This window comes from Mycobacterium sp. IDUB_39 (assembly GCF_055419205.1).
In genome coordinates this window covers 1-453,829 of sequence record NZ_JBVAXF010000005.1, presented here as the reverse complement: position 1 = coordinate 453,829, position 453,829 = coordinate 1, and the positions used below count along the sequence as shown (strand labels likewise).

General features: G+C 66.5%; 441 protein-coding genes, 5 tRNA genes, 1 other RNA gene and 4 pseudogenes (1 of these 451 cut by a window edge). 213 read left to right on the top strand and 238 right to left on the bottom strand.

Features of this window, described 5'->3' with window-relative positions; genetic code table 11:
• Together ACZY0X_RS20895 and ACZY0X_RS20890 are read right to left on the bottom strand one after the other, a co-directional pair.
• Positions 1-728, bottom strand: the 5' portion of a protein-coding gene (locus ACZY0X_RS20895) for a cation:proton antiporter (protein ID WP_463773085.1). The gene continues 421 nt to the left of window position 1, outside the view; only the first 728 of its 1,149 coding nucleotides appear in the window; the start codon lies at positions 726-728; its stop codon lies off the left edge, out of view.
• Between the two features lie 36 nt (positions 729-764).
• A complete protein-coding gene (locus ACZY0X_RS20890; RefSeq protein WP_463773083.1) occupies positions 765-2,102 on the bottom strand; it encodes a carotenoid oxygenase family protein in 1,338 nt (445 codons plus the stop codon).
• A gap of 153 nt (positions 2,103-2,255) precedes the next feature.
• Here ACZY0X_RS20890 and ACZY0X_RS20885 point away from each other — a divergent pair, with 153 nt between their 5' ends.
• The 3 genes from ACZY0X_RS20885 to ACZY0X_RS20875 all read left to right on the top strand — a co-directional run bounded on the left by ACZY0X_RS20885 (position 2,256) and on the right by ACZY0X_RS20875 (position 4,594).
• On the top strand, positions 2,256-2,783 hold the full coding sequence (locus ACZY0X_RS20885) for a PadR family transcriptional regulator (protein ID WP_463773082.1): 528 nt from the start codon (positions 2,256-2,258) through the stop codon (positions 2,781-2,783).
• 94 nt (positions 2,784-2,877) lie between these two features.
• A complete protein-coding gene (locus tag ACZY0X_RS20880) occupies positions 2,878-3,669 on the top strand; it encodes a PadR family transcriptional regulator (RefSeq protein ID WP_463773080.1) in 792 nt (263 codons plus the stop codon).
• Between the two features lie 70 nt (positions 3,670-3,739).
• Positions 3,740-4,594, top strand: a complete 855-nt coding sequence (locus ACZY0X_RS20875) for an oxidoreductase (RefSeq protein ID WP_463773079.1) — start codon at positions 3,740-3,742, stop codon at positions 4,592-4,594.
• Between the two features lie 53 nt (positions 4,595-4,647).
• Here ACZY0X_RS20875 and glpK read toward each other — a convergent pair whose 3' ends face one another.
• Positions 4,648-6,165, bottom strand: a complete 1,518-nt coding sequence (gene glpK / locus ACZY0X_RS20870) for a glycerol kinase GlpK (RefSeq protein ID WP_463773078.1) — start codon at positions 6,163-6,165, stop codon at positions 4,648-4,650.
• A gap of 40 nt (positions 6,166-6,205) precedes the next feature.
• On the opposite strand from glpK, the gene ACZY0X_RS20865 reads away from it, so the two are divergent.
• The 5 genes from ACZY0X_RS20865 (at position 6,206) to ACZY0X_RS20845 (ending at position 12,536) form a co-directional block, all read left to right on the top strand.
• Positions 6,206-6,988 (top strand): class I SAM-dependent methyltransferase, encoded by a 783-nt coding sequence (locus ACZY0X_RS20865; protein WP_463773077.1) that lies wholly within the window; start codon positions 6,206-6,208, stop codon positions 6,986-6,988.
• Positions 6,989-6,997: 9 nt separating this feature from the next.
• On the top strand, positions 6,998-8,476 hold the full coding sequence (locus tag ACZY0X_RS20860; RefSeq protein WP_463773076.1) for a glutamate-cysteine ligase family protein: 1,479 nt from the start codon (positions 6,998-7,000) through the stop codon (positions 8,474-8,476).
• 9 nt (positions 8,477-8,485) lie between these two features.
• On the top strand, positions 8,486-9,178 hold the full coding sequence (locus ACZY0X_RS20855; RefSeq protein ID WP_463773074.1) for a class I SAM-dependent methyltransferase: 693 nt from the start codon (positions 8,486-8,488) through the stop codon (positions 9,176-9,178).
• 353 nt (positions 9,179-9,531) lie between these two features.
• On the top strand, positions 9,532-11,106 hold the full coding sequence (locus ACZY0X_RS20850; protein WP_463773072.1) for a permease: 1,575 nt from the start codon (positions 9,532-9,534) through the stop codon (positions 11,104-11,106).
• Between the two features lie 50 nt (positions 11,107-11,156).
• On the top strand, positions 11,157-12,536 hold the full coding sequence (locus ACZY0X_RS20845) for an amidase (protein ID WP_463773070.1): 1,380 nt from the start codon (positions 11,157-11,159) through the stop codon (positions 12,534-12,536).
• Here the strand turns inward: ACZY0X_RS20845 and ACZY0X_RS20840 are convergent.
• The gene (locus ACZY0X_RS20840; protein WP_463773068.1) at positions 12,533-13,255 is read right to left on the bottom strand and encodes a YoaK family protein; all 723 of its coding nucleotides are present in this window, start codon (positions 13,253-13,255) and stop codon (positions 12,533-12,535) included. The genes ACZY0X_RS20845 and ACZY0X_RS20840 overlap by 4 nt on opposite strands.
• An 8-nt stretch (positions 13,256-13,263) precedes the next feature.
• Entirely contained in the window at positions 13,264-14,868 is a 1,605-nt protein-coding gene (locus tag ACZY0X_RS20835) for a hypothetical protein (protein ID WP_463773067.1), read from the bottom strand.
• 356 nt (positions 14,869-15,224) lie between these two features.
• Here ACZY0X_RS20835 and ACZY0X_RS20830 point away from each other — a divergent pair, with 356 nt between their 5' ends.
• Positions 15,225-16,601: an MFS transporter gene (locus ACZY0X_RS20830; protein WP_463773065.1), complete on the top strand. Its 1,377-nt coding sequence runs from the start codon at positions 15,225-15,227 to the stop codon at positions 16,599-16,601.
• Between the two features lie 2 nt (positions 16,602-16,603).
• Here ACZY0X_RS20830 and ACZY0X_RS20825 read toward each other — a convergent pair whose 3' ends face one another.
• Positions 16,604-18,277 (bottom strand): PucR family transcriptional regulator, encoded by a 1,674-nt coding sequence (locus tag ACZY0X_RS20825; RefSeq protein WP_463773064.1) that lies wholly within the window; start codon positions 18,275-18,277, stop codon positions 16,604-16,606.
• Positions 18,278-18,477: 200 nt separating this feature from the next.
• On the opposite strand from ACZY0X_RS20825, the gene ACZY0X_RS20820 reads away from it, so the two are divergent.
• From ACZY0X_RS20820 to ACZY0X_RS20785, 8 genes are all read left to right on the top strand, one after another.
• Positions 18,478-18,927: a GlcG/HbpS family heme-binding protein gene (locus tag ACZY0X_RS20820; RefSeq protein ID WP_463773063.1), complete on the top strand. Its 450-nt coding sequence runs from the start codon at positions 18,478-18,480 to the stop codon at positions 18,925-18,927.
• A gap of 171 nt (positions 18,928-19,098) precedes the next feature.
• On the top strand, positions 19,099-19,818 hold the full coding sequence (locus ACZY0X_RS20815) for a TenA family transcriptional regulator (RefSeq protein WP_463773061.1): 720 nt from the start codon (positions 19,099-19,101) through the stop codon (positions 19,816-19,818).
• 88 nt (positions 19,819-19,906) lie between these two features.
• Positions 19,907-20,260 (top strand): Rieske (2Fe-2S) protein, encoded by a 354-nt coding sequence (locus ACZY0X_RS20810; RefSeq protein WP_463773059.1) that lies wholly within the window; start codon positions 19,907-19,909, stop codon positions 20,258-20,260.
• Positions 20,257-21,489, top strand: coding sequence for an NAD(P)/FAD-dependent oxidoreductase (locus ACZY0X_RS20805; protein ID WP_463773058.1), 1,233 nt, complete (start codon positions 20,257-20,259; stop codon positions 21,487-21,489). Before ACZY0X_RS20810 ends, ACZY0X_RS20805 begins: the two co-directional genes overlap by 4 nt.
• Positions 21,489-22,928, top strand: coding sequence for an aldehyde dehydrogenase family protein (locus tag ACZY0X_RS20800; protein ID WP_463773056.1), 1,440 nt, complete (start codon positions 21,489-21,491; stop codon positions 22,926-22,928). The genes ACZY0X_RS20805 and ACZY0X_RS20800 overlap by 1 nt, the downstream gene beginning before the upstream one ends.
• 26 nt (positions 22,929-22,954) lie before the next feature.
• A complete protein-coding gene (locus tag ACZY0X_RS20795; RefSeq protein WP_463773055.1) occupies positions 22,955-23,314 on the top strand; it encodes a Rieske (2Fe-2S) protein in 360 nt (119 codons plus the stop codon).
• Positions 23,311-24,909, top strand: a complete 1,599-nt coding sequence (locus ACZY0X_RS20790) for a gamma-glutamyltransferase family protein (protein WP_463773053.1) — start codon at positions 23,311-23,313, stop codon at positions 24,907-24,909. Before ACZY0X_RS20795 ends, ACZY0X_RS20790 begins: the two co-directional genes overlap by 4 nt.
• Positions 24,899-25,333 carry a RidA family protein gene (locus ACZY0X_RS20785; RefSeq protein ID WP_463773052.1) on the top strand — a complete coding sequence of 145 codons (435 nt, stop codon included), beginning with the start codon at positions 24,899-24,901 and terminating at the stop codon, positions 25,331-25,333. The genes ACZY0X_RS20790 and ACZY0X_RS20785 overlap by 11 nt, the downstream gene beginning before the upstream one ends.
• Positions 25,334-25,347: 14 nt before the next feature.
• Here the strand turns inward: ACZY0X_RS20785 and egtE are convergent, their stop codons facing one another.
• The 11 genes from egtE to ACZY0X_RS20730 all read right to left on the bottom strand — a co-directional run bounded on the left by egtE (position 25,348) and on the right by ACZY0X_RS20730 (position 36,436).
• Entirely contained in the window at positions 25,348-26,451 is a 1,104-nt protein-coding gene (gene egtE / locus ACZY0X_RS20780; RefSeq protein WP_463773051.1) for an ergothioneine biosynthesis PLP-dependent enzyme EgtE, read from the bottom strand.
• Positions 26,451-27,416 (bottom strand): L-histidine N(alpha)-methyltransferase, encoded by a 966-nt coding sequence (gene egtD / locus ACZY0X_RS20775; protein ID WP_463773050.1) that lies wholly within the window; start codon positions 27,414-27,416, stop codon positions 26,451-26,453. Before egtD ends, egtE begins: the two co-directional genes overlap by 1 nt.
• A complete protein-coding gene (gene egtC, locus ACZY0X_RS20770; RefSeq protein WP_463773049.1) occupies positions 27,413-28,105 on the bottom strand; it encodes an ergothioneine biosynthesis protein EgtC in 693 nt (230 codons plus the stop codon). Before egtC ends, egtD begins: the two co-directional genes overlap by 4 nt.
• Positions 28,105-29,430: an ergothioneine biosynthesis protein EgtB gene (egtB, locus tag ACZY0X_RS20765; RefSeq protein WP_463773047.1), complete on the bottom strand. Its 1,326-nt coding sequence runs from the start codon at positions 29,428-29,430 to the stop codon at positions 28,105-28,107. The genes egtC and egtB overlap by 1 nt, the downstream gene beginning before the upstream one ends.
• Positions 29,427-30,707 (bottom strand): ergothioneine biosynthesis glutamate--cysteine ligase EgtA, encoded by a 1,281-nt coding sequence (gene egtA, locus ACZY0X_RS20760; protein WP_463773046.1) that lies wholly within the window; start codon positions 30,705-30,707, stop codon positions 29,427-29,429. The genes egtB and egtA overlap by 4 nt, the downstream gene beginning before the upstream one ends.
• 1 nt (position 30,708) lies before the next feature.
• Entirely contained in the window at positions 30,709-32,214 is a 1,506-nt protein-coding gene (gene tnpB / locus ACZY0X_RS20755) for an IS607 family element RNA-guided endonuclease TnpB (RefSeq protein WP_463773045.1), read from the bottom strand.
• A gap of 304 nt (positions 32,215-32,518) precedes the next feature.
• Positions 32,519-33,163 (bottom strand): sensor domain-containing protein, encoded by a 645-nt coding sequence (locus tag ACZY0X_RS20750; protein ID WP_463773044.1) that lies wholly within the window; start codon positions 33,161-33,163, stop codon positions 32,519-32,521.
• Positions 33,164-33,165: 2 nt separating this feature from the next.
• Positions 33,166-33,594, bottom strand: coding sequence for an organic hydroperoxide resistance protein (locus ACZY0X_RS20745; protein ID WP_241402689.1), 429 nt, complete (start codon positions 33,592-33,594; stop codon positions 33,166-33,168).
• A 40-nt stretch (positions 33,595-33,634) separates the two neighbouring features.
• Positions 33,635-34,171 carry a hypothetical protein gene (locus ACZY0X_RS20740; protein WP_463773042.1) on the bottom strand — a complete coding sequence of 179 codons (537 nt, stop codon included), beginning with the start codon at positions 34,169-34,171 and terminating at the stop codon, positions 33,635-33,637.
• A 208-nt stretch (positions 34,172-34,379) separates the two neighbouring features.
• A complete protein-coding gene (locus tag ACZY0X_RS20735) occupies positions 34,380-35,831 on the bottom strand; it encodes a catalase (RefSeq protein WP_463773041.1) in 1,452 nt (483 codons plus the stop codon).
• 125 nt (positions 35,832-35,956) lie between these two features.
• Positions 35,957-36,436, bottom strand: coding sequence for a hypothetical protein (locus ACZY0X_RS20730; RefSeq protein WP_463773040.1), 480 nt, complete (start codon positions 36,434-36,436; stop codon positions 35,957-35,959).
• Positions 36,437-36,603: 167 nt separating this feature from the next.
• On the opposite strand from ACZY0X_RS20730, the gene ACZY0X_RS20725 reads away from it, so the two are divergent.
• Positions 36,604-36,774, top strand: coding sequence for a CsbD family protein (locus ACZY0X_RS20725; RefSeq protein ID WP_463773039.1), 171 nt, complete (start codon positions 36,604-36,606; stop codon positions 36,772-36,774).
• Positions 36,775-36,825: 51 nt separating this feature from the next.
• Here the strand turns inward: ACZY0X_RS20725 and ACZY0X_RS20720 are convergent, their stop codons facing one another.
• From ACZY0X_RS20720 to ACZY0X_RS20710, 3 genes are all read right to left on the bottom strand, one after another.
• The gene (locus tag ACZY0X_RS20720; protein ID WP_463773384.1) at positions 36,826-37,929 is read right to left on the bottom strand and encodes a DUF4185 domain-containing protein; all 1,104 of its coding nucleotides are present in this window, start codon (positions 37,927-37,929) and stop codon (positions 36,826-36,828) included.
• A gap of 70 nt (positions 37,930-37,999) precedes the next feature.
• Entirely contained in the window at positions 38,000-39,034 is a 1,035-nt protein-coding gene (locus ACZY0X_RS20715) for an aspartate-semialdehyde dehydrogenase (protein ID WP_463773038.1), read from the bottom strand.
• A 32-nt stretch (positions 39,035-39,066) separates the two neighbouring features.
• Entirely contained in the window at positions 39,067-40,332 is a 1,266-nt protein-coding gene (locus ACZY0X_RS20710) for an aspartate kinase (RefSeq protein ID WP_463773036.1), read from the bottom strand.
• A 118-nt stretch (positions 40,333-40,450) separates the two neighbouring features.
• On the opposite strand from ACZY0X_RS20710, the gene ACZY0X_RS20705 reads away from it, so the two are divergent.
• Entirely contained in the window at positions 40,451-41,113 is a 663-nt protein-coding gene (locus tag ACZY0X_RS20705) for a nitroreductase family protein (RefSeq protein WP_463773035.1), read from the top strand.
• On the opposite strand, the gene ACZY0X_RS20700 is transcribed toward ACZY0X_RS20705, so the two are convergent.
• A complete protein-coding gene (locus ACZY0X_RS20700) occupies positions 41,082-41,549 on the bottom strand; it encodes a hypothetical protein (protein WP_463773033.1) in 468 nt (155 codons plus the stop codon). The two genes, ACZY0X_RS20705 and ACZY0X_RS20700, sit on opposite strands and share 32 nt — an antisense overlap.
• A 186-nt stretch (positions 41,550-41,735) precedes the next feature.
• Between ACZY0X_RS20700 and ACZY0X_RS20695 the strand changes: the two genes are divergently transcribed.
• From ACZY0X_RS20695 to ACZY0X_RS20655, 9 genes are all read left to right on the top strand, one after another.
• A complete protein-coding gene (locus ACZY0X_RS20695; RefSeq protein WP_463773382.1) occupies positions 41,736-42,989 on the top strand; it encodes an ammonium transporter in 1,254 nt (417 codons plus the stop codon).
• A gap of 111 nt (positions 42,990-43,100) precedes the next feature.
• The gene (gene glnT / locus ACZY0X_RS20690) at positions 43,101-44,414 is read left to right on the top strand and encodes a type III glutamate--ammonia ligase (protein ID WP_463773032.1); all 1,314 of its coding nucleotides are present in this window, start codon (positions 43,101-43,103) and stop codon (positions 44,412-44,414) included.
• Between the two features lie 32 nt (positions 44,415-44,446).
• Positions 44,447-45,343: a class II glutamine amidotransferase domain-containing protein gene (locus tag ACZY0X_RS20685; protein ID WP_463773031.1), complete on the top strand. Its 897-nt coding sequence runs from the start codon at positions 44,447-44,449 to the stop codon at positions 45,341-45,343.
• On the top strand, positions 45,331-46,017 hold the full coding sequence (locus ACZY0X_RS20680) for a protein glxC (RefSeq protein ID WP_463773030.1): 687 nt from the start codon (positions 45,331-45,333) through the stop codon (positions 46,015-46,017). The genes ACZY0X_RS20685 and ACZY0X_RS20680 overlap by 13 nt, the downstream gene beginning before the upstream one ends.
• A complete protein-coding gene (locus ACZY0X_RS20675) occupies positions 46,017-47,348 on the top strand; it encodes an FMN-binding glutamate synthase family protein (protein ID WP_463773028.1) in 1,332 nt (443 codons plus the stop codon). The genes ACZY0X_RS20680 and ACZY0X_RS20675 overlap by 1 nt, the downstream gene beginning before the upstream one ends.
• 22 nt (positions 47,349-47,370) lie before the next feature.
• Positions 47,371-48,576, top strand: a complete 1,206-nt coding sequence (locus ACZY0X_RS20670; protein ID WP_463773027.1) for an NAD(P)/FAD-dependent oxidoreductase — start codon at positions 47,371-47,373, stop codon at positions 48,574-48,576.
• Positions 48,577-48,599: 23 nt separating this feature from the next.
• Positions 48,600-49,283: a helix-turn-helix domain-containing protein gene (locus ACZY0X_RS20665; RefSeq protein ID WP_463773025.1), complete on the top strand. Its 684-nt coding sequence runs from the start codon at positions 48,600-48,602 to the stop codon at positions 49,281-49,283.
• A 263-nt stretch (positions 49,284-49,546) separates the two neighbouring features.
• Positions 49,547-51,382 (top strand): 2-isopropylmalate synthase, encoded by a 1,836-nt coding sequence (leuA, locus tag ACZY0X_RS20660; protein ID WP_463773023.1) that lies wholly within the window; start codon positions 49,547-49,549, stop codon positions 51,380-51,382.
• A 49-nt stretch (positions 51,383-51,431) separates the two neighbouring features.
• On the top strand, positions 51,432-51,821 hold the full coding sequence (locus tag ACZY0X_RS20655; RefSeq protein WP_463773021.1) for an SHOCT domain-containing protein: 390 nt from the start codon (positions 51,432-51,434) through the stop codon (positions 51,819-51,821).
• A 43-nt stretch (positions 51,822-51,864) separates the two neighbouring features.
• Here ACZY0X_RS20655 and ACZY0X_RS20650 read toward each other — a convergent pair whose 3' ends face one another.
• Complete coding sequence (locus ACZY0X_RS20650) at positions 51,865-52,497, bottom strand: class I SAM-dependent methyltransferase (RefSeq protein ID WP_463773020.1); 633 nt, start codon at positions 52,495-52,497, stop codon at positions 51,865-51,867.
• Positions 52,498-52,569: 72 nt separating this feature from the next.
• Here ACZY0X_RS20650 and ACZY0X_RS20645 point away from each other — a divergent pair, with 72 nt between their 5' ends.
• Entirely contained in the window at positions 52,570-53,415 is an 846-nt protein-coding gene (locus ACZY0X_RS20645) for a helix-turn-helix transcriptional regulator (protein WP_463773018.1), read from the top strand.
• Positions 53,416-53,495: 80 nt separating this feature from the next.
• Here ACZY0X_RS20645 and ACZY0X_RS20640 read toward each other — a convergent pair whose 3' ends face one another.
• On the bottom strand, positions 53,496-54,542 hold the full coding sequence (locus ACZY0X_RS20640) for a DEDDh family exonuclease (protein ID WP_463773016.1): 1,047 nt from the start codon (positions 54,540-54,542) through the stop codon (positions 53,496-53,498).
• A gap of 59 nt (positions 54,543-54,601) precedes the next feature.
• Here ACZY0X_RS20640 and ACZY0X_RS20635 point away from each other — a divergent pair, with 59 nt between their 5' ends.
• From ACZY0X_RS20635 to ACZY0X_RS20625, 3 genes are all read left to right on the top strand, one after another.
• Positions 54,602-55,840, top strand: a complete 1,239-nt coding sequence (locus ACZY0X_RS20635; protein WP_463773014.1) for a MurT ligase domain-containing protein — start codon at positions 54,602-54,604, stop codon at positions 55,838-55,840.
• Positions 55,833-56,549: a type 1 glutamine amidotransferase gene (locus ACZY0X_RS20630; protein ID WP_463773013.1), complete on the top strand. Its 717-nt coding sequence runs from the start codon at positions 55,833-55,835 to the stop codon at positions 56,547-56,549. Before ACZY0X_RS20635 ends, ACZY0X_RS20630 begins: the two co-directional genes overlap by 8 nt.
• Positions 56,550-56,659: 110 nt before the next feature.
• A complete protein-coding gene (locus tag ACZY0X_RS20625; RefSeq protein WP_463773011.1) occupies positions 56,660-57,496 on the top strand; it encodes a hypothetical protein in 837 nt (278 codons plus the stop codon).
• A 127-nt stretch (positions 57,497-57,623) separates the two neighbouring features.
• Here ACZY0X_RS20625 and ACZY0X_RS20620 read toward each other — a convergent pair whose 3' ends face one another.
• The 3 genes from ACZY0X_RS20620 to ACZY0X_RS20610 are packed head-to-tail and all read right to left on the bottom strand — an operon-like array spanning position 57,624 to position 58,981.
• Complete coding sequence (locus tag ACZY0X_RS20620; RefSeq protein WP_463773009.1) at positions 57,624-58,022, bottom strand: hypothetical protein; 399 nt, start codon at positions 58,020-58,022, stop codon at positions 57,624-57,626.
• 10 nt (positions 58,023-58,032) lie between these two features.
• A complete protein-coding gene (gene recR, locus ACZY0X_RS20615; RefSeq protein WP_241402667.1) occupies positions 58,033-58,644 on the bottom strand; it encodes a recombination mediator RecR in 612 nt (203 codons plus the stop codon).
• Between the two features lie 4 nt (positions 58,645-58,648).
• On the bottom strand, positions 58,649-58,981 hold the full coding sequence (locus ACZY0X_RS20610) for a YbaB/EbfC family nucleoid-associated protein (protein ID WP_463773007.1): 333 nt from the start codon (positions 58,979-58,981) through the stop codon (positions 58,649-58,651).
• 110 nt (positions 58,982-59,091) lie between these two features.
• Here ACZY0X_RS20610 and ACZY0X_RS20605 point away from each other — a divergent pair, with 110 nt between their 5' ends.
• A complete protein-coding gene (locus ACZY0X_RS20605) occupies positions 59,092-59,877 on the top strand; it encodes an Rv3717 family N-acetylmuramoyl-L-alanine amidase (RefSeq protein ID WP_463773006.1) in 786 nt (261 codons plus the stop codon).
• Between the two features lie 7 nt (positions 59,878-59,884).
• Here ACZY0X_RS20605 and ACZY0X_RS20600 read toward each other — a convergent pair whose 3' ends face one another.
• Complete coding sequence (locus ACZY0X_RS20600) at positions 59,885-60,325, bottom strand: SRPBCC family protein (protein ID WP_463773004.1); 441 nt, start codon at positions 60,323-60,325, stop codon at positions 59,885-59,887.
• A 90-nt stretch (positions 60,326-60,415) separates the two neighbouring features.
• Between ACZY0X_RS20600 and ACZY0X_RS20595 the strand changes: the two genes are divergently transcribed.
• Together ACZY0X_RS20595 and ACZY0X_RS20590 are read left to right on the top strand one after the other, a co-directional pair.
• Positions 60,416-61,819, top strand: a complete 1,404-nt coding sequence (locus ACZY0X_RS20595; RefSeq protein WP_463773003.1) for an FAD-binding oxidoreductase — start codon at positions 60,416-60,418, stop codon at positions 61,817-61,819.
• Positions 61,816-63,132, top strand: a complete 1,317-nt coding sequence (locus ACZY0X_RS20590; protein WP_463773002.1) for a class I SAM-dependent methyltransferase — start codon at positions 61,816-61,818, stop codon at positions 63,130-63,132. The genes ACZY0X_RS20595 and ACZY0X_RS20590 overlap by 4 nt, the downstream gene beginning before the upstream one ends.
• On the opposite strand, the gene ACZY0X_RS20585 is transcribed toward ACZY0X_RS20590, so the two are convergent.
• The 3 genes from ACZY0X_RS20585 to ffs form a co-directional block, all read right to left on the bottom strand.
• Positions 63,129-65,102 carry a DNA polymerase III subunits gamma/tau gene (locus ACZY0X_RS20585; protein WP_463773000.1) on the bottom strand — a complete coding sequence of 658 codons (1,974 nt, stop codon included), beginning with the start codon at positions 65,100-65,102 and terminating at the stop codon, positions 63,129-63,131. The two genes, ACZY0X_RS20590 and ACZY0X_RS20585, sit on opposite strands and share 4 nt — an antisense overlap.
• A gap of 37 nt (positions 65,103-65,139) precedes the next feature.
• A complete protein-coding gene (locus ACZY0X_RS20580; RefSeq protein WP_463772999.1) occupies positions 65,140-66,417 on the bottom strand; it encodes an aspartate aminotransferase type Ic in 1,278 nt (425 codons plus the stop codon).
• Between the two features lie 53 nt (positions 66,418-66,470).
• An RNA gene (ffs, locus tag ACZY0X_RS20575) (signal recognition particle sRNA small type) lies at positions 66,471-66,565 on the bottom strand.
• Between the two features lie 104 nt (positions 66,566-66,669).
• Between ffs and ACZY0X_RS20570 the strand changes: the two genes are divergently transcribed.
• The 4 genes from ACZY0X_RS20570 (at position 66,670) to ACZY0X_RS20555 (ending at position 69,459) form a co-directional block, all read left to right on the top strand.
• A tRNA-Ser gene (locus ACZY0X_RS20570) sits at positions 66,670-66,755 on the top strand.
• Positions 66,756-66,832: 77 nt separating this feature from the next.
• Positions 66,833-67,606 (top strand): hypothetical protein, encoded by a 774-nt coding sequence (locus ACZY0X_RS20565; protein ID WP_463772997.1) that lies wholly within the window; start codon positions 66,833-66,835, stop codon positions 67,604-67,606.
• A gap of 82 nt (positions 67,607-67,688) precedes the next feature.
• Positions 67,689-68,708 carry a S1C family serine protease gene (locus ACZY0X_RS20560; protein ID WP_463772996.1) on the top strand — a complete coding sequence of 340 codons (1,020 nt, stop codon included), beginning with the start codon at positions 67,689-67,691 and terminating at the stop codon, positions 68,706-68,708.
• 511 nt (positions 68,709-69,219) lie between these two features.
• Positions 69,220-69,459 (top strand): hypothetical protein, encoded by a 240-nt coding sequence (locus ACZY0X_RS20555; RefSeq protein ID WP_463772994.1) that lies wholly within the window; start codon positions 69,220-69,222, stop codon positions 69,457-69,459.
• A gap of 3 nt (positions 69,460-69,462) precedes the next feature.
• Here the strand turns inward: ACZY0X_RS20555 and ligD (ACZY0X_RS20550) are convergent, their stop codons facing one another.
• The 3 genes from ligD (ACZY0X_RS20550) to ACZY0X_RS20540 all read right to left on the bottom strand — a co-directional run bounded on the left by ligD (ACZY0X_RS20550) (position 69,463) and on the right by ACZY0X_RS20540 (position 72,721).
• The gene (gene ligD / locus ACZY0X_RS20550) at positions 69,463-70,515 is read right to left on the bottom strand and encodes a non-homologous end-joining DNA ligase (protein ID WP_463772993.1); all 1,053 of its coding nucleotides are present in this window, start codon (positions 70,513-70,515) and stop codon (positions 69,463-69,465) included.
• 1 nt (position 70,516) lies between these two features.
• Positions 70,517-71,572 carry an ATP-dependent DNA ligase gene (locus tag ACZY0X_RS20545; RefSeq protein WP_463772992.1) on the bottom strand — a complete coding sequence of 352 codons (1,056 nt, stop codon included), beginning with the start codon at positions 71,570-71,572 and terminating at the stop codon, positions 70,517-70,519.
• Between the two features lie 66 nt (positions 71,573-71,638).
• Entirely contained in the window at positions 71,639-72,721 is a 1,083-nt protein-coding gene (locus ACZY0X_RS20540) for a substrate-binding domain-containing protein (protein WP_463772990.1), read from the bottom strand.
• A gap of 132 nt (positions 72,722-72,853) precedes the next feature.
• Here ACZY0X_RS20540 and ACZY0X_RS20535 point away from each other — a divergent pair, with 132 nt between their 5' ends.
• From ACZY0X_RS20535 to ACZY0X_RS20525, 3 genes are all read left to right on the top strand, one after another.
• Entirely contained in the window at positions 72,854-73,267 is a 414-nt protein-coding gene (locus tag ACZY0X_RS20535) for a MarR family winged helix-turn-helix transcriptional regulator (protein ID WP_463772989.1), read from the top strand.
• Between the two features lie 173 nt (positions 73,268-73,440).
• Entirely contained in the window at positions 73,441-74,643 is a 1,203-nt protein-coding gene (locus ACZY0X_RS20530; RefSeq protein WP_463772987.1) for an acetamidase/formamidase family protein, read from the top strand.
• A 79-nt stretch (positions 74,644-74,722) separates the two neighbouring features.
• Entirely contained in the window at positions 74,723-75,331 is a 609-nt protein-coding gene (locus ACZY0X_RS20525; RefSeq protein ID WP_463772986.1) for an AmiS/UreI family transporter, read from the top strand.
• Here the strand turns inward: ACZY0X_RS20525 and ACZY0X_RS20520 are convergent.
• Positions 75,328-76,167 (bottom strand): alpha/beta fold hydrolase, encoded by an 840-nt coding sequence (locus ACZY0X_RS20520; protein ID WP_463772985.1) that lies wholly within the window; start codon positions 76,165-76,167, stop codon positions 75,328-75,330. The two genes, ACZY0X_RS20525 and ACZY0X_RS20520, sit on opposite strands and share 4 nt — an antisense overlap.
• Before the next feature lie 56 nt (positions 76,168-76,223).
• Between ACZY0X_RS20520 and ACZY0X_RS20515 the strand changes: the two genes are divergently transcribed.
• Positions 76,224-77,285, top strand: coding sequence for an ATP-dependent DNA ligase (locus tag ACZY0X_RS20515; protein ID WP_463772983.1), 1,062 nt, complete (start codon positions 76,224-76,226; stop codon positions 77,283-77,285).
• Here the strand turns inward: ACZY0X_RS20515 and ACZY0X_RS20510 are convergent.
• Genes ACZY0X_RS20510 through ACZY0X_RS20490 form a run of 5 tightly spaced genes read right to left on the bottom strand, consistent with a single transcriptional unit; the run spans position 77,282 to position 83,892 of the window.
• Positions 77,282-77,938 carry a (2Fe-2S) ferredoxin domain-containing protein gene (locus ACZY0X_RS20510; RefSeq protein WP_463772982.1) on the bottom strand — a complete coding sequence of 219 codons (657 nt, stop codon included), beginning with the start codon at positions 77,936-77,938 and terminating at the stop codon, positions 77,282-77,284. The two genes, ACZY0X_RS20515 and ACZY0X_RS20510, sit on opposite strands and share 4 nt — an antisense overlap.
• Positions 77,939-77,973: 35 nt before the next feature.
• On the bottom strand, positions 77,974-79,710 hold the full coding sequence (locus tag ACZY0X_RS20505) for a diol dehydratase reactivase ATPase-like domain-containing protein (protein ID WP_463773381.1): 1,737 nt from the start codon (positions 79,708-79,710) through the stop codon (positions 77,974-77,976).
• Between the two features lie 2 nt (positions 79,711-79,712).
• A complete protein-coding gene (locus ACZY0X_RS20500) occupies positions 79,713-80,084 on the bottom strand; it encodes a diol dehydratase small subunit (protein WP_463772980.1) in 372 nt (123 codons plus the stop codon).
• A complete protein-coding gene (locus ACZY0X_RS20495) occupies positions 80,081-82,345 on the bottom strand; it encodes a propanediol/glycerol family dehydratase large subunit (RefSeq protein WP_463772979.1) in 2,265 nt (754 codons plus the stop codon). Before ACZY0X_RS20495 ends, ACZY0X_RS20500 begins: the two co-directional genes overlap by 4 nt.
• 14 nt (positions 82,346-82,359) lie before the next feature.
• Positions 82,360-83,892 (bottom strand): APC family permease, encoded by a 1,533-nt coding sequence (locus ACZY0X_RS20490; RefSeq protein ID WP_463772978.1) that lies wholly within the window; start codon positions 83,890-83,892, stop codon positions 82,360-82,362.
• 217 nt (positions 83,893-84,109) lie between these two features.
• Between ACZY0X_RS20490 and ACZY0X_RS20485 the strand changes: the two genes are divergently transcribed.
• The 15 genes from ACZY0X_RS20485 to ACZY0X_RS20415 all read left to right on the top strand — a co-directional run bounded on the left by ACZY0X_RS20485 (position 84,110) and on the right by ACZY0X_RS20415 (position 97,299).
• On the top strand, positions 84,110-85,390 hold the full coding sequence (locus ACZY0X_RS20485; RefSeq protein ID WP_463772977.1) for a class-III pyridoxal-phosphate-dependent aminotransferase: 1,281 nt from the start codon (positions 84,110-84,112) through the stop codon (positions 85,388-85,390).
• Positions 85,387-86,934 carry an aldehyde dehydrogenase family protein gene (locus tag ACZY0X_RS20480; RefSeq protein WP_463772975.1) on the top strand — a complete coding sequence of 516 codons (1,548 nt, stop codon included), beginning with the start codon at positions 85,387-85,389 and terminating at the stop codon, positions 86,932-86,934. The genes ACZY0X_RS20485 and ACZY0X_RS20480 overlap by 4 nt, the downstream gene beginning before the upstream one ends.
• Before the next feature lie 3 nt (positions 86,935-86,937).
• On the top strand, positions 86,938-87,543 hold the full coding sequence (locus tag ACZY0X_RS20475) for a BMC domain-containing protein (protein ID WP_354522900.1): 606 nt from the start codon (positions 86,938-86,940) through the stop codon (positions 87,541-87,543).
• On the top strand, positions 87,540-88,037 hold the full coding sequence (locus ACZY0X_RS20470) for a hypothetical protein (RefSeq protein WP_463772974.1): 498 nt from the start codon (positions 87,540-87,542) through the stop codon (positions 88,035-88,037). The genes ACZY0X_RS20475 and ACZY0X_RS20470 overlap by 4 nt, the downstream gene beginning before the upstream one ends.
• A gap of 22 nt (positions 88,038-88,059) precedes the next feature.
• A complete protein-coding gene (locus ACZY0X_RS20465; protein ID WP_463772972.1) occupies positions 88,060-88,305 on the top strand; it encodes a EutN/CcmL family microcompartment protein in 246 nt (81 codons plus the stop codon).
• A 37-nt stretch (positions 88,306-88,342) separates the two neighbouring features.
• Positions 88,343-88,624 carry a BMC domain-containing protein gene (locus tag ACZY0X_RS20460; RefSeq protein ID WP_241402633.1) on the top strand — a complete coding sequence of 94 codons (282 nt, stop codon included), beginning with the start codon at positions 88,343-88,345 and terminating at the stop codon, positions 88,622-88,624.
• Between the two features lie 8 nt (positions 88,625-88,632).
• Positions 88,633-89,298 carry a microcompartment protein gene (locus ACZY0X_RS20455; protein ID WP_354522898.1) on the top strand — a complete coding sequence of 222 codons (666 nt, stop codon included), beginning with the start codon at positions 88,633-88,635 and terminating at the stop codon, positions 89,296-89,298.
• The gene (locus ACZY0X_RS20450) at positions 89,298-90,308 is read left to right on the top strand and encodes a phosphotransferase enzyme family protein (RefSeq protein ID WP_463772970.1); all 1,011 of its coding nucleotides are present in this window, start codon (positions 89,298-89,300) and stop codon (positions 90,306-90,308) included. The genes ACZY0X_RS20455 and ACZY0X_RS20450 overlap by 1 nt, the downstream gene beginning before the upstream one ends.
• A gap of 42 nt (positions 90,309-90,350) precedes the next feature.
• Complete coding sequence (fabG, locus tag ACZY0X_RS20445; protein ID WP_241402630.1) at positions 90,351-91,130, top strand: 3-oxoacyl-ACP reductase FabG; 780 nt, start codon at positions 90,351-90,353, stop codon at positions 91,128-91,130.
• Between the two features lie 72 nt (positions 91,131-91,202).
• Positions 91,203-91,985: a GntR family transcriptional regulator gene (locus ACZY0X_RS20440; RefSeq protein ID WP_463772968.1), complete on the top strand. Its 783-nt coding sequence runs from the start codon at positions 91,203-91,205 to the stop codon at positions 91,983-91,985.
• Positions 91,986-92,059: 74 nt separating this feature from the next.
• On the top strand, positions 92,060-92,713 hold the full coding sequence (locus ACZY0X_RS20435; protein WP_463772967.1) for an MBL fold metallo-hydrolase: 654 nt from the start codon (positions 92,060-92,062) through the stop codon (positions 92,711-92,713).
• Positions 92,714-92,730: 17 nt separating this feature from the next.
• On the top strand, positions 92,731-93,603 hold the full coding sequence (gluQRS, locus tag ACZY0X_RS20430) for a tRNA glutamyl-Q(34) synthetase GluQRS (protein WP_463772966.1): 873 nt from the start codon (positions 92,731-92,733) through the stop codon (positions 93,601-93,603).
• A gap of 44 nt (positions 93,604-93,647) precedes the next feature.
• A complete protein-coding gene (locus ACZY0X_RS20425) occupies positions 93,648-95,117 on the top strand; it encodes an ABC transporter permease subunit (RefSeq protein ID WP_463772965.1) in 1,470 nt (489 codons plus the stop codon).
• Positions 95,114-95,887: an amino acid ABC transporter ATP-binding protein gene (locus tag ACZY0X_RS20420; protein WP_463772964.1), complete on the top strand. Its 774-nt coding sequence runs from the start codon at positions 95,114-95,116 to the stop codon at positions 95,885-95,887. Before ACZY0X_RS20425 ends, ACZY0X_RS20420 begins: the two co-directional genes overlap by 4 nt.
• Before the next feature lie 44 nt (positions 95,888-95,931).
• Complete coding sequence (locus tag ACZY0X_RS20415; RefSeq protein WP_463772962.1) at positions 95,932-97,299, top strand: flavin monoamine oxidase family protein; 1,368 nt, start codon at positions 95,932-95,934, stop codon at positions 97,297-97,299.
• Here the strand turns inward: ACZY0X_RS20415 and ACZY0X_RS20410 are convergent.
• The 3 genes from ACZY0X_RS20410 to tgt form a co-directional block, all read right to left on the bottom strand.
• Complete coding sequence (locus ACZY0X_RS20410) at positions 97,289-98,617, bottom strand: acetyl-CoA hydrolase/transferase family protein (RefSeq protein ID WP_463772960.1); 1,329 nt, start codon at positions 98,615-98,617, stop codon at positions 97,289-97,291. The genes ACZY0X_RS20415 and ACZY0X_RS20410 overlap by 11 nt on opposite strands.
• 73 nt (positions 98,618-98,690) lie before the next feature.
• Positions 98,691-99,914 (bottom strand): cytochrome P450, encoded by a 1,224-nt coding sequence (locus tag ACZY0X_RS20405; RefSeq protein ID WP_463772959.1) that lies wholly within the window; start codon positions 99,912-99,914, stop codon positions 98,691-98,693.
• A 41-nt stretch (positions 99,915-99,955) separates the two neighbouring features.
• Positions 99,956-101,200: a tRNA guanosine(34) transglycosylase Tgt gene (gene tgt, locus ACZY0X_RS20400; RefSeq protein ID WP_463772958.1), complete on the bottom strand. Its 1,245-nt coding sequence runs from the start codon at positions 101,198-101,200 to the stop codon at positions 99,956-99,958.
• Positions 101,201-101,219: 19 nt separating this feature from the next.
• On the opposite strand from tgt, the gene ACZY0X_RS20395 reads away from it, so the two are divergent.
• The 11 genes from ACZY0X_RS20395 (at position 101,220) to ACZY0X_RS20345 (ending at position 109,029) form a co-directional block, all read left to right on the top strand.
• Positions 101,220-101,663 carry a lipoprotein LpqH gene (locus ACZY0X_RS20395; protein WP_463772956.1) on the top strand — a complete coding sequence of 148 codons (444 nt, stop codon included), beginning with the start codon at positions 101,220-101,222 and terminating at the stop codon, positions 101,661-101,663.
• Between the two features lie 139 nt (positions 101,664-101,802).
• Positions 101,803-102,303: a lipoprotein LpqH gene (locus ACZY0X_RS20390; protein ID WP_463772955.1), complete on the top strand. Its 501-nt coding sequence runs from the start codon at positions 101,803-101,805 to the stop codon at positions 102,301-102,303.
• A 192-nt stretch (positions 102,304-102,495) separates the two neighbouring features.
• Positions 102,496-104,076, top strand: a complete 1,581-nt coding sequence (locus ACZY0X_RS20385) for a PE-PPE domain-containing protein (RefSeq protein ID WP_463772953.1) — start codon at positions 102,496-102,498, stop codon at positions 104,074-104,076.
• Positions 104,077-104,106: 30 nt separating this feature from the next.
• Positions 104,107-104,562 (top strand): GNAT family N-acetyltransferase, encoded by a 456-nt coding sequence (locus tag ACZY0X_RS20380; protein WP_463772952.1) that lies wholly within the window; start codon positions 104,107-104,109, stop codon positions 104,560-104,562.
• Positions 104,563-104,648: 86 nt separating this feature from the next.
• Positions 104,649-105,407, top strand: coding sequence for a hypothetical protein (locus tag ACZY0X_RS20375; protein WP_463772951.1), 759 nt, complete (start codon positions 104,649-104,651; stop codon positions 105,405-105,407).
• The gene (locus tag ACZY0X_RS20370) at positions 105,404-106,180 is read left to right on the top strand and encodes a hypothetical protein (RefSeq protein ID WP_463772949.1); all 777 of its coding nucleotides are present in this window, start codon (positions 105,404-105,406) and stop codon (positions 106,178-106,180) included. The genes ACZY0X_RS20375 and ACZY0X_RS20370 overlap by 4 nt, the downstream gene beginning before the upstream one ends.
• An 83-nt stretch (positions 106,181-106,263) precedes the next feature.
• Positions 106,264-106,803 carry a cytochrome c oxidase subunit 3 gene (locus ACZY0X_RS20365; protein ID WP_463773379.1) on the top strand — a complete coding sequence of 180 codons (540 nt, stop codon included), beginning with the start codon at positions 106,264-106,266 and terminating at the stop codon, positions 106,801-106,803.
• A gap of 5 nt (positions 106,804-106,808) precedes the next feature.
• Positions 106,809-107,111, top strand: coding sequence for a cytochrome C oxidase subunit IV family protein (locus ACZY0X_RS20360; protein WP_463772948.1), 303 nt, complete (start codon positions 106,809-106,811; stop codon positions 107,109-107,111).
• Positions 107,112-107,125: 14 nt separating this feature from the next.
• Positions 107,126-107,716, top strand: coding sequence for a TetR/AcrR family transcriptional regulator (locus ACZY0X_RS20355; protein ID WP_463772947.1), 591 nt, complete (start codon positions 107,126-107,128; stop codon positions 107,714-107,716).
• A gap of 35 nt (positions 107,717-107,751) precedes the next feature.
• Positions 107,752-108,132 carry a carboxymuconolactone decarboxylase family protein gene (locus ACZY0X_RS20350; protein WP_463772945.1) on the top strand — a complete coding sequence of 127 codons (381 nt, stop codon included), beginning with the start codon at positions 107,752-107,754 and terminating at the stop codon, positions 108,130-108,132.
• A gap of 3 nt (positions 108,133-108,135) precedes the next feature.
• Positions 108,136-109,029: an NAD(P)-dependent oxidoreductase gene (locus ACZY0X_RS20345; protein ID WP_463772944.1), complete on the top strand. Its 894-nt coding sequence runs from the start codon at positions 108,136-108,138 to the stop codon at positions 109,027-109,029.
• 12 nt (positions 109,030-109,041) lie between these two features.
• Here ACZY0X_RS20345 and ACZY0X_RS20340 read toward each other — a convergent pair whose 3' ends face one another.
• From ACZY0X_RS20340 to ACZY0X_RS20330, 3 genes are all read right to left on the bottom strand, one after another.
• Positions 109,042-109,926 carry a mycobacterial-type methylenetetrahydrofolate reductase gene (locus ACZY0X_RS20340; RefSeq protein WP_463772942.1) on the bottom strand — a complete coding sequence of 295 codons (885 nt, stop codon included), beginning with the start codon at positions 109,924-109,926 and terminating at the stop codon, positions 109,042-109,044.
• A gap of 80 nt (positions 109,927-110,006) precedes the next feature.
• On the bottom strand, positions 110,007-111,245 hold the full coding sequence (locus ACZY0X_RS20335; protein WP_463772940.1) for a cytochrome P450: 1,239 nt from the start codon (positions 111,243-111,245) through the stop codon (positions 110,007-110,009).
• A gap of 9 nt (positions 111,246-111,254) precedes the next feature.
• Positions 111,255-112,340 carry an NAD(P)H-dependent amine dehydrogenase family protein gene (locus ACZY0X_RS20330; RefSeq protein ID WP_463772938.1) on the bottom strand — a complete coding sequence of 362 codons (1,086 nt, stop codon included), beginning with the start codon at positions 112,338-112,340 and terminating at the stop codon, positions 111,255-111,257.
• Positions 112,341-112,471: 131 nt separating this feature from the next.
• On the opposite strand from ACZY0X_RS20330, the gene ACZY0X_RS20325 reads away from it, so the two are divergent.
• The 5 genes from ACZY0X_RS20325 to ACZY0X_RS20305 all read left to right on the top strand — a co-directional run bounded on the left by ACZY0X_RS20325 (position 112,472) and on the right by ACZY0X_RS20305 (position 117,590).
• Entirely contained in the window at positions 112,472-114,337 is a 1,866-nt protein-coding gene (locus ACZY0X_RS20325) for an alpha/beta hydrolase (RefSeq protein ID WP_463772937.1), read from the top strand.
• 84 nt (positions 114,338-114,421) lie between these two features.
• Complete coding sequence (locus ACZY0X_RS20320) at positions 114,422-115,201, top strand: SDR family oxidoreductase (protein ID WP_463772936.1); 780 nt, start codon at positions 114,422-114,424, stop codon at positions 115,199-115,201.
• Positions 115,202-115,414: 213 nt separating this feature from the next.
• Complete coding sequence (locus ACZY0X_RS20315; RefSeq protein ID WP_463772935.1) at positions 115,415-115,732, top strand: hypothetical protein; 318 nt, start codon at positions 115,415-115,417, stop codon at positions 115,730-115,732.
• A gap of 41 nt (positions 115,733-115,773) precedes the next feature.
• A complete protein-coding gene (locus tag ACZY0X_RS20310; protein WP_463772934.1) occupies positions 115,774-116,430 on the top strand; it encodes a response regulator transcription factor in 657 nt (218 codons plus the stop codon).
• Entirely contained in the window at positions 116,424-117,590 is a 1,167-nt protein-coding gene (locus ACZY0X_RS20305; RefSeq protein ID WP_463772932.1) for a sensor histidine kinase, read from the top strand. Before ACZY0X_RS20310 ends, ACZY0X_RS20305 begins: the two co-directional genes overlap by 7 nt.
• Before the next feature lie 121 nt (positions 117,591-117,711).
• On the opposite strand, the gene ACZY0X_RS20300 is transcribed toward ACZY0X_RS20305, so the two are convergent.
• The 3 genes from ACZY0X_RS20300 to ACZY0X_RS20290 form a co-directional block, all read right to left on the bottom strand.
• A tRNA-Ser gene (locus tag ACZY0X_RS20300) sits at positions 117,712-117,802 on the bottom strand.
• 80 nt (positions 117,803-117,882) lie between these two features.
• On the bottom strand, positions 117,883-118,335 hold the full coding sequence (locus tag ACZY0X_RS20295) for a nucleoside deaminase (RefSeq protein WP_463772931.1): 453 nt from the start codon (positions 118,333-118,335) through the stop codon (positions 117,883-117,885).
• Entirely contained in the window at positions 118,332-118,850 is a 519-nt protein-coding gene (locus tag ACZY0X_RS20290) for a tRNA adenosine deaminase-associated protein (RefSeq protein WP_463772929.1), read from the bottom strand. Before ACZY0X_RS20290 ends, ACZY0X_RS20295 begins: the two co-directional genes overlap by 4 nt.
• A 114-nt stretch (positions 118,851-118,964) precedes the next feature.
• Here ACZY0X_RS20290 and ACZY0X_RS20285 point away from each other — a divergent pair, with 114 nt between their 5' ends.
• Positions 118,965-119,909, top strand: a complete 945-nt coding sequence (locus ACZY0X_RS20285) for a prephenate dehydrogenase (protein WP_463773378.1) — start codon at positions 118,965-118,967, stop codon at positions 119,907-119,909.
• Here the strand turns inward: ACZY0X_RS20285 and ACZY0X_RS20280 are convergent.
• From ACZY0X_RS20280 to ACZY0X_RS20260, 5 genes are read right to left on the bottom strand one after another with little or no spacing between them, the layout of a single operon-like run.
• Entirely contained in the window at positions 119,872-120,471 is a 600-nt protein-coding gene (locus tag ACZY0X_RS20280; protein WP_463772928.1) for a putative glycolipid-binding domain-containing protein, read from the bottom strand. The genes ACZY0X_RS20285 and ACZY0X_RS20280 overlap by 38 nt on opposite strands.
• Entirely contained in the window at positions 120,468-121,253 is a 786-nt protein-coding gene (locus ACZY0X_RS20275; RefSeq protein WP_463772926.1) for an ABC transporter permease, read from the bottom strand. The genes ACZY0X_RS20280 and ACZY0X_RS20275 overlap by 4 nt, the downstream gene beginning before the upstream one ends.
• A complete protein-coding gene (locus ACZY0X_RS20270) occupies positions 121,250-121,909 on the bottom strand; it encodes an ABC transporter permease (RefSeq protein ID WP_463772925.1) in 660 nt (219 codons plus the stop codon). Before ACZY0X_RS20270 ends, ACZY0X_RS20275 begins: the two co-directional genes overlap by 4 nt.
• Positions 121,906-123,024 carry an ABC transporter ATP-binding protein gene (locus ACZY0X_RS20265; protein WP_463772923.1) on the bottom strand — a complete coding sequence of 373 codons (1,119 nt, stop codon included), beginning with the start codon at positions 123,022-123,024 and terminating at the stop codon, positions 121,906-121,908. Before ACZY0X_RS20265 ends, ACZY0X_RS20270 begins: the two co-directional genes overlap by 4 nt.
• A gap of 29 nt (positions 123,025-123,053) precedes the next feature.
• Complete coding sequence (locus ACZY0X_RS20260; protein ID WP_463772921.1) at positions 123,054-124,007, bottom strand: ABC transporter substrate-binding protein; 954 nt, start codon at positions 124,005-124,007, stop codon at positions 123,054-123,056.
• Positions 124,008-124,163: 156 nt separating this feature from the next.
• On the opposite strand from ACZY0X_RS20260, the gene ACZY0X_RS20255 reads away from it, so the two are divergent.
• Positions 124,164-124,544 carry a LapA family protein gene (locus tag ACZY0X_RS20255; RefSeq protein ID WP_463772920.1) on the top strand — a complete coding sequence of 127 codons (381 nt, stop codon included), beginning with the start codon at positions 124,164-124,166 and terminating at the stop codon, positions 124,542-124,544.
• A 4-nt stretch (positions 124,545-124,548) separates the two neighbouring features.
• On the opposite strand, the gene ACZY0X_RS20250 is transcribed toward ACZY0X_RS20255, so the two are convergent.
• The 3 genes from ACZY0X_RS20250 to ACZY0X_RS20240 form a co-directional block, all read right to left on the bottom strand.
• The gene (locus ACZY0X_RS20250) at positions 124,549-125,352 is read right to left on the bottom strand and encodes a transglutaminase-like domain-containing protein (RefSeq protein ID WP_463773376.1); all 804 of its coding nucleotides are present in this window, start codon (positions 125,350-125,352) and stop codon (positions 124,549-124,551) included.
• 102 nt (positions 125,353-125,454) lie between these two features.
• Positions 125,455-126,501: a phosphotransferase family protein gene (locus tag ACZY0X_RS20245; protein ID WP_463772919.1), complete on the bottom strand. Its 1,047-nt coding sequence runs from the start codon at positions 126,499-126,501 to the stop codon at positions 125,455-125,457.
• Positions 126,502-126,545: 44 nt separating this feature from the next.
• Positions 126,546-127,145, bottom strand: coding sequence for a histidine phosphatase family protein (locus ACZY0X_RS20240; RefSeq protein WP_463772917.1), 600 nt, complete (start codon positions 127,143-127,145; stop codon positions 126,546-126,548).
• Between the two features lie 19 nt (positions 127,146-127,164).
• Here ACZY0X_RS20240 and ACZY0X_RS20235 point away from each other — a divergent pair, with 19 nt between their 5' ends.
• Both ACZY0X_RS20235 and ACZY0X_RS20230 read left to right on the top strand, forming a co-directional pair.
• Positions 127,165-127,356 carry a hypothetical protein gene (locus ACZY0X_RS20235; RefSeq protein ID WP_463772915.1) on the top strand — a complete coding sequence of 64 codons (192 nt, stop codon included), beginning with the start codon at positions 127,165-127,167 and terminating at the stop codon, positions 127,354-127,356.
• A gap of 1 nt (position 127,357) precedes the next feature.
• Positions 127,358-128,119, top strand: coding sequence for an SDR family NAD(P)-dependent oxidoreductase (locus ACZY0X_RS20230; RefSeq protein WP_463772913.1), 762 nt, complete (start codon positions 127,358-127,360; stop codon positions 128,117-128,119).
• Positions 128,120-128,122: 3 nt separating this feature from the next.
• On the opposite strand, the gene ACZY0X_RS20225 is transcribed toward ACZY0X_RS20230, so the two are convergent.
• Entirely contained in the window at positions 128,123-130,000 is a 1,878-nt protein-coding gene (locus ACZY0X_RS20225) for an alkyl/aryl-sulfatase (protein WP_463772912.1), read from the bottom strand.
• 108 nt (positions 130,001-130,108) lie between these two features.
• Here ACZY0X_RS20225 and ACZY0X_RS20220 point away from each other — a divergent pair, with 108 nt between their 5' ends.
• Positions 130,109-131,389 carry a DUF222 domain-containing protein gene (locus tag ACZY0X_RS20220; RefSeq protein ID WP_463772910.1) on the top strand — a complete coding sequence of 427 codons (1,281 nt, stop codon included), beginning with the start codon at positions 130,109-130,111 and terminating at the stop codon, positions 131,387-131,389.
• Here ACZY0X_RS20220 and ACZY0X_RS20215 read toward each other — a convergent pair.
• On the bottom strand, positions 131,386-131,724 hold the full coding sequence (locus ACZY0X_RS20215) for an MmcQ/YjbR family DNA-binding protein (protein ID WP_463773375.1): 339 nt from the start codon (positions 131,722-131,724) through the stop codon (positions 131,386-131,388). The genes ACZY0X_RS20220 and ACZY0X_RS20215 overlap by 4 nt on opposite strands.
• A gap of 127 nt (positions 131,725-131,851) precedes the next feature.
• The gene (locus tag ACZY0X_RS20210; RefSeq protein WP_463772909.1) at positions 131,852-132,343 is read right to left on the bottom strand and encodes a metallophosphoesterase family protein; all 492 of its coding nucleotides are present in this window, start codon (positions 132,341-132,343) and stop codon (positions 131,852-131,854) included.
• 142 nt (positions 132,344-132,485) lie between these two features.
• Between ACZY0X_RS20210 and ACZY0X_RS20205 the strand changes: the two genes are divergently transcribed.
• Positions 132,486-134,849 carry a putative bifunctional diguanylate cyclase/phosphodiesterase gene (locus ACZY0X_RS20205; RefSeq protein WP_463772908.1) on the top strand — a complete coding sequence of 788 codons (2,364 nt, stop codon included), beginning with the start codon at positions 132,486-132,488 and terminating at the stop codon, positions 134,847-134,849.
• Here ACZY0X_RS20205 and ACZY0X_RS20200 read toward each other — a convergent pair.
• The 5 genes from ACZY0X_RS20200 to ACZY0X_RS20180 all read right to left on the bottom strand — a co-directional run bounded on the left by ACZY0X_RS20200 (position 134,818) and on the right by ACZY0X_RS20180 (position 141,794).
• Entirely contained in the window at positions 134,818-135,201 is a 384-nt protein-coding gene (locus ACZY0X_RS20200; protein ID WP_463772906.1) for a nuclear transport factor 2 family protein, read from the bottom strand. The genes ACZY0X_RS20205 and ACZY0X_RS20200 overlap by 32 nt on opposite strands.
• Positions 135,198-137,114 carry an Ig-like domain-containing protein gene (locus ACZY0X_RS20195; protein WP_463772905.1) on the bottom strand — a complete coding sequence of 639 codons (1,917 nt, stop codon included), beginning with the start codon at positions 137,112-137,114 and terminating at the stop codon, positions 135,198-135,200. The genes ACZY0X_RS20200 and ACZY0X_RS20195 overlap by 4 nt, the downstream gene beginning before the upstream one ends.
• 170 nt (positions 137,115-137,284) lie before the next feature.
• Positions 137,285-138,871, bottom strand: a complete 1,587-nt coding sequence (locus ACZY0X_RS20190; protein WP_463772904.1) for an amidase — start codon at positions 138,869-138,871, stop codon at positions 137,285-137,287.
• A gap of 194 nt (positions 138,872-139,065) precedes the next feature.
• Complete coding sequence (locus ACZY0X_RS20185; protein ID WP_463772902.1) at positions 139,066-140,253, bottom strand: saccharopine dehydrogenase family protein; 1,188 nt, start codon at positions 140,251-140,253, stop codon at positions 139,066-139,068.
• 62 nt (positions 140,254-140,315) lie between these two features.
• Positions 140,316-141,794 carry an APC family permease gene (locus tag ACZY0X_RS20180; RefSeq protein ID WP_463772901.1) on the bottom strand — a complete coding sequence of 493 codons (1,479 nt, stop codon included), beginning with the start codon at positions 141,792-141,794 and terminating at the stop codon, positions 140,316-140,318.
• 186 nt (positions 141,795-141,980) lie between these two features.
• Here ACZY0X_RS20180 and ACZY0X_RS20175 point away from each other — a divergent pair, with 186 nt between their 5' ends.
• Complete coding sequence (locus tag ACZY0X_RS20175; protein WP_463772899.1) at positions 141,981-142,538, top strand: Lrp/AsnC family transcriptional regulator; 558 nt, start codon at positions 141,981-141,983, stop codon at positions 142,536-142,538.
• Between the two features lie 254 nt (positions 142,539-142,792).
• Here the strand turns inward: ACZY0X_RS20175 and ACZY0X_RS20170 are convergent, their stop codons facing one another.
• On the bottom strand, positions 142,793-143,218 hold the full coding sequence (locus ACZY0X_RS20170; RefSeq protein WP_463772897.1) for a cupin domain-containing protein: 426 nt from the start codon (positions 143,216-143,218) through the stop codon (positions 142,793-142,795).
• A gap of 151 nt (positions 143,219-143,369) precedes the next feature.
• On the opposite strand from ACZY0X_RS20170, the gene ACZY0X_RS20165 reads away from it, so the two are divergent.
• Both ACZY0X_RS20165 and ACZY0X_RS20160 read left to right on the top strand, forming a co-directional pair.
• A complete protein-coding gene (locus ACZY0X_RS20165; protein WP_463772896.1) occupies positions 143,370-144,254 on the top strand; it encodes a fumarylacetoacetate hydrolase family protein in 885 nt (294 codons plus the stop codon).
• Complete coding sequence (locus ACZY0X_RS20160; protein WP_463772894.1) at positions 144,251-146,086, top strand: acetyl/propionyl/methylcrotonyl-CoA carboxylase subunit alpha; 1,836 nt, start codon at positions 144,251-144,253, stop codon at positions 146,084-146,086. The genes ACZY0X_RS20165 and ACZY0X_RS20160 overlap by 4 nt, the downstream gene beginning before the upstream one ends.
• A 357-nt stretch (positions 146,087-146,443) precedes the next feature.
• Here ACZY0X_RS20160 and ACZY0X_RS20155 read toward each other — a convergent pair whose 3' ends face one another.
• Positions 146,444-146,950 (bottom strand): MaoC/PaaZ C-terminal domain-containing protein, encoded by a 507-nt coding sequence (locus ACZY0X_RS20155; RefSeq protein ID WP_463772893.1) that lies wholly within the window; start codon positions 146,948-146,950, stop codon positions 146,444-146,446.
• Between the two features lie 119 nt (positions 146,951-147,069).
• Here ACZY0X_RS20155 and ACZY0X_RS20150 point away from each other — a divergent pair, with 119 nt between their 5' ends.
• Positions 147,070-148,632 carry an acyl-CoA carboxylase subunit beta gene (locus tag ACZY0X_RS20150; RefSeq protein ID WP_463773374.1) on the top strand — a complete coding sequence of 521 codons (1,563 nt, stop codon included), beginning with the start codon at positions 147,070-147,072 and terminating at the stop codon, positions 148,630-148,632.
• Between the two features lie 283 nt (positions 148,633-148,915).
• Here the strand turns inward: ACZY0X_RS20150 and ACZY0X_RS20145 are convergent, their stop codons facing one another.
• Together ACZY0X_RS20145 and ACZY0X_RS20140 are read right to left on the bottom strand one after the other, a co-directional pair.
• Positions 148,916-149,518, bottom strand: coding sequence for a TetR/AcrR family transcriptional regulator (locus ACZY0X_RS20145; protein WP_463772891.1), 603 nt, complete (start codon positions 149,516-149,518; stop codon positions 148,916-148,918).
• Positions 149,519-149,641: 123 nt separating this feature from the next.
• Positions 149,642-151,165 carry a class I adenylate-forming enzyme family protein gene (locus ACZY0X_RS20140; RefSeq protein ID WP_463772889.1) on the bottom strand — a complete coding sequence of 508 codons (1,524 nt, stop codon included), beginning with the start codon at positions 151,163-151,165 and terminating at the stop codon, positions 149,642-149,644.
• A gap of 136 nt (positions 151,166-151,301) precedes the next feature.
• Between ACZY0X_RS20140 and ACZY0X_RS20135 the strand changes: the two genes are divergently transcribed.
• The 3 genes and pseudogenes from ACZY0X_RS20135 (at position 151,302) to ACZY0X_RS20125 (ending at position 154,271) form a co-directional block, all read left to right on the top strand.
• Complete coding sequence (locus ACZY0X_RS20135) at positions 151,302-152,204, top strand: HpcH/HpaI aldolase/citrate lyase family protein (protein ID WP_463773373.1); 903 nt, start codon at positions 151,302-151,304, stop codon at positions 152,202-152,204.
• The gene (locus ACZY0X_RS20130) at positions 152,201-152,656 is read left to right on the top strand and encodes a MaoC family dehydratase (protein WP_463772888.1); all 456 of its coding nucleotides are present in this window, start codon (positions 152,201-152,203) and stop codon (positions 152,654-152,656) included. The genes ACZY0X_RS20135 and ACZY0X_RS20130 overlap by 4 nt, the downstream gene beginning before the upstream one ends.
• 65 nt (positions 152,657-152,721) lie before the next feature.
• Positions 152,722-154,271: pseudogene (locus tag ACZY0X_RS20125) on the top strand (IS1182 family transposase).
• A 604-nt stretch (positions 154,272-154,875) separates the two neighbouring features.
• Here ACZY0X_RS20125 and ACZY0X_RS20120 read toward each other — a convergent pair.
• Positions 154,876-154,948: transfer RNA gene (locus tag ACZY0X_RS20120), tRNA-Arg, on the bottom strand.
• A gap of 40 nt (positions 154,949-154,988) precedes the next feature.
• Positions 154,989-155,077 (bottom strand) — tRNA-Ser (locus ACZY0X_RS20115).
• A gap of 89 nt (positions 155,078-155,166) precedes the next feature.
• On the opposite strand from ACZY0X_RS20115, the gene ACZY0X_RS20110 reads away from it, so the two are divergent.
• From ACZY0X_RS20110 to ACZY0X_RS20075, 8 genes are all read left to right on the top strand, one after another.
• On the top strand, positions 155,167-156,237 hold the full coding sequence (locus tag ACZY0X_RS20110) for a histidinol-phosphate transaminase (RefSeq protein WP_463772886.1): 1,071 nt from the start codon (positions 155,167-155,169) through the stop codon (positions 156,235-156,237).
• A complete protein-coding gene (locus tag ACZY0X_RS20105; RefSeq protein WP_463772884.1) occupies positions 156,213-156,695 on the top strand; it encodes a DUF4334 domain-containing protein in 483 nt (160 codons plus the stop codon). The genes ACZY0X_RS20110 and ACZY0X_RS20105 overlap by 25 nt, the downstream gene beginning before the upstream one ends.
• A gap of 17 nt (positions 156,696-156,712) precedes the next feature.
• Positions 156,713-157,111 carry a hypothetical protein gene (locus tag ACZY0X_RS20100; protein WP_463772883.1) on the top strand — a complete coding sequence of 133 codons (399 nt, stop codon included), beginning with the start codon at positions 156,713-156,715 and terminating at the stop codon, positions 157,109-157,111.
• Positions 157,112-157,129: 18 nt separating this feature from the next.
• Positions 157,130-157,954: a crotonase/enoyl-CoA hydratase family protein gene (locus tag ACZY0X_RS20095; RefSeq protein WP_463772882.1), complete on the top strand. Its 825-nt coding sequence runs from the start codon at positions 157,130-157,132 to the stop codon at positions 157,952-157,954.
• A 63-nt stretch (positions 157,955-158,017) separates the two neighbouring features.
• A complete protein-coding gene (locus tag ACZY0X_RS20090; protein WP_463772880.1) occupies positions 158,018-159,145 on the top strand; it encodes an LLM class flavin-dependent oxidoreductase in 1,128 nt (375 codons plus the stop codon).
• Positions 159,142-160,311, top strand: coding sequence for a sulfotransferase (locus ACZY0X_RS20085; RefSeq protein WP_463772879.1), 1,170 nt, complete (start codon positions 159,142-159,144; stop codon positions 160,309-160,311). The genes ACZY0X_RS20090 and ACZY0X_RS20085 overlap by 4 nt, the downstream gene beginning before the upstream one ends.
• Positions 160,304-161,065, top strand: coding sequence for a sugar phosphate isomerase/epimerase family protein (locus ACZY0X_RS20080; protein ID WP_463772877.1), 762 nt, complete (start codon positions 160,304-160,306; stop codon positions 161,063-161,065). The genes ACZY0X_RS20085 and ACZY0X_RS20080 overlap by 8 nt, the downstream gene beginning before the upstream one ends.
• 13 nt (positions 161,066-161,078) lie before the next feature.
• On the top strand, positions 161,079-162,287 hold the full coding sequence (locus ACZY0X_RS20075) for a DUF1214 domain-containing protein (RefSeq protein WP_463772876.1): 1,209 nt from the start codon (positions 161,079-161,081) through the stop codon (positions 162,285-162,287).
• On the opposite strand, the gene ACZY0X_RS20070 is transcribed toward ACZY0X_RS20075, so the two are convergent.
• The 3 genes from ACZY0X_RS20070 to ACZY0X_RS20060 all read right to left on the bottom strand — a co-directional run bounded on the left by ACZY0X_RS20070 (position 162,275) and on the right by ACZY0X_RS20060 (position 163,559).
• Positions 162,275-162,862, bottom strand: coding sequence for a TetR/AcrR family transcriptional regulator (locus ACZY0X_RS20070; protein ID WP_463772874.1), 588 nt, complete (start codon positions 162,860-162,862; stop codon positions 162,275-162,277). The two genes, ACZY0X_RS20075 and ACZY0X_RS20070, sit on opposite strands and share 13 nt — an antisense overlap.
• Positions 162,863-162,915: 53 nt before the next feature.
• Positions 162,916-163,005 (bottom strand) — tRNA-Ser (locus tag ACZY0X_RS20065).
• Between the two features lie 41 nt (positions 163,006-163,046).
• The gene (locus ACZY0X_RS20060) at positions 163,047-163,559 is read right to left on the bottom strand and encodes a MarR family winged helix-turn-helix transcriptional regulator (RefSeq protein ID WP_463772872.1); all 513 of its coding nucleotides are present in this window, start codon (positions 163,557-163,559) and stop codon (positions 163,047-163,049) included.
• Between the two features lie 45 nt (positions 163,560-163,604).
• Here ACZY0X_RS20060 and ACZY0X_RS20055 point away from each other — a divergent pair, with 45 nt between their 5' ends.
• Positions 163,605-164,588 carry an NAD(P)H-quinone oxidoreductase gene (locus tag ACZY0X_RS20055; protein WP_463772871.1) on the top strand — a complete coding sequence of 328 codons (984 nt, stop codon included), beginning with the start codon at positions 163,605-163,607 and terminating at the stop codon, positions 164,586-164,588.
• Between the two features lie 5 nt (positions 164,589-164,593).
• Here the strand turns inward: ACZY0X_RS20055 and ACZY0X_RS20050 are convergent, their stop codons facing one another.
• Positions 164,594-165,790 carry a cysteine desulfurase-like protein gene (locus ACZY0X_RS20050; RefSeq protein WP_463772870.1) on the bottom strand — a complete coding sequence of 399 codons (1,197 nt, stop codon included), beginning with the start codon at positions 165,788-165,790 and terminating at the stop codon, positions 164,594-164,596.
• A 109-nt stretch (positions 165,791-165,899) separates the two neighbouring features.
• Between ACZY0X_RS20050 and ACZY0X_RS20045 the strand changes: the two genes are divergently transcribed.
• The 6 genes from ACZY0X_RS20045 to ACZY0X_RS20020 all read left to right on the top strand — a co-directional run bounded on the left by ACZY0X_RS20045 (position 165,900) and on the right by ACZY0X_RS20020 (position 171,414).
• Entirely contained in the window at positions 165,900-167,846 is a 1,947-nt protein-coding gene (locus ACZY0X_RS20045; protein WP_463772868.1) for a DUF6541 family protein, read from the top strand.
• A complete protein-coding gene (locus ACZY0X_RS20040) occupies positions 167,831-168,352 on the top strand; it encodes a bacterial proteasome activator family protein (RefSeq protein ID WP_463772866.1) in 522 nt (173 codons plus the stop codon). The genes ACZY0X_RS20045 and ACZY0X_RS20040 overlap by 16 nt, the downstream gene beginning before the upstream one ends.
• Before the next feature lie 13 nt (positions 168,353-168,365).
• A complete protein-coding gene (gene wzt / locus ACZY0X_RS20035) occupies positions 168,366-169,172 on the top strand; it encodes a galactan export ABC transporter ATP-binding subunit Wzt/RfbE (protein WP_463772865.1) in 807 nt (268 codons plus the stop codon).
• Positions 169,165-170,127: a galactofuranosyltransferase GlfT1 gene (glfT1, locus tag ACZY0X_RS20030; protein ID WP_463772864.1), complete on the top strand. Its 963-nt coding sequence runs from the start codon at positions 169,165-169,167 to the stop codon at positions 170,125-170,127. Before wzt ends, glfT1 begins: the two co-directional genes overlap by 8 nt.
• Positions 170,124-170,954: a galactan export ABC transporter permease subunit Wzm/RfbD gene (gene wzm, locus ACZY0X_RS20025; protein ID WP_463772862.1), complete on the top strand. Its 831-nt coding sequence runs from the start codon at positions 170,124-170,126 to the stop codon at positions 170,952-170,954. Before glfT1 ends, wzm begins: the two co-directional genes overlap by 4 nt.
• A gap of 121 nt (positions 170,955-171,075) precedes the next feature.
• Entirely contained in the window at positions 171,076-171,414 is a 339-nt protein-coding gene (locus ACZY0X_RS20020) for a TFIIB-type zinc ribbon-containing protein (RefSeq protein ID WP_463772861.1), read from the top strand.
• 14 nt (positions 171,415-171,428) lie between these two features.
• Here the strand turns inward: ACZY0X_RS20020 and ACZY0X_RS20015 are convergent, their stop codons facing one another.
• Both ACZY0X_RS20015 and ACZY0X_RS20010 read right to left on the bottom strand, forming a co-directional pair.
• The gene (locus tag ACZY0X_RS20015; RefSeq protein ID WP_463772859.1) at positions 171,429-172,184 is read right to left on the bottom strand and encodes a phosphotransferase family protein; all 756 of its coding nucleotides are present in this window, start codon (positions 172,182-172,184) and stop codon (positions 171,429-171,431) included.
• Between the two features lie 39 nt (positions 172,185-172,223).
• Complete coding sequence (locus ACZY0X_RS20010; RefSeq protein ID WP_463772858.1) at positions 172,224-172,694, bottom strand: carboxymuconolactone decarboxylase family protein; 471 nt, start codon at positions 172,692-172,694, stop codon at positions 172,224-172,226.
• A 49-nt stretch (positions 172,695-172,743) separates the two neighbouring features.
• On the opposite strand from ACZY0X_RS20010, the gene pdxR reads away from it, so the two are divergent.
• The 11 genes from pdxR (at position 172,744) to ACZY0X_RS19955 (ending at position 191,111) form a co-directional block, all read left to right on the top strand.
• On the top strand, positions 172,744-174,207 hold the full coding sequence (gene pdxR / locus ACZY0X_RS20005; RefSeq protein WP_463772856.1) for a MocR-like pyridoxine biosynthesis transcription factor PdxR: 1,464 nt from the start codon (positions 172,744-172,746) through the stop codon (positions 174,205-174,207).
• Between the two features lie 110 nt (positions 174,208-174,317).
• Positions 174,318-175,022, top strand: a complete 705-nt coding sequence (locus ACZY0X_RS20000; protein ID WP_463772854.1) for a GAF and ANTAR domain-containing protein — start codon at positions 174,318-174,320, stop codon at positions 175,020-175,022.
• A gap of 47 nt (positions 175,023-175,069) precedes the next feature.
• Positions 175,070-175,792, top strand: a complete 723-nt coding sequence (locus ACZY0X_RS19995) for a GAF and ANTAR domain-containing protein (protein WP_463772852.1) — start codon at positions 175,070-175,072, stop codon at positions 175,790-175,792.
• 24 nt (positions 175,793-175,816) lie between these two features.
• Positions 175,817-176,212 (top strand): GtrA family protein, encoded by a 396-nt coding sequence (locus tag ACZY0X_RS19990; RefSeq protein WP_463773371.1) that lies wholly within the window; start codon positions 175,817-175,819, stop codon positions 176,210-176,212.
• Between the two features lie 27 nt (positions 176,213-176,239).
• Positions 176,240-177,652, top strand: a complete 1,413-nt coding sequence (locus ACZY0X_RS19985) for an FAD-binding oxidoreductase (protein WP_463772850.1) — start codon at positions 176,240-176,242, stop codon at positions 177,650-177,652.
• A gap of 17 nt (positions 177,653-177,669) precedes the next feature.
• Positions 177,670-178,449 (top strand): decaprenylphospho-beta-D-erythro-pentofuranosid-2-ulose 2-reductase, encoded by a 780-nt coding sequence (locus ACZY0X_RS19980; protein WP_463772849.1) that lies wholly within the window; start codon positions 177,670-177,672, stop codon positions 178,447-178,449.
• 33 nt (positions 178,450-178,482) lie between these two features.
• On the top strand, positions 178,483-180,351 hold the full coding sequence (locus ACZY0X_RS19975) for a galactan 5-O-arabinofuranosyltransferase (RefSeq protein WP_463772848.1): 1,869 nt from the start codon (positions 178,483-178,485) through the stop codon (positions 180,349-180,351).
• Positions 180,348-183,605 carry an arabinosyltransferase domain-containing protein gene (locus tag ACZY0X_RS19970; protein WP_463772847.1) on the top strand — a complete coding sequence of 1,086 codons (3,258 nt, stop codon included), beginning with the start codon at positions 180,348-180,350 and terminating at the stop codon, positions 183,603-183,605. The genes ACZY0X_RS19975 and ACZY0X_RS19970 overlap by 4 nt, the downstream gene beginning before the upstream one ends.
• Before the next feature lie 80 nt (positions 183,606-183,685).
• On the top strand, positions 183,686-186,928 hold the full coding sequence (locus ACZY0X_RS19965; RefSeq protein WP_463772845.1) for an arabinosyltransferase domain-containing protein: 3,243 nt from the start codon (positions 183,686-183,688) through the stop codon (positions 186,926-186,928).
• A 44-nt stretch (positions 186,929-186,972) separates the two neighbouring features.
• Entirely contained in the window at positions 186,973-190,152 is a 3,180-nt protein-coding gene (locus ACZY0X_RS19960) for an arabinosyltransferase domain-containing protein (RefSeq protein WP_463772844.1), read from the top strand.
• A gap of 80 nt (positions 190,153-190,232) precedes the next feature.
• Positions 190,233-191,111 carry an MBL fold metallo-hydrolase gene (locus ACZY0X_RS19955; RefSeq protein WP_463772842.1) on the top strand — a complete coding sequence of 293 codons (879 nt, stop codon included), beginning with the start codon at positions 190,233-190,235 and terminating at the stop codon, positions 191,109-191,111.
• 89 nt (positions 191,112-191,200) lie between these two features.
• Here the strand turns inward: ACZY0X_RS19955 and ACZY0X_RS19950 are convergent, their stop codons facing one another.
• From ACZY0X_RS19950 to glf, 14 genes are all read right to left on the bottom strand, one after another.
• Positions 191,201-192,202: a DUF4331 family protein gene (locus ACZY0X_RS19950; protein ID WP_463772841.1), complete on the bottom strand. Its 1,002-nt coding sequence runs from the start codon at positions 192,200-192,202 to the stop codon at positions 191,201-191,203.
• A 58-nt stretch (positions 192,203-192,260) separates the two neighbouring features.
• Complete coding sequence (locus ACZY0X_RS19945) at positions 192,261-193,835, bottom strand: acyl-CoA carboxylase subunit beta (RefSeq protein WP_463772839.1); 1,575 nt, start codon at positions 193,833-193,835, stop codon at positions 192,261-192,263.
• Positions 193,832-199,174 (bottom strand): polyketide synthase Pks13, encoded by a 5,343-nt coding sequence (gene pks13, locus ACZY0X_RS19940; RefSeq protein WP_463773370.1) that lies wholly within the window; start codon positions 199,172-199,174, stop codon positions 193,832-193,834. The genes ACZY0X_RS19945 and pks13 overlap by 4 nt, the downstream gene beginning before the upstream one ends.
• Positions 199,175-199,323: 149 nt before the next feature.
• Positions 199,324-201,213 (bottom strand): long-chain-fatty-acid--AMP ligase FadD32, encoded by a 1,890-nt coding sequence (fadD32, locus tag ACZY0X_RS19935; protein WP_463772838.1) that lies wholly within the window; start codon positions 201,211-201,213, stop codon positions 199,324-199,326.
• 304 nt (positions 201,214-201,517) lie between these two features.
• A complete protein-coding gene (gene culp6, locus ACZY0X_RS19930) occupies positions 201,518-202,528 on the bottom strand; it encodes a carboxylesterase Culp6 (RefSeq protein ID WP_463772836.1) in 1,011 nt (336 codons plus the stop codon).
• A gap of 19 nt (positions 202,529-202,547) precedes the next feature.
• Complete coding sequence (locus tag ACZY0X_RS19925) at positions 202,548-203,021, bottom strand: DUF732 domain-containing protein (protein ID WP_463772835.1); 474 nt, start codon at positions 203,019-203,021, stop codon at positions 202,548-202,550.
• Between the two features lie 49 nt (positions 203,022-203,070).
• On the bottom strand, positions 203,071-203,961 hold the full coding sequence (locus tag ACZY0X_RS19920; RefSeq protein ID WP_241402533.1) for an esterase family protein: 891 nt from the start codon (positions 203,959-203,961) through the stop codon (positions 203,071-203,073).
• A gap of 175 nt (positions 203,962-204,136) precedes the next feature.
• Positions 204,137-205,129 carry an esterase family protein gene (locus ACZY0X_RS19915; protein ID WP_463772833.1) on the bottom strand — a complete coding sequence of 331 codons (993 nt, stop codon included), beginning with the start codon at positions 205,127-205,129 and terminating at the stop codon, positions 204,137-204,139.
• A 116-nt stretch (positions 205,130-205,245) separates the two neighbouring features.
• Positions 205,246-206,388 (bottom strand): esterase family protein, encoded by a 1,143-nt coding sequence (locus ACZY0X_RS19910; protein ID WP_463772831.1) that lies wholly within the window; start codon positions 206,386-206,388, stop codon positions 205,246-205,248.
• Between the two features lie 178 nt (positions 206,389-206,566).
• On the bottom strand, positions 206,567-208,546 hold the full coding sequence (zomB, locus tag ACZY0X_RS19905; protein WP_463773369.1) for a flagellar motor control protein ZomB: 1,980 nt from the start codon (positions 208,544-208,546) through the stop codon (positions 206,567-206,569).
• Positions 208,547-208,553: 7 nt separating this feature from the next.
• On the bottom strand, positions 208,554-209,471 hold the full coding sequence (locus tag ACZY0X_RS19900) for a decaprenyl-phosphate phosphoribosyltransferase (protein WP_463772830.1): 918 nt from the start codon (positions 209,469-209,471) through the stop codon (positions 208,554-208,556).
• Positions 209,468-210,019 (bottom strand): phosphatase PAP2 family protein, encoded by a 552-nt coding sequence (locus ACZY0X_RS19895; RefSeq protein WP_463772828.1) that lies wholly within the window; start codon positions 210,017-210,019, stop codon positions 209,468-209,470. The genes ACZY0X_RS19900 and ACZY0X_RS19895 overlap by 4 nt, the downstream gene beginning before the upstream one ends.
• On the bottom strand, positions 210,016-211,956 hold the full coding sequence (locus ACZY0X_RS19890) for a glycosyltransferase (RefSeq protein WP_463772827.1): 1,941 nt from the start codon (positions 211,954-211,956) through the stop codon (positions 210,016-210,018). The genes ACZY0X_RS19895 and ACZY0X_RS19890 overlap by 4 nt, the downstream gene beginning before the upstream one ends.
• Positions 211,953-213,188, bottom strand: a complete 1,236-nt coding sequence (gene glf, locus ACZY0X_RS19885) for a UDP-galactopyranose mutase (protein WP_463772825.1) — start codon at positions 213,186-213,188, stop codon at positions 211,953-211,955. The genes ACZY0X_RS19890 and glf overlap by 4 nt, the downstream gene beginning before the upstream one ends.
• A gap of 237 nt (positions 213,189-213,425) precedes the next feature.
• On the opposite strand from glf, the gene ACZY0X_RS19880 reads away from it, so the two are divergent.
• Together ACZY0X_RS19880 and ACZY0X_RS19875 are read left to right on the top strand one after the other, a co-directional pair.
• Positions 213,426-214,340 carry a hypothetical protein gene (locus ACZY0X_RS19880; RefSeq protein ID WP_463772824.1) on the top strand — a complete coding sequence of 305 codons (915 nt, stop codon included), beginning with the start codon at positions 213,426-213,428 and terminating at the stop codon, positions 214,338-214,340.
• Positions 214,341-214,474: 134 nt separating this feature from the next.
• Positions 214,475-216,091, top strand: coding sequence for an N-acetylmuramoyl-L-alanine amidase (locus tag ACZY0X_RS19875; RefSeq protein WP_463772823.1), 1,617 nt, complete (start codon positions 214,475-214,477; stop codon positions 216,089-216,091).
• Here the strand turns inward: ACZY0X_RS19875 and ACZY0X_RS19870 are convergent.
• Genes ACZY0X_RS19870 through ACZY0X_RS19860 form a run of 3 tightly spaced genes read right to left on the bottom strand, consistent with a single transcriptional unit; the run spans position 216,088 to position 218,430 of the window.
• The gene (locus tag ACZY0X_RS19870) at positions 216,088-216,900 is read right to left on the bottom strand and encodes an HAD family hydrolase (RefSeq protein WP_463772821.1); all 813 of its coding nucleotides are present in this window, start codon (positions 216,898-216,900) and stop codon (positions 216,088-216,090) included. The two genes, ACZY0X_RS19875 and ACZY0X_RS19870, sit on opposite strands and share 4 nt — an antisense overlap.
• Complete coding sequence (locus ACZY0X_RS19865) at positions 216,900-217,646, bottom strand: lysophospholipid acyltransferase family protein (protein ID WP_463772820.1); 747 nt, start codon at positions 217,644-217,646, stop codon at positions 216,900-216,902. The genes ACZY0X_RS19870 and ACZY0X_RS19865 overlap by 1 nt, the downstream gene beginning before the upstream one ends.
• A gap of 1 nt (position 217,647) precedes the next feature.
• On the bottom strand, positions 217,648-218,430 hold the full coding sequence (locus ACZY0X_RS19860) for a lysophospholipid acyltransferase family protein (protein WP_463772819.1): 783 nt from the start codon (positions 218,428-218,430) through the stop codon (positions 217,648-217,650).
• A gap of 52 nt (positions 218,431-218,482) precedes the next feature.
• Between ACZY0X_RS19860 and ACZY0X_RS19855 the strand changes: the two genes are divergently transcribed.
• The 3 genes from ACZY0X_RS19855 (at position 218,483) to ACZY0X_RS19845 (ending at position 221,129) form a co-directional block, all read left to right on the top strand.
• Positions 218,483-219,172, top strand: coding sequence for a phosphotransferase (locus ACZY0X_RS19855; protein ID WP_463772818.1), 690 nt, complete (start codon positions 218,483-218,485; stop codon positions 219,170-219,172).
• Between the two features lie 68 nt (positions 219,173-219,240).
• Complete coding sequence (locus ACZY0X_RS19850; RefSeq protein WP_463772816.1) at positions 219,241-220,791, top strand: Rieske 2Fe-2S domain-containing protein; 1,551 nt, start codon at positions 219,241-219,243, stop codon at positions 220,789-220,791.
• A complete protein-coding gene (locus ACZY0X_RS19845; RefSeq protein WP_463772815.1) occupies positions 220,788-221,129 on the top strand; it encodes a hypothetical protein in 342 nt (113 codons plus the stop codon). The genes ACZY0X_RS19850 and ACZY0X_RS19845 overlap by 4 nt, the downstream gene beginning before the upstream one ends.
• Here ACZY0X_RS19845 and ACZY0X_RS19840 read toward each other — a convergent pair.
• On the bottom strand, positions 221,126-221,941 hold the full coding sequence (locus ACZY0X_RS19840; RefSeq protein WP_463773367.1) for a DUF5718 family protein: 816 nt from the start codon (positions 221,939-221,941) through the stop codon (positions 221,126-221,128). The two genes, ACZY0X_RS19845 and ACZY0X_RS19840, sit on opposite strands and share 4 nt — an antisense overlap.
• A gap of 40 nt (positions 221,942-221,981) precedes the next feature.
• Positions 221,982-223,235: a serine--tRNA ligase gene (gene serS, locus ACZY0X_RS19835; protein WP_463772814.1), complete on the bottom strand. Its 1,254-nt coding sequence runs from the start codon at positions 223,233-223,235 to the stop codon at positions 221,982-221,984.
• 154 nt (positions 223,236-223,389) lie between these two features.
• Between serS and ACZY0X_RS19830 the strand changes: the two genes are divergently transcribed.
• The 3 genes from ACZY0X_RS19830 to ACZY0X_RS19820 are packed head-to-tail and all read left to right on the top strand — an operon-like array spanning position 223,390 to position 225,423.
• Positions 223,390-224,811 carry a septum formation family protein gene (locus tag ACZY0X_RS19830; protein WP_463772812.1) on the top strand — a complete coding sequence of 474 codons (1,422 nt, stop codon included), beginning with the start codon at positions 223,390-223,392 and terminating at the stop codon, positions 224,809-224,811.
• 5 nt (positions 224,812-224,816) lie between these two features.
• Positions 224,817-225,167: a metallopeptidase family protein gene (locus ACZY0X_RS19825; RefSeq protein ID WP_463772811.1), complete on the top strand. Its 351-nt coding sequence runs from the start codon at positions 224,817-224,819 to the stop codon at positions 225,165-225,167.
• Between the two features lie 58 nt (positions 225,168-225,225).
• Positions 225,226-225,423 carry a hypothetical protein gene (locus ACZY0X_RS19820; protein WP_463772809.1) on the top strand — a complete coding sequence of 66 codons (198 nt, stop codon included), beginning with the start codon at positions 225,226-225,228 and terminating at the stop codon, positions 225,421-225,423.
• 3 nt (positions 225,424-225,426) lie between these two features.
• Here the strand turns inward: ACZY0X_RS19820 and ACZY0X_RS19815 are convergent, their stop codons facing one another.
• Together ACZY0X_RS19815 and pheA are read right to left on the bottom strand one after the other, a co-directional pair.
• A complete protein-coding gene (locus tag ACZY0X_RS19815) occupies positions 225,427-226,113 on the bottom strand; it encodes a histidine phosphatase family protein (RefSeq protein WP_463772808.1) in 687 nt (228 codons plus the stop codon).
• Positions 226,110-227,051: a prephenate dehydratase gene (gene pheA / locus ACZY0X_RS19810; protein ID WP_463772807.1), complete on the bottom strand. Its 942-nt coding sequence runs from the start codon at positions 227,049-227,051 to the stop codon at positions 226,110-226,112. Before pheA ends, ACZY0X_RS19815 begins: the two co-directional genes overlap by 4 nt.
• 136 nt (positions 227,052-227,187) lie before the next feature.
• On the opposite strand from pheA, the gene ACZY0X_RS19805 reads away from it, so the two are divergent.
• Positions 227,188-227,991 (top strand): DUF2470 domain-containing protein, encoded by an 804-nt coding sequence (locus tag ACZY0X_RS19805; protein ID WP_463772805.1) that lies wholly within the window; start codon positions 227,188-227,190, stop codon positions 227,989-227,991.
• 54 nt (positions 227,992-228,045) lie between these two features.
• Positions 228,046-228,813 carry a CPBP family intramembrane glutamic endopeptidase gene (locus tag ACZY0X_RS19800; protein ID WP_463772804.1) on the top strand — a complete coding sequence of 256 codons (768 nt, stop codon included), beginning with the start codon at positions 228,046-228,048 and terminating at the stop codon, positions 228,811-228,813.
• 23 nt (positions 228,814-228,836) lie between these two features.
• Here ACZY0X_RS19800 and ACZY0X_RS19795 read toward each other — a convergent pair whose 3' ends face one another.
• Positions 228,837-229,142, bottom strand: coding sequence for a hypothetical protein (locus ACZY0X_RS19795; protein ID WP_463773402.1), 306 nt, complete (start codon positions 229,140-229,142; stop codon positions 228,837-228,839).
• Between ACZY0X_RS19795 and ACZY0X_RS19790 the strand changes: the two genes are divergently transcribed.
• Positions 229,064-230,137 carry an LCP family protein gene (locus ACZY0X_RS19790; protein ID WP_463773366.1) on the top strand — a complete coding sequence of 358 codons (1,074 nt, stop codon included), beginning with the start codon at positions 229,064-229,066 and terminating at the stop codon, positions 230,135-230,137. The two genes, ACZY0X_RS19795 and ACZY0X_RS19790, sit on opposite strands and share 79 nt — an antisense overlap.
• A gap of 118 nt (positions 230,138-230,255) precedes the next feature.
• Positions 230,256-230,801, top strand: a complete 546-nt coding sequence (locus ACZY0X_RS19785) for a ferritin (protein ID WP_463772802.1) — start codon at positions 230,256-230,258, stop codon at positions 230,799-230,801.
• A gap of 33 nt (positions 230,802-230,834) precedes the next feature.
• Here the strand turns inward: ACZY0X_RS19785 and ACZY0X_RS19780 are convergent, their stop codons facing one another.
• Genes ACZY0X_RS19780 through ACZY0X_RS19770 form a run of 3 tightly spaced genes read right to left on the bottom strand, consistent with a single transcriptional unit; the run spans position 230,835 to position 233,133 of the window.
• Complete coding sequence (locus ACZY0X_RS19780; protein WP_463772801.1) at positions 230,835-231,671, bottom strand: glycerophosphodiester phosphodiesterase; 837 nt, start codon at positions 231,669-231,671, stop codon at positions 230,835-230,837.
• Between the two features lie 4 nt (positions 231,672-231,675).
• Complete coding sequence (locus tag ACZY0X_RS19775) at positions 231,676-232,773, bottom strand: DUF4328 domain-containing protein (protein ID WP_463772800.1); 1,098 nt, start codon at positions 232,771-232,773, stop codon at positions 231,676-231,678.
• 18 nt (positions 232,774-232,791) lie between these two features.
• The gene (locus tag ACZY0X_RS19770) at positions 232,792-233,133 is read right to left on the bottom strand and encodes a rhodanese-like domain-containing protein (protein ID WP_463772799.1); all 342 of its coding nucleotides are present in this window, start codon (positions 233,131-233,133) and stop codon (positions 232,792-232,794) included.
• Positions 233,134-233,643: 510 nt separating this feature from the next.
• Here ACZY0X_RS19770 and ACZY0X_RS19765 point away from each other — a divergent pair.
• The 4 genes from ACZY0X_RS19765 to ACZY0X_RS19750 all read left to right on the top strand — a co-directional run bounded on the left by ACZY0X_RS19765 (position 233,644) and on the right by ACZY0X_RS19750 (position 236,200).
• The gene (locus ACZY0X_RS19765; protein WP_241402506.1) at positions 233,644-233,802 is read left to right on the top strand and encodes a hypothetical protein; all 159 of its coding nucleotides are present in this window, start codon (positions 233,644-233,646) and stop codon (positions 233,800-233,802) included.
• Positions 233,803-233,984: 182 nt separating this feature from the next.
• Positions 233,985-234,608: a superoxide dismutase gene (locus ACZY0X_RS19760; RefSeq protein ID WP_463772797.1), complete on the top strand. Its 624-nt coding sequence runs from the start codon at positions 233,985-233,987 to the stop codon at positions 234,606-234,608.
• A gap of 188 nt (positions 234,609-234,796) precedes the next feature.
• The gene (locus ACZY0X_RS19755) at positions 234,797-235,330 is read left to right on the top strand and encodes a peptidase (protein ID WP_463772796.1); all 534 of its coding nucleotides are present in this window, start codon (positions 234,797-234,799) and stop codon (positions 235,328-235,330) included.
• Between the two features lie 471 nt (positions 235,331-235,801).
• Positions 235,802-236,200: a helix-turn-helix domain-containing protein gene (locus tag ACZY0X_RS19750; protein WP_241402503.1), complete on the top strand. Its 399-nt coding sequence runs from the start codon at positions 235,802-235,804 to the stop codon at positions 236,198-236,200.
• A 50-nt stretch (positions 236,201-236,250) separates the two neighbouring features.
• Here ACZY0X_RS19750 and ACZY0X_RS19745 read toward each other — a convergent pair whose 3' ends face one another.
• The 3 genes from ACZY0X_RS19745 to ACZY0X_RS19735 form a co-directional block, all read right to left on the bottom strand.
• Positions 236,251-237,384, bottom strand: a complete 1,134-nt coding sequence (locus ACZY0X_RS19745) for a hypothetical protein (RefSeq protein ID WP_463772794.1) — start codon at positions 237,382-237,384, stop codon at positions 236,251-236,253.
• Positions 237,381-237,872 (bottom strand): ImmA/IrrE family metallo-endopeptidase, encoded by a 492-nt coding sequence (locus tag ACZY0X_RS19740; RefSeq protein ID WP_241402501.1) that lies wholly within the window; start codon positions 237,870-237,872, stop codon positions 237,381-237,383. The genes ACZY0X_RS19745 and ACZY0X_RS19740 overlap by 4 nt, the downstream gene beginning before the upstream one ends.
• A gap of 63 nt (positions 237,873-237,935) precedes the next feature.
• On the bottom strand, positions 237,936-239,276 hold the full coding sequence (locus ACZY0X_RS19735) for a hypothetical protein (RefSeq protein ID WP_463772792.1): 1,341 nt from the start codon (positions 239,274-239,276) through the stop codon (positions 237,936-237,938).
• Between the two features lie 207 nt (positions 239,277-239,483).
• On the opposite strand from ACZY0X_RS19735, the gene ACZY0X_RS19730 reads away from it, so the two are divergent.
• The 8 genes from ACZY0X_RS19730 (at position 239,484) to rraA (ending at position 244,741) form a co-directional block, all read left to right on the top strand.
• Positions 239,484-240,140 (top strand): DUF6474 family protein, encoded by a 657-nt coding sequence (locus ACZY0X_RS19730; protein ID WP_241402499.1) that lies wholly within the window; start codon positions 239,484-239,486, stop codon positions 240,138-240,140.
• A gap of 7 nt (positions 240,141-240,147) precedes the next feature.
• Positions 240,148-240,672 (top strand): hypothetical protein, encoded by a 525-nt coding sequence (locus tag ACZY0X_RS19725; RefSeq protein ID WP_463772790.1) that lies wholly within the window; start codon positions 240,148-240,150, stop codon positions 240,670-240,672.
• Between the two features lie 40 nt (positions 240,673-240,712).
• On the top strand, positions 240,713-241,429 hold the full coding sequence (locus tag ACZY0X_RS19720) for a YcnI family copper-binding membrane protein (protein WP_463772789.1): 717 nt from the start codon (positions 240,713-240,715) through the stop codon (positions 241,427-241,429).
• Positions 241,426-241,941: a copper resistance CopC family protein gene (locus ACZY0X_RS19715; protein WP_463772787.1), complete on the top strand. Its 516-nt coding sequence runs from the start codon at positions 241,426-241,428 to the stop codon at positions 241,939-241,941. Before ACZY0X_RS19720 ends, ACZY0X_RS19715 begins: the two co-directional genes overlap by 4 nt.
• Positions 241,917-242,858, top strand: coding sequence for a CopD family protein (locus tag ACZY0X_RS19710; protein ID WP_463772785.1), 942 nt, complete (start codon positions 241,917-241,919; stop codon positions 242,856-242,858). The genes ACZY0X_RS19715 and ACZY0X_RS19710 overlap by 25 nt, the downstream gene beginning before the upstream one ends.
• Before the next feature lie 84 nt (positions 242,859-242,942).
• Entirely contained in the window at positions 242,943-243,458 is a 516-nt protein-coding gene (locus ACZY0X_RS19705; protein ID WP_463772783.1) for a hypothetical protein, read from the top strand.
• A gap of 48 nt (positions 243,459-243,506) precedes the next feature.
• Complete coding sequence (locus ACZY0X_RS19700) at positions 243,507-244,262, top strand: MerR family transcriptional regulator (protein ID WP_463772781.1); 756 nt, start codon at positions 243,507-243,509, stop codon at positions 244,260-244,262.
• The gene (gene rraA, locus ACZY0X_RS19695) at positions 244,259-244,741 is read left to right on the top strand and encodes a ribonuclease E activity regulator RraA (RefSeq protein WP_354522822.1); all 483 of its coding nucleotides are present in this window, start codon (positions 244,259-244,261) and stop codon (positions 244,739-244,741) included. Before ACZY0X_RS19700 ends, rraA begins: the two co-directional genes overlap by 4 nt.
• Here the strand turns inward: rraA and ACZY0X_RS19690 are convergent.
• Positions 244,738-246,207 (bottom strand): flavin-containing monooxygenase, encoded by a 1,470-nt coding sequence (locus tag ACZY0X_RS19690; protein WP_463772780.1) that lies wholly within the window; start codon positions 246,205-246,207, stop codon positions 244,738-244,740. The two genes, rraA and ACZY0X_RS19690, sit on opposite strands and share 4 nt — an antisense overlap.
• Before the next feature lie 76 nt (positions 246,208-246,283).
• On the opposite strand from ACZY0X_RS19690, the gene ACZY0X_RS19685 reads away from it, so the two are divergent.
• Together ACZY0X_RS19685 and dinB are read left to right on the top strand one after the other, a co-directional pair.
• Positions 246,284-246,931: a TetR/AcrR family transcriptional regulator gene (locus tag ACZY0X_RS19685; RefSeq protein WP_463772778.1), complete on the top strand. Its 648-nt coding sequence runs from the start codon at positions 246,284-246,286 to the stop codon at positions 246,929-246,931.
• A gap of 39 nt (positions 246,932-246,970) precedes the next feature.
• Entirely contained in the window at positions 246,971-248,236 is a 1,266-nt protein-coding gene (gene dinB / locus ACZY0X_RS19680; protein WP_463772777.1) for a DNA polymerase IV, read from the top strand.
• Positions 248,237-248,260: 24 nt separating this feature from the next.
• On the opposite strand, the gene ACZY0X_RS19675 is transcribed toward dinB, so the two are convergent.
• From ACZY0X_RS19675 to fadD5, 15 genes are all read right to left on the bottom strand, one after another.
• Positions 248,261-249,091, bottom strand: a complete 831-nt coding sequence (locus ACZY0X_RS19675) for an SDR family NAD(P)-dependent oxidoreductase (protein ID WP_463772776.1) — start codon at positions 249,089-249,091, stop codon at positions 248,261-248,263.
• Between the two features lie 10 nt (positions 249,092-249,101).
• The gene (locus tag ACZY0X_RS19670; RefSeq protein WP_463772774.1) at positions 249,102-249,794 is read right to left on the bottom strand and encodes a YoaK family protein; all 693 of its coding nucleotides are present in this window, start codon (positions 249,792-249,794) and stop codon (positions 249,102-249,104) included.
• Positions 249,795-249,808: 14 nt separating this feature from the next.
• Positions 249,809-250,609 (bottom strand): mammalian cell entry protein, encoded by an 801-nt coding sequence (locus ACZY0X_RS19665; RefSeq protein ID WP_463772772.1) that lies wholly within the window; start codon positions 250,607-250,609, stop codon positions 249,809-249,811.
• Complete coding sequence (locus ACZY0X_RS19660; protein ID WP_463772771.1) at positions 250,576-251,133, bottom strand: mammalian cell entry protein; 558 nt, start codon at positions 251,131-251,133, stop codon at positions 250,576-250,578. Before ACZY0X_RS19660 ends, ACZY0X_RS19665 begins: the two co-directional genes overlap by 34 nt.
• Positions 251,130-252,110: an RDD family protein gene (locus tag ACZY0X_RS19655; protein ID WP_463772769.1), complete on the bottom strand. Its 981-nt coding sequence runs from the start codon at positions 252,108-252,110 to the stop codon at positions 251,130-251,132. The genes ACZY0X_RS19660 and ACZY0X_RS19655 overlap by 4 nt, the downstream gene beginning before the upstream one ends.
• Positions 252,107-252,775, bottom strand: coding sequence for a hypothetical protein (locus ACZY0X_RS19650; RefSeq protein ID WP_463772767.1), 669 nt, complete (start codon positions 252,773-252,775; stop codon positions 252,107-252,109). The genes ACZY0X_RS19655 and ACZY0X_RS19650 overlap by 4 nt, the downstream gene beginning before the upstream one ends.
• Positions 252,745-254,298, bottom strand: coding sequence for an MCE family protein (locus tag ACZY0X_RS19645; protein ID WP_354522831.1), 1,554 nt, complete (start codon positions 254,296-254,298; stop codon positions 252,745-252,747). The genes ACZY0X_RS19650 and ACZY0X_RS19645 overlap by 31 nt, the downstream gene beginning before the upstream one ends.
• A gap of 3 nt (positions 254,299-254,301) precedes the next feature.
• Positions 254,302-255,462: a virulence factor Mce family protein gene (locus ACZY0X_RS19640; protein ID WP_354523092.1), complete on the bottom strand. Its 1,161-nt coding sequence runs from the start codon at positions 255,460-255,462 to the stop codon at positions 254,302-254,304.
• A gap of 5 nt (positions 255,463-255,467) precedes the next feature.
• Positions 255,468-257,105, bottom strand: a complete 1,638-nt coding sequence (locus tag ACZY0X_RS19635) for a virulence factor Mce family protein (protein WP_463772765.1) — start codon at positions 257,103-257,105, stop codon at positions 255,468-255,470.
• An 11-nt stretch (positions 257,106-257,116) separates the two neighbouring features.
• On the bottom strand, positions 257,117-258,715 hold the full coding sequence (locus tag ACZY0X_RS19630; protein ID WP_463772763.1) for a virulence factor Mce family protein: 1,599 nt from the start codon (positions 258,713-258,715) through the stop codon (positions 257,117-257,119).
• A complete protein-coding gene (locus ACZY0X_RS19625) occupies positions 258,712-259,743 on the bottom strand; it encodes a virulence factor Mce family protein (protein WP_354522834.1) in 1,032 nt (343 codons plus the stop codon). Before ACZY0X_RS19625 ends, ACZY0X_RS19630 begins: the two co-directional genes overlap by 4 nt.
• Positions 259,740-260,969 (bottom strand): MCE family protein, encoded by a 1,230-nt coding sequence (locus ACZY0X_RS19620; RefSeq protein ID WP_354522835.1) that lies wholly within the window; start codon positions 260,967-260,969, stop codon positions 259,740-259,742. Before ACZY0X_RS19620 ends, ACZY0X_RS19625 begins: the two co-directional genes overlap by 4 nt.
• A gap of 4 nt (positions 260,970-260,973) precedes the next feature.
• Positions 260,974-261,843 carry an MlaE family ABC transporter permease gene (locus ACZY0X_RS19615; protein WP_354522836.1) on the bottom strand — a complete coding sequence of 290 codons (870 nt, stop codon included), beginning with the start codon at positions 261,841-261,843 and terminating at the stop codon, positions 260,974-260,976.
• A gap of 1 nt (position 261,844) precedes the next feature.
• A complete protein-coding gene (locus tag ACZY0X_RS19610; protein ID WP_241402477.1) occupies positions 261,845-262,645 on the bottom strand; it encodes an MlaE family ABC transporter permease in 801 nt (266 codons plus the stop codon).
• Between the two features lie 212 nt (positions 262,646-262,857).
• Positions 262,858-264,513 (bottom strand): fatty-acid--CoA ligase FadD5, encoded by a 1,656-nt coding sequence (gene fadD5, locus ACZY0X_RS19605; protein ID WP_463772760.1) that lies wholly within the window; start codon positions 264,511-264,513, stop codon positions 262,858-262,860.
• Positions 264,514-264,671: 158 nt separating this feature from the next.
• Between fadD5 and ACZY0X_RS19600 the strand changes: the two genes are divergently transcribed.
• A complete protein-coding gene (locus ACZY0X_RS19600; protein ID WP_463772758.1) occupies positions 264,672-265,361 on the top strand; it encodes a GntR family transcriptional regulator in 690 nt (229 codons plus the stop codon).
• A 1-nt stretch (position 265,362) separates the two neighbouring features.
• Here ACZY0X_RS19600 and ACZY0X_RS19595 read toward each other — a convergent pair whose 3' ends face one another.
• Positions 265,363-265,815: an SRPBCC family protein gene (locus ACZY0X_RS19595; RefSeq protein WP_463772757.1), complete on the bottom strand. Its 453-nt coding sequence runs from the start codon at positions 265,813-265,815 to the stop codon at positions 265,363-265,365.
• A gap of 41 nt (positions 265,816-265,856) precedes the next feature.
• Here ACZY0X_RS19595 and ACZY0X_RS19590 point away from each other — a divergent pair, with 41 nt between their 5' ends.
• Entirely contained in the window at positions 265,857-266,801 is a 945-nt protein-coding gene (locus tag ACZY0X_RS19590) for a D-2-hydroxyacid dehydrogenase family protein (RefSeq protein WP_463772755.1), read from the top strand.
• Positions 266,802-266,804: 3 nt separating this feature from the next.
• On the opposite strand, the gene ACZY0X_RS19585 is transcribed toward ACZY0X_RS19590, so the two are convergent.
• Positions 266,805-267,245, bottom strand: coding sequence for an acyl-CoA thioesterase (locus tag ACZY0X_RS19585; protein ID WP_463772754.1), 441 nt, complete (start codon positions 267,243-267,245; stop codon positions 266,805-266,807).
• A gap of 35 nt (positions 267,246-267,280) precedes the next feature.
• On the opposite strand from ACZY0X_RS19585, the gene ACZY0X_RS19580 reads away from it, so the two are divergent.
• Positions 267,281-268,378 carry an alcohol dehydrogenase catalytic domain-containing protein gene (locus ACZY0X_RS19580; protein WP_463772753.1) on the top strand — a complete coding sequence of 366 codons (1,098 nt, stop codon included), beginning with the start codon at positions 267,281-267,283 and terminating at the stop codon, positions 268,376-268,378.
• Here the strand turns inward: ACZY0X_RS19580 and ACZY0X_RS19575 are convergent, their stop codons facing one another.
• Positions 268,379-270,175 (bottom strand): acyl-CoA dehydrogenase, encoded by a 1,797-nt coding sequence (locus ACZY0X_RS19575; protein WP_463772752.1) that lies wholly within the window; start codon positions 270,173-270,175, stop codon positions 268,379-268,381.
• Positions 270,176-270,185: 10 nt separating this feature from the next.
• Entirely contained in the window at positions 270,186-270,857 is a 672-nt protein-coding gene (locus ACZY0X_RS19570; RefSeq protein WP_463772750.1) for a TetR/AcrR family transcriptional regulator, read from the bottom strand.
• A gap of 147 nt (positions 270,858-271,004) precedes the next feature.
• Here ACZY0X_RS19570 and ACZY0X_RS19565 point away from each other — a divergent pair, with 147 nt between their 5' ends.
• Positions 271,005-271,115: a hypothetical protein gene (locus ACZY0X_RS19565; RefSeq protein WP_463772749.1), complete on the top strand. Its 111-nt coding sequence runs from the start codon at positions 271,005-271,007 to the stop codon at positions 271,113-271,115.
• A gap of 102 nt (positions 271,116-271,217) precedes the next feature.
• Here the strand turns inward: ACZY0X_RS19565 and ACZY0X_RS19560 are convergent, their stop codons facing one another.
• The 3 genes from ACZY0X_RS19560 to ACZY0X_RS19550 are packed head-to-tail and all read right to left on the bottom strand — an operon-like array spanning position 271,218 to position 273,881.
• Positions 271,218-272,000, bottom strand: coding sequence for an ABC transporter ATP-binding protein (locus ACZY0X_RS19560; RefSeq protein ID WP_463772747.1), 783 nt, complete (start codon positions 271,998-272,000; stop codon positions 271,218-271,220).
• The gene (locus ACZY0X_RS19555; RefSeq protein ID WP_463772745.1) at positions 271,984-273,021 is read right to left on the bottom strand and encodes a taurine ABC transporter substrate-binding protein; all 1,038 of its coding nucleotides are present in this window, start codon (positions 273,019-273,021) and stop codon (positions 271,984-271,986) included. The genes ACZY0X_RS19560 and ACZY0X_RS19555 overlap by 17 nt, the downstream gene beginning before the upstream one ends.
• Positions 273,018-273,881, bottom strand: coding sequence for an ABC transporter permease (locus ACZY0X_RS19550; RefSeq protein WP_463772743.1), 864 nt, complete (start codon positions 273,879-273,881; stop codon positions 273,018-273,020). The genes ACZY0X_RS19555 and ACZY0X_RS19550 overlap by 4 nt, the downstream gene beginning before the upstream one ends.
• 212 nt (positions 273,882-274,093) lie before the next feature.
• Between ACZY0X_RS19550 and ACZY0X_RS19545 the strand changes: the two genes are divergently transcribed.
• Positions 274,094-275,110, top strand: a complete 1,017-nt coding sequence (locus ACZY0X_RS19545) for an iron-containing redox enzyme family protein (protein ID WP_463772742.1) — start codon at positions 274,094-274,096, stop codon at positions 275,108-275,110.
• On the opposite strand, the gene ACZY0X_RS19540 is transcribed toward ACZY0X_RS19545, so the two are convergent.
• Both ACZY0X_RS19540 and ACZY0X_RS19535 read right to left on the bottom strand, forming a co-directional pair.
• The gene (locus ACZY0X_RS19540; RefSeq protein WP_463772740.1) at positions 275,090-275,320 is read right to left on the bottom strand and encodes a CDGSH iron-sulfur domain-containing protein; all 231 of its coding nucleotides are present in this window, start codon (positions 275,318-275,320) and stop codon (positions 275,090-275,092) included. The two genes, ACZY0X_RS19545 and ACZY0X_RS19540, sit on opposite strands and share 21 nt — an antisense overlap.
• Complete coding sequence (locus tag ACZY0X_RS19535; RefSeq protein ID WP_463772739.1) at positions 275,317-276,009, bottom strand: HemK2/MTQ2 family protein methyltransferase; 693 nt, start codon at positions 276,007-276,009, stop codon at positions 275,317-275,319. Before ACZY0X_RS19535 ends, ACZY0X_RS19540 begins: the two co-directional genes overlap by 4 nt.
• A 406-nt stretch (positions 276,010-276,415) precedes the next feature.
• On the opposite strand from ACZY0X_RS19535, the gene ACZY0X_RS19530 reads away from it, so the two are divergent.
• Positions 276,416-277,255: a SigB/SigF/SigG family RNA polymerase sigma factor gene (locus ACZY0X_RS19530; RefSeq protein WP_463772737.1), complete on the top strand. Its 840-nt coding sequence runs from the start codon at positions 276,416-276,418 to the stop codon at positions 277,253-277,255.
• A gap of 24 nt (positions 277,256-277,279) precedes the next feature.
• Here the strand turns inward: ACZY0X_RS19530 and ACZY0X_RS19525 are convergent, their stop codons facing one another.
• Positions 277,280-277,651, bottom strand: coding sequence for a hypothetical protein (locus tag ACZY0X_RS19525; protein ID WP_463772736.1), 372 nt, complete (start codon positions 277,649-277,651; stop codon positions 277,280-277,282).
• A 116-nt stretch (positions 277,652-277,767) separates the two neighbouring features.
• Here ACZY0X_RS19525 and ACZY0X_RS19520 point away from each other — a divergent pair, with 116 nt between their 5' ends.
• A complete protein-coding gene (locus ACZY0X_RS19520) occupies positions 277,768-278,754 on the top strand; it encodes a magnesium transporter CorA family protein (protein WP_463772735.1) in 987 nt (328 codons plus the stop codon).
• A gap of 72 nt (positions 278,755-278,826) precedes the next feature.
• Here ACZY0X_RS19520 and ACZY0X_RS19515 read toward each other — a convergent pair whose 3' ends face one another.
• The 7 genes from ACZY0X_RS19515 to ACZY0X_RS19485 form a co-directional block, all read right to left on the bottom strand.
• Positions 278,827-279,207, bottom strand: coding sequence for a BlaI/MecI/CopY family transcriptional regulator (locus ACZY0X_RS19515; protein ID WP_463772733.1), 381 nt, complete (start codon positions 279,205-279,207; stop codon positions 278,827-278,829).
• Positions 279,200-280,306, bottom strand: coding sequence for a L,D-transpeptidase (locus ACZY0X_RS19510; protein WP_463772732.1), 1,107 nt, complete (start codon positions 280,304-280,306; stop codon positions 279,200-279,202). The genes ACZY0X_RS19515 and ACZY0X_RS19510 overlap by 8 nt, the downstream gene beginning before the upstream one ends.
• 229 nt (positions 280,307-280,535) lie before the next feature.
• The gene (locus ACZY0X_RS19505) at positions 280,536-281,210 is read right to left on the bottom strand and encodes a DUF305 domain-containing protein (protein WP_463772731.1); all 675 of its coding nucleotides are present in this window, start codon (positions 281,208-281,210) and stop codon (positions 280,536-280,538) included.
• 3 nt (positions 281,211-281,213) lie between these two features.
• Entirely contained in the window at positions 281,214-281,870 is a 657-nt protein-coding gene (locus ACZY0X_RS19500; protein ID WP_463773364.1) for a DUF3105 domain-containing protein, read from the bottom strand.
• 146 nt (positions 281,871-282,016) lie between these two features.
• The gene (locus ACZY0X_RS19495) at positions 282,017-282,538 is read right to left on the bottom strand and encodes a hypothetical protein (RefSeq protein WP_463772730.1); all 522 of its coding nucleotides are present in this window, start codon (positions 282,536-282,538) and stop codon (positions 282,017-282,019) included.
• Between the two features lie 70 nt (positions 282,539-282,608).
• Positions 282,609-283,259, bottom strand: a complete 651-nt coding sequence (locus tag ACZY0X_RS19490) for a DUF3159 domain-containing protein (RefSeq protein ID WP_463772729.1) — start codon at positions 283,257-283,259, stop codon at positions 282,609-282,611.
• Between the two features lie 94 nt (positions 283,260-283,353).
• Positions 283,354-284,082 carry a cutinase family protein gene (locus ACZY0X_RS19485; RefSeq protein WP_463772727.1) on the bottom strand — a complete coding sequence of 243 codons (729 nt, stop codon included), beginning with the start codon at positions 284,080-284,082 and terminating at the stop codon, positions 283,354-283,356.
• Positions 284,083-284,331: 249 nt separating this feature from the next.
• Here ACZY0X_RS19485 and ACZY0X_RS19480 point away from each other — a divergent pair, with 249 nt between their 5' ends.
• Positions 284,332-284,748 carry a hypothetical protein gene (locus ACZY0X_RS19480; protein ID WP_463773363.1) on the top strand — a complete coding sequence of 139 codons (417 nt, stop codon included), beginning with the start codon at positions 284,332-284,334 and terminating at the stop codon, positions 284,746-284,748.
• An 11-nt stretch (positions 284,749-284,759) separates the two neighbouring features.
• Here the strand turns inward: ACZY0X_RS19480 and ACZY0X_RS19475 are convergent, their stop codons facing one another.
• Positions 284,760-285,944: a metallophosphoesterase gene (locus ACZY0X_RS19475; RefSeq protein ID WP_463772726.1), complete on the bottom strand. Its 1,185-nt coding sequence runs from the start codon at positions 285,942-285,944 to the stop codon at positions 284,760-284,762.
• An 82-nt stretch (positions 285,945-286,026) separates the two neighbouring features.
• On the bottom strand, positions 286,027-287,523 hold the full coding sequence (locus ACZY0X_RS19470; protein ID WP_463772724.1) for a potassium/proton antiporter: 1,497 nt from the start codon (positions 287,521-287,523) through the stop codon (positions 286,027-286,029).
• Positions 287,524-287,653: 130 nt separating this feature from the next.
• Between ACZY0X_RS19470 and ACZY0X_RS19465 the strand changes: the two genes are divergently transcribed.
• Both ACZY0X_RS19465 and ACZY0X_RS19460 read left to right on the top strand, forming a co-directional pair.
• Positions 287,654-288,346 carry a potassium channel family protein gene (locus ACZY0X_RS19465; protein WP_463773362.1) on the top strand — a complete coding sequence of 231 codons (693 nt, stop codon included), beginning with the start codon at positions 287,654-287,656 and terminating at the stop codon, positions 288,344-288,346.
• Positions 288,347-288,438: 92 nt separating this feature from the next.
• On the top strand, positions 288,439-289,770 hold the full coding sequence (locus ACZY0X_RS19460) for an MFS transporter (RefSeq protein ID WP_463773360.1): 1,332 nt from the start codon (positions 288,439-288,441) through the stop codon (positions 289,768-289,770).
• A gap of 26 nt (positions 289,771-289,796) precedes the next feature.
• Here the strand turns inward: ACZY0X_RS19460 and ACZY0X_RS19455 are convergent, their stop codons facing one another.
• Both ACZY0X_RS19455 and ACZY0X_RS19450 read right to left on the bottom strand, forming a co-directional pair.
• Positions 289,797-290,213 (bottom strand): DUF5313 domain-containing protein, encoded by a 417-nt coding sequence (locus ACZY0X_RS19455; protein WP_463772722.1) that lies wholly within the window; start codon positions 290,211-290,213, stop codon positions 289,797-289,799.
• A gap of 25 nt (positions 290,214-290,238) precedes the next feature.
• Complete coding sequence (locus ACZY0X_RS19450; RefSeq protein ID WP_463772720.1) at positions 290,239-290,730, bottom strand: MarR family winged helix-turn-helix transcriptional regulator; 492 nt, start codon at positions 290,728-290,730, stop codon at positions 290,239-290,241.
• A gap of 79 nt (positions 290,731-290,809) precedes the next feature.
• Here ACZY0X_RS19450 and ligD (ACZY0X_RS19445) point away from each other — a divergent pair, with 79 nt between their 5' ends.
• From ligD (ACZY0X_RS19445) to ACZY0X_RS19425, 5 genes are all read left to right on the top strand, one after another.
• Positions 290,810-291,772 carry a non-homologous end-joining DNA ligase gene (gene ligD, locus ACZY0X_RS19445; RefSeq protein ID WP_463772719.1) on the top strand — a complete coding sequence of 321 codons (963 nt, stop codon included), beginning with the start codon at positions 290,810-290,812 and terminating at the stop codon, positions 291,770-291,772.
• A gap of 59 nt (positions 291,773-291,831) precedes the next feature.
• Entirely contained in the window at positions 291,832-292,380 is a 549-nt protein-coding gene (locus ACZY0X_RS19440) for a hypothetical protein (RefSeq protein WP_463772717.1), read from the top strand.
• A gap of 141 nt (positions 292,381-292,521) precedes the next feature.
• A complete protein-coding gene (locus tag ACZY0X_RS19435) occupies positions 292,522-293,955 on the top strand; it encodes a PepSY-associated TM helix domain-containing protein (RefSeq protein WP_463772716.1) in 1,434 nt (477 codons plus the stop codon).
• The gene (locus ACZY0X_RS19430) at positions 293,948-294,502 is read left to right on the top strand and encodes a copper chaperone PCu(A)C (protein ID WP_463772714.1); all 555 of its coding nucleotides are present in this window, start codon (positions 293,948-293,950) and stop codon (positions 294,500-294,502) included. Before ACZY0X_RS19435 ends, ACZY0X_RS19430 begins: the two co-directional genes overlap by 8 nt.
• Positions 294,495-295,718 carry a Dyp-type peroxidase gene (locus tag ACZY0X_RS19425; RefSeq protein ID WP_463772713.1) on the top strand — a complete coding sequence of 408 codons (1,224 nt, stop codon included), beginning with the start codon at positions 294,495-294,497 and terminating at the stop codon, positions 295,716-295,718. The genes ACZY0X_RS19430 and ACZY0X_RS19425 overlap by 8 nt, the downstream gene beginning before the upstream one ends.
• 19 nt (positions 295,719-295,737) lie before the next feature.
• Here the strand turns inward: ACZY0X_RS19425 and ACZY0X_RS19420 are convergent, their stop codons facing one another.
• From ACZY0X_RS19420 to ACZY0X_RS19405, 4 genes are all read right to left on the bottom strand, one after another.
• Complete coding sequence (locus ACZY0X_RS19420; protein ID WP_463772712.1) at positions 295,738-296,490, bottom strand: alpha/beta hydrolase family protein; 753 nt, start codon at positions 296,488-296,490, stop codon at positions 295,738-295,740.
• A 33-nt stretch (positions 296,491-296,523) separates the two neighbouring features.
• Entirely contained in the window at positions 296,524-296,943 is a 420-nt protein-coding gene (locus ACZY0X_RS19415) for a pyridoxamine 5'-phosphate oxidase family protein (protein WP_463772710.1), read from the bottom strand.
• Between the two features lie 73 nt (positions 296,944-297,016).
• Positions 297,017-297,649 (bottom strand): maleylpyruvate isomerase family mycothiol-dependent enzyme, encoded by a 633-nt coding sequence (locus tag ACZY0X_RS19410; protein ID WP_463772708.1) that lies wholly within the window; start codon positions 297,647-297,649, stop codon positions 297,017-297,019.
• A 19-nt stretch (positions 297,650-297,668) separates the two neighbouring features.
• Positions 297,669-298,397: a DUF899 family protein gene (locus tag ACZY0X_RS19405; RefSeq protein ID WP_463772707.1), complete on the bottom strand. Its 729-nt coding sequence runs from the start codon at positions 298,395-298,397 to the stop codon at positions 297,669-297,671.
• A gap of 149 nt (positions 298,398-298,546) precedes the next feature.
• On the opposite strand from ACZY0X_RS19405, the gene ACZY0X_RS19400 reads away from it, so the two are divergent.
• Together ACZY0X_RS19400 and ACZY0X_RS19395 are read left to right on the top strand one after the other, a co-directional pair.
• A complete protein-coding gene (locus tag ACZY0X_RS19400) occupies positions 298,547-299,701 on the top strand; it encodes a hypothetical protein (protein ID WP_463772705.1) in 1,155 nt (384 codons plus the stop codon).
• 85 nt (positions 299,702-299,786) lie between these two features.
• On the top strand, positions 299,787-300,083 hold the full coding sequence (locus ACZY0X_RS19395) for a hypothetical protein (protein ID WP_463772704.1): 297 nt from the start codon (positions 299,787-299,789) through the stop codon (positions 300,081-300,083).
• Here the strand turns inward: ACZY0X_RS19395 and ACZY0X_RS19390 are convergent.
• Positions 300,068-301,273, bottom strand: coding sequence for a metallophosphoesterase (locus ACZY0X_RS19390; protein ID WP_463772702.1), 1,206 nt, complete (start codon positions 301,271-301,273; stop codon positions 300,068-300,070). The two genes, ACZY0X_RS19395 and ACZY0X_RS19390, sit on opposite strands and share 16 nt — an antisense overlap.
• Positions 301,274-301,355: 82 nt before the next feature.
• On the opposite strand from ACZY0X_RS19390, the gene ACZY0X_RS19385 reads away from it, so the two are divergent.
• The 3 genes from ACZY0X_RS19385 to ACZY0X_RS19375 all read left to right on the top strand — a co-directional run bounded on the left by ACZY0X_RS19385 (position 301,356) and on the right by ACZY0X_RS19375 (position 303,589).
• Positions 301,356-302,291 carry a DUF4349 domain-containing protein gene (locus tag ACZY0X_RS19385; RefSeq protein WP_463772701.1) on the top strand — a complete coding sequence of 312 codons (936 nt, stop codon included), beginning with the start codon at positions 301,356-301,358 and terminating at the stop codon, positions 302,289-302,291.
• A gap of 153 nt (positions 302,292-302,444) precedes the next feature.
• Positions 302,445-303,146 carry a cutinase family protein gene (locus ACZY0X_RS19380; protein ID WP_463772700.1) on the top strand — a complete coding sequence of 234 codons (702 nt, stop codon included), beginning with the start codon at positions 302,445-302,447 and terminating at the stop codon, positions 303,144-303,146.
• 92 nt (positions 303,147-303,238) lie between these two features.
• The gene (locus ACZY0X_RS19375; RefSeq protein ID WP_463772699.1) at positions 303,239-303,589 is read left to right on the top strand and encodes a hypothetical protein; all 351 of its coding nucleotides are present in this window, start codon (positions 303,239-303,241) and stop codon (positions 303,587-303,589) included.
• An 88-nt stretch (positions 303,590-303,677) separates the two neighbouring features.
• Here the strand turns inward: ACZY0X_RS19375 and fmdA are convergent, their stop codons facing one another.
• From fmdA to ACZY0X_RS19325, 10 genes are all read right to left on the bottom strand, one after another.
• Entirely contained in the window at positions 303,678-304,931 is a 1,254-nt protein-coding gene (gene fmdA / locus ACZY0X_RS19370; RefSeq protein ID WP_463772697.1) for a formamidase, read from the bottom strand.
• An 11-nt stretch (positions 304,932-304,942) separates the two neighbouring features.
• The gene (locus ACZY0X_RS19365; RefSeq protein WP_463772696.1) at positions 304,943-305,170 is read right to left on the bottom strand and encodes a zinc ribbon domain-containing protein; all 228 of its coding nucleotides are present in this window, start codon (positions 305,168-305,170) and stop codon (positions 304,943-304,945) included.
• 203 nt (positions 305,171-305,373) lie between these two features.
• A complete protein-coding gene (locus tag ACZY0X_RS19360; RefSeq protein WP_463772694.1) occupies positions 305,374-306,627 on the bottom strand; it encodes a PucR family transcriptional regulator in 1,254 nt (417 codons plus the stop codon).
• 96 nt (positions 306,628-306,723) lie between these two features.
• Positions 306,724-307,665: a PDR/VanB family oxidoreductase gene (locus tag ACZY0X_RS19355; RefSeq protein WP_463772693.1), complete on the bottom strand. Its 942-nt coding sequence runs from the start codon at positions 307,663-307,665 to the stop codon at positions 306,724-306,726.
• Positions 307,662-308,741, bottom strand: coding sequence for a Rieske 2Fe-2S domain-containing protein (locus tag ACZY0X_RS19350; RefSeq protein WP_463772691.1), 1,080 nt, complete (start codon positions 308,739-308,741; stop codon positions 307,662-307,664). The genes ACZY0X_RS19355 and ACZY0X_RS19350 overlap by 4 nt, the downstream gene beginning before the upstream one ends.
• An 18-nt stretch (positions 308,742-308,759) precedes the next feature.
• Complete coding sequence (locus ACZY0X_RS19345) at positions 308,760-309,641, bottom strand: polysaccharide deacetylase family protein (protein WP_463772690.1); 882 nt, start codon at positions 309,639-309,641, stop codon at positions 308,760-308,762.
• Entirely contained in the window at positions 309,638-310,600 is a 963-nt protein-coding gene (speB, locus tag ACZY0X_RS19340; protein ID WP_463772689.1) for an agmatinase, read from the bottom strand. The genes ACZY0X_RS19345 and speB (ACZY0X_RS19340) overlap by 4 nt, the downstream gene beginning before the upstream one ends.
• Positions 310,601-310,612: 12 nt before the next feature.
• Entirely contained in the window at positions 310,613-311,332 is a 720-nt protein-coding gene (locus ACZY0X_RS19335) for an SDR family NAD(P)-dependent oxidoreductase (RefSeq protein ID WP_463772687.1), read from the bottom strand.
• Positions 311,333-311,334: 2 nt separating this feature from the next.
• The gene (locus tag ACZY0X_RS19330) at positions 311,335-312,036 is read right to left on the bottom strand and encodes an SDR family NAD(P)-dependent oxidoreductase (protein ID WP_241402115.1); all 702 of its coding nucleotides are present in this window, start codon (positions 312,034-312,036) and stop codon (positions 311,335-311,337) included.
• Entirely contained in the window at positions 312,033-313,493 is a 1,461-nt protein-coding gene (locus tag ACZY0X_RS19325; protein ID WP_463772685.1) for an amino acid permease, read from the bottom strand. Before ACZY0X_RS19325 ends, ACZY0X_RS19330 begins: the two co-directional genes overlap by 4 nt.
• Before the next feature lie 158 nt (positions 313,494-313,651).
• Between ACZY0X_RS19325 and ACZY0X_RS19320 the strand changes: the two genes are divergently transcribed.
• On the top strand, positions 313,652-314,800 hold the full coding sequence (locus tag ACZY0X_RS19320) for a polyprenyl synthetase family protein (RefSeq protein WP_463772683.1): 1,149 nt from the start codon (positions 313,652-313,654) through the stop codon (positions 314,798-314,800).
• Positions 314,801-314,947: 147 nt separating this feature from the next.
• Here the strand turns inward: ACZY0X_RS19320 and ACZY0X_RS19315 are convergent, their stop codons facing one another.
• From ACZY0X_RS19315 to ACZY0X_RS19225, 19 genes are all read right to left on the bottom strand, one after another.
• Complete coding sequence (locus tag ACZY0X_RS19315; protein WP_463773358.1) at positions 314,948-315,784, bottom strand: alpha/beta hydrolase-fold protein; 837 nt, start codon at positions 315,782-315,784, stop codon at positions 314,948-314,950.
• 109 nt (positions 315,785-315,893) lie between these two features.
• Positions 315,894-316,004 (bottom strand): hypothetical protein, encoded by a 111-nt coding sequence (locus ACZY0X_RS19310; protein ID WP_463772682.1) that lies wholly within the window; start codon positions 316,002-316,004, stop codon positions 315,894-315,896.
• 95 nt (positions 316,005-316,099) lie between these two features.
• Positions 316,100-316,615, bottom strand: coding sequence for a CAP domain-containing protein (locus ACZY0X_RS19305; RefSeq protein ID WP_463772681.1), 516 nt, complete (start codon positions 316,613-316,615; stop codon positions 316,100-316,102).
• A 40-nt stretch (positions 316,616-316,655) separates the two neighbouring features.
• Positions 316,656-317,096, bottom strand: a complete 441-nt coding sequence (locus ACZY0X_RS19300) for a lipoprotein LpqH (RefSeq protein WP_463772679.1) — start codon at positions 317,094-317,096, stop codon at positions 316,656-316,658.
• Positions 317,097-317,119: 23 nt separating this feature from the next.
• Entirely contained in the window at positions 317,120-317,773 is a 654-nt protein-coding gene (locus tag ACZY0X_RS19295; protein WP_463772678.1) for a hypothetical protein, read from the bottom strand.
• The gene (locus ACZY0X_RS19290) at positions 317,770-318,378 is read right to left on the bottom strand and encodes a mammalian cell entry protein (protein ID WP_463772677.1); all 609 of its coding nucleotides are present in this window, start codon (positions 318,376-318,378) and stop codon (positions 317,770-317,772) included. The genes ACZY0X_RS19295 and ACZY0X_RS19290 overlap by 4 nt, the downstream gene beginning before the upstream one ends.
• Positions 318,342-319,799: an MCE family protein gene (locus ACZY0X_RS19285; RefSeq protein WP_463772676.1), complete on the bottom strand. Its 1,458-nt coding sequence runs from the start codon at positions 319,797-319,799 to the stop codon at positions 318,342-318,344. Before ACZY0X_RS19285 ends, ACZY0X_RS19290 begins: the two co-directional genes overlap by 37 nt.
• A gap of 1 nt (position 319,800) precedes the next feature.
• Positions 319,801-320,937 (bottom strand): MCE family protein, encoded by a 1,137-nt coding sequence (locus ACZY0X_RS19280; protein ID WP_463772675.1) that lies wholly within the window; start codon positions 320,935-320,937, stop codon positions 319,801-319,803.
• Positions 320,934-322,241: an MCE family protein gene (locus tag ACZY0X_RS19275; protein ID WP_463773357.1), complete on the bottom strand. Its 1,308-nt coding sequence runs from the start codon at positions 322,239-322,241 to the stop codon at positions 320,934-320,936. The genes ACZY0X_RS19280 and ACZY0X_RS19275 overlap by 4 nt, the downstream gene beginning before the upstream one ends.
• Before the next feature lie 23 nt (positions 322,242-322,264).
• On the bottom strand, positions 322,265-323,554 hold the full coding sequence (locus ACZY0X_RS19270; protein WP_463772673.1) for an MCE family protein: 1,290 nt from the start codon (positions 323,552-323,554) through the stop codon (positions 322,265-322,267).
• Positions 323,551-324,579, bottom strand: coding sequence for an MCE family protein (locus ACZY0X_RS19265; protein WP_463772671.1), 1,029 nt, complete (start codon positions 324,577-324,579; stop codon positions 323,551-323,553). Before ACZY0X_RS19265 ends, ACZY0X_RS19270 begins: the two co-directional genes overlap by 4 nt.
• Positions 324,580-324,600: 21 nt before the next feature.
• Complete coding sequence (locus ACZY0X_RS19260) at positions 324,601-326,043, bottom strand: MCE family protein (protein WP_463772670.1); 1,443 nt, start codon at positions 326,041-326,043, stop codon at positions 324,601-324,603.
• 2 nt (positions 326,044-326,045) lie between these two features.
• Positions 326,046-326,900, bottom strand: coding sequence for an ABC transporter permease (locus tag ACZY0X_RS19255; RefSeq protein ID WP_463773356.1), 855 nt, complete (start codon positions 326,898-326,900; stop codon positions 326,046-326,048).
• Entirely contained in the window at positions 326,894-327,697 is an 804-nt protein-coding gene (locus ACZY0X_RS19250) for an MlaE family ABC transporter permease (protein ID WP_463772669.1), read from the bottom strand. The genes ACZY0X_RS19255 and ACZY0X_RS19250 overlap by 7 nt, the downstream gene beginning before the upstream one ends.
• Before the next feature lie 519 nt (positions 327,698-328,216).
• A complete protein-coding gene (locus ACZY0X_RS19245; RefSeq protein WP_463773355.1) occupies positions 328,217-328,549 on the bottom strand; it encodes a DUF732 domain-containing protein in 333 nt (110 codons plus the stop codon).
• Positions 328,550-328,684: 135 nt separating this feature from the next.
• Entirely contained in the window at positions 328,685-329,449 is a 765-nt protein-coding gene (locus ACZY0X_RS19240; RefSeq protein ID WP_463772668.1) for an SDR family NAD(P)-dependent oxidoreductase, read from the bottom strand.
• The gene (locus ACZY0X_RS19235; protein WP_463772666.1) at positions 329,446-330,603 is read right to left on the bottom strand and encodes a cytochrome P450; all 1,158 of its coding nucleotides are present in this window, start codon (positions 330,601-330,603) and stop codon (positions 329,446-329,448) included. Before ACZY0X_RS19235 ends, ACZY0X_RS19240 begins: the two co-directional genes overlap by 4 nt.
• 53 nt (positions 330,604-330,656) lie before the next feature.
• Positions 330,657-330,878: a ferredoxin gene (locus ACZY0X_RS19230; RefSeq protein ID WP_463772665.1), complete on the bottom strand. Its 222-nt coding sequence runs from the start codon at positions 330,876-330,878 to the stop codon at positions 330,657-330,659.
• A gap of 150 nt (positions 330,879-331,028) precedes the next feature.
• Positions 331,029-331,751, bottom strand: coding sequence for a GntR family transcriptional regulator (locus ACZY0X_RS19225; RefSeq protein ID WP_463772664.1), 723 nt, complete (start codon positions 331,749-331,751; stop codon positions 331,029-331,031).
• A 187-nt stretch (positions 331,752-331,938) separates the two neighbouring features.
• Here ACZY0X_RS19225 and ACZY0X_RS19220 point away from each other — a divergent pair, with 187 nt between their 5' ends.
• The 5 genes from ACZY0X_RS19220 (at position 331,939) to ACZY0X_RS19200 (ending at position 337,299) form a co-directional block, all read left to right on the top strand.
• Positions 331,939-332,925, top strand: a complete 987-nt coding sequence (locus tag ACZY0X_RS19220) for a cyclase family protein (RefSeq protein WP_463772662.1) — start codon at positions 331,939-331,941, stop codon at positions 332,923-332,925.
• 47 nt (positions 332,926-332,972) lie between these two features.
• Complete coding sequence (locus ACZY0X_RS19215) at positions 332,973-334,802, top strand: flavin-containing monooxygenase (protein WP_463772661.1); 1,830 nt, start codon at positions 332,973-332,975, stop codon at positions 334,800-334,802.
• Between the two features lie 118 nt (positions 334,803-334,920).
• Positions 334,921-336,027, top strand: coding sequence for a thiolase C-terminal domain-containing protein (locus ACZY0X_RS19210; protein WP_463772660.1), 1,107 nt, complete (start codon positions 334,921-334,923; stop codon positions 336,025-336,027).
• On the top strand, positions 336,027-336,494 hold the full coding sequence (locus ACZY0X_RS19205; RefSeq protein ID WP_463772658.1) for a Zn-ribbon domain-containing OB-fold protein: 468 nt from the start codon (positions 336,027-336,029) through the stop codon (positions 336,492-336,494). Before ACZY0X_RS19210 ends, ACZY0X_RS19205 begins: the two co-directional genes overlap by 1 nt.
• Positions 336,481-337,299, top strand: coding sequence for a mycofactocin-coupled SDR family oxidoreductase (locus ACZY0X_RS19200; protein WP_463772657.1), 819 nt, complete (start codon positions 336,481-336,483; stop codon positions 337,297-337,299). The genes ACZY0X_RS19205 and ACZY0X_RS19200 overlap by 14 nt, the downstream gene beginning before the upstream one ends.
• A gap of 26 nt (positions 337,300-337,325) precedes the next feature.
• On the opposite strand, the gene ACZY0X_RS19195 is transcribed toward ACZY0X_RS19200, so the two are convergent.
• From ACZY0X_RS19195 to ACZY0X_RS19185, 3 genes are all read right to left on the bottom strand, one after another.
• The gene (locus tag ACZY0X_RS19195) at positions 337,326-337,997 is read right to left on the bottom strand and encodes a GntR family transcriptional regulator (RefSeq protein WP_463773353.1); all 672 of its coding nucleotides are present in this window, start codon (positions 337,995-337,997) and stop codon (positions 337,326-337,328) included.
• A 143-nt stretch (positions 337,998-338,140) separates the two neighbouring features.
• The gene (locus ACZY0X_RS19190; protein WP_463772656.1) at positions 338,141-339,346 is read right to left on the bottom strand and encodes a CaiB/BaiF CoA transferase family protein; all 1,206 of its coding nucleotides are present in this window, start codon (positions 339,344-339,346) and stop codon (positions 338,141-338,143) included.
• Positions 339,347-339,390: 44 nt separating this feature from the next.
• Positions 339,391-340,863 (bottom strand): aldehyde dehydrogenase family protein, encoded by a 1,473-nt coding sequence (locus ACZY0X_RS19185; protein ID WP_463772654.1) that lies wholly within the window; start codon positions 340,861-340,863, stop codon positions 339,391-339,393.
• A 296-nt stretch (positions 340,864-341,159) separates the two neighbouring features.
• On the opposite strand from ACZY0X_RS19185, the gene ACZY0X_RS19180 reads away from it, so the two are divergent.
• The 3 genes from ACZY0X_RS19180 to ACZY0X_RS19170 are packed head-to-tail and all read left to right on the top strand — an operon-like array spanning position 341,160 to position 344,481.
• Positions 341,160-342,302, top strand: a complete 1,143-nt coding sequence (locus tag ACZY0X_RS19180; protein ID WP_463772653.1) for an acyl-CoA dehydrogenase family protein — start codon at positions 341,160-341,162, stop codon at positions 342,300-342,302.
• Positions 342,303-342,304: 2 nt separating this feature from the next.
• Positions 342,305-343,297: an acyl-CoA dehydrogenase family protein gene (locus ACZY0X_RS19175; protein ID WP_463772652.1), complete on the top strand. Its 993-nt coding sequence runs from the start codon at positions 342,305-342,307 to the stop codon at positions 343,295-343,297.
• Between the two features lie 38 nt (positions 343,298-343,335).
• Positions 343,336-344,481 (top strand): acyl-CoA dehydrogenase family protein, encoded by a 1,146-nt coding sequence (locus tag ACZY0X_RS19170; RefSeq protein ID WP_463772651.1) that lies wholly within the window; start codon positions 343,336-343,338, stop codon positions 344,479-344,481.
• An 11-nt stretch (positions 344,482-344,492) separates the two neighbouring features.
• On the opposite strand, the gene ACZY0X_RS19165 is transcribed toward ACZY0X_RS19170, so the two are convergent.
• The 3 genes from ACZY0X_RS19165 to ACZY0X_RS19155 form a co-directional block, all read right to left on the bottom strand.
• On the bottom strand, positions 344,493-346,007 hold the full coding sequence (locus ACZY0X_RS19165) for a class I adenylate-forming enzyme family protein (RefSeq protein ID WP_463772649.1): 1,515 nt from the start codon (positions 346,005-346,007) through the stop codon (positions 344,493-344,495).
• Positions 346,008-346,011: 4 nt separating this feature from the next.
• Positions 346,012-346,284, bottom strand: coding sequence for a hypothetical protein (locus ACZY0X_RS19160; protein ID WP_463772648.1), 273 nt, complete (start codon positions 346,282-346,284; stop codon positions 346,012-346,014).
• Between the two features lie 149 nt (positions 346,285-346,433).
• Positions 346,434-347,306 (bottom strand): enoyl-CoA hydratase, encoded by an 873-nt coding sequence (locus ACZY0X_RS19155; protein WP_463772646.1) that lies wholly within the window; start codon positions 347,304-347,306, stop codon positions 346,434-346,436.
• Positions 347,307-347,557: 251 nt separating this feature from the next.
• On the opposite strand from ACZY0X_RS19155, the gene ACZY0X_RS19150 reads away from it, so the two are divergent.
• Positions 347,558-347,857 carry an ArsR/SmtB family transcription factor gene (locus ACZY0X_RS19150; protein ID WP_463772644.1) on the top strand — a complete coding sequence of 100 codons (300 nt, stop codon included), beginning with the start codon at positions 347,558-347,560 and terminating at the stop codon, positions 347,855-347,857.
• A complete protein-coding gene (locus ACZY0X_RS19145; RefSeq protein WP_463772643.1) occupies positions 347,842-348,225 on the top strand; it encodes a VOC family protein in 384 nt (127 codons plus the stop codon). The genes ACZY0X_RS19150 and ACZY0X_RS19145 overlap by 16 nt, the downstream gene beginning before the upstream one ends.
• A 12-nt stretch (positions 348,226-348,237) precedes the next feature.
• Here the strand turns inward: ACZY0X_RS19145 and ACZY0X_RS19140 are convergent, their stop codons facing one another.
• Positions 348,238-349,422, bottom strand: coding sequence for a glycoside hydrolase 5 family protein (locus ACZY0X_RS19140; RefSeq protein ID WP_463772641.1), 1,185 nt, complete (start codon positions 349,420-349,422; stop codon positions 348,238-348,240).
• 135 nt (positions 349,423-349,557) lie between these two features.
• Between ACZY0X_RS19140 and ACZY0X_RS19135 the strand changes: the two are divergent.
• Together ACZY0X_RS19135 and ACZY0X_RS19130 are read left to right on the top strand one after the other, a co-directional pair.
• Positions 349,558-349,744: pseudogene (locus tag ACZY0X_RS19135) on the top strand (LppA family lipoprotein); the annotation flags it as partial.
• A gap of 152 nt (positions 349,745-349,896) precedes the next feature.
• Positions 349,897-350,817, top strand: a complete 921-nt coding sequence (locus ACZY0X_RS19130; RefSeq protein ID WP_463772640.1) for a class I SAM-dependent methyltransferase — start codon at positions 349,897-349,899, stop codon at positions 350,815-350,817.
• A gap of 10 nt (positions 350,818-350,827) precedes the next feature.
• Here ACZY0X_RS19130 and ACZY0X_RS19125 read toward each other — a convergent pair whose 3' ends face one another.
• The 4 genes from ACZY0X_RS19125 to ACZY0X_RS19110 all read right to left on the bottom strand — a co-directional run bounded on the left by ACZY0X_RS19125 (position 350,828) and on the right by ACZY0X_RS19110 (position 354,060).
• Positions 350,828-351,667: an SDR family oxidoreductase gene (locus ACZY0X_RS19125; protein ID WP_463772638.1), complete on the bottom strand. Its 840-nt coding sequence runs from the start codon at positions 351,665-351,667 to the stop codon at positions 350,828-350,830.
• A 67-nt stretch (positions 351,668-351,734) separates the two neighbouring features.
• Positions 351,735-352,232, bottom strand: coding sequence for an SRPBCC family protein (locus tag ACZY0X_RS19120; RefSeq protein ID WP_463772637.1), 498 nt, complete (start codon positions 352,230-352,232; stop codon positions 351,735-351,737).
• 83 nt (positions 352,233-352,315) lie between these two features.
• On the bottom strand, positions 352,316-352,660 hold the full coding sequence (locus ACZY0X_RS19115; RefSeq protein WP_463772636.1) for an ArsR/SmtB family transcription factor: 345 nt from the start codon (positions 352,658-352,660) through the stop codon (positions 352,316-352,318).
• A gap of 74 nt (positions 352,661-352,734) precedes the next feature.
• Positions 352,735-354,060, bottom strand: coding sequence for a S1C family serine protease (locus ACZY0X_RS19110; protein WP_463772634.1), 1,326 nt, complete (start codon positions 354,058-354,060; stop codon positions 352,735-352,737).
• A 291-nt stretch (positions 354,061-354,351) separates the two neighbouring features.
• Between ACZY0X_RS19110 and ACZY0X_RS19105 the strand changes: the two genes are divergently transcribed.
• Entirely contained in the window at positions 354,352-355,527 is a 1,176-nt protein-coding gene (locus ACZY0X_RS19105) for an acyltransferase family protein (RefSeq protein WP_463772632.1), read from the top strand.
• A gap of 4 nt (positions 355,528-355,531) precedes the next feature.
• On the opposite strand, the gene ACZY0X_RS19100 is transcribed toward ACZY0X_RS19105, so the two are convergent.
• Positions 355,532-356,416, bottom strand: coding sequence for an aldo/keto reductase (locus ACZY0X_RS19100; protein WP_463772630.1), 885 nt, complete (start codon positions 356,414-356,416; stop codon positions 355,532-355,534).
• Positions 356,417-356,453: 37 nt separating this feature from the next.
• The gene (locus tag ACZY0X_RS19095; RefSeq protein ID WP_463772629.1) at positions 356,454-356,612 is read right to left on the bottom strand and encodes a hypothetical protein; all 159 of its coding nucleotides are present in this window, start codon (positions 356,610-356,612) and stop codon (positions 356,454-356,456) included.
• A 230-nt stretch (positions 356,613-356,842) separates the two neighbouring features.
• Between ACZY0X_RS19095 and ACZY0X_RS19090 the strand changes: the two genes are divergently transcribed.
• Positions 356,843-357,505, top strand: coding sequence for an SDR family oxidoreductase (locus ACZY0X_RS19090; RefSeq protein ID WP_463772628.1), 663 nt, complete (start codon positions 356,843-356,845; stop codon positions 357,503-357,505).
• A gap of 22 nt (positions 357,506-357,527) precedes the next feature.
• On the opposite strand, the gene ACZY0X_RS19085 is transcribed toward ACZY0X_RS19090, so the two are convergent.
• The 9 genes from ACZY0X_RS19085 to ACZY0X_RS19045 all read right to left on the bottom strand — a co-directional run bounded on the left by ACZY0X_RS19085 (position 357,528) and on the right by ACZY0X_RS19045 (position 364,872).
• Positions 357,528-358,130, bottom strand: coding sequence for an energy-coupling factor transporter transmembrane component T family protein (locus ACZY0X_RS19085; RefSeq protein ID WP_463772626.1), 603 nt, complete (start codon positions 358,128-358,130; stop codon positions 357,528-357,530).
• Positions 358,127-358,834, bottom strand: a complete 708-nt coding sequence (locus tag ACZY0X_RS19080; protein WP_463772624.1) for an energy-coupling factor ABC transporter ATP-binding protein — start codon at positions 358,832-358,834, stop codon at positions 358,127-358,129. Before ACZY0X_RS19080 ends, ACZY0X_RS19085 begins: the two co-directional genes overlap by 4 nt.
• Positions 358,827-359,483 carry a biotin transporter BioY gene (locus tag ACZY0X_RS19075; RefSeq protein ID WP_463772623.1) on the bottom strand — a complete coding sequence of 219 codons (657 nt, stop codon included), beginning with the start codon at positions 359,481-359,483 and terminating at the stop codon, positions 358,827-358,829. Before ACZY0X_RS19075 ends, ACZY0X_RS19080 begins: the two co-directional genes overlap by 8 nt.
• Positions 359,484-359,546: 63 nt before the next feature.
• Positions 359,547-360,038, bottom strand: coding sequence for a DinB family protein (locus ACZY0X_RS19070; RefSeq protein ID WP_463772621.1), 492 nt, complete (start codon positions 360,036-360,038; stop codon positions 359,547-359,549).
• Between the two features lie 57 nt (positions 360,039-360,095).
• Positions 360,096-360,959, bottom strand: a complete 864-nt coding sequence (locus ACZY0X_RS19065) for a polysaccharide deacetylase family protein (protein WP_463772620.1) — start codon at positions 360,957-360,959, stop codon at positions 360,096-360,098.
• A complete protein-coding gene (speB, locus tag ACZY0X_RS19060) occupies positions 360,956-361,942 on the bottom strand; it encodes an agmatinase (RefSeq protein WP_463772619.1) in 987 nt (328 codons plus the stop codon). Before speB (ACZY0X_RS19060) ends, ACZY0X_RS19065 begins: the two co-directional genes overlap by 4 nt.
• A complete protein-coding gene (locus tag ACZY0X_RS19055; RefSeq protein WP_463772618.1) occupies positions 361,939-362,703 on the bottom strand; it encodes an SDR family NAD(P)-dependent oxidoreductase in 765 nt (254 codons plus the stop codon). The genes speB (ACZY0X_RS19060) and ACZY0X_RS19055 overlap by 4 nt, the downstream gene beginning before the upstream one ends.
• Positions 362,700-363,398, bottom strand: a complete 699-nt coding sequence (locus ACZY0X_RS19050) for an SDR family NAD(P)-dependent oxidoreductase (protein ID WP_463772616.1) — start codon at positions 363,396-363,398, stop codon at positions 362,700-362,702. Before ACZY0X_RS19050 ends, ACZY0X_RS19055 begins: the two co-directional genes overlap by 4 nt.
• Positions 363,391-364,872, bottom strand: a complete 1,482-nt coding sequence (locus tag ACZY0X_RS19045) for an APC family permease (RefSeq protein WP_463772615.1) — start codon at positions 364,870-364,872, stop codon at positions 363,391-363,393. Before ACZY0X_RS19045 ends, ACZY0X_RS19050 begins: the two co-directional genes overlap by 8 nt.
• A 168-nt stretch (positions 364,873-365,040) precedes the next feature.
• Between ACZY0X_RS19045 and ACZY0X_RS19040 the strand changes: the two genes are divergently transcribed.
• Positions 365,041-366,459, top strand: a complete 1,419-nt coding sequence (locus ACZY0X_RS19040; protein WP_463772613.1) for a PucR family transcriptional regulator — start codon at positions 365,041-365,043, stop codon at positions 366,457-366,459.
• 120 nt (positions 366,460-366,579) lie between these two features.
• Here the strand turns inward: ACZY0X_RS19040 and ACZY0X_RS19035 are convergent, their stop codons facing one another.
• Positions 366,580-368,142, bottom strand: a complete 1,563-nt coding sequence (locus ACZY0X_RS19035) for a hypothetical protein (RefSeq protein ID WP_463772612.1) — start codon at positions 368,140-368,142, stop codon at positions 366,580-366,582.
• 346 nt (positions 368,143-368,488) lie between these two features.
• On the opposite strand from ACZY0X_RS19035, the gene ACZY0X_RS19030 reads away from it, so the two are divergent.
• The 6 genes from ACZY0X_RS19030 to ACZY0X_RS19005 all read left to right on the top strand — a co-directional run bounded on the left by ACZY0X_RS19030 (position 368,489) and on the right by ACZY0X_RS19005 (position 372,832).
• A complete protein-coding gene (locus ACZY0X_RS19030) occupies positions 368,489-369,100 on the top strand; it encodes a maleylpyruvate isomerase family mycothiol-dependent enzyme (protein WP_463772610.1) in 612 nt (203 codons plus the stop codon).
• A 36-nt stretch (positions 369,101-369,136) separates the two neighbouring features.
• Positions 369,137-369,790 carry a nitroreductase gene (locus ACZY0X_RS19025; RefSeq protein ID WP_463773352.1) on the top strand — a complete coding sequence of 218 codons (654 nt, stop codon included), beginning with the start codon at positions 369,137-369,139 and terminating at the stop codon, positions 369,788-369,790.
• Positions 369,791-369,829: 39 nt separating this feature from the next.
• Positions 369,830-370,357: a putative immunity protein gene (locus ACZY0X_RS19020; protein WP_463772609.1), complete on the top strand. Its 528-nt coding sequence runs from the start codon at positions 369,830-369,832 to the stop codon at positions 370,355-370,357.
• Between the two features lie 79 nt (positions 370,358-370,436).
• Positions 370,437-370,652, top strand: coding sequence for a hypothetical protein (locus tag ACZY0X_RS19015; protein WP_463772607.1), 216 nt, complete (start codon positions 370,437-370,439; stop codon positions 370,650-370,652).
• Positions 370,653-370,756: 104 nt separating this feature from the next.
• On the top strand, positions 370,757-371,560 hold the full coding sequence (locus ACZY0X_RS19010) for an SDR family NAD(P)-dependent oxidoreductase (RefSeq protein ID WP_463772605.1): 804 nt from the start codon (positions 370,757-370,759) through the stop codon (positions 371,558-371,560).
• A 66-nt stretch (positions 371,561-371,626) separates the two neighbouring features.
• Positions 371,627-372,832, top strand: a complete 1,206-nt coding sequence (locus ACZY0X_RS19005) for a lipase family protein (protein ID WP_463772604.1) — start codon at positions 371,627-371,629, stop codon at positions 372,830-372,832.
• Positions 372,833-372,874: 42 nt separating this feature from the next.
• Here ACZY0X_RS19005 and ACZY0X_RS19000 read toward each other — a convergent pair whose 3' ends face one another.
• Positions 372,875-375,172, bottom strand: a complete 2,298-nt coding sequence (locus ACZY0X_RS19000) for a glycoside hydrolase family 3 C-terminal domain-containing protein (RefSeq protein ID WP_463772603.1) — start codon at positions 375,170-375,172, stop codon at positions 372,875-372,877.
• Between the two features lie 375 nt (positions 375,173-375,547).
• Between ACZY0X_RS19000 and ACZY0X_RS18995 the strand changes: the two genes are divergently transcribed.
• A complete protein-coding gene (locus tag ACZY0X_RS18995; protein ID WP_463772601.1) occupies positions 375,548-376,069 on the top strand; it encodes a hypothetical protein in 522 nt (173 codons plus the stop codon).
• A 324-nt stretch (positions 376,070-376,393) separates the two neighbouring features.
• Here ACZY0X_RS18995 and ACZY0X_RS18990 read toward each other — a convergent pair whose 3' ends face one another.
• Positions 376,394-377,203 (bottom strand): L,D-transpeptidase, encoded by an 810-nt coding sequence (locus tag ACZY0X_RS18990; protein WP_463772600.1) that lies wholly within the window; start codon positions 377,201-377,203, stop codon positions 376,394-376,396.
• 168 nt (positions 377,204-377,371) lie between these two features.
• Positions 377,372-378,022: a DUF3159 domain-containing protein gene (locus ACZY0X_RS18985; RefSeq protein WP_463772599.1), complete on the bottom strand. Its 651-nt coding sequence runs from the start codon at positions 378,020-378,022 to the stop codon at positions 377,372-377,374.
• A gap of 118 nt (positions 378,023-378,140) precedes the next feature.
• Here ACZY0X_RS18985 and ACZY0X_RS18980 point away from each other — a divergent pair, with 118 nt between their 5' ends.
• The gene (locus tag ACZY0X_RS18980; protein WP_463772598.1) at positions 378,141-378,869 is read left to right on the top strand and encodes a helix-turn-helix domain-containing protein; all 729 of its coding nucleotides are present in this window, start codon (positions 378,141-378,143) and stop codon (positions 378,867-378,869) included.
• Here ACZY0X_RS18980 and ACZY0X_RS18975 read toward each other — a convergent pair.
• Positions 378,858-381,140, bottom strand: coding sequence for a S9 family peptidase (locus tag ACZY0X_RS18975; RefSeq protein ID WP_463773351.1), 2,283 nt, complete (start codon positions 381,138-381,140; stop codon positions 378,858-378,860). The genes ACZY0X_RS18980 and ACZY0X_RS18975 overlap by 12 nt on opposite strands.
• Positions 381,141-381,456: 316 nt before the next feature.
• On the opposite strand from ACZY0X_RS18975, the gene ACZY0X_RS18970 reads away from it, so the two are divergent.
• Complete coding sequence (locus tag ACZY0X_RS18970; RefSeq protein WP_463773349.1) at positions 381,457-382,452, top strand: glycoside hydrolase family 6 protein; 996 nt, start codon at positions 381,457-381,459, stop codon at positions 382,450-382,452.
• Between the two features lie 21 nt (positions 382,453-382,473).
• Here ACZY0X_RS18970 and abc-f read toward each other — a convergent pair whose 3' ends face one another.
• Complete coding sequence (gene abc-f, locus ACZY0X_RS18965) at positions 382,474-384,120, bottom strand: ribosomal protection-like ABC-F family protein (protein ID WP_463772596.1); 1,647 nt, start codon at positions 384,118-384,120, stop codon at positions 382,474-382,476.
• A 68-nt stretch (positions 384,121-384,188) separates the two neighbouring features.
• Here abc-f and ACZY0X_RS18960 point away from each other — a divergent pair, with 68 nt between their 5' ends.
• The 3 genes from ACZY0X_RS18960 (at position 384,189) to ACZY0X_RS18950 (ending at position 386,661) form a co-directional block, all read left to right on the top strand.
• Positions 384,189-384,935 carry a 3-oxoacyl-ACP reductase family protein gene (locus tag ACZY0X_RS18960; RefSeq protein ID WP_463772595.1) on the top strand — a complete coding sequence of 249 codons (747 nt, stop codon included), beginning with the start codon at positions 384,189-384,191 and terminating at the stop codon, positions 384,933-384,935.
• A 126-nt stretch (positions 384,936-385,061) separates the two neighbouring features.
• Positions 385,062-386,093: a fused (3R)-hydroxyacyl-ACP dehydratase subunits HadA/HadB gene (locus ACZY0X_RS18955; protein WP_463772593.1), complete on the top strand. Its 1,032-nt coding sequence runs from the start codon at positions 385,062-385,064 to the stop codon at positions 386,091-386,093.
• 94 nt (positions 386,094-386,187) lie between these two features.
• Positions 386,188-386,661 carry a hypothetical protein gene (locus ACZY0X_RS18950; RefSeq protein WP_463772591.1) on the top strand — a complete coding sequence of 158 codons (474 nt, stop codon included), beginning with the start codon at positions 386,188-386,190 and terminating at the stop codon, positions 386,659-386,661.
• Here the strand turns inward: ACZY0X_RS18950 and ACZY0X_RS18945 are convergent.
• Positions 386,658-389,510 (bottom strand): MMPL/RND family transporter, encoded by a 2,853-nt coding sequence (locus tag ACZY0X_RS18945; RefSeq protein ID WP_463772589.1) that lies wholly within the window; start codon positions 389,508-389,510, stop codon positions 386,658-386,660. The genes ACZY0X_RS18950 and ACZY0X_RS18945 overlap by 4 nt on opposite strands.
• 350 nt (positions 389,511-389,860) lie before the next feature.
• Between ACZY0X_RS18945 and ACZY0X_RS18940 the strand changes: the two genes are divergently transcribed.
• Positions 389,861-391,414, top strand: coding sequence for an LCP family protein (locus ACZY0X_RS18940; protein ID WP_463773347.1), 1,554 nt, complete (start codon positions 389,861-389,863; stop codon positions 391,412-391,414).
• A gap of 61 nt (positions 391,415-391,475) precedes the next feature.
• Here ACZY0X_RS18940 and ACZY0X_RS18935 read toward each other — a convergent pair whose 3' ends face one another.
• From ACZY0X_RS18935 to ACZY0X_RS18915, 5 genes are all read right to left on the bottom strand, one after another.
• Positions 391,476-391,766, bottom strand: coding sequence for a CDGP domain-containing protein (locus tag ACZY0X_RS18935; protein ID WP_463772588.1), 291 nt, complete (start codon positions 391,764-391,766; stop codon positions 391,476-391,478).
• A gap of 67 nt (positions 391,767-391,833) precedes the next feature.
• On the bottom strand, positions 391,834-392,271 hold the full coding sequence (locus ACZY0X_RS18930) for a hypothetical protein (protein ID WP_463773346.1): 438 nt from the start codon (positions 392,269-392,271) through the stop codon (positions 391,834-391,836).
• 64 nt (positions 392,272-392,335) lie between these two features.
• The gene (locus ACZY0X_RS18925) at positions 392,336-393,190 is read right to left on the bottom strand and encodes an SDR family NAD(P)-dependent oxidoreductase (protein ID WP_463772587.1); all 855 of its coding nucleotides are present in this window, start codon (positions 393,188-393,190) and stop codon (positions 392,336-392,338) included.
• A gap of 36 nt (positions 393,191-393,226) precedes the next feature.
• Entirely contained in the window at positions 393,227-393,415 is a 189-nt protein-coding gene (locus ACZY0X_RS18920) for a ferredoxin (protein WP_463772586.1), read from the bottom strand.
• The gene (locus tag ACZY0X_RS18915) at positions 393,412-394,710 is read right to left on the bottom strand and encodes a cytochrome P450 (RefSeq protein ID WP_463772584.1); all 1,299 of its coding nucleotides are present in this window, start codon (positions 394,708-394,710) and stop codon (positions 393,412-393,414) included. The genes ACZY0X_RS18920 and ACZY0X_RS18915 overlap by 4 nt, the downstream gene beginning before the upstream one ends.
• A 130-nt stretch (positions 394,711-394,840) precedes the next feature.
• Between ACZY0X_RS18915 and ACZY0X_RS18910 the strand changes: the two genes are divergently transcribed.
• Positions 394,841-395,413, top strand: a complete 573-nt coding sequence (locus ACZY0X_RS18910) for a TetR/AcrR family transcriptional regulator (protein WP_463772583.1) — start codon at positions 394,841-394,843, stop codon at positions 395,411-395,413.
• A 40-nt stretch (positions 395,414-395,453) separates the two neighbouring features.
• Positions 395,454-396,938, top strand: a complete 1,485-nt coding sequence (locus tag ACZY0X_RS18905; RefSeq protein WP_463772581.1) for a serine hydrolase domain-containing protein — start codon at positions 395,454-395,456, stop codon at positions 396,936-396,938.
• 39 nt (positions 396,939-396,977) lie between these two features.
• Here ACZY0X_RS18905 and ACZY0X_RS18900 read toward each other — a convergent pair whose 3' ends face one another.
• Positions 396,978-398,048, bottom strand: coding sequence for an NAD(P)H-dependent amine dehydrogenase family protein (locus ACZY0X_RS18900; RefSeq protein WP_463772580.1), 1,071 nt, complete (start codon positions 398,046-398,048; stop codon positions 396,978-396,980).
• Positions 398,045-398,824 carry an SDR family oxidoreductase gene (locus ACZY0X_RS18895; RefSeq protein WP_463772578.1) on the bottom strand — a complete coding sequence of 260 codons (780 nt, stop codon included), beginning with the start codon at positions 398,822-398,824 and terminating at the stop codon, positions 398,045-398,047. Before ACZY0X_RS18895 ends, ACZY0X_RS18900 begins: the two co-directional genes overlap by 4 nt.
• 3 nt (positions 398,825-398,827) lie before the next feature.
• Here ACZY0X_RS18895 and ACZY0X_RS18890 point away from each other — a divergent pair, with 3 nt between their 5' ends.
• Positions 398,828-399,481 carry a TetR/AcrR family transcriptional regulator gene (locus ACZY0X_RS18890; RefSeq protein ID WP_463772577.1) on the top strand — a complete coding sequence of 218 codons (654 nt, stop codon included), beginning with the start codon at positions 398,828-398,830 and terminating at the stop codon, positions 399,479-399,481.
• 39 nt (positions 399,482-399,520) lie between these two features.
• Here ACZY0X_RS18890 and ACZY0X_RS18885 read toward each other — a convergent pair whose 3' ends face one another.
• Together ACZY0X_RS18885 and ACZY0X_RS18880 are read right to left on the bottom strand one after the other, a co-directional pair.
• Complete coding sequence (locus ACZY0X_RS18885; protein WP_463772575.1) at positions 399,521-400,135, bottom strand: hypothetical protein; 615 nt, start codon at positions 400,133-400,135, stop codon at positions 399,521-399,523.
• A gap of 1 nt (position 400,136) precedes the next feature.
• The gene (locus ACZY0X_RS18880) at positions 400,137-401,777 is read right to left on the bottom strand and encodes a pyruvate, phosphate dikinase (protein WP_463773344.1); all 1,641 of its coding nucleotides are present in this window, start codon (positions 401,775-401,777) and stop codon (positions 400,137-400,139) included.
• A gap of 214 nt (positions 401,778-401,991) precedes the next feature.
• Here ACZY0X_RS18880 and ACZY0X_RS18875 point away from each other — a divergent pair.
• A pseudogene (locus ACZY0X_RS18875) lies at positions 401,992-402,345 on the top strand (hypothetical protein).
• Here the strand turns inward: ACZY0X_RS18875 and ACZY0X_RS18870 are convergent.
• From ACZY0X_RS18870 to ACZY0X_RS18840, 7 genes are all read right to left on the bottom strand, one after another.
• A complete protein-coding gene (locus ACZY0X_RS18870) occupies positions 402,342-402,824 on the bottom strand; it encodes a DUF456 domain-containing protein (RefSeq protein WP_463772573.1) in 483 nt (160 codons plus the stop codon). The pseudogene ACZY0X_RS18875 and the gene ACZY0X_RS18870 overlap by 4 nt on opposite strands.
• Positions 402,825-402,833: 9 nt before the next feature.
• On the bottom strand, positions 402,834-403,553 hold the full coding sequence (locus ACZY0X_RS18865; protein WP_463772572.1) for a haloacid dehalogenase type II: 720 nt from the start codon (positions 403,551-403,553) through the stop codon (positions 402,834-402,836).
• Entirely contained in the window at positions 403,550-404,515 is a 966-nt protein-coding gene (locus tag ACZY0X_RS18860; RefSeq protein WP_463772570.1) for an NADPH:quinone oxidoreductase family protein, read from the bottom strand. Before ACZY0X_RS18860 ends, ACZY0X_RS18865 begins: the two co-directional genes overlap by 4 nt.
• Positions 404,516-404,519: 4 nt before the next feature.
• Positions 404,520-405,386, bottom strand: coding sequence for an SDR family oxidoreductase (locus tag ACZY0X_RS18855; RefSeq protein ID WP_463772568.1), 867 nt, complete (start codon positions 405,384-405,386; stop codon positions 404,520-404,522).
• 37 nt (positions 405,387-405,423) lie between these two features.
• The gene (locus ACZY0X_RS18850; RefSeq protein ID WP_463772566.1) at positions 405,424-406,842 is read right to left on the bottom strand and encodes an aldehyde dehydrogenase family protein; all 1,419 of its coding nucleotides are present in this window, start codon (positions 406,840-406,842) and stop codon (positions 405,424-405,426) included.
• A gap of 93 nt (positions 406,843-406,935) precedes the next feature.
• The gene (locus ACZY0X_RS18845) at positions 406,936-407,868 is read right to left on the bottom strand and encodes a class I SAM-dependent methyltransferase (RefSeq protein WP_463772564.1); all 933 of its coding nucleotides are present in this window, start codon (positions 407,866-407,868) and stop codon (positions 406,936-406,938) included.
• Between the two features lie 167 nt (positions 407,869-408,035).
• Positions 408,036-408,671, bottom strand: a complete 636-nt coding sequence (locus ACZY0X_RS18840) for a TetR/AcrR family transcriptional regulator (protein ID WP_463772563.1) — start codon at positions 408,669-408,671, stop codon at positions 408,036-408,038.
• A 200-nt stretch (positions 408,672-408,871) separates the two neighbouring features.
• On the opposite strand from ACZY0X_RS18840, the gene ACZY0X_RS18835 reads away from it, so the two are divergent.
• Together ACZY0X_RS18835 and ACZY0X_RS18830 are read left to right on the top strand one after the other, a co-directional pair.
• A complete protein-coding gene (locus ACZY0X_RS18835; protein WP_463772561.1) occupies positions 408,872-409,438 on the top strand; it encodes a TetR/AcrR family transcriptional regulator in 567 nt (188 codons plus the stop codon).
• Positions 409,439-409,484: 46 nt separating this feature from the next.
• Complete coding sequence (locus tag ACZY0X_RS18830) at positions 409,485-411,683, top strand: FUSC family protein (protein ID WP_463772559.1); 2,199 nt, start codon at positions 409,485-409,487, stop codon at positions 411,681-411,683.
• Positions 411,684-411,690: 7 nt separating this feature from the next.
• On the opposite strand, the gene ACZY0X_RS18825 is transcribed toward ACZY0X_RS18830, so the two are convergent.
• Positions 411,691-412,662 (bottom strand): pirin family protein, encoded by a 972-nt coding sequence (locus tag ACZY0X_RS18825; protein ID WP_463772558.1) that lies wholly within the window; start codon positions 412,660-412,662, stop codon positions 411,691-411,693.
• Between the two features lie 63 nt (positions 412,663-412,725).
• Complete coding sequence (locus tag ACZY0X_RS18820) at positions 412,726-414,423, bottom strand: phosphoenolpyruvate--protein phosphotransferase (RefSeq protein ID WP_463772557.1); 1,698 nt, start codon at positions 414,421-414,423, stop codon at positions 412,726-412,728.
• Between the two features lie 102 nt (positions 414,424-414,525).
• Here ACZY0X_RS18820 and ACZY0X_RS18815 point away from each other — a divergent pair, with 102 nt between their 5' ends.
• The 14 genes from ACZY0X_RS18815 to ACZY0X_RS18750 all read left to right on the top strand — a co-directional run bounded on the left by ACZY0X_RS18815 (position 414,526) and on the right by ACZY0X_RS18750 (position 431,411).
• Positions 414,526-415,305, top strand: coding sequence for a DeoR/GlpR family DNA-binding transcription regulator (locus tag ACZY0X_RS18815; protein WP_463772555.1), 780 nt, complete (start codon positions 414,526-414,528; stop codon positions 415,303-415,305).
• Positions 415,302-416,297 (top strand): 1-phosphofructokinase family hexose kinase, encoded by a 996-nt coding sequence (locus ACZY0X_RS18810; protein WP_463772554.1) that lies wholly within the window; start codon positions 415,302-415,304, stop codon positions 416,295-416,297. The genes ACZY0X_RS18815 and ACZY0X_RS18810 overlap by 4 nt, the downstream gene beginning before the upstream one ends.
• Positions 416,298-416,301: 4 nt before the next feature.
• A complete protein-coding gene (locus tag ACZY0X_RS18805) occupies positions 416,302-418,314 on the top strand; it encodes a PTS fructose transporter subunit IIABC (protein WP_463772552.1) in 2,013 nt (670 codons plus the stop codon).
• Between the two features lie 24 nt (positions 418,315-418,338).
• Positions 418,339-418,596: an HPr family phosphocarrier protein gene (locus ACZY0X_RS18800; RefSeq protein WP_463772551.1), complete on the top strand. Its 258-nt coding sequence runs from the start codon at positions 418,339-418,341 to the stop codon at positions 418,594-418,596.
• Between the two features lie 181 nt (positions 418,597-418,777).
• Positions 418,778-420,127 carry a type VII secretion-associated serine protease mycosin gene (gene mycP / locus ACZY0X_RS18795; protein WP_463772550.1) on the top strand — a complete coding sequence of 450 codons (1,350 nt, stop codon included), beginning with the start codon at positions 418,778-418,780 and terminating at the stop codon, positions 420,125-420,127.
• On the top strand, positions 420,124-421,521 hold the full coding sequence (gene eccE / locus ACZY0X_RS18790) for a type VII secretion protein EccE (protein WP_463772548.1): 1,398 nt from the start codon (positions 420,124-420,126) through the stop codon (positions 421,519-421,521). Before mycP ends, eccE begins: the two co-directional genes overlap by 4 nt.
• 49 nt (positions 421,522-421,570) lie before the next feature.
• Positions 421,571-423,175, top strand: coding sequence for a PPE domain-containing protein (locus ACZY0X_RS18785; protein ID WP_463772547.1), 1,605 nt, complete (start codon positions 421,571-421,573; stop codon positions 423,173-423,175).
• A complete protein-coding gene (locus tag ACZY0X_RS18780; RefSeq protein ID WP_463772545.1) occupies positions 423,172-423,513 on the top strand; it encodes a YbaB/EbfC family nucleoid-associated protein in 342 nt (113 codons plus the stop codon). Before ACZY0X_RS18785 ends, ACZY0X_RS18780 begins: the two co-directional genes overlap by 4 nt.
• Before the next feature lie 9 nt (positions 423,514-423,522).
• The gene (locus ACZY0X_RS18775) at positions 423,523-424,317 is read left to right on the top strand and encodes a hypothetical protein (RefSeq protein ID WP_463772544.1); all 795 of its coding nucleotides are present in this window, start codon (positions 423,523-423,525) and stop codon (positions 424,315-424,317) included.
• Positions 424,318-425,301: 984 nt separating this feature from the next.
• Positions 425,302-426,264, top strand: coding sequence for a hypothetical protein (locus ACZY0X_RS18770; RefSeq protein ID WP_463772543.1), 963 nt, complete (start codon positions 425,302-425,304; stop codon positions 426,262-426,264).
• Between the two features lie 1,172 nt (positions 426,265-427,436).
• Positions 427,437-428,705: a secretion protein EccK gene (locus ACZY0X_RS18765; RefSeq protein WP_463772541.1), complete on the top strand. Its 1,269-nt coding sequence runs from the start codon at positions 427,437-427,439 to the stop codon at positions 428,703-428,705.
• A 74-nt stretch (positions 428,706-428,779) separates the two neighbouring features.
• A complete protein-coding gene (locus ACZY0X_RS18760; RefSeq protein ID WP_463772540.1) occupies positions 428,780-429,838 on the top strand; it encodes a DNA polymerase III subunit beta family protein in 1,059 nt (352 codons plus the stop codon).
• Between the two features lie 196 nt (positions 429,839-430,034).
• The gene (locus tag ACZY0X_RS18755) at positions 430,035-431,015 is read left to right on the top strand and encodes an isopenicillin N synthase family dioxygenase (RefSeq protein ID WP_463772538.1); all 981 of its coding nucleotides are present in this window, start codon (positions 430,035-430,037) and stop codon (positions 431,013-431,015) included.
• 96 nt (positions 431,016-431,111) lie between these two features.
• Positions 431,112-431,411, top strand: coding sequence for a hypothetical protein (locus tag ACZY0X_RS18750; protein ID WP_463772537.1), 300 nt, complete (start codon positions 431,112-431,114; stop codon positions 431,409-431,411).
• A gap of 142 nt (positions 431,412-431,553) precedes the next feature.
• Here the strand turns inward: ACZY0X_RS18750 and ACZY0X_RS18745 are convergent, their stop codons facing one another.
• The 15 genes from ACZY0X_RS18745 to ACZY0X_RS18675 all read right to left on the bottom strand — a co-directional run bounded on the left by ACZY0X_RS18745 (position 431,554) and on the right by ACZY0X_RS18675 (position 448,451).
• Positions 431,554-432,384, bottom strand: coding sequence for a hypothetical protein (locus ACZY0X_RS18745; RefSeq protein WP_463772535.1), 831 nt, complete (start codon positions 432,382-432,384; stop codon positions 431,554-431,556).
• Positions 432,385-432,397: 13 nt separating this feature from the next.
• Positions 432,398-433,927: a type VII secretion integral membrane protein EccD gene (gene eccD / locus ACZY0X_RS18740; protein WP_463772534.1), complete on the bottom strand. Its 1,530-nt coding sequence runs from the start codon at positions 433,925-433,927 to the stop codon at positions 432,398-432,400.
• A complete protein-coding gene (locus tag ACZY0X_RS18735; RefSeq protein ID WP_463772533.1) occupies positions 433,924-435,330 on the bottom strand; it encodes a MinD/ParA family ATP-binding protein in 1,407 nt (468 codons plus the stop codon). Before ACZY0X_RS18735 ends, eccD begins: the two co-directional genes overlap by 4 nt.
• A 93-nt stretch (positions 435,331-435,423) precedes the next feature.
• On the bottom strand, positions 435,424-435,711 hold the full coding sequence (locus ACZY0X_RS18730) for a WXG100 family type VII secretion target (RefSeq protein WP_463772531.1): 288 nt from the start codon (positions 435,709-435,711) through the stop codon (positions 435,424-435,426).
• A gap of 31 nt (positions 435,712-435,742) precedes the next feature.
• Complete coding sequence (locus ACZY0X_RS18725; protein WP_463772529.1) at positions 435,743-436,045, bottom strand: WXG100 family type VII secretion target; 303 nt, start codon at positions 436,043-436,045, stop codon at positions 435,743-435,745.
• Between the two features lie 95 nt (positions 436,046-436,140).
• Complete coding sequence (locus tag ACZY0X_RS18720) at positions 436,141-437,415, bottom strand: PPE family protein (protein ID WP_463772527.1); 1,275 nt, start codon at positions 437,413-437,415, stop codon at positions 436,141-436,143.
• Positions 437,416-437,486: 71 nt separating this feature from the next.
• Positions 437,487-437,783 (bottom strand): PE domain-containing protein, encoded by a 297-nt coding sequence (locus tag ACZY0X_RS18715; protein WP_463772526.1) that lies wholly within the window; start codon positions 437,781-437,783, stop codon positions 437,487-437,489.
• Positions 437,784-437,927: 144 nt separating this feature from the next.
• Positions 437,928-439,709: a type VII secretion protein EccCb gene (eccCb, locus tag ACZY0X_RS18710; RefSeq protein WP_463772524.1), complete on the bottom strand. Its 1,782-nt coding sequence runs from the start codon at positions 439,707-439,709 to the stop codon at positions 437,928-437,930.
• Positions 439,709-441,937, bottom strand: a complete 2,229-nt coding sequence (eccCa, locus tag ACZY0X_RS18705; RefSeq protein ID WP_463772522.1) for a type VII secretion protein EccCa — start codon at positions 441,935-441,937, stop codon at positions 439,709-439,711. The genes eccCb and eccCa overlap by 1 nt, the downstream gene beginning before the upstream one ends.
• A complete protein-coding gene (eccB, locus tag ACZY0X_RS18700; protein ID WP_463772521.1) occupies positions 441,937-443,406 on the bottom strand; it encodes a type VII secretion protein EccB in 1,470 nt (489 codons plus the stop codon). The genes eccCa and eccB overlap by 1 nt, the downstream gene beginning before the upstream one ends.
• A 3-nt stretch (positions 443,407-443,409) precedes the next feature.
• Positions 443,410-445,134 carry a type VII secretion AAA-ATPase EccA gene (gene eccA / locus ACZY0X_RS18695; protein ID WP_463772520.1) on the bottom strand — a complete coding sequence of 575 codons (1,725 nt, stop codon included), beginning with the start codon at positions 445,132-445,134 and terminating at the stop codon, positions 443,410-443,412.
• Positions 445,127-445,681, bottom strand: coding sequence for a YbaB/EbfC family DNA-binding protein (locus ACZY0X_RS18690; RefSeq protein ID WP_463772518.1), 555 nt, complete (start codon positions 445,679-445,681; stop codon positions 445,127-445,129). Before ACZY0X_RS18690 ends, eccA begins: the two co-directional genes overlap by 8 nt.
• 17 nt (positions 445,682-445,698) lie before the next feature.
• Entirely contained in the window at positions 445,699-446,547 is an 849-nt protein-coding gene (locus ACZY0X_RS18685; protein WP_463772517.1) for an ESX secretion-associated protein EspG, read from the bottom strand.
• 2 nt (positions 446,548-446,549) lie between these two features.
• Positions 446,550-446,864: an ESX-1 secretion-associated protein gene (locus ACZY0X_RS18680; protein WP_463772515.1), complete on the bottom strand. Its 315-nt coding sequence runs from the start codon at positions 446,862-446,864 to the stop codon at positions 446,550-446,552.
• 27 nt (positions 446,865-446,891) lie between these two features.
• On the bottom strand, positions 446,892-448,451 hold the full coding sequence (locus tag ACZY0X_RS18675; protein WP_463772514.1) for an EspA/EspE family type VII secretion system effector: 1,560 nt from the start codon (positions 448,449-448,451) through the stop codon (positions 446,892-446,894).
• Between the two features lie 370 nt (positions 448,452-448,821).
• Between ACZY0X_RS18675 and ACZY0X_RS18670 the strand changes: the two genes are divergently transcribed.
• Complete coding sequence (locus tag ACZY0X_RS18670; RefSeq protein WP_463772513.1) at positions 448,822-450,363, top strand: MinD/ParA family ATP-binding protein; 1,542 nt, start codon at positions 448,822-448,824, stop codon at positions 450,361-450,363.
• 3 nt (positions 450,364-450,366) lie between these two features.
• Here the strand turns inward: ACZY0X_RS18670 and ACZY0X_RS18665 are convergent, their stop codons facing one another.
• Positions 450,367-451,059, bottom strand: coding sequence for a helix-turn-helix domain-containing protein (locus ACZY0X_RS18665; protein ID WP_463773343.1), 693 nt, complete (start codon positions 451,057-451,059; stop codon positions 450,367-450,369).
• Positions 451,060-451,437: 378 nt separating this feature from the next.
• Here ACZY0X_RS18665 and ACZY0X_RS18660 point away from each other — a divergent pair, with 378 nt between their 5' ends.
• The 4 genes and pseudogenes from ACZY0X_RS18660 (at position 451,438) to ACZY0X_RS18645 (ending at position 453,757) form a co-directional block, all read left to right on the top strand.
• Entirely contained in the window at positions 451,438-451,728 is a 291-nt protein-coding gene (locus ACZY0X_RS18660; RefSeq protein ID WP_463772512.1) for a WhiB family transcriptional regulator, read from the top strand.
• 305 nt (positions 451,729-452,033) lie between these two features.
• Positions 452,034-452,429, top strand: a pseudogene (locus ACZY0X_RS18655) (EVE domain-containing protein); the annotation flags it as partial.
• 48 nt (positions 452,430-452,477) lie between these two features.
• A complete protein-coding gene (locus ACZY0X_RS18650; RefSeq protein WP_463773341.1) occupies positions 452,478-453,449 on the top strand; it encodes a pirin family protein in 972 nt (323 codons plus the stop codon).
• Positions 453,446-453,757 carry a GNAT family N-acetyltransferase gene (locus tag ACZY0X_RS18645; protein WP_463772511.1) on the top strand — a complete coding sequence of 104 codons (312 nt, stop codon included), beginning with the start codon at positions 453,446-453,448 and terminating at the stop codon, positions 453,755-453,757. The genes ACZY0X_RS18650 and ACZY0X_RS18645 overlap by 4 nt, the downstream gene beginning before the upstream one ends.
• Positions 453,758-453,829: the final 72 nt, after the last annotated feature.

Sequence of the window (453,829 nt, the reverse complement as noted above, 5' to 3'; positions counted from 1 at the left end):
AGCATGATTGACACGTGGGTGCTGACCGCCAGCGCCGACAGCGTGAACAACAGAAGGAGGCTGGTGCGCAGCTCCAGCGCCAGCGCGTGGCGCTTCGAGTACTCGCGCAGCCTGTCGTGCGTGCCGTTGCGTTCGAAATGCCGCAGCACGAAGTACAACACGCAGGCACCGCCGGCGATGGCCAGTGCACCGAGCGCCGCATGCACAGCCTTGCTCGGGTTGATCACCAATGGCAGCAAGATGATCGAGGCCGCATCGGCGATGGCGATCTGCGCCTTGACCGAGAGCACGGCCGCTCCGTCGAGCTTGAGACCGTCGATGACGGGTAGCGCGATGGCGGCCGACGAGGACGCCATGAGCACCGCGTACAGCGCGGCGTGCCCGGTGCCGAAGGCGCGCGCCAGGATCACTCCGAGCACCGCGGCAATCGCCCCGACGAGCACCGCACGCAGGATCGCCTTCGGCACGCCAGCGCGCAATGACGTATCCCGAACGGGGACATGGGTACCCACGACGAACATGACGAGCGCGAAGCCGATGTTGGCGAGCAGCACGAACGTGGGATCCGTGGTGTCGATGATTCCGAAACCGGTTCTACCGACGATCATTCCGGCGACCAGCTCGCCCACGATGACCGGGATGGCCAGGCGCGGGACAGTGGCGAGCAGCGGGCCCACCATACCGATCACGACCAGCAGCGCCAGCGTGTCGAACCCGAATCCCGGCATTCGGCCACCCTAAACCGCAGGACAGCCAACGAGGCGCTAGGCGCTGATCCAGTTCCCATGAAACCCGTAGGGCACGCGGGACGGCAGCTTGATCCTCGCGACGGGGTCTCCCGCGAAATCGGACGCGTCCAGAATCACCAGATCGCTGCCATCACGCGCGGGGTCGTAAACGTATCCGAGGTACCAACCGCTGTCCTCGTCGGGCGCTCCGGATGCCGGCACGAACACCGCCTCCCCCGGTCCCCCGTCGTCGAGGTCGTGCACGACCGCCGACCCGGTCTGCAGGTCATGACGCACCCAGCCATTGGCGCCGACCGACACCGAGTACCGCGCGGGCAGACCGGCGAGGCGATCGTCGATACGTGGGAACTCCACGGCGCGGTCATCGAGCTGGCGCTCGGTCACGGTGCCCGACGCCAGGTCGATGGTCCACGACCACAGCACTGCCTCGGTGTCGAATCCGCCGTTGTCACGCCACAACTCGGGGTAGCGGACCGCCTGTAGGACGATGCCGTTTCCGTCCGCGGTGTCGTGTGCGTTCGCCACGTGGAAGACGTAGCACGGATCGATCTCGAACCACCGGACCTCGCCGAACGGATCGTCTCGGCTCAGTACGCCGAGGCGCGCGCCGTAGGAGTCGTCCCAGCGGTACGGCATGTCACCCTCACCCTTTATGGCGACGTCCATGTTGAACACGACCGGCAGGTCCATGAAGACCACGTGCTTCGCCGTCATCGCGAAGTCGTGCATCATCGTCAGCGCCTTCACCTCCAGCGGCCGGTTGATCACCAGTTCTCCGTTGGCGTCCGCGCGGTGGTAGGTGACGTGCGGCGCGAAAATGTTGCCGTAGCCGAAGAAGTGCATCTCACCGGTGGTTGGGCAGATCTTCGGGTGTGCGGTCATCGAGTCGACGAGCTTGCCGCCGAAGTCGTACGCGCCGACGGTCTCCAGGTCGTTGGTGATCTCATAGGGCAGCGACGACTCCACCAACGCCAGCGTCTTTCCGGCGTGGTTCACCACATGGGTGTTGGCTACGGCCGAGCGCAGATTGCGAGTGCCGTCGGCGTTGTAGAGCGGGAAGTCCTTGATGAAGCTGTCAGTGCGCACCCACCGGTTTCGGTACCACTTGGCCTGGCCGTCCTCGATCCTGACGCCGTGGATCATGCCGTCACCGGTGAACCAGTGCGCGGTCGCCTGACGGGGATTGGGTCCATTGCGCAGGTACCAACCGTCAAGATCGGCGGGGATGGCGCCGTCGACGTGCAGCGAGTACTCGGTGAGTTCGTCGGGGACGGGCGCGTAGTTGCCGGTCTGGAAGAAGTTCCCGGTCGCGGGCAGATTGTCGGCGGGTGCCACGTCATGCGTGTCGGTCATATCGCACTCCTTCGGGCTGGATTTGGACGATACGCCGATCCTGACATTCCACTTGTGACATGTCAAGGGTGAAATGTGGTCGTATGCCTTCGCCACGCACGTCGTCCCGCGTCGACATGTCACAACTGAAATGTCGGGTCGTACGCTTCGGAGGTGAGCCTTCGCATCGCAGCACTCGGCATGCTGGTCCAAGCCCCAGGAAGTGGGTATGACCTGCTCAAACGCTTCGAGAAGTCGATGGCGAAAGTGTGGCCCGCGACCCAGAGTCAGCTCTATGGCGAACTCAACAAGCTGGCCGACGCCGGCCTGATCGAGGTGTCCGCCGTAGGGCCACGGGGTCGCAAGGAGTACCGCGCCACCGACGCCGGCCGGGACGAACTGGTCCGCTGGATCACCTCACCGCAGGACGATCCGCCGGTCCGAAGCGCCGCGCTGCTACGCGTCTTCCTGCTCAGCGAGATCCCGGCCGCCGACGCCCGCGGGTACCTGCTCACGGTGGCCCAGCGCGCGGATGCTGACCGCAAAGCCCTTGAACAACTGCGCGATTCGATCAAATGGGACGACACCGACGCGGACTTCTACGGCGGTGCCGCGCTCGAGTTCGGGCTGCGCCGAGCCCGGCTCGAGGCCGACTGGGCGCGGTGGGTCGTGGCGGGCATCGACGAGCGAACGAAGAAGTAAAACCAAATTCGTCGTTGCATCGCGATAGTTTCCGATATATCGTCAACGTATCGGAAGCGCATTCGGCGTTTCCCGCCGAAGGAGAACTACACACATGAACAACCCATTCACACCCCCAGAGAACCCGTTTGAAGGACGGGGCCCGTTTGAAGGACAGGGTCCATTTGAAGGACAGGGCCCGTTTGAAAGACGAGGCCCATTCGGAGGACAACGTCCCGGCTTCGGCTTCGGGCGCGCGTTCAGCCCCGACGACCGGCGCGCATTTCACGAAAGCCGCAGGCAGGCGCGCCAGGACTTCCGTGACCACGTCCGCGATCACCGCGGCGACAGCGGATTCGGACCCGGCTTCGGGGCCTTCGTCCCCGGTGGCGGCCTCGGTCCCTTCCTCGAGTTCGGCTTCGGACCCGGTCGCGGCGGCAGGCGAGGCGGGCCGCGCGGCGGTGGACGCAGCCGGCGAGGTGACGTCCGCGCCGCGATCCTCAAGCTGCTCACCGACCGGCCGATGCACGGCTACGAGATGATCCAGGAGATCAACGAGCGCAGTCAGCAGATGTGGAAGCCAAGCCCCGGCTCGGTCTACCCGACACTGCAACTGCTCGTCGACGAGGGTCTGCTCGTCGCCACCGAGGCCGGCGGAAGCAAGAAGCTCTTCGAACTGACCGAGGAGGGTCGGGCCGCCGCCGAGAAGATCGAGACGGCCCCGTGGGACGCGATCACCGAGAGCGCCGACCCGGGTGCGGTCAACCTGCACGGCGCCATTGGACAGCTGATGGGAGCCGTCGCGCAGTCAGCGCACGCCGCATCCGCTGACCAGCAGCAGCGGGTCCTCGACATCGTCAACAACGCCCGCCGGGAGATCTACCAGATCCTGGGCGAGTCCGACTGATTCGTGATTTCGGCGCGGTTTCGTTCGCTCAAGCGGATGAAACCGCGCCGAATTCGCGTAGGTATTACTCATGACGACATTCCCGCTGGGCCCGTTCAACGTCAAGCGCATCGGCTTCGGGGCCATGCAGCTGCCCGGCCCCGGAGTCTTCGGGCCGCCACGCGACCGCGATCAGGCGCTTGCCGTGCTGAGACGTGCCATTGAACTCGGTGTCGACCACATCGACACCGCTCAGTTCTACGGCCCAGACGTGGCCAACGAACTCATTCGCGAGGCGCTGCACCCTTATCCCGCCGATCTCGCCCTGGTCAGCAAGGTCGGGGCCCGCCGCGACGACGCCGGCAACTGGAACGCCGCGCAACAACCCGACGAACTGCGCGCCGACATCGAGGTGAACCTCCGCGAACTCGGCGTGGACCAGCTGGCCGCAGTCAACCTGCGCGTTCACTCAGGCGATCCCAGCGCCGTCGCCGAGGTCGACCGCGACCTGTTCGACCGCCAGCTGACCGCCATGATCGCCGCACGCGACGCGGGCCTCATCGGTGGCATAGGGCTGAGCAGCATCTCCGTCGAGCACCTTCAGATCGCGCTCGATCGCACGGAGATCGTCACCGTGCAGAACGCGTACAACCTGGTCGATCGCAGTTCACAGCCGGTACTCGACCTCTGCGTCGAACGCGGCATCGCGTTCGTGCCGTTCTTCCCGCTCGGGTCGGGCTTCTTCGCCGAGAATCCGGTACTGGGCAATTCCGCGGTGCAGAAGGCCGCCGCCGAGCTGGGTCGCACGCCTGCCCAGATCGCGCTGGCGTGGACGCTGTCGGTGGCGCCCAACGTGCTGCTGATCCCCGGCACGTCATCGGTGGCGCACCTCGAGGAGAACATGGCCGTCGCAGACATCGAACTCCCCGCTGACTTCACCCCCTAACGCCGCGATTTCGGCGCGCTAACCGTCGCTGAGCGAACGAAAACGCGCCGAAATCACTGGACGTCGACCCAGTCCAGCGTGCGCTGCACCGCCTTCTGCCAGCCCGCGTAACCGGTGGCACGCTGATCGTCGCTCCACGTCGACGTCCAGCGTTGGTCCTCCTGCCAGTTGGCTCGCAGGTCATCCGGGCCGTCCCAGAAGCCGACCGCCAATCCGGCGGCGTAGGCCGCACCCAGCGCGGTGGTCTCGGCGACGACGGGTTTGACCACATCAACACCCAGCACATCGGCCTGAATCTGCATGCACAGACGGTTGGCGGTGATGCCACCGTCGACCTTCAAAACCTCAAGGTGCACACCGGAATCGGCCTCCATGGCATCGACGACGTCGCGGCTCTGATAGCAGATCGCCTCCAATGTCGCGCGCGCCACGTGCGCGTTGGTGTTGAACCGCGACAACCCGACGATCGCGCCGCGGGCATCCGAGCGCCAGTATGGTGCGAACAGTCCAGAGAACGCGGGCACGAAGTAGACGCCACCGTTGTCGGGGACCTGGCGGGCCAGTGACTCGCTCTGCGCGGCACCACTGATGATGCCCAGCTGATCGCGCAGCCACTGTATGGCCGACCCGGTGACGGCTATCGAACCCTCAAGTGCGTAAACGGGTTTCGCGTCCCCGAACTGATAGCACACGGTGGTGAGCAGGCCATTGGAGGACCGCACGATCTTCTCGCCGGTGTTGAGCAGCAGGAAGTTTCCGGTGCCGTAGGTGTTCTTGGCCTCCCCCGCACTCAGGCACACCTGGCCCACCATCGCGGCCTGCTGGTCGCCGAGGATTCCGGTCAGCGGCACCTCGCCGCCGACGGGACCGTGCGCCAGGGTGGTGCCGTAGGACTCGGGATGCGATGACGGCTTGATCTCGGGCAGCATCTGGCGCGGAATACCGAAGAACGACAACAGCTCATCGTCCCAGTCCAGCGTCTCGAGGTTCATCAGCATCGTCCGGCTGGCGTTGGTGACATCGGTGACGTGCACGCCGCCGCGCGGGCCGCCCGTCAGATTCCACAGCACCCACGTGTCGGGCGTGCCGAAGAGCGCGTCACCCCGCTCGGCGTCGGCGCGCACACCGTCGACGTTCTCGAGGATCCACTGCACCTTGCCGGCGGAGAAGTACGTCGCGGGAGGCAGACCGGCCTTCTGCCGGATGATGTCACCGCGGCCGTCACGGTCCAGTGCCGATGCGATGCGGTCGGTTCGGGTGTCCTGCCAGACGATGGCGTTGCAGTAGGGCCTGCCGGTCCGCTTGTTCCACACCAGTGCGGTCTCCCGCTGATTGGTGATGCCGAGCGCGGCGAGGTCACTGGCAGACAGGCCGGTGGTGTTGAGGGCGGACATCACCACCGATGAGGTGCGTTCCCAGATCTCCACCGGGTTGTGCTCGACCCATCCCGCCCGCGGCAGGATCTGCTCGTGTTCGAGCTGATGACGCCCCACCTCGGCGCCGTTGTGATCGAAGACCATGCACCGGGTGCTAGTGGTGCCCTGGTCGATGGCGGCAACGAAGTCGGCCAACGGTCACTCCTCGTGGCTGGGGGCTGTGTAGTCGTCCATCATGGTCTACATGGCCTCGCCACCATCCGACTTCAAGGACATAACCCGCATGCCCCGCGGCGGGCCGGATGCCTCGTGCCTGGACCGCATGCTGCAGACCGACCGTGACGAGTACCTGGATCGCGACTCCGACGGAAATCCCGCCGACGAGGCGCGCAAGCGCAGTGTGGTGCGCGCGCTGGAACGCACCGGCGAGTGGTTCGGCAACCACGAGCGGTTCGCCGCCATCGCGCTGGAGGAGGTCGCCGAGGTCCCTGATCCGCGAATCCTCGAACTGGGCTCGGGCCACGGTGGCCTGTCGGCCAAGCTGCTGGAGATGCACCCGACGGCGCGCCTGACCGTGACGGACCTCGAGCCGATCTCGGTCGCCGCGATCGCCGCCGGTGAACTCGGGGACCATCCGCGCGCCACCGTCGCAGCGATGGACGCGACCTCGATCGACGCCCCCGACGGCCACTTCGATCTCGCGGTGTTCGCGCTGTCGTTCCACCATCTGCCGCCTGCCGCCGCGGCCAGGGTGTTCGCCGAGGGCACCCGCGCGGCGAAGAAGCTGCTGATCATCGACCTGCCCCGGCTTCCGGCACCGCTGCATCTGGTGCAGCTCGCCGTGATGTTGCCGTTCGCCCCGTTCGTGCCGTTCGTCCACGACGGTGTCATCAGCTCACTGCGCTGCTACAGCCCATCGGCGCTGCGGGCGCTCGCCGCACATGCCGACCCCGCCATCGACGTCGATCTGCGCGGCGGGTTGACGAGTCCTCAGGTGGTAGTGGCCAGCCGCCACTAGGCTCGTGCCGTGGGCGATGAGGTCAGTCAGACCAAGTTCAGTCGAGCGCACCGGCAGCAGTACCGGCGCAAGGTTGCCCTGAGCCTGGACGTCTTCGAGACGATGTTGCGCCAGTCCAGCTTCGACTTCGAACGGCCGCTGACCGGTATGGAGATCGAGTGCAACCTGGTCGACGGCCAGTACCAGCCGGCGATGAGCAACTCCGAGGTGCTGGCCTCGATAGCCAATCCGGCGTTCCAGACCGAATTGGGCGCCTACAACATCGAATTCAACGTCCCACCGCGGCCGCTGCCGGGCCACGCCGCCCTCGGCCTCGAGCGCGAGATACGAGCCAGCCTCAACGCCGCCGAGGAGAGGGCCAACACCGACGGCGCGCACATCGTGATGATCGGCATCCTGCCCACCCTCATGCCCGAGCACCTGTCGGGCGACTGGATGAGCGAGTCGACTCGCTACCGGGCGCTCAACGACTCGATCTTCACCGCGCGCGGCGAGGACATGGTCATCGACATCTCCGGCCCCGAGCGGCTCAGTGTGCAGGCAGCGTCCATCGCGCCCGAATCCGCGTGCACCAGCGTGCAGTTGCACCAGCAGGTCTCCCCCGCCGACTTCGCCCACAACTGGAACGCCGCTCAGGTGCTGGCGGGTCCGCAGCTGTGCCTTGGCGCCAACTCGCCCTACTTCTTCGGCCACGAACTGTGGGCGGAGACCCGCATCGAGTTGTTCGCCCAGGCCACCGACACGCGTCCCGACGAACTGCGCACGCAGGGCGTGCGGCCGCGGGTGTGGTTCGGCGAACGCTGGATCACCTCGATATTCGACCTGTTCGAGGAGAACGTGCGGTACTTCCCGTCACTGCTTCCCGAACTCTCCGACGAGGACCCGGTGGCCGAGCTCGCGGCGGGACGGACACCGACGCTGCCGGAGCTTCGTCTGCACAACGGCACCATCTACCGGTGGAACCGTCCCATCTATGACGTGGTTGACGGCCGGCCCCACCTTCGGGTGGAGAACCGCGTCCTGCCTGCCGGACCCACCGTCGTGGACACCATCGCGAACGCCGCCTTCTACTACGGGGCACTGCGGACGATGGCCGACGACGACCGTCCCGTCTGGACAAAGCTGAGTTTCGCTGCCGCCGAACAGAACTTCCGCTCCGCGGCGCGACACGGTATGGATGCGCAGCTGTACTGGCCCGGTCTGGGACGTGTCGCGGCCGACGAACTCGTCCTGCGCGAACTGCTGCCGATGGCCCACGAGGGTCTCCGCCGACGCGGTGTCGACACCGAGGTGCGTGAGCGATTCCTCGGCGTCATCGAGGGGCGGGCGAAGACGGGCCGCAACGGTGCCGTCTGGCAGGTGCAGACGGTGCACGCGCTGCAGGAGCAGGGCCTGACCAGGCCCCAGGCGCTGGCCGAGATGCTGCGCCTCTACTGCCAGCGCATGCACAGCAACGAGCCCGTGCACACCTGGGATGGCCCCGCGTAGGTTGGAATCATGAGTGACTCAATGAATCCTGAGGTACTGGATTGGGACGGCGCCTACCGCGGGGAGGGCGATTTCGAGGGACCACCACCGTGGAATATCGGCGAGCCACAGCCCGAGCTGGCGGCACTCATCCGGGACGGCAAGGTCACCGGTGAGGTGCTGGACGCGGGCTGCGGGCACGCCGAACTGGCGCTGGCGTTGGCCGCTGACGGTTACACCGTGGTCGGCATCGATCTGTCGCCGACGGCGATAGCCGCCGCAACGCAGGCCGCCGCGGATCGCAACCTGTCCAACGCCACCTTCGTACAGGGCGATATCACCGCGTTCACCGGTTTCGACGGACGGTTCAACACGATCATCGACTCGACGCTGTTTCACTCGCTGCCCGTCGAGGGCCGCGACGGCTACCAGCAGTCGGTGCTGCGGGCCGCAGCACCGGGTGCCGTGTACTACATCCTGGTGTTCGCCAAGGGCGCGTTCCCCGACGAATGGGACGCCAAGCCCAACGAGGTCGACGAGACCGAGTTGCGCGACGCCGTGGGTAAGTACTGGGCGGTGGCCGACATCCGGCCCGCGTTCATCCACGCCAACATCATGGCTGCACCGCCCGGCGTCGACCTGCCGCTACCGAAGCACGACCGGGATGACAAGGGACGCATGAAGTTACCCGCGTTCCTGCTCACCGCGCACAAGCCGGGCTAGCGGTGGACTGAATCCGGCTCAGCCCGAGTCTGCGCAGGCGAACGGGCCGCAGTGGCGAAACGCCCTGCGGCCCTTCCTTGTGGCCGAATGCGGTCCCCAGAGGTCCGATTTCGCCGACACTTCGACGCCGGTCATACCTGACCGAGGCGTGAACACCAGGTGCAGAGTGCACGGCCAGTTTGCACCCTGCTGGACAAAGTGACCTTTGTCTGGCCCCGCAGCGACCCCTAACGTCTACACCGTGATCTCGATCACGGTGCCCTCGTGAAGCCCGCAGGGCACGTCATCGACTGTTCCAACCCTGACCAGTCATCCACTGATGTGGCGGAGCCGAAACCAACTCGGAGGGCAACATGCACCTGACTGCAGCTCACGGCGTCTACATCGTCGGAATCCTGTCGTTGATCGGTTTCATGGTCGCGCGAAAGAGTGTGGTGGTCCCCGCCATTGTCGCGACGTTTCTGACGACGTGGGTGTACACCGGCGACCTCCTGAAGGGCGTCGGCAGCGTGTTCAGTGCAGCCGCGGTCGCCACGACGGAACTGTTGAACATCTTCCTGGTTCTGACCGCGGTCACGGCCATGCTCGGCGCGATGAAGAGGGTCGGCGCAGAGCAGCGGATGATCAATCCCATTGCACGACTTATGAAGAACGGCACGCTGTCCTACTTCGTCTTGTTCGGCGTCACATACCTGCTGTCGATGGTCTTCTGGCCGACTCCAGCCCTTGGTCTCATCGCCGCGATACTGCTCCCTGCCGCCATCCGCACGGGTCTCTCGCCACTGGCCGCCGCCATGGCGATGGCGATCGCCGGGCAGGGCATGGCACTGGCCTCCGACTACGTGATCGGCGTGGCTCCAAGTCTGTCGGCCAGCGGAGCCGGTGTCGCGGCCGGCCTCATCGCCGACCGCGCGCTGATCCTCAGCTGGGTGGTGGGCGCGGTGGCCATCACGATGACCTACGTGTTGCACGTCCGCACTCGGTCGACGGAACGGGTACTGACTGAGGCGCGAGCGGCCAACCGCCAGGAGTCTGAAGCCAGTGTCGGCAGCGGTACAGTCACGCTGGGCGATCGGGTGTCCACCGCCGTCGGGCGGGCGTTGTTGACCAAGAGAGAGCAGATCATCGCCCCGCCTCCGTCCACAAACGGACAGGCCGACGGCGTAGACCCGCTGCCCGACGAATCGATTGACCGATCGGACAGTGCCGTACCCACCGACGGGATGCGGGCCAAGCTGTTCGCCGTTCTGGTTCCCATTGTCTTCGGTGCGCTGGTCGCGTACATACTGCTCGGCAAGCTCACCGACTGGGTACCTCCCGTGGAGAGCGGTAGCGGCGCCGCCCTCGTTGGTGGGCTCGCTCTGCTCCTCACGCTCATCGTCAGCCTCACCACCGGAGGCACCGACCGCCTGGACCGCACCGGCCAGCACTTCGTCGACGGACTGGTGGTCGCCTTCCGCGCCATGGGTGTCGTCATCCCGGTCGCCGGCTTCGTGCTCATCGGTATATCCGACTTCGCCGGCCGCATCATGCTGCTCCCCGAGGACGTCGAGCCACCCGCGTTCCTCTTCGACATCATCGGCAGCGGTGAGCGTTTCATCCCCGACAATCCGGTACTGGTGATGTTCGCCATGCTGATCGCCGGCATGCTCATCGGCCTGGACGGCTCGGGCTGGGCCGGCCTGCCGTTCACCGGAGGGCTGGCCGACGCACTCGCTCACTCGTCCGGCGCGGACGCCGCCACCCTGGCGGCCATCGCGCAGAACGCGGCCGGATGGACCGGTGGCGGAACGCTCATCATCTGGTCCTCGCTCGTCGCCGTCGCCGGCTTCACCGGTATACCTGTGACGACTCTTGCTCGCCGATTGTTCGTACCCGTCGTCTCCGGGCTGATCCTGAGTGTCGTCGTGGCAGCGCTCATCTGGTGAGTCCACCGGTTGGACGTGACGGTATGACAACGCATGCGAAAGGAACCAACGTGCCCTCGAATCCGTCCGGTCCCGGCTCCGAGCCGATGACCGTTCATGTGGCGGCGCAACAGGTCCGCGCTGGGACACTGACACCCCTGACGCTGTTCGAGCGGTCACTGGAACGCATACAGGAGGTCGATCCGCTGCTGCGGGCCTTCGTCGCGATCGACGAGGATAGTGTGCGCGCCGACGCCATCGAGCTGACCAGGGAGGCCGATGCCTGCCGAGTCCGCGGTCCGTTGCATGGGATTCCGATCGCGGTCAAGGATGTCATCGACGTGCGCGGTCTACCGACCCGCGGTGGCTCTGCCGCAACCGATTCCAGTCCTGCGAGCGCCGACGCGCCAGCCGTCGAGCGGCTCCGGGCGGCCGGCGCCCTCATCGTCGGCAAGGTGAACACCCATGAGTTCGCGCACGGGGTCACAACTCCCCCGACCCGCAATCCCTGGGATCCGCGACGGATCCCCGGGGGTTCGAGCGGCGGATCAGCGGTGGCGGTTGCATCCGGGCAGTGCCTCGCCGCGGTGGGCAGCGATACCGGGGGGTCGGTCCGCGTACCTGCCGCACTGTGCGGCGTCTCGGGGCTGCGCTCGCTTCCTCGGGACATACCCGTGGGCGGCATTCTCCCCTTCTCACCACGGCTCGACACCTGCGGTCCGATCGCCAGAGACGCCATGGACCTCGCGCTGATGTTCGAAATCCTATCCGGCACAAGTTGTCCCATTCGTGGCTCGGCCATGGGCATGCGCGTCGGCACTGTCGCGCGTGCGGCGCTCGGCGAGCTGGACGACGAGGTCGGGGACGCCGTGGACGAGGCCGTGCGCGTACTGGCGGCCGCCGGAGCTGACGTCGTGACCGCCGATGTGCCGCCATTTCCTGCGTGGAGCGCCCCGCGCGCCGTCTACGTGTTGGCGGACTTTCTCGACGTGCACCGCAACGCGGGATGGTATCCGCAGCGTCTCGACCGATACGGCGAGGAGCTTGCGAGCTATCTCGCGAAAGCCGAGCGCATCACCCCGGAGGCGCGAGCGGGCGCTGTCCGCGAACTCGAGGTCCTCGAACGGCGCCTACGCGCAGGCATGGCCGACGTCGACGTCCTTGTCCTCCCAACGACTCCCATAGCCGCGCCTCTGGTGGAGGACTGTGTGCATCAACCCGATACCGAAGGTCGTGCCGCCATAGTGGGCACCCTGATGCGACTGTGCGGACCGTTCAGCTGGTGCGGCCTGGCCGCCGTCACGGTGCCGTGCGGCACGACCACCGACGGGCTGCCCGTAGGCCTGCAGATCGTGGGTGGAGACGTGCCGACAGTGCTCAGTCTCGCCGTCGCGTACCAGGCGCGGACCGAACACCACCTGCGGGAGCCTGCGCCTCACGTCGTCCGCTAGGAGCTGCTTGCCTCAGCGAAATCCGGTCTTCCGCTGCACTTCTCACGCAACACCAGGTGCCCGGTGATCACGACCACCACCGTGCCCGCGGCGGCAACGCCCAGCGGGATGGCCATGTGGATCTGCAGCAACGCCGCCCCAGCCAGCGCTCCGAGGAATATGACGACGATCGCGCTGAACCGGCGGTTGACGATCGCGCCCGACCTCCCACGCACCCAGGTCTCCCCGGCCAAACTCGTCAGCGTGGAGGTCACCACGACGGTGGTCATGTCCTTCACCGCCAGCTTGCGCGCGACCATGGCCTGCTGACCCATCACCACCGCGATGGCAGTGGCGATGACGACCTGCATGTGTGTACCGAAGTTCTCCACCACGAGGGCGACGGCGGTCAACGTGAGCAGAACCGCCGCGCCCACGCTCAGCAGGATGGTGACGCGCAGGTCCCAGGTCGAGATTGACGATCCGGCGGGGCCACCTCGCAGCACCCAGCCCGCGGCGAAGGCGCCGACGGTGAATCCGGCCAGCGCCACCGCCGGGCCCAGTACAGGCAGATCGTCAGCGCCCGCGACGCCCACGCCGAGGATGACGATGTTGCCCGTCATGTTCCCCGTGAACACGCGGTCGAGGCCGAGAAACCCCACGGCGTCGACGACGCCCGTCACAAACGTCAGCGCCATCATGGTCGCCAGGGCCAGCTGCGGTCGATCAGGTTGTGGCATAAGCGGAATCAGTACACCAGGATGGCGAACAGGGTGCACAGCACCAGTCCGGCCATAACGGGCAGGAAGCACTTCCGCGCGAGGGTCAGCACCGGGACCCTGGCGAAACCGGCCACTGCGATCAACGAGGACCACGCGACGAGGGTGCCACCGCCGGCCCAGATATTGCCCATCTGCCCGATCGCCGCCAGCGTGCTCGGGTCCATGTTCACGGCCGGGCCGAGTGCTCCGGCGAGCGAACCCGTCAGTGGCAGGCCACTGAAACCCGACCCCTCGAGGCCGGCGATGAGGCCGATGAGCAGGATGCCGAAGGAGGTGACGAACGGGTTCGGGGACAGGTGTGACTGCGCGGCATTGATGAGGTCGAAAAGGATGGCTGGACCCTGAACACCTGGTGGCATACCGAGAATCGCACCGGAGAAGTCACCGTTTCCGATGAAGAAGAATCCCGCGATCGGCAGCACGATACCCATCGCCTTAAACGCGAACACCAGACCGTCGACTACGTGCCGAGAGGAGGTCTCCAGGAAATTGCGCTTGTCGTTGGTGGCGGACGCGGCGAACAGGATGATGGCGGCTAGGCCCCCGACGATCGCTGCGGCGTCGCCGCCCTTGAGCGGTGGGACGACTGTCGTGAACTTGCCGAGCAGCAAGTAGACGATGAAGCCGAGGTAGACCAGCGGCACCAGCACTGCAAAGAGTTTAGAAGGCAACGTCTTTGGCGGCACACCTTGATCCACATCCGGAGCGGTCAGTACCGCCGTCGCTGTGCGGGTGGCGGGTTCCATTGCCGTCGAGTCATCGGCGATCGGAGTGGGGATCCGGGGGGTGCGGCCATCCGCCGGCCCGCCGGCGCCCTGATCTCCATCCGCCGGCCCGCCGGCGCCCTGATCTCCATCCGCGTGCCGGGTCGGCTCGATCCCCAGGCGGTCGGCCTCGTTCTCCCAGGCGACGAGCAGGTCCGGCGACGGCGTGCGCCAGGTCCGGCGCTGCATCACGAAGGTGATGATCAGCGCTGTCACCCCCACGATGAGCGAGAGGACCAGCGCTTTGTCAGCGACTGCGTCCGGGTCGACGCCCGCGGCCTTGGCGGAGATACCGGGAGCGACCTTGATGATGTAGTCCGCCGAAAGGGCCATACCCTGCCCGGCGATGGCGATCACCATGCCGACGGACAGGGGCGACAGGCCGGCCCGGATGGCGACCGGAATGAGCACGGCGCCCACCAGTGGCACGGCCGGCGTCGGCCAGAAGAACAACGAGATCACGTACGTGACGATCGCGAGCACGACGAAACTGCTGGTGCCGCTGCGCATCACGCGACGAAACGGCGTGACCATGAGCTTGTCTGCGCCCATCTGTCGCAGCGCGCCGAGCATCGCGGTCACCAACGCGATGATCAGGAAGATGTTGAACAGTTCTTTCGCCGCGACCAGGCTGGCGTTGAAGATCGACGACAGGCCCGTGACGATGCTGCCGGAGAACGCCCATGCGGTCAGCAACGTCCCGGTGACTGCGGGCACGACGATGTTCTTCCGCACCGCCATCGTGATGAGGATGACGACGATGCCGGCCAGATAGATCCAGTGCGCGACGGTGATATGCGTGTCCATTGAGGGGACCCTTCGTTAACTGCTGGGGGCTGTGCAGTTTGATGCTGGAATCGTCGGCGTGGTGACGGTCCTGGTCAACGACAAGAGTGCACAGCCCCGACGGCTTCCCTCTGTGCATAAGCTCTGATCTTGTCGGTGGTGTGTCGTGGCGTTTCGGCGATGTCACGACCATCGCGACACGGACAAGCGCAGCGCGACGATTCGGGGCGACTGTGCATGTTTCCCGACTCGCGCCCTCCGCGGTGTGCACCATCGCTCACAATCTCACACCCATGGAGACTTCCCGCGTGCGAGAGTATGTGTGATACACAGGCTCACAACGTGTTTCGAAGTGAACAGGCGGCATACCCACAACGATGACAGAGGTACGTTCCTCAGCTGAGACGAATCCACCCGCAGTGGATCGGGACGCGGGCACGCCGCTGGGTCTTGCTGCACTGCTGGCGGGGACACTGGTCGGGACGGTGAGCAACAATGTCGTCAACGTCCCGCTCGGCGCGATACTCGACGAGTTCGATGCCCCGCTGGGCAGCGGTGTGTTCGTGGTGGTCGGCTTTCTGCTGGCGATGGCGGCGACGATGCCGCTGGCCGGCTGGGTCGGCGACAGATTCGGCAGACGGCGCACCTACTGTGCGGCGTTGCTCGGCACCGCAGTGTGTGCGATCGGTGCGGCAACCGCACCGTCGCTGCCGCTGCTGATCGGGTGGCGCACGTTGGGGGGCGTCGCCGCGGCCGCGTTCGGACCGGCAGTGATGGGCCTCATCAGTTGGATGTTCTCGACCGAGGGTCGCGGCCGTGCGATGGGTGCGTGGGCGTCGGTGAACGGTTTCGGCCAGGCGATCGGCCCGACTATGGGTGGGCTCGTCGCCGACACCTGGGGATGGCGGTGGGTCTTCGTGCCGCTGGTTCCTGTGGCGCTGGCTGGATTCATCGGCGCGCTGCGCTACATCCCGCCCTATCCCGGCGCCCGGATGCCGCTTGACGTCGCCGGTGCGGCCGCGCTGACAGGGGGCACGGCGCTGCTGGTGCTGGGGCTCGCTCTGATCCCGCGACCTGATATCGCAGTCTGGGCCGTCGCCGGGATGTTGTCGGCCGCGGTCGCCGCGCTGGCCTGGTTTGCCTGGCATTGCGCACGAGTCGACCATCCCTTCGTCCGGATCCGCCTCGTCGTCGAGTCACGGTTCGCGCGCAGCACCCTGGCCGCTTTCGCCCAGATGTTCTGCCTCGGCGCGACCCTGCTGGCGATCCCGCTCTACCTGGTCGGCAGGGGATCGTCGGCCTCGATGGCGGGTGTGGTGCTGTTCGCGGTGCCGGCCACGATGGTGCTGCTCGGCCCCCTGGTGGGACGTTGGCTCGACCGGCTGCGTCCGAGACGGGTCCTGCGGACCGGTCTTGTGGTCCTGCTGCTCGCGCAGATCGCGCTCACGGTCGGCGTGGCCCAGGAGCGCCTGGTGCCGGCCGTTCTGATCACCATGCTCGTCGTGACCGGTATGGGCATCGCGCTGGTGCAGACGCCCGCGGCCACCGGTGCGACCCGGTCGCCGGCGGGGGCCGACGGCACCGGCCTCGGCCTGTACAACCTGGTCAGGTTCACCGGTTCCGCGATGGGGGCGGCATGGGTGGCAGTGGCCCTCGAGGTGTCGACATATCCGGCGGTGTTCGCCGTATCGGCGGTCATCGTCGCCCTGGGCCTGGCCGCGTCGTTCATCGGACCGGACCCGCAACCGACCTGAGTTCAGCGGAAGCTGGCCTCGCGGTCGACCGCTGACTGCACCTCGTCGAGTAGGCCGAGGCGGATCGCCAACCACGCCGTGAACTGGTTCTCCGAGACACGAATGTCCATCCCGAGGGCGCGCGAGATCCTGTCCAGTTTGGCCAACATGGTGTTGCGGTGCACGTTGAGCACCCGAGCGGTCGCATTCACGTTTCCGCCCTCGGCGAGGTAGGCGATGAGTGTGTCGAGCAGGTCAGGTCCGGACCGCAGCGGCCCCAGCACTTCTCTCACCAGCTGGCGGCTGTGCTCTGAGTCGGCGATCTGAGCCAGAACGGTGAAGCTGCGCAGCTCTTGATACGACGTTGCGCCGGTGCTGTGCAGGCGGCGCGCGATCCCGAGCGCGACGCGCGCTTCCCGGTAGCTCTCGCGGACCTCTCCGGCGCCGCGCGCCGGTCGACCGTAGGAAACCGGTGCCGGCATCCCGCGGCGCCGCTCGAGTTCGCATGACATGGCGCGCGCGTACTCGTCCATCTCCTCGCGCATCTCATCGTCTTGTTCGCTGCGTAGCGTCCGCACGACAATGAGAACGTCGCCGATCACCGTCACGTAGGCGTGTACCGAGCGATGCGGTGCGACGCCGGCCGCGTACCGGGCAAGGCGCACCATGCTCGCGGTCGGGCTGTCCGAACCGTGCGGCAAGACGCCAGGGGCGACGAACACACCGAACCGGGAGTCGAGGTCGATGTCGTGGTGCTCGGCCCGCGCGCGCATGTCATGTTCGCTTGAGAAGCTCCCATGCACGAGGGCCTGGACGAAGTCGCCACGGGCGCGTTCCTCGGCCTCATCCACGCTGCGTTGGCGCAGCATCTCCGAGCCAACGATGGCGGTGGCTTGTTCGGTGAGGACGACGTGGCGCGCGAGATCGTGGCTACCCGGATGGGCGTCGGGTACCAGGATCACCACCCAGCCCTCGAACGACTTGCCCAGTCGGATCGCGCTGGCCACGCACGTCCAGACGCTGTCGTGCGGCCCAGAAACGGTCTGCACCCGGGTGTCGTGGCCGTCGATGCGTCGCGCCGCGGCAGGCAGGTCGGCGGCGAGCATCTCGCACACCGACTCCGCCAGCAGCGTCACGGCATCGGCGGCCAGGCCGTGGTGGGCCACCAGGTGGCCTCGCGAGTCAAGCGCGACCGCCGGGTTGTGCGCCAGGTTGGACACCTCCTGGATCAGAATCCGCAGTCCCGCACCGCGATGGAAAAGCCCCGCGAGCAAGTCGTGCACCTGCGTTGAGTAACGCATCGCGTGCACTTCCTGGTTGAGTGCCCGCTCCGCGAGCAGGCGGTTGAGCGCCGCGAAACCGACGGGAATGCCCATCTCGATGACGACGAGCGCAGACGGCAGCACCGACCGGGAAAAGCTCAGTGGCAACACACCATCCACCAGGAGGGTCGCGGCACCGCGGGCGACCAGCGCGGACATGGCACCGCTGTTGGCGGCCAACGCCTCAGGCCGGGTGTAGACCGCCACCGCGTCGAGCCGATCTGGCTGCGACAGCACCTCGTTCAGTGGCAGCACCCAGTTCAGTTCCACGTCGAGCCGGTCGTCTCCGGCGACCACGCGAGCGCCCGACATGAGGGCCTCGTCGAGCAGCCCGTGCACCGTCATGCGGTCGCTGTTGGTCGGTGAAGCCGTCATCTGAACACCCTGCGTTCTTTCGATTCGTACGTCATCGATACCGGATCTCACGCACCCCTGCCATGTGCAGTATGACCCACAAACCGGCTATCTGCCGGTCATATTGACCATCCCGCTCGTCGACCCGCGTTGGTAGACATGCCAGCGACAGCCGATCACCTATCGCGAGTCCCCCTGCGAGAGAGCGAGAGCCGACCACCATGCACCAAATACACCGGATCACCCTGGACGATGCACTCCCGCTGTTGACGGCGGGCCGGGCAAAGGCCGAGGAACTCGGCGTGAAGCAGACACTCTGCATCTGCGACGACGGCGGCAACGTCCTCGCCCTGCACCGACTGCCGGGTGCCCGGCTGACCGGTGTGGACATCGCCATCGCCAAGGCCTTCACCGCTGCCGGACACGAGCGGGCCACACATCTGTTCAACGAGCCACCCAACGGGCCAGCGCTGCCGGGCAACGAAGCGTTCGGAATCAGCCACATGCTGCCCGGGAAGTTCGCCATCTTCGTCGGCGGATTCCCGCTGGTCTTCGACGGTCAGATCGTTGGCGGCGTGGGGATCAGCGGCGGCAACGGCGCGCAGGACAAGGCCGTCGGCGCCGCGATCCTGGCGGAGTTCGAGTCGCTGACCGCGTCCGTCGCGCGTTGACACGCACCTGTGCATCTTGACCAGCGAGGGGCGCAATCGCAGGTGATTCTGTCCATGGCTTACCGCAAGGGGCTTGGTTAATGTCCTTGGTGCAGCACCGAATTCACCAAATCGGCGCCGAAGACAGTACAACTCAATCGATTTCGTGAAACAGCCAGAAGGGACACTTCGATGACCGCACTCCTCGGGCGCGAGGAATTTCGCGCCGAACTCGAGAACGCCATCAAGGGACGCGAGGCCAAGAACGCCTCATTCAGCAAGGCATGGGCGGAAGGCAAGCTGCAGAAGCGGCACTTCGCGCGGTGGGCCGAGAACCACTTCCACTACGTCGGACCGTTCGCCGACTACCTGGCCAACATCTACTCGAACACACCCGACGAGTTCACCGGAGCCAAGGACTTCACGCTGCAGAACATGTACGAGGAGGAACTCGCCGATATCCGGCACACCGACCTCCTCATCAAGTTCGGCGAGGCGTGCGGTACCACGAAGGAACGCATCGAGGATCCCTCGAACATGAACCCGATCACGCGTGGCCTGCAGGCGTGGTGCTACGCGGTGTCGCAACGTGAGCACTTCGTCGTCGCGACGGCAGCGCTGGTGGTGGGCCTGGAGTCGCAGGTGCCGAGCATCTACACCAAGCAGATCGTCCCCCTTCGCGAGGTATACAAGTTCACCGAGGACGAGATCGAGTTCTTCGACCTGCACATCACTTCCGACGTGGTGCATGGTGAGCGTGGGTATCAGATCGTGCTCGACCATGCCGACACCCCGCAGCTGCAGGAGCGCTGCCTGCAACTGGTTCGGTGGGGCGCGGAGATGCGCTTCTCCTACACCAAGGGGCTCTACGACCACTACGTCGCTCCGGATCTGGAGCCGGCGGCCGTCTGAGCCACTCAAGCAGCCGAACATCCCGTGCGTCGTGCACCGTGGGCAACCCGCTCACGGTGCACGCGCCTCGCCAGGAAGGTATCCCGTCATGACCGCGGATTGGATTGCGGTGGCGACGATCACAGACCTGCATCGTCGCCGCAAACTGCGGGTCGAGTGCGGCGGTGTGGCCGTCGCACTCTTCGCCGCGGCCGGGCGGGTGTACGCGATGGCGGACTCCTGCATCCACCAGGATCGGTCGCTGTCGAAGGGCACACTGCTGCACGGCAAGGTGATCTGCCCAGGCCACCAATGGCAGTTCGACCTGGAAACCGGATACGAAGAGGGCCAGGACCGCTGCCAACCCACCTATCCGGTGCGGGTCGAGGCGGACACCATCTACGTCAACACCACGGCTCAGCTGTCCACCACCACGGCCGCCGGAGAGGAAGCCCACGGATGACCGTTCAGACATTCGTCGCCATAGGTGCGGGACAGACCGCCGCGGTGGCGGCCCGCACCCTGCGCCGCCGAGGATTCGACGGACGCATCATCCTGATCGGCGACGAGCCACACATGCCGTACCAGCGGCCACCGCTGTCGAAGGAATTCCTCGCCGGCACTGACACTCTCGAGTCGCTGCAGATACTCCCCGAGGCATGGCGGACCGCCAACGCTGTCGAGGTCCTGACCGGCGCGACGGTGACGCGACTCGACCCGAACACACGGACCGTCGAAATCGCGGGGCACAAACCGATTCCCGCAGATTCGGTGCTGATCGCGACAGGCGGCCGCCCGCGCACACTGCCGGTGCCGGGGCCACGGCCCGAACTGGTGCACCAGTTACGCACCATCGGTGACGCGCAACGACTGCAGCGTTGTTTGACACCGGGCCAGCGGCTGGTGCTGATCGGCGCCGGCTTCATCGGTCTCGAAATCGCGTCCACAGCAGTGACTCTGGGCGTCGACGTCACGATAATGGAGGCCGCCGCAGTGCCGCTGACCGCCGTCGTCGGCGCACGCATGGGCGCCGAGTGTGCGCGGATGCATCGCGATCGAGGCGTCGATCTCCGCACCAACGCCGTGGTCCGTTCCATTCGCACCACCAACGATCACGTGGTCATCGAGGTCGATGGCGGGCCGCCGCTGGAAGCCGACGTCGTGGTGGTGGGGGTAGGAATCGTCCTCAACACCGCTGTCGCCGCAGAGGCGGGGCTGCACATCGACGACGGTATCGTCGTGGACGCGCAGGGCCGGACCACGATTCCCAACGTGTTCGCCGCCGGGGACGTCGCCCGCCGCTACTCTGCGCGGGCCGGCCGCCACGTACGGTTCGAGCACTTCGACAACGCCAACAAACAGGGCGCTGCGGTCGCCAACGCCATGCTCGGCCGCGAGGCCGTCTCAGACGAGCCGAGCTGGTTCTGGTCTGACCAGTTCGACCACAATATCCAGTTCCTCGGTGCCGCAACACAAACCTGCGACCTCGTCATCCGCGGCAACCCAGCCGAACGGGACTTCACCGCCTTCTATGTCGACGACGGCATCCTCTGTGCTGCGTTCGCCGTCGACCGCGGAGATGACGTGATGGTTGCGCGCGAACTGCTCGGCCGCCCCGTCGAGACCACGGTACTCGCCGACGAGGACACCGACTTATGGGATCTCATCGACACAGAAGAGGCGGTGCAGTGATGGTCGAGGGTGCCAACCTCATCGATGGCCGTTGGGTGCCAGCGGTTTCCGGCAATACCTTTGAACGGCGCAATCCGGCCGATCAGGACGACGTGATCGGCACCTTCCCTGCCTCCGGCGCGGCCGACGTCCGCGCCGCCATCGACGCACTCGACAAGGCCGCACCCGAATGGGCCGCGACCGCCCCTGAGCGTCGGGCCGCAATCCTCGAGTCGGCGGCGGCGCACCTTGAATCGCGGTCTTCCGAGTTGATCGCCGAACTCGTCCGCGAGGAGGGCAAGACGACCGCCGAGGCGACCATGGAGGTCAGCCGGACACCGGCGAATCTCCGGTTCTACGCAGGTGAGGCCACCCGCACCACAGGGGACACCTACCCCGCTGCCGGGACCGGCCTGGTGTACACACTGCGCGAGCCGGTGGGCATCGTCGCTGCGATCACCCCATGGAACTTCCCGTTGAACATCCCGTCACGCAAGCTCGGCCCCGCCCTCGCCGCGGGTAACCCTGTGCTCTTCAAACCGTCGGAGGTCACGCCGCTGATGGGTCAGCGCCTCGTTGAGGCGATGCTGGCCGGCGGGCTGCCGCCGACCGCGATTGCCCTGGTGCACGGTGGTGCCGACGCCGGAGCGGCGATGGTCGCCGACCCCCGAGTCGCGGCCGTCACGTTCACCGGCTCAACCCGGGTGGGACGGTTGATCCACCGCGAGGTGGGTCCCGACCGGCGGGTGCAGCTCGAGATGGGCGGCAAGAACCCCGTCGTGGTGACCGAGGACGCTGACCTCGACGCCGCCGCCGCGCTGATCATCAAGGGCGCCTTCGGCCTCAGCGGCCAGGCGTGCACCGGCACCAGCCGAGTGATCGCCGTCGACGCCGTACACGACGAGCTACTGGAGCGCGTTGTCGCGAAGACCGAGGAGCTGACTGTCGGCCCCGGCGTGGACAGCGGCGTCAACATGGGCCCGCTGGCCAGCGCCGCGCAGCTCGAGACGTTTCTCGCCTACGTGCGTGCGGGTGAGGACGACGGGGCGACGCTGCGCTGCGGCGGCACGTCGGTGGGTGGCGGGGGCTTTTTCGTCCGCCCGGCGGTCTTCTCCGACACCACGCCCACGATGCGCATCGTTCGAGAAGAGGTCTTCGGACCGCTGCTCGCGTTTCAGCGGGCGGTATCCCTCGACGAGGCGATCCTCCTGGCTAATGCAACGGAGTACGGGCTCAGCGCGGCTATCGTCACCAACGACCTCACCGCCGCAGCGCAATTCACGTCCCAGTCGAGGAGTGGCCTGGTGAAGATCAACCAGCCGACGACGGGGATGGCCATGAACGCGCCGTTCGGCGGGTACAAGGCGTCAAGCACCCAGACCTTCAAAGAACAGGCTGGCCCGTCAATGATGGGGTTCTACACGCTCGAGAAGACCGTCTATCTCAATCCAGTCGCCTGACTGTCCGCCAAACTACGGAGATTGCAATGGAATTCAAGCGAGTCGCTCGATCCGGGCAGGTGCCGGAGGGCATGGTACGACGGTTCTTCGCCGGCGACCACGAGTTCGCGGTGGCCCGCCTGGACGGCAAGGCGTATGCGACGTCGAACTACTGCACCCATCTGGATTGCCTGCTGTCGTCGGGAAAGCTGGTCGACGACGGTATCGGATGTTCCTGTCACGGCAGCGCATTCGACCTTGAGACCGGTGAACCCATCTGTCCGCCCGCGACCGTGGCCATCAAGACCTATCCCGTTGAGGAACGCGACGGTGAGATCTTTGTCGGCGTGGATCCCGGCGAGGCCGCAGTCGTCCCCAGTCGACGCGCCCGCAGAGGCTTGGGATGACCGGTCCCGTGCGCCCGCCGGCGCTGTCGGCCGGCGGTATGGTCAGCTCGAGCCACCCGGCCGCGAGCTTCGCAGGCGCGCGGGTGCTCGCCGAGGGCGGCAATGCGATAGATGCCACCCTCGCCATGGCCGCCGTCACCTGGCTGACCCTCCCCGGGCAATGCGGAATCGGCGGAGACGCATTCGCGATTGTCCGTGAACCCGACGGCCGGGTGTGGACGGTCAACGGTTCGGGCTTCGGGCCGGACGGGGGCACCGCTGACTTCTACCGCGCCAAGGGCCTGTCGAGCGTTCCGCTTGACGGCCCCCTGTCCGTGACCGTCCCCGGTGCGCCCGCGGCGCTCGCCACCTTGCATGCTCGCGGGGCGACGACAGCGCTCGACGAGCTGTGGGAGCCGGCCGCTCGCCTCGCCGAGACCGGACTGCCGTGTTCGGCCAAGACCGCCAGGGACGTGCGCGAGGCCATCGACAACATCCGCACCGACGTGGGCCTCGCCGCCGTATTCGCCGCACGATCAACCGCCGTAGGCGTCGGGGATCGACTCCACCAGCCCGACCTGGCTCGTACCATCCGCCAGTTGGCCCGCGACCCGCGAAGCTTCTATCACGGTGAGCTGGCCGAGCGCGCCGTCACAGCGCTGACCGCCGGCGGCGCCCCGTTCAGCGGTGACGAATGGGCGGCAGGCGCATCGGTGGATGCAGAACCGGCGATCACAGCGCGGTACGGCGGTGCGATCGTGCACCAGACCCCGCTGCCCTCTGCCGGCTGGATGGTGCTGCAGCAGGCGGCGCTGTGCGACGGTGTCGTCGGTCCCATGTCATGGCTGGGCGCCGAGGCGATCGACCGCATGGCGCGCGCCGCGCGGCTGGCTTTTCGGGACCGCTTCGAACTGTGCGGCAGCGACAACACCGGCGCTCAGGATGTGCTCGCCCCCAGCAGGATTCAGTCGCAGCGTGATCAGTTGGCGTCCTCCGTCGCAGACCCCGCCGCGTTCCGCGTGCTCGCGGGCGACACCACCTCCACGGTCGCCGTCGACGCCGATGGCCGTGCCGTGAGCTTCATCCACTCGCTGGCGCTCACCTTCGGCGCGCGGTTCTCCATTCCCGGCACCGGCGTCGTGCTCAACAACCGGCTGGGGCGCGGCGCCTACCTGCTCTCCGGCCATCCGAACGAAGTCGCGCCGCGGCGCAGACCGCTGCACACCCTCAATGCCTGGATCGTCACCGACGATCGCAACGAACTGCTCCACGTTGGGAACACCCCGGGCGGTGACGGCCAGGTGCAATGGAACATGCAGCTGCTGTCACATCTCGTCGACCACGGGCTGGGCCCGCATGAAGCCGTGTCTGCTCCCCGGTTCACTGTGTTCCCCGGCTCGGACGCGCACGTCATCGGTGAACCGGACGAACTGCGGGTCGAAGCGACGACCTCGGAATCGATCCGTGACGCGCTGCGGGCACGGGGCCACCACGTCGTGGTACAGCCCGCGTACGGCGCAGACGGCAGCGCCCAGATCATCTCGCGCGACCAACGCGGAATTCTTAGCGGTGCAGCAGATCCCAGACAAGAGGGCGTGGCCATCGGTGTCGACTGACAGGCATCTGCCACCCGACCCACAGGGCGATTACGCGACGGCTGTAGTGCATGCCGGCGTCGCATACAGCGCGGGCATGACGCCGCGACGGAACGGGCAGCTCACCATCACCGGGCTGGTCGGGTCGACGGTGTCCGTCGAACAGGCCCACGCCGCGGCGCGGCTCGCCGCGGCCAACGCGGTGGCAGCCGTCCGGGCGGTGCTGCCCGCGGATGCGGACGTGCAGTGCTTGCGGATGTCTGTCTACATCGCTTGCGCGTCGGACTTCCACGATCTGTCGGCCGTGGCCGACGGCGCCTCCGAGGCGATCACGGCAACCCTTGGCCCACAGGCGCTACCCGCGCGCAGCGCGATCGGCGTGCGGTGCCTTCCATCTGGTGCACCGGTCGAGGTCGAACTCGTCGCCGCGTCGGTCCCGACCTGAGCCGACCGGCGGCGCTACGACACCGCAGTCAGCGCTGCAGCGAACACCTCAAGATCGTCGGTCGTGACGTCGACGTGTGGCGACACCCGCAGTGCCGGGCCCGTCATCTCTCCCGGCGCGCGCTCCACACCGGCGTACGTGGTGACGATGCGGTGCTCGGCAATCAGCCGCGCCCGCACGGTCTGCGGGTCCACGCCGTCGGGCGGGATCAGCGTGGTGATCGCGCTGGGTTCCTCGATCGGTTCGACGACCTGCCAGCCCGCCACATCGGACAGTGCCACCCGCGTGGTCGCGCCCACCTCGGCCAGTCGGGCACGCACATGCGCCGGGCCGGCCTCCACGTGTTCGCCCAGCGCGATCGAAAGTCCCACCTGTGCAGCGACGTTCACCTCGGCGTGCGTCATGCGCGCCAGCACCGCCTCGGAGAGCAGCCCCGGCCGGGCGGCCAGCCAGCCGAGCCCGCGCGGGCCGGCCGTCCACTTCCGCGACGAGGAGTACACCGCGTCGGGCGAGATGTCGGCGCAGTCGATGTGGGCGAAGGCCTGCGCGGCGTCGATGACCAGCGGTAGGCCCGCGGCGCGGCAGACTGCCGCCATGGCGGCCGCCGGCTGCACGATGCCCTTGTGACTGCCCAGCGGGGTGAGGTGAACCAGCGCAGGGGGATCCGCGGCCAGCGCCGTGGCGGCGGCGTCGACGTCCAGACGCCCGGAGCCGTCGACCGGCAGTGTCCGCACGTCGAAACCGTGCCGCGCCATGGTCAGCAGGTTGGGCCCGAACTCGCCGGGCAGGCAGGCCAGCGTGCGCTCGCCGCGCCAGTCGCCGAGCAGGATGTCGAGGGCGTTTGTTGAGCCCGTGGTGAAGTTGACATCGGTGAGGGCGAAGCCCGTCAACGCGCCGACAGCGGCGCGACCCGCATCGAGCACGGGGGCGGCGGCCTCGGCCGCGACGTAGCCGCCGACCTCGGCCTCGTGCCGGGCGTGCGCGGCGGCCGCCTCGATGGCGGCCAAACTCTGCCGTGAGCACGCCGCGCTGTCCAGATGGACCCCGGCCACCGGCGGCCTGGCCGCACGCCACGTCTGCGCGAGGGCCGGCTCTGTGGCCGTCCGCCGTGACGACATCACAGTGCCGACAGCGACAGGCCGAAGTCGCCCGCGGGGTCGGTCCACCAGTGGGTACGACGCAGCCCGGCCGCCGCCAACTCGGCCTCCACACCCTCGGGCCGGAACTTGGAGGACACCTCGGTCAGCATCTCCTCCCCGGCGTCGAAATCAACCGTGAGATCCACTGCGCCAACGTGTACGCGCTGCGCGGTGCGGGCGCGCAGCCACATCTCGATTCGCTCGTCGTCGGTGTTCCACCGGGCGACGTGTTCGAAGGCAGCCAGATCGAAGTCGGCGTCCAACTCGCGGTTGACCACCGCCAGCACGTTGAGGTTGAACCTGGCCGTGACGCCTGCCGCGTCGTCATAGGCCCGGACCAATCTGTCGGTGTCCTTGACCAGGTCGGTACCCAGCAGCAGTGCGTCACCGGGTGCGAGAGTCCGTGCCAGCGCAGCGAGGAACTCCGCGCGCGGGCCGGGGGTCAGGTTGCCGATCGTCGACCCGAGGAACACGACCAGTCGACGGCCGCCCGTCGGGATCTTCTCGAGGTGCTCCTCGAAGTCACCGCACACCGCGTCGACCTCCACCCCGGGGTACTCGGCGCCGATCGCCGCGCCTGCCGCCTCGAGCACACCCGCGTCAACGTCGAACGGGATGAACCTGCGCAGGGATCCGGCCTCGCTCATCGCGTCGAGCAGGATGCGCGTCTTCTCCGACGTGCCGCTGCCGAGTTCCACGAGCGTGTCGGCACCGGAGGCCGCCGCCACGTCGGCCGCGCGGGCACGCAGGATCTGCGCCTCGGTGCGCGTCGGGTAGTACTCGGGCAGCCGGGTGATCTGGTCGAACAGGTCGCTGCCGACCGAGTCGTAGAACCACTTCGGCGGCAACGACTTCGGGGTCCTCCTCAGTCCGTCGCGAACATCGCGTCGCAGCGCGTTAGCGGCGGAGTCCTCGGCGAGGTAGTTCGACAGGGACAGCGTCATGACGATCCTTTCAGGGGACTCAGCGCGATGTTGGACCCGACGACATCGACGAGGTGTCGGTCGGGGATCTCCTGCCACGCCGGGTCGTCGTCGTACGGTTCGCTGGCAAGCACGACTCCGTCGTCGCGCCGCAGCACCGACAGGGTGTCCCCCCAGGTGGTGGCCAGCATACGGGAACCGTTGGCGGCCAAGATGTTCAGTCGGGCGTTGGGGTCGGCGGCACCGACCTCGACCACGGTGTCGCCCAGCGCGTCGAGCCCGCGCTCGAAGATCAGCGCGGCGAGTAGGGCGCTGTCGACGGTGGACTCGGCGGCGGCTGAGGTCGGCAGCACTGACCGGTCGACGACGCCGTTGTGCGACAGCAGCCAGGTGCCGTCGCTGAACGGGGCCGACGCCGACGCCTCGATGGGCATGCCGACAGTCGCCGAGCGGACCGCGGCGACGATGCACTCGCTGCGCAGAGCCGGTGCCACCGAGGCGAACGATGTGTCACCCCACAGCGGTGCGGCACTGCGCCAGCGGCGCGCCGTTCCGTTATCGAAGAAGCCCACCCCCCACCCGTCGGCGTTCATCAGGCCGTTCTTCTGACGTCGTGGCGAATACGACTGCACCAGAAGGCCGTACGGCGGGTCGAGAACCAGCGACGCCACGGACGCGGAATGGCCGAGCCAACCGAGGTGACGACACATCAGGCGGCGTCCCACGCCAGGCGGACACCGCAGAATATCTGCCGGCGAATCGGGTGATCCCAGTTGCGGAAGCTGGGCCGCACGATGCCAGCCCCGACCGACCATGCACCGCCGCGCAGCACCCTGTACTCGCCGCCGCCCGCGCCGTCGAAGAAGGGTTGCGAGTACCGGTCGTAGATCATCGGCGTGAAGTTGGGCCAGGGCCGCAGCGTCGAGGAGGTCCACTCCCACACGTCGCCGAGCATCTGCTCCGCGCCGAATGCCGAGGCGCCGCCGGGGTAGGCGCCGACAGGTGCGGGACGAAGCGCGTCGCCACCGAGATTCGCCAGTTGCGCGGTGGGTTCTGAGGCGCCCCAGGGGAATCGGCGACGCGTACCGGAGACGGGGTCCCAGGCGGCCGCCTTCTCCCATTCCACCTCGGTGGGCAGCCGGGCACCCGCCCACGCCGCATAGGCCTCCGCCTCGTAGTAGCCGACGTGCTGTACGGGCTCGTCGCCGGGCACGTCCTCGACGTGGCCGAACCGGGTGCGCGTGCCCTTGTGCACGCCGTCGTTCCAGAACATCGGCGCCGTCAGATTCGCCTCCTGCCGGTGCGCCCAGCCAGCACTCGACCACCAGCGCGGCTCGCGGTAGCCGCCATCGTCGATGAACTCCCGCCATTCGGCGTTGGTGACGGGCACGCGCCCGATCCGGAAGGCGGGCACGTCCACGATGTGGGCGGGGCGCTCGTTGTCGAGGGAGTGCGGTTCGGTACCGCCGTCGACGCCGAGCAGGAACGGGCCGCCGGGGATCGGCACTGACGTCCCGGCGACACCCGCGCGGCCCGCGGGCAACGGTGTGCCCGGGTCCAGGATCGGGGGCCCGGACCGCAGGTTCAGCGCCGCCAGCATCGTCTCGTCGTGCTGATTCTCGTGGCTGATCACCAGCGCGTACGAGAACGCCGGGTCGGCCATCGAGTCCGTCGGGTCGAATGCGTCCTCGGGTAGGGCATCGAGTGCATCGAGCGCCATCGCGCGGACGGTCTTGCAGTAAGAGCGCGCGTCGGTGGGCGGCAACAGCGGCAGGTCCACCCGGCTGGCCCGGGAGTGCTCGAACGCGTCGTAGAGCCCCTCGACGGCGCGCGGCAGCATGCCCGGCCGGTTCGGATCACCGGCGCGCAGGAGCCAGAGTTCCTCCTGCTGACCGATATGCGCGAGATCCCACACCAGTGGGCTCATCAGTGGGTCGTACTGGCGGTGCAGTTCGGCGTCATCGAAGGACACGAGCCGCAGGGTTCGCTCGCGCGCCAGCGTCAGCTCACGCGCGAGCACGTCGCGGGCGCTCATGCCTTCTCCATCGCCAGTTGGACTACCGCCGTATCGATTCCGTGCTCGACGACACGGTCGCAGAAGCGGTCGGCGGGGCTGCGGCCCTGCTCGACCTCGGCGAGCAGGCTCTGCATCGCGGGCACCAGTTCCGCGGGGGCACGCTCGGCGGCGGCAGCCACGCATGTGACCGCCGCCCGGCGCAGACGCCGGTCGCCCAGCCCGATCTGCGCAGCTCGATCCCACGCTGTGGCCACCGATTGGGTTGCAGCGGTGGCGATATCGGCTGCCACCGGATCGTCGAGCAGGGTCACGATGGTGAAAACCACCGCCGGCCAGATGTCGTCGGGCAGGCTGTCGAGGTAACGGATCTCCAGGAAGCCGCGGGGCCGCACCGGCGGAAAGAGCGTGGTGAGGTGGTAGTCAAGATCGGCCTCGGTCGGGTGGCGGTCACCGAGCCTCGCCGTACCGTCGGCCCATTCGGCGAAGGGGACCCACTCGGTGACCGGTATCGCCTCGGGTGTGTGCACCAGCATCACCGGGGCCTTGAGTGCGTAGTGGACCCAGTCATTGACGGGGTCGTCGTCGGTGGTGCCGAGCACAGGACCGCACCGCGCATCATCGAGTTGGCTCCACACCCGCTGCCGCGCGCTGCGCCACCCGGTGAACTCGGCGCCCAGCAGTGGGGAGTTCGCGGAGATGGCGATCATCGTCGGGCCCAACGCGTGCGCAAGACGCACCCGATCGACCCAGCCGTCGCGCGGACCGGCGTCGACGTTCACCTGCACAGAGGCCGTAGACGTCATCATCGCGGCGCCAGCGGCACCGGTGCCGCTGGCGTCGAAGAACTGCTCCATGGCGCGGTAGCGGTCCCCGGGGTTGACCCTGGCCGCGGGCCGCAGCGGATCGGCGCCCAGCAGAACCAGGCCAAGGCCCCGGCGGGCGAAGGCGTCGGCCAGCACGGTGCGGTCGGCGCGCATCGCGGTGATCGCGGCGAGCGGCCCGTCCAGCGGCGGTCCGGACAGTTCGACCGCGCCACCCGGTTCGACGGTGATGGCGCTGCCACCGGGCAGTTTCGGAACCGACGCGATGGCATCGCTCAGCTCCGACCACTCGGGGCGCCGCATCGGGTCGGTCAGGTCGAAACAGTGGGCCTCGACCTCGAGGCCGACCTGGCCGACGGGGCCGTCACGCAGGCATGCGCCACCGATGTGCAGGGCCGCGCTGGCGGCGCTGGAGAGTTCGCGGTCAGCGTGCTTGGTGCGCGGCAGACCCCGGCCCGTGTCGGTGGTGGTCATGTCAACCGTCCGTTGCCTGAAATGTGAGCGTTTGTGTGCTGGGCATTTGGGCAGCCTGACCTTTTGGGCAGGCACTCCCGCCGTCCTCGGCGGTGTCGCCGAGGACGGTTCGGGTTCGGGTTTCAACGCCACCGGCCTCATCGGGTGAGGTCTTATGGTCGGCTCCGCCCGTAACGACCCCGGTACTCGGGTCCGTTTCACGCTGCGCGTGACGCGCGAGGTTGATCGCGGCGTTGAGGTCCCGGTCGATGACCAGACCGCAATCGGTACATTCGTAGATGCGCTCGGCCAGGCGCAGTTTGGCTTTCACCACGCCACAGCCTGAGCACGTTTTCGAGCTCGGAAACCTCTTGTCGGCCTTGACAATCTGTGAGCCGTACCAGCCGGCCTTGTAGCTGAGCTGACGCAGCGCCTGACCGAGGCCGGCGTCGCCGAGCGCCCGGTTGAGACCACGTTTGCGGGCCCCGCCGGCAGTCATCATGTTCTTGACCGCCAGCGTCTCCACACCGATCACCGCATGGGACTGAGCCAGTGCGGTGGTGATCTTGTGGATGTGGTCAGCCCGCAGATTCGCCACCCGGGTGTGAACTCGCGCGATGTCGCGCGAAGTGGCCCGCCACCCGCTTGAAGGCTCACGCGTGGACGCAGTGTTCTGGTCCCATGGGCCGATCTGGCGGGCCGCTTTGCGTTGCAGCGCCCGCAGTGTGCGCTGGGCGGACTGCAGTTGCCGCGGCGGCCGGTACCGTGCCAACTCATTGCCGTCGGGGTCGGCAACGACGAGCAGATCCTTGACCCCAGCGTCGATCCCAACCACCGCCGCACCGGGCTTTACGTGCCCCGGCCGCCCCGCATTGCGAGCCACCAAGCATGTCAGCGCCACCTGCCACCGGCCCTGCTCGAAGCGCACCGTGGCCTTGAGGATCCGAGCGGTGCCGGCCTCGAGCCGCCGCGCCAGCTTGCGCGTCGACTCATGCGTCTTAATCGCACCCAAGCGTGGCAATGTCACATGCTTGCGATCAGGTTCTACTCGGATGGCGCCGGTGGTGAATGAAAACGACTTGACCGCACGGGACTTGGCCTCGAACCGGGGAAAACCCATCCGCGGACCGGCTCGCCCACCCTTGCGTGAGGCATCCCAGTTCGCCAACGCCTCCGCCAAACCGCGACACGCGTTTGCATAGGCCTCCTTGGAGTTCACCGTCCACCACGGCACACCAGCATCATCGACGGCGGCAGCGTGTTTGCGGCGGTTCCACTCGTTGCGCAACGACTGAAACGACCAGCCCACCGACGGCGTCAGATCGGCGTCGGCGACACCGTAGGTGCGCTCGGCGGCCCGCTGATTCAGGTTGGCCTTCACCACCCCCAGCATCGTGTTGAACGCGAACCGCGCACCACCAGCATGGGACAATAATTGCTCGACCTGGGCTGGTGTGGGATCCAGCGCAAACCGATACGCCTGGGCCGTCCAGCCCTCAGGAACCTCAAACCGTGCCACCGCGGTCATCCCGCCGACTCCACCGGATCAGATTGCCTGGTTGCGCTCGCCGGATACATCACGCCCTTGCGCCCACCCCGACGCCGAATCAAATCCGCACACATCGAGGTCAGACCCCGGCCACGTCGAAACGCGCCCACACCGCCGACTTCACGACAAAGACTCGCACACACATTCACGCGCTGATCGCCCACCAGCGCTCACCCCCTCCCGCCCGCAGCATCCACGCACTCCATCTTGGGAGAGGACACTGACAATGTCGTGCGATATTCCCGTGACCCCCCAAAATTCGGTTCCCGCAGCCGCGTGGCGGTTACTGCCCGAGGCTGTTCTGCATCGCTCCGGCCAGTACGTTCACCGCCGGTCCACCATTGCCCGGCTGACAGACTTTCGCTTGCAGCAGAACGTTCTCGCGCAGCCGGGTCTGAGTGAAGCACCGACGGTCTGTACCCGCTTCCTGCTTCATCCACACGGCGTCGTTACCGGTGGGCAGACCGCCGGTGAAGGTCCAGACCTCGTTGACGAAATCGTCCAAGTGCATCGTGGTGGTCTGGCCCGAACACCCCACGGTTCTGTCGTTGACCCGGCCGAACGCCCGGGTGGCGGCCTCATTGGTGGCGAACACCCCAACGGCCTGTTTGACCATGTGAGTGTCATCGTTGGCGGCGCGCTGAGCGACCGCACCGCTGAACGACGCCAGGTCGGGGTCGGCGTACACATCGGGCAGCCCGATATCGGCCCAGTTGTTGCACACCGGGGTGTCGACCCAGAACCCCTGGAACGGCGCGGTGAACGTCGACTCCCAGCCCATTGGCGCACCGACGATATTGCCGACCGAACCCTTGCCGAGCACGGCGTACGACACGACCCCGGGGTCCGATGGTCGTGCGCTCGCCGGTGCCGCCAACGCGGCGGCGGCGCACAGGCCCGTCATCGCGGCGATGGCGGCACGACGCATGCTCAGACCTTCGCCGACAGCTTGACGTCGATGTTGCCGCGAGTGGCCTTGGAGTACGGGCACACACCGTGCGCCTTCTGCATGAGATCGTCGGCGGCGCTCTGCTCGAGGCCGGGGAGGTAGCCGATCAGATGGGCGGTGAGGCCGAACCCACCCTCGGAGTCCTTGCCGAACCCGATCTGCGCGGTGATACCGCTGGCGTCGTCGATGGCGATCTTCTCGGTGCGGGCGACCAGGCGCAGTGCGCCGAGGAAGCACGCGGCGTAGCCCGCCGAGAACAGCAGTTCGGGGTTCACGCCCTCGCCGCTGCCGCCCATCTCCTTGGGCGGGCGGGTGTCGAGGTCGATCTTCCCGTCGGTGGACTTGACGTGGCCGTCACGGCCTCCGCCCGACGCGGTGGACTCTGCGGTGTAAACGACTTCGATGCTCATGGCTTCGATGATGCCAGTTCCGCCCGGCCACCGAGGGGGGTCAGAAGATCGTCAGGGTGCAGTACGTCCGGGCCGGCGACGGGTAGGGCCAGGCGTACTGGCCGGCGTCCGACGGGCACGCCGCCTGATCGCGGACGTCGAGCCGCTGGGTGACCTGGACGAGCAGGCCGTCCTGCCCACGGTCGGCGCAGTCGGCACGCTGCATGACGCCGATCGGCATGTCGAGGACGTAGCAGTGGTTGGCCACCAGGTTGGGCACCAGGCACAGACGCGATGTCGTGGGATCGACGAGATCGCCTGACAGACGCTGGTATTCGTTGCTCGGGCATGCGCCGGAGGCATCGGCGGTCGCGCCGACGGTGTAGCTGGCGTCGACGCTGCACGACACCTCGTCGGCGCGCAGGTCGCCGGGTGCATCGGGGGTGCCGACCGGAAGCTGGACGCAGTCACCGACCTCGAACATGCTGACAGCGGCGCGCTCCAGCGGTTCGGGTCGCAACCCACAGCCGACCACGGTCGCCATCAGGGCCGCGACCACCGCCACCAGCAGCCATCGGCGGTGCCCTATGCACGTCATGGTTAGCGACGCTCTCACGAATGAGCGCCGCACGCCACAGGAACATCAAAGTTCTCAATGGTCCCACAGACCACATCAGAATTACAGCATTGACATTCGCTGGCGTGTCATCCCGCACGCCTCCCTCATCGAAACTGCGGTGAGATCGCACATTTCGCGGAGAACGCGATCTCCCCGCAGTCTCGGCGGGCGGGTTGGGGTGCTGCGTCTAGCCCTTACCGGCGCGCACCCCTTCTTCGACCTTCTTCCCCAGGTCAGCATCCACGTTTCGCCAATACTCGAAGACCCGCGAGAGCACTGGCTCCTTCACGCCGTCGAGCACGTGGCCGATGATGTTGCTGGCCAGGCGATCGCGTGCCTCGTCATCGAGGACCTCGCGGACCAGCGTGCCCGCCTGCCCCCAGTCGTCGTCCTGCGCCCGCAGCGTGTACGCCGATCGGACCATGTCCCCGTCGGACACCCAGTGCGCCTCGGCAACACGCTTCGGGTCCTCCGCTACGGGACCGCCCATCGAATTCGGGGCGTAGACCGGGTCGGTGGCGTTGCGGATCCGCATCGCGCCGTCCTTGGAGTAGGCGTTCACCTCGACCTTGGGTTCATTGACCGGAATCTGCTTGTAGTTGACCCCGAGTCGGGCGCGGTGGGCGTCGGAGTAGGAGAACCCACGGGCCAGCAGCATCTTGTCCGGGCTCAGTCCGGTGCCCGGCACGATGTTGTTGGGCTCGAAGGCGGCCTGCTCGATCTGTGCGTGATAGTCGACGACGTTGCGGTCCAGCTTCATCGTGCCGACATCGATCAGCGGGTAGTCGGCGTGCGGCCAGATCTTGGTCAGGTCGAACGGGTTGAACCGGTAGGTCTTGGCATCCTCGAACGGCATGATCTGCATCTTCAGCGTCCACGTGGGATGGTTTCCGGCCTCGATCGAGTCGTACAGATCGCGCTGGTGGTAGTCACCGTCCTCGCCGGCGATACGGTCGGCGTCCTCCTGGGTGAGGAAGTCGATGCCCTGGTCCGTCTTGAAGTGGTACTTCACCCAGAACATCTCACCGCTCGCGTTGACCCAGCTGTAGGTGTGGCTGGAGTAGCCGTTCATATGCCGCCAGCTCTTCGGAATACCGCGATCACCCATCAGATAGGTGACCTGATGCGCCGACTCGGGCACCAGCGTCCAGAAGTCCCATTGCATGTTGTGGTCGCGAAGGTTGTTGGCGGCCATGCGTTTCTGCGATCGGATGAAGTTCTGGAACTTCATCGGGTCGCGCACGAAGAACACCGGCGTGTTGTTGCCGACCATGTCGAAGTTGCCCTCGGACGTGTAGAACTTCAGCGCGAATCCGCGCGGATCGCGCCACGTGTCTGGGCTGCCGCGCTCACCGGCGACGGTGGAGAACCGAGCGACCATCTCGGTCTTGGTGCCGGGTTGGAACACCGCGGCCTTGGTGTACTGGCTGACGTCGTTGGTCACCTCGAACGTGCCGAACGCACCGCCGCCCTTGGCGTGCGGCTGACGCTCCGGGATGCGTTCCCGGTTGAAGTTGGCCATCTGCTCGATCAGGTAGTGGTCCTGGAGCAGGATCGGTCCGTCTGGGCCGACCGACAGCGAATGCTCGACGCTGGGTACGGCGGCGCCACCATCCGTCGTCGCGATCTTCTCGGTCATCACTCATCTCCTCTGCCGCGGCCATTGGGCTGGGCCGCGCTCCCCTGGGGTACCCGCGTTTGGGCGCGGATATCCCAGGGGGCGCGTCAGGATTCGAGTCGCACTGCGATGCGGCGCAGTCGCGTCTAGCGCGGCGGCGTGGGGTTCATCGAGGACGGTCCCTGGCTCGACTGACCGGGTCCGTCACCGAAGGGGCCACCGGGGCCCATGTTGCCGCCCGGACCACCCGGGAACACGAAGCCCGGGCCGGGACGCACCATCGGACCCATGGGGCCCATCTGGAACATCGGGGGCGGACCCTGCCGGTGCTCCATCGAGCCGCCGCGGTCGCCGCCACCGCGGTGATGTCCACCACCGGAGTGCGCGCCGAGCACGAAGCCGGTGCCGAAGATAACGGTGACGATGAAGACGACACCCGCGACGATGCCCACCCACGCGGCGACCTGGTTGAGCCGGCTCGACCTGCGGGGTTCGGCCGGGTAGGGGCCGACGACTGCCGGCGCGGGCACGAACTGCGGCGGCGCGGCCGCCTGGGGTGTGATCGGCCCAGTCGCGGGTTCGGAGGACGGCGGGGTCGACGGCGCAGGGGGTGGCGTTTCGCTCATTCCTCGATCGTGGCCCCGCTCGCAATGCGTTGGTGAAGAACAGGCTATGAATCCGCTGTGAGAGTCCGACTGTGAGCTGACCCGCATGGGGTTTGGCGTGGCGGGGCTGAGGTACTCCTCTCCAGTGCCCGGTCATCGGACCGGACGGATAAGCGACAGGAGCCGATATGAGTTTTGTGGACAAGGCCAAGAACAAGGTCGAGAACCTCGGCGGTCAGGCAAAGGAAGCCGCTGGCAAGGCCAGTGACGACAAGAGCACCGAGAACGAGGGCAAGGCCGACCAGGTCAAGGCCAATCTCAAGGATGCAGGCGAGAAGGTCAAGGACGCCTTCAAGTAGGCCTTCAGCCGATTCGGCCCGTCACCTCGGTGGCGGGCCGAATCGCTGCGCCTACGGCTTGAGTGGGTTCACCGCGAACTGGATGACGCGGTAGGGCGCGTTGTCACCCCGGGGCAGGGTGTTCCACTGACTGACGAACACCCGCACCTCATCGATGGTGGAGCCCGGCGAGATGTACCCGCCGTAGGGCTGGGCGAGCCGGTTGTCGTGCGGCGGGGGCAGATCGTCGGGCCGGTCGGGCCAGTCCGCGGCGAAGACCACCGTGGTCACCGGGGCGGTACCCAGCCCCGTCGGGTGGGCCGCCACCCGCACCTCCATGTTTCCGGTAGTCGCGTTGAAGTACGACAGGACCGCCTTGCCATCGATCTGGCGCACGCTCATCTCGCCTACGGCGTCGTTCCACAACGGTGTCGGCGCCTTGCCCCAGCCGCCGTCGGCACCGGGTAGCCCCGACCACGCCTGCCAGGCGCTCCTGTCGGTGAAGTTCTGCGGTGTCACGCGGTACAGCTCGACCGGTCCGCTGCGGTCAAAGTCGTTGGCGACGATGAAGACCCACCCGCTGGGCGAGTCGGGTGTTGGGATGGGGTCGTAGTACCCGCTGATCTGGGACTGTCTGCCCCCGGCGTACTCCGCGGGACGCTCCGACTTCGGCACCGTCGGCCAATTCCCCTGCGCCGCATTGGCCTTCACCAGTCGCGACGTCGCGGGCACCAGGCTCTTGGTGGTCGTGACGAGCATGTAGTTCTCGCGGTTGATCTGGACGACACCCGCGGGCAGTTGCGACGAACCCGGCGGCGTGGGGTCGGCCAACAGTGGTTTGTACACGCCAGTCACGCCGTCGTAGCGCACCCCACCCGGGTCGCCGATGGAATCGGTGTCGACATGCAGGGCGATCGGCGAGTACCAGCCACCGAACCCGACACCCTGGCCGGCGAAGCTGTCACCGCACACCTGCAGGATCCCGCTCGGAAACTCCATGAACTCACACAGGTCGGTGGCGCCGATACCGTAATCCCTTGTCGGCGTTCCCGTTCCAGCCGCCGGACCGATCCGGATCGCCTGTCCGGGCGCCAGCGGCCCCAGTACGGGGCCGGGCACCGGCGCCGGTGGGTCCGCGTGGGCCGGCGCGGCGACGGCCAAGACCAACACCGAGATCGACGAAATGGCGAGGCCTACTCGCGTTTTCCCGCCAGAACGTCGATTTCGGCGCACAGCGTGGCGGGTGTCAGAGCTGAGCGGCGAGCAGTTCGGCGATCTGAATGGTGTTGAGCGCCGCGCCCTTGCGGAGGTTGTCCCCCGAGACGAACAGCGCCAATCCGCGGCCGCCCGGCACGCCCTCATCCTGGCGAATCCGGCCCACCAGTGAGTCGTCGGCACCAGCGGCGGCCAGCGGCGTCGGCACGTCGACCAGCTTCACGCCCGCCGCATCGGCCAGCACCTCCCGCGCCCGCGCAGCCGAAATCGGCCGGGCGAACTCGGCGTTGATCGACAGCGAGTGCCCGGTGAAAACCGGTACCCGCACGCATGTTCCGCTCACCAGCAGGTCGGGGATGCCCAGGATCTTGCGGCTCTCGTTGCGCAGCTTCTGATCCTCGTCGGTCTCCCCCGAGCCGTCGTCGACCAGGGAGCCGGCCAGCGGCACCACGTTGAAGGCGATGGGAGCGACGTAGTTCACCGGCGCGGGGTAGGACAGCGCGCCGCCGTCGTGCACCAGCTCCTCGACGCCGTCGATGACCGCGCGCGCCTGGGTGGCCAACTCCTCCACACCGGCCAGACCGGTACCGGACACCGCCTGGTAGCTCGACACGATCAACCGCGTCAGGCCGGCCTCGTCATGCAGGGGCTTGAGCACCGGCATCGCTGCCATGGTGGTGCAGTTCGGGTTGGCGATGATGCCCTTGGGACGTGTTGCCGCGTCACGCGCGAAGTTCACCTCGGACACCACCAACGGCACGTCGGGGTCCTTGCGCCACGCCGACGAGTTGTCGACGACCACCGCACCGGCGGCGGCGAAGCGCGGCGCCTGCACCCGCGACATCGTCGCGCCGGCCGAGAACAACGCGATGTCCAGGCCCGACGGATCGGCCGTCGCGGCGTCCTCGACCTCGATCTCCTGGCCGCGGAAGGTCAGCTTCTTGCCCTGCGAGCGCGCCGATGCGAAGAACCGCACCGAGGTCGCCGGAAAGTCGCGTTCCTCCAACAGCTTCCGCATCACCTGGCCGACCTGGCCGGTTGCACCCACTACGCCGATCGAAACCATCTAAATATCCCGTCGCTTCGCTCGCCCCATGACTAGATACCCGTTCCCGCGTACACGACCGCCTCTTCCTCACCGCCGAGCCCGAAGGCCTCGTGCAGTGCCGCGACGGCCTTGTCCAACTCCGTGTCCTTGACCAGCACCGAGATTCGGATCTCCGATGTCGAGATCAGATCGATGTTGACGCCGACCGCTGCCAGCGTCTCGCAGAACGTGGCGGTGACGCCGGGGTGGCTGCGCATACCGGCGCCGACCAACGACACCTTGCCGATGTGGTCGTCGTAGAGCACGGCGGTGAAGCCGATGGCGTCCTTGAGGGCGGTGAGCTTCTCGACCGCACCCGGCCCGCTCTCGCGTGAACACGTGAAGGTGATGTCGGTCTTGCCGTCCTCAACCTTGGAGATGTTCTGCAGCACCATGTCGATGTTCACATCGGCATCGGCGACCGCGCGGAACACCTGGGCGGCGTAACCGGGAACGTCGGGCAGACCGACGACCGTCACCTTCGCCTCGCCGCGGTCATGGGCTACCCCGGTGAGAATGGCGTCTTCCATGGGGATGTCCTCCATCGATCCTTTTACGAGCGTGCCCGGCTTGTCGGAGTACGACGACCGGACGTGAATCGGAACGTCGTAGCGGCGGGCGTATTCCACGCAGCGCAGCATCAGCACCTTGGCGCCTGCCGCGGCCATCTCGAGCATCTCCTCGAAGCTGACGGTGTCCAGCTGCCGCGCGTTGGGCACAATGCGCGGGTCGGCGGTGAAGATGCCGTCGACGTCGGTGTAGATCTCGCACACGTCGGCGCCCAGGGCAGCGGCCAGTGCCACGGCGGTGGTGTCCGATCCGCCGCGACCCAGCGTCGTGACGTCCTTGCTGTCCTGACTCACGCCCTGGAAGCCGGCGACCAGCACGATCAGGCCCTCGTCGAGAGCCTCGCGCAGCCTGCCGGGTGTGACGTCGATGATCTTGGCGTTGCCGTGGGTGCCGGTGGTGACCACACCTGCCTGCGAGCCGGTGAACGACCGCGCCTCGGCACCGAGCGACGAGATGGCCATCGCGACCAGGGCGTTGGAGATCCGCTCACCAGCGGTGAGCAGCATGTCCATCTCGCGTGCGGGTGGGGCGGGGTTGACCTGGCGGGCCAGGTCGAGCAGGTCGTCGGTGGTGTCACCCATCGCGGAGACCACCACGACGACGTCGTTGCCGGCCTTCTTGGTTTCGACGATGCGCTCAGCGACGCGCCGAATCCGATCGGCGTCGGCCACCGAGGATCCGCCGTACTTCTGGACGACGAGCGCCACTGTCCAGCCTCTCTGGGCGTTCCGGTTCGACCCGGTCGGGTCCCTCCAAGAATAGGGGGTCTGCGCACCTGGTTTCTCGTCACCTCCTGCCGAGGTCACGCCGGTAGCGTGGGATCGCGTGAGCAAGCGAGCGACCCAGCGCCCCGCCGACCGGCTGGCCGACACCCGGGTGCCCATCCATCCGGACATCGCGGCCCGGTGGAGTCCACGGGCGTTCGACCCCGATTCCACCGTCTCCGCAGCTCAGATCACCGCCCTTGTGGAGGCGGCGCGGTGGGCGGCGACGTGGGGTCACCGGCAACCGGTGCGCTTCGTGATCGGGTTGCAGGCCCGCACGCGAGGAGGACAGAACGAACCCGATGAGACGTTCACCTCACTGGCCGCGACACTGAAGCGGGGCAACTCGTATGCGCACGCGGCGAGCGCACTGATCCTGGTGTGCGCCGACCAGGGGCCCGACGAGAGGACCGCCCTGTACTCGGCGGTCGACGCCGGGGCCGCGATCGCGAACCTCACCATCGAGGCGGTGTCGCGGGATCTGATCGCCCATCCGATGGCGGGGTTCGACGTCGACGCCGCGCGGTCGGCGTTCGGCATCCCCGACGACGTGCGACCGATCGCTGTCGTCGCGGTCGGTGTGCTGGGTGACTACGCCACCGCAGCTCCCGAGATCGTCGAGCGGGACTCCCGTCCCCGCGAGCGACTACCGCTCGATCAGATCGCGTTCACCGGCCGCTGGGAAACGGCGTTCACGCCGGACACACCGCCGCCAGCTGGCTGATCTCCGCCTCGTACTGATCGTTGAACGCGGTGACCATCATCCCCGCGGCCTGCCTTGGCGCACTTCCCGGAGCGCTGGTCTGGGAGTTGTAGCTGATCTTGGCGTCGACCAGGCGCTTGGCCGTCTTCGCCAGCTGCTGCGCCTGGTCCGCGAGCCCCTCCGCGGTCACCTTGGCGGCGCGATCGGACAGGCCATCCGACCAGGCCAGGTAGTCGAGGTCACTGGGCTCGGACGCGGCCTCATAGGACCCCTCCTCGGGGACGTGAGTCTTGGCGTTGAGCGCATTGATCTGAGTCTCATTGAAGGACAGCAGCTCTCTCACCGGCGCACAGTCCGCCGACGATCGCTGGTCCCGAAAGAACACCCACCAGATGCCGCCGCCGACGAGAACGGCCACCAACACCACCACCGTTGTCAGGGGCTTGATTCGTCTCACCACACGATGCTGGCACAAGTTCGTCGCGAACCCGCACGTGGGAGGTTCCCATCAACTTCCCACGGTCCCGTTACGTGCCCGAAACCCGCGAACACCGTCCACGTAACAGAAACATCGGTTACTGCCAGTGAACGGCCCGAATGAGCGGCCGCACCACTCATTTAAGGAAGTAACCGTATGGACGTAGTGGATACCGGCACCACGGCATTCATGTTGTGTTGCATCATCGGGCTCACGCTCATGATTCCGGGGCTGGCGCTGTTCTACGGCGGCATGGTCTCGGTCAAGAGCTCGACGAACATGATGATGATGACGTTCGGCGCGGTCGCGATCGTCGGCCTGCTCTGGGTGCTCTTCGGCTTCTCGATGGTCTTCGGCACCAGCTACGGCGGTTTCGTCGGCAGCTTCACCGAATTCGCCGGCATGAAGGACCTTCTCGAGACACAGACCACGATCTCGGGCCTGCCGGTCAGTTTGTTCGCGCTGTTCCAGGCCCTCTTCGCGGGCATCACCGTCGCCCTGATCTCGGGTGCTGTGGCCGACCGGATGAAGTTCGGTGCCTGGATGTTGTTCGCTTTCCTGTGGGCCGTGCTGGTCTACTTCCCCGTCGCGCACTGGGTCTTTGCGTTCGACGGTGTGGTGACCGAGAACGCGGTCGGTGGCTGGATCGCCAACACCCTCGGCGCGATCGACTTCGCCGGTGGCACCGCGGTGCACATCAACGCCGGCGCGGCGGCGCTGGCGGTGGCGATCGTGCTCGGTAAATCCGCGATGTTCGGCCAGCTGCGCAAGCCACACAACGTGCCGCTGACGCTGCTGGGCGCCGGTCTGCTGTGGGCCGGCTGGTACGCGTTCAACGGCGGCTCGGCGCTGGCCGCGGGCAACTCGGCGGCCATCGTCATGGTCACCACGTTCGTCGCGACGTGCGCGGCGACGCTGGCCTGGCTCGCCGTCGAGAAGGTCAAGGACGGTCACGTCACGGGCGTCGGCGCGGCCTCGGGTGCCATCACCGGCCTGGTCGCGATCACCCCCGCCTGTGGTGCGGTCACCCCCGTCGGCGCCATCTTCGTCGGCGCCATCGCCGGGGCGATCTGCGTCTACGCGGTGGGCCTGAAGTCGAAGTTCGGCTACGACGACTCGCTCGACGTGGTCGGCGTCCACCTGGTCGGCGGTGTCATCGGCACCCTGCTGATCGGCTTCTTCGCCAGTGAGGGCATGCCCAACGGCGTCAACGGCCTGTTCTACGGCGGCGGCGTCGACCAGCTGTGGAAGCAGGCGGTGGCCGCCTTCGCGGTGATGGCCTACTCGTTCGTCGTGGCCTTCGCCATCGCCTTCGCCATCAAGAAGACGATGGGCATCCGCATCTCGCCGGAGGAGGAGGAGCAGGGCATCGACTCCACGTTCCACCGCGAGTCCTCGTACGACATGGCATCTGCTTGATGTGACGCGATCCCCCGGTCGGCGCACTCACGCGCGCTGGCCGGGGTTTCTCGCGCTGCACGATGTTTCCTCTCGCGATACATTGATTCATGACAAGAGACAAGGGCTGACATGACCAACGGCAGTGACACCCTCGCGGAGCTCGCGGAAGCGGCGGGCACCAAGTTCATCCTCGCGCTGTTCGTGGACCTCCGCGGGAAGCCGTGCGCGAAGCTGGTTCCCGTCGAGGCCATCGACATGCTGGCAACCGACGGCGTCGGATTCGCCGGATACGCCGTCGGCGCCATGGGCCAGGAGCCCAAGGACCCCGACCTGATCGCGATCCCCGATCCGGCGTCGTTCACCCCGATCCCGTTCATCAAGGACGGCCTGGCGATCGTGCACTGCGACCCGCACGTCGAGGGCAAGCCGTGGCCATACGCGCCACGCGTCATCCTCAAGTCGCTGATCGCCCGCGCCGCGGACGCCGGCTTCGAACCCTGGGTCGGCGCGGAGGTCGAGTACTTCCTCCTCCGGCGCGACGCCGATGGCGCCCTGGCCACCGCCGACGTCGACGACACCGCATCCCAACCCTGTTACGACGCACGCGGCGTGACCCGCATGTACGAGCATCTGACGACCGTCTCGACGGCGATGAACTCGCTCGGCTGGTCGAACTACGCCAACGACCACGAGGACGGCAACGGCCAGTTCGAGCAGAACTTCGAGTTCGCCGACGCCCTGACCACGGCCGACCGGGTGGTGACGCTGCGCTACCTGTTGTCGATGATCGCCGCCGAGCGCGGCATGATCGCGACGTTCATGCCCAAGCCGTTCGCCGACCGCACCGGCAGCGGTCTGCACCTTCACCTCTCACTGACCAGCGGCGGCACACCTGTGTTCCCCGACGCGGACGACGCACGCGGCCTCGGCCTCTCGGACACGGCGTACGCGTTCATCGGCGGCATCCTCGACCACGCGTGCGCCCTGCAGGCCGTGGTGGGTCCGACGGTCAACTCCTACAAGCGAACCGGCGCGCTCACCACGGCCTCGGGTGCGTCGTGGGCGCCGCGGACACCGACCTATGGCGGCAACGACCGCACCCACTACATCCGGGTGCCCGATGACCAGCGCATCGAGATGCGTGGCGGTGACGGCTCGGCCAACCCCTATCTCGCGATCGCCGCGGCGCTCGGGGCGGGTATCGACGGCATCAAGCGCAGCCTCGACCCCGGGGAGCTGGGCTCCGGTTCCGCCCGCACTCTGCCGCCCACGCTGCTGCACGCGGTCGACGACCTGCAGGCCGATCCACTGATCACCGGTGTCCTCGACGCCGAGGGCGCCGGAGTGGCCGGCTACTTCGCCGACCTCAAGCGCACCGAGTTCTTCGAGTACCACAGCAAGGTCAGCCCGTGGGAGGTCGACCAGTACCTCACCGCATTCTGATCATCGACACGAAAGGACCAGGGAGACAATTCATGTGCGGCATCGTGGGGTTGCATCTGCGCAACCCCGAACTTCATCCCCGGCTCGGTGAGCTACTCACCGGCATGCTGTGCGAGATGGCCAATCGAGGTAGCGACTCGGCGGGTGTCGCCGTCTACGGCGACCCAATCTGGACACCACCGGGCCGGGCCTGCGTCTCGGTTCTCGAACTGACCGACGCAGCCGATGCGGTACAGACCGCGGTGGGCGCCGAACTCGGTGCACCGGTGACGGTTTCGGTGCTGGACGCGACGTATCTGATCACCGCGGACACGGCACCGGAGACATTGAGCTCGGCTGTCAGCGCCGTCTACCCCGACTCACTCATCGCGGGCTTCGGCAACGATCTTGCCGTGCTCAAGGGTGTCGGACACCCCAGGACACTCACCGACGCATGGGGCCTGGCCGGGGCCAGCGGTTGGCAGGGCGTGGGACACACCAGGATGGCCACCGAGTCCGCCGTCACCCCCTCGGGTGCGCATCCCTACGCCGTCGGACCCGATCAGTGTCTGGTGCACAACGGTTCGTTCGCCAACCACGCCACCATCCGTCGCGAACTACGCGCCGCCGGTGTGCGTTTCGACAGCGAGAATGACACCGAGGTCGGTGCGCGGTTCGTCGCCAACCAGCTCGCCAACGGCCGCGACGTGGAGACCGCACTGAAGGAGCTCTGCGCCACGTTCGACGGCTTCTACACGCTGCTGGTGTCCAACCGCGACTCGTTCGCCGTCGTACGCGACGCCATCGCCTGCAAGCCCGCCGTCATCGCCGAGACCGACGACTGGGTGGCGATGGCCAGCGAGTACCGCGCCCTGTCCGGGCTGCCCGGTGTCGAGCACGCCTCGATCTGGGAGCCCGAGCCCGAGGTGGTGTACGCATGGACGCGTTAACAACATTTGATCTCGCCGAAACTTCGCTGCGCGACGTCAACACCGCACTGCACGCATCGAATCTCATGGGCGAGTTCGTGATCGAGAACCCCGCGGGCGCCCACAACGTGGCCGTCGGTGTCGACGCCCCGGTGAAGGTCACGGTGGCCGGGCACGTCGGCTACTACGCCGCGGGTATGAACCAGCAGGCCGAGATCGTCATCGACGGCAACGCGGGCACCGGGGTCGCCGAGAACATGATGAGCGGCGTCGTGTGGGTCAAGGGCAACGCGTCACAGTCCGCGGGCGCGACCGCACACGGCGGCCTGCTGGTCATCGAGGGCAATGCCGCTGCGCGGTGCGGTATCTCGATGAAGGGCGTCGACATCGTCGTCGGCGGGAACATCGGCCACATGAGCGCCTTCATGGCCCAGGCCGGCACCCTGGTGGTGCGCGGCGATGCCGGTGAGGCACTCGGCGACTCGATCTACGAGGCCCGGCTCTACGTGCGCGGTGATGTCGCCTCGCTGGGCGCGGACTGCATCGCCAAGCCGATGCGGCCCGAACATCACGAGGAACTCGGACGTCTCCTCAAGGCGGCCGGTTACGGCGAGGACGACACCGCCGGCTACACGCGGTACGGGTCGGCCCGCGACCTCTACCACTTCCACGTCGACAACGCAGGAAGCTACTGATGACCACGGCAGACGAGCGGGCCCGGCTGGGCCTGCGTGAATCGGCGACCTTCGATCGGGCCACCATCGCCGCGATCCAACGCGCCGCCGACACCGGTATCTACGACATCCGCGGCTGGGGCGCCAAACGCCCGCTGCCACACTTCGACGACCTGCTGTTCCTGGGTGCGTCGATGTCGCGGTACCCATTGGAGGGGTACCGCGAACGGTGCGGCACCGACGTGCTCCTCGGCAACCGGCACGCCAAACACCCACTGCACCTGGATATCCCGGTGACCATCGCGGGCATGTCATTCGGCGCACTGTCGGGCCCGGCCAAGGAGGCCCTCGGTCGCGGCGCTAGCGCGGCCGGCACATCGACCACGACGGGCGATGGCGGTATGACACCCGAGGAGCGCGGCCAGAGCAAGCATCTGGTGTACCAGTACCTGCCGTCACGGTATGGGATGAACCCCGACGACCTGCGCAGGGCCGACGCGATCGAGGTAGTGCTCGGCCAGGGCGCCAAACCCGGCGGCGGCGGAATGCTGTTGGGCCAGAAGATCTCCGATCGGGTAGCCGGTATGCGCACGCTGCTCGCGGGCATCGACCAGCGCTCGGCGTGCAGACACCCGGACTGGACCGGGCCCGACGATCTGACCATCAAGATCAACGAGCTGCGTGAGATAACCGACTGGGAGAAACCGATTTACGTCAAGGTCGGTGCCACCCGCACCTACTACGACGTGAAGCTCGCCGTGCACGCAGGCGCCGACGTCGTCGTGGTGGACGGTATGCAGGGTGGCACCGCGGCCACCCAGGAGGTGTTCATCGAACACGTCGGCATCCCAACGCTGGCTGCGCTGCCGCAGGCCGTGCAGGCGCTGACCGAACTCGGGGTGCATAGAAAAGTTCAGTTGATCGTGTCCGGCGGCATCCGCAGCGGCGCCGATGTCGCGAAGGCGCTCGCGCTGGGCGCCGACGCCGTCGCCATCGGCACCGCCGCGCTCATAGCGCTCGGCGACAACGATCCGCGCTACGCGGCCGAGTACGAGAAGCTGGGCAGCGCAGCGGGTTTCTACGACGACTTCCAGGACGGCCGGGACCCGGCGGGGATCAGCACCCAGGATCCGGAACTGGCGGCACGGTTCGACCCGATCGAGGGTGGGCGCCGGCTAGCGAACTATCTGAGCGTGCTGACCATGGAGGCGCAGACCATCGCGCGTGCCTGCGGCAAGGCACATGTCTGCCACCTCGAACCCGAGGATCTCGTCGCCGTGTCGATCGAGGCGGCCGCGATGGCGCGCGTCCCGCTGGCGGGCACGAACTGGATTCCGGGGCAGCCGCTGTGATGCCGCGGACGCGAGGAGCAAAGTGAGACAGACTGCCGACGTCGTCATCATCGGAGGTGGTATCGAGGGCGCGTCGGCGGCGTGGGCGCTCGCGGCGCGCGGCGTCACCGATGTCGTGGTGTGCGAACGCAACACCGTCGGCGCAGGCATGACCGGCAAGTCCTCGGGGGTCGTTCGCTGCCACTACGGCGTGAGTTCACTCGCCGCGATGGCCACGGCCAGTCTCGAGGTGTTCGAGAATCCGCAGTCCCACCTCGGTGAGGACGTCACCGACATCGGGTTCCGGCAGAGCGGCTACGTCGTCGGCGTCGGCGAGCAGAACGTTGATGCACTGCGCAAGAGCCTCGCCGCGCAGCGCGCGGTCGGGGTCCAGACCGAGGAGATCGACGCGGCCGAGGTGGCCCGCCTGTGGCCGCATGCCGACCTGACCCCGTTCGGCGCGTTCGGCTGGGAGGCCCGCGGCGGATACGGCGACGCCTATCTGACCGCGCAGGCGTTCTCGGCGTCCGCCCGTGCGGCCGGTGTCCGGGTCAGGCAGGGAGCCGAAGTCGCCGACCTGCTGCTCGACGGCGACCGCGTGACGGGTGTGCGCTTGAGCGACGGGCAGGCGATCGCGGCGGAACGCGTCGTCGTCGCGACCGGGGTGTGGACACGTCCCTTCCTCGCGCCGTATGGCATCGACGTCCCCATCGAGGTGGTCCGAGAGCAGATCGTGCTGATCGCGCCCGGCATCGAGAAGTGCGTCGTGAACCGACTGCCCGTGTTCTCCGACCTGGTGTCGCTGCAGTACATCCGGCCCGAACCCAACGGCGAACTGCTGTTCGGCAACAGCGACCTGTCGCACTGCGAGACCGCCGACCCCGACGGTTACCTCAACCGGGCCACCGAGCAGTTCGTCGACCTCGTCGTCGACCGAGTCGGCACCCGCTTCCCCGGCCTGACCGACGCGGCGATCAGCGGCAGCTACGCCGGCTGTTATGACGTCACGCCGGACTGGAATCCGGTGATATCGCCGACCGGGATCGACGGCCTGCTGGTGGCCGCGGGATTCAGCGGGCACGGCTTCAAGATCGCGCCCGCGGTGGGCAGGCTGGTCGCCGATCTGGTGATCGACGGCGCCAGTGCTGATGCCCGCATCCCGGAGAGCGACTTCCGGCTCACCCGGTTCGCCGACGGCGCGCCCCTGCGGAGCCCGTACCCGTACGTCGGTGCGGGTGAGATGCGCTAGCCACCGAGCGAGAGAATGGACCCGTGAGCCCTGTCGACGATGACGCGCCGCGTCCGCGCACAACAGAGGATGGGTTGCTTCGCAACGTGTCCGGTAGTGCCCGTGACCGCGATCCGGCGCGGCCCGTCGACGAGGTCGAGATCGAGACGGCCATCGGTGCAAACGTGCGCAAGCTACGTCAGCAGCATGGCCTCACCGTGGCCGAGATGGCCACGCGGGTGGGTATCTCGAAGGCGATGCTCTCCAAGATCGAGAATGCTCAGACCTCATGCAGCCTGTCGACGCTGGCCCTGCTGGCAAAGGGTTTGGACGTGCCCGTCACCAGCCTGTTTCGCGGTGCCGACGTTGAACGGCCCGCCGCCTTCGTCCCGTCGGGCGGCGGCGCGCACATCGTCCGGGAGGGCACGCGCGAGGGGCACGAGTACCGGTTGCTCGGGTCGCTGCGCGGCGAGCACAAGCGGTTGGAGTGCCTGCACGTCACGTTGTCGGACAAATCCAAGACCTACCCGCTGTTCCAGCATCCCGGCACCGAGTTCATCTACATGCTCGAGGGCGTGATGGACTACGGCCACAGCCGCTCGGTGTACCGGCTGCACCCCGGCGACTCACTCCAGATCGACGGTGAGGGCTCCCACGGCCCCGTGGACCTGATCGAGGTGCCGATCCGGTTCCTGTCGGTGATCGCGTTTCCCGACTCCCAGGTGTGAGGGGTTCCACGCGTCGAGACTGCTGCCAGATCGTCGGTACCCCCGAATTCGCGATCTCCCCGCAGTCTCGGCCGATCGCGTAGCCGACCGGCGAGTTTTGGTCAGGCAGGGCGGCGGCGTACAGTGAGCGACGTGCAGCGGGTGCTCCTCCTCGGACGCCGCGACGGGGTCTGACCAGACCGGCTCTCCGTCGCGGGTGTTTCTGATGCGCCGGTCTTGACCTCTCCCCGAGGTTCCAAACAAGACAAACCGGAGCAAACACCGTGAACAATCCAAATCCTCATTCGATCGACGCCTATACGTCGGCGCGCACCATCAGCACGCCCGCGGGTCCGCCCAACCCGGGCCAGCCCGCCTGGAACACCCAGCGCGCCACCTCGATGCCGGTCAACCGGTACCGCACGTTCGCCGACGAGGTCCCGGGCGGGAGCCCGGCATCAGGCGCAGCGCCGGTTCCGTTCGACCGCACCTGGCCGGACAAGGTCGTGACGACCGCACCGATGTGGTGTGCGGTCGACCTGCGTGACGGCAACCAGGCCCTGATCGACCCGATGAGCCCGGCTCGCAAGCGGCGCATGTTCGACCTGCTGGTGCGAATGGGCTACAAGGAGATCGAGGTCGGCTTCCCGTCGGCCAGCCAGACCGACTTCGACTTCGTCCGCGAGATCATCGAGCAGGGCGCGATCCCCTCCGACGTCACCATCCAGGTGCTGACCCAGTGCCGTCCCGAGCTGATCACCCGCACCTTCGAGGCGTGCGCCGGCGCCCCGAATGCGATCGTCCACTTCTACAACTCGACGTCCATCCTGCAGCGCCGGGTGGTCTTCCGCGCCGACCGCGAAGCGGTGAAGAAGATCGCCACCGATGGCGCCACCATGTGCGTCGAGGAGGCGGCGAAGTACCCGGACACCCAGTGGCGCTTCGAGTACAGCCCGGAGTCCTACACCGGCACCGAGCTGGAGTACGCCAAGGAGGTCTGCGACGCCGTCTCCGCCATCGTCGCGCCCACCCCGGAAGTGCCGCTGATCATCAACCTGCCCGCCACCGTCGAGATGGCCACGCCGAACGTGTACGCCGACTCGATCGAGTGGATGAGCCGCAACCTGGCACGGCGCGATTCGATCATCCTGAGCCTGCACCCGCACAACGATCGCGGAACTGCCGTCGCCGCAGCGGAATTGGGCTACCAGGCTGGTGCCGACCGGATCGAGGGCTGCCTGTTCGGCAACGGTGAGCGCACCGGGAACGTGTGCCTGGTGACGCTGGGCCTGAACCTGTTCAGCCGCGGCGTCGATCCGCAGATCGACTTCTCCAACATCGACGAGATCCGTCGCACCGTCGAGTACTGCAACCAGCTGCCCGTGCACGAGCGTCACCCCTACGGAGGCGACCTGGTCTACACCGCGTTCTCCGGTAGCCACCAGGACGCCATCAACAAGGGACTGGACTCCATGAAGGTGTCGGCCGACGAGGCGGACGCCGACGTCGACGACATCCTGTGGCAGGTGCCGTATCTGCCGATCGACCCCAAGGACGTCGGCCGCACCTACGAGGCCGTCATCCGGGTCAACTCGCAGTCCGGTAAGGGCGGCGTCGCCTACATCATGAAGTCCGATCACGGTCTGTCGCTGCCGCGCCGACTGCAGATCGAGTTCAGCCAGTCGGTGCAGAAGATCACCGACGGCGAGGGTGGCGAGGTGTCCCCCAAGGAGATGTGGGATGTCTTCGCGGAGGAGTACCTGGCGCCGATCAAGCCGCTGGAGCGGATTCGCCAGAAGGTGGACGCCGCCGAGGTCGACGGTGGCATCGACACGATCACCGCCGTCGTGAAGGTCGACGGTGTCGAGCAGGAGATCGTCGGCGCCGGTAACGGGCCGTTGGCGGCGTTCGTCGATGCCATCGGCAAAGTCGGGTTCGACGTCTCGGTGCTCGACTACTCCGAGCATGCGATGTCCTCGGGCGAGGAGGCGCAGGCCGCGGCGTATGTCGAGGCGTCGATCGGCGGCAGGACAGTGTGGGGTGTGGGTATCGCGACGTCCATCACGACGGCCTCATTGCGCGCCGTCGTATCGGCCGTGAACCGCGCCGCCCGCGGCTAAACTGACGCGCACGCAAAGTTTGCGGGCATCAAGCGTTTAAGGAGTAGACGTGGACTGGGGCTCAACGTGGGACTTCCTCTGGCACTTCCTGATCATCTTCGCGTGGATTGCCTATCTGCTGGTGCTGTTCCAGATCCTCACGGACCTGTTCTGGCGTGACCACAAGACGTCTGGCGTCGTCAAGGCGATCTGGGTGGTCTTCCTCATCCTGATCCCCTGGCTGACCGCGTTGGTGTACCTGATCTTCCGCGGCCAGGGCATGTCCGCGCGGGCGCGGGAGGCCGCCCTGGAGGCCAAGCAGCAGACCGACGATTACATCCGGCAGGCCGCCGGACGGTCACCCGCCGAGGAGATCGCGCATGCGAAGCAACTGCTCGACGGTGGCACCATCAGCCAGGCCGAGTTCGACTCGCTGAAGGCCAAGGCGCTCGCCGCCTGATCGACGAGGCCGGCCGGGTCCAGTACCCGGCCGGACCTCGACGTCACGCGGGACGCATACCGCGATAGAACGTCACCGGGCCGACGAAGCGCAGTCGCCGAGAGCCCAGATCCGCCGCTTCGAAACCGCTGCTGCGCAACAGGTCAAGAATGACCTCCGCGTCGTTGGTCACCCCCATGTGATGCCCGACGACGTCGACGATGTGCACGCTTCCGCCCGGCCGCAAGACCCGGAACGCCTCCGCGACCGCCGCCGCCTTCACGTCGTGATCCAGATGGTGCAGCATCATCGACGACAGCACCCGATCGAATGCCCCGTCGGCCTGACCGAGCGCCTGTGCGTACCCCTGTTCGACGCGAACCGCGCTGGCATTGCGCAGCTTTCGCCTGGCCCGGTCGAGCGCTCGCGGATCGGGGTCAATTCCCGTCACTATGGCATCCGGCTTAGCCCGATGCGCTCGTGACGTGAGATTGCCGGTTCCGCAGCCGATTTCGAGTACCCGCGCCCCGTCAAACAGTTCGGCCTGAGCGATTAGCTCGTCGTAGGCGGGGCGCATACCCACCAACCGGGTCAGGAGGTCGTAGCCCGGCAGCAGCCAGTCCCGCCCGGTGGCAGGCAGGTAGTCGTGGCGGTTCCCCCAGGTCGTGGTCACCGAATGTGGATGATTCTTTGTCATAAACTCATCGTCGTCTCCTGTTCAACTGCCGTGTTGTTGGATTGTCGGTGAAAGTAGGATTATCTTCGGATCATGACGCCGTCGGCCCGACTGGTCCGCCACCGCGACGGAATCCCGGTGTACGACTACTCCACCGATCCGGTGACGCCGCCGGTGTCGGTGATGCGCCTGCAGACCGACGGCCTACCCGAGAAACGCCGCCACATCCACGACTTCCCGATTCTGCTGTACCTGCCCGACACCGCATCGGTTCACGTGGCGGCGGCGGGTGCGGCGATCGACCCGGTCTGGGTCGGCGACAGTGCGCATGGCGTCGCCGTGTTCTTCGACCCAGCGGCACTTGACGAGGGCACCCGGTCGCCCTGGCCGACCTGGCGCGGTCACCCGCTGCTGTTTCCGTTCCTGCATGGCCACACCGGCGGGCTCCTTCGTCTACAGGTACCCGACGCGCGAAAGACCTTCTGGGAAAGCACCATTGAGTCCATCGAGCGCGAACTCGTCGGTCGGCGTGACGGCTACCGCCAAGCCGTGCTGGCGCATCTGACGCTGCTACTCATCGACCTCGCGCGCATGACCGACGATGTCGTCGGCGATCTGCGCCGCAGCAACGAGCCCCTGATCGCTGACGTCTTCGCTGTCATCGAGCGTCGCGTGGGCCTGCCGCTCTCACTCAAGGACGTCGCCCATGAACTCGGGCTGACACCTGGGCATCTGACGACCGTCGTGCGTCGCCGCACCGGCCGCACGGTTCAGGAGTGGATCACCGAGCGCCGCATGGCCGAGGCACGGGCGCTGCTCAGCGGAACCGATGTACCGATCGCCGAGGTCGCGCGTCGAGTCGGGATCTCCGACGCCGGCTACTTCGCCCGATTGTTCCGCTCGACTCACGGGATCTCACCACGCGAGTGGCGAGGCTAGGACACCGTCGCCGGAGGCGACTGGTCAGAAAAGGGTCGCCGGAGGCGACTAGTCAGAAAACCGTCGCCGGAGGCGACTGGTCAGAAAAGGGTGAACTGATCGCCGGTCAGGGTCGGGTCGGCGAACTCCTCGATGTCACGGCCGCCGACCACACGGTCCAGCAGATCCATGAAGTCGGCGTCGCTGACCAGCGGGACACCCATCTCGCCGGCCTGGTAGCCCTTGCCCTGATCCGGCTCGACCTCATCGCACACGACCAGCGACGTCTGCTGATCGACCGTCTCGGTGTAGGCGAGCCCCGCGTGCAGTGCACGTTCGATGAGTTCCTCGTAGGTGTGGCGCACCTCGGCGGACATCGCCACCCGCATGCCCTGCACCAGCGGTCTACCTGAGACGAACCGGCCGGGGTTCTGATACGGGCAGGGCAGCCGGGCCGCAATCGTCTTGAGCGGACGCAACTCGTCATGCGTGACCTGCCCGCTGGGCCAGCGCCGACGCGTCACCGGACGCACCGGCAGCCAGGCCCGACGGTCATGCGCACCGGCCAGGGCGGGTTTGAGGATCTGGGCCAGGACCAGCGCGTCGTCCAGCGCATCGTGTGGCCGCATCTGGGTGACCCCCCAGTGCGCGGCCAGCGTCTCCAAGCGCAGGTTCTCGGTGCCCAGATCGAGGCGGCGCGCCAGCTCGACCGTGCACATCACGGTGTCCACGGGAAGTTCGGCGCCGACGAGTTCTGCCTCGCTGGTCAGAAACGAGTAGTCGAAGGCCACGTTGTGGGCCACCAGCGTGCGGCCCGCGAGCACCTCGTTGAGCTGACCGACTATGTCGGCGAAGGTCGGCTGGCCCTCCAGCATCTCGGTGGTCAGCCCGTGCACGTGTGTGGGCCCGGGGTCCACACCGGGGTTGAGCAGGCTGGAGAAGCTGCCCTCGACGTTGCCGTCGTCCCCCAGAGCCAGCGCGGCGACGCTGACGACGCGAGCCTGCCGAGGGTGAAACCCGGAGGTCTCCACGTCCACGACAGCCCAGCCCGCACCCGGTTCGGCGGCGGGCCGGCCCCAGGAGCCGCCATGGGGGCGACTTGCGGCAGATTGGCTCACAAACGCCAGGATGACACGGCGGCCCGACATCCCCGGACCCTCAGCGCCGCGTGTCGCCCGCCCACTTCCCGCCTTCTAGACTGCCGTGGATGGTCACCACGCGCGGACGTCTCGCCCTCGGAGCTGGAGCCGCAGCTCGGTGGGCCTCGCGGGTCACCGGCCGCGGAGCGGGCGCCATGATCGGCGGGCTCGTGGCCATGACGCTCGACCCCTCGATCCTCGGACAGCTCGGCAAGGGCCGCAGCTCGGTGGTCGTGACCGGCACGAACGGTAAGTCGACCACCACTCGAATGACTGCCGCCGCGCTCGCCACGATGGGTCCCGTCGCCACCAACGCCGAGGGCGCCAACATGGACGCCGGCCTCATCGCCGCCCTCGCCGGCACCCGCGATGCGGGGCTGGCGGCCCTCGAGGTCGACGAGATGCACGTGCCCCACGTGGCCGATGCCGTCGACCCGGCCGTCATCGTGCTGCTGAACCTCTCGCGCGATCAGCTCGACCGGGTGGGTGAGATCAACCACATCGAGCGCACGCTGCGCGCCGGTCTGGCCAGGCACCCCGACGCGGTGATCGTGGCCAACTGTGACGACGTGCTCATGACGTCCGCGGCCTACGACAGTCCCCACGTGGTGTGGGTGGCGGCAGGGGGCGGCTGGGCCAACGACTCGGTGAGCTGTCCGCGCAGCGGTGAGGTCATCGTGCGCGAGCAGAACCACTGGTACTCGACCGGCACTGATTTCAAACGCCCCAGCCCACAGTGGTGGTACGACGAGACCCACATCCACGGCCCCGACGGCCTGAGCCTGCCGATGACCCTGGCGCTTCCCGGCACGGTGAACCGCGGCAATGCCACGCAGGCGATCGCCGCCGCGGTGGCCCTTGGCGCGGACCCTGCCGCAGCGGTGAAAGCGGCCGAGACTGTCGATGAGGTCGCGGGCCGGTACTCCACGATTGCGCTCGGCGAGCACACCGTGCGGATGCTGCTGGCCAAGAATCCGGCCGGCTGGCAGGAGGCGCTGTCGATGGTCGACACCGACGCGGGTTCGGTCGTGATCGCCGTCAACGGCCAGGTGCCCGACGGTGAGGACCTGTCGTGGCTGTGGGACGTCAACTTCGAGCACTTCGTGAAGCATCCAGTCGTGGCGAGCGGCGAGCGCGGGACCGACCTTGCCGTGCGCCTCGGGTACGCCGGGGTTGAGCACACGCTGGTCGCCAACTCGCTTGAGGCCATCACCTCGTGCCCACCCGGGCACGTCGAGGTGGTCGCCAACTACACGGCCTTCCTGGCACTGCATCGGACGTTGGGACGGGGTGGCGTCAGTGTCTGAGTCGACGGTCCGCATAGGGCTGGTGCTTCCCGACGTGATGGGCACATACGGTGACGGCGGCAACTCCGTGGTGCTGCGGAAGCGGTTGGCGCTGCGCGGAATCGACGCCGAGGTCGTCGAGATCACGTTGGCCGATCCGGTGCCCGCGGAGCTGGACCTCTACACGCTCGGCGGCGCCGAGGACTTCGCGCAGCGCCTGGCGACCAAGCACTTGATCCGCTACCCCGGGCTTCAGCAGGCCGCCGCACGCGGCGCGCCGGTGCTGGCGATATGCGCGGCCATTCAGGTGCTCGGGCACTGGTACGAGACGTCCTCGGGTGAGCGCGTCGACGGTGTCGGCCTGCTGGACGTGACAACGTCGCCGCAGCCGAAGCGGACCATCGGCGAGGTCGTGTCGGCACCGCTGCTGGACGGGTTGACCCAGCGGCTCACCGGTTTCGAGAACCACCGCGGGGGAACGGTTCTGGGTTCGGCCGCCACCCCGCTGGCGCGGGTGATCTCCGGTGCGGGCAACCGGGACGGCGACGGCTTCGACGGTGCGGTGCAGGGCAGCGTCATCGCCACCTATCTGCACGGGCCGTGCCTGGCCCGCAATCCCGAACTCGCCGATCACCTGTTGTCTCGCGTGGTCGGCGACCTGGCCCCGCTGGACCTCCCCGAGGTGGAGCAGTTGCGTCGCGAGCGGTTGGCCGCCCCGCGTCGGGTCTAGGGCTTGTCAGCGTCTAGGGCCGAGATTGCACTCACACGAGTCGCCTCTCGCACATGTGTTGTCTGGCTTCAATCTCGCGGGATGTCGGTGGCCGGTGGCAGGTTCACACCATGGGGACTGCAGTGTTCGTGGGGAGCGAGTCCGGCCTCACCCAGTACGAACTGGCGCGCTACCACCAACGGATCGCACCCGATGTGTACGTGCCGAGACCGTGGACCCTAGAACTTCGCGATCGAACGGTCGCAGCGTGGCTGTGGTCGAAGCGTCGCGCCGTCGTCGCGGGCGCAGCGGCGTCGGCGCTACACGGTGCCAGATGGGTCGACGCCACTGAGCCCGTCGAACTCGTCTGGAACAACGGCCGTCCACCCGTGGGGTTGGTGGTCAGGAACGACGCGATCGACGATGACGAGATCACGAGGGTCGCGAGCATTCCTGTCACGAGCCATGCGCGAACGGCATTCGACTTGGGCAGGCGGCTCGGACGAGGCGATGCCGTCGCACGGCTGGATGCGCTCAAACGAGCCACTGCGTACAAGGACGCTGATGTCATGGCGCTCGTCGAGCGATACCGCGGCACACGCGGCCTCGACAACCTGAGGCGAGTTCTGCCACTAGTCGACCCCGGAGCGGCATCCCCCCGCGAAACGTGGTTGCGGCTACTTCTCACCGACGCCGGACTACCCCGACCGACGACCCAGTTCCAGATCTTCGACGGGCAGTCCCTGATCAAGGTGCTCGACCTGTGCTGGGAGGAGTACGGGGTCGGCGCCGAGTACGACGGCGACCAGCACCGCACAGATCGCAGGCAGTACGCGAAGGACGTGCGGGTGAAACGGAAGGTCGCGCGCATGGGCTGGAGCGTGACCTACGTGATCAAGGAGGACAGGCCGGACGAGATCGTACGTAGCGTGCGGAGTTCCCTCATGGCACGCGGCTGGCGGCCCTAGCACCGCGAGATTGATCTCAGTCGACAGAAGTGCGAGAGGACTGTCATGTCAGTGCAATCTCGAGAAAAGGGCGCGCCCCGCGTCGGGTCTAGGGCTTGTCGCGCCTAGTGCTTGTCGGGTCTAGGGCTTACAGGCCAAGATCGCGCAGGAACTGCGGCCGGTAGGCCTCGAGGATGACGTAGTTCGGGTCGGGTGTGGGCGTCTCAGGAGCGTCGTCCACGACGACGTCGCCATCGGTGGGATCGACCCACTCCTGGGCCTCGGCATTCCACCGGCTCACGGTGTAGTCCGCGGTCAACGAGTCGGCGGCCACCAGCGCACGCACGGTCCGCTCGGCCTCCTGGGCGTCAGCCAGCGTGTGGGTGTACAGCTGCATCCTGTTGCCGTCGCGCGTGATGGTCACCCGGCTACCGAGGCGTTTACGGGCGTCGTCATCGAGGTCAAGCGTCCGCAGGCGCTCCCAGAACGAGAGACCGTGTTCTTCGCTTCCGAGTTCGACCTCGACCTTGAACTCTTCATCTGGCACGAGCACCAAACTAGGCCATGGCTCGACGGCCGGACAACGCCCTACCGAGCGTCAGCTCGTCGGCGAACTCGAGGTCGCCACCCATCGGCAGCCCCGAGGCGATCCGCGTCACGGACAGTCCGGGGATATCGCGCAACATCCGCACCAGGTAGGTCGCGGTCGCCTCACCCTCGGTGTTGGGGTCTGTGGCGATGATGACCTCCGCGACGTCGACGCCGTCGACACGCTCGCCGATCCGGTTGAGCAACTCACGGATCCGCAGTTGCTCCGGCCCGATCCCCGACAACGGATTCAACGCGCCACCCAGCACGTGGTAGCGGCCGCGGAACTCCCGAGTCCGCTCGACGGCCGCGACGTCCTTGGGCTCCTCGACAACGCACACCAGCGAGGCGTCACGACGCGAATCGCTGCAGATCCGGCACCGTTCGTGATCGGACACGTTGCCGCAGACCTCGCAGAACGTGACACCGTCGCGCACCCTGCCCAGCGCCGCCGTCAGCCGGTCGATATCCGGCGGCTCGACCGACAGCAGGTGGAACGCGATGCGCTGCGCACTCTTCGGACCCACCCCGGGCAGCTTGCCCAGTTCGTCGATCAGATCCTGAACGGGCCCCTCGAACAAGGTGTCAGGCCCCCGGCAGACCCAGGCCGCCGAGGCCGCTGGCCAAGGGGCCGAGCTTGCTCTGCGCCAGCAGCGTGACCTGCTGGGCGGCATCCTTCACCGCGCCGACGATGAGATCCTGCAACGTCTCGATGTCATCGGGGTTCACGACCTTGGGATCGATGGCGACACCGATGACCTCACCGCTGCCCTTCATCGTGACCTGAACCAGGCCGCCACCGGCCTGACCGTGCACCTCAGCGTTGGCCAGCGTCTCCTGGGCCTCCATCAACTGCTGCTGCACCTGCTGGGCCTGCGCCAGGAGTGCTGACATATCGGGTGCTTGGCCGGGCTGCATGAAGTGTCCCCTTGCATGTTGGTCGCATCTTGGTCTCGACTTGGTTGCGCATGGCCTTATGTGGCCATTTGGGGTTCAAGCGTAGTCGTCCCTCGGGCTACGGTGGCGCCGTGCACGTCCCAGCAAGGCTGCGTGTCGGCGCCGCGGTAGCCACCGCCGTCCTGGTCGCATCAACGGTCGCCGCGCCCTCCGGCATCCCCTCAGCCATACCCACCGCCACTGCCGCACCCGCCAATATCGCCGGGAAGATCGTGTTCCTCGATCCCGGCCACAACGGGTCCAACGACGCGTCGATCAGCCGCCAGGTGGCGACCGGCCGCGGCGGCACCAAGGACTGCCAGGCCAGCGGAACGTCAGCGAACGGCGGTTACCCGGAGCACTCGTTCGCCTGGGAGACCACCCTGCGCATCCGCCAGCAGCTCACGGCGCTGGGGGTGCGCACGGCGTTGTCCCGTGGCGACGACACCGGTCTCGGGCCGTGCGTCGATGAGCGCGCCGCGATGGCGAACGCGCTGCGCCCCGACGCGATCGTGTCGATTCACGCCGACGGCGGCCCGGCAACCGGTCGCGGCTTCCACGTGCTGTACTCGGCACCGCCGCTCAACGACGTGCAGGCCGGGCCCTCGGTTCAGTTCGCCCAGATCATGCGCGACCAGTTGCAGGCATCGGGCATCCCGCCGTCCAACTACATCGGCCAGGGTGGCCTCAACCCACGCTCCGATATCGCCGGGCTGAACCTCGCTCAGTACCCGTCGGTGCTCGTCGAACTCGGCAACATGAAGAATCCGGCGGACTCGGCACTGATCGAGAGCCCGGAGGGCCGGCAGAAGTACGCCGAGGCCGTCGTGCGCGGCATCGCGGGCTTCCTGGGAACCCGTCCGCCGCGAACCGCGTGACGCTGCGCTAGCCCTGTTCTACGACAGTCTTGAGGTTCTCGAGCACCTCGGCCTGAATCTTGCGCAGACCCAACGGCGCGAAGGTCTTCTCGAAGAAGCCACCGATGCCGCCCGCACCCTGCCACGCGGTCTTCAGTGTCACGGTGCTTCCGGTGCCGGCCGGTGCGATCGTCCAGTTGGTCACCATCGAGGAGTTCGCGTCCTTCTCGATGACGGAGCGCCCGGCGACGTCGACGGTCGCCTTGACGTCACGCACCCGCGACTTGGTGGCCTGCAGCTTCCACGTGGCGACCGTGCCCGCACCCTGTCCACCCTCGAGTACCTGATACCCGATGTAGCGGTCGGTGAGGATCTTCGGCCGCGTGCTCTGGTAGTCGGCGACCGCTGCGAGAACGGCGTCCGGCTCGGCATTGATCAAGACGGTGCTCGAGGCGCTGACCTGTCCCATCGGTGAAGACTCCTAAGTCTAGAAATATCGCGGGCGTGTTTCCCGGCTGGAGCGGTCGCGTGGACCGCCACCTGGGACTAGCGTATATGCGTGTCCGCTCTTACAGCTGATCACGTTGCCGGCGTCAAGCGGCTCCTGGCCAGTTACCGGTCCATTCCCGAGAACGCTCCCGTACGACTGGCCAAGCCAACGTCGAATCTGTTCCGGGCCCGCGCGAAATCCAACGCCAAGGGTCTGGACACCTCCGGACTCACCGGGGTCATTGCGGTCGATCCGGTCGCGCGCACCGCCGACGTGGCCGGGATGTGCACGTATGAGGATCTGGTCGCCGCCACACTGCCCCATGGCCTCTCGCCGTTGGTGGTTCCGCAGCTCAAGACCATCACCCTGGGCGGGGCGGTGACGGGGCTTGGCATCGAGTCGGCATCGTTTCGCAATGGGCTGCCGCACGAGTCGGTGCTGGAGATGGACATCCTCACCGGCGCAGGCGAAGTGATCACCGCGTCTGCAGACCAGCACGCCGATCTCTTCAGGGCGTTCCCGAATTCCTATGGGACGCTCGGCTATTCGGTGCGCCTGAAGATCGAGCTGGAGGAGGTCAAGCCGTTCGTCGCGCTGCGGCACCTCCGATTCGGGTCAGTGCCTGAGCTGGTGGCGACCATGGACCGGATCGTCGACACCCGCGGCCTCGACGGCGCTCCCGTGGACTACCTCGACGGCGTGGTGTTCAGCGCCGACGAGTGTTACCTGACGCTGGGCCTGCGAACATCGACACCCGGCCCGGTCAGCGACTACACCGGTCGAGACATCTACTACCGGTCGATCCAGCACCCCGCAGGCGAGTTGCACGACCGCCTCACCATCCATGACTACCTGTGGCGCTGGGACACCGACTGGTTCTGGTGCTCACGCGCGTTCGGCGCGCAGAGCCCCACGATTCGGCGCTTCTGGCCACGACGCCTCCGCCGCAGCAGCTTCTACTGGAAGCTCATCGGCTACGACCAACGGTTCGGCATCGCCGACCGCATCGAGAAGCGCAACGGCAGACCGCCGCGGGAACGCGTTGTGCAGGACGTCGAGGTGCCGATCAGCCGGACCGCCGAGTTCATCGACTGGTTCCTGACCAACGTGCCGATCGAGCCACTGTGGTTGTGCCCACTGCGGTTGCGCGACGACTCCGGTTGGCCGCTGTACCCGATCCAGCCGCACCACACCTACGTCAACATCGGATTCTGGTCGTCTGTGCCCGTCGGAGTCGCCGGCGGGCAGGAGCGCAGCGACCCGGGGATCGTCGAGGAGGGCCACACGAACAGGCTGATCGAGCGCAGGATCAGTGAACTCGACGGTCACAAGTCGCTGTATTCAGATGCGTATTACTCGCCAGAGGAGTTCGATGATCTCTACGGCGGAGAGGCGTACAAGACGGTCAAGAAGACATACGACCCGGATTCTCGTTTGCTTGAACTGTATGCGAAGGCGGTGCTAAGACGGTGACGACAATCAAGGACCCACAGGACACCACGGACCACGGCAGGCTGACACTGGCGGAGATCCTCGAGATCCTCGCCGCCGGTGAGGAGATGCCGCTGAAGTTCACCGCGTACGACGGCAGTTCGGCCGGCCCGGATGACGCGGAGCTCGGCCTGGATCTCCGCACCCCGCGTGGCACCACGTATCTGGCGACCGCACCCGGTGAGCTGGGCCTGGCACGGGCGTATGTCTCCGGCGACGTCGAGCCCCGTGGGGTACACCCCGGCGACCCGTACGACCTGCTCCGCGCGCTGGCCGAGAAGCTGCACTTCAAGAGGCCACCGGCACGGGTACTGGCAAACATTGTGCGCTCCATCGGATTCGAGCACCTGATGCCGATCGCACCGCCGCCGCAGGAGGCGCTGCCACGCTGGCGGCGCATCGCGGAGGGCATGCGGCACAGCAAGTCTCGCGATGCTGACGCCATCGCTCACCACTACGACGTGTCGAATGCCTTCTACGAGTGGGTTCTCGGACCGTCGATGACCTACACCTGCGCGTGCTACCCGAACGATGACGTGACGCTGGAGGAAGCGCAGGACAACAAGTACCGCCTCGTTTTCGAGAAGCTGCGCCTACAGCCGGGCGATCGCCTACTCGATGTCGGCTGCGGCTGGGGCAGCATGGTGCGCTACGCGGCCCGGCACGGCGTCAAGGCGATCGGCGTGACACTGTCGCGGCAGCAGGCGGAATGGGCGCAGAACGCGATCGCCGACGAGGGTCTGTCAGACCTTGCCGAGGTGCGATACAGCGACTACCGCGATGTGCGCGAGTCCGGCTTCGACGCGGTGTCCTCGATCGGGCTGACCGAGCACATCGGCGTGGCCAACTACCCGGCGTACTTTCGGTTCCTCAAGTCGAAGATGCGGCCCGGTGCGCTGCTGCTCAACCACTCGATCACCCGGCCCGGCAACCGCGCAGGCGCTGGCGCGGGCGGCTTCATCGACCGTTATGTGTTCCCCGACGGCGAACTCACGGGGTCGGGACGCATCATCACCGATGCTCAGGACGTCGGCCTGGAAGTGATGCACGAGGAGAATTTGCGCAACCACTACGCGAAGACGCTGCGGGACTGGTGCGGCAACCTCGTCGAGCACTGGGACGAGGCGGTCGAGGAGGTCGGCGTGGGAACGGCGAAGGTCTGGGGCCTGTACATGGCGGGTTCCCGGCTCGGTTTCGAGACCAATGTCGTCCAGCTGCACCAGATTCTGGCGGTGAAGCTCGATCAGCGGGGCAGCGACGGCGGACTGCCGCTGCGGCCGTGGTGGACGGCCTAGCCTCCGTCGATCGGGCGGGCGCCGAGTTCGGTCTGCAGTAGTTCGAGGGCCACTTCCTCGGGGTCGCGACGCGGCACGGCGCCATCGCGTTCGGCCTCGGCGAGCATGCTCTCCTCCTCGGCGGCGTCAGGCGGTGGCGGCGTGGGGTCGGCCTGCGGGTGTGACCGCTGATCGGGTCCGGGGCCCGCGGCGTTGGCCGCGCCGGCCTCGCACCTGATGTTCCAGTTCACGCCGAGCGCGTCCTTGAGCGCGTCGCGGATGATCTCCACGTTGCGCGCCTCGTTGATGCGCTTGGCCAGCGGCGCCGAGATATGGCTCAGCACGAGCGTGTCCTGCTCGACGGCGACGACGATCGCGCCATCGAGCATCACGTCGGTGGGGCGGCGCCGTTCCCGCACCTTCTCGCGCACCGTCGGCCAGAGGCTGCGCACGGTTGCGGCATCGGGCTGTCCAGCCGCCGCGGGTGGAGCAGCGACGACGGGAGGCGCCACGGGAGGCGCTACGGGTGGTGGCGGTGGTGTCGGCTCGGGTCGGGCGACCGGCTCGGGCTGAACAACCGGCTCGGGTGCGGCGGGAGGCGGTGTCACGACCGCCGGGGGCGGTGTCACGACCGCCGGGGGCGGTGTGACAGCGGCGGGCTCGGGCTCGGCGACAGCCGCAGTGGCCGGCTCGGGTGCGGATTGACTGCGTCGGGCGAATTGCTTGCCCGGTGTGCCTGTCGGCGGTGCCGATGGCGGTGGGGCGAATGACGGCGCCGCGGCCGGCGCAGCCGCCGTCGTCTGCCCGGCCAGCGCTGCCTCCCCCGCGGGGATCGACACCGAGAGGCGCGTCTCGAGACGTTCGATCCGTTGCAGCAGAGCCGCTTCGGTGTCACTGGCCGACGGCAGCAGAAGCCGCGCGCACACCACCTCGAGCAGCAGGCGTGGAGCGGTGGCCCCGCGCATCTCGCCCAGACCGGCGTGCACCACTTCGGCGTAGCGCGTCAGCGTCGCCGTGCCGAGGCGCGTGGTCTGGGAGCGCATCCGCTCCAGCACGTCCACCGGTGCGTCGACCACACCGCGCGCGGCGGCGTCGGGAACGGCCTGCAACACGATGAGGTCGCGGAACCGCTCCAAAAGGTCGTTGGCGAACCGGCGCGGGTCGTGGCCCGCATCGATGACGGCCTCGACGGCACCGAACAGCGCCGCGGCATCACCCGCGGCGAGCGCGTCGACGGCGGCGTCGATGAGGGCCATATCGGTGGCGCCGAGCAGCGCCAGTGCCCGTGGATAGGTGACGCGATTGCCGTCGGCGCCTGCGAGCAGCTGGTCGAGCACCGACAGGGTGTCACGTGGCGATCCGCCGCCCGCCCGGATCACCAGCGGGAACACCGCGTCCTCGACGACGACGTCTTCCTGGGCGCAGATCCGCTCGATGAGGCCGCGCATGGTCTTGGGTGCCAGCAGCCGGAACGGGTAGTGGTGGGTGCGCGACCTGATCGTGGGCAGCACCTTCTCGGGTTCGGTGGTGGCGAACACGAAGATCAGGTGCTCCGGTGGCTCCTCGACGATCTTGAGCAGCGCGTTGAAGCCTGCGTTGGTGACCATGTGCGCTTCGTCGACGATGAAGATCCGGTACCGCGACTGCGCTGGGGCGTAGAACGCGCGGTCGCGCAGCTCGCGGGTGTCATCGACACCACCGTGGCTGGCTGCGTCGAGTTCGGACACGTCGACGTTGCCCGGGCCGTTCGGGGCGAGCGCGACACACGAGTTGCACACCCCGCACGGCGTCGCCGTCGGGCCCTGCTCGCAGTTGAGTGAGCGAGCCAGGATGCGCGCCGATGACGTCTTGCCGCACCCGCGCGGACCGGAGAACAGGTAGGCGTGGTTGATCCGGCCGGAGGTCAGCGCCGTCGACAGTGGCTCGGTGACGTGTTCCTGGCCGACTACCTCGGCGAACGAAGCAGGGCGGTACTTGCGGTAGAGAGCCACGGGAGAAGGCTACCCAGAGCGGCGGACTAGTCCCGAACTAGCTCGAGCCCAGCAGGGTCTCCGTCGCCGCCAGCAGCGCGCAGGTGGCCAACCCGTCGATGGCCTCGCGCAGGTCGGGCAGCGACGGGAACGTGGGCGCGATGCGAATGTTCTTGTCGTCCGGGTCGTTTCGGTAGGGGAACGATGCGCCCGCCTCGGTCACCGCGATACCCGCGTCCTTGGCCAGGGCCACGGTGCGCCTGGCGGTACCCGGCCACACGTCGAGGCTGACGAAGTAGCCGCCCTTGGGATCGGTCCACGACGCGATCTTCGACTCCCCCAGCCGGTCCTCGAGGATCTCGGCGACGAGCGCGAACTTGGGCGCCAGCAGCTGCTGGTGGCGCTGCATCTGCAGGCGCACGCCGTCGGCGTCCCCGAAGAACCTCAGGTGGCGCAGCTGGTTGACCTTGTCGGGGCCGATCGACTTCTTGCCCGCGTGCTGCAGGTACCAGGCGATATTGCCCAGCGAGCCCCCGAGGAAGCTGACCCCCGCGCCGGCGAAGGTGATCTTCGACGTCGACGCGAACACCAGTGGACGGTTGGGGTTGCCCGCGGCCGCCGCCAGGCCGAGCACGTCGACCTGCCGGAGGAAGTCATGGGTCAGGGTGTGCACCGCGTACGCGTTATCCCAGAACAGCCGGAAATCGGTTGCGGCCGTCTCCATCTGGACGAGACGGCGGACGTTCTCCCAGGAATAGGTGACGCCGGTCGGGTTGGAGAACACCGGCACGCACCACATGCCCTTCACGGCGGGGTCGGCGGCGACGATCTCCTCGATGAGGTCGACGTCGGGCCCGTCCTCGCGCATCGGCACGGGGATCATCTCGATGCCGAAGCTCTCGGTGATGGCGAAGTGCCGGTCGTAACCGGGCGACGGGCACAGGAACTTCACCACCGGTTCGTCCCGCCACGGTCGTGGCGAGTCGACGCCACCGTGCAGCAGCGAGAAGACCACGACGTCGTGCATCATCTCGAGGCTCGCGTTGTTGCCCGCGATCAGGTTCGGGACGGGGATACCGAGCAGCTCACCGAAGATCGCCCGCAGTTCGGGCAGTCCGTGCAGACCACCGTAGTTGCGGGTGTCGGTGCCATCACCGTCGCGGTAGTCGGGCCCCGGGAGGCTCAGCAGCGCGTTGGAAAGGTCGAGCTGAAGCGGCGACGGCTTGCCGCGCGTCAGGTCGAGGCTGAGCTTCTTGGCCTGCAGATCGGCATAGTTGCGGCGCTGCGCTTCATGCTGCGCCTGCAATTCGTCGCCGCCGAGGGACTGAAACGACACGGCGCGCCTTTCACCGTCTACTGAAACCCGTAAGAACTACTGGACCCTTGAACCTAAGGGGACCCCGCGCACCCGCCAGAGCCCATTGACCCTTGCTGCCTTCCGGCCCTGGGGGAGTTCACAGGATGGACGCCGCGCGGGGTCCGCCATGAGTGTAATACCCACCCGCATGAGTCCCGGACCGGTGCCGGTCACGACCCCAGAGGCTGCGTCTTGTAGGGCGTGCCGGGAAGGTCCGCTACCATTGCCCGCGGAGGATTCGCCTAGTGGCCTATGGCGCTCGCCTGGAACGCGGGTTGGGTTAATAGCCCTCAGGGGTTCAAATCCCCTATCCTCCGCACATGGTGGGGGTACGGCCGGTAGAGATACCGGCCGTACCCCACGCCGAAGCCCCACCACCGACTCGAGGAGGAGCATGCGGCGCTGGATCGCGGTCCTGTGGCACGCATCGTTCCTGATCCTTGCCGGTGTTCTGTACTTCTTCTTCGTTCTGCCCCGCTGGAATGAGCTGACCGGCGCCTGGTCGGAGACCCTCGGCACGGCGATGCGCATCGTGTGCGGCGTTCTGATCGGGCTGTCTGCGCTTCCCGTGGTGTTCACGTGGCTGCGCACCCGTAAGCCCGAGTACGGCACCCCCACGCTGGCGCTGACGCTGCGGGTGTGCTCGATCGCGTTGCAGGTCCTGGCAGGCGTGTTGATCGTCGGTGCGGCCATCAGCGAGATCTGGCTGAGCCTGGACAGTGCGGGAGCGTGGCTGTTCGGCATCTACGGCGCGGCCGCCGCACTTGCCCTGCTCGGTGCGTTCGCCTTCCATCTGGCCTACGTCGCCGAGCTGCCGCCGCCTCCGCCGAAGCCGCTCAAGCCGAAGTCGCCGAATCAGCGCCGGGGCCGTGGCAAGGCCGCCGAGTCCGAGCCCGAGTCCGAGAAGCTTGACGAGCCTGAAACCACTGAGGCTTCCGAGGCGACTGGGGACGATGCGTCCGTCGAGGCTGAAGAGGCCGAAGAGACCGTTGTTGCTGACGAGGCGACCGAAGTCGCCGACGGTAACGACAACGAGAACAACGCCGACAAGGTCACCGAGAAGGACTCCGACGAGTCCGATGCCAAACTGCGCAACCGCCGCCCGGCGGGCAAGTCATCGTCACGCCTGTTTCGCCGCTCACGCGGTGGGGTAGCCCTCGACGACTGACTCTGCACGGGCGAGCTTCGTCGACAGCTGGGCGTCTCACCGTCAGTATTGAGGCACAATCTCGGCCAGACAGGGGCGGCAAATGGGCAGGTCTTTCTCGCGATGGCGGCTAGCCGCCGGCATCGCGATCGTCGCGGCGGTATCGCTGACGGCACCTGGCCCCGCTCTCGCCGCGCCGGACGACCTCACCGGCGCGATCGCCGCCGCTGAGCCCTCGGTGGTACGCCTCGACACCAAGATCGACTATCAGCACGCCATCGGCACCGGGACCGGCGTCGTGATCGACCCGAACGGCATCGTCCTGACGAATTACCACGTCGTCGCTGGCGCCGACACCATCACCGGGGTCGTGCTGGGTCGGCCGTACATCGCCGACCTCGTCGGCTACAACCGGTCCCGTGACGTCGCCGTCCTCCAGCTTCGCGGCGCGAGCGGACTGCCGGCGGCGTCCATCGGGGACTCATCGTCACTCGCCGCCGGCGAGCCCGTCGTGGCACTCGGCAACGCCTACGGATCCGGCAGTCCCCTGACCCAGGAGGCCGGCAGCGTGACTGCCTTCGGCCAGACGATCAGCGCCAAGGACGAACTCACCGGCAGCTCGTCAGAGATGACCGGGCTCATCGAGTTCGCCGCCCCCGTTCGAGCGGGCGACTCGGGCGGTCCGTTGGTGAACGCCAGAGGCCAGGTGGTCGGCCTGACGACTGCAGCGACCGTGACCTTCCGCATGGGTCCCGGCGGCGCCGGTTTCGCCATCCCGATCAACGACGTCATGGCCGTGGCCGGCCAGATCCGCTCGGGCGCTGCGTCGGACACCGTGCACATCGGTCCCCCCACGCTGCTCGGGGTCGGAGTGGCCACGGGCGACCAGGACCCGTCGGTGCCCGGCGTCATCATCCGCGACGTCCTGCCTGGCGGGCCGGCTGCGCTGGCCGGGTTGAGCAACGGTGATGTCCTCATCAGCATCGACGGCTCGGGTCTGGACTCGGCGACGACCCTGACCAACGTGCTCGACCGGCACTACCCCGGCGACGTTGTCGACCTCGTGTGGATTGACCGCGAGGGGCGCCAGATGACGGGCAAAGCCCCGCTCAACGCCGGCTGATCACCGAACTTCCCGCAGTTTCCTGCGAGGGAATCGGCAACCACTTTTGACAACGCAAACGATTGACGGCGTCGTTGGCTGGCACCGATCCGTCAATCGATCCCTTCGGTCACAAACCCCTTCTCGTTCGTGCCATCGAAACGGTTCCGCGACGCCGACCGGTTGATCGGTCAAAAACCGGTGTCCAGCCAGGTACGGGACGCTTCGAGGGGCGCTCACTTCGCTCAGCTCGTTGTCGCCGGGATGCTCGCGCTCGATGCCGCCACGATGTGGCGGCCGTGTCACCCGCTGACCTTGGCTGCCGCAACCACGGCAGAGGAGACACCGCAAATCGATAGCCGCCAGCTAACTCCAAGGCTATAGCCAGCGAGTTTCCCAGCTTTGGGACCGTCGGGAAGACCTTGTTAGGGCCAGTGGCGAAGGTTACATTGACGGTCACCAGCTACCCCACAGCGACCGGAGGACTGCAGTGTTTCCGACCTGGAGTCTCGCCTACCTGGCGTGTTGGCTCGTGGCCACGGTCGTCGTTTTCGTGGCGGGCAACTGCCTCAGCGATCGCCGCCAGCCCGCCACGCACCCCCTGTCGCTCAGCGTCATCGCTGGCGCGGTGTGGCCGATGCTCGTCATCGGCGCCCTGGAACTCGCTGTGATGGCGCTGTACACGAAGGCCAGGGACGCGCGCGCCAACGCCGACGTGCCCGAGTTCTGGATGACGCGGGTACCGGTTGTCGGTGCCGTCACGCTGCGCTGAGCGCTAGTCACCCACCGGATTGCCGTCTTCGTCCCAGTTCGCAGCGACTTTCTTGCTCGGCTGGACCCGCGGCGGTTCGCCCGGCATCTTCGGGTAGCTCGGCGGATAAGGCATATCCCCCAGCCCGCGTTCCTCCTCGTCGGCCCTGACCATCTCCAGCAGCGGCTCTATCGAGTGCGCGACCGCGTCGATATCGGCCCACGGGTCGTCCCGGGTGGCGATCAGGTCCGGCACCGTCGCGATCGTGTAGTCGTCCGGATCGGCGCTGGCCAACTGCTGCCACGTCAACGGCATGGACACGGTGGCGATCGCGGTGCGCCGCACCGAGTAGGCCGACGCGAACGTGCGGTCGCGCGCGTTCTGGTTGTAGTCGATGAACATCCGCTTGCCGCGTTCCTCCTTCCACCACGACGTCGTGACCGCATCGGGCGCCCGCCGCTCGACCTCCCGAGCCAGCGCGATACCCGCCCGCCGCACCGCGATGAAGTCCCAGTCGGTCTTGATGCGCACGAACACGTGCACGCCGCGGCCTCCCGATGTCTTGGGGTAGCCGACAATGCCGAGCTCGTCCAGCACGGGTTTGAGGACGTCGACGGCGATCGCGCGGGCATCTGAGAAGTCGGTCCCGGGCTGCGGGTCGAGGTCGACGCGTAGCTCGTCGGGGTGTTCGGTGTCGGGACAGCGCACCTGCCAGGGGTGCAGTGTGATGGTGCCCATCTGCGCCGCCCAGGCGATGGCCGACGGATGGGTGACTTTGAGTGCGTCGGCCGTGCGGCCGGACGGGAATGTCACCGTGCACGTCTGAAGGTAGTCGGGATGCTTTGCGGGGACCCGCTTCTGGTAGATCTCCTCGCCGTCGATACCGTCGGGGAAGCGTTGCAGATGCACTGGGCGGTCCCGCAGCAGCCGAACCATCTGGTCCGCGACGGCGAGGTAGTACTCGAAAACCTTACCCTTGCTGCCCGCCGCGCCGAGATCGGGAAAGTAGATCTTGTCCGGGTTTGTCAATCGGACGGCCACTCCGTCTACATCGACTTCGGTTGCAGAACTTGCCATCTCATGACTCCAGTACGTCGAATAGGTCGTAGTTGAGCGGAACTTCGAGCTGGTCGAAGGTACAGCTGGACGGTTCTCGGTCGGGCCGCCAGCGCACGAACTTCACGGCGTGCCGGAATCGCCTGCCGTGCTCGCTGTTGCCCTCCATCTGGTCGTAGGCCACCTCAGCGACCAGCTCGGGCCGGATCGGGATCCACCGCTTGTCCGCGGCCGAGTTCCACCGACTGGGCTCACCGTCGCGCACCAGGTCCTCAGCCTCACGCAGGGGCTCGAGTTCGGCGAGCAGCTTGATCCGATCCTTCACACTGAATGACGCTGCGCCGCCGACCATCTGGAGTTCCCCGTCATCGCGATAGAGGCCCATAAGGACCGATCCGACACCCTCACCGCTCTTGTGGATCCGGTAGCCGATGGCGACGCAGTCGGCGTCGCGGGCGTGCTTGACCTTCACCATCTCGCGTTTGCCCGGCAGGTAGTGGCCATCGAGGCGCTTGGCGATGACGCCGTCCAGGCCCGCACCCTCGAAGCTGGTCAGCCAGTGGGCGCCGATCTCCGGGTCCTCGGTGGTGCCGGTGACGTGGCACCACTGTTTGTGCTGGACAGACGCCGACAGCGCTTCGCGACGCACCCGGAACGGTTCGTCCAGCAGCGAGCGGTCACCATCGGCCAGTGCGTCGAAACCGATGAAGTGCGCGGGTGTCTGTTCGGCGAGCATCCGCACGCGACTCTCGGCGGGGTGGATGCGTTGGCTCAGCGACTCCCAGTCCAGCCGGGTGCGCCCGTCGATCACGCGCGGCACCACCACCTCACCGTCCAGCACGCACCGCGGCGCGAGTTCGTCACGCAGCGAGTCGATCAGCTCCGGAAAGTAGCGGCCTAGATCCTTACCGCTGCGCGACAGCACCACCACCTCGTCGCCGTCGCGGAACACCAGCGCGCGGAAGCCGTCCCATTTGGGCTCATACGACCACACCCCGGGGTCGTCGGGCACCTTGGCCGCGGCCTTGGCGAGCATTGGGTCGACGGGTGGCTGCACGGGGAGATCCACAAAGTCCATCCTGGTTCATCGGTTGTCATGGATCTAGACCACCGCACCGCCGCAAACTCATCGCCGCTGGGCGCGTTAGCGGTCCGACGGCTCCGGCAGCATCCCGATGACGTCGAAGTCGTAGTGGTCAGCACGGGCGATATGCACCTGCTGACGTGAACGGCCCACGCCGAGGTGCACCGTCCCACGAGGTCCGTTGTAGCTCACTCCCCGGTTCTCGATCGCTGCGAGTATTTGATGCGAGTCGACGCTTTGGACGGTGTTGGCGCTCGCGGCTAGTGCCAGGATTCCCTCGTAACACGATTCCGCGGCGTTGTTCAAAGCTGGTGCGTGCGGGCCAAATCGATCCAGGTACGCGCCGGTGAAGTCCAGTGCCGACGACGTGGCAAGGCTGTTGAAGTACGCCGCGGCGACGTACAGGTTGCCCGTGGCCGAACCGCCCGATGCCAGGAGCATGTTCTCCTCCATCAGTGGCGAGAACCGCACCACGCGCTCTTGCATACCGTTGGCAGCGAACTGCCGATTGAACAGCACCGCGTCTCGTCCCACCAGCAGCATGATCACTGCGTCGGCGTTGCTCGTGTCCAGGTTGCGCAGGACGCCGGTGAAGTCGCGACAGCCGTAGCGCGCGTAGAACTCACCGACGACCTTCGAGTCGGACGCCTCCGCGTAGGCATGCACGGCCCGAGCGGTCCGCCGCGGCCACACGTAGTCCGAGCCCACGATGGCCCACCGACGCAATCCCAGATGCTCCCGCAGCCAGCTCAGCCCGGGGACCACCTGAACGGCTGGGGTCTCGCCCGAGCAGAGCACTGGCTCACCGGCGGCACCTTCGTGCAGCGATGTGTAGACGTAGGGGACATTCATCTGCGCCAGCAGCGGTGACATGTGCTGTCGAACCGAGGAGATGTGCCAACCGACCACCGCATGCACTGCGCCCAGCTGAACGCTCTGCAACGTGCGGTCGCAGAACTCCTCGACCGGAGCACCGGCGTCGAGTACCTCGATCTCCACTCGTCTGCCCAGAATGCCGTCGGTGGCGTTGAGCTGGGCCACGGCCAACTCGGCGACCGCCTCACAGGACGGGCCGAATATGCCTCCAGGTCCTTGAAGCGGGATCGCGAGGCCTATCCGAAAGGCATCCGTGTTCCAACCCACACTTCACCTCCTCTGGTCGACTTACCCCGCGGACATGTGTTCAAATGGAATTGATTGTGGAGTCTTGTTTCCCCGACTTCGATGCACGCCAAGCATCGCAGACTGGGCGCGGATCGGAGTATGGATCGTTCGATGTCGACAGAATTCGAGGAACTGGCCGCACTGCTGCTGGACCGCGCAGCGCGCCTCGAGCGGACCATCGGCGCCAGCTTGTCGGGCACCGGACTTGCGGTACCGCACTGGTTGATACTCGGGGCACTCCACCGCGCCACGGACGGGCTGACAATGACTGGCCTGGCTGACGTCGTCGGCCTGCCGGGCGCAACCCTTACCCGCAGCGTAGACCGGCTCGTCGATCAGGCGTTGCTACACCGAACCGTTGACTCGCTGGATCGTCGGCGGGTGCTCGTGCATCTGACCGAGCGCGGCCGGTCGAAGTATCAGGCCATCACTCCCCGGGTGAGCGAGACTATCGAAGCCGAGCTGTGCGATCTGGCCGCGTGGGAGCACCAGGCTCTCGCCGGCCTACTGGCCAAACGCAGCTGACAGAGCTGACTCCACACCTCCATCACGGCCTTTGCTGACAGCGCATCGCGCCGTCCGTTTCCCATTTCCTGCCCCAAGGCGGACAGTCCGTCTGCGCGAAACTTCGGGGTTGATTTATTTCCAAATGGAGATAACGTGGGCGCCGTCACATCCCGCGAACAGAGGAATGCACCATGGCCGAACCCACCGACTTCACGCGCTCGGGCGTATCCCGATTCCCCAACCGCGACCTCGGTGTCCAGCGCTTCTCCTGTGAGGTCGGCGTCCCCCTGGCCGAGCAGAAGCATCTCGGTCACAACCGCTGGCATCCCGATATCCCGCCCCTGATCGAGGTCGGTATCGGCGATGAACTCATTCTCGAGAGCGGCGGCTATGACGACTACCAGCTCAAGGACGTCGACGACGACGGCGACATCCACACGTTCGACCTGACCCGCACCCACCCGCTCACGGGCCCGGTCAGGGTGGACGGTGTCAAGGCCGGCGACCTGTTGGTGGTCGATATCCTTGACGTTCAGCCACTCTCGGGCATCGGCTACTCCAACATCCTGCCCGGCATGGGTGGGCCGCTGGCGGCATCCTTCCCGAACGGATTCAAGACCATTTGGGATCTGCACGGTCTCTTTGCCACGAGCCGCCAGATCCCCGGGGTGGAGATCCCGGCGATCAGTCACCCGGGCATCATCGGCGTCGCTCCCTCGCATGATCTGCTGCAGACCTGGAATGAGCGCGAAGACCCGTTCATCGCAGACGGTTTGGCCGCACCCCGCGCAGACGCCAGAGACACCGCCGTCCTTCGTGACCTCGAGGGCGACGAGTGGGCGCGCGTCGCCGAGACCGCCGCACGGACCATCCCGCCGCGGGAGAACGGCGGGAACATGGACATCAAGAACCTGTCGCGCGGTTCACGTGTCTACTTTCCAGTGTTCGTCGACGGGGCGTTGTTCTCGAGCGGAGACTTCCACTTCGCCGAGGGCGACGGCGAAATCACCTGGAACGCAATCGAGATGGACGGTGCCGGCTGGTACCGGTTCAACGTGATCAAGGACGGGATGGCCCGCTACGGCGTCCGGACCCCGATGTTCCGGCCGTCCCCGGTCGACCCGGACTTCGGCACCAGGTACATCTCGTTCACCGGCCTGTCGGCAGGTGGCCGTGAACAGAAATACCTCGACACCACCATGGCGGTAACACAGGTCGTCGAGCAGGCGATCGAGTACCTCGGGAAGTTCGGCTACACCCCCGAGCAGGCGTACACCATCATTTCGGTGGCGCCGTGTGAGATGCACGTCGGCGGCGTCGTCGACATTCCGAACGCGGCAGTCGTACTGAAGATCCCCCTGGACATCTTCGACAAGGACATCCTTCCCCACTAGCGGTAAGCCAAGGACAGCGCGACGCCGCCCGGCCGGGTTCTCCGGCCGGGCGGCATCCCGAGAGAAATCGAGGTCCCCGATGAGCAACATCGGACTGTTCTATGTGGGCGCCGTACTGATCGTGAACGGCGTCATGCTGTTGGGCTGGGTGAGCCCGCGCGGAGCCGCCCCGCTCAATCTCTTCGTCGGCCTGATGCAGGTTTTCACGCCGACCTATCTGGTCCTCACCGCCGGTGGCGACCCCGCCGTCATCCAAGCCGCAGCCGGCCTGTACCTGTTCGGCTTCACCTATCTGTGGGTCGGTATCAACGCGCTGTTCGACCTGCCAGGCCATGGCCTGGGTTGGTTCTCGCTCTTCGTCGCTGTGGCCGCAATCGCCTATGCCGCACAAAGTTTCGCTTCCGATGCCCCGGTCTTCGGGATCATCTGGCTCTCCTGGGCGGCGTTGTGGATGCTCTTCTTCCTGGTTCTGGGCCTGGAACGGACCGGACTGACCACGATGACCGGCACTGTCGCACTGGTCGAGGGCGTGCTCACCGCCGCACTGCCCGCCTGGCTCGCCATGGGTGGATCCCTACGCGAATCCTGGGCGGTCGCGCTCATCGGTGCGGGCGTGGGCGTGGCGCTGATGTTTGGTGTCGGCTGGGCAGTCCGTCACCTCAAGCCGGTTGCAATCCCCGCTCCCTAGAAGAGATCCGGCGTCACTGGCGGCGTATCGTCGAGAAATGCGCTCACCATTGGCGCCAGCACCGCGGACGCCCCGGAGAGCCCGATGTGGGACATCGCCGGCAGGACCACCAGGCGCGCGGCCGGAACTTTCTGCAGCACCCCCGACGCAGCCGCCTCCTCATCACCGCCACCGCGCAGCGCAAACATCGCCAACGCGTGTTCCAGCGTCACACCGTCCGCGTCACCGACGATGACCATCGTCGGAGCCGCGACCGAACGCATCTGTTCATCGCTGATGTCCTGGTCGTCAACGTTCAGGACCTTCATCTTCTCGACGTAGGCATCGAAGGCCTTGGCGTCCGGCGTGTGCGCCTTGAACGCCGACTCGACAGGCGTGCCGGCAAAGACGTCGGCGCTCAAGCCCCCGATGGACTCGAGCACCGACGGGTACCAGCCGTCCCTTCGGTAGGTCGCCGACATCGACACCAGCTTGCTGACCAGCGCCGGGTGCCGGATCGCGAGCTGCCATGCGACACCGCCACCCTGCGAGTAGCCCATCACGTCCGCGCGCTCGACCGACAGGTCCCGCAGCAGTGCCGCGGCGTCGTCGCCGAACTGCTCGTAGGACATCGCGCGCGAGGTGTCCGGGGTGCGGCCGTGTCCCTGCTGATCGAACACGATGACGGTGCGCTCGCCCGCGAAGGACTCCACCCACGACGTCATCGAGTCGGCGGCCATGAACGCGCCGGAAATCAGAAGTAGCGGAGGCGTTTTCGACGCGCCTAGTTCCCCGTACACCTCGTGATAGAGGTTCAGGCCGTTGATCGGTAGATGACCACTCTTTGTTGCGTCCATGTCAGTTGTGACCTCCAGTACGGGGCAATGTCATCGCGACCCGTCAGAATGAGTCGATGGACCTGCCCGTCATGCCGCCGGTCTCGCCGATGCTGGCGAAGTCGGTGCCCACCATCCCACCCGACGCCAGCTACGAGCCGAAGTGGGACGGGTTCCGGTCGATCTGCTTCCGCGACGGTGACGACGTCGAGTTCGGCAGCCGCAACGAGCGACCGCTGACACGCTACTTCCCCGAACTGGTCGCTGCGGCCACGGTCGAGCTGCCACGGCGCTGCGTCATCGACGGCGAGATCATCCTCCCGACCGCGCACGGCCTGGACTTCGAGGCGCTGCAGCAGCGCATCCATCCCGCCGACAGCCGCGTGCGGATGCTCGCCGAGAAGACGCCCGCGGCGTTCATCGCCTTCGACCTGCTGGCCCTCGGCGACGAGGACTTCACCGGCCGCCCGTTCGATGAGCGCCGCGCTGCGCTGGTCGCGGCGCTCGCCGACTCGGGTCCGGCGTTCCACGTGACGCCCGCGACCACTGACCTGGCCACCGCGCGGCGCTGGTTCTCCGAGTTCGAGGGTGCGGGTCTGGACGGTGTCATCGCCAAGCCGCTGTCCATCACCTACCAGCCCGACAAACGCGTCATGTTCAAGGTCAAGCACGCCCGGACCGCGGACTGTGTGGTCGCCGGCTACCGGGTGCACAAGTCGGGCGAGGACGCCATCGGGTCTCTGCTGCTCGGGTTGTTCACCGATGACGCTACGCTCGCCTCTGTCGGGGTCATAGGCGCCTTCCCGATGGCGACGCGGCGCCAGCTGTACACCGAGTTACAGTCGCTGGTAACGAGTTTCGATGACCATCCGTGGAATTGGGCCGCCCATGTCGCGGACCCCGCACCGCAGCGCAGTGCCGGGTCACGCTGGAACGCCGGCAAGGATCTGTCGTTCGTGCCGCTGCGGCCAGAACGCGTCGTCGAGGTCCGCTATGACCACATGGAGGGGCAGCGGTTCCGCCACACCGCGCAGTTCAACCGCTGGCGCCCTGACCGTGACCCTCGCTCGTGCACCTTCGCGCAACTAGAGCAGCCCGTCACGTTCGGCCTGGGCGACATCCTGCCCGGCCTCGGCTAAGTGGTCGGGGGTTTGTTCATCGCGCGTCGGACCTCGCGCCGCGGATCGGCGACCCAGGTGTCGACCAGAGCCCGAGCATCCTGTGCAGCGACCGGACCCCACCACTGGTCGTCCGGATGCACGACGACGACTGGGGCGTGGTTACACGGGAAGAGGCACCCGGTCTGCGTCACCAGTACGTCGTCGTCGCCGAGCCCACGTTCACGCAGCCGGTCGTCGATCGCCTCTGCGATGGATGCGGAGCCACGCGCGGTGCAACGCGGACCGCGGCACACCAGAACATGACGACCATGCCCGGGCACCTCCTCCCAGGCAGGCGACGACAGAGCGGCCTCACCACCTGTCACTGGCCGGTCTGCGACCGTGATCAAGAGCGAGTCCGGGTGCCGCCGGGCCCAGTCCCCGGCCACCCGCCGCAACCACGATCGTGCGGGCGCCGGGGCCCCCGCGGTGGGCGCGGACACCAGGTGCACCTCGGCACCGGGCTCGTTGGCTGCGAGATCGTCAAGCACCTCGATCAGGGTGGGTGTCCCCATCTGCAGGTAGGCGACGCGTGCGTCGGCATACTCGGCGATGAGCAGCAGGTCGGCGTCCCGCGACGGTGCGTCGACGCCCAATCCGACGAGGACGAGGCGGTGAGGGCGGGCAGTCATGATCTAGACCTGGAGTCTAGATCTGTGCGCCGGGTTCACGAATGCCGGGCCGCGAACAGGTGAATCAGCCCGCACGCCACCGCAAACCGCGGTCCGTGCACACCGTCGATATTGGCCCGCCCGACAACGACGGGCACGGCGCGCAGCGCCTCACCAACAGTGCGCAGCAGCTCGTCGTCGAGTGCGCCGCCACCGGCCAGTACCAGCGCGCTCGGCGGCTGCTCGAAGGCACGCATGCAGCGGGCAATGTTGGAGGCGACCGTCTCCTGTTTGACGGCCAGCCGCAGACTGCGCCACTCCTCGGCGGCCAGCTTGCTGGAGAACGGCACCAGACCTGCGTCACCTCGTGTGCAGAGCCTGCCGATCGCGTCGGCCGGCGCGGGTGAGCCCAGGAAGACGCGGCGGCCGTCCTCCTCGTGCGCGACGTGCGGGCCCTCCACCCTGATGGCGGGGCTCCGCTTCACGCGCTCGGCAAGCGCACGCGGGATGCCCAGTACCCGCGCCACGGCGACCGTGATGGTCTCCCCCGCCCCTGCCGCGACGACGGTTCGCTCGGCGCCGATCAGGTCGATGGTGCCGCCGCCGATATCGCACACCAGCGCGTCGGGAGGCAGCCCCGGTGTGGTGCGGGCGCCCCACGCCGCCGCCTCCGGCTCGGTACTCAGGGTGCGTGCGGGCCGGCCGGTCAACTCCGCCAATGTGATTGCGGCGTCGGAGACCTCGTCTGCCGACAGCATGGCCACGACCGTGCCCTGGGCGTCGACGACACCGCGGCGCAGCCACGCCCCACTGTCGATCGACGCGAGATCGGTGAAGAACGCATCCTCCACCGCGATGCCGTTAGCCGCGGCGGGAACCGAGCGCAGGCGGATGCGTTCGACGCAGCCCGGCGGCGCCAGCCGCAACACGGCGTGGGCCTGGGCGGGCGAGTATCGCACCGAGTCGCCGGCCATGCCGTCCGTGCCGTTTATGACACAGTCGACGTAGTCGTCGTCGGCCGTGGGCGCGGGCACCGGGCTGGTGCGCCGCGTGACGGCGATCGCCGAGGAATCGGCGAGTTCACGACAGAACTCCGCGATGTCGACGATGTCTTCGTGGCCCAGGTGCAGTGCCGCCGATAGTGCGATGGGATCGGCCATGGCGCGATAGGCGCGGCCCTCCTCGACGACCTCGACCGCGACCAACGCGCCGGGTTCCACACCGTCGACGTCTGTCTCGTCCACAACTGGAACATCGATGGGGATGCGGTTGCGGATCAGCACGGCGTCGTCCTGCGCGACGATCACGCCGGCCACCTGCCAGCCGCGGGCCACGGCGTCGGAGATGGCGCGTGCGGCCACCTCGAAATCCGTCGCCCCGTCCACGGATACGACGACCGGGCCGTCGTCCACGGCGCCGTCGAGATCGGCGAGCCGAACATGGTGGCCCACCCCGTACCCGGCGCCGGCCGGGGTGCTGGCGTCGGGCCTGCGCAGGTTTCGGACCGGAGAGCGCGGTGATGACGCCGGAGGGATTGGTGCGGTCGCCGTGTCAACCGGCCGCAGCGCCGACAGCAGCAGGTCCTCGGCGGCAACGCCTGCCTCGACCTCGAGCCGGTGCAGCAGTGCCGCCGCACCCTTGAGCGATTCGCGGGATCCCTTGCGGTCACGCGTGCGAGCCTGCCCGTGCGCAAGCGTGGTGACGGTACCGCCATCCACCCGCGCCAGGACGATCTCGGTGGTGTGATTGCCGACGTCGATCCCGGCGACGACGCCCGCGAACCGGTCCGGCACGCTCAACGCAACAGTCCCCGCCGGCCATAGACGTCGGCGGCCTGACGCACCAGCTCCGCGCACCGCGGTGCGCCACGTGCCTCAAGTGACGCGCGAAGTTCCTCGAGTTGCTCGGCGGTGGACCGGTACGGGCGCAGCGCCTCGTACAGCGCCATCACCTCTTCGTCATCGACAGTCGCCAATTCCGCTGCACGCAGGAAGTTCTCGGCGAGCTGCGGGTTCCCGTGCTGTTCCGCCACGGCGGCCTGATGTACCAGCGTCGCGGGATCCATCCGCAGGTCTGACAGGCCGAGCTTGCCGTCGACGGCGTTCTCGACGGTGAACCGTTCTACGTCGGGGCGAGCGAAGCGACGGGAAGTATCGTCGGCGCTCATGGCCGCCTCACCTCGACGGTGACGGGGGGCTGGCCCGGCTCACAGGCCTCCCGCTCAAGCGCGACGAGGGCGACCGCGCGGGCGTGGTAGCGCGCCGAGATCGACTCGTCGGTGCCGCCGGTGAGGATGGGGACCGGCGCCATACCCTTCGCGTGCCGCGCGGCGTTCTTGCCGAGTTCGCGGTACATCTTCGCCGTCAGCAGCGGTGCCACGCTGAACAGTTCGAGGTTGGCCAGCGGCGCGAGATCCCGCCGGTGAATCAGCGATGTGCCCTTGCCCTGCAACCCGATTCCGATACCGGAACCCGACAGCCGGGCAGCGGTCAGCCCGATCAGGCCGACGTCGATGGTGGACCGCACCCGCACCAGCCTGGGCACACAGCCCTCCTCCTCGAGACCGGCCGAGATCTGCCTCAGTACCTCGGACACGGTCAATCCACACAGCGTCAGCCACACGCTACGTCCCCACGCCGGGGACAGTCCGATGCACACTTCACGCGGGTCGCTGCCCTGGCGGGCGATCTCGACGTCGGTGACAATGACGTGGCCGTGATGCTCGGCCTGATCGGCGGTCAGCTCCGCGGCACTGCGGGCTTGGCGGACACCGTCGATCTCGGCGCGCCGTCGCTCGGACAGCGTGTAACCCGTTCCCGGCCCGGCGTAGTCGTTGGGATCGGTGACCTTGGACAGGACGCGGAACTCCTCGTCGAATATCGCGGAGGTCTGTAGCTGATCACCCTTGAGCCGCTCCCGGGTGAGCCGGGCGATCGCGTCAGCCTCAGCCTCGAACCCCGTGCGCTGCAATGAGGCGATGACGTCGAACACGGTGAGCGATCTGGCCTCGATCGAGGCGGCCGCCTCCGCGACGATCTTCGGATGCCCGGCCGAGAGGTCGCGGGAACCATTGGCCACCACCACTTCCTCCACCCGGGCGTCGTCGTAGTCGGCGAGGCCGAGGTCGCGGTACACCGCCTGTACGGCTTTGGCTCCGCGGCGCCTGACGGCCTCCAGATGCTCGGCCGAGACGGTGCGCAGGCCGCCGTCGGCACCCCAGTCCCGTTGCAGCACCAGGAAGTCGTCCATGTCATCGGAGTTGAAGTTCGACAGCGCGAAGGCGTTGTCGTAGCGCGGGATCGAGCCGAATCCGGAGAAGATGAAGTCCGCGCCGGCGAGCAGCACGGGCAGCGTGTGTGCGCTGCGGCGAATGTCGGATTCGGAGATCAGGTTGTCATTGCCGGCGCAGGACTCCAGATCCCGCATCATCACCATGAGGTTCTCGGCGAGTAGTTCCTTCATGCCGTCGGGTACCGAGGCCACGACACCGACGCCGTCGATGCCGCCGTTCTGTACCCCCTGAGAGCCGAGTGCCCGGGCCAGCGAGACGCACCGCGACTCCAGATACAGGATCGAGCACCGCTCGGCCGCACCCATCAGCACCTCGGCGCCACCGCCGCTGGTGACCCGCATCTTCAGGCCACGCGAGGCGTAGGCGGAGGTGAGGATCGCCTTGCTGAACGGGGTGTCGTCACCGTCGACGAACACCTGCTCGGTGCCGTAGATGGAGATTGTCTCGGCATAGCTGGTCAGGCCGCGCATCCCCAGCCGCAGTTCCAGTGCCTCCTCGATCGCGCACTGGGCCATGGCGCCCGGCGTGCCGACCTGGCTGCCGATCAGCAGTGCGACCGCGTTGGACGGCGCGTCGCCGAGGACCGGCACCGTCGTCTCGACCTCACGGAACCCGTAGGCGACCGCACTGGCGGCGTCAGCGGCGATGAGCAGCGGGTCATCGAGCTGGTTGGTGACGTGGGCCTGGTTGCTCGGCGTCCGTCGGACGCGCATCTTGGCCATCGCCATCTGCATCTCGACAGGCGACATCGCGGCCATCACCCGGGCGAGCTTGGCGGGGGTGGTGCCGCCGATCAGCCGCACCACCTCCGCCCGCGACACGTTGACGTCGACGGCCATCCGGGCCAGCTCGACGTCATCGAGTGCCATCGCCTCGGCCGCGACCGTCAGGTCGATGCCGTAGCGGGCGATGAACTCGTCGATCACGTCGAACTCGGCGGCTGGCTTGCCGTCGAGTTCGAGAACCACCCCGTCGCCTATCACCAGCGACGGGGTGGGGTCGTTCTCAGAGTGCATGGCGACCAGTCCGAGTCCGACGTCCGGGACGCTGAACCCGTCGAGATTGACGGGTTTCGCGTCGAGGACCTTGAACCGCCCCAGCGGAGGCGCGGATTGCTCGGAGTCTGAGTCATCCATGCTGACGTACTCCTTTAGTCGCGAATCTCGTTCTCGTCGTAGACGATTCGACCGATCAGCTCGTAGCGCCGCGGATCGCGGAGCTTGAAGTACAGCGCCATGCTCGCACCGAAGATGAACAGTCCGATCACGATCCACGGGGTCAGCTTGAACAGCAGCGTGCCCGACGCCGCACCTGCCGCCGCGTCCTTGTGCTCCCACAGCAGGTACACCACGTACAGCATGCCAATGCCGCCCAGCCCTGGGGCGAGGAACGTCTTGAACCAGTGCGCGCTGGACGGGTGGTTCTTGTGGAAGTGGAAGTAGGCGATGACCGAGAAGGCGCACAGCGATTGCACGATCAGGATCGCCATCGTGCCGAGGATCGCCAGCAGCGTGTACATGTGCACGTACGGATCCATCCCCGCGAAGAAGAACGCGAGGATCAGCACCAACGCGATGCCGCTCTGCACGAACGACGCGATGTAGGGCGATCCGTGCTTGGGATGAGTCGCGCCGAGCGTCTTCTGCAGACCCTCCGACAGTCCCTCGCGGCCCAGTGCGTACAGGTAACGCGACGCACAGTTGTGGAATGCCATGCCACAGGCGAACGAACCCGTCACCAGCAGGATGTTGAACAGCGTGATAGCCCACTCGCCGTAGGTGCTGCGGACGGGGCCGAAGAAGATCTCCGACGAGGTGTCCGCGTTCTGCGCGAGATCGACCGCCTGTTGCGGCCCGGTGCCCGCGATCGCCATCCAGGACACGAAGACGTAGAAGATGCCGACGCCGAGGACGCTGAGCATCGTGGCGCGCGGGATGATCTTCTTCGGGTCCTTGGACTCCTCGCCGTACATGGCGGTGGACTCGAACCCGACCCATGACCAGAACGCGAAGAACAGACCGAGGCCGGCGCTGGCGCCCGCGATGGCAGCCGGGGTGAAGGCACCGATCGGGTTGAGGATCTCGCCGACCGCGAAGCCTTCGGGGCCGCCACCCTGGAACAGCACTGCAAACGCACCAAGGGACAGCATCACGATCTCGGTCACCAGGAACACGCCGAGCACCTTCGCCGTGAGGTTCACGTCGAAGTAGGTCAGGATCGCGTTGAGCGCCAGCATCAGCATGGCCGGCAGGATCCAGTGGATCTCGACGCCGAACTGTGACGACAGGAAGTTCTTGAAGAAGAACGAGAAGATGCCGATCAGTGAGGCCTCGAAGACGACATAGGCCATGGTGATCAACAGGCCACTGGCCATGCCAACCACACGACCCAGCCCGTGCGAGATGTAGCCGTAGAACGCACCGGTTGTGGTGATGTGCTTGGCCATCGTCGCGTAGCCGATGGCGAACAGGCCAAGCACGACGGTGGCGACGATGTAACCAGCGGGTGCGTGTGAACCATTTCCGAACCCGACGGCGATCGGCACGTTGCCGACCATGGCCGTGATGGGCGCGGCAGTGGCCACCGCCATGAAGATGACACCAAAGGTACCAACGGCGTTTCGCTTAAGCCGTTGGACGGGGTCACCTGTCTTGACGTCGCGTGATGCGACTTGATCGGTCATCTTATGTAGACACCTTCCAGGCGAACGGTAGGAAAACGGTGTGGCTCACGCGCGGGTGCCAGTGTGGCCCAGCCCACAGCCGAACCTCCGTATATTGGCACTACCAATTAGGGAGCGCAACCGCTAGCCGAAGATTCCTGATCCATTGACATTAATGGTCCAACCATTTTAGGGTGGTCGCCAACACCCCCTCAAGACATCCACGGCAGGGAGTTTCGTGTACGACTACGGCACGTTCTCGTTCGAGTCCAAGACACAGGTCCTGGAGCGGGCGAAGGAATACTGGAATCCGGATAAGACCCAGTTCTGGACAGACACTGGTGTCGACCTGGTCATCGACCGCCGGGAGGGCTACTTCCTGTGGGACATGAGCGGGCGACGCCTGATCGACATGCACCTCAACGGTGGCACCTACAACCTCGGCCACCGCAATCCTGAGGTGATGGCTGCGATCTCGGAGGGCATGCAGCACTTCGACATGGGCAATCACCACTTCCCGTCGGTCGCCCGCACGGCGTTGGCGCAGAAGCTGGTCGAGTCCTCACCGGCGTCAATCACCAAGGTGGCGTTCGGTTCCGGCGGCGGTGAGGCCATCGACATCGCACTCAAGAGCGCTCGCCACGCCACCCAGCGTCGCAAGATCGTCTCGATCGTGAAGGCCTATCACGGGCACACCGGTCTGGCGGTCGCCACCGGCGACGACCGTTTCGCCAAACTGTTCCTCTCCGACCGCCCGGACGAGTTCATCCAAGTACTCTTCGGTGACGTCGACGCGATGGAGCAGGCTCTGCGCGGACGCGACGTCGCGGCAGTGATCATGGAGACCATTCCCGCGACATACGGATTCCCGCTACCGCCACCGGGTTACCTCGAGGCTGTCAAGGACCTCTGCGTCCGCTACGACGCGCTCTACATCGCCGACGAGGTGCAGACAGGTCTGATGCGCACCGGGGAGATGTGGGCTATCACCAAGCACGGCATCGAACCCGACATCATGGTCTCGGGCAAGGGCCTGTCCGGCGGGATGTACCCGATCTCCGCCGTGATGCTCAGCGACCGGGCTGCCCAGTGGCTCGATCAAGACGGGTTCGGCCACATCTCGACCTTCGGTGGCGCCGAGCTCGGCTGCGTCGCGGCCATCAAGACCCTCGAGATCACCGGCCGACCCCAGGTCCGCTCATCGGTGCACTACATCGCCGACATCTTCGCCAAGGGGCTGGCCCGCATTCAAGCCGACTACCCCGACTGGTTCGTCGGCATCCGGCAGAACGGCGTCGTGATCGGCCTCGAGTTCGACCACCCCGAGGGCGCCAAGTTCGTCATGCGGGAACTGTACGAAAACGGAGTGTGGGCGATCTTCTCGACACTGGATCCCCGTGTGCTGCAATTCAAACCGGGCCTACTTCTGAGCCGCGACCTCTGCGAGGACGTGCTGGACCGCGTCGAGGTCTCCGTGGGTCGGGCACGGGCGGCGGCAACCGGACGGAGGAACTCATGAGCAGCATCGCAGCGGCAGGCCATCTACTCGAACGGGCGCGCTGGGCAGCCGGGGCATACGCCGAGTACGACCAGGCCGCCGTCAGCTCGATCGTGCAGGCGGTCGCCGACGCGGGCCACGCCGAGGCCGAGCGCTTCGCTGCCGCGGCCGTCGCCGAGACCGGGATGGGCGTCGTCGCCGACAAGGTGACCAAGAACCGGGCCTGTTCACGCGGCATCGTGGAGTACTACCGCGGTGAGGACTTCGTGTCACCCCGCGTAGACGCCGCCCGCAAGATCGTCGAGATCCCGCGCCCCGCGGGCGTGGTACTGGCGCTGACGCCAACCACGAATCCCGTGGCAACGGTGTACTTCAAGGTGATCCTGGCCCTGATGACCCGTAACGCCATCGTGGTGGCACCGCACCCGCGGGCCAGGCAGTGCTCGATCGACGCCGTCCGGATTCTGGCCGAGGCCGCGGTGGCCGCCGGCGCACCCGACGGCATCGTCTCGGTGGTCGAGGAGCCCTCGATCCCGCTGATCGAGGCGCTCATGGCCGACGAGCGCACCGACGTCATCGTCGCCACCGGCGGCACCGGCGTCGTGCGGGCCGCGTACTCATCGGGCAATCCTGCCCTCGGCGTCGGGCCGGGTAACGTCCCGGTCTTCGTCGACGCCAGCGCCGATGTGGAGGCCGCGGCTCGGCGGATCGTCGACAGCAAGGCGTTCGACAACTCCGTGCTGTGCACCAACGAGTCGGTTCTCATCGCCGAGGATTCCATTGCGGCCAAGCTCAGTTCGGCGCTGACCCGCAACGGCGCGCACATCCTCGACGCCGATGCCGCGACACGGCTTCGCGCGTACATGTTCCCCGACGGACACCTCAACACCGACGTGGTGGGACGTTCCGCGGCGTGGATCGCAGAGCAGGCCGGGCTGCGTGTCACCGCCAAGACCCGCCTGCTCGTCGCGCCGTTCACCGACGTCATCACCGAGGAGGTGCTGACGCACGAGAAGCTCTGCCCGGTCATCGGCATGACGACCGTTGCGGACGCGGCACGCGGCATCCGTGCCGCTCGGGCCGTGGTGCGCATCGCCGGTGCGGGACACTCGGCGGCCATTCACAGCGAGAACCCGCGTGTGATCACCGAATTCGCCGCGCAGGTGCCCGTGCTGCGGGTGTCGGTCAACGTCGGTAACAGCACCGGTTCCTCCGGCCTGGAGACCAACCTCGCGCCGTCGATGACGATCGGCACAGGGTTCGTCGGCCGCAGTTCGATCGGTGAGAACCTGCAGCCGCACAACCTGATGAACTGGGCGCGGATCGCCTACAACGCCGACGCGGGCGTGCGGATGCCAGAATTCGCGGGCATCGCGCCGTGGCATTCGCCTGCCGGTCCCGTGCCGGCCTACCCGCTGGCGTCCAACGACTCCGGCGGCCAGATCATCGCCACCCGCACTCCGAACACCGCGCCCCTGCGCACCGCCGATCCCGGCATCGATGCACTGCGCGCCGAACTACGCGCGCTCGTCGTCGAAGAACTCGCTCAACTCATCAAGAGGTGACCCGTGGCTGAACTGCGTTCCTTCATCTTCATCGATCGTCTACAACCCCAGACGATGTCGTATCTGGGCACCTGGATCAAGGGTGCTCTGCCGCGTGCCGACTCGGCCGCCCAGATCATCGAGGTGGCACCGGGCCTGGACATCGAGGGCATCACCGACGTGGCGCTCAAGCACGCCGAGGTCAAGGCCGGTGTGCTCGTCGTCGAGCGGCAGTTCGGGTACCTCGAGTTCCACGGTGAGACCGGTGCCGTCAAGGCCGCCGCCGACGCCGCGCTCGCCGAACTCGGCGACGCCGGGGACTCGGCAATCAGCCCGACGATCCTGGCCTCACGCATCATCTCCAGCATCGACCAGCAGCACGCGTTCCTGATCAACCGCAACAAGATCGGGTCAATGGTGCTGGCGGGTGAGACGCTGTACGTACTCGAGGTCTCGCCCGCGTCCTACGCCATCCTGGCCACCAACGAGGCCGAGAAGGCCGCCGACATCAAGGTCGTCGACTTCCGGATGATCGGCGCCACCGGACGGGTCTATCTGTCGGGCTCGGAAGCCGATGTGCGACAGGCCGCCGAGGCTGCCGAGGATGCACTGCGCCGGAGTGCGGTGTGACAGGCATCGATCGCGACCAACTGCGCCTCCTGGTCCGCGAGGTGGTGCGCGAGGCCGTCGGCGACCTGAAGCCGAAGGTGTCCAAGGCGGTCACCCCGCCGCCCGCCGCGCCGACCGCGGTACCCCCCAAACCGACCGGCCCAACCCCGACCGGTCCGTTGGCCGCCGATGAGAGGTCCCGCGCGGACACCGTCAGCATCCGCTCCGACGCGGATCTCGACGCATTCGTACGTAACCTGTTGCGGCTCTATGAGAATCCCAAGACCCGCGCGGACCTGCGCAACGGCCGGCTGACATTCCGGCTGGCCGGTGCGACGCGCAGCCCCGGCGGAACCACCCGACGTTTCGATCGCGGCGCCGTCACGGAACGGACCGTTGCCGAACTCGCCGAGTCCGGCGCGACCCTGGTGCTCGGCCCGCGGGCCGTACTCACCCCGCTGGCCCGGGAACGCGCTCGTGCGCTCGGGCTGACGATTGAGAAGGAGCGAAAGTGATGGCCGCGACGGAGGAGCAAAAATGATAAAAGCGACGGTCACCGGCCAGGTGTGGTCAACGCGACGGGTCGAGGGTGTGCCCGCGGGTGCGTTCCTCGAAGTCGAGGTCGACGGTTCCAACTCGCGGCTCATCGCGTTCGACGTCCTCGGCAGCGGTGTGGGCGAACAGGTCCTCATCGCACAGGGCTCGGTGGCATCCAGCTGGTTCACCGGCACCCCACCGCCCGTCGATGCGCTCATCATCGGCTCCATCGATCCAACCGAATAAGCAGTTCAGACAAACCCCGATAAGAAGGAGAATCATCATGGCAAGCAACGCGATCGGAATGATCGAGACCAAGGGCTTCGTCGCCGCACTGGCAGCAGCCGATGCAATGGTCAAGGCCGCCAACGTGACGATCACCGATCGTCAGCAGGTGGGCGATGGACTGGTGGCCGTCATCGTCACCGGTGAGGTCGGCGCGGTCAAGGCCGCCACCGAGGCCGGTGCCGAATCCGCCTCCCAGGTGGGCGAACTGATCAGCGTGCATGTCATCCCGCGGCCGCACACTGAACTCGGCGCGCACTTCTCCGTCGCCGCTCAGTAGCAGCCACGATGGCCAAAACCGACGCCATGACCATGACGGGGACGCGAACCGATATTCGCGTCTACCTCCTGGTCGAGGATCTTCAGCAGCAGTTCGCGGCATACCTGGGCACGCCGACGCGGGCCCGGGGGTACCCGCCGTACGCCGGCGAGCACGCCTTGATCGTTGAGGTGTCCCCCGCCTTGGCGATCGAGCGCGTGATCGACCTCGCGCTGCGGGAGGTTCCTGGAATCCAGCCCGGAATCCTGTACGTGGAGCGGCAGTTCGGTGTGCTGGAGATCCACTCGGCAAACCTCGCCGATGTTCGGCGAGCAGGCGAGGCCATTCTCTCCGGCACTGGGAACTCTGCGGCCGACCAGTTGCGACCGCGGGTGCTGTACCACGACATAATCGAGGACATCACCGACCAGCACGCGGTGATCATCAACCGCAACCGTCAGGGATCAATGGTGCTCCCGGGACAGTCGCTGCTGGTCTACGAGATGACGCCTGCGCTGTTCGCAGCGGTGGCGGCCAACGAGGCCGAACGCGTCGCACCGGGGCTCACGCTGGTGGACGTGCAGATGATCGGTGCCGCAGGCAGGCTGTACATCGGCGGAAGTACCAAGGACGTGACGATGGCAAGGGATCGAATCACTGAGGTGTTGGCGGGTATCGAAGGGCGCGACCACTGATGGGTGAGCCCGGGGATGCTGCGTTTGTCGGCGACGACGTCGAGGTCGCCGAACTCGCCCTGCGCTCATTCGACATCGCGCCCGACTCGACACTGCGGCTACTGAATCTCTCCGAGAACGCGACGTACGCAGTCGATGACGCGGGGACCGGAAAGCGGTCGATCCTGCGGGTACACCGCAGGGACTACCACAAGCAGCACGAGATCGAGTCCGAACTCGAGTGGCTTGACGCCCTTCGCCGCGACAGTGATGTCACGGTGCCGGTGGTCCTGCCCGCGCGCGATGGCAGGCGCGTCGTGACGGTCGAGCACGACGGTGTGGCACGCCACGTCGTTCACTTCAACATGGTGGACGGAGCGGAACCCGCTGAGGAGTCCCTCACGGTCGACGACTTCCGCACGTTGGGCCGCATCACCGCAGCCCTTCACGACCATTCCCGGGAGTGGTCGCGCCCGTCCGGTTTCGGCAGGTTCGCCTGGGACTGGGAGCACAGCCTGGGCAACCAGCCCCGGTGGGGCCGCTGGCAGGACGCCATCGGCGTCGGCGCGTCGGAGGCCGCGGTTCTCGACCGGGCTCAGCGGCTCCTGCAGCAGCGGCTGGCCGACTACGGCAACAGTCAGGACACCTTCGGCCTCATCCACGCCGACCTGCGCTTGGCGAACCTGCTGGTCGACGGCGATGCCATCACGGTGATCGACTTCGACGACTGCGGCTTTGGCTGGTACTTCTACGATTTCGGTACCGCGGTGTCGTTCTTCGAGGACGATCCCGCAGTACCGGAGTGGCAGGACGCGTGGGTCACGGGCTACCGGAGCCGGCGTCCGCTCCCTACCGCTGACGAGGAGATGCTGTCATCCTTCGTGCTGCTGCGCCGGCTACTGCTGCTGGCGTGGATGGGCACCCACAGTCACTCCAAGGAATCTCAGGCCATCTCGGTCACCTACGCGGAGGGCAGTTGTGCGCTTGCCGAGCGCTACCTCACCTCCAACGGCCTGCATCTGACCCCCTAGCCGTCCCGGCAATCAAAAGATCACCACCGAAAGGCCAATGACATGTTCACATCCCTGCAGGGCCGAACCGCCGTCGTCACCGGCGGAAGCAAGGGCATCGGCCGTGGGATTGCCGAGACGTTCGCGAACGCGGGCGTGAACGTCGTGCTCACCGGCCGCACGCAGAGTGACATCGAGGCCGCGGTCGCAGACCTCGCGGGCAGGCCCGGCGCGGTGAGCGGCGTGGCCGCCGACGTGACGAGCCCCGACGACTGTCGCCACGCCGTAGACACCGCGGTGAAACGGCATGGCGGGCTGGACATCGTCTGCGCCAATGCGGGCATCTTCCCGTCGGGACGGCTCGAGGACCTCACACCCGAGGACATCGAGCAGGTGATCGGGGTGAACTTCAAGGGCACCGTGTACATCGTGCAGGCCGCTCTGGCCGCGTTGACGGAAAGCGGACACGGCCGGGTGATCATCACCTCGTCGATCACGGGACCCATCACCGGCTACCCCGGGTGGTCGCACTACGGTGCCAGCAAGGCGGCGCAACTGGGATTCCTGCGCACCGCAGCAATGGAGCTCGCGCCCCGCAAGATCACGGTCAACGCCGTCCTGCCGGGCAACATCGTGACCGAGGGTCTCGTCGAAATGGGCCAGAACTACATGGACCAAATGGCTGCCGCCATCCCCGCCGGACGACTCGGCAGCGTCGCGGACATCGGGAATGCCGCGCTGTTCTTCGCCACCGACGAGGCGTCCTATGTCACCGGCCAATCCTTGGTCGTCGACGGTGGCCAGATCCTTCCCGAGTCGCAAGAGGCGCTCGCCGAGATCTAGCGGTCCTGGTCCCAACGGCCACCGGCGTCCCCTAGAATTGGTCGTACCAAATTTTTCGGCCAGGAGGTACCGGTGTCAACGCCAACCGAGGAACTACGGCGCCGGATCGTTGCCGATATCAATGCGGGCACGCCCGGCACCAAGCTCGGCAGCGAACGCGAACTGGCGGAGCGATACGGCACCAGCCGGTCCAGCCTGCGCCAGGTGCTGGCGGCGCTCGAGGAGGCGGGGCTCGTCGACCGGGCCATCGGCCGGGCCGGTGGCATCTTCATCAGCCACGCGCAGGTACAGCGCAGCCTCTCCGATGTCGTCGGCGTCCCTGCGTTCCTCGCCAACCAGGGCTATGTCGCCGGAACTCGCGTGCTGTCCACCAAGATCACCGGCCCCGACCGCACCACACAGCAGGCCCTGCACATCGGCCCTGACGACTTCGTTGTTGAGATTCAGCGCGTGCGCCTCGCCGACGGGTCCCCGATATCGCTGGAGTTGGCGCAGTTTCCCGCCGACGTCTTTCCTGGCCTGCTCGAACAACAGCTCGGCGGCTCGATCTACGAAGTTCTGGAGAGCCAGTACGGTCTGGTCACCGCCCGCGCGGACGAGCGCATCGAGGCGGTCAATGCCACCGCTGAGGAATCGACACTGCTTGGCGTCAATCCGAAGTCGGCGCTGCTGCTCATCACTCGCATCACGTACGACCAGCACGGCACGCCGTGCGAGTTCTCCCGCGACCTGTTCCGCGGTGACCGCACGCGGCTGGCCGTGACGGTGCATGGCCGCGGCCTGGGTGCGCAGTCAACCATCGACACCGCCTCGGTGGCGCTGCAGAGCCAGGCCGCCGAGACCAAGGCCAGCTGACCGATCCCTTGACCTCAAGCAAAGTTGAGGTTGCATGGTGGTCTCCAAGAGACACACCACCAAGGAGGATCCCCATGCGCCCGATTCGTTCTGATCTCTGGGAAACCCAGGTAGACAGCCCCTTTCCCGGTCTGACCACACACGCCTACCTGTGGACCGGCGGGCCTGAGGGCAACGTGCTGTTCTACAGCACCATGACCGACACCGAGCACGACCACATCGCCGAACTCGGTGGCGTTGCCCACCACTACCTTTCGCACCGCGACGAGGCGGGGCCGATGCTGGCGCGGGTGGCCGAACGCTTCGGTGCGCGCCTACACGCGCCCGTCGCCGAACTCGTCGAGATCGGCCAGCACGCGCACGTCGACGTGCCGTTGGCCACCCGTCACGTCGACGGTAACGGCATCGAGGTGATCCCGACGCCCGGGCACTCGCCGGGCAGCACCTGCTATCTGGTGCCCGGAGCCAACGGCAGGCAGTACCTGTTCACCGGCGACACGATGTTCGTCGGCGACGACGGCACCTGGGCAGCCGGGTACATCCCGCCGAGCAGCGACGCCGAGTCACTCGCCGACAGCCTTCAGGTGCTGGCCACGCTTCGGCCCGACCTGGTGATCTCCAGCGCGTTCGCGAGCGACACCGCAGTCCACGTCTCGTCCGGGTCGCAGTGGTCGGACAGCGTCGCACAGGCCCGGTCCAAGCTCTCCGACGCGGTCGCGTGCGCGTAGGCCGCTAGATTGCGAGCATGACTCCCGCCGGCCGGTACGCGCCAAGCCCGTCGGCCGACCTGCACGTCGGCAACCTACGGACAGCGATCCTGGCGTGGCTTTTCGCGCGGTCGACGGGCCGACGGTTCCTCCTGCGGGTGGAGGACCTCGATGACCGTACGTCCGCCGACATCGCGCAACGCCAGATCGCCGATCTGGCCGCCATCGGCGTGACGTGGGACGGGGACGTCGAGTTCCAGACGGCACACGAGGACCGCTACGACACCGTGGTCGAGGATCTGACCGCCCGCGGCCTGACATTCGAATGCTTCTGCAGCAGAAGGGATATCCTCGCCGCGCCCCGCGCACCGCATGCGCCGCAGGGAGCCTATCCGGGCACATGCCGGAACCTGACCGCCGCCGAGCGTGCCGAGCGCGTCGCTGCGGGCCGTCCTCCCGCGCTGCGGCTGCGCTCGGAGCTCACGACGTTCACCGTGACCGACCTCCTGCACGGGCCCCACACCGGCGTGGTCGACGACTTCGTGCTCCGTCGCGGTGACGGCGTGACCGCCTACAACCTGGCTGTCGTCGTCGACGACGCCGCGGGAGGAGTCGATCAGGTGGTGCGCGGTGACGACCTGCTGTCGTCATCGCCCCGACAGGCCTACCTGGCATCACTGCTTGGCCACGTGCCGCCGACGTACGCGCACGTGCCTCTGGTGCTCGGCGCGGGGGGCAAGCGGTTGGCCAAGCGTGACGGCGCGGTGAGCCTGGCCGAGATCGGCGTTCCGACGGCACTCGCGCAGATCTCCGAGTCGCTGGGCTGGCACGCGAGGACCGTCGAGGGCATGCTCGCCGAGTTCGACCCCGCCCGGTTGCCCCGTGAGCCGTGGGTATACCGACCCACATGAGCAGAACACTGTGCCCACCACCCCGCGCTTGTTAGCGTCCGCCAGTGCGGAAGATACGAAGAGCACTGCTTCCAGTCCTGCTGATCGCGGCCGTGCTGCTGACCGCAGCCTGCGGTTCAGGCGCCAATGACTCGATCAAGTCGTCCGGGGTGCTGCGCGTCGGCACCGAGGGCACGTACGCGCCGTTCAGCTTCCACGACCCCGCCACCGGCGAGCTGGCCGGCTATGACGTCGACGTCGCCCGTGCGGTCGGTGAGAAGCTCGGGGTGCGTGTCCAATTCGTCGAGACACCATGGGATTCCATCTTCGCGGCACTCGAGGCCGACCGCTTCGACGTGGTGGCCAACGAGGTCACCATCAGCGCCGAACGCCAGGCCAAGTACGACCTGTCGGAGCCGTACTCGGTGGCCGAGGGCGTCATCGTCACCCGCGCCGACGACGACTCCATCACCTCGCTGGCCGATCTGAGGGGCAAGACGGCGGCACAGTCCACCACCAGCAACTGGGCGCAGGTCGCCCGCGACGCCGGGGCGCGGGTCGAGGCGGTGGAGGGCTTCACCCAGGCGATCACCCTGCTCAACCAGGGCCGTGTCGACGCCACGGTCAACGACAGCATCGCGGTCTACGCCTACCTCGCCGAGACCAACGACACGTCGGTCAAGATCGCCGCCCAGACCGGCGAGCGGAGTGAGCAGGGCTTCGCCGCCCGCAAGGACAGCGGCCTGCTGCCCGAACTCAACACCGCTCTCGACGCGCTCAGGGCTGACGGCACACTGGCCACCATCTCGGAGAAGTACCTGAAGGTCAACGCCTCTGGTACCCCGACGGCCGGCGAGGAGGTCAAGTCGCCACGCTCGACGTGGAAGTTGATCGCCGACAACCTCCTGCCCCTGGCCAAGGCGGCGATCACCATGACGATCCCGCTGACGATCATCAGCTTCGTGCTGGGTCTGATCATCGCGCTGGCGGTCGCATTGGCGCGGCTGTCGCCGAACGTGCTGCTGTCCAATCTCGCCCGCTTCTACATCTCGATCATTCGCGGCACACCCCTGCTGGTGCAGCTGTTCATCGTGTTCTTCGCGCTGCCCGCGTTCGGGGTGACGATTGATCCGTTCCCCGCGGCGGTGATCGCGTTCAGCCTCAATGTCGGCGGCTACGCGGCGGAGATCATCCGCTCGGCGATCCTGAGCGTCCCGAAGGGCCAGTGGGAGGCGGCCGAGACCATCGGCCACAACTACGCCGGTGCGCTACGCCGCATCATTCTTCCGCAGGCCGCCAGGGTCGCCGTCCCGCCGCTGTCGAACACGCTGATCTCACTGGTCAAGGACACGTCGCTGGCGTCGACGATCCTGGTGACCGAACTTCTGCGGACGGCACAGATCGCCGCGGCGCCGACGTTCGAGTTCTTCGCCCTCTACGGCACGGCCGCGGTGTACTACTGGGTGATCTGCCTGGTGTTGTCGTTCGGCCAGAACCGCCTGGAACGTCGACTGGAAAGGCACGTGGCGCGATGACGGAAGAAGCACCGAAGGTCGAGTACCGGGTCACCGCCGAGGGCATCGAGAAGGCCTTCGGCGACAACAAGGTGCTCAAGGGAGTGTCGTTCACCGTGGAGCGGGGCACGGCGACCGCGATCATCGGCCCGTCGGGGTCGGGCAAGACGACGCTGCTGCGCGCACTCAACGCGCTCGACCGGCCCGACGCCGGAGTGATCCGGGTGGACGACATCGAGATCGACTTCTCCAAGCCAGTGTCCAAACCCGAGGTGCGCAGGTTTCAGTCGCGCAGCGGCTTCGTGTTCCAGGGACACAACCTGTTCCCGCACAAGACCGTGCTGGAGAACATCATCGAGGGACCGCTCATCGTGCAGAAGCGGCCGAAGGACGAGGTCGTCGAGGAGGCCGTCAAACTCCTCGACCAGGTCGGTCTGGCCGCGAAGAGAGATCAGTACCCGTATCAGCTCTCCGGCGGGCAGCAGCAGCGCGTCGGTATCGCGCGGGCGCTGGCGCTCAAGCCGAAACTGGTGCTGTTCGATGAGCCCACGTCGTCGCTGGACCCCGAGCTGGTCGGCGAAGTGCTCTCGGTCATCAAGGATCTGGCGGTTGAGGGCTGGACGATGGTGATCGTCACGCATGAGATCCAGTTCGCCAGGCAGGTGTCCAATCAGGTGCTGTTCACCGACCGCGGCGTGGTGCTGGAGAGGGGCTCACCGGACGAGGTGATCGGGAATCCGAAGGAGGAGCGCACCCGCCAGTTCCTGCAACGCATCCTCAATCCGCTGTAGCCCATTTCCCCCACCGCGCGTCGGTTACCGGCGATGCTGTGGGCATGTCACGCAACATGCAAGCCGACGTCGTCATCGTCGGGGCGGGCCTGTCGGGCATGATCGCCGCCCGAACGGTGCTCGCGGCCGGCCTCACGCCCCTGGTCCTGGAGGCCGACACCCGCGTCGGCGGACGAATTCTCACCGAGGAGGTGGCTCCGGGGTTGCCGGTGGAGATCGGGGCGCAGTGGATCGGTGACACCCACGAGCGCATGTTCGCGCTGGCGGCCGACCTCGGTGTCGAGACGTTCCCTCAGTACGACGAGGGTGAGACGTCCTACGACCTGGTGGGCTCTGGTGTGCTGCGCGAGAACGAGTTTCACGCCAGATACGCCGACGAGCTAGGCGATCTCGAGCGTGTGCTCCGTCTGCTCGACGAGCTGGCCGCCGAGGTTCCCGTCGACGCGCCGTGGCTGGCGCCGCGCGCCGCCGAATGGGACGCGATCACGGCGGGCGCCTGGTATGACGCCCAGGGTCTCTCCGTCGTGGCGCGCACCCTGTTGGAGATCTGCACGGTCGGGATCCTCGCGGTGCCCACTGTCGAGGTGTCGTTGCTGCATCTGCTGTTCACCATTCAGACGTGCGGCGTGACCTCCGAACTCTTCGCCGAGTCCGAGGGCGGCGCCCAGACCACCCGGTTCGTCGGTGGCACCAGCGAGATTCCGCGTCGGCTGGCCGCACTGATCGCCGACCACATCGTGCTCGAGGCGCCCGTGCTGTTGATCGAGCACACCTCCGACAGCGTCACCGTGCACTGTCGCGGCGGCATCACGGCACGCGGGCGTCGGGTCATCGTCGCGGTCTCACCGACGCTGGCCGGCCGCATCATGTACGACCCGCCCCTGTCCGGCGTTCGCGACCAGCTCACCCAGCGCATGCCGAACGGATCGTCGATGAAGGCGTTCTTCGTCTACGACGAACCCTTCTGGCGCGCAGACGGTCTCAACGGCCAGCTCATCTCCGACATCGGCCCGGCACGGATGTCGAATGACACCTGCATCCCCGGCGACGACCACGGTGTGCTGCTGCTGTTCCTGGAGGGGCAGCAGGCCCGTACCTTCGGGCGCATGCCGACCGACGAGCGCCGCAGCGCGCTGACCGCGGAGTTGGTGCGGCACTACGGCGACAGGGCCGCGCATCCGGAGTTCTACGTCGACGGCGAGTGGTCGGATCGGCAGTGGACGCGCGGCTGCTACAACGCGAACCTCGGCCCGCTGGTGTGGACCACCTACGGTGCGGCCCTGGCGGCGCCGATCGGCCCGATCCATTGGGCGTCAACCGATACCGCCACCTACTGGAGCGCCTACATGGAGGGTGCGGTCGAGGCGGGTGAGCGTGCCGCCCGCGCGGTCATCGCCGAACTCAATCCCTGAGTGCCGCCCGCAGTTCGTCACGGAACTGCGGATGTGCGATCGCCGCAAGCGCCTCACCGCGCTCGCGGACGGTCCTGCCCTCGAGTTCGGCGACACCGTACTCGGTGATGATCACATCGACATGGTGGCGTGGCGTCGTGATCACCGCGCCGGGTCCGAAGGAACCCACGATGCGTGACTGCAGTCCGTCGTCATGGGAGAACGTCGAGGGTAGACATATCAGCGAGCGGTCGGACAGCTCGAGCCCGGCGCCTGCCACGAAGTCCTCGGCACCGCCGACCCCGCTGAACTGCTTGCCGTTGATCGTGTCGGCGACGACCTGACCCTGGAGGTCAATCGAGAGTGCACCGTTGATGGAGATCATGTGGTTGTTGGCGGCGATCACCTCCGGTGCGTTGACGATCTCAACGGGCAGGAACGCCACCTCGAAGTTCCCGTCCAGCCACGCGTACAGCTCGGTGGAGCCGAACGCGAACGTCGTCACACTCACACCGTCGTACTGCCCCTTGGCGGTATTGCTGATCTTGCCCGCACGATGCAACCGCATGCAGCCGTCGGTGAACATCTCGCTGTGTAGCCCATAGTCGCCGCCGTCACCCTCGGCCAGCAGCGTGGCGATCTGGTTGGGAATCGAGCCGATCCCCGTCTGCAGCGTCGCGCCGGAGGGGATGAAGTCAACGGCGTGCCGCGCGATCGCCTGGTCGACGTCGGTGGGCGGCGCGTCACCGCCAGGCAGCGCGAGCGGTGCGTCAGTCGAGTGCACGAGGATGTCGATATCGTCGACGTGCACCGCATGGCGATATTCACTCCCGGGTCGCTCCGCTCCTGCCCTCCGATGCGCGCCCAACCCGAAAGTCGTTGGGTAGGAATCCGATACCTCGACGATGAGCAGCCGGTCGGGATCGGCACCCGCGCTGCGCAGCTCGCCGATCGTGCCACCTGCGTGCAACGACAGGGAGCACCAGCCGTCGGCGTCGGGCGGCGCTGCGACGGTCGTCATCACGCGCGGCGCCTGACGCTGCAACAGCGGTCCGAAGCGTCGGAAGTCCGCGGGCGTGAACTCGATATCGGCTCCGGCGGCCAGCAGCGCCCGCTCGAGCGGACCGAAGAATCCCGACAGGTAGTGCACCCCGGGTCGAGTGAACAGCTCGGTGCCCACCGCGAGCAGTGCGCCGTACACGCGCAGGTCCGTCCAGTCCTCACGCTCGCCGAGCGCACGCATGAACGCCGGCGGCTGACCCGGCCCGAGCGGTATCCCCAGCGTGTCCTCGGATCCGAGCAGTGCGGCGGCCTGCTCGGCGGTCAGCTCCTCTGGCATGGCGCGACCCTATCTCTCCCCGTGATTTCGGCGCGCTTTCGTTCGCTGAGCGACGGAAAACGCGCCGAAATCGCTAGACGGTGACCGGCAGTGAGGCCAGCCCGCGCAGCGTCAGGTTGGGCTTGTAGACCGCCTCACCGGCGATGCGCGCGTTCGGGAAGCGGGTCGTCACTGCCGACAGCGCCGCCGAGGCCTCCAGCCGGGCCAGTGGGGCACCGAGACAGAAGTGCCGCCCCTTGCCGAAGCCCAGGTGTCGAATGGTCGCTCGGCCGGGGTCGAACTCATCTGGCCGCTCGGCCACCGCGGGATCGCGGTGAGAGGCGGCGATCAGCAGCAGCATGCTGTCGCCCTTCGGAATGGAAAAGTCCCCGATCGTCATATCCTCGCTGGCGATTCGCATGACGAGCTGCACCGGAGGGTCATACCGCATCGTCTCCTCGACCACCGCCCCCGCCCGGCTCGGGTCGTCCGCGAGTGCACACCACAGCGACGGTTCCTGCAGCATCGCCAGCATGGCATTCGCGATCAGGTTGACCGTGGTCTCATGTCCCGCGATCAGCAGCAGGTTGCATGTCGCGACGATCTCCTCCTCGGTGAGCTGGTCACCGCCCTCTTCAGCGGCGATCAGACCCGAGATCAGGTCCTCGCGGAGCGCACCGCGCCGCACATCGATGAGGCCACGCAGGTACTCCCGCAGCCACCGGCCCGCCTCCTGGCGCTTCTCGACACGCTCGGGATCCTCACTGTTCAGGGTGCTGAACGGGTCGAGCCCCTGGGCCAACAGCGCCGAGGCGCGGCTGAACTCGGGCTCGTCCTCGATCGGCACGCCGAGCAGTCGGCAGATCACCGCGACCGGGAGCGGGTACGCCAGATCGGCGATCACGTCGAAGGAGCCCCGGCGCTCGATGGAGTCCAGCAGTCCGTCGACCAACACGGTGATATCGGGTTCCAGCGCGTTGACAACCCTCGGCACGAACGCCTTGCTGACGAGGCCTCGCAGCCGGGTGTGGTCCGGCGGGTCGAGGAACAGGAACCCCGGTGGCCCCAGCGGCCGCATCTCGGCACCCTGGGCGATCTGCTCCTGTACGACAGACGATTTCATGCTGTCACTGGCCGAGGCCGGGTGGCGTAGCACCTCGTCGCAGTCGGAGAAGGACGAGAACACGGTGAGCCGGCTGTCCGGCATGTGCAGCGGGCCATGCTCACGGATCTGCTCGTACAACGGGTAGGGGTTGGCTCGGGCCGACGGATCGAGCAGCTGCATCACCAGCGTCTGCGCCTCGGCGGTCGTCGTCATGCTCTTATTGTGCACGCGTGCAAGAGTGCTGTGTCGGCCCGCTAGCTCGAGTAGTAGCGCCCCAGAACGTGCTCGCGGAGTTCATCGAAGTCACCGGCCGTGATCGAGTCCCGGATCGAGTCGACCAGGCGGATCACGAAGCGCTCGTTGTGAATCGTGCACAGCGTCGACGCGAGCATCTCCTTGGCCTTGAACAGGTGCCGAATGTAGGCCCGGGTGTAGTTCGCGCAGGTGTAGCAGTCGCACTCGGGGTCCAGCGGGGTGAAGTCGCGCTTGTAGCGGGCGCCGGTGATGTTGTACCGGCCCGTCGCGGAGTAGATCGACGCATTGCGGGCGACCCGCGACGGCGACACGCAGTCGAATGTGTCCGCGCCTGCCGCGACGGCGTTGAACAGGTCGTCCGGTTCGCTGATGCCGAGCAGGTGACGCGGTTTGTCGTCGGGCAGCTCGTCGGTGACCCAGCCGACGATGGTCGCGAGGTTCTGCTTCTCCAACGCGCCGCCGATGCCGTATCCGTCGAAGCTCAGCCCCTCCGCGGGCCCGGACGTCTCCCCGATCGACACCAGGCCGCGGGTCGCCTTGCGGCGCAGGTCCTCGTACTGCGCGCCCTGCACGACGGCGAAGAGCGCCTGCGCGGGCTTGTCGGCACGTTCCACGCTGAGCCGACGGTGTTCGGCCAGACAGCGCACCGCCCAGTCATGGGTGCGCTGCACCGACTGCTCCTGGTAGGCGCGGGTGTTGACCAGCGTGGTGAGTTCGTCGAACGCGAAGATGATGTCGGCACCCAGTTGATGCTGAATCCCGATGGACACCTCGGGGGTGAACCGGTGGGTCGAACCGTCCAGGTGCGATCGGAACGTCACGCCATCGTCGTCGACGTGCGCCAGACGCTCCTTGCCCTCGGCGATGACGTCGTCGGCCTGCACGCGCGAGGCGTCCATCGCCAGCACCTTCTTGAAGCCAACGCCCAGCGACATCACCTGGAAGCCGCCACTGTCGGTGAACGTGGGTCCCGGCCAGTTCATGAACGCGCCGAGGCCGCCCGCCTCATCGACGACGTCAGACCCCGGTTGCAGGTAGAGATGGTACGCGTTGGCCAGAACCGCTTGTGCCCCAACACCCTTCATCGCCTCGGGCAGGACGGCCTTGACCGTGGCCTGGGTGCCCACCGCGATGAACGCCGGGGTGTGGACGTCACCGTGCGGGGTGTGGATGACACCGACCCGACCGGCCCGATCGGGCAACTGCGCCCCGACCTCGAAGTACGGTTTCAACGGCGCGCTCACCGCTGTAGATTCTCACACCATGCGTACAGCCCCCGCGATCGCGGTACTCACAATGGTGTTCGTGGCCGGCTCTATGACCGCGTGCTCGTCGCCACCGCCAGCCGAGAACGAGCCCGGCGCCCTCCCCGTCGGGACCGCCACTGTGACCGTCAACGACACCGACGCGGGCACCACCGACGCCGTGTCCTGCACCACCGCCGGATCAGTGGTCACCATCACGACCGGTGACGATAAGTCGGGATCGATCAGCGTGGTGTCGAACAAGGACGGCTTGACCGCCCAGTCTGTGAACCTCAACAACCTCGCCGGCTTCACAGGAAGCTACAACGCCGGACTCGGAGGCGAGGCCACCGTCACGATGACCGGTCGGACGTACAACATCTCGGGGAAGGCCGACGGTTTTCTCACCGCCGACCCCAGCTTCCGGTCCGCCGGCTCCTTCACGATCACGGCCACGTGCTGACTCGTTGAACAGCGAGCCACAAGTTGGCACCGGCTGCCGGATTTTTCACGCATTCCCATGACCGCAGATCAGCAGCGGGCCATAGTACGAGAGATGGCTTGTTGATCTTGACAGGTCACACTTACCGAAGGAGATCGTTGTGAAGACTGGATTTCTCGTCGTTGTGGGTGGTGCGGCCGTTCTGATCGCTGGCCTGTCCGGCTGTTCGTCGGGCGACAAGTCGGCGGAGAGTACCACCACAACCGAGGCCACCTCGGCCACGGCCACGACGTCCGCGGCCGAATCCCCAACTGCCACAGCCGCACCCGGCGGCACGAAGGTCACCATCGACGGCCAGGACCAGCAGGTCAACGGAACCGTTGTGTGCAGCGCCATGGGCGGCAACATGAACATCGCGATCGGTGAGGCAGCCACCGGCATCGCCGCCGTGATCAGCGAGGGCGACTCGCCCACCGTCACCTCGGTCGGCCTGGGCAACGTCAACGGCGTCACGCTGGCCGTCGGCGCCGGCGCGGGTGATGCCACCGCCACGAAGGACGGCAACACCTACACGATCTCCGGCAACGCGACCGGCATCGACATGGCCAACCCGATGGCCCCGGTCACCAAGCCCTTCGCGATTGAGGTCACCTGCCCCTGACCCGGGCAACAACAGGCATGTAACGAGGCGGCGGCGTCCCATCGGGGCGCCGCCGTCATCGTGTCCGCACCACCTGTGCGCGCTTGACCAACTGACCGCGTGAATCCCGCCAAACCACACCACAACCGCCTGTGACCAGGCGTAGTGTCCGATTCGCGCAGGGTCGCGCAGCATCGGGAGTGGGGGCGTTTTGTGGCGCGGAATCACAACGGCAGAAACCGCAGGGCGCGTGACACCGCACTGGTCTTCGTCACAGCGGTCGGTATGTCCGGCGCACTGGTCCTGGGGCACGCGACCAACACCACCGTCATGGACGCCATGGTGGCGCTCACCAACACCGTCATCGGTGCGGGCGGACGCGGCGATACCCTGGGTGAGCGTGTGCAGCAGAAGCTCAGTGCAACGGTGCAGCCCACGGGTTACGACTACGAGGGCGTGCACTACCCGGCGAACTATGACCTCGCGGGCAGCCGCAACGCCGGTGTGCCTGCCATGCACCTCGCGCTGACAGCGCATTCGGGCGAGGCGCATCTAATCGTCGCCGGTTACTCGGAGGGAAGCCTGGTCGCCGAACGTGTTCGGCGCGATCTGCAGGCCCGACCGGTCGGTCCCAACGGTGCGCCGTCGGCGGATCAACTGACGTTCGTGATGATTGCGTCACCGTTCGCACCCAACGGCGGCTTCTATAGCCGCTTCCCCGGACTCTTCATCCCCTTCATCATCGACCCAATGGGCCCCAGCCAGCCGACCCGATACGACACGACCTATCACGCGATCGAGTACGACGTCTTCGGGGACTTTCCGGCGTACTTCAACCCGCTCGCGATTCTCAACTCGGCGCTCTCGCTCCGCTACGGACATCCAGATCGGTACTACGACGCCATCGATCCCGAGACCACGCCGCACCTGGAGAAGGAGGTCGTGAACAGCGCCGGCGGAACCGACACCTACATCCTTTACCGCAACCCACACCTGCCGCTGCTGGGACCGATACGGGAACTGTCTTCGATGCTGCAGTTGTCGCTGTTGACTGAACCGTTCCTCGGCGCCATCGAACCGCTGCTGCGAGTCCTGATCGACATGGGCTACACCGATCGCACGTACGCGAACGCCAATGTCAACACACCGTTCTCGCTCTTCACTCCCCCCGACAGGATCATCAAGGCGCTGCTCGCAGTGCCGGGCGCCCTGCACGAGGGGCTGATGAACTTCCAGGAGGGGATGACCAACCTGCTCTCCGGCGGGCAGACCGCACTGGCCGCGAAGTCCCTTGCCGCCGACTCGAAGTCGATCGCCGTGGCCCCCTCGCCGTCGGCGTCTCCGTCGGCGATTCCCGAACTGCACGACAGCGACTTCACCGCGCTGCAGGTCACCGAGGGCACCGATCTCGAGGTCTCCGACCCCAAACCCGTTGTGGTTCATGGGGAAACTCCGGAGGAAGCCCCCGAAGTCACGGAGGCCCCCGAGGCGGATCCAGCTGACGCAGAGGCGACGGAGGCAGAGCCGACAAAGCTCTCGAGCACCGAGGGCCTGAAACCGAAGCTGACGTCGAACGGCAACAAGGTCACCCCGATCAGTGCCACCAAGGCGCCGGCCACCAGCACCGGATCGATCACCGAGCCGAAGACCGAGCCGAAGTCCGAGCCGAAGACCGAGCCGAAGACCGAGCCGAAGACCGAGCCCGAGACCAAGGTCTCTGAACCCGACACCAAGCCCGACACCAAGACGTCCGCACCGGATTCCGACAACGACCGCAAGGACGCCGCGGCCTAGCCGCCCGGGCCACGCACTAGCGTCGGGTTGGTGATCGAACCGGTACTACGCCGCGCGACCGCCGCCGATGTGAGCGCGATCGCCACACTCGTCGACGAGGCATTCACGCTGTACGTCAACCGGATCGGCAAGCCGCCGGCCCCGATGCTCGCCGACTACGCGGCCCTGGTGGGCACGGCCCGCGTCTGGGTGATCGACGACCGTTCCTCGGTTGTCGCCTTGATCGTTGTGGTGCCCCACGCCGATCACGTCGTCATCGAAACCGTCGCCGTCGCGCCGCAGACCCAGGGCGCCGGTCACGGTCGACGCCTTCTGGAGCGCGCCGAACTCGATGCCGCCGAACTCGGGGTCACGCAGGTCCGATTGAGTACGAACGAAGCGATGACTGAGAACCTCGACTACTACCCGCGGCGCGGCTACGTGGAGGCGGGTCGCGGCGACGAGGACGGATATCGGCGGGTCTTCTTTCGCAAGACGATCACCTAGCGCCTGACCGTTGCATCCCCACTAGCCGATCGGCTAGCGTCGCAAGTAGCCGATCGGCAAGGCCGGCCATGCGGAGAAGAGGTGCGATGCAGATACTCGCCGAGGCCGAGGACCTTCCGAAGACTGCCAACGTCAAGACCCAGCTGGTCGCGTTGTGGGCTGCGCCGGTGTTCCTGCTGATCTACGTGGTCGCGTTCTTCGCCTTCCGCGGTTTCACACCGCCACTGTCCCCGGAACTCAGCGCCGAACAGGTGGCGGCGTTCTACGCCGAGAACACCGCCGCCATCAGATTCAGCATGGTGACCTACGACCTCTGCGGCGTGATGCTGATCCCGTTCTTCATGGTGATCGTGGTGCAAATGAAGCGGATGGCCACCCAGAGCCATGTCTTCGCCTACTGCTTCCTGACGGCCGCCGTCAGTGGCGCAACGATATTCGCGCTTGCCAACGTCTTCTTCCTCGTCGCCGCCTTCCGGCCCGAACGCAACCCCGAACTGATCATGCTTCTCAACGACATGGCGTGGATCGTGTTCATCGCGCCGGTGGGCATGATCGTCGGCCAGAATCTGCTGCTCGGCCTCGCGGTCTACTTCGACACGGGAACGAGCGACACCGCGCACGAGCCCGTGTTCCCGCGCTGGGTCGGGCACTTCTCCATTGCCACCGCTGTCGCGATCGCGCCCGCCGCCCTGGCCGGTGCGTTCCGTACGGGTCCGCTGGCCTGGGACGGTCTCATCTCATTCTGGCTGCGCAACGGTGCGTACGCCGCGTTCGTGGTCGTCATGTTCTTCGTGCTGCGCGCCGCACTGCACCGTCAAGCGGTCAAGGAGGGCATCACCGCATGACCGAGGTCGCGACGCCCGCTCCCGTTGACGGCACTCAGGGCACCGAAACCCGGGGCCCGGCAAGGCCACCCGCAGCGGGTAAGCGGGATGTCTGGCTCGTCTTCTGGATCGTGCCCGCGTTCTACGCCGCGTTCGGGGTGATCTTCTTCGCGCTCGCGCGGGTGATGCCACCACCTCGGCCGGACATCACGCAGTCCCAGATGGTCGACTTCTTCAGCCAGCACGCCACCACCATCCAGATCGGCTTCTGCGCACTGATCCTCATCGTCGGCGGCGCGGGCATCGCCAACGGCATCGTGGTCTTCCATATGAAGCGCATGACGAGCGGGTCGGTGATGGCCTATGCCTACATGGGCGGCATGGCGGTCGGCGCGCTACCGGGCTGCCTGCTGGTCGCGTGCCTCTTCCTGGTCGCCACATTCCGCCCCGACCGGGACCCCGAGCAGCTTGCGCTGCTCTACGACCTGGGCCTGCTGTCCTACGTCGGCTCGCTTGGCTGCTTCACCGCGGCCTACTTCGCCATGGCTGTCGCGATTCTCTACGACCGCAACGAGATCTTCCCGAAATGGCTTGCCTACGTGAGCGTCTGGCAGATCGTCACCGAAGTCATGGCAGTCGCGGTGTTCGTGTCGAAGGCCGGGGCGTTCGCATGGAACGGCTCGATCTCCTTCTGGATGGGCACGGTGATCTTCGGTGTGTGGCTATCGGCCGTCATCATGTTCCTGAAGCAGGCCACCCAGAACCAGCCCGTCGATGAGGCGCCGCTGCCATGACGAACGCCGAGCAGACCGCACCAACCCAAGACCTGTTGAACACGGCGAAGCCCGAAGGCGCTGTGGCGCACCCTCAACCGCACATGCCTGGCGACCACCACATGTGGATCATGGTGCTCGGCGACATGGTCATCTTCGGCGCGTACTTCATCATCTTCATGATCCACCGCGCGATGAACCCGCAGCTGTTCATCACCTCACAGCAACACCTCAACATCACCGTGGGCGTGGTCAACACCGTCGTGTTGCTGACCAGCTCCTGGTTCATCGCGCGCAGCGTGCTGGCCGTGCGCGCAGGAGATCACCGACGAGCCATCCGCCTCACCTATTGCGGCGGGGCGTTCGGGGCGCTGTTCATTGCCATCAAGGCCTATGAGTGGGCGACCGAGCTCATGGCCGGCTACACCATGTCGACCAACGAGTTCTTCACGTTCTACTACATGCTCACCGGCGTCCACCTGTTCCACGTCACCCTCGGCCTGATCATCCTCGGGGTCGTGGTCCGCGAGTTGCGCAATCCGCGCAAGCGCCGGCTGTCCATGGTCGAGTCCGGCGCCATCTACTGGCACCTGATCGACCTGCTGTGGATCGCCATCTTCGCCCTGCTCTACGTGTTGAGGTGACACCCATGACCACCGCACCGACCACCACCGCGAGCACCGAGCACGCCAGCCGCGCCATCACCTACGCCTGGGTGGTGCTGTCCGCGATAACCGTCGCGTCATGGTGGCTGGCACCCGATCACTCCGCCGGCGTCGCGACGGCCAGCACGTGGATCTCCATCACCGTGATCGCACTGGGATTCATCAAGAGCCGCATGATCATCCGCTACTTCATGGAGGTCCGCACCGCGCCCCAGTGGTTGAGGCTGGCCACCGACGGCTGGCTGGCCACGTTGTGGCTCGGCGTTCTCGTCATCTACCTGTACTGACTATCGTGAATGCCGTGCCAGAAGCGCCCACCACCCCGGAGCACCGTTTGGGCAGCATTGCCAGGACGGCCGCTCAGCACCGCGTCCTCGACGCCGCGATGGACCTGATCGGCGATCACGGCGTCGGCGGCACGTCGCTTCAGATGATCGCCGACGCCATCGGGGTGAGCAAGGCCGCGGTGTATCACCAGTTCAACACCAAGAACGAGATCGTCATCGCGATGACCGACCGCGAACTGGCCACGCTCGAGGATCCACTGGCGGCCGCGGAGGCCGATCCGGATCCGCTCAACGGCCGAAAGGTGTTGCTGAACAAGGTCATCGCGGTGGCAGTCACGCGACGCAAGTGGATCGGCACACTGGTCAACGACCCGGTGATCGTGCGACTGCTCGGCGCACACGAGCCGTTCGCGCACTTCCTCAGCCGCCTCTATGGCGTCCTGCTCGATGAACACGACGACATCGAGGCCCGGGTCACCGCGGCGGTGATGTCAGCGGCCATCGCCGGATCGGTGATCAACCCGCTGGTGAACGATATCGACGACGAGACTCTGCGCGTCACGCTCAGCCACATCACCGAACGGGTGCTCGAGCGGCGCGACTGACACCCGACGCACGTCCGGAGTGAAATGGTGGACTCATGGACCAGAAAACGTACGACAGGGGACGCGAGATCCGCACGGCAGTGCTCGGAGAGGCCTACGTCGCCAAGGCCACCGCCAATGCCGATGAGTTCTCAAAACCGCTGCAAGATCTGCTGACCGAGTACTGCTGGGGCGCGGTGTGGGGCCGCGACGGCCTGGAACTCAAGACCCGGAGCATGCTCAATCTGGCGATGATCGCCGTCCTCAACCGTCCGCACGAACTGCGGACCCACATCCGGGGTGCACTCAACAACGGTGTCACCCGGGAGGAGATCCGCGAGGTCTTCCTGCAGGTGGGCGTCTATGCCGGCGCGCCCGCCGCGGTGGACAGCTTTCGCCTGGCCCGCGAGGTGTTCGCCGAGATCGACGGCGAGTAGCCGATGGACATCGGGTTCATCGGCCTGGGCAACATGGGCTTTCCCATGATGCGGCGCCTCGTTGACGCCGGGCATGACGTCGTGGTGTTCGACGCCCGTCCCGACGTGGTGGCCGGTGCCGTCGCGGTGGGCGCTGCGCAGGGCGCCTCCGTGCGTGATGTCGCCGACCGCGCCGAGACGGTGCTCGCCAGCCTGCCGTCGCTACAAGCCTCGCTCGATGTCGCGACGGGCGCCGACGGCGTCGTCGCGGGCGGCCGCGTTCGCCGCTTCGTGGACCTCTCAACGGTGGGGCGTGATGTGGCACAACGCATTCACGGCACTCTGGCCGACGCTGGCATCGCCGCGCTGGACAGCCCCGTCAGCGGCGGTGTGGCAGGTGCGCAGAACGGCACGCTCGCGGTCATGGTGTCAGGGGCCCGCACCGAGTTCGACATCGTCAAACCCGCGCTAGAGGCCATCGGCCGCCCGATCCTGGTCAGCGAGAAACCCGGTGCCGCACAGACCATGAAGCTGGTGAACAACCTCCTCGCAGCGACGGCGCTGGCCGCGACGGCAGAGGCGATGGTCATGGGCGTCAAGGCCGGGCTCGACGCGCAGGTGATGATCGACGTCCTCAACGCGGGTTCCGGCGGCACCCACGCCAGCCGCGACAAGTTCCCTCGCGCCGTGCTGCCCCGCACCTTCGACTACGGCTTCGCGACGGGGTTGATGGTCAAGGACGTCCGGCTCTACCTGGAGGAGGCCCACTCGCTTGGCCTGCGCACCCAGGTCGCGGATGCGGTTGCGGCACTGTGGGAGTCGACGATGGACACCCAGGGCCCCGGGTCGGACTTCACCTCGATCGTCAAACCCCTCGAGGAGGCAGCGGGCGTCGTCGTCGACGGTCGGACACCCTAGCCGGATGCGACGTCACGGCGACCAGTACGACAACATCTCCGCGAGCGTGTCGAACGCCGGAGCGGACACCCCGTAAGTGGCCTCAAAGTGAATGCTCAGCGGGAAGCCGAGGTCGGCGACGCCGTCGACCACCCGCTTGTAGAGGTCGATCATCGCGCGGCGCTTGTCGGCGGGCTCCATGGCCGCCAGCGACCTGACGAAGTCCTGCTCGGCGGCGACGGCGGCGTTGCCCGGATCCTGGATCAGCCAATTGATCAGGCCGACCCTGGACTCCATCTTCGGCACGAACCCGAACGACAGCAGGATCTCGGGCCGGTGATCGGTGTCCCTGGCGAAGTCGCGCAGGAAACCCACGATCGCGTCGGAGTACAACAGTTGCGTCATGCCGTACGTGGCGCCCTGCCGGCACTTGAAGTCGAATCGGCCCTGTTCGCCGTCGCGGGTGGGGATGAGGATGGCACCGCGGTTGGGCACCACACCCTCGAACATCGACAGCGCGTCGGTCGGTGCGACGCCCGCACCCTCACCATCGGCCATGGTGCGTGGCACGCCGACGAACGCGATACCGTCGAAACCGGCCTCGCGCAACACGGTCAGCCGGTCACGCAGCGCATCCTCCCCCAGGAACGACGTGACCTGCGTGCACAACCCCTTGACGCCCGGCATCTCCGGCTTGATCAGCGACCAGTAGTCCAGGACGTCAAGCTTGGGCTTCATGTCGATGGGCCGGTCGTCGTCCTCCTCGATCATCCCGGGGATCATCACGTGACCGATCCGACCCGAGATACCCGATGAGGCCGACAGCGCCAGAACCTTGCGCGCCTCCTCGACCGGGTACGCGGCGCCACGCTCGACGTTGCTGGGGACGAGTTCGAGCGCGATGGTGTTCAATGCCACGTCGAAACTCCTCATATACGTCACTCGTCCGCAGCGGTGGACGTTACCCGACGACACTGCGCCGGGACCCCACGGGGCGCTCAGTCCCAGACGACCTGGAGATGCTGTGGAGAACGAAAGTAGGTTCCCGAGACGAACGGTGCCGCTGCGTCGGGGTCCAGCCGAAGCCCCGGCAGCCGGTCGAGCAGCGTGTTGAAGATCATCATGGATTCCAGGCGCGCCAGGTGCATGCCCAGGCAGACATGGGCGCCGTGCCCGAACCCGATGTGTGGCTTACGATCCCGGAAGATGTCGAACTCTTGTGCGCGATCCCACCTGGCCTCGTCGTGGTTCGCGCTGCCGAGGTTGACCGAGACTGTCGACCCCTCCGGGATACGGAGTCCGAAGAACTCCACGTCGCGCGTCGCCTCCCGCATGAAGTTGAGAAGCGGTGTCTCCCAGCGGATGCCCTCCTCGATCGCCTGTGGGAGCAGTCCGCGATCGGCTGCGACGGCTGCCAGTTGTTGGGGATGGGTCAGCAGCCCGAGCGCCAGGCTCGCGGTGGAACGTGACGTCGTCTCGGCACCGGCCGGCAGCAGATTGCGCATGAAGCCGTAGATCTGCTCGTCGGACATCGTGACACCGTCGATATCGGCTCCGGCGAGGACGGTGACCATGTCATCGCGCGGTTCGCGCCTGCGGTCGGCGAGGATGCCGACGAAGTACTCGCGCAGTTTCTCTGACGCCCTGAGCGCGCTGTCCATGTCGGAGTGGAATCCAAGCAGGTCGATCGCCAGGCGGTGAAACTCGGGAATGTCGCCCTCGGGTAGTCCGATGAGTGCCGCGATAACCCTGACCGGTATCGGCATGAAGACCTCTTCGACGAGGTCGGCCCGCTTCCTGTCCCGAATCCTGCCCACGGTGCGCTCGACGAGGGGGCGCACCAGTTCGGCCTCCCACCGACGCATCGACGACCGCGCGAAGGCGAACTCGTGCAGCTTGCGGTAGACCGCGTGCTCGGGTTCCTGCATCTCCAGGATGGTCGGCCCCTGCAGCGGCCGCACGATCGCCTCATAGCAGCGCGTGCTGAACGTCTCGTTGTCGGTGAAGACGGCCTTGACGGCGTCGAAGGTGTACGCCGAGAAGATCTGCTGGCCCTCGGCCGGGTTATCGAGGATCCCCATCTCGGGCCACCCGGGATGAACCGCCGCGGCCGCCCTGAGGTCGGCGAACATCGGGTAGGGCGATGCGTCGCCGTCGGCTCCCATTCCCGCGTCGAACCTCGCCTGCGCGTCCTTGACGCCTTGCGATAGTTCGTCGGTCGCGATCGGCTCCGTCATGAAGGACTCCTACTGAAACACGTAGCGGGGCAGCGTCGTTGACATGTCCAGCGAGCTGAGCAGACCGGACTTCGCATCGACCACGTACGGAATCGCGTTGACGACCCGCATGGCGGTGGCGGCCATCGCCGCATGACCGGCACCGTGGCCCGCCGCGGCACCCATCGTCATCTCGCAGTGGATGTCGGGAACGCCCTCGATGTCGACGCGGTAGGTCGCGTCGTGCTCCGAACTCAGCCAGTCCGGTGCCACATCGCGTGCCATTCGGATGATGTGCTCGACGACGATCGCCTCTCGCCCATTGATGACGCCCGCCGCTCGGGTGCAGACCGCGCCACACGTCCCTGCGGGGATGGTGCCGAAGGCCACCTCGATGTCCCGGTCGGTCAGCCTGCGGTCGAGCGAACCGCGGATCTCGGTGACCTCCGCACCGAGCCCCTCGGCGATCAACGCAATGGGCGCCTTCCAGGCCAGTTCGATGAAACCGGGCGTCTTGAGCAGCGGCTCGAAGTCGAGAGGGCGGCCGAACCCCATGCCGTCCATCATGACGTCGGCCACCGGGTAGTGGTCGTTCAGCGCGACCTCGGTGACCTTGATGGTGCGGATGGACTTGGACTGCGTCGTCATGAGCAGTGCCAGCTGGTCGGAGGCGAAACCCGGGAAGATTCCCGAGACGTAGAGCGAGGCGTTCCCCGTCTCGGCGGCGGATTCGAGCTGTTCGCGCCACTGCGGGGCGTGGTACGACGGCGGAAACACCAGGCTGGTCGACGATGTGGAGACCACATTGATCCCCGCGCCGAGCAGCTTGACGTAGTCCGGCACCGCCGCCGCGTCACGCTCGGGCCCGCTTGCCGCGTACACCACGCAGTCGGGCGCCAGTGCGATGAGCGCGTCGGCGTCGTCAGTGGCCGTCACGCCGATCGGGGCACCGCCCGCCAGCACGCCGGCGTCCGCACCCACCTTCTCCGGCGAGTGCACCCACACACCAACCAGTTCGAGATCCGGTCGACGATGCACAGCGTCGATCGCGACCGAGCCCACTCCTCCCGTCGACCAGACCACAACACGCATGGGGTACTCCGCCTCATCGGACATCGGAATCACCGTAACCTAATCTTTGTTCCAAGTTGCCCACGTTGCTGAACCAGACGAAAGCACCCTCACCCGACCGCGGCCCCTGCCAGGATCGAGACTTCGAACGATCCGGTACGACGGTCAGGGGTGTCATGCAGCAGTTGTCGGCGTGGGTGGGAGCCGGTTTCGTCACCGCGGGTGTCACCGCGGCCTTCTTCGCCGGACCCGCGGTGGCGACGGCAGACCCAGGGTCCGACTCGGGACCGAGTTCGTCCTCGTCATCGGATTCGTCATCGGATTCGTCGAGTTCGAAGTCCGACAAGGTCGACAAGGTCGGCAAGGTCGACAAGCCCAAGAAGCCAGACACTGCAGACAAGGTCGAGAAGGTCGACAAGCCGGACAAGTCCGAGAAGCCGGAGAAGGCCGAGAAACCCGAGAAGCCAGCGCCGGACGTGTCGTCCGACGTCGACGCGGACACCCCCGAGAAGGTCACGGAGCCAGAGTCCGGGAAGCCAGCGGCCAAGGAGCCCACATCGCCGCCGGAGGCGCTCGAGGAACCCGAACTCATCATCGACGACCCCGCAGACGTGGCACCGACGCCGACGCCGACGCCCGTCACCCCGAAGAAGGACACCGTCGTCGAGCAGCAGGTCGCCGTCGTCACGCCTCCCGAGGTCAAACCCGCCGACAAGGTGGAACTCGAAGCCACCGCCGCGGTCGAGGAGCCGGCCCCCGGCGTCGAACCTGCCGTGACCATCGTCGAGAAGTTCGCCAAGACTGCCGGGCAGCAATCGCTCTCGATCGCGAGTCTGACCGAGACACGGATGTCGGAGGCCGCGGTCTCCACCACCATCGCGCCTCCACCGAGGCCACTGTCAGTGCTCGATGCGATCGGATCAGCGATCGGCGCGGTCATCGGCTCGATCGTCGTGACCGTCGGATCCTTCGCGATCAACACCTTCCAGGCCCTCGAGGCGCTCGTCACCGGGCCGCCGGTGCTACCCCCGAACAGCACCGTCACCGTGCGCAGCTCGACGATCACGTTGAGCACCGGACAACGCGTGGCGGCCAACTGGTACTACCCCGAGGGTGACGTGCCGCCGGAGCGGATGATCCTGCTGAGCCACGGGTTCATGGCGCTCGGCCCGATGTACAGCTACACCGCTGCCCATCTCGCCGAGGCGACGAACAGCATCGTCGTGACCCCGACACTGCCGTCGAACTTCTTCGCCGGGGACGACCGCTGGCTCGGAGGCGACGGCATGGCCGAGGCCATCGCCGACCTCTTCGTCGGTGACCGTGAGGCGCTGACGAAGAGCGCGATCGCCGCGGGCTTCGCGACCCGATACGGACTCGACCCGGCGACCGCCGCGCTGCCGCAGAAGTTCGGCCTGGCGGGTCACTCGCTGGGCGGCCAGCTGGTGTCGGGCGTGGCGGGATATCTCGTGGACAAGGGCGAGGCCGACAATCTGGTCGGGGTCATCACCCTGGACGGTGTGCCGACCGGGACGACGCTGGCCGATACGATCGACAAGCTCGACGCCTACGAGGCAGCCGGCGGCCACTACATTCCGATCCGCGAGATCGGCGCCCCCTGGAACCTGTTCAACTCGGTGAGCAACGTCAACGAATCGCTCAACGAGGGACGTCCGGGCCGCTACAACGGCGTCGTCCTCAAGGGCGGCGTGCACATGGACTCGATGCTCGGCGGCAATCCCCTGATCCAGTTCGTCGCCTACGTGGTCGCCGGCATCCCGCGGCCGATCAACCCGCCTGCCGTCGAGTACCTCGCCGCAACCTGGTTCAACCAGTGGTTCGAGGGCGAGACCAATATCGGTGACGACCTGGTTCCCGGGTCGACGATCGACATCGTCACCCCGCGGGGCATCGCGAAGGGTGTCGTCATCGGCGCGCCAGCCCCGGCCGGATCGTCGTCGCGGACGCCGCTGATGTTCGCCGAGTCGGCGCCGACCGCGATCCCCAGTCTCGACCCCCGACTGGCGGCGCTGAGCGCTTAACTAGCGGCCAACTTAGGCAGCCCTTGCCTGACGATCTATGGTGACGTCTGAATAGAAACGCCAGCCCCCCGAAGGTGGTCACCAGTGAGTACTCAACATGCCGATGCCGCCGGGCTTCGCCTGCTGGTTGTCGGGGCGTCGTCGGGAATCGGCCACGCCGTCGCCACCAGTGCCGCCCAGCGTGGCGCGACGGTGGCCGTCGCCGCCCGTCGCACGCATCTGCTCAAGCAGCTGGCCGAGGACATCGGCGGGTTCGCGTTCGAACTCGATGTTGAGGACTCCGTGGCGATCACCCGGGTGGTCGCCGAGGCGGTCGACGCCCTGGGCGGTCTCGACGCCGTGGTGTTCACCAGCACTGCCGTGCCGTTCGCCCGCATCGAGGACACCGACGTCTCGACGTGGGTGCATGCCTTCAACGTGAACACGCTCGGCGCGAACAACGTGCTGCGTGCCTCGTTGCCGTATCTGTCCGAGAACGGTGTCGCGCTGATCGCCTCGAGCCACGACGTCGGACGGCCCCGCGCCGGTGTCGCCGCGTACGGCGCCAGCAAGGCGGCGCTCGACGAGATCCTGCACTCCTGGCGCAGCGAGCACCCCGAACTGTCGCTCATCAGGGTCGGCGTCGGCCCGACCGAGGACACCGAGATACTCCGTGGTGTCGACCGCGACCTGCTGTCCGTGCTGTTCAAGTCGTGGGTCGCACACGGTCAGCTACCCGAGCAGATGTCGGCGCTGCGAGACGTCGCGAACACGCTGGTATCGCTCGTCACCACCGCATTCGCGAACCCGTCCGTGGTGACCGAGGTGGTGCAGCTGTCTCCCCGCATCCGTCGGGCCGTCGGCAAGGCGCCCGACGCCGGCTGACTCCCTCAATGACCTAGCGAGACCCCGGCCGCGCCTGCGCTGGCCGGGGTTTCGTGCTTCTGCGACGCACCGATTGTGAACGTCACGACGAAATCCGCCCCGAAACGTCGCCAGATTCCCACTCGCCGCGAAACCCTGGCGAAACAGGGGTTTTGGTGGACTGTGCCCAGGCAGCCATCGACGGCTGTCCACACAGTCGAAAGGGACGAAACCATGCGAGTTGCACGACACACACGACGCCTGTCCACCACCCTGACAGTCGCGGCGCTGACGCTTCTCACGCCCAGTGCCATCGCCACCGCGCAGACTCCCGGCGCCGACGTGATGCCACGCGGTGGACCAACGATGTCCGCGGACGACGTCACCTGTCTGCAGTTGCCCGACGCCCAGACCAACGACATCTGTCCGTGCGTCATCCCAGCATTGCCAGCAGCCCCGGCGGACTTCATGCCGACCGCGCCGCTACCCACCGACGTCGATGTGAACAGCGTGCCCGCCGAGACCATCATCGTCAGTGGAGACTGTCGCTAGACACTCACGAGCGCCCAGCATTCGACGGGTAGGAGCACGGTTTGCGGATACTGGTGGTCGAGGACGAACCCGTCATGGCCCGAATGGTGGCGGTGGGACTGCGTCGTGAGGGCATGGCAGTCGATGTCGCGCTCGACGGCAGCGCCGCCCGCGATTTGATCGAGCTGACGTCCTACGACGTGGTCGTCCTCGACCGCGACTTGCCCGAGGTGCACGGTGACACGCTGTGCCGCTGGCTGGCCACATCGAGTGTGCGCACCAGGATCATCATGCTCACGGCCTCCGGCACGCTCGAAGATCTCGTCGACGGACTGCGTTTGGGCGCTGATGACTACCTGTGCAAGCCCTTCGAGTTCCAGGAGCTGGTGGCGCGTATCCAGGCCCTCGCCCGGCGAACAGCCGTGATGACCCCACCCCTGCTGACTCGCGCTGGCATCACCATGGACACCGCGCGTCGACATGCCGAACGCGAGGGGCGCCTGTTGTCCTTGACAGTCAAGGAATTTGGAGTTCTGCACGTGTTGATGGAGGCTGACGGTGCGGTGGTCAGTGCCGAGCAACTGCTCGAACGGGTGTGGGATGCGCACGCCGACCCATTCACCAGCGCGGTACGCGTCACCATGAGCAAGCTGCGCACCAAGCTCGGCACTCCCGACCCGATCCGCACACTGCCCGGCAGCGGATACCAACTGTGTTGAGACGCTGGACTATTCGCACTCGCGTCGCGATCGTCTTCGGTTGCGCGTTCTTCGCCCTGGGTGCAGTACTGCTCGGTGCGGTGTACCTACTCACTCGACAGGGCACCGACGCCCAGGTACTGGCGATCGCCGATAGCGTCTCAGCACCCGTGCAGTGGATGCCGGCGCAACCCATTGGCGACGACGTGGGGTTCGAACCCATGAATGCCCTCACCGTCACCGCGGTGAGCCGAGAGGTTCGCGACGCGGCAGCCCGCCAGCAGCTGATCTGGTCCGGTGTCGCGCTGGTCGCGGCCGCCCTGTTCGCAGCCGTGGTCGGCTGGTGGACAGCTGCGCGGTTGCTGCGGCCGGTGCACGAGATGACGACCACGGCTCGTCGCATCAGCGCGGCCAACCTCGACGAGCGACTGAATGCCGGCGCCCCTCGCGACGAACTGACCGAATTGGGCGAAACGTTCGACAAGCTGCTGGATCGGCTGCAGTCGGCGTTCGACACTCAGCGTCGCTTTGTCGCCAATGCCTCCCACGAACTGCGGACACCGCTGGCGATCCAACGCACACTCATCCAGATCGGGCTACGCGACCCGAGCCCCGCTGACATCGAGCAGGTCCGCCATGAACTGCTCGTGGCGAACCGCCGTAGCGAGAAGCTGATCGACTCTCTACTGCTTCTCGCGCGGGGACAGCACGGCCTGGGCTCCTACGAGCCGGTCGACCTCGCCGCCGTCGTCATCCACGAAATCGAAGCAGCCGCCGAGACCGCCCGGGCTGCTGAGGTGTCGATTCACGTGCAACGGCAACCTGCCTGCGTCCACGGCGACCCCGTGCTTCTCCCCCATCTCGTGCGCAACCTCATCAGCAACGCGATCGCCTACAACCACCCTGGCGGCACAGTGCATGTCGAGACCGACGGCACCAGCCTTGCGGTCCGCAACACCGGCCCCCAGTTGGACAGCGAGGGGCTGGCCGATCTTCTCGAGCCGTTCCGACGCGGCACCCGCACTCGGCTGAACACGCCCGGAGCCAGCGGGTCCGGCCTTGGCCTGTCCATCGTGCGGGCGATCACGACGGCCCACGGTGGCGTACTCACGCTGAGCGCCAACCCGGACGGTGGATTGACGGCCCGCGTCAATCTCAGTGCCGACGACGCGGTGGACTGACGGACGGGCGCACCGATTGTGAATCTCACGACGAAATCCGCCCCGAAACGTCGCCAGATTCACAAACGCCGGAACACCGACGCAAAAACCGCCCTTACCTGAGTGAACAGGAGGGCGGTTATGGCGGTGGCGGAGGGATTTGAACCCTCGGACGGGGGTTACCCGTCACACGCTTTCGAGGCGTGCTCCTTAGGCCGCTCGGACACGCCACCGTGGGGCAGCCTACCGGGAACCCGGCCGGAGCCCATAATCGCCCGGCTCATCGCCAGCCCTCGGCTGTTCGCGCAAGCGCTCACCGCTGGCGCGCGAAGAACTCCACCAGCGGCGCGGCGCATTCCTCCTCCAAAACCCCACCCCGAACCTCTGGGCGATGAGTGAGCCGACGGTCGCGCACCACATCCCACAGCGAGCCGACCGCACCGGTCTTGGGCTCCCACGCCCCGAACACCACCCGCCCTACCCGGGCCATCACCAGCGCTCCCGCGCACATGGTGCAGGGCTCCACGGTGACCGCCAGGGTCGTGCCCTCGAGGCGCCAGCCGTCGCCAAGCACGCTGGCGGCCGCCCGCATCGCCAGGATCTCGGCGTGCGCGGTCGGATCGCCCAACTGCTCCCGGGCGTTCACGGCGCGGGCCAGTTCGATGCCATCTGCGGAGAACACCACCGCCCCGATCGGCACATCACGGGGACCTGCGGCTGCGGCGGCCTCGAGCGCGCTACGGATCAGCTGCTCGTCGGCGGTCACCGATCGAGTTTGTCCAGCACTGCCAACATCTCGTCGGCGAAGCCCATCTCCTGGGCGATCCTGGCGAGCTGCTCGTCGGCGTAGTCGTCCTCGTCCAGGATGATGCTCAGCACGCTCTCGCTCAGCCCGATGTCGGCCAACACTCCGAGATCACCCTCCTCGAAGGGGTTCTCGTCGTCCAGATCGTCGAGGTCGATGTCACCGTCGAGCTTCTTGAGCACCTCTTCGGCGATGTCGTACTCCAGCGCCGCCGTCGCGTCGGACAGGAACAGGCGCGTACCGGCCGGAGCGGGTCGCACGATCACGAAGAACTCGTCGTCGACGTCGAGCAGCCCGAAGACCGCCCCAGCGCTGCGTAGCTCGCGAAGTTCGGTCTCGGCTGAGCTGAGACTGGTCAGCGCCGCAGGGCGCATCGCCGAACAACGCCACTTGCCGTCCTCCCGGACGACCGCCACACCGAAGCCTTCCGGGAGGTCGGCGGCCTGGTTCTTCGCCTGTGCGCGCTGTGCTCCCATGAAGTAGACGCTAGTCCCAGATGTGGGCCTTTGACCAGCGGCGAGGTCAAGCCCAGCGACTTCGGTGGACTACATCAGCCAAGGATGTGCCAACCTTGGAACGTGACATCACCGGTGTGTGTTCTGGGCCTGGGACTGATCGGCGGTTCCCTGATGCGGGCTGGCAAAGCCGCCGGCCGCGAGGTGTTCGGCTACAACCGCTCCATCGACGGCGTCGAGGCGGCGCGGTTCGATGGGTTCGACGCCTCAGATGCCCTCGATGACGTGCTGACCCGGGCCGCGCTGGCCGACGCCTTGATTGTGCTGGCCGTTCCGGTGCCGGCACTGCCCATCATGCTCGAGCACATTCACGCAACCGCGCCGGACTGCGCGCTCACCGATGTCACCAGTGTCAAAGGTGCTGTCCTGCAGGCAGTCCAAGGTCACGGCCTGGCGGCTCGCTTCGTCGGCGGACACCCGATGGCCGGCACGGCGCAGTCCGGCTGGGCCGCCGGTGACACCCGGATGTTCGCCGGAGCACCGTGGGTCATCAGCGTCGACGACGACGTGGACCCGCAGGTGTGGGCGACGGTCATGCACCTGGCGCTGGACTGCGGTGCCTTCGTCGTCCCGGCCCGCTCCGACGAACACGACACCGCGGCCGCCGTCATCTCGCACCTGCCCCACATGCTCGCCGAGGCGCTCGCCGTGACGGCGGGAGACGTGCCGCTGGCGTTCTCGCTGGCAGCGGGATCGTTCCGGGATGGCACCCGGGTCGCGGCCACCGCGCCCGATCTGGTGCGGGCGATGTGCGAGGCCAACTCGGAGCAGCTGCTGGGCTCGCTGAACCGGGCCATCGAGCTGCTCTCCCAGGCCCGCGACGGTCTTGCCAGCACGGGCTCGGTCGCAGAACTGGTCGAGACAGGGCACGCGGCCCGGATGCGTTACGACAGCTTCAGTCGCCCACAGATCCTGGCGACGACGATCGGTGCGCCCGACTGGCGCGACGAGCTGGCCGCCGCAGGCCGCGCGGGTGGCGTGATCAGATCCGCTCTGCCAGTCCTGGATAGTCGAGGATGAACCCGTCGGAGTCGACGGTGAGGGTGGTGTCGGCGACCGGGGACTTCAGCCTCAACCGCTTGCCGTCGTTCGAGTAAGTGGTGACCTCGAGGTCCACCGAGAGGTCGGGCACGCGCACGTAGACCACAGGAAGCGACACGGTCTCGGCCTTCTTGTGCAGCCCCGTGCGCCGGATCGGCAGTGCGTTGAAGAACGGGCTGAAGATGACGTCGACGTCCAACGCGCCCTCGTAGACCGCCCGGCTGGTCTGGTTCTGGTGGTCCTGGACCATCCACATGTTCTCTTCGTCCCGGGCGATGGACAGCTGGCGCTCGCGCTCGGCAAGAGTGACCGTCAGGGACAGCCTCTTGGTGGCTCCGGTCTCATCGGTGATCAGGTCATACGAGGCGCTGAAGGCGGGATGCGACGCGGTTGCCGCGGCGACTATCCGGCCGTAGGCCTTGACGCGGTTCCCCGCGAGCTGGACCCGGACGGACTCCATCCTGGACATGTCGTGCGCTCGCCACGTCAGGACTGCCGGCCACGTGCCCTCGGATTCCTTGGAGCGGGCTTCTGCACTCACTCCTCTACCGTAGGCGACGCGCCCCGTCGTTCGTAGCCACCCTGGGAACTGGCCCCGGATCGATATGAGGTAGCGCTCTCCAGTGCGATCTCATCGGCGATGAACGGCTGCGGCATCCGCCGCATGCGGTCGGTCCCCGGCTCGGACAACCACACCGCGAAGGCCAGCGCGGCGTCCAGGATCAGCGCCAGCGCCGTCACCGTCAACGCCCCGACCAGAGCGAGGTAGAACTCGCGCACCTTGATGCCGTCGATGAGGTAGCGGCCGAGACCTCCAAGGCTCGCATATGCAGCAACGGTGGCCGTCGCGACGATTTGCAGTGTCGCCGTGCGCAGTCCGCTCAGGATGAGTGGCAACGCATTGGGCACCTCGACGCGCAGGAGCACCCTTGATTCCGTCATGCCCATCGATCTCGCGGCGTCGACCACCGCGCGGTCGACGTTCGCGATACCCGAGTAGGTGCCCGCCAGCAACGGCGGGATGCCCAGCAGCATCAGCGCGACGGTCGGCGGGATCAGCCCGAGCCCCCACAGCAGCACGCCGAGCAGCAGGACGCCGAGGGTCGGCAGGGCGCGCAGGGCGTTCACGCCGGTCACGACCAGGAATGTGCCGCGGCCGGTGTGTCCGATGATCATGCCGATCGGGATGGCGATCAGCGCCGAGAACAGCACCGCGACGGCGGTGTACTGCAGGTGCTCGAGGACGCGCGCGGTCAGCCCCGCGGGCCCGGCCCAGTTCTCGGCGGTGAAGATGAAGGACAGCGCCTGTTGCAGGAAGTTCATCGGGCGCCCACCTTCGCCTTGCCACCTGTGCGCGCCCATGGTGTCGCGAGCTTGCCGCCCAGCATGATCAGGGTGTCCACCACGACGGCGACGACGAAGATGGCGATGATGCCCGCGATGATCTGGTCACTCTTGTCGGCCTGGTAGCCCTCGGTGAACCAGGTGCCGAGACCGCCGATGCCGATCACCGAGCCCACCGACACCATCGAGATGTTGGTGACGGCGACGACACGCAGACTCGCGACGAGGACCGGGACGGCCAGGGGCAGTTCGACTTTGAGGATCCGGGTCAGCGGCCTGTAGCCGATGGCCGTCGCGGCGTCGAGGACCGCGGCCGGCACGGCGTCGAGCGCCTCGGGCACGGCCCGTACCAGAAGCGCGACGGTGTAGAGCGTCAGCGCGACGATGACGTTGGCCTCGTCCAGGATCCGGGTGGGGATGATGAGCGGAAGCACGACGAACAGCGCCAGCGACGGGATGGTGAAGATGATGCTGGCGGTCACAGTGGTTACCCGGCGCAGCAACGTGGTGCGGTGCACCAGCGCGCCGAGCGGCACCGCGATGAGCAGTCCCAGCACCAACGGCACCAGTGACAGCCACAGGTGGATGAGCGTCAGCTCCCACGCGTCATCGAGGTGAGTGAGGAGGTAGTTCACCGAGCCTGTTCCCCCCACGGATCGCGGGGGCGCGCCTTCAGTGCCTCGATGACGTCATCGGCGCTGACGCCGCCGATCACCTGCTTGTTCCCGTCGACGGCGACTCCCAGCCCCGACGGGGACGACAGCGCGGCATCCATCGCCAGCCGCAGTGTGCCGTCGGGGACGAACAGCGAGCCACCGGCGATCGAGCTGTCGTACAAGGAATTCCCGCTCCTGTGCAACGCCACCCCGTCCCTGTCGATCCACGCATACGGCGACCCGTCGGGCCTGATCACCAGAGCCCAGTCGCCCGCTGCGAGTTCCAGGGCGTCGATACCGGCCTCGTCGACCGTCCGGATATCGTGCAACGGCAGGTCGTTGGCCTTGGCGAACTGCAGCCCGCGGTATCCGCGGTCGGCGCCGATGAAGCCTGCGACGAAGTCGTTGGCCGGATTGGACAGCAGGCGTTGGGGTGCGTCGTACTGCTGCAGCACGCCGCCAGGCCCGAACACCGCGACCTTGTCACCGAGGGTGATGGCCTCGTCGATGTCGTGCGTGACGAAGACGATGGTCTTGCGCAGTTCGCTCTGCAGCCGCAGGATCTCGGTCTGCAACTCCTCGCGCACCACGGGGTCGACCGCGCTGAAGGGCTCGTCCATCAACAGGATCGGCGGGTCCGCGGCCAGCGCCCGTGCCACACCGACGCGCTGCTGCTGACCGCCCGAAAGCTGTGCCGGGTACCGGTTGGCGAGCTTGGGGTCCAGGCCGACACGCTCGAGCACGCCCAACGCGTTCTTGCGTGCGGTGCGGCGGGACTCGCCCTTGAGCACCGGCACGGTGGCCACGTTGTCGATCACCTTCAGATGCGGCATGAGTCCCGCACTCTGGATGACGTAGCCGATGCCCAACCGCAGCTTGACCGCGTCGACCTTGGTGACGTCCCTGCCGTCGACGGTCAGCGTGCCCGAGGAGGGCTCGATCATCCGGTTGATCATCCGCATCGACGTGGTCTTACCGCATCCGGACGGGCCGACGAACACCGTCAGCGTGCCGGCGGGCACCTGCAGTGTCAGATCGTCGACGGCGATGGTGCCGTCCGGGTACCGCTTGGTGACGCCCTCGAATGCGATCACGGCAGATCATTCCCCATAGCCGATATCCCCTAACCTGAAAGCGGTTTGTCGAATCCGTTGTCCTGGATCCACTTCCGGGCCGCTTCATCGGGATCAATGCCGCTGTTGCCGGATGTGGCGGTGTTCATCTCGACGAGTGCCTCGGTGGACAGCTTCGCCGAGACCGCGTTCAGGACGGTCTTGAGTTGGTCGGACATCTTCTGCGACGCCACCAGCGGAACGACGTTGGCCGCCAGGAAGTTGTTCTTCGGGTCCTCGAGCACCACGAGATTGTTCTGCGGTATGGCGGGCGAGGTGCTGAAGATGTCGGCGGCGGTGACGGTTCCGTCGACGAGCGCGCGGACGGTCGCGGGACCGCCGCCGTCGCTGATCGAGACGAAGTTGGCGGGTGCGATGTCGAGTCCGTACTTCTCCTTGAGGCCCGGCAGCCCCTCGGCGCGGTTCAGGAACTCCGACGGCCCGCCGAACTTGACCTCCGGTGAGTGCGCGGCGAGGTCGGCGATGGTCTTCAGATTCCACTTCTGGGCGGTCTCGGAGGTGACGGCGACGGTGTCCTGGTCGTTGGCGGGCGACGGCGTGAGGATCGCGAGGTCGCCCGGCAGTGCGTTGTACAGCGCCAGCAGCACCGCGTCGGGGTCGGTGACCTTGTTCTCCTTGTCGAAGTACTGCAGCAGATTGCCGGTGTACTCCGGGATCAGATCGATCGAGTGGTCCTTGACCGCAGGCACGTACGTCTCGCGGCTGCCGATCCCGAACTGGCGACTGACCTCGAAACCGTTGGCCTCCAACGCCTGTGCGTAGATCTCGGCGATGATCTTGGACTCCGGGAAGTCCGCCGAACCGACCTTGATGGTCTTGAGGTCGCCCGATATCTCCCCGCCGCCCAACGGATTGGCGCTGCCACACGCGGCGACGAGGAGCAGGAGAAGCGCGGCCAAGACCGCAAGACCTCGGTGTTGCACCGTGCTACGCGCCGGATTCATCCGAACGTCCTTTCGACGTCACTTGCCACTGAGCGACCCTAACGGCCTTTCACCCTCGGTGCCGGGGTTTGAATCACCGTGTAACGCCGATGTCGCAAACAGATCTACCCCCACATTGCGGGTTTCATTCGTGCTCGAGAGGGGCAAGATGGAGCCATGAGCACCGACCCGCACTTTCCGCCAGCAAATCATGGCGGATTTCAACCCCAGGACCCGGCAGTCCCGGGTCCACCGTACGTCGATGCCAGCCACGCTCCCCCACCGCAGGTGAACACCTTGAGGTTCACCAGGGCCGCCGCCCTGTGGGCCGCGCTGATCATCGGTCTCATAGTGCTGATCATCCTTCTGGTGTTCATCACGCAGAACACCGAATCCGTCGAGATGACGTTCATCGCGTGGCACTGGCGGCTACCTCTGGGCGTGCAGATCCTGCTGGCCGCAGTGCTGGGCAGCCTTCTGACGGTCCTCGTCGGCGCTGCGCGCATCGTGCAGTTGCGCCGCGCCGCCAAGAAGAACCTCAGGGCGGCTCTGCGTTAGCAGCTCACCCGATCGACACCAGCTCGTCAATGGAGTCGTGCGGGAGATCGCCGTCCACGATGGCGGTCACGATTGTCGAGTTCAGGGTGATCGACCCGTTGTGGTTGTCCAGGAACGCGGTGTCGGCGGCGTCGCGGCCGGTGCTGATCCGCACCAGAGTCTGGCGAGGCGCCAGCAGGGTGGCGTCCACCACCCGCCAGTGACCGTCGACATACGCCTCCGCGACGGCGTGAAAGTCCATCGGCACGCAGCCCGGCGCATACACCGCGACGAGCCTGGCGGGGACGTTCACCGCACGCAGCAGCGCAACCACCAGGTGCGCGTAGTCGCGGCACACACCCGCGCCCGCCAGCAGGGTGTCGACGGCTCCGTCGATCGGGTCGGAGGACCCCGGTACGTAGTGCAGACGTGTCCCCACCCACGACGACACCTTCGTCAGCAGAGTCTCCGAGTCCAGGTAACGACCGAACTCGGTGGCCGCGAAGCCGAAGAACTTGTCCGCCTCGGCGTAGCGACTGGGCCTCAGGTAGGTCGACAGGTCGATCTCGGTGATCGGGGCGGGGTCGCTCTGACCGATGATCGTCGCGCGGTAGCTGGCCTGCAGACTGCCCGGCTCGGCGTCGAACTTGTGAATGCGGTTGCCGTGGTCGCCGATGATCTCCTTGGCCTGAATATCCTTGCCGTTCAACGTGAATGACAGCGACTCGATGACCTCTGCCCCGGGATGAGGGGCGACTGCGATCTGAAACTCGAGCGTGGTGGCCGCGGCAATCCACACGTCGAGTTCGACGCCGACGTCACGCTTCAATGACGGCATGGGAGACCGCCTCTCTTTTGATGGGGATTCCCGCAACGGTACGGGATCGGCCGGTTGTTACCCCACCACGGAACTGCCCAAACCGCGCGATGGTCAGCCGAGTTCGGACAACCCCATCGCGATGCACGGTGCGACGGCCGCGCCGACCTTGTCGCCGTAGTCCGTGCTCGCTTCACGATCGCCGTTCGCGGCTCCGGCCCCCATCCGTTCGCGGTACTGGATGCCAGCCGCGATGATGCCCAGCTTGAAGTACGCCAACGCCATGTAGAAGTCCCAGTGCGCCAGCGGCTGGCCGGCCGCCAACGAGTAGCGGTTGGCGAGATCCTCGGCGGACGGGATCAGGTCCGACGCCCACGCGGCGTCGGCGTGCACGTTGTCGAACGTCGGATGGCGGTAGACGCACATCAGGGCCGCGTCGCTGAGCGGATCGCCGAGCGTCGACATCTCCCAGTCGAGCACGGCGCGCACCTTCGTGGCGTCCTCGGCGTCGAGCATGGTGTTGTCGATGCGGTAGTCGCCGTGCACGATCGCGCTGCGGCTCTGCGGCGGGATCCGCTCGCCGAGCTTGGCGTGCAGCAACCTGACGTCGGCGTCCCGCGGATCGTCGTCAGTCTTGACCAGGTCCCACTGCGAACCCCAACGCCGCACCTGGCGTTCGAGGTATCCGGTCGGCTTGCCGAAGTCGCCGAGGCCCACGGCCTCCGGGTCGACGGCATGCAGGTCCGCCAGGACCTTGATGAGCGCGTCGACGCACGCGTGGATGGTGGCGTCGTCGCCGAGCGCCCGGAGTTCGTCGGTGTGCCGCACAACCCGTCCCGGCACGTACTCGACCATCTGGAACGGCGAACCGAGCACGGAGTCGTCATTGCGCATCGTCACCGCGTGCGCCACCGGCACGGGGGTGTCCTCGAGGGCTGCGACCACCTTGTACTCGCGCGCCATGTCGTGCGCCGATGGCGTCAGCCCGTGCAGGGGCGGCCTTCGCAGCACCCACTTCGACGCATCGTCGAACACCAGGAACGTCAGGTTCGACCGACCGCCGGAGATCAGTTCGCCGTGCAGCTCACCGGCGCACGGGATGCCGATCTCGCGCAGGTGGCGGTCCAGCGCGCCGAGATCGAGGCCTTCGAGTGGGGTCACCGGATCTGTCTACCACTGCCCCGATGAGCGGTTCACGCAGGCGCTCACCACGGAAGATTCCGTGGGAGCAGGTCCCAAACGTGCTCGATGGAGTTGACGCCCGCGACCCCGAGATCGCCCCTGCGTGACTTCAACACCCGGGTGATACCCGCATAGTCGACCTGAACGCACAGCAGCCTCGGCGTCGACATGATGTCGTGCACCAGCGCGTTGATGACGCCACCGTGGCTGAACAGGGCGACGGTGTCCTCGTGGGCGGCGGACTCGACGATGTCCTCGATACCCGCCCGGACCCGCGCGATGAAGGCACCCTCGTCCACGCCTCCGGGAAGGTGGCCGTCCATGAGCCGCTGAATATCCTCTTGAGACGCCTGCTCGATCGGGGTGTAGTGCTCCAGGTCGCGGTCGTATTCGGCCACCCGGTCCTCCACGTCGATGGTCAGCCCGAGAGCGTCGGCCACCGGCTGCGCGGTCTGGATCGCGCGCCGCTGCGGGCTGCTGACGATCCGAGTGATGGGGAACCGCGCCAGCGCGTCGGGCAGCCTCTTGGCCTGTGCGATGCCCTCCTCGGACAGGTCGGGGTCCGAACCCTGGCCGGGCTCGCTTCGCAGCGGAAGCGCATGTCTGATCACCAACAGTTGCATGTGTGCCACCATATGGCCCGTGCGCGCATTCACCTCCCCGGTGTGTAACGCCCACGCCTCGTTCGAGACCCAGGACGTCACGCTGGGCTGCAACTGGCTGGTACCGATGGGCAAGAATCCGTTGTACCCGTTCGACATTCCACCACCGGCGGTGACGAAGCCGGGCTTCGTGCACCGCGTGGTGCGTGAGACGGCACAAGCGAGGAGATGAGATGGGTTATGCCGACGAGCTGTTCGACCTGACGGATCGCGTGGTGTTGGTGACCGGCGGTAGCCGCGGACTCGGACGTGAGATGGCGCTCGCCGCCGCCCAGTGCGGGGCCGACGTCGTCATCGCCAGCCGCAACCTCGAATCGTGCGTCATGACGGCCGAGGAGATCTCGGCGTCGACGGGCCGGGCGGCGTTCCCGTACCAGGTTCACGTCGGCCGCTGGGATCAGCTCGACGGTCTCGTCGATGCCACGTACGAACGCTTCGGCAAGGTCGACGTCCTGATCAACAACGCAGGGATGTCGCCACTGTACGAGTCGCTGCCGTCGGTGAGCGAGAAGCTGTTCGACTCGGTGATGAACCTCAACTTCAAGGGCCCGTTTCGGCTGACGGCGTTGGTCGGGGAACGCATGGTCGCCGCCGGGGGCGGGTCGATCATCAATGTCAGCACCAGCGGCTCCCGACGTCCTGATGCGCACATGCTGCCCTACGCGGCGTCCAAGGCCGGCCTGAACGCGCTGACCGAGGGTTTCGCGTTGGCCTTCGGGCCGACCGTGCGCGTCAACACCTTGATGCCGGGTCCGTTTCTGACCGATGTCAGCAAGGCCTGGGACATCGAGGCCACGACCGCGGGTGTGCAGCACTTCGCCCTCAAACGCCTCGGCAATCCATCCGAGATCATCGGGGCCGCATTGTTTTTGATGTCTGACGCATCGAGTTACACCAGCGGATCGATCGTCCGCGTGGACGGCGGAATGCCCTGACCCCTAGGGCGTGATGATGTCGAACCCCGGGTTGGGCCTGTCCAGCACGCCCAGCAGCGCCGGGAGTGCGCTCACGTCACCCGTGACGTCCACGCCGGGGGACGTGACGTCGCCGGCGGCGAACGCCAACAAACGCAGCTTGGACGCCAACGTCACCGTGGCGCCGGCGGTCGTCGGATCGGCGGCGACCCTGCGGTGCACCAACACCCCGTTGCGCAGCGTCAGCCGGTAGTTGGTCGCGAGGTCGCTGAACGTCACGTCAATGACGAGGTCGAGGTCCCATGCCCGCGGCCCGTTCACGTTGATGGCGAACGCGTCGAACATCTGCTCCGGCGTGAGCTGTGCCATCAGCGACGGCGACGCCGTCTGGGTCGGCGTGCCGAAGTTCCCCTCCCTCAGCTCGGTGGCACCGGACAGGAAGAAGTTGCGCCAGACCGCGTTCTCGGCACCATAGGCCAGCTGCTCCAAGGTGTCGGCGTACAGCGCGCGCGCTCCCTCGTGCTGCTGGTCGGTGAAGATGGCGTGGTCGAGCAGTGTTGCGGCCCAGCGATAGTCACCGTCCTCGACGGCCTGCTGGGCCAGCTCGACCACCCGGTCCAGTCCGCCGATGGCCTCGACGTACCGCGGGCCGATCGCCTCGGGTGGATGCGCCCATAGCCGGCCGGGGTTGCCGTCGAACCAGCCCATGTAGCGCTGGTACACGGCCTTCACGTTGTGGCTGACCGAGCCGTAGTAGCCGTGGGTGTGCCAGGCCCGCTCCAGCGCGGGCGGCATCTGGAACGTCTCGGCGATCTCGATGCCGGTGAAGCCCTGGTTGAGTTGACGCAGCGTCTGGTCATGAAGGTAGGCGTACATATCGCGTTGCAGCGAAAGGAATTCGACGATGTTGTCCTTCCCCCACGTCGGCCAGTGATGGGACGCGAACACGACATCGCTGCGGTCGGAGAAGGTGTCGATGGCCTCCGTCAGGTATCCCGACCAGCCGTGCGGGTCGCGGACCAGTGCGCCGCGCAGCGTCAACAGGTTGTGCAGGTTGTGCGTCGCGTTCTCGGCCATGCACAGTGCACGGAACTTCGGGAAGTAGAAGTGCATCTCGGCGGGCGCCTCGGTGCCTGGCGCCATCTGGAACTCGATCTCGATGCCGTCGATCGTGTGCGTCTCACCAGTGGACTTGATGTCGACCGTCGGCACGATGAGGGCGACCTCCCCGGTGGACCCCACCTGACCGAGCCCGCAGCCCACCTGGCCCTGCGGTCCTCGAGCGAGCACCGCGCCGTACATGTACGAGGCGCGGCGGGCCATGGCCGTGCCGGCATAGACGTTCTCCTGCACGGCATGTTCGGTGAAGTGCTCGGGCGCGATGACCGCGACCCTGCCCGCATCGACGTCGGCCTGTGAGGTCACGCCGAGCACGCCACCGAAGTGGTCGACGTGGCTGTGCGTGTAGATGACGGCCACGACGGGCCGGTCGCCGCGGTGGGTGCGGTACAGCGCGAGTGCCGCAGCAGCGGTCTCGGTGGAGATCAGCGGGTCGATGACGATGACGCCGGTGTCACCCTCGATGAAGCTGATGTTGGACAAGTCGAGGCCACGTACCTGGTAGATGCCCTCGACGACCTCGTACAGGCCCTGCTTGGCGCACAGTTGCGATTGCCGCCACAGGCTCGGATGCACCGACGTCGGCGCGTCACCGGTCAGGAACCCATAGGAGTCGTTGTCCCACACCACTCTGCCGTCGGCGGCCGTGACGACACACGGATCGAGTGCGCCGATGAAACCCCGGTCGGCGTCGTCGAAGTCCCGCGTGTCATCGAACGGAAGGGCGCTGCGGTGTTCGGCATGTGCGGCCTCGATGGCACCGCTCGGCGGCTGCTGGTTCATGCCGTCGAGGCTGCCATCAATGGCGGCGCATGGCGCTGAAACGGCGGGGAATTCACGTCGGGTCGATCTGGTCCTGGTTTGTCGGGGGGTCCGCGTAGTGTCGAACACATGTTCGATGGACTCGTGAGTGTGGACCCAGACAACGCCAGCCAGGCGGCACTGGTCGAGCACATCGCCGCACTCGAGCGACTCAAGTCCGCCGCCGCAGCCGAACAGGCCAGAGCCACCGCCGCCCTCGACACCGCCCGCCGCGCCGCCGAGGAATCCGCAGGCATCCCCGCGGCGAAACGCGGTCGCGGCCTGGCCAGCGAGATCGCCCTGGCCCGCCACGACTCCCCCACCCGCGGTGGGCGGCACCTCGGATTCGCCCGCGCCCTGATCCACGAGATGCCCCACACCCTGGCCGCCCTGACCGCCGGCGCCCTCTCCGAATGGCGCGCCACCATCATCGTCCAGGAATCCGCCTGCCTCGACATCGAGGACCGTCGCACCCTCGACACCCAGCTGTGCGCCGACCTCACCGCACTGGAAGGCAAGGGCGACCAACGCATCCGCGCCGACGCCAAATCCATCGCCTACCGCCTCGACCCCCACGCCATCGTCGACCGCGCCGCACGCGCCGAGAACGAACGCACCGTCAGCATCCGCCCCGCCCCCGACACCATGACCTACGTGACCGCACTATTGCCCATGGCCCAGGGCGTCTCGGTCTACGCCGCCCTGCGCCGCACCGCCGACACCACCCACGACGAACGCGGCCGCGGCCAGGTCATGGCCGACACCCTCGTCGAGCGCATCACCGGCCGCCCCGCCGAGGTCCCCGCCCCGATCGCGGTCAACCTCGTCATCACCGACGACAGCCTGCTCGCCGACAGCCCCGCACCCGCACGCATCACCGGCTACGGCCCCATCCCCGCCCCAATCGCCCGCCTCCTCATCAGCGGCGCCGTCAGCGACCGACGCTCCCGAGCCACCCTGCGCCGCCTCTACAAGCACCCCCGCAGCGGCGCACTGGTGGCCATGGAGTCCCGCTCCCGACTGTTCCCCAAGGGCCTCGCGCACTTCATCGACCTCCGCGACGACACCTGCCGCACCCCCTACTGCGACGCCCCCATCCGCCACCACGACCACGCCCAACCCCACACCCGCGGCGGCCCCACCACAGCAACCAACGGCCTCGGAGAATGCGAACTCTGCAACTACGCCAAAGAAGCCCCCGGCTGGACAGTCACCACCGAACACCACGAAACCGGCTCTCACACAGCCGAGTTCACCACACCCACCGGCGCCCGCCACCACTCCAAAGCCCCACCACTACCCGGCGTGACCCAAGGCGACCTCAGCGACATCGAATACGAACTCGCCAAAGCGCTCAGACCCGTCGCCTAACCGCGACCCTCCAACCAGATCCGTCCCCGTCGCGTCGACGCCTGGGACAACCATGCGTCCTGAATCAGCTCGGTCAACTCCTCGAGTCCGACGCGGTGCAGTTCGCTGGCGCGAACGAGGACGGAGCGGTGCCTGTTGAAGTGATCGGTGGTGAAGAACGGCGATTCGGGATCCTGCACCAGCGCCAGCTTGTCCGCCTCGGACTCCACCCAGATGACGATGACGTCGGGGAATGGCGCGTCGGGGCGTCGGGTGCGGAAGAACACGAACGACTTCCCGCCCACCTGGTAGATCGCGTTGCCCTTCGGCCCGGCCGCGTTCGTCACGTGCGGCATCGCCGCAGCGATGCGATGGACGTCGTCGACGGTCGCGGGGCGGTCATTGGGGCGGTCATTGGGCCGGTCATTGGGCCGGTCATTGGGGCGGTCATTGGGCCGGTCATTGGGCCGGTCATCCGCCCAATCAGACATGGTGCAGCACAACCTCGGTCAGGGTGCCGTCGCTGACCGTCGCGGTCATGTAGGTGCAGAACGGCTGGCGACGGCGATCGGTGGGCGACCCCGGATTGAGCAACCGCAGGCCGGTGTCGGCAGTCGTGTCCCACGGGATATGGCTGTGACCGAACACCAGCACATCGGTGTCCGGATACAGCCTCGCCATCCGGGCATCCCGCCCGCCCGAGGCTCCCGTCTCATGCGTCACGGTGAACCGCACACCACCCAGGACCTCGTCGGCGCGTTCGGGAAGTCGACGGCGCAACTCGTCACCGTCGTTGTTGCCCCAGCAGGCCACCAAGCGTCGGGCCCGGCGTTCAAGGTCATCCAACAGTGACGCGTCCACCCAGTCACCAGCGTGGATCACGACATCGGCACGCGAGACCTCGGCCCACACCGGGGCAGGCAAGTCCTTGGCGCGCTTGGGCACGTGCGTGTCCGCGATCAGCAAGAGCCTCACCCCGACAGGCTATCGTGCGGCCCCGGTGCTCAAATCGGTTGAAGCATTGCTAAGCAGCGACGCGAGCGCGCACTATATTCTTCCAGCAAGAATCGGTGGGCCGCGATCTCTCGAGCAACGGTCCGCCGAGCTGAGAGGACACATGCCCACACCGCGAAGCCGACTGGTGGCCGCGGCCGCCGGAGGGTTGCTCGTCGCGTATGCCGGGTGGTTGCTGTCGGGCCTGGGTGGCGCGGCGGCGAACTCCGTCATCGCCGATCTGGGCGCCCTCGTCTTCAGCGCATTCGCGACCGGATGCGCGGTCGCCGCTGCCAGACGTGGCCGCGGCCGACAGCGCGGCGCCTGGACGTGCATGGCCGTCGGACTCGCGGGCTGGGTTGTGGGGGACGCGATCTGGGCCTACTTCAACCTGGTGGACCACATCGATTCGCGGACGCCCACATGGGCCGACCTCGCCTACCTGGTCCTTCCCGTCGGCGTCTGCGCGTCGGCGCTCTTCTCCCCGCACGGCCGCAATGCCCGCGTTGGTCTGCGCTTGGTCCTTGATGGGCTGATCGTCGCGGCATCGACGTTCGTGGTCCTGTGGGTGCTGGTCCTGAACGACGTGTTCACCTCGACGACGGCTTCCGGTGCCGAGGTAGCACTGTCGGTCGCCTACCCGTTCACCGACCTGATCATGATCGCCATCGCCTTCATGCTTCTGACCAAGGGTCTCAAGGGATTTCGTTTGTCGATCGGGTTCCTCATGGTCGGCATGCTGCTCGTCGGGGCGGCCGACGCCGCGTACGTCTACCTCGCCGCGAACGACCGCGATCCCGGAAGCCTGGTGCTCGTCGGATGGGCCAGTGGGATGTATCTGGCCGGCCTTGCCGGCCTGGCGGCCCGTCCCCGGAGGGAACCGATAGCGTCGCGGCCACGTCCGCCGTCGCACCTCACGCTGTGGCTGCCCTACCTGCCCGTACCGTTCGCAATCGCTCTCGGCGCCCGCGAGCTGTGGCCGACCGTCGGATACGCCGGACCCATCCTCGTCGCCGGCGTGACGCTGATCCTTGCCGCCTTGATCCGCCAGTTCCTACTTCTCGATGAGAACCGCGGCCTGCTCGTCACGCTGGCGGACATCTCGCTGCGCGATCCGATCACCGGCCTGGCCAACCGCGCGCTGTTCAACGACCGGTTGACGCACGCGATGCAGCTGCGGGTGCGCAACGCCGTGCCGGTCGCGGTGCTGCTCGCCGACATCGATGACTTCAAGCTCGTCAACGACAGCCTGGGGCACCCCGTCGGTGACCTACTGCTCCATGCCGTTGGCGACCGCATCCGGGAGAACGTCCGCGAATGGGACACCGTCGCACGTCTGGGCGGCGACGAGTTCGCGATCCTCATCGAGGACGGCGCCGCGACCGCCGATGCGGTCGCCCGCAAAGTCGTCGACGCGTTCGCCGAGCCCTTCGTGATCGACGGCCGCGAACTCTACGTGCGACTGAGCGTGGGCCTGGCGACCGCACCGGCGACGGGCGATGCCGACGTGACCACCGATGAGTTGTTCAACCGTGCCGACCTCGCCATGTACTCCGCCAAGCGCGACCACATCGCGGACGTGCGGACCTTCACCCCCGACATGCGGCTGCAGGCCACCCACCTGCCCCTGCCCAGCCGTGGGGCCCGAACCGGCAGGCGTGACGGCGTGGCGCGAATTCAGCTCATCAACGATCTGCGCCGTGCGATCGACGAGCACGAACTCACCCTCCTCTACCAACCCAAAGTCAGCCTGGAGACCGACGAGGTCGTGGGGGTCGAGGCCCTCGTCCGCTGGCCACATCCAGACCTCGGCACCCTCGAACCTGCAGACTTCCTGCCGTTGGTCCGGCAGAACGGACTCATGGAGGCGGTCACGGATGTCGTGCTGGCCCGCGCACTCGAGGACGCGGCGGGCTGGCACGCGGCGGGCGTCCACATCCCCGTCGCGGTCAACCTCTCGGCGCCGTCGCTGAACGACGAGTCCACCCCCGACCGCGTCCGCGTGGCGCTCGCCAGGCACGGCCTGACAGCCGATGCCTTGACGGTGGAGATCACCGAGGATCTGCTGCTCGCCAGTGTCGAGCGCGCCCGCACGGTGCTGAACCGACTCCGCCAGTCGGGCATTCGGGTGGCGATCGACGACTTCGGCAGCGGCTACTCGACCATGACCTACCTGCACGAGCTGCCGATCGACGAACTCAAGCTCGATCGTCACTTCGTCGCTCCGATCCTGGACGACGAGCGCGCCGCGGCGATCGTCCGCTCGGTCATCGAACTGGCAGGCACCTTCGGCCTGTCCAGCGTCGGAGAGGGTGTCGAGACGAGAGCCGTCGCCGATCGGCTCCGGGAGTACGGCTGCGACCTGGCCCAGGGGCACTACTTCAGCCCGCCCGTACCCGTCCAGGCCGTGCACCTGGGCCTATGGGGCCCGATGCTGGACGCGCACCGCGTCCCGCCTACTGCAGCTGCTCGGCCATCCGGGGCATGATCGCCTGCAATCCCTTGAACGGACGCATCATGACCTTGAACGAGTCGATGCGGTCGTCCTCGTTCCACGTGATCATGTCCACGCCGTTGACGTAGATGCCGTCGATCGTGGCCGCGAACTCCAGTACCGCCGAACGCTCCGCCGACCACTCCCCGACATAGTGAAAGTCGGTTCCCGCGAACACCTTCGCCGCCGCGTTCAAATACATCGCCGTCTTGGCGCGGCCCTCCTGCGGCGAGAAGACCGCGGGCGAGAAGAACACCACGTCATCGGCCAGCAGAGCATCGAGGACCTCGGGGTCATGGCCGCCGTCCAGGAAAGCGTGCCAGCGTTCGATCACGGGTGCTGTCATACCAATATGTTCGCAGGCGCATAGCTCGTCTGCTGCGGGACCACCACGATGTATCCGATGTCCTTGAGGATGGCGAGTTCGACGGGACTCAGGACCCGCACACTCAGGCCGGTCCCGGTCTTGGCGTTCATCATCTTCTCGTTGGCACCAGTGAACGTCTTATCGTCCAGGTGTGCCATCGAACTGCCCGACTCGTAGGGGTCGGGCGTGAAGAGTGGGACAAGTCCGCCGTAGGCGGCGACGGCGTTGGCACCGCCGAAGTAGAAGCCGCCATTGGCACCGGTCAGGTAGTCGTCATAGGCGGTGTCCCACTTGAAGTCAGCGCCGATCGGCTTCTGCCCGCCTGCGGTCACGATGAAGCTCGAGAACACCGGCCAGTACTGGCGTGGGTTCTCCTGCCGCACGCGGGAGGTGAAGCCGAAGGAGTGCATCAGTTCGTGCATCGCGACGGCCTTGAAGTCGTACTCATCGTCACCCACGACGTCGCCCAGCGCCCAGTCACTGTCGAAGTTCCAGTCGATCTCGCCGTCGGCCTCAGCGCCATTCGAGTCGACACCGTGAATGAGCTTGTTCTGCACGACAGTGCCGAAGAAACCCGGTGAAGTACTGACGAGGTCACTGGAGGCGGCCGCCAACGTGGACGAGGATGAGTCGTCCTCCCCGGTGACGTCGTAGGTCAGGATGACCGGCGCGTTGACCATCAGGTAAGCCGCGACCGCAGTCGCCGACCTGTGCAGCGCGTCACGACGTTCCTGGGTCCAGTACTCGGCCCCCGTCGTGTAGTTGAACGCGAACTTGATCGCGCCCTGGTTGACCAGCGTGCCCGCCTGGGTGCCACCGCGGAACGGCTCGAACAGGTTGACGTGCAACCCCTGGTCCTGCGCCACGATGACGAAGCTGTCGACGCCGTTGAAGTCGGCGCCGGGCGTGTACGTGAAGGTGCCGTCGTCGTTGAGCGCCACGGTGCCGAGCGTCGGGCCCTTGACCACGCGGTAGACGATCCGGTCGCCTTCCGGATCCACCGCGTCGACGCGGCCGGTGATCGGCCCCGACGACTGGCCCGTCACCTGAATCGGGGCCACCGCCGGCGCCAGGTTCAAGAAGGTGCGGCGTACCGCCCACACCGCACCCTCCATGTGCCACTTCAACTCGGTGGGCACCGGCAGCGAGTCAATCCACCCCGTCGAATCGGACGTCCACGCGATGATCGACCGGCTGATGAACTCCTTGCGCGGATCCTGGTGGGCCTCAACCTGAAGCGCCCACGGAATCACCGGATCGGCCGCGGCAACGACCGGGGACCCCGAAACCGGCGCGGACTCCGGCTCAGCCTCGGCGGCAGGGGTCTCCACGACCTCGGGTGCCGCCACCGCCACCAGCGAGTCCCTGGGCGTGCTGACGGCCGCCACGGTCGGCGCGCTGGCAGGCGAGTCGTTCGATGCGGGGGTTGAGACGACCGGAACAACCTCGGGCTGCGTCACGGTCGGTTCGACGATTTCGACGTCAGGGGTTTCGGGCTCGACGGTCTCGGGCTCGGTGGTCTCGGGCTCGGTGGTCTCGTCGGTGTCGGTGGTGTCGGTGACCGAGTCGTCGGCGTCGCTGGTGTCCTCGGCGTCCGCGTCAGCCTTCGAGCCCGTGGGCGAGGATCCGACCTTCGAGATCGGCTTCGCGCGCGCCGGGGACTTCGACGGGGAGCCATCCGAGCCCGCGCTGCTCGAGTCTGCGCCGCCCGAGGTGTTCGAGTCCGAACTCGACGACTGGCCCGAGTCGTCGGCGAGAGCGACACCCACTTGCGGGCCAGCCAGCGAAAGGGCGAACAGCGCCGCACTCACACCGGCCGATGCGGCCCCGAGCTGTAGCCAGCGTCGGACACCGAACTCCGCAGACCGACGACTCGCGTGCGCACCCGCCATTATTTGGCCCTTCCGTCAATTGTTTAGAGGAAGGTATAACGCCGCGATCGGCAGCGCAGCAAATTACATCGGCAAGTCGAAAATCGAGGCGCGTTCCATTCGGATAAAGGTCTGTCTGCACGCGGGGCGTTGCCACCAGACACCGGCGCCCGTAAACACCTGCAACGCTCTCACAACGGCGCCCGCTGCTCATGCCACTCGGTAATCCGTTGATATGCATCGCCGATGGCCAGCAAGCGCGCCTCCCCCCATGGCTGTCCCATGAGTTGCATTCCCATTGGCAGACGATCGGCGAAGCCGCAGGGCACGGTGAGCGCCGGCAGGCCCGCCACACTCGCCAAGCTGGTAAAAAATCCCGTCTCGCCACTCGGAGCGATGAGTTCGTGAACGTCGTCGAGAGGGTTGGCGCCGACGTCGTGCGCTACCCACCCAGCAGTTGGCGAAATCACGACATCGACACTGTTGAAGATCACGTCTAATTGCGCCTGAATCCGTCTCCGATACTGAAGTGCAAGAAGATAATCCGTCGCAGGAATGCACCCGCCCGCTTCCAGGAGGACCCGCACATCGATGCCGTACTCATCGGCATGATCGCGCAAGAGCTGACGATGGACCGAACTCGGTTCTGCAGTGTGAATGAGCAACCACGCATCGTAGTGAGCTTCGATACCGGGAAGATGGAGCTCGATGACCTCGGCTCCAGCCTCGGCCATTTCGGTAAGAGCTGCATCGACAGCGCTCTTGACGGCGGCGCCAACACCGCGCCACGTGAAATCACTGATGACACCGATTCTCGTTCCGCGCCAAGAATCCAGAGGACGAAACGCATCGACTGACATCTGTTGAGTTGCAGGGTCATTGGGGTCGTATCCGGCGATAACCGAGTACACGACAGCGACATCCCGTACCGTGCGAGCGATCGGTCCAACCGTGTCCATTGTCCACGCAAGAGGGAAGACACCGTGGTTGCTGACCCTCCCAACTGTGGGCCGCAATCCACTCTGACCGGTTACCGCTGCGGGCAGACGTATGGACCCACCCGTGTCGGTCCCAATTGAGACCAGGCACTCACCAGCGGCCACGGCAGCCGCAGATCCCCCGCTCGATCCGTCGGTGTTCTTGGCGAGATTCCATGGATTCCTGGTAGCGCCGTAGTGCGGATTCTCCGTGCTCCCGCCCCAAGCGAACTCATGGAGATTCGCCTTTCCGACGATGACCGCTCCGGCCGCCATGAGTCTCTTGACCACCGTAGCGTCCTGTGTCGGTATCCGCCTCTTGAAAAATCCTGTGCCACAGGTAGTTGCGATTCCTGCGGTGTCGATGTTGTCCTTGACCGCAACTGTCACGCCCTCGAGGACACGGACCGGTGCGCCCTGCGAAAGTCGCAAGTCCGATTCTTGGGCTTGACTGCGGGCTGCCTCCGCCGTGACTTCAATGAAGGAACGCACGCGGTCCTCGACAACACCGATTCGACGGAGCGATTCGTCGACCGTACTGCCAACGGTGCGACTGCCGTCTGCGATGGAGCCGACGGTTCCTGCGATGTCACCGACAACCTGGTCACCGGCGGTTCGCGTGGCGGCTACCGCACCGTTGAAACGACGATCGCCGATAGACGGTCCGCCTCGCTCAGGTGCATCGACGGCATCAGACAGTCGACTCGCCGCCCGCCCGAGCCCCAAAACTGCCGCTCTCACTTCGCCGGCCACGGCCGTATCGGTGCGTGCTGTGGTGCCGCGTTCCTGAGGCGAGCCCATCAATCCTCCTCGTCTGTTGCCTCAATAGCCGGGTCAATCCGCCCAACATCTGGGCTCAGTAATCCTGCGGACGGTCGTTGTCGCGGTAGGCGATGCTCCCATGTGCGGCACCTGGTTGGACAGCGCGAGCTGCCCAACCAGGCCGGCGCCCCCTAGACAACCAGAAAAGGTCTCGAATGATCCGCGCTCAGGCCCTAGGGCGACTCATGGCCAATTTCGGGCGATTCTGAGACGTCGGTCACGGCGATCTCCAACCCTGACGAACGCAGTTCATCAACGATGGGTGCGGCATCGAATGCCTCTGGTGAGTGGACACCGGGTTGCTTGAGCACACCGGTCGCCAACAGAAAGGCACCCACGGAAGCGGTTCCGTGAGTGGACGCCCACCGATTCGTGCTGAGGTAATTCGCAGTACGGATCATCCTGTTGCCGTCCAGCCGGCCGGCGACTACGACGCGCAGTCCATCGACCCTGCCGTGTTCGGCCTCGGCCGTTTCCACATTCCGCCAGACGGCGCTGGCCTTGAACGTCTCCGAAACGAGGAAGTGGCCGACAAACTCTTCCGGCGATATCGTCCAACCGTCGGAAAAAACCCCTGTGGCAGAGCCGAACCCAGCATTACCGAGGCTCTCCAGTAACGCGGGGAAAGAGTTCTCGGTATACGCGCCCCGCATGACTGCGCGTTGCAGTCCAGGAAAGTAGCGCTTAGCCAAGATGGTCTCCGGATGCGTGCAGGCCGCGGCTCGGAGTTTGCCGTACCTACCCCAGTCGATGTCGACCTCCTGGCTGCCACCGGCTACCGAGACGAGCTGACCGTTATCGACGATCACCGCGTCCGGTCCGAACATCTGCACGCGGTGACTCATCAAGTGGGGCGGCGCCCCGGTGTCCACATTGACCAAGAACGTCCAGTGAATCTCATCGACGGAGTCCATCCCCTGCGACAAATACCGCCCTAAGACGTTGCTCATACCGGGCGTGAATCCGAAGCCGATGATTGCAGTGATTCCCGCCGCCTCAGCCCGATCGTTCATCGCGACGAAGTCGTCGAGCACATCCGCGTCATCGAGAATGTCGATGTAATCCGCGCCGAAGTCGATGGCAGCCTGTAATGCTGTGGGCCCGGTGTGCCGAAAGGGGCCAGCACAGTTCAGGACCACGTTCGGTTGGTGTTGGTCGAAGGCTTGAGCCACCGATGCGTACTGCGTTGCGTCGGCGACCGTAGCCGTGGCCTTGCGCCCCACATCCTTCGCAACGCTGACTGCCCGATCTTCGGAAAGATCTGCCACCACGATATCGTCAATTTCGGTGCGCGCGTGAAGCAGACGGGCCGCGTTTCTACCTTGAAATCCACCGCCGCCGAGTACCAGTACTTTGGTCATGCCGCATCCACCTTGTCTAATCGCTGAGTTCTGTAGTAATTCGAGTAGCAATGTTCAGTTGACTAATTTCCGGTATCGATCTCGTCGATCGCGGCAATCAGGTCTTCGCTGGTACGCCCTGACCGCTTCAGAACAAGGGCACGGCCTGCTCCAGCCACGAAGGACAGCAAGACGACAGCCATGATGGTGACGCCAAGCACCCCCAGCTTCGGTGCCCCGTTGATGTCTACGTCTCCTACGAGAATCGGGAAATTCTTCAACCCGAGATAGAGGAAGTAGAGCAAGCCGATCAGGCTCGCCACGGGTGCGATTCTGTGCTTCCACAAGTTCGTGGGTCCGGGCTGCTTGGCGAAGTAAACGATGACCGCAACCGACGTGACGGCTATCAACAGCAGAAAGCCGAGTGTGGTACCTCCGACGAACCAGGTGTAAATCTGCCCGTACGGATCAAGCCCGGAAAGCGTTAAGAGCGCCAGTGCGGCCGCAGAAGCGATCGTGACCGCGAGTGAGGCTACCGCGGGACTGCCGTGGTCAGCGTGTATGGCGCTGAGGCGCTTCGGCAGCACTCCGCGCTCGCTCATCGAATGGGCGTAACGCGCGAACACGTTGTGGAAGGACAGCAGGCACGCAAACACACTGGTTACGAGCAGAATGTTGACGGCGACGCCGTACCAACTGCCGATGTAACGTGCGCCGGTCTGCTGCAACATGTCTCCAGCCGCCAGAGTCTGTTCAGCGACCGCAACCACGTTGCTCGGACCCCAAGCCTCAACGAGGGTCCACGTCGCGAACAGGTACAGAACCGCAACACCACCCACCGCGACATAGGTCGCACGCGGGATCGTTCGGGCAGGATTGCGAGCTTCGTCCCGGTACACCGCAGTAGCTTCGAATCCGATGAAACTGGAGACCGCGAACAGGATCCCGAGACCGATGTTTCCAGAAACGATCTCGCTGGGTTTGAACGAGTCCAAGCTCAGCCCTGCGTCACCTCCCCGGATGACGACAGTGACGCTTAACACAAGGACCACGAGTACTTCGAGGACAAGGAAGATGCCCAGCACTTTCGCGCTCAAGCCGATATGGCGGTATCCCAGTATCCCAACGATTACTAGATAGCCCGCTGACAGCGCCCACCAGGGAATGCCACCCGCTCCGATCAATCCAAGAAGTGTCGAAGTTTGCAGACCAAGGAAGGCATACAACCCGAATGTGATTGCCGCATATGAAAGCAACGCCAGTCCCGCCGCCCCGGTTCCGGCTACTGGACCCAGGCCGTGGCTGACATAGGTGAAGAACGCCCCCGGCTTTGGGATACGCATCGCCATCTCGCTTAGCCCCACGGCGAACAGCGCCAGCACGATTCCGGAGACGGCGAAAAGCGCGGGGAAACCCGGGCCGTTCCCATTCAGCAAGCCCAGCGGCGTGACACCGCCGACGACAGTCAAAGGCGCGGCTGCCGCTACCACCATGAACACGACGCCCACCACGCCGAGATTGCCCCGCAGGTGTCGGGCCCCTGCTTGTTCAGATTTGACCATGTACACGCTCCTTTGAGGGTCGACCAGCCCGCGGACGGCCGCTGCGACAACCATGTCGGTTGTGCAAGAAGTAGACTAAATCTGTGCTAGTAATGACAACAGAACGCGCCAACAGTGGCGATATGATCAGAAAATCACGTTCTTCTTGCATCCTGTTCAGGTCCACTCGGCCGACTGCGACGTCGGTTGAACTTAAGGAAGGAGCTTGGCATTAAGCAGTCCAGTCCCGCTTCGCTTGATGCACTTGACGAGCAGATCCTCTGGGAACTCGTGCGCGACGCTCGAATTCAGAGCAAGGTATTAGCGCGGAGATGCAGCGTTGCTCCGGCGACGATCGTGAACAGGATTCGTAAGCTGCGCGAACAAGGCGCATTGCGGTCAGCGCATGCGCGCGTGGATCTGGCCCAAGTGGGTCTGCCGGTACAGGGAATGATCTCGGTGCGGCTCCGGGCGCAGGCTCAAACGGAGGTGCACAGATACTCGGAGAAGCTGCGCAGAATCCCCCACGTGGTCAACATATTTCATTTGGGGGGCGCTGCTGACTTTCTTGTGCATGTCGCATGCACTGACACCGGACAGCTGCGAGATCTGGTTGCGGTAACGCTCAGCTCCGATGCTGCTGTTGCGTCTACTCAGACCTTCGTAGTCTTTGAACACATCCTTGGATCCGAGCAGGTTGAGCATGTTGCGGGTTACGCGCAGATCCGCGAGGCCATCGAGGGAGCCCCCACGACGTGGGAGTGATGACGCGTCGGCCCAGGACGCGAAACGCTCATCTGGGCACGTAGAAGACTGCGAAGGTCGCCAAGCAGGCTTTACCTTGGCGACCTTCGCAAGGCACAGACACTCGGGTTGCCAGCGGCCAGAGCCTGCGGCGGCACCCGAATTCCCCCGACCTGCGCCAGAGTCGCACGCTCACTCCTTCGAGCGGTGCAGTGCATTCAGTGCTTGTGCTCCGCCGACTCGGGTCTGGAGTCGGTGGAGCAAATAGCGTCGCCTTAGCGACGGACGTAGCCTGCCAGAGTGCTGTCGTCAACCTCGGGCAGGTTGACCACGATGTTGTCCGGAGTCCTTGTGGTCAGCCAGACGAGTTCCTCTGTCGTGCTCATATTCGCTTCGACATGGGGCATGAACGGTGGCACATATACGAAGTCACCCTCCTCCATATCTATGTACTCGCTGTAATCCTCGCCGAAGTAGATGCGCGCCTTGCCGGTCAGGACATATCCGCCGGTTTCCGCTTCACCGTGATGATGAGGCAACGATCGGTAACCGGGCTCGTTGGAGACCCTTCCAAACCAGATCTTGGTGGCCGGCGTGTGCTGGACGCTGACACCGGATACGCGGACAGCTCCGCCAGACTGGCCGGTATCACCAAATTCCTCACCCCTGCGGGTCACGACCGGCGTGTCGTGTTCAGCCACTATTCTCTCCCTACATACGAACGGACGTTTGTTCCGCGAATCTAGAACGGTTACAGCTGGAGCGCAAGGTGCAGACGCTAAATATCGCTCTACGCTGGATGTTTCGACGTCATCTCAGCGGCGGACCGCAGCGACGTGAGGGGCCCGGACATTGACGGAGAATCCAGCGCGGGCTAGTTTACAAACAAACGACCGTTCATTTAAGGAGTTGGCTGTGAAGTTGGCAACCATAAGGTCTGGTACCGGTACGCGAGTGGTCAGCCAAGACGGCGACATCACACGGATGCTCGACTACACAAGTGTGGTCGACGCACTCACCGACGGTGTGATCGGCGACCACTCCAAGCGTGATGGTCCGGTCATCGACGGCGAAGCTCTCGATTTTGCGGCGTGCGTGACGAATCCAAACAAAATCCTCTGCGTGGGCCACAACTACAAGGCGCACATCCTGGAGATGGGCCGGGGGCTGCCCGACTTCCCCACCATTTTCTCCAAGTACTCGGGAGCATTGATCGGCCCTCACGATCGCATCGAGTTGAGCAGCGTCGCGACGGAGTGGGACTGGGAAGCAGAGCTTGCGCTCGTGATCGGGCGGTCAGTCCGACACGCCGACCACGAAACCGCACGCGCAGCGATCGCCGGCTACACCGTCGCCAACGACATCTCCGCACGAGACTGGCAAAACACGACGTCGCAATGGCTACTCGGGAAGACATTCGAAGCTACGACGCCGTTGGGCCCGTGGCTGGTCACTGCCGACGAAGTCGATCTAGACGCCGGACTCGAGATCACCTGCACGGTCGACGGCACCACCGTGCAGAGCGCCAACACGTCCGATCTGCTCTTCGACGCAGCGCACCTCATCTCGTACGTGTCTCAAGTGATCAGCATCGAACCCGGTGACGTCGTCCTCACCGGCACTCCCAGCGGGGTCGGCGCAGGCCGCACACCGAAGCTGTTTCTCAGCCCAGGGCAGGAGATCGTGACCACGATCGAAGGCCTGGGGTCTTGTCGCAACACCACGGTCGCTGCATGACCACTCACATCAGTCCCACCGACCGTGATTTCACAGGAGCCCACATGCTCTCCAAAGTTCTCATAGCAAACCGCGGCGAGATCGCCGTTCGCATTATCCGCACCTGTGCTGAGATTGGAATATCCTCGGTTGCAGTGCATTCCGACCCCGACGCGGGTGCGCTACACGTTCGCCTCGCCGACGAGTGCGTCCCGCTCGAGGGTGTGTCACCAACCGAAACCTACTTGAACGTCGACAAGATCATCGCCGCCGCACGCAGTGTCGGAGCTGATGCCATTCATCCTGGTTACGGTTTCCTCGCCGAGAACGCTGGTTTTGCGCGCGCCGTCGTCGACGCCGGCCTGATTTTCATCGGACCACCCGCGGACGCGATCGACATCATGGGAGAGAAGGTCGCCGCGCGAGCCGTCGCCTTCACGGCGCAGGTGCCCCAGGTGCCCGGAAGCCGTGGCGCTGTCAACTCGGCCGAGGAAGTCCTCGCTTTCGGAGCCGAACACGGCTATCCGATCGCCATCAAGGCCGCCTATGGTGGCGGCGGGCGCGGAATGCGGACCATTTCCGAACCGACGCAAGCCGCCGATGCTCTTACATCCGCGCAGCAGGAAGCCACGGCGGCGTTCGGCAGAGGAGAGGTCTACCTCGAGCGCTATCTGTCCCACGCACGACACGTCGAGGTCCAGATCTTCGCAGACAGTCAAGGCAACGTCGTGTGGCTGGGAGACCGCGATTGCTCGGTCCAACGCCGACACCAGAAGGTTGTCGAGGAAGCGCCAGCCCCTGGCTTACCGGACTCATTGCGCACCGCGATGGGTGAGGCATCAGTCCGATTGGCCAAGGAAGTCGGTTACGTTGGCGCCGGGACCGTCGAATTCCTGGTTGAGGCAGAGAACTTCTACTTCTTGGAGATGAACACTCGAATCCAGGTCGAACACCCGGTCACCGAGATGACGTTGGGCGTGGACCTGATAGCTGAGCAGCTCTATGTGGCAGCTGGTCAACCACTGAGCTTTCCGGCCTCCGGTCCCGCACCCCGTGGACATGCGATTGAAGTGCGGATCAATGCCGAGAACGTCGCGGGTGGATTATTCCTCCCTTCCCCAGGCCCTTTGTCAGTGGTCAACTTCTCCGCACGAACCGGAGTCCGCTGGGACAGCGGCTACGAGTCCGGTGACGAAGTTCAACCCCACTACGACAGCCTTATCGGCAAGCTGATCTCCTGGGCACCCACCCGTGGACATGCGGTCGAGCGCATCCTCCAGGCACTCAGCGAACTGCAAATCGTCGGCGTCCCGACCACCGCACCAGTTGCGCTGGTCGTCATCGATCATGCAGACTTTCGTGCCGCCGCAATCAACACCAATTGGCTCGAACGCGACATCGACCTCCCCGACCTTCTGCCTACTGAGTCCGAGTCGGACGACACCCACGCCGACGAAACAGACGCCGACGGATCACGTGAAACGGTATGGGTCGGCGACCGCCGCTACGTCGTTCCGATGTTCTCCGAGGATTCCTCAGACACAACGGCTTCCGTAGCTGTCGCGGTATCCACCAAACCGCAGAGCACCATGCGACGAGGCGGTTCCTCCCGCCGGGCCAGCAGACCGCAAGCAGCGGCCAGCGGAACGATCACCTCCCCGATGCAGGGCACGGTCGTCCAGGTGGAGGCTTCGGAAGGACTGACTGTCTCTAAAGGCGACCTGCTGCTGGTTCTCGAAGCGATGAAGATGCAGAACCCCGTATACGCCCTTGCCGACGGCGTCGTAACCAGCCTCATGGTGGCCACCGGCCAGGTGGTGGCAGCAGGGACCACCCTGGTTGTGATCGAATAGCTGGTGAGGGCGCAGATGCGTACACCGACGTCCAGTTCCGTTTTGTCGCTGGGTAACTGGCGCCGGTAGGAGTCCGCCGGTGTGAGGATCCGTCCATGGGCGGAGTCGTTCATGAGTTTGGTCTCGTATGTACGCAGTCAGCGCATAACGGATGCTATCGCCAACCCTTGCGTCCTCGCGGGCGAGGCGTACCAGTGCAGCCTTCGAACTGCGCGCGGCCGATTGCACCGCATCGTCGTCAGACCGGCCCCTGGTGTGGTTCATCTGGTCGATGGTGCCTGGGAGACAGCCTTTTAGCCCTGCACCTTTGACTGGATGCCGGCGCTCGAAAGTCGAGGGCCAACAAACGTCAGCGTGTCACACAGCGTCTCCACCTTCACTCGGGCGACGGCGAACCATGAAGCTCGAATGGAAGGTCATTGCGACGTCGCCACGCTGATTCACTGCCCGGTACGAAAGTGTCCAGATGCCCTGGTCATCTTTTCGAGTTGGGCGAGCAGTTATCACTTCGGCGTGCGGACGCAGCGTGTCCCCAATGACAACAGGGAGCAGGGCACGCACGTCGGCGAGGCCGAGCCACGCCACCACATTGGAAAAGTAGCCGGTTTGCGTGGTGAGTCCGAGAGTAAGAGCCAGGGTGAACGGACCATGGGCAATGCGCTGGCCGAATTGCGTTCCAGCAGCATGCTCCTCATCAAGATGCAGAGACACAATGTCGCCTGTCAGTCCCGCCCAGGTGACCAAGTGGGAGTCGGTCACAGTCACTCCCGGCCCTGCCAGCACGTCACCGACAGCCAGGTCTTCCCACCACATGTCGGGTTGACCGATGATGCGACCAGTAGAAGCCGGAACCGTTGTCGTCATAGAAAACTCCTCGTAGCGCGGTGGGAAGCCACCATGTTAACGTACGTACGACCGTTCGTTGCCGCAGTCGCAACTTCTGCCCTGGTCAATACTCCGCGCATACGTTTGGACGTGACGAAATGACGCATATCTTGGATGGCGAAGCCCCAATCACGAAGAACCCCCATCAGGAGCTCGAACACCGCCTCGTAACTGCCCGCCTGGGCGGGTCGGAGAAGTCCCGCCAGAAACAGACCGATGCGGGAAAGATGTTGGTGCGGGACCGACTAACTCGACTGTTCGACGACGGCTGGAGTTTCGAGGACGGTCTACTCGCCCGCTACGACGAAGGACTCCCCGGTGACGCCGTTGTGACCTGCCTGGGCAGAGTCGACGGCCGTGAAGTGGCGGTGATCGCCAACGACTACACCGTGAAGGCCGGTACCTGGGGCAAGCGGACGTACGAAAAAATCACGCGTACACAGGAACTCGCTGACTCAATCGGCGCACCGCTGATTTACCTCTTCGACTCTGCCGGAGCAAGGATCGATGAACAGTTCGAGAGTTTCGTCGGGCGTCGCGCCTGGGGGAACATCTTCTACAACCAGGTTCAGTTCTCCGGACGCATTCCACAGATCACTGCGCTGTTCGGACCATCGCCGGCCGGATCTGCTTACATTCCGGCGCTCAGCGACTTGACCATCATGGTCCGTGGTCATGCGACCGCCTACCTCGGTTCACCGCGGCTGGCGCAGATGGTCACGGGCGAGGACGTCACCCTCGAGGAGATGGGTGGAGCGGAAATGCACTCCACGGTCTCGGGACTCAACGACATCCTCGTCGAAGACGACGAGGAGGCGATTGCCGCTATCCGCGTGTGGCTATCGTTCCTTCCTTCGAACTGGAAGCAGGAACCGCCCCGGGCCGAACCGGCCGAACCGTCGCAAGGTCGGTCGATACGCGAGATCGTTCCGGAGGTCGAGTCCGAGATCTTCGATATCCACGAGCTGATCGACTCACTTTTCGACGACTCCTCTTTCTTCCCGTACAAGCATCTGTTCGCTCCCGAGCTTGTCACCGGTTTCGCTCGACTTGATGGGCATCCCGTCGGAATAGTGGCCAACCAGCCAACAGTCAAGGGCGGAGTCATCTTTCCCGACTCCTCGGACAAGGCCGCGCGATTCATCTGGATCTGCAATGCCTACAACATCCCAATTCTGTTCCTGGTCGACATTGCCGGGTACATGATCGGCTCCGAAGTGGAACGTCAGGGGATCATTCGCCACGGCGCAAAGATGATCTATGCTGTCTCCGAGGCTCGCGTCCCCCGGATCACCGTTCTCCTTCGCAAGGCCTACGGAGGCGGGTACCTGGCGATGTCGGGCGCACCGATGCAGCCAGACGCACTCATCGCACTCCCAACAGCAAAACCTGCTCTGATGGGTCCCGATGCTGCCGTGAACGGCATCCACTACAACCGAATTCAGGCGATAGACGACGCCGAGGAGCGCGCTGCCTTCGTCGCCGAGAAGCAAGCCGAATACGCCGCGGGAATCGATGTATTCAAGATCGCCAACGAGAACGCAGTCGAAGCCGTCGTCCCGGCCGATGAGCTGCGGGCCGAGCTGATCTCACGTCTGCGGGTATACCGCCGCCGAGACCGCACTGCACTTCCCCGCCGCAACGGAGTAATCCCCGTATAGCATCGCTGGTTTCGGACCTGCGCCGCCCTGCTGGGCGGCGCAGGTCCGGTCAAGTGTCGTTAGGGCAAGAGTAGTCTCAACCTAGGTCTAATCAGCCTCATGAGCACTGGCCGGCGGGCTGCGCGTCAAGGGACGCGGTCCCTCAATGGAGAACGTCGCTGCAACTGCGGTGCCCAACACCAGCGCGCAAGCGGCTCTGCGAGGTGACCTGCTGGCAGGGCAACAGACTCCGTGTCGAAATCGCCTTGACGACGAGACCACCTCGCGCGACGCGGTCAGGCTGTCAAGCGTCGTCGTCCAGGCCGAGTTGGCGCAATGCGATGGTGATGTAGAACTTCACAGCTTTATCGAGTGCCTTCGGCCCCCGAGACTGATACCACGACGACACGTGCGCCCCCTGAGCGAGGACAGAGTACGTCTGCAACTTGGGGTCGAGGACGTTCGCGCCTGTCTCCTTGCCCACCGCCACGATGAGCGACTGCAACAGCTTCTCGTACGCAGCACGTCTGGCGAGCACCTCGTCGAGGTCACCGTCGGACAGCGCGCGAAGCTCGGCGTTGCCGATGAAGACCTCACGTGCATGCTCGGCGTGGAATCGGATATGACAGTCGACCGCGGCCTTGAATCTGTCAATAGCGGTTGGGCCTGCTGCCTCGAGTGCCGCCCGAACTTCCTCCAGGAGTTCGTCCATCACCGCAACCATGATGTCGGTGAGAAGCTCTTCCTTGCTCTTGATGTGGTTGTAGAGACTGCCAACCTGAATGCCAACTTCGCTGGCCACCGCCCGTAGCGACGTCGCCTCGTATCCGTGTTCGTAGAAGAGCTTGGCGGCGGCCTCACGAATAGCTTCACCTGTGCGAGCTCTGTTCCTCACAGCGCCTGTCACATGGCCTCCTGCTGCCGCGTTGTGTCCGACCAGTTCGGGCCACAGCTATGTCTCCGAAAAACAATCGTACGTTAGTCGGGGCCGTACCAGAGGGCCGACACCGACGGTCTCCGACTCACTCACCTACCAGCCCATCGTCACGCGCACCTCTGTCTTCATGATTTTGCCACTGGCGTTCATAGGTAGCTCATGGGGACCAACCAGCGCGATGAGCTTCGGCACTTTGTACCCCGCCAGACTTTGACGCAGGAAGGCCACGATTTCCGCCTCTGTTACAACCACATCGGGCCGGACCGCGATGACAGCCCGAACTTCCTCGTCCCATTCATCGCTTGGAACTCCGAGGACCGCGGCTTCCATGACCGCGGGATGCGTATGGAGCAGCTGCTCGATCTCCGAGCTGTACACGTTCTCGCCACCGGTTTTGATCATGTCTTTGGCGCGATCACGGAAATACAGATACCCCTGTTCATCGCGGACAGCCAGATCACCCGTCCGCAACCACCCGTCCTTCAGGACGTCTGCGGTGGCGCCGGGACGACCGTGGTAGCACGTCATCAGACTCGGTCCCCGAACCACGATCTCGCCGATCTCCCCAACGCCGACCGGGGCATGGTCACTCAGATCGCGCAGGGCGACATCTGCGAGCAAATACTCGGTTCCAATCGATCCGTCGATGTCCTGGCGGAGCATGTCCTGCGGCAATAAGCGAGTGACCATGGGGCCAGCCTCAGTAAGACCATATCGGAAGAACAGTTCCACGTCGGGAATACTCTCGGCCACGGCAAGCTTGTCAGGCATCCGAAGTAGGCCGGCACCGGAGTGGAGTGCCTTGAAGCTGTTGCGAAACCCGACTGTGTCGAACGCGCCGGCTCGCAACATCCTTCGGATCATGTTGGGAACGAGAAACATGTTCGTAATCGACTCTCGGGCCACGACTTCCGCGACATGCTCCTCGGAGAACTGTTGGACGAGCACCGAGCTATTACCCGTGATGTAGAGCGGGACGAACCAGCATAGCAACGCTGCAGAGTGAAACAGGGGCGTGACGATCAAACCGCGGTCTTGAGGTCGACCACCGATACGACCGTCCACCAGCTCATTGATCGCGTTCGCCAGAATCGCCGAGTGCGACAGGACGACGCCTTTGGAGAAACCGGTGGTGCCGCCGGTGAACAGGATGCATGCGGCAGAGGAGGGATCGACCAGGGTGTCGCCTCCGGGCTCTGCGAGAAGTCGCTCCAGCTCCGCGCCTTCGTGAAGCACGGCGATTTCCTCGGCCAGCCCACCATCAGTCTGCACAGCGGCGAGAGCGGTCTCGAAGCCTTCACCTACGAGCACCACACGGGCACCGGTCTCGTTGATGCCGTGTGCCAACTCCGCTGTCGCCCAACGCCAGTTATAGGGAACGTAGGCCGCACCCGCCGCGACTATGCCCAAGAACGTCTCGATACTGAACACTGTGTTGCCGGCGAGCACCCCGACAGTGTCGCCGGGATTGACACCGGCCCTTCGTAGCGCACCGGCGATCCGCCACGCGCGGTCGGCAAGCTCACCATGTGACAACCGGCGTGTGCCGTCGAAAATCGCTTCCCGGCCCGGTACCAGTCGCTCGTTGCGATGAATGGCATCGACAAGGGTGAGCATGGGTCTCCTTCAAGATCGCAAAGCAACTGTGCCATGTGACACTACGGCAACCGTACGTACGTTCGCTAGTGGCGGATTCTACTGACCGGCGTTTCCGTTCTGGACTAACAAACGCACGTTCGCTAACGTGTACCCCATGCGACCTCTCCGTTCGTTATTATTTGTGCCGGCCCACCGCGAGGGTTGGGTCGACAAGGCCGTGGCGACTGGGGTAGACGCCGTCATCCTGGATCTCGAGGACTCGGTCCCACCAGACCATAAGGAGACAGCACGCCAACAGGCCGCCGCGTCGATCGACCTGTTGAAGAACGATCGGGCAGACGTCACCGTCTTAGTCCGTCCGAATGCGCTGGATACCCGCCATTACGGCCGAGACCTGGCGGCCGTCGTTCGTCCAGGCCTTCATGGGCTCCTATTGCCGAAGATCTACACCGACCGCGATGTTCTGGATTTTGCGGCCCTCGTCGCAGCGTACGAAATCGATGCAGATGTCGAGAGCGGGGCAGTCGCATTGGTGCCGACCCTGGAAACGGCCAAGTCCCTTGTGAACTGCGAATCGATCACCGCTGCACATCCACGCGTGGCCTCACTGATGGTCGCGGCAGCCAAGGACGCCGATGTCTCCCGGGAAGTCGGGTTCTGCTGGACTGCTGAAGGATTGGAGACACTGCACTATCGCAGCAAGGCTGTGCTGGCGTGCCGTGCGGCGGGACTGCAGCATCCCATCGTCGGACTATGGCAGGACATAAAGGACCTCGATGGGTTGCGCGCATTCGCCGAAGGCAATCGCAGACTTGGATTTGCCGGACAGGTTCTCATCCACCCGTCACACGTGGAGGTCGCAAACGCGGTCTACGCCCCAGACCCCGCCGCGGTCGAGAGATTCCGACGCATGATCGATGCCTTCGAGACGGCCCGCGCGCAGGGACTTGCCGCAGCGTTATTCGAGGGGGAGCACATCGACATAGCCCACGTGACTACGGCACGCGACGTCGTCGCGCTTGCCGAATCCATCGAACGACCGAAAGGAACATCATGAGCGGACTGTACTTCGAGGAACTCGAGCCAGAATTGACGATCGCACATGCAGTAACCCGTACCGTGACCGAGACGGACAACTTGCTGTTCACCACCTTGACCATGAATGTGCAACCACTGCACCTCGATTCCGAGTTCGCGAAGGATTCGCCCTACGGGGAGCGGATTGTGAACAGTGTGTTCACCCTCGGTGTCGTTGTGGGTGTTCCAGTTGCGGATACCACGCTCGGCACGACCCTGGGAAACCTGGGTTTTGAGGAGATCACTTTTCCCAACCCGGTGTTGATCGGTGACACCCTCAAAGTGGCCACCACGATCTTGTCTCGTCGCGAATCCAAGTCGCGGCCCGATACCGGGATCGTTCGATTCGAGCACCGGGGATACAACCAGCGCGGTGAGATTGTGTGCACTGTCAAGCGTTCGGGCCTGATGAGCAAGCGCCCGAGCAGCTAGGAGTCTGCTGAATTAATCCCGCGTCGTGGCCGGGGTTTGACCTCTAGTTTTGGGATGATTGGTGGGTGCAGGGTCGTTCTAATGATCAGCGTGAGTTGTTGGATGCCGAGTCGGTTGCCGGGCATCTTCTGAAGTCCGACAGCATGTTCGCGTTCTTGGCTGCGCATCGACATGAGCTGTTCCCCGAGTCGATGTTCGCCGATCTGTTCCCGTCGCGGCGGGGCCGTCCGAGTGTGCCGGCTGAGGTGATGGCCTCGGTGATCACCCTGCAGGCCCTGCATGGCCTGTCCGATAACGAGACCGTTGATGCGGTGACCTTCGATCTGCGGTGGAAAGCGGCCTGCGGCTTGCCGATCACTGCTGGGGCGTTCCATTCGACGACACTGACCTATTGGCGGCGCCGACTGGCGGCGTCGGATCACCCGGACCGCATCTTTGAGGCCGTCAAATCAGTCGTGGAGGCGACCGGGGTGTTGGCGAAGAAGACTCGGCGAGCGTTGGACTCCACCGTCCTGGACGACGCGGTGGCCACCCAAGACACCGTGACCCAGCTGATCGCCGCGATCCGGCGGGTCGGCCGCGAGGTCCCCGCCGCCACGGAGGTCATCGAATCCCAGTGCGCCGCCCATGACTACAACGACGCGGGGAAACCGGCGATTGCCTGGAACGACAAGGCGGCCCGCGACGAGTTGGTCGACGCCCTGGTCGGTGACGCGCATCGGCTGCTGGGGCATCTGCCGGAGCAGGAGTTGGGCCCCCCGCGCGGCGGAGGCGGTGGCGTTGTTGGCGTTGATCGCCGGCCAGGACGTCGAACCCATCGGGGGTTCCGATGGCACTGATGGGCAGTGGCAGATCGCCCAGCAGGTCGCCCCGGACCGGCTGATCTCCACCGTGGACCCCGAGGCGCGCCACGCCCACAAGAGCGTGCATCGGCGCCAGGACGGGTTTAAAGCCCACATCGCGATCGAGCCCGATACCGGGATCATCACCGACTGCGCTCCGATCAAGGCCAGCGGCCCTGACAATCACGAAGCCGTCATCGGATTGAGACTGCTAAGCGGGGACAAGGCTCCGGTGCGGGTGCTCGGTGACTCGGCCTACGGCACCGGCGAAGCCCGAGCAGCACTGGCTGCGCTCAAGCACGTCGCGGTGATCAAACCAATCCCGCTGCGGACACCCGTTCCTGGCGGATTCACCAGCGACGACTTCGCCATCGATTTCGATGCCCGCACAGTGACCTGCCCAGCCGGGCACACTGTCGCGATCCGGCCCAGCGGCGGAGCAGCCTTCCAGAGGTATTGCCGCACATGGCCGTTGGTCAGCCAGTGCACGACCGCCAAGCGTGGACGCAAGCTCAACATCAGTGAGCACGAACACCACATGCGTGCAGCCCGAGCAACAGCACGCACCCCGCAATGGCAACACGAAAACCGCCAACACCGACCCATGGTGGAACGCTCCATCGCCTGGCTGACCCGAGGCAACCGAAAAGTCCGCTACCGCGGCGTCGCGAAGAACGACCACTGGCTCCACCACCGCAGCGCCGCCTTGAATCTGCGTCGCCTCATCACGATGGGGCCTGACCCACACCGGCACCACCTGGGCCATCGCCTAGCACCAAGACCACTAGGTCTTGACGTCACACAACAGAGACACCACGCTCAACACACGGCGGGGTGGCCCTCGAATATGTCGCCCTCGGGTCTGTATGTCGCCCTCGGGTCTGACTGAACACACACGCGCCACAGAGCGCTCTGAGGCACCCCACCCCAAAGCCCCTAATTCAGCAGACTCCTAGCAGGAAGTTGGCGTGGTGATGCCGGCCGGCCCTGTCAGATGCTGCGGGCGGCCACCGCAGACAAAGCCGGTCGGCTCACCATCCGCACTAGCCCCGGACATGCCTCTTCCAGCAAGGGCTCGAGATCGAACCACCCGGGCCAGGGCTGTACTCGGCGGCCTGCAGTCCAGGGCGTGGGCGGCGCTATGGCCGTCCCCTGTGGAGCGATGTTTGTCAGATCCGACGGTGCGGTCGCCGGTGGCCCTGAACTGATGCACGACACTCGAACGCGTGCGCGGCAGAACACCCTGAGAGGCCCGCACGTCCTCGATATCCATGTTGGCCGTGGACTCGGCGCTGGCGCATCGTTACGGCCGCGCAGGCGGCCTCCGAGATACCCGCCGCATTGCCGCTGGAGACGTAACGGAAAAAACCACTTGAGTGCGCCCGAAGGGATTCGAACCCCTAACCTTCTGATCCGTAGTCAGATGCTCTATCCGTTGAGCTACGGGCGCTTGCTATTCAGTTGTACGGCTAGACGCAGGTCAGCCGCGGCGGAGGCGAGAGGATTTGAACCTCCGGTCCGCTTTAAGACGGACAACTCATTAGCAGTGAGTCCCATTCGGCCGCTCTGGCACGCCTCCCGATTGATCCGAGGCCACAGAGTACACAGCCAAACGAGCGGAAGGCAAAGCAGCTCGAGAGCGCGGTCGCGCGGCCCTAGAATGTTCGGGTGACCGCCCGCCTCCGACCCGTGATGGCCGATCTGCCCGCATACACGCCGGGCCGGACGGTGCCCGGCGCGATCAAGATCGCCAGCAACGAAACCGTGGACGGTCCACTGCCCAGCGTCCTCGCCGCGATCGCGGCCGCGAGCGGCACCATCAACCGCTACCCCGACAACGCACACGTCGAGCTACGGGCGCACCTGGCCAAGTTCCTGGACGGCGGCTCCTTCGCCCCCGAGCACATCGCGGTGGGCTGCGGTTCGGTGAGCCTGTGCCAGCAGCTCATCCAGATCACGGCATCGGTCGGCGACGAGGTGATTTTCGGCTGGCGCAGCTTCGAGATCTACCCGCTGCAGGTCCGCACCGCCGGCGCCACGCCCGTGGCGGTGCCGCTGGCGGATCACACGTTCGACCTCGACGCCATGCTGGCGGCGATCACCGACCGGACACGGCTGATCTTCGTCTGCAACCCGAACAACCCGACCGGCACCGTCGTCGACCCCGCCGCCCTGGCCCGGTTCGTCGCGGCCGTACCCAGCGACATTCTGATCGTCCTCGACGAGGCCTACGTCGAGTACATCCGCGACGATCTGCTGCCGGACAGCTTCGGGTTGGTGCGCGCCCACAGCAATGTCGTTGTGCTGCGCACGTTCTCGAAGGCCTACGGGCTGGCGGGACTGCGCGTGGGGTACGCCGTCGGCGACCCGGACGTCATCACCGCGCTCGGCAAGGTCTACGTGCCGTTCACCGCGACCAGCGTGTCCCAGGCCGCGGCCATCGCGTCGCTGGACGCCGCCGACGAACTCCTGGCCCGCACCGACGGCGTGGTCGCCGAACGGGCCCGCGTCGTCGACGCACTGCGCGAGGCCGGCTTCACCGTGCCGCCGTCGCAGGCCAACTTCGTCTGGCTGCCCCTGGACGCCCTGACCGACGACTTCGTCAACAGCGCCGCCGACAACCGCCTGCTGGTGCGGCCCTACGGCCAGGACGGTGTGCGCGTCACGGTCACCGTCAAGCGGGAGAACGACGCCTTCCTGGACTTCGCCACCCGATGGATTGGACGCCACAAGCAGTGAACACCTTCGCGAGCCTGGTCGCGCGTACCGACATGATCGCCGACGCCGATCTCGACGCGTTCTGGGCCACCCTCGAACCCGCGAGCATCGACTTCATGATCGGCGAGTGGAAGGGCGGCGAGTTCAACACCGGCCACCGCGCCAACGGATTCATGAACCGGCTCAACTGGTTCGGCAAGACATTCGTCTCCGCCGTCGACGCCAAGCCCCTGGTGTGCCTGGACGACGACGGCAACAAGTTCTCCAACACCGAGGCCATGAACGGTGAGGCCAGCCTCTGGATGGAGGAGTTCCGCGGCGAGGTGACGGCGTCGATGGTCTACGACGGCCAGCCGATCCACGACCACTTCAAGAAGGTCGACGAGAACACCGTCGTCGGCATCATGAACGGGAAGAAGGCGCTCGACAACACCTCGGGCACACCGCGCTTCCTGTACTTCTACCTCGAACGGGTCTAACGCCTATCGTTGCCGGCATGAGAATCCGTGTTCTGGTCGCCGTGGCAGCACTGCTGGCGACGGGTGCCGTCGCCGGGTGTGGGCGCACCATTCCAGGCACGGTCGCCATGACCACCGAACCCGGTTTCAGCACTCGCAGTTCCGCGCCATCGACGTCGGGCCCCTCCACCTCGAAGCCACGGTCCTCGCCGGGCGTGCCCGCACCGTCCAACTCGCTGACCATGACGTGTGAGGAGTTCTCGGCGCTGGACCCCGACACACAGTCGGCCGTCATCAACGAGATCCTCGGCGATCTCGGACCGATGATCGGTGACGAGGACGGCCAGCGGATGCGTATAGCGGCCGATGCGTTGTGCCAGTTCATGCCGGGCGACGTGGTCCTGAGCGAGATCCTCATGGGTGGATCTCCCCCGTAGGCAGCTAGCCTTTCAACCATGGGCAACACGTATGAGTCCCTCACCGTCGAGGTCTCCGACCACGTCGCGCAGGTGACGCTGATCGGCCCCGGCAAGGGCAACGCCATGGGTCCCGCGTTCTGGGCCGAACTCCCCGTCGCGTTCGAAGCTCTCGACGCCGATCCGGACGTACGGGCGATCGTGCTGACCGGGTCGGGCCGCAACTTCAGCTACGGCCTCGATCTGGCCGCGATGGGCGACACCCTCGGACCGTTGATGGCCGACGGCGCGCTGGCCAAGCCGCGCTCGGACTTCCACAAGCACCTCAAGGGCATGCAACACGCCATCACCGCGGTCGCCGACTGCCGCACACCCGTCATCGCCTCGATACAGGGCTGGTGCATCGGCGGCGGTGTCGACCTCATCTCGGCGGTCGACGTCCGCTACGCCAGCGCCGACGCGAAGTTCTCGGTGCGCGAGGTGAAGCTCGCGATCGTCGCCGACGTCGGCTCACTCGCCAGGCTGCCCCTGATCCTGTCCGAGGGCCATCTGCGTGAGCTGGCGTTGACCGGCAAGGACATCGACGCCGCGCGCGCCGAGCGGATCGGTCTGGTCAACGAGGTCTTCGACGATGCCGAGGCGTCACTGGCGGCGGCGCACGCCACCGCCAAGGAGATCGCCGCCAACCCACCCCTGGTGGTCCAGGGCATCAAGGACGTGCTCGACGAGCAGCGCACCGCACAGGTGTCGGCCAGCCTGCGCTACGTGGCCGCGTGGAACTCGGCGTTCCTGCCGTCCAAGGACCTCACCGAGGGCATCAGCGCCATGTTCGCCAAGCGGGCACCCGAGTTCAAGGGCGAATGACCCGCCGCCGCGGGTATGCCGAAATCGCGACACGCTGCTGAGCAAGTGCTTAGCATCGGATGAGTGAGGGTACAACCGGCGGCGTTCTTCCGAACCACGCTGCCGCTGGACCTCGAGCAGTTGGCGCGGGTCGACGATGCCAGGTATCACTCCATCTGGCTGCCCGACCACATGGTCAGCTTCTGGCCCGACTCCATCTGGACCCCGGAGTTCACCGACCTCGCCACCGTGTCACCGTCACCGCACCGCCACCTCGACGGCATGGCCGTGGCAGCCGCGGCGGCCGCCGTGACCCGCACGGTGCCACTCGCCACCAGCGTGGTCGACACTGTGCGCAGACACCCCGCCATGCTGGCGCAGAGCGCCCTGACCATCGACCACATCTCCGACGGCCGCTTCATCCTCGGGCTCGGCAGCGGCGAGACGGAGAACATCGTCCCGTACGGGTTCGACTTCGCCGCACCCGTCAGCCGGTTCGAGGAGGCACTGCAGGTCATCCGACTCCTCTGGGAAAGCCAAGGGCCCGTGGACTTCTCGGGCCGCTTCTACCGCCTGCGCCACGCCCGCCTGGACACCGAGCCCCACAACGGCCGGTTCCCCGAGATCTGGATCGGCGCCAGCGGGCCACGGATGCTGGAGATCACCGGCCGCCATGCCGACGGCTGGTGGCCTGCGGGCGCGTGGACACCGGAGCACTACGCCGAGATGCTCGCCGCCGTCCGCACGTCGGCGGAGCACGCCGGACGCGATCCGATGGCCATCACGCCCTGCTTCATTCAGGTCTGCATCCTCGGCGAGGACGACGCCGCGCTGGCCGAGATCACCTCGGCGCCACTGGTCAAGGCCTTTCTCCTGCAGGTGTCCGCAAAGACCTTGGCCGACTTCGGCTTTGAGCATCCCCTCGGCGACGCCTGGGGAGGATTTCAGGACATCGACCCCGCCACGCTCACACGCGAGCGCCTGATCGACTTCCTCGATCGGGTCGACCCCGAGGCCATCCTGGCCGTCGTGCCGCACGGCACGCCCCGGCAGGTCGCCGCGCGCATCAAGGAGTTCGTCGACGCGGGTCTTCGGGTGCCGAAGATCCTCGACTACGGGGCGATGGCCGGCCTGCGCTTCGCGGCCGCGTCAGCGGAGAACGTACGCCGGACGGAGGACGAACTGATGCGCCTGTGCGGGGAGTCGACGTGAGCGGCCTGCTCGACGCGGCCCGTCTGCTGGACCGCGCGTCCAGCGCGACGGGCCTGCACGATTACGGCGATCCGACTCTGCCGCAACGCTTCTCGATAGCCGTCAACCATCTCAACTCGATTCCCATGGACGCCGACGGCCGTGCGGCGGCAGCGGAGGTCTGCCACTGGCTCCTGACGTCGCGTCTCGAGTTCTACGCCGACCGGCAGCGCTTCCCCATCGGCGACGAGGTGATCGACCGGCCGATGTTCGCCACCGGGGAGCCCCGATCGGGCACCACACTGGCCCACGCACTGATGTCAGTCGATCCCGGCTCACGTGCGTTGCGCTTCTGGGAGGTGATGTATCCGTCGCCGCCGCCCGGGACCGCAGCCCCGGACGACACGCGCCGGTCGCGAGCCGACGACGACTGGCGCGAGATCAACGCCAAGATGCCGAAGTGGCTGCACAGCCATCCTTACAACGACATGCTCGGTGACGGTCTCCCCGAGGACGAGCGGACCTGGGCGTTCGACTTCCGGGTGATGACACCCACCGCGTGGTGGCGCGTGCCCATGCAGACGCTGGTGGCGGGTCTGCCCACCGACGCAGACGCGCAGTACCGCATCCACCGGGCGATGCTGCAGCAGTTCCAGTTCGGCCGTGAGCCGCGACGCTGGGTGCTCAAGGGCTTTCACGGCTTCCGCCTCGAGAGCTTCTTCGCCGCCTACAAGGACGCCACCCTGATGTGGCTGCACCGCGACCCCGTTCAGGTGGCCGCGTCGCGCACCATGATGATGGCCGACATCCTCGACGGCATCGTGGGCCCGGTCGACCTGCTCGTCGAGGCGCGAAACCACCTTGAGATGACCCGGGCGGGTGTCGCCAACACGATGTCCAACCCACTGGTGGCCGACCCGCGGATCCTGCACGTGCGCTACACCGACTTCATCGCCGACCCGGTCGCGACAGTGCGGCGGTTCTACGAGTTCAGTGGCCGCACGCTCACCGCCGACGCCGAGGCCGCCATGCGGCGATACCTCGCGGAGAACAAGGGCGACCGGCACGGGAAGTTCCGTTACTCCACCTCGCTCCTCACCGACATCGGCGAGGACCTCGCGGCGCTGCACGAGGAATTCGCCCCGTTCCGCGAGCGGTTCGGCGTCCAGATCGAGAATCGTGGCTGACCGCCTGTCGGTGCACAGCGTCGGCCTGCTCGGCGCCTCCATCGACGAGTACGACGCCTATTGGCAGACAATCGGGCTGACCCGCCTGAGCCTCGTCGACACCCAGTTGACCGACCACGCCCTGGCACCCCTGATCGAGCGGCGCGGCTACGCCGTCGACACGGTGTTCCACCTCTTCGCCTCCCCCGAGGGGCTCGACCCGGTGGTCGACGCCGCTGCAGCGGTCGGGGCGCGGTGCGTGTACATGCTCACGGGCGGGCGCGGCGAGCTGACCTGGGAGCAGGCCGCCGCACGATTCTGCGAGGCGATCGCACCGTGCCGCGCCCGGGCGCAGCGGGCCGGTGTCACGTTGGCGGTCGAGAACGCCTCTGCGCTCTACGCCGACATCCACATCGCGCACACCCTGCGCGACACCATCGCCCTGGCCGAGGCGGCCGACCTCGGCATCTGCATCGACCTGTTCCACTGCTGGGCCGAGGCGGACCTGACCGCCCTGGTCCGCCGCGCGCTACCGCGGCTCCAGTCGATTCAGCTCAGCGACTACGTCCTCGGCGACCGCGCCCTTCCGGCCCGCGCCGTCCCCGGTGACGGCGTCATCCCCATCGCGGACTTCATCAGGACCGCGCTGGACCTCGGTTACCCACACGGCTTCGACCTCGAACTGATCGGCCCGCGCATCGACCGCGAGGGCCCGGTGCCCGCCGCCCTGCGCGCCTGCGCGACCGTGGCATCCATGATCGACGAGAACGGGTAGGGAGGGCGCGCCAATGGCATTGGGCGACGGTGCATCCGATGAGGCGCTGCACGAGGCCTGGGGGCAGTTCTGCGACCGGCTGAGGTCCGCGGGCGACCGGGCATTCAAGGACCGCAACCCGGCCTCGGGACCGCAGCGCGCCGACGCGTTCCGGTTCCTGGTGCAGAACCTGGGCCAGGCGTTCGATCTTGGCCTGGAGACCAGGGATCCGCAGTACCCGATGATCCACGCGTTCTGCCACCCCACCCGCAAACTCGGCTCGGACTGCGCCGATTTCACCTATCAGCAGGCCTGGATCGACGGCGCGTCGACGTACCGCATCACCGGAAACCGGGGCACGGCACCGTTCTTCAACGTGACCGTGCAGGGTCCGCGACCGGACGGCCCTGGCGTGCTGCACGAGCCGTTCGGCGACGTGCCCGAGGCCAACCTGTCCGGCGATCAGCTCGTCACCACGACCGGCGGGGACTTCGAGCTCTTCGTCGGCGGACCGCACCGCGACGGCAATTGGGTTCCCACAACCCCGGACTCACGCAAGCTGTTCATCCGCCAGGGCTTCGACCGCTGGGATGAGACGCCCGCGCGGCTCTCCATCGAGCGGGTCGGCATGCGCACGCCCAAACCGGTGGCGACACCGGAGACCATGATCGCCGCGATGGCGTGGGCCGGCACATTCGTCTCCGGGTTGATGGACGACTGGCCCGAGTTCCCGTTCACCCACGGCGGTGTCGACGAGACACGTCCGAACATGTTTCCCGAGTTGCGCACGGCCGAGGGCGACGCCCTGCGTGGGCGCGCGGCGGCGGCCATGCACTGGGCGCTCGGACCCGACGAGGCTCTTGTCGTCGAGTTCCCCGCGCACGATGGACTGTGGATGTTGACCAACATGGGCGCGTTCTTCACCAGCATGGACTACCTCTACCGGCCGGTGAGCTACACGCCGAGCCGTGCCGCAGTCGACGCCGACGGCATGGTGCGCATCGTCCTGGCTCACGATGATCCGGGCTGCCAGAACTGGATGGACACCCAGGGGTTCGAGCGCGGCAACCTGACCTATCGGCACATGCTGGACGGGCATCCCGTGCCGCTGAACACCCGGCGGGTCAACCGCGCCGACCTCGCCGGCACACTGCCTGCGGACACCACGATGGTGACCGCAGAGGAGCGCTGCGACCAGATGTGGCAGCGGTTCAATGGGATTCGGCGACGCTACGGACTGTGATCGCCGAGGATCCGGTCGACGAACGCCTGTAGCTCCCGGTGCCCGTCGATGACACCGATCGCGGCCTCGTTGCACAGGCTCCGCGCCATCTGCGTCACCAACATCGAGACCACCACCGGTGGATACTCCTCGAGGTCCACCCCGCGGGCGCGCAACGCGACCGTCGCCGCCGCCGTCTCGATGTCACGGACCCGCTCGGCGTAGGCCTTGAGTTCCGACCCGATCGCCTTGCGGTGATTGGCCAACGCCATGAACTCGGTGTTGAGCCCTGTGCGCCGGACGTCCGAGTTGATCCGCCACAGCGCCCGCAGCGGATCGGCATCGGTCAGGGCCCGGCGCATCTCCTCGAGCGACGCCTCGGCACCCGCACGCAGCACCGCGACGAACAGATCGTCCATCGTGTCGAAGTAGTAGTAGACCAACGCGGGCTTCACCCCGGCCAGGGCCGCGACCCGCCGTGACGTCGCCGCCGCATACCCCTCGTCGCGCATGATCTGCGCCGTGGCGTTGATCAGGTGTTCGCGCGCGCCGGTCTCCGGCTTGGAGGCGGGCTTGGTCCTTCGAGCGGCAGGCACCTGAGATCTCTCCACGATTGGGCCGCACGACGAGTCCACGCACGCGCCACGGATGGCGGTGGCGGAGGGATTTGAACCCCCGGACGGTGTTAGCCGTCTCTCGCTTTCAAGGCGAGTGCATTAGGCCGCTCTGCCACGCCACCGCGGACCATCGTAAGGGTTGGCGGTGGGGTGGCGTCGCGGGCTAGACCCGACCGACCCTCGCGGGCGTCGGAGCGGCCCTCAACCCGGCCCCGATCCGTCGACAGTTCTCCCCCATCGCGGCGATCTGCGTGCGTGACAACCTGGCCAGGAAGTGCGTCCGCACGCCGTCGCCGTAGGTCGCCATCGCCTGTTTGAGGAGTGCCTTGCCCTCGGGTGTGATGGTGGCCAACACACCCCTACCGTCGTCGGGACTCGAACAGCGGGTCACCAACTTCTGCGATTCCAACCGGTGAATCTGACGAGTCACCCGACTGGGCAGCGACGTCAGTTCGTCGGCGAGATCCCCCATGCGTGCCGAGCCCGTCGAAGACCGGTCCAGCACGTCCAGCAGTCGTACGTCGTTGAGCGTCAAGTGGTGCGATTCGACCAACGACTTGTTCAGTGTTGCGTGAAGCCGTAGCGCAGCGTCAAGAAAATTTTGCCAGGATCGCTGTTCTGCGATATCCAACCCCGGCATGGCGCTAGCGGTACGCCCTGCGATCATCCCCTCCATTTCGCCATAGTAGGACGCGAGCCTGTGAGTAGTAGCGTTATTGACATGCGTGCCATCGTCAAGAATGCCGACTCCGGACTCAGCTGGCAGGAAGTTCCCGATGTCGCAGCTCAGGCCGGTGAGGTCGTTATCGACGTGGCAACCGCGGGAGTCAATCGAGCCGACCTACTACAGGCCACCGGGAACTATCCGCCCCCTCCGGGCGCCAGCGAGACCCTCGGACTCGAGGTGTCCGGGCACATCGCCGAACTGGGCGAGTCAGTAGCCGGGTGGTCGGTCGGCCAACCGGTCTGCGCTTTGCTGTCAGGGGGCGGATACGCCGAGCGAGTCGCTGTTCCTGCGGCACAGGTGATGCCGATTCCCGCGGGCGTGGACCTACACAGCGCCGCGGCGCTGCCCGAGGTCGCCTGCACGGTCTGGTCGAACCTGATCATGACCGCGGGGCTAGTGCCGGGACACCTGCTGCTGGTGCACGGCGGCGCCAGCGGCATCGGGACGCACGCCATCCAGGTGGCGCACGCGCTGGGCGCCCGAGTCGCGGTCACCGCGGGCTCGGCCGACAAGCTGGCCCTGTGCACGGAACTCGGCGCCGACGTGACAATCTGCTATCGCGACGAGGACTTCGTCGAACGGGTGCGGGCCGCCTCCGACGGTCGCGGCGCCGACGTCATCCTCGACATCATGGGAGCGTCCTACCTCGACCGCAACGTCGACGCGCTCGCACCCGACGGCCGGCTGGTGGTCATCGGATTCCAGGGCGGGGTCAAGGCCGAACTCAACCTCGGCAAGCTGTTGTCCAAGCGGGCGGGTGTGATCGCGACGGCACTGCGGTCCCGGCCGGTGGACGGGCCGTCGGGCAAGGGCGCCATCGTCGATCAGGTCGTCGAGCACGTCTGGCCGATGATCGCCGACGGGCGGGTGCGTCCGATCGTGGGCGCCGAACTGCCCGTCGCCGAAGCGGCCGCCGCCCATGAGCTGCTCAAGTCCGGCAAGGTCACCGGGAAAGTGCTTCTCCGCGTGTCGGATTAGGCGAATCAGCCCAACGAGGCCAGCGCGCGGACCAACTGGTCCACCTCGGCGATCGTGGTGTAGTGCGCCAGGCCCAGGGTGACCGCACCGCCGATGTCGTTGACACCGATCACGTCGAGCACCCGCGACGACACGTTCGTCACCGCGAGCACGCCGTTGTCGGCGAGGCGCTGGATGACCCGCTCGGCGGGCACCCCGTGCACGGCCAGGCTCAGCACGGGCACCCGATCCTCGGGCGCTCCGAGCACCATGACCAGTGGCAACGAGCGCAGCGAGGCCAGCAGGTAGTCGAACAGCCGGTCCATGTAGGTGGCCGCTGATTGCATTGACACCGAAAGTCTTTCGCGCCGCGAACCGGCAGCGGTCTCGTCCAGTGAGGCCAGATACTCCACGCTGGCCACCACGCCTGCGAGCATGCCGTACTGGTGATTGCCGACCTCGAGTCGGGCTGCACCGGTGGCCAACGGATCCAGCGACACCGAACTGAACGTGTCGATCAGCGACGGGTCCCGGAACACCAGCGCGCCGATCGGGGGGCCGCCCCAAGCCACGGCGTTCAACGCGATGACGTCGGCCTCGACCTCGTCGATGTCGATCAGCCGATACGGCGCCGCCGCGGAGTGGTCCACGACCACGAGCGCGCCGTTCTCGTGCGCCAGCTTCGTCACGGGCCGCAGGTCGGTCACCGTGCCCAGCGACGACGATGCGGACGGGATCGCCACCAACCGGGTGGGCTTGGTGATGAGGCTCTCCCACTGCCACGTCGGCAGCTCACCGGTCTCGATGTCGACCTCGGCCCACTTCACCTTGGCGCCATAACGATTCGCAGCCCGCAGCCACGGCGAGATATTCGCCTCGTCGTCCAGGCGTGTGACGACGACCTCATAGCCGAGCCCGACCCGCGACGACGACGCGTCCGCGAGCGCGGTGAGCAGGATCGCGCGGTCCGCGCCGAGCACGACACCGCGAGGGTCGGCGCCGACCAGATCGGCGACGGCCTGGCGGGCCGCGGCGAGTACCGCGACGCTGCGCAGCGCCGACGGATGCGGACCGACGTTGGTCGTCATGGATCCACGGAACGCCGTGGACACCGTGGTCGCGACCGAGTCGGGGAGCAGCATCCCGTACTGCGCGTCGAAGTGCACCCAACCGTCGCCCAACGACGGGTGCAGGCCACGCACCCGGGCGACGTCATATGCCATGTAAGCCACCTTCGACCATCAGGAAATCGCGACCCGTAGCGTTTCGGTCGACACCCGCGCACGTCTACGCCGTACCGAACGAGGCCGCCTGGGCAGCCATACTAGTGCAGTGACCTTGGCTGCCGGAGTGCTAGTGGCATGGTTGTTGCTGGTCATTCCCGGAGCAATCGTCGCCCGTGCCGCGCAGCTAACTTGGCCAGCCGCGATTGCGGTCGGTCCACCGGTGACGTACGGCGTCGTGGCCTTCGCTGTTATCCCGATGGGCGCGCTCGGCATCCCGTGGAACGGGTGGACGGCCCTGCTGGCACTCGTCGTGGTTGTGATCATTATCACGGTGGTCCAAGCGGCCCTTCCACGCCTGCGTGACCGGGCCGCGGAAGCCCGCGCCATGAGCACCGGGCCAGCGCTGGTCACCGCGGCGGGCGTGATCCTCGGCGCGCTCCTCATCGGTTACGCAGCTATTCGCGGCATGCCGAACTGGCAATCGATCCCCAGCAACTGGGACGCCGTCTGGCATGCCAACGCCATCCGATACATCGTCGACACCGGCCAGGCCTCGCCGACGCACATGGGCGAGCTCCGCAACGTCGAGACCCACGACGCGCTGTACTACCCGTCGGTGTTTCACGCGCTGGCCGCCCTGCAATGCCAGCTGACCGGCACGGCCGCGACCACCGCCTACACGCTGGCCTCGCTCACCGCCGCCATCTGGCTCTTCCCGGTCAGTGCCGCCACGCTCACCTGGTTCATGCTGCGGCCGCGCACCGATGACCAATGGCGCGTCGCCGGGTGCGCCGCGTCGGCCGCCGCCCTCGCCGCGTCGTTCACCGCGGTGCCCTACGTCGAGTTCGACACGGCGTCGATGCCCAACATGGCCGCGTTTGGGGTGGCAGTGCCCGCGACGGTGCTGATCGCCTCGACACTGCGACACCGCGACCGCATCCCCCTCGCTGTTCTCGCCCTGCTCGGAGTGTTCTCGGTCCACATCACCGGCGGTGTCGTCACGGTCACCCTGGTGGCGGCGTGGTGGCTGTGCGACGCACTGTGGCGACCGGTCCGCGGCAGGCTCACCGACTTCGTCAGCCTGCTGCTGGTCGCGATCCCGACGGTGCTGTTACTGCTGCCGCAGTTCGTGGGAGTGCTGGCGCAGGCCGAGATCATCACCGGGCACGCCTTCGTCACACACGAGGGCAAGAGGCACGCCCTGTTCGACGCCGTCGTGCAGCACACGCGCCATCTCAACGACTATCCGATCCAGAATCTGCTGATCCTCCTCGCCGCCATCGGGGGCGTGATCCTCGTGATCCGCCGAATCTGGTGGCCGCTGGCGGTGTGGCTGCTGCTGATCGTGTCGATCGTTCACTCGTCGGCACCGTTCGGTGGTCCGATCGGGACGCTCACCGGCACCTTCAGCGACCTCTTCTACAGCGACCCGCGCCGGCTGTCCGCCGTCGTGACCATGCTGCTGGCACCGATGGCCGGCATCGCCCTGTTCACGGTGACCACGTTCGTCGTCGGGCTGTGCCGCAGGTTCGCACCCCGGGTGGGCGCACGCGTCTGGCACGTGACGACCGCGGCCGTCCTGGTGGCCGCCGCCGTGGGTCTGGCCGTGCACTATCTGCCTCGGCATCAATATCTGATCGGCGAGAAGTACGACCAGGTGATCATCGACGACAAGGACCTCGAGGCGTTCGCTCACCTGGCGACGCTCCCCGGTGCGCGAGACGGCATCATCGGCAACGCCAACACCGACGGCACGGCATGGATGTACGCCGTAGCCGGACTGCATCCGTTGTGGACGCATTACGACTATCCGCAACAGCAGGGTCCGGGCTACAACCGCTTCATCTTCTGGGCCTACGCCGACCAGGCCGACACCGACCCGCGGGTCGCCGAGGCCGTGCGTGCACTCGGCATTCGGTACGTGCTGACCAGCACACCGGTGGTGCGCGGGTTCGTCATGCCCGACGGGCTAGTGTCGCTAGACGAGTCACGGTCGTGGAGGAAGATCTACGACAACGGCGAGAGCCGCATCTACGAATGGCAAGGGGCATGACTACCGACGACAACGATTTCGAGATCATCAGCGACTACCAGTCCGCCGAGGACGACGACGAGGATGCCAACGACAAGGCGCTGACGGACCTAGTCGAACAACCGGCCAAGGTCATGCGGATCGGGACCATGATCAAGCAGCTGCTCGAAGAGGTCCGGGTGGCGCCGCTCGACGAGGCCAGCCGCACCAAGTTGCGCGAGATCCACCGCACCAGCATCCGCGAGCTGGAGGACGGTCTGGCCCCCGAGCTCCGCGAGGAACTCGAGCGTCTGACGCTGCCCTTCACCGACGACCAGGTGCCCTCGGACGCCGAACTCCGCATCGCGCAGGCCCAGCTCGTCGGCTGGCTGGAGGGCCTGTTCCACGGCATCCAGACCGCGTTGTTCGCTCAGCAGATGGCCGCACGCGCGCAGCTCGAGCAGATGCGCCAGGGCGCACTGCCACCCGGCGTGGTCGCACCAGGGCAGCGCGGTCCCGGGCACTCCGGCACCGGCCAGTACCTGTAGGACCGGCGGATACGTGGAACCACACATCTCGACCCACAACGCGTGGGTGGAGTTTCCGATCTTCGATGCCAAGTCGCGGTCACTGAAGAAGGCCTTCCTCGGCAAGGCCGGCGGCACCATTGGTCGCAACACCTCCAACGTCGTCGTGATCGAGGCCCTGCGGGACATCACGATGTCGCTGAAGATGGGCGATCGGGTGGGCCTGGTCGGCCACAACGGCGCAGGCAAGTCAACGCTGCTGCGTCTGCTGTCGGGCATCTACGAGCCCACCCGCGGCTCGGCGACCGTCACCGGCCGGGTGGCACCGGTCTTCGACCTCGGCGTCGGCATGGATCCGGAGATCTCCGGCATCGAGAACATCATCATCCGGGGACTGTTCCTGGGGCAGACGCGCAAGCAGATGCTGGCGAAGGTCGACGAGATCGCCGACTTCACCGAGCTCGGTGAGTACCTGTCGATGCCGCTGCGCACTTACTCGACAGGCATGCGCGTGCGCCTGGCGATGGGCGTCGTCACCAGCATCGACCCCGAGATCCTTCTGCTCGACGAGGGCATCGGCGCGGTGGACGCGGAGTTCATGAAGAAGGCCCGCACCCGGCTGCAGGACCTGGTGGCGCGCTCCGGAATCCTGGTGTTCGCCAGCCACTCCAACGAGTTTCTGGCGCAGCTCTGCGACACCGCCATGTGGGTGGACCACGGCACCATCAGGATGACCGGCGGCATCGAGGAGATCGTGCGCGCCTACGAGGGCGAGGACGCCGCCCGTCACGTTCGCGAGGTCATCAACGAGAACAGCCGCTGGGACTCGCCAAATGGCTGAGGCCGAAACGGTCTACGCGGTGGTGGTGACCCATCGGCGCGTCGACGCTCTGGCGCGGTCGCTCGAGGCCGTCACCACTCAGCACCGGGCCCCCGACCACCTCGTGGTGGTCGACAACGACAACGACCCGGCGGTGCGCGACCTCGTCGCCAGCCAGCCGGTGCCGAGCACCTACCTGGGATCTGCGCGAAACCTCGGCGGCGCAGGCGGTTTCGCGCTGGGCATCCTGCACGCACTGGCACTCGGTGCGGACTGGGTGTGGCTGGCCGACGACGACGGCCGCCCCGCCGACCCCTCGGTGCTGGGGACCCTGCTGGACTGTGCGGCACAGCACTCCCTGGCGGAGGTGTCGCCAATGGTCTGTGATCTGGACGACCCGTCGCGCCTGGCCTTTCCGCTGCGGCGCGGCGTGGCGTGGCGACGTCACGTCGCCGAACTGAGGGTCGACGGCACCGGCGACCTGCTGCCCGGCATCGCCTCACTCTTCAACGGCGCGCTGTTCCGGGCCGAGACGCTGGAAGCCGTTGGCGTACCGGATATCCGGTTGTTCATCCGCGGCGACGAGGTGGACGTGCACCGCCGACTGGTGCTGTCGGGTCTGCCGTTCGGCACATGCCTGAACGCGGTGTACCTGCACCCGCAGGGCTCCGACGAGTTCAAGCCGATCCTGGGCGGCCGGATGCACACCCAGTATCCCGACGACGCCACCAAGCGTTACTTCACCTACCGCAACCGCGGTTTCCTGCAGTCCCAACGCGGTCTTCGCAAACTGGTGCCTCAGGAGTGGATCCGGTTCGGCTGGTTCTTCCTGGTCACCCGTCGCGACCCCGCCGGGCTGGCCGAGTGGATCCGGCTGCGCCGGCTGGGTAGACGCGAGAGGTTTGGCAGACCGGGCGAGCGAAGCGACGGGGGAATCAGACGGGGCGAGCGAAGCGACGGGAGTAGCGGAAGATGACGTTCACCGACGCGGCCGCACAGTCGCGCACGTTCGCGCGGGCCTGGGGCGATCTGACCGAGGGCTTCTCCAAGCGCGAACTGTGGCTGCACCTGGGCTGGCAGGACATCAAGCAGCGTTATCGACGCTCCGTGCTCGGGCCCATCTGGATCACCATCGCCACGGGCACCATGGCCGTGGCACTCGGCGGCCTGTACTCCAAGCTGTTCAAACTCGAGCTGTCCGAACACCTGCCGTACGTCACGCTCGGCTTGATCATCTGGAACCTGATCAACGCGTCCATCCTGGAGGGCGCCGACGTGTTCGTCGCCAACGAGGGCCTGATCAAGCAGTTGCCCACGCCCCTGTCGGTGCACGTCTACCGACTGGTGTGGCGTCAGGTGATCCTGTTCGCGCACAACATCATCATCTTCGTGATCATCGCGATGATCTATCCGCAGCCGTGGAAGTGGACTGACCTGTCGTTCATCCCGGCACTGGCGCTCATCGTGGTGAACTGTGTCTGGGTCGCGCTGTGCTTCGGCATCCTGGCCACGCGCTACCGCGATATCAGCCCGCTGTTGTTCAGCCTGGTGCAATTGCTGTTCTACATGACGCCGATCATCTGGAACGACCAGACGCTGCGCAGTCAGGGTGCCGGCGGCTGGGCGAAGGTCATCGAGTTCAATCCGCTGCTGCACTACCTAGACATCGTCCGCGCGCCTCTGCTCGGGGCCGATCAGCAACTGCACCACTGGGTGGTGGTGATCGTGCTGACGATCGTGGGCTGGACCGTGACGGCGTTCGCCATGCGGCAGTACCGGGCGCGCGTGCCGTACTGGGTGTAGCACCCGTCGAACGTGAGCTCGTTTGCGAGCCTGCGCGAATTTCTCGCCATCTTGTTCACGTTCGGCGGGGGCGGTTTCTGACTCCCAGGCACTTCCCAGGATCCTCGGGCGTTGGCGATACATGAGCATCCCGCCATACGAGCCGCCGAAGTCTCCGTCGACGCCCAGCGTGGGCAACACCCTGCTGTGTCCGAAGTGCGCCGGGGTCATGAAGACCTACGAGCGCAACGGTATCCACCTGGAGCAATGCGACACCTGCAAGGGGATCTTCCTCGACTTCGGCGAACTCGAGTCGCTGACGCAGATGGAGAACCGGTTCGTGCAGTCAGCGCCGCCGCCGCCGCCGGTACAGCAGGGCTACGGATCGGGACCGGACTACGGGTACGGACCGGCCTGGGGCAATCGCGGTAACAAGCACTACCGCAAACAGGGCTTCGGTCGGCTGTTCTTCTCGAGCTGAGCCCCCCGGGGCCGCTAGGGCATCCGTTCGCACGCGGTCACCAACAGGTCGTCGTCGGGATGGTTCGCGGCCGCTGCGATGACCGCGGCGCGGGCGAACGGTTCCAGCGTCGGCCACGGGTCGCCCGCGGGCAGCGCGGGCCCTCCCGCCGCGCGGTACCCATCGAGGAACGCGTGCCAGTCGGCATCGGGAATCAGGCCCGCCGCCCAGAATCCCGCCGGCCTGGCCAGGTCCCACGCCGGATCGCCGACACCCAGATCGTCGATGTCGATGAGCACCCATCGCCGGTCGTGGCGTCCGAGCTGGCCAAGGTGAAAATCGCCGTGCACCAACGCCTCTCGGCCCACCGATGGCGGTGGCAGTCGAAGCCGGGCGGCAGCGTCGCGGATGACGTCGGCACGCGGTCCCGCACCCAGCCGGTGCACGGCGCGGGCCAACCGCTCCGACGCGCCGTGCGCCATGGTGACGTCGTCGACGGGTTCGGCGTGCAGGTGGGCCAGCAGGTCGCCCGCCTCGCGCCACGGCAGGTCCCGGGGTCGCTCCGCCACCACGTCGACCCGCGGCCAGCGGGTGCGCCACCGGTCGCCCACCTGCTCGGGCTCGGCGCTGCACGGCGACAACAACTCCGGACATCGCACGGCGACCCGCAGGCGTCGTGCAAGTGCCTGCGGGTCGGTTCCCGGCCGGTGGAGCTTCGTGACGAGGTCGCCGTCGACAGTGACCTCGGCACCCGAGGGGGTGACGTTCAGCGCCCTCTCCTCTTCGCGCAAGCGCTCATCAGCGCCCTCTCCTCTTCGCGCAAGCGCTCATCAGCGCCGCGGGGCCTTCAGTCGGGTGGCCACATTGAACCGATTCCATGCATTGATGGTGACGGCCATGGCGATCACCTGTGCCAGTTCCCGCTCGGTGAAGACCGCGGCGGCCCTGGCGTAGACCTCGTCGGAGACGTGGCCGTGGTGCAGCTCCGTGATGGCCTCCGTCAACTCCAGCGCCGCACGCTCCCTGTCGGTGAACAGGGTGCCCGCCTCGTCCCATGCGGCGACGAGCGCGAGGCGCTGCTCGGTCTCGCCCATCTTGCGGGCGTCCGCGACGTGCATGTCGAGGCAGAAGGCACAGTGGTTGATCTGGCTGGCACGGATCTTGATCAGCTCGCCGATGACGGGGTCGAGGTCCTTCGCCGAGGCGGTGCTCAGCTTCATCATCCCGTCGTACAACTCGGGTGCGACCTTGTAGATCTGCAGGCGGTCAATTGCGGTGGGGTGTTCGAGTGTCTGTGTCACGCCCTCAACGCTAGCCGTCAAAGAACCACGTCCATGGTTCAATCAAATAGTGACTTCATGGGCCAATACCGGGTCCCGCGACCTTCACCTCGACCTGCGCGCCGCGATCACGCCCGGCGCACGCGGGGCCCGTGAGCTGCTGCTCAACGCCCTGCGAGACGCCGTCCGCACCGGCAGGCTCGCACCCGACACCATGCTGCCGCCGTCGCGCACGCTGGCGTCCGACCTGGGATTGGCCCGCAACACCGTCGCCGACGCCTACGCCGAGCTGGTCGCCGAGGGCTGGCTCGCCTCGCGGCAGGGCGCGGGAACGTGGGTGCTCAACAGCCGCGCCACACCGTTGCCCAGCCAGCCCCGGGTCGCGCCCGCGACACCGATCCACAACCTGATGCCGGGCTCGCCCGACGTCGCGCAGTTCCCGCGCGGCGCATGGCTGGCCTCCACCCGGCGCGCGCTCGCCACCGCCCCCACCGAGGCGTTTCGGATGTCCGATCCACGCGGGCGCATCGAACTGCGTGCGGCGCTCGCCGAATACCTCGGGCGCGTTCGAGGCGTTCGCACCGCTCCCGACTCGATCGTGATCTGCGCGGGCACCCGCCACGCCGTGGAGATCCTCGGGCGTGTGTTCGCCGACACCGGACCCATCGCGGTCGAGGCGTACGGACTGTTCCTGTTCCGCCAGGCGCTCGCCGCGGTGGGCGTGCAGACGACGCCGCTCGACGTCGACGAGCACGGGGCCGTCGTCGCCGACCTCGACCGGACCGACGCGGCCGCCGCCCTGCTGACCCCCGCCCACCACTTCCCGCACGGTGTGCCGCTGCACCCCACTCGGCGCGCCGCGATACTCGACTGGGCGCAGCGCACCGACGGCTACCTTCTCGAGGACGACTACGACGGCGAGTTCCGCTACGACCGCCAACCCGTCGGATCGGTGCAGGGACTGGACCCCGAGCGCGTGGTGTACCTGGGTTCGGCCAGCAAGAGCCTCTCCCCGGCGCTGAGGCTGGGCTGGATGGTCCTGCCCCCGGAACTGATCGACCCCGTCATCGCCGCCATGGGTGGTGAGCAGTTCTACGTCAACGGCATCGCCCAACTGACCATGGCCGACTTCATCTCCAGCGGCAGCTACGACAAGCACATCCGCCGCATGCGCATGAACTACCGGCGCCGCCGCGACCGCCTGGTCGAGGCACTCGCACCGTTCGACGTCGGCATCAGCGGGCTGTCCGCTGGCCTGCACCTGATGCTGACGCTGCCCGACGGCACCGAGCACGAGGTGATGCGGCGCGCAGGCGAGGCGGGCATCGCGCTGTCTGGGCTCGCGGCGCTGCGCCATCCCGACGCCGGCCCCGAGACACCGGCCGTTGACGGGATCGTGGTCAGCTTCGGAACACCCGCCGAACACGCGTTCGGCGGGGCCGTCGACGCGTTGTGCGGCGTGCTCGGCAGCCTGACCCCGTCCACGAGGGGCGGACGGGCGGCGAGCAATCACCCGCGGAGTGGCACGCAGTGAGATGATGGACCTGGCACCGCGCCCCGAGATTCTGCCGCGTCGTGCTCAGCGATCGGGCGAGTGATGAGAATTCCGAGCGGGTTGATCGTGCACTGGACGTGCGAGGCTCCATGACCTCCGCGTCAGAGGCATTCCTGTCCGCGATCGCGGACTACCCAGACGGGTCACTGGGCCCGCACGAGCTGTGTCTGTGCTGCGTGCGCGTGCTTCCCGTGGAACGGGCCGCGATCAGCGTCGGCGTCGCGTCGGACAACTGGGAGACGCTGGGCGCATCGGATGCGGCCGCCGCCCGGCTGGAGACCCAGCAGATCGTTACCGGCGAGGGCCCAGCCGTGGATGCCGTGGCCCGAGGCGGCCCCATCCTGGTCGACGACCTCGCGACGCAGTTCGACCGGTGGCCGGGCCTGATGTCAGCGCTCGGCGCCGACGCCCGCGGGGCGCTGTTCGCCCTTCCGCTGCAGATCGGTGCGATCGCGGTGGGCGTCCTGGATCTGGGCCGTGACGAGCCGGTGCCCCTGGACCCGCCCGAGATGACGACGATCCTCGCGGTGACTGACATCGTCACCATGGTGCTGCTGTCCCGCGCCTCGCCCGCCGAGGAGGACATCAGCCGGATCGACGCGTGGTGGACCCCGTCGCCGTCCTCCAGCGAGATCCATCAGGCCACCGGCATGGTGGTGGCCCAGCTGGCAGCTCCTGTTCGCATCGCGTACCTCCGGCTGCGGGCCCACGCATTTGCCAACGACCTGCCCCTCCTGGACGTGGCTCGCGAGGTGATCGCGCGGCGGCTGCGCTTCAACCCCGCCGACGATTGACCGCGCCCCACGAATTGACGACGATGGATTCAGACGAGGAGATCGTGATGGATGACCGAGAGGGCGCGCTGGTACAGGCGTTCGTGACACTGGCGGACACCCTTGTCGATGACTACGACGTGGTGGAGTTCGCCCAGGTGCTCGTCGAGGACTGCGTCAAGCTTCTCGACGCCGACACCGCCGGTCTGCTGCTCGACGACCTGCATGGCGGCCTGCAGGTGCTGGCCTCCACCACCGAGCAGGCACGCATGCTCGAACTGCTGCAGATCCAGTCCGATGCCGGACCGTGTCTGCAGGCCTACCACACTGGCGAGCAGGTGCTGGTCGAGGATCTGAGCACCGACACCGATCGGTGGACCGAGTTCGCCATCCGCTGCACCGCCGAGGGCTTCCGAGCGGTGTTCGCGATTCCGCTGCGACTGCGCAACGAGCGGATCGGCGCGCTGAACCTGTTCCGCAGACAGCCCGGGATACTGGCGCACCCCGACCTGCTTGTCGCACAGGCACTGGCTGACGTCGCCACGATCGGCATCCTGCATCAGCGGGTACTGACCCGCGGAGCACTGGTGAACAGCCAGCTGCAGACGGCACTGAACAGCCGGATCGTGATCGAGCAGGCCAAGGGCGTGCTGTCCGAGCGCCGCAGCCTCGACATGGAGCAGGCGTTCCGCGAACTGCGCACCATGGCCCGCAGCTCCAACCGCCACCTCAGCGACACGGCGCGGATGGTCATCGAGAACGCGAGCAGCAACGTGGTGGCCGACCCGTAAGCTTCCCGGGTGGCCGAGCCCCCGATGTCGCCCGATCTGAGCCTGACGACGCAGGTGTGGCGGTTCGTCGTCACCGGTGGGCTCTCGGCCATCGTCGACTTCGGGCTGTACGTCCTGTTCCTGCAGCTGGGCCTGCACGTCAACGTCGCGAAGACCATCAGCTTCATCGCGGGTACCACGACCGCCTACCTGATCAATCGGCGGTGGACCTTCCAGGCACCGCCGAGCCGGGCCCGCTTCATCGCGGTGTGCGCGCTGTACGCCGTGACCTACGCCGTCCAGATCGGCATCAACTACCTCTTCTACATGCTGTTGGACGAGAAACCGTGGCGTGTGCCGGTCGCGTTCGTCATCGCCCAGGGCACGGCGACGGTGATCAACTTCGTGGTGCAGCGCGCGGTGATCTTCAAGCTCAGATGAGCGAGGGCGGTACCCTTCATCACTGATATGTCTACCGAATCTGGCGCCACCCTGCCGCTGACGTCGCGTGCCCTGACCGGTTTCGGTCGTACCGCGCCGAGCGTGGCCCACGTGCTGTCGACCCCTGACGTCGAGGTGATCGCCGCCGCCGTCCGACGGGTGGCAGACGCCTCCGCCAGCGATCCCTCACACTTCCACCGCGGCATCATCGCGCGCGGACTCGGGCGCTCCTACGGCGACCACTCCTGCAACGGCGGCGGCATCGTCGTCGACATGACCGCACTGAACACCGTGCACTCCATCTCTGCCGACACCGCGATCGCAGATGTGGACGGCGGCGTCAGCCTCGACCAGCTGATGAAGGCCGCGCTGCCCTTCGGTTTGTGGGTCCCGGTGCTGCCGGGCACCCGGCAGGTGACGATCGGCGGCGCCATCGGCTCCGATATCCACGGCAAGAACCACCACAGTGCGGGCAGCTTCGGCAACCATGTGCTGTCTATGGACCTGTTGATGGCCGACGGCGACGTGCGCACCCTCACCCCCGATGGCCCGGACAGTGAGCTCTTCTGGGCCACCGTCGGCGGCAACGGCCTGACCGGCATCGTGATTCGCGCCCGAATCGCCATGACGCGCACCGAGACGGCCTACTTCATCGCCGACGGTGTGGCCACCGCGGACCTGGACGAGACCATCGCCGTGCATCAGGACGGCAGCGAGGACAACTACACCTACTCCAGCGCCTGGTTCGACCTGATCAGCCCGCCCCCGAAATTGGGCCGGGCAGCGGTCAGCCGAGGCAGCCTGGCCAGGCTGGATCAACTGCCGGCGAAGCTGGCCAAGAATCCGCTGAAATTCGATGCGCCGCAGCTGTTGACCGTTCCAAACATCTTCCCGATCAGCGCGATGAACAAACTGTCGTTCAGCGCCATCGGCGAGGTGTACTACCGGCTCGGCGGCACGTACAGCGGCAAGATCATGAATCTGTCGCAGTTCTACCACATGCTCGACCTGGTCAGCGGCTGGAACAATGCCTACGGCCCAGCAGGTTTCGCGCAGCACCAGTTCCTCGTGCCGCCGGATGCGCTCGACGAGTTCAAGGCCATCATCAGATGGATCCAGACCAGCGGACAGTATTCGGCGCTCAACGTCTTCAAACTGTTCGGCCCGGGTAACCGTGCGCCGCTGAGCTTTCCGATGGCCGGATGGAACGTCGCAATGGACTTTCCCGTCAAGGCCGGGGTCAACGAGTTCCTCAACGAACTGGACACCCGCGTCATGGAGTTCGGCGGACGCATCTACACCGCCAAGGACTCCCGAGTCAGTGCAGAGAACTTTCACAAGATGTACCCGCGCATCGATGAATGGATCGCGGTGCGCCGCAAGGCGGATCCCCACGGCGTCTTCGCCTCGGACATGGCACGCCGCCTCGAACTGCTTTAGAAAGGCTCTACCCCTACATGATTGACGCCACCGGAAACCCGCAGACGATCCTGCTATTGGGCGGCACCTCCGAGATCGGCCTGGCCATTTGTGAGCGCTACCTGCGCAACACGAAGGCCCGGGTGATCCTCGCGGACCTGCCCAACGCACCCAAGCGGGACGCCGCCATCGCACAGTTGCAGGCCGCCGGCGCCAAGTCGGTCGAATACCTGGACTTCGACGCCGTGGACACCGCCTCCCACCCGGCCGTCATCGAGGCCGCCTGGGCCAACGGCGATGTCGACGTCGCCATCGTGGCGTTCGGCATCCTGGGTGACGCCGAGGAGCTGTGGCAGAACCAGGCCAAGGCAGTGCTGACGGCTCAGGTCAACTACACCGCGGCGGTCTCGGTCGGCGTGCTGATCGGCGAGCGGATGCGCGCCCAGGGTTTCGGACAGATCATCGCGATGTCCTCGGTGGCCGGCGAGCGCGTGCGCCGCTCCAACTTCGTCTACGGCTCCACCAAGGCCGGCCTGGACGGCTTCTACCTCGGGCTCGGGGAGGCGTTGCGCGAGTTCGGCGTTCATGTGCTCGTCATCCGACCGGGTCAGGTCCGGACCACCACCACCCTGGACCACTGGAAGGCCACCGGCGCCAAGGAGGCGCCCTTCACCGTCGACAAGGAGGACGTCGCCGAGCTGGCGGTGTCGTCGGCGGCGAAGGGCAAGGACCTGGTCTGGGCACCGGGACCGGTGCGGTACCTGATGGCCGTCATGCGGCACATCCCGCGGCCGGTCTTCCGCAAGCTCCCGATCTGACGCCCGGTGGGCAGGAGCGAAGCGACCCGGGGAATGTGGCGCGTGGACCGCACCATCAGGACGGCGGGCCAGATGCTGGCTGCCGCCGTCGCCGCGGTGCTGATCTCCGTCGTGGCCCTGGCGGCCATCTCACGGGTGGAATGGCCCGCATTCAACTCCAGCAATCAGCTGCACGCCCTCACCACCGTCGGCCAGTTCGCCTGTCTGGCAGGACTACTGGCGTCCGGCTGGCTGTGGCGACGAGGTAGACACCGTCTCGCAGGGGCCGGCGCCGTGACGTTCCTGTCGGCATTCTCGATCGTCACGCTCGCCATGCCGCTGGGCGCCACCAAGCTCTACCTGTTCGGCGTCTCGGTCGACCAGCAGTTCCGCACCGAGTACCTGACGCGGCTCGCCGACTCGGCGGTCCCCCGCGATATGACCTACATCGGCCTGCCACCGTTCTACCCGCCCGGCTGGTTCTGGCTCGGCGGACGGATGGCCGACCTCACCGGGATGCCGGCATGGGAGGCCTTCAAGCCCTGGTCGATCATCTCGATAACCGTCGCGGTGGTCATCGCGTTCGTGCTGTGGGCCAAGATGATTCGCTTCGAAAGTGCACTCATCGTGACGACGGCCACCGCCGCGGTGACATTGGCGTACTCATCCACCGAGCCCTACGCGGCGATCATCACCGTGCTGCTGCCGCCGGTCTTCGTGCTGGCGTGGTCGGGGCTGCGGGGTCGCAGCCGGAACGGCGGGTGGGCTGCGGTTATCGGAGTCGGGCTATTCCTCGGTGCAGCCGCGCTCTTCTACACCCTGCTGTTCCTCTACTGCGCCTTCACCCTGACGATCATGGGGTTGGTGCTGGTCGTCGCGCGCTCCGGGCGGGACAGGCTCGACCCCGTGCTGCGACTGGTCGTCATCGCCGTCATCTCCGGCGCCATGGCCCTGATCGGGTGGGCGCCCTACCTGCTGGCCGCGCTCAAGGGCGCACCCGCGGACTCCGGAACCGCGCAGCACTATCTGCCTGCGGACGGGGCCCAGCTCACGTTCCCGATGCTGTCCTTCACCCTGCTTGGCGCGCTGTGCATGCTGGGCACTCTGTGGCTGGTCGCCTACGCCCGCAGTTCCACCCGCGCTGGCGCGTTGGCCGTCGCGGTCCTCGCGGTCTACGCGTGGTCGCTGCTGTCGATGCTGACCACCCTGGCGGGCACCACGCTGCTGTCGTTCAGGTTGCAGCCGACCTTGAGCGTGCTGCTGACGGCCGCCGGCGTGTTCGGCTTCATCGAGGCCACCCACGCATTGGCGACCCGATACCAACCCACCACGGGGCGACGCATCCTGGCCGGCGCGACGATCATCGGCGCGATCGGCGCCATGACGTTCAGCCAGGACATCCCCAACGTGCTGCGGGCCGATATCGCCGTCGCCTACACCGACACCGATGGCTCCGGGCAGCGCGCCGACCGCAGACCGCCCGGCGCGGAGCGCTACTACGCCGAGATCGACGAGCGCATCACCGCGACCACAGGACGGCCGCGCAACGAGACGGTCGTCATGACGGCCGACTACAGCTTCCTAGCCTTCCACCCGTACTACGGCTTCCAGGGCTTGACGTCGCACTACGCCAACCCGCTCGCGCAGTTCGACGAACGCTCGGCCGCGATCGAGGGCTGGGCCACGCTCACCAAACCCGATGAGTTCATCGCGAACCTCGACGGGCTGCCGTGGCAACCGCCCACGGTGTTCCTCATGCGCCACGGCGCCAATGACACCTACACGCTGCGACTTGCCAGTGACGTCTACCCCAATCAGCCGAACGTGCGGCGCTACCAGGTCACCCTCGACGCCGCCCTGTTCGACGACCCGCGCTGGGACGTCACCGACATCGGGCCGTTCGTGCTGGCGATCCGAACATGACCGGCAAGGGATCGCCGCAGGCCGGACCATTACCATCTAGGCCCGTGGTCCAAGACGCGGTGCCGGTGCGCAACCATCGAACCGTGCGCATCATCGCGATCGTCGCCGGCTTGCTCGGGGCGGTGCTCGCGATGGCGACCCCGATGCTCCCGGTCGAGCAGACCACCGCCGAACTCAACTGGCCGCAGAACGGCGTCCTGAACAGCGTCGATGCGCCGCTGATCGGGTACGTGCCCACTGCGCTCAACGTCTCGATCCCGTGCAGTGCCGCAGCCGGACTGTCCGGCACACGCAACGTGCTGCTGTCGACCGTGCCCAAGCAGGCGCCCAAGGCCGTCGACCGTGGGCTGCTCATCGAGCGCGTCGGTGACAACCTGCTTGTCATCGTCCGCAACACCCCCGTGGTCAGCGCACCGCTGGACCAGGTGCTCAGCCCCGCCTGCGAGCGCCTGACGTTCACCGCGCACGCCGACCAGGTCACCGGCGAGTTCGTCGGCCTTGTCACCGGCCCGGACTCCGACAAGCCCGGTCAGCCGCTGCGAGGCGAGCGTGGCGGCTACGACTTCCGGCCGCAGATCGTCGGCGTCTTCACCGACCTGTCCGGACCCGCACCGCCAGGCCTCACGTTCACCGCCACCATCGACTCCCGCTACAGCAGCACCCCGACCCTGCTGAAGACGCTGGCCATGGTGCTTGGTGTCGCGCTGACCATCGTCGCGCTCGGCGCGCTGCACGTCCTGGACTCCGCGGACGGCGTCCGGCACCGGCGCCTCCTGCCGCAGCGGTGGTGGTCACTGTCAGCGCTGGACGGAATCGTCGCGACAGTGCTGGTGTGGTGGCACTTCGTCGGCGCCAACACCGCCGACGACGGCTACATCCTGACCATGGCCAGAGTGTCCGACGGCGCCGGCTACATGGCCAACTACTACCGCTGGTTCGGCACCCCCGAGGCGCCGTTCGGCTGGTACTACGACCTGCTCGCACTGTGGGCACACGTCAGCACCGCCAGCGTCTGGGTGCGGCTGCCCACGCTGGTGATGGCCCTGGCCTGCTGGTGGGTGATCAGCCGCGAGGTGATCCCCCGCCTCGGACATGCGGTCAAGCACAGCCGGGCCGCGGCATGGACCGCGGCGGGCATGTTCCTCGCCTTCTGGCTGCCGCTGAACAACGGCCTGCGGCCAGAGCCGATCATCGCGCTGGGCATCCTGCTCACCTGGTGCTCGGTGGAGCGCGGTGTGGCCACCAGCAGGCTGCTGCCGGTGGCGATAGCGATCATCATCGGCGCGCTGACACTGTTCTCCGGGCCCACCGGCATCGCCGCCGTCGGCGCCCTGTTGGTCGCGATCGGCCCGCTGAAGACCATTGTCGGACAGCACACCTCGCGCTTCGGGCACCTCGCACTGCTGGCGCCCATCCTGGCGGCGAGCACCGTCACCATCATCCTGATCTTCCGCGACCAGACCCTCGTCGGCGAGTTGCAGGCCAGCACCTTCAAGTCGGCGGTCGGCCCCAGCCTGGCCTGGTTCGACGAGCACATCCGCTACGAACGCCTCTTCATGGCCAGTCCCGACGGGTCTATCGCGCGCCGCTTCGCGGTCCTGGTCGTGCTCCTGTCGCTGGCCGTGTCGGTGGCGATGATCCTGCGCAAGGGCAAGATTCCCGGCACGGCACTGGGACCCAGCCGCCGCATCATCGGCATCACCGTCATCTCGTTCCTGGCGATGATGTTCACCCCCACCAAGTGGACGCACCACTTCGGCGTGTTCGCCGGTCTCGCAGGCTCACTCGGCGCGCTGGCCGCGGTCGCCGTGACTGCGGCAGCCATGAAATCCCGGCGCAACCGGACCATCTTCGCCGCAGCTGTGTTCTTCGTCTGCGCACTGTCGTTCGCCAGCGTCAACGGCTGGTGGTACGTGTCCAACTTCGGCGTGCCGTGGTCGAATCAGTTCCCGGAGTGGACGTTCGGCTTCACCACGATCCTGCTCGGCCTGTCCGTGCTGGCACTGCTCGTCGCCGCGTGGTTCCACTTCACCGGGCGCGACAACACTCCGCCGTCGAAACCCCGGCGCTGGTCGCGAGTTGCCCAGGCCCCGCTGGCCGTCGCCGTGTGGGTGGTCGTCATATTCGAGGTGGCCTCCCTGACGCTGGGCATGATCGACCAGTACCCGGCGTGGTCTGTCGGCCGGTCCAATCTCGAGGCGCTGACCGGCAAGACGTGCGGTCTGGCCAACGATGTGATGGTCGAGCGCGACCCCAATGCCGGTGTCCTGCAACCCGTCGACGTCCCCGTGGGCGACGCACTGGGAGCCGTGACCGCGCGCGGCTTCACCCCGAACGGGATTCCCGCCGACCTGTCGGCCGACCCCGTGATGGAGCCCGCGGGCAGCGATAACTTCGCCGACTCGGACGGGTCCGTCGTCACTGGAAGTGAGCCCGGCACCGAGGGTGGCACGACCGCCGCAGCCGGGGTCAACGGTTCGCGCGCCCGGCTGCCGTACGGCCTGAACCCCGCGCAGGTACCAGTCATGGGCAGCTGGCGCTCGGGCCCGCAGCAGCCTGCCGCATTGCGATCCGCCTGGTACCGGCTACCGCCCAGTGACGAACGCGGACCGCTTCTCGTCATCGCCGCTGCGGGCCGATTCGACGCGGGCGAGGTCACCGTGCAGTGGGCCACCGACGAACAGGCCGCGCGCAACGAACCCGGTGGCGGCGTCGGCTTCGCCGATGTCGGCGCCGCACCCGCATGGCGCAACCTTCGCGCGCCCATGGGCGCCATCCCGGACGACGCCACCGTGGTGCGCGTTGTCGCCTCCGACGACGACCTCGCACCCCAGCACTGGATCGCGGTGACACCACCACGCATCCCGTCGCTGGAGACCCTGCAGCAGGTCGTCGGCTCGAGTGACCCGGTGCTGCTCGACTGGCTCGTCGGCCTGGCCTTCCCATGCCAACGTCCGTTCGGTCACGTCAACGGCGTCACCGAGGTGCCCAAGTGGCGGATCCTGCCCGACCGATTCGGCGCGGAGGCCAACTCGCCGGTGATGGACTACCTGGGCGGTGGACCGCTCGGCATCACCGAACTGTTGGTGCGGGCCACACCGGTGCCGACCTATCTCCGCGACGACTGGTTCCGGGACTGGGGCGCTCTGCAGCAGCTGACGCCGTGGTACCCGAACGCCGAACCCGCACGCATCGATCTGGGCACGGCGACCCGCAGTGGGTTGTGGAGCCCAGGGCCACTGCGACTGTCCTGACCACCGTGTAGACAAATGATCTCGCCGGCGGCCGCATGGCACCGCCACGCTCTCATCGGCGTGGCATACCCTTGAACGTCGTGCCCGCCCCGACCACTCGACTAGTCGCGATCATCGCCGGTCTCGTCGGATTTCTGCTCTGCGCGCTGACGCCGCTGCTGCCCGTCAAGCAGGACACCGCGACCATCCTCTGGCCCCAGGCCGCCGGGCCCGGCGGCCTGGTCACCGACATCACCGCGCCGCTGGTGTCGGGCGCACCCCGCGCCCTTGACGTGACGATCCCCTGCGTGACAACCGCCACGCTGCCGCGCGACGGCGGCGTCGTGTTGTCCACGATCCCGGCCGGCGGCATCGAGGCGGGCCGCAACGGCATGTTCATCCGCGCCAACGCCGACGTCGTCTACGTCGCGTTCCGCGACACCGTCGCCGCCGTGGCCCCGCGCGCCGCCGTGGACTCCGGCGCGTGCAGCAGTATCCGCGTGTGGGCCAACGTCGGCGCGGTCGGCGCGGACTTCGTCGGCATCCCCGGTGCCACCGGCACGCTGCCCGTGGACAAGCGCCCCCAGGTGGCCGGCGTCTTCACCGATTTGCAGGTCGCCGCGCAGTCTGGCGTCAGCGCTCGCATCGACGTCGACACCCGCTTCATCACCACACCCACCGCGCTCAAGACCGCCGTCATGGTGCTCGGCGTGCTCTGCGTCATCGCCTCGATCGTGGCGCTGATCCTGACCGATCGCGTCGCCGGCCGACGGCCACCCCGCAGTCGGCGCCGCGTCGGCCTATGGACCTGGCTGGCCGACGTCGGCGTGATCGGCACCCTGCTCGCCTGGCACGTGGTCGGGGCGCTGTCATCGGATGACGGCTACAACCTGACCATCGCCCGGGTGTCCGGAGAGGCCGGCTACACCGCCAACTACTTCCGCTACTTCGGCGCGACCGAGGCGCCGTTCGACTGGTATCAGAGCGTGCTGGCCCACCTCGCGTCGATCAGCACCGCCAGCGTCTGGATGCGTGTGCCCGCCACCGCGGCCGCGATCGCGACATGGCTCATCATCAGCCGCTGCATCCTGCCCCGCATCGGCAGGCGTGTGGCGGCCAACCGGGTCGCGGTGTGGACCGCGGGTGCGGTGTTCCTCGCCGCGTGGCTGCCGTTCAACAACGGCCTGCGCCCCGAACCGCTCATCGCGTTCGCCGTTGTCGCGGCGTGGATGCTGGTCGAGAACGCCGTGGGAACGCGGCGACTATGGCCCGCCGCGGCGGCGATCGTCATCGCGATGTTCTCCGTGACACTCGCCCCGCAGGGCTTGATCGCGCTGGCACCGCTGCTGGTCGGTGCGCGGCCCATCGCTCGCATCGTGACCGACCGCCGCGCCGCCAACGGCATCCTCGCGTCGCTGGCCCCGCTGGCGGCATCGGTGGGACTGGTGTTCGTCATCATCTTCCGCGACCAGACGCTGGCCACGGTCATGGAGTCGGTGCGCATCAAGTACGTCGTCGGGCCGACCATCCCCTGGTACCAGGAGTTCCTGCGGTACTACTTCCTCACGGTCGAGGACAGCGTCGACGGCTCGCTGACCCGCCGGTTCTCGGTGCTGATCCTGCTGCTCTGTGTGCTCGGTGTGATCATGGTGCTGCTGCGCCGCGGCCGGGTGCCCGGCGCCGTCAGCGGACCGGTGTGGCGGCTGGCGGGCACGACGGCGGTCGGACTGCTGCTGCTGACGCTGACGCCGACCAAGTGGGCGGTGCAGTTCGGTGCCTTCGCCGGACTGGCGGGCGCGCTCGGCGGCGTGACCGCGTTCGCGTTCGCCCGCGTGGGGCTGCACAGCCGCCGGAACCTGGCGCTGTACGTGACCGCGCTGATGTTCGTCCTCGCGTGGGCGACGTCGGGTATCAACGGCTGGTTCTACGTCGGCAACTACGGCGTGCCGTGGTTCGACAAGCAGCCCGTCATCGTCGGCTTCCCCGTCACCACGATCTTCCTGGTGCTGGCCATCGCCGGCGGCCTGCTCGCCGGCTGGCTGCACTACCGGATGGACTACGCGGGCCATACCGAGGTCGCCGACACCGGGCGTAACCGCGCGCTGGCGTCGACGCCGCTGCTCATCGTCGCCTCGATCATGGTGGTGCTCGAGCTGGGCTCGATGCTCAAGGCAACCGCGAGCCGCTACCCCGTCTACACCACCGGTGCGGCGAACCTGGCGGCACTGAGATCGGGACTGTCGGACGCCAGCTGCGCCATGGCCGACTCTGTTCTCGTCGAGGCCGACCCCAACGCCGGCATGCTCCAACCTGTCCCGGGTCAACGCTTCGGCGAGTACGGCCCGCTTGGCGGCGAAGATCCCGTCGGCTTCACCCCGAACGGCGTCAGCGACACCCTGGAGCCTGCTGAACCCGTCGCCGCGAACCCCGGCACCGTCAACTCCGATGGGCCCGTCGACAAACCCAATATCGGCGTCGGCTACGCAGCCGGCACGGGCGGCGGCTACGGCCCCGAGGGCGTCAACGGGTCGCGGGTGTTCCTGCCGTTCGGCCTCGACCCGAAGCGCACCCCGGTGATGGGCAGTTTCGACGAGAACACCGTTGCCGCCAAGGCCACCTCGGCCTGGTACCAGCTGCCGCCGCGCACGCCGGACCGGCCGCTCGTCACCGTCGCCGCCGCGGGCGCGATCTGGTACTACGAGGAGGACGGCTCCTTCAACTACGGCCAGTCACTCAAGCTGCAGTGGGGCGTACAGCAGCCGGATGGCTCATACCAGGCACTCAACGAGGTGCAGCCGATCGACATCTTCCAGCAGAAGGCGTGGCGCAACCTGCGCTTCCCGCTGACCACCGCGCCGCCGGAGGCCAACGTCGCGCGCATCGTCGCCGATGACCCGAACCTGTCCACCGACCAGTGGTTCGCGTTCACGCCGCCGCGCATGCCGGTGCTGCAGACCGCGCAGCAGTTCCTCGGCAGCCAGACCCCGGTGCTGATGGACATCGCCACAGCGGCCAACTTCCCGTGCCAGCGCCCGTTCGCCGAGCACCTCGGGGTGGCCGAACTCCCGGAGTACCGCATCATCCCGAACTTCAAGCAGATGGTGGCCTCGTCGAACCAGTGGCAGTCCGCCCAGGACGGCGGACCGTTCCTGTTCATCCAGGCACTGCTGCGGACTGAGGCGATCCCGACGTATCTGCGCGACGACTGGTACCGGGATTGGGGCGCCATCGAGCGCTACGTCCGGGTGGTACCGCAGGAACAGGCGCCCAACGCCGTCATCGAGGAGGGATCGACGCGAGTGTTCGGCTGGAGCCGTGGCGGACCGATTAGGGCACTCCCGTGAGCGGGGCTGCGGGCACTCTCACGAGCGAGACTGACCGCCCAGCGGTGAACGACGTGAAGGTGGCGCGCTGGGTCGCCACGATCGCCGGCCTGCTGGGCTTCGTGCTCGCGGTCGCCACCCCGCTGCTGCCCGTCATCCAGACCACGGCGACGTTGAACTGGCCGCAGCAGGGCCAACTCAGCAATGTCACCGCGCCGCTGATCACACAGGCACCCGTGAGCCTCACCGCGACGGTGCCGTGCGCCGTGATCGGCGACATGCCCGCCGACGGCGGTCTGGTCCTGGGCACCGCGCCTGCCAAGGGACGCGACGCGGCGCTCAACGCCATGCTGGTCACCGTCACGAAATCGCGTGTCGATGTGATCGTCCGCAATGTCGTGGTCGCCAGCGTGAATCGCGATCGCGTGGCCGGAACCGGCTCCGCCCCCGGTTGTTCGAGTATCGACATCACCTCCACCATCGACGGAACCTTCGCCGACTTCGTGGGCCTGACCAAAGCGGACGGCTCACCGCAACGCACCGGCTACGCCGACCCGAACCTGCGGCCCGCCATCGTCGGCGTCTTCACCGACCTCACCGGGCCTGCGCCACAGGGGCTCTCGATGTCGGCGACGATCGATACGCGGTTCACCACTCAGCCGACGCCGCTGAAACTCACGGCGATCCTGCTGTCGATTGTCTCGACCGTCATCGCGCTGCTCGCGCTGTGGCGGCTCGACCGACTCGACGGCCGGCGGATGCACCGCCTCATACCGACACGCTGGCGCACCTTCACACCGGTCGACGGGGTGGTGATCGGCGGGTTCGCACTCTGGTACGTCATAGGCGCCAACTCATCCGATGACGGGTACATCCTGCAGATGGCCCGGGTGGCCGATCATGCGGGCTACATGTCGAACTACTTCCGCTGGTTCGGCAGCCCCGAGGACCCCTTCGGCTGGTACTACAACGTGCTCGCCCTAATGACCAAGGTCAGCGATGCCAGCATCTGGATCCGGCTACCCGACCTGATCTGCGCGCTGGTCTGCTGGCTGCTGCTGTCACGCGAGGTGCTACCCCGACTGGGGCCCGCCGTGTGGTCGAGTCGCAGCGCCATGTGGGCAGCGGGCCTGGTGCTACTGGCCGCGTGGATGCCGTTCAACAACGGCCTGCGCCCCGAGGGCCAGATCGCCACCGGCGCCCTCATCACGTACGTGCTGATCGAGCGCGCCATCACGTCGGGTCGGCTGACCCCGGCCGCGCTGGCCATCACGACGGCCGCATTCACGCTCGGCATCCAGCCGACGGGCTTGATCGCGGTGGCCGCATTGCTGGCCGGCGGCCGGCCCATCCTGCGCATCATCATGCGCCGCCGACGCGTCGTCGGGACCTGGCCAGTGATCGCACCGCTGCTGGCGGCGGGCACGGTGATCCTCTGCGTGGTGTTCGCCGACCAGACCCTGGCAACGGTGTTGGAGGCCACCCGGATTCGCACGGCGATCGGCCCCAGCCAGGAGTGGTGGACCGAGAACCTGCGGTACTACTACCTGATCCTGCCGACCACCGATGGTGCGATATCGCGGCGGGTGGCATTCGTCTTCACCGCGATGTGTCTGTTCCCGTCGCTGTTCATGATGTTGCGGCGCAAGCGGATTCCAGGCGTTGCACGCGGCCCGGTCTGGCGACTGATGGGCATCATCTTCGCCACCATGTTCTTCCTGATGTTCACGCCCACCAAGTGGATTCACCACTTCGGACTGTTCGCCGCCGTGGGTGGTGCGATGGCGGCCGTCGCCACCGTGCTGGTCTCGCCGCTGGTCCTGCGGTCGGCCCGCAACCGGATGGCATTCCTGTCGCTGGTGTTCTTCGTGTTGGCCTTCTGCTTCGCCTCCACGAACGGTTGGTGGTACGTCTCCAACTTCGGTGCGCCGTTCAACAACTCGGTGCCCCAGTTCGCCGGCATCTCGGTAAGCGCGGTGTTCTTCGCGCTGTCGATCATCGCGGCGCTGTGGGCGTTCTGGTTGCACGTCTCGCGCCGGGGTGACTCGAAGGTTGTCGACCGGCTCACGGCGGCACCGATACCCCTGGCCGCCGGATTGATGGTCGTGGTGATGATGGCGTCGATGGCGATCGGCGTCGTCCGCCAGTACCCGACTTATTCGAATGGATGGGCCAACGTCCGCGCACTCGCCGGCGGCTGCGGCCTCGCCGACGATGTGCTGGTGGAACCCGACTCCAACGCCGGTTTCCTGACGGCCCTGCCCGGCAACTACGGCCCACTCGGTCCGCTCGGCGGAGAGGCTCCGACCGGATTCTCCCCCAACGGCGTTCCCGACCGCATCATCGCCGAGGCAATCCGGCTGAACAACCCGCAGCCCGGCACCGACGTCGACTGGACCCAGCCCATCAAGCTGGCCCGGCCGGGTATCAACGGTTCGACCGTGCCGCTGCCCTATGGTCTTGACCCCGCGCGTGTCCCAGTGGCCGGAACGTATTCGACTGGGGCACAACAAGAGAGCAAGCTAGCCTCGGCGTGGTACGACCTACCCGCCGCCGACGACGCGCACCCGCTGGTGGTGATCACCGCGGCGGGCACGATCTCGGGCATTAGCGTCGCCAATGGTCTCGACTCGGAACAGACCGTCGAACTCGAGTACGCCCGGCGCGGTCCCGACGGGGCGCTCACCCCGGCGGGCCGAGTGAAGCCGTACGACGTCGGCCCGACGCCGTCGTGGCGCAATCTGCGCTACCCGCGTGCGGAGATCCCGGCCGACGCGGTGGCCGTGCGGGTCATCGCCGACGACCTGTCTCTGAGCCAGGGCGACTGGGTCGCGGTCACGCCACCACGCGTGCCCGAGGTGCGCTCGGTGCAGGAGTACGTCGGATCGCAGCAACCCGTGCTGATGGACTGGGCGGTCGGCCTGGCCTTCCCGTGCCAACAGCCGATGCTGCACGCCAACGGCGTCACCGAGGTGCCCAAGTTCCGCATCGCACCGGACTACAACGCCAAGCTGCAGAGCACCGACACGTGGCAGGACGGCAAGAACGGTGGCCTGTTGGGCATCACCGACCTGCTGCTGAAGGCATCGGTGATGTCGACGTATCTGTCGGAGGACTGGGGTCAGGACTGGGGCTCGCTGCACCGGTTCGACACGGTTGTGGACGCCGAACCCGCCGAACTCGACCTCGACTCCGCCACACGCAGCGGGCTGTGGTCACCCGGGCAGATCCGGATCAAGGCTTAGGCTCGAGCGCATGAGCGGCGAGCGAGAAGCGGAGCGGGATCGCGCATGAGCGGCGAGCGAGAAGCGGAGCGGGATCGCGCATGAGCCAGACCGCCCGGCTCGGACGGGCCACCCTGACACGCGTGGTGGAGCACGGATTCATGGTGCCCTCAGCCATGTTCGCCCAGACCCCGCCCGAGGCCTGGGCCGACAACGCGGACCTTCTGGTGCCGACGTTCTACGATCCCGAGGCTGATCGCTGGCGAGTGTCGATACAGACGTGGGTCATCGAGGTCGACGGTCTGACAGTGCTGGTGGACACCGGTGTCGGCAATGACCGTGAGCGCCCGCACATCCCGGGCCTGGCCAACCTCGACACGAGCTACCTTGCCTCGCTCGCGGCGGCCGGTTTCGAGCCCGGCGACATCGACATCGTCATCAACACGCACCTGCACACCGACCACGTCGGCTGGAACACCAACCGGGTGAACGGGTCATGGGTGCCGACGTTCCCCAACGCGCGCTATCTGGTGCCTGAGGCGGACTACCGACACTTCTCCCCCGATGGTCTCGGTGACGATGAGGGTGCGCGGGTCGTGTTCTCCGACAGCGTGTTACCAATCGCCGATCAGATGGAGCTGTGGTCGCAGGACCTCGTGCTCAGCGAGTCACTACGGCTGCGTGCAGCGCCGGGACACACACCCGGATCATCGGTGTTGTGGCTCGACGCGGGTAAGCCCGCCGTCTTCGTGGGCGACCTCACGCACTGCCCTGTCCAGATTCCGCGGCCCGATGATCCGTGCGGGTTCGACGTCGACGCGCGTGCGGCGGCTGCGACGCGCCACCGGGTGTTCACCGAGGCGGCGCGCGCCCGTGCGACCGTCATCCCGGCGCACTACCCCGGTCATGGCGGCGCGACGATCGTGGCGCGCGGCGACCGGTTCGAGGTCGATGACTGGCTGGAGATTGACGCGATCTAGTTCACTCTCCGCCGAACGTGAACAAGATGGCCATGTTTCGCGAAATGCTCGCAATCTTGTTCACGTTGGGCGCAGCCGTGCTCGTCGAGTCAGTGCGGTGTACCGAGATACGGGAACTCCGCCAGCGTGTCGGTGTGCGGGCTCAGCCCGGTCGGCGGGCAGTCGCCCTTGGTCAGAAACGCCAGCCGGTAGTCGATCACGTCATCGGTGAACACCCGACCGTTCGGGTACTTGGCGGGTCTAGCCGGGTCGAACGTGAGCATGTCGGGCAGAGTGCCCTCCTCGTCGATGGCCGCGATGGCCTCATCCCTCGAGTAACCACCGGTGTGGCCCATCAGGTGAACGAACATGTCAATCCACTGTTCGCGGTCATCGGCCGGCACGGACGCGTTGTACCGCTCCTTGGTGTCGTCGGTGTTGAAGAAACTGCTCACCGACGGGTGCCCGGCCCGGTCGACGTGCAGCAGTTCCCCGTCGCGGCGCACGCTGCAGCGGCCCCAGATCCGCATGTCGGTGTGCACCCCGAGCGCGCTGGTCGGCAGCTCGAGCACCATCGAGAACACATTGGCCTCGGTGTTGGAATCCACACCCGTCCAAGGGGATTCGGCACCCAGGTGGGGCGCGGTGAAGTTGCGGCCACCGGATGTGTCAAACAGGTTCTTGATCCCGTCGAAGTCGAAGAAGAACGCGTCGCTGCGGGCACCCGCGAAGAATGTGATGCCATCCGATGTCACGACGTTCGGCGTCTTGCCGAAGGACACCTCGACACCCTCGAAGATCCTGGCCCCCACGGCTTCGGGGTTCTGCGCCTCGTCGCCACGGGCCAGATGGACGTCGACGGTCTGACGTCCATCAGCAGGCTCGGAGAAGACGAAGCTGAACGCGATGTCATTGAGCAGGTCGCCGTCGTTATCGATGGCGAGCCGGTAGATCGCGTCAGGGTGCAGCGCGTCAGCCGTGGGATTGGCGTTGAGAATCAGCACCGTCCGGGTGGGATCAGCCGGAGACTGGAAAGCGTAGAGATCGCACAGATCAAGGCGTTGGTCGCCAAGTGGTGGCCCGAGGCTCAGCCCGGTGAAGTGGTTTGACACAAGGGCCAATTGAACGCGCGTCAGGCCCCCCGCGTGGCACGTTCACCCGAACCGGGCCCTAGATCGGGGTCAGCCCATGCTTGCGGTTCACGCGCGAGATCTGCTTGTCGGCCAGCAGTCGTATCGCGCTACGCAGCAGCAGACGGGTCTGGTGCGGTTCTATGACCCCGTCGATGTAGCCACGTTCGGCGGCGATCCACGGCGTCGCCAAGTTGGCGTTGTAACCCTCGATGAAGTCGGCGCGGATCTTCTGCACCTCGGGTGCCGTCGGATCGGGGAACCGCTTGACCAGCAACTGAGCGGCACCCTCGGCACCGATCACCGCGATGCGCGCGGTGGGCCAGGCGAAGTTCAGATCGGCGGTCAGCTGCTTGGACCCCATCACCGCGTAGGCACCGCCGTAGGACTTGCGCACGGTGATGGTCACCTTCGGCACATCGGCCTCGACGACGGCGTTGAGGAAGCGGCCACCACGCTTGATGATGCCGCCCTTCTCCTGCTCCACGCCCGGCATGAAGCCCGGGGTGTCGACCACGAACACCAGCGGCGTGTTGAACGAGTCGCAGAACCGGATGAAGCGGGCGGCCTTGTCAGAAGCCTCGTTGTCGATGGCACCCGACATGTACATGGGCTGGTTGGCGACAACGCCCACCGGCCGGCCACCCACCCGGGCGAAGGCGGTGATGATCGCCGGGCCCGCCTGCTCGGCGACCTCGAAGACGTCACCGTCGTCGAAGATGCGCAGCAGAATCTCGTGCATGTCGTAGGCCGTGTTGTCGGCGTCGGGCACGATCGCGTCGAGTTCCAGGTCGTGCGGGGTGATCTCCGGTTCGAGACCTGGGTTGACGATGGGCGGGTCGTCAAAGGTGTTGGCGGGCAGGAAACTCAGGTAGTCGCGCACGTATTGGAACGCCGCGGCCTCCGACTCCACCACCTGATGGATGTTGCCGTACCTGGCCTGCGCATCGGCACCGCCGAGTTCATCGAGCGACACCTCCTCACCGGTGACGTCCTTGATGACGTCGGGACCCGTGACGAACATGTAGCCCTGATCCCGGACGGCGACCACCAGGTCGGTCTGGATCGGCGAGTACACCGCACCACCGGCGCACTTGCCGAAGATGAGCGAGATCTCGGGAACCAGTCCGCGGAGCAGTTCGTGGCGTCGGCCCAGCTCGGCGTACCAGGCCAGCGATGTCGCGGTGTCCTGGATGCGCGCGCCCGCGGAGTCGTTGATGCCGATGATCGGGCAACCGACCATGGCGACCCACTCCATCAGCTTCGCGACCTTGCGGCCGAACATCTCCCCGACCGAGCCCTGGAAGACGGTCTGGTCGTGGCTGAACACACCGACCGGGCGGCCGTCGATCATGCCGTGGCCCGTGACGACGCCGTCACCGTAGAACGCGTTGGGATCACCCGGCGTCCTGGCCAGTGCGCCGATCTCGAGGAAGGTGCCCGGATCCAGCAGCGAGTGGATGCGCGCCCGCGCCGACGGGATACCCCGCTTGTCGCGCTTCGCCCTGGCCTTCTCGTCGCCGGGATCCTTGGCGAGTTCCAGCCTCGCGCGCAGGTCAGCTAGCTTCTCGGCCGTGGTGTGCGGCTTGGCGGGGGTGGGGGCGTCCGCAGTCACTTGGGCTTCTTCTCCTCAGCCTCAACCTGGTTGATCGCCTCGCTCATATGCGCGCCGACCTTGGCAATGTACGGCTCATCGATCGCCTGGATGTGTTCGCCCCCGATGGGCACGACCTCCAGATTCGGCGCGAACTCACCCCACCCGCCGTCGGGCTGACGGGTGGCATACGCCGGCTCGAAGACGATGGCGTCATCGTGGTAGCGATCGGCCATGTAGAGCGTGACATGTCCGTCGTAGGGCTGGATCTCGATGGTGTCCAGCGCCCGGTTGTCCAGGTACGAGGTGCGCTGGTGCTCGATGATCCCGCCGGGGATCTGCACGCCGCTCTGCGCGACGATATCCAGCACGTACTTCACCTGGCCCTCGTCGTCGAGCTTCTCCAGTTCCTCATAGGGAATCTCGGGGACCTCGACGTTGAACGTACGCTCGGCGAACCGCGCGTAGCGATCCCAGCGCGCACGCATCCCGGCCTGGGACTTGTCGATCGGCACGCCCGGGCGCACGCAGTCGATCAGGCCGACGAAGCGGACATCGGCGCCGGCCTGCTTGAGTCCGATGGCGCAGGCGTAGGCCAGCGCACCGCCCAGTGACCAGCCCGCCAGCACGAACGGGCCCTTGTGCATCTCCAGCAGTTTGGGCACGTACTCGGCGGCCCGCTCCTCGATGGAGCCCTCAACCCGCTCGATGCCGAACACCGGGATGTCGGCGGGCAACCGCTTGATCAGCGGCTCGTAGACCACTGTGGATCCACCCGCCGGGTGGAACACGAACAGCGGCACGCCATTCGAGCCCTCCGATGCGGGGCGCAGGGTACGAACGAATCCGTCCACCACGCCGTCCTCGAGCTGGTCTCGGACGTGGGTGGCCAGTTCCTCGATGGTCTTGGCCGATGTCACGTTCTCGACGGTGATGACGCCCTCGGCGCGCTCGGACAAACGGCCGGCCATCTTCTCGGCAACAGCGGCGTCGAGCGACGGCAACTCGTTGAAGATGCCGCCGGGTGACTTGCCGGTCACGATCGCCCAGGTGGCGAAGGTGACGCGCTCGGCCGCGTCACGCGGAGGGACGTCGGCGCCGAGCGCCTCGGTGACGGCCTCCTGGGTGAGCACCGCAGCCGCCGCACCCGCGGCGCTGGGACCCGCCGGGTTCGTCGGCGGAGGCGGTGCCGGGACCGCGGGGCCCGCCGGATTGGTTGGCGGGGGCGGGATGTCGGCCGGCGCGGCCGCATCGTTCTCGTCAGCGTCCTTCTTCTCCCCGAGCGGGTGTCCGGCCTCGGCCAGCTTCGCCTCGAGTTCGGCCACGGTGGTGGCGCCACCGAGCAGCTCAGCCTGGGCCGCGGCGATCTCCTCGGCCGTCTGACCCTTCTGCTGCTCGGCGAGCTCGCCGACCTCCTCGCGATGCTCGATCGCGTACTGGATCAGCTTCTCGACGGCGTACAGGTTGGCGTCGCGCACCGCGGTCAGCTGAATCGGCGGCAGGTCGAAGTCGTACTCGACGCGGTTCTTGATCCGCACCGCCATCAGCGAGTCCAGACCCAGCTCGATCAGCGGCACCTCCCACGGCAGGTCCTCAGGCTCGTAGCCCATGGCGCTGCCGACGATGGTGCCCAGCCGCTGTGCGATGGTCTCGCCGGAGTCAGGTGACCACTTGGCGAAGCCCGAACCGAGGTTCGCACCCTTGGTCAGGTTGTCACTCAGGATCGCAACGTCGTCCGGGGTCTCCTCGGGCACAGCCTGGGCGGCCACGGCGTCGGTGGCGACCGCGGTGCCCGCGACTGCTACTCCGACACCAACTGCGGCTGGCAACGTGGTGGCCGCGCCGCCACGCGAGACGATCGCGTCGTAGACGAGGGTGAACGAATCACCGATGCGAGCGTGCACCTGCACCGTCGCACCGCCGGGGTGCCGGGTCAGCGACGTCACGAGACGCGCATCGTCGGACGGCACCGCACGCTGCTCGAATGCCGTCAGCTTGGCATCCGGGATCACCTGCACCGCAGCGGCTCTGACGAGCGTGGCGAGGTCGGTGGCGTCGCGCGGGGCGAACTCCCACACGTGCCGACCGTCGGGCATGGCCACATGGGCACCCGGCATGATCGCGCTGCCATCGCCGGCGAACCGCACGTCCAGCCAGTGCGGCTTGCGCTTGAACCGGGTCGGGGGGATACCCGCGAAGTCCAGCGCGCCGGCCAGACCGCGGGAGCGGCGCGGGAACAGGGTGCGGAAGTCGAGGTCGTGGCCGTGCACGAACAGGCTCGCCATGGCCGTGGTCATCGAGTCGACCTCGTCCTGCTTGCGCGCCAAGGTCGCAATCAGCTGCGCGTCATGAAGCCCTGCGCTGGCCGTGGTGAGGCCAACCTGCATGAGCGCCACCGGATTCGGGGCCAACTCCAGGAACGTGGTGTGCCCGTTGTCGACGGCGTTGCGGATGCCGTGCGTGAAGTACACGCTGTGCCGCAAGCCCTTCTTCCAGTAGTCGACGTCGTGGATCGGCTCGCCACCCGCGCGAATCAAGCCGCCCTCGTGCACCGTCGAGTAGTAGGGCACCTGCAACGGGCGTGGTTCGATGCCCTGGATCTCGGCGGCCAGTTCGCCGAGCAGCGGATCCATCTGCTGGGTGTGGCTGGCGCCCTTGGTCTGGAACTTGCGGGCGAACTTGCCCTCCGACTCGGCGCGCGCGATGATCGCGTCAACCTGCTCGGGCGGGCCACCGATGACCGTCTGGGTCGGCGCCGCGTACACGCACACCTCGAGATCGGGGTAGTCCGAGAAGACCGTCTTGATCTCCTCGGCGGAGTACTCGACGAGCGCCATCAGGCGGATGTACTCGCCGAACAGCATCGCCTCACCCTCACCCATGAGGTGGGCGCGCGAGCAGATGGTGCGCGTGGCGCCCTCCAGCGACAGGCCGCCCGCGAAGTAGGCCGCGGCCGCCTCACCCAGCGACTGACCCACCAGCGCACCGGGTTTCGCACCGTGCGCCTTGAGCACCTCACCGAGTGCGACCTGGATCGCGAAGATCACGGTCTGCGTGGTCTCGATGCCGTAGTCCTGGGAGTCGTCGAGGATCAGCTCCACGACGGAGTAGCCGCGCTCGTCCTGCACGTAGGCATCGACCTTGTTGATCCACTCGGCGAAGATCTCGTCGCGCAGGTAGAGGCTCTTGCCCATCTTGCGGTGCTGCGCACCGAAACCGGCGAGCACCCACACCGGACCGTTGGTCACCGGACCGTCGGCGGCCAGCACCAGGGGGCTCTGCTTACCCTCGGCAAGCGCCCGCAGACCCTTGACCGCCTCATCGTGGTCATGCGCGAGCACCACGGCGCGCGATCGCCCGTGGTTACGCCGCGACAGTGCGCGCCCGATCGACTCCAGCGACGACTCCCGACCCTCCGGGCTCTCGATCCAGTCGGCCAGCTCGGCTGCGGCGGCGCGCTTGCGCGAGGTCAGGAAGCCCGACACCGCAAGGGGCACCAGCGGTTTCGCCGGGCCTTCGGCAGCTGCCGCGGACTCCTCGGCCGCGAGCTCCTCGCGTGCCACCTCGAGCAGGCGCAGCGCCTCATCGGTCAGGCCGGGAAGCTCGGGCTCCTCAGACCCCTGGGCGGACGCGCCGTACTCGTCGGCGTCATCGTCGTCATCGTTGTCGATGAACTCGCCGTACTCGTCCATGCGGACACCGCCGACGAACACCGCACCGGCGTCACCGGCATCCTTCTTGCCCTCTGCCGCTTCGGTTTCCGGCTCGGGCTCGACGAGGTCGGCCGGCAGCACCTCGCGAAGCACCAGGTGTGCGTTGGCACCACCGAAGCCGAAGCCCGAGACGCCCGCAATGGCGTGTCCGCTGTAGCGCGGCCAATCCGAGACGGTGTCGTTGACCTTGAGGTGTTCCCGATCGAAGTCGATGTAGGGGTTCGGGCCCGCGTAGTTGATCGACGGCGGCAGCTTGTCGTTCTTGAGTGACAGCACGACCTTCGCGAGGCTGGCCGCACCGGCGGCCGACTCGAGGTGTCCCAGATTGGACTTCACCGCACCGAGCAGGGCGGGCTTGTCCGCGGCACGGCCCCGGCCGACGACTCGGCCGAGCGCGTCGGCCTCGATCGGGTCACCGAGGATGGTGCCGGTGCCGTGCGCCTCGACGTAGTCGACGGTGCGCGGGTCAATGCCGGCGTCCTTGTAGGCCTTGCGAAGTACCTGCTCCTGCGCGTCGGGATTCGGCGCGAGCATGCCGTTCGAACGGCCGTCGTGATTGACCGCGCTGCCCGCGATCACGGCGAGGATCTCGTCACCGTCGCGACGCGCGTCGGCGACGCGCTTGAGCACCAGCATGCCGCCACCCTCGGAACGGGCGTAGCCGTCGGCGTCGGCGGAGAAGGACTTGATCCGGCCGTCGGGTGCGAGCACGCCGCCAACCTCGTCGAAGCCGATGGTGACCAGCGGGGTGATCAACGCGTTGACGCCGCCGGCGACCACGACGTCGACATCGCCTGCGCGCAGTGCCTTGACACCCTCGTGCACGGCGACCAGCGATGACGAGCACGCGGTGTCGATGGACATTGACGGGCCGCGGAAGTCGTAGAAGTAGGACACCCGGTTGGCGATGATCGAACTCGCGGTGCCGGTGATGGCGTACGGATGCGCTGTCGAGGGATCGGCCACACCGAGGAACTGGTAGTCGTTGGTGGAGCTGCCGACGTAGACGCCGACGCTCTCACCACGCAGGCTCGATGCCGGAATCCTGGCGTGTTCCAACGCTTCCCAGGTCAACTCGAGGGCCATCCGCTGCTGCGGATCGATGTTGTCGGCTTCCATCTTCGACAGTGCGAAGAACTCGGAGTCGAAGCCCTTGATATCGGTCAGGTAGCCGCCGCGGGTGCGGGCCTTGGCGACCCGCTCCGCGATCCGGGGCTCGCAGAGGAACTCCTCCCAGCGCCCCTCGGGCAGATCGGTGATCGCGTCGCGGCCCTCGATCAGGCCCTGCCACAGCGTCTCTGGGGTGTTGAGGTCACCCGGGAGGCGGGTGCCGATACCGACGATGGCGATATCGTCGACGTCAGCCGCGCGGGACCAGTCCTCACCGTCCAGCGCTGCCTGGTCCACCTCGGGCTCGCCCTCGATGATCACCGTCGCCAGCGACTCGATGGTCGGATTCCGGAACACCACGGTGGCCGTCAGCATGACCCCGGTGAGGTCCTCGATATCGCTGGCCATGGCGACCGCGTCACGCGAGGACAGGCCGAGTTCGACCATGGGCGCCGACTCGTCGATACCGTCCGGGGACTGGCCGGTGGCATTGCCGATCCAGTTGCGCAGCCATTCGCGCAGCTCGGGGATCGTCATGTCGGTGCGGGCCACCGAGTTCTCGGCGACCGGGTTCTCAGCTGCCGGGTTCCCGGCTGCCGTCTCGGCTGATTGCGAATTATCTTGCGAGTCAGTCATTTTCACTGTTCACTTTCGCCGCCGGGCGGCCTGAGTCGACGAACGTCCGGTCAGTCGGTGGCATCCGGGAAGTCGTTGGCGATCTTCCCGTTGCGCAGACTGCCGTCAAGGTATGCCGCGCGGCAGGCGCGCCTGCCGATCTTGCCGCTAGAGGTACGTGGAATCGCTCCCGCCGAGGTCAGCAACACGTCGCGCACGGTGACGCCGTGCCGCACCGCGATCGCCGCACGGATGTCGTCGATGACGGGTGCCTGATCGAGCTTGTGCGCGCCCGCGGCCCGCTCCCCGACGATGACCAACTGCTCGGAGGTGTCGTCCGGGTCGCGCTTGAGACCTGCGTGCGCGTTCTCGAACACCACGTCGGGCAGCTGGTTGGCCGGCACCGAGAACGCGGCCACGTAGCCGACGCGCAGGGCCTTGGTGGCCTCCTGCGCGGAGTACTCCAGATCCTGCGGGTAGTGGTTGCGGCCGTCGATGATGACGAGGTCCTTCACACGACCCGTGATGTAGAGCTCGCCGTCGTAGAACGCGCCGTAGTCGCCGGTCGCCACCCACGTCGCGTCATCGGTCGCACCCTCGGCGTGTGACGGGGTGGTGCGCGACTTCAGGGTGTTCTGGAAGGTGGCGATCGTCTCCTCGGGCTTGCCCCAGTAGCCGGTGCCCATGTTCTGACCGCTGATCCAGATCTCACCGATCTGGCCGTCGGCCAGCTCTGTGGCCGACTCGGCGTCAACGATGACGGCCCACTCGGCAGTGCCGACCTTGCCCGCCGACGCCTGGGCGACCGCAGTGGGCGCGTCCTCGGGCACTTCGACGAACCGGTGCTGGTTCAGGGCGTCACGGTCGACGTAGACGATCTTCGGCGGATCGCCAGCGGGGGTGGTCGAGACGAACAGCGTCGCCTCGGCCAAACCGTAGGACGGCTTGATCGCGTTGGGCGAAAAGCCGTATGGCCCGAACGCCTCATTGAACCTGCGGACTGTCGCCGCCGAGATCGGCTCGCTGCCGTTGAGGACGGCCTTGACGTTGGACAGGTCCAGCGGTTCCTCGCCGTCCCTGGGCAGTCCGCGCGCCGCGGCGTGGTCGAAGGCGAAGTTGGGGGCCACCGAGATGACGCCACCGGTGTCGTCGGGCTTGCGCGCCATCTCGCGGATCCAGCGGCCCGGCCGCCGGACGAACGCCGCGGGGGTCATGAAGGTGACGTAGTGCCCGATCATCGGGGCGACCAGCGCGGTGATGAGGCCCATATCGTGGAAGAACGGCAGCCAGGTGACGCCGCGGTCGCCTTCGTCGCCGTCGAGCGCGTCGATCACCTGAATGACGTTGGTCGCTAGGTTGAGGTGGGTGATCTGCACACCCGTGGGGATGCGGGTCGAGCCCGACGTGTACTGCAGGTAGGCGATGGTGTCGAGATGAACGTCCACCGGCTCCCAGGTGACGCCGACCTCGTCGGGCACGGCGTCGACCGCGATGACGCGTGGGCGGTCCTTGGCCGGCCTGCTGCGGAAGAACTTGCGCACACCCTCCGCGGCGGCCGTGGTGGTCAGGATCGCCGACGGCTGGCAGTCGTCGAGCACGGCGTGCAGCCGTCCGACGTGACCGGGCTCGTTGGGGTCGAACAGCGGCACGGCGATGCGGCCCGAGTACAGGGTTCCGAAGAACGCGACCATGTAGTCGAGGTTCTGCGGGCAGAGAATCGCGACCCGGTCGCCGGGCTCGGTGACCTGCTGCAACCGGGCACCGATGGCCCGGTTACGGGCACCGAAGTCAGACCAGTTCAGCTCGCGTTCGAGACCCTCGCGTTCGGTGGAGAAGTCCAGGAACCGGTATGCGACCTTGTTGCCGCGCACCTTCGCCCACTTCTCGACGTGCTTGACCAGGCTGCCGTTGTCGGGAATCTTGATCTGACCGTCCTTGAGGAACGGGTTGTGGAATCCCATGTCACTACTCTCCTGTCAGACTGCGTACACCGCAAAGCCCCGTGGGTGGCGGTGGCGCATCCGGGTGGCTCTCAACGTCTCGGGCGGGTGTCGCACCCGCCGATGCCAAACCTCGTGCATCCTACCGGTCGGTGGGCACCGGTTACCGGACCTCGGGTTCGGACACCGCACGGGCGACCCACGTCCAACTCTCCCGTCGCTTCGCTCGCCCCGGGCACTCTTACGTTTCTCTTAATGTTAGGTGACGAGCGGATAGGGGCCAAATCGATTGGCCGATATTCACCGATCTTGGCTGGATCGTGACTCATCCGTGCTTCGGGTGCGGAGCATTCTCAATCAGCCCCCTCGCCCAGTTCTGCGTCCACTGCGTGGAGGTCTGGCCGTCGAGCACCCAGAAGTCCGGCGTGTTGTAGAGGGCGTGCACCGGTTGACCGGCGCCGCCGGACAGCACCTCCAGCGTCTTCGGCAGGTTCGTGATGGAGAACGCACCCTGGGGGGCGGCACAGATCAGATCACCCGCCGCGCAGATCTCGTTGGTGCGGTCGTTGAGCCACCCGAAGCCGCCAGGCCGCGGGCCGGTCATCTCCAGACCGAGCTGTTTGAGCATCGGCACCTCGGCGAGCGTGATCTCCGCGCCCTGACCGGGCGGGTTGGGCCCGACGTCCTTACCGACGCTGTCCTGCCTGCGGCCGTCGGCGATCAGCGTCACGCCGAGCACCAGATCCTGGTCGACTGGCCCGCGCCCGTTGCCGATATCGCTGGCGATATCACCGGCGATGATGGCGCCCTGAGAGAAGCCCACCAACACGAAACTGGTCAGCGGGCAGCGCTCGTTGATCTCCTTCATCGCCTTGACCGTCGCGGCCGTGCCCTCGGCCCGACTGTCGTTGTAGGACATCTGCTTGTCGGCCGCGAACGGATTGTGGAACTGCGCGGTGTAGGGAACCGTGTACTGCGCCAGGCGGTCGGTGCCGAAAGCGTCGCGCAGCGGGTTGGTCACGTTGAGAAGCAGCGCGATGGGGAACTGCACCGGGTTGAGCGGGTCCATCTGCGGTGAGGACTCCCACGTGCCGGGAACCGAGATCAGTTGGACGTCAGGACAGCTCGCGTCCTGGAACTCCGGGCGCGGCTTGGACGGCGCCGGCCCACTGCTCGTCGGAGGAATGACGCTCGGCGGGACGGCCGACGGCGGGGTGGCGGGCTGGCGCAGCCACACCACCACAGCGGCGACAACCACCGTGACCAGCACGGCGACCGCAACTGCGGCGGCCAGGGCGAGGATGCGGTGGCGCCTGTTGGCGCGTTTGGTGGCCATGAAGTGAGCTGTTCTCCTGCTAGCAGAGTCGTTCGGTGGCGATGCGAATGTAGTCGGCGGTCACGGAGTTGACCTGCCCGGCGGGCAGTGCCTCCGAACTCGGATGGGAGTCGCGCACGTCATCACGCACCATCGGCAGGACGAAGTCCCACACCGCCTGATCGCTCTGGCTCGCCGCGTGCGCCTGACAGACATAGGCGCCGATGCTCAGCGCCAGCAGCTCGCTGGACGGGGCGACGCCGGCTGATTCCAGCGCGTCGAGGTAACTGCGCTGCTTGGGGGTGACATCCATCGCCCCAAGCGGTCCGCCTGCGAGCCCCCTGGGGGGCGGGTCCATGTCTGGCACGTCCGATGGTGATTCCACGGTCTCGGACGTGGCCATTCCGATACTCGTGATGACGTTGTCACTCACACCGCACGCGCTCACCGAGACGGCGGCGATCGCAACCATCATCGACAGCGTCAATGGGGTCAGCGAACGGCAGGACGGCACGAGCACCAAGGTACCGGCTGCGATCCGGCGTCCCCTTGACCTGCGCGTCCTACTTGATCGTGGCGGTCAACTCGCCCGACAGCGCCGCGAGCTGCGGCGCCCAGGTACCCCAGTCGTGCTGCCCGCCGGTCGGGAAGTCGAAGTGCCCGTTACTGCCGCCAACCGAGCGATAGTGCTGGTAGAACGTGCGATTGCTGCCCTGGGCCTGATCGCAGTAGCCGATCATCGCGGCCGGGTCGCTGCACGTCAGCGTCGCGGGGCTGAAGACCCAGATCCGGGTGTTGTTGTCCTTCAACAGCTGGATGTGGACGTCCGGGTCATGCCACTTCCAACGGCCCAACTGTGCCGCACCCCACATGGCTTGGGTGTTCACGCCGCCAAACTGAGCCAGGCCAGCGGTGATCGCGCCGTTCAGCTGTGTTGCCGACGGGGTCATGAAACCCGACATCGAGCCCGCGTAGCGGAATCGGTCGGGGTGGAACGCGGCCATCGTCATCGCGGCGGTCCCGCCCTGCGAGGCGCCGACGATGCCGTGCCCACCGGGTGCCAGCCCCTTGTTCGCGGCCAGCCAGTCCGGCAGCTCGGCGGACAGGAACGTCTCCCACTGCTTGCTGCCGTCGGCCTCCCAGTTGGTGTACATGCTCCAGGCGCCACCGGCGGGGGCGACCACCGAGATGCCCTTGCCCGCGAGCGTGTTCATCGCGTTGCCTGCCGTCACCCAGTTGCTGACATCGGGTGCGGCGTTGAACGCATCGAGCAGGTAGACCGCGTGCGGCCCGCCCGCCATGAACGACACCGGGATATCGCGACCCATCGCTGCCGACGGCACCATCAAGTTCTCAACGGCGGCGGCACTCGCGGTCTGCGGGGTCACGGTCCAAAGCCCCAGGGCCAGTGTCAACGCGCACATCGCGCGGAACAGCACCGAAAACAGCCTCATACCAATCCTCTTCTTCGCTCGTCTGGTACCGGTGTCGCCGCTTTGCCGGACCCCCGGTCAGCCCGCGTGTAGTGAATCACATCACGCACTCTGGCGGCGCCGGAAATGACCGACGGCGGCATCCCCCAGGGGATAACCGCCGTCGATTCGTCGCGCTATGACTATGTGGACCTGATCAGGCCTGCGGCGTCGCGCCCAGCACCCGCTGGATGTCGGGCTTCATTTGCTGCAACTGCGAACCCCAGTAGTTCCAGGCATGTGTCCCGTTCTGCGGGAAGTTGAACACTCCGTTGGTCCCGCCGGCCGCGATGTAGTTCTCCTGGAACGTCTTGTTGGTCCGCAACGTGAAGCCCTCGAGGAACTTCCCGTTGAACAGGTTGCCCGTGCTGGTGCCGGCGTCGAGGTCGGTCGGGGTGCCGTCACCGCAGTAGATCCAGATGCGGGTGTTGTTCGCGACCAACGTCGAGATGTTGACCATCGGGTCGTTGCGCTTCCACGCCGGATCGCTCGACGGCCCCCACATGGCATCGGCCTTGTAGCCACCCGCATCACCCATGGAGATGCCGACCAACATCGGCCACCAGCCCTCGGAGAGGTTCAGGAAGCCCGACAGCGATGCCGCGTACGGGAATTGCACGGGATGGTGGATCGCCAGCGTCAGCGCTGCCGAACCGGCCATCGACAGGCCGACCGCCGCGCTGCCGTTTCGACGCACCTGGTGATTGGCGGCGAGGTAGGCGGGCAGCTCCTGGGTCAGGAACGTCTCCCACTTGTAGGTCTGGCAGACACCGGCCTTATTGCATGCCGGCTGGTACCAATCGCTGTAGAAGCTGGACTGACCGCCGACGGGCATGACGACCGACAGTCCCGAGTTGTAGTACCACTCGAACGCAGGGGTGTTGATGTCCCAGCCGTTGAAGTCATCCTGTGCGCGCAGACCGTCGAGGAGGTAAACGGCAGGCGAATCCGGTCCGCCACTCTGGAACTGGATCTTGATGTCCTTGCCCATACCCGCAGACGGCACCATCAGGTACTCGACGGGCAGACCCGGTCGCGAGAACGCTCCCGCAGTCGCCGAGCTGCCGAGCGCGCCAACGAGTCCGGGCAGCAGCGCAGCCGCCGCGCCCGCAACCGCCAAGCGGCGCACCAACTTCGAAACAAAACTCATGCGTGTGTTCATCCGATCTGTCGTGTGCCGCACGTCAGACTCACTGCGCGCATGTGTAGTCAACCACACCAGCGGGTGGTCCTTCCCAGCGAAAAGAATCGACGCTGGTCACCCGCTCAGCCGTTTAGCGTGGCGATCAGATCGGGCTTCATCGCCTGCAGTTGCGCACCCCAGTACGACCAGGAGTGGTTCCCCTCCGACGGGAACACAAAGGTGGCGTTGGTGCCACCCGCCTTGTCGTACTTCTCCTGAAATCGCTTGTTGCTGTTGATCGCAAGCGATTCCAAGCTGTTGGCGTTGAACGACTGGCCGGGATTGACGCTCTCGTCGAGCGGGCCACCGCCCGGCGCGCAGTAGATCCACAACCGGGTGCGGTTGGCGACCAGGCGGTCCACCTGCAACACAGGGTCGTTGCGCTTCCACGCCGAATCCCATGGCGGGCCCCACATGTTGTCGACGTTGAAGCCGCCGGCATCGAGCATCGCGACGCGAATCGCCTGCTTCATGAAGAGCGTCGAGGGGTTGAGGAATCCGGACAGCGACGAGGCGAACTTGAACTGCGCCGGGTGGTACGCGGCCAACGTCAACGCGGCTCCACCGGCCATCGACAGCCCGACGATGGCGTTACCCGTCATGGACACCTGCTTGTTGGAGGCCAACCACATCGGCAGTTCCTGGGTCAGGAAGGTCTCCCACTTGTAGGTGTAGGTCTGGTTGTTGAAACTCGACGGTGAGTACCAGTCGGTGTAGAAGCTCGACTGCCCGCCGACGGGCATGACCGTCGCGACGCCCGAGTCGTTGAACCACTCGAACGCCGGGGTGTTGATATCCCATCCGTTGAAGTCGTCCTGGGCCCGCAGACCGTCGAGGAGGTAGACGGCCGGGCTCGGGGCCGCCGCGACGGGTGGCTGGATGCCGGTGCCGTGCGGGGCGGGGGCGGGCGTCACGACGGGTGCACCGTCGGGTCCCGCGCTCGGATCTGCCGACTCGGGGGCGACGGGATCTGCAGGGGTTTCGACAGGGGCGTACGCGGGCTGGAACTGGACACGGATATTGCGGCCCATCGCCGTCGAGTACACGTCGAGGTACTCCACCGGCAGCCCGGCGCGCGAGAAGGCGTGCGCGGTCGGCGCGGTGGCAACAGTGGCCACACCACCCGCGAAAACCGCCGCGGCAGGCAATACCAGCACCCCGACCGTCGCCGCGATCATGCGACGCATTCCGCCGCTCACTGCATTTACGCGTGATCTCGTTCGCATTTGCTGCACTTATTATCCATTTCGTATGTCCGGCGCCGACGTAGCGGCGATTCCGCGGCACAGCTCATGGCACGTGGTGACTCACTGACGTGCTTATCGCATCAACATGGCTGCAGCGTTACTCGTGGCGTAACCAAAGCAGACAACGCCACACCTCGACAAATCGCAGTGTGATGCGTCACGGACCGGTAGCTGGCAACCCGGTGTATGGCGGATTTCTCGGTGGCGGCGGTGTGAGCCCGCACCGCTCGAGCTCGTAAAGCGGCACACGGTTGATCCGATATTTGCCGAACTCATATGCGTGGAGAACGTTCGACAGGAATCTGCGCGGCCCCATCGGTCCCCGCACCGCGCTGAGCATGGCGTCAGTCTCAGGGCACTCCAGTGCGACCTGAGCCTGAGCGATCCAGTCCTCGTCGAGGTAGGGCGGGATGTACGGACGCTCCTTCAGGAACGGTCCCTCGGCGACGGCCCAGTCCGGGAAGAGATTCTTGTCGTGCCCGATGCGGCCGTCCTCGATGCGCTCCGTGTGCGCGGCCAACGGGTTGGCCAGACCGATCTGATCGATGACACGGACGTCGAGTCCGAGGTTCATGGCTGTCATGCCCATGTTGGTGAAGAACACCGTGTGCGGTCCGCGCTCATCCGACGGCGGCTCACCAGGCGCCGGAGGTGGCGGCGGTATGGCGGGCACCACGTCCCACTGGTCGTAGTTGCCCGACGGCAGCAGCAATGCGCCGTCGGGCGTGTTTTCGATCGCCTGCAGCATCGACCGCATCCGCGGATAGTCGAGGTAGTCGGCGGCGGTCAGTGGGTGCGCGTGCCCGGTTGCCTGGGCGTAGAAGCGGCGCTCGTCGACGATGCCGCTGTGGGTCACACGGGTGGCGTCACTACCCATACCGGGCGAATTCGCCGCCCACAGTGACCATCCCACGATCGCGAGCCACATCGCCATCGTCGACCCGGCCAGCAGATAACCACCGACCCGGGTGAACCGGGTGCCGTCGGGAAGCACCACGGGGATCACCGCGATGGGCATCAGGACACAGAACAGCGGGGTGAGCAGAACCCTGCCGTGCATGAAGTCGCCGCCCTGACGCACCCAGTACACCGCCTGCAGGACACCGCTCAGAACCATGAAAGCGACGACGGCGGGCGGACTCTGGACCGTCCGCGCCAACCGGCCCACACCCGCAGGCGGACGGTGCGTGGTCCACCACGGCATGGTCCTGGTCGCGAACATGACCAGACCCACCGCAGCGAGCAGCATGATCGGAACCCACAACATGTACGGCTGGTTGAAGTTGGCGAGATAGGTGAAACCCTGCGCCCACTTGGAACCGGTGGCGTCCTTGGCGATCGCGGTGCCCGGGACCAGCAGACCGTAGTAGCCCATCCGGAACACCTCGTAGGCGACCGGCAACAGCCCGCCCGCGGCGATGATGAGCAGCCGGCGCTGCCGATCGCGGGCGGCGATGAGCATCATCACCAGCGCCAGGCCGCCGATCAGCGCGAGCTCGGGGCGCACCAGCACCGACAGGCCCGCGACGAATGCCAGCGTCATCTCGAAGGGGCGGCCGACGGTGTTGACCCCCACCGACCCACCCGTGTCAGCCCGTAGCGCCTGCGACCAGCAGACCATCATCCACCACAGCAGCCCGAGATAGGCCAGCACCAAACCGTTTTCGAGGCCCGACGTGGCGAAGTCCCTGGCCGGCGGGATCGCGGCGTACACCAGCACACCCGCGGGCAGAAGCAACGCCCGCTTACCGCGGAGACCCGGTGCGTACAACCTGCCGGTGCCCAGCATCGCGAACACCACACCGGCGACGCTCAGCGTCAGCGCCAACGTCAGGACGACGTACTCCATCTGCAGCGAGCCACCGAGCCAGCTGGCGAACGTGACAAGGTAGGTCCACAGCGTCGAGGTGTTGGCCTCGACCCGCTCACCCTTGTTGAAGACAGGACCGTTGCCCGCCAACAGGTTTCGGACGGTACGCAGGACGATCAGACCGTCATCGGCAATCCAGCGGCGCTGCCAGGCGCCCCAGCCGAACAGCGCGGCTACCACCACCACGGAAAGCCAGAGGCTTATCCGGACGCTGGCGTGATAGGGAAACGCCGCTCCGCGCGCCATCCGGCGCGCGGCGGCGGACATCAGCCGGTCAGCTGAAGATGACTGCAGCACCGATGGTTCCGATCCACGCCACTGCGAGCAGCTGCAGCACCCGGTCGCCGAACGCGATCTCCTCGGGCTCGCCGGCCTGACCGCCGTCGACGTCGACGGCGTAGCGCAGGATCGCGATGGTGAAGGGAATCATCGAAACGGCGAACCACGAACCACCCGCCGGGCCGTCCCGGTAGAACGCCCACAGGCCGTAGCAGACCACCACGGCGGTGGCCGACAACGTCCAGACGAACCGCAGGTAGCTGCTGGTGTAACTCTCCAGCGACTTGCGGATCTTGGCGCCGGTGCGCTCGGCGAGCTGCAGTTCGGCGTAGCGCTTGCCCGCCGCCATGAACAGCGACCCGAACGCCATCATCAGCAGGAACCACTGCGACAGTGGGATATCCGCCGCGACGCCACCGGCGATGGCGCGCAGCAGGAATCCCGATGACACGATGCAGATGTCCAGCACGGCCTGGTGCTTGAGGCCGAAGCAGTAGGCCAACTGAATCGCGATGTAGATCGCCATGACGATCGCGAGGTTGGGCGTGGCGAGGAACGATATGGCCAGTGATGCCACCGCCAGCACCACGGCCATCGTGTAGGCCAGTCCCACCGGGACCACGCCCGCCGCGATCGGCCGGAACCGCTTGGTGGGGTGTTCCCGGTCGGCATCGACATCGCGGGCGTCGTTGATCAGATAGATGGACGACGCCGCGAGGCTGAACGCCACGAACGCGATGCCGACCTTGATCAGCACGTCGAGGTAGTCGTAGGAGGCCTCGACGCCGAACGCCGCCAACGGCGCGGCGAGCACCAGCAGGTTCTTCACCCACTGGCGTGGGCGCAGCGCCTTGATGATCCCGCTGAACAGATTCTTGGGTGGGCCGACCACCGGCGCGGCTTGCTCGCTCACTTACCGGGCTCCTTCGACGTTCTCTCGACGCGGTCTCCCACGGCACCGACCGTGCTGGCAACGGCGGCGCCGACCACCATGCCCGTGAGCACGTCGGTCGGGTAGTGCACCCCGAGCACCAGGCGGGACAACGCCATCGGCGGCACCACCAGCAGGGGAAGTCTCGACCGCGTGGCGCGAGCCAACAGCAGCGCCGCGGCGGTGGTGGAGGTGGCGTGAGCGGACGGGAAGCTCAGCTTGCTCGGCGTGCCGACGTTCACCGAGATGTCGGGGTGCTCTGGGCGGGTCCGCTTGACGACCCGCTTGATCACCACGGCGGCCGCGTGCGCGATGAACGCGCCGGCCCCGGCCGTCAACCACGCGCGCCGTCGCCGAGGCTGCACGAGTGCACCGAGCAGCGCTACCCCGACCCAGCCCGCGCTGTGCTCACCGAAGTGCGAGAGTGCCCGCGCGCCCGGGAGAACGCCTGGGCGGCCAGCGATTCCGTGCTGCACGGCAACCAGCACCGCATCCTCGCCCCGCGGTGCCGTGTAGCCGCCGAGGCTCACGACTTGGCTTCTGCGCTGGTCGGCAGGACGGTTTCCCACTTCTGCTTGCTGGACAGCACCGGAAGTGCCTCGCGGTAGACCCGGCGCATCCGGTTGAACTTACGCAGCAGCTGCACCTGGCGCTTGAGAGATTCGCGAAGCAGCTCGAACATCTTCTCGCGGTCACGCTGGCGATAGACGACGCCGCGCCCGTCGGCGGTTGTCACCGTGACACCGTCGACCCGCGACAGCGAGAACCACCGCGCGTCCTGGGTGGCGACATTGATCTGCGGGCGACGGTGATGCTCGGGGTCGTGCGGCTTGAGCTGGTGAACGACACCGCGGGCCAGGCGCACTGCGATCGACACTGGGCCGACCGGGATCTGCACCTTCTTGCGCCAGCGCTTGTCCGACGGCGTCGGCAACGCGCTCGCACTCGACAGCACCACCGCGTCGGGGTACTCGTTGCGCATGCTGCGCACCTCTGGCAGCGCCGACTCCAGGATGGAGAAGATGTGCTCGGGGCCGGCCAGGAAGTCGTCCATCGCCTTGTTCTGGATGGCGACCGTCGAATACTCCAGGCACAGAAGGTGTTTGATGGTTGCCTTCAAGTGGCTGGCCACCAGACCCGAGACGCTGCCGTCCCAGTGCAGCGATGCCACGACCAACCGGTTGCGCAGGTGGAAGTACGCCTGCCAGTCGATCGCGTCGTCCTTGTCACTCCAGGCCATATGCCAGATGGCGGCGCCGGGCAGTGTCACGGTCGGATAGCCGTGCTCGCCCGCGCGCAGCCCGTAGTCGGCGTCGTCCCACTTGATGAACAGCGGCAGGGGCTGGCCGAGTTCCTCAGCCACTTGACGCGGGATCATGCACATCCACCAGCCGTTGTAGTCAACGTCGATGCGGCGATGCAGGAGCCGGCTTCGGGATTCCTCCTCATCGTTGAGGGGGTACTTGGCGAAGTCGTGGTCGTACTCGGTGTTGATGGCACCGGTCCACATGAAGTTGGCCTGGTCGACCATCTCGCCCATCACGTGCAGGTGCGAAGGCTCCTGCAGATTGAGCATCTGGCCACCCACGAGGGTCGGGGTCTTCGCGAAGCGGTTCAGCGCGAGTGCCCGCAGGATCGAGTCGGGCTCGATGCGGATGTCATCGTCCATGAACAGGATCTGTTCGCAGTCGGTGTTCTTCAGCGCCTCGTACATGACTCGGCTGTAGCCACCAGAGCCACCGAGGTTGGGCTGGTTGTGGATGGTCAACCGGTTGCCGAGAGCCGCGGCGGCCTCGGGGAAGTCGGGGTGATCGCAGGCCTTGTTGTTGCCCTGATCGGAGACGATCACCGCGCTGATGACGTCATCCACCAGGGGATCCGACGTGAGCGCCGCGAGCGCGCTGACGCAGTCCGCGGGCCGGTTGAACGTCGGGATGCCGACGGCGACGTTGGCCCTCCCCGGCGCCGGTTGCGGCGCGTACCACCCGGCGCTGTGCACGGTGACCTTGGAGTCGGTGGTGATGTCGAACCAGATCCAGCCGCCGTCCTCGAACGGGTCGAGTCCGATCTCGAACTCGGTGACAGCAGGAGCGCCCGGGTCTGTGCTGGACGCCGCGGCACCGCCGACGGTGATGCGTGCGCCGGTGGCCTTGGAGCGGTAGACGTCAATGCGTGCGCTGCCGGTCAGTTCGACCCGCAGCACCACGGACTCGAGGATCGACCAGCGGCGCCAGTAGCTGGCCGGGAAGGCGTTGAAGTAGGTCGCGAACGAGACCTCCGACTCGTCGCCGATCTCCAGCGTGGTGCGGCTCGGCGCATGGGCGCGCCGGGAGTTGGTGGACGACTCCTCGATGTAGAGCTTGCGTACGTCCAGCGGCTCGCCCGGGCGCGGCAGGATGACGCGCGACAGCAGGCTGACCGCTTTGGACTGTCCGGCATCAAGTGCGCCGGACGGAATGTCACTCATGGTGTGCTGCTTTCGTCTTGGACCAGCGCCGCTCCGTCGCGCAGATGCGGTACCAGGGTGTTGTCGTACATGTTGAGCGCGCTCGCGATCGCCATGTGCATGTCGAGGTACTGATAGGTGCCCAGCCGTCCGCCGAACAGCACTCCGGCCGACGCCGTCTCGCCCTTGGCCAGTTCACGGTAGGCCGTGACCATCGCCCGATCCTCGGGGGTGTTGATGGGGTAGTAGGGCTCGTCGTCGTCCTTGGCGAACCGCCCGTACTCGCGCATGATGACGGTCTTGTCGGTCGGGTAGGCGCGCTCGGGGTGGAAGTGCCGGAACTCGTGAATCCGGGTGTAGGGCACGTCGGCGTCGTTGTAGTTCATGACGGGCGTGCCTTGAAAGTCGCCCGTGTCGAGGACCTCGGTCTCGAAGTCGAGCGTGCGCCAACCGAGTCGGCCCGCCGAGTAGTCGAAGTAGCGGTCCAGCGGGCCGGTGTAGATGACGGGCGCGTCGGGGTTGGCCGCAACGAGTTCGTCTCGCACGTCGAACCAGTCGGTGTCCAGTCGCACCTCGATGCGCTCGTCGACGGCCATGTTCTGCAGCCAGGCGGTGTACCCGTCGACCGGCAGCCCCTCGTACGTGTCGTTGAAGTAGCGGTTGTCGAACGTGTAGCGCACCGGCAGCCGGGTGATGTTGCTTGCCGGCAGGTTGGTCGGATCGGTCTCCCACTGCTTGGCCGTGTAGTGCTTCATGAACGCCTCGTAGAGCGGGCGCCCGATGAGGCTGATCGCCTTCTCCTCGAAGTTCTGCGCGGCCTTGGAGTCGAACTCGGCGGCCTGCTCGGCGATCAGCGCCCTGGCCTCATCGGGAGTGAAGTAGCGGCCGAAGAACTGCGACACCAGGCCCAGGCCCATCGGGAACTGGTAGGCCTGACCGGCGTGCATCGCGAAGACGCGATGCTGATAGCCGGTGAACTCGGTGAACTGGCGGACGTAGTCCCACACCCGCTGGTTGGAGGTGTGGAAGAGGTGCGCACCGTAACGGTGCACCTCTATACCGGTCGTGGGCTCGGGTTCGGAGTAGGCGTTACCGCCGATGTGTGGCCGCCTGTCGACGACAAGCACACGCTTGTCGAGTTGAGTGGCTACACGCTCGGCGATCGTCAGGCCGAAGAATCCGGAGCCGACGACGAGAAGGTCGTACGGGCCGGCGGACGGGACCGGAGCGACCCGGGGATCAGCGGAGGTCATCGGCAGCAAGGGTATCCGACCCGGCCTGTCGGACCCGAATTCTGCATGCCAATGGGTGAGCCGAACGCCCTCGAACAGCAGGTCGCAATTCGCTCACGATTCCGCATCGTCACTCCAGACACTCTTGTCACATCCGTACCATCGACCACGTCGGTATTGACGGATTCGTACCCGAGTTCGACGACCACCGACAGACCGAAGACCTAATACACGTAGTCGAATACTGAGGAGACTTCCGTGCCGAACCGACGTCGACGCAAGCTCTCGACAGCCATGAGCGCAGTCGCCGCCCTGGCCGTCGCAAGTCCAGTTGCAGTGGTTGCCATGTCCGACCTGTCTCAAGACGCCGCAGAGCCGCAGCACCGTGAGTTCGTCCAGGCCGCGCTCATCACCGATCTACCCACCGAATTGTTGGGCGCCCTGTCCCAGGGCCTGTCCCAGTTCGGGATCAACCTGCCGCCCATGCCGACAGGCCTCCTGACCGGGTCGGGCGCCTCGTCATCGCTGACGTCGCCGGGCCTGACCTCACCGGGTCTGACCTCGCCTGGCCTGACGGCACCCGGCCTGACCTCGCCGGGTCTGACCTCGCCTAGCCTGACCTCGCCGGGCCTGACCTCGCCGGGTCTGACCGCACCGGGTCTGACGACTCCGGGGCTGACCACGCCCGGCCTCACGACACCGGGGCTGACCACGCCCGGCCTCACCACCCCCGGCCTGAGCGTGCCCCCGGTGACGGCGACCGGCCCGTCTCTGACTGACTCCGGCCTGGCCAACCCCGCGCTGACGAACCCGGCGCTCACCAGCCCCGGGCTCACCACGCCCGGACTGACCACGCCGATCTCCAACAGCACTGGACTGGGAATCCCCGGCGCGAGCGAGATCCCGATCAGCGATCCGATCGGCCTCGACCCGTCGGCTGGCATGTACCCGATCCTCGGCGACCCGTCGCTCGGGATGCCCGCCGCCGCACCCGCGGCGAGCGGAGGGCTGCTGGGCGACCTGTCCAGTGCCGCCCAGACGCTCGGCGCTGGCCAGGCGATCGACCTACTCAAGGGCATGGTGATGCCCGCGATCACGTCGGCGATGCAGAACGCCGCTCCCGCGGCGGCCGCAGCGGCTCCCGCGGCCGCGGCGGCGGTTCCCACCCCCTAGACCCTGTGCGAAACGGCACCGCAGAGGCCCAACAGGCTCTGCGGTGCCGTTACAGGAAGGCACCGACAGAATTGTCGCTCCGCCAGGCCGTGTCGAAACTCTGGTAACAACTGACACATACGTAACATCAGGCCGTGCTGAGTCGACGCGCAGTGCCATCGCTGCTCTTCTCTGCCGTGGCAGCGACGGTCGTCATCCTGCCGTGGGCGGTGGATGGCCTGCCGGGTGACCATGACTCGCAGGCCACGGCCAGCACACTGCTGCTCGTCGAGAAGCCACTGACCGATATCGGCGGTGGCGAGACCATCCGCGACATCCGGCAGGACACCCCCTTCTCGATGGTCGCGCTCACCGCGGCCGACTTCACCGGCACGACGGCCCGGGTCCGCGCGCAGAAGCCCGACGGCTCGTGGGGACCGTGGTACGAGGCGGAGCACCTGGACGGCGTCGGCGAGGAGAACTCGCCGAAGGACGGCACCGAACCCGTCTTCGTCGGCCAGACCAATCACGTGCAGATCGCTGTCACCCGGCCAGTCGACGCGCCCCGCAGCGGCACCCAGCCCACGGGCGCACCGAAGTCGAAGCTTGGCTACATCCCCGCCAGTGTCGAGCAGTCGACGGTCCCGACATTCAACGCAGTCTTGATCAGCCCGCCCACCGCACCTGCCAACGTGCAGTGGGAACCGCCGACGGCGGCGACCATCCCCGGCCAGCCGCCCAACGTCATCGGCCGCGCGCAGTGGGGCGCCGACGAGGCGATGCGATGCGGAAACACGGTGTACGACAACAGGGTTCGCGCCGGCGTCGTACACCACACGGCAGGCAGCAACAACTACAGCCCGGGCGACTCCCCCGGCATCGTCCGATCGATCTACGAGTACCACACCCGCACGCTGGGCTGGTGCGACATCGCCTACAACGCCCTGGTGGACAGGTACGGCCAGGTCTTCGAGGGACGCGCGGGCGGCATGAACCGACCGGTCGAGGGCGCCCACACCGGCGGCTTCAACGCCAACACCTGGGGTGTGGCGATGATGGGTGACTTCACCATCGAGCCGCCCACGCCGATCCAGTTGCGCACCACCGGACGCCTGCTCGGCTGGCGCCTCGGCCTCGACCACGTGGACCCCAAGGGCACCGTCATGCTGACATCGGCCGGCGGTAGCTTCTCCACCTTCCCGCGGGGGGCCACGCCGACGCTGCCCAGCATCTTTACCCACCGCGACGTCGGCAACACCGAATGTCCCGGCAATGCGGCACTTGCTGTGATGGACCTACTGCGCGACACCGCCGCTCGGTTCAACGCCCCACCTGGGCCCATCTCGCTGGCCGACTCGCTGCGCGGCGGCGCCATCCACACCAAGTGGTCCGCGATGGGCGGGGACGCGAGCGCTCTCGGGGCGCCCACATCGCCCGAGGCCTCCGGTGATGGCAACAGCCGGTACGTCACCTTCCAGAAGGGCGCGATGTACTGGTCACCGGAGAGCGGCGCCGAACCGGTCACCGGGGCCATCTACGACGCGTGGGGCTCGCTGGGTTTCGAGCGCGGCGCGCTGGGCCTGCCCACCAGCGGCGAGATCCAGGAACCGCTGTGGATCGTGCAGAACTTCGCGCACGGCACGCTGAACTTCGACCGGGAGAAGGGCACCGTGACCAGGGTGATCGACGGCGTGCCGATCGAACTCCCGCCCCCGGCGCACCCCGGCACACCCGTTCAGCTGGAGCGGTTCACCCCCATCGGCTTCAGCTAGAGCCACCAGCGCTCGAGCACACGCGCCAGCCCGTCGTCGGTGTTGGGTGCCGTGACCTCGTCGGCCGCGGCGATCGCCTCCGGATGCGCGTTGCCCATCGCGACGCCAAGCCCCGCCCAGCGCAACATCGGGATGTCATTGGGCATATCGCCGAAGGTCACCACGTCCTCGGCCGTGATACCGAGCGGGCGTGCCACCTCCTCGACGCCGGTGGCCTTGCTGATACCCAGCGGCACCACCTCGATGAGGCCGTTGTTCGTCGAGTAGGTCAGGTCGCCGAGCAGCCCCACGTGAGGTTCGAGCACCGTCAACATGTCCGCACTCCTCGCCCCCGCCTGGCGGATGAGCAGTTTGACCGCGGGCGCGGCCAGCAGATCCTGCAGCGACACCTCGGTGTTGTCGGGGTTGAGCCAGGCGTGCTCGTAACCGGGTGAGGAGACGAACTGCGGTGTCGCCGCGTCGTGGGCACTCTGTCCCACCCGCTCGACGGCCAGCCCGGCAGACGGGATCAGCCGGGTCGCCAGCTCGGCCAGCTCACCGAGCTGGTCCGTCGACAGCGTGCGGGCCGAGATGATGCGGTCGGTGGCCGAGTCGTAGATCACGGAGCCGTTGGCGCACACCGCTATCGGTGCCATGCCCAGCCCGTCGACCACCTGGGAGATCCAGCGCGGGGGCCGACCGGTGGCGAGCACGAACTGCGTGCCCGCGTCCACCGCCGCCCATACCGCGGCCCGGGTGCGGGGCGTGACGTTCTCGTCGTTATCGAGCAGCGTGCCATCGACATCGGTGGCTATCAGCGCGGGAAGCACTAGGCCCCACCCGTCCGCCTGCGCGCACGCTCCGCGAGTTCCGCCGCCTCGAGCGCACGTGCCTCCTCGAGGGTCGGCGCACCGCCGCCGAGTCGGCGCGGCACCCAGGGGGCACCTTGCGGATGCTCGTAGTCGTCCTGCGCGCGATAGAGAAGGTCGTTCATCTCGGCGCGCAGATCGTCCATCACGGCCTCGACGGCGCCGGTGGCGGCCATCGGGGCGCCGACCGACACGGTGATCGGAAACTTGTTGCGGCCCAGGCTCTTCGGATGGTCCTTGGTCCAGATGCGCTGAGCGCCCCACACGATCATCGGGATGATCGGCACGTCGGCCTCCTGGGCCATGCGTGCGGCACCCGTCTTGAATTCCTTGAGTTCGAAGCTGCGGCTGATGGTTGCCTCCGGATAGACGCCGACGAGTTCGCCGGCTCGTAATCGCTCGACGGCGATGGGGTAGGAGTCGCCACCCGCCCGCCGGTCGACGGGGATGGCCCGAGCGTGCTCGATTAGGAAGCCAACCGCCTTCACGTCGGCCATCTCGGCCTTGATCATGAAACGCATCCGCCGCTTGCGGTACATGGCAGCCAATGCCGCGGGGAGGAAGTCGACATAACTCGTGTGATTGATCGCAGCCACCGCTCCGCCAACCGCAGGGATGTTCTCCAAACCGTGGAAGGTGATGCGGGTACCGGTGACTCGCACCGCCGTCCTACCCGCGATCTCCAGGCTGCGGAAGATCGGTTCCATGTCATACCTGCCCGGGCGCCCCGCCCGGCTCGGGCCGTTCCGCGCGGTGCGCTGCCTTCTCGGCGGCTTCCTCGGCGTCGAGCTGGTTGGCCTCGGCCAGCGTCGGGGCTCCCCCACCAAGACGGTGTGGCACCCAGAACTCACCCGCCGGATGACGACCGTAGGCGTCCTGAACCTCCGTCAGGAGGTGCTGCATGCGCGAGTGCAACAGTGCGGTCAGTTCGGCGGCGGGAAGGGTCGGATAGATCGGTTCACCGACCGCGATCGAGATCGGCACCTTCGTCCGCCCCATCCTGCGTGGATGCCCCTTCGTCCAGATGCGCTGAGCGCCCCACACGATGTGCGGGATGATCGGCACGTCGGCGGCGATCGCCATCCGCGCCGCACCCGACTTGAACTCCTTGATCTCGAAGCTGCGACTGATGGTCGCCTCGGGGTAGACGCCGACCAGCTCGCCCTCCTTGAGCCGCTGACACGCCTCCTCGAACGACGCCGCGCCGCTGCCGCGATCCACCGGGATGTGCCGCAGGCTCCGCATGATCGGACCGGTCAGCTTGTTGTCGAACACCTCCTTCTTCGCCATGAAGCGAACCTTGCGGCCGCGTCCCTGACGAAAGGCCGGTAGGCCGGCGAAGGTGAAGTCGAAGTAGCTGGTGTGGTTGATGGCGATCACCGCTCCACCGGTGACGGGAAGATTCTCCACACCCGTCACGGTGAACTTCAGGCCCTGCATCCGCCACACCAGGCGGGCGGCCGAGATGGCAGTGCCGTAGACAGGTTCCACGTGGTCCAGCCTAGTGCGGACGCAACACCGTCCCGATGGAAAGGTCGTTTGGGTGAGCTACCCCAGTGCCCCTGTCCCCGTGCCCGATGTCGTCACACGGATCTCGGCGGGTCGCGATGTGGGTTCGGTGTGGCTCAACGAACTCGGCGGTGTGACGTTCTCTGTGGGCACCGCGGGTTCGGTGACGGCCGAGTTCGTGAAGGTCTATCCCGATGAGCACGCGCCCCTCCTCGTGACCGAGGCGCAGCGGTTGACCTGGGCGGGCCGCTTCCTGGCGGTGCCGCGAGTGATCTCGTCGGGGCCCGGATGGCTGCACACGGCGGGGGTACCAGGACTCTCGGCTGTCGATCCATATTGGGTGGCGCGGCCCGTCGTGGCCGCCCGCGCGATCGGCGCCGGACTGCGCAGGATGCACGACACACTGCCGGTGGATGACTTCCCGTTCGGCAGGCCGTCCTGGATTCCCGCCGACGCACCGCCCGCAGACCGCCTCGTGGTGTGCCACGGCGACGCGTGCGCGCCCAACACACTGATCGCCGACGACGGGTCGTGTGCGGGGCACGTCGACCTCGGTGACCTCGGCGTCGCCGACCGGTGGTCGGACCTGGCGGTGGCCACGATGTCGCTGGCCTGGGACCTGGCCGACGTCGACGGCACCCTGGAGGCGGCCCTCCTGGACGCCTATGGCGTGGCGCCCGATCCGCCGCGGATGGCCTACTACCGGGAGCGCTGGGAGGAGTAGCGCCGGAGTTTCCGGCTAGAATTACTTGTGGTCGGCGGTCCCGCCGACCAGGCTCAGAGAGGTTATTCGTGCAGGTCACAAGCGTCGGACATGCCGGTTTCCGGATCGACACCGCCGCGGGCAGCATCCTGTGCGACCCCTGGGTGAACCCGGCGTACTTCGCATCGTGGTTCCCCTTCCCGGACAACACCACCCTGGACTGGGACGCACTCGGTGACTGCGACTACCTCTACGTCAGCCACCTGCACAAGGACCACTTCGACCCCGCCAACCTCGCCGCGCACGTCAACAAGGACGCCGTCGTGCTGCTGCCGGACTTCCCGGTGCCCGATCTGCGCCGTGAGCTGGAGAAGCTCGGCTTCCACCGGTTCCTCGAGACCACCGACTCGACCAAGCACCGCGTGAGCGGGCCCAAGGGTGATCTCGATGTGATGATCATCGCTCTGCGGGCACCCGCCGACGGGCCGATCGGCGACTCGGGTCTGGTGGTCTTTGATGGCGAGACCGTGGTGTTCAACATGAACGACGCCCGTCCCGTCGACCTTGACGTGCTGGAGTCGGAGTTCGGGCACATCGACGTCCACATGCTGCAGTACTCGGGCGCGATCTGGTACCCGATGGTCTACGACATGCCTGCGCGGGCCAAGGAGACCTTCGGCACCCAGAAGCGGCAGAGGCAGATGGACCGCAGCCGCCAGTACATCGCGCAGGTCGGTGCGACGTGGGTGATCCCGTCGGCCGGGCCGCCGTGCTTCCTGGACCCCGAGCTGCGCGACCTCAACGACGACCACGGCGACCCGGCGAACATCTTCCCCGACCAGGTGGTGTTCCTCGAGCAGATGCGCATGCACGGACACGACCGGGGTCTGCTGATGATCCCCGGCACGACCGCGGATTTCACCGGCTCGCAACTGGACTCACTCACACACCCGGTGCCCGACGACGAGGTGCAGGCCATCTTCACCACCGGTAAGGCCGACTACATCGAGGCCTTCGCCCAGCGCATGGCTCCGGTGCTGGCCGCGGAGAAGGCGAGCTGGGCACCCGCTGAGGGGGAACCGCTACTCGAACCGCTACGGGCCAGGTTCGAACCAATCATGCTTGCCACCGACCAGATCTGCGATGGCATCGGCTATCCGGTCGAGCTGCGACTCGGTCCCGAGACCGTCGTGCTCGACTTCCCGAAACGCACGGTCCGCGAGCCGATTCCGGACGAGAAGTTCCGCTATGGCTTCGAGATCGCCCCAGAGTTGGTGCGCACCGTGTTGCGCGACGACGAACCCGACTGGGTCAACACCATCTTTCTGTCCACCCGGTTCAAGGCCTGGCGGGTCGGCGGTTACAACGAGTTCCTGTACACGTTCTTCAAGTGCCTCACCGACGAGCGCATCGCCTACGCCGACGGCTGGTTCGCCGAGACCCATGACGACTCGGCGTCGATAACCCTGGACGGCTGGGAGATTCAACGCCGCTGTCCGCACCTCAAGGCCGACCTGTCGAAGTTCGGCGTGGTCGAGGGGTCGACGTTGACCTGCAATCTGCACGGCTGGCAGTGGAACCTCGACAACGGACGCTGCCTGACGTCGAAGGGTCACGAACTGCGGAGCGCCAAGGCGTGAGCGATTCGAAACAAGAGGCCCGCTATGACGACGGCCTGATCCAGCTGGACCGGCACGCGATCACGTTGCGCCGCTACCACTTTCCCTCGGGCACGTCGAAGGTCATCCCGCTCGACGCGATCCGCGGCTACCGCACCGAGTCGCTCGGGTTGTTCATCAACCGGTTCCGCATCTGGGGCTCTTCTGATCTTCGCCGCTGGCTGCCATTGGATGTGTGGCGCCCGATCAAGTCGACGTTGGTGACGTTCGACGTGCCGGGCACCCGGCCGCGACCGGCCTGCACACCGTTGCGCACCGAGGAGTTCCTCGCCGTTCTCGACGAGTTGTTGGCGCGCTAGCCGCCCGAAACCGTCTGCCGCAGTTCGGAGAACACATCGCTGGCGGTGTCGTAGACCCGAACGAGAGCCTCATCGCCCGGTTGCAGGTAGGTCGACTCGCCCACCTCGGTGTAGCGGGTCGCACCGATCCCGATGAGAACGTGCTTCGGATGTCCGCTGGCGACCATGAGCGCACCGACGTCCTCGAGAGGAGTCTGCGGCGCGCCCTTCTGGTTGGCGATCCGCTCGACCATCCAGTCCAGCAGAACCTCGCCGTAGTAGGAGTAGCCGAGCAACGGGCTGTCCACGCCGTATGCGTGCTCCTGACCGTCAGCGCCATGCAGGTTGCAGACCAGACGCAGTGTCGAGGTCGGGCCGTCGGGGGTCAGGTCACTGATGTCGAAGAACCTGGAGGCCACACCCTTGGAGGCCGGTCCCCAGTTCTTCTTGTCGCTGATCTTGCGCGCATTGGGTCGCCGTATCGAGCAGTCGTTGAAGGCGCCCAACGCGATCGGCTGCAGGGACGCGACGGTGTCGCCGCTCCACTTCACCTCGCAGGCCAGACCCACCTCGGGTTCGATCTGCAGGTTCAGCGGGCCGTCCGCAGCGTCGGCGGCGGGCAGTGAGATCGTGTCGTGCGACAGCGGGAACTCACCGAGGAAGCTGTCGTAACCCGGTGCGTACCAAGGGAAGATGCCCTTGGGCGCAACCCCTTCGGAGGTCACATTGACGAAGTCGGCCGCCTCCCCAGCCTGCTCGAGGTGGCCGGCGAAGTTGCCTGCCACACCGAAGCCGAACCACGTTCGCAGCTCATCGAGGTCCAGTTCGATCATCGACAACTCACTCTCCTTCATGATTCGCTCGCAAGCTCGCTCATGGTTCCAGCACCGACCTTCCGACGTAGGGCACCAACGCGTCGGGCACTCGAACACTGCCGTCGGGTTGTTGGTGGTTCTCCAGGATGGCAACCAGCCACCGCGTGGTGGCCAGCGTGCCGTTGAGGGTGGCAGCGATCTGCGGCTTGCCGTTGTCGTCGCGGTAGCGCGTCGATAGGCGGCGGGCCTGGAATGTGGTGCAGTTCGAGGTCGACGTCAGCTCACGGTAGGTGCCTTGGGTCGGCACCCAGGCCTCGCAGTCGAACTTTCGCGCCGCCGAGGATCCGAGATCGCCTGCAGCGACGTCGATCACGCGGTAGGGCACCTCGATCTGCGCAAGCATCTGGCGCTCGAGGTCCAGCAGGCGCTGGTGTTCCGCCTCGGCGTCCTCGGGCTTGCAGTAGACGAAGCCCTCGACCTTGTCGAATTGGTGCACGCGAATGATGCCGCGAGTGTCCTTGCCGTAGCTGCCCGCCTCACGGCGGAAGCACGACGACCAGCCGGCGTAACGAAGCGGCCCGTCGGACAGGTCCAGGATCTCGCCGGAGTGATAGCCCGCCAGCGGAACCTCTGATGTGCCAACGAGATACATGTCGTCATCGGCGAGGTGATAGATCTCATCGGCGTGCGAGCCCAGGAAGCCGGTACCCGACATCACCTCAGGTCGCACCAGCACCGGCGGGATCATCAGCGTGTGCCCGTTCTCGGTCGCCAACCGGACGGCGAGTTGAAGCAGACCCAACTGCAGCAGCGCACCGAAGCCGGTGAGGAAGTAGAAGCGTGATCCCGACACCTTGGCGCCGCGTTCCATGTCGATCAGGCCCAGTGACTCGCCGAGTTCCAGGTGGTCCTTCGGATCGGTGATGGCGCGTGGCTCGCCAACCGTGTCGAGAACCACGAAGTCGTCCTCGCCGCCGGCGGGCACGCCCTCGATGACGACGTTGCTGATGGCCATGTGCGCGGCGGTGAAGGCGGTTTCCGCCTCGGCCTGGGTGACCTCGACGGCCTTGATCGCCTCTGAGAGCTGCTTGGCGTGGGCCAGTAGCGCCGGGCGCTCCTCTGGCGACGCCGAACCAACCAGCTTGCTGGCCTTCTTCTGCTCCGCGCGCGCGTTATCGGCTTCCGCGATGGCAGCGCGTCGCGCCGAATCCGCTTCGAGCAGCGCGTCCACCAGCGCCGGGTTCTCGCCGCGGGCCCGCTGCGAATCGCGGACCAGGTCTGGGTCGTCCCGCAGGAGCTTGAGGTCGATCACGGGCGCAACCCTACTTTCGCGGTGCGGCCGCCGACAGCGCGGAGGGGGCCGCACGCGAAGGTCGCGCCATGCGGGAGGTTGACGTCGACGCAAAGCACAACCACATAACGTTACAACTGCATCTCTTGTCACAGCACTCGGCGCGCCTGTCACAATGGAGCCGATGTTGGAAGCACCAGATCGCGATGACGCACCCGCCGACGAGCCCGCCGCAGGGGCGCCGGCTGGACGCGCGTGGTGGAAGAGCCTGCAGTCCAACTCCACGCGTCGCGGCTTGCTGCTGACCGCGCTGGGTGGCCTGTTGATCGCCGGGATGGTCACGGCATTTCCCGGCGGACCGGGCCAGGGGCCGATCGGGCTTGCCACGGGCACCGCGCTGGGCGGGCGCACCAACGCCACCTTCGACTCCGCCAAGGCGGGCGACTGCCTGAGCTGGCCGGAACGCACCCCCGACGACGCCGAGGTGGTCGACTGCAACGACGAGCACCGCTTCGAGGTCGCCGAGTCGATCGACATGCGGACGTTCCCGGGCAGTGAGTACGGACCCGATGCCGCACCGCCGTCGCAGGCGCGCATCCAGCAGATCAGCCAGGAGCAGTGCGGCGCCGCCATCCGGTCCTACCTCGGCCCGAAGTACGACCCGAACGGCAAGTTCACTGTCAGCCTGCTGTGGTCGGGCGACAAGGCGTGGCGCCAGGCCGGCGAACGCCGGATGCTGTGCGGTCTGCAGCTGCCCGGCCCGAACAACCAGCAGCTGGCGTTCCGCGGCAAGGTCGCCAACCTCGACCAGTCGCAGGTCTGGTCTGCGGGTACCTGCCTCGGTATCGACCCGACGACCAACCAGCCCACCGACATCCCGGTCGACTGCGCGGCACCGCACGCCATGGAGGTCACCGGCTCGGTCAACCTCGCCGAGAAGTTCCCGGGCGGACCTCCACCGGAGAACGAGCAGGACACGTTCATCAAGGACGCCTGCACCCGGATGACCGACGCCTATCTGGCCCCCGTCGCGCTGCGCAACACCACGTTGACGCTCATCTACGGCACCATCTCGCTGCCGAGCTGGTCGGCCGGTAGCCACCAGGTGTCGTGCAGCATCGGCGCGACGCTGGGCAACGGCGGCTGGTCGACGCTGCTGAACAGCGCGAAGGGCCCACTGGTGATCAATGGGCGCCCGCCGGTGCCACCGCCGGACATTCCCGAGGAACGCCTGAACCTGCCGCCCATTCCGATGCCGTCGGTCGACACGTCGAGCCAGCAGTCGGAGATCGATCTCAGCCAGCAGGGGCAGAGCCAGGGCCAGCAGAGTTCCTCGCAGCATCTGCCCGGCCAGCAGCAGCAACAGCAGACCTCCACGGCACCCACCAGTTCCGAGGCGCCCGGACCACCCGCGCAGGGCAACACCTTCCTCAACGGGCCCCCGCCACCACCCGGCGCACCGCCGCAGGACGGCCCGCCACAGGACGCCCCGCCGCCGCCCGGCGAGCCCGTCCCGCCACCGCCGCCCGGCGCACCGCCACCGGGTCCGCCACCGGGTCCGCCTGCGCCTGGTGCTCCGCTGCCTCCACCCGCCTGATCACGATGCCCGTGGGGATGAGCCCGCAGCGATTCGACGAGCTGGTGTCCGACGCGCTCGATGCGATTCCGCCGAAGCTGGCCGCGGCGATCGACAACGTCGTCGTGCTCGTTGAGCCGCGGCATCCCGAGGAGCCCTCCCTGTTGGGCCTCTACGAGGGCATCGCGCTGACCGAGCGCGACTCGTCCTACGCCGGGTCACTGCCCGATGCCATCACCATCTACCGGGATGCACTGCTGGACATCTGCGACACCGAGGAGGACGTCGTCGAGGAGGTGACCGTCACCGTGATCCACGAGATCGCCCACCATTTCGGAATCGACGACGACCGTCTCCACGATCTCGGCTGGGCCTGATCCCCAACCCTCGGTGTGCCGAGCCGATTTCGTCGGCCAATGGTGCTAAGAACGGATCATGAGTGGCGACTGCCGGGAGTGCGCGCGGGGGCTGGCGCACTGCCATGGCACCGTCATCGCCCACGCCGCAGCGCGTGCGGAGTGCACCGAGCCGGACTGTGTGCGCCCCGAGACCGAGCACTCGCTCACCATCGACTGCGACGCGGTCGGCTGCGCGTGCTCCCAGGACACGGCCGCGGCAGACCTCGCGATCTGAGGCTCACCCCATGGGGTCGGCGCCCGGCACGTCGTCCTGCCCGGGGTGCGGGTCGGGCTCCGGCAGGAACGGCGGCAGCTGCGAGCCCCACTGCACGCAGCTCCAGCGACCATCGGTGATCGGGCTCAGCACCACACACTCGGTGTTGGCGAGGTGGTGTTCGAGGGCGAAGCCGCCGTCCACCCCGGCAAGTGATGAAGCGACCAGACGGATCGCCGCGCCGTGGCTGACGACGACGATGTCGCCGTGCCAGGCGTGGTCGTCGAGGTGTCGCAATCGGAGCTCGGTGACCCCGGGTACGTAGCGCTCGAGCACTTCGTGGCCGGATTCCCCACCGGGCACCCGTTGGTCGAGATCACCCTCGAGCCAGCGCCGGTACACGTCGTGGAAGAGGTCAATCGACGCCTCGTCGTTGCGATCCTCGAGATCGCCGGCCTGCACCTCGTGAATACCGTCGATCTCGGTGGTGGGCATCCCCAGCCGTTCGCCGATCTGCCCCGCTGTCTGCACGGCGCGCAGCGCCAGTGAGTGCGCGATCATCCCGACGGGATGCTGCCAGTTCTGCGCGAACTTCTGCGCTTGGTCGAGTCCCTGGTCGGTCAACGCGGCACCCGGGGGCCGGGTGTCGAGTCTGCGATCCACGTTGGCGATCGACTGGCCGTGCCTGACCAGGACCAGCCGGCCCGTCACGACTCGACTCCGGTATGCCGCGCCCCGCCCGCACGCAGCTGTTCCAGCCAGCGCGTCGCCTCGTCACTCGGCGGTGGTACCGCCCCTAACGCCGACCCCGTCGGCCATGAACCCAGATATCGCACGTCCCTACAACGACGGTGCAGCGCCTTGAGTGCCTGGGCGACCGAATCGTCATCGATGTGGCCGACCCAGTCCAGGATGAACATGTACGTACCCAGCTCGGTACGGGTGGGCCGTGACTCGATACGTGTCAGGTCGATGTCCCGGATCGAGAGTTCGGTCATGGCGGCAACCAGCGCACCTGGCACGTTCTCGAGGCGCAGAATCACCGAGCTGCGGTCGGCCCCGGTGCGTTCCGGTGGCTGCCCCGGCGGGCCGGCGAGGACGAACCTGGTTCGCGCGTTCGGTTCGTCGACAACGCCTGCCGCGAGTGCGTCCAGACCCAGTTGCCTGCCGGCCAGTGCGGTACTGACACCGGCATCGGCGCGGCCGTTGACCACCTCGTGAGCGGCCCCGGCGTTCGAGCTCGCGGGAACCAGCGTCGCGGTGGGCAGGTTCTCGGCCAGCCAGCGCCGCACCTGCGCGGCGGCGACGGGGAACGCCGCGACGGTTGATATGTCCGCCGCATCCGTTCCAGGTTTAACGACGATGGAGAACGCCACGTCCAGTGTGTGCTCGGCGTAGATCTGCAGCGCGGCGCCTGTCGACAGGCTGTCGAGGGTTGGCAGCACCGAACCCTCGATCGAGTTCTCGATGGGCACGCATGCGTAGTCAGCGTCGCCGGCACGCACCGCGGCAAGGGCGGCGGCCGGGCTGTCGCAGGACATGGGCACCACGTCGGCCGGTGTCAGTGACATCGCGCCGGTGCCTGCGATGTGCCACAACGCCTCTTCGGTGAAGGTTCCCTCCGGTCCGAGGTAGGCGACGCGCGGCACGTTTCAACCATATCGGCTCAGGTGGGCGGCTCAGCCCAACCTCGGTGATCACCGGTCCGATGTCGCCGCGGAAGACCTTGCGCACTCCCGAGATCGTAGTTAAGTTAGGCTTACCTCACTATCCGGAAGGCTCCCGATGACGATGGCCCAGGCACCCGCTGCACCGACGACAGCCGAGCGAATCCGCAGCGCTTGCGTCCGCGCGGGCGGCGCCATTCTGGCCGCCGAAGGTGTCGAACCGGTCGCCACACCGGTCCATCACCTGCTCGAGGACGGGTCGTTCGCCATCACGGTGCCCGCCTACGGCAAGTTGGCCGGCATGGTCATCAACTCGGGTGCATCGGGCATGCAGGCCGTACTGGAGATGACCGACTACGCACCGCTGCCACTGCGTGAACCGGTGCGATCCCTGGTCTGGATGAGCGGCCTGCTGCGCTACGTTCCGCCACGCGACGTGTCCGGCCTGCTCGATCTGATCGCCACCGAGAACCCCAATCCCGCTCTGCTGCAGGTCAATACCGGTACGGTCGACGCGACCACCGGTGACACCCCATACACACTGGTGCGCCTGGAGGTCGAGTCGGTTGTGGTGGCAGATTCGACGGGCGCGGAGTCGGTGGGTCTGAGCACCCTGCTCGAGGCCAAGCCCGATCCGTTCTGCACGTTGGAGTCGTGCTGGTTGCAGCACCTCGAGTCGGCGCACCGCGACGTCGTCGACCGCCTCGCCGACCGACTACCCACAACGCTGCGACGCGGCAGGGTTCGCCCGCTGGGGCTGGATCGCTACGGCGTGCAGTTGCGGATCGAGGACACCGACGGTGATCACGACGTTCGCCTGCCCTTCGCCAAGCCCGTCGACGATGTCAGCGGCCTGAGCCAGGCAATCCGGGTGCTGATGGGATGTCCGTTCCTCAACGGCCTCCGCGCGCGCCGTATCTGATCAGCGCGCGCCCTATCTGATCAGAGTCTGGCCGCGGCACTACCGTTGCTCGGTGTGACCGGGCCGTCTGACGACTTCACCGCACCGCAGCGTCGGAAGATCCGCATCGAGATCGCCGTCGTTCTCGCGGTCACCTTCGGACTGTCGGCCTACACGGCGCTGCTGAGACTCACCGAGGCAGTGATCCTCGGCCTCTCCGGCCAGACGGTCGCGCTCAACCCACGCCGCTCGCCAATCGACCTCATTGACCTCGGGCTCAACCTCGCGACGGTGTTCCAGCTGTTGGCGTGGGGAACCCTCGGGCTGTACCTGTTGTGGCGCAGCGGTTTCGGCCCGGCAAGCATCGGGCTCGGACGCTTCCAGCTTCGCCCCGACCTGCTCGGCGGCCTCGGCCTGGCCGCGCTGATCGGCCTGCCCGGCCTCGGCCTCTACGTCGTCGGCCGCCTGGTCGGTATCGGTGTGTCGGTCGAGCCAGCCGAACTCAACGACACCTGGTGGCGAGTGCCCGTCCTGCTCGCAGTGGCGTTCGCGAACGGCTGGGCCGAGGAGATCATCGTCGTCGCGTTCCTCATGACGCGGCTGCGCCAGCTGCGCCTGACGCCAGTCACCGTGCTGGTGGCCTCCAGTGTCGTACGCGGGCTGTATCACCTGTACCAGGGCTTCGGCGCCGGGCTGGGCAACATCGTCATGGGCCTCGTGTTCGGCTACGTGTGGCAGCGCACCGGGCGGCTGTGGCCGCTGATCATCGCGCATGGCGTGATCGACGCCGTCGCATTCGTCGGGTACGCACTCATGGCGGGTCGCCTCGGCTGGCTGCCGTGATCCCAGCGCCGACGGCACTACATTCAAACGTGTGAACAGCAGCCGGCCCCCTGTCGGTGGGCCGGACCCCAGGCGGGCTCGCCCGCCCCACGAGCCGCCACAGGTGATCCGGCGCGACCCGCGCCATCAGCCTCCACCCGCGCCACCTCCGCGGCAGGCTCCACCACCTCCTCGGCAGGCTCCACCACCGCACCGCCCGCCACCACCTCTGCGCACACCACCACCGAGACGGCCCGCACCACCACCACCGCTGCCGCCGCCGTCGGCGCGTCGACAGGCAGCACCCCCACCACCGCCCGCGAAACCCGTCGCGCGGCGGGCCGCGCCACCGCCACCCCCACCGCCAGCCGTGCGGAAACCGAAACGCAAGCGTCGGTGGGGTCGCATCGTGTTGGCGTGCCTGCTCGCCGTCGCGGCCGCGACGGTCGGTACCGGGTACTGGATCGACACACACCTGCACCGCATTCCCGCGCTCGCCGACTACGCCGAACGGCCGGCGAGCGGTCGCGGAACCACGTGGCTGCTGGTCGGCTCCGACAGCCGCACTGGGCTGACCCCGGAACAGCAGGCCGAACTCGCCACCGGCGGGGACATCGGAAACGGCCGCACCGACACGATCCTGCTCGTTCACGTTCCCGGCCTCGGGTCGGGCACACCAACCACGATGATCTCCATACCGCGCGACTCCTACCTCGCCATCCCGGGCTACGGCCAGGACAAGGTCAACGCCGCCTTCGCGCTCGGCGGCGCGCCGTTGCTGGCGCAGACCGTTGAGGAGGCCACGGGGCTGCGACTCGACCACTACGCGGAGATCGGCTTCGACGGCTTCGCCGAGATGGTTGACGCCGTCGGCGGGGTCACCATGTGCCCGCCGGAGCCGGTCAGTGATCCGCTGGCAGGCATCGATCTCGCGCCCGGCTGCCAGGAACTCGACGGACGGACGGCGCTGGGTTACGTCCGCACCCGCGCGACACCGCGGGCCGATCTGGATCGGATGACCAACCAGCGTGCGTTCATGTCGGCACTGATGCACCGCGCCGCGAGCCCGGCCGTGCTGGCGAACCCGCTGCGCTGGTACCCCATGGCGCACGCCGCCTCGGGCGCCATCACGGTCGACGACGACGCCCATGTGTGGGACCTGGCCCGCCTGGCATGGGCAATGCACGGCACCATCACCACCACAACAGTGCCGATCGGCGAGTTCACGGCCGGCGACTCCGGGGCTGTGGTGGTGTGGGACGACGACGCGGCGAGCCGCCTGTTCAGCGCCATCGCATCCGACTCCCAAATCCCCCCAGACGTCCTGGACGCGGCGGAACCCTAACCGTCCAGCAAACACCTTTGCGTAGTCAAGGATAGGCTGGACTCACTTAGGAAAACCTTGCCTGAATAAGGCATACCTTTGGTGACAACCCCTTCTGAGCTGCACTATCGTATGTTTCATGAATGACGTCACGACACTCGACACCAAGTTTCACCACCTGCTTCAGGAACAGGTCCGCGCCGAGTTCACCGCGTCTCAGCAATACATTGGGATTGCGGTCCACTTCGACGGCGCAGACCTCCCGCAACTGGCCAAGCTCTTCTACGCCCAGGCGGTCGAGGAACGCAACCACGCCATGATGCTGGTGCGCTATCTGATGGACCGCGGCGTTGAGGTCGAGATCCCCGGCATCGATCCCGTGCGGAACTCGTTCGACTCACCACGCGAGGCAATTCGCCTGGCGCTCGACCTGGAGCGCACCGTCACCGAGCAGCTGACGCGGCTGGCCGCGGTGGCCCGCGATGAGGGCGACTACCTCGGCGAGCAGTTCATCCAGTGGTTCCTCAAGGAGCAGGTCGAGGAGGTCGCCCTGATGAGCACGCTGGTCCGCGTGGCCGACCGCGCTGGCGTCAACGTCTTCCACCTCGAGGACTTCGTGGCACGCGAGATCGCCACGGGCACCGCAGATCCGTCGGCGCCAAAGGCCGCGGGCGGCAATCTCTAACTCGCCCGCCCCAACCACCCGCTCTAGGTCCCCTCAGGGCTCCGGCTGGTCGAGGCCCGCTCCGGTCAAACCCTCGTTCAGCCAGCCCTTGGTTCGTCCGGGATGGTTCGTGGCGACCCACGCCACACCGACGTCGCGGCAGTACCGAACGTCCTCGTAGTGATCGACCGTCCAGCAGTACAGCGCCCTGCCGTTGGCGGCAGCACGATCCACCAACTCCGGGTGCTCACGCAGTGTGGCGATCGAGGGACCGACGGCTGTGGCGCCGACGGTTGTCGCCGCACTACCGCCGAGGTAGCGAGAGGTCTCCCCGAGGAGCACCGTCGGCAGCATCGGTGCCGCCCGACGGATGCGCCACACGGCCGCCGCGGAGAACGACATCACCACCGCGCGGGACAAATCCGCCGACGCGGGCGACGCGATGCCATAACGGTGCAGGATGGCCAGCACCTTGCTCTCGACGAGCGCACCGTACCGCACCGGGTGCTTGGTCTCGATGAAGAGCTTGACGGGCCGGTTCCAGTCCAGCACCAGCGCGATGAGGTCGTCGAGGGTGAGTAGGCCGGTGTCGCCGATCCCTGCACCCGCCTTACTGCTGGAATGCCATGCGCCATAATCGAATTCGCGCAGTTGGGCCAATGTCATATCGCTGACCAGGCCAGTGCCCGTCGACGTCCGGTCCACCCGGCGGTCGTGCACACAGACCAGATGGCCGTCGCGGGTGAGCCTGACATCGCACTCAACACCGTCCGCACCTTCACGCAATGCCAGCTCGTAGGCGGCGATCGTGTGCTCGGGGCGATTCGCGGAGGCACCACGGTGCGCGACCACGAAGGGGTGGCCACCGAGGGTGCCGTCGCCCGAGTTCACGAGGCTAGGCCACCGGTTCCCGCTGCCGGGGCGGTGCCGGTACCTCCGACTGCCCGTCGGGGACGCTGTCTTGTTCGGGGACACCGTCTTGTTTGGGGGCGCCGTCTTGTTCGGGGGCTCTGTGGTGCCCGGGGACGATGCCTTGCTCGTCGGGGACGATCACCCACCTCTTGGCCGGCCGGTCGACCGGCTTCGCCTCGAAACCGAGGAACACCCGGCCGGCGAGCACGAGTGCGGCCAGGCCGGCGAGGTAGGCGATGATCGTGGTGACGGTGTTGTCGGCGATGCCCTGGGTGTCCCGGGTGAAGCTGGTCGCCACCGACCACACCATCAGTGCCGTGCTCAGCACCCAGACACACCACCAGACCGCGATGTCACGACGCAGCCGCGACAATCGGCCCTCGGCGCGCGCCAACTCGATGACGTACAACGGTGCCAGCAGCAGGTTGGCCACCGGTATCACGCAGCCGGCGAGGATCTCCCAGCCGGACCGCGGGTCGGTGGCACCGTTGAGGGCGTAGGCCGCCGCGCGGCGCGCTATCAGCCAGTTCGTCAACACCACGGCGCTGGCGACCACCGCGAACGAGGCCAGCACGCTCAGCGCGACGCCCAGCCAGGTGGCCACGCCCGCCACCAGCGGATGCAACAGCATCGACCGATTCACCAGCAGCAGCACATATCGGACCAGGTGGATGAACGCGGCCAGCGCGAGGAGCACACCGGTGACGAGCAGGACGGTCCGGACCATGCTGACCGAGGGGCCGCTGCGCGCATCTGCGGCGTCGGCGGCATGCTGATCGAGCGAATCGAAGTGATCCACCAAGCCCCAGCGCGGTATGACCGAGTAGCGCGGGGTGGGCCCCAAGGGCTGCGGGCCTCGGCGTGGCGCAGGAGCGGCGCCGGGGCGAACCGCGATCCATCGGAACCCCTGGGGAAGCCTCGCCGGTGCGCCACCCGCACCCGGGGTGGGCCGCTGACCCCACTGCTGCTCCGCCGGATCAGCGGTGGGTGCCTGCAGGGTGCCTTGACACCGCGGGCACCAGCTTCGCTGACGGTCGCGAACGTTCCACCGCGTTCCGCACCGCGAACAGACCTGGATCACGCGACCAGCCTACGACCCTCAGACCGTGCCGACGCCGCCGTCGTCGGTGACCACAGGCCGCCCGAGTCCGGTCCAGGCGAGCATTCCACCGCTGACGTTGAGCGCTTCGTACCCGTTGCGAGCCAAATACTGCGCGACACGTTGCGATCGGCCTCCCGCGTGGCACACCACATACAGCGTCGCCCCGTTGTCGATCTCGGCGAGGCGAGCGGGCACCTCACCCATCGGGATGTGCTGCGCACCGGCCACGTGACCGCGCTGCCACTCGTCGTCCTCGCGAACGTCCAGAAGAACCACCGACTGGTCAAATGTCATCGGAACGTCGGCGACCTCCGCCTGCCCGACTTCGACGTCATCCATCAGCCTCGTCCGATCCGGCCACCAGTGGCCTCATCCTCTGCGGATCCCGCGGTGTGATCCGTCCCAACCATGCTGGCATGCGCGACGGGTACACGCACCCGCGTCTCCTAGCAATGGTTCGACTATCCACAGTTTCCACAGGTTCATCCACAGGCCGACGAAAGGCCGAATACGGCCTGAACCGCGGAATCCGTCGCGCATCCGAAATTGACTGTGGATAACCTGCCCCACTCTCGGGCCGGTGATCAACAGGTGATCAAGCCGGCGAGCGAACATGGCGGGCACGACGGGGGAACCTCGAGGACTTTCGCGCATCGTGGTCGCAGCTCAGCGCCCCCCGAGTACCCCCCGTCGCCGCCGCCGAAACCGCCCGATCCGCGACCCCCAAGGGGCGCGGGGAACGCGATTTTCACGCTCGGGCAACAGGGGGCTATGATCGTCGTCACAAAGGCAGACTGTGACAGATCTCACGCGAGGGACAATATTGATCGTGCTGGTCAGGAGTTCGTGATGGCATCTCATCCGCTGGGCCCGAATCCGGCCATGCCCCCATCCGAGTGGAACTCCTCCGCGCACGTCTACACGCGCAGCCAATTGATGGCATTCATGCGAGCCAGCGTCATCGCACTCGTCCTGCTCGGTGTACTCGCACTCATCATTCTGTTCTAACTCCCCCCGCGCCGGGTACACGTTCGGTACGTGCACGCGTCCTTGCGGTGCGCGCAGGCATGGAGCAAGGTGGACAGCGATCTTGAGGGATGATCTTGAGGGACCGAATCTTGCGGATCTCTTGCAGGATCACGCTCCACCGAAACACCACGCTCCACCGAAACACCTAGGGAAGGAAACCTGTGGCTGAGTACACATTGCCGGAGTTGGATTACGACTACGGTGCGCTGGAACCGCACATCTCCGGTCAGATCAACGAGATCCACCACAGCAAGCACCACGCCACCTATGTGAAGGGGCTCAACGACGCCATCGCGAAGCTCGATGAGGCGCGCGGCGAGGGCGACCATGCCGCCATCTTCCTCAACGAGAAGAACCTGGCCTTCCACCTCGGCGGCCACGTCAACCACTCGATCTGGTGGAAGAACCTGTCGCCCAACGGTGGCGACAAGCCGACGGGTGATCTGGCCGCGGCCATCGACGACCAGTTCGGCTCGTTCGACAAGTTCCGGGCGCAGTTCACCGCCGCCGCCAACGGTCTGCAGGGTTCCGGGTGGGCAGTGCTGGGCTACGACAGCCTCGGCGACCGACTGCTCACCTTCCAGCTGTACGACCAGCAGGCCAACGTGCCGCTCGGCATCATTCCGCTGCTGCAGGTCGACATGTGGGAGCACGCGTACTACTTGCAGTACAAGAACGTGAAGGCCGATTACGTCAAGGCGTTCTGGAATGTCGTCAACTGGGAGGACATCCAGAACCGGTACGCCCAGGCGACCTCGAAGACCAACGGGCTCATCTTCGGCTGACCCAACCCACAGTTCCTCTGCAGAAGGGCGTCGTGCGCATCGCGCACGGCGCCCTTCTCGCGTGTGCGCACATTCGCGTCGCGCTGGCAGTCGTGTCCTCTTGCGTGCCAGCCACCCCTGCCGCATGCTGACGGGATCGACCCACAGCCGTGTCGGGGCAGTCGCCAGGCGCCGAGAACGGAGGCGATATGGATACGGGTTCCGGCAAGGCCGTGGAGATCTCCCCCTTCCACTCGGGTGGGTCTCTCAAGGGTTTCGTGGTCTCCGGCCGTTGGCCGGATTCGACCAAGGAATGGGCCCAGCTGCTCATCGTCGCCGTCAGGGTCGCGTCACTTCCCGGGCTGTTGGCGACCACGACCATCTTCGGCGTTCGCGAGGAGCTGCCCGACGCACCTTCGCCGGGCACCGTCGGACTGGTCCTGGCCGAGGGCCCGGTGATGGGTGAGTTCGCCCTTCCTCCCGGACATTTCGCCGACCATCAACCGCCGGCGCTGCTGATGCTTCATCCTCCTTCGGAGACGACGCCGTCGCTGCCCGAGTGCAGCGGCGCCGCATCGGGGTGCGTGCTGCTGCCCGGGCTGCCGCACCTCGGCCTGGAGCACCGGGCCGCATGGGTCGAGGCCGAGTCGGACGGCACCATCACATCGATGATCAGTCGGGTGGGCGTCGATCCGATCAGTCACCCGGATACCGCGATCCTGGCGATGCTGCTCGCGGCATAGCGGTCACCGCCACTCGTCGCCAGAATCAACGTCCGAGCGGATTGGTTACCCAGACGCTGGACGGGCACCGCGCGCCGTTGCCATCGGCCGACCCGGGCCACTGCACGAAGACCGCTGATACAGCTACTGCGCGCAGGAATCGTCAAGTTCGCGAGCAAATCACGATCCGGGGATCGGGGTCGCCGCAGTTCGGTAGCCGGGAGTGCCACAGGGGCCACCCCCGACCCAGTCGTCGCAGCAGTCGAGATTGGCAAAACAACTCGCGCGTCAGTATTTGCTTGCACTCGTCCCATGTCGTCCGGAACGGCGCCAAGAAAAGCCGCAGCTAGATGGCTTTCCGGCGGGTCCCGCCGAAGGGCGGCAGCGAGTTTTCGGTGGTTTGCACTTGGCGGCGGTGCTATCTCTCGCTACGATGATCAGCAAATACGTCCAGATAGACGCCCGCCTGTAACGCTAAGTGGAGGATTCACGATGAGCATGACGTTTGCCGCCCGGCTAAACCGCCTCTTTGACACGGTTTACCCGCCCGGACGCGGCCCGCACACGTCGGCCGAGGTGATTGCTGCACTCAAGGCCGAAGGCGTCACGATGTCGGCGCCGTACCTGTCGCAGCTGCGTTCAGGCAACCGGACCAACCCGTCGGTCGCCACCATGGCCGCACTTGCCAACTTCTTCCGCATCAAGCCCGCTTACTTCACCGACGACGAGTACTACGAGAAGCTCGACAAGGAGCTGACGTGGCTCGCCGGTATGCGCGACGAGGGCATCCGACGTATTGCGGCGCGTACCGTGGGCCTGTCCCCCGAGGCCAAGCAGGACCTGGTCGAGAAGGTCGACGAGCTCCGCCGCCAAGAGCACCTGGACGATTAGCCCGCCGGGTGCAGGCTGTTGCACCTGGCGAAAATTGACTGCCGCGTTGTTTAGTGCGCGGCAACCTCGACTGCCTGATCCAGCTTTCGGTACTCATCGGCGATGGCCAGGATCCACTCGCGGTCGGAATACCCCGACGGTTGACGCAGCCAAGTCGGACCGGGGAACTTCGAGTTTGCCGACTCACGTGAGGCGCCGCGCCCGTCGTGTATCCATTCGGCCACTCGACGTGCCTGGAGCTCAGGTGATGCCGTTTCGGGGTCCACGTCGTCATACACGCCCCGCATCGGCGTCTCATTCGCCTGACCGTCCCCGAGGACTTCCGTCGCCTCGAGGTAGAGCGCGTCGGAGATCAGCGACATCTGCTCAGCGACGCGAAACAGCAGCGGACCGCGGGGACGCACGCCGATGCCGATATTGGGATGCCGCACACTGAGTTCCTTGAGCAGCGGCTGGATGGTCCTCAGTTCACGGCGCGCCCCGAACCAGTCCTCGATGCTGGGCAGCAGCGAGCCACTGGCCACCACCAACATGGCGCACCCGAGAAGTGTTGCCGCCGAGCCCACTCCGACGAACCGCGTGTTGCCCACGGCGCGGAGCAGGAAGAATGCGCTCGCCAGGACAATCAGGGCGATGCCGAGCGTGAACAGGAACAGGGCGCGGCCCCGGCGCGTGCGGTTGGAGTGCCGGACACCTGCCCATGCCACCAGAGTCAACGCCAGAAGCACGTAGAGCAGCGGCAGGAGCCACGACAGCCCGGTCCCACCGGCCCCGAGGTTGCGCCGTAGGTACTCCTCAGGCGCCATCTCCGGTTGTTGCGGCGAGGTGAAGAACGTCAGCAGAGACAGCCCCGCGATGACCAACGCGACGGAGTACTGCACGATCGCGATCCGCCGTATCTGGGCCGGCTTCCGACTCGACGATGCCGACGTGATCATCACGCAACTTCCGGCCGCACAGGCGATCAACGCCACCTGGCTGAACACCATGGACACGTTGGGCCACCGCAGCAGGCTGTCGATGAGCAGCGTGAGCGGCTGCCAGTTCAGGGCGGCGACGGTACCCAGGCTGCCCAGCGCGAGGATCATGGCCGCGCTGACGAGCGACTGCTTGTTGACCAGTGCCCAGCCGATGCGCAGGCCCGTCGCCAATCCGAGGAGACCGGCGATCACCCAGACGATCAACCAAACGCCTCTCCGAGCCGGACCTGGACGATCGACGAACGGTCGGACGGTAGCCGGCCGAGTCGATAGATGAGCAGCGCCGCGAAGTCCTCGGCCTCCTGCTCGGCGTCCTCGCCGCTTGGGCCCATACATCCGGTGCGCTGGTTCAGCATGTAGCCGATCAGATCGCTGCTGGCGAGTTCGACGTTGTCACGCGCGGCTTCGACGATGGAGATGCCCTCGTGGCCGAGCACCAGGTGGCCGAGTTCGTGGGCCAGCGTGCGATCGCCGGCAGGCAGTCCCCGCTGAATCAGGAAGACGTCGTGGTCGACGTACTGACGCCACTGCCCGCATACGCCCGACGGCAGATCCGCCATCGTCAGCTCGATGGGCCGGGCACGCGATTCGGCGACGGCCTGCACCAGACGATTGAGTGACACCTCACCTCGTCTCGGGGCGAGGTCGAGTACCTCGTTGACAGCGCGCGTCACGCGGCGGCTGGCGGGCAAGTCAACCCCCTCTCAACGAGTTCACTAGGACGTGTCTACTCCCGCACTGGCAGGTGAGGGAGGTCAACCCATGAAGCGCGCCGGGCCCCCTGCGCGGACGGCTCGGCCGGCTCGGGCCTGGCGGTATCCGATCAGACCTCCGGCACTCGTCAGGACGAGGATTCCGGTCACTCCGGGCACGGCGACCGCTGCGACCTCGCCCATTCCGGCGGCCCGCAGGTAATCGACATAACCCATCCGATATGTCGGTGCGGCGAGCAATTCGTTACTCGCCGGAGATGCCGGGGGTGGTATCTGCTGCTTGGCGGGCGGCGGCGCAGTCACGTGCCTGGGCGGATCCGGGGCCACCACAGGCGCAGGCACGGCGGGCGGGGTGAACCGCGGACCCTCGGGCACCGTCGTCCCTGGACCTCTACTGCCGCCCGCACTCATGCCGACACCAGCGCCGGGGCCCGGGGAGACGAACAAGGGCAGGGTGCTGGCGGGTGGGAACGGCAGGTGCGACGCGGCGGTCGCCAGACCGGTGACTGCCGCCTCGATCAACGGCTGCGCGATGCCGTTGATCTCATAAAGTATTTGCACCGGGATCTGCAGCAGTAGCGGAATCGGGCCGGCGGGGTACTCGGGCGTCTCTCCATTGCTACCCGGCGTCGCGCCCCAGCCCCACCACGACCAGGGCAAGCCGGACGCCTGTGCCACTTCGCCGCTGGGTGCCTCGACGCGCTGCTCCGACAGCGCACCGAGGAGCAATGCGGGATCGAGCAATGCGGGATCGAGCGACGCCGGATCGAGCGACGCCGGATCGACGGGCTGCGGGGCGGTCGGTGCGGGATGCTTGAGCGACTCGGCGGCCCGCCGTAGGGCATCGCCGATCGGGTTCGATGCGGCAGCGCCAGCCCCGTCACCGGTGGCCTCGCCTGTCCCGTCACCGATGATCTCGCCAGACCCGTCTCCGATGATCTCGCCGTCGGCTGGGGCGCCCTCTTCAGGCTTGCCAGAGTCGACGTCGTCTGTCGGCTCAGCATCATCGGACACATCGTCGGACACTTTGCCGGGCTGTCCGGTTCCAGGGCTGCCGGTGGAGCCACCCGGTGGCGTCGAGGCCTCTTCGCCGGTGCGGCCGTTCCCGACCTTGGACGGGGGCTTGAATGAATGACCAGAACCACCCGTGGATCCCGTTACCCCACCGACTGACGCACCCGGGGTCGTCGTCGGATCGGGTTTCGCTGGGCCCGGAGACTGCCCCGCGGGGCTCCCCTCGGTATTGCCCGAGGTGGCGCCGCCGCCTGCAGCTGCCCCGCCATCGTCAGGATTGGCAAACGCCAGCGATGCGCTGCCACCAGTCACGAGCAGGCCTGACGCCATCAGGCACGCAGCCGCGGCGATACGTGCTCTCGAAGCCACGGGTTCCCACCTCTCACGGCACGGTCTATTGGCGAACAATCGTCCCACAGATTGTCGCACAAGACCGCCCATCTGTTTGCTGGTGGAACGAATTCGATCATTCGCCCGGGGCCGGAGCCAAGGCACTTCCCATTCGGCGATAGTGTGAGCCAAACCAGCGCAGCCACAATCGCAGGTTCTCGACTAATTGACCGGGAGGCAGCCGGGATGGGCCTGTTCAAGCGACGTAAGAGCCGCGCCACACGTCGAGCCGAGGCCCGCGCCATCAAGGCCAAGGCGAAGCTGGAGGCCCGGCTGGGCGCCAAGAATGACGCCCGCCGCATCAAGAACGAGGCCAAAAGCCAGACGACCGCCATCAAGGCGGGGCTGAAGGCTCAACGCGAGAGCGACCAGGCGGCGTTGAAGGTTGCTGAGACCCAATTGAAGGCGGTCCGGGAGGGCAAGCTGCTCTCCCCCAGCCGAATTCGCCGGGTGCTGACGATCTCGCGGCTTCTGGCCCCCGTGGTGGTCCCCATCGTCTACCGCGCCGCGATCACCGCGCGCGGTGCCCTGGATCAGCGTCGCGCCGACAAACTGGGCGTGCCACTGAGCCAGATCGGCCAGTTCTCCGGGGTCGGTGGCGCACTGTCGGCGCGTATTGCGGGTGCCGAGCAGTCGCTGCGCAAGGTCGCCGAGAAGAAGCCCAAGGACGCCGAGACCAAACAGTTCGTCGCAGCGATCACCGATCGCCTCGGTGACCTGTCGGCCGCCGTTGCCGCGGCAGAGAACATGCCAGCCGCGCGTCGCCGCGCCGCCCACACCGCCATCGCGGACCAGCTCGACGGTATCGACGCCGACCTGATGGCCCGGCTCGGCTTGATCTGAGCATCCCGTGACGTCCCGCGCTCTGACGCCCGCAACGCGGTTGCGTGGGGGTGCGGCCGGAATCCTCACCGCGGCCCTGGCCGCGGTCGGCCATGCCGCTGCGGGTGGTGGCGCGCCGTCGGGTGCAGCGGTGGTCCAACTCGCGCTGCTCGCGGTGGCCGTCGGAGCATTCGCAGCCACCGTTCGTGGCGCCGACCGTTTCATCGTGTTGGTCGCGGTGATGACGGCGGGCCAACTGCTCGCCCACGTCCTGCTGTCGGCCGCGAGCCATCACCACAGCGGCACGTCGACCGCGGTGATGCTGGCGGCGCACGCTGGCGCCCTGGTGATAGTCGCAGGGCTGGTCACGGTCGGCGAGTACCTGTGCCGCGTCATGTCGCGGGCGGTGCGCAGTGTCACCCCGCCACCGCGGGGGCCGGCGATCGCCGCGTCCGCCGTGGTGTTCCAGCAGTGCGATCATCCGTTGCGATCCGCAATTGCTCTCGCCTCGTCGCTGTCTCATCGCGGGCCACCGGTCACAGCCGCACGCTGACCGAACCCCCGACACACACGACCAGAAGGCAGTCACACCAATGCGATCCCAACTGCGCGCGTCCTCGCGCGCCCTCGTGGCGGCCGCCATCGCCGGCGCCGCCCTGTCGATCACCGTTGCGGCGGGAGCCCCGCCCGCCTCGGCTCACGTGCACGTCGACGCCGCCAATCCGGCGCCCGGCAGCACCACAGTTCTCACCTTCCGCGTACCCGGCGAATCCGATGGCGGCGCACTCACAACTCAGTTCAGCGTCGCGCTTCCCGACGTTGCGTCGGCGCGCACCGAGGTGATGCCGGGATGGACGGCGCGCCTCGACCGCGACGCCAGTGCAGGCACCGTCCGATCGGTCACCTGGACCGCAAGCCCCAACACCGGCATCGCGGGCGAGCAGTTCGCACTGTTTCGGGTGTCGGTGACACTTCCCGATCAGCCGTCGGTGACGCTGCCCGCCACTCAGACCTATTCCGACGGCACGGTGGTCCGCTGGGACCAGGCTCCGTTGCCCGGGGGCGGTGAACCGGAGTACCCGGCGCCGGTGCTGGCCCTGACCGGAACCGACGAGGGTGGACACGACCACCCGGCACCGTCCGTCTCGCCGTCGACCGCACCGCCCGCGGCATCCGACGTCGCGGTGACCGCGACGCCCCAGGAGTCGGCCAGCACCGGCGATGACACCGCCCGCTGGTTGGCCGGTGGCGCGCTCGTTCTGGCCGCCGTCGCGGTGGTCGCGTCGATTCTGCGACGGAAGTCGGCATGATCCGGCGCGCACTAGCGGCCACCCTGGCCGGGTTGATCATCGCCGCGCTGAGCCTGATGGGCGCGGGGACCGCATCCGCGCACGCGGCACGCATCGCCGCTGAACCCGCTGCAGACGCCGTCCTGGAGACCGGTCCGCCGCGGGTGGCCGCCACGTTCAACGAGGCGCTGCAGTCGAATTTCGCCGGCATGACGGTGGTCGGCCCCGACGGCAACATGTGGTCGACGGGGCCCGTCGACGTGTCGGGCGCCGTCGCGAGCGTCGCGATGCTGCCGTCCGGACCGGCCGGCGTCTACACGGTGAACTACCGCGTTACCTCGGCAGACGGTCACGTGGTTTCGGGCTCGTGGTCGTTCCAGGTGACCGTCGCGGGCACCGGTTCCCCCGGGCCAGCGGTGGCGCAGCAACCCGCAAGCGGTGCCGACGGCGGAGTGCCGGTGTGGCCCTTCGTCGCGGTGGCCGCGGTGATTGTCGGTGGAGGCGCGTGGTGGGCGGTACGACGCAGGTCCTGATGCGCTGGCGCACGGTGGCCGGTGGTGCCGCCGTTGTCGCTGCCGCGGCGGCACTCGCCTGGGCGCTGGCCTATCCGCAGAGCCCGTTCGGATTCACCCTGGCACGCGCGGTGGTCGACGTTGCGGCGGTGCTGACGCTCGGCCTCGCGGTGGTGCCGTGGCTCGACGTCGAGCGGTACCGCCGCGAACTCGCCGAACGAGCCGTCGGTCCGTTGATCGTCGCGGCGGCGGTGTGGGCCGTCGCCGAGTTGGTCCGGCTGCCGCTGTCCGCGGCTCAGGCTGCGGGCGTGCCGGTACTGCAGGTGGGCGCAGCAACCACCGTCGACTTCGTCATGGACACGGCAGCGGGCAGGTCGGGCCTGGTGTGTGCGGCCGCGGCAGTGGTGGTGTGCGTCGCCGCCATCGCGCCACGCACCCCGGCGACGTCGGTGATCATCGCGGGGGCGGCGGCCGTCGGGCTGACCGGGCGGACACTGGTCGGCCACCTGTCGGCCGATGAGTGGGGTGGCATGGCGGTCGCCGTCCACGCACTGGCCGCCGCGGTGTGGTGTGGCGGCTTGGCGGCGCTGGTCCTCACTGTCGACCACCGCGGTCAGTGGGCACGCGTCCTGCCGCGCTTCTCCCGTATGTCCGCGGTGTGCGTCGCGCTGCTGGTGGTGGCGGGCGTCATCGGGGCCGTCGTCGCACTGCGGGCGCCCACCGAGCTGTGGTCGACCGGCTACGGGCGGCTGCTGTCGGCAAAGATCCTGCTCACGGCGGCGCTGACGGTGCTCGCGTGGCGCAATCGGACGGTGTGGCTGCCCGCGGCACGGACGCATCGCTCGACCGCCGCGGTGTCCGGACTGAGGTCGCGAATCGAATTGGCGGGGATGGCCGTAGCGCTGACGCTGGCGGCGGCGCTGGCGGTCACGGGTTAGCCGCGCGAGGCCAATGGCATGATGGAGTCCACTGCCGACCGCGCGCCGTCGACCGTTGGACGAGAACTGCAAAGGAGCAGCTACATGGCAGACCAGCAGGATCGCCCGGAGGACAACTCCGAGAGCCGACCCGCCGATCAGCAACCTCCTGCCGCCGCGACCCCACCGCCGCCTGCTGCCGCGCAACCTCCGGCGAAGGCTCCTGCCAAGAAGGCCACCCCGGCCAAGGCACCGGCGAAGAAGGCGGCTCCGGCCAAGGCACCTGTGAAGAAGGCCGCCGCGAAGAAGGCGCCCGCCAAGAAGGCACCGGCGAAGAAGGCCCCTGCAAGCCCTCCACCACCCTCGGCGACCTCCCCGGCAGCCACGGCCGCTGCCGCTGCCGACACCAACGGCGGCCGTCCGGACGTCAACACTGCGCGGGAAGCCGCGAAGGAGACTGCCGCACAGGCGAAGTCGACGATCTCGACCGCTCCCTCCATACCGCTTCCCGTGGCCCCCGGGCCGCAGTCCTCCCGGCTGCCGGTGGCCGCGGCCATCGCCGCGGGTGTGCTGGCGATCCTCGTCGTACTGCTGGTACGACGCGGATCCGACGACGACTGACACCGCAGCCTTGACCCTGACGCGACGTCAGGGGCGATAGTTCCTGGCATGGACGCGAGGACCGTCGGCGCTGTCGCCGAACTGATCGGTGTCTCGGTGCGCACGCTGCACCATTACGACCACATCGGTCTGGTGATGCCCAGCGTGCGGACCGCTGCCGGCTACCGGGGCTACACCGATGCCGATGTGGAACGACTGCATCTGGTGTTGACCTACCGGGCCGCCGGGCTGCCGCTGGACGAGATTCGCGCCCTGCTCGACGACCCCGAGGTCGACGGGCTGGCCAAGCTGCAACACCAGCACGCCCTGCTCCTGGAGCGGGCCGATGGGCTGCAGCGCACGATCAAGGCAGTGGAGGAACTCATGGACGCGCATCGCAGCGGGATTCAATTGACAGCCGAGGAACAGGTCGAGATCTTCGGCACGACCGCGTTCGGCGAGGAGTACGCGGTCGAGGCCGAGCAGAGGTGGGGCGACACCGACGCGTGGCGTCAGTCGCAACAACGGGTCGCGCGCATGTCCAAGCAGGACTGGATTGACCTCAAGGCCGAGGGTGACGCCCTGCTGGCGGCGCTGGCGCAGGCCAAACGGGACGGGGTCACACCGGGGTCACCGGTGGCCGACGAGCTCGCGGCACGGCACCGGGCCTCGATCGAGCGGTTCTACGAGTGCGGTGGCGAGATGCACCGTGGGCTCGTGCAGATGTATGTCGCTGATGAGCGATTCGCGGCGTACTACGACGACGTCGAGCCGGGGTTGGCCCAGTTCGTCCACGACGTGGTGATCGCTAGCATCTTGAGGTGACCATCGAGCCCCGCCCCACTGCCGACCTCGTCGACGACATCTACCCCGACGTCCGCAGCTGCGATCTGCAACTGCAGAACTACGGCGGGACGACGATGTTCGCCGGCCCCATCACCACCGTGCGCTGCTTCCAGGACAACGCGCTGCTGAAGTCGATTCTCTCGACGCCGGGCGCCGGCGGCGTGCTGGTGGTCGACGGTGACGGCTCGCTGCACACGGCGCTGGTCGGCGACATCATCGCGGGGCTGGCAGCCGATAACGGGTGGGCGGGTGTGATCGTGAACGGGGCGGTGCGAGACGCCTCAACGCTGCGCACCATCGCGGTCGGGATCAAGGCGCTGGGCACCAACCCCCGCAAGGGCACCAAGACCGGCGAAGGTGACCGCGATGTCGCGGTCACCTTCGGCGGTGTCACGTTCTCGCCGGGCGAGATCGCCTACTGCGATGAGGACGGAATCGTCGTTCTAGCTCAGAGCTAAACCGTCACCGGTGCACGGTGTTTGGTGAAGAGCAGCGCCTCGTCGTCGACCTTGCCCTGACGGATCATCCTGATGTCGAGGAAGTAGTTCTGCTTGAGTTTCCACGGCGTCTTCGAGCCGGCCTTGGGTAGCTCGTCGAGCGCGCGCAGCACGTAACCGGGGGTGAAGTCCATCAGCGGACGCTCATCGACCGAGTCACCCGGATGCTGTGGCACCACGGTGTCAAAACCGTTGTCGTCCATGTAGTTCAGCACGCGGCAGACGAACTCCGAAACCAGGTCGGCCTTCAACGTCCAGGAGGCGTTGGTGTAGCCGATGGTGAACGCCATGTTCGGCATGCTCGAGAGCATCATGCCCTTGTAGGACATCGTGGTGGTCAGGTCGACGGGCTCACCGTTGCGACGGATCTCGGCGCCACCGAACAGCCGCAGGTTGAGACCCGTTGCGGTGATGATGATGTCGGCCTCGATCACCTCGCCGGAGGTCAGTTTGATACCGGTCTCGGTGAAGTGGTCGATGGTGTCGGTCACGATGTCGGCGTGACCCTTGCGGATGGTCTTGAAGAGATCGCCGTTGGGGGCGAGGCACAGGCGCTCGTCCCACGGGTTGTAGCGCGGGCCGAAGTGCTTCTCGACGTCGTAACCCGCGGGCAGGCGGCGCTGCGCCATGCTGAGCAGGATCTTGCGCATCTGCTTGGGGAACTTGCGGGCGAACTGGTACCGCGCGGTGCTGATGGCAATGGCCTGCCACCGGTTGACCACGTGGGCGGCCTTCTCCGGCAGGAGCTTGTTGGCCCGCTCCGCGATGGGATCGACCTCGGGCAGCGAACCGATGTAGGTCGGTGACCGCTGCAGCATCGTGACGTGGCCGGCCCCGCTGTTGACCAGCGCCGGGATCAGCGTCACCGCGGTGGCACCGCTGCCGATGACGACGATCTTCTTGCCCTGGTAGTCGAGGTCCTCGGGCCAGTGCTGGGGGTGCACGATGGTGCCCTTGAAGTCCTCAGCGCCGGGGAACGTCGGCGAGTAGCCCTGGTCGTAGTTGTAGTAGCCCGTGGTCGCGAACAGGAACGACGTGGTCATGACGACCTCTTCGCCGTCGTGGTCGACAGTGACCGTCCACTTGTTGTCGGCGTCGGACCACTCCGCGGCCACCACCTTGTGGCGGAAGCGGATGTTCTTGTCGATGCCGTTCTCCGCCGCTGCCTCCTTGACGTAGTTCAGGATCGACGGCCCGTCGGCGATGGCCCTGGCCGAGGTCCACGGCTTGAACCGGAAGCCGAGTGTGAACATGTCGGAGTCCGAGCGGATGCCCGGGTACTTGAAGAGGTCCCAGGTTCCGCCGAGACCTTCGCGGCTCTCCAGGATCGCGTAGGACTTCGATGGGCTCCGGTCCTGCAGGTGCCATGCAGCGCTGATGCCGGAGATGCCGGCGCCGACGATTAGAACGTCGAGATGTTCGGTCATGGCGCCAATTTATCAACACCGTGTCGAATAGGTCAACGGTGTGTTGAGAAATTCGACATCGAGTAAGGTGTGGCCCGTGTCCACCACCAGCCCAGCCCGCGCGGGACGCGGCCGACGTTCGGCCCGCCCGTCCGGCGACGACCGCGAGGCCGCCATCCTCGCGACCGCCGAACAGCTGCTCGAGGAGCGCAACTTCGGCGATATCTCCGTCGATGACCTGGCCAGGGGCGCCGGCCTGTCCCGCCCGACGTTCTACTTCTACTTCCCATCGAAGGAAGCCGTACTGCTGGCATTGATGGACCGCGTCGTGGCGGAGGCGGACCGTAAGGCCGACGAAGCCCTCGGCGGCCGTGACGACGCCCGCGTCGACCCCGCCGGGGTGTGGCGGAGTATCAACGCGCTATTCGACACGTTCGGCGCGCACCGCGCGGTCACGCTGGCCGGAGCCTCGGCCCGCGGAAATGTGCCCGCGCTGCAGAGCATGTGGTCGACCTTCATGGAGAAGTGGATCGACTACACGACGGCCTCGATCCAGACCGAGCGCGACCGAGGGGCGGCACCGATCACCATCCCCGCTCGCGATCTGGCCATATCGCTGAACCTCATGAACGAGCGGACGATGTTCGCGGCGTTCGCCGACGAGCCCTCGGCCATCCCCGCCGACCGAATGGTCGACACGCTCGCGCACATCTGGGTGAGCAGTATCTACGGCGACCGGGCCTGACTCACCCGATCATTCGAACACATGTGCGAACATGGGTAGGTGTCGGATCAGCCTACTACCTCTTCTGGTCGGCCGCGTGCCTCGGCCTCGCGGTCATCGGCTCCGCCTCGGGGCTCCGCGTCGATCCTGCACGCTGATCTCGACTCGTTCTACGCATCGGTCGAGCAGCGCGATGATCCGACCCTGCGCAACCGGCCTGTCATCGTCGGCGGAGGTGTGGTGCTGGCGGCCAGCTACGAGGCCAAGGCCTACGGCGTGCGCACCGCGATGGGCGGGCGCGAGGCGAGGTGGCTGTGCCCGCACGCGATAGTGGTGCCACCGCGGATGGCGGCCTACTCGCAGGCCAGCAGGGCGGTGTTCGAGGTCTTCCACGACACGACTCCCCTGGTCGAGCCGCTGTCGGTCGATGAGGCGTTTCTCGACGTGAGCGGGCTGGCCCGGGTATCGGGCACACCGGTACAGATCGGCGCGCAGCTGCGGTCGGCGGTGCGCGAGCGGGTCGGCCTGCCCATCACGGTGGGCATCGCACGTACCAAGTTCCTGGCCAAGGTAGCCAGTCAGGAGGCCAAGCCCGACGGGTTGCTCCTGGTTCCACCCGATCGCGAGTTGGCGTTCCTGCATCCCCTGCCCGTGCGCCGACTGTGGGGCGTCGGGGCCAAGACGGCGGACAAACTGCGCATCCACGGTGTGCACACCGTGGCCGATGTGGCCGAGTTGAGCGAGACGACACTGGGCTCGATTGTCGGCGGCGCCATGGGCAGGCAGCTGTTCGCGCTGGCGCACAACGTGGACCGAAGACGCGTGGTCACGGGCGTGCGACGCCGCTCGGTCGGCGCGCAGCGGGCACTGGGTCGCGCCGGAAACTCGATGTCCGACGCCGAGGTCGACGCCGTGGTGGTCAACCTGATCGACCGCATCACGCGTCGAATGCGCACGTCCGGGCGGACCGGCCGGACCGTGGTGCTTCGCCTGCGGTTCAACGACTTCAGCCGCGTCACGCGGTCGCACACGCTGCCGCGAGCGACCGCCTCGACCGACGTCATACTCGCCGCGGCGCGCGGACTTGTCGCGGCAGCGCGACCCCTGACCGCCGAACGCGGTTTGACGCTGGTCGGTTTCGCGGTGTCCAACATCGATCGGGACGGCGCGCAGCAATTGGAGTTGCCGTTCGACGCGGCGGTGGACCCGGTGGCACTGGACTCGGCGGTCGACGAGGTCAGACAGCGCTTCGGAAACGGTTCGGTGATGCGGGGCGTGCTGCTGGGTCGTGATCCCGGGGTCGAGATGCCGATGCTCCCCGAGTAATTGGGTCCCCTCGTCGAACGTGCGCTACGGCTGGCCCGAGACCTTGCGCAGGACGCGGTCGCGCACCGCAATCGGCAGGTTAGTCATCAGGGCCGCCTGCGCTCGCGGGCCCGCGCCGACCACGTAGCGGGGTCGAGGTCGGCGTGCGGTCAGTGCCCGTTCGACCACCAACGCGACCTTCTCCGGCGCGACGGCCATACGCCGGGCCATCGGGATGAGCTTCTTCATGCCGACGACATGCCTGGCGTACAGCGAGCGCTCATCGGGACTCAGCGCCGACTCCATCTCCTCGACCATGGTGTCGGCGGTACGCCACATGTCGGTGTCGGTCTGGGCGGGCTCGACCACAGACACCGGGATGTGCCACGGACGCAATTCCATGCGCAGCGCCTCGGCGGCCGCCTCGAGGGCGAACTTCGAGGCACAGTAGGCGCCGAGCATCGGCATGACCAGCTGGCCGTTCACGCTGGATATGAAGACGATGCGACCGTGCGACTCCCGCAGTCTCGGCAGCACGGCGCGGGTCACGGCCAGCGCGCCGATGACGTTGACCTCCAACTGATTCCGCCAACTCTCACTGGTCACGGTCTCAATCGGACCGGTCACCGCGATACCAGCGTTGTTGACTATGCCGTCGAGCCGGGCGGGCAGCTCGGACTCCAGCCGGGCCAGGTGCCCGGCGTCGGTGACGTCGAGGATGAGAGGCGTGATCCGATTCGGGTTGGCCGCCGCGACCGAGGCCGCATCAGTCTCGCTGCGGACGCCTGCGATGACGTCCCAGCCACGCTCGGCGAGATGCTCGGTGATCGACCGGCCGATGCCACGGGCAGCGCCGGTCACGAGGACTGAGGGCATGGTGGCCACGCTAATCGTCTGCGGCCGCGAGCGGGGCCGGTCCGAACCGAAACAGGGCAGCACTCGCCGCGACCGCCAGCGCAGCCAGCGCGATGATCGGCGCCACCGTGAACCGGGTGAGCGTCGCGCCAAGGGCCGCTCCACCCAGCATGGTGGCCACCACCCCGTAGCGCAGCCCCTCGCGATGGCCTGTCCCCCCGGCCAGGCGGCTGTCGAAGCCGATGCCGACGATTGTCGCCGTGAGCACCGTCGTGCTGAGTTCCTGAATGCCGAACTGCCGCGCCGTTGCGCTCTGGATTCCGAACGTCACCGCCAGGCCGGCGATCAGCAGCATGCGTCCACGGCCCTGGTAGTGCAGCACGCCGGCGCCGGCGAGCGCTGCCAGGGTCAGCAGCAGCACCACCTCGATGCTCAGTGCGACCACCAGCCAGCGCCTCACCTGCGCGTCGAGGTGGCGGGCCAGCCTGCCGCCGAGCACCGTGCCCACCATGAAGCTGGCGAAGGCGACGACGGCGGCCGCCATGTCGACACCCGAGTGCGGTACGAACCAGAACCCCAGGAAGATCACGTTGCCGGTCATGTTCGCCACGAACACATGGCCGAGCACCAGCACGCTGACCGCATCGACCAGACCCGTGGCGAACGTCAGCAGCAGCAGCGCTGTGACCGTGGTCCGGTGCGTCACAGGTGATTCGGTGGCCATGACCCGCCTCCGCCCTAGAGTCTCGGCGTCAGATCCAACGAGGTGACGGCGGTCATCTGGGTGATCAGCCACTCGGCGTCACGCCGCTCCATCGTCAATCGGTAGGACAGGTAGCGCAGCGAGGGAATGCCCTTGGTCACCGGGCTGGTCGCCACCGAGTTGGTGTACACCAGCGCGGTCGCCTCGGTCGGGCTCAGCGACTCGACTGCCGCGCCCAGCACCTGCGTGCTGTTGGTGACCTGGGCCTGCTTGTTGGGTTCGACGATCGCGTCGATGTAGCGCCGGTAGTCCGCCGCGAAGTCGCCACCCAGGAACTTCGCCGACCGGTCGGGCAGTGTGTCCATATCGTCGGGGGTGTAGGTCCACAACGTGGTGATCGCGTTGGCCGCGGTCTCGGCGATCTCGAACTTGGTGTGCACCTCGGCGCGGTCCGCCAGATAGGGCTGCAGTGTCGCACCGGCGAATGCGGCCGCACCGACGAACAACACCCCGGCCGCGATGGCCGCCACCTTGAGCCTGCGGCCCGCAGTGCGGTGTGGCACGAGGACGGGTTCGGCTTCCGGCTCCGGATCAGACTCCGGCTCCGGCTCCGGGCCTTGCTCCGACTCCGGGACTTGCTCCTGTTCCCGCTCTTGGTCCTGCTCTGAATCTTCCTGCCCGACAGCCGGTTCGGCCTCGGTCAGCTCCACCTCGGTGCCGGTGTCACCGTCGGAGTCGTGCGGCTCATGTCGTGGCAGGCGATGCCGACGGGAAGTCTTACCCTGCGGGACGCCGCCGGTGGTCAGATCACCTGAATCAGCTGGCTGATCCTCCACTGTTGTCCCTCCTTGACTGTCGTTACCACCCAACGGCTTCCACTCTCAACCGTCGACTTTCCATCCGGGGCTGCGGCACCAATCTTCACCGCGACCAACACGTCGGCGCTGCCGTTGTCGTTCCACCGCTGCACTCCCGCATCAAGCACAGTGCCGGTGGTGGGTTCGGCGCGCGCCACCTGAACGAGGATCTCGTTCATCTTGCCCTTGAACTGCGTCGCGAAGTCTCCGGTGCCCTGCGCCAGGATCCGGTCGGCGTAGTCGTTGGCGTGGAAGGGATCCAGTGTCGTGTAGGCGGTCATGAAGCCACGCACGTAGTCCAGTGCAGCGGCATCCCTGGCCTGGGTGCGTTCCTGGCTCACGTGCCCCGCCACCATGAACACGCTGGCCGCGATCGCCAGCACCGCGATGAGTCCGGTGAGCATCGCCGTGACTGGAAGTCCCCAGCGCATCGGGCGTTTGGGCTCGAGGGTGAAGTCGAAGTAGTCCCGCTCGCCCGTCTCGATCCTGCGGCGGGGGCTCATCCCGTAGCTCCCGCGGCCGTGTTCATCGCGGGCTTCTTCAGCACCGTGAGGCTCGCGACGTGCCAGCGGTCGCCCGCGACCCTGTCGAAGTCCACCCGCACCGTGGCCGTGATGAACTTCAGGTCGTTGGCGTTGTCGCCGCGCTGGCCCTGCAGCGCCAGCAGCATCGAGGCCTTGGTCGCGGTGTTGTTCAGGACCGCGCTGCTCACCGCCCAGTACTCATTGCTGACCACGCCGCCCTTCTCCACCGCCTCCTGCTGGGAGATCAGCTGCGGCCGGTAGGCGTCGGTGGCCAGGGACTGCGCGTTGGCGAAGTCGTCCTTCACCGTCGTCGCCCCGTAGCTGAGCATCTTCTCGACGATGCGGGGTCCCTGCTCGGCGATCTGGGTCCGCGCCTGCTCGACGGCCCGGTCGTGGCTGTAGATCTGTTGATACGCCAGTCCGCTGCCCGCCGCGCAGATCACCGCGGTGACCACGAACACCGTCCCCGCGCGTCGTCGCACGTCGCTGCCGGGCGGGTCGACGACGCGGACCTCGGTACGCAGCAGCAGATCGGCGAAGGTCCGGTGCCGGCTGTCCCACAGCGGCCACAGCCAACCCAGGAGAACCGCCGCGGTGTCGAGCAAGTGCGCCAGATCGCGCAGCAGTAGCCGCAGTGCACTGGCGGCCGTGCCCGTGTCCGTCACGGCGCGGATTCCGAGAAGTGCGCGCCCGAGGGTCCACCCCGTCACTGCAGGCACGACGGTGCGGTTCAGCACCGTGGCCAGCAGCGCCAGGGCTGCCGTCGTGACGAATACCCACCTCAACAGGCTCCACTGATCGGTCATATAGGCGAGCAGGGCCATCGTCACGATCACCGCGGCGCCCGGCGTGACGTCGATCAGCAATGCTGCGGCCCGCGCCTGCCAGGACGCATAGCGGATCGCCTCCTGGTCGGTCGCCGGGGAGCCGACGGTCTCGGGCAGCACCGCTGTCACGACGTGACCTGGTCCAGTTTGGCGACCTTGTAGGTGCCGTCAACCGGGGCCATGTTGACCCGCAGCCGGTAGCCCTGCTCCTGGTTGGCCGCCTCGGTGTTGGTCACCTTGGTTCGCAGCGCCACCAGGACGTCGACCGATCCGTCGTCGTGGTGACGTTCGACGGCAGCCCGCATGTCGGACACCTGCACCTGCACGTTGGCGGCCTGATAGGCCTCCACCAGGATGCTGCTGAACAGGTTGGCCTGGACCGCGAAGTCACCCGTCCCGCATTCGATGATCCTCGACTGGCTGGCCGTCATCGCCGCGGTGTCGGGTGCCTGGGTGGCCGCGACGCACTCCTTGGCGCGCTCCACGGCCAGGATGTCGGCCCGTGCGATCGCCTGACTCTCGTCGTGGCCGCGCAACGCGAGGTAGCCACCGACGCCGACGCCAGCGGCAAGCAGGACAAGCCCCGCGGTGATTCCGGCGAACCAACCGCGGCCGAGTCGCTCCTGCCGACGCGCATCAACGACCTCCGCGGCGTGCTCCTCGGAATCGTCGTGTGCTTCTGACGGCGTAGCGGTGTCCGTCGTCTCGGTGTCGGCTTCGGCCTCGATGTCGGCGTCAGGCTCGTCGTTGTTGCCGGTGGGGTTCAGCTGGCTGGTGCCAGCATCTCCTTCCATCCGTTATCTCCTGGGTTGCTCGAGTTGGTGACGGAGTATGTGACCCCGTCAGGGCCCATGACTTCACCGCTCGATGGGCTGTAGATCGCGCTAGGTCCCGATGCCGGAGTGTAGACACACGGATTGGGCTGCTGGCCACTGCAGCTGACGGTGCCCTGGCCAGGGGCGGTGAGCGGGTCGCTCATCGGTGACGGTGGCTTCGGCGGCAACTGATCGGCGGGCAACGGGTTCATACCGTTGTTGATCGACGGTGCCGGTATCACGTAGCCGGGTTTCACCGGCTGGTCACATCGGGCACCGGCGGCCGGGCAGGTGAGGATCTGGTTCGGGTCGCCATACCAGGGGTTGGTGCCCAGTGGCTCATAGGGCTTGTCGCTGCGGCACTCCTCCGGGGAGGCGGCCCGCTTGCCAGGCACGTCGGCGCACGGATAGTTACGCGCACCACGAACGACGTTGGCCTGGAAGTCCTTCGGGATCTTGCAGTACAGGCCGTCCGGCAGCGGTTTCGTCGTGGTGTCGGCAGGCGATCGCCACTCCGAGGCCGGGAGGAACCCGGTGAGACACGGCGGGGGCTGGTTGATGGACAGACCGAAGTGCAGCAGTCCCTCGCCGTCGAAGATCGTGGCCGCCTGCGCAATCGTGGCGCCCTGGGGCAGGATCACCAGCGCCTGTTCGAGGCCCTTGTTGTAGCGCTTGAGCAGGTCGGCGACGATCGCGATATTCGCCAGCGTCTGCGGCAGCGCCTCCCGCACGTCACCGAACACCGCGTTGAGCTGGTCAGCCGTCGGCGCGGCCTGTTGGATACCGCTGCGCAGTGCCTGATCCTGCTCGGCGGTCTGGCTGGTGATCGTGTTGAGGTTCGCGGCCCACTGCGATATCGCGTCACCCGAGTCGACCTGGCTGTTCAGGATCGGCGTCGAGTTCTCGATGATGTCGTTGACAGGCCCTAGGTTGTCCTTGAAGTCGCTCGCGATCGCCGTCGTCGAGTCCACCAGGCGCTGCAGAGCGGGCCCAAGCCCACCCACCGCCTCAGACGTCTCCGTCAGCAGTGCATCGATCTTCTCCTTGGGCAGCACCGCCAGCCCCTTGTTCGCGGCGTCCAGCGCGGGACCCACCTCGCTGGGCACCGAGCTCTTGGTGATGGTGTCGCCGTCGGACAGGTACTTACCCGTGGTGCTGTCGGACGACACGATGTCGAGGTACTGCTCACCGATCGCGGACACCGAGTGCACGTTCGCGACGGAGTCGGCCGGGATCTTGATATCGCTGTCGATCCGCATCGTCGCCCGCGCACCGCGCTCGGTGGGCTCGACACTGGTGACCTTGCCGATCTGCGTACCTCGGTAGGTGACGTTGGCCGTCGCATACAGACCGCCCGAACGCGGCAGCTCGGCACTCAGGTTGTACTGCCCGACACCCACGACGCTGGGCAGCCTCAGGTAGTAGATGCCGAGTACGAGCAGCGCGACGATCGTGAGGATCGTGAACAGCAGCAGCTGGATCCTGATGAAGCGGGTCAGCATCGCTCACTCACCTCTCTCGACCAGCGGGCCACCGGGCGCGTTGTGCGGGTTCGGTGTGAAGCGCACGTCCGGAATCATCGTGTTCGGATCTCGTCCCCAGGCCTGCTCGAGTGCCCGCAGCATGCCCGATACGCCGGTGCCCGAGAGGAACCCGTTGTCGACGGCGGACAGCGTCAGGTCCACGTTGAGCGACACGTTGATGTAGTCGCCGCGGATGGCCTTCGGCACGTTCTCGATGCTGAACGGCGCGGTGCCGATCATTTTCAGCGCACCGAGCAGGTACGGCGATGCCTTACCGAGCTGGGTGAGCGGTCGCTGCAGGTTCTGCAGGTTCTTCTGGATGTCCGGGTTCGCCTGCGACAAAGCGTCGTCGGTGGCGTTGCTGATCCGACCGAGCGCGGTCACCGCGTCGGCGAACAGATCCCGCGTCTCGGCGAAGTGCTTGATGAGCGGCGGGAACTCGGTCAGCACGCGGTCCAGGGTGTCGTTGCGCTGCGCCACGATGGCCAGCAGCCGGTTCGTCGAGTCGATGGCGCGGGTGATGTCCTGGCGCTGATCGTTCAGCTCGGCGGTGAACGTGTCGAGCCGGTTCAGGAACTCGCGGATCTGGTCACCGCGGCCCGTGAGGATATTGCTGATCTCGGTCTGAATGACTTCCAGGTTCGGGATGCCGCCACCGGTCAGGATGGTGCCGATGCTGGCCAGCGTCCGTTCCGTGGTCGGGAATGACGATGAGTTCTGCAGCGGGATGGTGTCACCGCTCTTGAGCGGCTGACCCGACGGATCCCTCGGCGGGTCGAGTTGCACGTGCTGGCTGCCAAGGAGGCTGGTCTGCCCGATCGCCGCCATGGTGTTCGACGGCAGGTTCAGACCCGGCTGGACGTCCAGCGTGAGGGTGGCCACCCAGTTCTTCAGCTCGATGGCACGCACGGTGCCGACGAAGACATCGGCCACCCGGACCCTGCTGTTGACGTTGAGCGCCAACGTATCCGGCATCTGGACGTAGAGCGTCATCTTGTCCGCGCCGGTACCGGGTCCACCCGGCAGCGGCACGTTGGCGATGCCCTGCCAGCCACACGAGGTCAACACCACGGCGGCGGCCGACAACGTCGTGACGCGCTTGACGATCCGTCCCAGCGTCACCGACCCCACTGCCTTCCTCATCCTCATCAGCCCGCTCCTGCTTCAGCGGGCAGCGGTGGCCCGGCCGGTGCCGGTGCCGCTACCGGTGCCGGTCCGGCCGCCGGTGTGATGGCTCCCAGCGGATCGCCCGCGAGGACGCCCGGTGCGGGTAACGGCGGCGGTCCCGGCTGCGGGTACCACGGCGGTGGCAACGGGTTGTTCTCCGTGTAGGCGTTCGGCGGCCCAGGCAGCTTGCCGTTGGGCTGCACCCCGAATGCCGGCGGCGCGGCGGGGATCGGCACGTCGGGTCCACCCAGCAGTGCCGAAAGCGATTCCGGCGTCAGCATGTTCGCGGTGAACGGCTGCACGTCGACACCCTGCATGCCCGGCGCGACCACCCAGCCCGGCTCGTGATTGCCGTGCGAGAACAGGGTGTCGCGGCTGAAGATGCCCGGCACCGTCGTGTCCTTGTAGCCCGGCGGCGGCTGCAGCCGCGGCTCGGAGTACGCGATCTGCTTGGGCAGCGTCATCGCCGTGCTGACCTGGTTGAGGCCGAACGGCGGATGGTTGAACTTGGTCGCGTCGAGGATCGGCGCCAGGTACTCGGCACACAGTTCCGCCGACTCCTGGTACCCCAGCCGGCTACCGGCCTGGATCGAGCTGCAGAGGAACTGCATGGGATTGGCCCAGTTGTTGATCACCGGCAGACCCACGATGCCGCCCGCGTTCGGCGAGCTGATGTTGACGATGTTCGCCGCCAGGTTGGGGTACACGTGTAGGCCGGTCTCGAGACCCTTGAGGGGCTCGGGCTGCAGGATCGCGTTGGTGACCTCGGCGAGGTTGTTGACGTCCTTGGTCAGCACGGACGAGTTCTCGTCGAGGAAGCCGCGCGTCGTGGTCAGCAGCTGGTTGAGATCGTTGAGTGCTGTGGCGACCTCGCGGTCGGTGTTGGTGAAGGCGTTGGTGAACGTCGCCAGGTCGTTGTTCAGTGCGACGAACTGCTGATCGCTCTTGTGCAGCGCGTTGACGAACAGCGCGAGGCTCTTCACCACGCCGAAGAAGTCGCCGCGGCCCGTGTTCAGCGTCGTCAACGCCTCGGACAGGCTGTTCAGCGTCTTGTTGATCTCCTGGCCCTTGCCCTGCAGGCCGTCGGAGAACGACTCGATCACCTCACCGAACGGCCCCTTGGGCTGCTCCGGAGTCGGCCCGAGGTCGACCAGGATGCGGTTCAGCGAGTCACGCAGTTCGTCGTACTCGACCGGCACCTGGGTGCGGTCCATCGGGATGACCGCGCCGTCCTCCATGACGGGGCCGCCGGTGTAGGGCGGGGCCAGCTGGATCGTCCGAGACGCCACCAGGCTCGGGTTCAGTATCGACGCCGTCGCGTTGGCGGGCACCTTGTACTTCGAGGCGTAGTGGAACGTCACCTTCATCTTGTCGCCGGCGGGCTCGATCTTGTCGATCTGCCCCACTCGCACGCCCATGATCTGGACCTTGTCACCGGGGTACAGCGCCAGCGTCTGCGGGAACTCGGCGACCACGGTGTTGGTGGTCAGCTTCCTGTACAGATTCCAGCCCACGAAGGCGATGACGAGCGCGAGGACCACCGCGATGACCCCGACGATGACTGTGCCCTTTGTCAGCGCAGGCAACTTCATGTTGCGGACGTTGAAGATCGTTGACATCAGCTATCCCCCTATCCCTGGGATCCGGGCGGGAGGAAAGGCGGGTTGCCGGGCAGCGGCGCACCACCGCCGCCGACCTGCGGTCCCGGGCCGGGAGGCGGCGGGGGACCGACGAGTGCGGGCGGCAGCGGCGACGTGCCGTCACCCTGCAGCGATCCGGGGGCGATGTATGGATCGGACGGGCCGGGCGTGACCGGAACCGTCCGGGCTCCGGGCGGACCTGGCGCGAACGGAGCCGCCGGGATGCCGTGGACCGGCGGTGCGTACTCGCCGGGGAACGCCGAACTCGGCACGCCGGGTGCCGGTGGCGGTGCATCCGGATTGGGCGGTGCACCAAGAACATTCGGCGGTCCGTAGGTGTTGGCGCCATACGGGTTGGGACCGAACGGCCCGTCGGTGGCCTGTGCACACGGCATCGGGTTCTGCGGGGTCGGGAAGTTCCCGGCCGCAGGCGCGTAGGAACACGGCGAGCCCGCGATGACGGCCGGGCCGGGATTCTCGGGCGTGCCCTCCAGCGGCATCGGGGCCTGCGGCGGTGCACCGTTGGGGAAGCGCTGGCCGTTGGGGTCCGGGTACCGGAACTCGGGCAGGCCCGCGTTGCGCCAGAACTCGTTGGGATCGATGCCGCGCTTCTTGAACGCTGCGTCGACCCACGGCTGAATGATCTGGAATGGCAACAGGTTGACCAACATGACCTTGAAGTAGGGACCCGACGCGATGGCCTCGGCGAGCGCTCCGGTGAACTTGCTCAGCGTCGTCAGGACGTCGACCAGGTCGTACTTCCGCTGCACCAGGACATCGCTGATCGTGTTCAGCTGTGTCAGCACCTTGTTGAGGTTGGGGTTGTCGTCGATGAAGCCCTTCACCTGAGCCGAGAAGTTGCCGACGCGCTCGAGCAGCTGGCTTACCGCGTACTGACGCTCGTTGACCGCCGCCAGCAGGAACTGCGCATTGACGAGGAGATCGTTGATCTGCTCGCTGCGGTTGCCGAGCACGCCGGCGATCTTGTTGGCGTTGGCGAGCAGCGACTTGATGTCCTCGTCGCGCTTGCCGATCGTGTCCGAGAACCGGGCGACACCGTCGAGCGCCGCGCTCAGCTGCGGGGAGGTCTGATCGATGGTCTCGGACAGCACGTTGAGCGACCGCTTCACGGTCTCGGTGTCCCAGCCCGACGCCGCCTTGGTGACGTCGAAGAAGGCGTCGTAGATCTGATAGGGCGTGGTGGTCTGGCCGAGCGGGAGAATTCCGTTGGCGGCCAACACCGTCGAGCCCTTCGGCGTGATCTCCAGGTTCTTGCGACCGAGGATCGTGTCGGTGCGGATCGCGGCGTGGCTGTCGGTGCCGACCCGCGTGCCGTCGAGCGAGTAGCCGATGACGACCTTGTCGCCCTCGATCTCCATGCTGCGGACCGAACCAACGTCGACACCCGCGATGCGGACCTTGTCGCCCGGGTTCAGGCCGCCGGTGTCGGAGAACTGGGCGTAGTACGTCGGCGTCGCGAAGATCATCGGCACGCTGGCGAAGCTCTGACCGACACCGATGATGAGCGCCAGGATGATGATGCCCATCAACCCGTTGCGGATGCGATTGTCGCCTTCGATGCTTCTCATTGGGGCGTGCACCTACCGGTCGGCTGCGACGTGATCTTGACGGTGCGGACGGGTCCGCCGGGCTGAAGTCCGTTGAGCTTCAACGAGATGTCACATGCGTAGAAGTTGAAGAAGTCGCCGTAGATGCCGCCCGCGCGTCCAATGATCTTCAGCGCGTTGGGGATCTGAATCAGTGTGTCGTTGAGCTGCTGCTTCTGATCCACCAGCGGCTGCTGAATGATCTCGAGGCTCGTGACGGTCTTCTGGAGCAGCGGCCGGTTGTCGCCGAGCAGGTCAGCCACCGAGCCCGCCGCATCGCTGATGTCGGCCACCGATGTCGCGATCGGATCGGCGCGGTTCTTCAAGCCGGTGATCAGCTTCTCGAAGTTCTGCACCGTGTCGTCGAACTGCTGCTGATGCTTCACCGTGGTGTCGAGCACGGTGTTGAGGTTCTTCACCACCTCGCCGATGGCCTGGTCCCGGTCGGCCAGCGCCGACGTCAGCGATGCCGTCTGGTTCAGGATGTCGTTGATGGTGCCGCCCTGGCCCTGGAAAATCGTGATGATCGACTGGGCGATGTTGTTGACCTTGTCGGGATCCAGCGCCCGGAACAACGGCCGGAACCCGCCGATCAGCGCGTCGAGATCGAGCGCCGGTTCGGTCTGCGTGTCGGGGATGGTGCCACCGGCGGGCAGCCGCTGCTCGTCGTCACCACGCTTGAGTTCCAGGTAGCGATCACCGATGAGATTCAGGTAGCGAATGGAGGCGCTGGTCCCCTTGAAGAGCTCCAGCGAGCGGTCCACGTTGAAGTCGATGCGCACCCTGTCGCCGCCCTCGAGGAGTTCGACCTTGTCGACCTTGCCGACCTCCACGCCCGACGCGCGGACGAACTGCCCGGCACGAAGACCGCTGGCGTTCTTGAAGATCGCCGAATAGCCGGTCGTGCGGTCGAACCGCATCTGTCCGAACACCACGATGATGATCGCGGTGAACATCAACAGCACCAACGACATGGCGCCGAGCTTGATAGCTGTTCCGGTGATTCTCATGGGTTGATCGTGTTCTCCCCGATCTGGCGTCCCCAGACGTATTCGATGGCGATGGGCTGACCCAGTTCGATGTGGTTGTAGGGCGCGATGCTGGCGCCGGTGTCCATCACCAGGTACGGCTGCGGCCACAGGTCACGGGTCACGGGCTGCCAGCAGCCGGGCCTGCCCTCGGGGCCACCCTTGGCGTTCACGCGCGGCAGGTTGTCCGGGTAGACGTAGGGGTTGGCGGCACCGAGAACCTCGGAGTGGGTGTTGAGCGAGTAGCCGTTGCCACCGAGCGACGAGGCGACCTTCGGCTCGACGTCGTGGAAGTTGCGGATTGTGCAGAACAGCATCGGGCTGTACTCGTCGAGCAGGGCACCGGTGGGCACCAGGTCAGCGGCACCGCGCACCAGGTACGGGCCGCCCTTCTCGAAGATCTCGCCACCGGTGTTGCCGAATCCGACCGAGGCCATCAACGCCTGATCGACGTTGTCCTGCTGCTCATTCAGCGTGCGGGCTGTCGTCACGGCGTTCTCGAGACCGTCGAACAGATCGGGTGCGTTGTCGGCGTAGACCTCGGCCAGGTCAGCCAGCGCCCGGTTGTCCTCGCGGATGCGGGGCATCTGAGGGTTGATGTCGGCCAGAATCGTGTTGGCGTTCACCAGGGACTCACCGAACCCGTTGCCCAGGCCGTCGAGCGCCTGCGCCGTGGCGCTCAGCGTCTCGTTGAGCTTGATCGGGTCGACCTTCTGCGCCACCGACACCACGGTCTCGAACAGCGTGTTGAACTCGGTGGTCACCGATGACACGTCGATCGGGGTGGAGCTGCTGACCCGCTGCGGGCTGGGGTTCGCCGGCGTCGAGAACGCGATGTACTTGTTGCCGAACACCGTGCTGGCCTTGATCTCAGCGTCGACGTTGGACGGGATGAGGCCGACGAACTTGCGGTTGACGTCGAGCGTCACCTTCGCCCTGGGCTCACCGTTGATGTCGACGGCGTCGATCCCGGACACACGCCCGATCTCGACCCCGTTGTACGTCACCTTGGACCCGGGGTCCATCGACAGACCCGAGCGCGACGAGATCAACGTCAGCTTCTCGGGATTGTTGAAGTCGCCGCGGAACTGCATCCAGACGAGCGTGACGACGACGGCGAAGACCAGCAGGAGCACCAGGCCCGCGATCTTGTAGGGCGGCGTCCGAGGCGCATTGACCGGTGACTGCGTCTGATTGGGTGCGGTCATCGCGTCACACCGTCAGGTTGAAGTTTGCGTTGGTGCCATACAGCGCCAACGAGGCGAACAGGACGACGAGCACGATCGCGATGAGTGAGGCGCGCATCGAACGGCCCACGGCCTCACCGACACCCACCGGACCGCCGCTGGCGTAGAAGCCGTAGTAGCAGTGGTTGACCATCACGATCACCGAGATGATGATCGCCTGCACGAACGACCAGGCCACGTCGTCGGGCCGCAGGAACGTGCGGAAGTAGTGCTCGTAGGTGCCGGTGGACTGCCCGTAGAACAGCGTCGTGGTGACCTGCGCCGACAGGAACGACATGATGATCGCCATCGCGTAGAGCGGGATGATCACGACGAACCCGGCCATGATGCGCGTCGACACCAGGTAGGAGATGGACTTGATACCCATCACCTCGAGCGCGTCGATCTCCTCGCTGATCCGCATGGCGCCGAGTTCGGCTGTGGCGCCGGCGCCGACGGTGGCGGCCAACGCCTGTCCCGCGACGACGGGCGCGGCGATGCGGACGTTGACGAGTGCGGCGAAGAAGCCGGTGAACGCCTCGACACCGATGTTGCCCAGCGATGCGAAGCCCTGGATGGCGATCAGCGAGCCGCCTGAGAGCGTGACGAAGCCGACGATCGCGACGGTGCCACCGATGACGGCCATAGCGCCTGTGCCCATGCCGATCTCGGCGATCAGCCGCAACATCTCACGGCGGTAGTAACGCAGCGCGTGGCCGATGGAGCCGACGGCGGTGACGATGAACCACGCGATGTGCCCGATGCTGCCCAGCGCCCGGCCGGGCGCGCCGGCCAGGCGCTCACCCCGCGAGACGGCCCGCGGGAAGCGGGAGCGAACGACGGCAGAGGTCGACATGTCAGCGCCCCGTTCCGAATCGGACGCCGATGGTGGTCAGCACGACGTTGACCGCGAACAGCGCGATCACGCACAGCACCAGCGTCTCGTTGACAGCGGTCCCAACACCCTTGGCGCCACCGGAGACCGTCAGGCCGCGGTAGCAGCCGACCAGTCCGGCGATCAGCCCGAAGGTCATGGCCTTGACGACCGAGATGAGCACCTCGGGCAGGCCCGTCACCAGAGTCAGTGTCGAGACGTAGGCGCCGGCCGAGATGTTCTGAATGTAGACGCCGAACACGAAGCCGCCCACCAGGCCGATGGTGATGACGGCGCCGTTGAGAAGGAACGCGACGAACGTCGAGGCGACGACGCGCGGAACCACCAGACGGTGGATCGGGTCGATGCCCAGCACTTCCAGCGCGTCGATCTCCTCGCGGATCGTGCGGGCGCCGATATCGGCGCAGATGGCCGTGGAACCGGCACCTGCGACGACGAGCACCGTCACCAGTGGCCCGAGCTGGGTGACCGCACCGAGTGCCGCACCCGCTCCGGAGATGTCAGCGGCGCCGAACTCGGCGAGCAGGATGTTCAGCGTGAAGATGATGAGGACGGTGAGCGGGATGGCGACCGCGATCGTGGGCAGGAACGCCACCCGCATCAAGAACCAGCCCTGAAGGATGAACTCCCGCCACTGGAATGGCCGACGGAAGAGTGCCTTGGCCGTCAGTACGGTCATCTTGACGAAGCCGCCGACTGCCTGCAATCCAGGCCTGACCTGGTCTCTTACGTAGCCGACCAGGCCCGTTTGCTGCGCCGTCACAGGCAACCTCGCCGGGTGCAGCCGCCATCGCTGCGGCGGATCGGAGAAACCCGTCGCACTCGTCCTCCTAGCGTCGGCCCCGACTGTGTGATGTCCGTCTCCCTACTCGCGGGTAGTAAGGCGGACCACAGGACTGTACCCGATAATTGGCGGCCGTTGCACGCCATCCGCAGGATTGCGGGTTCGGCCGCTGGCAAACTCATCGACACTGGTCAGGACTCCGCGGGCGTTGCAGAACCCGTTGGAGCAGAGGTACTTTCGCCGGCGTCAACAGAGTCACCGCGACCGAAGCGCTCTCTCAGTTCCGTCTTGAGAACCTTGCCTGCGGGGTTTCGCGGGAGCGCATCGACGATCTCGAGCACCTTCGGGTGCTTGTACCTCGCGAGGCGCTCGGTGAGAAATTCGTCGAGATCGGCCAGCGTGAAGCCGGACGCCGGGGCAGCGCCGAGCGCGACGACCGCCAATGGCACCTCGCCCCACTTGGCGTGCGTCCGACCGATCACGGCGACCTCGACGATTGCGGGATGGGCCGCCAGGACGTTCTCCACCTCGGCGCAGTAGATGTTCTCCCCGCCGGAGATGATCATGTCCTTCTTGCGGTCGACGACCCAGATGTAGCCCTCGTCGTCCTGGCGGACGAGATCACCGGAGTGGAACCAGCCGCCGTGGAATGCCTCGGCCGTGGCCGTCGGGTTGTTCCAGTAGCCGGCCATCAGCGTGGGTGCGCGGTAGACGATCTCGCCGACCTGACCGACGGGTACGTCGTTCATCGCCTCGTCGACGATGCGGGCGGATACGGTCGGGATGACCTTGCCGACCGAGCCGAGTTTGCGAATCGCGTCCTCGCCCAACAACATACAGGTCACTGGCGACATCTCGGTCTGTCCGAACGCGGCGAGGATCTGGGTGCCGGGGAAGGTCTCCGCCATATCGCGAAGCAGGGTGTCCGATGCCGGGGCCGCGCCCCACGACAGCACCCGCAGTTTGAGCTGACGGGGGTTGGCGCGCTGCGCGGCACAGACCGCCTGCCACTGGGCGGGTACCAGGAAGATTCCGGTCACCTGCTCCTCGGACAGCACGCCGAGCAGCGCGTCGGGGTCGAACGCCCCCAGCGGGTAGAGCACCGTTGGCCGACCGAGGAGCAGGCCTGAGATCATGTTGCCGATGCCCGCGATGTGGAACAGCGGCACACCGATGAAGCCGACGTCGTGGTTCAGATCGGCACCACTGGTGAAGAGGAATGTCATGCCCTGGCCGGCGATATTGGTGTGCGTGAGCACGGCGCCCTTGGGCTGTCCGGTGGTGCCCGAGGTGTACATGATGAGCGCCGGCGAGTCATTGGGAACGTCGACGACCGGTGGCGGTGCGCCCCCCTCGGTCAACACGTCCTCGTAGCCGAGCACGTCGTCGTCGGTGGCACCGCCGGCGACGATCACCGTCGCGAGCGTGGCCTCGAGATCGCGCACGGCCGTCGCGACAGCCGCCAGCACCGGTTCGGTGATGACGACCGCGGCCTCGCAGTCAGTCACCAGGAAGGCGATCTCCGGTGGCGTCATGCGGAAGTTGACGGGTACCGCGATGGCGCCGATGAGGTTGGCGGCGAGGAACGTCTCGATGAACTCGGTGCGGTTGAGCATCAGGATCAGCACGCGGTCGCCGAACCCGACACCGCGCCTGCTCAGCGCACCCGCGAGCGCCGTGACGCGACGATCCAGATCACGCCAGGTGGTCGTGTGGCCGAGAAACCGCAACGCCGCGGCATCCGGCTGCATCAGCGCGTGCCGGGCGAGTTGGGTGTTCCAGTTCTGCCTGCGTGCCAGGTAGGGCTGCTCGGCGGGGTGGGCAGATGTGGCAGGCGAGGCGCTCAACTGTTGGTGCTCCCTGGATACCCGCGGCGCGGGTTGCGCCGCTTTGATATTTGATAAAACATGGTGTTGCCCCGGTCACACTATGGCCTCGGCGGCCCAGGGACAACCCCTCACCGGACGACTGACAGCAGCAATTGTCAACGGGGAAACGGAGCGGCGTGAAGGCCAGCAGATCGCGCCCCTCCTCGGGCCGGGTGGTCCGTCGCGAGCAGCTCTCCGACGAGGTCGCCGCGCATCTTCGCGCAGGCATCATGTCGGGCACCCTGCGGCCGGGAACGTTCATCAGACTCGACGAGACCGCGGCCGAACTCGGGGTCAGCATCACGCCGGTGCGCGAGGCGCTACGGACGCTGCGCGGCGAGGGCATGGTGGCGCTCGAACCCCACCGCGGGCACGTGGTGTCCCCGTTCACCCGCGGCGATATCGAGGATCTGTTCTGGCTGCAGGCCACCATCGCCACCCAACTGGTGCGCTCGGCGGCCGCTCGCATCACCGACGAGGAGATCGACGACCTCGAGCGGCTCGCCGCCGAGACTGCCGAGGCCATTGACGACGGCGACTCCGATGCAGTGGCGTCGGCGCACTTCGCCTTCCGCAGGGCGGTCAATCACGCCGCGGGCCGAACCAAGCTCGCCTGGTTCCTGCTGCACGCGACGCGCTACCTGCCGTCTCGCATCTACGCCGATGACGCGTCATGGGGCGCCGCCGCAGTGGCCAATCACCACGAGTTGATCGCGGCATTCCGCCGACGCGACGCCGACGAGGCCGTGCGGCTGACCCGCGATCAGTTCGATGACGGGGCGCGGCGTCTGACCGCCCGCCTCGACGAACTCGGGCTGTGGACCTGACCTAGCCGGATTGATTCCCCGACGCCAACTGCTCGGCCCGCGTCTTGAGATTTCCGGCCAGGTGATCGAGCGCGTCGTTGACGACCTTCTTCACCATCATCGCCGGCACCGGCATCGTGACCTCGACGTCGAGGTCGACCGTCAGCAGCGTCGTGGGTCCCATCTCGACGACGGCGAAGACCTGCTCCTGCTTGGAGAACAGATCTCCCTGCTGCATGACGGTCTGGATCTGGCTGGCACTCGGGTAGTAGACGGCCTGGATGTAGGTGCCGTCCATGCCCTGCACCGAGGTGTCCAGGCGCAACTGGCTCGGCCGACCGTCCTCGTAGCGGGCCAGAATCCAGCAGCCCTTGATCTCCTCGTTCCACTCCGGATAGGCCTCGAAATCCGCGACGATCCCCATGATCGCCTCAGCGGGGGCCGACACCTCTACGGTCTTGCTCACCAACGGCATCGGGCGAGCATATCGTCGCCACACAGACACGATGGAGGCCGATGAACACCCCGATCCGGATCGCAGTCCTTGACGACTACCAGAACGTCGCGCTGAGCATGGCCGACTGGTCACCCGTAACGGCGCGGGCGACCGTCACCGTCTTCGCCGACCACGTCTTCGACGACGACGAACTCGTCGCGCGGTTGGCGCCGTTCGACGTGGTGTTCGTCATGCGCGAGCGAACTCCGTTGCCCCGCAGCATCCTCGAAAGGCTCCCCCGACTGCGGATGATCGCCTCCACGGGCAACGTCAACGCCTCGATCGACACGGAGGCGGCCGCTGACCTCGGCATCCACGTGAGCACGACGGGTGGATCCATCGGATCGACCGTCGAGCTCACGTGGGCGCTCATCCTGGCCGCCGCGCGTCACCTCGTCGCCGAACGGCAGTCGGTGGCGGAGGGGGGCTGGCAGACCACAGTCGGTCGCGAGCTCGATCGTCGAGTGCTCGGCGTGCTCGGCCTCGGCCGCATCGGCACACGGGTGGCACGCGTCGGCGCGGCGTTCGGAATGGACGTGGTGGCGTGGAGCCAGAACCTGACGCCCGAGGCGGCGGCCGAGGCCGGCGCCCGCTACCTGCCCCGCGAGGAGTTCTTCGCCACCGCAGACGTCGTGACCGTCCACCTCAAGCTCAGCGAACGCTCCCTCGGTCTGATCGGCGCCAATGAACTCGCGGCGATGAAACCTTCCGCGCTGCTGGTCAACACGTCACGTGGCCCCATCGTCGACGAGGGCGCGCTGATCGAGGCGCTGCGCTCGGGCTCGATCGCCGGCGCGGGGCTCGACGTGTTCGACGTCGAACCCCTGGCCGCCGATCACCCGCTTCGCACCATGGCCAACGTGACGGCCACACCGCACATCGGCTACGTCGCCGACCGTCCGTACCGGATCTTCTTCCGCGACGCCGTCGCGGCCATCACCGAGTGGCTCGACGGGCAGGCCTAGCCGTCAGATCTCGGCGGTGGCGAGCAGTGTCCGGACGGCCTCCGGGATCGGGACGGGTCGGCGGGTGGTCCTGTCGACGTAGACGTGCACCCAGTGTCCGACCGCCGCAACGGATGCCTGCTCCGACTTGTCGAACAGTGCGGTCCGGTAGGTGACGCTACTGGTGCCCAGTCGGGTCACGGCGAGCCCGACCACCAGCGGGTCGGGGAACCTCAACTCCGCGAAGAAGCGGCAGCCCGACTCGGCCACGACGCCGAGCCACGGCGCGGTGACCGGGTCCACGTCGACGCTGGTGTTGATCCACGCATTGATCGCGGTGTCGAACAGCTCGTAGTAGACCGCGTTGTTGAGGTGCCCGAACATGTCGTTGTCGGTCCACCGCGTCAGCACCGGCCAGTGCACCGGAAAGTCGCCAGCGCGCAGCGATCGTTCGTCGACGCTCATCGCGTCAGTCTGTCAGGCAGGGCACTCTGGAGGTCATGAGAATCCGGGGAGCCGTTCTCGAACGCATCGGAGCACCGCGGCCCTACGCCGAGTCGCAGCCGTTGAGCGTCACCGATCTCGACCTCGCACCGCCAGGCGCCGACGAGCTGCTGGTCCGCATCGAGGCGGCCGGCCTCTGCCACTCCGACCTGTCGGTTGTCGACGGCAACCGGGTCCGGCCCGTGCCGATGCTGCTCGGGCACGAGGCGGCGGGCGTGGTCGAGGCCGTCGGCGCCGCGGTCGGCGATATCGCGGTGGGGCAACGGGTGGTCATGACGTTTCTGCCGCGCTGCGGCGACTGCCGTGCATGTGCCACCGACGGACTCGCCCCGTGCAGCGCAGGCAGCGCGGCCAACGCGGCAGGCACGCTACTCGACGGTGATGTGCGCCTGACCCGCGACGGCACCACCGTGCTGCACCACCTCGGCGTCTCGGCGTTCGCCACCCACGCCGTCGTTGACCGGCGATCGGTGGTCCCCGTCGACGACGACGTGCCGCCCGTGGTCGCCTCGCTGCTGGGGTGCGCGGTGCTGACCGGCGGCGGCGCGGTGCTCAACGCCGGCCAACCGCGACCCGGCCAGACCGTGGCGATCGTCGGAATGGGCGGTGTCGGCATGGCGGCGATGATCACGGCCCTAGCCCACGATGACGTACGGGTCGTGGCCGTCGATCAGGTGCCCGAGAAGCTCTCCCGGGCCATCGAACTCGGCGCCCATGCGGCGTATGCGCCGGACGACGTGGGCGATCTCAAGGCCGAGGTGGCGATCGAGGCAGTCGGCCACCCAGCAGCCCTGGACGCGGCCCTCGCCTTGACCGCACCCGGCGGGCGGACGGTGACCGTGGGGCTGCCGCGGCCCGACGCCCGAATCAGCGTGTCCCCGTTGAGCTTCGTCGCCGAGGGCCGGTCGTTGATCGGCAGCTACCTCGGCTCGTCGGTGCCGGCACGCGACATTCCCCGGTTCGTCGAGATGTGGCGCGCCGGGCGCCTGCCCGTCGAGTCGCTGGTGTCGTCCACGATAACGCTCGAGCAGATCAACGAGGGTATGGACCAACTGGCCGACGGGCAGGCGGTGCGCCAGATCATCGAGTTCTGACTAGAACCAGTCGTCACGCATCTCGAGCGTCGTGTGATCCATGCTCTCGAGCAGCTCGAATTGTGGTGCGGTCCTTGGCAGTTCGTAGCGGAAGAAGAACCGCGTCGCCTGCCGCTTGCCGTCGTAGAAGTCGCCATCGCGACCGTCGGCGGCGAGGAACTGCTCCAGCCAGATCCACGCCACCACCACGTGCCCGAACGCCTCGAGGTAGACCACGCTGTTGGCCAGCGCCGCCTCGACGTCGCCGGAGGCGAACATTCCCGCCGTCACCTCGAGCAACCGGTCCCAGGTGGCGTCCAGTGCGGCGGCCAGGCCGGCGGCCTCGCCCCCGAGGGCCGTCGCCTGCGCCAGGGTGGTCTGCACCGCGTTGCCAAGCGCGGCCAGGCTCGCACCGCCGCGCTGGGTGACCTTGCGGCCCAACAGGTCCAGACTCTGGATCCCGTGGGTCCCCTCATGGATCGGGTTGAGCCGGTTGTCGCGGTAGTGCTGCTCGACGTCGTACTCGCGGGTGTAGCCGTAACCGCCGTGAACCTGGATGGCCAGGTCGTTGGCGGCCAGGCACCACTGCGAGGGCCAACTCTTGGCAACCGGGGTCAGGATGTCCAGGAGGTGCGTCACGCGCTCCGCCTCGTCGTCGGACTCGGCCGTCTGCGCAAGGTCGATCAGACGCGCGCAGTACAGGGCCAGGGCCAACCCGCCCTCGACATATGCCTTCTGCGCCAACAGCATTCGCTTGACATCGGCATGCTCGACGATCGGGACCTGCGGCGCGGACGGATCCTTGGCCGTGGGCGGCCTGCCCTGCGGGCGCTCCCGCGCGTACTGCAGTGACTTCAGATAGCCGGTGTAGCCCAACGCGACCGCACCCATCCCGACACCGAGCCGCGCCTCGTTCATCATGCGGAACATGTAGGTCAGGCCGCGGTGCGGCTCACCCACCAGGTAGCCGACGGCACCGGGCTGCCCGCCGGGCTGGAAGGTTCCGTCGCCGAAGTTGAGCACGGTGTTGGTGATACCCCGTTGGCCCATCTTGTGATTCAGTCCCGCTAGCGCCACGTCATTGCGCTCGCCAATCGCCCCGTCGCGCTCCACCAGGAACTTGGGCACGATGAACAGCGAGATGCCCTTGGTGCCCGCCGGTCCGCCGGGAATCTTGGCCAGGACCAGGTTGATGATGTTGTCGGACATGTCGTGCTCGGCGCCCGAGATCCACATCTTGGACCCGAACAGCCGGTAGGTGCCATCACCCACCGGCTCGGCGCGGGTGGTGATATCGGCCAGCGACGACCCCGCCTGCGTCTCCGAGAGCGCCATCGTGCCGAGGAACCGGCCCGCCAGCATCGGCCGGACATAGGCGTCGATCTGCTCCTCGGTGCCGAAGTGCGCGATCAGGTTGGCGTTGGCGACGGTCAGCATGACGTAGCCCGACGTGGACACGTTGGCTGCAGCGATCCACGCGAAGGCTGCCTGTGCCACGGTCACCGGAAGCTGTGCACCGCCGAGGTTTTCGTCGGCGGTCATGCCGATCAGGTCGGCGGCGGCGAACGCGTCCAACGCCTCCTTGACCTCACCGATGACGGTGACGCCGGTGCCGTCGAAGGTCGGCTCGTTGGCATCGCTGGTCTTGTTGTGCGGGGCGAAGTACCTGGTCGCCAGCTGCTCGCACAGGTCGAGGACACCGTCGAACGTCTCGCGGGAGTGCTCGACGAAGCGGGCACGTTTGGTGAGGTCGTCGACGCGCAGCCACTCGTAGAGCAGGAAGTCCAGGTCGCGGCGCGACAGAATCGTTGACTTCATCGACAGCAGGTCACTCGTTGGCCGCGCTGGTTTGGCTGACGTCGATCCCCAGTGGGGACTCGACGCGCACGGTCTCGTCCTTGATGAGGCCGCGCAGTAGCGCGGTGCTGAACTCCACCGCGATCTCCTGGGCGCTGCGCCGACCCTGCGGCCGCAGCCAACGGTAGGCGCCCAGCGTCATGCCGATGTAGCCCAGCGCCAGTACATGGGAGTCGCAGTCGTAGAACTCACCGCTGGCGATGCCACGGTCCATGACGTCGCGGACGTGCTCGTAGACGGTGGTCTCGGATGTGCGGATGTAGGCCACCTGCTCCTCGGTGAACCACTCCGTGATGTAGGGGCCCTCCTGGAAGTAGACGGCCGCACGCTCGATGTCGCTGGCGATGCCGACCAGCAGTCGCCGGGTGAAGTTGTAGAGCGTCTCGCGCGCCGTCGCCGTCGGGTCGTCGTGCAGGGCGCCGACGGTGAAGTCGGCGGCGCTCTTGTAGATGTCCCAGAGGATCAGCGACTTGCTGGCGTAGTAGTGGTAGACCGTCGCCTTGTTCAGGCCGACAGCGTCGGCCACGTCGTCCATGCGGGTGCCGTGGTAACCACGGGCGGCGAAGAGTTTGGTGGCTACCGCGAGCAGTTCTTCCCGGCGGGTCAGACCGTTCGCGGACGGTTCCTTGGACGTTAGGGACATGGCGACTCACTATATGCAGGCCGGGGCGCTCCCCGGGGATCAATCAACTGGTTGGCCAGTCTATTCAGTCGGCCCAATCCTCTGTCCGTGAACGGGGCCCGGGGGTTAGACTGCGGACAACGACGTCACTGCTGGGAGGCTTTTCACATGGATCCGAGTCCGGATTACGACGCCAGTGACGAGATCGAATATTTCTTCCAGTGGCTGCCCTGGGGCCTGCGCGGGGTCTACCCGCCGCCTGCCTATCCTCCGGTGTAGCGACTCGACGGCACACCACTACCAACGCAGTGTTCGGAGGCTCCGAACACTGCGTTTGGCGTTGCACGTCGTTTGAAGCTGGATTTCGTTTGATACCGCGCGTCAGGCCGCCGCGGCCTTGACCGCGCGGCCAACCTCCGCGCGCAACCGGGTGTACTCCGGTGAGCGCCGCAGTTCGTCCGGATCGACGCCTGTGCGCGGGAGGTCGACGGGCAGGTCGAGAGCCACCTGACCCGGCCGCCGCGTCAGCACGACGATGCGCGAGCCGAGGAACGCCGCCTCGTCGGCACTGTGTGTGACGAACACCGTGGTGCGTCCGGTCTCGGCGCTGACCTGGCGGACGTCCTCCTGTAGCCGTTCGCGGGTGAGGGCGTCGAGCGCGGCGAAGGGCTCGTCGAGCAGGAAGAGCGGGGTCTCTGCGGCCAGCGCACGCGCGATCGCCACACGCTGCTGCTGTCCCCCGCTGATCTCCCAGATCTTGCGGTCGGCCGTTCCCTCGAGCCCCACGCGCGCCAGCAGCTGGTCTCGGCGCTCGGTGCGCCGATTACGCGGCACCTTGGCGTACTTGAGCGCCAGGTCGACGTTGCCGCCGACCGTGCGCCACGGGAACAGCCTCGGCTGCTGGAACACCACCCCCGCGGTGACGCCTGGGCTGGGCGCGTCACCAGCGATCTCGACCTCGCCCGCGGTCGGCTGCTCGAACCCGGCGATGAGGCGCAGCAGCGTGCTCTTGCCGCAGCCCGACGCGCCCACCAGGACCAGAAACGCGCCCGGCTCGATATCGAGATCGACCGGTCCGAGCGCTGTCACGTCGCCGTAGCGGTGCGCCACGTTGTTGATGCGCAGACCACCGCGAACGACGGGGACATCACTCGGTGAGGACACCGGGCAGGCCCTTCGTGTAGATAGCGTCCTGGAACGTCTTAAGTGGTGCAGCCGTGGGGATTTGGCCCTGCTCAGCGAGGAACTCCGATGCGCTCTGCAGGTTCACGGCGATGTTGCCGACGGCCCCCTCACTACCGAGCCACTCCGGGGATGCCACCTGCTGCGGCGTCAGGTAGACGCCCTGCTTCAGCTGTCCCGCAACGTCTTCGGGACCCAGGCCGATCTCGGCACCGATGGCCTTGGCAGCCGCGTCCGGGTCGTCGGAGATCAGGTTGAGCGCACGGGCCTGCTGCTGACGCCAGGTGTCGACGACCTCGGGATGCGCCGAGGCGAACTCATTGGCCACCACGGCCAGGTCCAGCGTCGGCTTGCCGTCCTTGGCCAGCTGGCGGCTGGTGATCAGGTCCTTGCCCGTCTTGCGCAGCTGATCCAGGGTCGGCAGCCAGGTGTAGGCGGCGTCGATGTCACCGCGCTCCCAGGCCGCCAGAATCGCTTGCGGCTGAAGATCGATCAGCGAGACGTCCTTGGGCGTCAGGTTGTTCTGGGCCAGCGCCGCCAGCAGGCTGTAGTGGGCGGTCGACGCGAAGGGCGTGCCGATGCGCTTGCCCCTCAGTTCGGGGATCGAGTTGATACCCGACTCGTTGCGAACCACCAGGGCCTCGTTGTCACCGGCGACGTCGAGCACGAACGCGACGCTGTACGGGATGTTCAGCGGTGCGGACAGGCCGCGGGCCACCGGGCTGGAGCCCAGCGCGCCGAAGTCCAGTTCCTTGGCGATGAACGCGGTGTTGACGTCGGCGCCGGAGTCGAACTTGACCCACTTGATGTTGTAGTCGGGCAGCGCCTCCTCGAGCCACTTGTTGTTCTTGACGATGAGGTCACCGCTGGGGAACGTCTGGTATCCGAGTCGCAGCGTCGGCTTGCTGGCGTCCGATCCCGAGTTGTCCACAGCGCAGCCGGCCAGGGCCAGTGTCGCCACGGCGGTCGCCGCGATCAGCGCTTGAATCCTGCGGATCCTCATATTTTTCCTCTCCAGGGGACGGCGCGCCGTTCAGCGGCACGAAGTAGACCGTCGATGACCAGGCCCGAGAAACCGATCGCGAAGATGCCGACCAGGACCACGGGGGTGTTGTTGTAGTTGCTCGCGTCCTTGACCAGGCCACCGATACCGGGGATGCCGTTGAAGAGCTCGGCGGCCACCACCGACGAGTAGGCCATGCCGACGGCCAATCGGATGCCGGTGAACGTCTCGGGCAGCGCCGATGGCACGACGACATCGCGGATCACCTGGATGCGGGTGGCGCCAAGCGCACGCGCTGCCTCGGTCAGGCCGACCGGCGCGGCGACGACGGCCGCCGTGGTCGCCACCGCCGCAGGAGGCAGTGCCGCCAACGCCAACAGCGTGATCTTGGGGGCCTCGTCGATGCCCAACCAGATGACCAACAGGAAGAAGTAGGCCAGGGGCGGCAGGGCCCGCAGGAACGTCAGCCACGGCTCGAGCACGCTGCGCACCCAGCCGACCGAGCCCATCACCAGCCCGAGCAGCACGCCGATGCCGACACCGATCACCACACCCACCAGCAGCCGGCGCAACGTCATGTAAAGGTGTTCGGCCAGTAGGTAACCCGCGTATCCGCGCACCCCGTCATGTGTTGTGGAGACGTCGACGAAGGCTCGCCATACGGTCGCCGGGTACGGCACGAAGGTCTGGTTCCAGACACCGCTGGCCGCGGCTAGCTGCCACACCACCCCGAACGCGACCACTGACAGCAGGGGCAGTGCGGCACGGGTCAACCGGCCGCGCCACCGGTTGGTGGCTGCCGTGGCGGCCGGCGAGTCGACATGCGACTCGTCGGGGGTGATGTCGACGAAAACGGACACGGGTTCCTGCGACTTTCGAAAGCTGGGTGCGACGCTGAGGCTGGACGGGACGCGTTCAGCGACAGCAGCAGTCGGACGTCGGTGTCGCGGGCATTCAGCAATTGATACGCACCCACCGCAGCGCTGGGAAGCGCTGCGATCACCGCGAGTTTTAAGGGCGCCCCGAACGCAGCGACGCGTTTCGTGGCGCCTCCTGTGGGTAGTAGTCCACAGTGACACTCGCGCGCTCCGTTCTCGAGCCCTCGCTTCCCGCTCATCGGGGGCCGTTGTCGATGACGGTCCTCGACCTACTGACGGAGCGGGTCCCCGTGGGGCACCTGAACCGGATCACGTCGTCACTGAGCGACGTCGACCCCTACGGGCTGGATCTACATCTGGCCCTGTCGGTCTGCTACGAACTTCACTACCGCGGCTTCTCGGGTGTGGACCCGGATTGGGAGTGGAACGCAGGACTGCTGCACCTGCGCGGTCGCCTGGAGCAAGTGTTCCTGACCGCTCTGCGTCAGGACGTCGTCGTCGGTGCCGATGAGACCGCCGAAGCCGAGATGGCACGCCTGTCGATCGAACCCACCACCGGGACGGGGCCGACCCACCATCTGCGCACTGACGGCACGTGGGAACAGTTGCAGGAGTATTTCGTTCACCGGTCGCTCTACCACCTCAAGGAGGGCGACCCGCACGCCTGGGCGATTCCGCGGCTGACCGGCCAGGCCAAGGCCTCGTTCGTCGCAGTGGAGTTCGATGAGTTCGGGGGTGGTCGTGCGGCGCATCTGCACCAGCAGCTCTTCACCGACCTTCTCGCCGCAATGGACCTGGACTTCGGCTACCTCAACTACCTGAATCACGCGGTCGCGGAGTCGTTGATCCCGGTGAACCTGATGTCGATGTTCGGGTTGCATCGGGCGTTGCGCGGCGCCACGATCGGTCACTTCGCCGCGACAGAGATCACGTCCTCGCCCGGGTCGCGGCGGATGGTGCAGGCGCTACAGCGGTTGGATGCACCAGATGCGGCCGTCCGGTTCTACGCCGAGCACGTCGAGGCCGATGCCGTGCACGAACAGGTGGTGCGCACTGACGTCGTCGGCGATCTGGTACAGCGGGAACCCTCGCTGGAGGCCGACGTGGTGTTCGGTATGAGGGCGTTCGAGTTCGTGGAGGACCGCCTGGCCGACCACATGATGGACTGCTGGTCGGCGGGGCGGACGTCCCTACGTCGAACCCTGTCCTGACACAGTCTGGTCTGTTTCCTCCGCCGCCTGGCGCCGCCGGTGGCTGGTGTCACAAAGTGGAAAGATCTTGCTGCGCTTGCAGGTACAGATCGCGACCATGAAGCGGTCGGACTCGACAACCGCGCCGTCCGGTGTCTCGATTCGTACCGGCCCCTGGACCAGGATCGGTCCGTAGGTCGGGACGCGGACGACACGGACGTCGCTGGTCACGGTTTCACCGCCGCGATGACCGCGAGCCTCTCGGTCCGCCGCCCCGGTTCCAGCTTGCCCGTCGACTCCAACCACGCCGCCCTGCTCGTCAGCACCGGCCCAAACGGAATACGTTGTTCGATAACCACATTCGCACGAAGGCCACGCGCCCGCAGCGTGGAGACCGTCTGGTCGACGCCCGCGAACTCCGACTGCACTAACAGCAACGTGCCGCCGTCGGCCAGCAGCGCAGGAGCATGGACACAGAGCGGATCGAGGACGAGGCGGCCGTCGAGACCAGCATCGACGGCCACCGGTGGAGCCGCGTCGGCGGGATGTACCTCGACGTCGCCGTCCGGCGCGGGCAAATAGGGCGGGTTGCTCAGGATCAGGTCGAACGGGCCGAACTCGGCGGCGCGCTCCCAGTGGCCCAGGTGCACGTCGACGTGCACGCCAGCGGCCGCAGCGTTGGCTCGCGCGCACCGGACTGCGTGGGCACAGAGGTCGACGGCGGTCACAGCCGCAGCGCCCCGAATCGCAGCCGCCACGGCCACAAAACCGCTGCCAGTGCACAGGTCAGCGACCCGGAGTGCCCTTGGTGGCCGGTACCGGTCCATGACGTCGACAAGGAGTCGAGAGTCCTCCTGCGGCGCGTACACGCCTGGAGTGGCTATGACGAGGTCGCCCGGTTCGCTGTATGCAGTGGTCACACATCGGCCTTTCACGGAAGGGTCGCCGTCGGGCTGCAGCGCTTTGATCTTCATGCCCGCTGCTCAGCGCGTTAAACCTCTAAGAGTTTGGTGCGAAGTTCTGCAACGCGCGTTCGGGCGAGTAACCTGAGGGGGTCTACATGGACACCCCGCCGTTTAGTTCGAAGCGGCGACGTCGCTCGTCGATTGGGTAACGCCTAGCTCGTTGAGACTCCTGCGGGAGGTGGCGCCCATCCCTCGCTGTGCGACTACGGCAGATCGCCGGTTCCGTCTTCGGACGGAATGGATGCAGCACGACCGAGTCGCTGCCGCATCGCTGGACGCCTGATAGGCGGGTCCACACCATGAGTTCTTCTTTTATAGCAACTAGTTTCGACAGCACATCCGGACGCGATCGAGTGCGCCCATGACCACGCAACTCGAAACACGGCCCGCGACAGAGACTTCGTCGTCGCCGCAAGTAGCCCGAGCGCAGGACGTAAGCACGGAGCGCGTCGACGAGTTCGCCGACGTCGCCGACCTTTTCGCCGTACTGCGCGCAACGTCCGTCGGCACCCTCGCGCACGCACGGGCCCGCGAGGCCATCATCGGGCGGTGCCTGGGGCTGGCCGACCGAGTCGCCCGGCACTTCGACCGTCGCGGTGAGGATCTCGAGGACTTGATCCAGGTGGCGCGCGTCGGGCTGGTCAATGCCGTCAACCGGTTTGATCCCGAGAAGGGTTCAAGCTTCGTAGCGTTTGCGATTCCGACGATGATGGGGGAAGTCCGTAGGCACTTTCGCGACCACGGCTGGTCGATGCACGTGCCACGTCGGATCAAGGATCGGCATGTCGCTCTCTCCCGCGCCACCACCAACCTGATTCAGGTCCTCGGCCGGGCACCCACACCGAGCGAGCTGGCCGAGTATCTCGACGTCGACCGCGAGGACGTCGTAGAGAGCCTCGTGGCCTCCGAGGCGTACCGCACGCAGTCAATCGATGCGCCCGTCGTCAGTGGAGACGGCAGCGCCCGGCACATCGCAGACACCATCGGAACGATCGATGCCGCCTTCGCCGACGTCACCGACCGGGAATCGGTGCGACCGCTGATGGCCGCACTACCCGAGCGTGAGCGTGAGGTCCTGTATCTACGGTTCTTCGCCTCGATGACGCAGAGTCAGATCGCCGAACGCATCGGCGTGTCACAGATGCACGTGTCCCGCATCCTCGACCGCACGCTGCGCGAACTGCGCGCTCAGTTGGCGTAACCCGCTCGTCGCCGGTGTCCTCCCCTACCGGAAGGGCACCGGTGCGTCGAGGTCCTCGGTTGAGTGCCGCAGCGCTCGCGACGCGCGAACCTGCTCCACACTCCGGTGAAGGCCGCGCATCGCGGTGGCCACCACGGTGTTCCACAGCTGGCGAAGCTCGTCGATCGCTCGACGCAACGCCTCACCGTCGTGTGCGGGCGGTGTGTACACGTACGGCTCGACGTCGGTGCTGAATACCGTTGGGCCGGTGCAGGTCACCTCGATGTAGACCTCACTGCACCGCGCGCATCGAATCTCGTACCGGACGGATTCGGTTCCGCACTCGGTAAAGGAGTACTCGGCGATGCCCACACAGCGGGGACAACGGGCCACGCCCCGTTCGACCACGACGTTCATGGAGCTATCCTGCGGTGGTCAGGGCCCCGATGGACCCCATCGGCACATGTCGATGCGGTTTTGGTGCGCAATCGAGATCGGCGGCGGAGGACGGTTTTTCGGTACATGATGGCTTCATGACCGAGGTACGCGGGCGAGTGTGGAAATCCGGTGAGCCGCAGGACGGATTCTCCTTCGAGGAGATCTCGACATATCTGGCCGACGAGGAAACACTGGTGTGGGCCGACGTTTACGCCCCCGACCACGCCGCTCTCGCCGCACTCGCCGACGAACTCGGGTTGAACATCTGGGCCGTCGAGGACGCGACGGCGCCCAAGGAGCGCACCAAGGCCACGGTGTATCGCACCCACACCTTCTTCACCGTGTACGCGATTCAGACCGTGCCGGCGCAGGATGACACCACCTCGACGTTGATCAAGCACCGCATCTCGGGATTCGTGTTACCCCGTGGGCTCATCACGGTGCGTCTCCCGCCGGAGTTCGACATGGACGAGGTGTCGGAACGCTTCGACGAACTCGGCGGTCAGCAGCACGGCGTCGGCGCGCTGGTGCACGGGTTGCTCGATGTCGTGGTGGACGGGCACTTCCAGGCCGTGCAGACGCTTGACGACGGTATCGAGTCCCTCGAGGACGAGTTGTTCGCCGATGGCGGGCCCACGCGAGGACTGCAGCGCCGCACCTTTCGGTTTCGCAAGGACCTGGTGGAACTACGCCGTGTGGTGCTGCCGATGCGCGAGGTGGTCAGCGCCATCCAGCACCGCCGGATGGACGCCAAGATCTCTCCCGAGCTGGATCCGCTGTACGCCGATCTCTATGACCACGTGCTGCGCGCATCGGAGTGGACGGAGTCGCTGCGCGACATGGTCACGACCGTTTTCGAGACCAACCTGTCGCTTCAGGACGCCAGGCTCAACACCGTGATGAAGAAGCTCACCGGCTGGGCGGCGATCATCGCGGTGCCGACCGCGGTCACGGGTTTCTACGGCCAGAACGTCGACTACCCGGGTATCAACACCGTCGCGGGTTTCATCGCCAGCTCGGTGGTCATCCTGCTGGCGGTGGTGGTGTTGTATGTGATGTTCCGCCGCCGCGACTGGCTCTGACGCCACCTCACGAACGTGAACAAGATTGCGAGATCTCCCGCGCAGCTCGAACACTTCTTCACGTTCGGCGGGCTAGGTCGAGGACTTGCGACGCGCTGCCTTGCGCAGCACGGCACGGAGCTGTGCTGACTCCTCGCCGCTCATCTGCTCGAGGAAGAAGTTCAGGACCAGGTGAGTGTCACCGCCGGACTGGAACGCATCACGCATGAGGTTCGCCGAACGCTGTTCGCGCGTCATGGCTGGCCAGTAGCTGTACGCCTTGCCCTCGCGGGTGCGGTTCAGCCAGCCCTTGCGGTGCAGGTTGTCCATCGTGGACATGACTGTGGTGTAGGCGATCTCGCGCTGGGTGACGAGATCGGCGAAGACATCTCGCACCGTCACCGGGTCGTCGGCCGACCACACTCGTTCCATCACGACGGCTTCCAGGTCGCCGAACCCCCGGTTCTCAGGCACGGATCGCGCTGCCCTTGAGCCAGACGTCCCAGGGGACGCTCCAGTCACCGTTCTGCCACTGCTCCAGTGGCGGGCCACCGGTGTTACGCACCTCGACGACGTCGCCGGGCTGGGCCAGATCGAAGAACCACTTCGCGTTCTCAGCGCTCAGGTTCAGGCAGCCCGCCGAGACGTTGCTATTGCCCTGCGCCCACACCGTGTCCTCGAGTTGGTGCAGGTAGATGCCGTCGGGGCTGATCCGCGTGGCATACGGGACGCTGATCTTGTACCCCGCTGCGGAGTCCACCGGCAGGCCGTAGGTCGAGGAGTCCATCAACACCGGGTTCGCCTTCTCCATCACGGTGTAGACCCCGCGCTGAGTCCAGAAGTGAATCGGCCCGCTTCCCGCCGTGGTCGTTCCGCCGCGCCCCATCGACGTCGGCATGGTCCGCACAAGCTGACCGTCGACGAAAACGCTGACCTGCTTGGTCACATCGTCCGCGATCGACACGTGCGACCGACCGATCTGGAAGCTGACCCGCCGGTCCTCGTCGCCGTAGAGGCCGCCGCCCAGATTCGCGCCGTAGACGTTCGCCTCGACGGTCACCCGGGTGCCGGCGGGGTAGTACTCGCGGGGACGCCAGTGCGCCTTGCGATCGTTGACCCACGACCACGCGCCCTCCACCGGGGGTTGGGTGGTGACCTTCATTCGCTGTTGTGCCGCGGCGCGGTCGACGACGGGTGCGTCGAACTGCGCGACGATGACGGTCCCGACGCCGTAGGTACCGCCCTCGGCCAAGGGAGCGACGGCAGTCGTCCGCAGCGACACCCCGGTCTGGGTGTCGGGAACCACAGTCGAGAAGCGTGAGGTCTGGGTCTGGACTGTGGCGTCGGTGCCGCGACCCGTCGCGCTCAGCACGTAGTCGCGTCCGTAGCCGAGGGGTTCGGTGGGCTGCCATGCGCGCCTGTCCGGAGTCATCTGGCCGGCGACCACGCGTCCCGCTTCGTTGGTCATCCGTACGTCGGTCAGCGTTCCCGACGTGGCGGTGACGCGCACCGCGTCCACCGGTCCGACGTCCTGTGCACCGGAGGCCGGGGTGATGGCCATGGTCGGCGGCATGAGTTCCAACTGTGTGCCGAACTTGGATGTCGTGACTGGATCAGCGACAGACGTTGCGGATGAACCACTTTGGGATACCGCAACGAGTGCGATGACGCTGGCGACGGCGGTCGACACAAGGAGCCGGTGCCGACGTTGGACAGTCAAGGACGCCTCCGGGGTCTGAGCGCGAGCGATCTACGTATCAACATCGTAGATGAATTCGGCGGCGGTCCGCTCCCAACGCGGCCTATCGCAGCGGAAGGACGGCAGCGCCGCGTTGGTGCAGCATATCGGTCATCAGCGCGCTCTCGGATGTCTGCGTCGCCAACATCTGCCGGGCGAGGTCGCGCACGTAGCCGACCTCCGCCCCGTCGGCCGCCGCGGCGAGCATGTCAGTGCCGCCCTGATGGTGGCGCAGCATCAACTGCAGGAACAGCACGTCCCGCTCGGCCGGGTCGGCGCGCCGCAGCCTGGCCAGATCGTCGGCGCTGGCCATGCCCGGCATCGCGGCGACCGCGCCAGCCGAGCGGTGCGTGCCGTGCATGTCGTCGCCGTGCGAATGCTGCATGTCATCCCCATGCCCCATCCATCCCATGTAGCCGTCGGTCGGCAGCAGCGGTTCCCCCCACGACGTCAGCCAGCCCTGCATGCGCCCTATCTGGCTCTGCTGCGATGTCAGGATGTCGAACGCCAGGTTCTTCACCGCGGGATCGGCCCCGCCGAGTAGTTCGGTGGTGGCCATGTCGACCGCCTGGGTGTGGTGGACCGACATGTCCTGGGCGAAGCCGATATCGACGGCCCCGGGGCGCGCGCGCTCGGCACGGTCCCCCGTGAGCAGGCCGATTCCGAACCCCGCGGCCAGCAGGACGACGGCCCCGAGCACGAGGAGCGCCGCTCGCCGGGCCGGGCCGCTGACGTGCATCGGCTACTTCCTGACCGGAACCGCGTCGGGTCCCGGCGGTGTCGGGTCGAACGCCGGCGGATTGTCGACGTCGAAGTAGGGCGAGGCGCAGCTGGCGCCCGGTTCGGGGTACACGCTCTCGTTTAGGCGCAGTGCCTCGATGAACTCGACGAGCCTCGGGTCCTGGGGATCATCCAGCTTGAGCTGGTGGCCCCATGACTGCACCGACAGCGGGGTGTCCAGACCGGGGTAGGGCGACATCATCGTGTACGGCTGGCCCTCGACCATCATCGCCAGTCCGTCGATCTGGTCGGCCGTCAGCCGCTCCGGGTCGTAGGTGATCCAGACCGCGCCGTGTTCGAGGGAGTGCACGGCGTTCTCATTACGAATCGCGGTGGGGTAGACGACCCCGGTGCACACTGCCCACACGGCGTCGTGTGCACCGCCGAACGGTGGCGACTGGTCATAGGCGACGCGTTGATCGCCGGTGACATGGTCGCCGGCGGGGTACTCGGCCCGCACCACGCCGGGGATCTTCAGCGACGGGTCGCTGCTCGCATCCGGTGGTGCGGCGGCGTCGTCACCTCCAAAGAGCCGCGGCCCGAAGACCGCGCCGATGACGACGACGGCGATCACCGCGACCGTGGCGATGATGGTGCCCCAGGGCATACCGGCGAACATCCGGCTCACGTCGGGTCCGCGGCGCTCGGTGGACTCTTCCGGTTCACTCTTGTCATCTGCCATGTGTTCAGTCACTCCGCCGTCGGATCAACGCGCGAGTCCGTACCGACCGCGCCGTCGTGCATTGATCTCACTCTATCCATCTGTTACCAGAGCACCCCGCGGCTGGGCGAGACCACGAAACCATGTGCTCCGCCGACGGTTTCGCATGTCACCGTCTCCCCGGCGCCGACGGCGCATCGGGTGGCACCGTTGGTCAGCCGGTGCCCCTCGGGCAGGACGTCGACGGCCCGGGTGAACGTCGGCGTGTCCGACTTGCGGTAGACGGCGGGGCGGTTGCCCTCGATCGCGGTCTGGTTGGCGCCCGCCGGAGCATCGGACGGAACGGCATCGCACCCCACGATGCGGCCCACCGGACCGATCCCGCAGGACATGCCGGCGGCGGTTCTAAAGTGAATCCACCCCGGGTCGCTCTCGAGGATGTAGTTGCCCTCTCCCAGCGGGTACTTGTCCACTCCCGGGTCCCGGTTGGGCCGCGCTACCGAAGCCTCCGCCGAAGCCTCGGATGACGTCGAATCCGTTGCATCGCTGTCCTTATCGGACCCACCGCAACCCGCGAGCAGGACTGCGGTCACCGTGAGGATCGGCACGCACCAGATCGCCCTCATCGGGGACGGCCTTGCGTTGTGATCTCGGTCATTCGGCCAGTATGCCTCCACCGCGGCGGCCTCTTGAGGCCTACGCCGCCGAGGATTGTGGTTCGCCGTCACCCAACGGGGTGCGGGGCAGCGCACGAATGGCGATGCGGATCGCCAGAAAGATGAGCGTCGACGTCACCACGAACACCGGCCAGCCCATCGCGATGCGCGCGACCGCCAGAAGCCCCGACTGATTGGTGTCGTACAGGTAGTACTGGACCATGAACCGTGACCACGACACCGCGGCCATCACGGCGGTGACCAGTGCGAAGACACGGCGGACCCGTGCCACACTCCGCCACGTCTGGTCGCGTCCGGTGAGCCACGCCCATCCGACACCGACGAGGGGCCGCCCGACGAGCAGCGAGATCGTGAACACGATCGCCATGACGAGATAGGCCCAAATGCCGGGCAGATAGAAGTCCTTGGCCTGCCCGGTGACGAAGGCGAACCCGCCAGACACCGCGACGCCGGCGAATCCCAGCAGCGCGGGGCGGGTTGACTCGCGTCGTACCAGCTGCCAGATCGCGATGATCGCCGCGATACCGAGGGAGGCCACGATGGCGGGCACTAGGCCCGACGCGGTGTTGGTCGCCGCGAAGACGGTGACCGGAACCGCGGTGTAGACCATTCCCCGAATCCCGCCGACGCGCGCCAACAGCGCCTCGTACGGCGTGTGAGTGTGTGTCACGGGCGTCGCGTTCCCTCGGGGTTGGACCGGCGTGCGGTCGGGGGGCGGTCCCAATCGAGCGTACCGATGCGGATCGGTACGAGCCCCGAGCCGATTACTCAGTCGCCGCCAGCTGCGTCACGGGTGCGGCGCCACGGTCGTTGATCCGCGCCGCGACGAAGTTCGCCGCCTGGCTCGCGAGTCCGGCCTGCACGTACTGGCTGTGGGCGGGGCGGTCGTTGCCCGTGGAGCAGACCGGATCGGCGCCGTTGCACAGATCGATGGTCCTGGGTCCGTACACCGGGCTCAGCGCTGTGAGCGGTTGACCGATCCGGTTCGACGGGTTGCCGAAGACCGCGACCGCGGCGACGTGGTCGGCGACGTTGGCGGGCATAGGATTTGCGAATCCGAAGAGCGATCCCGCCGGGGCGGTGACGAAGTCGACGACGGCCGCTCCCTGCGAGTAGCCACCGAGCACGATGCTGGTGTCCGGACACGACGCCGCGATGCGCTGCACGTAGGCGCTGGCGTCATTGGCGCCGTCGGAGGCCTTCAGGAAGTCGTAGGAGGCGGGGTAGTTCACCGCGTACACGCCGACGGACTTTCCGTTGAGATCGCTCTCGAGGGCGTCGACGAACGCCTGACCGACAACACCGACTCCCGCGGGTTCGGCCGTGCCGCGGGCGAACACGACCTCGACGTCCGAACAGCTGTCGGCGGCCGATGCGGTGGGCGCGAGGGTCAGCGCGCCTGCGACTGCGAGCAGTCCGCCACCCAGGGCCGCCATCACCCGCCTGGCCGATGCGGAGACGCCGCCGGTGTGGTGAGTCAGATCGGCGCGCATGGGTTCTCCTAGGTCAGGTTTTTGGTAGCTGTACTGGGTCGAACCTCGGTGTCATCAGATGAATTCCATCCCCAGGCCGGGTGGCGCGTAGATCACATCGAATCCGATTGGTTGCCGTGATCAGGATTCAGGTGGGCCGGTTGCGGGAAGGCATGTCACACCAAACAGTCCCCGCGACGAGGAGCGGTCACAACCATGACGATGCACCAGGCAACTGCCCCATCACCCGAGGAATCCCGCTGGCCAGCGATGCGCCGATGGACGGCGGTCGTGGGATTCAGCGCGGCACTGGCGGCCACTCCCCTGCTCGCGGCGTGTGGCTCCAGCGAGGAAGCGCCCTCGGACACCACCACCACCACCACGACGACGTCGATCAGTGTGTCCACCGCTCCGAGCACCACGGACATCAGTCCACCGGCACCCGCCACCGGCGGCCCAACTGGCACCGGCGGTCCCGAGGGCGGCAGCGGCTCCATCCCCGGTGGCCCGACCGGCGGCGGCGGTCCCGAGGGTGGCGGCGGCTCCATCCCGGGTGGCCCGACCGGCGGCGGTGGACCCGGTGGCGGCGGCGGCTCGATACCCGGTGGACCCAGCGGATCGGGCGGCCCCGGTGGCGGCGAGGGTTGTGTTCCCGGAGTCGGTTGCATCACCGTCCCCGCGCCCTAGCGCGTCTTGGATCAGCCGCGACGCAGCGTCAGCATGGTGATCTCACTGGGCGCGAACACCCGGAACGGCGGGCCCCAGAAACCGGTACCCCGGCTGGTGTAGAGCTGCGTTCGAGCACCGTGCCTGCTCAAGCCGGCAACCACGGGTTGGTCGAGTCTGACCAGGAAGTTGAACGGCCAGATCTGTCCGCCGTGGGTGTGCCCCGACAGCTGGAGATCGACGCCGGCCTCGACGGCCTGCGGCACCTGCTTGGGCTGGTGCGCGAGCAGTAGCACCGGCAGTGCGGCATCGGCGCCCGCGAGTGCCCTCTCGAGGTTCGCCCCGTGTCCGTCGACGCCCGACGCCAGCGCCGTCGCGTCGTCGACACCGGCGACGACGAGCTGCGCTCCGTCGCGTTCAACGACGATATGCCGGTTGTGCAGGACGTCCCAGCCGATGTCGGCCATGTAGTCGAGCCAGCCCTGCGCCTCGTGAAAGTACTCGTGGTTACCGGTGACGTACACGCGGGCGAGCCGGGCTCGAACCGTGGCAAGCGGCGCGGCCTGTCGTTCCCGCACCGCAGGGGTTCCGTCGGCGATATCGCCGACGTGGCACACGATGTCGGCATCGAGTGCGTTGACGCGATCCATCACCGACGACGACCATCGGGTGCGATCGATCGGCCCGTAGTGGGTGTCAGTGATCATCGCGACGCGCACCCCGGCGAGCCCCTGGCCGAGACCGGCGATCGCCACGTCGACGTGTTTGATGCGCGGCACGCGCATCGCCTCGACGTAGCCCCAGACGAGGAGGGCGAGCACCACCGCCACCACCGCGCCGGCCACCACGCGGGAGCGCACCGGATCGTCGACGCCGAAGATGAACAACGCCAATCGCAGCACCTGGGCCAGAACCGACCAGACGAACAGGACCCAGACCACACCCAGCAGCGCGTCACCGATCGCGGCGGCCCGATCCCGGTGGCGACCGTGTCCCAGCACCAACAGCGCGGGCAGTGCGATGAAGACCGCCACCAATGTGCTCGATCCGGCGATGACCACTGCCGTCGGCCACCGGGTGCCAGCTGACAGCAGCGTCCACCACGGCACCGAGAAGAGCAGCAGCAGGATCGCCGACACGATGAGCACCCGCAGCCAGATACGCGGTCGCCGGGTCGGCGTCTCGGGTTCCACGACGGCGGCGGGGGTTTCTGTCATCGCGGAGTATCTCGATCTGGTCGGCGGCAGCTGATCCCTCGACGGTACCGGCGGACGCGACGGCGGCCGTGGAGATCCGGCGTCAGTCGGCGGCGCCGTACTCGTCGAACCAGTGGGCGAGCTTGCCCCGGCGGCTGACGGCGCGCAGCCTCGACTCGGCGGCCGCCCGGATCTTGCTGGTGGTGACGATGAGCAGCTCGTCACCGGCCTCGATCCGGGTGTCGGGCAGCGGGACGAACGTGTGACCGTCTCGGATGATCAGCGTGATCACCGCCGGGTCGGGCAGCCGGAGTTCGAGGATCGTGACGTTGTGCAGGCGTGACGTCGGTTGCACCGTCATCGTCAGGAGCTCCGCGTCGAGGACATCCAGCGGCGCCGCCTCGACCTGAATCTCGCGGGTGGACTCACGGGTGATCAGGCCCAGCGCCTGTGCGATCGGACGCAGGCTCGGCCCCTGAACCAGGGTGAACACCACCACCAGGAGAAACACGATGTTGAGCAGTCGGGAGCTGTCGGGCACACCGGCGACGATCGGGAATGTCGCCAACACGACGGGCACCGCACCGCGTAGGCCCGCCCACGACAGGAAGACCTGTTCGCGCCACGGGATGTTGAACGCGGCAAGCGATCCCACGACCGACAGCGGTCGCGCAACGAGGAGCAGAACGAGACCGACGATGATCGCAGGCACCACGGCGGAGCCGAGTTCGCTCGGGTTGACCAGCAATCCGAGGAGCACGAAGAGGCCGATCTGCGCCAACCAGCCGAGGCCCTCGGCGAATGATCGCGTCGCCGACCTGTGCGGTAGCCCGGAGTTGGCCAGCACCACGGCGGCCAGGTAGGCGGCGATGAAACCGCTGGCATGAACAGTGCCGGCGGCCGCGAAGGCGACAAGACCCAGGCCGAATGTCGCAATCGGGTACAGGCCGGAGGCCGGCAACGCGATACGGCGCAGCGCGAAGGCGCCGACGAATCCCACAGCCAGACCAATCGCCGACCCGGCGAGCAGTTCGAACACGATGCCGGCGATCGCGCTCTCCGGCTCGAAGACGAAGGGCACCACGCTGAACATCAGCACGAGGATCACCGCGGGAGCGTCGTTGAACCCGGACTCAGCCTCGAGCAGACCGGCGACGCGTCTGGGCAACGGGAGTACGCGCAGCACCGAGAAGACCGCTGCGGCGTCGGTGGACGACACGATCGCGCCGAGCAGCAGGGCGAGCTGCCAGTCCATTCGGAGCAGCACGTGCGCACCGGCCGCGGTGATCAACGTGCTGATCACCACGCCGACGGTGGCCAACGCGCCCGCGGGTGCCAACACCTTGCGGATATCGGTAAACCGGGTGGTCAGACCACCTTCGACGAGGATCACGGCGAGCCCGGCCGTGCACACGTTCCTGGCCAGTTCGACGTTGTCGAAGTCCAGACCGAACCCGTCCTCGCCGAGCACGACACCGACCAGCAGGAAGAAGAGCAGGCTGGGAAATCCCACGCCCGTCGCCACGCGCGTGCCGACGATGCTTGCCAGCAGCACGAAGCCACCGATCAGCAAGGCCAGATACAGCTCGTGCAAACTCAATTTCGTTCCCGTCCAGGCAGAGCCATCAGTAAATCAGTAGACGGCCCTGCCAGTAGGCGTTGTCCGTCGCCGCCGAGCCCACGCGCGTCGCCTCCCGATGCGACAAGATGAACCCATGGCGGAGCGCAGAATGCGGGTGGGCATTGCCGGTGCCGGCAATGTCGGGCGCTCCGTCGCGCGTGAATTGCTCGACTACGGCCACAAGGTGCTGTTGATCGAGCGCGAGCGGCGGCGCTTCGAGCCACAGACGGTGCCAGGCGCGGACTGGCTCAACGCCGACGCATGCGAGTTGTCCGCACTCGAGGAGGCGGGCGCACAGACATGCGATGTGTTGATCGCCGCCACAGGTGACGACAAGTCCAACCTCGTCGTCGGCCTGCTCGCCAAGTCCGAGTTCGGTGTTCCACGAGTTGTGGCACGCATCAACGACGTCCGCAATGAGTGGCTCTTCAGCCAGGAGTGGGGCATCGACGTCGCCGTGTCGACTCCGGGCGCACTGGTGGCCGGTATCGAGGGCGCCATAGATGTGGGCCACCTCGTCCGACTGATGGGGCTGCGAGAGGGCCGCGCCGATCTGACGAAACTGACGCTGCCCGCGGACAACCCGCTCGTCGGGCAGCGCGTGGACGAGCTGGCGCTTCCGGGCAACACCGCGCTGGTGACCCTGATCCGGGATGGCCGGGTCATGGTGTCGCAGCCGGATCAGATTCTGGAGGCCGGTGACGAGTTGCTGTTCGTCGCCGACAGCTCCCTGGAGCAGTCGATTCGGGCGGCCATCCACAGCGCGGAGCCTTCACGCGTATCTGTCAAGCACGACCCCTGACGGACAACTCGCCGCAGCGACGCGACGAGCGCCATGCCACTACGGTTCCGACGGTGAACGACGCGCAGACCTCCCGACCGTTCCCCAGGGGTATGGCCCTGTTGGTGGCCGGCGCATTCTTCATGGAGATCCTCGACGCGACGATCATCGCTCCGGCGATCCCGCTCATCGCCGACTCGTTCGGCGTCGCGGCTGTCAATGTGAGCGCCGCGATCTCGGCATACCTGGTGACGGTGGCGGTACTCATCCCCGTGAGTGGCTGGCTGGCCGACAGGTTCGGCATCCGGCGGGTGTTCATCACCGCGATCGTCGTGTTCACCATCGCGTCGATCGGCTGCGCGGCGAGTGTGTCGCTCCCGATGTTGGTGGCCATGCGGGTACTGCAGGGTGTCGGCGGCGCGATGATGGTGCCCGTCGGCAGGCTCGCGGTGCTGCGCAACTGCGGCAAGTCCGATCTGGTCCGCGCCATCGCCCTGCTGACCTGGCCGGCGCTGGCCGCACCCATCATCGCCGTGGCGCTTGGCGGGGCGATCGTGACCGTGGGGTCGTGGCGGTGGATCTTCCTCATCAACATCCCGATCGGCATCGTCGGATTCCTGTTGGCGCTCAGGTTGATCCACGGCGCACCCACGCCGACTGCCCGGCCGCTGGACTGGCGCGGGCTGCTGATGATGGGGTCGGCGATCACCGCGGCGCTTCTCACTCTGGAACACATCGGCCAACGGGGTGCCGCACCGACGGCCGTGATCGTCGGCAGCGTATTCGCCGCAGTGTTGTTCGGCGCGACGGTCTTTCATCTGCTGCGTTCGAAGTACCCGCTCATCCGACTTCGGGTGCTGCGCATCACGACCTTGCGCATCACGGTGACGGCCGGCTCGCTGTACCGCGCTGTCATCGTCGCGGTGCCGTTTCTGCTACCGCTGCAGTTTCAGCTCGAATTCGGGTGGTCGCCGCTGGCGGCGGGCCTCGCGGTGTCGGTGCTCTTCATCGGAAACCTGGCCATCAAGCCGGCGACCACACCGCTGATGCGCCGATTCGGCATCCGCCGGGTGCTGCTCGTCAACGGCGTCGCATCGGTGGCCTGTTTCGGCCTGCTCGCGTCACTCGCTCCGGGACTTCCACTCGTGTTGATTCTTGGCGTCCTCCTGGTCAGCGGTGTGCTGCGCTCGACCGGTTTCACCGCCTACAACAGCCTGGCGTTCGCCGACGTCGACGGCGACGATCTGACGCACGCCAACACCCTCAACGCATCGGTGCAGGAACTCGCTGCGGGTTTCGGCATCGCGGTGGCCGCGCTGATCGTCGCAACGGTCGGGTCCTACTCGCTGACCTATCTCCTGTTGGGCGCGGTGATGGCCGTGACCATCATCGAGACGCTACGGCTGCCGCACACGGCCGGAGCGCACGTCAGCGGCGCCCGGTAGCCCGGTAGCCCGGTGCACGGCAGGTCTCAGAAGGGGCTGCTGTTCTTCTGCCACTTGGCTTCCTCGGGCCGCGGCCCGAAGCGGCGCTCGTAGTCCTCGTGCATGTGCGCGTCACGCTTGCGCTTGATCACGTCGACCAAGTTGGGGTCGAGGCCGTGCTTGGCCAGCCGGTGCCGACGCCACACCTTGTTCAACGCGATCGCCATCAACACCGCCCAGATATAGATCGGCGCCGTCATCTCCAGATGGACGTAGAACGTCGTCGGGATCAGCCACAGCGGGGCCAGCACGAGCAGCGGCGGGATCGCCATCCGGATGACGTGGCGGCGGACCGCGCCCTGGCCGGCCAGATCCTCTGCCACCCAACGCTGCATCGAATCGGGCAGCCTGCGCCCGTAACAGTAGGTGATGTACTGCCAGAGGTTTGGCTTGTCGGCGGCCATGGTGACTCCTGTGGGTCGGAGGGGTTCAGGGTTTGAGTGCGCCCGCTGCCAGGGCGGCGACGTTGACACGGGTCAACGCCTTGTGCAGTCGCTCGAGTTCTGGAAGATCCACACCGAGGCGCGCGACGACGGTTGGCGGTATGTCGAGTGCCTTGTCACGCAAGGCGATTCCGGCCTCGGTGAGATCCACGTCGGTGGCACGCTCGTCGGTCGCACTTCGAGTGCGGGTCACCAGACCGAGTGCCTCGAGGCGCTTGAGCATTGGCGAGAGCGTCGCCGAGTCCAATTGCAGAGCCGTCGCGATCTGCTTCACCGATAACGGCGACCGCGACTCAGTGGACACCTTGCGATGATCCCAGAGCGCCAGCATCACCAGGTACTGCGGGTGAGTCAGGCCAAGCGGCTCGAGTAGCGGGCGATAGACGGCCAGGACGGCCCGATTGGTGACGGCCAGGGCGAAGCACACCTGCTGCTCGAGAGCGAGCGGATCGACGTCGGGGACGGTCGGTGCGGCCATGTTTTCATCGTACCCACTTAATTAGTGCACTAACAATGTCGCAGGTGTCACAGCTACCGCTTCGCTCTAGGGTGGGGCCATGACCGCCGGGGAGCAGCGGCACGGCGTTGAGCTGACCAACCTCGACCAGCCGCTCAGCGCTGACTCCAATGCGACCAAGCGCGACCTCGTCGACTACCTCGACGCGGTGGCCGATCGCATACTGCCCGGCCTGACCGGCCGTCCACTGACCGTGCTGCGAGTGCTGCGCGGACGCGCATTCATGCAGAAGAACGTGCCCGCCTACACCCCGGAGTGGGTCGCGACGGTGTCGATGTGGGCCGAGACCTCACAGCGAGAGGTCCACTATCCGCTGTGCAATGACCGGCGGACGCTGATCTGGCTGGCCAATCAACGCGCCATCGAGTACCACCCGACCCTGGGTCTGGCCGATAACGTCTACCGGCCCACGCACCTGGTCCTCGACCTGGATCCACCCGCCGACGATGACTTCGCCGCCGTGGTCACCGTGGCGCACCTGGTTCGCCGGGCGTTGCAGGACGCCGGCCTGGTCGGCGTGGTGAAGACGAGCGGGGCCAAGGGACTTCACGTGTTCGTACCCGTCGATGACACCGTTCCGGTCGACGACGTGGCCGCCGCCACCCGCGCGCTGGCCGCGCGAACCGAGGCACTCGATCCCGACGTGGCCACGACGGCGTTCATCGTGGCCGACCGCGGCGGCAGGGTTTTCGTGGACTCCACCAGGGCCGGTGGCGCCACCGTCGTCGCGGCGTACAGCCCCCGCTTCCGCCCCGGCACACCCGTTTCGTTCCCCGTCGCCTGGTCGGATCTGGACCGTGTCCGCCCCACCGACTTCACGGTGCACACCGCGATCGAGGCCCTGGCAGGCGCTGATCCGTGGGCCGAGGCGATGCCTGCCCCGCAGCGGTTGCCGACCGATCTCATCGAGCACGGCCGGACGATCCCGGTCGCGCGGGTTGCTGCGATGCATGAGGGCAAGCGACGCGCCCGGGTCCGGCGGGCCGAGGACGACACGGGGTAGAGCGAGCTCACCCCCGGGTCTACTAGGCGTTGTAGTAGAGGCGGCGGTATGGTGCGCGGGTGAGCACGCCGAAGTCACGCGCCCGCTGGGTGCGCGGTGCCCTGGTCGGGGCGTCTTCGGCGGTCGTCACGACCGGTGCCCACAGCGCGGCAGGCGGCGGCATGCCGCGGGGCGCCGCCCTCCTCATAGCGCTGCTGGTGTGCGCCGCGGTGGGCGCGCTGTGCGGCTGCACCCGGTTCGACGGACGCGCCAGCCGGCTCCTGAGCACCGCGGCCGCCCTTGGCGCCGCCCAACTGCTGGGCCACGTGTCCCTCGCGATGGCGGGCGGCCATCACCACGGCGGCGACTGGCTGGGGCTGAGTCCCTCGATGCTCGCGACCCACGCTGCGGCCGCCGTTCTGCTCGCCGTTGCCATCACCGCCGTCGAGCACCTGTACGTGGTCTGCTCCTCAGTGCTGTGCTGGCTGCGGCTTTTCGCGATATCGGCCGCCGAGCCGGTCTCCCGTCCGTCGTGCCGCATGACCAGTGTCGTCATCGCACGGCCGGTTCTGGCCTTCTCTGGCCTGGGTATGCGGGCTCCGCCTCGGCTGGGCTCCGCGACCGCATAGCGGTCTCTCTCCTTCTCCTTGCCTGCCGCGGCCGACGCCGCGGCCATGTTGGGCGTCGCTCCATCTGCGATCGCCCACCGATTGAGCACGCCATCGCGCGTCTCGTCTCGCAGCACAACGACTGCAAAAGGCTTGAAGTACATGACTTTGCCCAAAGACACGACAATCCCTGAAGACACCCCCACACCAACCCCTCCACCACCGGCCCAACGCAGTTGGCGACCGCTGATCGCCCGCCTGCACTTCTATGCAGGCGTCCTGGTGGCCCCGTTCATCCTGGTCGCCGCGGTGACCGGTGGCCTCTATGCGTTGGCCCCCACGATGGAGAGGTTCGTCTACGACGACGTCCTGTTCGTCGAGCCGACCGGGGAACCACTGCCGTTGAGAGATCAGGCCGCAGCGGCACGAAATGCGTTCCCCGACCTGACGATGACCGGCATGCGGCCGCCGGCCACCGGTACCGAGTCCACGCGCGTCTACTTCAGCGATCCCACACTCGATGAGGAGTGGTCGCGCGCCGTGTTCGTCGACCCGTACACGGGACGTGTGCTCGGTGACGAGGCGACATGGCTCGGCTATCTGCCGCTGAGCACCTGGCTCGACGGGCTGCACCGCCACCTGAATCTCGGTGAACCCGGCCGGATCTACAGCGAACTCGCCGCATCGTGGCTGTGGGTGGTGGCACTCGGTGGCCTGTATCTGTGGCTGGTCAAGGCAGCCGGTGAGCGACGACGCAACCGCGCGGGCCGGGTGCTGTCGGTGGATCGCAGCGCGACGGGCCGAGCACGCACCCTGAACTGGCACGGCACCACGGGGATCTGGCTGCTGGCCGCGCTCTTGTTCCTGTCGGCGACGGGTATCACGTGGTCGACATATGCCGGTGCTCACGTCACCGATATCAGGACGGCGTTGAGTTGGCAACGCCCGCAACTGGACACGGCGCTGGAGCACGCGGGCCACGGCGGCACCGCGCCGGTCCACGCGACGGGCGATCCGGCATCGATCGACTACGACGCCGTTCTCGCGGCCGCGGCGGGCGCCGGCGTGCATGCTCCGCTGGAGCTCACGCTGCCCACCGAGGGCGGCCAGGCCGTCGGGGTGACCGAGATCGACGCGCCGTACCGGTTGACGACTAACGCCGCGTCGATCGATCCCGACCAACTCACGGTGGCCGGCCAGATCGACTTCTGGCGTGACTACTCGCTGGTGGCCAAGCTCGCCGACTGGGGCATCCGCGCCCACATGGGCCTGCTGTTCGGACTGCTCAACCAGCTGGTGTTGCTCGGAGTCGCGGTCGGGCTGGTGACCGTCATCGTCCGCGGCTACCGGATGTGGTGGCAGCGCCGTCCCACTCGTGGTTCGGCATGGGCTGTTGGCCGAGCACCGACGCGCGGCGGAGTCAGACGGCTCTCCCGGCCAGCCATCGCCGGCCTGGTGGTCGCCGTGGTCGGCATCGGCTGGTTCCTGCCGCTGCTCGGGCTCAGCCTGGCCGCATTCGTGGCCGCTGACATCGCCATCGCAATGGCCAAGCGGCACAAGACATCCAACGAACGGAAGGTGGAAGACAATGCATGACACAACGAGGAATGGCACAACGAGGCGGGCACGGTGGTACATCTCGCTGGCACTGGTGGCGTGGACAGCTGTGGGCTGTACGTCTCCCGCAGATCACGATGACGCACCGATGGCGGAGGCCGTCACCATCGCTGAGCAGTGGGCGAGTTCGGCAGACATGGGTATTACAGCGGTGTTCGGCACGTTCACGAACACCGGTGATCACGAGGCCCGCATCGTAAGGGGAAGTTCACCGGCTGCCGGCCGTGTGGAGGTCCACGAGGTGGCGGCCGACGGTACGGGCGCGAAGACCATGCGCCCCAAGGCCGGCGGTGTGGTGATTCCGGCCGGCGGCACGTATGACCTGGTGCCGGGCGGTGATCACCTGATGTTGATGGACCTGGTGGCGCCGTTGGCACCCGGCGCCGACGTCACGCTCACGATCGAGTTCGAGGACGGCTCGACGCTGCCCTTCACCGCGCAGGTCCGCGACTTCGTCGGAGCAAACGAGCAGTACCACGCCGCGGAAGACGCCGATGACGGGCCGAAGGGCCACGATCATGGCTGACTCGACACGGCGCGCATTCGCGGTCAACCGGCGCAGACTGCTCGCGGGGAGTGCCGCCGCATTGGCCGCGGGCGCTGCCGTGACCCAGTGTGGTGCCGCCCGATCCGCCACGGCGGTGGATGGTTTCGGTAGTCGGACCGAACCGTTCTTCGGCGTGCATCAGAGTGGTGTCGCCACGCCGCCGCAGGCGCACGCGCTGTTCATTGGGCTCGACTTGGCACCTCAGGCTCACCGCAGCCCGCGTGAGACGCTCGGCGCGGTGCTGAAACTGTGGAGTGCGGACGCTGAGAGGCTGACTCAGGGCATGCCCGCCCTGGCCGACACCGAACCCGAGCTCGCACGACGTCCCGCTCGGCTCACCGTCACAGTCGGTCTCGGGCCGGGCGTGTTCGACAGCATTGGCCTCGGCGCTCGGCGACCCGCATCGGTCGCCGAGTTGCCGAGCTTCACCACCGACCGCCTCGAGCCTCGTTGGCGCGGAGGCGATCTGCTGTTACAGCTCTGCGCGGACGATCCTGCCGTCATCGCCCACGCCAGCCGGGTCCTGCTCAAGAATGTGCGCGCGCTGACGTCACAACGGTGGCGGCAGAGCGGCTTTCGCAACGCTCACGGAGCCGACCAGTCCGGTGCCTCGATGCGCAACCTGATGGGGCAGGTCGACGGCACCGTCAACATCCGCGACACGGCGGGGCTGGATCGCAACGTGTGGGACGACGGGACCACCCAGCCCTGGTTCGCCGGCGGCACCGTGCTGGTGCTGCGGCGCATCCGCGCCGAGATGGACACCTGGGACGAACTCGACCGCGCGAGCAAGGAGTTCACCGTCGGCCGGCGACTCGACACCGGCGCGCCGCTGACCGGTCAGCTCGAGTCCGACGAACCCGATCTCTCCGCCACTGCGAACGGGATTCCCGTCATCCCACCCAATGCACACATCGCTCTGGCGCGGCACCGCACCGCCGACGAGCAGTTCCTGCGCAGGCCCTACAACTACGACGATGCCCCGGAGACGGGTCATACGACCGACAGCGGTCTGATATTCGCTGTGTACCAACGGAACCCCGCGACGCAGTTCACACCGGTGCAGCAGCGGCTCGCGGCAGCCGATGCACTCAACCGCTGGATCACCACGATCGGATCGGGCGTCTTCGCGATACTGCCCGGTGCCAGCGACGGCGGCTATCTCGGTCAGTCCCTACTTGAGGGATCGGGGTGAGATCGAGGCGTCGCCGGGCTCACAGATAGGGATCCACCCAGGCGCTGATGATTCTGGCTGCCCGTGCGGCCTGATTCTTGCCGGTGAGCAGATGGTCGGCGCCCTCGAGTGAGACGAAACTCCGTGGGTGTCGCGCAGTTCGGAAGATTTCGCTGGCGTTCGCGATGCCCACGGTGTTGTCGGTCGGCGAGTGCATCACCAACAGTGCACGGCGCAACGTGCGGATCAGCTCCGTCAGATCGGCGGCACGGACGTCCTCGACGAAGTGCCGCTTGAGTGTCAGGGCCTTGCCGCCGACGGGGAAGGGTGCCTCACCGTCGGCCTCGATCCGGTGGATCAGCGCGTCGTAGTTGTGTTCGACGTGGGCGGGGTCGTAGGGCGCGCCGACGCTGACCACCGCGGCGACGGTATCGCAGTGGTGGGCTGCGGCGATCGCCGCTGCCCCGCCGAAGGAGTGCCCGACGAGCAGTCGCACCTCGCGGCCCGACGCGTTCATCACCTCCACTGCGCGCACGGTGTCGGCGACCTTGTGCGAGAACGAACCGTCGCCCCAGTCACCGTCGGAGTCGCCCAGCCCGAGGTTGTCGAAGCGCAGCATTCCGATGCCCTCGCTCGCGAGCTGTTTGCACATCCGGTTCGCCGCCGGGCAGTCCTTGCCGAGGGTGAAGCCGTGGGCGAAGACACCCCAGCCACGGAGTTCGCCGCTAGGGGCTTCGATGACGCCCGCCAGCTCGGGTCCCGTCGTGCTGGGGAATCTGATGCGCTCGGCCACGCGCGTCATTTTGTCACCGACACGCTCCCCGGATTAGTCCTTCGAGTAGTCGGTGCTCAGCCACTGCTCCGGGCGCATGCGGATGATGACGGAGTTCGACCCGAGGTTCTCGTCGGTGAAGGCGTTGCCCTCCTCCTCGCCGAGATAGCGGATCGCGATCGCGCGTACCGTCGCGTCCTCAGCGGGTTCGATACCCGTGACCGGCCCCTCCGCGGTGACATAGCGATATGGCGGCGTCTCCACCTGAACCGAGATCGCGAAGCGTCCGGCGGCTCGGATCAGCTTCTCCTTGACGGTTCCGGCATCGGTCCACAGCAGCACCTCGCCGCCGGGCTCATAGCCGTACCAGATGGGTACCGCCAACGGTGCCCGGTCCTGCCGCTCGACCGCGACCACACCTACGTGTAGATCCGCCAGGAACGCTTCGCGCTCGTCGCCGTTCATCTTCGCCATTGAGGAGATCCTTTCGACAGCTCGGGTTCCCCGGGTGCAACCCACACCCGGTCCGGCCGATTCCCCGAGCGGATCAAGCCGACCCGACGAGCATGGCGGCACCAGGACCGTCGAGGGCGTCGACGGGGACCGGTCTGCCGGAGACTGCCATGAGGAGATCGATCGACTGTCCCCTCACCTGCGGTCCCTGTCCATGGGTCAGACCCGAGTCGGTGGCGACCAGGCGGAGGCCATCGATGCGCTCGCGGCCGCCGCCCATCACCGCACCCGTCCTAGCCTGGTAGGTCAGGGCCGTCACCACCGCGTGCAACGGGTATTCCGCCGCGATCCCGAGGGGCCGCCGGATGTCCTCACCGTGGACGAATGCCTCGACGAGGCGTGTCGCCAACGGAGCCGGTGGCGTCAGTGTCCAGTCGGACACCGCGCGCAACGCCTCGAGTGTCCTGCGCGGATCGTCGGTAATCTCTCGACGAACCCCAAGATCGTTGTCGTGGTCAAAGTCCAACCGCGCCCGAATCATCCGCACGATGAAGCCGAGCCGCGACGTCTTCGCGGTGTCGACGAGGTGCGCCACGACGTCGTGCACGTTCCACCCGTCGCACAGCGACGGTGCCGCCCATGCCGCGCTGGGAATACACCTCAGGTCCGCCACCAGCCGTGCGCGTTCGGCGTGCACAATTGGCCACACCTCCGATCGGTTCACCATCGTGTCTGCTCCCGTACCGTCAGCCGCGCAGATCGTCGGAGCGCCCGGCCGCCAGGCGTGACCACTGCGACGCCGGTCGCCCGTTCAGCTGGAACTGTTGTCCCGCAGTCGCATACGGCTGCGGCCAACCCTCCGGCGAGTCCTCCCACGTCTCCTGCCGCCCGTAGACGGTGAGATCAAGCAGGTGGTAGCTGTTGGCGCCCGCCTCGGTGCCGCGGCCGGTCGACCAGTAGGTCTCGAACACTCGGTCGCCGGCGCGCAGGTAGCAGGCGTAGAAGCCGACCGATCGGCCCGCGAGCAGGTCAGCTGCCTCGGTCAGCGAGTACCACGGCATCGTCCATCCCATGAAGTCGCGATACCGCGCGCTCTCGGCATAGGGGCCCTCACAGAACGTCGCGTACGTGACGTCGCGACTGTGCAGGTAGGACAGCTCCTGGGCGTGACCGGTGAAGAAGGTGCAGCCCTCGCACTGCTCATCGGCCGGTTTCCCGTCGTGCCACATGTGCAGGTAGACGAGCAACTGTCGGCGTCCCTCGAAGACGTCCACCAATGGCACCGGTCCGTCTGCGCCGATCAGCGGAATCCGGGCGTCGACCTCCACCATCGGCAGCCGTCGTCTCGCCGCGGCGATGGCATCGCCCTCCCGTGTGTGCGCCTTCTCGCGCTCGGTCAGCCGATCGACTTCGGCCTGCCACGCTGGCCGGGCTGCGACGGCGGGCAGCGGGTACGTCGCCTCCCTCGCGATCATGGTCACCTCCTGGTCCTGGGCGCCGCGTTCGATGCGGCCTGAATGGGTAGACCGCGACGGCGAGCACAACTCATCGCCGCACGCCAGCGTTCTCGCGTGGGATGGCGGCGTTACCCTGCGCGCAGGGCGTCGGCTGGGAGGTCGGATTGATGGCTGGTTCACTGCACATTCGCGTCTGCGCCGCAGCGATCGCGGCACTGACCGTGGTGGCAACCGTGGCGTGCAAATCCACCGACACACCGCCTGCGGAGCATGCGGAGATAGAGCGTCCGTTCTGCGAGGTGGCAGTCCCAGCGGCCTGGCAGTCGGCGATCGACGCCGGCAGAGTCGACACGGGCGGCATCTCGACGCTGCCGCTGACCGTCAGTCGGGCCGGCGAGGTCGTCGCGGTCCGCGACAACGGCGACACCCGCGACGTGCTGTTGATCGGTGCCGACAAGTCAGTCGCCGAGATCTACGCCGTGCCCGAACCCGACAAGAACGACGTGGGTTTCGCGGCGATCGACGACCGCTGGATCGTCATCGGCGTGGACCGCATCCCACGCGGATCCAACGGGGTGCTGCCGGGGTTGATCAGGATCGACGTGGTCGATCGACAGGGCGGGCCGGTGCGGACTATCGCGCAGCGGAGCATGGCCGACTACACGACCGGACGCAACGCCATCGACTCGGTCGCGCTGTTCGACGGCAAGGTGTACTGGCTCACCCACGAGTCCCGCGACGATGACACCACCACGCTCAGGTCCGACGATTTCGCGACGAGCGCGGTCGACGAGACACCGGTGGACTCTGCGCGTGACCTGCGTACCTCCGCAGCCGGGCTCACCTGGTCCCGCGAGGGCCCGGGAATGCCGCAGATGAAGATCGACGGCACGCTGCCGCCCGCCGTCGCCGAGTCGGTGGGCAACGGCCAGGACCGGGTGTCCGTCGCGACGGATGGCACCGCCTACGCCTGGCTCACCGGTCTCGATGAAGGCGGCACCGGTGTCGCATGGTGGTCACCCGATTCCGGATTGGTCCGTGTCACAGGCGAAGTCGTCGCGCCGATCACGCTGAGCGTGCCACTGGTGTCGGTGGTGGGACCGTACGTGGTCATCGAGCGCGGGCCGCGCGAGGGCAGTGACCGCGACGCGTATACGGCGGTGGTCGACACGCGCTCGGGGGCGGTCACCTACCTGGCCAACCTCACGCGCGGCGCCGACGGTGGCACCATCGCTGTCGACGTCGGCGTTGTCCCCAACAAGTTGGTTCCGCCGAATCTGAGTGTCGTCCGAAGCGACTCGCTGCCCGGGCTGTCCTGCTGACGTGGCGGCGACCGTTACGCCCATAAGCGAAGTTCGGTGTTGACGTGACGCCCTCGATGCCCGAGTGTTGACGTGGGGGTAATTAATGTCGAGTACAAATATCGCGACCATCCGTCAGATCAGGCGCATCGCTGGGGATGGGGGGCACGTCAGCTACGACGTCGAGGTCCAGACCGACGACGGACACATCCAACAGTTCACCTTCAGCGGCAACATCTTCGTCGGCCCCGTGATCCTGTCGATCCGGAGCCACGACGGACAGTGGAGTCGCGAGGTCATCAATGAACCACGACGATTTGGTGAGTTCGCCTCGGCAGATTGGGTCACTGGGTTTTTGAATTCTGGGCGGCGAGCCGCCACCAGCGTCTACGCGTCGGACTGAAGGGTCAACACCGAGATATCCGGGGGCGCGCCGATCCGGACCGGCGGGCCCCAGAAGCCCGCACCCCGCGAGACGTAGAGCTGAGTGTCGCCCACGGTTGACAGCCCGGCGAGGGACGGCTGGACAGCGCCGACGACGTAGTGGAACGGCCACATCTGTCCACCATGGGTGTGCCCTGACAGTTGCAGGTCCACCCCGCGCGCGGCGGCGTCAAGCACCTGAACCGGTTGGTGCGCGAGGAGGACTGTCGGCCCCGAGGGATCCACTCCGGTCAACGCTCGCTCGAAGTCGGGTGGGGTTGATCGCGATTCTCCCGCGATGTCGTTGACGCCGACCAGGTCGAACGCGGCGCCTCCGCGCCGGATCGTGGTGTTCTCGTTCTGCAGTGGCTGCGCGCCGAGCCGCTCCAGCTCACGCAGCCACGATGACGTGTCATCGACGAAGTACTCGTGGTTACCGGTGACGAAGAATGTTCCCTCACGGGAGTTCAAGTCCCGCAACGGTTCCGCGGCTGCACCGAGCTGCTCGACGGTGCCGTCGACCAGATCCCCCACGATCGCCACGAGGTCCGGCTCGGCCTCGTTGATCATCCTGACGATTCGTTCGGTGTGCGCGCGGCCAGACAACGGACCGAGGTGGACATCGGACACCACCGCGATCCGGAATCCGTTGAACGCCGGATCGAGTCTGCGCAGTCGTACCGGCACCCTCAACAGGTCCGGTGGACCGAGTGCATTGGCGGCACCGACCGCGACCAGACCCACCGATGCCGCGCCCGCGGCGACAGCACTGGCTCGCGCGATGAACACCCGCCGGTTCACCGCAGGCGCAGGCTCGGGCTCAGGGGCGGGCTCGGGCGTGGCCGCCGGGGCAGCCGCGACGGCGTCCGGTCGCGTGCGCTTCACCCACGCCCGTGCCGCGAGCCGGACCGGCTCCAGCGCGAGCAGTGTGAGGAAGAGGTAGGCCAGGAGCCCAAACCAGAGGTAGCCCGGCCACGCCAACCACGCCGCCTCGGGCACTCCGGTGACGCGAGGCAGGACCAGCGTCGCCAGCAGCAGGACGGTGAGCGCGAGCAGGACAGCCGTGAGGATCCACCGCACGCGTCCCGGTGCAGTCGTGTCCTTGACCAAGCGTTTCCACAGGTACACCGTCATGAGCCCCAGGATCGCGCTGAGGATGACGATGAACATGCCACCCATTGCACACTGCCCCTGCCGGAACCGCACTCAGCAACGCCAGCAACCAAGATCATCTCGTCGGTATGGTCGAGAGATGAGCGTGGGGGGACGAATCGTTCGACTGCTGGCCATGGTGGGTGTCCTGCTTCTGGTCATCACCGGCTGCGCCGGCGGCAACCAGGGGCAGCCGTCCTATGGCGGCGGGGCCCCGGCCCCGGCGGCCCCCGCCAAACAGGAGTTCGCGCCCGAGGCACCGCCCGGGCAGGACGCCGTCGCCGACGGTCCCGACATCGTCACCACCGGTTCGATGCGAATGACGGTGTCCGATCCCATATCGGCCGCCGACAAGTTCGCGGCCGCCACCTCCGAGGCCGGCGGGCGGGTCGAGGCGCGAACCGATCAGAGCGGGTCGACCACGCCGTCGGTGACTCTGACGCTGCGGATACCGTCGGACAAGGTCGATGCGGTTCTCGCCAAGATCGACGAACTCGGTGTCGTGGAATCCAAGTCGATCAACTACGACGATGTCACCTCGCAGCGCGTCGACCTCGACGCCAGGATCAAGGCCCTGCAGACGTCGACCAACCGTCTACTCGACCTGATGAACAAGGCCACCAGCACCGAAGACCTTCTCGCCGCGGAGAGTTCACTGACGCAACGACAGGCCGAACTGGATTCGCTACAAGCCCAACGCGCCACACTCGGCGACCAGATCTCCTACGCCACGATCACGGTGGATCTGTCCTCGGAACCGAGTGTCTCGCGGGTCGGCTTCGTCGGCGCCGTCGAGCAGGGGTGGCGCGCACTGGTCAGCGCCGCCTCGGGACTCAGCCACGCCATCGGGTTCCTGCTGCCGTGGATTCCGGTGTTTCTCGTCATCGGCGGCGCCTTCTGGGCACTGCGCAGGACTCTACGAAGCCGCCGGGTGGCAGAGCCGGCGACGAGCGCAGCACCAGCACCGGCGCCCGCTTCAACACCGGCGCCGAATCCCCCTGCGTCCAAGGATGATCCGGCGGGGCAATCGTCCTGACATCGCAGTCGTAGTCGGTTGCCGGCAGCGACGACATCTCACGCAACGTCACGTCCTCAGTCGGGTTCGGGTTTTCGGTGGCAAACACGGGGGTATTAACCCAATCGCGACGAACGTCGCACTGCCAGCGCCCGACCTCCGAAGGAGTTCACCATGAGGACAGGCCCCATCACGCGGTTCCTTGGCTCTGCAGTCCTGGCCAGCGGTGCCGTCCTGTTCAGCACATCCGCGCCAACGGCCGCCGCCGAACCGTGCCCCGACGTGGAGGTGGTGTTCGCCCGCGGCACGGGTGAGCCACCGGGCGTGGGCGGCGTGGGGCAGGCATTCGTCGATTCGCTGCGTGCTCAGCTGGGTAATCGGTCGCTCGCCGTTTACCCGGTCAATTACGCGGCGAGCGGCGATTTCAACAACCGTGAGGCGTTCGCCAGCACGGTTGTCGAGGGAATCCGCGACGCGGGTGCTCACGTGCAGGCCACCGCGGCGAACTGCCCCAACACCAAGGTGGTGCTCGGCGGCTTCTCCCAGGGCGCGGTGGTCGCAGGCTTCGTCACCGCCGCCGAAGTCCCCCCGGGTGTTCCGGCCGCTCTCGTCCCGGCGCCGATGCCGCTCGACGTGGCCGACCACGTGGCGGCCGTGACGCTGTTCGGCAAACCGTCCGGCTCGTTCCTGAGCAAGTACGGCGCGCCGGCCATCACGATCGGGCCGCGCTACGTGGACAAGACCATCGACCTCTGCGCAGGCGGCGACACGATCTGCGACGGTGCACCAGACGGCATGCCCACCTTCTCGCACGCGCTGTATGGAGCCAACGGGATGACCAACGAGGCTGCGACGTTCGCCGTGAGCCGCACCTGATCCGGACCACCGCGCAACCCCATCCAGATCGGGCGCGCCCGCGTACTACGCATTGTAGTAATTAGCTCACCACTCGCGTAACCTCGCCGTTTGTGGATCTTGTGTACAACATCGTCGTCGTCACGCACCTGCTGGGAATGGCCGCCCTTGTAGGCGGGTATCTCGCGGGCCAACCTGCCGTCAACGAGGTGATGGTCTGGGGCGCCAGGGTGCAGCTCATCACCGGTGTTGCCCTGGTGGGCATGGCCGAGTCCATCGAGATCCTGGGCAAAGACCCCAACATGATCAAGATCAGCGTGAAGCTCATCATCGCCGTGCTGGTCTGCGCGTTCGCCGAAATGGGCCGCGGCGCCGCGAAACGCGGCAAGAAGGTGGCGTGGATGACCCACGCCGCCGGCGGCCTCGGGATCGTCAACGTGCTGATCGCCACCCTGTGGACCTAGCGATGCACCGAGATCTGCACCAGCGTCGTGGCTGAGCCAAAAATCACGACACTGCTGCAGATCTCGCGGTACCTTCGCGGCACCCAGGTCAGAACGACGCGCGTGGGGCGCCCATACCCGGGTCGATCTTGACCGGCCCGGCCACCGTCGGCTCCACGGGGAAGTCGAAGATGGCCGTCGGGATGTAGACCGTCGCACAGGCATTGGGGATGTCGACGACACCCGAGAGCCGCCCCTCAATGGGTGCCGCACCGAGCAGGAGGTAGGCCTGCTCTGGGCTGTACCCGAACTTGGTGAGGTAGTCGATCGCGTGCAGACACGCCCGCTGGTAGGACAGGTGAGAGTCCAGGTAGCGCTGCTCACCGTCGAGCGTGACCGAGGTGCCGGAGAACGCCAGCCACTCCGAGTACTGCGGGTCGGTGTTGCCCGGCATGAAGATTGCGTTCTCACTGACCCCGTAGGTCTCCATGCCACCGGGAATGACGTCGACCCGCAGATCGATGAAGCCACCCATCTCGATGGCGCCACAGAAGGTGATCTCACCGTCCCCCTGGGAGAAGTGCAGATCGCCGACCGACAGGTTCGCACCGTCGACGAACACGGGGTAGAAGACGCGGCTGCCCTTGGTGAAGTTCTTGATGTCCTGGTTGCCGCCGTTCTCACGCGGCGGCGCAGTGCGGGCGGCCTCCGCGGCGGCCCTGGTGAAGGCGTCGCCCGTCAGCCCGCCGAGGATCGCGTCCTGCGGCTCGGGCGGCAGCGCCAGAGGCGGCACCCGGTCGGGATCGGTGGCGATCAGTGCGGCCTCGCGCGCGTTCCAGGTCCCGAGCAGTTTCGCCGACGGCGCCGTGCCCATCAGGCCGGGATGGACGATTCCGGTGAACTCAACGTGCGGGACATGACGCGACGTCGCCTTCTGACCGGAGAAGTCCCAGATGGCCTTGTATGCGTCGGGGAACTGCTCGGTGAGGAAGCCACCGCCATTCTGGGTTGGGAAGATGCCGGTGTAGCCCCAGCCCTGGCCTGCGAGCGGCCCGGAGTCCTCCTGCGGGATCGGACCGACGTCGAGGATGTCCACGATCAGCAGGTCACCGGGCTTCGCTCCCTCAACGGCGATCGGACCGGACAACACGTGCACTGTCGTCAGCGGCGCGTTGAGGATGTCGTCGGCGGAGTCGTCGTTGACGATCGCGCCGTCGAACCACTCGCGGCAGTGCACCCGAAACGAATCGCCCTTCTTGACCGTCACCGCCGCGGGGATGTCGGGATGCCAACGGTTGTGGCCCAGCTTCTCCTGATTGGTGAACTTCTTGGTCGAATCCAGCGGGAACACAACATCGGGCATTGAGGACTCCTTCAGGCTCGCGGGAGGGTCTGGTGAAGCGGATTGGTGGTGATCTTCTGGCGCGGCCGCGTCACCGGTGACGGCGCAGCCACCACCGCGGGACGGTCAGCGGTGGCGCGGGTTGCATCCTGCAGTGCCATCGCTGTGCTTCCGGCGCGGCCGAGGTGCGGGGCCGCGATGGTTCTGCGGGCCGACCCTGCACAAGCCGGGCACTCTATCGCATCCGGACGGTCGGCCATCGAGTACATCTGTTTCGTTGTGCCGCAGCCAGATTCGCAGCGAAACGCGTAGAGAACCATGAGGTTTCCTCACTATGTCCGGTGACGCAACCGACCCACGCAACATTACCCACGGGTGTCCGTACTGGCGCGGGACTTGGAGAACTGCACAAGTCACCGCTCACCGGCTGTAGGTCCCTACAGAATCGGCACGAACCCGGCGCTCACTGCGTTCGCGGCCCCCGCGCAGTCCAGGTCGGAGGCCGGGAGGTCTTCCTGATCACGTTGTGCTGCAGTGGTTTAGCGCCCGAATCCGCGACCGTTCGGGGCGCACCGCCGGTATCCGCGCCGGGCGGATTGGCGGCGTCCTCCCGCATGCCCATGTTCAGCGCGGCCCACAGGGCGATCCGGAAGTTGATTCGGTCGGTCTCGTCGAGCGGATTGGCACCGGTGAGTTCGGCGATCTTGGCCAGCCGGTTGCGCAGGGTGTTGACGTGGACATAGAGCCGATTGGCGGCCGCCGTGATATCCGTGTCCGGCGCCAGGAAGGCATCCAGGGAGGCGACGAGGTGGGAGTTGTTGACCTTGTCCTGGTCGACCAGCGGGACCAGTAGCCGCTGCACGAACGGCACCAGCCGGACCTTGGGTACCGCGGCCAACAGACCCTCGAGCGTGGCGATCTCGTCGATGTGCACGGTGCGGCGCCACCGAATCGCCTCGTGCAGCGCCTCGAGAGCCTCGGGAATCGCATACGCCATGGATTGCGCGTCCGGAGCGATCGCGACCCCACACACCAGGGACGACGAGGCCAACTCCGTGGTGAACTCGTCGGTCTGTGTGCACAGCGCGACAATGCGGTCCTCGAGCAGCGCGACGGCACCGGAGTAGCGGTCCACCAGGTCGTGCACCTGGGTGTGAACATCGGAGGTGAACGCGCAGACCACGACGGGCTCGCCGGTCAACCCGTAACCGCCGAGCGCGTTCTCGACGGGCCCGACACCCAATGTGCCCGCCACGAACCAGCGGAGTATCGATCCGAGATCGCCCTCACGGGTGCCCACCTCCCGGTCGGCGGCCCGCATGGACTCGGCCCAGTCGACGATCCGGCGGAACGGTACCGCGGCGTCCAGGGTCAGCAGCGGAAGATCCATGTCCCGACAGGCCGACACCAGCGCCTCGGGTGGCGCGTCGAACAGGTCGCCGAGCCCGACGACCAGCGCCGTGACCCCCTGCCCGATCAGCGCGGTGACATAGCGCCGAACCGCATCCTCGGATTGGTCGACGACGGGCACACCGATGCTGAGAATCAGCTCTTCACCGGAGAGGTACTGGGACGGGTCGGCCAGTTCTGTGGGGTACACGTAGCGGATCGGCCGGTCGAGATCACGGATCGGGGTCAGTGCCTCGACCTGAAGACTCTCCTCGGCCAGTAGTTGGCCAAGCGTCACCACACCGTCGTGGGGCGCGATCGCAGTCACCGCAGATCTCCCCTCCACTACACCCACGCCGGCCACCATCGGCGCTTCGGCGCGGGATCGTCCATGCCTGCGGATCTTAGGCTGAAGCCGCGGCCATCACAGGTCGAGCGTAAGCCTGCAACCACCCAGCGAGCGAGAAACGCAAATCATCATGGTGGCATTGGCCCGGCGTTCATCGTCCGTCAGCAAATCATCACGGTGGTCAATTGACCCTTCCAGCACCTTGGTCTCGCAGGTACCGCAGAAGCCCGCGGTGCACGAGAACGGGGTGTCCGGGGCCACCTCGAGCACCGCATCGAGGACGCTCCGATCATGGGGCACCATGATGGTGCGGCCAGTGCGGGCCAGTGCCACCTCGAAGGCTCCGTCATCGGCTCGCACGACGTCCTCGGTGCTCGCGGCGAACCGTTCGACGTGCAGGGCCAGATCCGGGTGCTGTTCGCTGACACTCTGCACCGCGGTGAGCATCCCGGGCGGGCCGCAGCAGTAGACCGCGGTGCCGGCAGGGCTGTCGGCGAACGCACCATCGAGATCGGGTAGGCCCGCGGTGTCCTGCGGGATCAGGTCGACACTATCGAGGACGCCGACGCGATCGAGGAACGCCATCGCCGATCGGCTGCGACCGCCGTAAATCAGCCGGAACGGGGGCGGGTCCGGCTGGTCGCGAAGTGAGTCGATCATCGCGAGGATCGGAGTGATGCCGATACCGCCCGCGATGAACAGGTACCGCTCGGCCGGGGCGAGAGCGAAGTTGTTCTGCGGCGCCCCGACCTCGATGACGTCTCCGACGCGCAACCGCTCGTGGACCTCGCGCGAACCGCCGCGGCCGTCCTCGACGTGCAGGACCGCGATCGTGTAGCTGAACGGATCCTCGCGCGGCCCACAGAGCGAGTACTGCCGCAGCAGTCCCGACGGCAGCGTGAGTGCCACGTGGGCACCGGCTGCCCATTCGGGCAGCCGGTCCCCTATCGCGCTCCGCAGTACCACGGAGATAACGCCTGCGGCCTCAAGCCGCATTTGGGTGACGAGTAGCTTCATCGCTTCTCGGGCGCCGGGACGGGACTCCCGGCTCCAGCGAGCACACGACCGTTTTCGGCTGACTCGGTCAAGCCCCGAGACTCCTGGATGGTCTGCACGGCGTACTGAGTGGCACGCCGATAGTTCAGCGTGTAGATGTCCGCAGGTGCAGACACCTCGAACGCCTGGCCGGCGAGCGGAACCTCCTTGGGCTCAAGGCCACCCAGAATCGGCGTGTCCTCGCTGAAGACCTGGGTCTCGATCTCGAGGATCTCCTCCACGGTGCCGCCACGGAAGTTCTTGTCCGTGGCCACACCCCAGAAGATGATGCACTTGTCGTAGCTCACCGGGGAGGGGAAGTCGACGAGGTAGCGCTTGCCGATCTCCTCCCCGAAGTCGTACAGAATCGTCGCGATACCCGGAGCGTAGGAGTGGTAGTGCATCACGGCATCGCCGGTGCTGGAGAAGTTCGAGTCGGGGACCTGCTGGTAGAAGTAGGACGCCCACACCTCACGTCCCTCACGCTTGACGTCGAGGTCGCCGACGACCGGATTCACCTCACCCATCGACACCTCGTGCACGAACGGAAAGTGCGCCATATCGCGGAAGTTCTCGGTCGCCGCCATGAACCCACAGTCGGCGTGGATCGGCTCGGCGGGTAGCCAATCCAGCTCCAGGCCCTCGATCTCGGGTGGATTCGGCAGACCGAAGACCGGGTCGCCCAGGCAGGTCCACACATGCTCGAACCGTTCGATGACGGGATACGTCTTGATGGCCGCCTTCGGCGGAATCCGCCCACCCTCGGGCAGTGAGGGGACGTGGCGGCACTCACCGGTCTCGCCGTCGAACTGCCAGCCGTGATACGGGCAGGCGATGTTGTTGCCGTCGACCACACCATCGGCCAGGTTGCCGCCGCGATGGACGCAGCGTCGATCAGTCACCCGTGCGACACCGGAGGCATCGCGGAACACCACGAGCTTCTGGTCGAGCAGCTGAGCGGCCTGGGGGGTGCCGATATCCCGGGAGCGGGCCACCACGAACCACACGTGCTGGTACGCCTCGCGGAGTTTGTCCGGGGTCAGTGCCTCTTGCTTCATCGGTCGAATCTCCTTAAATCAAACGGTGGGGCCGAGGTTGGGACGAGTCAGGGTGCGCGGCGTGAGCTGCGCGGAACGGACGTGCTCGGCAATCTGAGCCATGCCTGCCACCCACACGTCGTCCATCGCGCATACCTCCGCGATGAACTCACGCAGTGCGGCCGCGCGGCCGGGCCGTCCGGACAGGAAGGGGTGGTTGGTGAGAATCCAGACACCACCGATATCGCGCATCGCGTTGAGTTCGGCGCGCCACAGCTCGATCGCCTTGGCCGGCGTCTCGATCAGTCCCGTGCCGGAGAAGTCAGGCACGAAGCAGTATTGCTGCCAGTCGTCGAGCGCCCAGCTCACCGGTAGCTCAACCAGTGAGGTGCCGTCGGAGACCGCAAGCTCATAGGGGTGATCGGAGTCCATCAGCGTGGAGTCATAGACGAAGCCGAACTCGGCGAGCAACTTCGGTGTGTGCCAGTTCATCTCCCACATGGGAGCGCGGTAACCGACGGGTCGAACACCGGCGACCTCCTCGAGGGCTCGCAGCCCGCGATCGAGAATCTCGCGTTCGGCGTCCTCGTCGAGACCTACCAGCGACTCGTGCAGATAGCCGTGGTGGGCGATCTCGTGACCGGCCGCCGCGATGGAGCGGACCGGTTCCGGGTGCCGATGCGCGGTGTAGCCCGGGACGAAGAAGGTTCCCGGAACCTTGAACTCGTCGAGGATGTTGAGCAGGCGGGGGACACCGACCAGCGGGCCGTACGCCTGGTGCGACATCGCGCCCATGCGGTCGGCGAACGCGGGATCGGTTGTCAACAGCGGGGATTCCGCGTCGACGTCGAAGGTGAACGCGACGGCACAGGTCTTTCCCTGTGGCCACGACACCGGTCCTGCCGGGGTCAGAGCGGTCATCGTTGAGCCTTTCTTCCGAAGACGGACAGGAATTCCCATGTGACGTTGGCGGCGGCGACCGCTGTGATCTCGGCGTGGTCGTAGGCCGGCGACACCTCAACGACGTCGGCACCCACCAGGTTCACCTGCTCAAGTCCGCGGATGACGGCGAGCAGCTCGCGGCTGGACATGCCGCCGGCCTCCGGCGTTCCCGTTCCCGGTGCATGGGCCGGGTCGAGGACGTCGATGTCAACGGACACGTAGACAGGCGCGTCGCCCGCCACCTCACGGATGCGGTCGATGATGCCATCGGCCCCCAGCGTGTCGATCTCCCGGCAGGTGATGCAGGAGAATCCGAAGCTGGCGTCGTCGACGAGATCCTTTCGATCATAGATCGACCCGCGAACGCCGACGTGCAGGTTGCGGTCGAGCAACAACCCCTCCTCGAACGCGCGGCGGAACGGCGATCCGTGCGTGATGTCGGCGCCGTAGAACCCGTCCCAGGTGTCGAGGTGGGCGTCGAAGTGCACCAGCACCATGGGGCCGTGTACCGCGTGCGCGGCGCGCAGTGACGGCAGCGCCACCGAGTGGTCGCCGCCGAGGATCACAGCACGAGTGCCCTTGGACAGCAAGTCGGTCAGCTGCGCCGCGATCTGGTCGACGGCCTCGCCGATGTCGAACGGGTTGCACGCGATGTCGCCCGCATCGGCGAACTGGCAGACCTCGAACGGCTTGATGTCGAGTTCAGGGTTGTAGCCGCGGATGAGCCGGGAACCCTGCCGGATCGCGTTGGGCCCGAATCGGGCTCCGGGACGGTAGGTGACGGCGCTGTCGAATGGCACCCCCACCACGGCGACGTCGGCGTGGCCCACGTCCTCGAGCCGCGGCAGCCGCGCGAACGTGGTCCATCCGGCGTAGCGTGGCTGCACAGCCGGATCCACCGCTCCCACAATCGCATTGCGGCCGTTGTCGTTGTTCATTGATTGCCCTTCCTAGACACGATTACGCGACAGCCCGCCATCGACATTGACGATCTGTCCGACGGCTGCACCGAGCTGACGCTGGCACAGCACACCGATGACCCCGGCTACCTGTTCGACAGTGCCCACCTGACCGGTGGGCGGGGTAAGACTCGAGCCGCCCGCGGCGGCGTCACACACTGCCCACTCCGAGTCGACGGCTCCGATCGCGACGGCGTTCACGCCGACCCCGAAGCCACCGAAGTCGCGGGTCAGCGACTTCGTCAACGCGACGATGCCGCCGGCAGCGGCGGCGACCGCCGACAGCTCGGCACCGCCGATGTGCCAGCGCGATGTGGTCAGCACGATGCGACCACCGGTTCTGTTGTCCCGCATCTGCTCTGCCGCGGCCTGCGCGTAGAGGAAGCTGCCGGTCAGCGTCGCATCGACGTGGTCCCAGAACGCGTCCATAGTCTGGTCGTTCAGCGCGGCAACGTGGGGCAGCCCATGTGCGACGACCAACGCGTCGATCCCACCCATGAGTTCGGCTGCCTGTGCCACAGCACGGCGAACCTCGTGACGGTTGGTCGGGTCAGCCCACACGGTGAGCGTGCCCCCGTTCGCCTCGGACGCCTCACGGCTGCCCGCGCGCGTTCCGGTCGTGGTGGCGCCGCGGGCGGTGAAGTACTCGCGTACGGCAGCACCGAGCTGGGTGTCGACGCCGGTGATGAGAACCCGAGAGGTGTTGGACATCGTCAGATCACCGTTCCGCTGTTGACCGACAACACTTCTCCGCACAGGAACAGGTCCTCCTCCAGCAGCGCACGAACCAGCTCGGCGACTTCACCGGTATCAGCGATACGCCTCGCAGGCAGCGTCTCGACGAACTGTGCGCCGCGTTCCCACGAGTCGGCCGGCAGTAGCGGCGTGTCACATGGCCCGGGCGCAACGGCGTTGACCAGGACTCCGTCTGCAGCCACCTCGACGGCGATGCTGCGCAGCAGACTCAGTGCGGAACCCTTGGCGGCCGCATAGTGAGAGTCGTTGCTGCCGCCGCCGATTGCGCGCTCAGAGGCGATTCCGACGATGCGCCCACTGCGTCGCTTGCGCATGTCGGGCAGGACCGCGCGGCACACGTGGGCCAGACCTCCCACGTGCACGCGCAGCATCCGCTGCCACGCCGACGCCACGATGTCGAGTGCGGGAATCTCCTCGTAGTGCCCGGCGCAGACGACGGCTGCGTCGATCTGTCCGAAGGTGTTCTGTACGTGCTCGATTGCGTCTTTCACGGCCTGCTCGTCGGCGACGTCGGCGATCTGCCACAGGTCGGTGTCCGGTGCGGGCTCCCTCGAGATCGACGCGACGATCCAGCCGCGGTCTCGGAGCAGCGCCGCGATCGCGGCACCGATACCACTACCGGCCCCGGTAATGACGGCGACGCGTTGACCGGCGCTCATACGGGCTCGCTCACTGGTTCGTCGGCCGGTTCGGTGGCCTCGCCGGGCCGGCGCTGGCCCACCTTGATCGTTTTCACGATGACCGCGCCCAGCAGGAGGATCACACCCATCGCGACGAAGAACGCCCAGTTGATGTACCACGACTCGGATACGGTGCGCGGCCAGACGATGTTGACGAACTCGAAACCGACCCACAGCACGGCAAGGACCGCCACCGGTGTGCCGAACCTGCCAAGGTTCCAGGGCCCCGGCACCCACTTGCCCCGCAGGCGCGCAACCAGTCCGGTCACCAGGGGGAACAGGAATGCCAGGTAGTAGCCGCCGGCGGTGAACGTCACCAGGACCGAGTAGACGTCGGTTGCCGAGATCAGGTAGACGCAGGCGCCGATGACGGTGGTCACCAGGATCGCCCGGACCGGTTGTGCCTCGGCCTTGGACAGCTTGACCAGGATCCGCGACCCCGGCAACACCTCGTCACGGGCGAAGGACCATATGACCCGCGAGGCCGACGCCTGCAGCGCCAGGAAGCTGGCAAGGAAGCCGACGACGAAGGCCAGCAGGATCGGCTTGACTGCCGATTCGCCCAGTGCGCTGCCGAGCACATAGCTCACCGGGTCGGCGACCTCGCCGGAACGGATCTTGTCGAAGTCGGGCACGGCCAGGGTGACCGCCAATGACGCGTAGGCGATGACGATGGCGATGAAGCTGACCGCGAAGAGCATGGCCTTCGGGACGTTGCGTTGCGGTTCCTTGATCTCCTCGGCGATGGCGCCGGCGCTCTCGAAGCCCAGGATGGACCAACCGGTGAACGCCAGAGCGGCCAGGAACGGTCCGGAGACGAAGGCCCACGTCCATCCGCTGGTGGCGTCGAAGCCCTGCAGGATCACGTCGAGCCCGTGGTGGCGGTGGAAGATGAGCAGGTATGTGCCCAGACCCACCGAGGCGACGATCTCGGCGATGATGCTGCCGACCATGAGGGCCTTCAGGAAGCCGCGGCCAAGGATGTTGGCGCCGGTTCCGGCGAGCAGGATCAGCAGCGCGACTACGCTCTGCTGGACCGCGGTGGGGGCCTCGATCCCGATCAACTGGGCCAGGAAGCCGGCACCACCGTAGGCGACGGTGGCCATGATGATGACCAGCGCCCAGGTGTAGATCCAGCCGGCGAACCATCCGGCCACCTCACCTGCCAGCCGCTTCGTCCACTGGTAGATCGAGCCCTCGAACGGCCAGCGTGACACCAGTTCGGAGAACGCCAGCGCGACGACGAACTGTCCGGCGCCGACGATGACGAAGGTCCACCAGAACCCGGGGCCTGCCGCGGCCAGCGACAATCCGTATATGCCGTACATCGCAACGATCGGCGAGATGAACGCGAATGCAAACGCGAACGCCGACCACAGCGAGAACTCTCGCTTCAATTCCCCAGGCGCGGAATCTATTTGACCACTGGTCGCCATCTGGACCGCCTTTCGGTGCTGCATGGACACGGAAGTATGGACATGTGACACCCGGCGGCGCACCCCCGTTGGCGAATGCCGGGTTGCACGCACAGTCACGCGGCCCGGCACTGTAGGGAACTACAGCCCTGCACGCCCGGGGCCGACGAGGCGGTTGCGTGGCCCATAGACTCGCGGCGCCATTCGAGAACCGACAGGACGAGGGTGTCGTGCGCGACAACGATGAGATCGCCGCCTTCCTGGCGGCACTGGAGGAGCGTCTGGCTGTCTCCGTCACCGACGACGTGGTCGAGCCCATGCGGGTTATCGACGAGCACCTGGACGTCGTCGCGCAGCTCGGCATGTCCGCCGTGACAGCGGGCGGTAAGCGGCTTCGGCCGCGGTTTGCCTACTGGGCGTGGCGGGTGGCCGACGACAGTGGCACGGACACCGGCCCGATCGTCCGGCTGGCGGCGTCACTGGAGATTCTGCACGCGGCCATCCTGGTGCACGACGACATCGTCGACGGTTCCGAACTTCGCCGCGGCCAGCCGTCGGTGCGCGCGTCACTGGCGGGGCAGCACCGCGACCAGGGCTGGTCGGGTGATCCTGTGGTGTTCGGCGATCACACCGCGTTGCTGGTGGGCGACCTGCTGTGGTCGGCAGCCCACGATGAGTTCGACGACGCGGTGTCAGGGCTGCCACCTGCCCGGCAGCGCGCCATGTCGCGCGTCGTCCGGTCCATGCGGGTTGAGGTCATATCCGGTCAGCTGCTGGAACTGCGTGCGCAGGCCGGTCACCGGTACGACGCCGCGACGGCCAGCCAGATTCGGCGGTACAAGACCAGCGCCTACACGGTCGAGCGCCCGGTCGAGCTGGGCCTCGGTCTCGCCGGATCGGCCTCGCCGACGACTGCCCAGACTCTCAACGACTACGCCCGCGCGGTGGGGCATGCCTTCCAACTGCGCGACGATCTCGCCGATCTGTTCGGCTCGACCGAGACCAGCGGAAAGAGCGCGGGTGACGACATCCGCTCCGGCAAGCCAACCGAGCTGCTGGGGATGGCTGTGGAGCTGGCCACCGGATCAGATGCGCGGACGCTATCGAGTGTTGTCGGCGACGCCGCCGCAGAACCGGCTGCGATCGCCGAGGTGCGACGCATCATGTTGGGTTGCGGCGCAGCGGATCACGTCCGGCGGCGGATAGCCGACCTGGTCGCGGTCGCCGATCAGGCGCTCGCGGACGTGCCCCGCTCGACTGACCCGGCCGCGCTCACAGGCCTGCGCGGGTTGCTGACCGAGTGCACCGATGTGTCCTTCATGCGCTGATCCTGACCCACGGGATCGCCGTCGCCCAGCAGGCGTTGACACCATCAACCACCGGTGACACATCTGCGGGCGAAATCTGTGGATTGCGCTAGGAAGGGGCCCGTGGCGGCCTGCTCTCCTTCATGACCATGCAATAGGGCATTTCGGCTACTTGATCGTAGCTGTTAGATCGCCAGACATCGCACCCAGCTGCGGTCCCCAGCTACCCCAGTCGTGCTGTGGTCCATCCGGGAAATCGAAGTGTCCGTTGCGGCCACCGACCGATCTGTAGTGCGCGTAGAAGGCCCGGTTGCTGCCCTGGGCCTGGTCGCAGTAGCCGATCATCGCCGCCGGGTCACTGCAGGTCAGAGTCGACGGACTGAACACCCACAGCCGGGTGTTGTTGTCAACCAACAGTTGTAGATGCGAATCCGGGTCGTGCCACTTCCAGCGGCCCAGCTGCGGGGCGCCCCACATGCCATAGGAGTCGATGCCGCCGAAATGCGCCATACCCGCGGTAATCGCACCGTTGAACGTCGTCGACGACGGGGTCAGGAAACCGGACAACGATGCGGCGAACCGGAACCGATCTGGGTGGAACGCCGCCAGCGCTATCGCTGCAGTACCGCCCTGCGCCGCACCCGCCACACCGTGACCGTCTGGGGCCAGACCTTTGTTCGTGGCCAGCCAGTCCGGCAGTTCCTGAGACAGGAAGGTCTCCCATTGCTTGCTGCCGTCCTGTTCCCAGTTGGTGTAGAAGCTGAACGCGCCACCGGCCGGGGCCACCACCGAGATACCTTTGCCTGCCAGGGTGTTCATCGCATTGCCGGCCGACACCCAATTGCTGACGTCGGGCCCTGCGTTGAACGCGTCGAGAAGATAGACCGCATGCGGACCGCCACCCCGGAACGTCACCGGAACATCGCGGCCCATCGCACCCGACGGCACCATCAAATACTCCACACCCGAGGCCGCCTTTCCAGCAGCAGCCGTCCACAGGAACATCACCAGCGTCACGACGGCAAACAGCACACGCAGCAACATGATTACCGGTCGATGGCCACTCGGCGACACCACACCTACGGACTTCAACTCAATGCCCGGCATGTTTCACCTACACCGGCGGATAGGCTGGCGGCGGGTAGGTCCCTCGAAGCCCCCACGCCAGCCAGTTGAAGAAGTACTCGACCTCATCACTGGCGTCATAGTCCGGACTTGGATCCATCGTGTTCTCACCTACTTTCAAGTTGCACTGCGCGAACGGGTGTTAGTGACGCGAAGTACCCGTCAGACGGGTGACACACGCGGACACGGCATGTTTCATGCTGGAGTTCCGTATACGGCCACAACCACGGTCCGGTCGATGCTGTTTTCCGACCAGACACCTATATCGGTATTGGCGCAGTTGCTCATGATCGCCAGGTCCGCCTGGTTGTAATACCACTGACGCAGGATCTCAATGCCGCTGATGGCGATAGCCGGATTGATGGCGATTGTCTCAGCGACCGCACCGCGGTAGTCCGCGGAGTGAGCCCTGTCCGCCACGGTAGAACCGTCAGATCCTCTGCCGCTGTCGAGGTTTCGGTTCGCCATCAAGTCATCGACATGCCATTTCGCCGCCTGACGCAGGTTCGGATTCATCTGCACGTCACTGGTGCAGCCGGCCTGATGCTGAACCGTGTAGACATTGTCCACCACACTGTTGTTGAGCCGTCTGTTGTCGGCGCGTGCGGTTCCCGGCACTGCCAGCGCGACGGAAATGACGATAAGAGTCAATAGTGCAACAGTTTTCATCTTGATCCCGACATCGTTGAGTAGTAGACGACGATCCCACATCGACGACGCCTAACCGGCGCCAGAATTCTCTCGTAGTCGGCTAACAAGTAACCTCGATTGCGAATTCTGCAGTAGTCGACTGGCTCGGATTTCGCATGTCGAAACCACCTGCAATTCCGGATATCTGATAGGTAGAGCCAGTAAGATCGACGTGAGCCTCACCGCCCAGCCCCTCGTTGTAGCTACCGGTGAAGCCATGTGCATCACGTAGTTTGACCCACTTGACCTTGAGGCCATCGCTATTCGAGATCGTGGCTGCCGCGACCGGGGGTTCGGCTCCGATTACGATCGACGTCGTATGCGCGGCCGGCGTGCACTGCACCGCCTCGATCCGGCCGGCGTCGGCACCGTCGACGGTCAACTGCGCCACTCCAGATGACTTCAGGCCGAGGTGCGGGCCCACCGGGTCCGGTTCTGGCGAACAGCCGACGCCGCCAACGACAACAAATAGTGCTGCCGCAGTTACATATTCGATCTTCATGGCGCCTCCCCTGTCGTGAATCGCTATATGGGTTCGAATCCGGAGACCAGCCATTGATCACCGACCCTGTCCATGGACACCCGGACCACCGACGACATGTCAGTCGGAGCCTCTTCGCCGACGACCACTGTCTGATCGACGAATACCAGAACCACTGCATGTTTCGGCGTGACCGACACCGAGCCCGCGGCAGGGATCCGCACGACGGCTGATATACGTTGCGCCTTGGCGCCCGGAATCACGACGTCGTTCGTCAGCTGCGTATAGGACTCCTTGAACGTCCCGGTCAACCGACCCTGTGCAGCGTGCAAGTCCTGTTCGACGGACTCCGCGTTATAGGACAGCATGGCGGTGGCCGTTTCAGTCGCCGCCTGGACGGTTTCGTGCACGCTGTTCTCCGGGACGCGAAGCGACGAGTCCTGCCACTTCAACCAGCCTGCCGTAACCGCCAACAGCAGTGCCAGACCGGGCAGCAGACCATAGGTGATTACGCCGGACAAACGGGCTCGACGCTTGGCTGGCGTCGTCTCAGCTTCGTCGACAACACTGTCGGCGCCTTGGGTATCGGAGGATAGAACATCCTGGTCTTGTTCATCATCCGGCACCCGCATGCTGCGGTCATCGACTTTCGATTCCTTGATTGCTTCCACCCTGCTACCAGTCTGGCCGGTTGTCATGGCACGAAGGCGACTTGGGAGATCTTCATCTCGTTGTCAATCTTCTGGACAGACATCCGCATCCGCCATCTCCGCGGTTCCTGTTCTGGTGCACCAGCATTCGTGATGGCGACCCGGGCGACCACTAATACCTGAGCTGTGTCTGACGATTGAGATTCCAATGCAGATTCAGTGATTGAGCCTTCTGACCGCGAACGCGCCTTCTTGACCACGTCGATGAATGGTTCTGATCGTTGGGCGAAGTCGTCCCGAAACGCGCCCGTGGCGGAATCCAGAACGCGTTGAACATCGCGGTCCGCGTGCTCCCAGTCAATCGTGGTCAGGTTGAGCGCCCCCTGACGCGCCGTCTGAACATACGACTCACGCTGCGCTTCAGCATTGTGCGACTGGTACAAGCGAAACCCCTGCCACCCAACTAGTACGCCCAGAGCAACCACGATCGAAAGACTCACTGCCAGAGCTATCCGACGGCGTGACACCGGCGAGGTGTCCCCTGCCCTCTCATCGGAGTCGAGTTCGACGTCGGCGTCAACCACGTCTTCGTTCCCCTCGATGTCGGCGTGATCGCTCAACGCCCCGTCGGCGGTATCAACAAGTCCTGCCATGGCTGCTCCTCTTCGGGGTTCTGGGCGAGGTCGCGTTGTCTGTGCAGTTGCCCGTCTGGCCCGACGTAACCACCCGTGGCTGGGTCGTACTCGACGACGGCGAGCGGCGGAATACCTGCACCACTCGGTTCGGGCGGCGCCTCGCCGGGAGCTAACTGCGGAATGTCCTGACCGGACAATGTCGCATTCGGATCCCCTTTCCAGTTCAAGCCGTCGTTGAGCGGTACGTACTCCTCATCGCTTTCGCACATCTTCACCGACGGTGCGCGCTTGCCCGGTCGCCCTGCACAGGGCAGGTTGCGTGCGCCACGGACCGTGGTGAGCTGGGAGTCCTGCGGTATACGGCAGTAGAAGTTCCCTTCGGGAACATCGGGGGCGTCTTGGAAACTGGGGGCTCGTTGTTGTTGAACCGGCAGGAATCCGGTGGTACACGGCGGCGGCGAGTTCAAGTTCAGGTTGAAGCTCAAATACGCTCCGACGTAATCCTGTTTGGTGCCGGTATTGGCAACCAATATCCCCTGAACGTTGCCCACCGCCTGCGGCACCGCCACAAGCAGTGTTTCGATGTTGTCTCGGTAGGTCAGCGCAACCTCGCCTACGCTGACCAGATTGGCCAAAAGGATAGGCAGGGTCGGCTGTAACTCATCGACCAGCATCCGGACCTCGTCAGTCGACTTGCTGCCCTCCGTCAACAAGCCCGCGACGGACGCGTCGTTGTTCTTCAGCTGAGTGGTGACCGTTGCCAGGTTGGACGCCCACTCCTGGATAGCGCCTGACGACTGGACTTGGCTGTCCAGCAGTGGTTTCGACTTGTCGATGAGTGTCACGAAGGAGTCTAGATTCTCTCTGGCCCCTCTCGACAGCGCGATCGTATTGTCCAGCAGCCGAGAAAGATCCGGTCCAAGCCCGCCGACAGCTAGATAGGATTCATCGACCACCGTCTTCAGGTCATCACCGGGGATTGCCTTCAGCCCGGTGTTGACCGAGGCCAGCAGTGAGTTGATGTTCGGTGGAATGGCGGTGCGGCTGGCCGGGATGACGTCGCCATCTTTCAGAGGTTTCGCATCTCGATTGCGCGGAAGCAACGCGACGTACTGTTCACCCACTGCCGAAACGCTGTGCACCTCGGCATCAAGGTCGGCGGGGATATCGATGCCGGACTTGAGACTGAGGACTGCCGCGGCGCCGGTGTCAGTCAAGCGGACATCCACGACCCGCCCCACCGCGACGCCGCGGTATGTCACATTTCCGTCTGCATACAGGCCCCCGGCCTGTGGCAACTCCACAGTCACGGTATACCGACCTACACCGAAAAACGTTGCCGGTATGCGCATGTAACCGAAGAACATGAACGAAACACCGACGGTGGCGATCACTGCAAAGATCGCCAATTGGATCTTGACTGCTCGTTTCAGCCGCATATCAGCGCCCCTGATCGAAATGGTAGGGAGCAACCAGCGGATTTCCCGCGGTGTATGGGCTGGGCATCTGGCCGATGGTGCGGCCCCATTGCATCTCCAGTTCCGTGAGATCGCCTTCCCATCGGGTGCCGGTGAACACTCCAGCGTCGATTCGGCTCAACGTCAGATCGACGACAGCCGTGAGGTTCGCGTAGTCGCCCCGAATCCACTTGTCGAGAGTGGGCTTCGGGAACGGCAGAGTGGAGAGCAGATCCATCGACCTGGTCAACGCCGGTCCCGCATCGGCCAGGGACTTCAACACCGGACCGAGATCCTGCAACTCTTGGACCAGATTCTCCTTGGTCTGATTTACCGTGTCGGTGACCAATGCGCTGAGCTGGCCGCCCTGAGACGCCGCCTCAGTGATGGTGTCCCGCTCGTTCTTGAGCACGGTCAACGCATCCGGCACGGTTTCCAAGGCTCGGTCGATGACCGGTTTCTGATCGGCGAACCGGCCGACCAGTTTATCGAGACTGTCTGCCGCGGCGATGATGTCATGCTTCTGGTCGTTGAGATAGCCGACAAACGTGTTGGACTGATCGATCAGGCTTCGCACCTCGTCTTCGCGACCGGTGAGTGCGGTGCTCATCGCCGAGACGATGTCTTGTATTTGGCCCACGCCACCACCGTTGAGCACCATCGCGAGCGAGGACAGTGTCTGTTCCGTCGATGGGTTTGCGCGGGCAGATGACAGCGGGATCAGCGATCCGTCCTTCAGTTTGCCTTCCGCGGGAACGTCCTTCGGAGGTGCTAGCTCGATATGCACCGAGCCCAGCAGGCTCGTCTGACCGAGGGTGGCCGTCGCGTTGGCAGGCAGGTCGACATCCCTGTCGAGCGTCATGGTGACCAGCGCATGCCAACCCTGCACCTCGATATTCGAGACATTGCCGATCGTCACGTCGTTGACCCGAACGCGCGAGTTACGTTCGAGGTTCTGCACATCGGGCAGCTGCGCCTGAACGCGGTAGGAACCGGGGCCGCCTCCCTTGGTACCCGGCAACGCCACCGTGTTCAGTCCCTGGAAGTCGCTGCACGCCGGCAACCCGGCGATGGCCACGACCATCAGCAGTTTCGTACCGATACGGTGCCACTTGATCATTGACCAGCCCCCGAGGGAACCATCATGCCCAACAGGCCGTCGGCGGGATCCAGCGCCGCCGGTGCCGTGTCGTGTGGCGCGCCACCTATCTCTGCCGGCAGTGCCGGGGCATCCGTCGGGGTCAGCTCGGTCGACGGTGGTGCTGGCGGCGGGATGTAGTCCGGACGCATCCAGTCCTCGCTGTAGGTGAGTTCGTTGGGGCGTGCCGTCGCCCCAACGAACGGGTTCAGACCGAGGGGCGGAAAGTTGTACTGACGGTTCTTCACAATCGGCGCCAGGTACTGGGCGCACAACTTCGAGGACTCCTCAGCGCCTCGCCGCGACGCCGCCTGAATCGCGCCACACAGAAACTGGATTGGATTGGCAAAGTTATTGGCCGCCAGGATTCCGCTCAAGGTGCCTTGCGCGGGTTGGTAGATGTTGACGAAGTTCTGCGCCGTGGTCGGGAACACATGCAATGCCTGCTTGACGTCGTCAATGTTCTTTACGACCGCGTTGGAGATCGACGTCAGTTTTTCCGAGCTGATGCCCAATGCCTCGCGGTTGTCGGCCACGAGCCTCGTGACATCGCCGGCAACCTCGCTGAGATCTCGCACGGCGTCGCCGACCTCGTTGGGATCGTTGGCGACAAGGCTTGTCACCGAAGCCAGGTTCCCGTTCAGCGCTGTCAGCAGATCACCGCTGCTTTCCAGGGCAGATACCATGATCGCCAGGTTCTTGATCGTGGAGTACAGGTCGCCCCGATGGTCACCGAGAGTGGAAACGGCCCGCGACAGCTTCGTCACGCTCTCCCGGATGTCCTGACCCTGGCCACGTAAGTTGTCGGCTGCCGTGCTGACAAACCCACCCAGCGTGCTGACGCCACCGGGCTCCGTCGGCTGCAATGTCTTGGTCAGCTTCTCCAAATTTGCACGCAGGTCGTCCCATTCCACCGGAACGGCAGTGCGTTCTTGGGGGATTATCTCGTGATCCTGCATCACCGGTCCGGTGCTGTAAGCCGGCGTGAGCTGAAGAGCCCGGGCGGTGATCAAGGTCGGCGACAAGATCGCCGCCCTTGCATCGGCAGGCACCTGATATTTGCTCTCGTACCAGAATGAGATCTTCACCCGGTCGGGCTCAGGCTCGATCTTGTCGATCTCCCCCACTGGGACACCGCGAATGACCACGTGGTCACCCACATAGACACCGTTGCTGTTGTCGAAGTATCCAACAATGTGTGTGCGCCGGGCACTGCCGGAAGTGTGTATGGCCACGGTGATTCCGCCGACCAACGACACCACCAGGACGACGGCCGCACTGACCATCGCATAACGGGACTTGAGAAGTCTCACTGTCCATCCCCTTGCGCCGGTTCGGAATCAATGGGTCCCGCTTGATCCACTGCGGATGGAGAGGCGCTGTCACCGGGCAGCGCAGGAGGCCCTGGCGGCGGCCCGCCCGGTGGTGGCGCGGGCAGGGGCTCCCGATACGGGTAGCGGGGGTCGCCGGGCTTGCCGGTGATCGCGTCGGGGAGGTTCAGATGCGGTTCGCCGCCTTGACCGGTGCGTGGATACGGAACTGGAAGCGGCGGCGTGCCCGGTTGCCCGATTTGCGGGTCAGCGCGCTCGGTGGGCGCGAGGACGCTCGGATCCAGACCGAGATCGGAGAACGCCGCGTCGACGAAGGGCTGCACGAACTGTCCGGGCAGCAGGTTGACGACGTAGGCCTTGAAGAAGGGGCCAGACGCCACCGCTTCTCCTAGCCCGAGTGCGTAGGAGTTGAGCTTGCTCAACGCTGTGAGCACGTTGTCCTTGCGATTGTCGACGATGGCAAGAACTCCGTTGAGTTTGTCCAGCATTGGCTTCAACGTCTGGTTATTGTCCGCCACAAAGCCTTTCAGCTCTCGAGCGAGAGACGACAGGTTGGCCGATATCTGATCCAGTGCGGCACTCTGGGATTGCAGTTCTACGAGCAACGCGTTGGTATCGTGGATGAGCGCGACCACTTTGTCGCTCCGCTCGGCCAACACCGTTGTGGCTTTGTTGGCGTTCTTCAACAGGTTTCGGAGTTCGTCGTCGCGCTTGTCCAATGTGTCCGACACTCTGGCCACTCCCTTTACCGCTTCCCTCAACGCGGGAGCGGTATCGGCGAATGTTTCGGAGAGCACGGTAAGAGAATCTGACAGCTGATCGGTGTCCAGGCCACTGATGGTTTTAGTGAGATCACCCAGTGCATCGGGTAACTCGTACGGCGCTGTCGTTCGCTCCAGCGGGATTGGCTCGCTGAGCTCCCCGTCTCCGCGTGAAGTGAGTTCTAGGTGCCTGGTCCCCAGTAGGCCCTCCAGCCGAATGGAAGCCTCGGTGCGTTCCCCCAGCCGCACCCCGGCGACATGGAATTTCACCAGGACTCCCGGTCCGTCAAGCTCGACGCTCGATACCTCTCCGACGTCGTAGCCCGACACTGCGACGGCACTGCCTGACGTCAGGCCACCCGCCTCGGTGAAGTAGGCCGAGTAGTCCGTTCCGCTATTGACGAACGGCAGCTTGTCGTAATTCAGAGCGACCACCGCCGCAAGGACGGTGATACCGACACCGACGACGGCGGTTATGTAGGGATTGCGTTCAGCGAAGCTTTTCATTTCGGGGCGCACCTCCCGGAATCCTGGCCGGCAACCTTGACGTAGGTCGGCTGACCGCCCTTGCCGTTGAGTTTCAGCACGACGTCGCACATATAGAAGCTGAAGAAGTCACCGTAAAGAGCAAGGCGGTCGAGCTTCTGATACGCGTCCGGCAGTGTTTTGAGCAGGTCGTCGAGATACTCGTGATCCAATAGCAGCGTTCCCGCGGTCCGATCCATCTCCTGCACCACCGTCTTGATCGGTGCGCGGGCCTGGCTCAGCAGATCGGTGATCGTCCCAGCCGCCGCGTTCGCGTATGTGATTCCGTTACTGATGTCCTTCTTGCGCGTTTCGAGGCCGGCGACCAGCTCGGACACCGAGTCGACCGCCTTGGCGAACTGGTCGCTCTTGTCACCGACTGAAGCAAGCACCGTATTCAGGTTCGTGATGACCTGGCCGATTAGCTGATCACGATCAGCGAGAGTATTGGTCAGTGCGGCTGTTTGGGTGAGGATTGAGCTCACCGTGGCCCCCTGCCCTTGGAAGGCTGCGATGAGTTGGCCGGTCAGAGCGTTCACCTGAGCTGGTTCGAGCGAGCGGAACAAGGGCCGAAAACCACCGACCAGCGCCTCGAGATCCAGTGCAGGCTCGGTACGGCTCATTGGGATGATGGCCCCCGAATTGAGTTTTCTACCTTCGCCGCGCCCCTGTTCGAGCGCTAGGAATCGGCCGCCGATGAGGTCGCTGAATCGGACCGCGGCCTTACTCTCTTCGGTCAGGGACACTGAGTCGTTCGCCCCGAACTCGACGAGAACCGTTGAGTCCTGCCGGACGGTGATTCTCTCGACCTTGCCGATCTCGACACCGGCGACGCGAACGAAGTTGCCGGGGCGCAATCCCGAGACATTCGCGAACACCGCCGAATAGCTGACCTGCGGCTGAAAACGGAGCTGAGCCACGATCGCGATAAGCGGAAACGTCAGACCCGTACAGACCGTCGCGTAGACGGACAGCCGCAGAATCTTTGTGAACAAACCCTTTTGCATATTCGTGTGCCTGTTCCGTTATCAGGGCACCGGCGCCGGGATCGCCGGTGGTGGGGTCGGTTGTGCACCTGGATGAGCTGGCTGGAATGGCTCCGCCCCCGATGGTGGCGGACCCGGATCGCGAGGTCTGCCAGGTGCGGGCGCGGGTGGTAGGCCCGGGTAGAGCGGTGCTCCGTCGGCTTCGTACAGCGCCGCACCGTACGGGGGTGCGCCTGGGTACGGGATGGGGCCAGGTGCCGGACCGCCCCGGTTTCGAATACTGGGTGGCTCGGGCACTGCGCGTGTGACCGGGAAGTAGTTCGCCCATCCTGGGAAGCCGATACCGGGGTTCGGCCGCACATCCAGCCCGGTGCCCCACCCGGTGTCGGTGACCAGATACCGCTGCGGCCAGTTCTTCGAGACATCGGGAAGTGAACCGCAACTGGGCTGGCCACCGGGGCCACCTTTGGCACCGTTGATCGGCAGATTCTCGGGATAGCGATACGGGTCGTCGCCGGGCAGCAGGGCGACGTCCAAGATGATCGACTTCCCGTTGTGGCCGCCGGCCACCTCTCCCCAGCCCATGTCCATCGCGGTCTTCGCTCCGACCAGCGTGCAGGTGAGTTCCGGTTCGTACTTTTTCAACAGACGTGTCGTCGGCGCTAGTGTGTTGACACCCTGTATCAGGTTGTCTTTGCTCTGGCCGAGCAAATCGATACCGCTGTGAGACAGCCCGATGAGGTTGAGCAGCAATGTATCCAGCTCGCGGGCATGATTTGTGACCGTGACACTTGTTGTGCTGGCAGCGTCCAACACCGTCAGAATGTCTTGCGCGGCAGCCCCGTAGGTGTCTGCGACGTCTTTCAAGGATCGATAGTTCTCCCGCATCGCCTCGCTACGCGGATTGAGCGTTGTGAGCACCTGGTTCAGGTCGGTGATCATGCCCCCGAGCCCCTCGCCTTTACCGCGGAACCCTTCGGCCAGCGCCGACAGCACCGCGTTGAGCTTCGCAGTGTCGACCTGTTTGAGTACGTCGACCAGATTCTGGAACACCGTGTTCACTTCGATGCTGACATTGCGTGACTTCACCACAGCTCCGGCGACGAGCCGCTTCGCACTGGGGTCCTGGGGTGGCAGAAGCTCGACATACTTGGCCCCAAACGCGGTTGGCGCTGCGATCTGCGCCTCGACGTTGGCCGGAATGTACGCCAGCTGATCGGGATAGAGCTCCAGCTCAATACGCACCGGGTTATCCGACTGGATCGACGTCACCCGACCGACTTGAACGCCGCGCATCCTCACCTTGGCGTCGGTCTCCATCACCAAGCCGGCACGGTCAGTCGTCAGGGTCACCCTTGCGTAGGGTCTGAAGTCTCGGTTGAACATTCCGACCGTGAACACGATCAGTCCGATAATCACTGCCATTTCGATGGCAGTCCAGACCGCCGGATGCAGACCGGCTTCTCGCCACTTCGGTTTCGTCATCGCTACCCCGATAGATTGAAGTCGCCGGTATTTCCGTACACCGCCATGCCGATCATCAAGGTGGTGGCTACTGACACGATCAACGAAGCCCGCACCGCACGACCGACAGCCTCGCCGACACCAGCCGGTCCACCCTTGGCGGTGAATCCGTAATAGGTGTGCAGCAGCATCACCACAACTGCCGTCCCCACCGCCTGGACCAACGCCCAGATCAAGTCGGTCGGCTTGAGGTACGTATCGAAATAGTGGTCGTAAACGCCGGCCGACTGTCCGAATACGAAGATGTAGACGAAGCGAGTGGTCAGATACGCGGCCTCGGCGGACAGACAGAACAGTGGGATGGTGACGAGCACGCCGGAGACCACGCGGGTGGAGACCAGGTAGGCCATCGAATTGATGCTCATCACCTCGAGTGCATCAACCTCCTCGTTGATCCGCATCGCTCCAAGCTGTGCGGTCGCACCGGCACCGATGGTCGCGGCCAGCGCGATGTTGACTATCAGCGGTGCGGAAACGCGGGTCGTGACATAAGCGGAAAAGAAGCCGCCCACCGCGTCCGCACCGACATGACTCAACGACCGGTGCGCCTCGAGCCCATTGAGTGCGCCGAGGGAGATCAGCAAGAACGTCACGATGACGACCGTTCCGCCGATTGCGGCCAGTGCGCCTACGCCCAAGCTAGTCTGCGCCATCACCCGCAATGTCTCGACCTTGTAGCGGACAAGCGCATTCGGAATCTGGCCGATCGACTTCGCATAGAAGGCCGCTTGCACACCAGCGCGATTCCATCGGTCACCGAAGTAGCTGACTGCATTGGTGATTCGCGACAATGGAGACTGTGAGGGTGCGCTCACGATGCCATCTGCGCATTCATCGCAGTCAACACGATATTGATCGCGAACAGGGTCATGAACGAAAAGACCACCGTCTCATTCACCGCATTGCCGACTCCCTGGGGGCCGCCACCTACCGTAATGCCCTTGTAGCAAGCAATCAATCCGGCCGCTACACCGAAGAGCACGGCCTTGATTATCGCGATCACCGATTCACGAAGTCCGACGAGCAGCGTCAGGCTCGAAGCGAAGGCACCGGGGGTGACGTGTTGCAGGTATACGGTGAATGCGTAGTCCGCGGCCAGCCCCGTGGCAGTCGTTATGGAGTTGAGCAGTAACGCATTGACGGTCAGCGCAGCCACCCGCGGAGCCAGCAGGCTGCGGACCGGATCCATTCCCATTACCCGCATTGCATCAATCTCTTCGCGAATTGTCCGCGCACCCAGATCCGCACACATGGCCGTTCCGCCTGCACCCGCGACCACCAATACGGTCACCATCGGTGCGATCTGGGTTATGCAAGCGACGCCGGCCGTGGCGCCACCAAGATCCGCCGCTCCCAACTCGACGAGGAGCGCGTTCAGCTGAAAGACAGCAAATGCGTTGAACGGAATCGATAGCAGGACGGCCGGGACGATCGCCACGCGAGCGACAAATAGCGTCTGGTCCACGAACTCACGCCACGCAAACGGCGCTCGAAACATCTGCACCAAGATATCCAGCGAAACAGCGAAGAAGTTGCCCACCTCGCGCGTCGGCTTGGCTGCGATCCGTATTGCCGCCGATGGACGGCGTACTTGGGCCTCGGTCAGTTCTGCCATGTCAGCTAGGCCTCGCCTTCTCAGCAAACAGTGTTCGCGATTTCGGATCCTGGATACAGCAGTTGAATCAACCTACAACGCGGAGGATGACGCCGTCAATCCCCGCACCACTCCAGAAACGGCACCCGTGGCCGATCCATCATGTTCATCTCAGCAGCCAAGGCTCATCCGACCTGCACTGGCATCTATTGAATGGGTTGCGACGCAGAGACTTCCGCACCACCATGGAATCGGGATCGGCGAATCTGCAGACTGATCCCAGCGTCTTCCGCCCGGCCGATTCCGTCGCGTCATTGACGTCGAGACTCTTCATAGCGCCAGGCCGCCAGACACTTCGGCGCCCACGGCATGGACACCGCGCGCCGCAAGTCACTCAGCCGGGCGTCCGTCGCGGTGCCTGATCAACGGAGCGCCGTCCTGGCCGGCAGCCGGGTCGAGTACCGCAATGCAGACCAAAGGCTCTGCACACCAACGATTCCGACACACGCGACGACTTCTTTTGAGCGTGCCGCACCGCGATCAGCCAGGTTGGTAGTGCGCCGCCGAGTTCCGAAGCTGCCAGATTTGCGCAGGGCACAGAATGCCGACTGCGTACGAGACGAGATAGTTGGCCGAGGCCTCGTCGTTCGGTACCACGTCGCGCTTGACGTCGCTCATGACCTGCCGATAGGTTGAGCCGCCGCCTACCTTGTCGCATATCTGCCGGCCGAAGCCGATCGCATCATTGTTCGGAAAGCCGTAGTGTCGGCGCACCGTAACGTTGTAGGTGTACTCCACTTCCGGCGCGGGGACCGCGTATGCCAATGGCGCTGACACCGGTGCAATGACACCGAAAGCGGTAGATCCGATCATGAAGACGATGAGCGTTTTTACCCACTGCATGGACGCGATCCTATGCCTCTGTCTTACTTGATATTTCGGAACAATTCAGGGAAGTAGGCCAGCGCGGCTTCGGCTGCTGCAAGCCCGGTCGACGGCCGGCTACAGCTACGAAAACGACAAGCCTGACGTCCACGCGCCGTCAACGACGAACTCCGCACCGCTGCAGTACGAAGCCGCGTCGGATGCGAGAAACCCCACCACTTCGGCGACCTCTGCCGCAGAGGCCAGGCGCTTGAACGGAACCAGCGGTTCCAACGCCTCTGCAGTCGTCTTGCCGTCCGCGCCCAGATCGACTTCGTCGAGCATAGGTGTATCCATGGCTCCCGGACAGACCGCGTTGACCCGGATTCCCAGCTCGGCTACTTCGAGTGCGACTGAGCGCGTCATTCCGATGACAGCGTGTTTGGTTGCGCTGTAGATCGATTCGCCCGGCATCCCGCGTATTCCGTTCATCGATGAGACATTCACGATCGAGCCGTGTCCGGCCTTCATCATCTCAGGCAGAACTGCGCGCATCCCGAGGTACGGGCCAGTCTGATTCACGGCGACGATGCGCTGGTAGTCCTCCAGTGAGGTGCTGATCAACGGTGCGATCCAGAGAAGTCCCGCGTTGTTCACCAGCACGTCGATCTGACCAGATCTTTCCATCACCCCGGAAACTGCACTGTGCCAGGATTGTTCGCTCGTCACGTCGAGCTCCACGAAGGACGCCCGTTCGCCCAGCCGGTCCGCGCATTCTTTCCCAAGCGCAGGATTGATGTCCGCTGCGACAACGGTCGCGCCTTCATTGACCATCCATTGACAAACAGCGGCACCTAGCCCTCGACCAGCTCCAGTCACCAGGGCAACCTTGGACGAGAGTTTCGTCATTGCACTGATCCGGCCTTGAAGGTGATCGGAACCGAACAGTACCCCTGGACCTGCCCGGGGTTCCATCGCACTCTCGACTCATCTTCGATTTCGAAGTCCGGGATGCGGCGAAGGAATTCCTCAAGGAGAACGCGCAGTTCCAGTCTCGCGATGTGCGCGCCCATGCACTTGTGGACGTGGCCGCCGAAGGTGAGGTGACGGTTGGGGCTGCGGTCAGGTACGAATGTCTCTGCGTCCGGGAACTCGCGCTCGTCGCGGTCAGCCGAGCCGATCATCATCAACACGACGTCGCCGGCCTTCAACTGCTGTCCAGCGAGCTCAGTGTCTCGCACCACCACTCGGCTCGGCTGCGACGGGGACCAAAACCGCAACATCTCGTCGACGGCCGCGGGAATCTTCGAGGGGTCGGCGGCAAGTTGGTGACGCAAGTCCGCATCTGTGGCCAGATGCCACATCATCGAGCCGATGGCCTTCTGCGTGGTGTCAATGCTTGCCAGCATCAGCAGCAGACAGAATCCCAGTAGCTCGTCCTGGGTCAGACGCTTACCGTCGACCTCGGCCCGGATCAGCCTGGAGAGAACGTCATCGCCTGACGGGTCCTCGCGACGCTCCTCGAGCTTGGCCGCGAAGTACTCGTACTGCTTCTGCATCGCCTCCCGGGGCGCTTCGGGGTCCGACGGCGAGTTATCGACCACTGCCGACACCCATTCCAATAGGCGAGGCGCATCTTCAGCCGGCACCCCGAGCAGCGTCGTGCCCATGTAGCACGGAATCGGCTCGGCCAGCGTCTTGTAGACGTCACAGTGCCCGATCTCGATGAAGCCGTCGATGAGCTCGTTGACCGCCGCGCGTATCGGTTCCTCCCACATCTCGCGCGTTCGGCGCGGCGAGAACGCCGGCGCCAGCAGCGACCGGTACAGCGAGTGATCGGGCGGATCAAGCTCGATGGGAATCATCGGCGCATCCTGTGGAAATGCGGGAAAGGTGATGCGCCGCGAGGAAAAGAGTTCCGGATTGTGGAGTATCTCGTAGCACTCCGGGTAGCCGGTGACGACCCAGAACCCACCGTACTGCTCACTTCGACCGACCGGGCACCCGGCGCGAAGCTGGCGATAGACGGGGTACGGTGCCTCGCCGTTGGGCCTCGCCGTCATGTGATCGAAATGTGCGTAACCCTCTGGGCATACGGCTAGTTCGGTTACCTCGGTCATCTCTGTGCACTCCCACTCTCGTCGATCGTGATTGCATGTTCGGGACAGTTAGCGCTGACCTCCATCGCCCTGGCCAGCAGACCGGCGTCGTCCGCGAGCATCCCGTCGAGAAGGAAGCCTGCGTGGCCGTCATCGTCCACGGGCTCGAACATCTCCGGCTCGATGGAATAGCAGCGTCCGTGTCCCTGACAACGGTGTTCGTCGATTCGAACCTTCATCGGTCGGTGCCCTTTGTTCTCCGGTTCTTTCGGTGACTATGGCTTCTCGCCACCGATTGCGAACGGTTTAGAATCCTGGATACAGGCACAGGAGGCTACCGGACACGACGAACCGCCGTCAATGACTGCGGCGTACGCCCAAGCGGGAAGTCAGCCGAAATACCGGGTGTAGCGCAAGGTCCGCTGAATGTGCCGCCTCGCTTCCTCTTCGGCGGCAGCGGGCTTGCGCTCCACCACCGCCTCGAGGATGTCGCGATGCTGCGCCTGCGCATCGTCGAGTAGCTCCTTGTAGGTGCTATCCGGATTGGCCGCGGCAAGGTTTGTGGCAGCGGTCTCCCGCACCAGCGGCAGGTACAACATGGCTGAGCTGGTCCGGATCAGCGATGCGAAGGACTGAACCTTGGCGTTGCCGGAGGCCAGCGCGAACAGCTCGTGAAACTCGGCGTGCGCGCGGTTGCGTCGCACCGGATCATATGGTTCCGACGAGCCCGCCATTTCGTCTAGCAAGTGGCGGGCTCGCTGTTCGTCGTGTGCGGTCAGACCCTTGCGCGCGGCCAGCCTCGCGGCAAGGCCATCAATGACCTCACGCAATTCATACATCTCGCGCAGGTCATCCGGTCCGATCTCGACAACCTCCACCGTGCGGTTGTTATCCGAGGCGCGGACCAGGCCTTCGTTATCCAGGACACGGAGCGCCTCGCGCAGCGGTGTGCGGCTCACGCCGAGCTGCGCCGCCAGGGCGACCTGAGGTAGCGGCGTGCCGGCTGGCAACGCGCCATCGACGATGCTCTCGCGGAGCCGATTGACCACTTCGTCGACCAGGCGTGGCGTTCTCCTGAGCAACTCCATACGAGCTGATGGATCGGCGGTCATCGGTTCCTCCCTATCGGCGCTCCAGCCCCGCCGTCGGCGGACAAGTTCGCGCTGGTGGAACCAGTGTAAGACAGGAGATTCGAAAGCCGCCTTGTCGTACGGGATCCTGGATGCAATACTCGACGGGCAGCGGTGCGATCGCTCCCAAGCGATTGTCAACCTTCATTATTGAGAAGATTGAGTCACAGTGGATGGTTTGAGCGAGTTCCACCGGGTTGCCAACGATGTTCGGAACTGGGGTCGCTGGGGTGAGGCCGACGAGCTCGGAACGCTCAACTTCATCAGCGACGACAAGGTGCTGCAAGCTGCAGGTCTGGTGAAGAAGGGCAAGGTCTTCCCACTCGGCATTGAGTTCGGCACCTCGAGCCCGCAAGGAGGCCTCGACTTCCGTAACAAGCCGATTCATCTGATGACCGTCGACGGCGGCGACGAGACCGAGTGGGCCAAATACGGCAGCAAGTGGCCGGAGAACAGGACTGCACAACAGATCAGCCGCTACTTTGAAGCCAGCCCCTTCCGCTTCAACGACGATATGATCATCATGCCGCTGCAGGCGTCGACGCAGTGGGATGCGTTGTCCCATGTGTATTACGACGGCCAGCTGTACAACGGCTTTCCTGCCTCGTCGGTCACCAGTGCCGGTGCATTTCACTGCTCGATCGATCAGGTCGACGTCAAGGGAATAACGACCCGCGGCGTGCTCATCGACATGGTCAAGCACCGCCGTGTCGACTTTCTCGAACCCGGGAGCGACATCACACCGGACGAACTCGACGCGGCGGCGGCCGCCCAAGGCGTGACCGTGCAGCGCGGAGACATCGTCGTAGTCCGCACCGGGTGGATCGCCAAGTTTCGGCAGACCGGCAACCCGCTGGAACCGTCCTCCGGGCTGTCCTGGACTGTCGCGTCTTGGCTTCACGACCACGAGGTCGCAGCCGTTGCCGCTGACAACGTTCAAGTCGAGAGCATGGAATCCGGCGTCGAGGGCATGTTCAACCCACTGCACCTGCTGACTCTGCGGGATATGGGCATGATGCTTGGCGAATTCTGGTTCCTCGACGATCTGGCGGCCGACTGTGCCGCCGACGGCGTGTACGAATTCCAATTGGTGGCGCCGCCATTACGAATAACCGGCGCAGTCGGTTCACCCGTAAATCCCATCGCCCTCAAGTAGCGGCGAGTCCGATCCCACGTAACGAATCCGCAGGAGGCTACCCCGTTATGGTTGATGCCGAGCAGTTGGCAAAAAAGTACGCCGAGGAGCGCAACAAGCGAATCCGGGACCGCGGCTCGAGTCAGTACATCACCATCGACATCGGCTCCGATGTCGAGGCCGACCCGTTCACGAAAACCCATCCACGAGAGCCGGTTACGAAGGAGACCGAGGTCGCCGTCGTAGGCGGCGGCTTCGCCGGTCTGCTGACGGCAGTTCACCTGATCAAAGAGGGCGCCGACGACGTCACCGTCATCGACAAGGCCGCGGATTTCGGTGGCACCTGGTACTGGAACCGGTATCCGGGCATCGCCTGTGACACCGACTCGTACCTCTACATGCCGTTGCTGGAAGAGACCGGCTATGTACCGAGGATGCGGTACTCCCCTGGCGATGAGATCTTCGAATACGGCAAGTCGATCGCCAAGCACTACAACCTCTACCACAACGCGGTCTTCCAAGCCCGTGTCCTTGGGGCGACCTGGGACGACACCGCGCTGCGTTGGATCGTGACCACCGACCGCGGCGATGAGATCCGATCCCGCTACGTCGTCCTGGCGACCGGTGGCATCCTGCACCGGCCCAAGCTTCCGGGCATCCCCGGCCTCGAAACCTTCAAAGGTGACTGGTTCCACTCCAGCCGGTGGAACTTCGACGTCACCGGCGGTGACTCACGTGGCAACCTGCACAAGCTCAAGGACAAGCGGGTTGCGATCATCGGCACCGGACCGACCGCGCTGCAGGCCTTTCCACATGTAGTGAAAAGCGCGAAAGAGACCTACATGGTGCAACGTACGCCGACGATCGTGCTGCCGCGAAACAACGAGCCCACGGACGAAGAGTGGTTCGGCGCCCAGGAGCAGGGTTGGCAGGAAAGGCGGTGGGCCAACTTCGAAGCACAGATGCTGGGCGTACCGGTCCAAGAGAAGATCGTCGACGACGAATGGACCAAGGTATGGGGTATCCCGGCCATGGAGGTTCCCGACGACGGTTCAGCGCCCGACATGGACGACTACCTGCGCACGGTCGAGGATTACGACATTGCCCAGATGGAGCGGGCCCGGGCACGAGTCGACGAGCTGGTCGAGGACCCCGCGGTAGCCGAATCGTTAAAGCCCTGGTACGCAACGCATTGCAAGCGTCCCGGTTTCAATGACGAGTATCTGCAGGCCTTCAACAGGGCCAACGTGCATCTCCTGGACACCGACGGCAAAGGACCGGAGGCGATCACCGAGAAAGGCATCGTGATCGACGGTAAGGAGTATGAGGCCGACATCATCGTCTATGCCACCGGCTTCGAGGCCGCGGTCACTCCGGACCGATCGGGCGGCTTCGATGTGGTCGGTTGCAACGGCGTGGCCCTGGCCGACGCCTGGCAGCAGCGCGTCCGGACCGTGCACGGCATCCAAACTCACGGGTTTCCCAACATGTACGTCGTCGGCGGACTCCGCCAAACCGCGGTCACGGTTAACAACACTTACGCGTTCACCTACCAGGCCCGCCACATTGCCAAGAGCATCGCCCAACTGCGCGATGACGGCATAGTGAAATTCGACGTCTCCGCGGACGCGGTCCAGGAATGGTGCGACGCCATGGACGAGAAGGTCGGGCTCGTTTTCAACGCCGAGGCAGTGCAGGCCTGTACGCCCGGCTATTTCAACAACGAGGGCGACTTCGACTCCACCACAGATACTTTCGAGAACGGCCGGCCGATCTGGGTGGATGCTTACGGCGGCGGGACATTCGAGTACCAGCACCTTCTCACGAAGTGGCGGGAAGCCAAGGAGTACGAGGGCAATGCCACCATCGTGCGCGCAAGCGACGCAGTCCAACGCTAGGACGGGTTCGGGTGCTGATCGGCGGAGCAGCATCGACTACAACCACCGAGACAGGTGCGCGATCACCGGCATCGGCACCACGGAGTTCTCGACCCGTTCGGGGCGAAGCGTCGCTGCGTTGGCCGCCGAGGCCGGTCTTGCCGCGATCGCCGATGCGGGCTTGACTCCCGCAGACATCGACGGTGTCGTCCGTTCGGACTACGACACGGTGCACCACAGTGACATCGGCCAGTGGCTGGGGCTGAGCCGGCTGACATTCTGGGGTGCCACCGGCACAGGCGGCGCGGCGCCGTGCGGCATGGTGGGTCAGGCCGTCGCCGCGATCATGTCCGGCCAGGCACGCAATGTGCTGGTCTACCGTGCGCTGAACGGCCGTTCCGGCCTGCGGTTCGGCAAGGGGACGGCGATTCAACAGGCCGGGGAGGCACGTCGAGTGGGCGGCGGCGGGTCGCTCGATGAGTTCTTCCTGCCCTACGGCCTGATGGCACCGGGCCAAATGTATGCGCTGTACGCGCGTCGGCACATGCTCGAATACGGGTCAACCGAAGACGACCTCGCCAGCATCGCCATGACCGTCCGCCGGCGGGCGAACGCGAATCCGCGCGCCATGATGGCCGGCCGCACCATGTCGATCACCGACTACTACCGCTCGCGCATGATCGCCGATCCGCTCCGGCTGTTCGACTATTGTCTTGAGTCCGACGGCGCGTGCGCAGTGGTGGTCACGGCCGCCGAGCGGGCCGCCGACTCACCACAGCCGACAGTGTTGGTACGAGCAGTCTCGCAGGGAACCACCTCGGAAGTGCAGGGCGGAAAGGTTTTTCCCGCATTGATGCGACCTTCGTTGCTGACGAATCCGTCCAGATTTGTCGGCCGCGAACTCTACCGGCGCGCCGGGATCGGTCCGGACGAGATCGACGTCGCCCAGCTTTACGACTGCTTCACCATCACGGTGCTGTTGCAGCTCGAGGACTACGGCTTCTGCGCGCGAGGTGAAGGCGGCGCGTTCGCTTCCAGCGGCGCCATCGACATGGCCGGCCGCATCCCGATCAACACCGCGGGTGGCAACTTGTCGGAGGCCTACATCCATGGCATGAACCACATCCTGGAAGGAGTCCGGCAGATGCGCGGTCAGTCGACATCGCAAGTGCCGGGAGCGAAGACGTGCCTGGTCACGTCCGGGGCACCAGCGATGACCAGCGCGATGATTCTGCGGGCGGCATAGTGTCCGCCTCTGCCCGCCCCCCGCTCCCCGTCATCGACGATGAGGAAACCGCCGGATTCTGGCAGGCGGCCAACGAACACCGGCTCGTGGTCCGGATCTGCAACGCCTGCGGCGTCAAACTACATCTACCGAAGTCCTACTGCCATGGTTGTGGATCGTGGGACGTCGGCTGGTGTGACGTGCGGCCAACCGGCTCGGTGTATTCCTGGACGGTCCTGCATCACACGATCCACGAAGCCTTCCCCGCACCGTGCACGATCGTGCTGGTTGCGCTCGACGAAGACCCATCGATCCGATTCATCGGCCAAATATCCAGTGCTGTAGCGCTATACGATGGAATGCCGATGCGCGTGAGGTTCGATGAGGTCGAGTCCGGCGTAACTCTCCCCCAATGGGAGCCCGATCCCGGTTCAGCGACAGCGATTCGATCACCGGACGAAAGCGAGGATGTTCATGGGAACCATTGAGGGAAAAGTCGCCCTTATTACCGGTGCGGCGCGCGGCCAGGGGCGCGCGCACGCCATTCGGCTGGCCGAAGAGGGCGCCGACATCATTGGTGTCGACATCTGTGGGCAGATCGGGACCGTGACCTACCCGATGGCCACGGCCGAAGACCTCGCCGAGACGGTCACATTGGTAGAGAAGCTCGGGCGGCGGATGAAGTCCTTCGTAGTCGACGTCCGGGATGCGGCCGCGTTGAAGTCCGCAGTAGCCGAAGGGGTTACTGCGCTCGGACGGTTAGACATCGTGCTGGCCAACGCGGGCATCATGTTCCAAGGACTCGGCGAAGGCCGCGACGACGAGGCGTTCCGCGATGCCATCGACGTGATGCTCGTCGGCGTGTGGAACACGATCCAAGCCGCACTCCCCACCCTTCAGCGCCAAGGCCAGGGCGGAGCCATCGTCATCACCAGCTCGGTGAACGGGCTCAAGGGCATGGTCGCCGGAACCAACGGCGGCAACTTCGGCTACGCAGCGGCCAAACACGGCGTCGTCGGATTGATGCGAATGTACGCCAACTATTTGGCCCCGCAGAGCATCCGGGTCAATACGGTCCACCCCACCGGCGTAGATACACCGATGCTCGCCGGTTTTCACGAATCTGCCGCAGCCGCTGACCCGGCACTTGCGGCCGGCCTCGGCAACCCGATGCCTGTTTCGTTAATCGAACCGCGTGATGTCAGCAACGCGATCGCCTGGCTCGTCTCGGATGAGGCCCGTTACGTCACCGGCATCACGTTGCCGGTCGATGCCGGCATGGTCAACAAGTAACCAAACACTCGGCTCCGGAACGCGCTTCAGCCATCGGTGCGATGCGCCGCGGCGTCGATCAAATCGGAGTGCAGCACGGTCCGAATGTGCTGACACGCGGCCATCTCAGCGAGGTCGCCATTGCCGCTGCGTACCGCGTCAAAGATCGCCCGGTGCTGCTTACCCGCCGTTGCCAACGCATCAACCAGCCGGGCGTCCGTCGCCGGGAGCTCGCCGAGGTAGGCATGCAACGAGACACTCGTCATCTTGATCACGTCCAACTGCTGACGAAGGCGGCTGTTACCGCACGACTCGGCGAGACATACATGGAACGCCATGTGAGCGGAGAACCACCGCGCGGAATCGAATGGATGCACGGCGGCCTCCATCTCGCTCAAATGGGATTCAAGCTCCTGCGCGGTATCGTCTCGCAGGCCCCGGGTGGCGAGCAGTCGTGCAGCCAGCCCATCGAGAACCTCCCGCACCTCGTACAGCCCTCGGAGCTCATCCGCTCGGCTGGTGAACTGCACCACTTCGATCGTGCGATTGCCATTCGATACCCGCACCAGGCCGTCCTGCTCGAGAATCCGAAAGGCCTCACGCAACGGAGTGCGGCTGACCTGCAACCGCTCCGACCACTCAGTCTGGAGTAAGACGGTTCCAGGTGCGATCGTGTGATCCAGAATCATCTCTCGCAGAGTTGCCGTGATCCCATCCACGAGTCGGGTGCCGGCGGCGCGTGGATTCGTCGTCGATTTGGCCCTGCTGCGAACTACGGGACGCACATCGGACGGCACGTATCCAGGATACGTGCTGTCCGGAGAGGCCGTCAATCTAGCGCCAGCAATCCAACGCTACCAACTCAGAGAACTGTCCCCGATAGTTTGTGCGCGATTATCTCGGCTTCTTCAAGTCCCAGCTCGTGCAGGATCTCGTCGGTATCGGCACCATGTTCGGGCGCACACCGCAGCGGATAGCGGGCTTCGCCGAATTGCCATGGCGACGCGGCCACCGTTACCTCACGCCCCTCGACGTCTAGACCCGCCAGGTACCCATTCGCCAGGACCTGCGGATCACGACTCACCTCATAGGCGGTTTGCACAATCGACCACGGGCCGCCGAGGTTGGCCAACCGCTCGGCGGCTTCAGCAAGACTGAAATGGGCGAATGCCTCGTCGAGTGCGGCGATGCACTCCCGGCTGTGCTCCGTCCGCGACGCCGAGTCGGCGAACCGTGGGTCTGTCACCAGACCTGGAACACCCAGACACGCGCAAAGCTGGCCGAAGTATCGGTCCGACTGAAACAGCGAGAGCTTGATGAATCGGTCGTCTCGGGTGCGATATGCCAGTGACGCAGGGTTGACGTTCTCTTCGCGGAGCATCTTGCGAATGGCGCCACCGTGCTGAGCCGACGCAATGATCGCCGGGGAGTTGCCCCAGACCGCGACCCCGAGCAGCGACACGTCAACCACGGTCGTCTCACCGGTGCGCTCGCGGTGGAACAGGCCAGCCGCGATGGCTCCGGCGACGGTCGTGGACCCGGGTAGGTCACCCAACGCCGGCGGCGGTGGCGTCGGCTCGGGCGCTCCCGCCGGCGTCAGGTTGTCCGCCGCCCCGCCGCGGGCCCAGAAGGTCGTCCCGTCGAAGCCGGGTGTGTTCCGCTCCGCACCCGCAGGACCGTAGCCACTCCCCCGTACGTATACGACGTTCGGATTCATCGCCCGAACGTCGTCGACCTCAAGGCGGAGTCGCCGGCGGCTGTCCGGCAGCAGGTTGGTGAGGAACACATCAGCAGTGCCGACAAGCCGGCCGAGCAGCTGGTGGCCCTCGGTCGTGCTCACGTCGATACCTACGCTGCGCTTGCCACGATTGGTCTGCTGCATGAGCGCCTCGAACGGAGCGTTGCCCACACTCATCCCCGCGATGACGAAGTTGCGCTGCGGGTCCGGCCGCTCAGGATGCTCGATCTTGACCACATCCGCACCCCAGTCCGCCAGAATCGCTCCCGCCGCCGGCACAAACAGGTACGAGGCCAGTTCGACCACCCGGACACCCTCGAACACCTTCATCTATTGGTCCGTCTCTCTGTGATGCACTGATCCGCTTTGCAGGATCACGACTTTGGCGTTGGGTAGCCGATGACGCGGGTATCCAGGAAGTCCTCGAAACCGGCCAGACCCCACTCACGGCCCAACCCGCTCTGCTTCATCCCCCCGAACGGGGTGTCACGGGCGAACCACGTCGCCCCGTTGACATCCATCGTGCCGGTGCGGATCCGCTTGGCGACGGCAAGCGCTCGTTCATCGGTCTCCGAATACACGGCACCCGACAGACCGAACGGCGAGTTGTTGGCGATTGCCACGGCCTCTTCCTCAGTGTCGTACGGAATGACCGCGAGCACAGGACCAAATGTCTCCTCCTGCGCGATCGTGGAATCCGGGTCCACGTCGGCGATCACAGTCGCTTCGACGAAGTAACCCGTGCGGGCCTCCTCAGGAACACCGCCGCCGGCGACAATGCGACCACCTTCGGCGCGGGCCTGCTCGATGTGCCGGAGCACCCGCTGCTGGTTGGCGGCGCTGATCTGCGGACCCATGTGCGTGTCGACGTCGCGTGGGTTGCCCCAAACAACCTGCGCCGCAGCGTCGGCGGCGGCTTCGAGGCCCGACTCATACTTGGCTCGGGGAAGCAGCAGGCGGGTCAGATTCGTACAGCCTTGACCCGAATGTCGTGACATCCGTTTCACATTGAACCGCACAACAGTCTCGATATCGGCATCGTCGAGTGCGATGGTGGCGGACTTCCCGCCAAGTTCCAGAGCGACCTTTTTGACCCGCTCTGCCGCGGTGGCCATGATCCGTTTCCCGACTGCCGTGGAGCCGGTGAAGCTGATCATCTCGACGTAGGGATGTGCGACCAGCGCCTCGCTCACATCGGCCGCCGAACTCGTGATGACATTGACTACGCCGGGCGGGATGTCGGTTTCCTCGACCACGAGTTTACCCACGAAATTGGCCGTCCACGGGGTCAATGGAGACGGCTTGATGATCGCGGTGTTACCCGCAGCCAGGGCTGGCCCGAGTTTGTAGATGAGTTGCTGAATCGGGTAGTTATACGGCGTGATCAGAGCCGTCACCCCCCAGGGCTCCTTGATCAGCAAGCGCTCGTTCGGCGACAGCATCGCGGGATGCGGCGCTAGGTTGCGCTCGAAAGCGTAGGTCTCGGCCAACTCCATCCAGTCGGTGATCTCATCGACTGGGTCATTGAGTTGAAAAAAGTCGGTCATGAAGATCGGACAGCCAACCTCCGAAACGAGGATCTCGCGGAGCTCCTCGATGTGGCCCAGCATCGCTTCGCGAAGCTGCCCCAGACAGCGCGCCCGGAACGCGGGGTCCTTGGACCACAGGGTGTTCTCGAACGCACGTTGGGCCGCGGTTGCCGCCGCGTCCACATCCTCGACACCGGCGTCGGGCGTCTGTCCGATCTCTGTTTCGTAGTACGGGTCGACGTTCGCGAAAGTCCTACCCGACTGTGCGCCCACCAGGTCCCCGTCGATCAGGAGCTGAGGAACGAACCCTTCCACCATGCATGCCTCCTACGGGGCGACCACCGCTGGCCGCCGTTCTGTTTGTATCCCGGATTCAAACACCCTAACCAGCCCGAAAAGGGAAGTCAACGCGAGGTCGGCGCCGATGCGCCACGACGCTGCGTGCACACGGAGCGCAATTCACCTGCTGGCGTTGGTTTGACACCATGAATCGGCATGCTTAGGATTCCTCGCATCCTGGATACAGGAACTCATATCCCGACTCGCCCCTCACACGTCCGAGGTCGCAGGCGTTTGTCGCGCGACCGGTTGCGGGCGAATTACGGAGTGATGCAATGAATCTGACGACTGATCCGGCCCATGAGGCCTTTCGTAGCGAGGTACGGGCCTGGTTGTCCGACAACAAACCACCGCTGCCGCTGCCCCCGGGTGACTCAAGTGCCGGCGCACCGGTCCATTTATCGTGGGAAAAGACGCTCTTTGACGCCGGTCTGGCTGTCGTAAGCTGGCCGCGGCGTTTCGGGGGCCGTGACCTTGACCTGTGGCACTGGTTGATATTCGAAGAAGAGTACTACGGAGCAGGACTGCCGCAGCGGGTCGCGCAGAACGGTATTTTCCTGCTCGCTCCGTCGATATTGGAGTTCGGGACACAAGATCAGCAAGATCGGATCCTCCGACGGATGGCGGCGGTCGAGGACATCTGGTGCCAGGGTTGGTCTGAGCCCGAGACCGGGAGTGACCTCGCGTCGCTGCGCTCTCGGGCGGTGCGCGACGAGAAGGCCGGCGGCTGGCGGCTTTCCGGCCAGAAATGCTGGACCACCCGTGCGGCATTCAGCACCCATATGTTCGGTATCTTCCGCACTGGCGACACCGGCGGGCGTCACCGGGGCCTCACCTACTTCCTGATCGATCTCGACCAACCTGGCGTGTCGGTCCAACCGGTCGCCAAGCTCGACGGCGAGGACGGCTTCGCCGATGTCTACTTCGACGGTGCCTTCGTCGCCGATTCCGATGTGCTCGGCGGCGTGGGCAACGGATGGAACGTGGCAATGGCGACCGCGGGCTCCGAGCGCAGTCTGTCCCTACGGAGCCCGGGCCGATTCCTGGCAACGGTGGACCGATTGATTGAACAACTCTGCTCAGCAACGGATCTACGCGACGATAGCCGTTATCGCAGCGCGGTCGCGGACGCGTGGATGGGCGCTCAAGCCTACAAACTGGCCACCGACTGGACAGTCACCCGGCTGCTCGACGGGCATCCGATCGGAGCCGAGGCCAGCCTGAGCAAGGTGTTCTGGTCCGAGTTGGATATCGCGCTGCACCAGGCGGCACTGACGTTGCAAGGCGCCGATGCCGACCTGGACGACGAGTGGATGAACGGATTTCAATTCGCCTTGTCCGGCCCGATTTACGCTGGTACCAACCAGATTCAGCGAAACATCATCGCTGAGCGGCTCCTGGGATTGCCGAGGAAGTAACGATGCATTTCGCGTTCACCGCCGATCAGATCGAACTCCGCGACGGGCTTCGTGACCTTCTGCTGCAGGCCTGCCCCCCTGAAGTCGTTCGCGCCGCATGGTCACCCGACCCGGGCCCGGTCCGGCAGCTGTGGAAGAAGCTCGGATCAGTTGGTCTGCTTGGACTGCTTGCGCCCGTGGAAGCGGGCGGAATGGGGTGCTCGGAGATCGACCTCGTCTTGTTGCTCCAAGAATGCGGACGATTCGCCGTGCCAGGCCCTGTCGGTGACCACATCGCCGCAGCCGTGCCCGCGTTGGCGGCTGCTGGCGTACCCGAAGCTGGCGCAGCCATCACCGGCGAGGCGGTGGCCGCCGTCCAAGAGCCCGCCTCCGATCGAGTTCGCTGGATCACCCACGCGGACATGCTCGTTCATCCCGGCCGAGGCGGCCTCCAGTTGGCTGCACGCACAGACCTCGACATCGGCCGTCACCTGTCATCGGTCGATCGCTCGGTCCCCTCGGCCCGCGTCATACCTCGTCGGAGCCGAGAGCTGCCCGGAGCCGACGCAGTTCTCTGCAGGCGCCGCGCCACTTTGGCAGCCGCTGCACAGCTTCTCGGTCTGGCGGATCGAATGATCACGATGACGACCGAGTACGTCAAAACACGAACCCAGTTCGGAGTTCCGGTTGGATCTCAACAGTCGGTAAAGCATCTGCTCGCAACGGCGTTAGTCAGCCTGGAGCATGCACGGCCGGTGGTCTACCACGCCGGCTGGGTGCTCGCCGCCGGCGGTGCTGACTCTGGTCTCGCGATCAGCTTCGCCAAGCTCTATGCCACGCGCGCAGCGGATTTGGCGGCACGAACTGCGCTGCAATGCCATGGAGCGATCGGCTATACCTGGGAACACGATCTGCACATGTGGATCAAGCGGGTGTGGACGCTGAGCACCGCTTGGGGAACCGCAGCCGCACACGAAGACATCGTCGCCTCCGCGCTACTCGACGTTGGACTTTGAACGCTCAGCGCCCCCGCACAACAGATTGGATCACCACAATGCGAAATTCGCTCTACGGCCCGGATCACGAGCAGTTGCGGTCGGCCGTCCGCGCATTCCTACAGCGCGAGGCCATCCCCAATGTAGCCAAGTGGGAACAGCAGCACCTGGTGGACACCGAGTTCTACCGTAAAGCAGGCGAACTCGGCATCCTCGGACTGCAAATCCCCGAGGCGTACGGCGGCGGAGGCGAGACGAGCTTCACTTACAACCTCGTGGTGGCGGAAGAGCTGATCGGCGCGCACCTGTCACTATCGCCGGTGCGTGTGCACATTGACGTCGTCGTCCCGTATTTCCTCAGCTACGCAACGGTCGAGCAGAAGGATCGGTGGCTACGCAAGCTGGGAACCGGCGAGAGCATGGCATCCATCGCGATGTCCGAGCCGGAAACAGGTTCGGACATCGGCGGCATCAGAACGACCGCTCGGCGTGACGGTGACAGATTTGTCATCAACGGCGCAAAGACATTCATCACCGGCGGAATCAATGCCGACCTGGTGATCGTTGTCGCGCGGACATCCCAGTCTGAGAATCGCCGCGGAGGCCTGTCGCTTTTCGTGGTGCAGGACGGCATGCCCGGGTTTGTCAAGACGCGGAATCTGGACAAGCTTGGCATGAAATACGCCGATACCGCGGAATTGAGTTTCAACGATGTCGTCGTCGGAGCTGACGATATGTTGGGCGAGGAGGGCCGCGCGTTCGAGTATCTGACAAGCAATCTGGCACAGGAGCGGATCAGCGTGGCCGCGGGTTCGGTGGCGATGGCAAAAACCGCGCTGGCCGACACGATCGAGTATGTCCGCCAACGACAGGTATTCGGTCGCCAACTGTCGCTGTTCCAGAATACGAAGTTCGTACTGGCCGGAGTGTCGGCCGAGATCGAGGCCGCCGACTCACTTCTCCAGCGCGCCGTGGCGGAGCTGGATGCAGCGGAACTGTCCGGAGCGGATGCTGCGCGGGTGAAGTTGTTCTGTTCGGAGATGCAGGCTCGGGCAGTGGACAGCTGTCTGCAATTGTTCGGAGGGTACGGCTACATGCTTGAGTACCCAATCGCGAAGATGTACGCGGACGCGCGAGTGAGCCGAATCTACGGCGGCTCAAGTGAAATCATGAAGATCATTATCGCGAAGTCCCTGGGCCTCTGAGGTCGCGCGGCTCATGCGCCGGCGCGAGTGGAAAGCTGCTCGCGCAACGTCCGGCGCATGAGCTTGCCATTGTCGTTGTACGGCAACGCATCGACGACATCCACCGTCGACGGTACCTTGCTAGAGCGGAGCCGCGATCGCACCCACTCCTGCAATGTTGCCGGATCCGGTGTGCATCCCGGCGCGACGACCACAGCGGCGACGATCCGCTCGCCCCAGTCTTCATCGATCAGGCCGACCACTCCTGCGTCGACGACGTCGGGGTGGCTGATGAGCGCATCCTCCACTTCGCCCGGCGAGATGTTCTCTCCGCCGCGCACGATCACGTCATCAAGGCGCCCCTCGATGAACACATACCCGTCACCATCGATGCGAGCGGCGTCCTTGGTTCGGAACCACCCGTCCTCGTTCCGTCCCGGTTCGATGCCGATGTACCGGCCCGAAACCTGCTCACCACGCACCCACAGCTCGCCGAGCTCCCCGTCGGAGACGATCCGGCCAGCGGTGTCGCGCACCGACAGTTCGACCGTCGGCAGAGCGCGACCGACCGAGCCCAGCCGTGCCCGCACCGCCGGATCATCCGACGAGGCCGCGATGCGATGATCCTCCGGATTGAGAACAGTAATGGTGGAGCTCGTTTCAGTGAGCCCGTAACCGTTGACAAACCCGACACGCGGCAGTCGTCGCATCGCCTCGTCGAGAACAGGCGACGGCATGCGTCCGCCTCCATAGGAGAGATGCCGCAGACTGGGTAGACCACCTGCCTCATCATCGGCGAGCAGCATCATGATCCGGGCGAGCATGGTGGGCACGACGGAAGCGTGGGTGACGCCATGCCGTCGGACCTCGTTGATCCACCCCGCCGGATCAAACGCGTCCAACTGCACCATCCGCCGCCCGCTGAAGAGCGTGCTGAGGAGGTTGGCAATCCCACCGACGTGGTAGGGCGGCAGGCTGACGAGCTGCGTGTCGCCCTCTTCGGCGGCCATCAGTTCGACCGTGCCGAAGATGTAGGCGGCCAGGTTCGCGTGGTCCAGCACAGCCACTTTGGGTGTGCCCGACGTGCCACTGGTGAACAGTTGCACGGCCGGACACTTCGGCGATGCGCCGGTGATGACGGCCGGCTCACTTGCATCGACGCTCTCCAGGAACTTCTCCCGGCCAACGATCGCCACGCCGGGCTCGCCAGTCAGCGCGGACAACCGCGAAAGCATGGTGTCATCGACAACCACAACAGCCGAGCCGAGCCGACGCACCGCGGCCACCAGTTGAGCGTCCGTCCACCGGTAGTTGAGCGGGGCGAAGGACTTATCGGCGAGCGCGGCGCCGAAGAGCGCAATCGGGAAAAGTCGTGAGTTCACACCGATCATCACGACGTTGTCCTGTTGGTGGCAATTCAGCCAGCCGGCAGCACGGCGGCACCGATCCCATAGCTGCTCATAGGTGATGGCGCCGTGCGCATCGTTGAGCGCAAGCCGGTCGCCCCCGGCTTCGGCCGCCATTTCGGCGATCATCGCAATGTTCATTGCGCTAGTCCGATGCGGGCAGCGCCGTGGCGGCCTTGATAGATAGCGGCCTGTTATCGATGAACAGGGCACCCGCGCCCGACTTGGTGCATAGCAGCTCCAGACCGGAACCCGCATCGACATATCGCTTGCCCAAGATGGTGCCGCCATCGTGGCCGACAGTCATCGTCGCCCCGGATGGGCTCTCTGCATCGATGGGCAGCAGCGGGTGCCCCCCACACGTGACGTCGGCCGGGTTTCCCGGTGTTCGAACCACGATGACCTGTGTGTCATCCACTGCGCTCCGCAGCCGCGCCCCGACTGTAAAATTCACCGTATCAACCTCCGAGATGCTGAAATATACTGGAAATAAGAGAGATAAAGCTTGCTCGGTCAGCCTTCGCCCAAGACCTGCCTGCGCCCCGCCGCAGTACGCACGTCGGGTACCTATCGACCGTTAATCACATCGCGCATGCTGCGCGCATCATGGCCGGCGAGCGATCCGAGTCCGATTTCGGCGTTGTGCGCATGGGCCAGGTGATGAAGTCCGAACACCGCGTCCATCCCGTCGCGGACGCCCATCAGATCCTCACATTGATTGACAGCGCGCTTCGCCAACGCAAGGCCCATGGCGGGCATCTCCGCGATCCGTTTCGCCATGTCCAGGACCGTCGGCTCAAGCTCGGCGCGGGGCACCACCCGATTCACCATGCCCAAACGTCGCGCCTCCTGTGCATCGATGCGTTCGCCGAGAAATAGGAACTCTTTAGCGAATCGCGGTCCCAATTGCCACGGGTGCGCGAAGTACTCGACGCCCGGTATGCCCATCCGGACGGTCGGATCGGCGAAGAAGGCGTCGTCAGCGGCGACGATGAGGTCGCATGACCACGCGAGCATCAGTGCACCCGCAACACAGGCGCCCTGGACCATCGCGATCGTCGGTTTCGGAATCTCCCGCCAGCGCCGGCACATGCCGAGATATACCTCGGACTCGCGGGCATACCTACTCGCCGCACCCGCCTTGTCGCTATGGTCCCACCACAGGGAAGCCCGCCGCTTGTACGACTGGTCGATGTCACGCTCAGGCGTACCGATGTCATGCCCTGCCGAGAAGTGCTTGCCGTTGCCTGCCAGCACAATCACCTTGATCGCGTCATCGTCGGCGGCCCGATAGAAGGCATCGTCGAGCGCATATGTCATGGCACTGTGCTGGGCGTTGCGATACTCCGGCCGGTTCATCCGAACAACGGCAACGGCCTCATCGACAACTTCGTACTGCACCACGCCCGCTATCGAGGCGGAGGAGTTCGATTCGTTCATAGGTAGCCCGGGGTGAGATAGCCGCGAAGCGCGCTTGTCCCCCATCCCCCTCTCTGCGTCATGGACGTCATAACGCCCTGGTCCGATCCTCGGAACCGCGTGTATCCAGGATACCATCCCAGAAGCGTTCTTAGCCCAGCCGTTCGGAGCCCGCCCGATCTAGGAGGCGTTCTCGCGGCTCCACACCCGGGATGCACCACCCGGCCACGCAATCCTTGACAGGCAAGCATTCACTTGCATAACTTGGGGACGTGGGCGATGTCTTCAAGGCCTTGGCAGACCCCACCCGCCGCGCGATCCTCGATGAACTGACCGACCGGAACGGACAGACGCTCTTCGAGATCTGCGCGCGGCTGGCGAACAAGCACGGGCTCGGATCGTCACGACAGGCGATATCGCAGCACCTCGACGTTCTCGAGGGCTCGGCCCTGGTCGAGACGCGCCGCGAGGGCCGATACAAGTTCCACTACATCAACACCACGCCACTGCAACCGATCGTCGAGCGTTGGCTGAGACAACCTGGAGAAGGCTCACCATGCGAATCAACCTGACCAGCGTCCTCGTTGACGACCAGGACAAGGCACTGCGGTTCTACACCGAAGTCCTCGGGTTCACCGTGAAGCACGATGTTCCGTTGGGTGAGCATCGCTGGATCACCGTCGTCTCACCCGAGGATCCAGACGGCACCGAACTCGTCCTCGAGCCCGACGCACACCCCGCCGCCAAACCGTTCAAGGACGCGCTGATCGCCGACGGCATCCCGTTCACCGCGTTCGCCGTCGACGACGTCGAATCGGAGTTCACCCGACTGAGCGGCCTCGGAGTCCGCTTCACCCAGAAGCCCACGAACATGGGCCCGGTGACGACGGCCGTCCTCGACGACACGTGCGGCAACCTGATCCAGATTCAGGCCACCTGACCCTTCAGCGCGTCAGCGCGGGCCCGGCTTACCCGTCAACTGTCGGATCGTGTGAGCCTCGTGGTCCCGATAGGGCCGCCCGTCGGGTTGCAGGAGGTCGTGGAACCACTCCCGAGGCGGCGCCGTGTAGGGGCGGGCCCATGAGTCCCATGGCAAAAACGTCTGCGTCTTCCCCGCCACCAGGCCCCAGTTGTAGGCGCCGACGTTGTGCCGCTTGGCGATAGGCAGGATTCCCTCGATGGAGCTGCCCTTGGTCCGGGCCATGTACTCGGTGCACAGCATCGGCCGCCGTAGCGGAGCGAGCTCGGCGATGCGCGCCTCGAACTCGGGCGGTTTGGCGTAGCTGTGAAAGGTGATCACGTCGGAGTTCTCGAGTTGAATCCGCACGATGTCGGTGCGATGCCGCGGGTCTCCCCAGGGACCCTCCCAGACGCCACTGGTCAGCGGTTGAACGGGATCGGCTGAGCGCGCCCACTTGAACACATGCGGCAGTAGCGCCGCGACGAGTTGCGGTTTGTCCTGCCGCTCGACCTTGCGGTACTCGCTCGCGGGATTGTCGGGCTCGTTCCACAGGTCCCAGCCCAGGACGCGGTCATCGTTGCGGAAGAGGTCGATAACGCCCACCACGTAGTCGTACAGGATGGCGAGGTAACCCGGGTTGTCGAGCTTCGCGGCCCCCGGGCTCTGCACCCAGCCGGAGTTGTGCACTCCGGGTCGGGGCGCGGGCTGTTGGCCCAGCCTAGGAGTCGGATTCCAGCAAGAGTCGAAGAAGACGAAGAGCGGTTTGATGCCGCGATGCGCCGCGATGTCGACGAACTGTGCGAGCCGACGTTGAAACCCCGACCGATCCTGGGCCCAGAGCAGGTCGTGGAGAAAGACCCTCACGGTGTTGAATCCGAGCTGCTGCGCCGCTCGCAACTCGGTATTGATGCGCTGAGCGTCAAACGTGCCGGCCTGAAACATCTCGAGCTGATTGACCGCGTTCGAGGTGATGTAGTTCGCGCCGACCAGCCAGCCCTGCGCTCGATACCAGTCGTTGGCGCGCTCGATCGACCACCGGGCGGGCGCGGCAGATGCGCGGGGTGCGGTGGCCAGCGCCGTGCCCGCTGCTGCCAGAAGCGGCAGCTTGAGCGTGGTTCGACGCCGTACCTGGTCGCCCCGGTCTCCCCTGGCGGTGTGTCTGGGGTTGCGTAACAAGGTGCAATCCTTCGAGTTTGGGATCTGTCGTCCATCGCCGCCATGCGTACCCATCCGCGGCCACATCTACAACCGGACGACCTGTGCGGCATCACACACGGGCGAAATTGCCGTCATGACCGGGTGCGCCGCTACGAACAGGCCAAGCGTGACTACAACGTGGCTGGCAACGGCTACGAGTTCAACATCGGGCAGATCACCTTCGCCACCCTCAACATCACCCGGGGACTGCTTCCTGATGCAGAGAATCCTGGACCTCCCCGCCGGGCAGCTGCCGCCCGAACCGCCGATCGTTCCCACGGAATCCGCGCCAAGTCCCTAGCGTTGCGCGGGCCGCGTGAACGAAATGGACGAAATGGCTGCTTTCCCTGGCTCAAAAGCAGCCATCTCGTCGGTCTCGGTCTTCGAGCGGGGCTCGACGGGTTGAGTAACGTCGAAGTCGATAGCGATCTCACCCGACGAACAGGAGCGATGATGGCACGCAGCGAGGGCGACAGCTGGGACCTGGCATCGAGCGTCGGCGCCACCGCCACGATGGTGGCCGCCGGACGTGCCGTCGCGAGTCGAGACGGCCGAGGCCTGATCGACGATCCGTTCGCGGCACCGCTGGTACGCGCAGTGGGTATCGAGTTCTTCAGCAAGCTGGTCGACGGTGACGTCGACATCGCCGCGATCGATCCGTCATCGGCCGCCACCATGCAGGCCCGCATCGACGAGATGGCCCTGCGCACACGGTTCTTCGACGACTACTTCGTGGACTCCACCAGTGGTGGTGTCCGCCAGGCAGTCATCCTGGCGTCCGGACTCGACTCGCGCGCCTACCGGCTTCCGTGGCCGCAGGGCACAGTCGTCTACGAGATCGACCAGCCCGCCGTCATCGAGTTCAAGACCACCACGCTGGCCTGCATCGGTGCGCAGCCTACGGCGGACCGACGCACGGTGGCGATCGACCTGCGCGAGGATTGGCCAGCCGCGCTTCGGGCCGCTGGCTTCGATGTCACACAGCCGACGGCGTGGTGCGCGGAGGGTCTGCTCATCTACCTTCCATCCGATGCCCAGGATTTGTTGTTCGACAACATCACCGAGTTGAGCGCGCCGGGAAGCACCGTTGCGACGGAGTACGTCCCGGGTGTGAGGAACTTCGACGCCGATAAGGCCCGCGCCGACGCCGCGAAGATGCGTGAGTACGGGCTGGACCTCGACATGCCCTCACTGATCTACCACGGCGAACGCACCCATGTCATGGACTATCTGGTGTCTCTGGGTTGGCACATCACCGGTGTGCCCCGCCCGGAGTTGTTCGCCCGGCATGGCGTGCCGCTGCCCGAGTTCGCAGACGTCGACGACCCGCTCGGTGAGATCGTCTACGTCAGCGGGTACCGGCCGAAAGTCTAGGGACCGCAGCTCAACTGCCCTGAGCAGCCACCCTGGCGCGCTCTCGCATCGAGGCAATGACGCCGCCGTCGTTGAGGATGTCGGTGCCGGTGAGGTAACCGGCCTGATCGCTGACGCAGAAGGCCAGCAGTGCCGCCATCTCCTCCGGAGTGCCCCATCGCGGAACCGCGAAGTTGGCGACCATCGCCCCGGCCCCGGCGTCTGCCTCCAACTTGCCCATCTCGGTCTCGACGGAACCCGGGGAGACCGAGACGATGCGCAGCCCTCGGGTGTTGAACCTCTCGGCTTGCGATGAGCTGTACCACCGGACGAAGCTCTTGCTCACGGTGTAGGCGAAGCCCGATCGCGCCTCCTCGGGAATCGCGTTGCAGGCGCTCAGCATGTCGCTCATGAAGGCGTCGGCGTCCTGGAGTGCCTGCGGGAACTGCCCCGTCGGGATCATCTCCTCCGGCAGCATGTGGGCCGCCATCGACGCGACGTTGACGACGGCGGAACCCACCGCGGCGATGTCGAAGAAGATCTCGTTGACGTTGACCGTGCCGACCGCGTTGGTTCTCATCACGTACTCGGCGTCGCCCATGCTGGGGCTCACACCCGCGGTGTGGATGACCGAGTGGAGGGTCCCGAGGCCGGCTGCGGTCTCGAACAGTCGCTCAACCGCCGCGCGGTCGGTGACATCGCAGTTGATGGCGGTCGCGGTGATGCCGTCGTCCTTGAGCGCGGTCACCGCCTGTTCAAGGCGGTCCTGCCTGATGTCGCAGAGAACGACGGTGTGGTCTCGACCGACGATCTTGGCCGTGGCCAGACCCATGCCACCCGCGCCGCCTGTGATGACCGCCACTCTGCTCATGCTCGGACCATATATTAGGCGTGCTATCGAATCCGTCGCGGGCTCAGTCCAGACCGGGGGGCTCCCGTCAGGGCTGTGCTGTGAGGTACTGCTCGAGCTTGTCGAACTGCGCCTTGTAGCCCCACTTCATCCCGAACGCCGCCATCTTGGCCTTGGGACCGATCTGCGTGATCGTGACGTGAAGCGCCACGGTCGTCGTGCCGTCACGCTCGGTCAGCGTCACGTCGTTGACGTGGTGGATCGTCGATCCCTCCTCCTCGCCCTCGGTCCACGAACGGGCGTCGTAGGACAGCCTGGAGTTCGGCTCGGTGCGGGTGAACGTGCCGGCCATGGGCCATCGCGTGCCCTGGTACTTGCCCATCGCCTCGCCCGCCTCCATGACGACGTAGATCTCGCCACCGACCCGCGGGTCGATCCTGCATTCGGGTACGAACGTCTTCTCCGGGCCCCACCACTGCCGCAGCATGTCGGCCTGCGTCCAGGCATCCCACACCAATGCTATCGGCGCCTGATACGAGCGCTCGAGGCTGAAATCCTTTGTCTTCTTGAACAGTTGCATGATCATGATGCTCTCCAGTCCGTGTTCAGCCGACGGCTCGTGTGACGACCTCGGCGAGCTTGTCCATCACCGCAGCGTCGCCGCCTCGATCAGTGGTCGTCTTCTGTGCCATTACGTGTCCCTTCGCCTGCCATGGAAGCGAGATAGCTACCCAAGGAATCGAGCCGGCTCTCCCACAACCGTTCGAACGACTCGACCCAGTGGCCGACCTCCTCGAACGGTTGCGCCTCAAGGTGGTAGATCCGTCGCCGAGCCAGTGCCTCACCGGTGACGATCCCCGAATCCCCAAGCACCCGAAGATGTTTGCTGACCTGCGGCTGACGAACCTCGAGCACCTCGGCGATCTCACCGACCGACATCGGTCCATCCCGCAGTAACTCGACGATCCTCAGACGAGTCGGCTCACCAAGGGCCCCGAAGATCGTCGCCTGCACAGCACAAAGGTAAAGGGGACGACGTATTCCTGTCAAGGAATACGTCGTCCCCTTTAGGACGCGCGCCGTTCGTGTCAGGCCTCGCCGAGCGTGACCTCAGCGCTCTGTGACGCACCGGATTGGTCGAGATAGGTGAGCGTGACGGTGTCACCTGCCGCCTTTGAACGCACCGCTGCGACAAGCGCCTCCGGCCCGTCGATCACACGGTGATCGACCTTGGTGATGATCGCGCCGCTTGGCAGGCCCGCGGCCGCAGCGGGGCTTCCCGCAACCACCTCGGCGATCGACGCACCGCGTGCGCTGGTATCACTGCTGAGCTGCACGCCCAATGAACCATGGGTTGCCGTGCCGGTGGATACCAGCTCCTTGGCGATGCGGCTCGCCTGATCGACGGGTATCGCGAAGCCGAGTCCAATGGAGCCACTCGGCGCCCCGCCGGATCCCTGCCCACCGCCACCGAGCGTCGCGATGGCCGAATTCACGCCGATCAGTTCACCATTCATGTTCACCAGCGCGCCGCCGGAGTTACCCGGGTTGATCGCGGCGTCGGTCTGGATGGCGTCGAGTACCGAGCCCTGTCCACTGGAGGGACCACCGGCGGAGACGGGGCGATCAAGGGCGCTGATGATGCCCGTTGTCACCGTTCCCTGCAGGCCCAGCGGTGAGCCGATGGCGACCACGTCCTGGCCGACCCGAACATCGGCCGACGAACCCATCGTGATCGGCGTGAGGTCCGAAACCCCCTGGGCGCGGACGACGGCGATATCGCCGGACGGGTCGGTACCGACGACACTGAACGGCACAGTCTTGCCGTCGGCGAACGTGACCGTGGCCCGCACGGCGCCACCGCCCCGCATGGCCGATGGGCCCGCGGCACCACCGTCGGCGGCGTCCGCCACGACGTGGTTGTTGGTGAGAATCAGGCCATCGGAGGTGAGCACGATGCCCGACCCCTCGCCGCTCTGATTACCCATGTCGACCTGCAGCTTGACGACACTGGGCATCACCTTCGCGGCCACCTGCTCCACTGACCCTGCGGGCGCACTTGCCGGCGTGACGCCGGGAGGGGTTGGCGCTGCCACGATCTGCACGTCGGCTGAGCGATCTGGCGAACCGGCGAATGCGGCCGCACCGATCCCGCCGCCCACCACCGCTACCGCGACAGCCCCGCCGATCATCACGACGCCCAGGCGAGACCGCTTGCGCGGGTGCGTCACGGGTGGAGTTGAAAATGACTGATGCGCACCGCGATACGAATCGCGGGCCGACGGCGCCGGCTGCTGTGCGTACCGCCAGTCATAGGGGGTTCGATAGAAATCCTCCGACCGGTACTGCGGTCCGGTCGGCGGATTCACGCCACGCGCCGGTTGCTGCGGGGGGTACCACGTGGGGTTCGTCATATGGTGTGTTCGCTTCCTCAATCATCAAATAGCGCAGTTGCTTAGCTGCAAGTTTCCTCTGCCTGCCTGAGACCGCACTGAGAGATCCCCTTGCGGAATCCAAGACTTTGCCTCGTCGGGATTCCGCTGTGCGCGAGCCCGATCGGGCCCTGCCGCTCCGTGGCGGGAATGGAACACCCTGCGCTACAGCACTTTACGCGGATTACGTGAACCGGGACGTTAAGTTACCTTCGTCACCCCACGGCGAACGAACGTGATTGGTTCGTTACACCATGCGTATAGTCCGCTCGCATGGTGCAGTCACAGGCGGTCGACGCGAACGGGTGGATACCCGGTTTCAGCGTCGACGCGACCGCCGTGCGCACAATCTCCGCCTCAGACACGCGTGGGGACCGAACGGCCTCGCTCACCGGCCTACGTGCGGTCGCCGCGTTGCTGATTCTCGGAACTCATGCCGCCTATGGCACGGGCCAGCTGACACATGGCTACATCGGGTCGCTCTACGCGCATTTGGAGGTGGGCGTCCCGGTCTTCTTCGTCCTGTCGGGGTTCCTGTTGTTCCGCCCGTGGGTACGAGCCGCGGCGAACGGGACGCGGTCACCGTCGGTGAGCCGATACGCACATCGCCGCGCGCGACGCGTCCTACCGGCCTACGTCGTGACGGTGTTGGTGGCGTTCCTGCTGTACGAGTTCCGAGACGCCGGGCCCAATCCCGGTCACACGTGGCTCGGCCTGCTGGAGCATCTCACCCTGACCCAGATCTATGAGCCGGTCTACTTCTTCGTCATGCATCAGGGCCTTACCCAAACATGGAGCCTGGCCGTTGAATTCGCCTTCTACGCCGCGCTCCCGTTTCTCGCCGCGTTGTTGTTGAGAGTGCTCTGCAAGGGGGTCTGGCGGCCGAGGCTGCTGCTGGTCGGCTTGGCCGGTCTGGCCTCGATCACGCCGGTGTGGCTGATGCTGCAGAACGCAGGCGAATGGCTACCCAGCTCGGCCGGCATGTGGCTGCCGGCCCATCTGCTGTACTTCGTCGGCGGCATGGCGTTGGCCGTGCTGCAGGCCGTCGGGACGCGGGTCAATGGGCTCGTCGTCGGTGCACTGGCGGTGCTCAGCTATCTGATCGTGTCGACGCCGATCGCTGGGGACGTCGCCTTCGGGCAGGTGACGCCTTGGCAGCCACTGGTGAAGTCGGCTCTCTACGCCGTGTTCGCGGTTGCCGTCGTGGCTCCGCTGGTGCTCAGTGGCGGCGGCGGGTACGGACGGATACTCAGCGCCCGGCCCGTCGTGTGGCTCGGCGAGATCTCCTACGAGATCTTCCTGCTGCACGTGATCGTGATGGAGATCGCGATGACGACGGTGCTGCAGTGGCCTGCCTTCACCGGCTCCATGCCGGTGCTGTTCGCGGTCACGCTGGCGATGACGATTCCGCTGGCCTGGCTACTGCATCGCTGGACTCGACCTACCTGACCCCTCAGGCCTCGGGGATCGGGAAGCCGAACTTCTCGCGGGTGATGACCTCGGGCTCCGGGCCGCCGCGGACGCCGGTGTCCAGTGCGTCGATCGCCGCGAGTTGCTCTGCGGTGAGCTCGAAGTCGAACACGTCGAAGTTCTCCGCGATGCGCGAGGGCGTGACGGACTTCGGGATCACCTGGCGGTCCTGCTGCAGGTGCCAGCGCAACATCACCTGTGCCGGCGACTTCCCGTGCGCTGCTGCGATACCCGCGATGACCGGGTCCTGCAGTGTGGAGCCGCTCGAGCCGTCGCGGTAGAAGGTGATGCCGCCGATCGGCGACCACGCCTGGTTGAGGATGCCGTGCTCGGTATCGGCGGCGAGCACCTCGGACTCCCGGAAGTACGGGTGCACCTCGATCTGGTTGAGCGTCGGCACGACATCGGTCTCTGCGAGCAGCCGGTCGAGGTGGGGCGGCATGAAGTTGGAGACCCCGATCGCGCGCACCTTGCCGTCGGCGTACAGCTTCTCGAGCGCCTTGTAGGCCTGGACGGTCAGCTCGAACTCGCCGGGCAGGGCCTGATGCAGGATCAGTAGATCGATCTGCTCGACGCCGAGCTTGCCCGCCGACTTGTCGAAGGCGTGCAGTGTGGCGTCGTAGCCGAAGTCGCTGATCCAGACCTTCGTCTCGATGAAGACATCGTCGCGGGCCAGCCCGGAGCGGCTGATCGCCGCTCCGACCTCCCGTTCGTTTCCGTACACAGCGGCGGTGTCGATGTGGCGGTAGCCGACCTTCAGCGCGGCCTCAACCGCGGCAACCGTCTCCTCCGGCGGGGTTTGATACACGCCGAGGCCGATCGCGGGCATTACTACGCCGTTGTTCAGGGTGAAGTTGGGGATGCTCATCTTCTCGAGGCTAGGCCCCGGCCGCCAGACACTTCCCTCAGCAGCGGGTCAAAGCCTTGGGCACGATCACCACGTCAGCTCTCAGCCGCGCCGCGGAGTCGCGGGGCGAACGCACAGGCTGCGCATGCATGCACGACGAACTCGCGCGCGTCGCGCCCGCCTTCCCCGTCATCGCGCCACGCTCTTGAATCGTCATTTTCGCCTCCTCCTTTTTCACAGACCTTCCGGTCACCATTCACAACACGCCTGAGCCGCGATCTATTGCCTGCACATCACTTTGCTAGGCGCATGTGGCGAACCTCATCACGTCGCATGGACCCATCGACCGCAGCCTTATCGTTATCTTATGTATGCCTTATTTTCCTTAGAAATGGGTGTACGGTTGCGACCGGAGCCGGTTGACGGCACTGACGGAAGGAACCCGATATGCCACACGGACCTGCACGGATCGTCTTGGTGACCGGCGCATCCAGGGGAATCGGCGCCGAGGTCGCGCGGCAGCTCGCCAGCGCCGACACCCACGTCATCGTGAACTACCGGGTGAAGTCCCAGCGCGCGGAGGCCATTGCGGCGGCCATCCGCAGCGCAGGTGGCCAGGCGTCGACACTGGCCGCCGATATCTCCGATGAGGCCGCTGCCGCGGCGATGATGGACTCCATCGCGGCGCGCTTCGGGCGCTTGGACGCGCTGATCCTCAACGCATCGGGTGGCCTCGAACTTGGCGCTGATCCCGGCTACGCGATGCGCCTTAACCGCGATGCCCAACGTCGCCTCGCACTGCTGGCCACGCCGCTGATGCCGGTCGACGGTCGCATCGTCTTCGTCACCAGTCACCAGTCGCACTTCTTTCCGCACAAGGCGGTGCCAAAGGGTTACTCAGCTGTCGCCGCGAGCAAGCGCGCCGGCGAGACCGCCCTGTACGCGATGCGCTCGGAGTTCGACCGTGCCGGCGTCCGTCTCACCGTGGTATCCGGCGACCTGGTCGACGGAGCGGTCATCGTCGCGGCGGCCATCGCCAATGCGGCCACCACCCCGAACCCTTCTGGCATCGTCTACGTCAGCGGGGCCGACTACCTCATGACCGCCTGATCCAGGCGATCGAGCGGCGCCCTCAGTCGAGACCCCGCGCGATAAGCGCCTCGGCGAAGCCATCGGCGATCCGCAGGGCCGCGACGACCACGGGTGCCACCACGATCCGGGGCGAGAACCGCAGCCCCCTCGCGCGGCGGGCCTCCTCCACCTGGCGAACCATCTCGATCATCACCGGTATCGACCGGATGGCGAGGGCGAGCCCGAGAGCCACCTGCTCGACCGGAAAACCGATCCTGGCCAGCGGGCGCATTCCCCGGGTCATGGCGGCGAGCATGTCCGTCGTCCGGGTACTCGAGGTGACGACGGCCGCGAGGGACACCGCCAGCAGCAGTGTTCCGCACACGACCAGCGCACGACGCCAGTCGGTGAACAGCAGTTGGAAGCCGAAGATGAAGACGACAACCCAGAGCACCGGACGCAGCTGCGCGACAATGGTTTTAGCGCGCATACCCGCGGTTGCGGCGACGGCGAGCACGCCGACGGCGGCCACGCCGAGTGTTGCGGGTGAATCGACGAGGACCGACATGAGCGCGATCAGCGCGCCGAGTCCGACGAGTTTGACGCCGGCCGGCAGCCGATGCAGCACCGACGTCCCCGGCTGATACACCCCGAGCACCGTCATGTCATGAGCTCTCGATAGGCCATCAGCGCAACCGACGGCACGTCGTCGGCGATAACTTGCCCCTCATCCAGGACGATCACTCGATCGAAGTCGTCAATCAGCTCGAGGTCATGGGTCACCGCGATGAGCTGCGTGTCCAGCGTCGCGAATGCCGCACGCAGCATCCGGGCGTTGCGCATGTCGAGCAGCGTGGTCGGCTCGTCGGCGACCACGATGTGCGGCTCGGTGACCAGCACGGCGGCCAGCGCCAGGAGCTGCTTCTGGCCGCCCGAGAGCAGGTGGGCCGGATGGTCGGCGTGGCCGGCGAGGCCGAACCGCTCGAGCACGCGCCGGGTGCGGTCGGTGCGCTCGGTCCGGCTCAGCCCGTGACGTGACAGCGACAGCTCGATGTCCTCGGCCACCGTCGGCATCAGGATCTGCCGGTCGGGGTCGGTGAAGACGAAACCGACATTGCGACGGATCTTGCGGGCCGATCGCCGGGTGTCGAGGCCACGCACGCGGACCGCTCCCTCGTCGGGGAGCACCAGGCCGTTGACCATCCGCGCGAGGGTCGACTTGCCGCTTCCGTTCGCGCCGAGCACACCGATCCGGCGCTCACTCAATGTGAGCGAGACGTTGCGCAGGACTTGGCGTTCCCCGAAGGAGTGCGTCACCCGTTCGAAGACTATGCCGTCCGGGGAGTCCGGGGTGGTGTCGTCACCCATCGGCGGCACCCGCGCGGCGCCGCCGCCACGGGGCGATCAGGCCGGGCCGGGCACGGTGCACCTGCGCGGCGACAAACGCCGTGATGACGGCCTTCGCGATATCCCCCGGCACGTAGATTCCGTTCGTCGACAACGCCGCCCACCAGGACAGGTCGGTGCGGATCATCAGACCCAGGGTGCCGAACGTGTAGATCACCACCATGCCGCCGACAACGTTGATCACGATCCCCCAACCGACCCGGTACCGCGGCACCATGAGCGCGGTCAGGGCACCGATGACGACCACAGCAGGCAGCCAGCCGACGAAGAACCCGGCTGTCGGGGAAGCCAGTGACACCAGCCCCGTGCGCGCGCCGGCCAGGATGGGCAGACCGGCGATGGCCAGAACCGCAAACAGTCCGACGGCCAGGGCCCCCTTGCGCGGGCCGAGGATCGATCCGGCCAGCATCACGCCGAGGGTCTGCACTGTGATCGGCACGCCGCTTGGGCCGATGGTGATGGTCCCCGGCAGTCCCAGTGCGGCGATGAGCGCGGCGAACACCGCTGCCTGCGTCAGATCCCCCGGTGTCACGGTGAAGCGTCCGGGCGCGCTCCGTCCCCGCGGCTGTCCGTCGTGCTCAGCCGGCGACGGGTCCGCCTTGCCATCCATTCGGCGAATTATCGTCGCCCGGCGCATCGAGTGTGCCGGCCGGGGCACGCTGCGACCCAGCAGTCAGGCGGTACGTCTCGCCAGGACCTGCTCACGCAGGATGTCGGCGTGCCCGGCGTGCTGCGCGAGTTCCCGCAGCACCTGCAGCGCAAGCGCCCAGACCGGCCGGTCTCCGCGACCGTCAACCATGGCGTCGAGCGCAAGTTCGGCCATCGTCGCACGCGATGCCTCACACCGACGGCGATGAGCTTCCTGGACGGAGGCGATGGTGTCTGACTTGGCGAGGGTGAAGGAGCCACTGGGAGTGCTTGCAATACCGATCTCGGCGTAGGACTGGCCACTGATGGCCTGGTCGAACCACACGCCCTCGACGTAGGTCACGTGCTTGAGCAGACCGAGCAGCGTGGTCGCCGACGGCACCAGTCGCAGCCGTGCCTCGTCCTCACTCAACCCGTCGACGCATCCATGCAGTGACGCTCGATACTCGTCAATCAACTCGTCGACGCGGCCGCGCAGGTCCGCTGTCCAGGCGGGTTCGGTGTCTGAGAACGGCATACGGGCACCGTAGTCCGCCGACATGCCCGCGCGCCGCCGCGGGGCGGGGTGCTTCGCTCAGCGCGGCACGTCGGGCGGAGTGATCGAGCGCGGCGAGAGCCCCAGTGTCCGAACATGTTCGGCGATGGAGCCGAGGTTGGTGGTCCACACCTCGTCATGCTCGAGCACGTAGCGCATCAAGTCGTCGAGTTCGGCGGCGCGTGATGTCCGCCCGGTGAGGAACGGATGGTTGGTGAGCACCCAGCAGCCGCCGACCCGGCGCAGACCGTCGAACTCCAGTTGCCACAGCTCGCGCGCCTTGCGCGGGCTCTCGATCAGCCCGCTGCCGGAGATGTCGGGCAGGAAGCAGTACTGCTCCCAGTCGTCGAGCGCCCACTGGATAGGAATCTCGACGAGCGAGCGCTCGTCGCCCGGCGTGACCGCCAGCTCGTAGGGGTGGTCTGCGTCCATCAGGCTCGAGTCATAGAGGAAGCCACGATCGGCCAGCAGTGCGGGTGTCCGCCACGACAGGTCCCACATCGGCGCCCGGTAGCCGGTTGGCCGCACCCCGGCGACATCGGCCAGCGCCGCCAGTCCCCGGTCGATGACGTCGATCTCCTGCTCGAGGGTCAGCGCGGTGGGCTGCTCGTGCAGATACCCGTGGTGGGCGATCTCGTGCCCAGCGGCAACAATGCTGCGGATCGCCTGCGGATAGCGGTCGGCGGTGTGACCGGGCACGAAGAACGTCGACGCGATCTGGTGCCGCTCAAGGAGATCCAGGATGCGGGGAATGCCGACCAGCGGACCGTATGCCTGGTGGCTCATCACGCTCATCCGCGCGCCGACGGCCTCGTTGTTCCACAGCACCGCTGACTCGGCATCGACATCGAAGGTGAAGGCCGCCGCCGCGGACTTTCCGTCGGGCCACTGTATTTCACTCATGCCTTCGCCATCATGCTGATCAGCTCATAGGCGAGGTTCGCCGCGGCGACAGCCGTCACCTCGGCCTGGTCGTAGGCCGGTGCGACCTCCACGACATCAGCACCGACAATGTTCAGGTCACGCATCGCCCGCAGCACCGCCACCAGCTCGCGGCTGGTCATACCGCCGATCTCGGGTGTTCCAGTCCCCGGCGCGAATGCCGGGTCCAGCACGTCGATGTCAATCGACACGTAAACCGGGTGCTCGCCGACTCTTTCGAGCACCCGCTCGATGACCCCATCGACACCGATGCGGTCGATATCGCGGCAGTGCACCACGGTGAATCCGAGTTCTGCGTCCTCGAGGAGATCGGCACGGTCATACAGCGACCCGCGGATGCCGACGTGCGCGGAGCGGTCCTTGACCAACAGTCCCTGCTCGGAGGCGCGCCGAAATGGCGTGCCGTGGGTGCATGGTGCCCCGAAGTACGTGTCCCAGGTGTCGAGGTGAGCGTCGAAGTGCACCAACGCGACCGGCCCGTGCACCTGATTGATGGCCTGCAGAGCAGGCAGTGCGATGGTGTGATCACCGCCGAGCAGCACGAAACGCTGTTCGGGGCGGGTGACCAGTCCCAGGATGCCGTCGCGGATCTCTCCGACCGCGGTGGTGATGTCAAACGGGTTGGCTGCGATGTCACCGGCGTCGACGACCTGGGCCGCGGCGAACGGCGATACGTCGAGCGCGGGGTTGTAGGGCTTCAGCAGCCGGGAGGCCTGGCGGATCGCGGCGGGCCCGAAGCGTGCGCCCGGACGGTAGGTCACCCCGCTGTCGAAGGGCACCCCGACCACCGCGATGTCGTAGTCACCGACCTCATGGCGCTGCGGTAGCCGCGCAAAGGTCCCGAAGCCCGCGTAGCGCGGGACTGCCTGCGCGTCGACCTGGCCCAGCACTCCTGCCGCCGTCTCCACATACGGTTGGCTGTACACGTTCATTCCCTCCGTCATGCTCTCGACCGTGTCGAGCCGCCATTGCACGAGATGACCTGACCGACAACCGACTCCAGCTCGAAGTCGGACAATAGCTCGACCGCAGCGGCCACCTCGTCGGGAGATCCGATCCGGCCCAGCGGGATCGAGGACGCATACCGCTGGTGCATCGCGGCCAGTTCGATACCCGCGGCATCGGCGTCCACCTGCAGCTGCGGGGTGTCGATGACTCCCGGCGCGACGGCGTTGACGATGATGTGTTCGGCCGCTAGCTCTCGACCCAGCGTCTTCACCAGTGAGATCAGGCCCGACTTCGCGGCCGAGTACGCGGTAGCCTCCGGCCATCCGGTGACACCCCACTCGCTGGTGATCACCACGATGCGCCCGGCGCCCGCGTCGCGCATGTGCGGGAGGACCGCCTGGACCAGGAAGAACGTGCCACCCAGGTTGGTGTCGACCACCTTCCACCAGTCGGTGTCGTCGTGGTCGGCCAGCGGTGCCATGGTCATGTAGGCGTGGTTGGCCACCAGGATGTCGAGGCGGCCCGTCGCCCGCACGACGTCGGCGGCGATGCGCTCACACTCGCCCGCGTCGGACACATCACCCGGCGCGGTGAGGCCGCCGATCTCGTCGGCCAGCGCCTGCAGTTGCGCGCTGTCGCGGATGTCGTTGACGGCCACCGTGGCCCCGGCAGCGGCCAGTCGCCTGGCGTGGGCGGCGCCCATACCCTGCGCGGCGCCGGTGACCAGGGCGACCCGCCCCTTCAGATTGGTGCTCATATGACGGCTCCGGAGTTGACGTTGACGACGTCACCGACGCTGAATGTCGCATCGCACAACAGGTATTCGACGCAGCGTGCGACCTCGTGCGGTGTCGCCAGCCGCCGCAGTGGCAGCGTGGAGAGGTATTCGGTTTCCCGCCAGGGCGAGTCGGCCGCCAGCAGCGGCGTGTCGGTGGGTCCCGGTGCCACACAGTTGACCCGCACACCTTGCCCGGCGACCTCGGCGGCGAGGCTTCTGACCATTCCCAGGATCGCACCCTTCGCCGCCGCGTAATGCGCATCGCCGTCACCGCCGCCGACGGACAGTTCGCTGGCCACCGCGACCAGCGCCCCACGCCGGTCGATGAGGTCGGGCAGCGTCGCCCGCGCCACGTTCACCAGGCCACCCAGATGAACGCGCAGCATCCGGCGCCACGCGTCGGCGCTGATGTCGGCGACCGGCGCCATCTCGTAGTAGCCCGCCGACGTCACGACCGCGCTGATGGGTCCGAGCCGCTCGCGGACCTCCGTCACCGCGGCGCTGACCGCTGTGGCATCCGAGACATCGACGGCCACAGTGTGTTCCGCGGTATTCGACGAACCGGTGAGGTCGAGGCAGCCGACGGTGAACCCACGTCCGGCCAGTGCGTCCACGACGGCCGCGCCGATACCGCTCGCGCCACCGGTGACCAGTGCTACGGGTTGCTCACTCATTGGCCAGCGCCCGATCGTCGGCCTGTTCGTCCAGCGCTTCGATATCGTCGACCACGGAGGTACCAGTGATCCGCGACCGAACAGTCGCCAGCAGCACCGCGCCGATCACACCCAGCACCGCAACGCCGATCCAGACCGACCAGTCCAGGTAGCGCTGCTCGAAAGCCGCGCGCGGCCAAGCGATGTTGAGGAACTGCAGCGCCGCCCACACCACCGCCACCAGTGCGACCGGGAGCGTCGCGCGGCCCAGCGAGAACTTCGCCGGGGTCCAGGCGCCGCGTAGCAGCACCACCAGGAACCCGACCAGCGGGAACAGGAAGGCCAGGTAGAAGCCGCCCGCAGTGAAGTTGACCATCAGCGAGTAGATATCGCCGGCGACGATGCTGAGCAGGAAGAGGCCGCTGCCGACCACCGTGGTGATCAGGATCGCCACCGTGGGGATGCGGGCCTTGCCACGCAGCCGGACCAGCGTTGCCGATGCGGGCAGCGCGCCGTCGCGGGCGTAGGCCCAGATGACGCGTGATGCCGAGGTCTGCAGCGCCAGGAAGCTGGCCAGGAAGCCGATGACGAACAGCACCTCGACGGGTTTGGCGACGCCGTGGCCCAGCGCGGTGGTGAGCGTGTCGTACACCGGATCGGACACAGCGCCCTCGGCCACCGCGCCCAGATCCGGGATCGCCAGGATGATCGCCAGGCTGGAGTAGGCCACCACGAGCGCGATGAACGCCAGCGAGAACAGCACCGCCTTGGGCAGGTCGCGGCGTGGCTCGTGCACTTCCTCGGCGATGGAGCCGGCACTCTCGAAGCCGACGAACGACCAGCCGATGAAGGCGACCGCCAGCATGAACGGACCGGTCAGATACGCCAGCGTGTCCATGTCCGGGCCACCGCCGGTGAACAGCACCGAGAGCGAGTTCTCCCGATGGAACAGCAGCAGCCAGGTGCCCAGCACGAATGACCCGATCACCTCGGCGATGATGCTGCCGACCATGAAGATCTTCAGCGCCCGTCGGCCGACCAGGTTGACCCCGGTGCCGGCCAACAGGATCACCAGCGCGATCACCGCGAGCGTCCCACCCGACGGCGTCTCCATCCCGAGGATGTTGGCGATGAAGCCCGCCGCGCCGAGCGCCACGGTGGCCATCGCGATGACCAGCGTCCACATGTAGACCCAGCCGGCGAACCACCCGTAGGTCGTGCCGAGCAGTCGGCGTGACCACTGGTAGATCGAACCCTCCAGCGGCCAGCGCGACACCAGGGTGGCGAACACCAGCGCAACCAGGAGCTGGCCGCCAAACACCAACAGGAAACCCCACCAGAAGCTGGGTCCCGCTGCCGAGAGTGCCAGACCGAAGATGCCGTAGAGGGCAACGATCGGCGAGATGAAGGCGAACGCAAACGCGAACGCCGACCACAACGAGAACTCGCGGCGCAGCTGTTGAGACTGCTCCGCGGAACCGACAGATGACGACATGTGCTGCTCCCTACTCGGTGCGCTACTGGCAGGAACTATCACGCCAGCTCAGCGCATGCGCCAGCAGTTGAGCCGAACTCGCAGAGATCCCACCGCGCCGAGGCCTGGCATTGGACGATCGCACAATGCTTCGGCCCGCGGATGTGACGGCGGCGTTACGCTCGTCCAATGACTCCGCCGCCACCCGGCGTCCCCGCGGAGCCCGCAGCGGCGGAACGCCCTGACACGGGCGCTCCCACCCTGCGCGACGTGCTCGACGCGCCAGGGTTGGGGCTCGTCGTCTCCGAGGGAACGCAGAAGAACCTCGACCGGGCGATCAACTGGGCGCACATCACCGAGATGCGGGACCCCTCGCGCTACTTGCGAGGAGGTGAGTTGGTCTGCACGGTCGGCATCACCCTGCAGACACCGCAGGACTGCCAGACGTTCGCCGACTCGCTGACGAAGGGGAACGTCGCAGGCCTGTGCTTCGGGATCGGCGACGGTCACGACGCGGTGCCGGCGGCCCTGCTGGCAGCATGCCGGCGTCACGACCTACCGGTACTGATCGCGGCGCCCAGCGTGCCGTTCAGCAAGATCAGTCGCTTCGTCGCCGAATACGAACTCGGCGCGGAGATCGCCGTGGCGCGGGCAACCAACGCACTGGTGCCCGAGCTGCTCTCATCCCTGCGACGGCATGCGTCAGCTCGCGAGCTGCTGGATACGGCTGGCCAGATCCTGGACTGCTACTTCCTCTTGGAGCCTCACGGCACGGGGGACACGGTGGAGCACGAGTCGCCGGTGGTCTCGGTCGACGTGCCCGGTCTGGGCATCCTGGGGTGGGTGGGCAGTGGCGACCAACCGGAGCCGGCACTGCTGGACCTGATCGCGCGGTTCGTGCGCGCGACCCAGGTTCAGCAGGACGTTGAGGCAGCCCTGGCCCGCGAGCGCGTCGGTCAGCTGCTGTCCCTGGTGGAACGCCGGATGCTGCTGCCCGACGCCCTGGGCCAACTACTGGAGTGGCCCGGATTCGCGACGGGAGCGCTCACGTGCTCGGCGTGGCCGGCCGGCGCCGGAGCCCTGCTGTCGATGGCGATGCCCGAGGCGTTGGTCGGTGATGCGCCCGACCTGTGCCTGATGCTGACCTCGGAGACGCTCGAGATGGACGAGGACCTGTCGCTGCCGTCCGGGCACTCAGCCCATGTGCCGCTGACGGAGATCGGTTCGGCCATCGGTCAGGCACGCATCGCGCTGGATCTGGCCCAGCGCCGCGGCCGTCGCGTCGGGCCCGATCAGTTGAGCACTCTCGACAGCCTCCTCGAGCAACTCCCCCTCGCCCAGCTCGCCCCATTCAGACAGCATCTGATCGCTCCGCTGGCGGAGATGGACCGTCAACGCGGCACTCAGCACGTGCGCACACTGCGAGCGTTCCTCGCCTCGAACGGATCGTTGAGCGAGACCGCACGGGATCTGTACCTGCACACCAACACGGTGCGGCACCGGTTGGCGCGAATTCTCGAACTCACCGGACGAGATCCGTTGAGCCATAACGATCAGGCCGCGTTCGCGATAGGACTGCATGCCGCAGACCGGGAGTCGCCCGGCTAGGTGTGAACCGGCAGCCACACCCAGCTGATGCCGCTCGACTGCAAGGCGACCACGTCGCTGCGTCCGAATGAAGGACGGCCCCCTCGTTGCCGAGAGGGCCGTCAGTTCGCTCAGTCCTGCTTAGTCGTCGCCGCCGCCGGACTTGTTGTCCGACTTCTTGTTGTCGGTCTTGTCCTTGTCGGACTTGGTGTTGTCCGACTTGGCGTTGTCGGTCTTGTCCTTGTCCGACTTGGCGTTGTCGGACTTGTCGGACTTGTCCGTCTTGTCCGACTTGTCGGTCTTGTCCGACTTGTCGGTCTTGTCCTTGTCGGTCTTGTCGGTCTTGTCGCTGCTGCTGGGCTTGTCGTCGTCGGTATCCGTCGAACCTGTCGCGTCGTCACCGCTACCACCGGTGGCTCCACCGGCAGAACCCGTCGTGTCGTCAGCACCAGTCTGTCCGCCGTCGGCGTCAGTCGACTCCCCGGCGGTGTCAACGCCGGTCCCGCTGGCGTCATCGACCTCGGGAACGGTTGTCTCCGCCGGTGTTTCAGCCGGAACCTCTGTGGTGAGTCCAGCCTCGGTGACCGGCACGGCTCCGCCCACGGGCGTTCCGACCTTGGCATCGGCGTCGGCAGGCAGCGTCACAACGTCGCCGGCAAGCACGAGATTGGTCGACGCCACATCCGAGACGAGGGACTGGGTGGTGACGGGAGGTGTCGGCACGGGGAACACCGGGTTGTTGAACGCGTCAGCCAGCGCCTTGGGCAGATCGACGAAGAAGTAGTCCAGGGTGCCGCGGTCACCGAGGATTCCGGTCCACGGGCTCCGCGTGGAGAACGGCGGGGTGAATCCGTTGACGAGGGCGTTCGTGACCTTGATGGGCAAGCTGACGAGGTGGCTGGCGGCAGCCACCAGGTCACCCGAGACGGCCGCGGCGCGGATGTCGTCCAGGACCAAGGCGAACTGAAGACCCGCCGAGGCCGCAGGCCCCAGGAGGGACCGGGTGAATTCGGTGAAGACGCCGCGCTTGAGCAGTGTGTCGAAAACCGCTGCCAGCCGTTGCCCGTTGGGAAGGCTCGACAGGAGGTCGCCGGGAATCGCCAAGGTGGGGAGCAGCGGCACAAGCGCCCGCTCGATACTCACCAGGAACCAGACGTTCACCTCGCTGAACGCCTCGACGAACTGGCCCGTCGAAAGGAAGTTCAGCGTGTTCGTCAGGACGGTGGGGAGCATTTCGAGACGGGTCTGAAGTGCCACAGCACCCGCCTGCATGCCCGCGCCGATGACGCCGCCGTAGGTGCCCGGGAAGCCCACGAGCTGCTGCAGGAGCGGAAGCGGGTTGAGCGCGTTGGACCCGAGGAACTTGACGAAGTCTGCGTAGATCGCCGGGTTGGTGATCGCCTGCGTCACGGAGGGAATCGAGGTGGTCAGGATCGAGCCACCGAGGGTCCCCACGTTGGTGAGCGTGTTCTGGAACAGCGCGCCAAGATCGTCGAGCGGATTGGCGGAGGCCGAGAGAGAAACCGCGTGCTGCTCGATGTCACGAGCGGTCGGCATGCTCGGCGTCACCGGGGTGATGGCGAGGGCGCCTGCGCTGGCCATCGCGACGCTGGCCACCATGACCTTGGCACGGCGGCTGGTGGACGGTGAACGGGGCGACGAAAGATCGTTTGCCGACGAGTCGGCGGGAAGGGCTAGCTGCACGGGGTGTCTCCTGTAGCGCGAGTGAATTACCTAAACGGCGCCTGAAGATTAGCTGAGCCTAAGCTAAGAAACAATAGGGTGGCCTAACCCTAATTAGTTGGCCGAATGATAGAGGCTGTAAAGACCCTATGAGCAGGGGACTTTAGCACCGTCACCCGCGTCATTCGGGGTACCTGTCAGCGGCTTCGCTGACTACAGTGACGAGAATCACTGAGAAATCTCTCAGGTACGGCCGTGGATCACGCCGCACCGCTGCGACACCCGAGCGAGGTTGCTGAGCGACGGACCAACCCGTCCCCGGGTGCGCCGGGACACACTGTCAGGCCTCCTCTTCTAGTCTGGCTCCGTGACTTCCGTTCGAACCCTCGCACGACTGGAGAGGGTGGAGTTCGCCGACCTGCTCGAGGGCCTGACCCCGCAACAGTGGGGCATGCCCAGCCTGTGCCACGGATGGTCCGTACACGATGTGGCCACCCACACGGTCGCCTATCTGGGTCAGAGCCGAAAACTGCTGCTGATCAACATGATCCGGGCGCGCGGCGACGTGGACCGCATCAATGCGGACCAACTCCGGGAGCACGCCGGTCGGTCACCCGCCCGGCTCGTCGAGTTGATGCGCCAGGGCGCCGAACCGTCTGGCGCAGCGGCCCTCTACCGCGGCCGGGTGGGCCTGATCGAGTGCCTGATCCATCAGCAGGACATCCGCCGACCACTTGAGCAACCACGCGCCATTCCCGATGAACGGCTACGTGTCTCGCTCGACTACGCCCGCGTCAGCCCGGTCATCGGAGGAGCTCGGCGCACGCGAGGGGTACGGCTGGTGGCCACGGATATGGACTGGTCCGCCGGTCACGGACCCGAGGTACGAGGCTCGGGAGAGGCACTGCTGCTCGCCATGACGGGACGGGCCGAACTCCTCGACGAACTCGACGGCGAGGGCGTCACGCTGCTGCGGTGAGACAGCACTATCGTGACGGGTGGAGCGAGGGGAACACTGGTGGAGCTTGAGCAGGTGGTGCACGCTCGGCGATCGATCCGACTCTTCCATCCGAACAAGCCCGTGCCGCGTGGCCACGTCGAGGCGGCACTCGAATTGGCGAGACAGGCGCCCTCGAACTCGAACACGCAGCCGTGGCATCTGGTCCTCGCCTCTGATGGCGCCCGCGAGCGGTTGGTCAACGCGCTGGTGAACGAGGCCCGCGTGCGTGAACCCGCGGTGCCAGCACTTCCCGCTGAGTTCGACAGTGCGAGATACGCATTGGGAGAGCAACTGTACGGAAGTCTCGGGATCGCCCGCGATGACGCCGAGGGCCGGCGGAGAGCAGTGCAGCTCAACTGGCGGTTCTACAACGCGCCACTGGCCGGCATCGTGTGCATGCACCGCGATCTTCGCCATGCCGACAGCCTCGGCGTCGGAATGTTCCTGCAGACCTTCGTCCTCGGTCTCACCGCGCGCGGGTTGGGCAGCTGCGTCCAAATGCTCATCGCCGGTTTCCCCGACGTGGTTCGTGACACCTTGGCGATTCCCGACCGGTACGAGATCCTGTGCGGGCTCGCCATCGGTTATCCCGTCGAGGACCTCCCCGCCAACAACCTCAGCGTCCCGCGCAAACCGATCGACGAGTGCGCGGTATTTCTAGACCACTAGCCGACAGTTGCCAACGATGGAGGCCCACGCTTGGTCACGATGGCGGTAGATGACCTCCGCCCCGTAGCCCTGTGGGCGGCGGACTGCGCCGAACGCGCCCTCTCCCTCTACGAGGATCGGGTACCCGGCGATCCCCGGCCGCGGGACGCGATCGGGGGTGCGAGGTTGTTCGGCGGTGGCCAACGGCGGGACAAACGAATGCGCATGCTGGCGTTCGGGGCGCTCGCCGCGGCCGGCGACGTCGACGAGCCGGCCAGGTCGGCGGCGCGTGCGGCGCAGATGGCCGTGGCCGTGGCCTACACGCACCTCGATCTCACGGGCACCGCCGCGGCTCGACAGACTATGCACCTGCTCGCACCCGCGGTCTACGCTGCCCAGGCGTGCGAACTCGCCACTGGCGACCCGTGCGCAGCTGCCTCCGAGATCGACTGGGCGGTAGCGCATTCCACGGGTTCCGTGCGCGCCTTCGTGGCTCAGATGCCGGCCCCATCGCCGCCGATGACACGGCTCGGGAGGCTCTATGGGGCGCTGGACACCGCGCTGCGGTTGCCTGAGGGGAACCGGTGATGACGCAGCGGCAGAATCTTGCTCGTACGTGTCAGTGATCTGCATTGTGCTGAAATACCTCTGGCTACAAGGTCTACAGATGGCAGTTTTCGTCGCGATCATGACGATGGCGTTGTTGGGTGTTTTCACGATGTGGCTTCCGTGGGCGGCGCGGCGCTCGGATGTGTTGGACCGCCTCATCGACATCGTTGGGATCGCCGGTCAGTTGGCGCCGATGGTCGGTCACGAAACGCTGCCGCGGTCCCCCGCACGGTGTACGCATTCGGACAACTGTCCCACTGACATGGTCAATTGAGGCGAAGCGGCAACTAGCGGCCGCTGTTGCCGACGCACCCCCCGGACGTATTCTTTTCAGTGCTGAACTCATTGCCGCGCCACAACAAAGAGATGTGGGTCGTCATGAACCGTCTGGTGGAGAAGAAGATCGTCATTACCGGAGCAGCCAGCGGCATCGGTCGCGCGGCAGCTGCACTGATGGTCGCGGAGGGTGCCCGGGTTCTCATCGCCGATCGCGACGAGGACGGCGCCGCCGCAGCAGCAGCCCAGATCGCTGGCGGGGAGTCCCCCGGACGGGCGGTTGGCGTCGCGGTCGACGTGATGGACGAGGGCTCGGCCGCGGTCATGATCGACCGCGCCGTCGCGGAGTTCGGCGGTATCGACGTGCTCTGCAACCACGTGGGCGGCAGCAACCCGAAGAAGGATCTCGATCTGCTGCGCATGGACCTTGCCGAGTGGGACCGGGCGATGGCGCTCAATGCACGCAGCACCGTCGTCGCCTCCCGGTTGGCTCTTCCGCACATGATCTCCGCCGGTGGCGGGTCGATCATCAACACCGTCTCCGTCGCAGGCCTGGCAGGTGACACCCTGCAGTGCGCCTACGGCGCGGCGAAGGCTGCCGTCATCCGGCTGACCCAGTACATCGCCACCCAGTACGGCCGCAGCGGAGTGCGCTGCAATGCCGTCGCGCCCGGCGCGATCATGACACCCGCGCTGCGCGACAATCTGTCGGCGGACGTGATCGCCGACATCCAGCGCCACAACGCCCTCGACCTGATCGGCGATCCCGAGGACATCGGGTGGGCGATGGTCTATCTGGCCTCCGATGAGTCCCGCTACATGACCGGGCAGACTCTGGTGCTCGACGGCGGACTCACCGCCCAGAGTCCGATCGCCGCGAGCCGCCGCGCCATGCTCGACGAGTGACCCCGAACCGCGTACAGACTGCATTTCCGCGGACGCCGCGGCCTGCCTAGCGGTAGACAGGATGGTATGCCTGCTCGTCGTGGGACCCGTATACCGTCGAAGCACGCCGGACGGACGATCGGTGGCCTGCTCGCCGCCGCAGTCCTACTCGTAACCGGTTGCGCGAGCACCGAATCCGGTGACCCCGCCGCACTCAAACCAGGCGAGTTGCTCACCACGCAGCCGTTGACCACGGCGGCCGCACTCCCCAGCGCTGCCAGCACCCGTCTGATCACCTACGTCTCCGAGGATTCGCACGGGCGGCCCATCGTCGTCTCCGGCACCGTCGCGGTACCGAAGTCGACACCGCCCGACGGCGGCTGGCCGGTGCTCAGCTGGGCGCACGGGACAACCGGCTACGCCGACACCTGCGCCCCGTCGGTGGACACCGAGGACGGGCTCGACCACGACTACTTCGAGCTGGTGACCGACAACCTGGACACCTGGGTGGCACGCGGCTACGCCGTCGTCCAGACCGACTACCAGGGCCTGGGCACCCCCGGCGGGCACCCCTACGTCGACGGTACGAGCGAGGCGAACACGGTGATCGACATCGTGCGAGCCGCCCGAGCCCTCGATCCCTCGATCGGCACCGACTGGGTGACGATGGGCCACAGCCAGGGCGGGCAGGCGGCGCTGTTCACCGCGCAGGACGCCCAGCGGCGAGCGCCCGACCTCGCATTGAAGGGCGCGATCGCAATAGCCCCCGGTGGGGTCGGTCTGAGCCAGGCCGTCGACTTCACCAGGTCCGGCCAGCCGGGAGCCGAGGCGGCGGAGGCCTTCCTGCCCCTCGTGGTGCTCGGCGCGCAAGTGGTCGACCCCTCGATCAACGCTGACGAGATCTTCACGCCGCAGGCCCGTCCTCTGCTGACCGCGGCCCGGACAGCGTGTCTTCCTCAGATCCGTGCGGTGCCTCCGGTGCCGGCGGCGCAGGTATTCGCGGCGGACGCGGACGTGAGCGCACTCACCGAATATCTCAGCCGGCAAGATCCCACTCACGTCACACCGCAGGTACCGATCATGGTCGTCCAGGGCACGTCAGATGTGCTGGTGGCCCAACCCGGCACCGACGCGTTGGTCAAGTCGATGTGCGGCAAGGGTATTGACGTTGACTATCGCATCTATCCCGGTCAGGACCACCGCGGCACGGTGCCCGCATCGCTAAGGGATGCGCAGGATTTCGTGGGCAAGGTGATGAGCGGGGAGCCGACGACCGATTCCTGTGACCGCTGAGCGCTGAGCCCAGTCCAGTCCAGTCCAGTCCAGTCCGAGGGTTCAGCCCGCCGGGTCGGCGCTGTCTGTCGCCAGAAGATCGTCAACGAAGTGAGGATCGACGCTGGCCCCGGTCGCTGCCGCGAACATGCCGACCCTGCCGATCGGGAATGAGTCGAGCATTCTCGAGAGGTCCACGCCCTCGGGCAGGATGGCAGCAGCCGAGGCCGCGCTCCCACCCATCATCGCGGCGAGCGCAGCCCCCACCTTGGGGCCGGCAACCGGATCAGCGAGAACCTCGCCGATAGTCGAGTTCCGCGACAGCGGCGGGGCCACGTGATCGCCGTCGACCGCGATCACAGCGGACGTGCGGATGTCACGGCTCGACGCTGCGACGTCCACGACGTACGAGCCGCCTTCGACGATCCAACTCTCCACCCGGGTATCCCAGTAGGCCAGATCCTCTCGGCGAACCGTCAGGTCGATGTCGCGACACTCGCCGGGAGCCAGCGCGACCGACGCGAAGGCCTTGAGTTCACGCAGCGGACGCTGGACTGCGCCGCCCGGCAGGGACATGTAGACCTGCACGACCTCACGGCCCGCGACGGCGCCCGTGTTGGAGACCGCCACTCGCACCTCGATGTCTCCCGCGGCGTTCAACGCAGCCGTGGCGGCACCGTATTCGAATGTCGTGTAGGACAGACCATGACCGAACGGGAATGCGACGTCGAGATCTCGGGCGTCGTACCAGCGGTAGCCGACGAACAGGCCCTCCCCGTAGCGGACGTGGGAGAACTCGCCGGGGAAGTCGAGGTAGGCCGGGGAGTCCGACAGGCGCATCGGGATCGTCTCGGTCAGCTTGGCCGACGGGTTGACCGCGCCGAAGAGAACGTCGGCGGTCGCGCCGCCGCCCGCCTGACCGAGCAGCCATCCCTCGAGGATCGCCGGCACCCTCTCGGCGAAGGGCAGCGCCACCACGCTGCCATTGGACAGCACCACGACCGTGTTCGGGTTCGCGTCGATGACGGCATCGAGGACGGCTAGTTGCTCAGCGGGCAGGTCGATGTCGTCGCGGTCGTACCCCTCCGATTCCGCCGCGGCAGGCAGCCCGAGGAAGACCACAGCGACGTCGGCTCGCGATGCCGCGTCGACCGCCTCGTCGCGTAGCCCCGCGGACGGCTCGGACCGCTCGGACCGCGACAGTTCGAACCCTGCGGCGAATGTGACATCGCCTGATGCGTAGGAGCGGATCTCGTCGAGCGCATTGTCGAGACGGGTCGGGTTGATCAGCGACGAACCCGCACCCTGGTAGCGAGGCTTGGTCGCGAAGGCGCCGATGACGGCGATGCTCGCCTCCCTGGCCAATGGGAGGACGGCGCCGTCGTTCTTCAGCAGAACGATCGACCGTCCGGCGGCTTCCCGGGCGAGCGCGTGGTGCTCGTCGACGTTCAGAGGTCCGTTGACCAGGCCCCCTGCCTTCTGCACCTTGTGCACGAGGTCGAGCACTCGCCCCGCTGCCACGTCCACCACTGCCTCCTCCAGGCGCCCGCTCGTGACGGCGGCGACGACCTGGGCGTCAGTGGCACCGTTTGACGTCGGCATCTCCAGGTCCATCCCGGCCGCTATCCCGGCCACCCGGTCGTTGACCGCGCCCCAGTCCGACACGACGAGGCCCTCGAATCCCCATTCGCCGCGCAGCACCTGCGTGAGCAACCAGGGGTCCTCCGAGGCGTACACCCCGTTGATGCGGTTGTAGGAGCACATGACAGTCCACGGCTGCGCATCTTCGACGACGCGCTGGAACCCGCGCAGGTAGATCTCACGCAGCGGTCGGGGATCGACGTCAGAACTCGACCGCATGCGGTCGTTCTCCTGGTTGTTGGCCGCGTAGTGCTTGAGCGAGGCGCCGACGCCCCTGGCTTGTATGCCCCTCACGATGGCTGCGCCCAGCACGCCCGAGACGACGGGGTCCTCGGACAGGTACTCGAAATTGCGGCCGCACAGCGGTGATCGCTTGATGTTGATGCCTGGCCCCAGCAGGACCGCGACGTTCTCGATGGCGGCCTCGGTACCGAGGGCTCGGCCGATGCGCTCAACGAGTTCGACGTCCCAGGAGCAGCCCAGGCCGACGGCCGGCGGAAAGCACGTCGCCGGAACACTGTCGCCGATGCCGAGATGGTCGCCGCCGACCCGTTGCTTCCTTAGACCGTGTGGTCCGTCGGTCAACATGATCGACGGGACCTGCACGCGTTCGAGGGCTTGGGTGAGCCAGAAGCTCGCACCGCTCGTGAGCGACGCCTTCTCCTGCAGCGTCAAGTCGGCAACGGTCACATCGGCCGTCAAGTTCTCGGTGTCATCCACTACGCGGCGCCTTCCGTCCTTGTCGATGCTAGCTACGCATTGGTGAGCGCACGTGCCGTTCGACCACGGCCGAATGGGACCGCATTCACGCATCCGCGAATGACAACCTCGATTCGGCAACGATTTCGTAAAGGTTCTGTTTCGCAATCGGATTCAGTCGTCACGGGGGTGCGCGACGGGCTGGCGCGCTAGAAAGCGCGTCCAATTGACGTCCAATGTCACGGGAAAGACACAGCGCGGCAACGCTTTAGCGGATCTCGGTTACATCTAGCATTCAATTCGCGCCGCGCCTGGACGCGGGTTACATCGATGTCATACGGTCCAGAGACAAATTATCTTCGCAGTAAATAGCTCAACGCAACGAGGGAGTGAACGGTGACGGTCAACTTTGATCGATTCGCTATTAAGGCGATCGCTAGCGCGGGATTCTGCGTCAGCGCATTGGTGTTGAGCCCGCACGCAGTGGCCACTCCGTTCACTACGGGCGGCGGCTACGTGTGCGTCGAGGCCCCGGCCGGCGGCGCCGGGCCGGCGGCGGCCGGAGCTGCTGCGCCGTGCGCTGCTGCCGCGGTCCAGTCCGCTGGCATCGTGCCGCCCGTGCCCCTCGGGCCGCCCCCGATCGTGCCGCCACCCCTGGTGCCACCGATCGTGCCGCCACCCCTGGTCCCGCCGATCGTGCCGCCACCCCTGGTGCCGCCGCTCGTGCCGCCCCCGGTGGTCCCGCCCGTGGTGCCGCCCATCGTGCCGCCCGTCGTCCCGGTCGCAGCGGCCGCTCCTGCGCTTGCAGGCGCCCCGCTCATGGAGATGAGCGGTGCCACAGGCAAGGGTGCACCGACCGCCCCAGCGGGCTCCAACGGGCCAGCCGCAGGAGTGCCAGCCCTTCCCGGCCCCAACTAGCCGGATAGCGCTGCCGGGATAGCGTTATCCCGCAGTCGCTTTGACGCCAGTCTGGCTGGAGGCGAAGACCTCCGGGTCGAGTGGAGAAGTTCGACTTCTCCACTCGCCCGGAGGTCTTCGTCGTTTCTTGGCCGCCGAACGTGAAGAAATGTGCGAGATTTCAGCGAGACTTCGCCATCGTCTTCACGTTCGGCAGAGCGCAGGCCAACCGCCGAACGTGAAGATATGTACGAGATTTCAGCGAGACTTCGCCATCGTCTTCACGTTCGACAAGGGGCGGGCTGGGGCGGGCTGGGGCGGGCAGCGCCCGCGGATGGTGGCGACCTACTCCTGCACGATGACAGGATCGCCGACGTTGGCCGTGTTGAAGTACCACTCCGCGGCCGCCGGGATCAGGCTGATACAGCCGTGGCTGGTGTTATCGAATCCGATCGATGGCACCGCCCACGGGGCGGAGTGCACGAAGATGCCACGGCGTGTGATGCGCACGGCGTAGTCCACCTCCATCAGGTAGCCATCGGAGGCGGTGGTGGGGATGCCGACGCTGCTGGAATCCATGAGCACCGACCTCTCCTTGCTCAGGACGGTGTACTTCCCGGCGGGCGTGGGGTACTCGGGCCGACCCATGCTGGCCAGCAGGACCCCCGCCTCACCGGCGTGAGGCAGGTGGTGCGGCGCCGGTAGTCCGATCGGCGACTCTGCCCCCACCCCGTCGATGGTCACGGTGAACGTGTGGTCCGAGATGTCGGCGACGCCGATAACGGCCGCCCCGGTTTGGAATGCGGTGCGCTTGCCCGCGACCGAGAGCATCACGGTGCTGTGCGACGGCCAGTAGTTGTCGGGAACCCATTGCACGACATTGCTTTCGAGCCACTCGAACTTGCCGGTCATCGGGGGCGTCGACCTGAGCGCAAGGTCGCGCTCGGCGGCCAGCCGATTGGGCATGGGCTTGCTGAACGTCACCATGATGGGGGCTGCGACGCCCACGATGTCGTCGGGCGTCGGCGAGATCGACTCGACGCCCAGGTTCAGCGCCTGGGTCGCCGCAGCCGTGTCTACATCCCTTATGGCACCGGGCACGGTCGTGGCAGCGACAACGACAACAGCCAGAAGTGCATGAGAAACCGCTCGCATCGATCCGAACCCCTTGAAATGACTAACGTTTCATGAGCGCCGTCATCGTATGCGGGGGCGCGGCGCCGTCCCTGCCGCACACGTCAATAGTTCGGTCAAGTGTTCGTCACGGTTGAGCCACGGGACGGCATAGCGCAGCCGGCTTGGCCGGCAGCGCTCTCACAGGCTTCATCGCCCTAGCGGCCGTTCGTCTGTCACGACTAGGAGCCGTCGACGCGCGCGCCGGACCGCCCAGTACGTCACCAGTAGCGCCAGAGCGAGCAGCGGATAGCCCATCGCAATCCGCGCGACGGCCAACCAGCCTGTGAACCCCGCGTCATAGAGCCACTCCTGGACGACGAACCTCGCGGCGAAGACCGCCACGAACGCGAGCGTCGCCACGTCGAACGCGTGCACAGCGACCTTGTCGTCGCGCCACGACTGCCCCACGGCCGCGCTTGTGAGCAACTTCCAGATCACCCCCACGAGGGGCCGTCGCGCCAGGACGGAGACCGCGCAGATCACGGCCATAACCAGACTTGCCCAGATGCCCGGCAGGAAGTAGCCCTCGGCGGAACCGCTGTAGAACGCGATCAACGACGCTACGAGGACTCCGATCAGGCCGGAAACGGCTGGTTGGATCGGGTCCTTGCGAAGCACCCTCAGCAGGATGAGGCCAACGCTGGTGCCGATGGCAACCACTATCGCTGCATCGAGCCCGGCGATCGCATCGACGATGACAAAGGCAAAGGTGGGCACGCTGGCCAACACCAGCCCGGACACACCGCCCATGCGATCGAGCAGTGTCGGTTGCCGTTCATCGGTGGGCGCTTCGGTCATCGCTTCATCTCGTCCCGCCGAGCTGCTTGGCGAGGTAGGCGCTCACTGGTCATCCGTCAATGGCACACCCGGACGTTGCGGCACAGTCAAGTCCGCCGGCATCGATCAGAATGGAGCTGTGGGATGGAGTACGCGTGAAATCGCCGAACTCGCAGGCACCAGCCTGAGGGCGGTCCGGCACTATCACCAGGTCGGTCTTCTCGCCGAGCCCGAACGCCGCTCCAATGGCTACAAGCAGTACGGCGTCACCCACCTGGTCCGGCTGGTGCGGATCAAACGACTGACCGATCTCGGGTTCTCACTCCCCCAGGTCGCCGCCGTGGGCGACACCGACGAACACCCAGAAGAGGCACTGCGGGCACTCGATGCCGAACTCGCCGCCACCATCGCACGGTTGCAGCGTGCGCGCAGCGAGCTGCGTCTGATTCTGGAGAGTTCCGCGCCAACCGACCTGCCCCCGGATTTCGTTCCACCCGCCGCCATCGCCAAGATGTCCGATGCTGACCGTTCCCTCGTCGTCGTCCTGACCCGAGTCCTGGGGCCACGAGGACTTCAGGCCTACGCCGACCTTCTGCAGAACACCCCGGATGAGCCTTCGGTGTCCGCGTTCGACGACCTGCCGGCTGATGCCGATGAATCGACTCGCCAAGACATGGCCGAACGCCTCGTCCCCTACATTCGGGCGATCTACGAGGCCCACCCCGGCCTCGTCGGTGCCAGAACCGACGCCCCTGGCGGAGCGCGCTTCGCCGACGAGACCATCGCCGGCGCGATGGCGGAGTTGTACAACCCGGCGCAACTCGACGTCCTTCGCCGTGCCGGCGAGATCCTGCGCTCAGCCCCCTAAGGTCGGCATCGGCAACGGTGCCAGGCGATGGCGAGGTGGTTCGGTACCATGCAGGTGACGAACGAAATAGTCCCAGGTACGCCGGAAGAAGTAGTGCGTGCGGCCTACCAGCGCGTGTTCGGCTCCCGGAATCACGAGCATGTCGAAGTCCTTGTCCGCCTTGATGAGTGCATCAACCAGACGCAGCGTCTGATACGGATGGGCGTTGTCGTCGAGTTCCCCGTGGATGAGCAGCAGCTTGCCCTCCAGGTTGGCGGCCAAGGTCGCGTTCGAGATGGCCCGCTTCCCCTCGGCGCTGACATCGCCGTGGTAGTGCTCGGCCCACATGGCCAGGTTCACGCCGTTGTCGTGGTTGCCGGACACCGAGACCGCCACGGAATAGAACTCGGGGTACATCAGCAGGGCACGGGCGGCGGCGAAGGCACCTGCGGATTGGCCGGTGATCCCGACCCGCCCGGTATCGATCCAGGAATACCGATGGCCCAATTCGCGGATCGCGGCGACGTGATCGTCAAGGGCACCGGCATTTCCGAGGTCACCATAGGAGTGGTCGTGAAAGGCCTTGCTACGACCGGCACTACCGCGCCCGTCTACAGCGACCACCGCAAAGCCAAGCGCGGCAAACGCTTCCGGCTCGCCGTAGTGCGGCTCGTTGAACGACGGGCCAGCTCGGTAGATCTGCGGCCCGGGATAGATGTGTTCGATCACCGGGTAGCGGCGCTGCGGGTCGAAACCGTGCGGTCGCCAGAGCAGGCCGTAGATCGGCGTCTTGCCATCGGCGGCCGTCGCGCGGAACCGTTCCGGAGGGCTCCAGCCAAGGGCTTCCAGCCTTTCCGTGCCCGGAGATTCGAGTTCGACGAGAACCACTCCGTCGCCGTCCAACACAACCGAACGCGGCGGTTGGCTCGACGTGGAGGCCCGGTCGACGAGGTACCCGCCATCCGGTGGGCTCAGTGCGTCATGATCGAGGTCGTCGTCGGTGATACGGGTGAACCCGGACCCGTCGAGACCGATCCGGCAGATCTGGCGTACGTACGGGTCCCTTTCGTTGAGCCCGCCGGCAAGGAACCACACCTGCCGACGCTCCTCGTCGACCCACAGGATCTTGCGCACGAGCCACTGCCCGGTGGTGACCTGGGAAACCTGCTGCCCGTCGGCCGAGTAGAGGTAGAGGTGTCCCCACCCGTCACGCTGCGACCACCACAGGGTCTCGCCGGAGTTGAGCACATGCACCATCGGCGGCTCACCCAGCTGTGGAGTCGGGTCGACGCGGGTCTCGCCGGCCTCACTGATCAACGTCGTGATTGCGCCGCTGGTCGGATCGAGGCGTCGCAGTTCCAGCGTTCGGGCGTCGCGGGACTGGTGCAGGAAGTGGACCGCCTCATCAGACGTGCCGGACGTCCCCGACCACCACGCGTACACGAGGGCGGTCGGGTGCATGATCGTGGTCGGCTCAGCCTGCTGTCGGACCACGGTGCGGTCAACGACATTCAGAACAGTCCACGACATCGTCACCTGCGCCTCTTCCCCGGGCATCGGGTAGCGGGTTCGGTGCTCCACTGGTCGGCCGCCGTCCCCGGGAGCGGACTCGATGAGAACCAGTTCCGGCAGGTCGCGTTGGTCGAGGCGCTGCACCAGGAGTCGGGTCGAGTCCGGCGACCAGGAGACAACCAACGGCGGCGGCAGACCGAGCACACGCATCAGCGCTCGTGCCCCGGTCGCGTCGGGCAGCCCGCCGTAGTCGAACTGCGGCTCGGCGTCGTCGGTGAGCGCGAACTCCTGCTCGCTCTCCCCTTCGCCGCGGCGCGAACGAACCCAGATGTTGCCGTCGCGGCGGAACGCGACCCACGACTCGTCCGGGGACATCACCTCGCCGGGCCGAGCCTGCCCGTCGTCGTCGAGCCGCACGCATGCGCCTGCGCTGTCGGACCACTCCCAGCGCGATTCGAACGCGGTGAACCGCACCGAATCCCCGATCTCGACTCCAGTGATCGGCAGGTCCACCGCAGTCACTGCGTGGTGAGACGCGACGGACAGTGCGGTGGCCAGCCGGTCGTGGTCGAATGCGTCGCGGCGGCTGCCGGCACCGGGATCTGCCACCACGAAGCGAGTGCCGACCTGGTACCAGAACCGCTTGCCGCCCGAGAGCCAGTGCGGTTGCAGTGAACTGCCGGGCACGCGCCTCGCCCGGTACGGGGCAAGCATCTGCTCCGCACGCGCGTAGTCGGAATCCGTCAGTTGCACTGGGGTCTGTGCGGTGTCGTTCGGCATCACGACTCTGATGGAACACCCGGACGTAGCGGCATGGTCAAGCCAAGGTTGACCATGCGCGGCAATCTTTGTGACGTGCGTGGCCACCACTTTGCTCGAACCGCGCGTGCGGCGCCGCAGCAAGTAGGCTCCGCCGATCGCGCTACCGATCCCAGCTCGGACAACACCGCCATCGACGCAGACCAACCTGCGATTTCGAGTCGGCCTCGCGCCCGTCGGATGTGTTTGCCACCGCAAGGACGGAAGCGCCGACCACGCGCCACCTGTTGGCTGCGACTGGCGCATGCTGCGCCGGTGACACTACTTTCCAAGGGTGATCTCCTCAGCTGCCGGCGCAGTCGCGCGGTGGATCTCCCCGTTCCTGGCCGTTGCAACCGTCGTCGGTATCGGCTATTCAGCCGTTCCGGTGCAGACTGCTCCCGCCCCCGATGTGCGGCTGGCCAGCGATGCCAACCCCCTGGCCGGGTTGCCCTTCTACGTCAACCCCCGGTCGAAGGCACGTGCCGCCGCGGATGGCGTCGATCCGCCCAATCCGGAGCTGAACGCCATCGCCGACACCCCGACGGCGTACTGGATGGACAACATCTCCACCCCCGCGGTCGACGCGAAGTACATCGCCACCGCGCAGGCTGCCGGCACCATGCCGGTTCTGGCGCTGTATGGAATCCCGAATCGCGACTGCGGGAGCTACGCAGCGGGCGGGTTCGGGTCGGCCGGCGCCTACAAGGGATGGATTGACGGCGTCGCGGGTGCCATCGGCTCGGGACCGGCTGCGGTGATCCTCGAACCCGACGCACTCGCGATGGCCGACTGCCTGTCGGCCGACCAGCAGCAGGAACGCTACGACCTGATGCGCTACGCCGTCGACTCGCTGACCCGCAATCCGGCCACGGCTGTCTACATCGACGGCGGTCACTCACGGTGGGTCGCCGCCGACGTCATGGCAGCCCGGCTCAACGACGTCGGTGTGGCGAAGGCACGGGGCTTCAGCCTCAACACCGCGAACTTCTTCACCACCGAGGAGTCGATGGGGTATGGCAATGCGATCTCGGGGATGACGAACGGCGCGCACTACGTGATCGACACCTCGCGCAACGGCGCGGGCCCAGCCGAGGGCGAGATGTACTGGTGCAATCCGAGTGGACGGGCGCTCGGCGCCCGGCCGACGACGGAGACCGGTAACGGCAACGTCGACGCCTTCCTGTGGGTCAAGCGTCCCGGTGAGTCCGACGGAGCATGCAACGGGCATCCCCAGGCGGGTCGCTTCGTCAACCAGTACGCCATCGACCTGGCCCGCAACGCCGGCTGGTAGGAGCACGCGCGACCGCTTCGGCTACAACTCCGAAACGCGGCCGTTGTCGACCAGCCACGACCGGTCCAGCCGAACGTTCTGCAACATCCGGCGGTCATGGGTAACCAGCAACAACGCACCGTCATAGCTGTCGAGCGCCTGTTCGAGCTGTTCGATGGCGGCGAGGTCGAGGTGGTTCGTCGGCTCATCGAGAACCAGCACGTTGGTGCCACAGGCCTGCAGTAGCGCGAGGCCTGCGCGGGTTCGCTCGCCGGGCGAGAGTTCGTCGACGGTGCGCTCGACGTGGTCGGCGCGCAGCCCGAACTTCGCGAGCAGGGTTCGAACATCGGCAGTCGGCCATGACGGCACCCGCTGCTCGAAGCGATCGACGAGCCGCTCGGAGCCGGTGAAATCCGCACGCGCCTGGTCGATCTCGCCGATTTCCACATTGGCACCCAGGCTCGCGCGGCCCTCATCGGGCTGTCGGCGACCGAGAAGTAGCCGCAACAGAGTCGATTTTCCTGCCCCGTTGGGGCCGGTGATACCGATCCGCTCGCCGGCATCGACTTGCAATGACACCGGCCCCAGGACGAAATCACCTTGGCGCACAACGGCATTGTCGAGGGTCGCAACGACCGAACTCGACCGCGGCGCGGCTCCGATGGTGAACTCGAGTGTCCATTCCTTGCGGGGTTCGACAACCTCCTCGAGGCGCGCGATCCGGCTCTCCATCTGACGGACCTTCTGGGCCTGCTTCTCGCTCGACTCGGTGGCGGCCCGTCGCCGGTTCTTGTCGTTGTCGGGAGCCTTGCGCATCGCATTGCGAACACCTTGGCTCGACCACTCCCGCTGGGTGCGTGCGCGCGCCACGAGGTCAGCCTTCTTGTCGGCGAACTCGTCGTACTGCTCACGCCGGTGTCGGCGGCCGACCTCACGCTCTTCCAGGTAGCTCTCGTACCCGCCGCCGAACACGGTGGTCATGTTCTGAGCCAAGTCCAGCTCGAGGACGCGGGTGACGCTGCGGGCCAGGAACTCTCGATCGTGGCTCACCAGCACCACGCCGCCACGAAGTTCGCGGACGAACTGCTCCAGCCGAGCGAGTCCATCGAGGTCGAGATCGTTGGTCGGCTCGTCGAGGAGCACGATGTCGAATCGCGACAGCATCAGTGCCGCGAGTCCCACCCTCGCCGCCTGCCCACCCGACAGGGCGGTCATCGGCGTCGTCTCCGGCCGCACCGCATCGGTGTCGAGACCCAGGTCGGCCAGAACGGCAGGCAGTCGCTCGTCGAGATCGGCTGCGCCAGTGGCGAGCCAGTGATCCAACGCAGCTGAGTAGGCATCCGCACTTGCCGCCGAATCGGTCAGCGCCTCGGCCGCCGCCTCCATGGCCTCGGTGGCCGCGGCGCATCCGGTGCGGCGAGCGATGTAGGCGGCGACGGTCTCGCCGGGCACCCGCTCGTGCTCCTGCGGCAGCCACCCGACGAAGGCATCGGCTGGCGCGACGCTCACCGTGCCCTCGAGCGGCTCGAGATCCCCGGCCAGAATTCGCAGCAGCGTGCTCTTGCCTGCGCCATTGGCGCCCACGACTCCGATGACATCGCCCGGTGCAACGGTCACGTCGAGATTCTCGAAGAGCGTGCGATGGGCGAACCCGCCGGCCACATTCTTCGCGACGAGCGTTGCAGTCATTGCCCTATCGTCCCACCCCCGCGCAGTTGGACGGGAATACGTACGACGCGACCGGCCTTGACACCGAGATGAGCACAGCACCTTTGGCAGGACGGCGAGCGCTGGTCACCGGCGGATCGCGAGGAATCGGCGCGGCGATCGTGCGGCGGCTGACCGCAGAGGGTGCCGCGGTGGCCTTCACCTACGCGTCCTCGGCGACCGACGCCGACAAGCTCGTCGCCGAGGTGACGGCTGACGGCGGTACCGCGGTCGCGATACAGGCCGAGGCCGCCGATCCGGCTCAGATCGCGTCCGCGGTCACCCGGGCCGTCGCGGAACTCGGCGGGTTGGACGTGCTGGTGAACAACGCGGGTACCGCCGTCCTGGCGCCCGCCGAGGAATTCACGCTGGAGCAGTTCGACCGTTTGGTGGCGGTCAACATTGGTGGGGTGTTCTGGGCGATCCACACGGCCATCCCGCACCTGAGCGAGGGCGCCCGAATCATCAACATCGGCAGCATCAACGCCGACCGAGTACCGGGGCCGGGCATCTCGGTGTACGCGATGACCAAGGGCGCGGTGTCCTCCCTCACCCGCGGGCTGGCTCGCGAACTCGGCCCGCGCGGAATCACCGTCAACAACGTGCAGCCGGGTCCGATCAACACCGATATGAATCCCGACGAGGGCGAGTTCGCCGAGAGCCTGAAGCAGGTCGTCGCACTGGGCCGTTACGGGCACACCAGCGACGTCGCCGCCTTGGTGAGCTTCCTCGCCGGCCCGGAGTCCGGCTACATCACCGGCGCAAATCTGAACGTCGACGGCGGCTTCACGGTCTAGCAGTCGGCATCAGGGGTCGTTCGCATACACCCCGGCGCGGCGGATCGCCTCATATCGCCACAGCGGCCCGCGTTAGGCTGGCTCGGTCGGTCTCAGCGAACGCCGATAGGAAAGTTGAGCAACTTCATGACCGCAGCAGCAGAAACGACGGCGCTCGAATCTCGAGTCGGCCACTACTACCAGATGGAAGACACCTATCTGGTGGGCCGCGAGAAGGTGCGCGAGTTCGCCCGTGCTGTGCAGGACTATCACCCCGCACACTGGCATGTCGCCGCTGCCGCGGAACTCGGTTACTCAGACCTGGTGGCGCCGCTGACGTTCACGTCAACCCCGGCGATGGCCTGCAATCAGCGCATGTTCGAGTCGGTGGTTGTCGGTTATGACATGTACCTGCAGACCGAAGAGGTCTTCGAGCAGCACCGCCCGATCGTGGCCGGCGACGAGCTGAAGATCGACGTCGAGCTGACATCGGTGCGCAGGATCGCCGGCCGAGACCTGATCACGGTGACCAACACCTTCACCGATGCCGCCGGCGAGCGGGTGCACACCCTGCACACCACCGTCGTCGGCGTCACCGGCGAGGACGTCGATCCGGCGATCAGACCCGCCGTGGCGAACGTGATCATGCATGACGTGAACATGCTCGGAGTCGACGCGTCCCAGACGGAGTATCAGAAGGCGGTGCGCCCCGAGGGCGAGGTTCGGATCGCCGAGGGCAGCACCGCCCGCACCCCGGCCTCGCCGTCGTTCGACGACGTGAAGGTCGGCGACGAGCTGCCGGTTCACCACACCCGGCTCTCCCGCGGCGACCTGGTGAACTATTCCGGCGTGTCCGGCGACGCCAACCCCCTGCACTGGGACGAGGAGATCGCCAAGCTGGCGGGGCAGCCCGATGTGATCGCCCACGGAATGCTCACCATGGGCCTGGGTGCCGGCTTCGGCTCCGGGTGGTCCGGTGATCCCGGCGCGGTCACCCGCTACGCGGTGCGGCTGTCTCAGCCCGCCATCGTGCCCGCCGACGGGGGCTGCGATATCGAGTTCAGCGGCCGGATCAAGTCGCTGGACCCCATCACGCGCACCGGTGTCGTGATTGTCGCCGCGAAGTCCGGTGGCAGGAAGATCTTCGGCCTGGCGACACTGAACGTCCGCTTCAGCTGACCTGACGGCCCTGCCACCGAGGAGCGTCGCCCGTACCCCTGTGACGTTCCTGTGAGGTCCGGCAAAAGTACTTAGATCAGGTAGCGTTTTACGGGTGAATCTCGGTCCATGGGGTGATCTCACGATCCTCGCTGCGGTGATGGAAGTGTTCTTCGCCGTTTGCGTATTCGTCTACATCAGTCGGCTGGAGAAGCGGACATCCCATCCCCTGGGTGAAGAGGTCGGTGCCCACAAGGCGGTGCTAGCCAAACTCCGCAAGCGCGAACCAATGTCTCAAGACGAGGTGGACTATGCGACCGAACTGGTCGCGGACGCCCGATCACCGCTCGCGTACGCGATACCCGCGGCTCTGTTCACCATCGGATTCTTCTACGTGGTCGGCTGCCTCTTCATGCTCCACCTAGACGGCGGACACCCCTCCTTTCGAACGTTCATTGGGGGTATCCCGATGTTGACCTCCATGAACATTGCCGCTCAGTTGCGCAGGGTCGCGGGGTTGAAGGGAAAGCTGCGGGACGTTTCCGTGACTGTGCCCGAGCCGTCCGACGAATACGCCCCGGCCCGCTAGCGAGAGGGACTGCCGCCCAGCGCTTTTGATGCCGCGGTGCCGTTGCGCTGAGGCATTCCGCTGGCGGGGCGGGCACGCACCTTCAGGGGCCACCAGAACCAGCGGCCGAGCAGCGCTGCGATTGCCGGCGTCATGAATGAACGCACGATCAGCGTGTCGAACAGCAGACCGAGCGCGATCGTCGTCCCGATCTGACCGAGAATCCGCAAGTCGGCGAAGATGAACGAGGCCATGGTCGCCGCGAACACCAGGCCCGCCGCCGTCACCACCGCGCCGGAGCCGGCCATCGCCCGGATGATGCCTGTGTTCAACCCGGCGCCGATCTCCTCCTTGAACCGAGAGATCAGCAGCAGGTTGTAGTCCGACCCCACCGCCAACAGCAGGATGACGGCCAGTGCCAGCACGATCCAGTACAGCTCGATACCGAAGATGTCCTGCCAGATCAGCACGGAGAGCCCGAACGAGGCGCCCAAGGACAGCGCCACAGTGCCCACGATTACAAACGCGGCGACGATGCTTCGCGTGATGAACATCATGACGAGCAGGATCAGGCTGATCGCCGCGATTCCGGCGATCATGAGGTCGTACTTGGCGCCGTCCTGGATGTCCTTGTAGGTGGCCGCAGTGCCGGCGATGTAGATCTTGGACCCAGCCAGGGGCGTGCCCTTGACCGCTTCCTGCGCGGCATGCCTGATGGCGTCGATGTGCGAAATGCCCTCAGGGGTAGCGGGATCACCGTCATGAGTGATGATCAGGCGGGCGGCCTTGCCGTCCGGTGACAGGAACAGCTTGAGCCCGCGTAGGAACTCCGGGTTCGTGAACGCCTCCGGCGGTACGTAGAACGAGTCATCGGTCTTCGACGCGTCGTACGCCTGGCCCAAGGCGGTCGAGTTCTGCAGTGCAGCTTCGGTCAGGTCGTTGATACCCGAGGTGGTGGCGTAGTTGGTCAGGGTCAGCTCGCGGTTGGTCTGCTGATTGGCAATCTGCGGCGGGATCAGCGTGAGCAGTTTCGGCTGCAGCGCATCCAGTTTGGCGATGCTGCCAGCGACATCGGCCAGTTGATCTGTCAGCTGATCGACACCGTCGAGTGCGTCGAAGAGCGACCGCAGCGCGGCACACGCCGGAATGTCGAAACAGTGTGGCTCCCAGTAGAAGTAATTGCGCATCGGCCGGAAGAAGTCATCGAAGTTGGCGATCTTGTCGCGCAGGTCCTGAGCCGTGGCGACCGTGTTCTGGAATGCTCGGGCCTGCTCGTCGGTGACGGCGCTGGATTGCTGTTGCAGCGCAAACTGCTGTCGCAGAACGTCGATGGAGTTGTTGATCACGTCGACCTGTTTGAGCAAGTCGGCGCCGCGGGCCTGCTGAAAGGGCAGGTTGTTGGTCTGAGCGGCACTGCCCGCGCTGATCTGGAACGGAATTGACGTGTGGTCCAGGGGCGTTCCGAGCGGCCGGGTGATCGACTGCACCTGCGCGATGCCGTCGGTATGGAAGACCGCCTTGGCGACGCGCTCCAGCAGGATCATGTCAGTCGGATTGCGTAGGTCATGGTCGGCTTCGATCATCATGAGCTCGGGATTCAACCTGGCCCGCGAGAAGTGGTGTTCAGCGGCCGCGTAACCGACGTTCGCCGGGGCACTAGCCGGCATGTAGGGCCGGGCGTCGTAGTTCGTCTTGTATGCCGGCAGCGCGAGCAGCCCGATGAGGGCCAACGCGATCGTCGCCACCAGGATGGGCCCTGGCCACCGGACGATGGCCGTGCCGATACGCCGCCAGCCCTGGGTGCGCATCGGCCGGCTGGGTTCGAACAGTCCGAAATGGCGACCGATGATCAGTAGCGCCGGCGCCAGGGTCAACGCCGCAACCACCGCGACAAGAATGCCTATTCCGGCTGGCACACCAAGGCTATTGAAATACGGGAGCCTCGTGAAGGTCAGACAGAGCACCGCACCGGCGATCGTCAGACCGGACCCCAAGATGATGTGCGCGGTTCCGTGGTACATGGTGTTGAACGCCGATACGCGATCCTGTCCGGCGTGACGCGCCTCGTGAAAGCGGCCGAGGATGAAGATCGCGTAGTCGGTTCCGGCGGCAATCACCAGGAGCGTCAGCAGATTGGTCGAATAGGTCGACAGCTCGATGATGCCGGCGTTCGCGAGAACGGCGACGACGCCGCGGGACGCCGTCAACTCGATCATCACCGTGAAGAGCACGAGGAACACTGTGGTGAGGCGACGGTAGATGAAGAACAGCATCACTGCGATCACCCCGAGGGTGATCAGGGTGGTTTTCAGGGTGCCGTGGCGGCCCACCTCGAACTGGTCGGTGACCAGCGGCGCGGCACCGGTGACATAGGCCTTGACGCCCGGCGGCGGCGGCGTGTTCTCGACGATGTCACGTACCGAATCGACCGACTCGTTGGCCAACGACTCGCCCTGGTTGCCGGCGAGGTACAGCTGCACCAATGCCGCCTTGCCATCGGAACTCTGCGAGCCGGCCGCCGTCAGCGGATCTCCCCAGAAATCCTGAATGTGCTGTACGTGCTTGGTGTCCTGGGAGAGCTTTTGAATCAGGCCGTCGTAGTAGTGGTGGGCGTCGGCGCCGAGCGGCTGATCGCCCTCCAAGACGATCATCGCCGAACTGTCGGAGTCGAACTCGTCGAACACTTTGCCGATACGCTTGCTGGCCTGCAATGACGGCGAATCCTGCGGGCTGAGCGACACGTTGTGCGATTCGGCGACGGTCTCCAGCTGCGGTACGAAGACATTCGTCAACACCGCCAGGACCAGCCAGAACAGCGCGATGAGCACTGCATACCGCCGGATGAAGTCCGGAACCCGCTGGGTGCTCATCCGGATTTGTCCAGGCAGTAGATGAAGGCGTTCGAAACCCGCTGCATCCGTGACTCTTTCATGGGCGGTGACAGGCGCGGACGGAGTGATCTCCGATTGATTGGCATATCAACTAGGTTGACGGTACGACACGGGTCCGGACTCCACAACACCGGGCGCGGGAGTCTCCGCGTTGGCTGGCGATTTGGATCCACCGCGAACCATGGCTATTCACAGCAACTTCGAAGCTTGGGCCGTCACGATAGGGTCTTTGTGCCATGACATACCGACTGCGGCCGTCCCGGGATGCCGACGTGTCCCCACACGGGCGGCCGCGCCACCGCGCGGAACGCCCCGCCGGTCGCCGTCAGCTGTTCAAGGTCTGGCGCGTGGTGGCAGCGTTGACCGCTGCGGCGGTGGTGACGACAACTGGGATTGGCTGGGCCAGCTACCACAATGTGGTGGGCGGGATTACCACGTCCAATGCACTGGCCGGGGGTCCAGCTTCGACTGGTGGCGAGCAGAACATCCTGATCATGGGGTTGGACAGCCGCCTGGATCAGCACGGCCAGCCGCTGCCCGACGACATCTACGGTGCGCTGCACGCTGGCGATGAAACCGTGGGCGGCTACAACGCCAATGTGCTGATTCTTCTGCATCTTCCCGGCGGTGATGGCCCAATCACCGCCGTCTCGATTCCCCGCGACAATTTCGTGGATTTGCCGGGATGTCCGGCGGGCATATGCAAGAGCAAGATCAAGATCAAGATCAAGATCAAGATCAAAGAAGCCTACGGGCTGGCATATCAGCAGACCATGGAAACCCTGGCCAACTCTCAATCCGAGAGTGCATCGGGTGCTTACGATCCGATGGGCAACGAACAGACCGCGCGGGAAGCTGGGCGCAAATCACAGATCGCAGCGGTGCGCCAACTGCTGGGCGTGCCGGTCGACCATTTCGTCGAGATCACCATGGCTGCGTTCTTTCAGATCGCCCGGGTGGTCGAGCCCATCACCGTCTGTCTGAACGCCGATACCGTCGACGACTACTCGGGCGCCAATTTCCACCAGGGCGAGCAACTCATCGACGCGTCTCAGGCGATGGCATTCGTGCGGCAGCGCCGTGACCTCAACGACGAGCTGTTCACCGATTTGGACCGCACGCGCCGCCAGCAAGCGTTCATCGTGTCGCTGGCCAACGCACTGCGCCACGGTGGGGCGCTCTCCAACCCCGCCAACCTCAGCGATCTCCTACAGGTCGCCCAAAGGAACCTCGCCGTGGACGCTGGATTCAAGCTGGCCGGCTTCCTCGGTGACGCATCATCGCTGACCAGCCGACAAATGTCGTTGTACACGCTGCCGATCGGCGAATTCGGTCAGGATCCGGCAGGCTCAGACGTCAACATCGTCGATGTCGCCACCATCCGCACCCTTGTGCACGACCTCTTCGCGGGGACAACCGACCGGACCTCGACGGCGCCCACCAACACCGCACCGCTGGCACCAGCGGCGGTCTTGAACGTGGTCAACGCCACCACAGTGAACGGACTGGCGGCCGCGGTCACGGACTGGTCCGCTGCGCGGGGATTCACCCCAGGGGAAAGCAGCACGGCAGATACTCTGTCGTCCACCAGCACTCTGCTCTACGGCTCAGGCGCCGAGCAGGCCGCTCAAGCCCTGGCCGCGCAACTGAAACTCACTGCCACAGCCTCCGATGCGGTGGCTCCCGGCACCGTGCAACTGCTCCTCGGCAGCGATTTCCCCGCGGCCGACTACCTCATCACCGCCGAAAGCCCAGAACTCCCGGTCCCGGCCGCTTCCCCCCTCGCGATGACCGTCGTGGATGCCACCTCCACGGGAAACACCGCGCCTGCTCCCACCGATTTCACGAAGATGACCGCCACAAACATCCCCTGCGTCAGATAGACAGACAGCTTGGGACGTCTGCTTCCGCCGACTTGGCGTCATGAGCCCAGGCGGGCCGGCGTTACGGGATGTAGTGCCGCGGCTCGCCGGTGTACGGCATGAGCGTCGGATTCATGGGATAGCAGCGCACCTCACCCTTACGGTGACCACTGATGCCGCCGACCCCCTTGCCGAAGATTATTCGGCAGCGGTCCCAGGTGCCGTCCGGCCGCATCGGAAGGTCGCAGTACTGGTGGGTCGGCTTGGTCTCGCAGCCCGCGTTTGCTGGCGCGGCGAGGCCGAGGCCAAGGCCGGCAGAGGCGACGAGCATGGTCACGGCAAGCAGCGGACGCGCCGCCAGAGTCACACCCACGGGTGAGAGCCTACCCAGCGCTCCACCGCCGTAGATTCGCTCCTTCGTGAGCACTGCCTGATGCGCTTCAAGTCGTGATCCGCAGTTCGGCACCCGGGTGCGAACTGAGTGTGACGACCACGGTGCCGGGACCCGTCTCGAAGGTGGTGTTGGCGTAGCCGATGAAGCCGTAGTGCCCGTCAATCGTCGATACCGCGGTGATGTCACCGCTTCCTGACGCACCGGTGTCGAGATTCGCCCAGGTGGCGGTCACGGTGAGCGCACACGAACCGTCGTAGATGCCGGCGTCGTAGTGGATCGCAACGCGAACACCGTCCTCGACGCGATCGTCGATCTGCACCGGCGTCACCTGGGCCTCGGCGCTGACGCTGCCGGCACACGTCGGGGACGCCACCACGGGAACCTGATCGAGTTGCGCCGAGCCCTCGGCCTGGGCCGTTGCCACCCACAACCAGGGCGCCGCCAGCGCGACGGCGAGGGCGCACGCAGCGCGGAGCGGAGTCATACCCGTGTTATCGCCGGCCACGCAGGCGGTGTTAGCGACACGCGCGCGCAGACGATCCAGTCGCTCACCGCACCAGAGTGGCACCGCCATCGAGGCGTATCTGCTGTCCGGTCATGAACCGCGACTCGTCGGCGAGTAGATAGACAGCGGCATAGGCGGATTCCCACACAGTGGCGCGGCCCATCTTGAGCTTGACGACCTTGTTGTACGCGTCCTCGACCTGATCGGGGTCGAAGCCGAACAGAGATTGGGAGTCGTGATTGCCCAGCACAGAGTCGATGGGACCCAACATCAAGGTGTTGACGCGGATCCCGGCTCCGGCGTACTGCACGGCGGTCAGCTCGGTGATCTGGTTCAGCCCGCACTTTCCCAGCGAGTAGGGCAGGATGCCGATGTTCAGGCCGAGCTCGTTCTTGATGCTCGCGATCGACGAGATGTTGACGATGCTGCCGGTGGTGTCACCGCTGTTCTTCTCCATGTACTGCGCGGCAAAGAGATTGCAGTAGTAGCAGCCGAGCATGTTGACGTTGATGCCGTAGTTGAAGTTCTCGACGGTCATCGTGTTCGACTCGAGGTCGAACGGCGGGTTCGTCGCCACGCTGTAGACCATGCCGTCTATACGACCGCTTGTCGTCATCGTGGCGTCGAAGATGCGCTCGCAGTCCTCCTTCTTGGCGACATCCGCCTCAACGGCATAGGCCCGGCCGCCCTCCGCGGTGATCAGTTCGACCGTTTCCCTTGCGGCTGCGATGTTTCGGTCGACGGCCACCACCTCCGCGCCGTGGCGCGCGGCCAGCATGGAGATGGCCCGCCCGTTGCCCATACCGGGTCCGGGCTGCTGCCCTGCGCCCACCACGACAACGACCTTGCCGGACAGGTCGAACGCCCTACGTTCCTTGTGCTGAAAGTCAATCGACACGGGAATTCCCTTCAATGAGTGTGAGATGTGTTGTGGTCACGCGTAGTGGACGGCGCGCTCTGGACAACCGTCGATCGCCTCGTGCACCGATGCTTCGAGATTCGCGGGTATCTCGGATGCAGTGGCCTCGGCGTAGCCACCGTCGGTGATGGTGAACACCGACGGACACAACGCGGCACAGACACCGTGGCCGCGGCATGAGTCGTCGTCGACGAAAACCCTCATTTCGACGTGGCCTGAGGTTGCACCTGGTCGACCGTGACGTGGATATCGGTGAGTCCGCGCAGGATGTAGGTGGGCACGTAGTCGTAGTGCCGGTCACCGACTGGGCCGTGTACCGCGTCGTCGATCCTGATCTCAGCGGTGCGCTCGAGAAGTCGCGCAATGATCACGCGGCCCTCGGCCCGAGCGAGCGGAGCGCCGATGCAGCTGTGCACTCCGCGGCCAAACCCGATGTGCCGACGTGCGTTTGGCCGATCGGGATCGAATGTGTCGGGGTTCTCGAAGTGCCGGGGGTCACGACTGGCAGCGCCGTAGTGGACCATGAGGGTCGTCCCTGCGGGGATGTCGACACCGCCGATCGTTGTGGCGGCTCGGGCCAGCCTGAAGTCGCCCTTGATGGGACTCTCGAACCGCAGGGTCTCCTCGATGAAGTTCCCGATGCCCTCAGGGGCGTTGCGCAGCCGGTCCTGCAGTTCGGTGTCCTCGGCCAGCAGTTGGAGTGCGGTGGACAACAGCCGGACCGTGGTCTCCTGGCCGGCCGAGAACAGATTGGCGGCGACGCGGACGACGTCGATGACCTCAGGAGTGGACCCATCCGGGAACCTGGCGAGCGCCATCTCCGTCATGACGTCGCCGCGGGGTGCCCTGCGGCGATCGTCGATGTAGTCGGTGAAGCGCCGGTAGAGGTACTCCAGCGGCGCATGCTCCATGCTCGTGTCACCGTCGGTACTGCCCAGTGCCACGTCGCCCGTGAGCTTCGCGGCGAGTTCCGCATGGTCTTCTTCGGGAACGCCCAACAGGTCGGCCACGACGAGCAGGGCGAACGGGCTGCCCACTCGCCCGATGAACTCCCCGCCGCCTCCGGCCAGGAACGGGTCGAGCACCCGATCGGCGAGGCGCCACATGAACTCCTCGTTCTCCTTGAGCCGCTTCGGCGTGATGAGGCGCGAGAGCAGCGACCGATGAGCGGTGTGTTTGGGAGGGTCGAACGACGGGAGTTGGTCGCTGAAGGGCAGCTCGTCGCGATGCGCGTCGATCAGCGCGCTGACCTCGGCGCCGTCCAGACCTTCCAGGGGGACGGGGAAACCGGGCATGGGCCCGGTCGTGGAGTTGCACGACGAGAACGTCTCAGGGTCCCCGACCACGGCCAGCACCTCGTCGTAGCCGGTGACGACCATGACTCCGTGTACCGGTTCGCGCAGAACCGGGCTTGCGTCGCGCATGCGTTTCAGCACCGGATACGGGTCCGCGATCAGGGCGTCGTCGTGGAAGAAGTCGAGATCTGCAACGGTCGTCATATGCGTCCTCGGGCTGTGGGTGTCTACTGACCAATCGTACAGTTGTTTCCTGACCAACCGTACAGGCCAGATCTGTACGTTCGGTCAGCTAGAGTGAGCGATGTCAGCCATCCCACAGAGAGGCACCCGTGTGAGCAGCCACTCGACGGAGGACGGCGGACCAACCAGGCAGCGCCTCATCGACGTAGCGATCGAGTTGTTCAAACAGCACAGTGTCGCCGGCACGTCGCTGCAGATGATCTCCGACGAGCTCGGCCTGACCAAGTCCGCGATCTACCACCACTTCCGCACCCGCGACGAGCTCCTGAGCGCCGTGATGGAACCGGTCGTCTCCGAGGTGAGCGCGCTCGTCGACGCTGCCGAGGGCCACCGCGGTGCCCGCGCACGCGCCGACCACATGCTCACCGGCTACGCCGCGCTCGCCGCAACGAATCGTGAGCTGCTCCCACTGCTCACCGGCGACCCCGGCGTCGTCGCGCTGTTGCGAACGCGAGCCGAGTGGGCGGCGGTCGTCAAACGTCAGATGGCCCTGCTCGCCGGTGTCGAACCCGGCCTAGGCGGCCAGGTGAAGGCCGCGCTCGTCATGTCGGGAATCGCCTCAGCTGCGGGCGCCGACTACGGCGACGTGGACGATGCAGCACTTCGCGACCAACTGATCGCGGCCGGCCGGCGCACGCTCGGATTGCGTGCCAGTCGCGACTGATCCCGTGCCGTCAACACCGGGTCGGGCTACCGTCGACCCGGTGACGGAGTCACGATCGCGTCTGACCCGGCTCTGCGCCGTGGGAACCGTCTTGTTCACACTCGCCGCGGTCATCTCGTGCGGTCATCCAGCACCGCCGACCACCGGCACTTCGGCCACCGGCACGCCGGCGAGGACCGCGCCTGCAACCACCGCCGCCGCCGTCGCTCCTGCGGCTGATTTCGCACCTGTCGCCCAGCTCGTCAACGACGCGATCGCGGCACATCGGCTGCCCGGCGCGGTCGTCCAGATCGGGCACGCGGGCAAGATCGTCTTTCGCCAGGCTTTCGGCTCGCGCAAGCTCGCCGGCGAACCGGGGCTGGACGGGGCGCCCGCTCCAGCCGAGCCGATGACCGAGGACACGATCTTCGACCTGGCCTCAATGACGAAGGCCCTCGCAACGACGACGGCCGTCATGGCTCTATACGAGCAGGGCAAGGTCGACTTCGACGAACGGGTGCAGACCTACCTGCCGGAGTTCAACCCCACCAACGACCCCCGGCGCGCCGCGGTGACGCTACGCATGCTGCTCACCCACACTTCCGGCATAGCCGGCGACCTGAGCCTGGACGGTCCGTGGGGACTGGTCCAGGCCGACAAGGCCGAGGGCATTCACCGTGCCCTCGGCGCATGGGTGGTGTTCCCTCCCGGAGAGCTCTTCCACTACTCCGACATCAACTTCATCCTGGTTGGCGCGATCATCGAGAAGTTCACCGACGAGCCGTTGGACGAATACGTGCAGGACAACGTCTTTGCGCCCCTTGGCATGTCAGACACTCACTACCTTCCCGTGTCCAAAGCATGTGGCCCGCACCAGATCCGGGGAAATGCGCTCGCGCTCGGTGCGAACCTGCCGTGGATGGGCGAGTGCCCGGACGGCACATGGAGCACCGCTCTCCTGACGCGCGTCGCACCGACGGCGCTGGACGAGGACACTCCGGGCATCAACCCCGATTACGGCAACCCGCTTCGCGGTACCGTGCACGACCCGACGGCACGCCGCATGGGTGGGGCGACCGGTAGTGCCGGGGTGTTCTCGACAGTCAACGATGTCGGCCTGTTCGCGCAAGCCCTACTCGATCGCCTCGCCGACCGCCCGAGCACGTTTCCGCTGAGGCAGTCGACCGTGGAATTGATGACGACTCCACAACAGCCCGGACACACCGAGGAACAACTCGTCGCAGCCAACAACGCCGCCAGGGAAGCCATCGAGCCGAACTATCCGGCCATAACCGGACAAGACCTCCGCGGATTCGGCTGGGACATCGACACCGCCCACTCCAGACCGCGCGGGCTGGTCTTTCCCATCGGCAGCTTCGGCCACACCGGCTTCACCGGAACAACGCTGTGGATGGACCCCGGGTCAGACACCTACGTCGTGGTCCTCGCGAACGTGATCCATCAGCGCGGCGGTCCACCGATCGTGAAGCTCAGCGGTGACGTGGCCACCGCAGCAGCCCGAGCGTTGGGTCTGTACGGGAGTTAGCGCCCTTCAGACGTCGATCGTGTCGACGCCGTCCAGGGCTTAGCGGATGGTTCCCTCGCCGGGAATCAACGGCAGATCCAGCGCGGTGACCCACCCTGGCTTGAGCGCGTTGACCGCGGGCACCGCGTTCAACGCGCGCAGGCCGGTGGCCAGGCAGCCGGCGGCGGCGGCGTCGCGGCCGCTGCCGTCAGTGAATCGGAACGCCGTCTCCTGGGTGATTGACGGCGAGCCCTCGATCTCGACCCGGTACACGTCGTTGTCGTTGCCTGCGGGCCAGTGCGGTGCGGCGTCGAGTCCGATGCGGTTGACGTGCTCGAGCTGAATCCTGTTCTCCCCACGGTAGACACCGTTGATGGTGAACCTGATCGCCGCGACGTTCCCCGGTTCGATCACACCCTTGGCGCTATTCCTGGGGACGTCGGTGACCCATTTCTCCCACGTGGTGGTGATCTCGTCGAGCTCGATTCCCACCGCGCTGGCGATCATCGGAACCGTTGCACCCCAGGCCATCACTAGGATATCGGGAATCTCCAGCATCGCCTTGAACTCCGGCGGCCGCCCGATTCCCATCTCCTCCTCGTAGTCACCCGCGTAGTCGGTGTAGTCGAGAAGCTCGCTGGCGCGCACCGATTTCACCTCGCCGCACAGTCCCATCAGCGTCATCGGAAACAGATCGTTGGCGAATCCTGGGTCGATGCCGGTGGTGAAGCACGACGCCCCGCCCGCTTCGCAGGCGGCCTCGATCGGTTCCGTCCATGCGGCGGGGTTCTGGCTCATCGCGGGCCACACCCACGGCGTCATCGCCGTCGAACAGACATCGATACCCGCACGCAGGAAGCCGCCGATCACCCGGATGTTCTCGTCCGCGTGGCCAGCCGTCGGTCCGTAGTGCACCACTGCGTCCGGCCGCAATGCGATAAGGGCCGCGAGGTCATCGGTGGCCGTGATCCCGGTGGGTTCGATCCCGCAGATCTCGCCCGCGTCGAGCCCGACCTTGTCGGGATTGCTGACCCCGACGCCCACCAGCTCGAAACTGGGGTGCGGCATGATCTCGGCGATCACCATCTTGCCGACGACGCCGGTGCCCCATACAACAATTCGCTTGCTCATCGTGATAGCTCCCCTGCGTTGACCTGTAGGTGTTGTCCGGTGACTGCCTTGGAAAGGTCGGAGAGGAAGAACGCCACCGTGTCCGCGACCTCTCCGTCTTCTGCCATCCGCCGCAACGGGAATCCTCCGGCGATGCCGTCGAGCACCTCCTCGGGGGATACGCCGTCCGACTGCGCCTTGAAGTCGACGTACATCTGGACCGGCGGGCCCCACATCCAGGACGGCACAACCATGTTGACGCGAATGTTGTCGACGCCGAGTTCGTCGGCCAGGTAATACGTCGCGGTCAGCAGCGCACCCTTCGTCGACGCGTAGCCGGCCTGAGACAGCGATGGCTTGAACATCGACTGCGAGCCGATGAACACCACCGAGCCGCCGCCCGCCGCCTTCAGGTGCGGGTGCAACGCGCGCACCACGTTGTATGCGCCGAGCACGTTGGTGTCGTGGGCCTTGCGCCAGTCATCGGGTTTCATGTCGTGCAGTCCGCCCCAGGCGTTCTCGAACGCGGCGACCTGCACCAGCCCGTGGACCTCCCCGAATCGGCTTACCGCGGCGGCCGCGAGTTCTTCACACGAGTCCGGGTCGGTGATGTCGGTGGGCACCACGGCGACACGCTGGCCGTCCGGGTCGAGCTCGGCAGCGATCGACTTCAGCTTGTCGTGGCTACGCGCGGCAAGAACCACCCGCGCGCCCTGCTTGAGCGCGCTGGTCGCGCATTCCCGGCCGAGGCCGTTGCCGACCCCCGTCACCACGATCGTCTTGTTCTCGAGAATCACGGCATGAGTCTGACATGGTTGACAGCTAGAGTTCAAGCAGTAAAGTCGGTTCAAATGAGTGGGAACGCAGCCAAGCGAGTGCCGTGGTCAGGATCGACGCCTGCGACGGCCGAGGATTCTCGCGAGCGCATCCTCGCCGCCGCGGTGCGGTGTGTGGAAACCGTTGGTGCACAACGGGCAAGCACTGTGCTGATCGCACGGACAGCCGGAGTTTCACGACCCACGCTGTACGCCTATTTCGCAAACCGCGACGAACTGGTCGAGCTGGCCTCGCAACAGGCCATACGCCGAGTGGTGAGCCGCATGCAGGATCATTGTCGCGACTATGCGAGCGCGAGCGAGCGCGCGGTCGAGGCGTTGATCTACGCCATCTACGACCTGCGCCACGAGCCTGCGATGGACACGCACTTCGCGATCGAAGACGTGATACGCGGGCCGCTGAGCCGCGATGAACTCTGGTTTGCCCGTCAGGCATTGGAACCCGTCGCCGAACTGTCACCGACACTGCACGCGACGATGGACGACGCCGCGGAGCTCTACAGCCGCATGCTGATCTCACTGCTGATTCGAGAGCCCATGGAAGCGCGCACCCGGGAGCAGGACAGGGCGTTTCTGCATCGTTGGTGGCCGCGCGCGCTCGGCGTCGACGCGCCCTAGCTGATCCGTGGTTTCATGTCGACGTGCGCAGCACGAAGCTCACGCGCCGCGCCCCGCCTCTGCTTCATCCGCTCGCGTCAGGCCGGCAAGGCCAATGAGGTCCTCGTGGAGCTCGAACCACACCGTGTGGTAGCTGTCGACGATGGGCTTCGAGACGAAGCCGTGCTCGCCGGCCGCCACCCGGTCCGCGGCCCTAACGAGTCGTGTTCTGTAGTGCCCCAGTCGCGGTGCCACATCGGCGATCTGGTCGAGTAGCGGAAGTGCCCGCTGATGTAGGGCCTGCAGGCGATCGAGCACGGCACCGTCGTACTCGCCGTCGGTGTGGTCGTTGGGCTGGTCCGGGCCGCGCATCTGCCAGTCGGTGATGACTTCCCGCAGTTCGAGGTTGTGCTCGGTGAATGTGTCGTAGATCTGCTCCACGGCCGCCGGATCGGCGATGCGATGTTCCGCTGCAACGAGTTTCGTGCACAACGCGCGCCCATCCGGTGTGATCCGGAAACCCCTGGGCGTCGCCGCGACCAGTTCACGGGTCACGTACTCGTCCAGTTGCCTACCGACGTCGGCGGCGTCTACATCCAGGCTGATGGCGATGGTGTCGGGAGAGACCCGCCCCTTCATTGCGACGAGGCGCAGGATCGTCAGTTCGTCGCTCATCTCATTCTCCGCTCAACTGATCGACGTTTCCTGTCCGCTCCAGAAGCAGCAGCAGTACCGGCAGGGGATGCTCCGCCGCCAGCGCACTGACTCCAGATGCCAGCGCCGCCGTTAACGCTGACCGATCGTGGTGGTCAACCGCCGGCAGGCCAGCGGACTCTGGAGTGCCGGACCTGAACACCTGGATCGGACTTCGCTCTCGCGCCCACTCCAGGAGCGCTGCCATGTCCGGGTCCTCGTCCTCCGACGGCTGGGTGAGCGCCAGGAGCCCTGCGTACACCTTGCCGGTCGCGCCGTCGACGGTGACATCAGTGTCCGCGAGGCCGCGCAACGCGCCCTTGCCGCAGCCCACCACACACGGGGTGTGCAGTTCACGACTCACGACAGCCGCGTGCGATGTGGCTCCGCCCTGCTCGGTGATCACCGCGCGGGCTGCGACCATTCCGCCCACGTCGTCGGGGCTGGTGGTCTCGCGGACCAGCACGACATCCTCGCCATCGTCGAAGGCGTCCTCGGCCGACTCGCTATCGGTGACCACACGGCCCGCTCCGACGCCTGGGCAGGCCGGCAGGCCGGAGGCCACCACCGTGGCACCGGCGAGCGCCGACGGTTCGATGACCGGCGTGAGCAGGGTGTCGAGCTGGGCGGGCGTGACGCGGGCCAGCGCCTCATCCACCTCGATCAGCCCCTCCTGCTGCAGGGCCACCGCGATGGCGACCGCCGCCTGGGCCGACCGCTTCGCCGCTCGGGTCTGCAACAGGTAGAGCTTGCCGGCCTCGACGGTGAACTCGATGTCCTGAACATCGGCGCCGTCCCTCTCCAGCCAGGTCGCCGCCTCGAGAAGTTGGCGGTGAATCGAGGGATGCCTCTCGGCGAGCGCGGACAGGGGCAGCGGATCGAACTTGCCGCTCACCACGTCCTCGCCTTGACCGCGGGGCAACCACTCGCCGTATGGCACGTTCTCACCGGTCAGGGGGTTACGGCTGAAGAGCACACCCGTGCCGGAATCGTCGTCTAGGTTGCCGAACACCATGGCTTGAACGGTGACCGAAGTGCCGGCCATCGTGCCCTCGAGCCCGTGCTGACGTCGGTAGGACACCGCGCGCGGTGAGTTCCAGGACTCGAACACCGCGGTGACCGCGGAGCGCAGCTGTACGAACGGATCGGCGGGAACCTGCCCGTCGACCGGTTTGACGACCTGCCGGAACAGTTCTTGGAATCGCCGATGGGTGTCCTCGGCGAAACGGGCGCCGCACCTGTCGGCGAGGATCCGTTCGACCTCGCCATTGATGCCGAGGTTCAGGACCGTGTCCATCATCCCGGGCATGCTTGCCGGGGCACCGCTGCGGACCGCCACCAGAAGTGGAGCGGGTCCGCGGCCGAACGTGTGATTGGACTCGGCCTCCAACCAGGAGATGCCGTCACGAATCTGCGGCCACAGCCGGGCCAGTAGGTCATCGGATGCCTCGAAGTACTGCTTGCACGCGTCGACGGTCACCGTGAACGCCGGCGGCGTCGGGAGTCCCGCGGCGCGAATCTTGGACAGCCCGTGCGCCTTCCCGCCCACCAACATGCGGGAGGGGATGCGACTGCCGTCGAGGCGGACGACAAGCTGCCCCTCCTCGAGCCGGTCGACGGCGATCGAACCCCCCAGGGAGGACGACGGAGAACTCACTACGACTCCTCATGCCAACGTGATGTCACCAACATGCCAAGTGGTCTACCTCCCGACAGTAGAAGAGTGTGCTGGAACACCGAGCCCCATCCCACCGGCACAGCTCCGCAACCACCAACACACTTGCCCGCCTCTGAGCGACAAAACGCGTGCTGTCGGTCGGGCGTGCCACGTTGGGTCCATGACTGACTCGGTACGACTGCGCGGCATCGAACTGCGCTACGCACTGACCCTGTTTCTGTTCCAACACGGCCGCTGCACGGTCAAGGAGCTGGTCGATGGACTCACGTGACAGGGCTTCGAGTTCAGCGGCCGACCGTCGAAGGCGGTGTCGGACGCGCAGCGGTGGGAGATTCAGATCGGGCGCGTCTACCGGCGCGGACGTGGGCTCTACGGGCCGGCGTCGATGCCCCGCTCGACCGAGTACCGCATTCATCAGCGGGTGCTTTCGCTGCGGGAGAGGGCAAACGAGGCCCGTTGTCGCTCAGAGGCGGGCAAGTCCGGTGTCGGTTCTGACGGGTTCGCGGGCATCTAAGCCTGCAGAACCCCGACCACCCACACCACCGTCGCCAGCAGCGCACCGGTCAGCTCGACACCCACCGAGAGCGCAACACCCTTGATGGCGTGCACCGTCGAGGCCCACGCCCTGCGTTGATCGCGCCGCTTGGCCAACTCCGCCAGATAGATGCCCAGGACGAACCCCAGCACCAGGCCCAGCACGGGCACCACGAAGAACCCGATGATGCCGAGAACGCCTCCTGCGACCAGGCTCCACGTGCTCACGTCGGCGTTCCTCATCCGCCGCGCCGGCCACAGGTACTTCGCTAGCAGCGTGGCGCCGAGGATCACGGCCACCACCGCCAACGTCACCCACGCCCCGGTCGTCTGCTCCACGAACGCCCAGACCGCGATCGCCGCGAACACCAGCAGTGTGCCGGGCAGGAACGGGATGACGACGCCCACGATGCCGATCGCGATGGCAACCGCGACGAGGGTCAGTCCGAGGGCGTCCATCACCAGAGCTTAGGGGCTCAGCGCATCGACCTGTCGGGCCAAGTCAACGAAGTCGTCGGCGACCAAGTCGAACTCGCCGTCCTGCACCTTCGGTGGCCTGCGCCCGGGCCCACGTTCAAGCGGCCGTGCGACGTAAGCCGTCATCAGACCTGCGTCGCGGGCAGCCCGCAGGTCGCTGGGGTGAGCGGCGACCAGGGCGAGTTCACTCGGCGCGACGTCGAGCAGATCGGCACAGCCGAGATACGCCTCTGGGTCTGGCTTGTAGTGGTGGAACAGCTCGGCGGAGATCACGCAGTCCCACGGCAGGCCTGCGCGCTTAGCCATGTTCGTCAGCAGCGATACGTTCCCGTTCGATAGCGTCGTGATGGTCGCCGATCGCTTGAGGAGCGTCAGTCCTTCGACCGAGTCCGGCCAGGGATCGAGCCGGTGCCACACACGGTTGAGTTCGTCGACCTCTGGTTCGGGAATCGAGTCGATCCCGGCGCGTTCAAGCAGGTCATCCAGGATCAGCCTGTGCAGTGCGTCGATCTTCAACCACGGAAGATCGCCGGTGCGCACGCGGTCCATCGCTGCCGGGTAACCGGCGCGCCAGTCATCGGCGAACTGGGCCCAGTCTTGTTCCAGGCCATGGCTTTCGCCAAAACTGGTCAGTTCTCGGATGACACTGCTTCGCCAGTCCACCACGGTGCCGAAGACGTCGAACGCCAACGCCCGCGGCCGCCTCGTCACGGTTCGAGGACCAACTTCCCGCGGATCTCTCCCGCGGCCAGGCTCTCCAATGCCGCACGTCCCTCCGACAACGGGAAGCGCACGGGTGGCGGCGGCCGCAGTCCCGCAGCGACCAGCCGATTCACACCCTCGCCGATCTCCGCTCGCGCGCCGGGCGTGCGATTCACGAACTCGCCGAGCCCCACACCAACGACCGAGACGTTCCGTAGCAGCAGTCGGTTCACCTTGACGGTGGGAATCCCGCCGCCAGAAGCGAACCCGATGACCAGCAGCCGTCCCTCGGTCGCCAGCACCCGGATCGCATCGTCGAACGCATCGCCGCCGACCGGATCGACCACCACGTCGACACCTCGACCGTCGGTGTGATCGCGAACAGCCTGCGCCCACCCGTCGGTCAGCGGCAGCACGACGTCTGCGCCCAGTGACTCGACGAATTCGTTGGCGCCGGTTCGGTGCACCATCGCAATCACCTTGGCGCCCATAGCCTTCGCGATCTGAATGGCCGCGGTTCCAACGCCGCCCGCCGACCCGAGAACCAGCACGGTCTCGCCGGCTCGCAGCGCGGCCCGACGCTCCAGTGCGAAGTACATCGTGTAGTAGTTGCCGAGCAGCGCCGTGGCCGACGCGTCGTCGATACCGTCAGGCGTGGGGATGACGGCGTCCGGGGACACCGCCACCGTCTCGGCCCAGCCGCCGAGCATCGACAGCGCCGAGACCCGCTGGCCCGGTGTCACACCCGAGCCCGCGGGTGCAGACCGCACCACTCCCGCGATCTCGGTGCCCGGCACGAACGGGGGGTTCAGCTTCAGCTGGTACTCACCCTTGATCAGCAGCAGATCGGGGAAGCAGACGCCGGCCGCACCGACGTCGACGATCACCGCGGAGTCACCCGCGATGCCGTCGACGTCGGTGTAGATCAGGCCCGATGGCCCCGACAGCTCTTGCGCAACAAGGGCTTTCACTCAATCAGCCGAGCTTGAAGGCGGCCTGCTGCGCTGCGGACAGGTCGGTGATCTCGCCCCACTTGGCCGCGACATCATCGATGGACGGCACGCCGTCGGAGAACGTGACGCCCGCGTTCTGGAACAGCGCGGTGCGCTGCACCTTGCCGCCACCGACGATGAAGACGGCATCGGTGTCAGGCACCTCCTCGGTGCACAGGTAGGCCACCACTGGCGCCACGTACTCGGGCGTCAGCTTCTCGAAGACCTCCTTGGGGAGGATGTCCTCGGTCATGCGGGTCGCGGCGATCGGGGCGACGGCGTTGGCCTTGATGTTGTACTTGGCGCCCTCCTGGGCCAGCGTGTTGATCAGCCCGACGAGCCCCAGCTTCGCGGCGCCGTAGTTGGCCTGACCGAAGTTGCCGAACAGGCCGCTGGTCGAGGTCGCCACGACGATGCGACCGAAGCTCTGCTCACGGAAGTGCGGCCATGCGGCGCGCAGCACGTTGTAACCGCCGTACAGGTGCACCTTGAGAACGGCATCCCAGTTCTCGAACGTCATCTTGTGGAACGTGCCATCGCGCAGAATGCCGGCATTGCTGACCACACCGTGGACCGCACCGAACTCGTCGATCGCGGTCTTGATGATGTTCTCGGCGCCCTCTGCTTCGGCGACGCTGTCATAGTTGGCCACGGCGCGGCCGCCGGCCTCCTTGATCTCGGTGACGACCTGGTCGGCCATGTTGTGTCCGGCGCCGCTGCCGTCGCGGCTGCCGCCGAGATCGTTGACGACAACACAGGCCCCTTCGCGGGCCAGGGTCAGGGCGTACTCGCGGCCCAACCCTCCCCCGGCTCCGGTGACGACGATGACGCGATCCTGCACTCCGGGCATGAAGTTCCTCTCTCGAATGTTGGGCGAGTCGGCCGAACTAGAACAGCTTGCGGGCCAGCTTCCACGCCTTATCTGTATACGGCGGGTAGATCATGGCGGTTAAGTCGGGTCGGGTTGGCTTGGTCAGCACCGACTTGCGGTGGCTGAACTCCTCGAAGCCGAACCTGCCATGGTAGGCGCCCATGCCGGACGGGCCGACGCCGCCGAACGGCAGTTTGGTGGTGGAGAACTGGAACAGCAGGTGGTTGACCAGCATGCCGCCGGCCGACACCTCCTTGATGACCCGCTCCCGCACGCTCTTGGCCTTGGTGAACAGGTACGCGGCCAGCGGTTTGGGTCGCGAGTTCACGAAATCGATTGCCTCGTCCAGAGATTTGACCGTGACGATCGGCAGAATCGGTCCGAAGATCTCGTCGCGCATCAACGGCTCGTCCAGATCCGGGTCAACGACCACCGTGGGCTGGATCTTCATCGCAGCGGCGTCGGATCCACCGCCCACCGCCACCTTTCCCTTGGTGGCGGCCAATGAGGCGACCAGCCGGTCGAAGTGCCGCTGGTTCACGATGCGCTTACCGGACGGGTCGCCGGCCTCGAACGTGTCAACCGCGTCGCGGATCTTGTCGACGAGCTGGTCGCGGATCGAGGCGTCGGCCAGGACGTAGTCGGGCGCGATGCAGATCTGCCCGGAGTTGATCAGCTTGGTCCACGCGATGCGCTTGGCTGCGACGTCGATATCGGCATCGGCCGCCACGATCACCGGGCTCTTGCCGCCCAGCTCGAGGGTGACGGGGGTCAGGTGCGCGGCCGCACTCTCGTAGACCTTCCTGCCGATCTCGGTGCCACCGGTGAAGCACAACTTGTCAAAGCCCTGTGCGATGAGTTCCTGGCTGACTGCGCCGTCGCCCTCGACCACGGCGATCGCATCGCGGTCCATGTACTTCGGCACCAGCTCGGCCATCAGCGCCGACGACGCCGGCGACACCTCAGAGGGCTTGAGCACCACGGCATTTCCGGCGGCGATCGCACCAATCGCGGGTCCCAGTGTCAGCGCGAACGGGAAGTTCCACGCGCCGATGACGAGCACGGTGCCGAACGGCTCGTACTCGATCCAGGCGCGACCCGGCAGCTGCGCCTTCTCCAGCAGCCGGTGCTTGCGCTTGGCCCACTTGCCGACATTCTTGGCGGCGTCGGCCGCCTCACCGGCAGTGCTGGCGATGTCGGCGAGCCACGCCTCGAACGGCTTGCGGCCCAGGTCTTGGGCGAGCGCCTCGGCGATGGCGGGCTCGTTCTCCGTGACGAGCCGCTCGAGGGCTCGCAACTGCTGCTTGCGCCATTCGATGTCGCGTGTGCGACCGGTGGCGAACGTCTTGCGGACCCGGGCGACGACGCCGGGGATATCGGATGTCGTCGCTGCCGTGCTGGTTGACGCGGTGACGTCGGTGGATTCTGTGGTCATGAGCGTCCCTTCCGGACCTGACGAGAACCCGATCCTAACCAACCACCCGGTTGGGCAACAGGGCGTCGCCGGGCTGGGCTAGAGGCTGTACACCTACAGGCGGCTACCCACCACGAACTCGGAGTAGGAGTCCTCGTCGGTCTGATCGGTCAGCACCCAGCGGCCATGGCGGCGCATCTCGCTGTCAGAGGCGACGCCGGCCGCGGTCCAGCCGTGCTCACCCAGCCACGTGGCGACGTTGGCCCGGTCGGGGTCGTTGTACATCAGTTCCTGCACGTCGAGCGCATCGGCCATCGCGAACTTCGTCGCGATGCCCTGGAAGCGCTCCCGCATCCGGGCGCGACGCTCCTCGGAGTGCACGCCGACCGTCTCGGCGGCGACCCGGCTGCCCGGCGCGCTCAACTCGGTGATCCGATCGAAGAGCCCGTCCTGGGCGTCTGCGGGCAGGTACATCAGAAGCCCCTCGGCCAGCCAGGCCGTCGGCGCGGACGCGTCGAAACCGGCCTCGCGCAGCGCAGCCGGCCAGTCGAAACGCAGGTCGATGGGCACCTCGCGCAGGTCCGCCACGGGCTTGACCCCGTTGTCGTTCAGCGTCTGCGCCTTGTAGGCGAGCACCTTGGGCTGGTCGATCTCGTAGACGACGGTGCCCGCGGGCCAGTCCAGGCGGTACGCCCTCGAGTCCAGACCCGAGGCGAGGATCACGACCTGGCGGATACCGGCCTCGGCGGCCTTGGTGAAGTAGTCGTCGAAGAAGTGTGTCCGAACCGCCTGGTAGTTGCCCATGTGCTCGAAGATCGTGGCGACCTCGACATCGGCCTCGGCGACCTTGGCCACAAAAGAGTCGTCGAGCATGTACTCCCACAGTCCGGTTCCGGCGCCGGCCACCAGCATCTTGGCGTACGGGTCGCGGATCAGCGGGGCGTCGCGCTCGGTCTCACCGGCGCGGGCGGCCGCGACCATGACCGCGGTCGAGCCGACGCTCGTGGCGATGTCCCAGGTGTCGTCGTGACTGCGCAGTGAGCTCATGGTGTCAATCCCTGGTGTCAAAGCGGCGTCGCGCGCCGCCGCGGAGGCGAAGGAACAATCGTTCACAATGCTACCGAAAAGCTTAGGTTAGCTAGTAGCTACCGCGTTGGCGCCCGGCGCCTGGTTGCCAAGACGCGTCGCCAGCGGCCGTCACCGGTGGAGCCGAGTTACTCCGACAAAGTCCAGAGCTTGTTCGCCAGGAGGAGCTCCAACTTCTCCACGATCACGCCCAACTCGTCATGACTGCCGACATACCCGGCGTAGAAGCCCATCCCCCACATCACCGCGACCAGCATCTCGACCAGAGTGGACACGTCGGTATCCGTGGTGAGTTCACCCCGTGTGATGGCGTCAGTGACCGCCCAGCTGACGAACGCCCGGGAGGCCTTGAGCGAGTTGTGCTCATCGCGGCTCAGCTCGGGGTGGCGCTGCGACTCCAATACCGACGTCACCAGGAACGCAGCAGACGACCGGTCGCGCGAATCCGCTTGCATCGCAGCCGAGAAGAACGCCGTCAACCGCTTCAGCAGTGACGACTCGACCTCTGCCTTAGCCATGCCCGCGGCAACGACCATTTCGTTTGTCTTCTCCACTACTTCGCGATACAAGACGCGCTTGCTGGCGAAGTAATGATTGATCGCTGGTCGGGTCAAATCGGCGCGGATCGCGATTGCCTGGAAGGTCGCGGCATCGTAGCCGAGTTCGCTGAAAACCTCCCGAGCGGCTCGCACGATGCGCTCTCTCGTCTCAGCCGCCTTCGCTGCGGGTGGACGCCCTGGACCCCGTGTTGCGGTATACGGCACAGTCAAATTGTGCCACACGCTGCGTCGGCGTCCGACCCCAAATCATTGCCGAACTATTTCGTCTTTCCCGCCAGCAAACTGTGGACAACGAATATCGCGGCGTTTCGCAGCTACGGAAGACCATTTGCCGATCATGAAACGAGATCGCCGACGGGACCGCGCGTGGACGACTACCTCCCCACGCGAACTATGGTGCTCGCATGGGGGGAACCATGTCACGAGAGTCTTACCTGGAGACGGGCCTGGACGTGCTGTCCGATCGGGGTTACGGCGGCTTGAAGCTCGCCGAGGTGTGCAACCGCCTCGGCGTCACGACCGGGTCCTTCTATCACTACTTCAGTAGTTGGTCGGCCTACGGCCAGGAACTGATCGCGCACTGGGCGCAGAACCGCACGACGGGCGTCACCGCGGTCATCGATACCGAGCCTGATCCGAGGCGCCGCATCGACGTGCTGGTTCAGGAGGCGCTCGCGCTGTCTCACGGCGCTGAGGCGGCGATCCGGGTCTGGAGTTCCATCGATCCGGCGGTGTCCAAGCTGCAGGCCGAGGTGGACCAGCAGCGCTTCGACGCCCTGGCCGATGCCGCCGTCGAGATCCTGCACAACGACCACCATGCACGGGTGTTCGCGACAGCTGCCCTGTATCTCTTGATCGGCTGCGAGCAGTCCACACTGCCGAGGGTTCCCGGCGACCTCAAGTGGATCGCCGAGCAGTTACTCAACATGCTGGACACCGGCGCCTTCAGCACCGTCACCGACGTGAACTGACTTCCGTGGTCTCCGTGGCGGCCGCCACGGGTCTACCATCCGGGGCATGCTGAACCCGGCAGGTGTGCGACAACGGGTTCAGCGGCGGCTCGCCGAGCGAGATCCCGAACGCGACGCGCTGCGTCGGGCAGTCCGCGCCGCGATCGTCGTGCCCGTTGTGGCCGCCCTCGCGTTCCTCATCGGAAGCGGCTCGCAGACACCGATGTTCGCCATCTTCGGATCTGTCGCACTTCTCGTCATCGTCGACTTCCCGGGTAACCGGCCTGCGCGCGCAGTGGCCTACGGTGGCCTCGGCTTCAACGGTGCCGTGCTCATCACGATCGGCTCTCTGGTGGCGCCGATCCCGTGGCTCGCGGTGACGCTGATGTTCGTGCTCGGAGTGGCGGTGACGTTCTCCGGCGTGCTGTCCGAGATCGTGGCCGCCGGCCAGCGCTCGACGCTGATGACGTTCGTGCTGCCGGTGTGCACGCCGCCCGGGCCCATCCCGGACCGGCTGCTCGGCTGGGCCATCGCGTTGGCGGTCGGGGTGCCCGCCGCGTTGTTCCTGTTCCCGCCGCGCCATCACGACGACCTGCGCAGGCACGCCGCCGAGGTGTGCCGCACGCTGGCAGACCGCCTCGACGGTGGCGCCACAGCCGAACAGCTGTCGTCGGCGATGGGTGCGCTGCGCGCCAACTTCCTCGGCGCGGACTTCCGCCCCGTCGGCTTGACCGCGGGCAGTCGCGCGCTGGTCCGCGTCGTCGACGACCTGCAGTGGCTGTCTGACCGTGTCACCGACACCAGCGGCGAGTTGTTGGCGCAGATGCGCGCCCCGGTGGTGCGGGTGCTGCGCGACTCGGCGCTGGTGCTCACGACGTCGCCATCGGCGGGTCGCGACGTCTACCGCGCCGACCTCGCGGCGGCCCTTGCCGAGCAGAAGGCCGTCGCGCAGAGCCGCTACCGGGACGACATCGTCGAGATCCTCGGCGAGGACAACAACGCCACCGCCATCGCGGTGGGCCGAAAGTTGCTGACACGGCGCACGATATCGGCGGCCGTCGGCGCGACGGGACGGACCATCGGCGTCGCCGCGGCGGCCGACGCCAGGCCGGTGTGGGCGCGCGTGCTGGGCCGTCGGCTCCCCCACTCCGGGGCGAGCGACCGGGTGATGGGGGAGTCCGAGGCGCTGGCGTATCTGACCACCGGCTTCGTCGCCACCCGCGCGGTGGTGGTGCGCAACAGCGTCCGCACCGGACTCGGACTGGCGATCGCTGTCGCCATCACGCACCTGTTCCCCGTCGAGCACGGCTTCTGGGTGGTGCTCGGCGCCATGTCGGTGCTGCGCAGCAGCGCGTTGACGACGGGCACGCGGGTCGTCCGCGCGGTGGTCGGTACCGGGCTCGGCTTCCTACTGGGGGTGGTGTTCATCGAGCTGATGGGCGTCGAGCCGGCGGTGATGTGGGTGATGCTGCCGATAGTGGCGTTCGGCTCGGCCTATGTGCCGGAGGTGGCGTCGTTCATCGCCGGCCAGGCGATGTTCACGATGATGGTGCTGATCATCTTCAACCTCATCGTCCCGACGGGGTGGAGCGTCGGCCTGATCCGGGTCGAGGACGTCGCGGTCGGCGCACTCGTCGGGGTGGTGGTGTCGGTACTGCTGTGGCCGCGCGGTGCGACGGCGGCCGTCGCGCGAGCGGTGGAGGCGGCCCGCGCCGTCGGCGGCACCTACCTGGCCGCGGCCGTGCACCGCGTCACCCGGGGCGCCTCGGAGGCCGCCAACGACCGCGTCTTCGCGCTCGGCTCGGCCGCGATGTCGGCGTCACGGACGCTCGATGACGCAGTGCGCCAGTATCTCTCGGAGAGCGGCGGTTCCACCGACCGGCGCGCACCGGTGATCCGGTCGGCCAACCGGGCGATCAGGCTGCGCAACGCCGCGGAGCTGATCGCCGACGTGGTGCCGCCGCCGCTGACGGTCTACCCGAAGGTCCGCGACATCCTCGAGGCCCACACCGGCGCCGTGTGTGAGCGCCTCGCCGGGACACCCGTGCGGGAGTACGCGCCGATCAGTGACGACTTCGTGCTGGCGCTGCGCGCCGAGGCGACCGATGACGCGCTGTCGGTGTCGGCGGCGCTACCGCTGGTCACGGTCGCGGCGATTCTCGGCGAACTCGAGCTGCTCTACCCCGACCCCGAACCCGACCCCACCCGACGCGATTTCGGCGCGCTTTCTGTCGCTGAGCGAACGAAAGCGCGCCGAAGTCACTAGACGCGGACTAGGAAACGCGGTGGGGGTGCAGCGCGTTCGGCGGGATGGCGCCGAACCGGCCCGCGTTGAAGTCCTCCATCGCGTCGATGATCTCGCTCTTGGAGTTCATGACGAACGGCCCGTAGTGGACGACCGGCTCACGAATCGGCTTGCCACCGAGGATCAGCACCTCGAGCGCGGGACGGTTCGAGTCCTGGCTCGCGGCGGCCGCGATGCTGATGCGGTCACCGGGACCGAACACCGCGAGCTGACCCTGCTGGATGGGTCGCGCGACGGGGCCGACGGTGCCCTGCCCGGACAGCACGTAGACCAGCGCGTTGAACTCCCGGTTCCACGGCAGGTTCAGCAGCGCGCCCGGCTCGATCGTGGCGTGCGCCAACGTGATCGGAGTGTGCGTGGCGCCGGGACCCTGGTGTCCGCCGACCTCGCCGGCGATGACGCGGACCAGCGCACCACCGTCCTCGGACGACAACAGCTTGACCTCACCGCCCTCGATGGCCTGGTACTTGGGTATCGCGAACTTGTCGGCCTTGGGCAGGTTGACCCACAGCTGAACACCGTGGAACGTGCCGCCGCTCTCGACCAGTTCGGCAGGCGGGGTCTCGATGTGCAGGACACCCGAGCCCGCCGTCATCCACTGTGTGGCGCCGTCGGTGATCAGGCCGCCGCCACCGTGTGAATCCTGGTGGGCGAAGCGTCCGTCGATCATGTAGGTGACGGTCTCGAACCCGCGGTGCGGGTGCCAGTCGGTGCCGCGGGGCTCGCCGGGCTGGTACTCGATCTCACCCATCTGGTCCATGTGGACGAACGGGTCCAGCGCGGCGGAGCTGACGCCGGCGAAGGCGCGGACGACGGGGAAGCCCTCGCCCTCGTAGCCGCGGGGGCCGGTGGTGATCGAGCGCACGGGGCGTTCGGTGTCCGACGGCGCGGGGGCCCCAACGCGGGGCAAGGTGAGCGTGTCGGCGGTGATGGCGGGCATCGGTACCTCCTTGATTCGGAACTACCGGATATAACCGGACCGCGGTCCGATTATTCCCCAGACTCAGGTCAGCGCGGCGGTGGCGGCTGCCCTGGCCTCGGCGGCGGTGGCCGTCGCGAGCGCCGCGTCGGCCGCGGCGCGGCACTGCGCGAGCGTCACCTGCGCGAGCTTCGCGCCGACACCCGCAATGGCCGTCGACGCCGCCGACAGCGACGACACCCCGAGGCCGACGAGCACGCACGCCAGCAGTGGATCGGCGGCGGCCTCGCCACACACGCCGACGGGCTTGCTCACCGCGTTGCCGGCCTTGGCCGCCATCGCGACAAGCGCGAGCACCGCGGGCTGCCACGGGTCGGTCAGCGTCGCGAGTTCGGCCGACATCCGATCGGCGGCCATCGTGTACTGCGTGAGGTCGTTGGTGCCGATCGACAGGAAGTCGACGTGCTGCAGGATCCGGTCGGCCAGCAGTGCCGCGGCGGGCACCTCGATCATCACACCCGGCGTCAGGCCGAATGAACGGGCCTGGGCGGCAAAGGCTTCCGCCTCACCGGCGGTGGCGATCATCGGCGCCATCACCCATGGTTCGCTGCCGGTGTTCTTCGCGGCGTCGGCGATGCCCTGCAACTGCCGGGTCAGGATTCCGGGATTTCCGTCGGCGATGCGAATGCCGCGAACGCCGAGCGCCGGGTTGGCCTCCTCGGGGTGGCCCGCGAACTTCAGCGGCTTGTCCGACCCCGCGTCCAGCGTGCGCACCACCACCTTGCGGCCTCCGAACGCCTCGAGCACCTCACCGTAGATCCGCGCCTGCTCGTCGACGGTGGGCTCGGTGTCGCGGTTGAGGAAGCACAGTTCGGTGCGGAACAGCCCGACACCCTCGGCCGGGGTCTGCGCGGCGGACCGCGCGGCGGCGCCGTCCTGCACGTTGGCGAGGATCGCGACCTGGTGCCCATCGGCGGTGGCGCCCGGCCCCCGCCACTGCTGGGCGGCCTCGGCGGCGCGGCGGGAGGCGGCGACGGCCTGTGTCGCCGTCCGCTCGTCGGGCGCGACGGTGACGGTGCCGAGTGTGCCGTCGACCATGATCATGGCGCCCGCGGGCACGGCGTCCAGACCGGCGACGGCCACCACGCAGGGAATGCCGAGCTGGCGGGCGATGATCGCGGTGTGGCTGGTCGGGCCGCCGAGCGAGGTGGCCAGTGCCACCACCAGTGCCGCGTCCAGGCCGGCGGTGTCGACTGGCGCGAGGTCCTCGGCGCACAGGATCGAGGGCCGGTCGGGCACGGGCACGCCAGGTTCGGGCAGGCCGCTGAGTTCGGCGATGACGCGGTCGCGGATGTCGCGCAGGTCGGTGACCCGCTCGGCCATGAGGTCGCCAGCCTTGGCCAGTGCCGTCGCGATCTTGTCGATGGCGGCGCCGACGGCGCGGGTCGCGGGCAGGCCGTCATTGATGCGCCGCTCGGCATCACCCAGCCAGGCCCGGTCCTGCGCGAGTGTCGCCGTGGTCGCCAAGACCTCAGACGCCACCCCGGTCGCGTGACCGGCGCGCACTCGGAGCCGGTCCGCGACGGCACCGGTGGCGGCCAGCAGCCGGGCCACCTCATCGGGTCGCCCCGACTCCGCCACGTCGGCGACCGGTGCGTCGTCGAGCCGCGGTCGCGCACCCGGCCGAATCACCGGTGCGTACTGCACGCCGCCCACCGCGGGAACACCCGGGAGCACCTGCCCGGAAGCGATGGGTGACGTACGGGGCTGCGTTGCGCTCATGTGATGCAGATTACTAGAAATCATTGACGAGTCAACACAGTCGGGAGTAAAACAACACATAACAACTTTTGGACCGCAGCTTTCCCACACGAACGGATGCGCATGTACGCCGAAGAGCGCCAACAAGCGATCGCCGCGCTGGTGATCAGCCAGGGCCGCGCATCAGTCACCGAGCTCGCCCGGACCTATGACGTCACCACCGAGACCGTGCGGCGTGACCTGGCCGCTCTTGACAGGGCGGGCATGGTCCGGCGGGTCCACGGCGGCGCCGTCCCGGCTCGGGCGTTGCACCTGGTTGAACCCGGCATCGGCGAGCGCGAGTCCACCCGCGCCGACCACAAGGACGCCATCGCGGCGGCCGCGACGGAGTTCTTCCCGCTCGGCGGCGCCTCGGTGCTCCTCGACGCCGGTACGACCACGGCCCGCATCGCCGCACACCTGCCGACCGACCGCGATCTCACCGTCGTCACGAACTCGGTGCCCGTCGCGGCTCGACTGGCGCCCATCAGCTCGGTGTCACTGCAACTGCTGGGCGGTCGGGTGCGTGGATTGACGCAGGCCGTGGTCGGCGAGCAGGCAGTGCGCGTACTCGACTCCCTGCGGGTCGACATCGCGTTCATCGGCACCAACGCCATCAGCGCGCGCCACGGGCTGTCGACGCCCGACAGCGAGGAGGCCGCGGTCAAGCGGGCGATGGTCCGCTGCGCGAACTACGTCGTGGTGGCCGCCGACTCCAGCAAGGTCGGGCGGGAGGACTTCGTGAGCTTCGCGCCCATCTCCAGCGTCGACACCCTCATCACCGACAGCGAGATCAGCGACGCCGACCGGCAGGCCCTGGTCGACGAGGGCGTCGAGGTCCTCTGCGCCGAGGTGGCGTCGTGATCGTCACCGTCACGCCGAATCCCAGCATCGACCGCACGGTCACGCTCGCCACACCGCTCACGCGCGGCGCCGTCCACCGGATCACCTCCGCCATCTCCGAGCCCGGCGGCAAGGGCGTCAACGTCGCCCGCGCCCTGACCCTGGCGGGGCTGGACACGCTGGCGGTGCTACCCGCCGCCGATACCGATCCCATCGTGTCGGCGCTGCAGGCCAGCGGCGTCTCGTTCCGGTGCGTTCCGGTCACGGGAGCGGTCCGCACCAACGTCGCGATCACCGAGACCGACGGCACCACAACTAAACTCAACGAGCCCGGCGCGCTGCTCGACGACACCGCGCGCGCGGCGTTGACCCGCGCGGTGGTCGACGCCGCCGCGAGCGCGGCGTGGGTGGTGCTGTCCGGTTCGCTGCCGCCGGGGCTGCCCGACAGCTGGTACGCCGAGGTGGTCGCCATGCTCGCGACAGCACCGTGCAAGGTCGCCGTCGACACCTCCGAGCGTCCACTGGCCGCGCTGGCCGCGGCGTTCGGCACCGCCGCCCCCGACGTCATCAAGCCCAACGCCGAGGAACTCGCCGGACTCGTCGGCGCATCGGCCGAGGCGTTGGAGAGTGCCGCCGCGGCAGGCGATCCCGAGCCCGTGGTGGCGGCGGCTCATCAGCTCATCGAGCGCGGCGCACGCACCATCCTGGTCACGCTGGGCGCCGCAGGCGCGGTCCTCGTCGACGCGAGCGGAGCCTGGATGGCGACACCGCCGCCGATCACTCCGCGCAGCACCGTCGGTGCGGGTGATAGCTCACTGGCCGGCTACATCCGCGCCGAGGCGGGTGGCGCCCCGCCACCGCAGCGCCTCCAGATGGCGGTGGCCTACGGCAGCGCCGCCGCGGCACTGCCCGGTTCGGCACTCCCGTCGCCCGGCCAGATCGATCTCGACGCCGTGGCGCTGTATGCGATCACACCGTCTCCCACCAATGCCCCATCCAGCACGAGGAAGTAGCGAGATGTCCATTATCAGCACCGATATGGTCGCCCTCGACGTCGACGCCGGCGGTGACAAGGAGTCCGTCATCCGCCTCCTCGCAGGCAGGCTGGCCGAGGCCGGACGTGCCACCGACCGTGAGGGCCTGATCGCGGCGGCGATGGCGCGCGAGGGCCAGTCGGCCACCGGGCTGCCCGGCGGCATCGCGATCCCGCACTGCCGTTCGCCGCACGTCGACGAGGCCACCATCGGGTTCGCGCGGCTGTCGCCCGCGGTCGACTTCGGCGCACCCGATGGCCCCGCCGATCTCGCGTTCCTGATCGCCGCACCGGAATCCGGTGGCGCGGAGCACATGAAGCTGCTGTCCAGCCTGGCCCGCGCCCTGGTCCGCAAGGAGTTCGTCGCATCGCTGCGCGACGCGTCCAGCGCTGAAGAGGTGGTCGACCTGGTGGAGGGCGTCGTCAACCCGGCTCCAACCGCCGCGGCCGCCGCCACGCCCGCACCAGCGGCCGCACCGGTCGAGGAGAAGCGACAGCGCACCCTGGTAGCCATCACCGCGTGCCCCACCGGCATCGCCCACACCTACATGGCGGCCGACTCCCTGTCCGCCGCCGCCAAGGAGGCCGGCGTCACGCTGCACGTCGAGACGCAGGGCTCATCGGGCAGCACTCCCCTCTCCCCTGAGACGATCGCCTCCGCCGACGCGGTCATCTTCGCCACCGACGTCGGTGTCAAGGACAAGGGCCGCTTCGCGGGCAAGCCCGTCGTCGCATCGGGTGTCAAGCGGGCGATCAACGAGCCGGCCAAGATGATCTCCGAAGCGTTAAGCGCCGCAAACAATCCCAACGCAGCGCGCGTCGAGGGGGGCGCCGCGGAGTCCGCGAGCTCGTCGTCGTCGGGTGGTGTCGGCTGGGGCACGCGCACTCGGCAGATCCTGCTCACCGGCGTCAGCTACATGATCCCGTTCGTCGCCGCGGGCGGTCTGCTCATCGCGTTGGGCTTCCTGTTCGCGGGCTACGACATCGCCAACACCCCCGACGGTCAGACCGACAACCTCGGCAAGATCATCGCCACCACCAATTCGCTGACCAACCTGCCGCCGGGCGGATTCGTCCAGTACCTGGGCGCGGTGCTGTTCACCCTCGGCGGGCTGGCCTTCTTCTTCCTGGTTCCCGCGCTCGCCGGGTACATCTCATTCGCGATCGCCGACCGGCCCGGCATCGCACCGGGTTTCACCGCCGGATACGTCGCCGTCACCGTCGGCGGGGGCTTCATCGGTGGCATCGTCGCCGGCCTGATCGCCGGGTTCGCCGCGCTGTGGATCAGCCGGATCCCGGTGCCGCGATGGGCACGTGGCCTGATGCCGGTGGTGATCATTCCGCTGGGTGCCACCCTCATCGTGGGCCTGCTGATGTTCTTCCTGCTGGGCCGCCCGCTGGCGGCCGTGACAACCGGGCTGACCAACTGGCTCGGCGGCCTGTCGGGCACCTCGGTGATCGTGCTCGGCATCATCCTGGGCCTGATGATGTGCTTCGACCTCGGTGGCCCGGTGAACAAGGCGGCCTACGCGTTCGCCACCGCCGGGCTCAACGTCGCCGACCCGTCATCGCTGCGCATCATGGCCGCCGTGATGGCCGCCGGTATGGTCCCGCCGCTGGCGATGGCACTGGCGTCGACGCTGCGGCCCAACCTGTTCACCGAACCCGAGCGTGAGAACGGGCGTGCCGCATGGCTTCTAGGCGCGTCGTTCATCTCCGAGGGCGCCATCCCGTTCGCGGCGGCCGATCCGCTGCGAGTCATCCCGTCGATGATGCTCGGCGGCGCGGCCACCGGCGCACTCATCATGGCCTTCGACGTCACACTCAAGGCGCCCCACGGCGGCATCTTCGTGTTCTTCGCGATCGGCCACCTGGTGTGGTTCCTCGTCGCGCTGGCCGTCGGCACCGTCGTCGGCGCGGTGGCTGTCGTCGCCGCCAAGCAGTTCTTCGCCGAACGCACCCCCGCAGAACCCAGCGCCGCGCTGGCCAACGCCTGACCACCCAATCAACGAGGAGAAATCATGCCCAGCAAGACAGTGACCGTCGGTTCCGCCATCGGACTGCACGCCCGCCCCGCCGCGATCATCGCCGGGGCCGTCGTCACCGCAGGAGTCCCCGTGACTCTGGCCATCGACGGCGGTGAGCCGGTGGACGCCGGCTCCGCGTTGATGATCATGACCCTCGGCGCAGGCAAGGGAGCCCAGGTCACCGTGGAATCCGACGACGAGGCGGCGCTGAGGACGGTCGTTGACCTGGTTGAACAGGATCTCGACGCCTGAGAACACCTCCGGTGCGCGCCAAGAAACCGGAACGGAGCCCTATCAGCCACCGTTAGGATTGCGGCGTGCAACTGGACAGGGGGCGTGACGTCATGGAATGCGCCGGGCCACGGCGGCAAGTTGGTTTGCTGCAGAGAGCTCGGAACATGTCAGACGTGACGACGGTGACGGGGAATGTCGCATGGTGCATCGCCTAGCAGCGTTGTTGGCCGCGGTGACGTTGGCTTTGCTATGCGCACCGCCGGCGGTGGCCATCGAGCCACCGACCATCGACCGGGGGGCGTTGCCACCGGATGAGACGGGGCCGGATCAGCCCACCGAGCAGCGACGTGCGTGCTCGGCGCCCATGGTGTTCCCGAACTCCAACTTCGTCGACAAGCCTTGGCCCAATGCCTATCTGCGACTCGGTGAGGCGCAGAAGTTCGCCACCGGCGCGGGTGTCACCGTCGCCGTCATCGACACCGGCGTGACCGGCTCAGCGCGGGTGCCCGCGCAGCCGGGCGGCGACTTCGTCGACAAGGGCGGCGACGGCATGTCCGACTGCGACTCGCACGGCACGCTCACCGCGTCGCTGATCGCGGGCCGGGGCGCGCCGACCGACGGCTTCATCGGTGTGGCGCCCGACGCGCGGATCCTGTCGCTGCGCCAGACGTCGGACAACTTCCAGCCGGTCGGCGCCCGAACCGATCCGAACGACCCCAACAGCACCCAGACGGCGGGATCGCTGCGCAGCCTGGCTCGTTCGATAGTGCACGCCGCCAATCTCGGCGCGCAGGTCATCAACATCAGCGAGGCCGCCTGCTACAAGGTGACCCGTCCGATCGATGAGTCCGGTCTCGGCGCCGCCATCGAGTACGCGACCAACGTCAAGAACGCGGTGGTGATAGTCGCCGCGGGCAACACCGGGCAGGACTGCACCCAGAACCCGCCGCCGGACGCCGCGGTGCCCGCCGATCCGCGCGGGTGGCAGGAAGTGCAGACCATCGTCTCGCCTGCCTGGTACTCGCCGCTGGTCCTGACCGTGGGCAGCGTGGCCGAGAACGGTCAGCCCAGCAGCTTCTCGATGTCGGGTCCGTGGCTCGGTGCCGCGGCGCCCGGCGAGAACATCGTCGCGCTCGGTTATGACGGCAACCCGGTCAACGCCCTGCAGGGCCAGGACGGTCTCATCCCGATCAACGGGACCTCGTTCTCGGCGGCCTACGTGTCGGGTCTTGCCGCGCTGGTCAAGCAGCGCTTCCCCGACCTGACCCCGGCGCAGATCATCAATCGCATCACCGCGACCGCCCGCCATCCCGGCGGTGGCGTGGACAACTACGTCGGCGCGGGCGTGATCGATCCGGTGGCAGCCCTGACGTGGGACGTGCCGGAGGGTCCGAAGGACGTGCCCTACAGCGTCAAGCAGCTGCCGCCGCCGGTGTACATCCCACCGCCCGACCGTGGACCCATCACCATCGTCGTCATCGCCGGTGCCAGCCTGGTGCTCATCCTCGGGATCGGCGCGATGGCCCGACGCGCGTTGAGCCGTCGATGAGGACACTGCTGGCGCACTTCGGCTTTCGCTTCACCACCGGGCATCTGCTGTGGGCGGCGGCGCTGATCCCGGCGGTCATCCTGGTGTTCATCCAGCTGGACCTGATGTGGCTGGGGATCACGCTCGCGGTGTTCATCGCGATCGCGGCGGTGCTCACGGTGCGCGGTCGCCGGCTCGCCGGGTGGATCGTCGCGATCTTCTCCTGGCGCAGGCGTCACCGCGCCGCGCCCGAGGCCCCGTCCGAGCCTGCCGTGGGTGCGACGGTCATGCCCGGCGATCATGTCGCGGTCAGGTGGCAGGGCGATCACCTGGTGGCCGTCATCGAGCTCGTGCCGCGCCCGTTCACGCCGACGGTGATCGTCGGCGGTGAGGCGTTCACCGACGATGTGGTGAGCACCAAGCTCGTCGAGGACCTGCTGCGTGCGCACTGCCCCGAACTGGAAGCCGACGTCGTGTCCGCCGGACACCGCGTGGGCAAGACGGCCCCGGCCAGCCTGGTCTCGCTCTACGAGCAGGTCGTCGGCCCCTACCCGGCGCCGGCCAATCGCCGGACGTGGATCGTGCTGCGCGCGAAGCCCGAGGAGACGCACAAGGCCGCGTTGCGCCGCGACACCGGTGTGGCGGGGCTGGCACGCTATCTCGTGTCGTCGACGACACGGGTCGCAGATCAGTTGTCCAGCAACGGAATCGACGCGCGGTGCGCCCGCAGCTTCGATGACTTCGACCGAGCCACCGAGATCAGCTTCGAGCGTGAGAGCTGGTCCTCGATCAAGGGCCGCAGCACGTTCACCGCGGCCTACACCGCGCCCGGCGGCCCCGACGTGTGGTGGTCGGCGCGGGCGGATCACACCATCACCCGGGTGCGCATCCAGCCGGGGTTGCCGCCCACCACCACCGTGCTGCTGACGACGCTGGCGAATCCGTCGACACCACGCGGATTCTCATGCCTGTTCGGCGGGCAGCGGGCCGCGCTGAATGGGCTGAGCCCGGTGACCGACCGGCACTACGAGCTGCCGATCGGTTCGGCGGGCGTCCTGATCGGGGAGACCGCCGACCGCTACCCGGTGTACATGCCGTTCGACAACGTCGACGTCAGCATCAACCTGGGCGATTCGCGGTTGTTCACCCAGTTCGTGGTGCGCTCGGCGGCCGCGGGCGCCATCGTCACGCTGGGTCCGCAGTTCGCCGAGTTCGCGGGCGTGATCAACGCCCGGGTGGGCAAGGTGGCCAAGATCGGGTGGCCCAACTCGACGACGTACCTTGGGCCGCACCCGGGTGTCGGCCGGGTGGTGTTGCGGCACAACTTCATCGACACGCCTCGCCACCGTCAGCTGCCGATCCAGCTGATCAACCCGCGCGAGGAGAGCCGCTACCAGATGGTGCTCGAGCAGTGAGAAGTGTTGGTGTGCACGGGCAACCGTGCGCAGACATCGAGGAGGAGAGATGTCGGGGGAGCAGGTAAAGGTCGAGCCCGCTGAACTGGACGCCAAGGCGGCCGAGATCAGCGAGCCGATGCCCACGGCGCCGGGGGAGCCGTTGCCGCCGTGTGGGCTGCAGGTGGCCCGGGACGCGGTGGGTGAACTGAACAAGTCCGCCGGGGTCATGCTCGGCTACGCCAGGTCGGGCGAGGCCGAGGCAATTCGGTTGGCGGAGACGTTCCGGTCGGCCGCGAACGCCTACCGGCAGGTCGATGAGCAGGCCGGCGTCGCACTCGACAACGGCGAGACGGCGCCGTCCATTCCGCCGGTGCAGCCGGCGCCGGCCACCACGCCGTCCATTCCGCTGCCGCCGAATCCGAGCTATCAGTGCCACGCCTCGCCGCTGGTGATGCTCGAGCAGGCCGCTGCCGAGATCGCACAGCCGGATCAGGCCGCGTCCCTCGAGGCGTTCAAGACTGAGTGGACCGCTTACGCCAGTGCGCTGGAGGCGCGCTCGGAGTCGTTCAACTTGGGCGGCGTGCAGTGGGAGGGGGGCGCCGCAGAGGCTGCGTTCGACCAGTTGAAGAGCCACCGGCGGTGGCTGGAGGAGATGGCGAACGCGTCTCGGCAGCTCGCTGACGAGGCCGGGAACTTCGCGCAGGTCCATCGCAGCGCCGTTGGCGAGCATCCGACGGTGGACGAGGTCAACGAGATCAACGCGCGAATCATGATCTCGCAGAGCTTGGCGGAGCAGAACATGCTGATGCAGATCCGCATGAAGATGCAGCAGCAATCCGAGGAAGTACTCGGCAAGTACGCGGGAGCCTCTATCGCAACGCCACTGGACATGCCGGCCCCACCCAAGTGCACGCCGACGCCGCCGGCGTCCACAAACGACAAGAGAACCGACCGCGACAAGGGCCGGTTCAAGAAGATCGAGGAGAAGCCCGGCGACGGAACGGGGACCGGCTCCGGAGCGGGCGCCGGCGGTGGTGGCGGCGGCAGTGGCACGCCCCCCGGTAGCCCGACGCCCGGGCAGATGCCGCAGATACCCCAGGGCGAGCCCCAGGTGTCTCCGGCCGCCGCGCAGCAGCAGCCCGCCGGTGGTGGGTCACCGTCCGGTGGTGGGTCACCGTCGGGTGGTGGGTCGCCCTCGGGTGGCTCGTCGGGAGGCAGCGGCTCCGGTGGGCTACCGAGCATGCCTGATCTCGGCGGTTCGCCCGAGGACATGCCGTTTCTGGACGAACCGGACCTCAGTCCCGCCGCCGCGGGCGGCGGTTCCGGAGGAGGTTCGGGTGGTGGCGGCGCAGGTGGTGGCGGTGTTCCGTCGATGCCGTTGCAGCCCAACATCGGTGGTGTGTCCGTCGGGCCGAGCACCGGCGCGGGACCGGGTGGTGCGCCGGTGTCCGGCGGCGGCGCGGCTGGCGGCGGCGGCGGCGGCATGATGGGCGGTGGCATGCCGATGGGCGGCGCCGGACACGGCCAGGGCGGCGGCGGCACCGAGAAGAAGCGCACGCCGAGCCTGTCGCCGGATGAGGACCTCTACAACGAGGACAGGCCGTGGACGGAGGCCGTGATCGGTAATCGGCCGCGGCGCAAGGACGTCACCGAGGGCAAGGACTCCAAGTGAGCGAGGAGATGCATCCGCAGGTGGCCGCGGTGCTGGCACAGGCGCAGCGCCTGCAGTCGGTGATGGACGACCAGCTGGCCAAGATGAACACCCAGACGTTCACCGCGTCCGACGAGACCGAGACGGTGGAGGTGACGCTCAACGGGCACAGCTGGTTGACCGACGTGTTCATCGAGGACGGCCTGCTGCGTCTGGGTGCGGAGACCGTGCAGGCGCGCGTCAACGAGGCACTGCAGAAGGCGATGGAGGAAGCCACGTCATCGCTGGATGCGGATCGGGAGCGAATCGACTCGATGGTCGCTGACATCACTGGTGATGGTGATGAGTCGGATCGGTAGGGCTGACGCGTGAGCATGCCGCCTCAAGACGGATGGCCGCCGCCGCAACCGGGGACTCCCCCGCCCTATGGTCCACCGCCTGGCGGCTTTCCTCAGTACTCCGGCCAGCAGCCGCCGGGATTTCCACAGGGACCGTGGCCGCAGCAGCCGGCGCCGCCGCCGAAGGGCAACAGCATCAAGTGGCTGCTTGTCGCCATCGCAGTTCTGCTGGTGATCGTCGCGACTATCGGTGCGACGCTGCTCTTTACGCGGGACGGGGATGGAGATGCTTCCGGGGCGTCGGCGTCGGGGGTTGCCTCAGATATCGCAAGTGCCAATGACACTGGGCCGGTTTCGATCATTACTGAAGAGCCGACGTGCAAGGCGTTCAACACAATCCAGAAAGGCCTCGCCGATATTCAGTCGCGCGGGTGGGGCGAAATGCGTGCCGGACTCGGGCCGGCCTCAAGCTGGACACCCGAACAGCGCAGTCAGGTTGAGTCGGTGGCGACTGCGATGCGAAATTCCGCCGTTCAGGTTATCCCCTTGGCTAAGCAGACGCCTCATCGCGTTGTGCGTGAGATCTACGAGCAGTTCATCGCGTACAGCAAGGCTTATGCCAGCAGAGTTGCAGACTACAAGCCCGCAGACGACGGTATGGCATCGGTCACCGTGAGCGCCGGCAATGCCATGTCTGGAATCTGCAAACGCAATCGAGTTAGGTTCAACGAGCCGTTCATTGTCATTGCCGCCAGAGGGGCCGCCGACCCAAACAGGCCCTCCCGTAGATCCGGCAGCTGCCGAACCCTTCATCACAAAGGCTGATTCAACATGCACCGATTGGGTCGCTCGTCTCGACAAGTTCAACGCGGAGTCGCCCGCCGCGTGGCAAACCCGAGACGGTGGCTTACCTGGATCCCAATGGCCGCCTGAACGCAAGGCACTTGAGCAATCTGTGCGACCTCAGCTAACGACGTTGGCAAGCGAGATGTCCGCAACAGGCCGAAATGCCGACAATTCAGTCCTCGCGGATTTTGCACTCACAGCAGCGCTATACATCAACGCATACGTAGCTGCGGGGGACGATTACACGACACCAGACGGATGGCTTGTCTATACCGGATTTCGGGTCGCCAACCTAATAGCTGGGGCATGCCACTCCGTGGCGGGCTGATTTCGATCACAGTCTCACGAACGCCGGACGGCCCGAGGCAGACGAGCACGCTCACCTCGTCCGTCTCAACCCTTCCCCGCAACGCTGAGTCACGAGTCGACCGATGAGCGCTCGGAAATCAGTGTCACGAAGCGGACGGTTGCCGCCTTCATTCACTATTGCCGAATCGACGAACGATATTCGGGACATCCGGCGCGGCTCTCACGCGATTGCGCTGCAGTTCTCAAGCGACCAGGACGGGGAACTGCATGGCATTCACTGCCCTGTGACGTGCGGCCATGCAAAATCTGCTCAGGAGGACTGGAAAACTCATGCGTTCTACCGGTCAGTTCGTAACTTACGCTGGCCTAGGACGACGTCGGTAAACTTCTCCGAGTGGGCAATCGATCGTGCGGGGGTTCGGAAGTGACTGTTTCGACCACGGGGGCGGACTCGTGAGCATGCCCCCTCAAGGTGGATGGCAGCCGCAACAACCAGGCGGTCAGCCGCCCTACGGACCTCCTCCTGGCGGCCATCCGCAGCACTCGGGTCCGCCGCAGCCTTACTCCGGCCCACAGCCACCGGGATTTCCCCAAGGACCGTGGCCGCAGCAGCCTCCCGGTCCTCCTCCCAACGGGAACAGCACCAAGTGGCTGTTGATCGCCATCGCGGTTCTGTTGGTGGTCGGGATCAGCATTGGTGCCACTCTGCTCTTCACGCGCGACGGGGGCAATGACCCCTCAAATCCTCCGACGTCCAGCGCTCCGTCGGATATCGCGAGCGCCAATGACACTGGGCCAGTTTCGATCATTACTGAAGAGCCGACATGCGATGCATACACTGGGATCAACAATGCACTCGCCAGTGTCGAGACGAACGGTTGGGCAGATGAGCGCAACAGCCTCGGACCAGCTTCTGAATGGACAGCTGAGCAGCAGCAGCAGGTTGAAACCGCCATAACAGCAATTCGAAACGCTGCGGACCAAGCGGTCAATCTCAGCAAGCAAACTCCCCACCGCGTAGTTCGAGAACTCTACGGACAGTTCATTGCGTACGGCCGCGCATATGCAGACAGCATTCCGACTTACACTCCGTCTGACAATTTTCTAGCATCAGCGAATATAAGCGCGGGGAGCGCGTTGACAGCACTGTGCAATGCGATTACTTACGGCGCGACGAATCGTTCGATAGCACTACCCCCCGCGTCGCCGCCTTCAAGCATCTTGGATTTGGGCGACCTAGCCAATCCATCACCATTCCTAGCCTCATCCAATAGCTCCTGTTCGGCTTGGCTGGAACGGGATCAGCGATTTAACTCCGAGACTGCCGACTGGCAAGGTTCCGATACAAACGTGACGGGCGATCAGTGGACACCTGAGCAACGAACAGTACAGATGTCCACTCTGCCGAAGTTGACTGCGTATGCCGCGGACATTGAAACCCTTGGAAAGCAAAGCGGCAACGCCGTTTTCGCCGATTTCTCCCAAGCTGCGGCACTCTATCTTCGCGCCTACGTATCAGCGGGAGAATCTTACGTTAAAGCGGACAGTTTTCTGGCCTCAACGGCGTTCCGTTTTGGCAACACGATCACAGCTGCCTGCCAGGCCGGTGGCGCATAGCCATGACTACTATCGCCAGGCCGGTCGACGGGCGAAAAGGTGAGATGAATACGCCTCCGACTGCTTGGCCAGAACTAGACGAGAATATGCTTCTCGAGCGATCACTCGGATTTGATGCCATTCGCATCCAGCTTGATTCGCAAGTCGCGGTTTGGAGCATGGCGAAAACATCACTGTTCGATGGAAGCACCTGGTTTGGTACTGCGGCCAGCGCGGGGCAGAAACACGTAGACGCTCGAATCGAACATATGACATCGGTTGCAAACGCCCTAGCGACCGCCAGTTCATTCTACTTGCAGACTCAAGCGACTGTTATTAGCGCAAAGAATGCGATTATTGCCATATGCAATATGGCGCAGGCGGCAATAGACGCAGCCTCGGCTGCCGACTACGCCGATGAAGCACAGCGGACTTCGGACATAGCCGCCATCATCGCCGCCGCGCTTCGGGAAAATACATCTATAGTTTCGGCGGCGGGCGCTGCTGTCTCTGCTGGACAGCCGTACAGTCCACCTCCGGTTACGGACGATTTCCTGCCCGCCAAGGTTCAGAACCTCATTGCGGCAACTTCTAATTTGCCGCCGACAACGAACAGTAATGCGCTTCCCGCGGCTCGCGGGGGTGGAAACCAATTTGTGAAGCGAGATGAACATCGTCCGGCCACCCAAGCCGCCTCCGCCACAAACACACAACCCATCGGCCGAGAAACCCAACCCGCACCCGCAGGAACCCCGAACCCACCCGCAGCCGCCTCCGCCACAAACACACAACCCATCGGCCGAGAAATCCAACCCGCGCCCGCAGGAACCCCGAACCCACCCGCAGCCGCCTCCGCCACAAACACGCAACCTGTTGGACAACAGAACATCCAAGGCGGCGGCGCCCCTCAACCCGCTCCTCCCCCCGCCAGCGCCGGCGCGCTCGGCGGAACAAACGCACCCACACCCCCGTCCAGCCGTCCCTCGACCACTGCTGGATCAATGGGTTCCTCAGGCGGCGGGTCCGGCGGCACTGGCTCAAGCAGCGGAGGCGGTTCATCGTCCTCCTCGCCCAGCCAGACGTCTGCAGCGCAAACCAGCAGCGAGGGCAAGTCTCCGCTGGATGGGGCGAAAACCGATGCCCAACAGGGTGCTAGCGGGGGTCAACAGACCGCGGGCACTGGACAACCGAAGGTGGACGACGTCGCGAAGGCCATGAGCGCGAGCCAGGCTCAGGCCGTTCCGGCTTCACAACAACCGATCTCTCCCGCGGCGGCGAGCCCACTGCAACCCGTCGCCCCGCCCTCGCTTCCCGTCGATCCCGGCTCAGCTGCCAACGCATCCGGTGCATCCGGCGGTTCCAGCAGCGGCGGCCTGGGCAACGTGGGTGGCGTCGGTGGCTCCGGTGGCGGGGGCGGCGGCGGAGGTGGTGGCGGCGGTACGCCTGCCTCACCATCGATGCCCGCCGCACCGGCCATGCCGCTCGGCCCGCCGAGCACTCCGTCGCCCGCGGCGCCCACGCCACCCGGCGGCGGAACCGTGACCAACAACCCCGCGGCGTCGGCGACCCCGGGCGGCCCCGGGGTCAACCCCGCCTCGACCAAGCTGGACCCCAGTGCGATGGGCGCTGCGCCCGTTCCGGTTTCGGCCGCACGTCTGGAGCGCGACGCGATCCTGTCAGCGTCGGCAGGCGGCGCGATGAACCGCAAGCGCAACAACGGCAACGCCGCCCTCATCCAGGCCCGCCGGATCGCCGCGGCGCTGAACATGGGCGTGAGCGACTTCGGCTTCTACTGGGTCACCGGGCTCACCGCCGACGGCTCGATCGTCGTGGCCAACAGCTTCGGCCTTGGCTACATCCCCGACAGCGTCAACCTCCCCGCGCAGGTCACCATGGCGACCGCGGACGAGTCGATCCTGCCGCAGGAGCGCGCGAAGTGGGCGACCTACCCCGTCCTTGCCATTCAGGGCTGGGCGCAGGCGCGAGGCCAGAAGCTGCGCGCCGTGATCGCCACCGAGGAGCAGTTCGCCAGCTTCGACCCGGGCGTGGCGAAAGTTGTTCTGCGCGCTGATGACATCCCCGAGAGCGGGCAGATGGAGGGGCGCGGCCGCCTTGAGGTCATCGCACCGGACATCGCCGCACGCCTCGCGTCGGTGCCGGATGCCGCGCTCGTCGAGCTGCTTCCCCCGGCACCCACCGACACCAGCGCGCCGACCGACAACTCGAACGCGCTGTGGTTCGAACTCATCAAACCGATGATGAGCACCTCCCCGGAGCGCGCCGGTGTTCACCTCGAGGCCTTCGTGAACTACGCCGAGCACGCCCAGGAACAGGCGCTCTACCGCGCCCACATCGCGCCCAACGCCGCCATGCAGCGCGCCGCGATCACCGACTGGGTCTACTGGCAGCACCTGAGCGTACTGATGTCGGACGCCCTGGCCACCGGGGCGACGGTCGTCTAATTGTTGCGGGGCGAGACGTTGATGGCTCTCGTCTCGGTTGACATTCAAGCTGGTTGAGGCCTGACGATGTTCGAGTGACTGACCCAGAGTTGATTTCGATCGGCGCGTTCGCCAAGCTCGCCGGACTGACCGCGAGCGCCTTGCGGTTTTACGACGATGCAGGCTTGCTTCATCCCCAGCAGGTCGACCCGCTCACGGGATACCGGCTCTATAGCGAGTCGCAGCTCGCTCGCGCCTCGCAGTTGCGGCAGCTGCGCGAGATCGGGATGCCGCTGCCCACCATCGGCAAATTCTTCTCCGCCGGCACTCATGAGGCGGCGCAGCTGATCGACGATCAAGTCGCCAAGGTTGCCGCAGAGGCAGCCGGGATACAACGGGCAGCCGCGACGCTCAAGGCGTCACTTGGGGAGGCGGATCGTCTCAATATTTGCACGCTGTCGGGTCCGGTCCTCGCAGCGGCGATCGACCAGATCGTGGCCACCACGATTCACAATCCCGACATCCCGGTCCTGAATGGTGCACGCCTAGAAGCGAATCCCGATGCCATCTCGCTGACCGCAACCGATCGCTACCGCCTGGCCACGCGGACGCTGGTACCCAGCCAACCATCTGCCACTTCCTGGGCAGGGACGCTGGTCGGAGACGATCTCCAGGCCGCAGCCTCGCGACTCCGACGAACCCCCAGCGTGACGCTGGAAGCAAGCGAAACGAGCCTGGGCCTGCGCATGGCCGACACCACCGTGATGCACTGCCGCCTACTGGCCGAGGTCTTTCCTGATTACAAGCTTCTGGTTAGTTCACTTCCCCCTGTGTCACATCGCGTTACCGTCGACAAGCAGGACGTCCTCAAGGCGCTAGAACAACAGGCGCCAGAGAGGATCGGCCTGCGGGTAGCGGCCGACCGGCCGAGCCTCCTGCTGCCCGACTGCGCCGTGGAACTCGACGGAACCGCGTCTGGTCCCGACCTGACACTCTGGTTCGAGCTGACCACTTTGTACCCAGCGGTGAGCCACGCACTGGGCAACCACCTGATGCTCGACCTCCGGGGGGCCGACCAACCGGCCACCATCCGATCAGCCGATGACGGCGACTTCACCACGCTCGTCATGCCGTGTCTCAATCCTGCGTATTGAACCCCACCTCGGCCATAACCACCGACGGTTCCTTGACCCGAACGGTGACGTCGATTACACCCCACACCGACTGACAGATCGGGTGACAGGCGGCGCTTGACCTCAACCGCACTTCAGATTCTACGTTCGGGATGTGAAAGCACACCAAGAAGACGTAATCGTAGACAAAGTCGTACTCCGTGACGGATTCGTTCCGGTGATCGACATCAGCAGCGCCCGCGACAGCGATCCGCAGCAACGGCAAGTCGTCGCTGAAGCCATCGGCCGGTGCTTCGAAAGCAGTGGATTTCTTATCCTTGTCGGGCACGGCGTGCCCGATGACGTGATCGCGGACATGAATCGGTCGGTGCGCTCGTTCTTCGCCTTGCCCCAGAGCGCGAAGGATTCGTTGCACGCTGATCCAGCCGATCCGCTGGCGCGTGGGTTCAGCAGCAACGGCAAGCTGTCGGCGACCAATGATCACGCCGACGTCGAGGCTGAGCACCAAGCACCGGACCGAGTCGAGAAGTTCGTCTACGTTCCGCTGGGCAACCCGGAGGGCATAGATGGGCCCGGGTGGACCGACGAGCGCGTGCTCGTCGAAGAACGGTGGCCCGAGGTCCCCGGATTCCGCACTGCCTACCAAAGCTACTACTCCGAGATGGCTTCCCTTGCCACCGAATTGGCCCGGTTGTTCGCCCTCGCCTTGGGTCTTCGCGAGGACTGGTTCGACGACAAGATCGACCGACACCACTCCAACCTCATGTCCAACTACTACCCGGCCGATGACCAGGCGCCCGAAGACATTCGCCTCAGCCAGCACAGCGACTGGGGCAATCTCACGATCCTGCTCCAAGACGAATCCCAGCGCGGACTCCAGGTTCTCAATGATCGCGGCGAGTGGGTTGACGTGCCAGTGGTGCCGGGGTCGTTCGTCATCAACATTGGTGACCTTCTGGCGCGGTGGACCAATGACCGCTGGGTCAGCACCGTTCACCGCGTGGTCAGCACGGACTCAGACAAGCCGAGCGGCGATCGATTCAGCATCCCCTTCTTCCACCAACCCAACTTCGATGCCACCATCGAGTGCATTCCCACGTGCGCCACGCCCGACTATCCGGCACGGTACGCGCCGGTGGTATCAGGGCCATACATGCTCGAAAAGTTCAGGCTTGCTTACGCTCTAAGCCCTTCCTGAGTGTTCGGCCTGCGCCCCAGGACCAACTGCGGGCCGAACCGAGGGCGTTTGCGCCACGGCTCGGCAGCGGATGTGAGAAAGGAAGGAAACACGATAATGAAGAACCTCGGCATCGCCACCATCGTCGCAAGCGGTTTGGCGGCAGCCGTTCTCGGGCTCGCCGCTCCTGCGGTCGCGGCCCCCAGTGGCCCGGGCAGCGCGCAGCAGACCATCAACCAACTCCAGCAGCAGGGCTACAAGGTGATCGTCAATCACCTTGGCAGCAGGCCACTTTCCCAGGCGACTGTCGTCGCGATACGTCCCGGGCAGACCTACAGTCGGACCGACTCGGGCAACCCGGGCGACAGCCGGCAGACGACCGTCACCAACAAGACGGTCTACGTGGACGTGAAGTAGGTCCTACGACGACGAAGGGGCATCCCCGACCGGGGGTGCCCCATTGTCGTGTTCGGGGCCCCATCCGAGATTGTCGCTCAGAGGCGGGCACACGCAGTGCTGGCTCCGCAGCCGTGACGGCTCATGCGACCCGGCTCAAACCTCACACGTCGATAGCAGGATCCGGCGCCGCATGCCGCGGCCCAGCAGGACGCTGATCCGAAACCGCTGAATCTGGCTGCGGCGCTTGACCAACCGCAGACTCCGGCACTCGCTCACGGCGCTCCTCGGATGCGGCGGCCTGCTGCTCCTCAGTGGAACGCTCCTCGGGGCGCGGTTCCTCCTGCTGCGGAGCAGCCGGGGCGTCACCCGAGCCCGACCCCGAACCACCGCCCTCGCCCTTGCCGCCGGCCATCTGGCTGATCTGCTGCACGCCCTGCATGGCACTCTGCGGCACGGACGACACAGCGCCCATCGCCTGCATGGGCATCTGCGCAGCCTGACTGGCCATCTGCATCGGCGTGCCCATCATCTGGCTCATCTGACTCATCGCATCACCGCCCGCACCGGCGGTACTTCCGGCAGCGCCAGCGGCACTTCCCGCTGCGCCCGAAGCACCACCCGAGCCAGCACCACCGCCCGAGCCGCCCGAGCCACCCGAGCCAGAACCCGACCCGTCGAACCGGTGCTTCTCGTACTCGGCTGCAAGCTGCTCATCAGTGGTTTGATACTTGCCCGCCGCGGACACGATGTTCGACGCCGTCTGCCCGGCCGCCTCCTTCACCGCGGGCAGGCCCTCGATGATCGGGGTCTCCAGGCCGGGCAGCTTCGCCGTGATCGCCTGCGAGATGGCGTCGCCGCCGTTGACCGTGAACGGCGCTGGCGCTTCGGGGAGAGCACTCGCCGACGCCTGCAGCTGAGACCCCAACTGCGACAGCATCTCCGGGTCGACCCTCAGCAGGTCCCCAGCACCGGCACTGCTACCAATCGACATGTCACACCTCGCCTTAGAACCGCAGGTTGCGAAGAAGGTCGTACACGCTGGCGATCCACAGCAGCAGCGGGATCACCGCGGCGATCGCCGCACCGTCGAGCAGCTCGAGGATCCGCTTGGTCACCGGCGACACCCGGCGCACACCCGCCGTCGCACCGACGACGATCAGCGCCACCATCCCGGCCGCCGCATAGAGCACCAGCACCAGCCATGCCATGTCCGGGTACCAGTCGCACAGCCTGACGGCCACACCCGTGGGAATCACCACCACGGCCCCGAGAAGCGCCCAGGCGCACCACCGCTCGGCGTACAGCCGGGAGCGGAAGGCGCACACCGCGGTGACCAGACCCGCCACGATCATGCTGTGCACGAAGAAGTGCCCCTGCACCACGACGGTGATCGCGCCGACGGACAGCACCGTGGCACCCGCCATGACGAAACCGATCAGCAGCTGCTTGGCCAGCCGGCTGCGCTCGGTCAGTCGGGCCGCGGACTCCGGGACCGACGCGATGATCGCCTGCCACGTCGGGGACTCCTCGTCGGAGGCCTCAGGCACCGAGACCGGGTCCAACAGTTCTTCGTTGGTGACCGACTCACCCGGCGCCGGGATCGGAGGCAGCGCGATGCGCGCGACCGCGACGGTCAGCTTGGCCGCGTTGGTCACCACGATGAGCCCGAACGCGATGGCACCGGCGGGCACCCAGTAGGACCACCCGTAGCCGAAGGCGATGGCCGCCGCGGTGACCGCGATGGCCGTGACGGCCAGGAATGAGGCCACCTCAGCGCGCTTTCGTGGGCCACCTCGCGTCGCCAACACCAGCAGCAGGACTACCGCCGCCGCCCCGGCGACGTTGGGAGCACCCAGCCCGTCGATACCGCGCGGCAGCGGAACCGCCAGTGCCGCCGCGCCCGCCAACAGCGGAACCGCGGCGACCAGAAGGCTTTCCGACATGTCGATGTTGCCGTACCGGGTCTTGGCCAACATGCTGCCGCCCAGCACCCCGAGACCCAGCAGGCCGACCCCGAGCGTCCACCACCAGCTGTGCCCGGTCGTCGACCACGCGCGCAGTGACGCGCCCGTGAGCACGAGCGCGACGAACGGAATGGCCAGACCGACGAAACGGTTAAGCGCGGTGCGGTCGAACTCCGGCGACTCGTCGAGCACCGCGATCGCGTCGATCACGTCCTCGACCAGCGGCCGGTACCGCTCGGTGCGGCTCACCGACACCAGGGTCAGCAGCGCTCCGTCGACCACACCCGCGTCATCCAGGGACTCGCTGGCCCGCAGCGGCGGAGCGCCGGGGCGCGCGAACGCCCACTCGCCCTGCGCCTTGAAGTCAAAACCGGCCAGCACGTCGGCCGGCGCATCCTCGAGCAGATCGCCGAGAACCGACACCGTGTCATCGATGTAGGTCTCGACCGGGGCCGACGCGGGCAAGACCAGATCGGTCATGCGACGTCCGGTCAAGACGGTGACCCGGGTCGTCGATGGCCTACCAGGCGTGACGCCCGGGGTGCTGGGTGCGGCGGCCGTGGCGGTCAACGGCGCTCGAGCCGGTCGAAGTCGTCGGACAGCGCCGCGGCCAACTCGACCGTGCGCCGCCGGAAGGTGTTACTCAGCAGCTCCAACTCGATCTCGGTGCCCGAGGCGATGTGCTTGTCCCACGGCAGGACGATGACCCGGCCCGGCGCAACGTGGCGTTCGAACTGCTGCACCAGGTCCTCCACGTCGATGTTCGGCTTACCCGGTACGACGTGGTTGATCACGACGCACGACCGACCCAGTAGATCCTGGTAGCCGTTCTGGCGCAACCAGTCCATCGTCACCGCGGCCTGCCGTGCACCGTCGATCGAGGCGCTGGCCACGATCACCAGACCCGACACCGTCGACAGCACTCCACGCGAACTCGACTGGAACAGCCCGGCACCGCAGTCAGCGAGCACCAGGTTGTAGTACCGCGACACGATGTTGACCGCGCCCGCCCAGTCCTCCTCGTTGAACTCGCGGCGCGCGCCGCTGTAGTCCTCCGACGAGAGCACCTCGAGGTTCGAGCCGTTCATGCTGGTGTACGCGCGGATGTCGTTGTAACGCGACAATTCCTTGTCCGATAACAGATCTGCGATCGTCGCCGCGGACTGCCTGCCCGCGCGGTCGGCGAGATTGCCTGCGTCCGGGTCGGCGTCGACGGCCAGGATGCGGTCGCCGCGGATCTTGCTCAGCGCCGAGCCCAGGGCCACGGTGACCGCGGTCTTGCCGACGCCGCCCTTCAGGCCGAACACGCCGATCTGGTACGAGTCACGCGCGTTGCGCCGGATCCGCGCGAACAGATCCAGCTCGTAGAGCTCGTCGGGTGACAGTCCCACGTTGATGCGGGTCAGCAGGTACAGGAACCGGCGCCATCCGCGCTGCGACGGCGCCTTGACCGCCGACCGCACGCCGACGTGCGACAGCGCGTCGATCGCCCGGTGGTTGCCGATGCTCGCGGCCGACGCCAATGCGGGCTGCCCACCCGTCCAGGCACCCTGGCCCTCCATCTGAGCGTCCGCGAAGTGCTGCGACGGTGCGGGTGTCGGTGCGTGCCGCGCCAGCGGTGCCGGGGCAGAGCGCTGCTGCTCGTAGCGGGCTCCGGCGGACCCGGATCCCTGCGGCGCGCGCATCATGCCGTTGGGCTGCACGGCCCGCTGCTGGCCGGTGGCCGGCGGGGTCGGCCGCATCTGGGTGGTGATCTCGGTGGCCCTCGGTGGCGGCGCGGCAGCGGCCTGGGCGACCGCCGGCGTCACGGGCATGGGATCGGCCGACACGTCCGGGCGACCGGTGCCGGTGGGCATCGACGCGGACGCGGCCAACGCGGCCTGAACGGCCTTGGGGTCGACGGTCGTCGTCTCGTCGTCGCCCGCTTCTGCGGCGTCCGACGAGTGAAAGAGCCGGTCATAGTCGGCCGACATGGGGAAACCTCTCAACAGTGGGGTCACGCCCGGTAACGCGGTGAGGTGGGCGGCGGCTCTAGGCCAGCCCGCCCACCTCCGCGGTCCGTCGTGTTAGGCGAACATCCCGGTCACGCCGGCTTCGGTCTGCGCCATCGTGGCACTTGCCTCGCTGATGGTCGACGCCAAGTTCTGCAGCGCGTTGTTCAGTTCCAGCGACGCCTCGTCCCAGCGCATCTGCACGCCCTGGTAGGCCTCCGAGCCCGAGCCACCCCAGACGGCGGCCAGCGCGCCGAGCGACGCCTTGCCCTCGTCGAGCAGGCCGGCGGTGGTCGCCACCGAACCCTGAATCTCGCCCGAGCCGCCCTCGATGCCTGCAAAGTTCCAAAGCTGTTCTGACATTAGTGATCTCCGTTTTCGTAAGTTGTTGTGGTCAGAGGTTCATCGCGGAGGACAGCGTCGACGTCTGATCCTCGTCGGTCGACGTGTACTGCGTGCCGGATGTGTGGATATTCGACGAGATGTCGTTCAGCTGCTGGATCTGCTGCTGAGCGGCCTCGTGGAAACGGACGAGCGCGGCCTGCGCTGCCGTTCCGGCCTGGCCCTGCCACTGACCAGCGAGCGAGCCGGCAGTGGACTCAACCTGTGCGATAACGCCCTTGAGCTCTCCGGAGATGCGCTCGAAGTTGGCTGCCTCCTTGGCGAGGACAGCGGCATCGGTATTCATCTGTGCCATCGGTGTTTACCTTTTCTATTTTCCTGTGTCCTCACCACGGGAAATGGCGAGTCCTTCCGCCCCCTTGGGCCGGGAAGTCTTTGTTGGTCAACGACTCACCAGTCGTCGTCCTCGTCCTCGCCCAAGTCCTGAGCGAGTGGTGACGGTGCCTGCAATCCAGCCTTGGATCCGCCGCCGTTCTTCTTGTTCTGGCCCATCATTCCCATCGGCGCACCGCCTCCGGAGCCCACGGGAGCCAGGCCCGCGCCACCGGAACCGGCGCCTGCCCCAACGAGAGTCGGGGTCTCCGGCTTACCGACCAGATTGGCCATCAATGGCGTCTGCGCCATCGATCCACCCATCCCGGGCAGCGACGCCGCCCGGACCAGACCGGCACCCGCCCCCAGACCCGATCCGCCTGCGAGCGGATGGTTGGAGAACGGGCTGGCCCCCATCAGTCCCATCTGCGCGGGGTTGGACGAGTTGCCCATCCCGCTGAACATGGACGTCATCTGTTGCAGTGGCGACGCCAGCTGTTGCAGCGGCTGGGCCACCATCTGAGTGGCCTGCTGCGGCATCTGCATGGCCATGGAGCCCAACTGCGACCCCACCTGCATCGCCATCTGCGTGCCCTGCTGCATCATCGGGTTCTGCTGGGCGGTGTTCTCCGCCTTCTGCGTCTGACCCTCCGCCCGCTGAGCGGCCATGTTCGCCTGGCTCGCCGAGCGACCGGCATGCAGGGCCACGGACTCCAACTTCGCCCTGGTGCTGACCGTCGCGATCGACAGCTCCCGAACCAGCGCTCCGGGTGCCATCGCCGCGACCTGACCCATCGCCGAGGACACCGCGCCCTCACCGACGCCCGGCAGGACAATCGGCTTCATCGGCAGGATGGGCTCGAACAACGTGTTGGCCGTGGTCTCAGCCTGGTAGGCGTCCATGATGCCCGCCGCCTGGTTCCACATCCGGACGAAGTAGTCCGCCTCGTTGAGCCCGATCGGCACGGCATTGACACCCAGGAAGTTGGTGGCCTCCAGGACCCCATGCGTCACGTGGTTCAACTCGATCTCGGCCAAGGGCGGCGTGCCCAGGAGCGCCGCGGTGTAGGACGTCGCCTGGGCCGTGGCCTGCAGCGCCCGCTTCTGCGCCTGCAGCGACGTCGTACGCAGCCAGATGACCATCGGCATGGTCGCCTGCACCGCCCGCTCACTTGCCGAACCCGACCACGCGCTACTCAGCGAGGTGAGGCTCGCGGCCAGCTCATCTGCCTGCGTCTCCAACAGGATCGCCAGCGCCTCCCACCCGGCCGCGGCCTGCAACATCGGTGCAGGGCCTGCGCCCAACATGAGGCGGGAGGTGTTGATCTCCGGCGGCATGGCGTGCCACGACATGGTTGGCACCGCAGGTATTAGAGACATGGTTTGCTGGACCCGAGTTTCAGCTCACAGAGTTATTGTTGTTATTACGACAAAACAGACGCGTTGGCCCCGTCGACTGCGGAGTAGATTCCGGCAATCTCGACATAGGACGCGCCGGTGCGCGACAGCTCCTCCTGGGCGAGCGCATTGGCAGCGAGAGCCTGTGCTCCCTCACTGGCGAAAGCCAGCGCGGCCTGCATCGACACCTCATCGGCGCCGGCGGGCATAAGTGCGGTTACCTCGGCCGCAGCGGCCGTGCCGCCGGCCAGGCCGCGGGCGCCGTTTGCGACGACCTGTGAGCCGATCGCCGCCGCTGCGGGATTGTGGGACATGGGTTGCATTGCGCTACTCCTTTACCAATTCCGAACGGGCTGTAAAGCGGCCGTTTCGGTGGCACTGAGAGATTTACTCATCCCCACTATGTGATCCCCCGATCCGTTTGCTAGCCCGTTATGCCTAGCGTTGCTGAATGACTGTTGTGAATATTACCGGGACTCCGGAGGTGCTGCGAACACTTCTTCTTCGGGTGGATCGACGTAGGCCGCCTGAATGACCTCCTTACCGTCCGGTGAGACGAGAAACGCCTGGCCAGGGGGCCTGCGCTTCAACTTGATCTCACTCGAGGGGAACTCGGTCTTCTCCCCGGAAAGGAACATCGTGGGCGACCCGGCGCCGTACGCAGCGCCCACGAACTTGTCCATCGTCGCGCGATGTGCCTGGCTCATCTGACACGTCACGACGATGTGCAGACCGATGTCGGCGGCCGCCGGCAGCAACGGCGCCAGCGGTGCCATGGGCGGCATCACGCCACCCGCGGCGACGATCATGTGCCAGTCGTCGACCAGCAGAACCACGTCGGGTCCGGTCCACCATGACCGCGCCCGCAGCTGCGAGGTGGTCAGATCGGGCGGCGGCAGCCGTTTCTGCAGGTTGGTCGCGAGTGCCTTGATCGACTCCTCCAGGGAGGTGTTGTTGCGGTTGACCGCGCCCGCGTCGAGCAGATGGCTCTGCGGGACGGCGTCCAGCAAACCCGACCGGTAGTCGGCCAGCATGAACCGCACCTGCGACGGGCTGTTCCTGGCACAGATCGCCGACGCGACCGCGTGCGCGATGGTCGTCTTGCCCGACTTGGGCGCACCGAATATCAGCAGGTGCGGCGTGGTGTGCATCGGGTCGTAGGCCACCGACAGGTCCGACTCGCGCAGCCCGATCGGGATCGTCCACCTGGTGCGGTAGTCCGACTCGGGTCCCGGCGGGTGCGGATCGAGCTGGTGCAGGTGGATCTTGTCGGGCAGCACCCTGACCTGCGGCGCCTGATCGGTGTGGCGGGCGGCGATGTGCTCCACCGCGGCCGTGATCGCCGGAACCATGTCCGTGGCGCTGTGCACACCGTCGATCCGCGGCACGCCGATCATCAGGTGGTGCTTCTCCACGGACACCGCGCGACCCGGCCGGTTAGCCGGGATCTCACGGGTGATCCGGTCGATCTGCGTCTCGTTGACGTCGCCGAGCCGGAACTCCACCTTGGTGCCCAGGTAGTCACGCACGCGCGCCTTCAACTCCGTCCAGCGCGGTGTCGAGATGACGGTGTGCACCCCGAACGCCAACCCCTGTCCGGCCAGGTCCTGAACCACCGGCTCCAGGTCCGGGAACTCCGCGGTGAACGCCGGCCACCCGTCGATCACCAGGAACACGTCGCCGAACGGGTCGGCGGACGCCGGATGGTTCGGATCGTCGCGCAGCTGGCGATACGTCGCGATCGAGCCCACGCGGTGTTCCTTGAACATCGCCTCACGGGATCGCAGGATGGCCTTCATCTCGGCGACCACGCGGTTGACCCGGTCGGGCTCGGAACGCGTTGCGACGCCGCCGACGTGGGGCAGGTCCTCGAGGTACATCAGGCCGCCGCCGCCGAGGTCGATGCAGTAGAACTGCACCTGCCGCGGCGTGTGTGTGGCGGCCGCCGACAGGATCATCGTCTGCAAAAACGTCGACTTCCCCGTCTGCGGCGCGCCGCCGATGGCGATGTTGCCGCCCGCGGCGGACACGTCGACACCCCACACCTCCTGGCGGTGCCTGCGCGGCTCGTCCATGATGCCCAGGCCGAAGCGCAGCGGTTGGCGCCTGTCATCGCGCTCGACGAGTTCGTTGACGGGTGTCGGTTCGTTCAACGGCGGCAACCACATTGCGTAGGCGCGCATCTCGCCGGTGTTCAGCTGTTCGAGGACCACCTCGCGCAGGACGCGCTGCTCGGACTCGATGCTCATCAGTTCACCACCGCTTCCGCGATCGGCGCTGCGGTGAACGCGTGGATCTTGACCTTGCTCTGCGGCGCGTGCCGCGGTGTCGCCTCACCGTTGTCGCTGAGCACCGCGGTGGCCTGGTACGGCGTGCCGGTGTAGACGCTCTTGAACTTCACCGGGTCCTCCATGCCGACCCGCAGGAAGCCGACACCGCTCTCCTTGTTGGTGATGTACTGCGCCTCGGGGGTGCCGATCACCGCCTTGGACTCCGCGGAACTGGTGGTACGCAACGCGATCCGGTAGGTCAGGTTGGGCTCGAGCTTGTCGATGCGCACACCGCCGGTGTTCAGCGACTGCGTCGCCAGCAGGAGGTGCACGCGCAATGACCGGCCGACGCGGCAGATGCGGTCGAACAGGTTGATGAAGTCCGGGTGGTTCTGCAGGAGCTCGGCGAACTCGTCGACCACCACGAAGAGCGTTGGCAGCGGCGGAAGGTCAGCGCCGCGTTCGCGGTGCTTCTCGTACTCGGCCACACCCGACAGCGCGCCGGCCGCGCCCACCTGGATGCCGGCCTGGCGCAGGATCGACTGGCGCCGGTCCAGCTCACCGGAGAGCACCTCGCCCATCCGGCTGACCAGCTCGGCCTCCTCCTCCATGTTGGTGACGACGGCCGCGGTGTGCGGCAGCTTCTCCATACCGAGGAACGTCGAACCGCCCTTGAAGTCGGTCAGCAGGAGGTTGACCTGATCTGGGTGGTGCGTCGCGGCGAGCGAGAGGATCAGCGTGCGAAGGAATTCCGACTTGCCCGAGCCCGTCGTTCCGATGAGCATGCCGTGCGGGCCCGCACCGAACTCCGCGCCCTCCTTGATGTCCAGGTAGCAGATGTCACCCGACTTCAGTTCGTGGCCGAACGGGATCTTCAACCGGTCCCGGTCGAGATCGGTGAACATCCGCCACCGGTTGGGTGTGACCTCCTCGATGGTCTGCGCGCCCACCAGCTGGTGCCACTCGGTGGCGACCTTCTTCTGCACCCGGGTGCTCTTGTCGATGATGGTGCCGGTGATGGACCAGCCCGCCAGCTTGCGCGCGATCCGGCCCGCCTGCTGCGGGGTCATCTTGTCCGTGCCGCTGGTCACCAACCGGAACGTCTGGTTGGGCAGCCGGTCGTCGGCGGTGCCGTCGGCGTCCACCCGGATCCGGTAGGCGGAACCCCGGTGGTTGCCGAGCGTGATCACGGTGACGCCCGCGCGACCGTCGACAGGGAATCCCGCCTTGCCGCCGGTGAGGTCGATGACCACGACGTAGGGGCCGCTGGGCGCGGAGTCGGCGGTGTGCGGCCCGCGCGCGGTCAGATCCGACAGCCCGTCGGGGCGGGTGAACACCAACCTCGTTGCGCCCGCAGCGTCGGTGTCGGTCTGGTGCTGCGCGTGCGGCAGCCACTTCAGCCACGCCCAGTCCGGATCCTCCGGGCTGTCCGTCAGCACCCGGATCTGCAGCAGGTCCGGCGGATGAAACACCGCCAGGTGGCAGATCATCGCGGTCAGCAGACCCGCTGCGCCGGCCGCGTCACCACCGATCGCGACGGTCGGAAAGGTGCGCAGCTGAACGAGTTTCGGGCAGTCGTGAATCAGGCCGTGGGTGCGCAGGAACTTGGTGACCCACATGTGGCTGACCGGCTCGAGGTGCGGCTGCGGCGCGGCCTGCGGGCCCGCGAGCTCGCCGCCGACGGACGGTTTGAGCAGCCGGTCGACCGCAGGCTCCGACCCGATCCCGATACGGGTGGCGGCGTAGAAGTCGGTGCCGGTCTGTCGTGACCACTGCCGGTTGGTGCCGATGATCGACAGCAGGTCATCGGGGTGGGGTGCGTGGTAGTTGAAGAACGTCACCTGCGCCGCGGCAGATGAGGTGACCCTGGTCCGCAGCCCCGCGAGGTAGCGCAGGTACTCCTTGCGGTCGGCGTTTATCTCGGGCACCTTCTTGCCGCCCGAACCGCCGCCGGCCAGCACACCGACCGTGCCCATGACCATCATCAGCGGCATCATCAGCATGTACGGCGAGAGCTGCCGCACGCCGGTGAAGATCATGATGGCGATCATTCCGATCATGCAGCCACCCATCACCCACGGCAGCGCCTTCTGCATACCCGACGGCGGGATGTCCACGCCCAGGTCGTCGGGTGGGGTCACGTTGATCTCGCCCGGCGTCAGGCGCGGACCCCGCTTGATGGTCGGGGTGAACTTCTTGGTTGTCATCAACCGCCTCCGGTGTTCGACGCGGGTTGGGCCCCACCGGCTTCGACCTTGCGCGGATTCGGGTCGGCCGGCAGCGAGTCGTGCTCCAACAGCGCGGCCTGCTTGGACAACACCGGGCCGTCCACCAGCAGGCTGACCACCTGCCATGGCGCCGTCAACGGCCCGGACAGCCCGAGGTCGTTCGCGGCGTCGTCGTTCGGGATGCCGTACCGCACGCCCTGCGGATCGACGTAGTACATGCTCTCGCCGTAGCGCGGATCAGGTGACTGCAGCCGGATGAACTGGCCACCGTTGATGAAGACCGTTGAGTCGCCGCCAATCTGGTCGATCCCGTTGTTCATCGCCGTCGCCGGGATGGGCAGCCTGCGGCCGCTGATCACCGATGTCCGAGACCCCTGGTCGCCGGGCTGACGCTGCCACGACCAGCACAGTGTCGGTGTCTCCTCACGCAGCTGCATCTCGAGTGCCTTGTCCGGCAAGGGCGACACGTAGACCTGCTCGGCGATCTTGGCGACCACGCTGGACTCCACCGACGGCGGCGCGACCAGCCCGTAGGAGTTGCCGGCGCGCAACGCCGCGGCCGTGGGGTCGTTGACCTTGGCCACACCGTCGGGCAGCACGACGTAGTGCTGCTCACCCGACTCGGTGACCGTCTGGAACACCGAGCCGATCACCAGGTTTGCCGGCAACCCGAGCGTGTTCGGCGCGCCGGCCGCGGGAATCTGCGGCAGTTGCCACGGCCCCACGTTGGGCAGCGCGTTGAACAGACCCGACGATATCGGTGTCGCCTTGGCGGTCACGGGGATTCCGACGGCCGACGTGACGGCCCGATCGGACAGGTCGATGGCATGCCGGCCGCGGTCGGTGACCAGCCAGTCCCCGCCTTCGTAGGTGACCAGCATGCCCTGGTCCGGGCGCATCGGCCCCACCGAGCCGTCCTTCACCAGCGGCAGCACGATGACCGAGGTATTCACCGTCGGCGCAACGCTTTCCGCCTTCGTCACGGTGTCGCACAGGGTCCACGTGGACTCGGCGACGGAACTGACCGGCGTTGCGTAGGGCGCACCGGGGATTCCGATGGGCTGCCCCTTCGACATCCGGTTGAGTTCCTCGGACTTGACCGCCGACGGGGTGCTTGCGTTGCCGAGCACCAGTCGCGCGGAGGTCAGGTTGTACACCGGACGCAGCTGATCGGTGCCCGGCAGCACGACGTAGAGCTGGTTAGTGGTGCGGTCGACCAGCAGGCTGTCGCCACCGCGCTTGCCCAGGGGCTTGAAGTACGCCAGAAGTGCTGCGCCCAGGCAGATCACCACCGCCAGGATGATGCCCGCCATCACCGCCCGGCTGTAGAACTGCAGCGGGTCGTCGAACATCCGGGTGTCGCGCCGCACGATGGCGTGCTCGACGCGGCGCAGCAGAAACCGCCAGCCGCTGACCTGGATCTTGGTGGTGAGCCGAAAACCTGCCATGAGCTAATCGCCGATGTTCAGCCGTGCATGTACAGCCTCGATGGCCTCCGCCATGTCCTGTCCCCCGATTTCACTGAGTTGTTCCACCCCGAGGCTCTCGAAGTCCACCGAGCGCGCCAGCCGCATGTCGCGGCACTGCTCCCCGGCCTCCACGAGTTGCCGTGCGTATCGACCGTTACCCGCGATGTCCAGCGCCGGCTTGTCGTTGAGCTTGCGCTCGCTCAGCAGCGTCGCCGCCTCCAACAGCCGCTTGGCCGCCTCCTCGCTGAGCGCCGAGTCATTGTTGGTGGCAATGACCTTGGCGATGTCGACGATCTCCTCCGGCGAGTACGAGTCGAACTCGATACGCGTCGCAAAGCGTGACCGCAGCCCGTCGTTGGTCTCCAGCAGCCGGTCGATGTCCACGCTGTAGCCGGCGATGATGACCACCAGCCGGTCGCGGTCGTTCTCCATGCGGGCCAGCAGCGTGTCCAATGCCTCGGTGCCGAACTGGTCCCCGCCACCCTGTTTGGAGTCCTGCACCAGGGCGTAGGCCTCGTCGATGAACAGCACCCCGCCCAGCGCCCGGTCGATGGTCTTGCTGGTCTTCACCGCGGTGTGCCCGAGGTACTCGCCGACGAAGTCCTTGCGTGACGTCTCGATCAGTTTGGGCTCGGCGATAACGCCGAGACCGGCCAGGATGTTGGCCACCACCCGCGCGATCGTGGTCTTGCCGGTGCCGGGCGGGCCGGTGAAGATCATGTGCTTGGACGTCTGGCCGACCTTCATGCCGCGCGCCGCACGCACCTTCGCCATCTGGGTGGCCGCCCGGTAGCGCTCGATCTGCTCCTTGACCCGGCTCAGGCCGATCTGGCGGTCGAGTTCGGCCTGGGCCTCCTCCAACAGCCTCTCGCGGCCCGAGTTGTCTGTGACCGCGCTGGACGGGTCCCACGGATCCTGACGCGAGGCGATCTTCTCCGACGTGGTGGTCTGCAACCGGTAGTTCGGGTCCCGCAGCGCGGCAGCGACTTTCGGCTCCGAATGGCTGGCCTGCAACCACTCCAGCAGCGCCACGGCGGACTCCTCGTTGCCCTGGCTGCGCCGCGTCATGGCCAGGAACCAGGCGATGGAGGTCGCGCAGGCCTCCCCCGCCGGTGACGAGTTCGCCTCGGTGAGACGACGCTCCGCCTCGGTGAACAGCCCGAGGTTGGCAGCGGCGACACCGTGGGCGACGCTCGCGGCCGCGGCGAGGAACTTGTCGGGCCACGCGGTCGCGCCGCGCACCTCCTCGATCACATCGGTCCACCGTTCGGCCGCGGCGTAGACCACGGCCTTGACCCAGGAGACCAGGTGCTCGGCGCCGGTCGCGGGCGCGTCCTCGAGCGCCTCCATCGCGTCGGCGAAGTTGCCCTCGGCCGCCTCGTTCACGGCGAAGCCCATGGTGATCGCCAGCGGTGAGTTCACCGGGTAGGTGATGTCACCGAACTGCCCCCCAATGGGCACCCGGGCGCCGACGCTGTTCATCGAGATCTCAGCGGCGCCGGCGAGTTGGCCGAAGTTGTTGCGCGAGTACCACGCCCGAAACAGTGTCACCCGGTCGGTGTCGCCGCAGCGGATGCGTCCCACCCACGCGTCGCAGGCGGTCTCGTCGTGCGATGTGATCTCGGAGAAGATCTCCAGGGAGCGCGCCGGGGAGCTCGGCAGCATGCCCACGGCACTTCCGAAGAGCCCGGCCAATTGGTCAGTCATGGTCACCTGTGTATCGAGTGGAGAACACCGCGGCCCGGTCCGCGTCCGCCTGTTCGGGCGAGGGCAGGTCGAGGTCCCGGCTGAGGAAGTCGCGGGTCGCGACGTCGTCGTGACCCTGTTGGCGCATGCCCTCGAGCATGAATGTGTACTGCGCGGACCTGGCATCCTGCGTCGCAAGACGCGCGATGACGAGGATCTCGTCGGCCAGATTCGTTTCGGTCATCGTGCTTACCTTCGGCGAGAGGTCGATCCGGTGGACTCGTCCATCCATGAAGGTAGTCACGGTCACGGTCCCCTGCGGATTCGTCACCGTGAAGAGCGGTACCGGCAGCCCGTCGTCGGGCAGACCCGGATCGGGGTCGGGCAGCAAACCGCCGCCATCGGCGTCATCGCCGACGGTCGGGTCCTCGACGACGTAGCCGTCGAACGCATCCAGGTCGGACGCTCGGTCGTTGGGGGAGGCGTCGTCGTCGGACGTCGAGAAGTCCAACGCCGACAGGACGTCGTAGTCGTCCTCTTCGTCGTCGTGCGGCGAAGTGTCGTCCACCTGGGGATTGCCCTCTCTCAGTCCGCGTAGGAATCGGTGTCGGCGCCGTCAGACCAGGCCACGTCGAACCACGAACGCGACGGCAGGAACTCCAGCAGCCCGTCGAGCGCCCGCTGCAGGTTCTCGGTGGTGCCCGCGAGGAAGCTGCCGTACAGCTCCCCGTTCACCCGCCGTGGAATCGACACGATCCTCCCCTGGCGCGCATCCAGAACGCCGGCCGCGACGTCGGTCTGGGTGAAGGTGCCGCCGTCATGTCGCTCGTTGGCGGTGATCTCCACCCAGCTCTTGGGCTCTGCGATGGCGTCGGCGTAGATGCGCGCCGACGGCGGCGCAATTCCGAACTGCGCGAGCTGATTAGCGGTGGTGCAATCACCGAGTTTGCTTGCCACCCCGGTCAACGGTTCGACATCGGCAGGCGTTGCCGAGCCCAACACGACATTCACCATTCCGGCCAGACCGACCTGGGGTGCGACGCGCTGCAGGACCAACATGTCTCCGTCGCGGGCGGCGACGACATGGCGATCCCCCTTACGGCACACGGTGAAGCGCACCATTTTGCCACCAACATCGCGTCGCCACCATCGTCCCTCGAGGGTGCGATCGGCGCGGCTCAGGGTGTCGAGCATGGCGGCGACCTCGGGATGCGGATCGCCGAATACGTTCAGGATGCCCTGCGCCGTGAGGTCACGGGTCACCTGATCCCACACCATGTCGCGCAGCTCGAGAAGCGGAATGTTCTGCCGGATACCCAACGACGTCGGGAAGTCCATCAGGTTCAACTTGTCGGCGATAACGAGCAGCCCGTCGATCGTCACCTCGACCGCGACGACGTCATCAGCGTGCGTCGAACCATACGAATTGGTCATGCTCACCCCTGCATCTGCGCGCCGAGCAGACCCCTGGCGCAGTCGTCTGTGTCGTCGTAGCGGCGGGCGGCGTCGACCAGACTGGCCTCCAGGTGGTCCGACATCTCCTGCATGGACCTGCCCGCCGCGCGTCGTGCGCTGTTGGCCGCCTCGACCGCCGCCGCCGTCGACCAGGAGATGACGCCGTGGCTGACCCGCACCGATGTGTCGACCCCCTCGGTGACCTCGGTTGCGGACAGGATCTCGGCAGCGGCTCGCCCCTGCTTCGCCGCCAGTTCACCCAGGTGGGCGGTCGTGACCTCTAGCTCACCAGACATTGGAAAAACCCCCTCGCGCTCATCTTCCTACTGTTGTGCCAGCGACGGCGACCCGATTGGGTCATTTCGATCCAAAGTAGCTGTGATCGGGCTGGCCATCCCCGCGGGATCGACATCGACTGCCAAGTGCACCGGGGCGCGACCGCCGTCGGCGGCACCGGGCGCGGCGCCCGGCTCCTCGGGCGGGCCGTCGCCGTCGGCATCCTGCTCCTCGAGGTTCTGCTCGACGTCGGCGATACCGTCGCCGTTCTCGTCCTCCTCGACGTCGGGGATCCCGTCGCCGTCGGTGTCCTTCGCGTCCTCAGCTTCCTTCGCGGCCTGCTCTTGCATGGCCTTCTGCACGGCCGATTGCACCAGCGAGGCGATCTGCGCGGCACTCATTCCCGTAGCGGCCGCGGCGGGCATGGCCCCGACCGCAGTGCCCGGCAGGCTGCTCAGTGGCGCCGCGAGACTGCCGGGTGCCGCGCCGCCGCCCGACGCCGGCGACCCGGTGGCCACCGGCGACGTGGGTGTGGAGGCATCTTGGGGCTCCGGCGCGGATGGCATGTCAACAGACTCCCTGTCACCCGATGGCGTGCCACCCGACGATGACCCGCCACCCGACCCCGTGCCTGAACCCGAACCACCGCCCGTGGCGGCGCCCTCGGCCTGTGTGCGGTCCGATCCGGATTCACCGGACGAGGAGTCCGTGTTCCCGTTACCCGTGTCCCCGTCACCAGGCGTATCGCCCTTCTCCCCGCTCGGCGGGGGCGGCGGGGACGGGGGCGGAGTGTTCGGGTCGGGCGTCTTCTTCGACATGTTGGACCGCCCAGACCGCCCAGACCGCTCGCCGTACCGGCCAGCCGTCTGCGAAATCTCCGCGGCGTTGGAGTTGACCTGCTGCGTGAGCTCGGTGAGCTGCATCGTGCACGCGCCGAGCGCCTTGGTGACCGCGGCGATCTCCATCGCCAGCGCCGCCCCCTGTCCGACGAACGGTGTGGCCGCGACGAGCATGGTGACGAGCCCGACGTCGGCCAGCCAGTCGCTCTGGTCGTCGAGCACGGCGCGCGTCGCCGTGATCTGTCCCGCCTCACGGGCCAGCACCGCATTGATCGACTGATCCGAGGCCACCATCGTCTGAGTGCGGCCGATCTGGCGGGAGTTGCTGTTGGAGTAGGACTCCGAGCCACTGCCCGTCCAGGATCCGGTCGGATAGGCGCCCGCCAAGGTGTCTCGGGCACCGGCGAACCGGCTGGCGCCGGCACCGAAGCGCGCGCCGTCGTCAGGGCTGCCGACTCCGGTGGTGAGCTTCATGCCGGAGATGGTCATCTGGCCGCCGAACAGAATGGGCGTCTTCGCCCGCTTGAGGAACTTCTTGATCTCGGGGTTGGCGAGGAAGCGCAGCGCGTCATCGCCGTACTCGGATAGCTTGCGACCCAGTCGCGCCAGCTCCGCCAACCGGCCGGCAGTGGAGAACCGCTGAAACAGGCTGCCGAGCCCCTTCACGCCACCCGCCAGTTTGTCGGCATTGCCGATGAGACCCTTGGCGGCTTTGCCGACCTCGAATACGGCCGCACCCACGTCCTTGATGTCCCCGAGCAGGCTCATTTACCCAATCCCCTTCGCCGGCTGCGACGTTACCAGCGGATTCGGGCCCCAAAACGCACCAATTTTCGACACGGTGATCAGTTCATTGGCGCGGTGAACAGGCCATATCCTGCTTCACCGCGGGCCCGGGCCGCGGCGTCGTCCCGCACTTTCCCACCATCCGTCGGCATCGGCGGCCGCTGACCTCACCCGGTCCCAGGGCCGAGGATCGGAGATCTCGGGCTCGACGAGGCCGCCTCTGATGCCGATCACGTGTTTGCTGACGCCCTCCGCCGGTCCCGTGCTGACGCGCCCCCGGCACGCCGTGGTTGATACTTGAGACCAAGACCGACAGTCGCGTCGTCGGATGTTCGAAGGGAGACCTGCTGACGTGAACGACCGCGACGATGATCTGCGCAGACAACTCGGGTGGACCGGGCCAGAGGAAACCGACTACGAGCCCACCCCCGTCGAGCCGACGTTCACCCCGGCGGCCACACCACTTCCCACCCGGCCGCCCGTCGACTTCGTGGCGCCGAGCGACCCCCAGGAACCGAGTGACCAACCCGAACTCCCCGGCCCGCAGCCCCCGCGCGAGCCGCAGGCCGAACCCCCATCCGGCGGCGCCCATCAGCAGCGCCCCCGCTACGCCCCGCCATCGGGATTGGCCCGCGACACCACCCCGCCGCCGCGCGAGAGTCGACGTGACGCACCGCAACGCGAGTCGAATCCCCGTGACACAGGCCAGTTCCCCGCGGTGAGTCGTCCGGACAACCCTCAGCAGTGGGGTCAGCAGTGGGGTCCGCAGCCCGGCTGGCCGCAGCAGCCTCCCCCACCCGCACCTCCGCCGCCACCCCAACCACCCGCTCCCCCGCGCGGACCGCACAACCAGGGACAGCACAACCCCGGGCCGCCGACCGCCCCCTGGCCGGCGCCGAACTTCGGGCCCGACACCCGCGTCATGCCACCCTCACCGACGGGCTCCTACGCCGACCGGATTCGGGCCGACGACCTGGTCCCCACCAAGCAGCCGCCACCCACCCGTGGCTGGCGGTTGGCGGTCTTCCGCGCGACGTTCGGGCTGGTCAACCTGGGTCAGTCACCCGAGGAGATCCGCGAGGCGGAACTCGAGGCGCGGATTCGCGGCGTCCTGCGCGGTCACTACAAGATCGGCGTGATGGGCAAGGGCGGCGTCGGCAAGACCACGATGTCGGCCAGCATCGGTTCGATCTTCGCCGAACTGCGTCAGGACGACCGCGTCGTCGCGATCGACGCCGACACCGCGTTCGGCAAGCTGGGCAGTCGGGTGGACCCGAAGGCCATGGGCTCGTACTGGGAGCTGGCAGCCGATCAGCACCTCGAGACGTTCGCCGACGTGCGCAGCCGAGTCGGCAACAACGCCGCGGGACTGTTCGTCCTCGCCGGTGAGGGCAGCCCGGCACGCAGGCGCGTGCTCGATCCGGCGATCTACCGCGAGGCCACCGCGCGCCTGGACCGGTACTTCACCATCTCGATCGTCGACTGCAGTTCCACCATGGACGCTCCGGTCACGCAGGAGGTGTTGCGGGATCTCGACGCGCTGATCGTCGTGTCGTCCCCCTGGGTCGACGGTGCGGCCGCCGCGGGTCAGACCCTGGACTGGCTGGCCAACCGGGGCCTGACCGGGCTGCTGCAACGCACCGTTGTGGTCCTCAACGACTCGGATGGCCACGCCGACAAGCGAACCCGCGCGATTCTGGCGCAGCAGTTCGCCGGTCAGGGCCAGGTGGTCGTGGAGGTGCCGTTCGACGGCCACCTCCGTCCCGGTGGAGTCATCGAGCGAACCGCCGAGATGTCTCCCGCCACCCGCCGCAAGCTCATCGAGATCGCGGCGGCACTCGCCGCGCACTTCCCCGCCAACGACGACCGGGACCGGGCCCGCGACCGCTACTGACGTTCAGCGCCAGTCGATTTGGTCGACGAGCGACTCGATGAGGCGTGCGATGTCGGCCGGCACGGGCTGACCGGCCTCCGCGGCGACGATCGCATCCTCGGCGACTCCGGCCGCCTGCGCGGTCTCCGCGATGGTGAGGTTGGCGCGCCGCCTGGCCGCGTACAGCCGCTGCCCCAGCGTCGCGGTGGGCGATGTCGCGCTCAGGACCGTCAGCTCATCGATCTGCCGCCGGACCATGCTCAGCGCCCGCAGCAGGGGCGGGGTCACCCGACCGATTCGCGCCGCGCGGGCGGCGACCGCCTCAAGCTGACGCAGATCCGCCAGGATCCCGGTGACCCGCGGGGTGAAGTCGGCGTCATCAGGGGGCGGCAGCGCCCCGATGGTGCTGCCCAGGGTGTGGACCGCCGCGTCGACCGCCTGCGCGATGAGCGATACCTCGTCGCCGCCCGGCTGCGACTCGAGCTGGCGCTGTGGTTCGGCGGATACCGGCCCACCCTGTCGGATGCGAGCGATGGTCCCGGGCGACCACTGCAGGACCTCCTCGAGCTTCGCGCGCGTCTTCTCCCGCGGCCAGCTCCTGCCCTTCTCGAAGGCGATCAACGCACCGGCGTTCATGATCCCGTCGGCGGCGAGGCTGCGTTGGCTGATGTCGAGTTCACGGCGCCGGGCGGCAGCGGCGGCACCGGCGCGCGCCATCCCCGGATCGACATCCGCGGCGTCGTCGGGTGCGACACCTGAGTCGACGGGGACCAACTGCGTGCCCCTTCCCCTACATGTGGAGCGGCCAGCCATTCCGCTGCACCGCTACGTCTTGAACCACTTTAGCCGGATCGTTCAGCGTTTATAACCGTTGCGAAGAAACAGTTACAACCATGTCATTGCTTCGACTGTCGGACACCCACGCGTTCAGGGCGACGACTCTCCCATCTGGCCCGACCACTCTGAAGTGGACTTTCCACGTTTCCGTAGCGCCGCGGCGGTTCGTTCGCCCGTAACTGTTGCATCGCTACGGTTACTGCTATACATTTCTCCCCATCGCGCACGAACGACCGGCGCAAGACCTGAGGAGAACCAATGAACGCAGTGGGCCTGGACGGACTCCCCGTCGGTGAGTGCACACGCGATCCCGAGCGGTGGGTGACGACAGCCGACGAGGACGCCAAGACCATCTGCCGGCTGTGCCCGCGCCGGTGGGCCTGCGCCCGCGACGCCGTCGAGCTGCCCCGGGCCGAGGGTCTGTGGGCTGGCGTGGTGATCCCGGAGGCCGGCCGCGGCCGCACGTTCGCGCTGCGCCAACTGCGGTCACTGGCCGAACAGAACGGCTACCCCGTTCGCGCCCGCCGGGTCTTCCTGGAATCCGCGTGACAGATCGCCGCGCTGCCGCTTTTCGAGGGGACGGCAGCGCGGCGACGCCAGCTCCGGCGGGTCAGGAACAATCGGGCGCCGCGCACCGTTAATATCGTCGACAGTGCCGGACATGCCCCGGGTACCACCCCTTAAGTCGCCTAGAGCGACCAACTGCCGAGAGGCGCCATGACGGCACTGTCCTAGAGCCGCCGACGCATCAGCGTCGGCGGCTCTGTTCGTCTCGCCAGGGCTGCCGACCACGACGTCTGTCAACCTGTGGATGGATTCCGCACCCTGTCGGCATGGGCTCCTAGCGTGGGCGCATGACGTACTGGATCAACACCGTCAGCCGCGGCCACGTGCTGCGCGGGGTGGCAGGCGGATTCACTCAGGCCAATCACGGCAAGCCCCACATGCTGAGGCGGATGGCCAGGGATGACTGGATCGCCTTCTACTCCCCCAAGACCGACTATCCCGACGGGGCTCCGCTGCAGGCGTTCACCGCCATCGGTCAGGTCACCGACGACGAGGTGTACCAGGAGGACTTCGACCCGCAGTTCCAACCGTGGCGCCGACGCATGCGGTTCCTACCGTGTGAGGAGACACCCATTCGCCCGCTGCTCGACGACCTGGACTTCGTCGTGGACAAGTCGCGCTGGGGTTACCGCTTCCGGTCCGGCGTCATTGAGATCGACGAGCACGACTTCGGCGTCATCCGTTCGGCAATGACGGGCTGCCGTCGGCCACCCGGGGATAGGGTGGGTGCGGTGAGCAATACCGAGATCGCTCCTGACGAAGTGGCCTGCGGCCCTTCGCCGTTCAGCGGCGTCCTGCATCCACGCGATGTGCCCCTCGGAGGACCCCGCGGCATCCTGGTACGACGGACCCTGCCGCAACGCGACCTGTCGATGATCGGTGCGTGGTGCTTCGCCGATCACTACGGCCCACATGACGTCGCCGCTGGTACCGGAATGAACGTCGCGCCGCATCCACACACCGGCCTGCAGACCGTGAGCTGGTTGTTCAGCGGCGAGATCGAGCACCGCGACAGCGCGGGCGTGCACGCCTATGTCCGACCCGGTGAACTCAACCTGATGACCGCGGGCGCGGGCATCTGCCACTCGGAGGTGTCGACACCGGACACCCGCACTCTGCACGGGGTGCAGCTGTGGGTGGCGCTGCCCGACGCCGACCGAGACACCGCCCGCGACTTCGCCCACTACGTGCCCCCGGCGCGCGAGGTGGGAGACGCGGTGGTGCGCGTCTTCCTCGGCGAGCTGGTCGGCGAACGCTCCCCCGTCCACACCTTCACTCCCCTGCTGGGCGGGCAGGTCGACCTTCCGCCGCAGACCTCGGTCGCTCTCGCCGTCGACCGCGACTTCGAGCACGGCGTGCTTCTCGATCAGGGCGTCGTCGACGCACACGGCGACGTACTGGGCATCGGCGACCTCTGGTACCAGGCGCCGGGCTGCGACCGCATCGAGCTGATCAACAGTGGCACGCAACCGGCCCGCGTCGTGCTGCTGGGCGGTCCCCCGTTCCCCGAGCAACTCGTCATGTGGTGGAACTTCGTCGGGCGCAGCCACGACGAGATCGTCCAGTTCCGGACCCAGTGGCAGGATCAGGACGAGCGGTTCGGTGCGGTGACCGGCTACCCCGGCGCCCGCCTCCCCGCGCCACCCATGCCGGGCGGCAGACTGCAGCCCCGCGCGAACCGCACCCACCGAGGAGCACCTTGACCACCGAGATCACCACCGACAAGACCGGCGCTCCGACCACCGTCACGGAGGAACCTGGACGGTTCGTCATCTCGGTGGACGGCCGCCCCGTGGGCCTTGCGGAGTTCCAGGACATCAATGGCCGGCGCGTGTTCCCCCACACTGAGGTCCAGCCGAGCTTCGAAGGGCGCGGTCTCGCAACGATTCTCGTCGCCGAAGCACTCCGAGCCACCCGGGCGGCGGGTCTGCGCATCGTGCCCACGTGCTCGATGGTGGCCGGCTACATCGGCAAGAACCCCGAGTTCGCCGACATCACCGACCCGGTCTAGCTGGCTGTAGGTCGAGTCAAGGGGTGTGGAGGCCGTAGTGCGCCGTCGCCCTGGGGCGGGGCGTGATTTCGA

What these genes read in the sequence shown, in the direction of transcription:
- ACZY0X_RS20890 (WP_463773083.1), bottom strand. Translation starts at nt 2,102, where the DNA reads ATGACCGACACGCATGACGTGGCACCCGCCGACAATCTGCCCGCGACC.
- ACZY0X_RS20880 (WP_463773080.1), top strand. Translation starts at nt 2,878, where the DNA reads ATGAACAACCCATTCACACCCCCAGAGAACCCGTTTGAAGGACGGGGC.
- ACZY0X_RS20875 (WP_463773079.1), top strand. Translation starts at nt 3,740, where the DNA reads ATGACGACATTCCCGCTGGGCCCGTTCAACGTCAAGCGCATCGGCTTC.
- ACZY0X_RS20865 (WP_463773077.1), top strand. Translation starts at nt 6,206, where the DNA reads ATGGTCTACATGGCCTCGCCACCATCCGACTTCAAGGACATAACCCGC.
- ACZY0X_RS20855 (WP_463773074.1), top strand. Translation starts at nt 8,486, where the DNA reads ATGAGTGACTCAATGAATCCTGAGGTACTGGATTGGGACGGCGCCTAC.
- ACZY0X_RS20850 (WP_463773072.1), top strand. Translation starts at nt 9,532, where the DNA reads ATGCACCTGACTGCAGCTCACGGCGTCTACATCGTCGGAATCCTGTCG.
- ACZY0X_RS20840 (WP_463773068.1), bottom strand. Translation starts at nt 13,255, where the DNA reads ATGCCACAACCTGATCGACCGCAGCTGGCCCTGGCGACCATGATGGCG.
- ACZY0X_RS20835 (WP_463773067.1), bottom strand. Translation starts at nt 14,868, where the DNA reads ATGGACACGCATATCACCGTCGCGCACTGGATCTATCTGGCCGGCATC.
- ACZY0X_RS20830 (WP_463773065.1), top strand. Translation starts at nt 15,225, where the DNA reads ATGACAGAGGTACGTTCCTCAGCTGAGACGAATCCACCCGCAGTGGAT.
- ACZY0X_RS20825 (WP_463773064.1), bottom strand. Translation starts at nt 18,277, where the DNA reads ATGACGGCTTCACCGACCAACAGCGACCGCATGACGGTGCACGGGCTG.
- ACZY0X_RS20820 (WP_463773063.1), top strand. Translation starts at nt 18,478, where the DNA reads ATGCACCAAATACACCGGATCACCCTGGACGATGCACTCCCGCTGTTG.
- ACZY0X_RS20815 (WP_463773061.1), top strand. Translation starts at nt 19,099, where the DNA reads ATGACCGCACTCCTCGGGCGCGAGGAATTTCGCGCCGAACTCGAGAAC.
- ACZY0X_RS20810 (WP_463773059.1), top strand. Translation starts at nt 19,907, where the DNA reads ATGACCGCGGATTGGATTGCGGTGGCGACGATCACAGACCTGCATCGT.
- ACZY0X_RS20805 (WP_463773058.1), top strand. Translation starts at nt 20,257, where the DNA reads ATGACCGTTCAGACATTCGTCGCCATAGGTGCGGGACAGACCGCCGCG.
- ACZY0X_RS20800 (WP_463773056.1), top strand. Translation starts at nt 21,489, where the DNA reads ATGGTCGAGGGTGCCAACCTCATCGATGGCCGTTGGGTGCCAGCGGTT.
- ACZY0X_RS20795 (WP_463773055.1), top strand. Translation starts at nt 22,955, where the DNA reads ATGGAATTCAAGCGAGTCGCTCGATCCGGGCAGGTGCCGGAGGGCATG.
- ACZY0X_RS20790 (WP_463773053.1), top strand. Translation starts at nt 23,311, where the DNA reads ATGACCGGTCCCGTGCGCCCGCCGGCGCTGTCGGCCGGCGGTATGGTC.
- egtE (WP_463773051.1), bottom strand. Translation starts at nt 26,451, where the DNA reads ATGTCGTCACGGCGGACGGCCACAGAGCCGGCCCTCGCGCAGACGTGG.
- egtD (WP_463773050.1), bottom strand. Translation starts at nt 27,416, where the DNA reads ATGACGCTGTCCCTGTCGAACTACCTCGCCGAGGACTCCGCCGCTAAC.
- egtC (WP_463773049.1), bottom strand. Translation starts at nt 28,105, where the DNA reads ATGTGTCGTCACCTCGGTTGGCTCGGCCATTCCGCGTCCGTGGCGTCG.
- egtB (WP_463773047.1), bottom strand. Translation starts at nt 29,430, where the DNA reads ATGAGCGCCCGCGACGTGCTCGCGCGTGAGCTGACGCTGGCGCGCGAG.
- egtA (WP_463773046.1), bottom strand. Translation starts at nt 30,707, where the DNA reads ATGACCACCACCGACACGGGCCGGGGTCTGCCGCGCACCAAGCACGCT.
- tnpB (WP_463773045.1), bottom strand. Translation starts at nt 32,214, where the DNA reads ATGACCGCGGTGGCACGGTTTGAGGTTCCTGAGGGCTGGACGGCCCAG.
- ACZY0X_RS20750 (WP_463773044.1), bottom strand. Translation starts at nt 33,163, where the DNA reads ATGCGTCGTGCCGCCATCGCCGCGATGACGGGCCTGTGCGCCGCCGCC.
- ACZY0X_RS20745 (WP_241402689.1), bottom strand. Translation starts at nt 33,594, where the DNA reads ATGAGCATCGAAGTCGTTTACACCGCAGAGTCCACCGCGTCGGGCGGA.
- ACZY0X_RS20740 (WP_463773042.1), bottom strand. Translation starts at nt 34,171, where the DNA reads ATGACGTGCATAGGGCACCGCCGATGGCTGCTGGTGGCGGTGGTCGCG.
- ACZY0X_RS20735 (WP_463773041.1), bottom strand. Translation starts at nt 35,831, where the DNA reads ATGACCGAGAAGATCGCGACGACGGATGGTGGCGCCGCCGTACCCAGC.
- ACZY0X_RS20730 (WP_463773040.1), bottom strand. Translation starts at nt 36,436, where the DNA reads ATGAGCGAAACGCCACCCCCTGCGCCGTCGACCCCGCCGTCCTCCGAA.
- ACZY0X_RS20725 (WP_463773039.1), top strand. Translation starts at nt 36,604, where the DNA reads ATGAGTTTTGTGGACAAGGCCAAGAACAAGGTCGAGAACCTCGGCGGT.
- ACZY0X_RS20715 (WP_463773038.1), bottom strand. Translation starts at nt 39,034, where the DNA reads ATGGTTTCGATCGGCGTAGTGGGTGCAACCGGCCAGGTCGGCCAGGTG.
- glnT (WP_463773032.1), top strand. Translation starts at nt 43,101, where the DNA reads ATGACCAACGGCAGTGACACCCTCGCGGAGCTCGCGGAAGCGGCGGGC.
- ACZY0X_RS20685 (WP_463773031.1), top strand. Translation starts at nt 44,447, where the DNA reads ATGTGCGGCATCGTGGGGTTGCATCTGCGCAACCCCGAACTTCATCCC.
- ACZY0X_RS20680 (WP_463773030.1), top strand. Translation starts at nt 45,331, where the DNA reads ATGGACGCGTTAACAACATTTGATCTCGCCGAAACTTCGCTGCGCGAC.
- ACZY0X_RS20675 (WP_463773028.1), top strand. Translation starts at nt 46,017, where the DNA reads ATGACCACGGCAGACGAGCGGGCCCGGCTGGGCCTGCGTGAATCGGCG.
- ACZY0X_RS20650 (WP_463773020.1), bottom strand. Translation starts at nt 52,497, where the DNA reads ATGACAAAGAATCATCCACATTCGGTGACCACGACCTGGGGGAACCGC.
- ACZY0X_RS20645 (WP_463773018.1), top strand. Translation starts at nt 52,570, where the DNA reads ATGACGCCGTCGGCCCGACTGGTCCGCCACCGCGACGGAATCCCGGTG.
- ACZY0X_RS20640 (WP_463773016.1), bottom strand. Translation starts at nt 54,542, where the DNA reads ATGTCGGGCCGCCGTGTCATCCTGGCGTTTGTGAGCCAATCTGCCGCA.
- ACZY0X_RS20635 (WP_463773014.1), top strand. Translation starts at nt 54,602, where the DNA reads ATGGTCACCACGCGCGGACGTCTCGCCCTCGGAGCTGGAGCCGCAGCT.
- ACZY0X_RS20625 (WP_463773011.1), top strand. Translation starts at nt 56,660, where the DNA reads ATGGGGACTGCAGTGTTCGTGGGGAGCGAGTCCGGCCTCACCCAGTAC.
- ACZY0X_RS20610 (WP_463773007.1), bottom strand. Translation starts at nt 58,981, where the DNA reads ATGCAGCCCGGCCAAGCACCCGATATGTCAGCACTCCTGGCGCAGGCC.
- ACZY0X_RS20600 (WP_463773004.1), bottom strand. Translation starts at nt 60,325, where the DNA reads ATGGGACAGGTCAGCGCCTCGAGCACCGTCTTGATCAATGCCGAGCCG.
- ACZY0X_RS20565 (WP_463772997.1), top strand. Translation starts at nt 66,833, where the DNA reads ATGCGGCGCTGGATCGCGGTCCTGTGGCACGCATCGTTCCTGATCCTT.
- ACZY0X_RS20560 (WP_463772996.1), top strand. Translation starts at nt 67,689, where the DNA reads ATGGGCAGGTCTTTCTCGCGATGGCGGCTAGCCGCCGGCATCGCGATC.
- ligD (WP_463772993.1), bottom strand. Translation starts at nt 70,515, where the DNA reads ATGGCAAGTTCTGCAACCGAAGTCGATGTAGACGGAGTGGCCGTCCGA.
- ACZY0X_RS20545 (WP_463772992.1), bottom strand. Translation starts at nt 71,572, where the DNA reads ATGGACTTTGTGGATCTCCCCGTGCAGCCACCCGTCGACCCAATGCTC.
- ACZY0X_RS20535 (WP_463772989.1), top strand. Translation starts at nt 72,854, where the DNA reads ATGTCGACAGAATTCGAGGAACTGGCCGCACTGCTGCTGGACCGCGCA.
- ACZY0X_RS20530 (WP_463772987.1), top strand. Translation starts at nt 73,441, where the DNA reads ATGGCCGAACCCACCGACTTCACGCGCTCGGGCGTATCCCGATTCCCC.
- ACZY0X_RS20525 (WP_463772986.1), top strand. Translation starts at nt 74,723, where the DNA reads ATGAGCAACATCGGACTGTTCTATGTGGGCGCCGTACTGATCGTGAAC.
- ACZY0X_RS20520 (WP_463772985.1), bottom strand. Translation starts at nt 76,167, where the DNA reads ATGGACGCAACAAAGAGTGGTCATCTACCGATCAACGGCCTGAACCTC.
- ACZY0X_RS20515 (WP_463772983.1), top strand. Translation starts at nt 76,224, where the DNA reads ATGGACCTGCCCGTCATGCCGCCGGTCTCGCCGATGCTGGCGAAGTCG.
- ACZY0X_RS20510 (WP_463772982.1), bottom strand. Translation starts at nt 77,938, where the DNA reads ATGACTGCCCGCCCTCACCGCCTCGTCCTCGTCGGATTGGGCGTCGAC.
- ACZY0X_RS20500 (WP_463772980.1), bottom strand. Translation starts at nt 80,084, where the DNA reads ATGAGCGCCGACGATACTTCCCGTCGCTTCGCTCGCCCCGACGTAGAA.
- ACZY0X_RS20495 (WP_463772979.1), bottom strand. Translation starts at nt 82,345, where the DNA reads ATGGATGACTCAGACTCCGAGCAATCCGCGCCTCCGCTGGGGCGGTTC.
- ACZY0X_RS20490 (WP_463772978.1), bottom strand. Translation starts at nt 83,892, where the DNA reads ATGACCGATCAAGTCGCATCACGCGACGTCAAGACAGGTGACCCCGTC.
- ACZY0X_RS20480 (WP_463772975.1), top strand. Translation starts at nt 85,387, where the DNA reads ATGAGCAGCATCGCAGCGGCAGGCCATCTACTCGAACGGGCGCGCTGG.
- ACZY0X_RS20465 (WP_463772972.1), top strand. Translation starts at nt 88,060, where the DNA reads ATGATAAAAGCGACGGTCACCGGCCAGGTGTGGTCAACGCGACGGGTC.
- ACZY0X_RS20460 (WP_241402633.1), top strand. Translation starts at nt 88,343, where the DNA reads ATGGCAAGCAACGCGATCGGAATGATCGAGACCAAGGGCTTCGTCGCC.
- ACZY0X_RS20455 (WP_354522898.1), top strand. Translation starts at nt 88,633, where the DNA reads ATGGCCAAAACCGACGCCATGACCATGACGGGGACGCGAACCGATATT.
- ACZY0X_RS20450 (WP_463772970.1), top strand. Translation starts at nt 89,298, where the DNA reads ATGGGTGAGCCCGGGGATGCTGCGTTTGTCGGCGACGACGTCGAGGTC.
- fabG (WP_241402630.1), top strand. Translation starts at nt 90,351, where the DNA reads ATGTTCACATCCCTGCAGGGCCGAACCGCCGTCGTCACCGGCGGAAGC.
- ACZY0X_RS20435 (WP_463772967.1), top strand. Translation starts at nt 92,060, where the DNA reads ATGCGCCCGATTCGTTCTGATCTCTGGGAAACCCAGGTAGACAGCCCC.
- gluQRS (WP_463772966.1), top strand. Translation starts at nt 92,731, where the DNA reads ATGACTCCCGCCGGCCGGTACGCGCCAAGCCCGTCGGCCGACCTGCAC.
- ACZY0X_RS20420 (WP_463772964.1), top strand. Translation starts at nt 95,114, where the DNA reads ATGACGGAAGAAGCACCGAAGGTCGAGTACCGGGTCACCGCCGAGGGC.
- ACZY0X_RS20415 (WP_463772962.1), top strand. Translation starts at nt 95,932, where the DNA reads ATGTCACGCAACATGCAAGCCGACGTCGTCATCGTCGGGGCGGGCCTG.
- ACZY0X_RS20410 (WP_463772960.1), bottom strand. Translation starts at nt 98,617, where the DNA reads ATGCCAGAGGAGCTGACCGCCGAGCAGGCCGCCGCACTGCTCGGATCC.
- ACZY0X_RS20405 (WP_463772959.1), bottom strand. Translation starts at nt 99,914, where the DNA reads ATGACGACGACCGCCGAGGCGCAGACGCTGGTGATGCAGCTGCTCGAT.
- ACZY0X_RS20395 (WP_463772956.1), top strand. Translation starts at nt 101,220, where the DNA reads ATGCGTACAGCCCCCGCGATCGCGGTACTCACAATGGTGTTCGTGGCC.
- ACZY0X_RS20375 (WP_463772951.1), top strand. Translation starts at nt 104,649, where the DNA reads ATGCAGATACTCGCCGAGGCCGAGGACCTTCCGAAGACTGCCAACGTC.
- ACZY0X_RS20370 (WP_463772949.1), top strand. Translation starts at nt 105,404, where the DNA reads ATGACCGAGGTCGCGACGCCCGCTCCCGTTGACGGCACTCAGGGCACC.
- ACZY0X_RS20365 (WP_463773379.1), top strand. Translation starts at nt 106,264, where the DNA reads ATGCCTGGCGACCACCACATGTGGATCATGGTGCTCGGCGACATGGTC.
- ACZY0X_RS20360 (WP_463772948.1), top strand. Translation starts at nt 106,809, where the DNA reads ATGACCACCGCACCGACCACCACCGCGAGCACCGAGCACGCCAGCCGC.
- ACZY0X_RS20350 (WP_463772945.1), top strand. Translation starts at nt 107,752, where the DNA reads ATGGACCAGAAAACGTACGACAGGGGACGCGAGATCCGCACGGCAGTG.
- ACZY0X_RS20345 (WP_463772944.1), top strand. Translation starts at nt 108,136, where the DNA reads ATGGACATCGGGTTCATCGGCCTGGGCAACATGGGCTTTCCCATGATG.
- ACZY0X_RS20335 (WP_463772940.1), bottom strand. Translation starts at nt 111,245, where the DNA reads ATGACGGAGCCGATCGCGACCGACGAACTATCGCAAGGCGTCAAGGAC.
- ACZY0X_RS20330 (WP_463772938.1), bottom strand. Translation starts at nt 112,340, where the DNA reads ATGTCCGATGAGGCGGAGTACCCCATGCGTGTTGTGGTCTGGTCGACG.
- ACZY0X_RS20325 (WP_463772937.1), top strand. Translation starts at nt 112,472, where the DNA reads ATGCAGCAGTTGTCGGCGTGGGTGGGAGCCGGTTTCGTCACCGCGGGT.
- ACZY0X_RS20315 (WP_463772935.1), top strand. Translation starts at nt 115,415, where the DNA reads ATGCGAGTTGCACGACACACACGACGCCTGTCCACCACCCTGACAGTC.
- ACZY0X_RS20290 (WP_463772929.1), bottom strand. Translation starts at nt 118,850, where the DNA reads ATGGGAGCACAGCGCGCACAGGCGAAGAACCAGGCCGCCGACCTCCCG.
- ACZY0X_RS20275 (WP_463772926.1), bottom strand. Translation starts at nt 121,253, where the DNA reads ATGAACTTCCTGCAACAGGCGCTGTCCTTCATCTTCACCGCCGAGAAC.
- ACZY0X_RS20260 (WP_463772921.1), bottom strand. Translation starts at nt 124,007, where the DNA reads ATGAATCCGGCGCGTAGCACGGTGCAACACCGAGGTCTTGCGGTCTTG.
- ACZY0X_RS20255 (WP_463772920.1), top strand. Translation starts at nt 124,164, where the DNA reads ATGAGCACCGACCCGCACTTTCCGCCAGCAAATCATGGCGGATTTCAA.
- ACZY0X_RS20240 (WP_463772917.1), bottom strand. Translation starts at nt 127,145, where the DNA reads ATGCAACTGTTGGTGATCAGACATGCGCTTCCGCTGCGAAGCGAGCCC.
- ACZY0X_RS20230 (WP_463772913.1), top strand. Translation starts at nt 127,358, where the DNA reads ATGGGTTATGCCGACGAGCTGTTCGACCTGACGGATCGCGTGGTGTTG.
- ACZY0X_RS20225 (WP_463772912.1), bottom strand. Translation starts at nt 130,000, where the DNA reads ATGAACCAGCAGCCGCCGAGCGGTGCCATCGAGGCCGCACATGCCGAA.
- ACZY0X_RS20220 (WP_463772910.1), top strand. Translation starts at nt 130,109, where the DNA reads ATGTTCGATGGACTCGTGAGTGTGGACCCAGACAACGCCAGCCAGGCG.
- ACZY0X_RS20215 (WP_463773375.1), bottom strand. Translation starts at nt 131,724, where the DNA reads ATGCCGCACGTGACGAACGCGGCCGGGCCGAAGGGCAACGCGATCTAC.
- ACZY0X_RS20205 (WP_463772908.1), top strand. Translation starts at nt 132,486, where the DNA reads ATGCCCACACCGCGAAGCCGACTGGTGGCCGCGGCCGCCGGAGGGTTG.
- ACZY0X_RS20200 (WP_463772906.1), bottom strand. Translation starts at nt 135,201, where the DNA reads ATGACAGCACCCGTGATCGAACGCTGGCACGCTTTCCTGGACGGCGGC.
- ACZY0X_RS20195 (WP_463772905.1), bottom strand. Translation starts at nt 137,114, where the DNA reads ATGGCGGGTGCGCACGCGAGTCGTCGGTCTGCGGAGTTCGGTGTCCGA.
- ACZY0X_RS20190 (WP_463772904.1), bottom strand. Translation starts at nt 138,871, where the DNA reads ATGGGCTCGCCTCAGGAACGCGGCACCACAGCACGCACCGATACGGCC.
- ACZY0X_RS20185 (WP_463772902.1), bottom strand. Translation starts at nt 140,253, where the DNA reads ATGACCAAAGTACTGGTACTCGGCGGCGGTGGATTTCAAGGTAGAAAC.
- ACZY0X_RS20180 (WP_463772901.1), bottom strand. Translation starts at nt 141,794, where the DNA reads ATGGTCAAATCTGAACAAGCAGGGGCCCGACACCTGCGGGGCAATCTC.
- ACZY0X_RS20160 (WP_463772894.1), top strand. Translation starts at nt 144,251, where the DNA reads ATGACCACTCACATCAGTCCCACCGACCGTGATTTCACAGGAGCCCAC.
- ACZY0X_RS20155 (WP_463772893.1), bottom strand. Translation starts at nt 146,950, where the DNA reads ATGACGACAACGGTTCCGGCTTCTACTGGTCGCATCATCGGTCAACCC.
- ACZY0X_RS20150 (WP_463773374.1), top strand. Translation starts at nt 147,070, where the DNA reads ATGACGCATATCTTGGATGGCGAAGCCCCAATCACGAAGAACCCCCAT.
- ACZY0X_RS20140 (WP_463772889.1), bottom strand. Translation starts at nt 151,165, where the DNA reads ATGCTCACCCTTGTCGATGCCATTCATCGCAACGAGCGACTGGTACCG.
- ACZY0X_RS20135 (WP_463773373.1), top strand. Translation starts at nt 151,302, where the DNA reads ATGCGACCTCTCCGTTCGTTATTATTTGTGCCGGCCCACCGCGAGGGT.
- ACZY0X_RS20130 (WP_463772888.1), top strand. Translation starts at nt 152,201, where the DNA reads ATGAGCGGACTGTACTTCGAGGAACTCGAGCCAGAATTGACGATCGCA.
- ACZY0X_RS20105 (WP_463772884.1), top strand. Translation starts at nt 156,213, where the DNA reads ATGGATTGGACGCCACAAGCAGTGAACACCTTCGCGAGCCTGGTCGCG.
- ACZY0X_RS20100 (WP_463772883.1), top strand. Translation starts at nt 156,713, where the DNA reads ATGAGAATCCGTGTTCTGGTCGCCGTGGCAGCACTGCTGGCGACGGGT.
- ACZY0X_RS20095 (WP_463772882.1), top strand. Translation starts at nt 157,130, where the DNA reads ATGGGCAACACGTATGAGTCCCTCACCGTCGAGGTCTCCGACCACGTC.
- ACZY0X_RS20075 (WP_463772876.1), top strand. Translation starts at nt 161,079, where the DNA reads ATGGCATTGGGCGACGGTGCATCCGATGAGGCGCTGCACGAGGCCTGG.
- ACZY0X_RS20060 (WP_463772872.1), bottom strand. Translation starts at nt 163,559, where the DNA reads ATGGAGGGGATGATCGCAGGGCGTACCGCTAGCGCCATGCCGGGGTTG.
- ACZY0X_RS20055 (WP_463772871.1), top strand. Translation starts at nt 163,605, where the DNA reads ATGCGTGCCATCGTCAAGAATGCCGACTCCGGACTCAGCTGGCAGGAA.
- ACZY0X_RS20050 (WP_463772870.1), bottom strand. Translation starts at nt 165,790, where the DNA reads ATGGCATATGACGTCGCCCGGGTGCGTGGCCTGCACCCGTCGTTGGGC.
- ACZY0X_RS20040 (WP_463772866.1), top strand. Translation starts at nt 167,831, where the DNA reads ATGGCAAGGGGCATGACTACCGACGACAACGATTTCGAGATCATCAGC.
- glfT1 (WP_463772864.1), top strand. Translation starts at nt 169,165, where the DNA reads ATGGCTGAGGCCGAAACGGTCTACGCGGTGGTGGTGACCCATCGGCGC.
- wzm (WP_463772862.1), top strand. Translation starts at nt 170,124, where the DNA reads ATGACGTTCACCGACGCGGCCGCACAGTCGCGCACGTTCGCGCGGGCC.
- ACZY0X_RS20020 (WP_463772861.1), top strand. Translation starts at nt 171,076, where the DNA reads ATGAGCATCCCGCCATACGAGCCGCCGAAGTCTCCGTCGACGCCCAGC.
- ACZY0X_RS20000 (WP_463772854.1), top strand. Translation starts at nt 174,318, where the DNA reads ATGACCTCCGCGTCAGAGGCATTCCTGTCCGCGATCGCGGACTACCCA.
- ACZY0X_RS19995 (WP_463772852.1), top strand. Translation starts at nt 175,070, where the DNA reads ATGGATGACCGAGAGGGCGCGCTGGTACAGGCGTTCGTGACACTGGCG.
- ACZY0X_RS19990 (WP_463773371.1), top strand. Translation starts at nt 175,817, where the DNA reads ATGTCGCCCGATCTGAGCCTGACGACGCAGGTGTGGCGGTTCGTCGTC.
- ACZY0X_RS19985 (WP_463772850.1), top strand. Translation starts at nt 176,240, where the DNA reads ATGTCTACCGAATCTGGCGCCACCCTGCCGCTGACGTCGCGTGCCCTG.
- ACZY0X_RS19980 (WP_463772849.1), top strand. Translation starts at nt 177,670, where the DNA reads ATGATTGACGCCACCGGAAACCCGCAGACGATCCTGCTATTGGGCGGC.
- ACZY0X_RS19975 (WP_463772848.1), top strand. Translation starts at nt 178,483, where the DNA reads ATGTGGCGCGTGGACCGCACCATCAGGACGGCGGGCCAGATGCTGGCT.
- ACZY0X_RS19970 (WP_463772847.1), top strand. Translation starts at nt 180,348, where the DNA reads ATGACCGGCAAGGGATCGCCGCAGGCCGGACCATTACCATCTAGGCCC.
- ACZY0X_RS19955 (WP_463772842.1), top strand. Translation starts at nt 190,233, where the DNA reads ATGAGCCAGACCGCCCGGCTCGGACGGGCCACCCTGACACGCGTGGTG.
- pks13 (WP_463773370.1), bottom strand. Translation starts at nt 199,174, where the DNA reads ATGACGATCCCCGAGCTGCGCGAATGGCTGCGCAACTGGATCGGCAAT.
- fadD32 (WP_463772838.1), bottom strand. Translation starts at nt 201,213, where the DNA reads ATGGGATTCCACAACCCGTTCCTCAAGGACGGTCAGATCAAGATTCCC.
- culp6 (WP_463772836.1), bottom strand. Translation starts at nt 202,528, where the DNA reads ATGGCCACCAAACGCGCCAACAGGCGCCACCGCATCCTCGCCCTGGCC.
- ACZY0X_RS19920 (WP_241402533.1), bottom strand. Translation starts at nt 203,961, where the DNA reads ATGAGGCTGTTTTCGGTGCTGTTCCGCGCGATGTGCGCGTTGACACTG.
- ACZY0X_RS19915 (WP_463772833.1), bottom strand. Translation starts at nt 205,129, where the DNA reads ATGAGTTTTGTTTCGAAGTTGGTGCGCCGCTTGGCGGTTGCGGGCGCG.
- ACZY0X_RS19910 (WP_463772831.1), bottom strand. Translation starts at nt 206,388, where the DNA reads ATGCGAACGAGATCACGCGTAAATGCAGTGAGCGGCGGAATGCGTCGC.
- zomB (WP_463773369.1), bottom strand. Translation starts at nt 208,546, where the DNA reads ATGTCCGCCGCCGCGCGCCGGATGGCGCGCGGAGCGGCGTTTCCCTAT.
- ACZY0X_RS19890 (WP_463772827.1), bottom strand. Translation starts at nt 211,956, where the DNA reads ATGAGTGACATTCCGTCCGGCGCACTTGATGCCGGACAGTCCAAAGCG.
- glf (WP_463772825.1), bottom strand. Translation starts at nt 213,188, where the DNA reads ATGACCTCCGCTGATCCCCGGGTCGCTCCGGTCCCGTCCGCCGGCCCG.
- ACZY0X_RS19865 (WP_463772820.1), bottom strand. Translation starts at nt 217,646, where the DNA reads ATGGAACCGATCTTCCGCAGCCTGGAGATCGCGGGTAGGACGGCGGTG.
- ACZY0X_RS19840 (WP_463773367.1), bottom strand. Translation starts at nt 221,941, where the DNA reads ATGATCGAACTGGACCTCGATGAGCTGCGAACGTGGTTCGGCTTCGGT.
- ACZY0X_RS19830 (WP_463772812.1), top strand. Translation starts at nt 223,390, where the DNA reads ATGGAGCCGATGTTGGAAGCACCAGATCGCGATGACGCACCCGCCGAC.
- ACZY0X_RS19825 (WP_463772811.1), top strand. Translation starts at nt 224,817, where the DNA reads ATGCCCGTGGGGATGAGCCCGCAGCGATTCGACGAGCTGGTGTCCGAC.
- ACZY0X_RS19820 (WP_463772809.1), top strand. Translation starts at nt 225,226, where the DNA reads ATGAGTGGCGACTGCCGGGAGTGCGCGCGGGGGCTGGCGCACTGCCAT.
- ACZY0X_RS19805 (WP_463772805.1), top strand. Translation starts at nt 227,188, where the DNA reads ATGACGATGGCCCAGGCACCCGCTGCACCGACGACAGCCGAGCGAATC.
- ACZY0X_RS19785 (WP_463772802.1), top strand. Translation starts at nt 230,256, where the DNA reads ATGAATGACGTCACGACACTCGACACCAAGTTTCACCACCTGCTTCAG.
- ACZY0X_RS19770 (WP_463772799.1), bottom strand. Translation starts at nt 233,133, where the DNA reads ATGGATGACGTCGAAGTCGGGCAGGCGGAGGTCGCCGACGTTCCGATG.
- ACZY0X_RS19765 (WP_241402506.1), top strand. Translation starts at nt 233,644, where the DNA reads ATGGCATCTCATCCGCTGGGCCCGAATCCGGCCATGCCCCCATCCGAG.
- ACZY0X_RS19755 (WP_463772796.1), top strand. Translation starts at nt 234,797, where the DNA reads ATGGATACGGGTTCCGGCAAGGCCGTGGAGATCTCCCCCTTCCACTCG.
- ACZY0X_RS19750 (WP_241402503.1), top strand. Translation starts at nt 235,802, where the DNA reads ATGAGCATGACGTTTGCCGCCCGGCTAAACCGCCTCTTTGACACGGTT.
- ACZY0X_RS19730 (WP_241402499.1), top strand. Translation starts at nt 239,484, where the DNA reads ATGGGCCTGTTCAAGCGACGTAAGAGCCGCGCCACACGTCGAGCCGAG.
- ACZY0X_RS19720 (WP_463772789.1), top strand. Translation starts at nt 240,713, where the DNA reads ATGCGATCCCAACTGCGCGCGTCCTCGCGCGCCCTCGTGGCGGCCGCC.
- ACZY0X_RS19715 (WP_463772787.1), top strand. Translation starts at nt 241,426, where the DNA reads ATGATCCGGCGCGCACTAGCGGCCACCCTGGCCGGGTTGATCATCGCC.
- ACZY0X_RS19705 (WP_463772783.1), top strand. Translation starts at nt 242,943, where the DNA reads ATGGCAGACCAGCAGGATCGCCCGGAGGACAACTCCGAGAGCCGACCC.
- ACZY0X_RS19700 (WP_463772781.1), top strand. Translation starts at nt 243,507, where the DNA reads ATGGACGCGAGGACCGTCGGCGCTGTCGCCGAACTGATCGGTGTCTCG.
- ACZY0X_RS19690 (WP_463772780.1), bottom strand. Translation starts at nt 246,207, where the DNA reads ATGACCGAACATCTCGACGTTCTAATCGTCGGCGCCGGCATCTCCGGC.
- ACZY0X_RS19675 (WP_463772776.1), bottom strand. Translation starts at nt 249,091, where the DNA reads ATGCCCTCAGTCCTCGTGACCGGCGCTGCCCGTGGCATCGGCCGGTCG.
- ACZY0X_RS19670 (WP_463772774.1), bottom strand. Translation starts at nt 249,794, where the DNA reads ATGGCCACCGAATCACCTGTGACGCACCGGACCACGGTCACAGCGCTG.
- ACZY0X_RS19660 (WP_463772771.1), bottom strand. Translation starts at nt 251,133, where the DNA reads ATGAGCCCCCGCCGCAGGATCGAGACGGGCGAGCGGGACTACTTCGAC.
- ACZY0X_RS19650 (WP_463772767.1), bottom strand. Translation starts at nt 252,775, where the DNA reads ATGGAAGGAGATGCTGGCACCAGCCAGCTGAACCCCACCGGCAACAAC.
- ACZY0X_RS19645 (WP_354522831.1), bottom strand. Translation starts at nt 254,298, where the DNA reads ATGCTGACCCGCTTCATCAGGATCCAGCTGCTGCTGTTCACGATCCTC.
- ACZY0X_RS19640 (WP_354523092.1), bottom strand. Translation starts at nt 255,462, where the DNA reads ATGAGGAAGGCAGTGGGGTCGGTGACGCTGGGACGGATCGTCAAGCGC.
- ACZY0X_RS19635 (WP_463772765.1), bottom strand. Translation starts at nt 257,105, where the DNA reads ATGTCAACGATCTTCAACGTCCGCAACATGAAGTTGCCTGCGCTGACA.
- ACZY0X_RS19630 (WP_463772763.1), bottom strand. Translation starts at nt 258,715, where the DNA reads ATGAGAAGCATCGAAGGCGACAATCGCATCCGCAACGGGTTGATGGGC.
- ACZY0X_RS19625 (WP_354522834.1), bottom strand. Translation starts at nt 259,743, where the DNA reads ATGAGAATCACCGGAACAGCTATCAAGCTCGGCGCCATGTCGTTGGTG.
- ACZY0X_RS19620 (WP_354522835.1), bottom strand. Translation starts at nt 260,969, where the DNA reads ATGACCGCACCCAATCAGACGCAGTCACCGGTCAATGCGCCTCGGACG.
- ACZY0X_RS19615 (WP_354522836.1), bottom strand. Translation starts at nt 261,843, where the DNA reads ATGTCGACCTCTGCCGTCGTTCGCTCCCGCTTCCCGCGGGCCGTCTCG.
- ACZY0X_RS19595 (WP_463772757.1), bottom strand. Translation starts at nt 265,815, where the DNA reads ATGCCGTTGGTGAGCAAGACCGTAGAGGTGTCGGCCCCCGCTGAGGCG.
- ACZY0X_RS19590 (WP_463772755.1), top strand. Translation starts at nt 265,857, where the DNA reads ATGAACACCCCGATCCGGATCGCAGTCCTTGACGACTACCAGAACGTC.
- ACZY0X_RS19585 (WP_463772754.1), bottom strand. Translation starts at nt 267,245, where the DNA reads ATGAGCGTCGACGAACGATCGCTGCGCGCTGGCGACTTTCCGGTGCAC.
- ACZY0X_RS19580 (WP_463772753.1), top strand. Translation starts at nt 267,281, where the DNA reads ATGAGAATCCGGGGAGCCGTTCTCGAACGCATCGGAGCACCGCGGCCC.
- ACZY0X_RS19575 (WP_463772752.1), bottom strand. Translation starts at nt 270,175, where the DNA reads ATGAAGTCAACGATTCTGTCGCGCCGCGACCTGGACTTCCTGCTCTAC.
- ACZY0X_RS19570 (WP_463772750.1), bottom strand. Translation starts at nt 270,857, where the DNA reads ATGTCCCTAACGTCCAAGGAACCGTCCGCGAACGGTCTGACCCGCCGG.
- ACZY0X_RS19565 (WP_463772749.1), top strand. Translation starts at nt 271,005, where the DNA reads ATGGATCCGAGTCCGGATTACGACGCCAGTGACGAGATCGAATATTTC.
- ACZY0X_RS19555 (WP_463772745.1), bottom strand. Translation starts at nt 273,021, where the DNA reads ATGAGGATCCGCAGGATTCAAGCGCTGATCGCGGCGACCGCCGTGGCG.
- ACZY0X_RS19530 (WP_463772737.1), top strand. Translation starts at nt 276,416, where the DNA reads ATGACCACGCAACTCGAAACACGGCCCGCGACAGAGACTTCGTCGTCG.
- ACZY0X_RS19525 (WP_463772736.1), bottom strand. Translation starts at nt 277,651, where the DNA reads ATGAACGTCGTGGTCGAACGGGGCGTGGCCCGTTGTCCCCGCTGTGTG.
- ACZY0X_RS19520 (WP_463772735.1), top strand. Translation starts at nt 277,768, where the DNA reads ATGACCGAGGTACGCGGGCGAGTGTGGAAATCCGGTGAGCCGCAGGAC.
- ACZY0X_RS19510 (WP_463772732.1), bottom strand. Translation starts at nt 280,306, where the DNA reads ATGCCGCCGACCATGGCCATCACCCCGGCCTCCGGTGCACAGGACGTC.
- ACZY0X_RS19505 (WP_463772731.1), bottom strand. Translation starts at nt 281,210, where the DNA reads ATGCACGTCAGCGGCCCGGCCCGGCGAGCGGCGCTCCTCGTGCTCGGG.
- ACZY0X_RS19500 (WP_463773364.1), bottom strand. Translation starts at nt 281,870, where the DNA reads ATGTTCGCCGGTATGCCCTGGGGCACCATCATCGCCACGGTCGCGGTG.
- ACZY0X_RS19495 (WP_463772730.1), bottom strand. Translation starts at nt 282,538, where the DNA reads ATGAGGGCGATCTGGTGCGTGCCGATCCTCACGGTGACCGCAGTCCTG.
- ACZY0X_RS19485 (WP_463772727.1), bottom strand. Translation starts at nt 284,082, where the DNA reads ATGCGCGCCGATCTGACTCACCACACCGGCGGCGTCTCCGCATCGGCC.
- ACZY0X_RS19480 (WP_463773363.1), top strand. Translation starts at nt 284,332, where the DNA reads ATGCGCCGATGGACGGCGGTCGTGGGATTCAGCGCGGCACTGGCGGCC.
- ACZY0X_RS19475 (WP_463772726.1), bottom strand. Translation starts at nt 285,944, where the DNA reads ATGACAGAAACCCCCGCCGCCGTCGTGGAACCCGAGACGCCGACCCGG.
- ACZY0X_RS19465 (WP_463773362.1), top strand. Translation starts at nt 287,654, where the DNA reads ATGCGGGTGGGCATTGCCGGTGCCGGCAATGTCGGGCGCTCCGTCGCG.
- ACZY0X_RS19460 (WP_463773360.1), top strand. Translation starts at nt 288,439, where the DNA reads ATGGCCCTGTTGGTGGCCGGCGCATTCTTCATGGAGATCCTCGACGCG.
- ACZY0X_RS19455 (WP_463772722.1), bottom strand. Translation starts at nt 290,213, where the DNA reads ATGGCCGCCGACAAGCCAAACCTCTGGCAGTACATCACCTACTGTTAC.
- ACZY0X_RS19450 (WP_463772720.1), bottom strand. Translation starts at nt 290,730, where the DNA reads ATGGCCGCACCGACCGTCCCCGACGTCGATCCGCTCGCTCTCGAGCAG.
- ligD (WP_463772719.1), top strand. Translation starts at nt 290,810, where the DNA reads ATGACCGCCGGGGAGCAGCGGCACGGCGTTGAGCTGACCAACCTCGAC.
- ACZY0X_RS19435 (WP_463772716.1), top strand. Translation starts at nt 292,522, where the DNA reads ATGACTTTGCCCAAAGACACGACAATCCCTGAAGACACCCCCACACCA.
- ACZY0X_RS19430 (WP_463772714.1), top strand. Translation starts at nt 293,948, where the DNA reads ATGCATGACACAACGAGGAATGGCACAACGAGGCGGGCACGGTGGTAC.
- ACZY0X_RS19425 (WP_463772713.1), top strand. Translation starts at nt 294,495, where the DNA reads ATGGCTGACTCGACACGGCGCGCATTCGCGGTCAACCGGCGCAGACTG.
- ACZY0X_RS19415 (WP_463772710.1), bottom strand. Translation starts at nt 296,943, where the DNA reads ATGGCGAAGATGAACGGCGACGAGCGCGAAGCGTTCCTGGCGGATCTA.
- ACZY0X_RS19410 (WP_463772708.1), bottom strand. Translation starts at nt 297,649, where the DNA reads ATGGTGAACCGATCGGAGGTGTGGCCAATTGTGCACGCCGAACGCGCA.
- ACZY0X_RS19405 (WP_463772707.1), bottom strand. Translation starts at nt 298,397, where the DNA reads ATGATCGCGAGGGAGGCGACGTACCCGCTGCCCGCCGTCGCAGCCCGG.
- ACZY0X_RS19400 (WP_463772705.1), top strand. Translation starts at nt 298,547, where the DNA reads ATGGCTGGTTCACTGCACATTCGCGTCTGCGCCGCAGCGATCGCGGCA.
- ACZY0X_RS19395 (WP_463772704.1), top strand. Translation starts at nt 299,787, where the DNA reads ATGTCGAGTACAAATATCGCGACCATCCGTCAGATCAGGCGCATCGCT.
- ACZY0X_RS19390 (WP_463772702.1), bottom strand. Translation starts at nt 301,273, where the DNA reads ATGTTCATCGTCATCCTCAGCGCGATCCTGGGGCTCATGACGGTGTAC.
- ACZY0X_RS19385 (WP_463772701.1), top strand. Translation starts at nt 301,356, where the DNA reads ATGAGCGTGGGGGGACGAATCGTTCGACTGCTGGCCATGGTGGGTGTC.
- ACZY0X_RS19380 (WP_463772700.1), top strand. Translation starts at nt 302,445, where the DNA reads ATGAGGACAGGCCCCATCACGCGGTTCCTTGGCTCTGCAGTCCTGGCC.
- fmdA (WP_463772697.1), bottom strand. Translation starts at nt 304,931, where the DNA reads ATGCCCGATGTTGTGTTCCCGCTGGATTCGACCAAGAAGTTCACCAAT.
- ACZY0X_RS19365 (WP_463772696.1), bottom strand. Translation starts at nt 305,170, where the DNA reads ATGGCCGACCGTCCGGATGCGATAGAGTGCCCGGCTTGTGCAGGGTCG.
- ACZY0X_RS19355 (WP_463772693.1), bottom strand. Translation starts at nt 307,665, where the DNA reads ATGAAGCTACTCGTCACCCAAATGCGGCTTGAGGCCGCAGGCGTTATC.
- ACZY0X_RS19350 (WP_463772691.1), bottom strand. Translation starts at nt 308,741, where the DNA reads ATGAAGCAAGAGGCACTGACCCCGGACAAACTCCGCGAGGCGTACCAG.
- ACZY0X_RS19345 (WP_463772690.1), bottom strand. Translation starts at nt 309,641, where the DNA reads ATGACCGCTCTGACCCCGGCAGGACCGGTGTCGTGGCCACAGGGAAAG.
- speB (WP_463772689.1), bottom strand. Translation starts at nt 310,600, where the DNA reads ATGAACAACGACAACGGCCGCAATGCGATTGTGGGAGCGGTGGATCCG.
- ACZY0X_RS19335 (WP_463772687.1), bottom strand. Translation starts at nt 311,332, where the DNA reads ATGTCCAACACCTCTCGGGTTCTCATCACCGGCGTCGACACCCAGCTC.
- ACZY0X_RS19330 (WP_241402115.1), bottom strand. Translation starts at nt 312,036, where the DNA reads ATGAGCGCCGGTCAACGCGTCGCCGTCATTACCGGGGCCGGTAGTGGT.
- ACZY0X_RS19325 (WP_463772685.1), bottom strand. Translation starts at nt 313,493, where the DNA reads ATGGCGACCAGTGGTCAAATAGATTCCGCGCCTGGGGAATTGAAGCGA.
- ACZY0X_RS19315 (WP_463773358.1), bottom strand. Translation starts at nt 315,784, where the DNA reads ATGTTCCTGTGGACGGCTGCTGCTGGAAAGGCGGCCTCGGGTGTGGAG.
- ACZY0X_RS19310 (WP_463772682.1), bottom strand. Translation starts at nt 316,004, where the DNA reads ATGGATCCAAGTCCGGACTATGACGCCAGTGATGAGGTCGAGTACTTC.
- ACZY0X_RS19305 (WP_463772681.1), bottom strand. Translation starts at nt 316,615, where the DNA reads ATGTGGGATCGTCGTCTACTACTCAACGATGTCGGGATCAAGATGAAA.
- ACZY0X_RS19300 (WP_463772679.1), bottom strand. Translation starts at nt 317,096, where the DNA reads ATGAAGATCGAATATGTAACTGCGGCAGCACTATTTGTTGTCGTTGGC.
- ACZY0X_RS19295 (WP_463772678.1), bottom strand. Translation starts at nt 317,773, where the DNA reads ATGACAACCGGCCAGACTGGTAGCAGGGTGGAAGCAATCAAGGAATCG.
- ACZY0X_RS19290 (WP_463772677.1), bottom strand. Translation starts at nt 318,378, where the DNA reads ATGGCAGGACTTGTTGATACCGCCGACGGGGCGTTGAGCGATCACGCC.
- ACZY0X_RS19285 (WP_463772676.1), bottom strand. Translation starts at nt 319,799, where the DNA reads ATGCGGCTGAAACGAGCAGTCAAGATCCAATTGGCGATCTTTGCAGTG.
- ACZY0X_RS19280 (WP_463772675.1), bottom strand. Translation starts at nt 320,937, where the DNA reads ATGATCAAGTGGCACCGTATCGGTACGAAACTGCTGATGGTCGTGGCC.
- ACZY0X_RS19275 (WP_463773357.1), bottom strand. Translation starts at nt 322,241, where the DNA reads ATGGTCAGTGCGGCCGTCGTCCTGGTGGTGTCGTTGGTCGGCGGAATC.
- ACZY0X_RS19270 (WP_463772673.1), bottom strand. Translation starts at nt 323,554, where the DNA reads ATGAAAAGCTTCGCTGAACGCAATCCCTACATAACCGCCGTCGTCGGT.
- ACZY0X_RS19265 (WP_463772671.1), bottom strand. Translation starts at nt 324,579, where the DNA reads ATGCAAAAGGGTTTGTTCACAAAGATTCTGCGGCTGTCCGTCTACGCG.
- ACZY0X_RS19260 (WP_463772670.1), bottom strand. Translation starts at nt 326,043, where the DNA reads ATGACGAAACCGAAGTGGCGAGAAGCCGGTCTGCATCCGGCGGTCTGG.
- ACZY0X_RS19250 (WP_463772669.1), bottom strand. Translation starts at nt 327,697, where the DNA reads ATGGCAGAACTGACCGAGGCCCAAGTACGCCGTCCATCGGCGGCAATA.
- ACZY0X_RS19245 (WP_463773355.1), bottom strand. Translation starts at nt 328,549, where the DNA reads ATGATCGGATCTACCGCTTTCGGTGTCATTGCACCGGTGTCAGCGCCA.
- ACZY0X_RS19240 (WP_463772668.1), bottom strand. Translation starts at nt 329,449, where the DNA reads ATGACGAAACTCTCGTCCAAGGTTGCCCTGGTGACTGGAGCTGGTCGA.
- ACZY0X_RS19235 (WP_463772666.1), bottom strand. Translation starts at nt 330,603, where the DNA reads ATGACGGCGAGGCCCAACGGCGAGGCACCGTACCCCGTCTATCGCCAG.
- ACZY0X_RS19230 (WP_463772665.1), bottom strand. Translation starts at nt 330,878, where the DNA reads ATGAAGGTTCGAATCGACGAACACCGTTGTCAGGGACACGGACGCTGC.
- ACZY0X_RS19225 (WP_463772664.1), bottom strand. Translation starts at nt 331,751, where the DNA reads ATGACCGCCGATCCATCAGCTCGTATGGAGTTGCTCAGGAGAACGCCA.
- ACZY0X_RS19215 (WP_463772661.1), top strand. Translation starts at nt 332,973, where the DNA reads ATGGTTGATGCCGAGCAGTTGGCAAAAAAGTACGCCGAGGAGCGCAAC.
- ACZY0X_RS19200 (WP_463772657.1), top strand. Translation starts at nt 336,481, where the DNA reads ATGGGAACCATTGAGGGAAAAGTCGCCCTTATTACCGGTGCGGCGCGC.
- ACZY0X_RS19190 (WP_463772656.1), bottom strand. Translation starts at nt 339,346, where the DNA reads ATGAAGGTGTTCGAGGGTGTCCGGGTGGTCGAACTGGCCTCGTACCTG.
- ACZY0X_RS19185 (WP_463772654.1), bottom strand. Translation starts at nt 340,863, where the DNA reads ATGGTGGAAGGGTTCGTTCCTCAGCTCCTGATCGACGGGGACCTGGTG.
- ACZY0X_RS19180 (WP_463772653.1), top strand. Translation starts at nt 341,160, where the DNA reads ATGAATCTGACGACTGATCCGGCCCATGAGGCCTTTCGTAGCGAGGTA.
- ACZY0X_RS19175 (WP_463772652.1), top strand. Translation starts at nt 342,305, where the DNA reads ATGCATTTCGCGTTCACCGCCGATCAGATCGAACTCCGCGACGGGCTT.
- ACZY0X_RS19170 (WP_463772651.1), top strand. Translation starts at nt 343,336, where the DNA reads ATGCGAAATTCGCTCTACGGCCCGGATCACGAGCAGTTGCGGTCGGCC.
- ACZY0X_RS19165 (WP_463772649.1), bottom strand. Translation starts at nt 346,007, where the DNA reads ATGAACATTGCGATGATCGCCGAAATGGCGGCCGAAGCCGGGGGCGAC.
- ACZY0X_RS19155 (WP_463772646.1), bottom strand. Translation starts at nt 347,306, where the DNA reads ATGAACGAATCGAACTCCTCCGCCTCGATAGCGGGCGTGGTGCAGTAC.
- ACZY0X_RS19145 (WP_463772643.1), top strand. Translation starts at nt 347,842, where the DNA reads ATGCGAATCAACCTGACCAGCGTCCTCGTTGACGACCAGGACAAGGCA.
- ACZY0X_RS19130 (WP_463772640.1), top strand. Translation starts at nt 349,897, where the DNA reads ATGGCACGCAGCGAGGGCGACAGCTGGGACCTGGCATCGAGCGTCGGC.
- ACZY0X_RS19125 (WP_463772638.1), bottom strand. Translation starts at nt 351,667, where the DNA reads ATGAGCAGAGTGGCGGTCATCACAGGCGGCGCGGGTGGCATGGGTCTG.
- ACZY0X_RS19120 (WP_463772637.1), bottom strand. Translation starts at nt 352,232, where the DNA reads ATGATCATGCAACTGTTCAAGAAGACAAAGGATTTCAGCCTCGAGCGC.
- ACZY0X_RS19110 (WP_463772634.1), bottom strand. Translation starts at nt 354,060, where the DNA reads ATGACGAACCCCACGTGGTACCCCCCGCAGCAACCGGCGCGTGGCGTG.
- ACZY0X_RS19105 (WP_463772632.1), top strand. Translation starts at nt 354,352, where the DNA reads ATGGTGCAGTCACAGGCGGTCGACGCGAACGGGTGGATACCCGGTTTC.
- ACZY0X_RS19100 (WP_463772630.1), bottom strand. Translation starts at nt 356,416, where the DNA reads ATGAGCATCCCCAACTTCACCCTGAACAACGGCGTAGTAATGCCCGCG.
- ACZY0X_RS19095 (WP_463772629.1), bottom strand. Translation starts at nt 356,612, where the DNA reads ATGACGATTCAAGAGCGTGGCGCGATGACGGGGAAGGCGGGCGCGACG.
- ACZY0X_RS19090 (WP_463772628.1), top strand. Translation starts at nt 356,843, where the DNA reads ATGCCACACGGACCTGCACGGATCGTCTTGGTGACCGGCGCATCCAGG.
- ACZY0X_RS19085 (WP_463772626.1), bottom strand. Translation starts at nt 358,130, where the DNA reads ATGACGGTGCTCGGGGTGTATCAGCCGGGGACGTCGGTGCTGCATCGG.
- ACZY0X_RS19080 (WP_463772624.1), bottom strand. Translation starts at nt 358,834, where the DNA reads ATGGGTGACGACACCACCCCGGACTCCCCGGACGGCATAGTCTTCGAA.
- ACZY0X_RS19075 (WP_463772623.1), bottom strand. Translation starts at nt 359,483, where the DNA reads ATGGATGGCAAGGCGGACCCGTCGCCGGCTGAGCACGACGGACAGCCG.
- ACZY0X_RS19070 (WP_463772621.1), bottom strand. Translation starts at nt 360,038, where the DNA reads ATGCCGTTCTCAGACACCGAACCCGCCTGGACAGCGGACCTGCGCGGC.
- ACZY0X_RS19065 (WP_463772620.1), bottom strand. Translation starts at nt 360,959, where the DNA reads ATGAGTGAAATACAGTGGCCCGACGGAAAGTCCGCGGCGGCGGCCTTC.
- speB (WP_463772619.1), bottom strand. Translation starts at nt 361,942, where the DNA reads ATGACGGAGGGAATGAACGTGTACAGCCAACCGTATGTGGAGACGGCG.
- ACZY0X_RS19055 (WP_463772618.1), bottom strand. Translation starts at nt 362,703, where the DNA reads ATGAGCACCAATCTGAAGGGGCGGGTCGCCCTGGTCACCGGCGCCGCG.
- ACZY0X_RS19050 (WP_463772616.1), bottom strand. Translation starts at nt 363,398, where the DNA reads ATGAGTGAGCAACCCGTAGCACTGGTCACCGGTGGCGCGAGCGGTATC.
- ACZY0X_RS19045 (WP_463772615.1), bottom strand. Translation starts at nt 364,872, where the DNA reads ATGTCGTCATCTGTCGGTTCCGCGGAGCAGTCTCAACAGCTGCGCCGC.
- ACZY0X_RS19040 (WP_463772613.1), top strand. Translation starts at nt 365,041, where the DNA reads ATGACTCCGCCGCCACCCGGCGTCCCCGCGGAGCCCGCAGCGGCGGAA.
- ACZY0X_RS19020 (WP_463772609.1), top strand. Translation starts at nt 369,830, where the DNA reads ATGGCGGTAGATGACCTCCGCCCCGTAGCCCTGTGGGCGGCGGACTGC.
- ACZY0X_RS19015 (WP_463772607.1), top strand. Translation starts at nt 370,437, where the DNA reads ATGGCAGTTTTCGTCGCGATCATGACGATGGCGTTGTTGGGTGTTTTC.
- ACZY0X_RS19010 (WP_463772605.1), top strand. Translation starts at nt 370,757, where the DNA reads ATGAACCGTCTGGTGGAGAAGAAGATCGTCATTACCGGAGCAGCCAGC.
- ACZY0X_RS19005 (WP_463772604.1), top strand. Translation starts at nt 371,627, where the DNA reads ATGCCTGCTCGTCGTGGGACCCGTATACCGTCGAAGCACGCCGGACGG.
- ACZY0X_RS18990 (WP_463772600.1), bottom strand. Translation starts at nt 377,203, where the DNA reads ATGCGAGCGGTTTCTCATGCACTTCTGGCTGTTGTCGTTGTCGCTGCC.
- ACZY0X_RS18985 (WP_463772599.1), bottom strand. Translation starts at nt 378,022, where the DNA reads ATGACCGAAGCGCCCACCGATGAACGGCAACCGACACTGCTCGATCGC.
- ACZY0X_RS18975 (WP_463773351.1), bottom strand. Translation starts at nt 381,140, where the DNA reads ATGCCGAACGACACCGCACAGACCCCAGTGCAACTGACGGATTCCGAC.
- abc-f (WP_463772596.1), bottom strand. Translation starts at nt 384,120, where the DNA reads ATGACTGCAACGCTCGTCGCGAAGAATGTGGCCGGCGGGTTCGCCCAT.
- ACZY0X_RS18960 (WP_463772595.1), top strand. Translation starts at nt 384,189, where the DNA reads ATGAGCACAGCACCTTTGGCAGGACGGCGAGCGCTGGTCACCGGCGGA.
- ACZY0X_RS18955 (WP_463772593.1), top strand. Translation starts at nt 385,062, where the DNA reads ATGACCGCAGCAGCAGAAACGACGGCGCTCGAATCTCGAGTCGGCCAC.
- ACZY0X_RS18945 (WP_463772589.1), bottom strand. Translation starts at nt 389,510, where the DNA reads ATGAGCACCCAGCGGGTTCCGGACTTCATCCGGCGGTATGCAGTGCTC.
- ACZY0X_RS18930 (WP_463773346.1), bottom strand. Translation starts at nt 392,271, where the DNA reads ATGACTCCGCTCCGCGCTGCGTGCGCCCTCGCCGTCGCGCTGGCGGCG.
- ACZY0X_RS18920 (WP_463772586.1), bottom strand. Translation starts at nt 393,415, where the DNA reads ATGAGGGTTTTCGTCGACGACGACTCATGCCGCGGCCACGGTGTCTGT.
- ACZY0X_RS18915 (WP_463772584.1), bottom strand. Translation starts at nt 394,710, where the DNA reads ATGACGACCGTTGCAGATCTCGACTTCTTCCACGACGACGCCCTGATC.
- ACZY0X_RS18900 (WP_463772580.1), bottom strand. Translation starts at nt 398,048, where the DNA reads ATGAGCAAGCGAATTGTTGTATGGGGCACCGGCGTCGTCGGCAAGATG.
- ACZY0X_RS18890 (WP_463772577.1), top strand. Translation starts at nt 398,828, where the DNA reads ATGAGTCTGACATGGTTGACAGCTAGAGTTCAAGCAGTAAAGTCGGTT.
- ACZY0X_RS18885 (WP_463772575.1), bottom strand. Translation starts at nt 400,135, where the DNA reads ATGAGCGACGAACTGACGATCCTGCGCCTCGTCGCAATGAAGGGGCGG.
- ACZY0X_RS18870 (WP_463772573.1), bottom strand. Translation starts at nt 402,824, where the DNA reads ATGGACGCCCTCGGACTGACCCTCGTCGCGGTTGCCATCGCGATCGGC.
- ACZY0X_RS18855 (WP_463772568.1), bottom strand. Translation starts at nt 405,386, where the DNA reads ATGCCCGGAGTGCAGGATCGCGTCATCGTCGTCACCGGAGCCGGGGGA.
- ACZY0X_RS18850 (WP_463772566.1), bottom strand. Translation starts at nt 406,842, where the DNA reads ATGACCACAGAATCCACCGACGTCACCGCGTCAACCAGCACGGCAGCG.
- ACZY0X_RS18845 (WP_463772564.1), bottom strand. Translation starts at nt 407,868, where the DNA reads ATGAGCTCACTGCGCAGTCACGACGACACCTGGGACATCGCCACGAGC.
- ACZY0X_RS18835 (WP_463772561.1), top strand. Translation starts at nt 408,872, where the DNA reads ATGGGGGGAACCATGTCACGAGAGTCTTACCTGGAGACGGGCCTGGAC.
- ACZY0X_RS18830 (WP_463772559.1), top strand. Translation starts at nt 409,485, where the DNA reads ATGCTGAACCCGGCAGGTGTGCGACAACGGGTTCAGCGGCGGCTCGCC.
- ACZY0X_RS18825 (WP_463772558.1), bottom strand. Translation starts at nt 412,662, where the DNA reads ATGCCCGCCATCACCGCCGACACGCTCACCTTGCCCCGCGTTGGGGCC.
- ACZY0X_RS18820 (WP_463772557.1), bottom strand. Translation starts at nt 414,423, where the DNA reads ATGAGCGCAACGCAGCCCCGTACGTCACCCATCGCTTCCGGGCAGGTG.
- ACZY0X_RS18815 (WP_463772555.1), top strand. Translation starts at nt 414,526, where the DNA reads ATGTACGCCGAAGAGCGCCAACAAGCGATCGCCGCGCTGGTGATCAGC.
- ACZY0X_RS18805 (WP_463772552.1), top strand. Translation starts at nt 416,302, where the DNA reads ATGTCCATTATCAGCACCGATATGGTCGCCCTCGACGTCGACGCCGGC.
- ACZY0X_RS18800 (WP_463772551.1), top strand. Translation starts at nt 418,339, where the DNA reads ATGCCCAGCAAGACAGTGACCGTCGGTTCCGCCATCGGACTGCACGCC.
- mycP (WP_463772550.1), top strand. Translation starts at nt 418,778, where the DNA reads ATGGTGCATCGCCTAGCAGCGTTGTTGGCCGCGGTGACGTTGGCTTTG.
- eccE (WP_463772548.1), top strand. Translation starts at nt 420,124, where the DNA reads ATGAGGACACTGCTGGCGCACTTCGGCTTTCGCTTCACCACCGGGCAT.
- ACZY0X_RS18785 (WP_463772547.1), top strand. Translation starts at nt 421,571, where the DNA reads ATGTCGGGGGAGCAGGTAAAGGTCGAGCCCGCTGAACTGGACGCCAAG.
- ACZY0X_RS18750 (WP_463772537.1), top strand. Translation starts at nt 431,112, where the DNA reads ATGAAGAACCTCGGCATCGCCACCATCGTCGCAAGCGGTTTGGCGGCA.
- ACZY0X_RS18745 (WP_463772535.1), bottom strand. Translation starts at nt 432,384, where the DNA reads ATGTCGATTGGTAGCAGTGCCGGTGCTGGGGACCTGCTGAGGGTCGAC.
- ACZY0X_RS18735 (WP_463772533.1), bottom strand. Translation starts at nt 435,330, where the DNA reads ATGTCGGCCGACTATGACCGGCTCTTTCACTCGTCGGACGCCGCAGAA.
- ACZY0X_RS18730 (WP_463772531.1), bottom strand. Translation starts at nt 435,711, where the DNA reads ATGTCAGAACAGCTTTGGAACTTTGCAGGCATCGAGGGCGGCTCGGGC.
- ACZY0X_RS18725 (WP_463772529.1), bottom strand. Translation starts at nt 436,045, where the DNA reads ATGGCACAGATGAATACCGATGCCGCTGTCCTCGCCAAGGAGGCAGCC.
- ACZY0X_RS18720 (WP_463772527.1), bottom strand. Translation starts at nt 437,415, where the DNA reads ATGTCGTGGCACGCCATGCCGCCGGAGATCAACACCTCCCGCCTCATG.
- ACZY0X_RS18715 (WP_463772526.1), bottom strand. Translation starts at nt 437,783, where the DNA reads ATGCAACCCATGTCCCACAATCCCGCAGCGGCGGCGATCGGCTCACAG.
- eccCb (WP_463772524.1), bottom strand. Translation starts at nt 439,709, where the DNA reads ATGAGCATCGAGTCCGAGCAGCGCGTCCTGCGCGAGGTGGTCCTCGAA.
- eccCa (WP_463772522.1), bottom strand. Translation starts at nt 441,937, where the DNA reads ATGACAACCAAGAAGTTCACCCCGACCATCAAGCGGGGTCCGCGCCTG.
- eccB (WP_463772521.1), bottom strand. Translation starts at nt 443,406, where the DNA reads ATGGCAGGTTTTCGGCTCACCACCAAGATCCAGGTCAGCGGCTGGCGG.
- eccA (WP_463772520.1), bottom strand. Translation starts at nt 445,134, where the DNA reads ATGACTGACCAATTGGCCGGGCTCTTCGGAAGTGCCGTGGGCATGCTG.
- ACZY0X_RS18685 (WP_463772517.1), bottom strand. Translation starts at nt 446,547, where the DNA reads ATGACCAATTCGTATGGTTCGACGCACGCTGATGACGTCGTCGCGGTC.
- ACZY0X_RS18680 (WP_463772515.1), bottom strand. Translation starts at nt 446,864, where the DNA reads ATGTCTGGTGAGCTAGAGGTCACGACCGCCCACCTGGGTGAACTGGCG.
- ACZY0X_RS18675 (WP_463772514.1), bottom strand. Translation starts at nt 448,451, where the DNA reads ATGAGCCTGCTCGGGGACATCAAGGACGTGGGTGCGGCCGTATTCGAG.
- ACZY0X_RS18665 (WP_463773343.1), bottom strand. Translation starts at nt 451,059, where the DNA reads ATGGCGCGCGCCGGTGCCGCCGCTGCCGCCCGGCGCCGTGAACTCGAC.
- ACZY0X_RS18660 (WP_463772512.1), top strand. Translation starts at nt 451,438, where the DNA reads ATGAACGCAGTGGGCCTGGACGGACTCCCCGTCGGTGAGTGCACACGC.